The following is a 383,033-nucleotide window of genomic DNA, read 5'->3' on the forward strand; positions in this document are numbered from 1 at the left end:
CTGCTGGGCAGCAGCGCACCGCTCATGCGCTCGTTCTGCAGGCGCAGCATGATGACCACGTCACAGTCGCGGATACCCTCTTCCAGCTCATGGAAGACCTGCACGCCCAGCTGGGCAAAGCTGGCCGGCACCAGGGTCTTCGGGCCGACCACACGCACCTCGGGGCAACCGAGCGTGGTCAGCGCATGGATGTCGCTGCGCGCCACGCGCGAGTGCAGCACGTCGCCGACGATGGCCACGCGCAGGTTGGTGAAATCGCCCTTGTAGTGGCGGATCGTGTACATGTCGAGCAGGCCCTGCGTCGGGTGCGCGTGGCGGCCGTCACCGGCGTTGACCACGTGCACGTGCGGTGCCACATTCTGCGCGATCAGATAAGGCGCGCCGCTTTCGCTGTGGCGCACCACGAAGATGTCGGCCGCCATCGCGCTCAGGTTGGCGATGGTGTCGAGCAGCGACTCGCCCTTGCTGGCCGACGAACGCGCGATATCGAGGTTGAACACGTCGGCACTCAGGCGCTTGGCCGCGATCTCGAAAGTGGTGCGGGTACGCGTGCTGTTCTCGAAGAACAGGTTGAACACGCTCTTGCCACGCAGCAGCGGCACCTTCTTGACCTCGCGGTCGTTGATGCTGACGAACTGCGCTGCCGTATCGAGAATGTGTGTGAGGTGCTCGCGCGACAACCCTTCGGTGGACAGCAGGTGGATCAGTTCACCGTGGCTGTTGAGCTGGGGATTCTTGGAGAGGAACATGGAGGCTTTCCCGGAACAAGAAAGGAAAATCAGGACTTGCTGGGCTTGAGACGGAAGCTGAAGCTGCCGTCGCTGGCACGCAGCAGCGCCAGCGACTGGGTCGGCGGCAGCAGCAGGCGCGCGGCCGCGATATCGGCATCGACCGGCAGCTGGCGGCCACCGCGATCCACCAGCACCGCCAGGCGCACGCTGGCCGGACGGCCGTAATCGAAAATTTCGTTGAGCGCCGCGCGGATGGTACGGCCGGTGTAGAGCACGTCGTCCAGCAGCAGGATGTGCGCGCCTTCCACCTCGAACGGCAGCTGGGTCTGCGCCGTCACGGCCAGGCCACGCTTGGCAAAGTCGTCGCGGTGCATGGCGGTGGAAATGGTGCCCACGGCATCCAGCCCCCACTGCTGCTGCAGGCGCTCCACCATCCAGGCACCGCCGGAGGTAATGCCGGCGAGCTTCAGCTCGGGGGTACGGATGCGTTCGATTTGCTGGCTCAGGGTCTGGAACAGGGCTTCGGCGTCCAGCATCAGGGCGCCACTGGCGGGTGTGGTGTCGGTCATGGGATCGGGTTCAGGAATTGTTCAAGAATGATACAGGCTGCGGCGGCATCGGCATCGGCGGCCCCGCGGGAAAGCGCCTCCGTGGTGGTGTAACGCTCGTCCACGGTAAACACCGGCAGCTTGAAACGCGTGGCCAGCTGCTTGCCGAAGGCGATCGCCTTTTTCGTGTTCTGGTGCGCGGCGCCATCCGGATGCCAGGGAATGCCCAGCACCAGCGCCTCGGGCTGCCACTCCTGCAACACCGCGGCAACCGCGGCAAAGCGCTCATCGCCCTGTGCCGTGATGCTTTTGCACGGACTGGCCGTGCCCAGGATGCGGTTGCCCACGGCAATACCGGTACGCTTCTTGCCATAATCCAGCGCCAGAAAGCTCTGGTAGCGCTCGGGTGGCACCGCCGGCGGCTGGCCGGGCTGCTGGAACAGGTCTTCGGGCTGCATCAGGCGCTCCCGGCAGCGCTGGACAGCATCCAGGACTGGATGCCGAGCAGGGCCAACGCGCGGTCGTAGCGCTGTTCCAGCGGCGTATCGAACAGCACGTCGGCGCTGGCCGCCACGGTCAGCCAGCTGTTGCGCAGCAGTTCGTCCTCCAGCTGGCCGCCATCCCAGGCGGCATAGCCGAGCGTGAACAGCAGTTGCGGCGGACCGCCGCCTTCGGCCATGTCCTGCAGGATGTCACGCGAGGTGGTGACCTGCAGGCCGTCTGGCAGGCTCAGGCTGGAGGTGTAGCGCGAGAGTGTACTGTCGGGATCCTCGAGCCGGTGGTGCAGCACGAAGCCGCGCTCGGGTTGTACCGGACCGCCCCACAGCACGGCAGAGCCGGCCAGATCAGGGCGATGCAGCGGCAGGCCCATGGTGTCGAACAGATCGTCCAGCAGCACCCCGTCGGCCGTCTTGTTGATGCACAGGCCGAGGCTGCCCTCGGGTCCGTGTTCGCAGATATAGACCACGCTGCCAGCGAAGGCATCATCCTCCATGCCCGGCATCGCGATCAGGAAATGCTGTGCCAATTGCAGAGCTGGTGCAGAATCTGTAGCCATGTCCCGATTCTAGAGGTTTCACGCTCCGGCGACACCCTTTTGCAGCGCATGACCCCGATCCCCGCCCAACCCGAATTCGACTCCGGCCTGATGTGGTTCCGCCGCGATCTGCGCTGCCACGACAACCCTGCGCTGTGGCTGGCGCTGCGCAGCTGCCGCAAGGTCTATTGCGTCTTCACCTGGGACAGCGACATGCTGGATCCGCTGCCGCGCTCCGACCGGCGCGTCGAGTTCATCCACCACAGCCTGGACGAGCTGGACAGTCAGCTGCGCCGGCTGGCACAGATCCACCATGTGCCCGATGCCGAACACGCCGGCCTGATCTTCCTGCGGGGCCGCGCCCAGGTGCTGCTGCCCGAACTGGCCTACAGCCTGGGCGTACAAGCCGTGTTTGCCAACCACGACGAGGAGCCGGCCACCATGGCACGCGACAACCAGGTGCGCGGCGGCCTGTCGGATCGCGGCATCTCGCTGCGCACCTGCAAGGACCACGTGATCTTTGGCCGCGACGAGCTGCTCACGGCCAACCAGACGCCTTTCACCAGCTTTGCGCCTTACCTGGAACACTGGCTGGCCCGGCTCACGCCCTGGTATCTGTCCAGCTACCCGAGTTCGCAATACAGCCAGCGGCTGACGGCACGACCACCGGCCTGGCGGCAAGCGCCGCCGACACTGGAAGCGCTGGGTTTTCATGCCACCAACCTGGATGACCTGGCCATCCATCCCGGCACCAGCGGCGCCCATCGCCAATGGGAGGAGTTCATGCACCGCATGCAGGACTTTCCGCTGCGACGCCAGTTTCCGGCCGTGCGCGGCCCGAGCTACCTGGGCGTACACCTGCGCTTTGGCACGCTCAGCATCCGCGAAGCCGCACGCAGTGCCCGCGAACGCCAGCTGCAGGGCGATACCGGTGCCGGCGCCTGGCTGGCCCAGTTGGCGCAGCGCGACTACTGTCTCCAGCTGCTCTACCACCTGCCGCAGCTGACCGACAAGGCCTTCCACCCCGAGCTTGACCGCCTGCCCTGGGACCATGGTCCGCACGGCAAGAAGCTGTTCCAGGCCTGGTGCGAAGGCCGGACCGGCTACCCGCTGGTCGATGCCGCCATGCGCCAGCTGCAGCAAAGCGGCTATATGCACCACCAGCTGCGCGTGCTGACGGCCAACTTCCTGACGCGCCACCTGAACGTGGACTGGCGCTGGGGGCTGCGCCATTTCGATACCTATCTCAACGATGCCGAACTGGCCAGCAACCTGCTGGGCTGGCAGTGGGCCGCCGGTGTCGGGCCGGACGCCCTGCCCTGGTTCCGCATTCTCGATCCGGTACGACAGAGCCAGCAGCTGGATCCGCAGGGCAAATTCATCCGGCGCTACCTGCCGGAACTGGCTGCGCTGTCTGATGAAGACCTGCATGCTCCCTGGGAAACCGGGCCGCTGGAACTGGAAGCCGCCGGCGTGATTCTGGGCAACAGCTACCCGAAGCCGATCGTCGAGCTGAAGGCCTCGCGCCGTGCCGCGCTGGAGCGGCGTGCCAGCCTGCGTGGCTCGCGCGCACCCAGGCGCTGACGTTCAGGCCGCCGACGCCAGCGGCTGCAAGGCGGTATCGATGGCCGCGACGGCCAGTTGCAGCTCCGCCAGCCATCCGGCCTGTCCCTGCCCGGTGGCACGCACCAGGCTGCAGGCGCCCATGGCCTGCCGGATCGCGGCCTGCAGCGCGCCGTCCTCCAGCTGCTGGGCAACATCAAGCTGGGACTGCAGCAGGCGCAGGCATTCGGCGCCGGCCCCTTCGTTGTCCGGACGCGCCTGCCAGTGGCGCAGTACCGCCTGCAGCTGGATCTGGCGATCGCGCACCTCGTCCAGCAACACCTGACGCAGCACGGTGGCCCGGGCCTGCCGACGCTGTTCCGGTACGGCGGGCGCATGCACGGTCAGCGTGGGCGCAGCCGCGGCTTCCGGCGCCGACAGTTGCACCAGGCTGGGCCATTCCACCAGCGGCAGCACGGTGCGCGCATGGCGGCTCGGCACCGCCAGCGCGGCCAGTTCGCGCAGCAACGCCGGCGGCAAGGGGCGTGACAGACCGGCAGCAAACTGATGCAGCCCGAGGCGCAGCACCTCGACACCGCTGCGCAAGGTGTGCAAGCCCTGGCCGCTGACCGAGCGGCGGCAGCGCACGCCATGCAACGCCCGCTCCATGCCATGCGCCAGCGTGGCCAGCTCCTGCAGCCCGACGGCCGCCGCGCCCGAAGCCAGCTGTTCGGCCAGGCCAATCGCCGCCTCGGGGAAGGCACTGCCAGGCTCGAGTGCCCATTCCTGCAGCGTCACCAGCAGCTGGCGCGACCAGTCATCGGCATCCTGCAGAAAACAGTTGTACAGATGAATCGGCAGGCGCTGTTCGCCACTGCCGCGCAGCTCGTCGGCTGGCAGGCAGGCCGCCAGCTTCTGCAGCCAGGCACGCTGCGGCGTGATGTCCACCTGCACCACCACCGGCTCCTGCTGCAGCGGCAGCACGCCATAGTGCGATGCCAGCGCACGCGCCAGCGTGGCACTGCTGCCGGGTGGCAGGCGCGCCATGCCATCGTGCAGCAGGTACAGCATCATGCCGGCCAGCCGGTGCCGTACCGCCTCGTCATCGGGCTGACCCTGCTCCAGCCGCGTCTGGCGCGTGACCACGCCGGCCAGCAGGCGGCGCGCAAACAGGTCCCAGGGCAGCACGGCCAGCGCCAGCAGCTGCGTCACGCCGGCCAGCAGCTGCCAGAAGGCGCGTGCGGACTCGGGCTGATCGCCCTGCTGCATGCGCGCGCCGGCCAGCGCGAACAGTTCGCGCGTGCCACTGCCGCCATGGCTGCGGAACAGGCGCAGCACGGTCTCGTACAAATCGGGTTCGAGGCGGTCGTTGTCCTGCCCGACCGGAGCCAGATCCAGCCACTGCCAATCGGTACGGCTCATGGCCCAGAGGTCGGACGCCTCGATGCGGCGCAGACCGGCCAGATCAGCCAGCAGCCGGTAGCTGGACAGCAGCTCGCGCGCGTCCTCGTAGGCAGCCGGAGCATCGGCAGCATGCCATTCCAGATAACCGCGCAGCGCATCGGTCGCCACCTGCAGCAGGCCGACTGCCTGCGCACCGCCATCGGGCTGGCGCGGCGCGCCAACCGCGGCCAGTGCCAGCGTCAGCGCATACCAGGAAGACGCCGGGCGCTGCTGCTGTGCCAGGCTGACCGCCAGCTGGCGGAACTGCTGTGTCAGCTGCTCCCAGTGCACTTCCGCCGGTGACGCCTGCAACAGCGCCAGCGCGGCATCCAGCGCCGGCAGGCTGGGCGGTTCGGGCCAGGCAGCCAGGGCGGGCAGCCGTTCAGGCTGGGCAGACAAGGGGCCGGCACTCATGTCAGGGTCGCGACCGGATCAGAAGACGGCCATCTGGAAATCGGCCTTGCCACCATCGCACTCGGGGCATTTCCAGTCATCCGGCACATCTTCCCAGCGCGTGCCGGCGGGGATGCCGTGTTCGGGATCGCCCACGGCTTCATCGTAAATCCAGCCACAGATCAGACACATCCAGGTCTTGGGTTCGGCCACACCATTCTCCAGTTCGTTTGTTCTTGCAATGGAATCGATTCTATCCAGTCTGACAAGTTACATGGGCTATCTGTTGCATGTACGGTCATGCACTGACTTTTTTACAGGGGCGCGGTAAACTTGCGGATTGGGCCGGAGATTGTCCTGGCAGCACAACAGGTGCTGCCGGCCGCGCCCTGTCAGCCGAGTCAAACGCATGTCCTCCTCCACTTCCGACCGCAACCAGCAACTGTTCGAGCGCGCCCAGCGCGTGATTCCGGGTGGCGTCAACTCGCCGGTACGCGCCTTTCGCGCTGTCGGCGGCACGCCGCGCTTCATCGAGCGCGCCCAGGGAGCCTATCTGTGGGACGCCGAAGGCCGCCGCCTGATCGACTATCTGGGCTCCTGGGGTCCGATGATCCTCGGCCACGGCCACCCCGCCGTGCTGGAGGCCGTGCAAAAGGCCGCCCTCGAAGGGTTCTCCTTCGGTGCCCCGACCGAACGCGAGATCGAGCTGGCCGAGGAAATCCTGGCCATCATGCCCGGTCTGGAAATGGTGCGCCTGGTGTCTTCCGGCACCGAGGCCGGCATGAGCGCCATCCGTCTGGCGCGCGGTGCCACCGGCCGCAACCGCATCGTTAAGTTCGAGGGCTGCTACCACGGCCATGCCGATGCCCTGCTGGTCAAGGCCGGCTCCGGCCTGGCGACCTTTGGCGCGGCCACCAGTGCCGGCGTGCCGCAGGCGGTGGTACAGGATACGCTGGTGCTCGAATACAACAACGTGCCGCAGCTTGAAGAGGCCTTTGCGCTGCACGGCAAGGAGCTGGCCTGCATCATCATGGAGCCGATTGCCGGCAACATGAACTTCGTGCGCCCGACGCCCGAGTTTGCCCGCCGCTGCCGCGAACTGTGCACCGAATACGGCACGCTGCTGATCATCGACGAAGTCATGACCGGCTTTCGCGTGGCGCTGCGCGGTGCGCAATCGGTGCTCGGCATCGAGGCCGACATCACGGTGATGGGCAAGGTCATCGGCGGCGGCATGCCGCTGGCAGCCTTTGGTGGCAAGCGCGCCATCATGGAACACATCTCGCCGCTGGGCGCCGTCTACCAGGCCGGCACCCTGTCCGGCAACCCGGTGGCCACTGCCTGCGGTCTGGCCACGCTGCGCGAAATCCGCAAGCCCGGCTTCTACGAGGCCCTGGGTGCCAGAACCAAGCGCTTCATGGACGGCCTGCAACAGGCTGCCGATACCGCTGGCGTGCCCTTCCGCACCGACTGCGAAGGCGGCATGTTCGGCTTCTTCCTGCTGCCCGAGCTGCCGCAGAACTACAGCCAGGTGATGCGCAGCGATGGCGCCCGCTTCAACCGCTTTTTCCACGGCATGCTCGATGCCGGCGCGCACTTTGCCCCGGCGCTGTACGAGGCCGGCTTTGTCAGCGCTGCCCATACCGATGCCGATATCGACGAGACCGTGGCCATGGCCGCCGGGGTATTCAAAACCCTGGCCTGAACGGCAAACCCATCATGTCCTTCCTGAAAATCCTGTTTTCCGGCAGCGTGCTGGCCCTCAACACGCTGCTGGTGAGCCTGCTGATGCTGCCCTGGGCCTTGCTCAAGCTGCTGCTGCCCTTCACCGGCGTGCGCAAGCTCTGCGACCGCATGCTGGCGGCCACCGCCGCGCTCTGGATCAGCGTCAATGACTGGTGGGTGCGCGTGGTCAACGGCGGCCGCATCGAGGTCAGCGGCATCGAATCGCTGGACCCGCGCGGCTGGTACCTGGTGCTGTGCAACCACCAGAGCTGGGTCGACATCATCGCCATGCAGCAGGTGTTCAATGGCCGCATTCCCTTCCTCAAGTTCTTCATCAAGCACGAGCTGATCTACGTGCCGGTGATCGGCCTGTCCTGGTGGGCACTCGACTTTCCCTTCATGCGCCGCCGTGCCGACACGGTGGAGCAGGATCTGGAAGCCGCCCGCAAGGCCTGCGAAAAATTCCGCCAGACACCCACCTCGGTGATGAACTTCCTGGAAGGCACGCGCTTTTCGCCGGAAACGCATGCCGAACAGAAATCGCCCTACCGCCACCTGCTCAAGCCCAAGGGCGCCGGCATTGGCGTGGTGCTGGAGCATCTGGCCGACAAGTTCACCCAGGTGCTGGACGTGACGATCGCCTATCCCGATGGCGTACCCAGCTTTATCGACGTGATGGCCGGCCGCATGGGCCGTGTGCAGTTGCATGTGCGCGCCCTGCCGGTACCCGACACGCTGCAGCCACCAGCAGGCCAGTCGCTGTCGCCCATGGCGGTGCAGCGCTGGGTGATGCAGCTGTGGAAGCAGAAGGATGCCCAGCTGGAGCGCATGCTGCATCCCGGTGCCGACCAGCCTGTGGCCTGAATGTCTGACACCGCAACCGGCACGCCCGGACATCCGTTCTCCCGTCTGCTGCTGCTCTGCTTCGGCCTGATCGGCGTGTTCGCCTTCCTGCAGGTCTATTCGGTGCAGGCGATCCTGCCGCTGCTGCTGCAGGACTTCCAGGCCAGCGTGGTCCAGGTGGGCAACACCGTCGGGGCTACGGTGCTGGCGGTGGCGCTGACTTCCCCGTTCGTCGGCATGCTGTCCGATGCCATCGGGCGCAAGAAGATCATCGTCGGTTCGCTGCTGTTCCTGGCCATCCCTACCGGCCTGATCGCGGCCACTGACAGCATCCAGCTGCTGACGCTGCTGCGCTTCCTGCAAGGCCTGGCCGTCCCCGGCATCACGGTGGTGACGATTGCCTATATCGGCGAGGAATTCCGCGGCAAGGACATGACACGCATGATGTCGGCCTATGTCGCCGGCACCGTACTGGGCGGCTTTCTGGGCCGTTTCCTGCTCGGCCACCTGGTGGAATGGATGGACTGGCGCAGCGCCTTTCTGGTGATGTCCGCGCTGACCGTCTGTGGCGCACTGCTGGTCTGGCGCATCCTGCCGCGTTCGCGCCGCTTTGTCGCCAACCGGCATCTGCACAGCAGCCTGCAGACGCTGGGCAGCCACCTGCGCAACCCGGCCGTGCTCACCGCCTGCGCGGTCGGCTTCTGCATCCTGTTCTCGCTGGTCGGCGGCTTTACCTACATCAACCTGCACCTGTCGGCCACGCCCTACCATTTCAGCACCGCCGATCTGGCCAACGTGTTTGCGGTCTACCTGCTGGGCGTGGTGATCACGCCGATCTCGGGCAAGATCCTGCCGCTGCTGGGCGCGCGCAAGACGATCCTGATCGCCATGAGCATCTCGGTGCTCGGCCTGCTGCTGACGCTGCTGCCGGCTGCCTGGATGATCATTGTGGCGCTGGCCATCATGTCCTGCGGCATCTTCATCACGCAGTCCTCCACCATCAGCTTCATCGCACACCGGGTGCCGACCGGGCGCTCGCTGGCCTCCGGCCTGTACTACATGGGCTATTACGCCGGCGGCTCGGTCGGGGCCTGGGTCTGCGGCCTGGCCTATACCGCCGGGGCCTGGCCGCTGACCGTCGCCGTGATTCTGGTGGCGCAGCTGCTGTCGCTAGTGCTGGTGTTCTGGCTGATGCCGCCGCCGGCCCAGGCGGCCACCCTCCGCCAGCACTGACGCCGGCCGGCGGCTATCCGCGCCAAACCGCTTCAGTCCAGCGCCACCGTGGTCTTCAGCCACCAGGTGCGGCCAGGCTCATGGACACGGCTGGTCTGCACATAACCGGGAATACCGGCTCCGGCGCGCGACAGGTGCTCGGCATAGGTCTTGTCGAACACATTGTCGACCCCGGCAATCACGCGCACGCGCTTGTGAAGGCGATAGCTGCCGTTGAGCGACAGGGTGGCGAAGCCCGGAGTCGGGCCGATATCCTGGCCGGCGATATTGCCCTTGCCGATATCGACACGATCCTGCCTGGCGGCCAGGCGCCACAGCGCACCGGCACTCCAGGTGCCGTTGTTCCAGTTCAGGCCCAGCTTGCCCTCCAGCGGCGGCTGCTGTGCCAGCGCCGTGCCATCGGTACGGTTCTTGCCGCGCACATGGGCCAGACTGGCGTCCAGCGTCCACTGTGGGGCCAGGGCGTAGCTCAACGCAGCTTCCAGGCCATGACTGCTGGCATCGATGTTGCGCACCTGGGCTGGCGCGGGCGTACTCCGGATCAGGATGTAGTCGTTGATGCGGTTGTAGAAGGCCGACACGCTGGCCGACAGGCGCTCCCCCTTCCAGCTGGCACCAACATCGAGCTGGGTGGTCTTTTCCGGCCTGGTGTGGAACGCGCTGTTGCCGGTTTCGCTGAAGCGGTTGCCGCCCACGGTTTCCCAGAAGTCCGGAAAACGCTGCACATGCCCCAGGCCGGCATACACCGTGCCTTGGCCCTGGTCGATATCGCGTTCCCAGCGCACAAAACCGCTCGGCAGGGTCTCGCTGCGCGACGCGCCGGCGGTCGCCAGTCCGGGCGTGCTGCGCTCATCATCCGCCTTCCAGTGATCAACGCGCAGGCCGCCGATCAGGCGCTGCGTGTCATCCCACTCATGACGCACTTCACCAAAGACACCCAGCTGGCGATATTCGGCATTGTCGATACGCGGCCTGGACTGATAGTCGGTGCCGGTACGCAGCGTATGCTGGTTGGATTGCGCATCCAGGCCGGTCACCAGCCGGGTTGCCGGCGTCAGCTGCAGGGTGGCGGCCACACGGCCACCCACCGTGTCCCGGTCCGGGTTGCTGAGCGCAGGTTTGGCGCCCGGTTTCAAGGCACGCATGCTGTAGTTGTCCATCACATGATCGATGTAATTGCGATAGACATTCGCCTCCAGCTTGCGCAGCCGCGGCGAGATATTCCGTTTCTCAAATCGCAGGCCGATGCTCTCGCGGTCGAATCGGCTGCCGTCCATCATGCGATCGGCATAGGCGGCTTCGCCATCGCTACGCGCATAGTGCAGTTCGTACAGGGTGTTGTCATCAGGCGTCAGGCCCAGTGCCATGCGGCCGCTCCAGCGCTCGTAGGCCGAATGCACCGTGTTGCCATCGCCATTCTTGTAGTTGCCCGACGTGGTGTAGTTGCCGGTACCGCGCAGATAAAAGTCCGGCGTGGCGTACTGCAGGTCGCCCAGGATGTCACGGCGGCCAAAGGCACCCACGGTGGCGCTCGCATTGCCGGTCAACTCGGGCCGGGTCGGGCGATCCCCCCGGTCGCGCTCGAACAACACGGTGCCGGCCACGTTGCCGGGGCCATGGATCACGGTTTGCGGACCCTTGAGCACGGTCAGGCGGTCATAGGCATCGGGAAACACATAGGCGGTGGGAGGGTCCATGCGGCCACCGCAGCCACCCAGAATCTGCTCGCCATCGAGCAACACGTTCAGCCGCGATCCGGCCATGCCGCGCAGCACCGGGTCGCCATCGGTACCGCCCTTGCGGATCACCGAGAAGCCGGGAATGGTCTTGAGGATGTCGGCACCGTCCTGGGCCGGAATCGGCTGGCGCGCCTGGCGCGGATCGGTGACGACCGTCAGCGGCTGGCCGGAGCCGGTACCGGCACCGGTCACGACAACGCGATAAGTGGCATCGTCGCTGGCAGGGGCGGCAGCAGCTTCGGGCGTCTGCGCCAGCAGGGCAACAGGCCAGGCCAGAACGGCCAGGGCAACAGGGGTCAGGACAGGCACCGGGAGGTGCGAAAAACGGGTACGCATGATAGAACTTTCCAGAAACGCGCGCCGCCCCGGAGGGGAAAATGGCACGCAACAGCCAGGCAAGCCACGCTGGCGGCAGTCGCCGTCAGGCAGACGCGGGCAGCATTCGCCACGCGTCACGCGGATTGCAGATCAGGGAGCAGGTTTCAGGAAAGCGCGGGAGGCGCGCGCGCCAGCGGCAGCGCCCAGGGCTGGTGACCGGCCAGCCGGTCCGGTGCCACGGCTTGCAGCTGGCGTACCAGCCACAGCACCGGGACCGGCAGTACGCTATCGACCTCCGGCAGCGCCACCATGGCGGCAGCGGCGCACAAGGCACAGTAGGGCGGTACCACGCCGGGGTCTGGCGTATCGCCATCGTCCGGCGCATTGCCGCCTCAGTCGGGCATCGGCAGATAGACCATGCCATCGGCCGTACACACCTCCAGCATCGCCTCGGGCGTGGGGGCCAGCGCCATGCGGGTCTGGTGGCCGGCGCTTTGCACGCCCATGCCGACATGCCACAGCAGCGCCAGCATGGCCAGCAGCCATGCCAGACGGGATCGGACCGGGAAGGGGCGATTCTGCTGTCGCATGGCGCGCATCATACGCAAGACACATGCTGTTGCAAGCTCTGCAGCGTCTCAATTGCAAAAAACATGATATGAATCAAGGTTTGCTGCGCTTGCCGCGTCACAGCGCCGGTCCGGACAAAAAAAGGGAGGCCTCAGGCCTCCCCTCTCCTTGCTGCTGCCCTGGGCAGCAGTCAGGCCATCACATCAGTGACGGAAATGGCGCACGCCACTGAACACCATGGCCACGCCACGCTCGTTGGCAGCGTCGATCACCTCCTGGTCACGCATCGAGCCGCCCGGCTGGATCACGCAGGTGGCACCGTGGTCAATCACCACGTCCAGACCGTCGCGGAACGGGAAGAAGGCATCGCTGGCCACCACCGTGCCTTCCAGGCTCAGGCCGGCCGCTTCGGCCTTGATGGAGGCGATGCGGGCAGAATCCAGGCGGCTCATCTGGCCGGCACCCACGCCCATGGTCATGCCGTCCTTGCAGAACACGATGGCATTGCTCTTGACGAACTGCGCCACCTTCCAGGCAAACAGCAGGTCCTGTACCTGCTGCTCGGTCGGCTGCAGCGTGGTCACCATCTTGATATCTTCGCGCTGCAGCTCATGGTTATCAGCGGTCTGCAGCAGCATGCCGCCACCCACGCGCTTGGCCTCGATCGAGTTGGCCACGCGGCGCGCGCCTTGCGGCAGCGCAATCTTCATCAGGCGCACATTGGTCTTGGGCTTGAACACCTCCAGCGCTTCCTCGGTGAAATCGGGCGCCATCAGCACTTCCACGAACTGCTTGACGATCAGCTCGGCAGCGGCCTTGTCCAACGTGCGGTTGAGCGCGATGATGCCGCCAAAGGCGCTGGTCGGGTCGGTCTTGAAGGCCTTGCCGTAGGCTTCGGCGGCATCGGCACCAATCGCCACGCCGCAGGGGTTGGCGTGCTTGACGATGACGCAGGCCGGCTCGTCGAACTGCTTGACGCATTCCCACGCTGCATCGGCATCGGCAATGTTGTTGTAGCTCAGTTCCTTGCCCTGCAGCTGCTCGCCAGTCACGATGCAGCCGGCTGTCGGGTACAGGTCACGGTACCAGGCCGCCTGCTGGTGGCTGTTCTCGCCATAGCGCAGGTCCTGCAGCTTGACGAACATGCCGTTGCTCTGGCCCGGGAACAGGCTGCGCTCTGGCGTGGCATCCACGGCTGCTTCGTCAAAGGTGATGGAAGACAGGTAGTCGCTGATGGCACCGTCGTACTGGGCAATGCGGTTGAATGCCGCCACCGACAGCGCAAAACGGGTCGCCAGGCTGACCTTGCCGGTCGCCTTCAGGTCCTGCACCACCTGTGCGTACTGGCTGGCGTCGGTCAGCACCGCCACGTCCTTCCAGTTCTTGGCAGCCGAGCGCACCATGGCCGGGCCACCGATATCGATGTTCTCGATCGCATCGGCCAGCGTACAGCCCGGCTTGGCCACGGTGGCCTCGAACGGATACAGGTTCACGCACAGGATGTCGATGGTCGGAATGTCGTGCTGCTGCAGGGCCGCCATGTGCTCCGGCAGGTCACGGCGCGCCAGCAGGCCGCCATGCACCTTGGGATGCAGCGTCTTGACGCGGCCATCCAGCATTTCCGGGAAGCCGGTGTGGTCGGCCACCTCGGTCACGGGCAGGCCGTTATCGGCCAGCAGCTTGGCCGTCCCGCCGGTGGACAGCAGCTTCACGCCCAGCGCGTTCAGCTCCTTGGCCAGTTCAACAATGCCGGTCTTGTCCGATACGGACAGCAGTGCGGTCAGGGTAGTCATGTGTTGTTCCTTGTTGTCGTGAATGACGGTTAGAAGAAAGAGGCGTTCAGCCGCGCGGACCGGCATCCAGCATGCCGTGCTCCACCAGCTTCTTGCGCAGGGTATTGCGGTTCAGGCCCAGCCACTGGGCCGCCTTGCTCTGGTTGTTGCGGGTCTGCTCCATCACCAGCTCCAGCAGCGGCTTTTCCACGGTGCGCAGCAGCATCTCGTACATGTTGTTGGGTTCCTGCCCCTGCAGGTCATCCAGGTACTGGTGCAGATTACCCCGCACACAGGCTTCCAGTTTGTCGTGTCCCATGAATCCCTTTGTTCGATTGTCTATTTTTTATGCAGATTATGCCGCCTGCCGCCAATTTTCGGCAGTCCGTCCGGCATCGGACTTGATGCAGGGCAAGCGTTCATGCGATTGCTCCAGCGTGCGGAAATAGCCCTCCACCAGCTCGGACTGCAGCTGTGCGTCCTCGACCTGGTTGATCTGCTGACGGAACGCCTCCGCTCCCGGCAGACCGGCCAGGTACCAGCCGATGTGCTTGCGCGCGCTGCGCACGCCGGAAAACTCGCCATGCAGCGCATGGTGGTCCTGCAGATGCTGCAACAGCGCCTCGCGCACCTCGGCCACGCGCGGTGCCGCCAGCTGTTCGCCCGTCGCCAGATAATGCGCGATCTCGCGGAACAGCCAGGGACGACCCATCGCCGCACGGCCCACCATCAGCGCATCGGCACCGGTCTGTGCCAGCACGGCGGCGGCCTTTTCCGGGCTGTCGATGTCGCCATTGGCCACCACCGGAATGCCCAGCTCGGCCTTGATGGCCGCCATGGTCTCGTACTCGGCCGCGCCCTTGTAGCCCTGCTCGCGCGTGCGGCCATGCACGGTCAGCATGGCGATGCCGGCCTGCTCGGCCTGACGCGCCAGCTGCGGCGCATTGCGCCGGTCCGCGGCCCAGCCGGTGCGCATTTTCAGCGTCACCGGCACCTGCCGGGGCGCACAGGCCTGCACCACCGCCTCGATGATCTGCAACGCCAGCGTCTCGTTCTGCATCAGCGCCGAACCGGCCCACTTGTTGCACACCTTCTTCGCCGGGCAGCCCATGTTGATGTCGATGATCTGCGCGCCACGATCGATGTTGTAGCGCGCCGCATCGGCCATTTCCTGCGGATCGACACCGGCGATCTGCACGGCGATCGGACCCGGTTCGCCCTCGTGGTTGGCGCGGCGCGAGGTCTTGAGGCTTTTCCACAAATCCTTGCGCGAGGTCACCATTTCGCTCACCGCATAACCGGCGCCAAAGCGACGGCACAGCTGCCGGAACGGCCGGTCCGTCACCCCCGCCATGGGAGCAACGAACAGCTGGTTCGGCAAGGTGAACTGGGCAATCTGCATGGGTCGGGTCTGCAACGGAAAAAAACCAACGATTCTATCGTGCACAATTTTTATGCACAAGCCTGCGTATACTTGCGCGCCATGGAATCCTTCTTTCAAGCGATGATGGCCGCGCTGTCGCTGCCGCAATACGGGTTGAGCACGGTATTCGTCGTGGCCTTCGTGTCGGCCACGCTGCTGCCCATGGGGTCGGAGCCCGCGGTATTCGGCCTGATCGAACTCAACCCCGCGCTGTTCTGGCCAACGATTCTGGTTGCCACGGTCGGCAACACCCTGGGCGGCGCGCTCAACTGGTGGATCGGCCTGGGCACGCACAAGGCGGTGGACAAGGCACGCCAGGACAAGACCCACCTGCGCGCCCTGGAGTGGCTGGAACGGCTTGGCCCCAAGGCCTGTGTGCTGGCCTGGCTGCCGATCATCGGTGATCCGCTCTGTGCCGTGGCCGGCTGGCTGCGCCTGCCCTTCTGGCCCTGTCTGGGCTGGATGGCGCTGGGCAAGTTCCTGCGTTACCTGACCATGACCGGGCTGCTGTTGTGGGCGGTGCCGGACAGCTGGATCGCGCGCGTGCTGCACTGATTTTCCGGCTGCCGCAGCCCCAAAAGCAATGGCACCCCGCAGGGTGCCATTGCCTTGTGCGGAATCGATACCCGCTTACTTGGTGGCTTCACCAATGCCGTAGCCGACAGCACCGCCAATGGCAGCACCGCCCACGGTACGGCCCACGCTGCCGGAGCCCGTGGTGGCGCCGAGTACGGCACCGGTACCGGCACCAATGGTGGCCGCCTTCTGGCTACGGTTCATGTCGTCCCAGGTGGAGCAACCCACAGTGGCCAGGGAAGCTGCCGCAACAGCAGTGATGGCAATCCAGTTACGCATAGTGTTCTCCTTGCTAGATGACACTGCCCAGACTTCAGGCAGTTGTCGCCATGCTACTGCCGTCCTTGCGCAGGCAGCCGTTACCAGATGCAAGAGTCTGCAAGCAGGTCCTCATGCAGCTGCGGCCAGCAGCTGCGCCCAGTCCGCTGGCCGTGACACATCCAGCACCAGCGCCTGGGGCAATTCCCCGGCAGCCAGCGGCTGGTAGCTCGCCAGCTGGCTTTCCAGCACGGCCAGATCGGCTTCCGATGCATCCTGTCCCTGCTGCTGGCGCTGCTGCACGCGCTGGCGCAGCAGTTCCGGCGTCGCCTGCAGGCTGATGATCCGGAACGGCACATCCACGCGGGCCGCCAGTTGCTGCATCTGCGCGCGGTGCTGGCGTTGCATGAAGGTGGCATCGAGTACCACCGGATAGCCGGCCTGCAGCACCTGCTGCGCCAGCTGCTCCAGCCGGGCATAGGTCTGCTCCGAGGCCGCTTCGGTATAGATATTGGCCTGGCCGCGGCTGCTGGCCAAGGGCGCCAGACCGAACAGGCGCTTGCGCTCGACATCGGCGCGGATGCGGATCGTGCCGGCCTGCGCCGACAGCGCCAGTGCCTGGTAGCTCTTGCCCGATCCCGACAGCCCATGCATGATCCACAGCCGTGGCGCACCCGGCTGGCTCAGGCGATCGGCCAGTTGCAGATAGGCCGTGGCTTCGGGCAGGCCCTGCAGCGCCGCCACCTTGGCGCGCACCAGCGCCCGGTACACCAGGAAATAGCGCAGCGTTTCCAGCCCCGCATAGTCGCCGGTCTGCTCCAGCCAGGTGTTGAGCACGCGCCAGGCCAGATCGGGTCGATCACGGTACAGCAGGTCCATCACCAGAAAGGCCATGTCGGCCATCACGTCCACCCAGCGGAAGGCCGGTGCGAACTCGATGGCGTCGAACGGCACCGGCTTGCCATCCAGCAGCACCAGATTGCCCAGATGCAGATCGCCATGGCATTCGCGGATCCAGCCCTGCTCCCAGCGCTGGTGAAACAGCGGCGCCAGCCGCGCACTTTCGCGCCGCGTCCAGCGCAGCAGGCGCTGCAGCGTGGCGCGCTCGGTCGCGCCGTGCAGACGGCCACGCAGGGTGCCAAAGTTGTCGGCAGCAGCATGGCAAATCGCCAGCGGATCACCATGGGGCGCGCCGGGCTGCGAGACCTCGGCCACGGCATGCATCTGCGCCACCTGCAGCGCCAGCGCATCGAGTTGTTCCGGCTGCAGCGCATCGCGCGCCACCAGCGTGGCCAGCAGGCCGTCCTGGGCAAAGCGGCGCATCTGCACCGCGTAATCGATCACCTCGCCCGTGCCGCCCCAGACCGGCTGCTGCGGCGTGCCGGTGATCGGGATGAGGGCCTCGTACAGTTCCGGCGCGGTACGGCGGTTCAGGCGCAGTTCTTCCTCGCTGCCCTGGCGGCGCAGCGCCAGCGTGCTGTAGTCCAGAAAACCCAGGTTCAGCGGCTTGCGCAGCTTGTAGGCGCGTTCGCCAGCCAGCAAAATCCAGGAGATATGCGTCTGCAGGCATTCGACCGGTTCCTGCGGGTGCTGCAGCTGCAATTGCTGCTGCAGGCGCTCCACCATCTGTTGCGCCGTGGCCAGATCCATCTCCTGCATCATGCGGCCTCCGGCAGGCGACGCAGCAGCGTCACGTGCATCGGGCGCACGAACTGCGCGCCGTCCGGCCCCTGCTGCGCGGCAAACAGGGCCTGCAGCTGATCGCGGATGGCGGCATCGAAACGGCGTTCGGCATAGGTCACGTTGACCATGCGGTTTTCGAAATCGGCAAAGTCGCGGTAGGACACCGGCACATCAAAATACACGTCCTGCACGCGCTCCCAGCCGCCACTGCTGGCGGCACGATCCAGCAACGCCTGCGCCGCAGCGCGCACTTCGCCCTCGTCATTGAACAGGCGTACCAGCTCGTTGAGCGCGCCGTCGTACACCGGCTCGGACACGTACCAGTAGCCGCCCGGGCGCAGCACGCGTCCGATCTCGGCCAGCGCCTGCTCCATCCGTTCCAGCGGCACATGGTGCAGCGACTTCAGCATGATCACCAGGTCAAAGCTGGCATCGGCAAACGGGATCTGGTGTGCGCTGGCCTCGACAAACGTCAGCCGTTCTGCCGGCGCGGCCAGGTTGGCGGCGTGCTGGATGCGGTCCACCTCCAGCCCGACCAGCTGGCTGTCCGGATAGGTCTGCAACAGGTCACGTGCCAGCCGCGCATTGCCACAGCCCAGCTCGATCACGCGCGCCGACTGCAGCGGCACCAGTTCTTTCAGCAACTCCAGCTCATTGACCAGCTGGCGCACAGGGGTATCGGATACGGAATCGGTGGTGGACATGGCGGAGCCGTCAGGAGTCAAGGAATACCCATATTCTATGGATGAATAAAACATGCTGCAGCCGGCAGCCGTTTTGCGATTCCGCGGGTAACCGGCTAGCACTTTGGCGGGGACAGTCCCTATAATCGCGCTTGTCAGGAGAGTGTCGCGTAACGTCATGCGTGGCCGCCGAAGGCGCAGGGTGCATTGCACGCCAGAACGCTCAGGTACCAAGGACTGACAGCCACTTTTCTGTCCGGAAAGTGTGCCCCGCTGGAGAGCGCAGCCCGGAGCTGCCACCGAAGGAGCAAGTTGCCTGCTAGGCAGTGAATCTCTCAGGTACCAGGGACAGCGGGGCCTGCCCTGCCTGCCACGGCCTGTGCCGTGCAGGTTGTCTGTCCTTTTGTGAAAGCGAAACGCCATGTCCCATGCCACGCCGGAAACTGATCTGCAGCTGACTCCCCTCAACGCCCTGCACCTGGAACTGGGTGCCCGCATGGTGCCGTTTGCCGGCTACTCCATGCCGGTGCAATACGAAGGCCTGCTGGCCGAACACAAGCAGACGCGCGAATCCGCCAGCCTGTTCGATGTCTCCCACATGGGCCAGATCCGCATTTCCGGCCCCGATGCCGGCCTGGCGCTTGAAAGCCTGATGCCGATGGACGTGATCGGCCTGGGCGTCGATCGCCAGCGCTACGGCCTGCTGCTGAATGACCAGGGCGGCATCATCGACGACCTGATGTTCGTCAACCGTGGCACGCACTACTTCCTGATCGTCAACGGTGCCTGCAAGGCCGGCGACCTGCAGCACATGCAGGAACGCATCGGCACGCGCTGCACCATCACCCCGATGCCGGAGCAGGGCCTGCTGGCACTGCAGGGTCCGCAGGCCGTGGTGGCGCTGGAGCGCCTGGTACCGGGCGTGCAGGAGCTGGTGTTCATGACCGGTGCCGCCTTCCAGTGGGAGGGCGTCGAGCTCTACATCACGCGCAGCGGCTATACCGGCGAAGATGGTTTCGAGATTTCCGTGCCGGGCGACCGCACCGAGGCGCTGGCCCGCGCCCTGCTGGCCCAGCCCGAAGTCAAGCCGGCCGGCCTGGGCGCGCGCAACTCGCTGCGCCTGGAAGCCGGCCTGGGCCTGTACGGCAATGACCTGGACACCAGCACAACCCCGACCGAAGCCGTGCTCGGCTGGTCGATCCAGAAGGTGCGCCGCACTGGCGGCGAACGCGCCGGCGGCTTCCCCGGTGCCGATGTGGTGCTGGGCCAGATCGACGGCACGCTGCCGGTCACGCGCAAGCGCATCGGCCTGATCAGCAACGGTCGCACCCCGGTGCGCGAGCCGGCCACGCTGGTCAACAGCGCCGGCGAACAGATCGGTGTCATCACCAGCGGCCTGCCCAGCCCGACGCTGGGCCAGCCGATCGCCATGGGCTATATCCAGCCCGACTACCTCAGCAACGGCCAGGAGATCTTCGCGCAGGTGCGCAAGCAGGCCGTGCCGGTGCAGCTGGCCGACATGCCGTTTGTCGCACACAACTACAAGCGCGCCAAGTAAACTTTTCCTGTCCCACCCCAATTCACATTCCTGTTACTGGAGAAACCCATGAGCCTGAAGTACACCGAAGACCACGAATGGATCAAGATCGAAGGCGATATCGCCACCGTCGGCATCACCCTGCACGCGCAGGATGCCCTGGGTGACGTGGTGTTCGTCGAGCTGCCCGAAGTCGGCAGCAGCCACGAGCAGAAGGACGCCATCGGCGTGGTCGAGTCGGTCAAGGCCGCCGCCGACGTCTACATGCCGGTCAGCGGCGAAATCACCGAAGTGAACGAAGCCCTGCAGGACGATCCCTCCGTCATCAACAGCGATCCGCTGAATGCCGGCTGGTTCTTCAAGATCAAGCTGTCCGATGCGTCCCAGCTGGATGCGCTGCTGGACCAGACCGCCTACGACGAACTGCTGAAGAACGCCTGATCCCGGGCCTTCCGTCCCGCCATACCGCGGCCTGCTCCCCTGGGGACAGGCCGCTTCATCCATTCCTGTCGTCCTGCCGGAGCCCCCATGTCCCGCCCTGCCCTGTCCTCCCTGGAAAATGCCAGCGAATTCATCGCCCGCCACATCGGCATCACTGCCGAAGACGAACAGCACATGCTGTCGGTGATCGGTGAAGCCTCGCGCCAGTCCCTGATCGATTCCATCGTGCCGGCCAATATCCGCCGCTCTGCCGCGATGGACCTGCCCCCCGCCGTGACCGAAGCCGATGCACTGGCCGAACTGAAGGCGATTGCCGGCAAGAACCAGCACCAGATCAAGAGCTTCATCGGTCAGGGCTATTACAGCAACCACCTGCCCACGGTGATTCTGCGTAACGTGCTGGAAAACCCCGCCTGGTACACCTCGTACACGCCCTACCAGGCCGAAATCAGCCAGGGCCGCATGGAAGCACTGGTGAACTTCCAGACCATGGTGGCCGAGCTGACCGGCATGCCGATTGCCAACGCCTCCATGCTGGACGAAGCCACCGCCGCCGCCGAAGCGATGACGCTGGCCAAACGCACGGTCAAGGCCAAGGGCCATGTCATCATCGTCAGCGGCGACACGCACCCGCAGACGATCGAGGTCATGCAGACGCGCGCCGCGCCGCTGGAACTGGTGGTCAAGGTGGTGTCGTCGCATGCCGAGTGGGATGCCGCCATCGCTGCTGACGACTACTTTGCCGCGCTGATCCAGTACCCCGCCAGCAGCGGCTGGCTGATGGACTGGAGCGCCGAATCCGACAAGATCCACGCAAAGAACGCGGCCGTCATCATGGCCAGCGACCTGCTGGCGCTGACGCTGCTCAAGACGCCGGGCGACATGGGTGCCGACATCGTCGTCGGCTGTGCCCAGCGCTTCGGCATGCCCATGGGCGCCGGTGGCCCGCACGCCGGCTTCATGGCCTGCATGGACAACTTCAAGCGCAGCATGCCGGGCCGCCTGGTCGGCGTCAGCGTGGACGTGCACGGCAAGCCGGCCTACCGCCTGGCCCTGCAGACGCGCGAACAGCACATCCGCCGCGAGAAAGCCACCAGCAACATCTGTACCGCGCAGGCGCTGCCGGCCATCATCTCCAGCATGTACGCGGTCTACCACGGCCCCGCCGGCCTGAAACGCATCGCCAGCCGCGTGGCCCGCCTGACCGCGATCCTGAAAGCAGGCCTGCAGCAACTCGGCCATGCCGACCTGCATGGCGATACCGCCTTCGACACCATCTGCCTGAAAACCGGCGACGCCACCGATGCCCTGGCCGCACGTGCCGTGCAACTGGGCGCCAACCTGCGCAAGGCCTGGGACACGCACCTGTGCATCTCGCTGGACGAAACCCACACGCGCGCCGATGTCGAGTTGCTGTGGAACATCTTCGGCGAAGGCAAAACCCCGCCCGACTTTGCCGCGCTGGAATCATCCGCTGCCGACCTGATTCCGGAAGCCCTGCGCCGTGACAGCGACTTCATGACGCACCCGGTGTTCAACTCGCACCACAGCGAAACCGGCATGCTGCGCTACATCCGCAGCCTGTCCGACAAGGATCTGGCACTGGACCGCAGCATGATCCCGCTGGGCAGCTGCACCATGAAGCTGAACGCCACCAGTGAAATGATCCCGATCACCTGGGCCGAATTCGCCAACGTGCACCCGTTTGCCCCGCTGGAGCAGCAGGCCGGTTACGCCGAACTGGACCAGCAGCTGCGCCGCTGGCTGTCGGCCATCACCGGCTATGCCGATGTCAGCCTGCAGCCCAACGCCGGTTCGCAGGGCGAATACGCCGGCCTGCTGGCGATCAAGGCCTGGCAGGAAGCGCGCGGCCAGGGCCAGCGCAACATCTGCCTGATCCCGGCCAGCGCCCACGGCACCAACCCGGCCAGCGCCATCATGGCCGGCCTCAAGGTCGTGGTCACCGCCACCGATGCCCAGGGCAACGTCGACATGGACGACCTGAAGGCCAAGTGCGAGAAGCACAGTGAGCAGCTGGCCTGCGTCATGATCACCTACCCGAGCACGCACGGCGTCTTCGAACAGCAGGTCAAGGCGCTATGCAAGCTGGTGCACAGCCATGGCGGCCGCGTCTACCTGGACGGTGCCAACATGAACGCCATGGTCGGCGTGGCCGCGCCCGGCGAGTTCGGCGGCGATGTCAGCCACCTGAACCTGCACAAGACCTTCTGCATCCCGCACGGCGGCGGCGGCCCCGGCGTCGGCCCGGTGTGCGTGGTGGAAGACCTGGTGCCCTACCTGCCCGGCCACCAGACCGGCGGCGACCAGCGCACCATCGGTGCCGTCAGCGCCGCCCCGTACGGCAACGCCAGCGTGTTGCCGATCACCTGGATGTACATCCGCATGATGGGTGCCGACGGCCTGACCCAGGCAACCGAAGCCGCCATCCTGAGCGCCAACTACATCAGCAAGCGTCTGGCCGACCACTACCCGACGCTGTACGCCAGCGCCAACGGTCATGTCGCGCACGAGTGCATTCTGGACCTGCGCGGCCTGAAGGAAACCAGCGGCGTGATGGCCGAAGACGTGGCCAAGCGCCTGGCCGACTACGGCTTCCACGCGCCGACCCTGAGCTTCCCGGTGGCCAACACGCTGATGGTCGAGCCGACCGAGAGCGAGACGCTGGAGGAGCTGGAGCGCTTCATCGACGCCATGATCGCCATCCGCGAGGAGATCCGCCAGGTCGAACAGGGTGCCTGGCCGCAGGACGACAACCCGCTGAAGAATGCGCCGCACACGGCCGACCGCCTGTTGGCTGCCGACTGGGCGCATCCCTACAGCCGCGAAGCCGCTGCCGCGCTGGCCGGCCGCCTGCCGGGTTCGGTGAAGTACTGGCCGCCGGTTGGCCGCGTGGACAACGTCTACGGCGACCGCAACCTGTTCTGCAGCTGCATTCCGCTGTCGGAATTCGCCGAATAAGTCCGACCTGATTGACGGGTTGCCTGCGGTTTTCGGCATAACCGCAGGCAAATACCTATAAAATCAGGCATTACAGCCATTTGGCCCATGCTGCATGGGTCGGAAGCGGGTGCATCTGCCCGTGGCACTATCTGCCCATCCCCAACCTCCGACGCCCGCATGACCCTGCTGCTCCTGCTGGCGCTGCCGTTCCTAGGGAGCGCCCTGGCAGCCCTGCTGCCTACCCACGCCCGAAATACTGCCGCGACCCTGTCTGCGCTGGTGGCTCTTGCCGCCATGGTGCAGGTGGCACTGATGTTCCCCGAACTGCAGGCCGGCCAGGTGCTGCGCGAAGAGTGGGTCTGGTTGCCGAACGTCGGACTCAACTTCATCATCCGGGTCGATGGTTTCGCCTGGATGTTTGCCATGCTGGTCACCGGCATCGGCATGCTGGTAGCCCTCTACGCGCGCTACTACATGTCCAAGGAGGATCCGGTACCGCGCTTCTTCTCCTTCTTCCTCGCCTTCATGGGCGCCATGCTCGGCGTGGTCCTGTCGGGCAACCTGGTACAGCTGGTGTTCTTCTGGGAGCTGACCAGCCTGTTCTCCTTCCTGCTGATCGGCTACTGGCACCACCGCAAGGATGCACGCCGTGGCGCACGCATGGCGCTGACAGTCACCGGCGCCGGCGGCCTGGCGCTGCTGGGCGGTGTGCTGCTGCTGGGTCATATCGCCGGCAGCTACGAACTCGATGTGGTGCTGGCTGCGGGCGACCGCATCCGCGCCCATCCGCTCTACCTGCCGATGCTGCTGCTGGTGCTGCTGGGCGCGCTGACCAAGAGCGCACAGTTCCCCTTCCACTTCTGGCTGCCGCGTGCCATGGCGGCCCCCACGCCGGTATCGGCCTATCTGCACTCGGCCACCATGGTCAAGGCCGGCGTGTTCCTGCTGGCGCGGCTGTGGCCGGCACTCGCCGGCACCGATGCCTGGTTCTGGATACTCGGCACGGCCGGCGTGATCACGCTGGTCATGGGATCGTACAAGGCGATTTTCCAGAACGATCTCAAGGGGCTGCTGGCCTACTCCACGGTCAGCCAGCTGGGCCTGATCGCGGTGCTGCTGTCGCTCAACAGCCCGATGGCGGCCGTCGCCGGCGTGTTCCACATCATCAACCACGCCACCTTCAAGGCCTCGCTGTTCATGACGGCCGGCATCATCGACCACGAAACCGGCACGCGCGACATCCGCCGCCTGTCGGGCCTGATCCACGTGATGCCGATCACCGGCACGCTGGCCATCGTTGCCAGTGCCGCCATGGCCGGCGTGCCGCTGCTCAACGGCTTCCTGTCCAAGGAAATGTTCTTTGCCGAAACCGTGCACCTGTCCAGCGTGGGCTGGGTGGAAGTGGCGCTGCCGCTGCTGGCGCTGTCGGCTTCCATCTTTGCCATGGTGTATTCGCTGCGCTTTACCGCCAGCGTGTTCTTCGGCAAGCTGTCCAAGAACCTGCCGCGCGAACCACACGAGCCGGTGCGCTGGATGCGCATCCCGATCGAGCTGCTGGTACTGATGTGCCTGCTGGTCGGCATGCTGCCCGGCACCGTGATCGGTCCGGTGCTGGATCTGGCCGCAGGCCCTGTCGTGGGCGGCCAGCTGCCCGAGTACAGCCTGGCCCTGTGGCACGGCATCAACGCCCCGCTGATCATGAGCCTGATCGCCATGGCGGGCGGCCTGACGCTGTATCTGCTGCTGCGCAAGCCGCAGGAAGCCGACCGCATCCGCAAGGTGCCCTTCCTGGGCCGTCTGGATGGCGAGCGCATGTTCAACTGGACCATGGCGCTGGTGCAGCAGAGCGCGCGCAGGTTCCAGCGCGTGGCCTATACGCGCCGCCTGCAGGCACAGATGTTCATGCTGATCCTGGCCTGCATCATCGTCGTCACGGCCGCGCTGGCGGTATCCGGCCTGAGCTGGGGCGATCGCCCGGGGCTGCCGCTGACGGCCGACTTTGCCCTGCTGTGGCTGCTGGGCGCTGCCTGCGCCATCGGTGCTGCCGCCCAGGCCAAGTTCCACCGTCTGGCAGCGCTGATCCTGATGGGCGGCGCCGGCCTGGCCACCTGCCTGACCTTTGTCTGGTTCTCCGCCCCCGACCTGGCCCTCACGCAGCTGTCGGTCGAAGTGGTGACCACCATCGTGTTCCTGCTGGCCCTGCGCTGGCTGCCCAAGCGCGAACCGCGCAATGACGGCCTGGACCTGCGCGCCCGCGTGCGCCGCCTGCGCGACCTGATCCTGGCGATCGTGGTGGGTAGCGGCATGGCCGTGCTGTCCTATGCGCTGATGACGCGCCAGACACCCCAGAGCATCTCGCCCTTCTTCCTGGAGCGCGCCTTGCCCGAGGGCGGCGGCACCAACGTGGTGAACGTGATGCTGGTCGATTTCCGTGCCTTCGACACCATGGGCGAAATCGTCGTGCTGGCCGCGGTCGGCCTGACCGTGTATGCGCTGCTGCGCCGCTTCCGCCCGCCGCTGGAAAGCATCGAAATGCCACGCCAGCAGGCCGCCACCCCGGCCGACCTGCTGACAGATCTGGTCAACCCGCGCAACGTGTCCGATACCGCGGTCGGCTACCTGATGGTGCCGGCGGTACTGACGCGCGTGCTGCTGCCGATCACCATGCTGCTGGCGGCCCACCTGTTCCTGCGCGGCCATAACGCGCCTGGTGGCGGCTTTGTCGCCGGCCTGGTGATGTCGATCGGCCTGCTGGCGCAATTCATGATTGCCGGCACGCAGTGGGTCGAGGCGCACTTCAACCTGGACCTGCGCCGCTGGATTTCCTACGGCCTGCTGATTGCCGGCCTGACCGGTCTCGGCTCGCTGGCGCTGGGCTACCCGTTCATGACCACGCACACCGCACACCTCACGCTGCCGCTGCTGGGCGAGGTCCACCTGCCGACCGCAGCCCTGTTTGACCTGGGCGTGTTCATGGTGGTGGTCGGTTCCACCCTGCTGATGCTGACCGCGATTGCCCACCAGTCGATCCGCCGCCAGCGCAAGCCGGTGCGCGACGAAGGCGCCACCTCCGAATCGGTGGCCCCGGACCGCGAGGAACGCGAAGAATACGAGAAGGAGAACACCTGATGGAAATCGTCATGGCCATCGCCATCGGCATCCTGACCGGCTCCGGCATCTGGCTGGTGCTGCGTCCGCGCACCTTCCAGCTCATCATCGGGCTGTCCCTGCTGTCCTATGCCGTCAACCTGTTCATCTTCGTGTCCGGCAGCCTGACCATTGCGCGTGAACCGATCGTGCTGTCCTGGCTGCTGCCGACGCTGCAGAACTACACCGACCCGATGCCGCAGGCGCTGGTGCTGACCGCCATCGTGATCGGCTTTGCCACCACCGCCCTGTTCCTGGTGGTGATGCTGGCCGCGCGCGGCCTGGCCGACACCGACCATGTGGACGGCAAGGAGTACAAGCCGAAGGAGTACCAGCCGTGAGGGAGTGGATTTCCGGCCTGATGCCGCACCTGCTGGTGGCACCGGTGCTGCTGCCGATGCTGACCGCCGCCCTCATGCTGATGCTGGGCGAGCGCACCAGCTGGGCCAAGCGCATCACGGCGCTCCTGTCCTGTTCCCTGGGCGTGGTCATCGCGCTGCTGCTGCTGATCTGGGTGCGCGGCGGCGATGGCGCACTCGGCGTGGGCGTCTATCTGCCGGGCAACTGGCAGGTGCCCTTCGGCATCTCGCTGGTCGCCGACCGGCTTTCCGCCATGATGCTGCTGATCACCTCCGTGATCGGCCTGTGCGCGATGCTGTTTGCCATGGCCGGCTGGGATCGGGCCGGGGTGCACTTCTATTCGCTGTTCCAGCTGCAGCTGATGGGCCTGAACGGGGCCTTCCTGACCGCCGACCTGTTCAACCTGTTCGTGTTCTTCGAGATCATGCTGACGGCCTCCTACGGGCTGCTGCTGCATGGCACGGGCTGGCCACGGGTACGCTCCGGCATGCACTATATCGCCTTCAACCTGATGGCCTCGCTGCTGTTCCTGCTCGGTGCCGCCATGCTGTATGGCGTCACCGGCACGCTCAACATGGCCGACATGGCCACCAAGATCCCGCTGATTCCGGACAGTGACCGCGGCCTGCTGCATGCCGGAGCCGCCCTGCTGGCGATGGCCTTCCTGTCCAAGGCTGCCATCTGGCCGCTGAACTTCTGGCTGGCACCGGCCTACTCGGCCGCCAGTCCGGCCGTGGCGGCGCTTTTTGCCGTGATGACCAAGGTCGGCCTGTACGCGCTGCTGCGCCTGTGGACGCTGCTGTTCCCGCCCAGCGCCACCGGCTCCGAGCTGTTCGGCAGCCAGTGGCTGACCTGGGGCGGCCTGCTCACCGTCGGCTTCGCCTCCATCGGCATGCTGGCCTCGCAACGCCTCGGCAAGCTGGCCGGCTTCTCGGTGCTGGCCTCCTCCGGCACGCTGCTGGCAGCCTTCGGTTTTGGCCAGGCAACCGTCACCGGCGGCGCACTGTACTACCTGATCAGCTCCACACTCGCCATCAGCGCCCTGTTCCTGGTCATCGACCTGATCGAACGCGCCCGCCAGGAAGAGGAAAAAGTCCCGACCTACGACCCGGACGAGGAAAGCCTGCCATTCCCGATCGGGCTGCTGGAACCACCGCCCGAAACCAACCTGGACGAAAAGGAAGAAGCGCTGATCGGTCGGGCCATTCCGGGAGCGATTGCGGTACTGGGCGTCTCCTTCATCATGTGCGCGCTGCTGATTGCCGGCCTGCCGCCCATGTCCGGCTTTGTCGGCAAGGTGGTGATGCTGACCGGCCTGCTCAACCCGCACGGCCTGGGTGTCTACGGCACCGAAATCCCGACCACGGCCTGGGTACTGCTGGTCATGCTCATCGTTTCCGGCCTGCTCGCCACCATCGCCTACTCGCGCGCCGGCATCCGCTTCTTCTGGGCTCCGCAGGATCGGCCGGCCCCCTGGCTGCGCGTGATCGAGATCGTGCCGATCACGGTGCTGCTCGGCCTGTGCGTACTGCTGATCGTGCATGTCGGCTCGGTGCTGCGCTATACCGAACGCACCGCGCACATGCTGCATGTGCCCACCGCCTACATCGATGCCGCCAAGGCCACGCGCGTCAAGCCCGGCCCGACCTCGCAGCCGCAGCCGGCCGCCGTGCCGCATCCGGTACCGGTGCCGCAGCAGCCGGCCGTATCCGCCCCGGTGCTCACACCGCGCATCGCGCCGGTACCGATGCCCGCGGCCAGCCCGCCGGCCACGGTGCCGCCGGCCCTGCCAGGAGCTTCCTCATGATGCGCCGCCTGTTTCCCGCCCCGCTGCTGTCGGCCTCGCTGGTCGCCATCTGGCTGCTGATGAACGAATCGCTGTCTGCCGGCAACTGGATCCTGGCGCTGCTGCTGGGCTGGCTGCTGCCGCTGCTGTTTGCCCCGCTGCGGCCGCAACGTCCACGCATCCGCCGCCCGCTGCTGCTCACGCGCCTGATCCTGCGCGTGGGCTACGATGTATTGCTTTCGGTCGGGGAAGTCGCCCATGGTGTGTTCCTGTCCAGTCGGCGCGAGCCCAACAGCCAGTTCGTGGTCATTCCGCTGGAGCTGCGCGATCCCAGCGCGCTGGCCTCGCTGGCCGTGATCACCACCGTGGTACCGGGCACCGTCTGGTGCGAACTGGCGCGCGACAGCAGCGCCGTCATGCTGCACGTCTGGGACCTGCAGGATGAAGCCGAATTCATCCAGATGTACAAGTCCCGCTACGAAGCTGCCCTGCTGGAGATTTTCCAATGATCGACCTGATGCAATCCATGAATCCGGTCCTGCATGTGGCCCTGCTGTTCACGCTGTTCTGCTATGCCCTGGCAGTCTGCATGGCGCTGTGGCGGCTGCTGCACGGGCCTTCCGCCCAGGACCGCATCCTGGCGCTGGACTACATCTACATGGTAGCCATGCTGGCGATTCTGGCGCTGGGCATCCGCAACATGAGTACCATGTACTTCGAGGCGGCCCTGCTGATCGCGCTGACCGGCTTTGTCAGTTCGGCAGCACTGGCCAAGTTCCTGCTGCGCGGGGAGGTGATCGAATGAATACGGTACTGCCCTGGTGGATCGAGACCGTGGTCTCGCTGCTGCTGGTGGCCAGCGGCATTTTCACGCTGCTGGCCAGTTGGGGACTGCTGCAGCTGAAGAGCTTTTTCAAGCGCCTGCACCCGACCGCCCTGGTCACCACGGCGGCCTCCTGGTGCGTCACGCTGGCCTCGGTGATCTATTTCAGCACGGTCAATGCGCGGCTGTCGCTCAGCACCTGGCTGATCATCATCATCCTGTCGATTTCGGTGCCGATCACCACCGTGCTGCTGGCACGCGCCGCCGTGTTCCGGCACCGCCAGGCCGGTGACCCGCGACTGCCGAAACCGCTGCTGCGGGCACGCCAACAGCAGCAGAAGTAATCAGGCGCTACGCGGGACGGGCGAGCCCAGGCGTTCCGGCGACACGTAGAACCGGCGGTACTCCTCGAACGGCATGGTGTCGGCCGCCTCGATGGCCTGTTGCTGCTTGACCGAGTCAGCGGCCAGGCCGGCAAAGACCGCGCGCTCTTCGGCACTCGGCGGCTGCGCCAGCATGCGCGCACGCACTTGCGCCGAACGTTCGCGCACAAAGGCCACAAAGGTCTGATCGGCCGTCGCCAGGGTCTGCGCCAGCACGCGCGCCGAGGGCAGGCGTGCCGGATCATCCAGACTGGCCTGGGCTGCGGCAAGGGCCTGGGCATGGCCGGTTCCGCCGAGCTGGGCATCCAGCTGCTGCGCCAGCGGCTGCATCTCGTCCAGCAGCTGCTGCGCCCATTCGGTCAGCACCACTTCGGCACCGTTGCGCTCCAGGCGCAGGCCGGGCTCGCGGCCACGCGCCGCCACCAGCTGCTGGTTGCGGCCCAGCGCCTCGATTTCTTCCAGGCTGTCGGGCGGGCTGTCGCTTAGCAGCGCATGCAGCAGGAACACATCCAGGAAGCGCATGGTATCGAGATCGATACCCACATCCAGGAACGGATTCAGGTCCATCAGGCGCACTTCCACATATTCCACGCCGCGTTCGCGCAGCGCATGCAAGGGGCGCTCGCCCTGGCGGATCACGCGCTTGGGACGAATGGTGCCGTAGAACTCGTTCTCGATCTGCAGCAGGGCGGTATCGAGCTGGTTGTAGTCGCCACCGGGGTTGGTGATGCCGATTGCCTCATAGGGAGCGTAGGGCTGTGTCAGGGCATTGTTGAGCGAAGCGGCATAGCCTTCCAGACTGTTGTAGCTCACGTGCAGCGAGGACTGGGCATCGCTCTGGTAGCCCAGCCGGCCCATGCGCAGCGAGGTGGCATGCGGCAGGTACATGGTCTTTTCGCCCAGCGGCTGCAGCATGTGGTCGCGGCCTTCGACAAAGGTCTTGCACACGGCCGGCGATGCGCCAAACAGGTAGAGCAACAGGAAGGCATGGCGGCGAAAGTTGCGGATCAGGCCAAAATAGCCATCGCTGTCCACGCCGGGCATCGACCAGTTGTAGTGGATGCCGGAAATCGTCTGCATGCGACGACCGTAGCGATGGCCCAGCCCCATGCGGTAGACGCTCTTGGCCCGGCCCACGTTGGAGTTGCCGTAGCGCCCCAGCGGAATCGTCTCGTCCGTTGGCAGGCCGCAGGGCATGCTGGCCACCCACAGCATCTCGTCACCGTTTTCCGCCAGCACCTGGTAGACCTCGCGGTGCACCCGCTCCAGCTCGCCCAGGGCCTGTTCGGCACTGGCATGCACCTGGGTCACCAGCTCCAGCTGCGATTCGCTGAAGTCCGTGGTGATGTGCGGGTGCGTGAGCGGCGAGCCCAGCTGCGCCGGATGCGGCGTCAGGGCCAGTTTGCCATCAGGCAGGGCGCGCAGGCTTTCCTTTTCGAGGCCGCGGCGCATGCCTTTCAGCTGCTCAGGGGTCAGTTGCCCCATCTTCTTTTGCAGGTCGGTCATGGTGATTGGATGGTGGCACAGGCCACACTTTTTCGAATGTGCGCAACAGTAACACAGGCCGGCCCGGTCTGCTGGCCTCCCCGGCAGAACTCCACCGAAAGGACTAGCCCATCCCCGCCATCACGCGGGCTGTGGTGCGCGGTCTTTTGCCCTATAAACCGTATATGGAGCAAGCCGCCGTCACCCCCTCTGCCGTGCTGCGTGACCGCTTCGGTCGCCAGGTTGATTATGTGCGTGTCTCGGTCACCGACCGCTGCGACCTGCGCTGCAGCTACTGCATGCCAAGGCGCTTTCGCGGTTTCGAACAGCCCGAGCACTGGCTGACCTTCGACGAAATCGAGCGTGTGCTGGCGGCCTTTGCCCGCCTGGGAACGCGCCGCATCCGCCTGACTGGTGGCGAGCCGCTGCTGCGCAAGAACCTGACCGGGCTGGCGCAACGCCTGGCCGCCCTGCCCGGCATCGAGGATCTGTCCCTGACCACCAACGGCACCCAGCTGACCAGGCTGGCGCCGGCCCTGCGCGCCGCCGGCGTGCAGCGGCTCAACGTCAGTCTGGATTCGCTGCGCCACGACTGCGTGCAACAGATCACCGGCAGCGACTGCCTGCAGCATGTGCTGGACGGCCTGCAGGCCGCCAAAGCCGCCGGCTTCGAGCGCATCAAGATCAACATGGTGCCGCTGGTCGGCGTGAACGATGGCGACATGGAGGCCATGGTGGCCTACTGCATCGAGAACGGCTTTGTGCTGCGCCTGATCGAGGCCATGCCCATGGGGAGCACCGGCCAGGCCAGCCAGGGCATGCCGCTGCAGCCATTGTTGCAGCGCCTGCAGCAGCAATTCGGCCTGCTGCCCTGTACCGTGCCGCTGGGTGGGGGGCCGGCACGCTACTGGACGGCTCCCGATACCGGTTTCACGCTCGGCCTGATCACGCCGATGTCGCAGCATTTCTGTGCCACCTGCAATCGCGTGCGATTGTCGGTCGATGGCATACTCTATCTGTGCCTGGGACAGGAGCAACGTGTCGAACTGCGCCCGCTGCTGCGTGCCGGCTGCTCCGATGCCGAACTGGAAGCCACCCTCCGGCAGGCCATCGAACTCAAGCCCGAACAGCACGACTTCCTGCGCCAACCCGAGAAGATCGTGCGTTTCATGTCCATGACAGGAGGCTGACCATGCCCCAATCCGTAGACCACCTGGTAGAAGGCTTCAAGCGTTTTCAGCACAACTACTTCGGCTCCAGTTCGGTATTCGACACGCTGAGCGAAGGCCAGCGCCCCAGCACCCTGATCATCGGTTGCTGCGATTCACGCGTGCACCCCCCCATGCTGACCGATACCGCACCGGGCGAAGTCTTTACCGTGCGCAATGTGGCCAACCTGGTGCCGCCGTGCGAGCCGGACAACCCGCATGCCAGCGTGGCGGCCGCGCTGGAATTTGCCGTACTCGCCCTCGAAGTCGAACACGTGATCGTGATGGGCCATTCCTCCTGCGGCGGCATTCGCGCCCTGATGAACCGCACGGCGATTGCCGACTCCGCACTGGGCAAGTGGCTGTCCATGGCCGAGCCGGCACGCCAGCACGTTTGTCAGCACTACCCCGATGCCGATGCCAAGGAACAGCAGCGCCTGGCCGAACAGGCCGCCATCCTGGTATCGCTCAACAACCTGCTCAGCTACCCCTGGCTGGCCGATCGCGTGGCCGAAGGCAGTCTGGTGCTGCACGGCTGGTATTTCGACCTGCGGGAAGGCGCGCTCTGGGGCTACGATCCCGAGCAGCACGCATTCACCGAGCTGGTCTGCCCGCTGACCCCCGTGACCATGCAGGCGGCCTGAGCGCCCTCGTCATCCCGCATGAACCTGTCTAACCTGCCCAGCCGCCACAGCCTCAGTACCAAGCTGATCGTGCTGTCGGTGCTGTGGCTGGTGGTGGCCACGGTGTCCATCGGTTACACGCTGGTGCTGTCCTGGCAGCTGCAGGGCGGTGGTGCCGCCATCAACGATGCCGGCAGCCTGCGCATGCGCAGCTACCACCTGCTGGTGATGCTGAGCCAGGACCAGCCACGCGAAATCATCGATGCCGAGAAGCGCGTCTTCGAGCTAACCCTCAACACCCTGATCGCCGGTGATCCGTCACGCCCGCTGCTGCTGCCCGACACGCCGGAAATCCGCGAACTGGCCCAGGTCATCAAGCGCCAGTGGCAGGACGACATGCTGTCGCTGCTGGAACCGATCCATGCGCGCCAGATCGGTCCGGAACAGCTCAACACCGAGGTCGATCGCTTTGTCGGCCACATCAACCAGCTGGTGCGCCTGGTCGAGCAGCACAATGCACACAACACCGCCATGCTGCGCATGTTCCAGTTCCTGCTGATCGGTTTTGCCCTGATCGGCGCGCTGACCATGATCTACCTGCTCTACCTGATGGTGATCCTGCCGGTCAGTCAGCTGCACGACGCCACGCTGCGCCTCAGCCAAGGCTCGCTCGACAGCCGCGTCCAGCTCGACAGCCAGGACGAATTCGGCGTGCTCGCCACCGGCTTCAACACCATGGCAGAGCGCCTGCAGGAACTGCTGCAGGACATGGAAAAAAAGGTGCAGGAAAAAACCCGCGAGCTGGAGGACAACAACCTGCAGCTGCGCACCCTGTATGCCGTCACCACCCTGCTGAACCAGAAGCAGGAGCTGGAACAGGCCGCCAACGGCTTTCTGGAGCAGGTGATGCGGCTGACCGGAGCCGACGCCGGCTTTGTGCGCCTGCTGGATCCGGAGCGCCACATGATGGATGTGGTCGCGCAAATCGGCGTACCGGAAGAGCTGCTGCAGCAGTCCGACTGCAAGCACACCAGCGGCTGCTACTGTGGCCGCTCGCTGCAGGCGATACAACCGATCACGCTGCATACCGATACCGACCGCGTACTGCAGGACAACGGCGAGCCGCTGCACTGCGCACAGGCCGGCTTCCAGGGTTTTGCCATCTTCCATGTGCGCACCAAGCAGCAGGATCTCGGCATCTACACCCTGTTCTTCCGCCGCGCACACAACCTGACCCAGGACGAGCACAAGCTACTGGAAGCGCTCGGCAGCCATCTGGGCGTGACCATCAACAACCTGCGCCTGGCCGCCCGTGACCGCCAGCTCGCCGTGATGGAAGAACGCAGCCTGATGGCCCAGGGCCTGCACGACAGCATCGCGCAATCGCTCTCCTTCCTCAACCTGCAGGTACAAATGCTGGAATCGGCCCTGGCCAGTGGCAAGCAGGAGCAGGCGCAGGAAAATCTGGCCTTTATCCGCACCGGCGTGCAGGAAAGCTACGAGGATGTGCGCGAGCTGCTGCTGAACTTCCGCGTCCGCATCAGCAAGCAGGAGCTGCCCGATGCGGTGCGCAGCCTGCTGCAGCGCTTCGAGCAGCAGACGCGCGTCGCCGTCCACCTGGAAATCGGTGGCAACGGTCTGCCGCTGAGCCCGCAGGAGCAGCTGCAGGTGATCTTCATCCTGCAGGAAGCACTCTCCAATGTGCGCAAGCACGCCCAGGCCAGTCACGTGGATGTCCGCATCCGCAACGATGCCGATCTCGTGATGACGGTGACCGATAATGGTTGCGGCATCGACCTGGCAGAAATGCAGTCGCGCCAGGCACGCCACGTCGGCATGTCCATCATGCAGGAACGCGCCCGTCGCATCCACGCCAGCATCCGCATCGAACACGTGCCGCAGGGGGGTACCCGCGTCACCCTGCACCTCCCGGAAAAGGAACGCAACGCCACATGACTACCGATACCGCTTCCAGCCCGATCCGCATCCTGCTGGTAGATGATCACACCCTGTTCCGCAGCGGCCTCAAGGCGCTGCTGCAACGCCAGTCCGATTTCCAGGTCGTGGGCGAAGCCGGCGATGGCCTGGAAGGGGTCAAGCTGGCCGAGCAGCTGCACCCCGATGTGGTCCTGCTGGATCTGGACATGCCGGTGATGCATGGCCGCGATGCCCTGGCACAGCTGCTCAACACCCAGCCGCAGCTGGCGGTGCTGATGTTGACGGTGTCGGAAGACAGCGAAGACCTGGCCGAGTGCATGAAAACCGGAGCCCGCGGCTATCTGCTGAAAAAGATCGATGCCGACTTCCTGCTCTCCGCCATCCGTCGCGCCGTGGATGGCGACAACGTGCTCTCGCCCGAGATGACCGCCAAGCTGGTACAGCGCCTGCGTGCACCCGCCGCCAGCAGCCAGGCGCCCGAATACGAATCGCTCACCCCGCGTGAGCGCGAAACCCTGTCCTGGCTGGCGCAAGGTGTCAGCAACAAGCAGATCGCGCGCGAAATGGACGTGGCCGAAAGCACCATCAAGGTGCACGTGCAGAACATTCTGCGCAAGCTCAACCTGCACAGCCGGGTGCAGGCCGCCGTCTATGCGGTGGAAAACGGCCTGGACAAGCTGGAGCGCGACTGAGCGCCCCGACCTTCAGCGGGCAAAGCGGTCATCAGCCCGCAACTGCGCCACCGGCGGCTCGGCCACTTGCTCCAGCCAGCCGGCGCGCGCATCGTGCCGATTGTCATAACGCGGGTAAAACGGCTTGATATCCAGCAGCGGAGTGCCGTCCAGCATGTCCACATCGCAAATGTCGAGCACGCCACCCTGCACCCCCAGCAGCCGCACCGTGGACAGGCCGATGCGGTTGGGCCGCTTGGGCGCACGGGTGGCAAAAATGCCGCGCTCCTGCGTGTCCATGTAGGGCACCACGCGCAGTGCCGGCTGCGTGATGCGGTCAAAACAGTACACCAGCGTCAGGTGCGAAAACCCCTCGACATCGGCCAGCCCCTCGGCATAGGCCGGGTCCAGCACGATCTGGCCGCGCACCGCCTGCCCGCCCAGGGGCTGGATCGGCGTATCGCGCATCTGCCGGAAAGGCGTGTGGATGACGCCAATCGGCGTCATCACGATCGTCTCCATGGCCGGCCGCGAACTCAGACCGGTACGGCCAGGATCACGCTGGAGGCCTTGAACAGCGCCGTGACACGCTGGCCTTCGGCCAGCTGCAGCGCCTCGGCGCTGCCCACGGTGATGATGGCGGCAATCGACTGGCCCTCGCCCAGATCCAGCACCACCTCGGTATTCACCGCGCCGGGATGCAGGCGGCTGATGGCACCGGTCAGGCGGTTGCGCGCCGAGAAGCGCACATCCTCCACTTCGGTGGCCAGCAGCACGGCCGAGGACTTCACCAGGGCGATCACCGGACCGCCCACCTGCAGCCCCAGGCTGACCGTGCTGTCATGCGTGACAATGGCCACTACCTGGTTGCCACCGCCGATATCGATCACGACCTCGTCATTGACTGCTCCGGTCTGGATGGCATGAACGGTCCCGGTAAACTGGTTGCGTGCACTGGTTTGCATGGCTAATTTCCTCATCAGCAAGTAATCGTCCGCCATACCGGCGGCCTGTTGGGAGAGCAAGGCGAGAAATTTCTGGTACTCGGCCTCGATCTGGCGAAAATTGTCTACCAGCTGCAGGCCGCGCTGTGTCAGTCGCGTGCCTCCGCCGCCCTTGCCACCGCTGCTGCGCTCCAGCAACGGTTCGCCGGCCAGCCGGTTCATGTGGTCTATGGTGTCCCATGCGCCCTTGTAACTGATCCCTATGGCCTTGGCCGCCTGGGTAATGGACCCGGTGCCGGCAATCGCCTCCAGCAAGGCGACCTGGCGCGCGCCGCCCAGCAATTCGCCCTGTACGGTCATGCTGAGCTGGCCCTGCAGGCCAATCACGGGGCTGGAAATGGTGGACATGCTGGCGTTCTCCCTGAAAGCATTAGCCCTGCAGCCCGACGCTGCCGCCTTGCCCGATGCTGCCCCACACCATGCCGGAAGCCGGCAAATCGGGGAAGTGGGTCTTCAGCAACTGCTGCAGCGCCTGCGGGCTGGGCATGCCTGCATCTTGCCAGAGTTCTGCCTCTCCCATGCCGGCCATGGCCAGGGCGCGCGCCAGGGCTTCCTGGCGCAGGTGATCCCCATCAGGGTCCGCATGGGCCAGCAAATGATCCACCAGCGCCTGCCGGCAGGGCGGCACCCGGGCAACCAGCCGTCGGTAGGCGGCAACCGGCAGGCCTTGCAGAACCGGCAACTCGGGATAAAGCGCACGCAACAGCACCAGCAAGCGATGTTGTGGCAGGGCCAGGGTCCAGGCGTACAGGGGCAGATCGCCTTGCTGGGCCGCACGCATCACGTGCATCACGACCCGCTCCACCGGCTCGCTCGCCATCCGGGCCAGATAACTCTGCAGGGTAACGGGCTTGCCGTCAGGGCGTAGCAGCAGGGGCAAGGGGCAATCGGACATCACTGGCCTCCCGAAAATCAGGCACCCGATCGGAAAGCGCCGATGCCGATGGTGCCACCTCGGCAAACTCTTCGCGCAACACGCGCCCGTCCTGCAGGTGGATGATGTGCTCGCCCAGCTGGCGTGCATCTTCGGGATCGTGGGTGATCAGCACCATGGGCAGCTGCAGGCGGCGCTGCAGATCGTCCAGTTCGCTGCGCAAGGCCTGGCGCAAGGCCGGGTCCAGCGCCGAAAATGGTTCGTCCAGCAGCAAGGCGCCGGGCCGTCCCGCCAGGGCACGGGCCAGGGCCACGCGCTGGCGCTGGCCACCCGAGAGCTGGTACGGCATCTGATCGGCCAGCTGCGTGATGTGCAGGGCATCCAACCATTGCTCCACCTCGGGCAGGCGTTCGCGGGCACGCGGATTGCGCCAGCCCCGCTGCAGGCCAAAGCCGATATTCTGGCGCACCGTCAGGTGCGGAAACAGCGCATAGTCCTGGAACAGATAGCCCACCTGGCGCTGCTGCGGCGTCAGGTTGATGCCCTGCTCCGCATCGAACAGGGTGCGGCCCGCCAGCCGCACATGGCCGGCATCCGGCTGCAGCAGGCCGGCCATGGCCTTGAGCGTCAGCGTCTTGCCCACGCCCGAGCCCCCCAGCAGCACCACCCGGCGATGCGCCGAGCGCCATTGCAGCTGCAGATGGAAGCGCCGCTCTCCCGAATGCAGAACCTTGTCGATGGCGATATCGAACATGGCTCAGCCCTCCCGCGACACGATACGCCCGGGGGCCAGCTTGCCGGCGGCCAGCAGGATCGCCACGCAGGTGACGGAAATGATCAGCACCAGCATGTTGGCCACATCATCCTGACCGGCCTGCACCGCCTCATAGACGGCAATCGACAAGGTCTGGGTCTCGCCCGGAATGCTGCCGGCCACCATCAGCGTGGCCCCGAATTCGCCCATGGCCCGCGCAAACGCGAGCAACAGGCCGGCCAGAATGCCGCGCCAGGCCAGTGGCAGCGTCACGCGCCACAGAATGCCCCACTCGCTCACCCCCAGCACCCGTGCTGCCTGCTCCAGCTGGCCATCCACGGCCTCGAACGCGGCACGCGCCGGCTTGAATACCAGCGGAAACGCCACCACACTGGCCGCAATCACCGCACCCTGCCAGGTAAAGATCAGGTTGATGCCGAAAGTGTCCTGCAGCCAGCCTCCCAGCCAGCCCTTGCGGCCCAGTAGCACCAGCAGGTAATAGCCCAGCACCGTGGGCGGCATCACCATGGGCAGTGTCAGCACCGTATCCAGCAGCTCACGCCCCGGAAAACGCTTGCGCGCCAGCAGATAGCCCACGGCCACGCCCAGCACCAGGCACACCAGCGTGGCCATGCCCGCCACCTTGAGCGAGAGTGTCAGCGCCGATGCCACCTGGTCCATGGATATCTGCCCTTATTGCCGCGCTCAGGGCTTGCTGAAACCGTAGCGCTGCAGCACGGCCTGACCGGCAGGCGACTGCACATAACGCACAAAGCGCTTGGCCTCGACCTGCTGGGTGCTGCTGTTGATGGTGGCAACCGGGTAGCTCACCGGCTTGGTGGTGGGCACCGTGAACTGCACGCGCACCTTGTCCGGCATGATGGCCGCATCGGTGGCGTAGACAAAGCCGGCATCCACTTCGCCGCGCGCCACGTAATCCAGCGACTGGCGCACGCTCTGGGTATTGATCACCTTGGGCTGCAACGCAGTCCACTGGCCGGCGGCTTCCATGGCCTGCTTGCTGTAACGGCCCACTGGTACGCTGTCGGGGTTGCCCAGGGCAATGCGCTTGACATCGGCGCGGCGCAGATCGCCCAACTGGCGCAGCGGCACACGGCTGTCGCGCGGCACTACCAGCACCAGCGTGTTGCGGGCAAAATCCTGGCGCGTACCGGCCTGCAGCAAGCCCTGCTGCTGGGCGCGATCCATCGTCTCCTGGTCGGCCGAAGCAAACACGTCCACCGGCGCGCCCTTGGCGATCTGCTGCAACAACGGGCCGGAGGCCGCAAAGTTGAAGCGCACCCTGGCATCGGGATACTGCTTTTCGTAGGCCTGCCCCATGTCCTTGAAGGCATTGGTCAGACTGGCAGCGGCCGAGACGGTGATTTCGGCTGCGTGTGTCAAGGCGCTGGCACCGAGCAGGGCCAACACGGACACGGCGCGAAGAACGGGGCGAATGGCGGACATGGTCATGGTCTCCAGGAAAGGGATTCGTTGTATACAACAATATATCACGTGGAGCCTGCTGCCCGATTCCCCCAAATGGCTTAGCCCTGCCCGGCCACCCGCTGCAGGGGCAAAAAAACGGCCGCCCGGAAGGGCGGCCAAGAGGTGAATCTGTCTTGTCAATCGCTACGCGTCTTGCGCTGCGTGCTGCTTACACCCGGCGCGGACGCACCAGCTGCCAGGCGCGGCCCAGGTAGGTCACGCTGGCAAAGCCACTCCACACGTGCACCAGACGGGTGAACGGGAAGATCACGAACAGCGTCATGCCCATGAACAGGTGCAGCTTGAACACCCAGGATGCGTTCACGATGAAGTCAGCCGCACCGCCACGGAAGGTCACGATGTGCTGCGCCCAGCTCATCAGCGTCACCATTTCATGGCCGTCCAGGTGGTCCAGCGACACGAAAATGGTGGACAGGCCCAGCAGCAGCGTGATCAGGATCCAGATCATGACCAGCTTGTCGCGCCAGGTGGTGTTGGCCGCCAGGCGCTCGTTGCCGAACCGGCGCGCCAGCAGCATCAGCACGCCAATCAGGCACATGACGCCAAAGATGCCGCCCATCACAATGGCAAACACCTGCTTCTGGCCGTGCGTGATGCCCAGGGCATCCCAGATGGCAATCGGGGTCAGCAGACCGAACAGGTGGCCGAAGAACAGGCCCAGGATACCAACGTGGAACAGGATGTTGGCCACGCGCAGGTTGCCCTTGTACAGCACCTGGCTGGACTCGGACTTCCACGAATACTGCTCGCGGTCAAAGCGGATCAGGCTGCCCAGCAGGAACACGGTCAGCGCGATATACGGATAGATTCCGAAAACGAATTGGTGCAGATAGCTCATGATGTATCTCCTTCCAGTCAGGCCGTCTGCGGCATCTGGCGGTAGAAATTGAGGGGGGCTGTGGCAGGCGAAGCCGGCTTGAGCAAGGGCTCGATGCCGTCCACGCCAGGGCCGAAGGTTTCCATGGCCTCGTCCATGTCACGCACCGGCGGCGTCACCAGCGGCTCGGGAGCCACCGGTGACTGGCTGACCACCGCCTGCAGCACGCTGGCATAAGGCGAGGCATTGTCCGCCAGCTTGCCGGCCACATGGTGCAGCACGTGTACCGCATCGCCCAGCAGCGGGCTGGCCACGTCCGGCTCGCACTGCGACAGGAACTCCAGGAACAGCGGCACGTAATCGGGCAGCTCCTCGCTGCTCATCTCGAAACCGTGCGTCTTGTACTCTTCCATCAGGTCCACCATGGCCTGGCCGCGGGCGCGATCCTCGCCATGGATATGCTCGAACAGGTGCAGCGAATGCGCCGGGTTGCGGTCAAAGGTGGCCACGTAGGCTTCCTGCAGCGCGATCAGGTCGCCGCCGGACAGGTGCGCCAGCAGCGGTTCGACCGCCTGCAGCAGCGCCGGCTGGGTGGACAGTGCGCTGCGGATCTCCGGCAGCGCGTCCAGCAGCTCCTGCTCCGGATAGCACAGCAGGGCAGACAGCGCCTGGTAATGAATCTGGCTCATGCGGTCCTCCTTACTTCTCGCGGTTTTCCTTGAGTGCGCGGCGCATCTCGTGGAACACGATGGGCGTTGCCTTCTTGCGGCCAAACAGGCTTTCGTTGCTGGTACCGGTAGAACAACCGTTGCCAAAGGTGAATCCGCAGGCCGCCTTTTCGTCGAAGGTGTTTTCCACCAGCTCCTTGTGGGTGGTGGGAATCACGAAACGGTCCTCGTAGTTGGCGATGGCCATGATCTGGTACATCTCCTCGACCTGTTCCGGCGTCAGGTGCGTGCCCTTCAGCGTATCGGGATCGGTCACCTTCTCGACCGACTTCTTGCGCATGTAGCGGCGCATGGCGACCATGGTTTCCAGCGCCTTGACCACCGGCTCTTCCTTGCCGGCCGTCAGCAGGTTGGCCAGGTACTGGATCGGGATGCGCAGATCCTTGACATCGGGAATGATGCCGTTTTCGCCAATCAGGCCGTTTTCCATCGCGCTCTGGATCGGAGACAGCGGCGGGATGTACCACACCATCGGCATGGTGCGGTATTCCGGGTGCAGCGGGAAGGCCACCTTCCACTCCATCGCCATCTTGTATACCGGCGAGTTCTTCGCAGCGTCCAGCCAGGCTTCGGGGATACCCTGCTTGCGGGCTTCCTCGATCACGGCGGGGTTGTTCGGGTCCAGGAACACGCCGAGCTGGGCCTCGTACAGGCTTTGCGGATCCTGCACGCTGGCGGCTTCCTCGATCTTGTCGGCATCGTACAGCAGCACACCCAGATAGCGGATACGGCCCACGCAGGTCTCGGAACAGATGGTCGGCTGACCGGCCTCGATACGCGGATAGCAGAAGATGCACTTCTCGGCCTTGCCGCTGGTCCAGTTGTAGTAGATCTTCTTGTACGGGCAGCCGCTGATGCACATGCGCCAGCCGCGGCACTTGTCCTGGTCGATCAGCACGATGCCATCGTCCTCGCGCTTGTAGATCGAGCCGGACGGGCAGGATGCCACGCAAGTCGGGTTCAGGCAGTGCTCGCACAGGCGCGGCAGGTACATCATGAAGGTGTTCTCGAAGGCCGAGTACATTTCCTTCTGGATGCCTTCGAACAGGGTATCCTTGGCGCGCTTGGCAAACTCGCCGCCCAGGTCATCCTCCCAGTTCGGGCCCCACTCGATCTTGTCCATCTTCTTGCCGGTCAGCACCGACACCGGGCGCGCGGTAGGCGGCGTGGGCATCTCGGGGGCATTCTGCAGATGCTCGTAGTCGTACGTGAAAGGCTCGTAGTACTCGTCGATCTGCGGCAGGTTGGGGTTGGCAAAGATGTTGGCCAGAATCTTCAGCTGGCCGCCCTGCTTGGGACGCAGCTTGCCGCCGCCATCCAGCTCCCAGCCACCTTTCCACTGTTCCTGGTCTTCCCAGTTCTTCGGAAAGCCGATGCCGGGCTTGGTTTCCACGTTGTTGAACCAGGCGTATTCCACGCCGTCGCGGCTGGTCCAGACATTCTTGCAGGTCACCGAGCAGGTGTGGCAACCAATGCACTTGTCCAGGTTGAGCACCATGCCGATTTGGGCTCTGATTTTCATTGCGTATCTCCTGAGATCTTGGTGAACGGGCGGCGGCTGCCGCCCGCTGGCCTTACTTGGACAAGGGCTGGTCCATCCAGTCCACGTTCTTCATCTTGCGCATCACGATGAACTCATCGCGGTTGCAGCCCACGGTTCCGTAGTAGTTGAAACCATATGCCAGCTGCGCGTAACCACCGATCATGTGCGTCGGCTTGGTCACCGCACGCGTCACCGAGTTGTGGATACCGCCGCGCTTGCCGCTCATCTCGGCACCAGGCACGTTCACGATCTTTTCCTGGGCGTGGTACATCAGCGTCATGCCCTGCGGGATGCGCTGGCTCACCACCACGCGCGCCGTCAGCGTGCCGTTGACGTTGAACACCTCGACCCAGTCGTTGTCCACGATGCCGGCTTCCCTGGCATCCTTCTCCGAGATCCAGATGTGCGGGCCGCCACGCGACAGCGTCAGCATGCGCAGGTTCTCGGAATAGGTGCTGTGAATGCCCCACTTCTGGTGCGGCGTCAGGAAGTTCAGCAGGATTTCCTTGTTGCCGTTGGGCTTGTGGTTGTGCACCGCAGCCGTGGTCTTCAGATCCACCGCCGGACGGTACACGCACATGCCTTCGCCAAAGGCGCGCATCCACTGGTGATCCTGGTAGAACTGCTGGCGACCGGTCAGGGTGCGCCACGGGATCAGCTCGTGCACGTTGGTGTAGCCGGCGTTGTAGCTCACTTCCTCGCTTTCCAGACCGGACCAGATCGGCGAGGAAATGATCTTGCGCGGTTGCGCCTGGATGTCGCGGAAGGTGATGTGGTCATGCTCGCGCGGGATCGCCAGATGCGTGTGGTCGCGACCGGTGATCTTGCTCAGCGATTCCCAGGCCTTGACGGCGACGTGGCCGTTGGTCTCGGGGGCCAGCGTCATGATCATCTCGGCCGCATCGATGGCGGTATCCAGCCTGGGCTGGCCCTTGGCCACGCCATCGGCCACCACCTTGTTCATCTTGCGCAGCTGCTCGACTTCGCGTTCGGTCTTCCAGGCCATGCCCTTGCCGCCGTTGCCCACCTTCTCCATCAGCGGACCGATGGAGGTGAACTTCTGGTAGATGGCGCCATAGTCGCGCTCCACCACCGTCATGGCCGGCATGGTCTTGCCCGGAATCGGGTCGCACTCGCCCTTCTTCCAGTCGCGCGGATCAAAGGGCTGGCCCAGCTCCTGCGGGGAGTCGTGCATCAGCGGCGTCAGCACCAGATCCTTCTGCACGCCCAGGTAATCCTTGCCGACCTCGGAAATCGCCTTGGCAAAGCCCTTGTAGATTTCCCAGTCGGTCTTGCTCTGCCACAGCGGCTGCACGGCCTCGGACAGCGGGTGGATGAACGGGTGCATGTCGGATGTGTTCAGGTCATCCTTCTCGTACCAGGTGGCCGTGGGCAGCACGATGTCGCCATACAGGCAGGTGGTGGACATGCGGAAGTCCAGCACCACCAGCAGGTCCAGCTTGCCTTCGGCAGCCGGGCGCACGGTGATTTCGCTCGGCTGGATGCACTGGGTCTCGTCGCTCATCACGGCGTTCTGCGTGCCCAGCAGATACTTCAGGAAGTACTCGTGGCCCTTGCCGGAAGAACCCAGGATGTTGGAACGCCACACGAACAGGTTGCGCGGGAAGTTCTTCGGGTTGTCCGGGTCATTGCAGCTCATGTCGATGCTGCCGTCCTTCAGACCCTGCACCGTGTAGGCAGCGGGATCCATGCCGGCTTCGGCTGCCATGCGCGTCAGGTCCAGCGGGTTGGTTTCCAGCTGCGGGGCAGACGGCAGCCAGCCCATGCGTTCGGCCTTGGCGTTGTAGTCGATCAGCGACATGTGCTCCATGTTGCCGGCAGCGGTCGGGCAGAGGATCTCGTTCACGCCGAGTTTCTCGTGGCGCCACTGGCTGGTGTGCGCATAGAAGAAACTGGTGCCGTTCATCTGGCGCGCCGGACGATTCCAGTCCTGGGCAAAGGCCAACGGAGCCCAGCCGCTTTGCGGACGCAGCTTTTCCTGACCCACGTAGTGGCACCAGCCACCGCCGCTCTGGCCGATACAGCCGCACAGCATCAGCATGTTGATGATGCCGCGGTAGGACATGTCCATGTGGTACCAGTGGTTCAGGCCGGCACCCACGATCACCATGCTCTTGCCCTGGGTCTGGTCGGCGTTCTGCGCAAACTCGCGCGCCACCTGGATCACCATCTCGGGCTTGACGCCGGTGTGCTTCTGCTGCCAGGCCGGCGTGTAGGGCACGTCATCCATGTAGCTGGTGGCCACGTTGCCGCCACCCAGGCCGCGGTCAATGCCGTAGTTGCCCGCCATCAGGTCGAACACGGTGGTCACCAGCGCGCTGCTGCCATCGGCCAGCTGGACGCGCTTGGCCGGGATGTTGCGGGTCAGCTGGTCGTCGTGCTCGGCACCGAAGTACGGGAAGGCCACGCCCACCACCTCGTCGTGCCGGCCCAGCAGGCTGAGCTGGCCCTTGACCTCGCGGTCGGTGGTGCCTTCCCTGGTTTCCAGGTTCCACTTGCCGGTCTTGCCCTCGGCCTGGCCCCAGCGGAAACCGATGGAGCCGTTGGGCGCCACGACGTCGCCGGTCAGCTCGTCGATCATCAGCGTCTTCCAATCGGGGTTGTTGTCCTCGCCCAGATTGTCGGCCAGCTGGCTGGCACGCAGGAAATACTCCGGCAGATAATGGCCGCCCTCTTCCTTCAGGCGCACCAGCATCGGCATGTCGGTCAGACGGCGGATGTAGTCGGTGAAGTACTCGGACGGGTTATCGAGGTGGAATTCCTTGAAGATCACGTGGCCCATGGCCATGGCCAGGGCGGCATCGGTACCCTGCTTGGGGGCCAGCCAGATATCGCCGAACTTGGCCATTTCGCCAAAGTCGCTGGACACCGCCACGGTCTTGGTGCCCTTGTAGCGCACTTCGGTGTAGAAGTGGGCATCGGGGGTACGCGTCATCGGCACGTTGGAACCCCACACCATCAGGTAAGTGGAGTTGTACCAGTCGGCCGATTCGGCCACGTCGGTCTGCTCGCCCCAGATCTGCGGGCTGGCCGGCGGCAGGTCGCAGTACCAGTCATAAAAGGACAGCGGCACGCCGCCAATCAGGCTCAGGTAGCGGCTGCCGGCGGCATAGCTCACCATGGACATGGCCGGAATCGGCGAGAAACCGATCACGCGGTCAGGACCGTAGTTCTTGATGGTGTAGGCGTTGGCAGCAGCCACCATCTCGTTGGCTTCTTCCCAGGTGGCGCGCACAAAACCGCCCTGACCGCGGCGCGACTTGTATTCCCTGGCGCGTTCCGGATCCTGGCTGATGTATTCCCAGGCCTCGACCGCGCTCATGGTCTTGCGCGCCTCGCGCCACATCTGCGCCAGCTTGCCGCGCATCATGGGGTATTTCACGCGCTGGGCAGAGTACACGTACCAGCTGTAGGAGGCGCCACGCGGGCAGCCACGCGGCTCGTGGTTGGGCAGGTCGGCACGGGTGCGCGGGTAATCGGTCTGCTGGGTTTCCCAGGTGATCAGGCCGTTCTTCACGTACACCTTCCAGCTGCAGGAGCCGGTGCAGTTCACGCCATGGGTGGAACGCACCACCTTGTCGTGCTGCCAGCGCTGCCGATAGGCATCTTCCCACTGGCGGTCTTCCTTGACTACCGCGCCGTGGCCGTTGGAGAAGGTGGATTTCACCTTGCTCATGAATTTCAGTCGGTCGAGAAAGTGGCTCATGTCGCCTCCGTGTGTCCTGGGTGGCAGTGACAAACCCCGCCATGCCCGTTCTTTGAAGTCTAAGAAAAATCCGTCCTTCACCCCATCCGCCAGTGGTTACCGGCTCCGCAGGCAAAAGACGGAAGCAGCCCTACTCCTTTTGGGGGAGGGCCGCAGCCGTCCGGCCTGCGATCAGCAGGGAGCTTCCGCACCCTTGCGGGCGTAATACCACCAGTTAATCACTACACAGCTGATGTAGAAGATGATGAAGGCATACAGTGCGCCCTCGACGCCACCGGTCAGGTCCATCGACGTGCCGTAGCTCTTGGGAATCAGGAAACCACCGTAGGCGGCAATCGCGGCGGTGAAGCCCAGCACGGCAGCCGATTCGCGGTTGGCATTCAGCTTGGCGGTCTCCTGTTCCTGCGGCGTCTTGGCGTTGCGCATGTGCAGGCTGCCGAAAATCGCCGGAATCTGCATGAAGGTGGAGCCGTTACCGATGCCGGTCAGGGCAAACAGGGCCAGGAAGCTGGCGAAGAAGCCCCAGAAGTTGCCACCCTGGCCGTTCTGCGGCAGGAAGGTCAGCACCCCCACCACACCGATGATCATGCCGATGAAGACCAGCTGGGTCACCTTGGCTCCGCCGATTTTGTCGGACAGGCGGCCTCCGATGGGACGCGCCAGTGCACCGACCAGCGGGCCCAGGAAAGCGTATTGGGTCGGATCCACGCCGGCAAACTGGCTCTTGATCAGCAGCGGGAAACCGGCGGCAAAACCCAGGAAGGAGCCGAAGGTACCGGTGTAGAGCCAGCACATCAGCCAGTTGTGCTTGCGCTTGAAGATCATCGCCTGATCGGCAAACGAGGACTTGGCCGAGGCGATATCGTTCATGCCGAACCAGGCCGCCAGCGCCGACAGGATGATGAAGGGCACCCAGACAAAACCGGCGTTCTGCAGCCACAACTGCTTGGTCTGGTCACCCTTGACCCAGGTCTGCGGCTCGCCACCCAGGGCGCCGAACAGCGCAAAGGTGATCACCACCGGCACCAGGAACTGCACGGCCGACACGCCCAGGTTGCCCAGGCCGGCGTTCATGCCAAGCGCGCCACCCTTTTCCGACTTGGGAAAGAAGAAGCTGATGTTGGCCATGCTGGAGCTGAAGTTGGCGCCGCCAAAACCGCACAACAGAGCCAGGATCATCATGTGGGTGAAGCTGGTCTCGGGGTTTTGCACTGCCATGCCCAGACCGATGGCCGGAATCAGCAGGCTGGCCGTGCTCAGCGTGGTCCACAGGCGGCCGCCAAAAATCGGCACCATGAAGGAGTAGAAGATGCGCATGGTGGCACCGGACAGCGCCGGCACCGCCGCCAGCCAGAACAGCTGGTTGGGCGAATACTTGAAGCCGATATTGGGCAGGTTCACCACTGCCACGCTCCAGACCTGCCAGATGGCAAAGGCCAGCAGCAGCGCCGGAATCGAGATCCACAGGTTGCGACGCGCAATCTTGCGGCCGGTCTGCTCCCAGAACGCCGGATTCTCCGGCTCCCACTGGGTCAATACGCGAGAGGATGCCATGTTGTATGCTCCCGGGCCGCCAGGCGGCCCTTCAGTTTGCAAGAGAAAATTGCGGGACTATCAGGCGGCCTGTGCAGCAGGACGCTTGGCCTTGAAGGAGAAGTGCATCCAGACCAGGCTGACACACACCGTGCCATACAGCAGCATGAAGGCACTGCTGCGGATACCGGTCAGGTCCAGCAGTACGCCGAACATGATGGGCAGCAGCCAGCCACCCAGGCCGCCGGCCAGGCCCACCACACCGGACACGGCGCCGATATTGGTCGGGAAATCGTCGGCCACGAACTTGAACACCGAAGCCTTGCCCACCGCCATGGCCACACCGGCCACGAACAGCAGAATGGTGAACATCGTGGCATTCAGGCCGATGTGGAAGGTCTGCGGACCCTTGGCGGTCTGGATCACGAAATCGGTTTGCGGGTAGGACAGGATGAAGCACACCACCCAGATCACCCACATCACGCCCCAGGTCACCTTGTAGGCACCGTACTTGTCGGACAGCCAGCCACCCAGGGCGCGCAGCACGCCGCCCGGCAACGAGAAGCAGGCAGCCAGGAAGGCAGCGCTTTGCAGGCTGAAACCGTATTCGCCCACGTAGTAGCGCACCATCCACAGCGCCAGCGCCACGTAGCCGCCAAACACCACCGAGTAATACTGGCAGTAGCGCAGCACAGCCGGATCCTTCATCAGCGCCAGCTGCTCGCCCAGCGACACCTTGGACGACACCAGATGCTTGGGATCGCTATAGGAAAAGAACCAGAACAGCACGGCGGTGACCAGCATGATGACGGCGTACACCGTGGGTACCATCTGCCAGCCGGCGGCGACGATGATGGCCGGGGCAATCAGCTTGTTGACAGCGGAACCGGCGTTACCGGCACCAAACACGCCCATCGCCAGGCCCTGCTTGTCCTTGTTGAACCAGCGTGCCACATACGGCGTCCCCACGGAGAAGGAGCCACCCGCCAGACCGACAAACAGCCCGATCACCAAGAACTGCCAGAACTCGGTGGCGAACTGCATCAGGTAGATCGGTATCACGCAGGCCAGCATCAGCACGAAGAGCACGATGCGACCACCGAAGCGGTCGGTCCAGATACCCAGCGGCACCCGGATCAGGGAACCCGACAGCACCGGCGTTGCCGCCAGCAGGCCGAATTCGGTTTCGTTCAGACCCAGCTGCTCCTTGATCGGAATGCCGAGTACGGCAAACATCATCCAGATCATGAAGCACACCGTGAACGAGATGGTGCTCGAGGTGAGCACGGCGTACTGTTTGTAGGTTTGAGAGGCCATCGCAGATCCTTTTCGTTCTGTTACCGGCGTTAACAATACGCCCTTACCCATCAAGAGGACATTCCCCGCTGGAAGGGGAGTCTACACCAAACGGAGTAGGTGGAAACACGTCCGGACGCCTGTGCAGCGGCTGGCTACAGCTGCAGGTTAGCCCAAAAACGTGACAAATCCAACGAAATTCACATCTGTTCGTCGCAGATCGATGCAGATCAATGCCGATTGATGCTTTGGGCATGGCAAGAAAAAACCTGCCACTTGGGCAGGTTCGGTAACAGGGACCCGGTGGCGGTTACACGCCCCAGACCACGTCCTTGCCTTCGGCCAGGCTGATTTCCAGCAGTTGCAGGAAGGGTTGGGCGCGGGTATGGAAGGGAATCGGGTCGGTGTTGGCGTCATCCTCCTCATCGCGCTCATCGGCTGACTGGCTGGCCTTGGCATGGGATGCCTGGATTGCCAGCTTCAGCTTGTCGATCGCGTCCTGCATGGCTTTCGCCTGGATCACGCCCCGCTCTGCAGGCTCACGGCCAATGGCTTCCAGTACCTGGTTGCCATTGGCTTCCATCATGATGACATCGCCGGCGGCGGCGGATTTGAACTTGTACAGCATGGTCTCCTCCTTATGACATGGGTTTCAGCCCATTCTAGGCCATGGCCGCGATGGGCACACGTAACAATCCGCAGGGCTTGCCCGATGACTCAGGCCACCATGGCCAGATAAGCGCGATCAATCGCCTGCGCCAGCGCCAGATCGCGGCTCGTCAAGCCGCCCACATCGTGCGTACTCAGCTCGATACGAACACGGTTATAGGCATTCCACCAGTCCGGATGATGCCCCTGCCGCTCGGCAAGCAGCGCAACCCGGGTCATGAAGGAAAAAGCCTGCACGAAGTCGTCAAACAGCAGTTCACGGCAAATCGATCCACCGCCCGCTTCCTGGTAGTGCCAGTGTGGCAGGCCAGCTGCCAGAGTTCGCCACTGCTGCACATCAATCAATTGCATCTTGTCTCCTGCCATAGTCCTGCCACATTTCACCACAGAGCGGATCCTGGCAACACCGGGGAATGACCGGGGTGCGCCCCACCCATGCGTGAATCCCCGGAAAGCGGCAAATACCGGCAGGCACAAAAAAACCCGCATGTCTTTCAACATGCGGGTTTTTCAAAGCTGGTTGCGCGAGGAGGATTTGAACCTCCGACCTTTGGGTTATGAGCCCAACGAGCTACCAGACTGCTCCATCGCGCGGCAAGCTCTTAGTATAACACCATTTATTCGGCTTGTGCAGATTCTTGTGCTTCTTCTGCAACAGCTTCAGCACGATCCACCAGCTCGACATAGGCCATGGGCGCATTGTCACCAACGCGGAAGCCCATCTTCAGGATACGCGTGTAACCGCCCGGACGAGCCGCAAAGCGCGGGCCCAGGTCGTTGAACAGCTTCACGACGCTGTCGCGGTCACGCAGGCGGTCAAATGCCAGACGCTTGTTGGCAACCGTGTCCGTCTTGGCCAGCGTGATCATCGGCTCGATGACCTTGCGCAGTTCCTTGGCCTTGGGCAGCGTCGTCTTGATGGCCTCGTGCTCGATCAGCGAGTTCATCATGTTGCGCAGCATCGCCTGGCGGTGAGCGGAGGTACGGTTCAGTTTACGGAGTTTCTTTCCGTGACGCATGGTGCTTTCCTTTCAGTTATTAGCGGGCAGCCGTATCAGGTACTGCCCGGGCACACATTGGGCCGGAGCCCGGAACAGCCTGCACCGCAAGGGGCAGGCAAGGGAGAAATCAGCGCTTTTCCAGACCTGCGGGCGGCCAGTTTTCCAGCTTCATGCCCAGGGTCAGGCCACGGGAGGCCAGCACTTCCTTGATTTCGTTGAGGGACTTGCGGCCCAGGTTCGGCGTCTTCAGCAGCTCGTTTTCGGTGCGCTGGATCAGGTCGCCGATGTAGTAGATGTTTTCTGCCTTCAGGCAGTTGGCAGAACGCACGGTCAGCTCCAGCTCGTCCACCGGACGCAGCAGCACCGGATCGAACTGCGCAGCACTGCGGGAAGCAGGCTGGTCGAACACGTCCAGCACACCGCCTTCCAGCTGCGCGAACACGGCCAGCTGTTCCACCAGGATCTTGGCGGAAGAACGCACGGCATCTTCGGCCGAAATGGCACCGTTGGTCTCGATTTCGATGACCAGCTTGTCCAGGTCGGTACGCTGTTCCACGCGGGCGCTTTCAACGGCGTAGCTCACGCGCTTGACGGGCGAGAACGACGCGTCCAGCACGATGCGGCCGATGAACTTGAAGGCATCATCGGGATGGTGGCGCATGTTGCCCGGCACGTAGCCACGGCCTTTTTCCACCTTGATCTGCATGTCGATCTTGCCGCCCTGGGACAGGTGACAGATCACATGCTCGGGGTTGATGATCTCGACGTCGTGCGGGATCTGGATGTCGGCAGCCGTCACCGGACCGTCGCTGTCCTTGCGCAGGCTCAGCGTCACTTCGTCACGGTTGTGCAGCTTGAACACCACGCCCTTCAGGTTCAGCAGGATCGCGACCACGTCTTCCTGCACGCCGTCCATGGAGGAGTACTCGTGCAGCACGCCGGCAATCGTCACCTCGGTCGGGGCATAGCCCACCATGGACGACAGCAGCACGCGACGCAGCGCGTTGCCGAGCGTGTGGCCATAGCCACGCTCGAACGGTTCGAGAGTGACCTCGGCGCGGTTGGCGCCCAGCTGCTCGACAGTGATGTTCTTGGGTTTCAGTAGATTGGTTTGCATTCTGACTTCCTCTCAATACCCCCGGCTCGTTACACCGGTAAGGCTGGCGAAGCCCCTGACACTGGATGCAAGGTGTGCCAGGAACCGGATCGGGTGCCTGACGGCGCTCGCCAGGCAATGGAAATGCGGCCGCAGCCGCATCTTCCGGATTAGCGTGAATACAATTCCACAATCAGCGATTCGTTGACGTCGGCAGCGTACTCGTCGCGGTCCGGCGTCTTCTTGAACACTGCTTCAGCCTTGTCGGCATTCACTTCCACCCATGCCGGGAAGCCCACCTGGGCAGCCAGTTGCAGGGCTTCGATCACGCGCGCCTGCTTGGCAGACTTTTCACGCACGGAGATCACGTCGCCGGCCTTGACCATGTAGGAAGGGATATTCACGGCCTGACCGTTCACCAGGATGGCCTTGTGGGACACCAGCTGGCGCGCTTCAGCGCGGGTGGAGCCGAAACCGGCGCGGAACACCACGTTGTCCAGGCGGGATTCCAGCAGGGACAGCAGGTTGGTACCGGTGTTGCCACGACGGCGCTCGGCTTCAGCGAAATAGCGGCGGAACTGACGCTCCAGCACGCCGTACATGCGCTTCACCTTCTGCTTTTCGCGCAGTTGCAGACCGTAGTCGGAGGTACGCTGGCCGGAGGTGCGGCCATGCTGGCCGGGCTTGGCTTCGAATTTGCACTTGTCGCCGATGGAACGACGGGCGCTCTTCAGGAACAGGTCGGTGCCTTCACGGCGTGCGAGTTTGGCCTTGGGGCCGAGGTAACGTGCCACAGTATTTTCCTTTGGTTATGTACTACTGCTTTCGGGAAAAAGCAGGAGCCGCCAACAACGATGAACGGTTGGCGGCAGTGGGCTTGGGTTGGAGAACCGGGATCAGATGCGACGACGCTTCTGGGGACGGCAGCCGTTGTGCGGCACCGGCGTCACATCAGAGATAGACGTGATTTTAATACCAAGTGCGGCCAGTGCGCGAATGGAGGATTCGCGGCCCGGACCGGGACCCTTCACTTCAACTTCCAGGTTCTTGATGCCCTGTTCCTGCGCCGCGCGGCCAGCCACTTCGGAAGCGACCTGTGCTGCAAACGGCGTGGACTTGCGGGAGCCCTTGAAGCCTTGACCACCGGAAGACGCCCAGGACAGTGCGTTGCCCTGACGATCGGTGATGGTGATGATGGTGTTGTTGAAGGAAGCGTGCACGTGTGCAATGCCGTCAGCAATGTTCTTGCGGACCTTCTTGCGGACGCGGGATGCAGCGCTGTTGGAATTTTTAGCCATGGTGACTCTACGCTCTCAATTATTTCTTCAGGGACTGGGCTGCCTTGCGCGGGCCCTTGCGGGTGCGGGCGTTGGTGCGGGTACGCTGACCACGCATCGGCAGGCCACGACGATGACGGAAACCGCGATAGCAGCCAATGTCCATCAGACGCTTGATGTTCATCGTGGTTTCGCGGCGCAGGTCACCTTCCAGGGTGTACTTGGCCAGCTCGTCACGGATCTTTTCCAGATCGGCGTCGGTCAGTTCCTTGATCTTCTTGTCGAAGGCGATGCCGCAGGCTTCGCAGATCTGGCGAGCGCGCGTACGACCAATGCCGTAGATCGCCGTCAGACCGATTTCAGCGTGTTGGTGCGGCGGAATGTTAATACCAGCAATACGTGCCATGTGATTCCTCTGTTAACTCTGATCAGCCTTGACGCTGCTTGTGACGGGGATCGGTGCAGATGATGCGCACCACGCCTTTGCGGCGGATAACCTTGCAATTACGGCAAATCTTTTTTACCGAAGCTGAGACTTTCATTCTTCTCTCCTCTAATGCTTTCTTACTTCGCGCGGAACACGATGCGCGCTTTGGATAAATCGTATGGGGTCAGTTCGACCGTTACCTTGTCGCCCGGCAGAATGCGGATGTAGTGCATGCGCATCTTGCCGGAAATGTGGCCGAGGACTATATGTCCGTTTTCCAGCTTCACTTTGAAGGTGGCGTTGGGGAGGTTTTCAACCACCTCGCCCTGCATCTGGATCACATCGTCTTTGGCCATGGTCAACGTTCCCGGACCGATTTGAAGTTCGCCTTCTTCAATAGCGCATCATACTGCTGCGTCATCAGGTAGTTCTGCACCTGGGCCATGAAGTCCATGGTGACGACCACGATGATCAGCAAGGATGTTCCGCCGAAATAGAACGGCACGTTGTATTTCAGGATCAGGAATTCGGGCAACAGACACACGAAGGTGATGTAGATTGCTCCGACCAGCGTAAGGCGCAACAGCACCTTGTCCAGGTAGCGGGCCGTGTTCTCGCCCGGACGGATGCCCGGAATGAACGCGCCGCTCTTCTTCAGGTTGTCGCTGGTTTCACGGCTGTTGAAAACCAGTCCCGTATAGAAGAAGCAGAAGAATATGATCGCAGCAGCATAGAGCGCAATGTAGATCGGCTGACCCGGTACCAGGGCGGAGGCCGCGTTGCGCAACCAGCGCATGCTTTCTCCGGCGCTGAACCAGTTCACGATCGTGGCCGGCAGCAGGATGATGGACGAGGCGAAGATCGGGGGGATCACGCCAGCCATGTTCAGCTTGAGCGGCAGGTAGGACGACTGGCCACCATAGACCTTGTTGCCCACCTGACGGCGCGCATAGTTCACCAGGATCTTGCGCTGTCCGCGTTCCACATACACCACGAAGTAGGTCACCGCAGCCACCACCACCAGAATGATCAGCGCCACGATGATGCTCATCGCATTGGTGCGGACCAGTTCCAGCAGACCGGCAATCGCTGCCGGCAGACCGGCGGCAATACCTGCAAAGATGATGATCGAGATGCCATTGCCCAGACCACGCTCGGTGATCTGCTCACCCAGCCACATCAGGAACAGCGTACCGGCTGTCAGACTGACCACGGTGGTCAGGCGGAACATCATGCCGGGATCGATCACCAGACCAGGAGAGCTTTCCAGTGCAATCGCGATACCGAAGGACTGGAAGATCGCCAGGGCCAGTGTGCCGTAACGGGTGTACTGCGTGATCTTGCGCTGACCTGCCTGCCCCTCTTTCTTGAGTTGCATGAAGGTCGGCACCACATAGGTCATCAGCTGCATGATGATCGATGCCGAAATGTACGGCATGATCCCGATGGCAAACACGGTGAAACGCGACAGGGCACCACCAGAGAACATGTTGAACAGGTTCAGGATGCCGCCCTGCTGCCCGCTGAAGAGCTGCTGCAGCTGGTCGGGGTTGATGCCCGGAACCGGGATATGCGCCCCGATACGGTACACCACCAGAGCCAGCAGCAGGAAGCCCAGACGGCGACGCAAGTCACCGTACTTGGGAGCATTGGCCGTGTTAGACAGACTCGTCGCCACTTTGCGCCTTCTCTATGCTTTGCAAAATCAGGCCAGGCTGCCGCCAGCCGCCTCGATGGCAGCCTTGGCACCAGCGGTAGCGCCGATACCGGTCAGCTTGACTGCGCGGGTCAGTTCACCATTCTTGATGACCTTCACCACCTTGATCAGCTGGCCCACCAGGCCGGCTTCTTTCAGAGCCAGCATGTCGACCTGATCCAGACCCAGCTGATCCAGCTCGGTCAGGTTGATCTCGGCGTTGTACTTCAGCAGATGGGACTTGAAGCCACGCTTGGGCAGACGGCGCTGCAGGGGCATCTGGCCACCTTCGAAGCCGACCTTGTGGTAGCCGCCAGCACGGGACTTCTGACCCTTGTGACCACGACCAGCCGTCTTGCCGAAGCCGGAGCCAATGCCACGGCCAACGCGACGCTTGACCTGCTTGGAACCCTCTGCGGGTTTGAGGTTGTTGAGTTCCATTGTCAGTCCTTACAGAACTTTCACCAGATAGGCGATCTTGTTGATCATGCCGCGAACTGCGGGAGTATCCTCCAGCTCGCTGACGCTGTTGAGCTTGCGCAGGCCCAGGCCACGCACGGTGTCGCGATGGGACTGCTTGGTGCCGATCGGGCTGCGCACCAGCTGCACTTTGACGGTTTGCTTGTCAGACATGTTTCTCTCCATCAGGCCGCGAAGATGTCTTCCACGCTCTTGCCACGCTTGGCGGCCACTTCGGCCGGAGTCGTGGAATTGCGCAGGGCATCCAGGGTTGCACGAACCATGTTGTACGGGTTGGACGTGCCATGGCTCTTGGCCACGACATCGGTGATACCCATCACTTCGAACACGGCACGCATCGGGCCGCCGGCGATGATGCCGGTACCCTTGGGAGCCGGAGACACCATCACGCGGGCTGCACCATGGTGACCCATCACGGTGTGGTGCACGGTGCCGTTCTTCAGGGACACCTTCACCAGGTTGCGACGAGCTTCTTCCATGGCCTTCTGCACGGCAGAGGGCACTTCCTTGGATTTGCCCTTGCCCATGCCGACGCCACCGTCGCCATCACCGACCACGGTCAGTGCAGCAAAGCTCAGGATACGACCACCCTTGACCACCTTGGTCACACGGTTGACCGCGATCATCTTTTCGCGCATGCCGTCGTCGCGTGCGTCGTCTTGCGGTTTGGATTGCATTTTTGTAGCCATTTTCGATCCCTCTTAGAACTGCAGGCCAGCTTCACGGGCTGCGTCGGCCAGAGCCTTGACGCGACCATGGTAGGCAAAGCCTGCGCGATCGAAGGCAACCTTCTCGACGCCTGCAGCTTTCGCCTTCTCAGCAATGCGCTTGCCGATCATGGCGGCAGCAGCGACGTTGCCACCCTTGCCGGCAGCGCCCAGTTCCTTGCGGATGTCGGCTTCGGCGGTGGAGGCAGAAGCCAGCACCTTGGTGCCGCAACCGGAGATCACGGCAGCATACATGTGCAGGTTGGTGCGATTCACCATCAGGCGCGGAACGCCCTGCGCTGCAATGCGGATACGGGTCTGGCGCGCACGGCGAATACGTTGTGCTTTCTTGTTCAACATGATGCCGTTCCTTATTTCTTCTTGGTCTCTTTGATGATCACGCGCTCGTCGGCATAGCGCACGCCCTTGCCCTTGTAGGGCTCCGGCGGACGGGTAGCACGCACTTCAGCGGCAATCTGACCGACAACCTGGCGGTTGGCACCCTTGATCACAACTTCGGTAGGAGTCGGAGTGACCGCGGTAATGCCTTCGGGCATTTCCATGATCACGGGGTGGGAATAACCGACGTTCAGGTTGAGCTTGTTGCCCTGGACGGAAGCCTTGTAGCCCACGCCGATCAGGGTCAGCTTCTTCTCGAAGCCCTTGCTCACGCCAGTCACCATGTTGTTCACCAGCTGACGCATGGTGCCGGACATGGCGTTGGCTTCACGGGAGTCGTCTGCGGGAACGAAGGACAGCTTGCCATCCTTGCTCTCGACCTTCACCAGGTTGTTGGCAGCAGTAGCCAGCTGGCCACCGGAACCCTTGACGCTGATCTGGCCTTCGCCGATCACGACGTCTACACCCTGGGGGATTTCAACGGGCATTTTACCTACACGGGACATTCTGTATTCTCCTCGCTTCGATTACGCCACGTAGCACAGCACTTCGCCACCCACGCCGGCAGCACGTGCCTTGCGATCGGTCATCACACCCTTGGGCGTGGTAACGATGGCGACGCCCAGGCCGTTCATGACCTGGGGCAGGGTCTTGCTACCCTTGTACACGCGCAGGCCGGGACGGCTGACGCGCTCGATGCGCTCGATGACCGGACGACCGGCGTAGTACTTCAGGGCGATTTCCAGGACGGGCTTGCCGTCTTCGTTCTTGACTTCAAAACCGTCAATGTAGCCTTCATCCTGCAGCACTTGCGCGATGGCGGCCTTCACCTTGGAAGACGGCACGCGGACGCTGGCCTTGCTGACCATTTGTGCGTTACGGATGCGGGTCAACAGATCGGCAATGGGATCACTCATGCTCATTCTTGTTCTCCTGCCGATTACCAGCTGGCCTTGGTGACGCCGGGGATGCCACCGGCGAAGGCGATTTCACGGATCTTGGCGCGGCCAAGACCAAATTGACGGAACGTGCCACGGGGACGGCCAGTCAGTTCGCAACGGTTGCGCTGACGGGTCGGGTTGGCATTGCGGGGCAGCTTCTGCAGCGCCAGACGGGCGGCATCGCGCTCTTCGTCAGACTTGCTGACGTCGTTGGCGATCGCCTTCAGTTCGGCATGCTTCTTGGCAAACTTGGCGACCAGCTTGGCACGCTTCTGCTCGCGTTGGATAAGTGCAACTTTAGCCATGTCTTACCTCAGTTCTTGAAGGGGAAGCGGAAGCCGGCGAGCAGTGCCTTGCACTCTTCGTCGGTCTTGGCCGTGGTGGTGATGCTGATGTTCAGACCACGCAGTGCATCCACCTTGTCGTATTCGATTTCCGGGAAGATGATCTGTTCCTTGACGCCGACGTTGTAGTTGCCACGGCCATCAAAGGAACGGCCGGAGATACCACGGAAGTCACGCACGCGCGGCAGCGCGATGTTGATGAAGCGGTCCAGGAATTCGTACATCTGCACGCCACGCAGGGTGACCATGCAGCCCAGCGGCTGGCCTTCGCGGATCTTGAAACCGGCGATGGCGCGCTTGGCCTTGGTGACAACAGGCTTCTGACCGGCAATCTTGGTCAGGTCAGCCACGGCGTTGTCCATGACCTTCTTGTCGGCAACGGCTTCACCAACACCCATGTTCAGGGTGATCTTGGTGATGCGGGGCACCTGCATCGGGGACTTGTAGCCGAACTTCTCGATCAGCTCGGGAGCGACCTTGTCGCGGAATTGGTCTTGCAAACGTGCCATGCTCATGCCACCTTGATTTCTGCGCCACTGGACTTGAACACGCGCACCTTGCTGCCGTCTTCCAGGGTCTTGATGCCTACGCGATCACCCTTGCCGGTTTCCGCGTTGAAAATGGCCACATTGGACTGGTGGATAGGCATGGCCTTTTCCACGATGCCGCCCTGCTCGCCCTTCATGGGGTTCGGCTTGACGCGCTTCTTGACCATGTTGATGCCGTCGACCACGAGGTACGACTCATCCTTGCGCAGTGCCACGGTGCCACGCTTGCCCTTGTCCTTGCCGGCCAGGACAATCACCTCATCGCCTTTGCGAATCTTGTTCATGTCTTCTACTCCTTACAGGACTTCGGGAGCCAGGGACACGATCTTCATGAAGCGGTCGCCACGCAGTTCACGCGTCACGGGGCCGAAGATGCGGGTGCCGATGGGCTCCAGCTTGCTGTTCAGCAACACGGCGGCGTTGCCATCGAATTTGATCAGGGAGCCATCCGGACGACGGATGCCCTTGGCGGTACGGACTACCACTGCACTGTAGATCTCGCCTTTCTTGACGCGACCACGCGGAGCAGCTTCCTTCACGCTGACCTTGATAATGTCACCGACGCTTGCATAGCGGCGCTTGGAGCCACCCAGCACCTTGATGCACAGCACGGACTTGGCGCCCGTGTTGTCGGCAACCTCTAGACGAGATTCTGTTTGGATCATTTTTAATTTCCCAACTTGTACCTGGTTGTGCCGCCCCATTGACGACACCCCAAAGCCAGTCTTGGGCCCGTCATTCACGCCGCGCTTGCGCACTGCGCTGCAGTTGGGCAGACAAACATCGCACCCGAAATGATGCGAAGCCTTGTATTGTTGCACAGCTCCCCACCTGGGTCAAGCACTGCTGTGCGTTTTTTGCACAGGGACAACATCCTGCCGGCAGACGGCGGATGGTGGAGTCCGACGACGTACCATAGGCCACATGGTCAGCCGTCAACACCCTCTCGAATTTCGCATACCGCCGCCGGTCATCGATGCCGGCTGTGCGCTGTTGATGTGGCTGCTGGCGCGCGCCACGCCGAAATGGCAACTCCCCTTGCCCGACGGCTGGCGCTGGGGCCTGCTGCTGGCCGGACTGGCAGTGGGCGGGGGCATGGCACTGGCCGGCCTGATCGCCTTTCTGCGGGCACGCACCACGCCGAACCCGCTGCAACCGCAGCAGGCGTCAACGCTGGTGACAGATGGCATCTACCGCTTCACGCGCAATCCGATGTACCTGGGCATGGCCCTGGCGCTGCTGGGTTGGGCCGGCTGGCTGGCACATCCGCTGGCGCTGGCCTGCATTCCACTGGCCATGGCCTGGCTGCAGCGCTTCCAGATCCAGCCGGAGGAGCGCATTCTGGAGCAGCGTTTTGGCGAGGCGTTCCGGCGCTATCGCCAGCGCGTGCGGCGCTGGCTGTAAGCGACTGCGACTCAGGGCGTGGTGGTGCCGACGTTCTGCGGCTGCACGCCCGCCGGCGCGGTACTGGTGACCGGTACGCCAGCGCCCACGGGCTGCAGCTGACTCGGGCTGATGATCTCGAACACCTTGACCACCTTGAGCACGCCGCCGACATTGCGCGCCACTTCGGCCGCGCGATCGGCTTCTTCCTGCGTGACGATGCCCATCAGGAACACGGTACCGAGCTCGGTCGTGACCTTGATGGCATTGGCGTCGAGCGAACGGGCGCTGACCAGCGCGGTCTTGACGCGGGTGGTGGTCATGCTGTCGACCGAGCGCTGGCTCAGGGTGGCCGACGGGTTGACGATGACTTCGTTGACGATGCGGCGCACATTGGGCACGCCTGCGGCCACGCTGCTGACCAGTTCGCGGTCGGCATCGGCCTGCACCTGTCCGGTGATCAGCATCACGCGGTTGTAGCTGGTCACGGAGACACGGCCACGTTGTTGCAGCGCATCGTTGATGCGGCTGCTGCCGCGCGTCTCGATGCCCTGGTCTTCCAGCTGGGCCCCGGAGGTACGGCGATCCAGCGCCAGCACGGTGGCGCCGGCAGCGCCGCCGACGACCAGCGGCACGCAGGCGCTCAGGGTGCTGCCCAGCAGGGCGGCCAGGACGGAAACGCGCAGCCAGCGGCCGGCAGCAGTACGGATGGTCTTGTTCATGAGATTTCCTCTTCTCCGAGCAGGTATCGGTCCAGGGCGTCGCACACCACATGGGTGGCGAGCAGGCATTGTTCCAGCAGGCGCAGGCCGCGCGGCTGGGCGAGCAGGATGTCCACATCGAGTTCGGACAGCAGGGGCATGGCGCTGTCGCCGCCATGCAACCAGAGCACCGGGATGTCACGCGATTGCGCCACGGCCAGGGCCTGCTGGGCAAAGGGCTGGGCATCATCGGCACTGCACAGCCAGAGCACATCGTCGGGCTGGCCGAGCTGCTGCAGTTGCTGCACGATGGCCTGGGCGACGCCCTGCTGCTGCTGTTCGAGCAGGTCGGGCGGCAGGGCTTGCGCGGTGCCGGCCGGGTGCAGCAGCGGCCAGCCGGCATCGTGATGCAGCACCAGCGCGGGCAACGGCGGCCGTTCGCGTTCCAGTACGCCACTCAGGCGCGAGCCGGTATAGGCCGGCCAGAACGCGGTGTCACCCGCCCCGCACAGCAGGATGCGGCCACCGCGCGCCACGGTATCGGCCAGCAACTGCGCCGCGAGATCCAGCTGGTAGCCGTTTTCGCGCGCGGTCTGCATGCAGGCCTCGGCATGCTCGGCAAATTGCCGCAGCATGGCTTCCTGCCGGGGGTCGTGGGGGGAATCCTGGATAGGCATGGTCTGGATGATACTGCCTCCGCCTGCCCGTCTGGTGCAACCAGACGTTCATGAGGCATCAAAAGCGGCCTGCAGCCACTGCCAGCTGCCGCCCTGTTCCGGCAGCGGGCCGTCGCAGACCATGGCGTCGAAGCGGCAGGGAGGTTCACGCCGTTGCTGCATCAGGTAGTGGCGCGCCGCCAGGATGATGCGACGGCGCTTGCCGTGACTGATGCTGGCGGCGGCACCGCCATGGCGGGCATCGGCGCGGTGACGCACCTCGACAAATACCAGGGTGCCATCGGCTGCCCGCATAATGAGGTCAATCTCACCACCACCCCGGCCCGGCGTGCGGAAATTGCGCTGCAACAGCACCAGCCCCTGATGCTGCAGCCAGGCGATGGCGCTGTCTTCGGCCTGCTGGCCGCTCTGGCGGGTGGTGGGTGCCGTATTGCTCATCGAGGAAGATCCTTGTCCGAAATCCTGACTACCGATTTTGCACCAGCGCTGGCTGCCGCAAGCGCTGCCGCCGGCCGCCAGTCCTATCCGCCGGCCACGCTGTATCTGGTGCCGACGCCGATCGGCAACCTGGCCGACATCACGTTGCGTGCGCTGCATGTGCTGCAACTGGCTGATGTGGTGGGCTGCGAGGATACGCGTCACACGGCGCGGCTGCTGCGCACTTATGGCGTGGATGCCGGCGCACGCCGGCTGCTGGCGTTGCACCAGCACAATGAGGAAGCGGCGGCACAGCAGGTGCTGGAGCGTCTGCAACAGGGGCAGCGCGTGGCGTATGTCAGCGATGCCGGTACACCGGGCATCAGCGATCCCGGGGCGCGACTGGTACAGGTGGTGACAGCGGCGGGTTACCGCGTGATGCCGCTGCCGGGTGCCAGCAGCGTGACCACGGCGCTGAGTGCTTCCGGCGTGATGGGCGGCGGGCAGGCCAATGGCGTGAACGGACTGGCCGATGGCTGGATCTTTGCCGGCTTCCTGCCGGTGAAAGGACAGGAGCGCCAGCAGGCCTTGCAGGCGCTGGCGGCGGAATCGCGCGCCGTGGTGCTGCTGGAAGCACCACACCGGATCGAGGCGCTGGCGCAGGGTCTGACGCTGCTGGAGGAGCGCCCGGTGACGCTGGCGCGCGAACTGAGCAAGCAGTTCGAGACGATCACGACGCTGCCGGCGCGGCAGCTGGCCGGCTGGCTGGCCGAGCTGCCCGAGCGCAGCAAGGGCGAGTTTGTCGTGATCGTGCATGCGGCGGCCCCGCAGCCAGAAGCCGATACCGGTCTGGACGCGGAAAGCGAGCGCGTGCTGCGCCTGCTGCTGGCCGAGTTGCCGACCAAGGGGGCGGTGAAGCTGGCGGCGGAGATTACCGGTGCGGCGCGCAATACCCTGTACGAGCGTGCGCTGGCGCTCAAGGCCGGGCACTGAGTCCGGCATGCAGACAGCGCTGCCCACGGCTTTTCATGTCACCACGCCGCACGGTGAAATCGGGCTGTGGTGGCTGGCGCTGTCCGCAACCCGGCGCGAGGCACAAGGCATCCAGGTGCGCCAGCAGGCCGCACAGATCCTGAACCGGCAGTTTCCGGCCAGCAGCCTGGGGCAGATCCACTGGCCACCCGGCGCACAGCATCCACCTGATCTGGCCTATGCCGCGCAAGCCTGGCACGCGCCAACGTCATCACCGGACCTGTGGCTCTCCTGGTCGTATGTGCCGATGCCGGATGGGCAGCCAGGACAGGCGCTGCTGGCGATCGGGCCCCTGCCGCTGGGTGTGGCCGTGACGGCCAGCGGACTGCACGACCAGGCCGGTTGGGAGACGGCGCTGGCGCGACATGATGGTCCGTCAGCTGCCCCGCTGCATCCGCATGCAGCCGCCTTGCGCTGGACCGCCCTGGTCGCTGCCGACAAATGCCGGCATCATGGCCTGCGCCCCTGGTCAACCGAGACACAGCGCGAACGCCAGCGCTGCAGCACGCAGACTTTGCCGCTGCCCTCTCCTGATCTGGTGGCGACACTGGCCTGGATGGCACCGGGGATCTGAGCGAACCCCGTGGCCGCCACCCCTACAATCCCCCCATGGCCTCCCCCAAATCCCAATTCATCTGCAACGCCTGTGGTGCCGCCAGTCCGCGCTGGCTGGGCAAGTGTCCTTCCTGCGGCGCCTGGAACAGCCTCGAAGAAGTCATCACCAACCCAACGCAGGGCGTGGTCGGCAAGAACCGGCTCAGCGGCCAGCCGCAGGCGCTGGGCGGCGCCTCCGAAGTGGCCACGCTGTCCGATATCCGCGCCCAGTCGGTGGCGCGCACGCCGTCGGGCATGGGCGAACTGGACCGGGTATTGGGCGGCGGCGTGGTGGAAGGCTGCGTGGTGCTGATTGGCGGCGATCCCGGCATCGGCAAATCCACGCTGTTGCTGCAGGCGCTGGATGCGCTGCAACTGCAGGGCCAGCAGACGCTGTACGTGACCGGCGAGGAAAGCGCCTCGCAGGTGGCGCTGCGGGCGCAGCGGCTGGGCCTGGACGGCTCGCAGGTGCGCGTGCTGGCCGAGATCCAGCTGGAAAAAATCCTCGGTACGCTGCAAACGGAACAACCGCAGGTGGCGGTGATCGACTCGATCCAGACCATGTACAGCGATGCGCTCAGCAGCGCCCCCGGCAGCGTGGCGCAGGTGCGAGAATGCGCTGCACACCTGACGCGCTTTGCCAAGGCCAACGGCACCTCGGTGATTCTGGTTGGCCACGTGACCAAGGATGGCCAGCTGGCCGGGCCGCGCGTGCTGGAACATATCGTCGATACCGTGCTGTATTTCGAGGGCGATACACACAGTGCCTACCGCATGATCCGCGCCATCAAGAACCGTTTTGGTGCCGTCAACGAGATCGGCGTGTTCGGCATGACCGACAAGGGCCTGAAAGGCGTGAGCAACCCGAGTGCGATCTTTCTGAGCACGCATGGCGATCCGGTACCGGGCAGCTGCGTGCTGGTGACCCTGGAAGGCAGCCGCCCGCTGCTGGTGGAAGTGCAGGCGCTGGTGGACGGCGGCGGCCCCTCGCCGCGCCGGCTCAGTGTCGGTCTGGAGCGCGACCGGCTGGCCATGCTGCTGGCGGTGCTGCATCGCCATGGCGGCGTGGCCACCGGCGATCAGGACGTCTTCGTGAACGCGGTAGGCGGCGTGCGCATCAGCGAACCGGCCGCCGACCTGGCGGTGCTGATGGCGATCACCAGCAGCCTGCGCGGCAAGCCGCTGCCCAAGGGCTTTCTGGCCTTTGGCGAAGTCGGCCTGGCCGGCGAGATCCGGCCGGCACCGCGTGGCCAGGAGCGCCTGAAGGAAGCGGCCAAGCTGGGTTTCAGCGTCGCCATCGTGCCCAAGGCCAACGCCCCGAAAAAGCCCGGCAAGGAGCTGGACGGACTGACGATCTACCCGGTGGAACGGGTGGAGCAGGCCATGGAACTGGTGCGCACACTGGATTAATGCAACATCTTGCTGCCATCTGCTGTCAAAAGACGCAATTTGTCGGTATTTTGTGACATGTTAGAATAGCTGCCACACGCCGGCATCCCGCATGCCGGTGTCCGCCCGTCGCCGGAGCTGCCCGCCAGCCTTCCTGCGCGTCGGGCACCACGGGAATCACCACGCATTCCACACTCGCACGGGGTCCGTCATCCAGGCGATGCCGGCACCCCACCCCCATCACAGGCAGTCGGCATCACCGGCCTGTTGTTGGCGTGTCCCCGGGCTCGTCATTCACGCAACAGCGTCACCCCGTCGTCTGTCCCCGCAAAGAGGACGCGCGCATGGCAAAAAGCATTTCCATCGAACACCTGTTCAAGGTCTTTGGCAAGGAGCCCGAGCAGGCGCTTGCGCTGGCCCGGCAGGGCCTGAGCAAGCAGGACATCGTGGCGCAAACCGGCGCCTCGATTGGCGTATTCGATGCCAGTTTCACCATTGAGGCCGGCGAGATCTTCGTCATCATGGGCCTGTCCGGCTCCGGCAAATCCACCCTGGTGCGCATGCTGAACCGGCTGATCGAACCGACCGCCGGCCGCATCCTGGTCGATGGCGAAGACATCAACCAGTACAACGAGCAGCAACTCCGCGGCTTCCGGCGCAAGGACATCAGCATGGTGTTCCAGTCCTTCGCCCTGCTGCCGCACCTGACGGTACTGGACAACACCGCCTTTGGCCTGGAACTGGCCGGCGTGGACAAGCAGGTCCGGCTGCGTCAGGCGCGCGAGGCGCTGGCCCAGGTCGGGCTGGAAGTCTGGGCCGACAGCTACCCGGACGAACTCTCGGGCGGCATGCAGCAGCGCGTGGGTCTGGCGCGGGCACTGGCCGCCGATCCGGCCATCCTGCTGATGGACGAGGCGTTTTCGGCGCTGGACCCGATCATCCGCACCGAAATGCAGGACGAGCTGCTGCGACTGCAGCAGGACAAGCGCCGCACCATCGTCTTCATCTCGCACGATCTGGACGAAGCCATGCGCATTGGCGACCACATCGCCATCATGAAGGATGGCCAGGTGATGCAGGTGGGCACGCCCGAAGAAATCCTGCTGAATCCGGCTGACGATTACGTGCGCAGCTTCATCAGCGGCGTCGACACCTCGGCCGTATTCAAGGCGGGCGATATTGCCCGCCGCATGCCGGTGGAGGTGGCCGTCAGCCAGGAGCGCGGCTGCCGTCCTGCCCTGCAGCGCCTGGAAGACCACGACCACCAGTGGGCCTATGTGGTCGATACCCGGCACCGCTTTCTCGGTGCCGTATCGGCCGATTCGATCCGCGCCGCACTGCGCGGCCACCACGGACCGCTCGGCCTGCAGCACGCCTACCTGCCTGATGTCAAAGCCGTGGACAGCAGCCATCCGATCAAGGAGCTGTACAGCAAGGTGCTGGCCAGCCCCTGCCCGCTGCCGGTGGTGGATGAACAGAACCGCTACCAGGGCAGCATCAGCAAGAACACCCTGCTGCGCTTTCTCGATCCCGATACCGACATCCATGGCAACCCCCTGCCAGAAACCGCTGACGCCGACCTGCCCGAAGACACGGCATCGGCCCAGCCCTGAAGGAGCCCCTGCACATGAGCAGTACCAGCCAAGACCCCTGGAACCAGGCCGATACGGCCACCCCGGTCGATACCGGCAATCCGTACGAAGCCGTCTTTGCCAATACCAATGACAACTGGATCAACGGCCCCGATGCCGTGATCACCAACGAGGCGCTGGAAGCCGAAACCGGCACCAGCGATTTTGTCGACCCGTACACGATCACCGCACCGGACAGCAGCGACAACTGGATCAACGGTCCCGACGCCGTGCAGGAAAACGAGGCCCTCGACGGCCTCGCCACCGGCACAGCCGAACTGGCACAGGCTCCCGCCGGTGAAGACGGTTTTTCGATCGGCCAGCTGCTTGACGGCAGCCTGCCGGTGCAGGACTGGATCAACCAGGGCCTGGACTGGTTCGTCGGGCGTTTCCGCCCGTTGTTCCAAACCCTGCGTGAACCGGTGGATGCGATTCTGGGCGGCGTGGAAGCAGCGCTGCAGTTCCCGCCGGCCTGGGCCATGATCGTGCTGCTGGCGCTGCTGGCCTGGCAACTGGCCGGCGCACGCCTGGCCATCGGCGCACTGGTCTCGCTGTTCGTGATCGCCATGCTCGGCATCTGGTCCGAAGCCATGGTGACGCTGTCACTGGTGCTGACCTCGCTGTTCTTCTGCATCGTGCTGGGACTGCCGCTGGGCATCTGGCTGGCCAACAGCGACCGCGCCGAGCGCATCATCCGGCCGATCCTGGACGCCATGCAGACCACGCCCGCCTTCGTCTACCTGGTGCCGGTGGTGATGCTGTTCGGCATCGGCAACGTGCCCGGCGTGATCGTCACCATCATCTTTGCGCTGGCCCCGCTGGTGCGCCTGACCTCGCTCGGCATCCGCCAGGTGCGCCCTGACCTGATCGAAGCGGCACGCGCCTACGGTGCCTCGCCCTGGCAGATGCTGACCAAGGTGCAGATGCCGTTGGCCATGCCCTCCATCATGGCCGGCATCAACCAGTCGCTGATGCTCAGCCTGTCGATGGTGGTGATCGCTTCCATGATCGCCGTGGGCGGTCTGGGCCTGATGGTACTGCGTGGCATTGGCCGCCTGGACATGGGCCTGGCCACCGTGGGCGGCATCGGCATCGTGATTCTGGCGATTCTGCTGGACCGCGTGACCCAGGCCATGGGCCGGCACGATCGCCGCAGCCTGCGCTGGCACCAGCGCGGCCCGATCGGCCTGGCCGCACGCCTGCTGCAGCGCCAGCCGGCCCACCCTGCTACTCCCGCCACATCGGCCACGGCACAAGCCTGACTCCCGACACACCCCAGAACAAGGACACCCCATGACGATTTCCCTGCGCTCCATCCGCACCCTCGCCCGCAGCCTGCTGCTCGCCGGCCTGCTCTCCGCTACCGCCCTGACTGCCCACGCCGATGCCGCCCAGCCCGGCAAGGGCGTCAAGGTCTACCCGCTGCAAAGCAATATCGCCGAAGAGACTTTCCAGGCCTTGCTGGTGGTCAAGGCGCTCGAAAAACTCGGCTACGACGTGCAGCCGATCCGCGAGGTCGAATACACCGCCGCCCACCTGGCCATTGCCAATGGCGACGCCACCTTCCTCGCCTCGCACTGGGATCGCCTGCACGAAAGCTTCTACCAGAACTCCGGTGGCGATGCCAAGCTGTGGCGCGAGGGCATCTACTCGCCCGGCGCGCTGCAAGGCTACCTGATCGACAAGAAGACCGCCGATGCCCACCAGATCACGCATATCGGCCAGCTGAAGGATCCGGCCATTGCCAAACTGTTCGATACCGATGGCGACGGCAAGGCCAACCTGACCGGCTGCAACCCCGGCTGGGGCTGCGAAAAGGCGATCGAATCCCATCTGGACAAGTTCCAGTTGCGCGGCAGCATCCAGCATGTGCAGGGCAACTACTCGGCGCTGATTGCCGATACCATCACGCGCTACCAGCAGGGACAGCCGGTGTTCTATTACACCTGGACGCCCTACTGGGTCAGCAACGTGATGAAGCCCGGCAAGGATGTGGTCTGGCTGGAAGTTCCCAGGGTCAAGCCGGCCAAAGGCGAGGAAAGCACTGCCCTGCCTAATGGCAAGGACTACGGCTTCATCGTCAACAACCAGCACATCATGGCCAACCGCGCCTTTATCGAGGCCAACCCGGCCGCCGCCAGACTGTTCAGCGTGATGAAGCTGCCGGTGGCCAACATCAACACGCAGAACATGGCGATGTTCAACGGCGCCAACAAGCGCAGCGATATCGAGAAGCACGCCAACGGCTGGATCAAGGCGCACCAGCGCCTGTTCGACAGCTGGCTGGACCAGGCGCGCGCTGCCGCCCGCTAAGCCGTACCGGCGTGCCCCCGCCGTCGCTGGCTGGCGGGGGCTGCAACAGGCGTCAATTAGGCGTAAACTTGTCAGTTGCATTTGTTTATTTTTCGAGAACGGCAGCATGGCCTGCCGGCAACTGACAAGAAAAGGAATCACCCATGAGCGCACCTATTGCCCTGTCCGACCGCGACGGCAAGATCTGGCTGGACGGCCAGCTGGTGGACTGGCGTGACGCCAAGGTGCACGTGCTCACCCATAGCCTGCACTACGGCTGCGCCGCATTCGAAGGCGTCCGCGCCTACCAGACCGACAAGGGCACCGCCGTGTTCCGTCTGGAAGACCATACCAAGCGCCTGTTCAACAGCGCCAAGATCCTGCGCATCCCGATGCCGATGTCGCAGGAAGAAGTGAATGATGCGCACAAGGCCGTGCTGCGCGAAAACCAGCTGGAAAGCGCCTACATCCGTCCGCTGGTGTGGCTGGGCTCCGAGAAACTGGGCGTTTCGCCCAAGGGCAACACGACCCACGTGATGATCGCCGCCTGGAACTGGGGCGCCTACCTGGGCGAAGAAGGCATGGCCGTGGGCATCCGCATCAAGACCAGCAGCTTCACGCGTCACCATGTGAACATCACCATGACGCAGGCCAAGACGGCCAGCAACTACACCAACTCGATCCTGGCCAACATGGAAGCCACCGACGACGGCTACGACGAAGCCCTGCTGCTGGACAGCGCCGGTTTTGTCAGCGAAGGCTCGGGCGAAAACGTGTTCATCGTCAAGGAGGGCGTGGTCTACACCCCTGACCTGTCCGCCGGCGCCCTCAACGGCATTACGCGCAACACCATTTTCCACATCTGCCAGGATCTGGGCATCGAGGTGGTGCAGAAGCGCATCACGCGTGACGAATGCTATATTGCCGACGAAATGTTCTTTACCGGCACCGCCGCCGAAGTCACGCCGATCCGTGAAATGGACCGCGTGCAGATCGGCATCGGCCGCCGCGGCCCGATCACCGAAAAGATCCAGAGCGCCTTCTTCGATATCGTGAACGGTCGCAATCCCAAGTACGCACACTGGCTGGCGCTGGTGTAACCCCCTGCACGGAGATACCCCATGAGCAAAGCTGTAGAAATCAAGGCCAGCGACCTGAACCAGGCCGGCGAAGTGTTCTGCCCCAGCCCGCTGGCCGGCATGGAGCTGTGGAACAGCCATCCGCGCGTGTACATCAATGTGTCGAAGCATGGCGAGGGCAAGTGCCCGTATTGCGGGACGGTGTACAAGCTGAAGGAAGGTGAAGTTGTCGCGCACGGGCATTGAGGCCTGACAGGCTTTCATGCGCGTCCTGCACTTTGTCACCGGGGGCTTTTCCGGCGCTACCCAGGTAGCGGTGGACTTGTGTCTGGCCGCGCAGCAAGGCCAGGACATGCAGGTGTTGCTGGTATTGCGCCGCAAACGCAATACCGATGCGGCACGCGTCCAGGCCCTGCGCGACAAGGGGCTGGATGTCCGCGTGGTACCCGGCTGGTCGCACCTGGCCACGGTGCTGAGCCTGCGCAAGATAGCGCTGGAGTGGCAGCCGGATATTCTGGTGGCGCACGGCTTCAGTGACCATTTGTGGGGGCGTTATGCCGGCATTCTGGCCAAGGTACCCCATTTGGTGCATGTGGAGCACAACTCCCGGGAACGGTATACAGCATGGCGATTGAAGCAGGCGCTGTGGCTGGCCAGATATACGGCCGTCAGCATTGGTGTCTCTGAGGGGGTCAAGGCGCGTCTGCTGGAGCTTGGCTTTCCAGCCGAGCGTTGTGTCGCCATCCCCAATGGCATCAACATGCAGCGCTTCCCGAAACAAGACCTGCTCCCTTGGGATCAACGGCAGCCGGCGCTTGTCATGGCCGCCCGTTTCGCACGCCAGAAAGATCACGAGACCCTGCTCCATGCCCTGGCCCTGCTGGCGCAACAGGGACTAAAACCCACGCTCTACCTGGCGGGAGGTGGCAAGCAGCGGCAGCAGCAGCGTGCCCGCACACTGGCTACGAAGCTGGGAATTGCTGATCAAGTGCAATTTCTTGGCCAGGTGCAGGATCTGCCCCAATTCCTGATGCAGCAGCAAATTTTCGTCTTATCCACGCACTATGAAGGCATGCCTCTGGCCTTGCTGGAAGGCATGGCAGCCGGCTGTGCCTGCATCGGCAGCAATGTCGTGGGGGTCCGCGAAGTTCTTGAGCATGGGCGTACCGGCTTGCTGGTGGCCGAGGGAGACGCCTCCGCCATGGCGGAAGCGATTCATGGCCTGCTGAACAACCCGGTTCAAGCACAACACCTGGCTTTGGCAGCGCGCCAGCAAGCAGAAACCGAATTTGACCTTTCCGTCATGCAAGCCAGACACGCATCCTTGCTACGCGCCGTACAGTCTGGCAAAGCCCTGACGATGTCATTCACTCCCTGTCATCCGGAATAGCCTGTCCCAGCTCAATCCAGCGTCTTGGCACGCATCGCGAGGTGGCGCATATTGCCTAATGTCAAAGCCGCTTTCATGCGGATTTTGCGCCAGCGCATGAGCCAGCCCACAGGCGGGCGCACCCCCTCTATGCTCGACACTTCACTGGTTTCATCCAGCAGCACCACAGGGGGAAGCACACCCAGAATGGTCAGGTCATTTTCCCACCAGAATCGCAAATCCACATCAATCGGGCGTCCGAAGGGTATCCGGCTCTGCAGCAATTTGCGGGCCCCCTCCCTGCTCAGCACATAGCCTGCCGTCATGCTGGGCACTCTTTGATAAGCGATCAGATCATGCTGCGGCGTCAAGGGCCTTCTTGCACGCACCTTTTCACCTTGCAAGCGCCCCATGAGCTTGACCATGTCCCACTGGCCCTGGACGCCGGCAATCGCTTGTACTACGGCCGGAAAGCTGTCATCAAGAACTACATCATCTTCCAGCACCACCAGCCATTCCGACTCTGACGCCAGGAACTTTCGCCAAACATGTATATGGCTCGCATAGCAGCCTTTCTCGCCGTTTACCAGCGGCTTGTAATACTGCTCACTGTTAAGCGCAGCGTTGTACAGCTTGGCCTGCTCAGCTTCGGGCACATCTGCCCACCAGACAGCAGGAAAGCGTTCTCCAGGCAGGCCCAGGCGCGCAAACTCCCGCTCTACCCTTTGGCGTCTTTCAACATCCTTGTCCAGGTTAATGAAGGTGATCAAACAGCGACTCCAGAACGACATACTCATGACTTCCAGAACTGCCAACGAGGACGCTTGGCTGGAGCTTCTGTCGCCAGCGTGTGTGCCAGCTCCAGATAATGTGCAAAATTCAACTGCCCGCCCTTGATGACATCATCAGCCACGGCCGCCAGCAACGCCTCATATGCCGGTTTCCTGGATTCGAACAGATGAAAGAAGTCGCGCCTGCCATAAAAGGTGCCAATGCCGAACACCCCTTCCGATCCCAGCGCCCACTTGGATATCAGGGTAGCCGTGGGCTCGGACATCACGACTTCAACACCCCGAGCACGCGCCAGCGCACTCAGGACCTCTGCAGCATCATGCTGCTTGCTGGATTGCAAATCGGGCTTGCCCAGGTCCTCCCACAACTGCTTGCGTAGCGCCATGAACATGGGGCCGGCATACACCTCATTGCCCGGCTTGTGGTTGGAGAACTGCGCCAGGCCGAACAGGGCTCCGCGCTGCGCATGGGACACCGCCTGCAGGTAGGCATCTTGGTGCAACGGGAAGGCGTCTATGTCGCAGAAGATAACGATATCTTCAGATGCATGACGCTCCAGCACTTCCCGCATCCAGACGCCATGGGGCTTCTTGTGCGCGCGCTCCTGACGCAACGGGATGCCCAGATGGGCAAAAACATCCTGCTGCTTCTTTAATATTCCTTGCGGAATATTGTCCCAGTACATTGCATGCACATTAGCCTGTTCACTCATGGGGCTTCCTTTATTCCAATCATCACGCAAACTGCCTACACCAGTACAACACATCGTGTTTGGCAAGCAGCACAGGGTCCACGGTAGCGTGCGACGCATGCAGAAAAGATGACAACTGGGCAGCATCGTCCATGCTGTCGATGAAAACACGGTCTGCTGCATAAAGCGCATCCGTCCGGGCCATTTTTCTTGTTGTCAGCAGCTTCTTGTCAAAAAAGGCCGCCTCCATGCTGCGCACCGAAGGCCCACTTTGATGGGACTGCACAACCTCTACCAAACAGCGCGACTTATTGACCCACGACAGATTATCTTCGTATGACAAGGGCATGTTCGTCAGCAGCTGTTGATCTTCTGCAGAATAGTTTCGATTCTTGTCGGGCGTGATATGAAAATAGGCACGCAAACCTGCCGCATTGGCACAATCCAGCAAACGCCGCAGTACTGGTAACCTGCCCTTGTCCTGCCCGACAAAGAACAAGTCGATCTCTTCCGGAACCGATGGCTTCACATGAACGGATACGTCACGGTAGACCTGCGGCACCAATTCCAGCCCATGCTTTCTGGCATCTTCCGGATCGAATGTCACCACCCGCATGCCCAACCCCTTGAGTGCGCGGACATGCAGCTGACGCTTCCAGTGGTTTTGCTGGTAATCCCTCACCGGATTCCAGGTAAAGATAGTGCACCTTGACGAACGCAAATGGCCTTGCAGGATGTGCAGCTCCTTGATGTTCTCCACACCAAAGATCAGCACCCCATCGTGGGGCTCTATCTGGCGCAGCTGTGCGTAATATTCTGGTGAAAAGTAACGGGCAGCCCGCATTCGGTCAACCAGCCATGGCGCATAGGCTTCGGCCATCTTCAAGACTGATTTGCCACGGCGGCGACCATCATGCGCCAGTACACGTATGTCGTGCACGCCCCGCAACCTCTGCATGACAAATTCCGTCAGGAAAAAATTGGTGTTGGCAATGACATGCAGCATGTCTTGAATTCTAGCAAAGGCACATCTATCGCCCTTCTAGGACGTGCACTCCCATCCCCAAGCATCCCCCACAATCTGCGCCAGATCAGCCCGCCCGGGCCGCCACCCGAGCACCTCCCGCGCCCTTGCGGCATCCGCCACCAGCCGGGCCGGGTCGCCCGCACGACGCGGCCCTTCCTGCACCGGAATGGCACGTCCCGTCACCTGCCGCGCCACATCAATCACCTGCTGCACGGAATAGCCATCGCCGTTCCCCAGGTTGAAGGCCGTACTCCGGCCACCGGCAGCCAGGTACTCCAGCGCCAGCCAATGCGCATCGGCCAGGTCCATCACGTGGATATAGTCGCGGATGCAGGTGCCGTCCGGTGTGTCGTAATCGCGGCCGAACACGCTGATATGGCTGCGACGACCAGAGGCCGCCTGCAGCACCAGCGGAATCAGGTGCGTTTCCGGTTCGTGGCGCTCCCCCAGCAGGCCATCCGGATGCGCGCCTGCCGCGTTGAAATAGCGCAGGCACACCGACTGGAACCCGTAGGCCTGCTCATAATCGGCCAAGGCCTGCTCAATCATCCATTTGGTGCGGCCATACGGGTTGATGGGCTGCTGCGGATGGCGCTCGTCAATGGGCGTGTATTGCGGCTCGCCAAAGGTGGCCGCGGTAGAGGAAAAGACAAACTGCCTGACACCGTGCCGCTGCATGGCATTGAGCAGCGTGATCGTGTTGGAGACGTTGTTGGCGTAATACTTGCCAGGATCGGCCACCGACTCGCCCACCTGGATGCAGGAGGCAAAATGCATGACGGCATCAAAAGCGCCCTCGGCCAGCAGGCGGTCCAGCAAGGCGGCATCGGCCATGTCGCCCACCACCAGTTCGCCATGCAACACGGCATCGGCATGGCCGGCACTCAGGTTGTCCAGCACCGTGACGCGCACGCCGCGCTGGCCCAGCAGCCACACCATGTGCGAGCCGATATAGCCTGCACCCCCTACCACCAGAATATGCTTCATGGCCGCTTCTCCTGCACCACCAGCACCCGCCCCGCCAGCCACACCAGCACCAGCACCGGCAGCCCCAGCAGCGCCGTGCTGGTAAAGAAGGTGGCGTAACCAAACTGGTCCACAAACGCGCCAGACCAGCCGGCCACGAACTTGGGCAGCAGCAGCATCAGCGACGAGAACAGCGCATACTGCGTGGCGGAATACTGGATATTGGTCAGGCTGGACAAATAGGCAATAAAGGCTGCCGAGGCGATGCCGCCGGCCAGATTGTCGGCCGAGACCACCAGGATCAGGGCGTTGACGTCATGGCCGTGTCCGGCCAGCCAGGCAAACAGCAGGTTGCTGATGGCACTGGTAATCGCGCCCAGCATCAGGATGCGCATCACGCCAAAGCGCATGGACAGGACGCCGCCTACATACGCCCCCACCAGCGTCATGATGACGCCGTAGATCTTGGTCACCGCCGCCACTTCGGCCTTGGTGTACTGCATGTCCACGTAAAAGGGATTGGCCATGATGCCCATCACCACATCGCTGATGCGGTACACGCCAATCAGCGCCAGAATCAGCGCCGCCTGCCAGCGGTAGCGGCGGAAGAAATCGGCAAAGGGATCGACCAGGGTCTGGCGCAGCCATTCGCCCGGGGTGCGCGGACTGGGCTGTGCCACCGGTACCGGCTCAGGGGCCAGCAGCACCGTCACGATGCCCACCAGCATGGAAGCTGCCATCACCAGATAGGCGGTCATCCAGGCCTGGTTCTGGTAGCCGCTGCCGGCGGTTTCCGCCCCCGCTGCCAGCCACAGCACACCGGCACCAGCCCAGATCATGGCCAAGCGGTAGCCGGTCTGGTAAGTGGCGGCCAGCGCCGCCTGTTTTTCGGTTTCGGCCGATTCGATACGGAAGGCATCGAGCGCAATGTCCTGCGTGGCCGAGCTGAAGGCCACCACCAGCGCCGCCGCCGTGACGGCAAACAGGCCCTGCTGCGGGTTGCCCAGCGCCATGGCCACCAGCCCGCCCACAATGCCCAGCTGGGCCAGCAGCAGCCAGCTGCGCCGCCGGCCCAGCCAGCGTGTCAGCAGCGGAATCGGCACCCGGTCCACCAGCGGGGCCCAGACCCACTTGAAGCCATAGGCCAGGCCCACCCAGCTCAGAAAACCGATGGTGGCACGGTCGATACCGGCCTCGCGCAGGCGAAAGCTCAGGGTGCCCAATACCAGCAACAAGGGCAGGCCGGCCGAGAAGCCCAGCGCCAGCATGCGCAGGCTGGCCGGCTCCAGGTAGACGCGCAGGGATTCGCGCCAGGTCGGGCGCGTGGCAGCGGCAGTTTCGGAAGATGCAGACATGGTCAACGTTGTATCACGCCCCGGAGCCAATTCAGCGGGCTGGCGGCATCTTTTGCCATACTGCGGCAGATGCCATGGAGGAGCCCGATCAGGTGCCCGCCACAAACGGGTTGCTGACGCGCTCGCGGCCAAATGTGCTTTCCGGGCCGTGGCCGGGAATGAACACGGTGTCGTTGCCCATGGGCCACAGGCGCTGCGTGATGCTGGCAATCAGCGTGTCGTAATCGCCACCGGGAAAGTCGGTGCGGCCAATGGAACCGGCAAACAGCACATCACCCACAAAAGCGCGATTCGCCTCGGCCGAGTGGAACACCACATGGCCCGGCGTATGACCGGGGCAGTGGCGCACCTGCAGCGTGCTCTGGCCCAGCTGCACCGTATCGCCATCCTGCAGCCAGCGCGTGGGCGTGAACACACGCGCCGGCGGAAAACCGTAGTTGACCGCCGTTTGCGGCAAGGCATCGATCCAGTACTGGTCGCCCTCCTGCGGGCCGATGATGGGCAGTTGCAGCTGCTCGGCCAGATCGGCGGTGCCGGCGCAGTGGTCCACATGGCAGTGCGTCAGCAGGATCTGCGTCAGGCGGATGCCCTGCTTCTCGACGAAGGCCAGCAGACGCGGCAGGTCGCCGCCCGGGTCCACCACCGCGCCTTCCATGGTCTGGTCACACCAGAGGATGGAGCAGTTCTGCTGGAACGGGGTCACGGGAATGGTGTGGTAATGCAGCATGGGAATGCCTCAGAGGGTAAAGTCGTAATCGATGGTGATGGGCGCGTGGTCCGAGAACTTCTCGCTCTTGTAGATGGACTCGGTATGCGCATGGCGCGCCAGCGCCGGCGTGGCCAGATGGTAGTCCAGCCGCCAGCCCACGTTCTTGGCGTAGGCCTGGCCGCGGTTGCTCCACCAGGTGTAGCACTCGTCGGTGGCTTCCGGCTTGAGCTGGCGGTACACATCCACAATGCCTGCCTCGGCCAGCAGGCGCGTCATCCAGGCGCGCTCTTCGGGCAGGAAACCGCTGTTCTTGCGGTTGCCCTTCCAGTTTTTCAGGTCGATCTCGTTGTGCGCGATATTCACATCGCCGCACAGGATGAATTCGCGCCCCTGCTTGAGCTCCAGCAGGTAGGGATACATCTCGTCCAGAAAGCGGTACTTGGCCTCCTGGCGCAGCTCGCCCGAAGAGCCACTGGGAAAATAGCAGCTGATGATGGACAGCGCGCGCTGCGGCGTGTCAAAGCGCAGCTCCAGATAGCGCCCTTCGGCATCGAATTCGGTCGAGCCGAAGCCCACACGCACATCGCTGGGCTCATGCCGCGTGTAGATGCCCACACCGGAATAGCCTTTTTTCTCGGCAAAGTGGAAGTAGCCCTGCATCTCGGCCAGCACCTCGAACTTGCCGACGATATCGGCCTGCTGTGCCTTCACCTCCTGGACACACATACAATCAGGGGCATGCGCTGCCAGCCAGGGTTCCAGACCCTTGGTGGTGGCCGAGCGGATGCCGTTGAGGTTGAGACTGGTCAAGCGAAACACCTGGCGTGCACTCCTTTTTTTCCTGTTTATTCCTGACGGACGATACCCATGAACCACGCAGCCTCCACCCCTTCCCAGGACTCTCTTGCCCAGGACTTTGTGGCATTTGCGGTGGATTGCGGGGTGCTGCGCTTTGGCAGCTTCACGACCAAGGCCGGTCGCCAATCGCCCTACTTCTTCAATGCCGGCCTGTTCAACGATGGGGCCATGCTGGGCCGGCTGGCTCAATTCTATGCGCAACGCATCCTGGACAGCGGCATCCGTTTCGACATGCTGTTTGGCCCGGCCTACAAGGGCATCCCGCTGGTGGCTGCCGTGGCGGTGGAACTGGCGCGTCTGGGCCACAACCGGCCGTTTGCCTACAACCGCAAGGAGGCCAAGGACCACGGTGAAGGCGGCAGCCTGGTCGGTGCGCCGCTGCAGGGCCGGGTACTGATCGTGGATGACGTCATGTCGGCCGGCACCGCCGTACGCGAATCGATTGCGCTGATCAGCGCCGCCGGTGCCACGCCGGGTGCCGTGGCCGTGGCGCTGGATCGGCAGGAAATGGCGACCGAGAACGGCCAGGACGTGCCCTACAGCGCCGTGCAGTACGTGCGCCGCGAGCTGGGCATGGACGTCTGCGCCATTGCCACGCTGGATGACCTGCTGGGCTATCTGCAACAGCCGGTCAACGCCAGCGCGGAACTGGCGGCCAGCCACGCACAGGTGCTGGCCTACCGCGAGCGCTACGGCGTGCGCTAAACCTGCACAAAGGCGTCGTAGCCGGTCTTGAGCACCAGCGCCAGCACCACCAGGATAAAGGCGATGCGCACAAAGCCGCTGCCATGGCGCAGCGCCATGCGCGAGCCGATCAGGCTGCCCGCCACATTGGCCACGGCCATGGCCAGCCCAAGCTGCCACCACACGTGGCCCTTGCTGGCAAACAGCGCAATCGCCGCCACGTTGGTGCTGACGTTGATCAGCTTGGCCCCGGCCGAGGCGTGCAGGAAGTCATAGCCCAGCACGCGCACCAGCAGGAACACCAGAAAACTGCCGGTACCCGGACCAAAAAAACCATCGTATACCCCCAGCGCCAGGCCGATCAGACTGGCCGCCAGCATCTCGTGGCGTCCGGCCCAGCGTGGCGTGTGCTGCGTGCCCAGATCCTTTTTCACCAGCGTGTAGGCCAGAATCAGCACCAGCACAAAGGGCAGTGCCTTGCGCAGGAAGTCCGGATTCACCATGGTCACCAGCCAGGCCCCGACAAAGGAGCCGGCGAAACCGGCCAGCGCCGCCGGCAGCATGGCACGCCAGGGCATGCGCACGCGGCGGCTGAACTGCCAGGTGGCAAAGCTGGTGCCCCAGACCGAGGCCGACTTGTTGGTACCCAGCAAGGTCGCCGGCACCATGTTCGGGAAGGTGGCAAACAGGGCCGGCACCAGGATCAGGCCGCCCCCGCCCACAATGGCATCGACGAATCCGGCGAACAGCGAGGCTGCAATGACAATGAACCAGTCCATGGCTAACTCCTGATCGGAAAGCAACAGGGCCTGCAACACGCAGGCCCTGTTATCTACAGCTGTCTGCCGTCAGACCACGGCACCCGCGTTCGGATCGTCTCGCGGATCCTTGCGCTGCGGCTTGACCAGGTCTTCGCGCTTGATGCCCAGCCACATGGCAATGGCTGCCGCCACGAATACCGAGGAGTAAATGCCGAACACGATGCCGATGGTCAGCGCCAGGGCAAAGTAGTGCAGTGCCTGGCCACCGAAGATCAGCATCGCCAGCACCATGGCCTCGGTAGAACCGTGCGTGATCATGGTGCGGCTGATGGTGCTGGTAATAGCGTGGTTGATCACCTCCACCGTATTCATCTTGCGATAACGGCGGAAGGTTTCGCGAATACGGTCAAAGATCACCACCGACTCGTTCACCGAATAGCCCAGCACGGCCAGCACCGCCGCCAGCACCGAGAGCGAGAACTCCCACTGGAAGAAGGCAAAGAAGCCCAGAATGATGATGATGTCGTGCAGGTTGGCAATCACCGCCGAGACGGCATACTTCCATTCAAAGCGGACCGCCAGGTAGATGATGATGCCAATCACCACGAAGGCCAGCGCCTTCAGGCCGTTGTGCAGCAACTCCTCTCCCACCTGCGGGCCGATGAACTCGACCCGGCGCAGCTGCACGTCGGGGCTGGCCGTCTGCAGCGCCTGCAACACCTGTTCGCTCTGCTGGGCCGAGGTCACGCCTTCCACCAGCGGCAGCCGGATCATCACTTCCTGCGAGGAACCGAAGTTCTGGATCAGCACTTCCTGGTAGCCCAGGCCACTGACGGTTTCACGCACCTGCTCGATCTTGGCCGGCTGGCTGTAGGCCACTTCCATCACGGTACCACCGGTGAACTCCACCGACAGGTGCAGGCCGCGCGTGACCAGGAAGAACACCGCCAGGGCAAAGGTGGCAAAGGAGATGAGGTTGAAGATCCATGCATAGCGCATGAACGGGATGTCTTTCTTGATCCGGAAAAATTCCATGATGCTGTCCTTTTTCTATGTCCGGATCAGGCCTTGGCGGTCTGTTCGTTTTCGGGTTTCCAGACCGTGCCAATCGACACCGACTTGAGCTTGCGCTGGCGGCCATACCAGAAGTTCACCAGGCCGCGCGAGAAGAACACGGCCGAGAACATGGAGGTGGCAATGCCCAGGCAGTGCACCACGGCAAAGCCGCGGATCGGGCCGCTACCCCAGGCCAGCAGTGCCAGACCGGCGATCAGCGAGGTCACGTTGGCATCGAGAATGGTGGCCCAGGCACGGTCAAAACCGGCCAGAATGGCAGCCTGTGGCGACACCCCTGCCCGCAGCTCCTCGCGGATACGCTCGTTGACCAGCACGTTGGCATCGATGGCCATGCCCAGCGCCAGCGCCATGGCCGCCATGCCGGGCAAGGTCAGCGTCGCCTGCAGCATGGACAGGATGGCCACCAGCAGCAGCAGGTTCACCCCCAGGGCAATCGCCGAAAAGACGCCGAAGACATGGTAGTACACCACCATGAAGATCACCACGGCCAGGAAGCCCCAGGCCACACTCTTGAAGCCCTTCTCGATGTTGTCGGCACCCAGGCTGGGGCCGATGGTGCGCTCTTCCACGATTTCCATCGGGGCCGCCAGCGAACCGGCGCGCAGCAGCAGCGAGGTATCGGCGGCTTCCTGTGTCGTCATGCGGCCGCTGATCTGCACCCGGCCACCGCCGATTTCGGTACGGATCACGGGATCGGTCACCACCTCCCCCTTGCCCTTTTCGAACAGCAGGATGGCCATGCGCTTGCCCACGTTGTCACGCGTGATGTTGCGGAAAATCGTGCTGCCCTTGCTGTCCAGCGTCAGGTTGACGGTGGGCTCATGGGACTGGCTGTCGAAACCGGGCTGGGCGTCGGTCAGGTTCTCGCCGGTCAGCACCACCTGCTTCTTGACGATCACGGTGCGGCCTTCGCGGTTGAGGAATTTCTCGCTGCCAAAGGGCACCGGACCGGAGCCCATTTCGGCGGCGCGGCCTTCGGTGCTTTCATCTACCATGCGCAGTTCCAGCGTGGCGGTACGGCCCAGGATTTCCTTGGCCTTGGCGGTGTCTTGTACGCCCGGCAGCTGCACCACCACGCGGTCCAGGCCCTGCTGCTGGATCACCGGCTCGGCCACGCCCAGCTCGTTGATGCGGTTCTGCAGCGTCAGGATGTTCTGCTTGAGGGCCTGCTCCTGGAAGCGCGTGGCCTCGGCCGGCTTGTAGCGCGCCACCACACGGTTGCCCTGCAGCTCGGGCTGCAGCTCCAGCACATTGTCCTGGATGACGTTGCGCGCCTGTTCGGCGGTAGCGGCATCGGCAAAGCTGGCCTCGATGCTGTCGCCGTTGCGTGCCACATCGGTGTAGCGCAGCTGCTTGTCACGCATCAGGGTGCGGATATCGCTGGCAAAGGAGTCCAGGCGCTTGTTCAGCGCCGTCTGCATGTCCACCTGCAGCATGAAGTGCACACCGCCGCGCAGGTCCAGGCCCAGGTACATGGGCTTGGCGTGCAGGGACGTGAGCCACTGCGGTGAGCGCGAGACCAGATTGAGCGCCGCCACGTAGGACGGGTCGGTCGCATCGGGATTGAGCGTGCGCTCGATCACGTCGCGCGCCTTGAGCTGCTGGTCGGGGGTGGCAAAGCGCACCATCAGCTGGCTGTTTTCCAGCGTGGTGACGTCAGGCGTGAGCTGGGCAGCCGTGAGGGCGTCCGAGACGCGCTGCTGCACACCGGCATCCACGACAACCGTGGAGCGGATCGAGGACACCTGCACGGCAGGTGCCTCGCCAAAGAAGTTGGGCAGGGTGTAGATCAGGCCGATCACCACCGCAAACAGCATGACAAGGTATTTCCAGACCGGATAACGGTTCATGGTTGATTCTTTCCATCTAGCGGTGCTGCCGGCAGGCGGCAGGCACCAGTCGCCCCTGGTACGGCCGGGGCGTGGCCGGGTGGCGGCATGCCGGCGGGCTGCCGGTGCCGCCGGCGGAAATTACTTCAGCGTACCCTTGGGCAGCACCTGCACCACGGCGCTGCGCTGCAGCTGGATCTCGACGCCTTCGGCCACCATCACATTGATGTTGGTGTCACGCACGCTGGTGACGCGACCCAGGATGCCGCCAGCGGTCACGACCTCGTCGCCGGGCGCCAGCGCCTCGACCATGGCCTTGTGCTCCTTCTGCTTCTTCATCTGGGGACGGATCATGATGAAGTACAGGACCGCGAACATTGCGATCATGGGCAGGAAGGACATCAGGGAAGAGGCGGTATCGGCACCGGCAGCCGCCTGTGCGTAAGCATTGGAAATGAACACGAAAACTCCTGTTTATGGGGGATATGGGGTAGCCCGGCCACGCTTCCGGTCGGACGAATGGCAGGCATGCAACCGGTTATTGTAAATCCTTCGGCTTTTCCGGACAGGACAATCCTGTTACAGGGCGGTACAGCCACTGCTGCTGCCCACCTATTGTCCGGCTGCTGCCGAAGCCCGCCGGGCCAGCCAGGCATCATGCTGCTGCGGATAGACCTGCCGGAAATGCTGGCGCGTCTGTTCGGCGGCGGCCGTTTGCCCCAGCAGTAGCTGGGCCTCGATGATGCGCTGCACCACCCGCGCCTCCGGGCTGTAGTGCATCAGCGCCTGGGCGTGCGCCAGCTCGGCCCCGGCATTCGCGGGAGTCAGCGGCACGGTGGAAAGCATGGCGAAGTTGACCGCATTCTGGTAGAGCGGTGTGCGCTGCGCCTGCGCCAGGGTGTTGTCGCGGAACAGCCAGGCGCGCGCCTCGGGTGCCGTATAGAGCTGCGTCACACGCACAAAATCAAAGCTGGCATAGGCCAGGCCAGACAGCATGACCACCGCCACCAGTTGCTGCGCCAGCAGCCAGGAGCGGCCCTGCAGGCCTGCCCCCTCAGCCCTGGCGCGCAGCGGACGCTGGCTGGCCAGCAGCACCCCCAGCGCCAGACCACAGGCCAGCTGGAACGGTGCATACCACAACGGATATTCCAGCAGGCTGTGGATGCCGATCACGGCCAGCACACCCCACATCAGCTGGCGTCGGGCAGAACGCTCGGCCCAGGGGCGGCTCCAGAGTACCCAGCCGGCCAGCAGCAGACAGAACAGCACGGCGACCGGCAAACCCAGCTCGATGGCCAGATGCAACGGCAGGTTGTGCGCATTGTCGAGCATGTCGCAGAATCGCGTATCGCCATAGTTGGCGTAATAATGGGCAATGTCCAGCTGGCCCCAGCCCCAGCCGCTCCAGGGTCGCTGCGCGATCAGATCCAGCACATTGCCCCACAGCACGGTACGGCTGATGCACATGCGGCTGTCCGCTCCCTGCACCCGTACCATGATGTCCACGCCGCCCAGCCAGTGCGGCAGCACATAGCTGGACACCAGATAGGTCAGCGCCAGTGCCAACAGCCACAGCAGCACATTGCGGCGGCGACCGATACGGCCCTGCTCCGGCAGGCGCCAGGTCCACCACAGCATCAGCACCATGGTCAGCAGCATCTGCACCATGCCGGTACGCGATAGCGTCAGGCCCATGCTGACCGCCAAGGGCAGCATCAGCAGCAGCGCCACCAGGCCCGCAGTGCGCGGACGAAGTTGCCCGGCATGCCCCCACAAACGCTGCAGCCTGCCGCTGTACCACAGGTACCACAGCGCCCACAGCGCGATATTCATGAGGGAGGCGTACTGGTTGCGCTGACGCAGGTTGCCATACACCTGCCCGGCAGGCGCATGGTTGACCAGGCCACCGAGCCAGGCGGTAAGCTGAAAATACTGCAACAGGCCGATCAGAGCACTCAGCAGGCCGGCCATCAGCCAGCTCCAGGCGATCAGGGCGACCGCGTCACCCCCTTGCTGCTGCGGCTCCAGGACATCCTGCTGCGCCAGCCGGGCGCCGACCAGGGCGGCCGCGCCCAGCATCAGACAGCCCAGCATCAGCAGTTGCCAGGACACGTCCAGCAGAATGCCCAGCACCGCCCCGGTGACCAGAAACGCCGCCAGATAGCCGGCCATGGCTCCCGCATGCAGCGCCGGGAACAACAGCAACAGCACGGCGATGCAGACCCAGCCGGTGATCAGCGGTATGGCCGGCGTCATGGCCCCGCCGGCGACCGGATTCAGCCACGGGATGCAGGCGCAAAGCAGGAACAGCCAGGCCGCCAGGGTCCGCTGCTCGCGCGGGAAGTGGCACAGCGGCTGGGCAACAACAGGGGAAGGGGTTTGCATGGTGACAACAGGGTCGGGCACAACCCGGGTATTATGCCGCCGCCACCGGCCTGCGCACCGCTAGCGGCACTGCGCGGGCAGCAAGTCCTGGCGTACGCCTTGCGCCAGAACCGGCACCAGGGCGGCATCGGCCATATTCAGTGCCGCCGCGTGGGTTTCTCCTACACAGGCCCAGTCGAGCGCGCCGCCCTGACCGGCAGCCAGTGCTGCCGGCAGACCCACGGCGGCGGCAGCGCCAGCTGCAGAGCGTATCAGCGGAATCAGCTGCAGCTGGTTGTTGACACCAGTACCACTGGCATCGCCGCGATAGACGATGGTGATATTGCCATTGCCATCACCAGGCGGCACCGGCTCGCAATCCGGGTTGCTGATGCAGATGCGTTCGACGAACTTGGAATTGGCTCCGCTGCCCCCGGCCTGGCGGTTCCAGGCGTTGCTGATGCGATCCAGCTCGTCCTGCGAAGCGATGCCTTCGGTGGCAATCTGGTTGCGCGCCGCTTCTGCCAGCTGCAGACCCTCGACGATGCGCGTGCGCACCAGATGCGATTGGTAGGAAGTAAGGGCAAAAGTGGCGGCGATGCCGATCAGGGCGACCACCACCATCAGCTCGATCAGGGTGAAACCGCGGGAAATGCCTTGGCGCATGACAGACCTCTTGCAGGATGGGTGCCGGCAGCCCGCCTGGACTGCAGCAGTTGGAAGATACTGCAGTATACATTATTGACTATCTATATAATACTTTTCAACTCATATTTTGAAGGATAAGCCAATGACACATGCATCTGCTCATGCTGCCACATGGCACCATCCCAGTCTTCCGGGGGAGGCTGCTCCAGAAAACGCTCCATGCGCTGGCGGTGAATGGCGTGCAGACGTTGCAGCCCGGGCGGCAACTGTTCATCAGACCGCTGCAACAAGGCCGCAGCGCGCTGCCAGTCACGCTGCAGATAGGCCATGGTGTAATCCTGCCAGACCGCCCATTCGGCCTCCGCACGGGCATCGTGAACAGCTGAAATTTCCGGTGTGTACAACTCCACCTGCTGCGCACGCCCGACGACGCGCACACAGTCGACCCAGCGCCAGGTATGGGCCGGGCACTGCGCCACTGTATCCTGCCCCACCAGTGTGCCCACGCCATACCACTTGGCCAGCGATTCCAGTCGCGCCGCCAGATTGACGGCATCCCCGATCACGGTATAGCTGCGACGCATGTCGGAACCCATGTCGCCTACGCTCATGGAGCCGCTGTTGATGCCAATGTTGACGGCCATGGGCGATTCATCCCGCGCTGACAGTTCGGCATTGAAGGCCTGCAGCATTCGGCCGATATCCAGTGCCGTCTGTACCGCATGCCGGGCATGCCGGGGATCGTGCACCGGAGCGCCCCAGAACACCATCACGCAATCGCCAATGTACTTGTCGATGGTGCCGTTGTGCTCGGCGATAATCTCGGCCATGCGGTTGAAAATAGTGTTGAGCATGCTTTGCACCCGCTGCGGATCCATGCCCTCGGACAGATTGGTGAAGTGCTGCAGGTCGCAGAACATGACGGTCATGTCCCGCAGTTGGGCCTGCATGCTGTAGGCATCCGGCTGCCGCGCCATGCGCTCGGCCAGCTCGCTCTGCACATAGTGGCCAAACAGGCGCACCAGCTGCCGCTTGGTCCGCTTTTCCAGGAAAAAACCGTAGCTGGCATGCAACAGGTAGGTAGCCAGCACGGTCAGCAGCACCGGCACCACCGGCAGCACCAGCCCGAGCCGCCAGAACATCAGCTGGGTCAGCAGCATCCAGGCACCGGCAACGCCCACACTCCAGAACAGCGAGCCCACCGCTCCCATCTTGCTGAGGACCAGAATCAGGACCAGCGTGGTCAGCAGCACCGCCGTGGTGTCATAGGCTTCCCGGTAATCCGGCACATGGAGGAAATCCCCGTCCAGCATCGCCGCCAACGCCGTGGCATGGACCTCCACCCCGGGGAACTGGCTGCTGACCGGCGTGGCTCGCAGGTCACGCAATCCGGGCGCGGTAGCCCCCAGCAGCACGATTTTGCCCTTGAGCGTATTGGGCGCCACCCGGCCCGCCAGCAGGTCGGACGCACTGTAGTACTGAAAATGCCCGCCATGGCGTCCGCCAGGGCTGCGGAACGGGATCAGGAAACTGCCATTGCGCGCCGTTGGCAGCAACAGCCGGACTTCGCCCTGCCGCACTTCCAGCCCGGCAAGCTGGGAGTCGGGCAGCGACGGATCGACCGGACGCAAGCGCGTTTCTTCGGGCCCCAGCAGCGCCAGGAACATCGCCAGTGACAGCGAGGGATAGTAGCTGGTGCTATCGCCCTCTTCATAGCGCACCAGCAGCGGAATGCTGCGCAACATGCCATCACTGTCGGTATAGGAGTTGATATGACCGCCACGCGATGCCGCATCGACCAGGAAGGACAGGTTGCTGGCATAGCCCGTCATTTCCGGCAGCTCGGCAAAACCCTGTGTCAGCTGCCCCGGAGGCCAGGACAGGTGCAGCCCCTGCGGCAGCTGGCCGGATCGCTGCGGCGGTTGTTCCTGGGTGTAGTAATAGCCCAGTACGGCAGACTCGCCCTGGAGTGATCGCGCCAGAATGGCGTCCCGGTTGAGCCGCTGCTCCAGGCCCTGCATCATCTCGCCAGTCTGGAAGCGATCGGCCTGGCCGATATCACGCAGCCACTGGCGCACCGCCCGGACACTGTGATCGTCCTGCTGCGGCTCGGCGAACAGGATATCGACCCCGAGCAGGGCCACCTGCTGGCGGTCGAACAGCTCGTCCATCAGCAGCGCCACCTTTTCGCGGCTCCATGGCCAGCGACCGTCCTGCTGCAGACTGCTTTCATCGACATCGACGATGACAATGCGCTGATCCAGCATGGGAGGCCCCTGCTGCCCCAGCAGCGCACGGTCGTAGATATGCTGCTCCAGCCGCGTGACCGGCACATAGCTCAGGACACCGCTGGTATGCGGCAACAGCACCAGCATGGGCAGCAGACTGATCAGCGCGCGCAGCATGCCACTCTTGCCAAGCAGCCAGGCCGCACTGGTCCGTCGCCAGCGCAGCAGCACATCAGCAAAAGACTTCAGTTTCATGACAAGCTCACGAAGAAAATGGCATCACATCCGAAGAAACACCAGGTTGGCCGCAAAAAAGCCACTCCGCCTGAGACGGAGTGGCTTGTTCAAGGGTTGCGGCAATGGCTGGAGCCATCGCCTCCCTGCAGGGGGATTACAGCAGGCCCTTCAGCAGCTTGGCCATCTCGGACGGGTTGCGCGTGATGGTGAAACCGCACTCTTCCATGATGGCGAGCTTGGCTTCGGCCGTGTCGGCACCACCGGAGATCAGCGCACCGGCGTGGCCCATGCGCTTGCCGGGAGGCGCTGTCACGCCAGCGATGAAACCGACGATCGGCTTCTTCATGTTTTCCTTGCACCAGTAGGCGGCTTCCGCCTCGTCCGGGCCACCGATTTCACCGATCATGATCACGGCATCGGTGTCGGGGTCTTCGTTGAACATGCGCATCACGTCGATGTGCTTCAGGCCGTTGATCGGGTCGCCACCGATACCGACAGCGCTCGACTGGCCAATGCCCAGTTCGGTCAGCTGTGCCACGGCTTCGTAGGTCAGCGTGCCGGAACGGCTCACCACGCCCACGCGGCCCTTCTTGTGGATGTGACCCGGCATGATGCCGATCTTGATTTCGTCAGGCGTGATGGTGCCCGGGCAGTTGGGGCCCAGCAGCAGGGTGCGCTTGCCACCTGCGGCTTCCTTGGCCTTCATCTTGTTGCGGACTTCCAGCATGTCGCGGATCGGGATGCCTTCGGTGATGCAGATGGCCAGATCCAGGTCGGCGTCCACCGCTTCCAGGATGGCAGCCGCAGCGCCTGCCGGCGGCACGTAGATCACGGAAACGGTCGCGCCGGTCTGCTTGGCTGCTTCGCTCACATTGGCGTAGATCGGGATGCCTTCGAAATCTTCGCCGGCCTTCTTGGGGTTCACACCGGCCACGAAGCAGTTCTTGCCGTTGGCGTAGTCGCGGCACATGCGGGTATGGAACTGACCGGTCTTGCCGGTGATACCCTGGGTGATGACCTTGGTGTCTTTATTGATCAGGATGCTCATGAATGGGGCTCCAGAATGGGTTTCGGGAAGGCTCAGGCCTTGTTGACTTCGGCCACGACCTTCTCGGCGGCTTCGGCCATGGTGTTGGCAGTGATGATCGGCAGGCCGGATTCGGCCAGGATCTTCTTGCCGGCGTCTTCGTTGGTGCCCTTCATGCGCACGACCAGCGGCACGGACAAGCCGACCGCCTTGGAAGCGGCCACCACGCCTTCGGCAATGGTGTCGCACTTCATGATGCCGCCGAAGATGTTGACCAGAATCGCGTTCACGTTCTTGTTCTTCAGCATGATCTTGAAGGCTTCGGTCACCTTCTCGGTGGTGGCACCGCCGCCCACGTCGAGGAAGTTGGCCGGCTCGCCGCCGTACAGCTTGATGGTGTCCATGGTGGACATGGCCAGGCCGGCACCGTTCACCAGACAGCCGATGTTGCCGTCCAGGCTGATGTAGGCCAGGTCGAACTTGGAAGCCTCGACTTCGGCCGGGTCTTCTTCGTCCAGATCGCGGTAGGCGACGATTTCGGGGTGACGGAACAGGGCGTTGCTGTCGAAGTTGAACTTGGCGTCCAGGGCGATGATGTTGCCCTGACCGTCACGGTTCAGCGGGTTGATCTCGACCAGGGAAGCGTCGGTGTCCATGTAGCACTTGTACAGCTTCTGGCAGACGTCGATGAACTGCGCCTTGGAGTCTTCGGGCATGCCCACGCCCTGGGCCAGCTCCTCGCCCTGCTCGGCGGTCAGGCCGATGGCGGGATCGATGAAGACCTTGATGATCTTCTCGGGGTTGCTGTGGGCCACTTCCTCGATGTCCATGCCGCCTTCGCTGGAAGCGATGAAGGCCACCTTCTGGGTGCCACGGTCGGTTACCACGGACAGGTAGTATTCCTTCTGGATGTCGGCGCCTTCCTCGATGTACAGGCGACGCACCTTCTGGCCTTCGGGGCCGGTCTGGTGGGTCTTGAGCTGCATGCCCAGGATGTCGCCGGCGTGCTTCTGCACGTCCTCGATGGACTTGGCCACCTTCACGCCACCGCCCTTGCCGCGGCCACCAGCGTGAATCTGGGCCTTCACCACCCATACCGGGCCACCCAGCTTCTGGGCGGCCTCGACAGCCTCCTGCACGGTGAAAGCGGGAATGCCGCGCGGGACCGGCACTCCGAACTGGCGCAAGATCTCCTTGCCTTGATATTCATGAATTTTCATGCGATGTCTCTCTTGGTAGGGAAAAGATGCCCGCTTCTGGCCGGCAGGCTACAGATCGGACCCGGAAAAAATTATTCCACCCATAAATGTATCACGGTGTACCCTTGTAAAAATTGCTACGATCTGGGCATGCAACAATTTTCCCGTAACCCAGGAGCAGCAAGCATGAGTGCGCATACCGTTTTCATTGATGGCGAAGCCGGCACCACCGGCCTGCAGATCCGCGACCGTCTGGCTGGCATGGCCGGCATCCAGGTCGTCAGCATTGATCCGGCCCTGCGCAAGGATCCGCTCGCCAAGCAGGAATTGATGGCCGGCGTGGATGTGGTCATCCTGTGCCTGCATGACGACGCCGCTCGCGAGTCGGTGGCGCTGATCGATGCCCTGCCCGGCCGCAAGCCGCGCATCATCGATGCCTCCACGGCGCACCGCGTTGCCACGGGCTGGGTCTACGGCTTCCCGGAACTGTCGCCCGAACACGCCGATGCCGTGCGCAAGGCCGAGCGGGTGGCCAATCCGGGCTGCTACGCCACGGGCGCAATCGCCCTGCTGCGCCCGCTGGTGCAGGCTGGCGTCCTGCCGGCCGACTATCCGGTGGCCCTGCCTTCGGTCAGCGGCTACAGTGGCGGCGGTCGCCAGATGATCGAGGAATACGAAGGCGGCAAGGCCCCGGCCTACGAGTTGTACGCGCTCGGCCTGTCGCACAAGCACCTGCCGGAAATCATGGCCTACAGCGGTCTGGAACGCAAGCCGATATTCGTGCCCAGCGTGGGCAACTTCGATCAGGGCATGCTGGTCCAGCTGCCCCTGCATCTGGATCTGCTGCAGGGTGAACAGACGGTGGAGCACCTGCACGCGATCTACCGCGCCTACTACGCCGGTTGCCAGTACGTGACGGCACCGGATCGCACCGAAGACAACAAGCTGGATGCCGTGGCGCTGAAGGACACCAATCAGCTCGAAATCCGGGTTTACGGCAATGACGGCCACCGGCAGGCCGTCGCCATTGCCCGCCTGGACAACCTGGGCAAGGGCGCCAGCGGTGCTGCCGTGCAGAACCTGGAACTGATGCTGGGTCTGTGATGCCGGCTGGCAGGCGGCTGCCGTGCGCACGGCAGGCCGTTGCCGGAGCCGCCACAGGCTGCATCGTCACTTGGGGCATTCAACATGAAAATCATCATTCTCGGCGCCGGGCGCGTCGGTGAAAGTGTGGCCGAACAGCTGGTATCCGAACAGAACGAGATCACCATCATCGACCACAACGCCGACATGCTGTCACGCCTGCAGGAGCGCTTTGACCTGCGCGGCATTGTCGGCAACGGCGTGGAACCGGCGATTCTGGCCGAAGCCGGGGCAGCCGATGCCGATGTGCTGCTGGCCTGTACCACGGTGGATGCGCTGAACCTGACCGCCTGCAAGGTGGCCCACCAGAGCTTCAACACGCCCTACCGCATTGCCCGCCTGCGCGCCGCCGGCTGGCACGCCTTCCGCAACCTGCTGGACGAGGACGGTTTCGCCGTCAACCAGGTGATTTGCCCGGAGGCCTCGATCACGCAATACGTCCGGAAGCTGGTGGAGTATCCGGAAGCGCTGCAGGTGCGCGAATTTGCCCAGGGACTGGCCGCGCTGATCTCGGTCCGCGTGGACTACAAGGCCCCGATGCACGGCAACCCGCCAAGCGAGCTGGAGGTGCTGCTGCCCGAGGCGCGCGCCCACGTGGCAGCCGTCTACCGGCGTTTTGCCAATGAGCCGGACCGCTTTGTGCCGACCAGCGCAGACACCCGCATCCTGGCCGGCGACGAGGTCTTCATCCTGGTTGCCATGGAGGATATCCGCCCGGTGCTGCGCCTGTTCCACCAGGCGCTGCCGCCGGTGCGCAGCATGATGATTGCCGGTGGCGGCAATATCGGCCTGCAGCTGGCTCGCACGCTGCAGGATCACATCCAGCTCAAGATCGTCGATGCCAGCCTGTCGCGCTGCGAGCATCTGTCCACCACCCTGGACAGCTCGGTGCTGGTGCTGCAGGGCGATGCCACCGACGAGGACCTGCTGATGGACGAGAACGTCAGCGAGGTGGATTTCTTCTGCGCGCTGACCAACGACGACGAGAACAACATCATGTCCGGCCTGCTGGCCAAGCAGCTCGGCGTGACACGCGTGCTGTCGCTGGTCAACCGGCGCAGCTATGCCGACCTGGTGCACGGCACCCAGATCGATATCGCCTTGTCTCCGGCCCAGGCCATGATGGGCGAACTGCTGGCGCATATCCGCCAGGGCGATGTGCACCAGGTACACAGTGTGCGGCGCGGCAATGCCGAGGCGATCGAGATTGCCGTGCATGGCAATTCGCGCAGCTCGCATGTGGTCGGGCGCACCGTGGGCAGCCTGCGCATGCCGCCGGATACCCATATCGGCCTGATCGTGCGTGGCCTGCCGGATCCGGAAGGCCTGCATCCCGAGGATCTGCCCGATGACGGCGACAGCCAGTCGCCGGCCACGCCGGTGGTGCTGGCCGCCCGCGACGACACCGAAATCCAGCCGGGCGACCACCTGATCATCTTCGTGCCGCATCGCCGCACCATCCGCGCCGTGGAAAAACTGTTCCGCGCCCGCCCGACCCTGCTCTGAGCCACCATGCCCACCGTGCGTCACCTGCTTCCGATCCTGCGCCTGCTCGGCATGCTGATCCTGTACATGAGCGCCAGCATGCTGCTGCCGGTGCTGGTGGCGCTGGTCATGCACGACGGCATGGAGTGGGTCTATCTGGAAAGTGCCGCATTGACCGCCAGTATCGGCGCCCTGCTCTGGTTTGGTGCACGCAACGCCAGCAACGAACTGCAGCCGCGTGACGGCGTGCTGCTGGTGGTACTGACCTGGAGCCTCCTGCCGCTGGTTGCCACGATTCCGCTGCTGATCGGCATGCACGAGATCGGCCGGCCGATCAGCCTGACGCACGCCTACTACGAAGCCACATCGGGCCTGACCACCACCGGCGGCACGGTACTGACCGGGCTGGACAAGCTGCCGGTGTCGCTCAATTTCTGGCGCTGCTTCCTGCAATGGCAGGGCGGCATGGGGATTCTGGTGCTGGTGGTGGCGGTGCTGCCACTGCTGGGCATGGGCGGCAGCCAACTGTTCCGTGCCGAAATGGCCGGCCCGATGAAGGAAACCAAGCTGACGCCACGCATCGCCGATACCGCCGCCGGCCTGTGGATGATCTACGCCATCCTGTCGCTGCTGTGCTACATCGGCTACTGGATGGCCGGCATGCCGCCGATCGACGCCATCATGCACACGTTCACCACCGTCAGCCTGGGAGGCACCTCCAGCCACGATGCCAGCTTTGCCCACTACAACTCGGTAGCGGTGGAAGCGGTGGCGATGGTGATCATGTTGCTGGCGGCCTGCAACTTTGCGCTCTACTTCAGCGCGCTGCGCCGCAACGATGCCCGCATCCTGTGGCGCAACCCGGAGTTGCGCATGACGCTGATCTGCCTGGTGGGCGGCGGCCTGCTGGTGTCCCTGGTGATCTGGAGCACGCAGGACTACAGCCTGGGCAAGGCACTGCGACTGGGCATGTTCCACACCATCTCGATCGGCACCACCACCGGTTATTCGACCTGGAACTACGAGGCCTGGGTTCCGTTTACCTCGGTCTTCATGCTGTTGCTGTCCAGCTTTGCCACCAGTGCCGGTTCCACCGGCGGCGGCATCAAGACGCTGCGCTGCATGGTGCTGTTCCAGACCGCACGTCACGAACTCAACCGCATCGTGCACCCGCGTGCCGTCCAGACGCCGCGCATCGGCCAGACCCGCATTCCCGACACCATCATCCGGGCCGTGGTGGCCTACATGGTGCTGTATGTCAGCACGGTACTGATCATGACGCTGCTGATGCTGGCCAGCGGCCTGGATCTGGTGTCGGCCTTTGCCGCCACCCTGGCCAGTGTCAACTGTACCGGGCTGGGCCTGGGCCAGGTCGGCCCCACCTCCAACTATGCGGCGCTGAACGATTTCCAAGTCTGGCTGTGCAGCATCGGCATGATTCTGGGCCGCCTGGAGCTGCTGAGCTTCTTCGTGCTGCTGATGCCTTCGTACTGGCGGCGTTGAGGGTGTATCCTTTATGATGCCTGTTGACCGGGCATGCTGCTGCAGCGGTTGCAGCAATCCGCCCGCCTTTCCTCCTACAGGTCCTGCATGGTTCCCCATCTTGTCACCGCCCTGAGCGGTCCCATCAACGAGCTCGAGCAGCGCATCATCGACTCGATGCCTGCCACAGAACGCTGGTTCCGGCTGGAATGGATGGAGCACACGCCTCCGTTCTACACCTCGGTCGATATCCGCAATGCCGGCTTCAAGCTGGCACCGGTCGATACCAACCTGTTTCCCGGCAGCTGGAATCACCTGAGCGAAGACATGCTGCCGCTGGCGGTGCAGTCGGCCATGGCCGCGATCGAGAAAATCTGCCCGGAAGCACGCAATCTGCTGCTGGTGCCGGACAATCGCCTGCACAACAGCTTCTACCTGACCAATCTGGCGCAGCTGGCGCGCGTGTTCCGCATGGCCGGCCTGCATGTGCGCATCGGCTCCATCGATGCCGACCTGACCGAGCCGCTGACGCTGAAGCTGCCGATGGGCGACCAGCTGGTGATCGAGCCCGCCGTCCGCACGGATCGCCGCCTCGGCCTGAAGGATTTCGATCCCTGCACCATCCTGCTCAACAACGATCTGAGCCGGGGCACCCCCGGCATCCTGGAAGACCTGCACGAGCAGTACCTGCTGCCGCCGCTGCATGCCGGCTGGAGCATCCGGCGCAAGAGCCGCCACTTTGCCTGTTACGAGGAAGTGGTCAAGCGCTTCAGCAAGCTGCTCGGTATCGACCCCTGGCTGATCAACCCGCTGCACGCCACCTGTGACGATGTCGATTTCAGCGGTCAGGGCAACATGGACGCCCTGCGTGCCACCACCGACTCGGTGCTGGGCAAGGTACGCCGCAAGTACAAGGAATACGGCATCAACGAGCGCCCCTTCGTGGTGATCAAGTCCGACAACGGCACCGAAGGCATGGGCATCATGACGATCCGGGACAGCAAGGAGCTGGACGATCTGCCCGTGCGCGTACTGGAACGCATGCGCGCCGGCAAGAATGGCCAGCAGGTGCGCAGCGTGATCGTGCAGGAAGGGGTCCTGACCAACGAACGCATCAATGATGCGGTGGCCGAACCGGTGGTCTACACCATGGACCGCTATGTGGTGGGCGGCTTCTACCGCGTCCATGCCGATCTGGGCGAAGACGAGAACCTGAACGCGCCGGGCGCGCATTTCGTGCCGCTGGCCTTCCACAACAGCGCCCACCTGCCCGAGCCCGGTCGTCAACCCGGTGCCAGCGCCCCGAACCGCTTCTACATGTACGGCGTGATTGCGCGTCTGGGCATGCTGGCGGCCAGCTACGAGCTGGAAGCCACGGATCCGCTGGCCGAAGACCTGGTCTGAACGCTGCCGGACTGGCGCGTCTTCCTGCTGCAATGCACAATGAGGACAGCAACCGTCTGTCCCGGGAGTAGTCATGTCCGCCAGCCAGTCACACCACCACGCAGATCCCAGCCTGTCGGATGAAACACAGCTGCTGGCGCTGTGGCAGTGCGATCCCGCACGCGGGCTGGACAGCCGTCTGGCCGCCAGGCGGCTGCAGGAGCATGGCCCCAACCTGCTGAACAGCGCACCGCCGCTCCCCGGCTGGCGACGCTTTCTGCGCCAGTTCCAGGATCCGCTGATCTATCTGCTGCTGGCCGCCATAGGCATCACCATCGTGGTCTGGGCGCTGGAGGACTTTTCCGGCTGGCCGGTGGACGCCCTCGTGATCGCCACCGTCGTGCTGCTGAATGCGCTACTGGGCTTTCTGCAGGAAAACAAGGCCGAAAACGCGGCCGCAGCGCTGGCCCGCATGACCGAAGTCATGGCCACGGTACAGCGTGATGGCCGCCCGCAGCGCATTGCCAGCAGCGCCCTGGTGCCGGGCGACATCCTGCTGCTGGCCGAGGGCGATGCCATTGGTGCCGATGCGCGCCTGCTGCAGGCGCACGCGCTGCGGGTGCAGGAAGCCTCGCTCACCGGCGAAAGTGAAGCGGTGCTGAAGCAGGCCGTCACACTGACAGCGCCGGTGGCGCTGGGGGATCGCATCAACATGGTATTCAAGGGCACGGCAGTGGCAGGCGGCAGCGGCCTGGCCCTGGTCACGGCCACCGGCATGCAGACCGAAATGGGCCAAATCGCCGACATGCTGAGCAGCACACACGAAGAGGAAACCCCGCTGCAGAAAGAGGTAGCCCGGCTCGGCCGCATGCTTGGCATCATCGTCATCGCGGTGGCGCTGCTGGTGATTGTCACGCTGTTGCTGCTGGGAAATGTGCATACGCTGCAGGGGCTGATGACAGTGCTGCTGTTCGGCGTTTCGCTGGCGGTGGCGGCGGTGCCGGAAGGATTGCCGGCGGTGCTGTCGGTGGTACTGGCCGTGGGCGTGCAGCGCCTGTCTGCCGACAAGGCCATCGTGAAGAAACTGTCCTCGGTGGAGACACTCGGATCGGCCTCGGTGATCTGCAGCGACAAGACCGGTACGCTGACCCGATCCGAGATGACAATCGAGCGCATCGTCAGCGCCTCCGGCATCTGCACGGTCAGCGGTATCGGCTATGCCCCCGAGGGCGAGATCACGCATCAGGGCCAGGCTCTGGCAAGCCAGGCAGCCCTGTGCCACGAGCAACAATGGGTGCTGTGCGGCGGCAGCCTGGCCAGCAATGCGACGCTGGAACAGGATGCCGCAGGCCAGTGGCACATTCTGGGCGATCCGACCGAAGGCGCCTTTCTGGTCGCCGCCGGCAAGCTCGGTGCCGCCGGCATCGATCTGCAGCGTTTCGAGCGTCTGGCCGAGTTGCCCTTCGATTCCGATCGCAAGCTGATGTCGGTGGTGCTGCGCGAACCGGCCACGGGCCGCCTGCTGCTGCTCACCAAGGGCGCCCCCGACGTGCTGCTGCAGCGCTGCGTGCGCGTGCAGCACGGCAACGCACAAGTCGATCTCGACTGCCGCTGGCAGCAGCGCTTCCAGGCCGAAACCGATGCCCTGTCCGACGCCGCCCTGCGCACGCTGGCGGTGGCCTGGCGTGAGCTGACGCCGGAGCAGGCGCAGCAAGCCGATCTGTCGCTGGAACACGGGCTGACGTTCGCCGGCGTGGTCGGCATCATCGATCCGCCACGGCCGGAAGCGCGCCAGGCGATCCGCGAAGCACACCAGGCCGGCATCCGCGTCATCATGATCACAGGCGACCACCCGCGCACGGCGCTGCGCATTGCGGCCGATCTGGGCATCGTGCCGGACACTGCCCGCGTGCTCACCGGCCCCGAGCTGGATGCGCTGCTGACCGAAGGCGAAGCCGCCTTTGCCGCGGCCATCCGCGAAGTCTCCGTGTATGCGCGCGTGGCGCCGGCCCACAAGCTGCGCATTGTCGATGCGCTGCAGGACGCTGGCCATATCGTCGCCATGACCGGTGACGGCGTGAACGATGCGCCGGCGCTCAAGAGCGCCGATATCGGCATCGCCATGGGCATGACCGGCACTGAAGTCACCAAGGAGGCAGCGCGCATGATCCTGGCCGACGACAACTTTGCCACCATCGTCAAGGCGGTGCGCATCGGGCGCGGCATATTCGGCAATATCCGCGAATTCCTGCGCTACCTGCTCTCCTCCAACATGGGCGAGGTGCTGACGGTCTTCCTGGGGGTGGTAGGTGCTGGCGTGATCGGCCTGAACGCCGGCCCCGAAGCCGCCAGCGGCGCGCTGGTGCTGCCGCTGCTGGCAACACAGATCCTGTGGATCAACCTGATCACCGATTCCGCCCCGGCACTGGCACTGGGCATGGACGCCCTCGATGACGACGTGATGCAGCGCCCGCCACGCCCCGCCAGCGAACGGGTGGTGGATGGTCGCATGTGGCGGCAGGTTGCCGTCACCGGTCTGGTCATGGCCCTGTCCGTGCTGCTGACCATGGACCTGTTCCTGCCTGGCGGCCTGCTGCCCAACCTGTTCGGTAGCGCAACGCACGACCTGACCCTGGCGCGTACGGCCGGCTTTACCGTGCTGGTGATGGCGCAGCTGTTCAACTGCCTGAACGTGCGCTCCGAACATGTCAGCGCCTTCCATGGCCTGTGGCGCAATGGCTGGCTCTGGGCGGCGCTGGCACTGTCGCTGGTACTGCAGGTGGCCGTGGTAGAGTTGGCCTGGCTGAATGTGAGCTTTGGCACGACTCCAATGACGCTGGAGCAATGGCTGATTTGCATCGGCATGGGCAGTCTGGTGTTTTGGCACGGAGAAATCGGGAAATTCAGTGCGAGTATGTAACATAATTCACACTACTCCCGCACTTCCGGGGATAAGATGCTTTTTGTTATTTCCAGAAATTTTCCGATCCATCAGGCATGTCCGCATTACTGCTCCAATTGACCGATTTGCATATCCTGCCCGCAGGTGAACTGGCCTATGGCCAGATCGATACTGCCGGCCTGCTGCAGCAAACCCTGCGTGCCGTAGCCGCCCTGGAGCGCCGCCCCGATGCCGCCGTGCTGACCGGTGACCTGGTGGACAATGGCAGCGCCGCAGCCTATGCCCAGTTGCGCACACTGCTGGCCCCGCTGGACATGCCGCTGTACCTGCTGCCCGGCAACCATGATGACCGCCAGCAGCTGCACCAGGCCTTTCCGGAGGCAGCGCCGCTGAATGCCGATGGCTTCGTGCAGTACACCGCCGACATTGGCGGGCTGCGCCTGATCGTGCTGGACACCCTGGTCCCCGAGGCCAGCCACGGCGCCCTGTGTCCCCGCCGCCTGTCCTGGCTGTCCGACGCGCTGGAGGACTGCCGCGACCGTCCGGTCGTGATCGCCATGCACCATCCGCCATTCACCACCGGCATCGACCACATGGACAAGATCGGCCTGCTGGAAGGCGTGTCCGAACTGGACGCGTTGCTGCGCCGCCATCCGCAGGTGCAGCGCCTGCTGTGCGGCCACATGCACCGCCCGATCCAGTGCCTGTTTGGCGGCACGCTGGCCTGTACCCTGCCCTCCACCGCGCATCAGCTGGCGCTGGATCTGCCGGACGATGCGCCGGCGCAATGGACCATGGAGCCCCCCGGCTTCGGCCTGCACCTGCTGGACGACCAGGGCCTGATGGTCAGCCACCTGGGGACCAGCACCCCGTTTGCCGGCCCCTTTCCCTTCGGCACCGACAGCACGCAACTGCTGGCGCAGGCAACGGTTTGAAACACCTGCCGGCTTGAAGCTTTTTGCCGGTCTGCAACAATGGCATGGCATGCTCGGCCTGACGCAATCCGTACCGGGCTGGTGTGCCGATAGCCCCAGACTATGCATTGATTAGATTTATACAAAACACAAATCGATAGCAATCGGCTATCATTAAGTTGTGTTCGGTTGATGGTCAGTCGCTGCTGTCACAGGGCCTTCAAGGGCACCTGCTACAACACTTGCAGGGCCATTCCATCCCGACCGTTTTTTCACCCCAACTCACCAGGAGATATCCATGTCACTGATCAACACCGAAGTGCTGCCTTTCACCGCCGACGCATTCAAGAATGGCGAGTTCATCAAAGTGTCCGACGCCGACCTGAAAGGCAAGTGGTCTGTCGTGATGTTCTACCCCGCTGACTTCACCTTCGTGTGCCCGACCGAGCTGGAAGACCTGGCCGACCAATACGAAGAGTTCCAGAAGCTGGGCTGCGAAGTGTACAGCGTGTCCACCGACACCCACTTCAGCCACAAGGCCTGGCACGACACCTCCGACGCCATCGGCAAGATCAAGTACACCATGATCGGTGACCCGACCGGCCGCATCACCCGCAACTTCGGCGTGATGATCGAGGAAGCCGGCCTGGCCGATCGTGGCACCTTCGTGATCGATCCCGAAGGCAAGATCCAGATCGTCGAAGTCCACGCTGGCGGTATCGGCCGTGACGCGACCGAACTGCTGCGCAAGGTCAAGGCTGCCAAGTACGTGGCCGAGCACCCGGGCGAAGTCTGCCCTGCCAAGTGGCAGGAAGGCGCCGAGACGCTGAAGCCCTCCCTGGACCTGGTCGGCAAGATCTGAGTCCCACGCCTTGAACGGATGGCCGGCCGGCCATCCTGACAACGCCGCGCCAGACGGCGACGCAGCATTCGCCGCTGCGCCGTCTGGCCTTTTTTTACCCGAAAGAAACGTGAACGTGCTGCTTTGAATGATGTTTGCCACAAGCAGCCATGATTGAAAACAGCATTTTTGAGTGAACAGGAAAGGAGATTCCCATGCTTGACCAGCAACTCGCCGCCCAACTGAAAGCCTATCTGGAGCGTGTCACGCAGCCATTCGAGCTGGTGGCATCGCTGGACGAGGGCAAGTCCTCCACCGAACTGCGCAGCCTGCTGGAGCAGATTGCCGGCATGAGCGACAAGATCACGCTGCGCACCGACGGCAACGACGCACGCAAGCCCTCCTTCTCGCTGCAGCGCCAGGGCACGGACACCCAGCTGCGCTTTGCCGCGATTCCGCTGGGCCACGAGTTCACCTCGCTGGTACTGGCCCTGCTGTGGACCGGGGGCCATCCGCCGAAGGAAAGCGAAGAAACCCTGCAGGCGATCCGCGATCTGCCCGGCGAATACAACTTCGAGGTCTACATGAGCCTGTCGTGCCACAGCTGCCCGGATACGGTCCAGGCCCTGACGCTGATGGCAATCCAGAACCCGAACATCAAGGTCACCATCATCGACGGTGCGCTCTACCAGAAGGAAGTGGAAGAGCGCCAGATCATGGGCGTGCCCACGGTGCACCTGAATGGCGAGATGTTTGCCAACGGCCGCATGACGGTGGAAGAACTGCTGGCCAAGCTGGATACCGGTGCCGCCGCCCGCGATGCCGCCAAGCTGAACCAGAAGGCCCCGTTTGACGTGCTGGTGGTGGGTTCCGGCCCGGCTGGTGCCGCCGCTGCCATCTACGCGGCTCGCAAGGGCATTCGCACCGGCATTCTGGCCGAACGCTTTGGCGGCCAGATGATGGACACGCTGTCGATCGAGAACTTCATCTCGGTGCAGGAAACCGAAGGCCCGAAACTGAGCGCCGCGCTGGAAGCCCATGTGCGCCAGTACGATGTGGATGTGATGGCCCTGCAGCGCGCTGCCGCCATCAAGCCGGCCGAACAGGCAGGTGGCCTGATCGAGGTGACGCTGGAAAACGGTGCCGTGCTGAAATCGCGCGCCGTGATCCTGGCCACCGGTGCCCGCTGGCGCGAAATGAACATCCCCGGTGAATCCGAGTACAAGACCAAGGGCGTGGCTTTCTGCCCGCACTGCGATGGCCCGCTGTTCAAGGGCAAGAAGGTGGCCGTGGTGGGCGGTGGCAACTCCGGCGTGGAAGCCGCGATTGACCTGGCCGGCATTGTCGAGCACGTGACCCTGTTCGAGTTCATGCCCGAGATGAAGGCCGATGCCGTGCTGCAGGACAAGCTGCGCAGCCTGAAGAACGTGGACATCCTGACCAACGCGCAGACCACCGAAGTCATCGGTGACGGCACCAAGGTGGCCGGCCTGCGCTACAAGGATCGCGCCTCCAACGAGGAGCACCAGCTGGATCCGGCCGGTATCTTCGTGCAGATCGGCCTGCTGCCCAACACCGACTTCGTCAAGGGCACGGTGGAGCTGAGCAAGTTTGGCGAGATCGTGGTCGATGCCCGTGGTGCCACCAATGTGCCGGGCGTGTTTGCTGCCGGCGACTGCACCACGGTGCCGTACAAGCAGATCATCATCTCCATGGGAGAAGGTGCCAAGGCCTCGCTGTCGGCATTTGACTACCTGATCCGCAACAGCACGCCAGCGTAAGCGCGGTCTGCTCTCCAGGCAAAAGGCCTGCCGGTATCATCCGGCAGGCCTTTTGTTTGTTTTGGCCAGGCCACAGCAGGAGTGACAGGCCGATTCGCCTCAGTGCGGAGAGCGCCCCATGCCGCGCGGCCCCATGCGTTCCCCGCCGATGCCGCCTGATGGACGCATCATGCGCTGCCCACCCTCAGGACGATGGGCACGCGACCAGTCCCCACGGCCAGCCCCTGGTGCACGGGCACCGGGACCACGTTCGGGGCGCATGCCTGCAGGCCGTCCGGCACCGGAGCGATCCGGGCGCACCCCATCAGGACGCATGCCGGGCCGGCTGCCGGGTGCCATGCCCTCGGGACGCATGCCGGGCCGGCGATCGGGGCGGACTCCAGGCCGGTTCATCCCCTCGGCGGGGCGTGTGACCCCGTCACGACCGGGACGCGGGCCGGGGCGCACCTGGCCGTCCGGCCGCTCCGGGCGCACAGCCGGGCGATCGGGGCGAATGCCGGGCCGATCGGGCCGCTGCCAGCGCGGATCACGCTCCAGCCGGTGTCGCTGCGGGTAGGCCGCACGCCGCTGGTGCCAGTAGCCGTTCTGCCACAGATAGCCACGCGGCGTATGACGCCAGTAACCGGGTGACCAGCCGTAGTAGCCCAGCGGCGGACGCACCCAGGCTCCCGGGCGCCAGTAATAGCTGCTGCCACCCCACAGCCAGATGCCCGGCTGCCATATCACGTTGACCGAAGGCCGCACGGTGATGGTTTCCTGCAGCGGGGCCGGCGGGGCCTGCGTGACATAGCCCTGCTGGTCTTCGGTCACCTCCAGAATCTGGCCGTCAGCGCTGGTCAGCACGCGCGGGCTGGCGGTGTAGACAGTACACCCCGCCAGCGACAGGCCACCAGCGGTGAGCAGGGCCAGCATCAGGCGCTGACGCCAGCGCGACAGGCTGTCGCGGGCAGGGATATCAACGGGGGGCATCGACATGGCAGTTCTCCTGAAGCCACTGGCCTGCACGCTCCGGTGCGGCAGGCCTTCCGGTTTGGACTGCCGAACCGGCGCTGGCGTTCAGCTGCAGGCGTAACAAAACATGTCCGACGCTCAATGCCCGTTGAAATCGACCAGGGTAAACAGCTCCAGGCCTGCCTCACGCAAGCGGCGGCTGCCTCCCAGCTCCGGCAGATCCACGATGGCGGCCCCCTCGATGATCTCGGCCCCCAGGCGCTTGAGCAGGTTCTTGCCGGCCAGCATGGTGCCGCCCGTGGCAATCAGGTCATCCACCAGCAGCACTTTCTGGCCGGGCTGCACGGCATCGGTGTGCAGTTCGACCGTGGCGCTGCCGTATTCCAGCTCGTAGGTTTCTTCCAGCGTCTCGTAGGGCAGCTTGCCCTGCTTGCGGATCGGGATGAAGCCGACATTGAGCTCGTAGGCCACCACCGAACCGATGATGAAACCCCGCGCATCCAGCCCCGCCACCACATCCGGACGCAGTGCCGGGTCCATGTAGCGGTGCACAAAGGCGTCGATCAGGATGCGGAATACGCGCGGATCCTGCAGCAAGGGCGTGATGTCGCGGAACTGCACCCCCGGTGCCGGCCAGTTGGGCACGGTGCGGATATGGCTGCGGAGATAGTCCCTGACGTTGTACTGGGTAGAGGTCATGGTGAAAGCTTCCGGAAAATCTGGATGTTCTGCCCCACAGTGTAGCCGTGGCACATGTCTGCAGGCTGCATGGTAAGCTGGCTGTTTTCGATTGTCGGAGAATGTGCCATGGCCGTGTTGTTGCAAGTCGATTTCCCGTTTGAAGGCCCCTGGGGCGATGCCATGAGCGCATCGATGCGCGAACTGGCCGCTTCCATCGCGCAGGAACCGGGCCTGCTCTGGAAAATCTGGACCGAAAACGCCGAAACCGGGCGTACCGGTGGCATCTACCTGTTCACCGACCACGCCCATGCACGGAGCTACCTGGAGATGCACACCCGCCGCCTCGAATCCTTTGGCGTGCGCGGCGTCCAGGGCCAGCTGTTCGATGTCAATGCCGAGCTGTCCGCGATTGACCGCGCGCCGCTGCCAGCAGGCTGAGCGGCGGCGAGGCCATGCGGGCGTCCCTGATCGGCGCCTGGCTCTCGGATGCCGATTTCCTGATTCTGGACGAACCCAGCAACCATCTGGATCGCCCCCGCCGACAAGCGCTGATCGATCAATTGCTGCACTGGCCGCGTGGACTGCTGGTAGTCAGCCACGACTGGCAACTGCTCCAAGGCATGGAACGCATCGTGGAACTGTCGTCCCTGGGCCTGCACAGCTACGGCGGCAACTACGCGTTCTATGCCGAAGCCAGGGCGCTGGAACGACAACATGCACTGCAGCAACTGGAACAGCGCAAGCTGGAAAGGCAACGCCAGGACCAGGCCATGCGTGCGCAACGCGAACGCCAGTCCCGCAGGCAGGCCCGCGGCGACCGACACGGAAAAGAGGCCAACCAGGCCAAAATTCTGCTGGACCGCCAGAAGGAGCGCAGTGAAGCATCGGCAGGCAAGTTGCGCCAGCAGCAGCTGGCCACCCGGCAGCTGCTGGACCAGCAAGTCCGGGAAGCCGCGCAGCAAGTACACCATGATGCGCTCATCAGCTTGCACGCCTTGCCTGTCGAGCGCGTCGCTCAGCGGAGGGTGGTGGAGCTGGACGCAGTGGAGCTGCCCTTCGTGCCGGATGCCACGCGCCACATCGATTTGGTCTTGAACGGGCAACAGCGTGTTGGCATCGTCGGCCCCAACGGCTGTGGCAAATCCACGCTGCTCAAGGTGATCGCGGGGCAGCTCGCCCCACTCGCCGGTACTTGCAAGGTCGTGGCGGCCACGGTCTGGCTGGATCAGGGGCTCGCCCATCTGAACCCGGAGCACACCGTGCTGGAACACATGCAGGCGGCCAATCGCCAGGCGACCGACAGTGATTTGCGCATGCGATTGGCACAACTCGATCTGGACACGCAGAAGATCATGGTCCCCAGCGGATTGCTGAGCGGTGGCGAGCGCCTGAAGGCCGCGCTGGCCTGCGCACTCTATGCCGACGAAACACCGCAACTCCTGTTACTGGACGAACCCGGCAACCATCTGGACTTGCCTTCCGTGCAGGCGCTGGAAGCCATGTTGGGCAGCTATCGGGGGGCCATGATCGTGGTATCGCATGACGATGTATTCATGGACAAGCTGGGGCTGACAGATCGCTTGCAGGCCACAGCACAAGGCTGGATTCTGGATGCCTGGTAATGTGGTATTGCGTTGTTCCAGTCTTCTGCCTCCACGGGCCCAGGGTGCGGAGCACTGGGCCCACGGCCTCATCGCAGAGGAGGTGCGTCGCCTTGCCCCATCTCTGGCTCGCCAGCACGCTAGCGCGTCAGCAGCTCCTCCACTTCGGCCAGCTCCACCTGACGACCGCTGAGCACCAGCGTATCCTCGGGCTGGATCAGCATCTCCGGGCGCGGGGCCAACGAGACGCCGTTGGCCCGCCGCAGACTCAGCAGCAGCACCTGGTGCTTGTCCAGCATGGGCATCAGCTCGTTCACGGTCAGGCCGATGCAGGCCGCGGTATCGGACAGCTGCACCACGCTGAGCTTCTCGTAGCTGCTGTCGCCCTCCTCGCCCTGCAACAGCTCCTCGCCACCACGGAAGTAGCCGCGCAGCATGCGGTAGCGCTGCCCGCGCTGGGACTGCACCATGCGCAGCACCCGGCGCAGCGGCACCCCCATCAGCGCCAGGGCGTGGCTGGCCAGTATCATGCTGCCTTCCAGCGCCTCGGGTACCACCTCGCTGGCCCCGTGTGCCTGCAGGGTTTCCAGATGGCGATCATCTTCGGTGCGCACGATCACCGGCAACTTGGGCGCATGGCTGCGCAACTGGTCCAGCACCCGCAGCGCCATCGGCAAGTCCAGAAAGGTGATCACCACGGCACGGGCACGTCCCAGGCCGGCAGCCATCAACGCCGGCATGCGGGAGGCATCGCCGTAGACCACCGGTGCGCCGGCCGCACTGGCCTGGCGCACATGCTCCGGGTCCAGATCCAGCGCGATATGGGGAATCGATTCGGTATCCAGCATGCGTGCCAGGCTCTGCCCGACGCGACCATAGCCGCAGATGATCACATGGCCCTTGCGGTCCATGCTGACGCGTGCAATCTGCGTCATCTGCAGCGATTCGTTCAGCCACTCGTTGCGCGCCAGCCGCAGCACGATGGCCCGGCTGTGCAGGATGATGAAGGGTGCGGCAATCATCGACAGCACCATGCTGGCGAGTACCGCGTTGAACAAGGGGGCCGGCACCAGCTTGTTGTGCAGCGACAGGTTGAGCAGCACAAAGCCGAACTCGCCGGCCTGCGCCAGATACAGACCGGTGCGCAGCGCCACCCCGTCCGAAGCACCCAGAATGCGGGCACACAGCCAGATCAGCGCCAGCTTGAACAGCAGCGGCACCGTCAGCAGGCCCAGCACCCAGCCCCAGTGGCGCACCACCTCGTGCCAGTCCAGCATCATGCCGATGGTGATGAAGAACAGGCCCAGCAGCAGGTCGTGGAAGGGCCGGATATCCGCCTCCACCTGGTACTTGTAAGGCGTTTCTGCAATCAGCATGCCGGCGATGAAAGCCCCCAGCGCCAGACTCAGGCCGGCCAGCTGGGTCAGCCAGGCCAGACCCAGCGTGACCAGCAGCACGTTGAGCATGAACAGCTCGTTGCTGCGGTAGCTGGCGACCGTGTACAGCCAGCGTTTCATCACGTGGCGGCCCACGGTCAGCAGCACGGTCACCGCCACCGCCGCCTTGAGCAGGGCCAGCAGCAGCTCCACCACCATGTCGTCATCGTTGGCCCCGAGCGCCGGCACCAGAATCAGCAGCGGCACCACGGCCAGATCCTGGAACAGCAGCACCCCCATGACGCGCTTGCCGTGCTCGGTATCCAGCTCCAGCCGCTCGGCCATCAGCTTCACCACGATCGCCGTGCTGCTCATGGCCAGCACGCCGGACAGGGCCAGCGTGCCCTGCCAGGACAAATGCCACAAATCAGGCCAGAACCAGCGCAAACCCAGCAGCACCAGGGTACTGAGCACCATGGTCAGCCCCACCTGCAGCGCGCCCAGCCCGAACACATGGCGCCGCATGGTGCGCAGCTTGGGCAGGCTGAACTCCAGCCCGATGACGAACATCAGGAACACCACGCCAAACTCAGCCAGGTGCTGGATGCGGCTGCTGTTCTCGACCATGGCCAGCATGTTCGGCCCGATCACCACCCCCACCACCAGGTAGCCCAGCATGGGCGGCAGGCGGAACGCGCGAAAAATCACCACCCCGAGCACGGCAGCCAGCAGGTAGATGAGGGTGAGCTCGAGCGAGGTCATGATCGGGGTGGGCGGAGTGCTCGGGTAATATGCGGTACTGGCCCGTTTGCAGCAAGAGAAAGGGTTCTGCATGTTACTGCAAATGTCTGCCACCTCCCCTGCTGTCTTGTCGCACAGGCAGCATCAGAAGCCAGGATCCGCCCGGATGGACAAGCTCAAGCATATCGAAACCTTTGTCGCCGTCGCCCAGCGAGGCAGCCTGACGGCCGCCGCCCAGGCTGAAGGCGTGGCCGCTTCCATGATCGGTCGCCGCATGGACGCGCTGGAAGCGCACCTGGGCGTCAAGCTGCTGGTGCGCACCACGCGCCGCATCAGCCTCACGCCCGAAGGCAGCGCCTTTCTGGAAGAAAGCCAGCGCATCCTGGCCGATATCGCCAACATGGAAGCCGCCGTCAGCGCCGGCAGCGTGCGCGCCAGCGGCCAGCTGCGCATCACGGCACCGGCCGGCTTTGGCCGCCGCCATGTGGCGCCGCTGGTGCTGCGCTTCCACAACCTGCACCCTGAAGTCCGCATCTCGCTCAATCTGAGTGATCGCGTGGTGGACCTGGCGGCCGAAGGCTATGACTGCGCCGTGCGCGTGGGCGATCTGCCCGACTCCTCGCTGGTGATCACGCGGCTGGCCGACAACCGCCGCCTGTGTGTGGCCACGCCTGGCTACCTGCAGCGTCACGGTACGCCACAGCACCCGCGCGACCTGCTGGATACGGCACGCTACCAGTGTCTGACGCTGAGCAGCGAGGCCTCCCAGACGCGCGGCTGGGCCTTTCAGGAGAACGGGGAAGCCTTCCATATCAAGCCCAGCGGACCGCTGGACTGCAGCGATGGCCAGGTGCTGCATACCTGGTGCCTGCAAGGCCACGGCATTGCCTGGCGCAGCACCTGGGAGGTCGCCAGCGATATCGCGACGGGCCGGCTGCAATCGCTGCTGGACAACTACACGGCACCGCCCAACGGCATCTACGCCGTGTTCGCGCAACGCAAGCTGCTGCCGCTGCGGCTGCGCCTGTGGATCGATTTTCTCAAGGCCACCTACAGCGACCCGGGCTACTGGGAAGGCCGCTCAGGCAGCACGCCGTAACAAGGCATCCACCGCCATGCACAGCAGCGAATAGAGGATCGCCCCGAGGACGGCGGTCCAGAAGCCGGCGACATGAAAACCGGACAGCATGCTGCCCGCTGCCCAGAACAGCAGCGCATTGATGACGATCAGGAACAACCCCAGCGTGATGATGGTCAGCGGCAGGGTCAGCAGCTTGAGGATGGAGCCCAGCACCAGATCCAGCAGCGCAATCACCACGGCGGCCAGCACGGCAGAGCCGTAGCTGGCAATGGTGATGCCGCTCACCAGATGCGAGACCAGCATGAGGGCCGCCGCGTAGAGCAGCCATTTGGCAATGAACAGGATCATGGCTGCAGCCTAGCACGAAAGCGTGTGTGCGTCATGTCCCCGGCGCTCAGCTTTTGGCCAGTTCCTCGTCGCGCAGGGCGCGGCGCAGAATCTTGCCGATGGGCGTCTTCGGCAGCGTATCGCGGAACTCGATCTGGCGCGGCTGCTTGTAGCGCGTCAGGTTCTCGCGGCAGTGCGCCTTGATCTCCTTCTCGGTCAGCGTCTTGCCGGGGCGCAGCACCACGAACAGCTTGACGGCTTCGCCCGAGCTCTCGTCCGGCACCCCGATCACGGCGCACTCCTGCACCGCCGGCAGCGAGGCCACCACATCCTCTACCTCGTTCGGGTAGACGTTGAAGCCGCTGACCAGGATCATGTCCTTCTTGCGGTCCACGATGGTGAAGTAGCCGCGCTCATCCACCACGCCGATGTCGCCGGTCAGCAGATAGCCATCGGGCGTGAAGGAGCGTGCCGTATCCTCCGGGCGCTGCCAGTAGCCGGCCATCACCTGCGGACCCTTGATGGCGATCTCGCCACGCTCCCCCATGGCCTCGATGTCGTGACCATCCTCATCGACCAGCTTCATCCAGGTATTCGGCACCGGCACACCGATGGAACCGGTGAATTCGGTATTGGTCACCGGGTTGCAGCTGGCGACCGGGCTGGTTTCGGACAGGCCATAGCCTTCGCAGATCGGGCAGTTGGTCTTGGCGTACCAGTCCTTGGCCACGGCACTCTGCACCGCCATGCCGCCGCCGACTGTCACGCGCAAGTGCGACCAGTCCACCTTGTTGAAGTCGGCATGGTGCGCCAGGCCATTGAACAGCGTGTTCACGCCCGGGAAGCTGTGGAAGATATGTTTCTGCAGCTCCTTGAGCACGGCATCCAGGTCACGCGGGTTGGGCAGCAGGATATTCTTGCCCCCTATCTCGGTGCACAGCATCATGTTCACGGTAAAGGCGAAGATGTGGTACAGCGGCAGCGCACAGACAAAACCGATCTGGTGGTTCAGCTGGCGACGCGTCAAGCCCGGCTGGTACCAGGCCTCGCACTGCAACACGTTGGACAGGATGTTGCGATGCAGCAGCATGGCTCCCTTGGCCACACCGGTGGTGCCGCCGGTGTACTGCAGCGCCGCCAGGTCATCCGGCCCCGGCGTCACCTCGCGCAGTGCAGACGGAGCGTGGCGCGCCACGGCCTCGTTGAAGCGCACGGTCGCGGGCAGCTGGTAGGCCGGCACCATCTTCTTGACCTTGCGCACCACGAAGTTGATCAAGGCTCCCTTGAGACCGCCCATGCGGTCCCCCATGGAGGCCAGCACGATGTGACGCACATCGGTCTGCGCCAGACACTGCTCCAGCGTGTGGGCAAAGTTCTCGATGATGAAGATCGCCTTGGCACCGGAGTCCTTGAGCTGGTGCTCCAGTTCGCGTGCCGTGTAAAGCGGGTTGACGTTGACCAGCACCAGCCCGGCACGCAGGATGGCGGCCACGGCAATCGGATACTGCAGGATGTTGGGCATCATCACCGCCACGCGATCGCCCGGCTGCATGCCCGGCAGCTGCTGCAGATAGGCGGCCAGCGAACGGCTGGCGCGATCCAGCTCGGCATACGTCATGTCGCGGCCCATCATGGTATAGGCCGGCTTGTCGGCGTGACGCACAAAACTCTCGTTCAGCAGCTGTACCAGCGAACTGTAGCGGTTCAGGTCCACATCGGCGGGAACGCCTTCCGGATACTGCTGGAGCCAGGGTCTGCTGTCGGTGAATGCACTCATGTTTCTTGTCCCTTGTGTTCTATGTGCCGTGTGCTGTCCATCCGGTCATGGCGCCATCTTTAGCACGATCGTTCGATTTCGGTTTATATCCCGATTCTGGCCGAGTTGAAAGCCGTGCGGCAGCATTTGCCTGCAATTGCAGGGTATATCCTGATACACCGCTCGCCGCTGCCGGAATGTCATCAGGACATCAGGGCAGAGCCTGGTTTGCTACCATGGAGATTGTCATCCTACTACCGGCTCCCAGCCACAGCGTCATGACCCTCACCGAACTCAAGTACATCGTCGCCGTTGCCCGCGAAAAACACTTCGGCAGGGCGGCCGAGGCCTGCTTCGTCACGCAGCCCACCCTGTCGGTGGCCGTCAAGAAGCTGGAAGAGGAGCTGGACGTCAAGCTGTTCGAACGCAGCGCCAGCGAGATCTCGCTGACACCGCTGGGCGAAGATGTGGTGCGCCAGGCGCAAGTCGTGCTGGAGCATGCCAACCAGATCCGCGATATTGCCAAGCGCGGCAAGGATCCGCTGTCCGGCCCGCTGCGCCTGGGCATCATCTACACCATCGGCCCCTATCTGCTGCCCGATCTGGTACGCCAGAACATGGCACAGACACCGCAGATGCCGCTGATCCTGCAGGAAAACTTCACCGCCAAGCTGCTCGAAATGCTGCGCTCGGGCGATATCGACTGTGCCATCCTGGCCGAACCGTTCCAGGACACCGGCCTGGCCACGGCCCCGCTCTACAACGAGCCGTTCTGGGCTGCCGTGCCCAGCACGCACCCGCTGGCCGAAGCGGAAACCGTCGATCCCGAAATGCTGCGCACCGAGAACATGCTGCTGCTCGGCTCCGGTCACTGCTTCCGCGACCACGTCCTGGAGGTCTGCCCGGAATTTGCGCGCTATTCCAGCCATTCCGATGGCATCCGCAAGAGCTTCGAGGGCTCGTCGCTGGAGACCATCAAGCACATGGTGGCCGCCGGCATGGGCGTGACGCTGGTGCCGGCGCTGAGTGTCCCGCCCGAGCAGCTGGAAGCACACGCGGCCGGCCAGTCCCAGCCCAAACCGCGCAAGCTGAGCAGGGCGGCACAGGCACATACCGATGCCGGCTTCATCCGCTACGTCCCCTTCCGCGGCGACATCCCGAGCCGCCGTGTGGTGCTGGCCTGGCGCCGCAGCTTTACCCGCTACGAGGCGATTGCCGCCCTGCGCAATACCGTCTATGCCTGTCGTCTGGCCGGGGTTGAGCGCCTGACCTGACACCCCGTGGTCATGCCGGCGTCATACAATCGGCAGCCATGCAAGAAAAAATCCGACTCTATCTGGACCTGATCCGCTGGAATCGTCCGGCCGGCTGGCTGCTGCTGCTGTGGCCGACACTGGCCGCCCTGTGGCTGGCGGCACGCGGTTTTCCGGGCTGGCATCTGCTGCTCGTGTTCACCGCCGGCACCATCCTGATGCGCAGCGCCGGCTGCTGCATCAACGATGTCGCCGACCGCGATTTCGACCGCCACGTCAAGCGCACCGTCAACCGCCCCATCACCAGTGGCCGCATCAGCGTCAAGGAGGCACTGCTGGTTGGCCTGGTATTGACGCTGATCGCCTTCCTGCTGGTCCTCACCACCAACACGCTGACCATCCTCTGGTCGATCCCGGCGGTGATCGTCACCATCATCTACCCGTTCACCAAGCGCTTTTTCTCGATGCCGCAGGCGGTGCTCGGTGTGGCCTACAGCATGGGCCTGCCGATGGCCTTTGCCGCCGTGCTCAACAGCACGCCGCCGGTGGTCTGGTGGCTGCTGGTGGCCAACCTGTGCTGGGTGCTGGCCTACGACACCGAATACGCCATGGTGGACCGCGACGACGACCTGAAGATCGGCATGAAGACTTCGGCCATCACGCTGGGCCGCTGGGACGTGCCGGTGATCATGCTGTGGTATGCCGCGCATACGGCCATCTGGTGGACCGTGCTATGGCAACATGCCGGCCTGGGCAGCGCCGATGCGCCCGGCTGGAAGCTGGCAGTCTGGGGCATCACGCTGCTGGTCGCCGTGGCCCAGGTACTGTGGCACTATGCGCTGATCCGCACGCGCGAGCGCGAGCGCTGCTTCCGCGCCTTCACGCAAAACCACTGGATCGGCTTTGTCGTGTTCGTCGCCGCCGCAGCGCTGATCCACTGAATTCCGCTTAGGCAGCGCCGCGGCGCTGCACGAAGAACAGGCTCACGCCCAGCAGCATGAACACCGCGCCAAAGCTGCGGTTCTGCCAGCGCACCGCACGCGGTGTCACCAGCAGACGGCGCAGCGCCTTGCCGCTGAAGGCATAGCCGTGCATCACCACGATATCGGTCAGTACCATGGTGGCCGCCATGATCAGCAACTGGATCGCCACTGGCCGGCCCGGCTGCAGGAACTGCGGCAGCACGGCCACCATGAAAACGATGCCCTTGGGGTTGGTCAGATTGGTCAGCATGCCGGCCATGAAGCGCTGGCCCCAGCCGCCACGCGCCTCTTTCAGCGCATCCTCCACGGCATGGCCTTCCAGCATGCCATGCCGGCTGCGCCACTGTTTCACGCCGAGGTAGATCAGGTAGAGCGCACCCAGCACCTTGAGCAGCAGAAAGGCGGTTTCGGAGGCCACCAGCAGCGAACCCACGCCCAGGCCCGCCACCAGCAGCACCCCCAGCAGGCCCGCCTGCAGGCCCCAGATGGTGGCACTGGTCGCGCGTACCCCATAGACGCTGCCATGGCTGATCGACAGGATCGCGCCCGAACCCGGCGACAACGAAATCAGCAGTGATGCCATGGCAAAGGCGATCCAGGTCTGGCTATCCATCAGGGACTCCGGCAATCGGCAACAGGGAATGCAAATGGCAAGGGGAACTGCAGACAGCTCCCCTTGCCTGGATGAGCGCGCCACCGGTATCGGCCGGCAGCGCGTCAGGCGCGCTTACTTGGCAGCGCGATGCGCCTGGGCGCCCACCACCGCCAGGGCGGTCTGGTTCAGCACACGGCGCATGGTGGCGCTCGGCGTCAGCACATGCGCCGAGGCAGCCGCACCCAGCAGCAGCGGACCAATCGTCAGGCCCTGGCCACCGGTGGTCTTGAGCACGTTGAACAGGATATTGGCCGCATCCAGGTTCGGGCAGATCAGCAGATTGGCGCTGCCCGTCATGTGGTTGTCGGGCAGGAAGCTGTTACGCAGCTCGGCGTTCAGGGCGCTGTCACCCTGCATCTCGCCTTCGCACTCGATCTCGGGAGCCAGTTCGCGGAACGCCTGGTAGGCCTCGCGCATCTTGATGGCACTGGCACGGTTGCTGCTGCCGAAGTTGGAGTGCGACAGGAAGGCCACGCGCGGTTCGATGCCGAAACGGCGCACTTCCTTGGCCGCCAGCTGGGCGATATGTGCCAGCTCCTGCGCCGTCGGGTTCTCGTTGACGTAGGTATCGGCAATGAACAGGGTGTGCTTTTCCAGGAACACCGCATTCAGCGCCGCGAACTTTTCGCCCGGCTGGGTGCCGATGATGTTGTAGACCGAATCCAGATGCTTGTCGTAACCGCCGACCATGCCGCAAATCATGGCATCGGCATCGCCCAGACGCACGGCCAGCGAGGCAATCACGGTGTTGCGGCGGCGCACCGAGACCTTGGCGGACTCGGGCGACACGCCATGGCGGCCCATGCAGCGGTGGTATTCCTCCCAGTAGCTGCGGAAGCGCGGATCGTTCTCGGGATCGATCACGCCGACATCCTCGCCAATGCGGATGTGCAGGCCCAGCTTCTCGATACGACTCTCGATGATGTCGGGGCGGCCGATCAGGATCGGTTCGGCAATGCCGTCATCCAGCGCCTGCTGGGCAGCACGCAGCACGCGCTCGTCCTCGCCCTCGGCGTAGACCACGCGCTTCTGGCCGGCCGGTACGCTGCGGGCGCTGTGGAACACCGGGCGCATGAACATGCCGGTCTGGGTGACAAAGGTGTTGAGCGAATCGCGGTAGGCACGCAGATCCTCGATCGGACGCGTGGCCACACCGGATTCCTGGGCCGCCTTGGCCACGGCCGGGGCAATGTGCAGGATCAGGCGGCTGTCAAACGGCTTGGGAATGATGTATTCGGGGCCGAAGCGCAGATCCTGGCCGACGTAGGCATGGGCCACTTCGTCGCTGATTTCCAGCTTGGCCAGCTTGGCAATTTCGTGCACGCAGGCCACCTTCATCTCTTCCGTGATGCGGGTGGCGCCGCAATCCAGCGCGCCGCGGAAGATGTAGGGGAAGCACAGGACGTTGTTGACCTGGTTGGGGTAGTCGGAACGGCCGGTGGCCACAATGCAGTCCGGGCGCGCGGCCCTGGCCTCTTCGGGGCGGATCTCCGGATCGGGGTTGGCCAGCGCCAGGATGATGGGCTGACTGGCCATGGTCTTGACCATCTCGCCGCTCAGCACGTTGGAGGTGGAGCAACCCAGGAACACGTCAGCGTCACGGACCACATCGGCCAGCGTGCGGGCACCGGTATCCTGTTGCGCATAGCGCTGCTTGGAGGCGTCCATGCCGCCCGGGCGACCTTCGTAGATCAAGCCCTTGGAATCGCAGACATGGATGTTCTCGCGCTTCACGCCCAGGGCCACCATCAGGTCCAGGCAGGCGATGGCGGCAGCGCCGGCACCGGAAGCGGCCAGCTTGACCTCGCCGATCTGTTTGCCCACCAGCTCCAGGCCGTTGATCAGGGCCGAGGAGGAAATGATGGCGGTGCCGTGCTGGTCGTCGTGGAACACCGGGATGTTCATGCGATCGCGCAGCTTCTGCTCGATGTAGAAGCACTCGGGCGCCTTGATGTCTTCCAGGTTGATGCCGCCCAGCGTCGGCTCCAGCGCGGCGATGATATCGACCAGCTTGTCGGGATCGCGCTCGTCCAGTTCGATGTCGAACACGTCGATGCCGGCAAACTTCTTGAACAGGCAGCCCTTGCCTTCCATTACCGGCTTGCTCGCCAGCGGGCCGATATCGCCCAGACCCAGTACGGCCGTACCGTTGGTGATCACGCCGACCAGGTTGCCGCGCGAGGTGAATTCGGCCGCCTTGGACGGATCGGCCTCGATGTCCAGACAGGGAACGGCCACGCCGGGCGAATAGGCCAGCGACAGGTCACGCTGGTTGACCAGCGGCTTGGTCGGATTGACGGAAATCTTGCCCGGGAAAGGCGCGCGGTGGTAGTCGCGCGCAGCTTCCTTGAAGCTGTGATCGGTGGGGGTCTGGGTGTCGTTGTCTGTAGTCATTGTTGTATGGGTGGTCATGGAGACAAGGGTGCCGGGAATGGCCCAGTGCAAATTGTTGCACAAGTCACCCCCGGCAGCCGGCCTGTTCGGGCTATCCCGATGCCGATAGCCGGTTGTTGTCAGCGTTGCTGGCGCAAGGCTTGCAGCAGGCGCTGGCCGGCACGGCCGTTGCCGTTCATGCCCAGGCGTGACTGCTCGGCACGGATCGCCTCGCGCGTTTTGGCACCGATCATGCCGTCGGCAGTCCCGATGGCGTGGCCACGGGCCAGCAGCAGGGTCTGCAGTTCACGGTTTTCCGCACGCGACAGGCCGGGATCATCGGTCGGCCAGGCCTGGATGAAACCGACCCGGTTGCGCTGTCCGTCCACCAGCGTGGAGAGCTGGGCAATCGCCAGCGCGTAGTTCTCGCTGGCGTTGTAGCTGTAGAGCGTGTCAAAGTTCTTGCCCACCAAAAAAGCCGGGCCATTGCGGCCTGCCGGCAGCAGCAGGCCGGCACTGGCCATGGTGCGCGGCAGCGCACCGCCGCCATCGGCCAGGCGCAGCCCCTGGCTGGCCCAGTAATCCAGGCCGCGCTTGTTGCGGCGACCGCTGACCGCCGGCGTGTAGCCATCGGGCAGGCGCACTTCGTAGCCCCAGGGCTCGTTGCTGCGGTAGCCGGCCTTGCGCAGGAAGTTGGCCGTGGAGGCCAGTGCATCGGGCACGCTGTCAACGATGTCACGGCGGCCATCGCCATCAAAGTCCACGGCCGTGCTCAGGAAGGTGCTCGGCATGAACTGGGTCTGGCCAAAGGCTCCGGCCCAGGAGCCGGTCAGCTTGTCGGCGGGCACATCACCGCTTTGCAGGATGCGCAGGGTATTGGCAAATTCGGTTCGGAAATAGGCCTGGCGGCGGCCTTCGCAGGACAGCGTGGCGAGCGAGTTGAGCAGCGGACGGCCGCCCAGGTTCTGGCCGAAATTGCTTTCCACGCCCCAGACGCCCATCACCATGGCGGGCTCCACGCCATAGCGCTGCTGGATCTGGCGCAGTGTCGGCAGCCACTTGCGGTAGGCGGCACGGCCATCGGCCACGCGTTCCTGGTCCACCAGCACGGCCAGGTAGTCCCACACCGGCATGCTGAACTCCGGCTGGCGGTTGAGCAGCGGCAGCACGCTGGGATCGGGCTGCAAGCCATCGGTGTAACGGGCAAAGGTGGCCGCACTGACCTGGCGGAACGCCGGCGTTCCCTGCAAGTTCGCCAGACAGCTGCGGAATGCCGCCTCGTTGATCTGCGGCGCTGCCTCCTGCGCCTGCGCCAGGCCGGCAGCGGCCAGCAGCGTCAGGGGCAGGCTGCGCAGCGCCAGGCGACTGATACGGGAAAAGGGATACTTCACGGCTTGCTCCAGGTCATGTCGATGCTCACATGATAATGATACTTTCCGCTGCATCTGCCCTCTGGCGCAGCCATGCGCAATCGCTACAATTCCCGCATGACTTCCGATACCGCACGCTCCCACCCCGCCAGCACGCTGGAACCGCAGCAGGCCCTGCAACTGGCGCAGCAGGCCTTTGCCATCGAGGCCGATGCCCTGCGCGCCTGCAGTGACCGCCTGCAGCACACCGAAGCCGCCGGCGCGGCCTTCGTCCAGGCCATGCGCACCATCCTGCAGGCCCAGGGCCGTGTGGTGGTGATGGGCATGGGCAAGAGCGGCCATGTCGGGCGCAAGATCGCAGCCACGCTGGCCTCTACCGGTACGCCGGCCCTGTTCGTGCACCCAGCCGAAGCCAGCCATGGCGATCTCGGCATGGTGCGCGAGGTGGACGTGGTGCTCGCCATCAGCAACAGCGGCGAAAGCGACGAGCTGGCGCGCATCCTGCCGGTGCTCAAGCGCCAGGGCGTGCCGCTGATCGCCATGACCGGCGGCCTGCAGTCCAGCCTGGCGAAACACGCCGATATCGTGCTCGACAGCAGCGTTGCCAAGGAGGCCTGCCCGCTCAACCTGGCCCCCACCGCCAGCACCACGGTGCAGATCGCGCTGGGGGACGCCCTGGCCGTGGCCCTGCTCGATGCACGCGGCTTCAAGGCAGAAGACTTTGCCCGCTCGCACCCGGGCGGCGCACTGGGTCGCCGCCTGCTGACCACCGTGGCCGATGTGATGCGCCCGGCTGCCGAATCGCCCGTCGTCATGCCCGATGCCGACTTCGGCAGCGTGATGCAGGAAATGAGCGCCAAGGGCCTGGGCGCCACGCTGGTGGTCGATGCGCAGCGCAAGGTCGTCGGCATCTTCACCGATGGCGACCTGCGCCGCCTGCTCACCGCCGGCACCGATGTGCGCCCGCTGCGCGCCACCGACCTGATGCACGCCAACCCGCGCAGCATCCGCCCCGATGCACTCGCTGCCGATGCCGCCCGCCTGATGGAGGAATACCGCATCAGCAGCGTGCCCGTCACCGCGCCAGACGGCACCCTGGAAGGCTCCCTCAACACGCACGACCTGATGCGCGCCAAGGTGATCTGACATGCACAGCCCGGCCCTCACCCTCGATCCCTCCCTGCTGCTGGCCGCGCAATCGGTGCGCATCGTGTTTTTCGATGTCGATGGCGTGCTCACCGATGGCGGCCTGCTCTATACCGAAAGCGGCGAAACCATCAAGCGCTTCAACACGCTCGATGGCCACGGCCTCAAGCTGCTGCAAAAAGCCGGTATCACGCCTGCCGTCATCACCGGGCGCGATTCCACCCCGCTGCGCACGCGCCTGCAGGCGCTGGGTGTGCAGCATGCGGTGTTCGGCACCGAAGACAAGCTGCCCGCCGCCGAACGCCTGCTGGCCGAACTGGGACTGGACTGGTCGCAGGCCGCCGCCATGGGCGATGACTGGCCGGATCTGCCGATGCTGGTCCATGCCGCCTTTGCCGTGGCCCCGGCCAACGCCCACGCCGAGGTACTGGCTCGCGCCCACTACGTCACCACGCGCCAGGGCGGCCAGGGTGCCGTGCGCGAACTCTGCGACCTGCTGCTGCAGGCCAGTGGCCGCTACGCCAGCCTGCTCTCTCCCTATCTGGGCCCCGAGACCTGAGGTAGCCGCCGCATGAGCCCCACGATAGACCCCTCTACCGGACAGCTGCGTGCCCCCGAAGTGCCGCAGCGCAGCCTGAGCGACCACAGCGCCCGGGAAAAGACGCTGGATCGCGTACTGCGCGTCACCACCGACTTCCTGCCGCTGCTGCTGCTGGCCCTGCTGGTGCTGGGCACCACCTGGCTGGTGCGCAGCATGCCCGCCGATGACAGCGGCCGCGCCACGCCGCCCTCGGACAAGCCCGATTACTACCTGAACGATTTCCAGATCCGTTCCTACGATGCGGCCGGCGTGCTGCGCGCCGAAATTGCCGGCGACCATGGCGACCATATCCCGCAGGGTGACCTGCTGCGCGCCAATGGCATCCGCAGCTACCACCTGTCCGACGACGGCCAGGTGACACGCGCCAGTGCCAACACCGGCGTCGCCGATCGCCAGGCCGAAACCGTCGAGCTGCAGGGCCAGGTGCGCGTCACGCGCGGCCCGGCCAACGCAGGCAACCAGCCGCCGTTGCAATTCGAAAGTGATACCCTGCACATCCTGGAAGGCGGCAGGCAGCTGCAGACCGATCAGCCCGTGACCCTGACACGCGGCCCGAACGTGGTGCAGGGATCCGGCATGAACTACCAGCACGACCAGCAGAACGTCAACATCCAGGGCCGCGTCCAGGCCACCTTCGAGGCGGCGCGACCGGCCACGCAGCAGCCATGAATCCGGCTGCGCTAGCCACCACGGCGGGCCAGCCTCCGCTGGTCTTCATCACTGGCGCTTCCAGCGGCATCGGCCAGGCGCTGGCCCTGCAGTACTACCAGCAGGGCTGGCAGCTGGCGCTGGTGGCACGCCGTATCGGCCAGATGCAGGACTGGATGGCTCAACACGCGATCGACCCGGCTCGCTGCCAGCTGTTCGCAGCCGATGTCAGCCAGCCCGACAGCATCATCGCGGCCGGCCAGGCCTGTCTACAGCAGCTCGGCCTGCCGCAGATCGTGATCGCCAATGCCGGCATCAGCCACGGCATGGACACGGCGGAGCGCGCCGATATCGCCGTGATGCAGCAGATCTTCGCCACCAATGTCACCGGCATGGCCGCCACCTTTCACCCCTTTGTCATGCCGATGCGGCAACGCGGCAGCGGCAGCCTGGTCGGCATCGCCAGTGTCGCCGGAGTGCGCGGCCTGCCGGGACATGGGGCCTACAGTGGCAGCAAGGCCGCCGTCATCGCCTACTGCGAAAGCCTGCGCGGCGACATGCGCGGCAGTGGTGTGCAGGTCACCACCCTGCTGCCAGGCTATATCGCCACGCCAATGACGGCCGGTGACCGGTTTTCGCTGCCCTTCCTGCTGTCTGCGCAAGAGTTTGCGCGCCGCGCACGCCAGGCGATCGCGCGCGGCGACCGCTCCCGCGTGATTCCCTGGCAAATGGGCCTGGTGGCCGGCCTGATGCGTGTGCTGCCCGATGCACTCTGGGATCGGGCGCTGGCGGACCGTCCGCGCAAGCCGCGCCTGACCGATACCGGCACGCCGGGAGGCCAGGCATGACAGAGCGCGCCCCCATCCTGCCGCTGACGCCCAACCCGCTGCTCAAGCGCATGCGCCGCCGCCCGATTCCGGCGCGTGCGCGCAAGTGGCTGAACGCCGAAGGCTCGCTGACACGCCGGCTCAAGGCGGTATGCGATACCGTCCACATCCAGATCCTGCACCAGCGCCAGGCGGCGCTGTGGCCGCTTGAGAAGAAAGCGCTCAGCCGCCAGCGCCATCAGCAGGGCGGCGCTACCCACGTCCGCACCGTGCTGCAGTGGTGCGGCGAGCCGGACACCGCCTTTCCCGGCGTCTTTGCCCGTTCGGCCGTGCTGGCGCCGCAGGCACGTTTGTCCTGGGGCAGCCTGCGCGGCCTCGGCAACCGCCCGCTGGCCCATCTGCTGTTCGTCGCGCCCGGCATCCGGCGCACGCCGCTGTTCTACCAGTACGATCCGCCACATGCACCAGAAACGCGCCATGTGCTGCGCCAGTGGCAACAGCAGGCCGGCGCACACGCCGACCGGTTGCCGCAACGCGGCATCTGGCGTCGCTACTCGGTATTCCTGCACCGTGGTGCCCCCCTGATCGTGACCGAATGGTTTGCCCCCGAAGTGCTGGACTGGCCCATCGATCACCGCAAGCTCACGCCGATACGCCGGCTGCAGCCGCGCATCCAGAAACAGCAGCACCGGCGCGCCTGAGCAGCCTGCCGGCCAAGCTGGCAGAATGCAGTCATTGCAGTTTTTTCTCCGATCGCCCCATGAGCATGCCTTCCGCCCCGCCTGGCCAGATTGTCTTCTCGCACGGCAACAGCTTTCCTGCCGGCACCTACAACGTGTTGTTGCGCCAGCTGGAGCAGCAGGGCCACACGGTTTACGCCATCGACAAGTACGGCCACGATCCGCGCTATCCGGTGAGCAACAACTGGCAGTACATGGTGCAGCAGCTGATCGATTTCTGCGCCGGCCTGCCCGATCCGCAGGGCCGGCCGCGCTACCTGATCGGCCACTCCATGGGCGGCATCCTCAGCGTGATGGCCGCCGCCCGCGTGCCGCAACTCGCCCAGGCCGTGCTGATGCTGGACTCGCCCGTTTTTGGCGGCTGGCGTGCCGGTGTCCTGCGCCTCACCAAGCAGACCTCGCTGGCACAACGCCTGTCACCCGGTGCCACCAGCCATCGCCGGCGCCAGGAATGGCCCAGTGAAGATGCCGTGCTGCAGCACTTTGCCACCAAGCCGGTGTTCGCCAGCTGGCACCCGGAGGCCCTGCGCGACTACATCCGGCACGGTACCGAGCCGCACCCCAGCCTGGAGCTGCCGCTGCGCCGCAAGCTGGCGTTTGACCGCGACATCGAGACCGCCATCTACAACACCCTGCCCGACAACCTGGACCGCTGGCTGCGCCAGCATCCGCTGCAGATACCCGCCGCCATGATCGGCGGCAGCCGCTCGCGCGAACTGCGCCAGATCGGCATGCACACGCCGCGCCGCATCACCCAGGGCCGCATCTACCTGCTGGAAGGCGGCACCCACCTGTTTCCGCTGGAACAGCCGGATCAGACCGCCAGCCTGGTCAGCCGCGCACTGGCCGAGTTGCTCCCCGCCTCACGCTGAACCGATTCCGCAGGCAACAAAAAACCCGCAGGCGATGAAGCCATGCGGGTTCCCTGCTGCTGCCATCACGTGGATGGCAGCCGGCATCGACAATCAGTAGTTGTTGTCTTCGTAGCTGCGACGGCCACCGCCGTCACCGCGGCTGCCACCGTCACGGCGACCACCGCCGTAGGGGCTGCGGAAACCGTCGTTGCCACCACCGTAGCCACCGCCATCACCGCGACCATAGCCACCGCCGCCGCCTTCACGGCGACCACCGCCGTAACCGCCGCCACCAAAACCACCGCCACCACTACGCGGGGGACGCGGCTCCATCGGACGGGCCTCGTTCACCACCAGGGCACGGCCGCCCATGTCATGGCCATGCAGGCCATTGATGGCAGCCTGGGCTTCCGCCTCGCTGCCCATTTCCACAAAGCCGAAGCCCTTGGAACGGCCGGTGTCGCGCTCCATCATGACCTTGGCGCTCACCACATTGCCGAATTGGCCGAATTGCTGTTGCAGATCGTTGTCGCGCACAGCGTAGGGCAGGTTGCCCACGTACAGTTTGTTGCCCATTAACGGACTCTCCATGATTCAAAAACAGCGATGTCCGTTTGGGCGGGATAAACGTCAAAAGGCCCATACACACACAAATCAATCACCGCAAAAAAACACCACATGTGCCCCTGCACTCCTGTAGTCTGGAACATCATACGCGAAGAGTATCCACACGCCCCGTGACATTTCCATGTCAGCGCACGATGTGTTGTTAGCAAGCATCTAAAATCCGGACTTTCCCGAATAGCTGCAGATCGCTAGAATGCCGCATCTGCCACTTTACCCTTGGTCATGGAAGCCTTTCTCGTATCTACCGGCCTGGTTGCCCTGGCCGAAATGGGTGACAAAACCCAGTTGCTGTCATTGGTGCTGGCCGCCCGTTTCCGCAAGCCCTGGCCGATTGTCTGGGGCATTCTGGCAGCCACCCTGGCCAACCATGCGCTGGCAGGTGCACTGGGCAACTGGCTTTCCGGCCTGCTCAGCCCCGACATCCTGCGCTGGGTGCTGGTCGCGTCCTTTGTCGCCATGGCTGTCTGGATGCTGATCCCGGACAAGCTCGATGAGGACGAGCAGCCATCCCAGCCCAGATACGGCGTCTTCCTGACCACCGTGGCGCTGTTCTTTCTGGCCGAAATGGGCGACAAGACGCAGATTGCCACCGTCGCCCTGGCCGCGCGCTTTGATGACTGGCTCTGGGTCGTGGCCGGCACCACGATTGGCATGATGCTGGCCAACGTGCCGGTGGTGTTCCTGGGCGAACGCATCACGCGGCTGCTGCCGATGCAGTGGGTGCATCGCATCTGTGCCGCCATCTTCATCGTGCTGGCACTCACCGCCGCGCTCTGGCCCTGATGCTGACAAGGGCGTGACACGCTTGCTATACTAGGCTTCTTGTTGCGCCGATTTGCTTCCTGCTTGCGGGCGCCTGATAAATGCCGCTAAACGGAGCCTGCAGCCCGGTTTCCGTTTCATGACGGCAACCGGGTTTTGTTTTTGCCATGTCCTTTGTAGCCATCCCCCAGACCATGCACTTTGCCGGGCCGCTGACCCTGCAGAGTGGTGCCACGCTGCGTGACTTCACGCTCGCGTACGAGACCTACGGTACCCTCAACGCCGATCGCAGCAATGCGGTGCTGATCTGCCACGCCCTCAATGCCTCGCACCACGTAGCCGGGCATTACGCCGACGATCCGAACAATGTCGGCTGGTGGGACAACATGATCGGCCCCGGCAAGCCGGTCGATACCAACCGCTTTTTCGTCATCGGCATCAACAACCTGGGCTCCTGCTTTGGCAGCACCGGCCCACGTGACCTGAATCCCGATGCCGATCCTCTCAGCCCGCGCCAGCGCTACGGCTCCGACTTTCCGGTCGTCACGGTAGAAGACTGGGTCAACGCCCAGGCCCTGCTGCTGGACGCGCTCGGCATCGACCAGCTGGCAGCCGTCATGGGAGGCAGCCTGGGCGGCATGCAGACGCTGAGCTGGTCGCTGCAGTACCCGCAGCGCCTGCGTCATGCCATCGTGATCGCCAGTGCACCCAACCTGAGCGCCGAAAACATCGCCTTCAACGAGGTGGCGCGCCGCGCCATCGTGACCGATCCCGATTTCCACAACGGCCATTTCTACGAGCACGGCCTGGTGCCGGCACGCGGCTTGCGCATTGCACGCATGATCGGCCACATCACCTACCTGTCGGACGACGTGATGAACAGCAAGTTCGGCCGCGAGCTGCGCGATGCGGTATCGACCAACCTGAGCGGCTACAAGTACTCGACGCAGGATGTGGAGTTCCAGATCGAGAGCTATCTGCGCTACCAGGGCGACAAGTTCAGCACCTACTTTGACGCCAACACCTATCTGCTGATCACGCGTGCACTGGACTACTTCGACCCGGCTCGCAACTTCGATGGCAACCTGACTCGCACCCTGGCGCGTGCCCAGGCCGATTTCCTGCTGGTCAGCTTTACCACCGACTGGCGCTTCAGCCCGGCTCGCAGCCGCGAAATCGTCAAGGGCCTGCTGGACAACCGCCGGCGCGTGAGCTACCTGGAAATCGAGGCCCCGCACGGCCACGATGCCTTTCTGCTCGACAACCCGCAATATCTGGACGGCGTACGCACCTATTTTGAACGGAGGGTCGCGGCATGAGCGGCGGACTGGTAGCGATCGAGGCGATTGCGCGGCTGGTGCCGCAAGGTGCCCATGTACTGGATCTGGGCTGCGGCGATGGCCGTCTGCTGGCCTATCTGCACGAGCAGCGCGGCTGTACCGGCTATGGTGTGGAAATCGACGATGCCCATGTGCAGGCCTGTCTGCAGCGTGGCGTCGATGTCCTGCAGATCAACCTGGACACCGGCCTGCCGATGTTTGCCGACAACAGCTTTGACGTGGTGCTGCAGATCGACACCTTGCAGCACCTGCGCAATGCCGAAACCATGCTGCGCGAAACCACGCGTGTCGGCAAGCTCGGCGTGATTGCCTTCCCCAACTTTGCCCACTGGCCGAACCGCCTGTCCATCCTGCGCGGCCGCATGCCGGTGAGCAAGCGCATGCCTTACGAGTGGTACAACACGCCCAACATCCGCGTGGGTACCCATGCCGATTTCGGCGTGCTGGCCGCCCGCAACGGCCTGCGCGTACTCGACAACTTCGGCCTGCACGAAGGCGAAGTGGTGCGCTGGTGCCCCAACCTGCTGGCCAGCACCGCCGTCTATCAGGTTCAGCGCGCCTGAAGCACCGCACCCGCCAGCGTCTCCGCAGGATGATCCGGAGACGGCTGCTGCGCCTCTTGCCGGCGACGGCGCAACACGCGCTCCCAGGCCCGCTCGTGGAACACATAGGCCACGGTCTGCACGGCCGGCTCAAGCAGCGACAGGGCAATCGCGGCCTTGATGTCGCCTGTCACCAGATACGCCACGGAAGCGGCCACCAGCATGTGCATGCCCGAATAGCTCAGCGTCTTGAGCAAAGTCTGGCGATGGGTGAGGACGAGCTTGCGAATGCGGGCCATGATGATCTCCTGTTGCGCTTCCAGCCGGAAGACATGAGTAGATGATAACGATTATCATCTACGACAGCAATCGATTCCCGCTATGCCCGCCATAGGCAGGCGATTACTTCTGCTGCCAGGGCAGGCCACGATAGCGCCAGCCTCCCAGCCGGCCGCGGTGACCGGCAGCGTCCAGACTGCCCTCGAATCCTTCCAGGATGTTGTAGCACGGCCCCAGCCCCAGGGCAGTGGCGCGGGTCGCGGCATCGATCGAGCGCACCCCACTGCGGCACAGGAACAGCAGCGCCTTGCCCGGGTGACGTGCCGCCACTTGCTGCACCCCCTGGTCAAAACCGGGGTTGACCTCCATCGCCGGGTACTCTTTCCAGGCCAGCGGCTCGCTGCCCGGCACAAAGCCCACCCAGTCCAACTCTGCACGGGTGCGCACGTCAATCACCACGCCCTGGCCCTGCTGTTGCCAGTCATGCGCCTGCTGCGGCGTGATGTCTCCGGCATAGGAAGGCGTGGCGTCCTGCGTGTCGTAAGTTTGCGTCATGATCGGCTCAAATGCTATATGTCAATGTATATTGTGCCCGCACACGGACACTTTCATCTATTCGTGAATGATTTGACACCTGTCAAACCCGGTTGCCGGTTTCTCTGGCCCAATGCAATTTGACTATTATCTGGAGAAAAATCATGGACGTCCTGATGACCGAACTGTTCCGCACCGATATCGGCCTGCTGTCGCTGTTTACCATACTGTTCATCGTTGGCATGTCCGTCTTCTTTGTCTGGTTTTTCCGCAAGAAGATTGCACACGATGTGGCCCAACACGAGCGCGAACTGCGTCAGGGCAAGACCTCCTGAGCCCGTGCAGCGCGCTTCGCGCCAGTAGCGCTCCTTGGTATACTGGAGGCATGCGGCAGGTTCCTGCCGGATTCCTGCTTACCGCATTGCAACCAACCTCAAGAGGATCTCTGATGTTCCCCGAATACCGCGACCTTATTACCAAGCTGAAGACCGAAGATGCCCGCTTCGAGCGCCTGTTCGACAAGCACAACGAGCTGGACCAGAAGATCAAGAACATGGAAGCCCGCATCGAGCCGGCCACCGACATTGAAATTGATGTCCTGAAGAAAGAAAAGCTGGCCCTGAAGGACGAGCTGTACCAGATCCTGCGCAAGGCCAACGCCGCCGAGGCCTGATCGCCCGGTTCCGCCTGCATTTCGCAGCATCCCCCGCCAGCCTGGCTGCCGGGGGATTTTTCATGCCTGCGCGTCAGGCAGCAGCTGCAGCAGGGAAAGCGCGGCCAGGGGGGCGGTTTCGGCACGCAATACATGGGCACCAAGCGTGATCGGCTCAAAGCCCTGCTGCAGCGCCAACGCCTCTTCCGCGGCATCGAGCCCGCCTTCGGGCCCGGACAGCAGACTGACCGGCTGCTGCGGGCGCTGACCGGCCACCCAGGTATGCAGCGGCTGGCTGCCGGCCGTCAGGGACAGCATCGCCTTGCGGCCGGCAGACGCCGCCAGCGCCTCTGGCAGGCTGCGCAGCGGCTGGATCAGCGGCACCCGTGTGCGGCCGCTTTGCTCACAGGCCGATATCGCCACGGCCTGCCAGTGCGCCTGACGGCGTTCGGCGCGATCGCCCTTGAGGCGCAGCACGCTGCGGCTGGTCTGCAGGGGCTGGATGCTGCGCACGCCCAGTTCGGCGGCTTTTTCGACCAGCCAGTCCATGCGTTCGTTGGCCGGCACGCCGACCAGCAGATGCACCTCGGCCTCCGGCACATCGCGCGGCGGATGCAGCTGCAGAATGCGCACTTCGACCTCGCTGCGCCCCATGCGCAGCACTTCGGCCTCGGCGTGGCCCCGGCTCCAGGGTGCTTCGGCGGTCGTGGCGGCATCGGGCAGGCCGCCGTGGAACAGCTCGATGCGCTCACCCGGCTGCAGGCGCAGCACCTGTACATGGCGTGCCGCGCCGGCCGGCAGCAGCAGCTCCTGACCCGGAATCAGCGGCAGGGGGCAGTGAAAGCGAGGCATGGCTTACAGGCGGCCAAAGGCGTAGCCGCTGACGTCCTGCGTGCCTTCGATGTCGTCCACCAGCTGCAGCAGCGGAGCCAGTTCGCGGTAGCGACGACCGGCATGGCGGATGTACTCGATGAAACGCGGCGTATCGGCCAGGTACTTGTCCTTGCCGTCGCGCAGTGTCAGGCGTGCAAAAATGCCGGCCACTTTCAGATGGCGTTGCAGCCCCATCCATTCCACCGCGCGGTAGAAGGCACCAAAATCCTGATGCCAGTCCTCGAAATCCATCAGGCCGGCCTTGCGCGCACGCTCCCAGTAGCGGATTGTCACGTCCAGCACCAGCTCTTCGTCCCAGCTGATGAACGCATCGCGCATCAGGCTGGCAATGTCGTAGGTGATCGGGCCGTACACCGCGTCCTGGAAGTCCAGTACACCCAGCGGCGACTGTGGCGTCTCGCCCAGCATCAGGTTGCGCGGCATGAAGTCACGGTGCACATACACGCAGGGCGCAGCCAGGTTGCGTTGCACGATCAGGTCGAAGGTGCTGGCCAACACCTGCTGCTGCGCGGGCGTGAGCGTGACCTGGCGGTGTTGCGTCAGGTACCAGTCGGGGAACAGCTGCAGCTCGCGGCGCAGCAGCGCCTCGTCGTAAGGGGGCAGCTGGTCCGGACGCGAGGCCTGTTGCCAGGGCAGCAGCGCCTCCAGCGCCTGCTGGTAGTACGGCATGGCGGCAACCGGCTGCTGTTCGTCCAGCGCCGTCATCATGGTATGGCTGCCGAGATCGTTCAGCAGCATGAAACCGTGTGCGCGATCCCATTCGAGCACGCGCGCGGCATGCACGCCGGCCTGCTCCATCAGCCCGGCCACATGCACGAAGGGCTGGCAGTTCTCCTTGTCTGGCGGCGCATCCATGATGATGCGCGCAGGCTGGCCGGCTTCACCCTGCACGCGCAGGTAGCGGCGGAAGCTGGCATCGGCATTGGCCAGCACCACGCTGTCGGGACGGATCTGCTGGCGTGCGGCAATCGCTTCCAGCCATTGGCCAAACTGCTGGCCACGTTCGGGCGCGGACCAGTTCAGGGCCGCGATGGGATCATTCTGCAGGGACATGATTCAAGTCGGTAATAATTGTGGCCGGCGCACCTGCGCACGGCATGCCGCCCATTGTATGCAAGGCGTGCCATCATGGCATTTTTGTCACAGCGCACTCCCTGCCCGGCCAATGGCTGGCAGAATGAATCCTTTCAGGAATTGTCTGGTGGGCGCAAGCCTGCCCTTCTTCTACCGTGAGCTCCCGACTGCACTCCCCTGCCATCCCACAACGCCACAGCATCCGCTGGCTGCGCACGCCTGTCGCCCATGGCGTATTGCTGCTGTGCAGCGGCCTGGCAACACCGGTCTGGGCGGACAGCTCCCGCAGCTATGACATTGCCATCGTGCCGCCGGTCATGGCCGCCTCGGCCCCGCAGGAGCCCGCCAGCGGCCCGACCGTGATCGAGGCCAACCAGATCGAGGGGCAGGTCGACCTGGATGTCACGGCCACCGGCGCAGCCATCATCCGGCAGCCCGGCACCGTGGTGCAGGGCGAGACCCTGCACTACTCGATTCCCGCCAACGAGGTCACGGCCACCGGCGATGTGCGCATCGAGCGTGACGGCAATGTCTACCAGGGCGAGCAGCTGCAACTGCAGCTGGATACCCAGTCGGGCAGCTTCGACAACGTGGAGATGGAGCTGCAGCGCAACGGCGGCCTGGCCAGGGCCGGCAAGATCGAATTCATCGACGGCAGCCACAGCATCGGCCACGACATGATCTACAGCACCTGCCGCCGGGCCGACCGCCAGCAGGGCGACTGGAACCCGGCCTGGTATATCCGTGGCGAAAAAATCATCATCGACACCGAGGCCGATGAGGGCTATGTCGAAAACGGCGCGCTGGTGTTCTATGGCGTGCCTATCCTGCCGATTCCCGGCGGCCTGGGCTTCCCGCTGTCGGACAAGCGCCGCTCCGGCCTGCTGCCGCCCACCTTCTCGCTGGGCACCGAGGACGGCTTCGAGGTCGCCGTGCCGTACTACTTCAACATCGCCCCCAACCGCGATGCCACCGTCATGCCCACGCTGTACAGCAACCGGGGCGTAGACCTGTACGGCCAGTTCCGCTATCTGGAAGACACGTACGCCGGCAGCCTGCAGGGCAACTTCCTGCCGGGCGACAACCTGCGTGACAACCAGAACCGCTGGCACTATATCTTCCAGCACGCGCAGACTTTCCCCTCGGTGCCGGAACGCTACGGCCAGTTCAAGCTAGACATGCACCTGGAACGCGTCAGCGATGACAACTACTGGCGCGACTTCTACAACTTCGACAGCCGCAACACGCTGCTGAGCGAGCGCACCTTCTCCAGCAACATGCAGCTGGGCTGGAAGAAGGATGACTGGTCGGGCTTTATCCGCAACGAGAAATGGCAGACGCTGCAGCAGCCGGACGAGATCGTCCCGCCCTATGACAAGACGCCGCAGTTGCACCTGAACTACACGCGCGACGATGTGCGCGGCTTCGACCTGTTGCTGGATCTGGACCACACGCGCTTCCGTGCCGACTCCAGCCTGGCCCGGTACCCGGATGGCGACCGCAGCTATGCCCGCGCCCGCGCCAGCTACCCCTGGGTACGCCCCTGGGGCTATGTCGTGCCGGCGCTGGAAGTCAATGCACGCCACTACAGCACGGATACCGCCATGGCCAATGGCAAGCGCTCGGACAGCGTGGTGATTCCGACTGCCACGCTGGACAGTTCGCTGGTGTTCGAGCGCGATACGCAGATGTTCAGCCGCAGCGTGCGCCAGACACTGGAGCCGCGCCTGTTCCTCGCCTACACGCCCTACAGGGAGCAGAATCATCTGCCGGCCTACGACAGCTGGCTGAAGGACTTCAACCTGTCCAGCATCTTCAGCGCGAACCCGTTCTCCGGCAATGACCGCATCGCCGACACCCGCGCCGCCACGCTGGGCGTGACCAGCCGCCTGTATGACAACGCCGATGGTGCCGAGCTGGCCAACCTGACCTTTGCCGCCCGCAAGCAGCTCAAGACACGACGCGTGCAGCTGGATGAGCACGACACGCCGGACAGCAACAGTTTCAGCAATCTGCTGCTGGACGGCACCGTCAACTGGACACCACAGTGGAGCACGCGCGCCAGCATGCAGTGGGATCCGGAAATCGGTCGCACCATGCGCGGCGTGATCGGCGGCAGCTACACGCCCGGGCCGTATCGCAGCATCACGGCGCACTACCGCCACCAGCGCGAGCGCACCGAGCAGATTGACGTCGGCTGGCAGTGGCCGCTGAACGACCTGTGGGGCAGCCAGGATGTCGAGAAACCTGCCGGCCAGGGCCTGGGGCCGGGCCGCTGGTACACGGTCGGCCGCCTGTTCTACTCGCTGCAGGAAAGCCGCCTGGTCGAATCGATTGTCGGCCTCGAATACGACAGCTGCTGCTGGATCGGACGCATTGCCCTGCACCGCAAGGCGATCCAGCACCAGCCGTCCAAGATGGACAACCGCATCATGTTCCAGCTCGAATTCAACGGATTGTCACGACTCGGCTCCAGCCCGGTCCGGACTTTCACGGACAATATCCCCAACTACCAGCTGCTGCGCGATCGCCGCAACAGCTCCGGATCGCCCTTCTGAGAGATGCCATGACTGTACGCAAGTCCTCCTTCCTCCACCGCTTTCACGCCCCGGCATTCGCCTGCGCCCTGTTGCTGGGCGGCCAGGCCGTGCTGCCCGCCGCGCAGGCACAGACTGCCCGCAGCGGCGTCCAAAGCGACTACATCGTCGCCGTCGTCAACAAGGAACCGGTCACCAACCGCGAAGTGCAGGTGCGCGCCAACGAACTGGCCCGCAGCCTGAGCGCCGCCAAGCAGCCGGTACCGACCCGCCAGGCGCTGCTGCAGCGCGCCCTGGATGACGTGATCTTCCAGAAAGCCGCCATCCAGTCGGCCCGCGCCACCAGCATCGCCATCAGCGATGAAGAACTGGATGTGCGCGAACGCGCCCTGGCCCGCCAGGCCAACCTGGATGTCGAGAAATACCGCGCGCGCTTCATCCAGGAGCGTCGCATCGCCCCTTCCCAGTACCGCGCCGCGCTGCGTGACGCCTTCCTGCTGGAGCGTGTGCGCGATGCCCGTGTGAACCAGGAAATGGCCAAGGTCAGCGACCTCGAAGCCCTGCGCGCCCTGCGCGAGCAGCGCATCAAGCAGGGACTGCCCGACTCCCTGGTGCCCGCCGTGCGCATGGCGCAAATCCTGATTGCCGTCCCGCCGGGCAGCAGCCCCCAGGAGGTGCAGGCACTGCAGGAAAAGGCCAACAATGCCGTGAAGGCACTGCGCAACGGCCAGGAATTCCTGCAGGTGGCGCGTGAATACAGCGATATCCCGCCGCAGGCCAGCCCGCTGGTGCCGCAGGAGCAGCTGGCGCCGGATCTGGCAGCGGCCATCCGCAACGTGCCGCTGGGCCAGAGCACCGATGCCGTGCGCACCGAAGACGGCTTCCACATCATCCAGGTGGTCGAACGCCAGCATATCGACATGGCCTTCGGCATCACGGAAACGCGTGCCCGCCACATCCTGCTGATTCCCAGCGCCAAGCTGTCCGAGAAGCAGGCCACGGCACAACTGGCCCAGGTACGCCGTGACATCGCCTCCGGCAAGACCGATTTTGCCGATGCGGCACGTCGCCTGTCGATGGATGGCAGCGCCCAGCAGGGCGGCGATCTGGGCTGGGCCCAGCCCGGCATGTTCGTGCCCGAATTCGAGGAGCGCCTGGACAAGCTGCAGGCGGCCGGCAACATGACGCAGCCCTTCACCTCGCGCTTTGGCGTGCACCTGGTGCAGCTGCTGGAGCGCCGTTCGGCGCCCATGACACAGGCACAGCAGGTGGCCATGGCGCGCGCGGCCCTGCGTGAGCAACGCGCCGGCGAGGCCTTGCGCAACTGGGAAGAAGAGATCCGCGGTCGCGCCTACATCGAGATGCGCAGGACGCCGAGTTGAGTCGCGCGCCCTCATCCTCCCGTCGTGGTACGGCAGCGCGCCCGCAGGCCGTGCGCGGCAGTGGTGGCCATGTGGCGCGCAAGCGCTTCGGTCAGAACTTCCTGTGTGATGGCGGCATCATCGCCGGCATTGTCGATGCGATTGCCCCCCGTGCCGGCGAACCGCTGATCGAGATCGGCCCCGGACTGGCCGCCCTGACGCAGCCGCTGGTAGAGCGCGCCGGCCAGCTCACCGTGATCGAACTGGACCGTGACCTGGCTGCCCGCCTGCGCCAGCATCCGCAGCTGGACGTGATCGAATCCGATGTGCTCAAGGTCGATGTCACGGCACTGGCCGCCGAACGCGGCTGGGAGCGCGTGCGCGTATGCGGCAACCTGCCCTACAACATCTCCACGCCGATCCTGTTCCATCTGCTGGACCATGTGGACGTGATCCGCGACCAGCACTTCATGCTGCAGAAGGAAGTGATCGACCGCATGCTGGCAGAACCGGCCTGCGGCGATTACAGCCGCCTGACAGTGATGCTGCAGTGGCGCTACGCCATGGAACAGGTGTTGTTCGTGCCGCCGGAAAGTTTTGATCCGCCGCCCAGGGTGAACAGTGCCGTGGTGCGCATGGTGCCACTGGCAGAGCCGCCGCAGCTGCATCTGCCGACCTATGCCGCCCTGGTGCAATCGGCCTTCAGCCAGCGCCGCAAGCTGTTGCGCCATTCGCTCGGCCGCTGGCTGGAAGAACACGGCTTTGCCGGCAGCTTCGACCTGCAGCGTCGCGCAGAAGAGGTGCCGGTGCACGAGTACGTGGCGCTGGCCCGACATCCGTCGCTGCAGCCCGAAGCCTGAGCGGGACGCTTGCCGCACACCCGCCGGGTACGACCCGCCCGGCAGACGGCCGCCTTACAGCATGTGCTGCAGAAAGGCACACGCACGCGGGTGCCGGGGATCGCGGAAGAAGTCCTGCGCCGGACGGTCTTCGGCGATCACGCCCTGGTCCATGAACAGCACCCGGTGCGCGACCTCACGCGCAAACGCCATTTCGTGCGTCACCACCAGCATCGTCATGTGTTCGGCTGCCAGCTGGCGCATGGTGCGCAGCACTTCGCCGGTCAGCTCCGGATCGAGGGCGCTGGTGGGCTCATCGAACAGCATCAGCGCCGGCTGCATCGCCAGGGCGCGTGCAATCGCCACACGCTGCTTCTGGCCACCGGAAAGGCGGTTCGGGTAGGCATCCCGCTTGTCGAGCAGGCCGACCTTGCGCAGCAGCTCCTCGGCCTGCGGCACGATCAGCTCGCGCTTCAGGCCCTTGACCGTCATCGGCGCCTCGATCAGGTTCTGCAGCACCGTCATGTGCGGGAACAGGTTGAAATGCTGGAACACCATGCCGGTGCTGGCGCAGATGCGGCGCACCTGGCGCTCATCGGGATAGCGCGCCTTGCCACTGCCATCGTTCTCGACCAGCGTCTGGCCGTCGATCACGATGCGGCCCTGCTCCACCGATTCCAGGTGATTCAGGCAGCGCAGCAGCGTGGATTTGCCCGAGCCCGACGAGCCCAGGATGGCAATCACCTCGCCCGGCTGCACCTGCAGCGACACGCCGCGCAGCACGTGGTTGTCGCCAAAGCGCTTGTGCACGCCCTCCAGCAGCAGCGCCGGCTGGCCCTTACTGGTCTTGTCGTGCATAGCGTTGCTCCAGGCGCTGGAAGATCCAGGTCAGCACCAGTGTCATGATGAGATAGAACAGCGCCGCCACCAGGAAGGGCGTGACGGTGAACTCGCGCTGCACGATGTTGCGCGCGGCGCGCAGCAGGTCATTCAGGGCCAGCACATAGATCAGCGCCGTGTCCTTGACCAGCGTGATGGTTTCGTTGCTCATGGGCGGCAGAATGTGGCGCACCATCTGCGGCAGCACGATGCGGCGCATGGTCTGCCCATAGCTCATGCCGAGCGACTTGGCGGCCTCGTACTGGCCACGGTCCACGCTCTGGATGCCGGCTCGGAAGATCTCGGCAAAATAGGCCGCGAAGTTGAGCGCAAACGCCACCACCGCCGACGGAAAATCCGGCAGCCGGATGCCGATCACCGGCACGAAAGGCAGCGCAAAGTAGATGAACAGCAGCTGCAGCATCAGCGGCGTACCGCGCATCAGCCAGATATAGCCGCTGACGGCCTGGCGCACCACGGCAAAGCGTGACATGCGCAGCAGCGCCAGCACCAGACCCAGCGGAATCGCCAGGATCAGGGTGATGAAGAACAGCTTGAGCGTCGTGCCCGCGCCTTCGAGCAGCGGGGGCAGCATGTGGAGGATGTTATCCATGCCAGATCAGCGCATCAGGGCCGGGGCACGCGCTGGGGTTGCGCGGGCCCGGCAGACATCAGCAGCAGCTTACTGCTTGGCTTCAGAGAACCACTTGTCGTAGATGGCCTTGGCAGAGCCGTCAGCCGCCATGGCATCCAGCGTCTGGTCCAGTCGGGACAGCAGCTCGGCATCGTCCTTGCGCACGGCCACGCCATAGTCCTCGCTGCCGAAGTTGTCGGTCAGGATGCGGTACTCGCCCGGCTTCTTGCTGGTGTAGTAGCGGCCCACCACCTCGTCCACCACCACGGCGTCCAGGCGGCCGGTGGTCAGGTCCATCAGGGCGGCAACGTTGTCACCGAACTTCTTCAGCTCCTTGATGTCCTTGGACACCGGGTCCTTCTGCACCGCTTCCACGGCACTGCTGCCGTCCTGGATGCCAACCACCTTTCCAGCCAGCTCGGCCTTGGCCTGGATCGGCGACTGGGCCGTCACGATCACGATCTGGTGGTTCTGCATGTAGGGCTTGGTGAAGTTGACGTTCTTCTTGCGCTCTTCGGTAATGGTCATGCCGTTCCACAGCAGATCCACGCGCTTGCCATTGAGTTCGGCTTCCTTGGCGCTCCAGTCGATCGGCTTGAACTCCATCTCGACCCCCAGACGCTTGCCGGCTTCGCGCGCCAGATCCAGGTCGTAGCCGACCAGCTCACCCTTCGCGTCACGGAAGCCCATGGGCGGGAAGTTGTCGTCCAGACCGACCACGATCCTGGCCGACAGGCCGGCGGTGGCAGAAGCAGCGCTGGCAGCAGCCGGTGCATCCGGCGTGGACTTGCTGCAGCCCCACAGCAGGGCGGCGGCGGCCACGGAGGTCATCAGGGTGCGGGCAGTAAAAAGGCGACGGTTCATGGCGTAAACAGACAAAAAAACGTGACGGAAAGATCAAATGATAAACGCTAACGGACCAGGCCGCATCAGCAAAAAGGCGAATGCCCGTGCGGACATTCGCCTTGGCCGATCAGCCTGCTGCCGTGCTTACGGCTTCATGCTGCCGGTTTTCTCGAAGCGCTCGTGCCAGGACAGGGCTTCGCTCAGGATGTGCGGCGTGTGCTTGCCGGGCGACTCGCGCAGCGAGCGGTGGTAGTAGTCCAGCAGCTGGTCGCGGTAGTCCGGGTGGGCACAGTTCTGGATGACCAGCTCGGCACGCGCCTTGGGCGCCAGACCGCGCAGGTCGGCCAGGCCCTGTTCGGTCACCAGCACCTGCACATCGTGCTCGGTGTGGTCCACGTGGCTGACCATGGGCACAATGCAGGAGATCTGGCCGTTCTTGGCGGTGGACGGCGTCATGAACACGGAGATGTAGGCGTTGCGGGCAAAGTCGCCGGAACCACCGATACCGTTCATGATGCGCGTGCCCATGATGTGGGTGGAGTTGACGTTGCCGTAGATGTCGGCTTCGATCATGCCGTTCATCGCCAGAATGCCCAGGCGGCGGATCAGTTCCGGGTGGTTGGAGATTTCCTGCGGACGCAGCAGGATCTTGCTGCGCAGGGCCTCGATATTTTCCTCGAAGTACTTCAGGCCGTTTTCGCTCAGGCTGATGGCGGTGGCGGAAGCGTGGCGCAGCTTGCCGGAAGCAATCATGTCCAGCATGCCGTCCTGCAGCACTTCGGTGTAGGCCGTCATGTTCTCGAACGAGCTCTTGTTCAGGCCGTCCAGCACCGCGTTGGCGATATTGCCCACGCCGGACTGCAGCGGCAGCAGGCTGGCCGGCAGGCGGCCCTTTTTCACTTCGCTCTTGAAGAACTCGACCAGGTGACCGGCGATCATCTCGGACTGCGCGTCCGGTGCGGTAAAGGCCGTGTTGCGGTCAGGCGCACTGGTCTCGACCACGGCCACCACCTTGTTCGGGTCCACGCGCAGATAGGGATCGCCGATGCGGTTGTCGCTGTGCGTCATCGGGATCGGCAGGCGGTGCGGCGGCAGCTGGGTGCCGTAGTAGATGTCGTGCATGCCGCGCAGCGCCATGCTCTGGCGGCTGTTCACCTCCAGGATGATCTTGTCGGCCTGGTCCAGCCAGGTCTTGTTGTTGCCGATGGAAGTGGATGGCACCAGCGAGCCGTCTTCCAGCACCGCAGCAACTTCAACCAGCGCCACATTCAGGCCGCCATAGAAGCCGAACCAGACATACTGCGCCACGTGCGACAGGTGGATGTCGGCGTACTGCATGGTGCCTTCGTTGATCTTCTGGCGGCAGATCGGGTCGGACTGGTAGGGCAGACGCATCTCGATGCCGTTGGCCTTGGCCAGTGCACCGTCCAGCTCGGGAGCGGTGGAGGCACCAGTCCAGACGCCGATGCGGAAGGGTTCGCCGCGTGCCTGCGCAGCCTCGATCTGGGCAGCCAGTGCATAGGGCACGACCTTGGGCTGGCCAGAGCCGGTAAAGCCGCTCATGCCGACGTTGTCGCCATGCTTGATGAAACGGGCGGCCTCTTCGGCGGACATGATCTTGTCGCGGAAGGCCTGGTGCATTACTCGGGAGGGTGTCGTCATACTGGCGTGTCTTTCAATCAGGTGGAAAGCATGCCGCAGCACTTGTCTCCTGCTGCCAGGGTACGAGCGGCATGGGTGGGGTCTGCATGGCGCGTAAGGGAGCCATTTTTTGCCGCGCAATTGTCGGCCGGCAGACAATTCCGGTTTGCCGCGCGCGCATCCGTGCGGGTAAACCCTAGGCCATTGTACGCCCTGAAAGTGACATTTGCATGTTTTTGATGCACGCAGGCTGGGAAGGCCGCAAAAACAAGGGCAGCCCGCAGGCTGCCCCGACATCGGCAAGCGTACCGCTTGCTCAGATGCGCATCGGCATGACGACGTACTTGAACTGGTCGTTGTCGGGAATCGTTACCAGCGCCGAGCTGTTGTTGTCCTGCAGCGCGATCTGCACCATGTCCTGGCCCATGTTGCCCAGCACATCCATCAGGTAGGTGACGTTGAAGCCGATCTCGATCGGGTTGCCGGCGTAGTCGATGTCCAGCTCGTCCACCGCCTCTTCCTGCTCGGCGTTGTTGCAGGCAATGCGCAGCGTGGCGTTGTCGAAGTTGAGGCGCACGCCCTTGAACTTCTCGCTGGTGAGAATGGCGGTGCGCTGCAACGCGGCCAGCAGCGGCGCGCGGCCCAGCGTGACCAGATTGCGGTGGTCACGCGGGATGACGCGGTTGTAATCGGGGAACTTACCCTCGACCAGCTTGCTGACGAACTCCATGCCGCCAAAGCTGAACTTGGCCTGGTTGCCGGCAAACTGCATGTCGATGGCGCCATCGGCATCGCTCAGCAGGCGCTGCAGCTCCAGCACCGTCTTGCGCGGCAGAATCACTTCCTGCTTGGGCACTTCGCTTTCAAGCGTGGCGCTGGCAAACGCCAGGCGGTGGCCATCGGTGGCGACCAGGCTCAGCTTGTTGCCTTCGGCGACGAACAGGATGCCGTTGAGGTAATAGCGGATATCGTGCACGGCCATGGCAAACGAGACCTGCGACAGCAGCTGCTTGAGCACCTTTTGCGGCACGCTGAACTGCGGACCGAAGTTGGCCGCTTCCTGCACCAGCGGGAAATCCTCGGCCGGCAGCGATTGCAGCGTGAACTTGCTCTTGCCACCCTTGAGGATCAGCTTGTTCTGACTGGATTCGAGCGTGACGATCTGGTCGGCCGGCATGGTGCGCAGGATGTCGATCAGCTTGCGCGCACCCACCGTGGTGCTGAACTCGCCGGCATCACCGCCCAGCTCGGCCACGGTGCGGATCTGGATTTCCAGGTCGCTGGTGATGAGCTGGAGCATGTCATCCTGCTTGCGCAGCAGCACGTTGGCCAGGATCGGCAGGGTATGGCGGCGCTCGACAATGCCGGCTACGGATTGCAGGGCGCTGAGGACCTGGGCCTGGGGTGCTTTGAAGACTTGCATGATGCCTCTGGATGGTGTTGGGCAGGGCCGGCTGACGGAGAGGACACTGCCGGATGACGCGCAGCGGACTGCCAATATTTCTGGAATATTTGTGCCTGATTGTATGTCAAGGTGCAGCCTGTGCCACACCCGTGGCATCAACGGCTGGGTTCGCGCATCAGCACGAATTCCTCGGCCGCCGTGGGATGCACGGCAATGGTGCGGTCGAAATCGGCCTTGGTCGCGCCACAGCTGATGGCCACGGCCAGGCTCTGGATGATTTCCGGTGCATCGGCACCTACCATGTGGATGCCCAGCACCTTGTCGGAAGCGGCATCGACGACCAGCTTCATGTAGCTGCGCCCCTGGCCGTCGACGAAGGCATCCTTCATCGGGCGGAAATCGCTTTCAAACACGCGGATCGGGCCCTTGTCTGCCGCTTCGGCCTCGGTCAGACCGACCGTCCCCAGCGGCGGATCGGTGAATACGGCGCTCGCCACCACGCTGTGATCGACCCGGCGCGGCGTGTTGCCGAACACCGATTCGACCATGGCACGGCCTTCGGCGATAGCCACCGGCGTCAGGTTGACGCGGTCGGTGACGTCGCCCACGGCCCAGATATGGTCCACGCAGGTGCGGCTGTCGGCATCGACCGGAATCGCGCCCTTCTTGTTGACACTGATGCCCACGGATTCCAGGCCGATGTCATGGCTGTTGGGGCTGCGGCCGGTGGCGTTGAGCACGGCGCTGGCGCGCACCTGTCCGCCACCTTCGAGGTGCAGCACATAGCCCGCGCCATCGCGCTCCAGTTGTTGCGGCGCATGGCCGGCATGCAGCTGCACGCCCTTGGTCTCCAGCGCCCGCGCCACGCGCTGGCGCAGGTCATCGTCAAAACCGCGCAGCGGCAGCTCGCCACGGTAGACCAGGTGCACCTGGCTGCCCAGGCGCGCCATGATGCTGGCAAATTCCAGCGCGATGAAGCCGGCGCCCACCACCAGCAGGCTTTCGGGAATTTCACGCAGGTCCAGGATGCCGTTGGAGGTCATGGCCAGCTCCAGCCCCGGAATCGTATCGGTATTGGGGTGGCCGCCGGTGGCGATCAGGATGTGGCGCGCGGTGTGGCGCTGGCCGTCGATCTCGACCGTGTGCGGTGCCACGATGCGCGCATGGCCGCGTACCAGCGTGACGCCAGCGCGCTCCAGCATGCCCAGGTAAATGCCTTCCAGGCGATCCAGCTCGGCTGCCTTGGCATCGGCCCAGCGGGACATGTCGAATGCCGGCTCGCCAAAGCTCCAGCCGTAGCCGCGTGCGTAGTCGAAACTGTCGGCAAAGCTGGCCGCGTACATCATCAGCTTCTTGGGCACGCAGCCGCGGATCACGCAGGTGCCACCGACGCGGCTGTTTTCGGCAATCAGCACCTTTGCGCCCAGGGCTGCCGCACGGCGCGATGCGGCCACGCCGCCGGATCCGGCACCGAGGGTGATGAGGTCGTAGTCGTAGGCGATGTCTGTGGTCATGCGGAACTTCCTGGCAGTTGCGGGTATGCGCCTGATTATGCTTGCTTGCCGCCCGTCCTGCCGCCGGAGTACCGCCATGGTGACTGCGGGTATCGGCCCATGACAGTATCGGCTGGCCTATAGTGGACGCATCACGACAGGAGGTATCCCCATGAGCGATAAGCCGATTTCCGAAGTCCTCAACCTCAAGCAGCTGCTGTCCTACCAGGATCGCGCCGTGGTCAGCCGCATGCTGGTCAAGAACAATTCCGGCAGCGTGACCCTGTTCGCCTTTGACGGCGAGGAAGGCCTGAGCGAGCACACCGCGCCCTACGATGCGCTGGTGATCGGCGTGGAAGGCCGCGCCGAGATTCCGGTAGCCGGCGTGCCGCATATCGTGGGCGAAGGCGATTCGCTGCTGATGCCGGCGAATATTCCGCATGCGGTGAAGCCGTTGGGCGGGTTCAAGATGCTGCTGGTGATGATCAAGGAGAAGCCGGCGGCCGCATAAGGCTTGGGTTTGGCGGTGAGCCGGTGGTTACCGGCTCTGCGCCGGTGGCTGCAGCAGCTGACGGCGCTCGCGCCAGACCCGGCGCACGAAAGGATCTGTCACGGCATACTTGCCATGTCCGGCGCGCGTGACCAGATTGGCCGCCATCATCTTGTCGACCAGATTCTGCACGTGGGCCGCTTCCACGGAGGTGCCCGCTGTCTGCCTGTAGTGTTCCAGGGCTTCACTACCAAACAGTCCGGACACGCCCTCTTCCGGGCCTTCCGCGATGCGCGCAAAAATCGCCTCAGCCAGCCCGCCCAGATCGTCCAGCATGCGCAACTCCACATCAGCAGCTGCGCTGGCCAGGGTGGAGCTAATGACAGGGAAGACGCTATTCGGCTGTTCAGGGTACGCCTGCAACTCCACCAGGGCCTTCAGCAACTCTTCCGGGCGATGTCCCATCAGCTGGAAGCCGGCGTAGGCCACCTCCGGATCAGGCAGCACGGCCACGTCAGAGGCTGCCACGCGCTGCAGCTGCCAGTCCACGAAGTCCCGGCCCAACACCTCGTAAGGTGCTATGAGCGCACCCGAGAACGGCTGTGTGCGCCTGGTGGTCATGGCGGTGATCATGGACTTGTGCGAGCCTGTTCCCAGAAAGATGAAGTGGTGCTTGCCACCCATCCTGGCATTGACCGCATCGCGGGCGGCTTTCAGGGCATGCAGCAGGACCTGGCCGTCTTCGGAAGCCATGGCATGCTGCACTTCGTCCACGATCAGCACCACATCCGAGGCAGCCTGCTCCACCAGCTCGACAAAGGCCTGGGCCAGCGTGGCACCGCCCTTGGCACCCAGCGTTTCCAGCGCAAAACCAAAGCTCAGCCCGGCCGCGCCCAGATTGAGACTCTTGAGACGCTGCAACAGGCCCGAGCCCGGGGTTTGCAGCTCCTGCAAGGTGGTCCTGACCGCCTCATGCACCAGGGCTGCCGGGTTCTTGGACATGTCCGACCAGAGATCGACATAAATCACCACGGCCTTGCGCCGCTCCAGTGCCGGCACCAGATCCTGGCGCAGGAAGGTGGTTTTGCCGACGCGACGAATACCCGCCAGGAACACCCCGGAGCGGACATTCATCTGCAAGGCGGAAGGGGCCAGCAACTGCTGCGCCATCTCTTCGGCGTACTGCGTGCGGTGGTAGACGGTGGTGGGTTCCTGCATTTCGGTGATTTTATTCAGATTGACTAATTATATATTTTGGATAAATTCCTTGAATTGTCAAGCCATTCCATCGCAAGCATCACCAGAACGCACAAACCCGCGCCAAAGCACGGGTTTGTCGTGGTCAGGCGAAAAGAACGCTCAGACGTTAAACAAGAAGTGTGGCATGAAAGCCGCATGGATGCTGGGTGTGCTGGCTTGGCTTGTCATTTCGTACCCGCCGTCATACCCACTTTTGAAGCTCCTTCTCCGGTCATGCCAAAGCCTCGATGACGGCCTGCGGGTTGCGTTCAATCACGTTGAGCAGCACCAGCGCCGGACCGTGCGGGGTGCGGGGTGCGGTCTCCGCGCTCCCAGTGCCGCAGGGTCGCCGTGGAGAAGCCGAAGCGGGCAGCGAACTGTTCCTGGGTCATGCCCATCTTCCGCACGGACGGCCTTCACGTCGACTTCGCGGGGACGATGCACGCGCACGCGCACGCCGCGCCCGTCGCCCTTGGCGTGGGCGATGGCTTCTTGCAAGCCCTGCTTGATGCTCTCGAATGCGGTGCTCATGATGTCTTTCCTCTCTAGATTTCGACCAACACATCAACCAAGTCGGCCAGGTCGTTGCGCTCGGCCTTGGTCAGGTTGGCCTTGTCGCCCTTGGCAACCTGAGAGCCCGGCGGCGCATCGCGCCGACACGCTCAAGTCGTCCTGAGCACCCACATCCAGGCAAAAAACCCGCACACCGCGCGACGACGAGGATTAGCCGTTACGTGTTCCTTGCCATCAACAGGCCGGTCATCGCATTGCAATTGAGGCAGTCATTCCGCACCGGTAATAGCCTGAATCAAACGAACAGCGGGAGATCCTGCTCTACGAGGCTTATCAACTTTGGAGCGATTTGGCCACTGATCTTGACGGTGCCGTTCGCGGCAAATGAAATTTGCCCTCTCAGTCCACTCAAGACAAGCTCAAATACTGCAAGCTCGACCTTGTACTTTAGGCCAGCGAGAACTTCCATGTTCTCAACCACCATCCCCTCTTTGGACACGAACTCCATCCGAGCGACGAGGTCGTCAGCGAGAACTGTACCAATAACCTTCAAGCCTACGAGCTTGGAAGAATCGACCGAATTGAAAACGGAAGAGGGGCGTCCCTTGTCGAATGTCACCGATTTCGCAGTGAAGCCCATACCCACCAAGGTTTCGAGCGCGTTGAGGAGATCGCGGATATTTCTTCCAGCATTCTCAATTCTCAGGAAGATCAGGCCATCCAACTCGATAACCGCAAAATCGGTAAAACTTACGCTTTCTATCTGCTCGTAGGTCGGCGTCCCTTCGGCATCCAGCTTGGTTACGACGACTCGTGATCGCCAAAGATACCGATAAGAGGCATCGCCACTGGGCGCTCGCGCAAACCCGTAAGCGGATTCAGGCTCGAAAGGGCAGCTGGCGACAATCACCGCCAAATCCCGAGAGCGGGCTGGCAGTTGAATACAAAACCACCGATACCTGATCTGCATCATTCGCTCCCGGTGTCAGGGCCCTGGAATTCAACTCGGAGCGCCGCAACAAGGTCACGAGCCTTCGATTCAATGACCCGCGAGAAAACATCAATTTCATGCTTGTACGGTTGTCGTCGTCGCGTCGAGATTTTCCCCTCTTCGACGGGGAAGATGCCACTCAAAATGAATGAAAAACCCGTGCAATCCTTGAGATCAGAAAAACCCGCTTCAATGTCGTAGACATTGCCTGCCCCCATGGTCTCGGTTGCAGTCCACGCCATCTTGATGATGTAGTAATCTTCTTCATCAAGAAGTCCATTCAGGATTTCCGAACGACTGACTCCGTTGCCACGAAGAAAAACTCGTTCCACATGGGTTTCAGAACCCTCGGCATCCTCTTCCTCTTCGTCCACACCGTCCTGTTCTGGCTTTGCTTTGAATACATACACGTCAGTCACATCACGCCGTACAAAGCCAGGCAATGAAATCGCCAGCTCATGAAAGAACTTGGATCGAAGCTTTGCCGACGGAACGTCGAACAACGCAACAACAACCTTGGTCAAGGGCTCCGAAGTCGACTTCTCCACCTTTGCCAATAGCGTTTCCCTGACTCCGTTCAGGTAGTCGTTCTGCGTATTTCGCACAACATACCCTGCCGGAGATTTGACGAACTCAATGGTTCCATCACGAACTTGAACTTGCGAGAACTCGCTGCGCTTGTAATCGATCTGGGAGTATTGAACTCGAATGCTGAGATTGTCGCCCTCTCGCGTTACTTGCACTGTGTCGCCACTCGCCTCCATTTCTTTCTTCAACTGCTCAACGACGCCTTGCAGTTCGTCGGTATCACTTACCCCCGACACATCCATTGACGTTGTGCGCTCACGTCTCGCGACGACCCCAAGTCTGGCCGCAATCTCCTTGTGGTCGTAGTAGTCGTGCGTTAGCGTGGAGAAGTATTTCGCAAGGTCTTCTCGCGGTGTCTTTTTGCTGACCACGATATTGCGGCGTTGGAACAGCCGAATGACCGTCGGCGTATCAACTTTATGCTGATTCAACGCATCGAAGACGTTTTTATCACTCGCGTAATAAAGCGATGGACCATGAGCCCTCTTTTTCATTCCCGCCACCCCATATCTCCCGGGTTATACGTACTGGTCACGCTTGTGATTCGTTCGATCTGGATCTTCGCTAGAATTTCTTCACGCGCAGGATCAAACCCCCAGGCCTTTACATACTTCTTTTGTGCCGTGAGAAAGATGGATTTCAGATCATTGGGTGCGTTTGGGTCAGTGACGCGCAGCAAAATTCGCTCACCGGACTCCAGCATCTGGAACCTCGACAAACTGTCGAGAAAGTATTCGAACTCTTCTGGACTAGATGCAGGTGCGTTGTAATAGATAATGTAGCCCGCAGTCTGACTCTCCGTTGCGGCGTGCTTGATGATGATATAAGGTGCCGTCAGCGTCTCTACAGTTGCCGGCTGCGCCCAAACATCGCCCTGTCGGCGTGACATCACCAGATCAGGGTAATAGAACGTATATGTCTGCGGCAGTTCGCCTTCGCCTTTCAGGCGAAGAACGTCGTTCGCTATGCTGTACAGGCGCTGAATATCATGGGGCCCGAGGTAATGCAGTTGAGTTCCAGGTGCCACTGGAAGTGCTTGCAGATCGACCTTGTCGATAGCCTCATAAAACGGCTTGTCGTAGCCATTGTCATGATTGTGAACGAATAGCAGCCCACGAACCTCATACGCCTCTGATTCGTCAACGGAGTATTTTGACCTCCAAGAATCTGAGCCTCGCGCACAGTCAATCGTCATGCACAGTGATTTGAAGGCACTCCGCAATCTAGTAGAGTTAATTGAATCAGCGGCGTAGCTCTTTAAATCAGTGTGGAGATAAACCGTCTTGCCTAAATATGGATCTTGGTACAAGAAAACAACATCGCCGGGATGGGTAGCCTTTGGTTTGCCACCTTCGCCGAGGTGCCTATCATTTGAGCACTCGAAGTTGTCATCCATCTTGGGGTGAATTCCCCACAAGAAATGCTTAAAAATATCCTTTGAAAGCCTCGGTGCGATTTCACCAATGTTTATTGTCTCCGCCACAACTCCTCCTTCTTGTTTGGCTGCTACGGAGGCTTGAGCACCAGCGACGCCCCCGCCGGAAATTAGAGCATATTCCACACGTGCGATTGCGCCATGAAGTGAATCGACCCGGATCCTGTAGACACCTACGAGCCTCAGGGCGGACGGTTGCCGCTCGAAAAAGTGACGTGTGCACCTCGGCAGGTTGCTGCGGGCTTGCAGGTGCTTTTTCAGCAAAGCCGCTTTTGACTCACGCGCCCGGATGCGTCTCCAGCCATCGCCGCCCAAGGGCCGTCAGGCGGTAACGCTGCTTGCTGCTGCGCGGCTTGTCGGGCAGGGTCATTTCCACTAGGCCTGATCCGAGGGCTGGCAGCAGGTAGGCTTTGCGGAAGTGCTCGTCGTTTTTGAGTGCCAACCCCTCCTGCAGTTCTTGGCGGGACATCTCCCCAACCAGCACCCGTAGCACGCGCTCAACTTCCGTGGTGACTTCCGTGGTGACTTCCGTGGTGACTTCCATGGTGCTCATCACCGGCCTCGGAATCACTGCCCTGAACTCATTGCCCGCCACATCATCCACCAGCCGGGTTTCCGGCCAGTCTTGCAGCACGCGCGGGATGCCGGTGCCGATGCCTCGGTACGGCAGGATGCTGATCGCGTGATGGGTCAAGGTGGGGTTGCGCCGGTTCGACTTGCCCTGCCGAATTTGCTCCGTACTCAGGCTGTCGGGCAGATGGCCAGGGCTGATGATCTCGATGCGATCGGCAAAAATCAGCAAACGAACCGAGGCGCTGGTGAAGTAGTCACGGTGGATCAGCGCGTTGACCAGCAATTCGATGATGGCCTGTTCCGGCACTTCCAGCAGGCCCAGGGAGTTGAAATTCTGGTCACGCTGGACATGGTGCAGGTTGCGCTTGATAAACCCCAGGCTGCGCTGGTACTGCTCCAACAGCGTGCCGTCGATGTCTTCGCTGTCCAGATAGTGGTGACTGGCCAGTGACGTGCCGGGGAAGGCCACGGCCTTGACCATGAACGCAGGCCGGTAACGCTGCGGGTGCTTGCCAAACAGCAGCACGCCCGCGAGGTTCAGCTCCTGCCCGTCACCCAATCCGATGTTTTGCAAGGCCTGCTGCAAAGGTTGGTCGGGCAACTGGCCGTAGCGCCGATTGAAGTAGTCGTTGAACGCCTTTTCGTCGATGTCGGCGGCGCAGGTGCCTTCCACCGGAATCACATCGGCGTAGATCAACCCGGAGCGCTGGAACAAGCGCTGGATTTCCTCCCGCGCCGTGACGTGGCGCTTGTCCGAGCCACTCTTGACCCAGATGCGCCCCTGGCTATCCAGGTAAGGCTTGCTCAGGCCATTGGGCACAGTGACGGCGATCACGATGCCTTGCGCCGTCTGGATGTTCTCGGTGGTCGGATGAACCGGCGGGCGAACGTTCTGCGACGCGGCATTCGAGATCAGCTGGTTCAAGCGGCGCACGTTGACCGCGTCCAGCCCGGTCACCTTGCCGTTGTCGTCCACGCCCAGCAGCAACAGGCCGCCGCCGCTGTTGGCGAACGCAGCCAGTTCCGCCGCGATGCTGTCGGCGTTGGTCTCGTCGCGCTTGAACTGGTGGCGGCTGTCTTCGCCGCGCGCGAGAATCGACAGAAGTTCAGCCTCGTTCATTCGAGATCATCTCTTGGTACTCGCATCCTCAATTGCCTTCATCAACGCGGCGTGCTCCCACTTCACGGCTTTGCAGCCGTTCTGCTGAAACGCCGGAGGCATGTTGGCTGGGGTCTTGTCGCCCTTGTAAACGCCGACGACGCCTTTTCCTCGTTTGACGCTTTCCTCGATCTCCCAGTTCACCCACTTGCTGGAGGCCGTCTTGTCGGAGAGGTAAACCACCGTCACCGAGCAGCGGTCAATCTTCTCGCGGATTTGCCGCTTGATGTAGTCGGCATTGGTGCTGTCGAAGGGTTCTTTCACCGAGTGGTCGTCGAACTGCAAATCCACCTTGTCGTTCTTCGCTTGCCCACGAAACAGATTCACTTCGTTCAAATCTTCGTGATCGAAGCTGATGAAAACGTGTCGGCTGCTGTCGTTCTTTGCTGCCGTGAGTTTCTGCTTCACCCGTTCTTCAAGGCTCTTGATGTCAGAGCCATACAACCCGCCGCCAGTGCTTCCGCCCATGTCATTTCTCCTCGTCGAATTGAAACTCCAAGCAGGCGATGCACCGTCCGCAAGGTTCTGAATTTCCGGTGTGGCACGAGTAGGTGCCGGTGATGCCTTTGCCTTGTGCGAGCCGGACAACATCCGCCTTCCCGAACTCGATCAAAGGCGCCAGCACCTTGATATGCCGCCCCATCGCGGTAGCGATAGTGGCTTCAGCCTGCATCACGAACTGTGGTTTTTGATCGGGGAACAGACTGAACTCCTCGGCCAGCAGGCCGATGGCTACCGCCGATGCACCCTGTTGATAGGCATACGCGCTACCCATCAACAAGAACATCAGGTTGCGGCCTGGAGTGAAGGCATCGGTCTTGATGTCCAGTTCTTTGCGGGTCAGGCCAGATGCAATGACATGCCCGAACCCTGACAAATCCATACGCACCGGCACAGGAAGCCCCAAAGCTTCGTGGACGAGCTTGCAGGTTTCCCATTCCTTGCGAGCTGCCCGCTGACCGTAGTCGATGAACAGCGGGAAGTGCTCGATGCCTTCTTCCTTCGCCAATACACCGATGAGCGTCGAATCAAGGCCACCGGAAACCAAGCTCACGAAACTCATATGAACGCCTCCTTCTTGGCCACGCGCATGGTCAGCCACGTTGCCAGATCGACGCAGCCAACCGAATGGCCGAACTCGGCCGCAATCTCCCGAAAGGTGTCCTCGATTTCCTCGTAGAACGACAGATGTCCAAGCTTGCTGGAAGACAGCGACAAACCACGCGCCAGTTGCAAATAGTCCAGCACATGAACGTCCAGCACAGCAAGGTCGGCGCAATAGTCCACACGCCGCAGGAATAAACTGGCCTGTTTGGGGCCGAAGCCCCAAACGTGCTGTGTCAGGGTTTCTCGGGCTTCCCTTGCGCTTTCGGCATCGAACAAGAATCCACGGATCGTTCGGGACTGTCCATAAATCTCGACGATAGTCGTGGCAAGGAGGGATGCCAGCCGGTTCTTGAAACGTGGCCGCGCCCACCGCTGCGTTCCATCGCCCTTGGGCATGGGCAACGGATCGGACAGAGCCTCAACCACCTTCCGCTCGATGACTTCCACGCTTCTGCCGCGTGGCGCGGGCTGGAGCAACCTCCGTTCGCGCAGCCGATCCGCCGTTGCTATAGCCATCTCGAACACCATCTGGCTGCCGAAAATACAAACCGCCGCTTCGTACAGCAATTCTTCTTCCGTCATCAATCGCCAGTTCTGCATGGCCGACGCATGGGACTTGACCTCAAGGCACATCTCACGAATGGTCTGGTTGATGATGGCAACAGTCATGGCTGGCTCCAGCCTGCAACATCGGCGATGTATCGAAACGCACGAGGAGAAAGATTGGAACGGCAGAATTCGTTCAGTCGGCCTTGGCCTGCCGCGTCACGCAGTCTTCGCATCCAGTCGGCGAAGAACTCAAGGTTGTGGGCAAGTGTGCGTGCTTGAAATGACAAGCTGGCATCGTCGCCCCATGCCGTTTGTCCGGCAAAAAAATCGGCTTGTGAAAGGTGATAGAGCAAGCCTGTTTCATGATCAACCACCGTTTGGCACCACTCCAACCCGTCGAAGCTGTCGGCGCCCATTGCCGAATACAACCCGATGGAGATGGGGTTGCCTGTGCCCAGCAGATGTAGAACGACGTAGCGCCCGAGTTCGTTCAGCGCTGCCCGGATGGTCTGCACAGCACGGGCGCGATCAAGAATTCCGTCACCGAGTCGGCGTTCTGGAACCGCCACCATCGTGACGCCGGTTTCAGCGGCGACCGCCGCACACAGCGCGGGCAATTCATTTGCCGAGGCGTGGACGATTGGGACGATCTGGCAGGAGCCTGCTGCGGCTTGATCCGCTCGCCAGCGCTCCACGATCAAAGCAACGTGCTCGTCCGCATTCGCTGGCGGCTGTTGCTCATCGAAGCCGAAGGCCAGGTCACAAGGGAATTTCCTCAACATCTTGTGAAAGTCGGCCTGTTTCCAGTCCGACTGCGCATCCTTCCAGAAGCTTTCGTAATTGCCGGAATCCATCAAGGTAACGATTCCTGCCTGACGAGCAGATGCCAGCGCATCGCGCGCCGGCTGTGGTTGCTCGATGCCAGCCAGATCAAAGGCCGACACGAGAAACTGACCTTTCAATCTGCCCAGTGATGACAAGAGTTGCAAATACTCCTGCGGGCGCAGTGCCGTCTTGACGGAGGAGATGGAAGGAAAATACACGGGTAACGGCAGAACCCGTGTTCCGACGGTCAACCCAGTAGGACGCGCGACAGTCATCACGCGCCCTCCGGCCTCTGTACCGTGGCAATACGCCTTGTGTCATTGAACCAGTTGGCGTGCTCGGTTGAGACGTGCTCCTCGACCCTTTCCGCCAGTGCGACCAACCGCTCCGGTTCGGCCAAGCCCTTGTAGGGGCCAGCGCCGGCGAGGAACAGATATTTTTCGTGCTTGAGCCGTTCGGCAGTAGCGCGGTACATCACCCACAGCGTTGAATACTGATTCATCTGCTGTACAGCCTCCAGCACAGCGATCAGCGCCCCCGCGATGGAAGCCGTCCATTTGGCACATTCCGCAGGTAGCAGGCTGGTCACTGGAATCAGGACAGCCAGCGCGATTTGAGTGAACTTCAGGTTCTTGAACCATCGTTGGCAATACCGGCTCTTGCCGTCATACCAGTTCAACTGATCGATGAGGCGAAACCATGCGGGATGCGCCCGCACTGATTCCGGGATGGGTGGTTCCTGCGGCGTTGTGTTCTTGTCGTTGCTCACGATTCCACCTCTACGGGGTTGGTGAAGAAAACACCCGCTCCAGCGTCGCGGGCAGCAGGGCGGCGTTGGCGGTGCGGATGGCGGCGTGCTTGGCTTTGAGTGCGGTGACCTCGGCTTGCAGGCGGACGAAGGATTGCTGGATGGGCAAAGGCGGAACGGGAACTTCAATGGCCTCCAGGTTGGTGGCAATCAGCGTGCGGTTGCGCGCAGCGGTACCGGGCGAGGCCGCATAGACCTTGGCAAACCCTTCGTCCGTCATGAAGTAGTAGGCAAGAAATCCCGGAACCGCCTTCGCCCGGTCTGCAACACAGGTCAGCATTCTGTGATTGCCAACACAGCCATGGTCTTCCGATTTGGCAAGAGCGATGCCCTGTTCCCACGCCATGATGTTGCTGAAGATCAGGTCACCCTCTTCCACGCGAAACATCTTTTGCCAAGTGAACTCCGAGCCTGCGACCGTGCGGCGATGGAACGTGCCTTTGTAAAAACTCCGCACTCCCAGTTCGGTGTAGCTGACTTCCAGATCGATCGCCACCTCGCGCCGCACCAGCGGGGCGACTTCGGACATGGGCCGCAGCGGGGCGTTTGCAATGGCGTCGCGGAAACTCACGGCGAGAAGCAAATCGCCATCAGTCTCGATTGACTCCAAGTTTTCCTTTATGACTTGGATTTTCTTGGCAAGTGAACGAAGCCGAAGCAAAGTCGAGTCATCACCGATACCAAACGACAAGTTGACGTCGGTGGTCGTGAATAGTCTTGAAATCTCGTCCTCGCGCTTAAAGATTCGTTCAATGACTTCGGACGGAGCCACATCCTCTAAAGAGCGTCTTGCATTCGGGTTCTTGCGATCGAGGTTGTAGCCGCTGGCGGCAATGTCGGCGGCGCTGACCTGCCAGGCTTGGGCGTTTTCTTTCCGCGCGTTCCACCACGCCAGCACGGGCGCGAATTCGTCGAACTGCAAGGGCGCGGTCTTGCTGTACTTCTTGCGGCCTTCGGGCAGCGGCAGTTCGTAGTACCAGATGGTCTCGGTTGGCCCGCCGCGCTCGAAGAACAGCAGGTTGGCCGGGATGTCGGTGTAGGGCGCGAAAACGCCTTGCGGCAGGCGCACGATGGTGTGCAGCTTGAATTCCTTGAGCAGCTCGGCCTTGATGACGGCCGCAACGCCGTCGCCGAACAGGGTGCCGTTGGGCACGACCACTGCTGCGCGGCCACCATGTACGGCGGCCTTTTTCCCCTTCACAGGGGCGCCCGCCACGCGCAGCTTGCGCATGATGTATTGCAGGAACAGCAGCGCGGTTTCTGCCGTTTGCATGTTCGGCGGAAAGTTGGCCTTGATGCCCGCCTCTTCCTCGCCGCCGAAGGGTGGGTTGGTGAGGATCACGTCCACGCGCTCGTCGTGACCGATTTCAGTAATGCGCCGCTCCAGCGTGTTGCCGTAGGCGATCTGCGGCGCTTCCAACCCGTGCAGCAGCAGGTTCATCTGCGCCAGCATGTAGGGTAGCGGCTTGGCTTCCTGACCAGCGAGCGTGTCACGCTGCAGGGTGCGGCGTTGCTCGGTGGTGGTGACCTGGGCGTTGAGGTGGTCGAAGGCTTCGACCAGAAAACCGCCGGTGCCGCAGGCGGGGTCAAGCACAGTGTCGCTCAGGTGCGGGTTGGTCACCTGCACCATGAAGCGCACCACGGGGCGCGGAGTGTAGAACTCGCCGCTGTCGCCCGCCGCGTCGCGCATTTCGCGCAGCATGGATTCGTACAGATGCGAGAGGGTGTGGATTTCCTCGCTGGCGTTGAAGTGGATGCCGTTGATCTTGTTGACGATGTCGCGCAGCAGATAGCCGCTGACCATGCGGTTTTGCACACCCTTGAACACGTTTGCAATGACTTCGCGCTGGCTGCCTTTTTCACCCTGGCCCGCCAGGGCGCGTAGATACGCGAACAGGCCCTGGCCCACGCTGCCGTCGGCGCGGTGGGTGCGTTCCTGCCCGATGAAGTCCAGCAGTTCGTCTCCGGTGATGCCGTCTTCGCGCGCGGCCCAGTCGCGCCAGCGGTAGGGCGCTTCGATGATGGGCTGGTAGCGCTTGCCGTCGAGTGCGGCTTCCTGTTCGTGCTTGAATTCAAGATCGTCGAGGAACTTGAGAAACATCACCCAGGTGAGCAGAGGCAGGCGATCCACGTCGCCGTTGAGGCCTTTGTCCTTGCGCAAAATCTTGCGTGCGCTGCCAATCAATGCGGAGAGATTGTCGCGGGTGGTGAGCGGGGTTTTGCTTTTGGCTTTTGCCATCGGGTTGGGGTCTTCTTATTGGTAGAGCGCGGTCTGTAGCCGAGTGACGGCCTCACGCATCGCAGGCACGCCGCCGAAGTGGCGGGTGGCGATCTCGGCGGGGGAGCCATAGCGGTCAAAGGGTTGCACCTTCATCAGCTCGGACAGCGCATTGAATTGGATGATGCCGCGCTCAATGTAGCGGTCGAGCAGCAGCGTGAGGATTTCACGGGCCGTATCGCCATACTGTGCGAACAGGTCTTGGGTTTGGCGCTTGGCAGCTTCGGCGCGCTGACGGCGCGTGCGCAGTGGCGCGTTCCACGCCAGGTGGCACAGCAGGTCGAAGGGGTCGGCGTCAGGCTGTTCGCTGCTAGAGGCCAGTTCCTCAAAGCTGATGCCGCGCTCGGTCAACTCACGCAGCACCTCGGCGCGGGTGTCCGGGTTGGCCCATTTGGATTGCAGCGCTTCGCGCGTGGGATAGAGCGTGCGCAGGGCACGGCCCGAATAGTCGGTGTACTTGACGACCTGGAGCTTCTTGCCGTCAGTGTCGAGGTCATAGACCAGATGGCCAATGACCTCGACTTCGCCGCCGTCGATGTAGAACTTGCGCGGCTCGGGCGGTGGCTCGCCGACCAGATGACCGGTGCCGGGGCCGATCTGCTCCTCGGGCAAGGGATACTTGGTTTCTTCCGGCGGTTCTGGCTCGGTGGCGGTTGCGCCGGTCTGCTCGCCTGCTTCGTTGACCGTCACCACCTCTATGCGCGCCGGGTCGCCGTCGAAATCCGGATCGGCGAAGTGCTGGGTGGCGGTGCCGGTGAAGTCGATGATGTTGAAGTATTCCTTGCCATAGTCCACCTTGAGCCGGGTGCCGCGCCCGATGATCTGCTTGAACTCGGAGCGCGAGCCGACCACGCGGGCCAGCACCACGTTCTTGACCATCTCGGCATCGACGCCGGTGGTCAGCAACTGCGAGGTGGTGAGGATGACGGGCGTGGTCTTGTCCACGTCCTGAAAATCGGCCAGATGCGCCAGGCCAATGTCGCCCTCGTCGGCGGTGACGCGGCAGACGTAGTTGGCGTACTGCTGCACCAGGTCGCTGTTGAGGTTGATGAGCTCCTGCCGCATCTCGGCGGCATGCTCCTGATCGACACAGAATACCAGCGTCTTGGCGAAGCGGTCGGTGCCCTTGAGCAGGTCGGTCAGGTGACGGGCCATAGCCTTGGTGCGGGCGCGCAGCGCGACGACGCGCTCAAAGTCCTTGGTCTGGTATTCGTCGTCGGGCACCTCGCGGCCATAGCGGTCGAGTTCGTCCTTGCTGGGCCGCCAGCCCGCAGCGTCCACGGTGGTGATGACGCGATGCACGCGGTACGGGGCGAGAAAGCCGTCCTCAATGCCTTGGCGCAGGCTGTATGTATAGACGGGGTTGCCGAAGTATTCGTAGCTGTCGCGCGATTCTTCGCGCAGCGGCGTGGCTGTCATGCCGAACTGCACGGCGGGCGCGAAGTAGTCCAGCACCACGCGCCAGGAGCTTTCATCGCGGCTGGAGCCGCGATGGCATTCGTCGATGATGATGAGGTCGAAAAAGTCCGGCCGGTACTGGCGGAACACGTCGGCGTTGGCGGTGGCCAGCGCCTGATAGATGCCGAAGTACATGTCTCGGCTCTGGCTGGTGTCGCCGCCGCTGATCTTGTGCCGGGCGTCGCCAAAGGGCGCGAACATCTTGGCCATCGGGTCATCGACCAGGATGTTGCGGTCGGCGAGGAACAGGATTTTTGGGCGGCGGTACTCGCCGGTTCGGTTCCAGCGGCTGTTCCACAGCTTCCAGCAAACCTGGAAGGCCACATTGGTCTTGCCCGTGCCAGTGGCCAGCGTGGCGAGGATGCGCTTCTGCCCCAGCAGGATGGCCTCGATCACGCGCTGGATGGCGATGCGCTGGTAGTAGCGCGGCACCTTGCCGGAGACCAGGTTGAAGGGTTCCAGCAGGTGCTTGGTTCCATCCTGCGGCAGGTGCGCGGCGCTGGTCAGGCGGGCGAACAGCTCATCCGGCGTGGCGTAGCGATCCACCTCTCTCTCGGTGCCCGTGGTGTAGTCGATTTCGATGATGCGATGACCGTTGGTTGCGTAGGCGAACTTGAGGCCGAGGATTTCGGCGTACTCGCGTGCCTGCTGCACGCCGGTTTCAGCAGGCAAACCAACCTCCTTGGCTTCCACCACGGCCAGCGGGTAGTCGCGGCGGTAGTACAGCAGGTAGTCGGCGCGCTTTTGCTGGCCGCGCCGCACCTTGCCGCCCGCCACGATGATGCGGCCGTTGGTGAAACTGCGCTGCTCGCCGATGGCGTGAGGGGCAGTGCCCCAGCCCGCCTCGACCAGCCTGGGCGTGACGAATTCGCGGCAGGTGTCCGCCTCGGTGATCACTCCGTCTCGCATCGCCATCCCTCCCTCAGTCGATCAAAATTTTGAAACTGGTCGCGAGCGCCACCGGCGCAATCTCGCGTGCGCTTTTTTTCAGTGTCACCAGGCCGTAGCGCTCCATCATCCTCAGCGTACGCGAGAGGTTGGGCACCTGCCGCCCGGTGAGTTCTGCCAACGCCGTCAGAGACGGAGGTCGCTGGTCGTGGATCAGCCGCAGCAGCGCCCGGTTGTCCTCGGACAGCACTGCTGCCAGCGTGGGCATGGACGGAAACCAGACAGTCGGTACGTCACTGCCCGTGGCTGCAGGCTTGGGGACATCGGAGCGGCGAATCCCGACTACACAGCGCTTCATCCAAGGAGTCCTGATGGAAATAGTGGACTCTGAATTTTATCTGAATCGATCCGGATCCTGTAGACACCTGCGAGCCTCAGAATTGAGGCCTGACAGGAGGTGCCATGAGTCAGAAGAGATATCCGGAAGAATTCAAGATCGAAGCGGTCAGACAGATCGTGGAGCGGGGCCATGCGGTGGCCGAAGTATCGGAACGTCCAGGCGTTAGCCAACACAGCCTGTACAAGTGGATCAAGCAGCGACAGATGTCCCCCGGCCAGCGCCAGGAGCAGTTGAGCCAGTCCGAGGAGCTGCGCCGCCTGAAGGCCGATCTCAAGCGTGTTACCGAGGAGCGCGACATTTTAAAAAAAGCCGCCGCGTACTTTGCCAGGCAATCCGGGTGAGGTACGCGCTTATCCAGCGTCATGAGGGTGTACACGCGGTGCGCCGCCTATGTTCGGTGCTGGGGATCCATCCCAGCGGCTATTACGCCTGGAAGCACAAACCCTGCAGCGACAAGCAACGCGATGACCAGCGTCTGCTGGGCCTGCTCAAGCAGGCTTGGCTGGAGAGTGGCTGCGTGTATGGGTACCGCAAGCTGACTCTGGACATGCGCGATCTGGGTGAGCCGTGCGGCAAGCATCGTGTGGCACGCCTGCTGCGCGCAGCAGGTATCCCGTTCACAGACAGGCTATCGCCGCCGCCATGACAGCCGGGGCGGCAGGCCTGCCATGGTGGCTCCCAATCATCTGAATCGGCAGTTCACGCCGATGTGCCCCAACCAGGCATGGGTGACGGATATCACCTGTATCCGCACCCATGAAGGCTGGCTGTATTTGGCGGTGGTGCTGGATCTGTTTTCCAGGCAGGTCATCGGCTGGTCCATGGGAAGCCGGATCGATGGCCATCTGGCGCAGGCAGCCCAAAGAGCCGGTTGTGGTGCATTCCGATCAGGGATGCCAGTTCACGGGGCAGGATTGGCAGAAGTTTCTGCGCGCGCACAACCTGGTCAGCAGCATGAGCCGGCGCGGCAACTGCCACGACAACGCGGTGGCGGAGAGCTTCTTTCAACTGCTCAAGCGCGAGCGCATTCGTCGCCAGACCTATTCAACCCGGCAGGATGCGCGGGCCGATGTCTTCAACTGCATCGAGATGTTCTACAACCCCAAACGACGCCACAATACTTGCGGGGCGGTGTCCCCGATAGAATTCGAAAAACGTCACTACCAGCGGCTCGCTAGTGTCTAGTAGATCCGGGTCGATTCAACCTGCTCCTTGGTCAACGCCGTCTTGTGCCGCGTCTTGTTCTTCGGCAATGCATTGCGCACCGGCCAGACCGGATCAATATCGGCGCGAAGGGTGGCAACCGAAAACTGAAAGATGGCCGATAGCGTACGCTTGGCTTCTGCGGCAACCGAAGGGGTGCGTGCGTGGTCTGTAGGATGGCAAGTACCTGATGCGCAGTGATGTCACGAACAGGCAGCTTGCCCAGCGCCGGAAAGACCACACGACGCAGCATGTCTAGCCGCCGTTTCTTTGTGACGTCTTCCCAGTCTTTGGTTGCCAGCCATTCCACTGCGATCAACTCCAGAGTATTGCTGCGATCCAGTTCCTGGCGAACCTTGTCAAGCTGCTTTTGCTGAACGGGGTTGATCCCATCCTTGACGAGTTTGCGTGCAGCATGGGCTTTCTCGCGGGCCTCGGACAAGGGAGTAGCCGGGTACTCACCCAGGGCCATCATCGATTCCTTGCCGCCCAACTTGAAGCGGTATCGGAAGGCCTTGACCCCATTGGGCTTGACCTCCAGATAGAGGCCGTCGCGGCCGTTTAGTCGGTAGAGCCGTTCGCGTGGCTTGGCGGTACGGCAGTGCATGTCGGTAAGCATGGAAGAACCATACCCACGCTCGTACCCAATTTTTTCTTGGGAGAGCATGAAAAACGGTGCAACGTGATGCAACACGAAGCGCCGTCAAATAGCATATAAGTCGTTGATTTCAAATACTATTTTGAACCACCGTGAAGCAACGTGAACAGATGCGAAACCTGGCAAGAACGCTCAGACGTTGAACAAGAAGTTCATCACATCCCCATCCTTGACAACATACTCCTTGCCCTCGGCGCGCATCTTGCCCGCATCCTTGGCGCCCTGCTCGCCCTTGTAGGCGATGAAGTCATCAAAGGCAATCGTCTGCGCACGGATAAAGCCGCGCTCGAAGTCACCGTGGATCACGCCGGCGGCCTGCGGGGCGGTGTCGCCAATGCGGATGGTCCAGGCGCGCACTTCCTTCACGCCGGCGGTGAAGTAGGTCTGCAGGCCGAGCAGCTTGAAGCCGGCGCGGATCAGGCGGTTCAGGCCGGGTTCGTCCTGGCCCAGTTCCTGCAGGAACATGGCGCGGTCTTCGTCTTCCATCTCGGCCAGTTCGGATTCGATCTTGGCGCAGATCGCCACCACCGGCGCATCGCCGTGCGCCTTGGCAAATTCCTTCAGACGATCCAGCAGCGGGTTGTTCTCGAAACCGTCTTCGGCCACGTTGCCGACAAACATGGCGGGCTTGGCGGTGATCAGGCAGAGCTGCTTGATCAGGGCCTGTTGCTCATCGCTCAGGTCCAGCACGCGCACCGGCTTGCCTTCCAGCAGGCCGTTCTGCACCACCTCCAGCACCTTGACCATGGCGATGGCTTCCTTGTCGTTGCCGGACTTGGCCGCCTTGGTGTAGCGCTGCTGCGCCTTTTCCACCGTGCCCAGGTCGGCCAGGCAGAGTTCGGTCTGGATCACCTCGATATCGGCAATCGGATCGACCTTGCCGGAAACGTGTACCACGTTGGGATCTTCAAAACAGCGCACCACGTTGACGATGGCATCGGTTTCGCGGATGTGGGCCAGGAACTGGTTGCCCAGGCCTTCGCCCTTGCTGGCACCGGCTACCAGGCCGGCAATGTCCACAAACTCCACAATGGCCGGCACCACGCGCTCGGGCGTGATGATGTCGGCCAGCTGGTCCAGGCGCGGATCCGGCACTTCCACCACGCCGGTATTGGGCTCGATGGTGCAGAAGGGATAGTTCTCGGCGGCGATGCCGGCCTTGGTCAGGGCGTTGAACAGGGTGGACTTGCCCACGTTGGGCAGGCCCACGATGCCGCATTGGAGGCTCATGGTGATTCCTTGGGTGATGCTGGCAAGGGGCCACACGCGGGGCCGCACCTTGCGAAAAATCGGAGGTCTGGACGTGCTTGCGCCCAATCCTCCAAGTGTATGCGAAGCAGGCCTAAAATGGCCTTTTCTGCTATGGGAACCTGTCATGTCCTTCCATACCTATGATGTCTGCATCCGCGGCAGCGGCATCGTCGGACGTTCGCTGGCCCTGCTGCTGGCACGCCATCGCCTGCATGTGGGCCTGGTCGAGTCGCCTACCTTCCCCGGCCAGCAGGCCGATATCCGCGCCTACGCCATCAACCACAAGTCGCAGGCGCTGCTCGCCAGCCTCAAGTGCTGGCCTGGTCCGGACAAGGCCACACCGGTCAGGGAAATGCGCGTCTGGGGTGATGCCCAGTCGCAGACCGTGTTCAGCGCCAGCCAGCTGCAACAGGAGGCCGTGACCTGGATCGCCGATGTGCCCACGCTGGAGCACATGCTGCAGCAGGCCTGCCAGTACCAGGGCGGCATCGAGGTCATCACGACCGAACAGGCCGAAGCCGATCCGGCCCCGCTCACCGTGATCTGCGAAGGCAAGCACAGCACGACCCGCGCCGAACTGGGCGTGGAATACGATGTCACGCCTTATCGCCAGAGCGCCATCGCCACGCGCGCCACACTGGACGCGCCGCACCGCCAGATCGCCTGGCAGTGGTTTGCCCACACCGGCAACAACAGCGAGATCCTCGCCTTCCTGCCGCTGGGTGGCCCGGATGGCCAGGAAGTCGGCATTGTCTGGTCGGTCGATCGCGGCCGCGTGCCCGAGCTGCTGGCGCTGGATGACGCCGCCTTTGCCGCCGCCCTGGACAGCGCCGCCCACCTGCAAGCCAACGAAGCGCCACACGTCACCGCCGTGCAGCGCCGCGTCGCCTGGCCGCTGCAGCTCGGCATGGCACAGCGCTGGGTCGGCAGCCAGCTCGCCGCCGATGGCAAGACGCGCCTGAGCTGGGCGCTGGCTGGCGATGCCGCGCACAGCGTGCACCCGCTGGCCGGTCAGGGCCTGAACCTGGGCCTGGCCGATGTCGCCCTGCTTGGCGAGATCCTGGGGCAACGCCCGCTCTGGCGCAGCACCGGCGACATGCATCTGCTGCGCCAGTACGAGCGCGCGCGCAAGACCGCCAGCGCGCCGCTGATTGCCGGCATGGACGGCATCCAGCGCCTGTTCTCGCACAATGCCGCCGGCGTGCGCCAGCTGCGCAACCTCGGCATGGCGCTGTTCGATCGCAGCGGCCCGGTCAAGGACTGGGTAGCGCGTCGCGCCATGGATTGACACCCGCTTCAACTACAGTAAAGTAGAACCTTTTACATACTTAACCGGCCGCCTGCGGCCCACTCCTGTCCATGAATTTCCGCCATCTGGCAGCCGCTGCGCTGCTTCCCGCCTCCCTGCTCGCGCTCAGCGCCTGCCAGCAGGATTCCGCCAGGCCCGCGGCAACCGCCTCTGCGACACTTGCGGCCTCTTCTGCCGCGCGTCCCGCCGCAGCGGCCAGCGCCAGCCCCGATGCCATGGCTGCCCTGCAGCAAGCACTGGAGCAGCGCATTCCGCAGCTCAACGGCCATATCCTGGAAGTCAACCCCAGCCCCATGCCCGGCTTGTACGAGGTGCTGGCCAGCGGCAACAACCTGTTCTATACCGATGCCCAGGGCGATTTCCTGCTCAACGGCTCCCTGCTCGATACCCGCACACAGCAGGATCTGACCGCGGATCGCATCGATCAGCTGAGCGCCATCGCCTTTGACAAGCTGCCGGCACAGGACGCCTTTGTCACGAAGCGCGGCGACGGCAGCCGCCAGCTCGCCGTGTTCTCCGACCCCAACTGCCCGTTCTGCCATCGCCTGGAAGAATCGCTGGCCAAAGTCGACAACATCACCATCCACACCTATCTGCTGCCGATCCTGGGCGAAAACTCCGTCAGCCGCGCCGGACAGATCTGGTGCGCGCCGGACCGCGTCAAGGCCTGGGAAGACTGGATGCTGCGCAAGACGGCTCCCGCAGCCGCCGCCAGTTGCGATACCGATGCCCTGCAGCGCAACGTGCGCTTTGCCGAACAGCACAACATCACCGGTACGCCAGCCCTGGTTTTTGCCAATGGCAAGCGCGTCAGTGGCGCGATTCCGGTCGAGCAGATCGAAAAACTGTTGGCAGAAAGCCAATAACCGGGGCGGGCCGCTGCATTTTGTCGGCCGGCGTGCGGAATTCCTCTCGGCCAGGGGCGATTTGCTCGACAATCAGGGGTTGCCCGCAACACGCAGCCTGACGTCAGCCGCACGGCAGGAGCGTGTTGCCGCCGCCTGATCCTCGCCATGCTGCCCCAAACCAGTCGCCATTTCATCCGAGCCATCCTGTACCTGGGCTGCGTGCCCATGGCGTTATTGGCGATCCTGATGTGGCTGGTGCATGACGAACTGCACGGCTTTGTCGCCGTGGCACTGGCCAGCTACGCCGGCATCGTGGTCGCCTTTCTGGGCGGCGTGCACTGGGGCATCGGCCTGCGCATTGGCCTGCATGCGCCCAAGTTCCACTTCATCTGGGGCGCGATTGCCGCCTTCTGTGGCTGGTTCGGCACGCTGATGATGCCGGCTGCCGGCATGCCCTTTCTGGCGCTGATGTTCGTGATTTGCTACATCGTGGACGATCGCACCTGGGTGCGTGCCGGCCTGAGCGAGTGGCTGACGGCACGCTTTCACGCCACCGTGATTGCCGTGCTGAGCTGCCTGGCAGGTGCTGCCGGCTCCATGTAAGGCCTGCCGCCTGCCCCGACACGCGCGGTGCCCTGCTGCGCTATGCTTGTCGCATGGCCAAGAAAAAATCCCCTGTTCCTGCCGCTGCAGCTGCACCGCCTGCCCCGGTTGCCACGGCTGCGCCCATCAGCTACCAGATCTCGGCACCCGTGCCGCAGCAACACCTGTTCCAGGTGCAGATGGTGGTGCAACAGCCCGCCGCACAGCAGGAGCTGATGCTGCCGGTCTGGATTCCCGGCAGCTACCTGATCCGCGAATTTGCCCGTCACCTGCAGCAACTGCGCGCCACCCAGGACGGCAAGCCCTGCCGCGTGGTGCAGCTGGACAAGCACCGCTGGGTGGTGGAATGCAGCAGTGGCAAGCCGCTGACGATCAGCTACCAGGTCTACGCGCACGACAACTCGGTGCGCACCGCCTGGCTTGATGCCAACCGCGGCTTCTTCAACCCGACCAGCCTGTGCCTGCAGGCCATGGGCCGCACCCGTCTGCCGCATGCGATCACGGTGATCTCGCCCGACCCGGCCTGGCGGCTGGCTACCGGGCTGGATCCGGAACAGATCGATGCACGCGGCTTTGGCCGCTATCTGGCACCCGATTACGACACGCTGGCCGACAGCCCGTTCGAGCTGGGCGATTTCTGGGAGGCCGGCTTCGAGCTGCATGGCGTACCGCACCGTTTCGTCGTGGCCACGCCGCCGCCCGGCTTTGACGGCGCACGCCTGCTGGCCGACACGCAGCGCATCTGCGACACCCAGACGCGCTTCTGGCACGGCAACAAGCCCAAGGACAAGCTGCCGTTCTCGCGTTATGTGTTCATGCTCAATGCCGTGGATGACAGCTACGGCGGCCTTGAACACCTCAACAGCACCGCGCTGATCGCCAGCCGCAAGCACCTGCCACGCCACGGCGCGGAAACCGGCGAGGACTACATCACGCTGCTCGGCCTGATCAGCCACGAATACTTCCACACCTGGAACGTGAAGCGGCTGCGCCCGGCCAGCCTCACGCCTTACGATTACAGCCGCGAAAACTACACCAGCCTGCTCTGGTTCTTCGAGGGCTTTACCAGCTATTACGACGACCTGCTGCTGCTGCGCGCCGGCTGCATCGACATGGCGGATTACCTGCGCCTGCTGACCAGGGCGATCGAGCAGGTACGCGGCACGCCGGGGCGGCTGCAGCAGACCGTGGCGCAATCGAGCTTCGAGGCATGGACCAAGTACTACCGGCCCGATGCCAATACCGCCAATGCCACCGTCAGCTACTACACCAAGGGCGCCCTGATCGGTCTGTGCCTGGACCTGACGCTGCGCCAGGAAGGACAAACCACGCTCGATGCCGTGATGCGCACGCTCTACCAGCGCTGCCATGCCGATGTCGACGATGCCGCACAGCGCGGCATGCGCGAAAAGGACGTGCTGCAAGTGCTGGAGCAACTGGCCGGCCGCAGCCTGGCGCCCGAGATCAAGGCCTGGGTGCACGGCCGTGGCGAATTGCCGCTGGAGGAACTGCTGCAGGCGCACGGCATCCAGGTCGAGCGCAGCCCGGCCAGTCTGGACCGCCAGTGGGGCCTGCGCTGCCAGGAAGGCAGCAGCATCCAAGTGCAATCGGTCTGGCGCGATGGTGCCGCAGAACAGGCGGGCCTGGCCGCCGGCGACGAATGGCTGGGCATTCGCCTGCCGGCGACAGACGGTGCCGGCCAGCATGCGGCCTGGCGCGTCGGCAGTCTGCAGGAGGTGCGCAACTACCTGCCGGCCCAGGACCGGGGCGCGCCAGGCTGTACCGCCATCGTGGCGCGCGACAAGCGTTTGCTGGAGCTGCCGTTCACGCTGCCGGAGCAGCCGATGGAGCAGTGGAAACTGGTCGAGTCCCGGCCAGACGACAAGCCGAAAAAGAAGAATGACAAGATAGACAAGCCACGCAAGGAGTGGCCATGGCACTGAACACGCCCAGCCACCTGCTCTACCTGCACGGCTTCCGCTCATCGCCCCAATCGGCCAAGGCACGCCACGTGGCCGGCTGGATGCAGCAGCATCAGCCTGCGGTCGTCTGGTGCTGCCCGCAGCTGCCGCCCTCGCCCGCCGAGGCCATTGCGCTGCTGCAGCAGCTGACGCAGCATTGGCCGCAGGACGGCAGCGCCGTGATCGGCTCCTCGCTGGGCGGCTTTTATGCGGCGCACATGGCGGCCATGCGCGGCTGGCGCAGCGTGCTGCTGAATCCGGCCGTGCACCCGGCTCGCGATCTGGCGCGCTACATCGGTGACAACACCGCCTGGCATGACCCGTCCGAGCACTTCTATTTTCAGCAAGCCTACATCGACGAACTGCGTGCCATCGAGCAGCAGACGCTAGCACTGGAGACGCAGCGCCTGGCCGACAATACGCTGGCCCCGGCGTTTGCGCTGATCTGCGAAGGCGACGAGGTGCTGGACTGGCGCGAGATGCAGGCACGCCACACACATGCCCGGCAGCGCGTGTTGCCGGGCAATGACCACGCGATCAGCGACTTTCCACAGCACTGGCCGGAGCTGGCCGCCTTCCTGCAACTGGACAATACGCAGGGTCAGCCTGCATAAAACCCCCGCCGGGCAGGCAAACATGGGAAAATGGCACGCTTATGTTTGCCATGTTTGAAGAGTCCGGAAAGTATCTGGCCGGACGCATCCTTTCCCAGGCGGAAGCCTCCTCCCAGATCGAACTCGATTCCGGCAAGCGCGTCAAGGTCAAGCAGGCCCACATCGTGCTCACTTTCGACAAACCTGCCCCGGCGGAACTGCTGGCGCAGGCGCAAGCCCTGAGCGCCGACATCGATGTGCAGCTGCTGTGGGAATTTGCCCCGGAAGACGAATTCGGTTTCCGCGAGATCGCCTGCGACTATTTCCAGGACCCTGCTTCCCCCGTGGAGCAGGCCGCTGCGCTGTTGGCGATTTTCAACGCGCCGCACTATTTCCGCCGTGCCGGCGGCTCCAAGGGCCGCTTCAAGAAGGCCCCGGCCGAGATCGTGCAGCAGGCGCTGCTGGCGATCGAGAAAAAGCGCCAGCTCCAGCTGCAGATCGATGCCTGGGCCGCCGAACTGGTGGCCAGCCATTGCCCGCAGCCGGTACGCGAGCAGCTTTACCGCATCCTGTTCAAGCCGGACAAGAACGGCCCCGAATACAAGGCGGTGGTGCAGGCCGCGCGCGATGCCAGACTGGCCCCGCTGGAGCTGCTGCAGCGCGCCGGCGCCATCGATTCGCCCTACCAGTTCCACTGGCAGCGCTTCCTGTTCGAATTCTTCCCGCGCGGCACCGAATTTCCGCCGCTGCAGCCGGTACAGATCGATGACAGCGAACTGCCGCTGGCCGAGGTGCAGGCCTACTCGATTGACGATTCCAGCACTACCGAAATCGACGATGCCCTGTCAGTCACCGGCCTGGGCAGTGGCCGGGTCACGCTGGGCGTGCACATTGCCGCCCCCGGCCTGGCGGTGCAGCCCGGCGATGCCATCGACAAGGTGGCGCGCGAGCGCCAGTCCACTGTCTACATGCCCGGCTACAAGATCACCATGCTGCCGGCCGATGTGGTCGAACACTACACGCTGGGTGCCGGCCAGCCGCGCCCGGCGCTGTCCTTCTACGCCACTTTCGACGAAAAGACGCTGGAGCTGCAGGACACGCGCAGCGCGGTCGAGCGCGTGCCAATCGCGCACAACCTGCGCCTGGATGTGCTGGACCCTGTCGTCACACCGCAGTGGCTGGACAACCCGGCCGCCAGCAGCGATATCGCCGAACTGCAGACGCTGCGCCCACAACTGGTGTTCCTCTGGAAGCTGGCGCAGCAGCTCAAGGCACGCCGCGAAGTGATCCGCGGCAAGCCCGATGTGCAGACACGCCCGGACTACAACTTCCGCCTGATCCGCGACGAGGCACTAAAGCAGCTGCCGCCGGATGGCAGCGAAACCGTGGTGATCGAGCAGCGCCAGCGTGGCGCACCGCTGGACCTGATCGTGGCCGAAGCCGCCATTCTGGTAAACCACCACTGGGGCCAATTGCTGGCGACCAGCGGCGTACCCGGTATCTACCGCAGCCAGGCGGCGCTGGCCCCCGGCGTCAAGGTACGCATGGGCACCAAGGCGATCCAGCACGCCGGCCTGGGCGTGCCCTGCTATGCCTGGAGCACCTCGCCGCTGCGCCGCTACGTGGACCTGGTGAACCAGTGGCAGCTGATTGCCACCATCCGCCACGGTGCCACGGCTGCGCTGGTGGTGCCGTTCAAGCCCAAGGATGCCGAGCTGTTCGGCATCATCTCGGCCTTTGAAGGCGCGCATGCCGGTTACCAGGCCTACCAGCGCAACATGGAGCGATTCTGGACGCTGCAGCACATCCAGCGCCACGGTATGACCGAACTGACCTGCAGCGTCATCAAGGAAGGCGTGGTGCGCGCCAATGACCTGCCGCTGGTGATCGACGTGATCGGTACCGATGCCATGCCACGCAACGCGCAGGTGCGCGTCAAGCTCGGCACGGTCAACCTGATGTCGTTGGACGTGACCGGCGTCGTCACCACGCGCCTGGGCGACAGCCCGCAGGCCGGCCTCGGCGAGAACAACAGCGAGGAAGACGAGGACGATCTGGCAGCCGGCCCGCTGGCGATTGCGGTGGACGTGAACGAGGCGGACAGCACGGAGACCACCGCTTCCTGATGCCGCTGCAGCGCCGGCCCCGGCCTACAATGGCTGGCAGGCGCTGTTCCGGTGCCCCTGTTTCTTGCCGAGTCCATGCCGATGACTGTTCTTTCCGCCCCTGTCGACCGCTACGCCGTGATCGGCCACCCGGTCAGCCACAGCCGCTCTCCCTGGATCCACACGCGCTTTGCCGAACTCACCGGCCAGGCGCTGGTCTACACCGCCATCGACAGCCCGGAAGACGATTTCGCCGGTACGCTGCAGCGCATGCAGCAGGACGGTTTTGCCGGTGCCAACGTGACGGTGCCGTTCAAGCTCGAAGCCTTTACCCTGGCCGATCGCCGCAGCACCCGTGCCACCCTGGCCGGTGCAGCCAACACCCTGATCTGGCAGCGCCACGGCGACCAGCTGCAGCTGCACGCCGACAACACCGACGGCATCGGCCTGATGCGCGACATCGTGCACAACGCCGGTGTACCGCTGACCGGTCAGCACATCCTGCTGCTCGGTGCCGGCGGCGCTTCCGCCGGCGTACTTGGCGTACTGCTGGCCGAGCGTCCGGCCTCCATCACCATTGCCAACCGCAGCATCGACAAGGCCGAAGCGCTGGCCGCCTCGCATGCCAACTGGGCTGCGCAGCATGGCAGCACGCTGCAGGCGATCCGCCTGGAGCAGGTACTGGCCGATGCCGCCCTGCCGCAAGCGTTTGACGTGGTCATCAACGGTACCTCCAGCAGTCTGTCCGGTCAGCCGCTGCAACTGGCGGCGCGGCATTTGGCACCGCATGCGCTGGTCTACGACATGATGTACGGCCCCGCTGCCCGCCCGTTCCTGCAACATGCCGCCAGCCTGGGCGCACAGACGCGTGACGGTCTCGGCATGCTGGTGGAACAGGCCGCCGAAGCCTTCCGCCTGTGGCGCGGCGTGCGACCCGCGACTGCACCGCTGCTGTCCGCGCTGCGCCAGGAGGTCGATGCTGCATGAAGCGCCTACTGCAACTGCTGGGCTGGATCGTGCTGGCAGGGGTGCTGCTGCAGCTGTTCTTTGTCGCGCGTGTGCTGCTGATGCGCGTGGTCGATCCGCAATCCACCAGCTTCCAGCGAGCCGAAATGGCGCGTCTGGTAGCGCAGGGCGAATTCGGCTGGCGCCAGCAATGGGTGCCCTATGAGGAGATGTCCGATCACCTCAAGCGCGCCGTGATCGCCGCCGAAGATGGCGATTTCATCAACCATGATGGCGTCGAGTGGGAAGCGATCGAAGCCGCCCGCGCCCGCAACGCCGCTGCCGAAGCGCGCGCCCAGGCCCAGATCAAGCGCGCCGAAGAGCAGATGGCACGTGCCCAGCAGCGTGCGCAACAGCGCATCGACCGCCTGGAAAAACAGGGCCGCCCCGTGGACGAGAAATTGCGTGCCGTCGCCGAAGGCAGCGCCTCTTCGCCGGTGGACCGGGTGCGTCCGCCCAAGATCCGTGGCGGCTCCACCATCAGCCAGCAGCTGGCCAAGAACCTGCTGCTCTCGAGTGAGCGCACCCTGCTGCGCAAGGGCCAGGAGCTGTTGCTGACGCAATACCTGGAGCTGTTCCTCGACAAGCGCCGCATCCTCGAGATCTACCTGAACAATGTGGAATTTGGTGCCGGCATTTTCGGGGCCGAAGCCGCCGCGCAACACTACTACGGCAAGCCGGCCGCCAAGCTCTCGGCGCTGGAGGCGGCCCGTCTGGCGGTCATGCTGCCGCGTCCGCGCTATTACGAGCAGAACTTCCGCTCCGGCTACCTCAACAGCCGCGCCAGCACGATTGCCGCGCGCGCGCGTGGCGTGGCCCTGCCCTGACATGAGCGTCCGCATTCTCGGCATCGATCCCGGCCTGCGCACCACCGGCTTCGGCGTGATCGAAGCCGATGGCCTGCAACTCGGCTATGTCGCCAGCGGCACCATCCGCACCGTCAGCCGCAAGATCGAGCAGCAGGACGAACTGCCGCACAAGGGCGATCTGCCAGCACGCATCAAGCTGCTGTGCGAAGGCATCCGGGAGGTCATCGAGACCTATCGCCCCGATGTCGCCTCGCTGGAAATCGTGTTCGTCAACGTCAACCCGCAAGCCACGCTGCTGCTGGGCCAGGCGCGCGGTGCCTGTCTGGCAACGCTGGTGGGATGCCAGCTGCCGGTGGCCGAATATACCGCGCTGCAAATGAAGAAAGCGGTGGCTGGCCACGGCCGTGCCAGCAAGGCGCAGATCCAGGAAATGGCGCGCCGCCTGCTCAACCTCAACGGCCTGCCCGGCACCGATGCCGCTGACGCCCTCGGCCTGGCGATCACGCACGCGCACGCACGCGGCACCATGCTGCAGCTGGCCAAGGCCACGCCATTGCAGCGCCGGGCGCATGCCTTGTACAAGGGGGGGCGCAGCTACTGAGGCTGCGCGACAGGGAGATTCAGATGCGCTGGATCACCAGCACGGCAAAAAACAGGCACAGCACCACGATCGTCCAGCTGAACAGCCGGATGCTCTGGCGCTTGTAGCGTTCATTGCGTGTAAACAGGTAGAGCACCATGGTGCCGCCGCTGAGCAGCAGCATCAGGAAAAACAGGACGCGGACAATCGCCATGAGTCAGGACTGCGGGCCGGTGCCGCAGCTCACCACTGCATGGCGAGTTCGCCAAAGCCCTTGGGCGCGGCACGCTCGCTGTCAAAGCTGACGATCTCGTAGGCGTCCGGCTGGCTGAGCAGCTCCCGCAGCAGCAGGTTGTTCAGGGCGTGGCCGGAACGGTAGGCGCTGTAGGCGGCCAGCAGCGGGTGACCGATCAGGTACAGGTCGCCCATGGCATCCAGGATCTTGTGCTTGGCGAATTCGTCGTCGTAGCGCAGGCCGTCGGCATTGAGCACGCGGTAGTCGTCCATGACGATGGCATTGTCCAGGCTACCGCCCAGTGCCAGGCCGTGCGACCGCATCATTTCCACGTCCTTGGTAAAGCCGAAGGTGCGGGCGCGCGCGATGTCGCGCGTGTAGACGCCGGAAGACATGTCGAATTCCACGCTCTGGCCGGTGGAGTCGACCGCCGGGTGGGCAAAGTCGATCTGGAAGCGCAGCTTGAAGCCGTGGTAGGGCTCGAGACGGGCCCACTTGCCCTTCTCGCCCTCGCCTTCACGCACCTCGACCGGGCGCGTGACGCGGATGAATTTCTTGGGTGCGCGCTGCTTCACGATCCCTGCGCTTTGCAGCAGGTAGACGAAGGAGGACGCGGAACCGTCGAGGATGGGCACTTCCTCGGCAGTGATGTCGATATACAAGTTGTCGATGCCCAGGCCGGCGCAGGCGGACATCAGGTGCTCCACCGTATGCACTTTCACATCGCCATTGGAAATGGTCGAGGCCAGGCGGGTATCGGTCACGGATTCGGCCGAAATCGGGATATCCACCGGATTCGGCAGGTCCACGCGGCGAAACACGATGCCGGTATCAGCGGCAGCGGGACGCAGGGTGAGCTCGACACGCTGACCGCCATGCAGGCCTACGCCTACTGCCTTGGTCAGGGTCTTGATGGTTCTCTGTTCTAGCATGTCCCCATTGTAGAAGCGCGAGGCTTCTGCCGTGTTTGAAGTTGTTTATGCACCGGATAGCCATCCCTGCTGGCAGGGCGGAACCGTTTGCCGGACAAACGCACAGGGCGCTGCAGGCGATGCGTGTTGCGTGCGCACGGACAGGCAACCGTGCACACGCAACCAAGCAGGAGTCGTCACGTCATCGCTGTCTGCAGACAGACAGGCTCAGACGTTCTGGCCGAGGGGATCAGACCCCGGCCGGTCAATGCTCGCAGATCAGTCTGCCTGCTTGCGCAGGAAGGCCGGGATCTCGAAATCGTCCATGCCGCTGGAAGCCAGCTTGTCGACGCGTTCGGCCGCATGGGTGCGGTCCACGCCACGGCTGCTGCCCCACACGCTGGCACCCATGCCACCGGACGGTGCCACGCCGCTCATGGCGGGCATCGGGGCGGTTTGCGGCAGGCCGTTGGTATTCACGTAGACCGGCATGTCGTCGGTACCGGTGCGGCTGCTGATGACCTGCATCGGCACCGCCTGACGCTGCGCCTGCTGGCGGCTCAGGCCGGTAGCAACCACGGTCACGCGCAGGTCGTCGCCCATGGACTGGTCGTAGGCCGTACCGTAGATCACGTGTGCGTCCGGGGAAGCGTAGGCACGGATGGTGTTCATGGCCAGTTGCGATTCCTTCAGCTTCAGGCTGCCCTGGGCTGCGGTGATCAGCACCAGCACGCCCTTGGCACCAGACAGGTCGATGCCTTCCAGCAGCGGGCAGGCCACGGCCTGCTCGGCAGCGATGCGGGCACGGTCCGGGCCGCTGGCGGTGGCGGTACCCATCATGGCCTTGCCGGGCTCGCCCATCACGGTCTTCACGTCCTCGAAGTCGACGTTCACGTGGCCGGGCACATTGATGATTTCGGCGATACCGCCAACGGCGTTCTTCAGCACGTCGTTGGCGTGGGCAAAGGCCTCTTCCTGGGTCACGTCATCGCCCAGCACTTCCTGCAGCTTCTCGTTCAGCACCACGATCAGGGAATCGACATTGGCTTCCAGCTCGGAGACCCCGGAATCGGCATTGGTCATGCGGCGGCCACCTTCCCACTCGAAGGGCTTGGTCACCACGCCCACGGTCAGGATGCCCATTTCGCGTGCCACGCGCGCGATCACGGGAGCTGCACCGGTACCAGTACCGCCACCCATGCCGGCGGTCAGGAACAGCATGTGGGAGCCTTCGATGGCAGAGCGGATCTCCTCGACCGCGACTTCGGCGCAGTCACGGCCCTTCTCGGGCTTGCTGCCGGCGCCCAGGCCGGTGGTGCCGAGCTGGATCACGCGGTGTGCCGTGCTGCGGGCCAGCGCCTGGCCGTCGGTGTTGGCGCAGATGAATTCCACGCCCTGCACGCCGCTCTCGATCATGTGTTGCACGGCGTTGCCGCCGCCGCCACCCACGCCCATCACCTTGATCTGGGTGCCTGCGTGGAACTCTTCGGTTTCGATCATTTCGATGCCCATCTGTACTCTCCTTGCTTGAGTAAAAGTTGCCTTGGTTTGCCTGTGGTGACGTTTAAAGCCTGTCGGGGCTTGCCTTGCGGCGAAACAAAACGGTGTGCTGCATCAGAAGTTCCTCACGATCAGATCCTTGATGCGGCCGAACACGCCCTTCATGGACGCGTCCTTCTTGCGGATGCTGGTGTGCTCGCGCAGCTGCGACATGCGCATGTCCTCGAGCATGCCCATGACGACGGCGGCACGCGGCTGCGACACCATGTCGGCCAGCGCGCCCCGGTAGCCCGGCGTGCCCACACGCACCGGCTTCAGGAAAATGTCCTCGCCCAGCTCGACCATGCCCGGCATCACGGCGCTGCCGCCGGTCAGCACCACGCCAGACGACACCAGATGCTCAAAGCCGGAGCTCTGCACTTCCTTTTGCACCAGCGAAAAAATCTCTTCCACGCGCGGCTCGATCACGCCGGCCAGCACCTGCTTGCTCAGCAGGCGCGGCGGACGGCCGCTCAGGCCGGCCACCTCGATATGGGTTTCCGGATCGGCCATCAGCTGCTTGGCGCAGCCGTTCTGCAGCTTGATGTCTTCCGCGTCTTCGGTCGGCGTGCGCAGCGCCATGGCGATGTCGCTGGTGATCAGCTCACCCGCCACCGGCAGCACCGCCGTGTGGCGGATGGTGCCGCCGGCAAACACGGCGATGTCGGTGGTACCGGCACCAATGTCCACCAGCACCACGCCCAGCTCGCGCTCGTCCTCGGTCAGCACCGACAGGCTGGCCGCCAGCGGATTCACCATCAGCTGGCCGACTTCCAGGCCGCAGCGGCGCACGCACTTCAGGATGTTCTCGGCGGCGCTGTGGGCGCAGGTGACGATGTGCACCTTGGACTCCAGGCGGATGCCGCTCATGCCGATCGGCTCCTTCACCTCCTGGCCGTCGATGACAAACTCCTGCGGTTCGATCTGCAGCAGGCGCTGATCGGTGCTGATGTTGATCGCGCGTGCCGTTTCCAGTACCTTGGCGACATCGGTCGGGCTGACCTCGCGGTCACGCACCGCCACCATGCCGACCGAGTTGCGGCCACGGATATGGCTGCCGGTAATGCCGGTGGTGACATGGGTGATCTTGCAGGCCGCCATCATCTCGGCCTCGCGCACCGCCTGCTGGATGCTCTGCACGCAGCCTTCGATATTGACCACCACGCCGCGCTTCATGCCGTTGCTGGGCGCAACACCCATGCCCAGCACCTTGAGCGTGGCGTCCGCTTGTACCTCGGCCACCACCGCCATGATCTTGCTGGTGCCAATGTCCAGGCCTACGACGAGATCCTTGTATTCTTTTGCCATGGTTATGTCTTCTTGGAAGGGTTGGCATCTACCGTGGTGATGCCCTTGAGCCGGATCGCGTAGCCCGTCTTGTAGCGCAGGTCCGCATACTGCAGGTCGGCAAAGCTGCGGCCATACTGGGCCGCTACCTGATCGATCGTCTGGATGAATTGCTGGATGCGTGCTGCCAGCTCCTGTTCGGTGCCGCCGCCCAGATTGAGCGTGGTGCTGCGATTCAGCACCAGCGTCCAGTTGCCACGCGGCTCCAGCGTCAGCGCCGTGATGTGGGATTGCACCGGGGCAAACAGCGGCTCCAGGCGGCCATACATCAGCAGCACCTGCGGCGACAGTTCATCCGGTCCGTTCAGCTCGGGCATCTCCTGGCCCGATGCCTCTTCCGGGCTGGCATCAAAGACCTCGCCATAGCGATCGATCAGGCGATAGCCCTGTTCCTGGCTGCCCCAGAGGGCCACTTCCTGGTGTTCTTCCACATGCACGCTCAGGCGACTCGGGAATTCGCGGCGCACCACGGCGCGGCGTACCCAGGGCTGTTCCTCGAACAGGCTGCGCACCTGATCCAGATTGACCGAGAAGAAATTGCCCTGCAGCTGCGGCACCACCTGGTTGCGCAGCACATAGACCGAGCTGTGCGCCGTCTGGCCGGTCACGCGGATACCGGACAGCGCAAACATCGGCAGCCGGGCAAACCACCACAGCAGGGCCGCCACGGCGGCGAGCAACACCAGGCCGAACAGCAGCGAGGCGGCTGCGTTCATCAGCTTGATGTTGGTCGTCGGGATGGCGGGTGCTTGCTGGGCGTTCATGCGCAATCGTCCTTTCAGGCGCTGGCCGCAGGCTGGTTGTCGAGGCTGGCCGAGGCCAGCAGCAACAGGCAGAGCTGCGGGTAGTCGATACCGGACACGCGTGCCGACATCGGCACCAGCGAGTGGTCTGTCATGCCGGGCGAAGTATTGATTTCGAGCAGGAAAGGCTGCTGGTCTTCGGCGCGCAGCATCACGTCGATGCGGCCCCAGCCACGGCAACCCAGCGCCAGATAGGCCTCCAGCGCCTCTTTCTGGATCAGGGCCTCGAGATCGGCCGGCAGCCCGCTCGGACACTGGTACTGCACCTGGTCGGTAAAGTACTTCTGTTCGTAGTTGTAGTCGCCACCCGGTGCCACGATGCGCACCAGCGGCAGCGCGCGGGCCTGGTCGCCGGTACCCAGAATCGGGCAGGTCAGCTCCTCGCCCACGATCAGGTTCTCGCACAGCACGGCGTTGTCGATGGCGGCCACCTGGCGGATCGCTTCCAGCGTCTCGGCCAGATCATGCACCTTGTAGACACCGATCGAAGAGCCCTCATGCGGTGCCTTGACGATCATCGGCAGGCCCAGTTCGGCCACGGCCTGCTCGGCCAGCGCCTGCTGCGCCTGCGGATCACGCAATGCGCGTGCCGGACGCTGCAGGTAGCGCGGCGTCGGCAGATTCTCATGCAGCCAGATGCGCTTGGTCATGACCTTGTCCATGCCCACGCTGGAGGCCATCACGCCGGAACCGGTGTAGGGAATGCCGAGCAGCTCAAGCGCGCCCTGCACCGTGCCGTCTTCGCCGTAGCGGCCATGCAGCGCCACAAAGCAGCGGTCAAAGCCTTCGTGCCTGAGCTCGGCCAGCTCGCGTTCGGCCGGATCAAAGGAATGCGCATCCACGCCCTGGCTGCGCAATGCCTGCAGCACGCCGTTGCCGGAACGCAGCGAAATCTCGCGCTCGGCCGAACGGCCGCCCATCAGCACGGCCACCTTGCCCAGCGCTTTCACATCGGTAGGAATCACGAAGCTCATGCCTGCTCCTTCTCCCTGGACAGCGCCACCACCCTGGCCGGTACGGCGCCGATGGAGCCGGCACCCATGCACAGCACGACATCGCCGTCGCGCGCGGTGCGCAGAATGGTATCGGGCATGTCCTGGATGTTTTCGACAAACAGCGGTTCCACCTGGCCGGCCACGCGCAGCGCACGCATCAGGGCACGGCCATCAGCCGCCACGATCGGCTCTTCGCCGGCGGCATAGACCTCGGACAGCAGCACCAGATCGGCACGACCCAGCACCTTGACGAAATCCTCGAAGCAATCGCGCGTGCGGCTGAAACGGTGCGGCTGGAACGCCAGAATCAGGCGCTTGTCCGGGAAGGCACCACGCGCTGCGGCCAGCGTGGCGGCCATTTCCACCGGATGGTGGCCGTAATCGTCAATCAGCGTGAAGCTGCCGCCGCCCTGTGCCGGTACTTCGCCATAGCGCTGGAAGCGGCGACCGACGCCCTTGAACTCTTCAAGGGCTTTCAGCAGTGCAGCATCGGGAATATTCAGGGCCATGGCCACGCCCACGGCCGACAGCGCGTTCTGCACGTTGTGCTCGCCGGGCAGGTTCAGGCAGATCTCCAGATCCGGGCCATAGGGCTCGCCATTGTCATCACGACGCTGCACGGCAAAGCGCATCTGGCCGTTGTCGGCACGCACATTGACCGCACGCACCTGGGCTTCCTCGGTCATGCCGTAGGTGGTGACCGGGCAGCCGACCTGATCCAGGATCTCGCGTGCCGCCGGACTGTCGATACAGAGCATGGCGCGGCCATAGAAAGGCATGCGATGCAGGAAGTCGACAAAGGCCCGCTTCAGGTTGTTGAAGTCGTGGCCGTAGGTTTCCATGTGGTCGGCGTCGATGTTGGTGACGACCGCCATGATGGGCGACAGGTTCAGGAAGGAGGCATCGGATTCATCGGCCTCGGCCACGATGTACTCGCCGCTGCCCAGGCGCGCGTTGGCACCGGCGCTGTTCAGGCGGCCACCGATGACAAACGTCGGGTCCAGACCGGCCTCGTGCAGCACGCTGGCCACCAGGCTGGTGGTGGTGGTCTTGCCGTGCGTGCCGGCAATCGCGATGCCCTTGCGCAGGCGCATCAGCTCGGCCAGCATCATGGCGCGCGGTACCACCGGAATGCGTTTTTCGCGCGCAGCAATGACTTCCGGGTTGTCGGCCTTGACGGCGGTGGAGGTCACCACCACGTCCACTCCCTGGATGTGCTCGGCGGCGTGGCCGACAAAGACGCGGATGCCCAGCTCCGCCAGACGGCGCGTGGTCGCGTTATCGGCCAGGTCGGAACCGGACACGCGGTAGCCCAGGTTGGACAGGACTTCCGCGATACCGCTCATGCCGGAGCCACCGACTCCGACGAAATGGATGCTGTCTACAGCGTGCTTCATGCAGCGAACTCCTCACAGGCGGCCACGATTGCGCCCGTGGCCATGCGTTTTTCCATCTTCTTGGCGTGCTGCGCCTTGTCCAGCAAGTCCTCGCGCGTCAGGCCGCGCAGGAAGTCGGCCAGCTTTTCCGGCGTCAGCCCGGATTGCTGCATCAGCCAGCCACCGCCCTGGTCCACCAGGAAACGGGCATTGGTGGTCTGGTGGTCATCCACCGCAAACGGGAACGGCACGAACAGGGCCGGCGCGCCCACGGCAGCCAGCTCGGTCACGGTGCTGGCTCCGGAGCGGCAGACAATGATGTCGGCTTCGCCAAAGGCCTGGGCCGTGTCGTCGATGAACGGCAGCAGGGCGGCATCGACCTCGGCGTCGGCATAGGCCTGCTGCAGGGCCTGCAGCTGCTTCTCGCCGCTCTGGTGCGCCACCAGCGGGCGCTCGGCGGGATCGATCAGGGCCAGTGCCTGTGGCACCGTGTCATTCAGCGCCTTGGCCCCCAGGCTGCCCCCCACGACCAGTAGCTTCAGCGGGCCGCTGCGTCCGGCAAAGCGCTGTGCCGGTTCGGCCTGCGCCAGGAAAGGCTCGCGCAGCGGATTGCCCACCCACTGCACCTTGCCGTTGCGCGCATCGGGCTTGCCGGCGGTCGGCAGGAACACGTCCGGGAAGGCCGTGAACACACGACGCGCAAAGCGCGACAGCAGCTTGTTGGCCATGCCCGGCACCGAATTCTGTTCGTGCAGGATCAGCGGCTTGCCATGCAGGGCCGCGGCGATGCCGGCGGGTGCCGTGATGTAGCCGCCCATGCCGATCACGACATCGGGCTGGACCCGATCCATCACCGTGCGGCTGGCGCGGATGGCGCGGGCCAGGCTGAACGGCAGGCGCAGCAGCGTGCCCAGACCCTTGCCGCGCACACCGCCAAACTCCACCGGCTCGAAGGCAAAGCCGCGTGCCGGTACCTTGTCGCTTTCCATGCTCTCGGGCTTGCCCAGCCAGTGCACATTCCAGCCACGTGCGCGCAGCGCCTCTGCCACGGCCAGGCCCGGGAAAATGTGTCCGCCGGTGCCGCCGGCCATCACCAGCGCGGTCTTGCGTCCCTGCTCTTTCACAGGCTGCCCCCTTTCATCAGCGTACGGTTTTCATAGTCGATGCGCAGCACTACCGCCAACGCCACCAGATTCATCAGGATGGCCGAGCCGCCATAGCTCATCAGCGGCAGCGTCAGGCCCTTGGTCGGCAGCGCCCCCAGGTTCACGCCGATATTGATCAGCGCCTGGAAGCCCATCCAGATCGCCACGCCCTGCGCCAGCAGGCCGGCAAACACGCGATCCATCACGATCGCCTGGCGGCCGATGCGGATGATGCGGCGGGTCAGCCAGAAGAACATCGCGATCAGGATCACCAGACCGACAAAGCCGAATTCCTCGCCGATCACGGCCAGCAGGAAGTCGGTATGGGCTTCGGGCAGCCAGTGCAGCTTTTCGACACTGCCACCCAGACCGACGCCGCTGAATTCGCCGCGACCGATGGCAATCAGCGCGTGCGACAGCTGGTAGCCCTTGCCCAGCGCGTGCTCCTCGCTGAACGGATCGAGATAGGCAAACACACGCTCGCGCCGCCAGGGCGACGAAGCGATGATCAGGCCAAACATGCCGACCAGAATGCCGGCAATCAGGAAGAACATCTTGGCGTTGACGCCACCCAGAAACAACACGCCCATGGCAATCACGGCGATCACCATGAAGGCCCCCATGTCGGGCTCCAGCATCAGCAGCACGCCCACGCCGCCAGCCGCAATCGCCATCGGCGTCACCGCGAGCACGAAGCGCTTGATTTCGCCCATATTGCGCTCACGCTCCTGGATATCCATCTTGCGACGGATGTAGTCGGCGGCGTAAACAGCCATCGCCAGCTTGGCCAGTTCGGACGGCTGGAAGTTCATCACGCCCAGCGAAATCCAGCGGCGCGCGCCATTCACGCCCTTGCCGATGCCGGGAATCAGCACCGCAATCAGCAGCGCAATCGCGCCCAGGAACAGCCAGGGCGCCCATTTCTCCCAGGTGCTGATCGGCACCTGGAACGCCAGGATGGCCATGGCAGTGCCGATCACGATCGAGATGCTGTGGCGCAACACGAAGTGGAACTCGGCATAGTTGGCAAAGCGCGGGTTGTCGGACATGGCGATCGAGGCCGAATAGACCATCACCAGGCCCCACAACACCAATCCCGCCACCACCCAGATCAGGGCCTGGTCGACAATCTGCAGGTTGAACGGCTGTTGCGACACGCGCGCACGCGTCCCGGGCATGCGCACCGGCACGCTGTCCTCGTCCTGGCGCTTCCAGGGCAGACGGTCCTTCCAGCCCTTGCGGCTGTCCTGTCCGGGCAGTACGGCACTCATGCGCGACCCTCCAGTGACATGCCGCGCGCCTCGGCCAGCTGTTCCACGCTGGCGCAGAACACCTGGGCGCGGTGCGCGTAATCCCTGAACATGTCCATGCTGGCGCAGGCCGGCGACAGCAGCACGGCATCGCCCTGCTGCGCCTGGCTGGCAGCCAGCTCGACCGCCTGTTCCAGCGTGGCCACCTGTGTCAGCGGCACGCCGGTATCCTGCAGCGCCGCGGCGATCTGGCCGGCATCCTTGCCGATCAGCAGCACGCTGCGTGCGTAACGCCGGACCGGCTCGGCCAGCGGGGTGAAGTCCTGACCCTTGCCATCGCCCCCCAGAATCACCACCAGACGGCGATCCGGGCCCAGGCCATTCAGGGCCGCCAGCGTGGCACCGACATTGGTACCCTTGCTGTCATCAAAATACTCGATGCCATCGATCATGCCGACCGGCTCGACGCGATGCGGCTCGCCACGGTACTCACGCAGGCCGAACAGCATCGGAGCCAGCGCGGCACCGGTTTGCACCGCCAGTGCCAGTGCGGCCAGCGCATTGCTGGCGTTGTGGCGGCCGCGGATGCGCAGGGCATCGGCCGGCATCAGGCGCTGGATATGCAGCGGCTCCGGCTCGGCGGAACGGCGGCGGTTGCCAGCGGCTTCTTCCGATTCGGCTGCGCGCACCAGCCACAGCATGCCGTTCACGTCTTCCAGGCCAAAATCGCCCGGACGCTGCGGCAGGTCCATGCCGAAGCTGCTCCAGCCACGGACCACGGCTGCCGGCTGCCCCCTGACAGGCTTGACCGGTTCCGGCACCAGCTGCGGCAGCAACGCCATCACCAGCGCATCATCGCGGTTCAGCACCGCCGTGCCCTGCTGCCCAAACACATGGGCCTTGGCCTGTACATAGGCCTCCATGCTGCCATGCCAGTCCAGATGGTCCTGCGACACGTTGAGGATGGTGGCAGCGGTCGGCTCGAAGCGGGTGCAATCGTTCAGCTGGAAGCTGGACAGCTCCAGCACCCAGGCCTCGGGCAGCTCGCCGCTGTCGATGAAACCAGCCAGGGTATCGAGCAGGGCCGGGCCGATATTGCCGGCCATGGCCACGCGCAGGCCGGCACGCTCCAGCAACTGCGTGGTGAGCGAGGTCACCGTGGTCTTGCCGTTGGTGCCGGTAATGCCCAGCACCTGCGGGGCATAGTCCTGTTCCTGCTGCAGCTGGCGCAGCGCCTGGGCGAACAGGTCCAGCTCGCCACCCACCCACAGGCCGATGGCACGCGCCGGCTCCGCTACCGCGGCCACTGCCTGCGGCGACAGGCCGGGACTGATGAAGACAGCGCGGATCTGGCCGTTCTCCAGCAGCGCTTCGGTCAGCGGGCCGCTGACGAACTGCGCTTGCGGCACCTCCTGGCGCAGGCGCTCCAGGTTCGGCGGGGCTTCGCGGCTGTCGGCGACGACCACGACAGCCCCCTGGCGCGCACACCAGCGCGCCATGGACAGACCGGAAATGCCCAGTCCCAGAACCAGAACGCGTTGACCATGAAGGGGGGAGCTCGTCGTCATGGCTTACCTCAGCTTCAGCGTCGTCAGGCCGACCAGGATCAGCAGCATGGTGATGATCCAGAAACGCACCACGACCTGGGTTTCACGCCAGCCGTTCTTCTCGAAGTGGTGGTGCAGCGGCGCCATCTTGAACAGGCGCTTGCCGGTACCGGTGCGCTTCTTGGTGTACTTGAAGTAGGTCACCTGCAGCATCACCGACAGGGCTTCGACCACAAAGATGCCGCCCATGATGGCCAGCACGATTTCCTGGCGCACGATCACGGCAATGGTGCCCAGGGCACCGCCCAGCGCCAGCGCACCCACGTCTCCCATGAACACCTGCGCCGGATGCGCATTGAACCAGAGGAAGGCCAATCCGGCACCTGCCATGGCGGCACAGAACACCAGCAGCTCGCCGGCCCCCGGGATATGCGGCAGGTAGAGGTAATTGGCGTACACGCTGCTGCCGGTGACATAGGCGAACACGCCCAGTGCCGAGCCGACCATCACCACCGGCATGATCGCCAGGCCATCCAGGCCATCGGTCAGGTTGACGGCATTGCTGCTGCCAACGATCACGATGAAGGTCAGCACCAGAAAGCCGACCACGCCCAGCGGGTAGCTGATTTCCTTGAAGAAGGGCACCAGCAGGCTGGCGGCCGGCGGCAGGCTGATGGAAAAGCCGGAGCTGACCCAGTCATAGACCAGCATCAGTACGCGGTAGTTGCTGGTCTCGGAAATGCTGAACATCAGGTAGAACGCCGCCAGCACGCCGATGATGGTCTGCCACAGGAATTTCTCGCGCGAGGGCATGCCCTCCGGATCCTTGCGCACCACCTTGCGCCAGTCATCGGCCCAGCCGATGGCACCAAAGCCGATCATCACCACCAGCACGATCCAGATGAAGCGGTTGGACAGGTTCATCCACAGCAGTGTGGACAGGGTGATGGCCAGCAGCACCAGCACGCCCCCCATGGTCGGCGTGCCGCTCTTGCTCAGATGCGTTTCCATGGCGTAGCCGCGCACCGGCTGGCCGATTTTCAGCTCGCGCAGCTTGCGGATCACCCACGGACCAGCCAGCAGGCCGATGATCAGCGCCGTCATGGCACCCATCACGGCACGGAAGGTGAGGTACTGGAACACCCGCAGGAATCCGTACTGCGGGTACAGTTCCAGAAGCCATTGGGTCAGTGCTGGCAGCATGTCGTGTCCTTTTCTTGTTGTTGTTCCTGCATCAGCAGCTCGATCACGCGTTCCATCTGCATGAAGCGCGATCCCTTGACCAGCACGCTGCCGGCCTGTGCCAGCACCGGCGGCAGTGCCTGCAGCAGCGCCGGCATGTCCTGCGCGCTGTCGCCACAGTGCCGCGCCGCGCCATGCTGGCCAGCAGCGTGGCGGGCCAGCGCACCCAGCGTGAACAGCTGTTCGATGCCCTGCTGCTGTGCAAACTGGCCGATTTCGATATGGAAGGCCTCGCCCTGGTCGCCGACTTCGCCCATGTCGCCCAGCACCAGCACGCGCGGGGCGGGCAGTTCGCGCAGCACTTCGATGGCGGCGCGCACCGAATCGGGATTGGCGTTGTAGCTGTCATCCACCACGGTCAGCGGGCGACCCTGCCACTGCAGCTGCAGCGCGCGCGAACGGCCCTTGACCGGCTCGAAGGCGCTCAGACCTTCGGCAATCTGTGCCAGCGCCACACCGGCGGCCTGGGCACAGGCCACGGCGGCCAGCGCGTTGCGGATGTTGTGACGGCCCGCCACCTGCAGGCGGAAGGCCAGCGCGCCCTGCGGCGTGGCAGCTTCGACCTGCCAGTGATCGCCCTGCCAGGAGACTGCCGTGGCAAACACCTGGGCGCCCCAGGCGGCATCTTCACCAAAGCACAGGCTGGGGCGCTCGCCGGCCAGCTCGCGCCAGATCGGGGTGAATTCTTCATCGGCGGGATAGACGGCAATGCCATCGGTCGGCAGGGCGCTGATGACGCACCCGTTCTCGCGTGCCACCGCCTCGACCGTGCCCATGAACTCCTGGTGCTCGCGCTGGGCGTTGTTGACCAGCGCTACCGTGGGGGCGGCCATGGCGGCCAGACCGGCAATTTCCCCGGGGTGGTTCATGCCCAGTTCCACCACGGCCAGACGGTGCGTGTCACGCAGGCGCAGCAGCGTCATCGGTACGCCGATATCGTTGTTCAGATTGCCCCGGGTGGAAAACGCGGCCTCGCCGGCAGCGGCAGCCAGGATGCTGGCCAGCATCTGCGTCACGGTGGTCTTGCCGTTGCTGCCCGTCACGGCGATCAGCGGCAAGCGGAACTGGCTGCGCCAGGCGGCGGCCAGCCGGCCCAGCGCCAGACGCGTATCATCCACTTCCAGGCCGTTCCAGCCCAGGCCGTCGAGCCGGCCGGCATGGCAGAGCGCGGCGGCAGCGCCGGCATCACGGGCCTGTGCCAGAAAATCGTTGGCATCAAAGCGATCCCCCTGCAGCGCCACGAACAGGTCGCCGGGCTGCAGCGTGCGGGTATCGGTATGCACGCGCAGCAGCGGCGTGTTGCCATCGCCCTGCAGACGCGACTGCGGCAGCCAGCCGGCTGCCTGTTGCAAGGTCATCATGGGAGTCGTGCTCATGCCTGCTCCCCTTCTGTCACGCCTGCCTGCAGGCGTTGCTGTTGTGCCATCTGCACCTGTTCCTGATCCTTGAAGGGCGAACGCACGCCCTGTATGTCCTGATAGTCCTCGTGGCCCTTGCCGGCAACCAGCACCACGTCCTGCGCGGCCGCCAGCTGCAGCGCCTGCGCAATCGCGCGGGCACGATCCGGCTCCACCCGAGCCTGTGCCGGCTGCTGCAGGCCGGCCACGACCTGTTCGATGATGCGCAGCGGATCTTCGCTGCGCGGGTTGTCACTGGTGACCAGCAGCTGGTCGCAGGCGGCCTCCGCGGCACGGCCCATCAGCGGGCGCTTGACCGGATCGCGGTCACCCCCACAGCCGAACACGCACCAGAGGCGGCCACCGCGCTGTTGCACCAGCGGCTGCAGTGCCTGCAATGCCTTTTCCAGCGCATCGGGAGTATGGGCGTAGTCCACCACGGCCAGCGGCTGGCCTTCGGCAACCAGGCATTCCATGCGGCCCGGCACCGGCAACAGGCCGCCGCAAGCGGCCACGGCGGCTTCCAGGCTGATGCCCAGCGCGCGCATGGCGGCGATCACGCCCAGCATGTTGGAGACGTTGTATTGCCCGATCAGCGCCGTGCGCAGCTCCAGCGCCGGCGCACCGGCTTCATGCAGCCGGAACACCAGGCCATCGTCGGCGTAGCGGATGTCCGAAGCCTGCAGACGCGCCGCACGGCCGTCTTCACAGGACACCGTCCACAGGTCCAGGCCGCGGTCGGCCAGCTCCTGTGCCAGCGTGACGCCAAACGGATCATCCACATTGATCACGGCAGCACGCAGGCCGGGCCAGTCGAACAGGGCGCGCTTGGCCTGCCAGTAGGCCTCCATGGTGCCGTGGTAGTCCAGGTGGTCCTGGGTAAAGTTGGTGAACAGCGCCACGGCGATGCGCACGCCATCCAGGCGGTGCTCGGCCACGCCAATGGAGGACGCCTCCATGGCGCAGTAGCGCACGCCCTGCTGCACGCTGTGCTGCAGCAGTCCCTGCAGCAGCACCGGATCCGGCGTGGTCATGCCGGTGTATTCCAGTTCGGCGCGATTCTGCACAAAGCGGCCCACGCCCAGCGTACCCACCAGTGCGCAACCGTCCGCGCCAGCCGGCACGCGCGCCAGCGCCTGCGCCAGCCACCAGGAGGTGCTGGTCTTGCCATTGGTGCCAGTCGCTGCCACGATGTCCAGCTGGCTGGACGGTTCGCCATAAAACAGATCGGCCATCTGGCCGGTCAGGCGGCGCAGGCCCGGCACACAGGCCACGCGGCCCTGCACCAGCGCCTGGTGCTGCGGCTGCATGAAATCGAAGACCTCGACACCCTCGGCCTCGACCAGACAGGCGGACGCGCCTTGCTGCAACGCCCCCAGCACATGGGCACGCGCATCGTGCGCCGCACCCGGCCAGGCGACAAAGCCATGGCCGGCCTGCACCTTGCGGCTGTCTGTGCACAAGATAGCCGTGTGCTGGCGCAGCCAGGCGGCGGCATCTGCAGCAGAGCTCAGGATCGGCAGGGAGAGGTTCCGGCTCATGGGGTCACCTCCTTGGCAGCCTCGTCATCGGCGGCCACCACTTGCGGCTGCACCGTCATGTCGGGCTGTACGCCCAGAATGCGCAGCGTCTGCTGCACCACGTCGCTGAAGACCGGAGCCGCCACGATACCGCCATAGATGCTGGAACGCGGCTCGTCGATCATCACGCCGACCACGATGCGCGGCGACTCGATCGGCGACACGCCCACAAAGGAGGCACGGTACTTGCGGTCAGCGTAACCACGGCCTTCCTGCTTGCGCGCCGTACCGGTCTTGCCGCCCACCGAGTAGCCCACGGTCTGCGAGCGCGTGGCGGTACCGCCAGGCAGGCTCACCATCTGCAGCATGTGCATGACTTCCCTGGCTACCTTGCTGCTGTAGATGCGCTTGCCTTCTTCAGGGTTGGAGGGCTGGAACCGGCCGCTTTCGTCGATGGCGCCCTTGCGCACCAGACTGACCGGCATCAGCACGCCGTCACGCGCAAACACCGAGTAGACGCGCGCCAGCTGGAACAGGCTGCCCGACAGGCCGTAGCCATAGCTCATGGTGGCCTTTTCGACCGGACGCCAGGACTTGTAGTTGCGCACGCGGCCGGCCGCAATGCCGGGGAAAGGCAGATCCGGCTTCTGGCCCAGGCCGAGCGCGGTGTAGTTCTTCCACATTTCCTCGGAACTCATGCGATCGGCGATCTTGACCATGCCCACGTTGCTGGACTTCTGGATCACGCCCTGCACCGTCAGGGTGCCGTAGCTGTGGGTATCGCTGATAGTGTGGCCACCCATGCTCATGCGGCCGTTGCCCACATGGATCTGGGTTTGCGGCGTGACGCGACCCAGCTCCAGCGCCTGCGCCACCATGGCCGGCTTGATGGTGGAGCCCGGCTCGTAGATATCGGTCAGGGCGCGATTGCGCAATTGCTCGCCCGTCAGGTTGCGGCGGTTATTGGGGTCATAGCTGGGATAGTTGGCCAGCGCCAGCACTTCGCCGGTCTGCACGTCCAGTACCACCACGCTGCCGCCCTTGGCATTGCTCTCGGTCACGGCATCGCGCAGCTTCTGCCAGGCAAAGTACTGCACCTTGCTGTCGATGGTGAGGTGGATGTCCTGGCCGTCCATCGGCGGCACTTCCTCGCCCACACCCTCGATCACACGGCCCAGGCGATCCTTGAGCACACGGCGCGAACCGGCCTCGCCGGCCAGCTGGGCGTTGAAGGTGCGCTCCATGCCTTCCTGGCCCTTGTCCTCGACATCGGTAAAGCCGACGATGTGCGCCACCGCCTCGCCCTCGGGGTACTGGCGGCGGTATTCCTTGCGCTGGTAAACCCCCTCGATACCCAGATCCATGATCTTCTTCGCCACGTCTTCATCGATCTGGCGGCGCAGGTAGACAAAGGTACGGTTCTTGCCGTTGAGGCGCTTTTCCACATCGGCCAGCGGCATGTCGAGCAGCTTGGCCATCTGCTGCAGCTTGCTGCGGTCGGCCTTCTGGTCCATGTCTTCAGGGATCGCCCAGATGCTCTGGGCCGGCACGCTGGAGGCCAGGATCAGGCCATTGCGATCCAGGATGCGGCCGCGGTTGGCCGGCATTTCCAGCGTACGGGCAAAGCGCACCTGGCCCTGGCGCTGGAAGAAATCGTTGCCGATGATCTGCACATAGGCGGCACGGCCCACCATCACGCCAAAGGCCAGCATCAGCAGGGCCACCACCAGGCGGCTGCGCCAGGCCGGCGTATGGCTGGTGAGCAGCGGGTTGGCCCCCATGGCGCGCTCGCGAACGGCCTTGACACTGGTGGCACCACGCAGGCTTTTTTCCAGGGCGCGATCCATGCGGTCATCACGGCTGCCGAAAATGCGTTTCATCGGCTGCCTCCCGGTGCGCTGGCCTTCAGATCGGCAACCGGCGTACTCAGGCTGACCACGCCATTGCGGATGGTCACGTATTGCGTCACGGCCGGGCTCGATTCACGCATGCCGAGTTCGCCACGCGCGATACCCTGCACGCGCAGCGCGGCAGTCTGGGCGCGTTTCTGCACCTCGAGCGTGTCACGCTCGGTCTCCAGCTTGCGGGCGGCGGCGCGCGCCTTGTCCATGTCGGTATAGACCGTGCGCGATTCGTATTGCAGGTGCACCAGGTAGAAGGCGCTGACCAGCACGGCCGCCAGCAGGGCGAGATGGGTACGGATCATGCCGAGGCCTCCGTACGGGTCGCACAGCGCAGGATGGCACTGCGCGAACGCGGGTTGCCCTCCACCTCCTGTGCCGTGGGGCGCAGGCGCTGCACATCGGTTAGCGGCATCACCTTGGGCGCGGTAGCGAAAGCCGCCGGCAGGCGACGGTCAAACACCTCGCGCGAATGCTGCGCCATGAACTGCTTGACGATGCGGTCTTCCAGCGAATGGAAGCTGATTACCACCAGCCGGCCCCCCGGACGCAGGATGCGCATGGCGGCATTCAGCGCCAACTGCAGGTCTTCGAGCTCAGCATTGATGAAAATCCGGAAAGCCTGAAACGTGCGAGTGGCCGGGTCCTGACCACGCTCGCGGGTCTTGACCGTGCCAGCCACGAGCTGGGCAAGCTCTGCGGTGGTCGTGAGCGGCCCGTGCTCCTGTCGGCGAGCTGCAATCGCCTTTGCAATCTGTGCAGCAAACCGTTCTTCGCCGTAATCACGTATCACCTCCGTCATCTGGTCGATTTCGGCTTCTGCCAGCCAGTCGGCCACGCTTTCGCCACGGGTAGGGTCCATCCGCATGTCGAGCGGACCGTCATTGCGGAACGAGAAACCGCGTTCCGGGTTGTCGATTTGCGGAGAACTCACCCCCAGATCCAGCAGCACGCCGTCGACGCTGTGCGCGGGCAGCTCCGCCATGGCGGTAAAGCTGTCATGGCGGATCTCGAATCGGCTGTCCTCGATCAGACGCGCTTCGGCGATGGCATCGGGATCCTTGTCGAAGGCGATCAGGCGACCGCTCTCATCGAGCGACTGCAGGATGGCGCGGCTGTGCCCACCGCGGCCAAACGTGCCATCGACATAGTGACCGGAAGGATGGACGACCAGCAATTCGGCGGCCTCCCCCAGCATGACTGTGGTGTGTTTCCAATCTGCCTGCACAACGCACCTCAGAACGACAGGTTGTCCAGGAATTCGGGGTCGGGCTGCTGCATGGAAGCAGCATCCTTGGCCTTGAACAGCGCCAGATCCCAGATCTCGAAATGGCTGCCGTTGCCAATGATCTTGGCTTCACGGCCCATCTGCACTTCCTCGCGCAGGTCGGGGGACAGCAGGATGCGGCTGGCCGTATCGAGCTCCACCGGCATGGCATTGCCCAGGATGCGGCGCTTCTGCCAGGCCGCCGAGTTGGGCCAGGCCGCGACCATGGTGCGGAAAGTGACCCATTCGTTTTCGGGGAACAGCAACAGGCAGTCTTCACGGAAATGACGCGTGATATGCAGCTTGCCCTCGCAGACCTGCTCGAGGTCGTCACGATACCGGGCAGGAATGGCGATCCTGCCCTTGGCATCGACGGCAATGGTGCTGGCGCCCTCTAGCAACACGGTGTGATTTCCTGAAAAACAGCCTCAAAAGGGAGGTGGAATGACACTTTCCACCACTATTCCCCACTTTTCGACACTGTATCAGGAAACGACTCCGCCCACAATTGAAGTGGGCGGAATTTTTTAATGAAATCAAGAACTTATGGTAACAATTGGGAGATTTTCGACAAGAAAATCCCTTCAACTACCGGTACTTACGGAACCTAGTCAATGTAAGGCTTGAGACAATTCCGCGCATTACAGGATGTAACGTGACAGATCCTCGTTCTGGCTGATCTCGCCAAGGCGCTGATCGACGTAGGCGGCATCGATGACCAGGGTCTGGCCGGCGCGGTTGCTGGCGTCGAAACTGACTTCATCGAGCAGACGCTCCATGACCGTGGCGAGGCGGCGCGCGCCGATGTTCTCGGTACGCTCGTTCACGTCATGCGCGATCACCGCCAGCCGGCGGATGCCTTCGTCGGTGAAATCCAGCGTGACCTGCTCGGTGGCCAGCAAGGCCTGGTACTGCTTGACCAGCGATGCCCGGGTCTGCTTCAGGATCGCCTCGAAATCCTCGACCGACAGGTTCTGCAGCTCGACCCGGATCGGGAAGCGGCCCTGCAGTTCGGGAATCAGGTCGCTCGGCTTGCTCAGGTGGAAGGCACCGGAGGCGACAAACAGGATGTGATCGGTCTTGATCATGCCATATTTGGTGCTGACCGTAGTGCCCTCGACCAGCGGCAACAGGTCGCGCTGCACGCCCTGGCGCGACACGTCGGTGCCGCTGCGCTCGGCGCTGCCGGCCACCTTGTCGATCTCGTCCAGGAACACGATGCCATTCTGTTCGGCATTCTCCATGGCCTGGCTGCGGATCTCGTCCTCGTTCACCAGCTTGCCGGCTTCTTCATCGAGCAACTGGCGCAGTGCCTCGGCCACCTTGATGCGGCGCAACTTGCGGCGGCCCTGCCCCATGTGGCTGAACATGTCGCGCAGCTGCTCGGTCATTTCTTCCATGCCCGAAGGGCCCATGATCTGCATCGCCGGAGCCGCCTCGGCCAGCTCGATCTCGATTTCCTTGTCATCCAGCTGGCCTTCGCGCAGCTTCTTGCGGAACACCTGGCGCGTGGCATTGTCGGCCGCCGGCTGCGGCTGCTGCTCGCCAACCGGGCGCGCCTGCGGCAGCAGCGCATCGAGGATGCGCTCTTCGGCGGCATCCTGGGCGCGGTTGCGCATCTGCTGCACCGCCTGCTCGCGTGTCTGCTTGACCGCCACCTCGACCAGATCGCGGATGATGGAATCGACATCCTTGCCGACGTAGCCGACCTCGGTGAACTTGGTCGCCTCGATCTTGATGAAGGGCGCATCGGCCAGGCGTGCCAGACGGCGCGCGATTTCGGTCTTGCCAACGCCGGTGGGGCCGATCATGAGGATGTTCTTGGGCGTGATTTCGGGGCGCAGCTTCTCGTCCACGTGCTGGCGGCGCCAGCGATTGCGCATGGCGATGGCAACAGCACGCTTGGCTTCTTGCTGGCCGACGATGTAGCGGTCCAGTTCGGACACGATTTCCTGGGGGGTCATGGCAGACATGCTCGGGGTCCTGCTAGCGGGAATGGAGAACAGAAACAGCTGCATCCGACAGGTGCAGCCGGAACCATCAGGCCGGAAATTCCAGCGTCTCGATGGTGTGGTGCATATTGGTGTAGATGCACAGTTCGCCGGCAATGCCCAGCGAACGGCGCACCACCTCTTCGGCAGACAGATCGGTATGCTCCACCAGCGCGATGGCCGCCGACTGGGCGTAGGCACCGCCGGAACCGATGGCAACGATGCCTTTTTCCGGCTCGAGCACATCGCCATTGCCGGTGATGATGAGGGAGGCGTCCCGGTTGGCCACGGCCAGCATGGCCTCGAGGCGGCGCAGCACCCGGTCGGTGCGCCAGTCCTTGGTCAGTTCAACGGCGGCACGCACCAGATTGCCCTGGTATTTTTCCAGCTTGGCCTCGAAGCGCTCGAACAGGGTGAAGGCATCGGCGGTGGCTCCGGCAAAGCCGGCCAGCACCTGACCGTTGTAGAGCTTGCGCACCTTGCGGGCCGACCCCTTGACGACGATATGGCCCAGCGTGACCTGGCCGTCGCCGCCAATGGCGACCTGCAGGCCCTGCGGCGTCTGGCGACGCACGCTGAGAATGGTGGTTCCGTGAAATTGTTCCATGCGGGATGATGCCAGCGGCAGCGCTTGCCGGCTGGCCGGTAAAAGTTGATCAATCCCGCACAGATAAGGGCGCGCTGCGGCTTTGCAAGCGCGCCAGCGACATCAGTCGCCGAACATCTTCTGCTTGAGTTCGCGGCGCTGCTGTGCCTCGAACGACAGCGTGGCGGTCGGACGCGCCAGCAGGCGGCCGATGCCGATCGGCTCGCCGGTTTCATCGCAGTAGCCGTAATCGCCGGAATCGACCAGATCGATGGATTGCTCGATCTTCTTCAGCAGCTTGCGCTCGCGGTCACGCGTGCGCAGCTCCAGGGCGTGCTCTTCCTCGATGGTGGCACGGTCGGCCGGATCGGGCACGACCACGGCGTCTTCGCGCAGGGTCTCGGCCGTCTTGCCGGCGTTGCTCAGGATGTCATCGCGCAGCAGCGACAGCTTGTGGCGGAAGAAGGCCAGCTGCGAGGCATTCATGTATTCGGAATCCGGCATGGCCAGCACTTCGTCATCGGTCAACTCTTCAGGAGACTTCTTCTTCCAGTTGTTGGCCAGCTTGGCGTCTTTTTTCAGGGGCATACTTCGCTCATGTCGGTGGTCTGTCCAGAACGGCAGACAGCTTGCTCGCAAACTGCAGCAGCAAGCCGCTGCAGGATGAACCCCGAAGCAGGCCAGCAACCCTGCCTACTTCATGGGAATTTGCCATTTTGAACGATGTTCGGGGGCAAATCGCAGCGATTCTAGGGTAAATCACTACAACTATCCAGCCAATGCCCCCTGGAGCCGGTGCGATGCGGCTCAGGCCAGGCTCTGGTCCAGCCCCTGGGTCAGGATGTCGCGCGGCAGTTCGACACCAATGAACACCATGCGGCTTTCGCGCACCTCGTCCTTGCCCCACTCCGGGCCCAGATCGCTGCCCATCAGCTGGTGCACGCCCTGGAAGATCACCTTGCGGTTGGTGCCCACCATGTCGAGCACGCCCTTGTAGCGGTACATCTTGGGGCCGTAGATTTGCACGATGGCCCCCAGGAAGTCCTCCAGCTTGGCCGGATCAAACGGGCGCGTGGCGCGGTAGACAAAGCTTTTCACATCATCATCGTGGTGATGGTGGTGCGCGTGGCCATGGTGGTTGCAGGCTTCGCCCGGCGCATGGTGGTGATCGCAGTCGTGTGCATGACTGTGCGCCTGGTGGTTGCAGGCGTCGCCTTCGGCATGCTGCTGGTCGCAACCGGCGGCATGGTCATGCGCATGGCCGTGGTGGTTGCAGGCCTCGCCTTCGGCGTGCTGGTGGTCACAGTCTTCGGCGTGATCATGGTCGTGGTGATGGTGGTGGTGCTCCTCTTCCTGCAGGAACTCGGGGTACAGGTCGAGTGTGGCATTGAGGTTGAAACCGCGCAGGTCCAGCACCTCGTCCAGCGCCACCTCGCCGAAGTGCACCACCTTCTGCGGCGCGCGCGGATTCATCTGCTGCAGGCGATGCTGCAGGTCGTGCAATGCCGCCTTGTTCACCAGATCGGCCTTGCTGATGAAGATCTGGTCGGCAAAACCGACCTGGCGCTGTGCTTCCAGGCGCTCGTCGAGCTGCGTCTGTGCATGCTTGGCATCGACCAGCGTGACGATGGAATCGAGCAGGTAGTTTTCGGCGACTTCATCATCCATGAAGAAGGTCTGCGCCACCGGGCCGGGGTCGGCCAGGCCGGTGGTCTCGATCACGACGCGGTCGAAATCGAGCAGCCCCTTGCGCTTCTTGGCTGCCAGCAGTGTCAGCGTGTTGCGCAGGTCGTCGCGGATGGTGCAGCAGACGCAGCCGTTGCTCATCTGGATGATCTGCTCATCGGTATCGGAGACCAGGATGTCGTTGTCGATGTTTTCTTCGCCGAACTCGTTTTCGATGACGGCGATTTTCTGGCCATGCGCCTCGGTGAGGATGCGCTTGAGCAGGGTCGTCTTGCCGGAGCCGAGGAAGCCGGTCAGGATGGTAACGGGGATCATGGTCATGACAGTGTGCGGGAAAGGCTGCTGCGCGGGCAGCGCCGGAGGTTGACAGGGGCAGCGCCGTCAGCAGCGCCAGCATGCAGGGATATTACTGTCTTTCGGGCATGCCGGAACCGGCCGCCGGACATGGCCCGGCCGGCATCAGGGCCGCCAGCCCATGACCGGACATCGCGCAAGTGTTTTTCTTGATCTGCATCAAGGAGTGCAGAAAGACCGCTTGCAGACGAGCACGAAGAGGTATAAATTTTCAATTGTTGATTATTTCAACGACTAAAGGAGCCTTCCATGACATCCTGTTTGCCACACCTTGCGCGCAGCCTCCGCTCCGGCGCGACGCCGCAAGCCATTCTCTTCTACCCGACCTCCCTGCAAGGAGATTGCCATGTCTGACACTGTAACTACCCCAGTCCCCTTCAAGGGCAATGACAAGCTGCTCTTCGGCATGATCATGGGCGTGATCGCGTTCTGGCTGTTTGCCCAGACCACGCTCAACATCGCCCCCGACATGCAGCAGGACCTGGGCATGGAGGCCAACGTGATGAACATCGCGGTGGCCATCACCGCCCTGTTCTCCGGCATGTTCATCGTGGTCATGGGCGGCCTGGCCGACCGCATCGGCCGCGTGCGCATCATGAACCTGGGCTTCATCCTCAGCATCATCGGTGCCCTGATGATTGCGCTGGCTCCCACCGGCTCCCTGTCCATTCCCTTTCTGATGACCGGACGCGCCATCCAGGGCGTCTCGGCGGCCTGCATCATGCCGGCCAGTCTGGCGCTGGTGAAAACCTACTGGGACGGTGCCGAGCGCCAACGTGCCGTGAGCATGTGGTCCATCGGCTCCTGGGGTGGTTCCGGCCTGTGCGCCCTGTTCGGCGGCCTGATGACGCAGAACTTCGGCTGGCGCTCGATCTTCTTTGCCTGTGCCGCCGTATCGCTGCTGGGCATGCTGATGATCCGTGGCACGCCTGAAAGCAAGGTGGAAGGCGGCAGCAAGTCCAAACTGGACCTGGCCGGCATCCTGACCTTCATGATCGCCATGGTGGCACTGCAGATTCTGGTGACGCAAGGCAACAAGCTCGGCTGGACCAGCCCCTTCATGCTGGCCATGGCCGCCGTGACGGTGATCGCCGGTGCGCTGTTCTTCGTGGCCGAAGGCAAGGCCAGCGGCCCGTTCATCGACTTCAAGCTGTTCGACAACAAGATCTTCACGGGCGCCACGATTTCCAACTTCATGCTCAACGGCGTGGCCGGCATGCTGATCGTGTCGCTGCAACTGGTACAGCTGGGCGGCAACCTGAACGCGCAACAGGCCGGCATGCTGACCCTGGGTTACGCCATTGCCATCATTGCCTTCATCCGCGTCGGCGAGAAACTGCTGCAGCGCTTCGGTTCGCGCAAACCCATGCTGTGGGGCTGCCTGATCACCGGCCTGTCCATCCTCCTGCTGATGCCCACCAACCTGATGCTGGGCGACTACAAGATCCTGGCCATCATTTCCTACATCCTGTTCGGTATCGGCCTGGCCTTCTATGCCACGCCCTCCACCGATGCGGCCCTGTCCAACCTGCCTGCCGCACAGGCCGGCTCCGGTTCCGGCATCTACAAGATGGCTTCCTCGCTCGGCGGTGCCTTTGGCGTGGCCATCTCGGCCGCCATCTTCACCGCCCTGCGTGTCAACAACGAGAGCATCCACTGGCTGGAAGGCGTGATTACCTTCGTCGGCCGCCAGGACAACGTGGCCATCCGTGAAGCGGCCATCATCGCCCTGGGCTTCAACCTGCTGATGGTGGTGTTCGCCATGGTGTCCATCATGCTCACCATTCCCAAGGGCAAGAAAGCCTGATTTTCCGACTGCACTGACGACCGGCCAGCGCCGCAGCTGGTGCACGCTGACCGGCCCGATTTCCTGCACCAGCAAGGAGCCAAGACATGAAACAGATTCTCGACACCCTCACGGCAGGCCAATCCAGGATCCAGGAGCATTTCCATTTCCTGCACCAGAACCCGGGCCTGGCCTTCGAGGAAACCGTGGCCGCCAACTACATCGCCGGGAAACTGCGCGAGTGGGGTTACGAAGTGACGGAAGGCATCGGCCAGACCGGTGTGGTCGCTCGCCTGAAGGTGGGTGATGGCCAGGCCAGCATCGGCCTGCGCGCCGATACCGATGCGCTGCCGGTGCAGGAAGGTGCCGACCTGCCCTACAAGAGCCGGATCGAGGGCCAGTCGCACATGTGCGGCCACGATGCCCACGCCTCCATGCTGCTGGGCGCCGCCGAGTACCTGGCCAAAACGAGGCATTTCAACGGCACGCTGAACCTGATCTTCCAGCCGGCCGAGGAAATCATGGCCGGTGCCCCTGGCATGATTGCCGACGGCCTGTTCGAGAAGTTCCCGATGGATGCCATGTTCGGCATGCACAACATGCCGGGCCTGCCGGTCGGCAAGATGCACTTCACCTCCGGCCCGATCATGGCGGCGGTGGACAACTGGGAAATCGTGCTGACCGGTGTCGGCAGCCACGGTTCCATGCCCGAAAAGAGCATCGACCCGCTGGTGGCCGGTGCCGCGCTGGTGATGTCGCTGCAGACCATCGTGTCGCGCAACGTGGCCCCGATGGACGCCGCCGTGGTCAGCGTGGGGGCTTTCCAGGCTGGCGATGCAGGCAACGTGATCCCGCAGACCGCCACGCTGCGCCTGAGCGTGCGCACACGCAAGCCGGAAACGCGCCAGCTGGTGCTGGACAAGATCCGCTCCATTACCCGGGCCACCGCCGAAGCCTACAACGTCCAGTCCGAGATCAGGGAAGGCCCTCCGGGCGCCATCCTGATCAACAACCCCGAACAAACCGATCGCTGCACACAGATCGCACGCGAGCTGCTGGGAGATGACCAGGTGGTGAACCCCGGCCCGACCTTCATGGGCAGCGAGGACTTCGCCTTCTACGCCGAAAAAGTCCCCAGCGTCTACACCTTTGTCGGCAACGGTGATACCTACAACGTGCACCATCCGATGTACGTGTTTGATGAAACCGTGCTACCGGTAGGCTCGGCATACTGGGTGGCCATCGCAGAAAGTTATCTGAAATGATAATTTCCTGAAATAAAAAATCCTCTTGAATATGACGGGATTATGATAAACATCATGATCCCGTTGTTGCTTCCCGCTCCGCCAATCGGGCTATTGGCTTAAGACCGCATCGGGCCTAGTATCCAAGCAACAAGTTTTCGTGATCCCTTGCAGGATCCCGTCTTGCCGACCACCACCATGTCCATGTCTGCCGCCCCCCCTTCTGCCGATTCCGCGCCGCCAGACACCGTGTCTGCGGACAAGCCGTATCTGACCTACAAGCTCGATCTGATCAAGACGCTGGCCACCAAGGCCGCCGATCAGTATTACCAGAAGGCAGTCGGCATGCGGGTGCGCGAACTCCGGGTGCTGCGCCTGATCCACGCCCTGCCCGGCGTGGCCGCCTCCGAGCTGGGCCAGCGGCTGGTGCTGGAAAAAACGCTGATGTCCAAGTACCTGGCGGATCTGGAGCAGCGCGGCCTGATCCAGCGCACACTGGATCCGCAGGACAACCGGGTGCATCGCCTGTCCCTGACCCAGGCCGGGCAGGCTGTCTGGCAGACCAGTGAACAGATTGGCCAGGCGCTGGAGCAGCAGATGTTCCAGCAGTTGGATGCGGCCGAATGGGAGCAGCTCAACGGCCTGCTGGACCAGCTGCACGATTCGCTGCTGCACTGGCAGGCCAGCCATGCACCGGCAGGCAGCCGCCCCAAGCGGGCCCCCCCGCGCTTGAAGGCAGTCTAGTCCGGCTTCTTGTGCGCACGCGGATGCGCCGCATCGTAAATGCGCGCCAGATGCTGGAAATCCAGCCGCGTGTAAACCTGCGTAGTGCTGATATTGGCATGGCCCAGCAATTCCTGCACCGCACGCAAATCCCCGCTCGATTGCAGCAGATGACTGGCATAGGAATGGCGCAGCATGTGCGGATGCACCGGTGTCTCCAGCCCGGCCTGTTGCGCGCGCGTACGCAGGCGCTGCCAGACCGAAGCGGCTGACAGGCGCTTGCCGGTACGGCCGATCAGCAGCGCCGGCTCATGCTGCGCCGCCGGCAATTGTGCGCGCTGCTGCAGCCAGGCCTGCGCCGCCAGCTGTGCCTGCCGCCCCAGTGGTACGCTGCGCCGCTTGCTGCCCTTGCCCAGCACATGGGCCTGCCCCTCCTGCAGATCGAGCCAGCCGCGCGCCTGCGACCCGGCTGCGGCATCCAGCCCCACCAGTTCGGCCACGCGCAGGCCGCAGCCATACAGCAACTCCACGATCAGGGCATCCCGCAACTGCTGCCAATCGGGCTGCTCCCCGTCTGTTGAGGGGGCCTGGTAGTCCGCCAGCTGCATCGCGGCATCGACCGGCAGCGCCTTGGGCAGCGGCCGGCCAGCCTTGGGCGCGTGCACATCCTGTACCGGGTTGTGGCTGATCTGCCGGCTGTTCACCAGCCAGCGGTAAAAACCGCGCCAGGACGACAGCACGAGCGCCAGCCCGCGCGCACTGCGGCCACGCGCATGCAGGGCAGCGATCCAGCGTCGCACATGCGCCGTCTGCACCTGCAGCAAGGGAATGGCAGATTCGGTGGACAGCGCCTGCAACAGCAGCAGGTTTTCGCGGTACAGGCTCACGCTGCGTGCCGCCAAGCGCTTTTCATGGCGCACAAAATCCAGATAGCGCTGCAGCAGCGGATCCGGATTAAGGGCACCCGCTGGCTGCATCAGGCGTCAGCCGGGTTGCCACCTGCCGGTGCGGCGGTGGTTGCTTCGGGTGAGGCATGGACCGCAGTCCCGGCCTCCGGTGCGGCTGGCATGCTGGCCGCGCGCGGCACGACCAGCGGCGACAGGGCGGCACTGGCGATATCGGCAATGCGCTGCAGGAAATCGGTGGCCATGTCGTCGGTAAAGCGCTGGCTGTCGGGCGATGCCAGCACCAGCAGGCCAAAGGCCGCCGATGTGACAGCCGTACCCGGCGTGCGCAAGGGCAGCAACGCCAGCGATGCCGCCTGGGTGGGTTCTTCCAGCCATTTGACAGCCTCCACGCCCACATGCATGCCGCAGTACGGCGACTGCAGGGAGCTGGCGAAGGCCTGACCCTCCTCGCTGACGCCACAGGCAAAGCCCTGGCTGGCATATTCCGGCGTGACACCCCAGACGCGCAGCGCGGTCTGCGGCACCTGGAACTGCTCCTGCAGGTTGCGGCACAGCGTGGCCGGCAAGGCCAGCGGATCATGCTGCAGATAGAGGCCGGTGGCCCACTTGAGCAGGCGATTGGTGGTCAGGCTGTTGCTGCTGCCGTGGCGGATCATGTCGACCAGGCGATGCTCCAGCACCTTGATCTTGTCGCGCAGCATCTCGGCCTGGCGCTCGTGCAGGTTGACCACGCGCTGGCCGTGGGCACTGCCCAGCTGCACCGCGGTCAGCAGCTCGGCATTGCGCTCGAAAAAGCCGGGGTTCTGGATCAGGTACTCGGCGATGTCGCGCTCGGTGATGGGGGCAAATTCGTTCGGATTCATGCGGTGTGGTTCATGTCGGTCGGCAGGACCGGAAATTCGGGCAGATCGATTTCGCCGTGGAAGACGGTGGTGGCGGGGCCGGTCATCATGACGCGGCTGCCGTCACCTTCCCAGTCGATATGCAGCGTGCCGCCCAGGGCATCGACCTGCACCCGGCTGTCGAACAGGCCCAGCTGGTGACCGGCGACCACCGCCGCACAGGCACCGGTGCCGCAGGCCAGCGTTTCGCCAACGCCGCGCTCGTAGACGCGCAGGCGCGCGTGGTCACGCCCCAGCACCTGCAGAAAGCCGACATTGACGCTGGCCGGGAAGGCCGGCAGCGCCTGCACCGCACGGCCAATGGCCTCGACCTGGGCTGTGCGCGTATCGGGCACCAGCAGCACGGCATGCGGATTGCCCATGGACAGCAGCACCGCCTCGACCGGCGCCAGACCGGCCGCCGACAGGTCCAGCTGCCACAGCGTTGCCTGCTGTTGCTGGCGCCGGGACAGCGCTTCAGGATGGAACGGCAACACGGCAGCATCGAACACCGGAATGCCCATGTCGACCGTCACCAGGCCATCCTGGCGCGCCAGCAGCACGATGGTGCCGCGCTTGACCTCGACCGCAATCGTGTCCTTGCCGGTCAGGCCCTGCTCCAGCACGTAGCGAACGAAGCAGCGCGCACCGTTGCCGCAGTGCTCGACCTCGCCGCCATCGGCATTGTGGATGGCGTAGGCAAAGTCGGTATCGAGCCGCGTGGCCGGGCGCACGCTCAGGATCTGGTCGGCACCGATGCCATAGCGCCGGTCGGCCAGGAAGCGGTAGTGCGCACGGTTCAGCCCGAGACTGCCGCGCGTCTCGTCCAGCACGATGAAATCGTTGCCGGCACCCTGCATCTTGGTAAAGCGGATCTTCATGTCGGCATTATCAGCCATGGTGACAGGGTTTGCAGCAATCCATCGGCGAAGGGCTTGTGGCATAGTTGACGCTAACGTCAACCTGATTTTCCGACCTGTTTCATGCCACGCGCCAGCCAACTGCTCCATCCCGAACTGACCCCCGCCCCCCTGCGCCAGGCCGCCACCGTGCTGCTGGTGCGCGACACGCCCGACGGCTGGGAAGTGCTGATGACCAAGCGCTCGTCCAGGGCCAGCTTTGCCGCCGACCTGTACGTGTTTCCCGGCGGTGCCGTGGACACGGCCGACCAGGCCATCCAGCAGCAGCAGCAGCTGTTCCGCCACCAGCCGCTGCAGGAAGGCGAGCCACTCACCTGGGCGCTGGCCGCACTGCGCGAAAGCTTCGAGGAAGTGGGCGTGCTGCTGGCCACACGGGCCGATGGCAGCCCGGCCACGCAGCAGGATGTCGCGGCACTCGATGCCGCCATCGGCCGCCGCAACACCGCACAGGCCTTCTACGACGCCTGTCACGCCGCCGGCCTGTGCCTGCGCGTGGACCAGGTCTATCTGCTGGCGCGCTGGACCGGGCCGCTGGACATCCCCAAGCGATTCGATACCCCCTTCCTGGTAGCCCGCATGCCGGACGGCCAGCAGGCGCAAACCGACGACCACGAGCAGTTCGAGGCCTGCTGGGTGCGCCCGTCCGATGCGCTGGCGCGTCATGAGCGCAACGCGTTCCCGATCATGTTCCCGACCCACGGCACGCTGCAGCGCATTGCGCACTTTGCCGACGTGCAGGAGCTGCTCGACGCCTGCACCCCACACCAGCCACGCTGGCACTACATGCCGCGCGGCGCGCAACGCAATGGCGAAGAGGCGCGCATCGTGAACGACGAGCTGCCCTTTGGCGAAATCGGCCTGGTGACGCCGCACGGCCAGCCGGTGCACCCGCTGGACTGGCAGCACGAGCGCCCGGTGCCGTTGCTGCGCAACGTGCAGCGCCTGACCGCCGACAACAGCGGACGCATGACCGGCCCCGGCACCAACAGCTATATCGTCGGCACCGCCAGCAGCGGTTATATCGTGATCGATCCCGGCCCGGCGCTGCCCGGCCATCTGCAGCGCCTGCACGATGCCTGTGGCGGCGATATCCGCCACATCGTCTGCACCCACTCGCACCCGGACCACAGCCCGGGCGTGCCGCTGTTGCAGCAGCTGGTGGAACGCAGCGGCCATCCGCGTCCGCCGCTGCACGGCCTGCCACACGGTCCCGATGCGCGCCCCGACAGCCACCTGGCCCCGGATGTGGTGCTGGCCGACGGCCAGACACTGGTGCTGCAGGAACCGGACGGCAGCACGCACACGCTGCTGGCACTGCACACGCCCGGCCATACCGCCAACCACGTCTGCCTGGCGCTGCTGGAAGACGGGCTGCTGTTCAGCGGCGATCACATCCTGAATGGCAACACCACCATCGTCGATCCGCCGGATGGCCACATGGGAGACTACCTGGCCTCGCTGGAGCGACTGGAGCAGCTTTGCACCGGCCAGAACCTGCAGTACATCCTGCCGGCCCACGGCCATGTCATGGAAGATGCCAGCGGCGCGATCCGCCGCCTGCATGCCCACCGCCTGATCCGCGAAGCCAAGGTGCTGGCGGCCGTCCAGGCGCTGCCGGATGGCCAGCCCGAAGACTGGGTGCCGCTGGCCTACCAGGACACGCCGGAGGCGCTGTGGCCGCTGGCACGCCGTTCGCTGCTGGCGCATGTGCAGCACCTGCGCGAGCTCGGCCAGATCTGAACCTGGCAAGAAAGAAAAGGGAAGCCTGCCGATACGCCGGATTCTGTGCGCGACGGTTGCCCGCCGCGTGACCGCCATTCATCTGGGCCGGGAGTCACCCCACCGGCTCGGTGCTACCTACCCGCCAGCTCTGCGGAACCACATCAACGCTGGCCTACTTGGTATTGCTGCGCGCAGAGATTGCCCGTTTCACCCGGACTGAACCGGCTCGTCTCTGTTGCTCTGATCCTCACCTTGGGCCTTGCGGCTTTCGGTGGAGAGGTGTTACCTCCTGCGCTGTCCTGTGCAGTCCGGACGTTCCTCCAGTGCGGTGTTTCCACGCTTGCACCAGCGACGGTCTGGCAGGCTTCGGGCGCGATTATGGACCAGTAAATCTGTTGTGGCAATGTGAACCTGACGATACAAAACCACTCAAAGTACTGGACGGTATCCGTACAACCCCTAGAATGCCGTTTTTCCCCCTTCCACGAGGACCATCACGCAATGCCCCAACACACCCTGCTCAGCGGCAAGATCCACCGCGCCACCGTCACCCACTGCGAGCTGCACTACGAAGGCTCCTGCGCGATCGACGAGGACCTGCTGGACGCCTCCGGCATCCGTGAGTTCGAGCAGATCGCCATCTGGAACATCAATAACGGTGAACGCTTCAGCACCTACGCCATCAAGGCGGCACGTGGCAGCGGCATCATTTCGATCAATGGCTCGGCAGCGCGTCGTGCCAGCACCGGTGACCTGGTGATCATTGCCGCCTTCGTCGGCCTGGATGCGAGCGAGCTGGACAGCCACAAGCCGCAGCTGGTGTTCGTGGACGAGAACAACCGCCAGATCGAGCTGCGCCAGCACATCCCGACGCAGCAGCCCTGAGCGCCCGCCGGCCCGCTGACGGGCCGGTTGTCACTCCCAGCCGTCAGGCAGCAGCCGTGCCACCAGCACTTGCTGCTTCGCCAGCCGCTTGCGCAGCTTCAGCACTTGGGCATCCTTGCTCAGCAGGATCGCCTGGTGCGCCGCGGCCAGATCGACAAAGCACTGGTCGTCCGTATCCTTGCAGTTGACGCCCGCCGGGCCGGCCGGCTCCACATACTGCACCACGGCATCCATGCGCTGCAGCAGCTGTTCCGTGCTGTGGCCGTAAAAGGCCATGCGCGGGGCAATCTGCGGGTATTGCAGCACCCGCTCCAGCTCGTTGCGCATGTGCGCAATCGCCAGCCAGCGCAGCCGCTGCTGCAACAAGGCCTGGCGCAGCGGCTCCACCGCCGGCTCGGCAAACAGCAGCAGGTCGAGCACGATATTGGTATCGATCACCACGGCACGGCTGGTCATGACAGGCAGCTGTGTCATCAGAACTCCGGCACCGGATTCGGGGCGCCCTCGACCAGCTCGAAACGGCCTTCCTGGTAGCGGTAAAGCTGGGTCTGCTGGATGGCCTGGCGCCCGGTGCGGGGATTCCAGAGCTGCCCGCGATAGCGGATGCTGACGTCGGCCACCTGCCCCTCGCGCGAGATCGGATGGACCTCGCCCTGCACATCGAAACAGTCCGCTGCCGTTGCACCGGCACCGGCATCGGCTGCCGGCTGCTGCCGGACGGCGCTCTTGCCCGCACGATGCGGCAGACCCAGACGGTCGGCACAGTGGGCATGCGTGCGATTGCTGGCTGCGAGGCGCTCATGCAGGCTGGGCTCCATGCCCTGGGGGCGCAGCGTATAGCCATGCAGCCACTGGCCACACACGCCCTGCCAGCAGGCTGCGGGCTGGAAGGTCAGCAGGTAGTCATCCAGCGCCAGCTTGTAGACCTGGCTGGCGCCAGCCGTGCCGTCATAGCCGATGGCATCGACAACCGGTTGCCAGCGCGTGATGCGCCAGCGCCCGCTCTCGGACGGCAAGCGACCCGCCTTGCCGGCCTCGTGCAGCAGGCTGAAGTGGATCGCACCGACATAGGCGCGTGTGGTCGGCGTCTGCAGCGTGCGCTGCTCGTTTTCCAGCGGTACCGATTCGATCACCAGCATGGCCTGCTGCTGACCGAAGCGGATCACCTCGCGCGGCACCACGGCCACGCGCATGCGCTGCTGCAGGCGTGGCACCGGAACGGCATCGGCCTCCGGCAGCCCCTGGGGCGTGCTGGCCGGCAGCATGGCGGATGGCAGGCGTGCCGGCGGCAATTCCGGCAGCGTCATGGTGGTGCGCCAGCGCACCTGTTCCTTCTCGACCAGCTGTTGGTCATTGCCGAAGGCGGCATCCATCAGGGCGCTCGGGTGCAGGCTGTTGGCAATGCCCAGGTGCTGCACCGTCTCGGCATTCTGCGCCGGCCGCTCGCAGCCGGCCAGGGCCAGCAGCAACGCCAGGCCGGCCACCCCCCCGACACGCCCCGGACTCATGCACCCGGCTCCGCCGACGGTGCGCTGCGCGGCTGCATGGCTCCGGCCACCAGATCGAAACGGAACAGGCGGCATTCGATCGGGCCGTTCCACATCGGGATTTTGCGCGATTCGCGCAGGCGCATGCGGCGCGGCAGGTCGCGATCGGGCGTGAGCAGCCAGGCTGTCCAGCCGGGGTAGTTGCGCTTCCAGTGGCTGGACAGGCGCTGGAAGAAATCGTCGTTGTCCTCGGCCATCAGGGCGTGCTCGCGGCCGCCACGGGTCGCTGCTGGCGCACGACTCAGGCCGAGCCGGCCTTCGATGCGCGACCCGCCCTGCACACGCTGGGCGCGCTCCTGGGAGCGCTCGCCGGCCACCCCGGCGGCGGCAATCCGCTCGCCATACGGCGGGTTGACCAGCAGCACGCCGGGGGTCTTGCCGGGCGGCATGCGCTGCAGCGCATCCCCTCCGCGCAGCTCCAGTGCATGGGCAACACCGGCGCGCTGGGCGTTGCGCTGGGCAAAGTCGACCATGCGGTGCGCCACATCGCTGCCAAACACCAGCAGCTCCGGCGGCCGGATTTCCGCGCTGCGGGCCTGCTCGCGCAGCTGCTGCCAGACATGCGGCTGAAACGGCAACAAACGCTCGAAACCGAAACGGCGCTGGCTGCCCGGTGCCATGCGGCAGGCCATTTGTGCCGCCTCGACGGCAATCGTGCCGCTGCCACAGCAGGGGTCGTACAACGGCACGCCCTGATCGGGTTGCCAGCCGCTGGCGGCAATCATGGCGGCGGCCAAGGTTTCCTTGAGCGGCGCATCGCCCTTGTCCTCACGCCAGCCGCGCTTGAACAGCGGCTCGCCCGAGGTATCGATGTACAGGGCCATGCGGTCATTGGTGAGGTGCGCGAAAATGCGCACATCGGGCCAGTGGGTGTCCACGCTGGGGCGGCTGCCGGCACGCTCGCGAAAGCGGTCGGCCACGGCATCCTTGATGCGCAGGGCGGCAAAGTTCAGGCTGCGCAACGGGCTGCGCTGCGCCGTGATGTCGATGCGGAAGGTATGGCGTGGCGTGAACCAGGTTTCCCAGGCCAGTTCGGAGGCGGCCTGGTAGAGATCGGATTCATTGACGTAAGGCGTGCGCGACAGCTGCACCAGCACGCGCTGGGCCAGCCGGCTGTGCAGGTTGAGCAGCATGGCCTCGCGCCAGCTGCCGTCGACCAGCACGCCAGCGCGCAGGGGACGCACCTGGGCATCGCCCAATCCGGTGATGGTGCGGGCCTCGGTCGCGAGGTAGTCCTCGACACCGGCCGCACAGGGCAAAAACAGCTGCAGGGAATTCATCCCGCAACCTTACCAGAGTCTGTCAATCGCGCCATGTCGCAGTTGCAGGAAATTCGCCAGCAACCGGCTCTTGCGACAAAATAGACGCATGAACACGCCTTCCCTGTCCTCCAGGGCCGCAGCGGCCCTGCTTTGTCCGCGCTGCGGCCAAGCCAACCAATGCGCTGCGGCTGCCGGCCAGCCAGCGGGCAGTTGCTGGTGCCTGCACCAGCCGGTACTGCCATCGATCAGCGCCGGCACCCCGATCGGCGACCGCTGCTACTGCCCCGATTGCCTGCAGGCGCTGCTCCAGGCCACCCCCGACACCACCCCCTGACTCCGGAGAATCCGCCCCATGTGCCAGTTGCTGGGTATGAACTGCAACACCCCTACCGACATCACCTTCAGCTTCAGCGGCTTCTCGCAGCGCGCCGGCGTGACCGATCACCACAGTGACGGCTGGGGCATCGCCTTTTTCGAGGGTCGCCATGATGCCCCGCCCGAAGCGCCCGACAAGGGCGTGCGCCTGTTCGTGGACCACGAAGCCGCCAGCCGCTCGGCGATTGCGCAGCTGATCCGCAGCTACCCGATCAAGAGCCGCAACGTGATCGCGCATATCCGCAAGGCCACGCAAGGCGAGATCTCGCTGGAAAACTGCCACCCGTTCGTGCGCGAACTGTGGGGGCGCTACTGGGTGTTTGCCCACAACGGCAACCTGGAAAACTTCCAGCCCCATCTGCACCGCCAGTTCCAGCCGGTCGGCGATACCGACAGCGAGCGCGCCTTTTGCTGGATCATGCAGGAGATTGCCAAGTCGCACGCCGCCATGCCGAGCGTGGAAGAGCTGACGCGCACGCTGCGCGAACTGATGCCACAACTGGCGAGCCACGGCACTTTCAACATGTTGCTGTCCCATGGCACGGCGCTGTGGGCGCATGCCAGCACCCAGCTGCATTACATCGTGCGTCAGGCCCCGTTCACCACGGCACAGCTGAGCGACGAGGATGTGAGCATCGATTTTTCCGATGTCACCACACCGCAGGACCGGGTGGCCGTGATTGCCACGCTGCCCCTGACCACCAATGAGCAGTGGACGGCATTCGCCAGCGGCGAGTTGCGCACCTTTGTGGACGGAACACCGCTGGACTGCTGAGACCGTGTGCAGCGGCGGCTGCCGCCGCACCGGTCATCCGGTTCAGGCTGCGCCGGGCTTGCGCGTGCGGCTGCTGCCGCTAGTGCTCTTGCCGGCGGCCGGCTTGCTGGCAACCGGCTTGGCGGCTGCAGTCTTGCTGCGGCTGGCGGCCGGCTTTGCCGCCGGCTTCGCGGTGGTGCCACTGGCAGTCGGTTTGGCGGCAGTGCTGCGTGCCGCAGCCGGCTTGCGCGCTGCTGCCGTCCTGGTCACGGCCTCGCCGGTTTTGGCGGATTCGGCCTTTTTCGCCTCGGCCGCCTCCCTGGCGGCGCGCGCCTCGTTTTCGGCCTGCAGGCGGGCAGCGGCCTCTTCCTGTGCCTGCACGAAATCGGCCTGATGCTTGAGCACATCGGCCTGCGCCTGCTGGGCAATGTTCTGGAAGGTGTTCATCATGCTGCCCCACCACTGCCCGGCCTGGGCCCAGGCTTCGTTGAAGGGGATCTCCTGGCCGGCCGGCGCTTCAGACTGGGCGCTGGCTGGCGCTTCCGCCGCGGGGGGAGTGGCTGCGGCAGCAGGCTTGTCCGGCTGGCTGGCCGATCCGGCCTCCGGGCTGGCAGCAAACGGTTGCCAGAAGGCCGCGAACGGGGACACGGGTGCCTCGGCAGCGCTTTCTTGCGCCGCGCTGCTCTCGGGCGCCACGCTCTTGACCGCCTGCGTGACGCTGGAGACGGTATCGGCAGCAGCCTGCTGGAACACCTGGGCCATGTCGTTCATGCTGACATTCATGTCCTGCAGGGTGCTCAGCGTCATTTTCTGCACCTCGAGCGCCTGGATCGTGGCCTTGAGGGCGGTGGTGTTCTGCTCCAGCCAGAACTGCACGGTACGCAGTTCCTGGATGCGGCGATCGACTTCTTCCGGATCCACGGTGGGGGCAACCCACTGCGCCGCAGACGGCGACAGCGCACGCGGCTGCGTCATCTGGCGCAGGAAATCGAATCCGGGTACGAACTTGCTGAAATCAAAACCGGCGGCGTTCACGGTCATGGCGGGTCCCCTGTCTGGTTGGCACGAATCCGGCAAGCATACCGCAAGCCACTGCAGCCGAACAGGCAGGCATTCCCGCAGACCGGCAGCAGGGCTGCCGGTCAGGCCGCTCAGTGGTGCATCATCTGCTGGCTGCCGGCAGAGTACGACACAGGGCGGACCGGGATCTGCAGCGTGCGCTCCAGCGCCTTGCCCTGGGCATCACGCAGCTCCAGCGTGACCGGAATGACGCTGCCGGCCTGGACCGGCGCCTGCAGGTCCATCAGCATGATGTGGTAGCCGCCCGGCTTGAGCCCGGTGGCTGCGCCAGCCGGCAGCGCCAGCTGGGGAATGCGGCGCATCTTCATCACGCCGTCGACAACCGCCATCTCGTGCACCTCGACCACCGGCGTCAGCGGAGAACGGGCACCAACGAGCACCAGCGGCTGGCTGGGCTGCAGCACCATGAAGGCGCCAGTGGCCTTCTGGCCGGCCACGGTGGCGCGAATCCAGGGATCACGCACCTGCAGCTGCTGTTCGGAAGCAGCGGCGACAACAGCAGCACGTGCCGGAGTGGACTGGGCCTGGCTGGCGAACGGTGTCGCGGCAGCAGCCAGGGCGATCAGCAGGGAAGACATACGAATGGTGGACATGGTCATGCTCCGTCAGGAATATTGGCAGGGAATCCGGCTGCCAGCAGCGCACGACAGCGCTGCATGGCGAATCAAGGCCGGCAGTGCAGGCCACACGCCTGCCCGCCGGCGGGAGTCAGCCGAGACGGGGCGGCGCACGCGCCGCAAACGGAGAAGCCGCCATGACCGGCAGCTGTGGCTGGTGCCAGGCCGGAATCGGCGTGGCCGCGCCGGCATGGGGCAACAGGAGCCGCGCCACGGCTGGCGGCGGTGCTTCCAGCGCCAGACACAGCGCGCATTCCTTGCCATGCTGCAGACCGGTAGACAGGGCATCGCTGTCCATGTCCACCCAGCGGATATGGCCGGCACTGGTACAGACCAGCTGCATCGACTCGGCATGCACCAGGGGCGAGATCCAGCTGGCCAGCAGCGCCAGCCAGACCATGGCCACCCAGCGTCGCGCACGCGCAGCCGGAGAGCGCATCACGCGCCCGAACTGCCGGGATACTGCTGGAGTCCTCATATCCATTCATTATCCGGTCAGCGGGGCCTGGCAACAAGCCTCAGTCGGCCGCCAGCAACACCTCGTGCTCCAGGGCGCCGAACAGCGCCGTCCCCTGGCGGCTGCGCGCCTCGACGCGCCAGACATCGCCCGGCTGCAGCCAGGGCGTGCTGATGTGGCCGTCTCGCTGCTGTTCCAGCGCGCGGCGGTCGGCCAGGCTGCACTGGCCCTTGCGCGTGTCCTGGTTGCGCACCGGCGCAGCGCACAACACGCTGCCGGCGCGCAGCGGCCGCAGGCTGCACAGACGCGCGAGCAAATCGTGCAGGCCCTGTGTCATATCGCTGCCGGTATCGCACATGCCGAGCTTGCGGCCATTGCCGCTGAACTGCAGCGTGAGCTGCAGCCGGCCGTCCTGCCAGCTGTCGCCCAGTTCGTCGGGGGTCAGCGCCACCGGGCTGAAGGCGGTCAGGGGCTGTGCCAGGGCCGCATCGTCCAGACCCTGCCAGCGCAGCTGGCTGCACAGCATCAACAGGCGGATGCCGGCCAGTGCCTGATCGCTGCTGGCAGAGGGCGGCAAATCGCCGGTCACCGCTGCCAGCCCCACGGCCAGATCGCCCTGGGCGCGTTCCGAGGGCAGCAGCAGACCGGCATGCGCCGGGTAGAGCGGGTCACTGACGGCCTGGCGCAGCTGCGGTGTCGGCGCCTCGGGCAGCCAGGCATCGGCCTGCAGGCACTGGTAGGCACGCGGCAGGGGGGCCAGGCAGCGTTGTGGTTCGAAGGCAAAGGCATGCGGCGCGCGCCCGCTGTTCAGGCTGTCGTAGATATCCTGCAACTGCGGCGACAGGAAGTTCCAGTCGTCCAGCACCTGCTGCAGGCGGCCTGCAACATGGGTAGCATAGTGGGCATGACGCAGGTCGCGCGACACCACAACCAGTTGGCCGTCACGTGAGCCATCGGAATAGGTAGCAAGTTTCATGTCTGCATGGGAGGGCCAATCAGGTCGCCATTGTGCGGCATCCAGCCGGCTTGCGGGAACCACCGCATGCCCCTTGAACCAGTAATGAGAATCATCCTTAATTAAAATGGCCAACATGAACACCCCCCCTACCCGTCAACCGGCCCTGTATATTCCACACGGAGCCGGCCCCTGTTTCTTCATGGACTGGAACCCGCCCGATGCCTGGGATGCCACGGCAGCCTATCTGCGCAGCATCGCCGGCAGCCTGCCGCAGCGGCCCGATGCCATCGTGCTGGTCACCGCCCACTGGCTGGCACCGCAGTTCACTGCCGGCAGCGCGGCCCGGCCCGGCATGCTGTTCGATTACTACGGCTTTCCGCAGCACACCTACCAGTTGAACTACCCCGCCGCGGGCGCACCGGCGCTGGCCGAGCAGGTCAGCGAACTGATCCGCGCCGCCGGCCTGCCTGCCGCACTGGATGGCGAGCGCGGCTACGACCACGGCGTCTTCATCCCGCTGCTGCTGGCCTTTCCCGATGCCGATATCCCGGTGCTGCAGCTCTCGCTGCGGCAGGATCTGGATGCCGCCGCGCATCTGGCCATGGGCCGTGCGCTGGAGCCGCTGCGGGAGCAGAACGTGCTCATCATCGGCAGCGGCATGAGTTTCCACAACATGCGCGCCTATGGCGATCCGCGTGCCACGCCGATATCGCAGCAGTTTGATGCCTGGCTGTCCGAAACCGTGGCCCTGCCGGAGCCGGAACGCACGGCACGGCTGGCGCAGTGGGATAGCGACAGCGGTCCGTCCGGCCGCCAGTCGCATCCGCCACGTGCCGAGGAGCACCTGCTGCCGCTGATGGTGGTAGCCGGTGCTGCCGGCACCGACCGCGGCCAGCGCGATTTCAGCGACGAGGTGCTGGGCACCACGATTTCCGCGTTCCGCTTTGGCTGAACGCCTGTTTCCGGAGAGATTCATGTCAGAACCTGATCACGGTGCACGCAGCACGGCGCAGATTGTCACCATCGAGCCGTCCCGCATCATCCTGCGGCTGTGCAAGCACTGGGGCCACAAGTTCAACGTCAGCTACGACGAAGAGCAGGGACAGATTGACCTGACCGGCTACGGCACCTGTCACATGCAACAGGTGCCGGACGGTCTGGCCTTTACCCTGCACTGCCCCGATGCCAGCGTGTTGCCACGCCTGCAGCAGGTCGTGGCCGAACACGCACAGCGCATGGCCCGCAACGAACATTTCGACTTTCACTGGGTAGCTGCCTGATCCGCGCGCAGCAGACGTTCAGCCAGCCGGGCGTGGAGATTTGTTGAAATGCTTCACCATTGAAAACTTTTGCAACGAAACCCGGGGCCGGCAACAGGGTCCAATAGTCTGTGCGCACCGGATCTGCCTGGCTGGTCCGATCGCATCGCTCCGATTCCAGAAGGGCATACCGCCCCATTCGTGCCGAGGAGGCCCATGACTACCACCCGCTTCGCAACGCATTCCCTGCTGTCCCGCCGTACGGCCATGACCCGCCTGCTGGCTGGCGGCCTGCTCTTGGGCACATCCGCCTGGCTGGCTGCGCCGCAGGCCTCTGCCCAGACGGTGAACAGCGGCCAGCTGGCGCAGGTCAGCCCGACCGCCCGCCTGGCCGGCAAGGCCCCGCCGAGCATGAAGCTGGACTATGCGCTCAAGGGCCGCGTGTCCCGCATTGGCTATAGCGCCAATGCCACGCTGGACTGGCGCCTCTCGGGCAACAGCTACACGCTCGATTTCACGGCGCGTGCTCCGCTGGTCAGCCGTACCCAGTCGAGCAGCGGCACGGTGGGGGCCAACGGCCTGCGTCCGTCCCGCTTTACCGACAAGTGGCGCGGCAAGACAAACAGCGCCAGCTTCCAGCGCAGCGGCTCTCAGGGCAGCATCAGCTACAGCAACGGCAACAGCGCTGCCGCCCTGCTGCCCGGCGCACAGGACCAGATCAGCGTGTTCATCCAGCTGATGGCGCTGATGGATGCCAACCCCGGCAAGTACGGCACCGGCCAGATCTTCGCCTTCCAGGCGTCGGATCACCGCCGTGCACCGGTCTGGCGCTTCCGCGTGCAGGGCAAGGAAACCATCGAGGCGGCCGGCCAGTCGTTCGAGGCCTGGCGCGTGCGCCGGGTGCTGGAAGATGGCGAAGACAAGCTGGTGGAAATCTGGCTCAGCCCGTGGAAAGCCGCCAATGGCAGCACCTACCACCTGCCGGTGCGCCTGCGCATCTCCGAAGGCCCGAACGATTACGCCGAGCAGACGCTCAAGGCACTGCCGAAACTCTGAGACCGACCGATGTGCGGTAGTTGACGGGCGGGCTGCGGGATGCAGCCCGTTCTGCCCTTGATTCAGGCCAATCCGCTACCATGTGGAGACCATGATGTACCAAGACCTGTTTGACCAGACTGTTTCCGGCATGCACACGCTGTATGACTCCGAGAGCTTTGTCGTGGTCCACATGCAGTCCAGCCCGCTACTCAGCGGGGCCGACAGCATTCGCCTGCAGGGTCGCGACCATCTGGCGCTGGCACGCAACGGCTTCGAGATCGTGGACAAGCGCTCCGGTCGCCACGTGTTCCTGGACGGCACCTGGGCCGAACTGTTCCAGCAGCAGATCGCTGCCTGGCAAGACAACACGCCGACACAGGAAGAAGTCGAGGACACGCTGGAAGATTACGCCGTGCTGGCCTGCAGCCCGGTACGCCTGCACTGAGCCGGCAGCACTCTCCCCTACAATAAGCGGCACGTGGCCCAGGGCCCGTGCCGTTTTTTCCTGTTCGCAGCGCCGCAACCCGGCCTGCCCTCCTGCATGAGCCATCCCTACATCCTCACCCTGTCCTGCCCCGACCGCATGGGCCTTGTCCACGCCGTGTCCGGCTTCCTGATGGAACAGGGCGGCAATATCGAAGAAGCCGCCCAGTACAACGACAGCCAGACCGGCCTGTTCTTCATGCGCGTGGGCTTTGTCTGCCCCGAGGCCGATGTGACGGTGTTGCGCACGCGTCTGGCCAGCTTTGCCGAGACTTTGGGCATGCAGGCCAGCCTGCATGCCAGGGCCCAGCCCATGCCCACGGTGATCCTGTGCAGCCGCCAGGGCCACTGTCTGAACGATCTGCTGTTCCGCTGGAAAAGCGGCCTGCTGGCGATCGACATCCGCGCCATCATCAGCAATCACCGCGATTTCTACCAGCTTGCTGCCAGCTACAACGTGCCCTTTCACCACATTCCGGTGCACAAGGACAACAAGCCGCAGGCCGAAGCCCGCCAGCTGGAAATCATCGAGAGCGAAGGGGCCGAGCTGGTGGTGCTGGCGCGCTACATGCAGGTGCTGAGCAACAGCATGTGCGAAGCGCTGTCAGGCCGCGCCATCAACATCCACCACAGCTTCCTGCCCAGCTTCAAAGGGGCCAAGCCCTACTACCAGGCGCATGACCGCGGCGTGAAGCTGATTGGTGCCACGGCACACTACGTCACGGCAGACCTGGACGAAGGCCCGATCATCGAGCAGGACGTGGCACGCGTGGACCACAGCAAGACGGTGGACGACCTGACGGCCATTGGCCAGGACACGGAAAGCCAGGTGCTGGCGCGTGCGGTGAAATGGCATAGCGAGCACCGCGTGCTGCTGAACGGGCAGCGTACGGTGATCTTCCGCTAGGCCAGCGCATGACGGGCCGCCCGGGCGGCCCGCCGGGGATCAGCCCTGGATGCGGTCGAGCGCGTCGCGCAGCTGGCTGACGGTACGCCCGATGTTGCGGCACTTCTCCAGACCGAACAGGCCAAGGCGGAAAGTGCGGAAGCTGTCCGGCTCGTCGCACTGCAGCGGCACCCCGGCCGCCACCTGCAGCCCCTGCGCACGGAACTTGCTGCCATTCTGGATATCGGGATCGGTGGTGTAGCTCACCACCACGCCCGGCGCCTGGAAGCCTTCGGCGGCCACGCTGGGGAAGCCGCGCGACTCCAGCAGCGCACGCACTTCTCGGCCCAGCTCCAGCTGCTGCTGGCGCAGCTGCTCCAGACCCTGGCTGCGCGCCTCCTGCATCACGTCACGCAGCGTCACCAGGGCATCGGTGGGCATGGTGGCGTGGTAGGCGGCAGCGCCTTTCTCGTAGCCTTCGGTGATTTGCGTCCACTTTTTCAGGTCGCAGGCAAAACTGCTGCTGGTGCTGGCCTCGACCGCCTGGCGCGCGCGCTCGCTCAAACCGATCATGGCCGCGCACGGCGTGCCGCTCCAGCCCTTTTGCGGTGCCGTGATCAGCACATCCACGCCGGTGGCCTGCATGTCGACCCAGATCGCGCCGCTGGCAATGCAGTCCAGCACCATCAGGCCACCGTGGGCGTGCACGGCCTCGGCTACCTGGCGGATGTAGTCATCGGGCAACATGATGCCGCTGGCGGTTTCCACGTGCGGTGCAAACACCACGGCCGGCTGTTCGGCGCGGATGGTGGCCAGCACCTCTTCCAGCGGAGCCGGTGACCAGGGGGCCTGGGCACTGCCGTCCACCGGGCGCGCCTTGGCTACCAGCACGTCCTGCGCGATGCGGCCGGTGTCCAGGATCTGCGTCCAGCGGAAGCTGAACCAGCCGTTGCGCAGCACCATCACCTTCCGGTCATGGGCCAGCTGGCGTGCCACGGCTTCCATGCCGTAGGTACCGCCGCCCGGCACGATGGCCACGCTGTGCGCGCCATAGGCCTCGCGCATGCCGGCGATGATGTCCTGCATCACACCGACAAAGCGCTGCGACATGTGGTTGAGGGCGCGATCGGTATAGACCACGGAAAATTCCAGCAGTCCGTCGGGGTCCACGTGGGGCAGCAGTCCGGGCATTGTCTCTCTCCTGTCGGTATCGGTTGGGGGTGCCTGCCGCCATGCGGACGACGGGTCACCTGGCACCTCATGGGGTGCCGCTTGAAGTAGCAGCCAACACTGTACACTGCCTGTCATGCTTTCCGGAGTCCTGTTGTCGATCACCGCTTCGGTGTTGTTTGGCGCGCTGTATTACTACGCGCTGCTGCTGCATCCGCTGGATGCGATGCAAATCCTGGCCTGGCGCATGGTGCTGGGCCTGCCCGTCATCACGCTGCTGGTGTACCTGCTGCGCGCCGGCCCGGCCGTGGCGGCGCTGTGGCAGCGCATGCGTCGGCAGCCCGGCGTGCTGGTCGGCATGCTGCTGTCGGCCTCGCTGCTGGGCCTGCAAATGGGTCTGTTCATGTGGGCGCCGCTGCACGGCCAGGCGATGAACGTGTCGCTGGGCTATTTCCTGCTGCCGCTGTCGCTGGTGCTGACCGGAAGGCTGGCCTATCGCGAGGTGACGAGTCCGCTGCAGCAGCTGGCGGTGCTGCTGGCCGCGATCGGGGTGGCGCATGCGCTGTGGCGCAGCGGCGGCCTGCACTGGAGCACGCTGCTGGTACAGCTGTACGTGCCCTATTTCATGCTGCACCGCCGCCTGCGCGTCAGCGGCCTGCCCGCCATCTGGACCGAAACCCTGCTGCTGCTGCCGCTGGCAATCTGGTGGCTGGCCGATGGCCAGATCCTGCAGCAACTGGCAACACGGCCGCTGCTGTGGCTGCTGCTGCCCCTGCTGGGCATACTCAGTGGCGTGGCGCTGGGCAGCTACCTGATGGCCAGCCAGCGCCTGCCGCTGGGCCTGTTCGGGCTGCTCGGCTATCTGGAACCGGCGCTGCTGTTCGTGGTCTCGCTGCTGGTGGGTGAACGCATGCTGGCCAGCGACCTGTGGACCTACGGCCCGATCTGGCTGGCGTTGCTGGTGCTGGGACTGGAAGGCCTGCGCCGCTGGCGCGCTCAGCCAGCCGCCGCCGGGTAAGCGCGGCCACCAAAGATGGCGGTACCGATGCGCACCAGCGTGCTGCCCGCCGCCACGGCCTGTTCCAGATCGGCGCTCATGCCCATGGACAGCGTGTCCCAGCGCGGCAGCGCCAGTTGCGCGCCCAGCTGTTCGAACAGCTCCCGCGTGCGCAGGTGCACCGCCAGCGTCTGCGCGGCATCGGCATAGGGCTCGGGAATGCTCATCAGACCACGCAGTTCCAGCCCGGGCAGCTCGCGCACCGCCAGGGCCAGCTCCAGCACCTGTTCCGGCAGCAGCCCGCTCTTGTTGGCACCACCATCCATGTTGACCTGCAGGCAGAGTTGCAGCGGGGCCTTGTCGGCATCGCGCTGACGGCTCAGGCGCTGGGCAATATCGAGCCGGTCCAGGCTGTGCAGCCAGTCGAAATGCGCGGCCACCTGCCCGCTCTTGCGACTCTGCAGCGGGCCGATGCAATGCCATTCCAGCGGCTGGCCTGCCAGTTCGCCCATCTTGGCCACCGCCTCCTGCACATAGTTTTCGCCAAAGGCCAGCTGGCCGGCCGCAGCAGCCGCGGCCACGGCAGCCGCCGGGAAGGTCTTGGACACCGCCAGCAGGCGCACACTGCCGGGCGCACGCCCGGCCTGCGCCTCGGCTGCGGCGATGCGCACGCGCACCTGCTGCAGGCGCGTGGCGATGGAATCGGAATCGGGGGTACTCATGGAGCGTGATCGTAGCAGGCGCAGCGGCGTGTTGCCAGTTTGCTGCAGCGCACCAGCAAGACTGACAAACTGCGACAAAACGGGTATTTGTCACGCCTGTGGCGCTCCGCTTCGCCACCCTGTCATCTGCCATGTCTACGATAGCGCCATACACATTTCAAGGAGGAATCCCGCATGAATACGGAAGCCATCTGGACTTTCATCACCACACAGGGCATCGATTTCCTGTTCAAGCTGCTGGCCGCGCTGGCGATCTGGATCATTGGCCGCTGGGTCATCAACAAGGTTGTCGGCTTCATCAGCCGCAGCATGCAGCGCGCCGGCAAGATCGACGCCACGCTGGGCCGGTATCTTGAATCCATCATCGGCGCACTGCTGACGCTGCTGCTGATCCTGGCCATCCTGGACGTGTTCGGCGTACAGACGACCTCGTTTGCCGCCCTGCTGGCCGGTGCCGGCCTGGCGATCGGTGCGGCCTGGAGCGGCATGCTGGGCAACTTTGCCGCCGGCCTGTTCATGCAGGTGCTGCGCCCGTACAAGGTCGGTGACTTCATCGCCGCCGGCGGTGTCACCGGCACCGTGAAGGAGCTGGGCCTGTTTACCACCACCATCGTCACCATGGACAACGTGACCACCGTGGTGGGCAACGGCAAGGCCTTTGGCGACAACATCCAGAACTTCAGCGCGCTGCCGGTGCGCCGCGTGGACTGCGTGGCCAAGGTTGCCAACAGTGTGAATCCGCTGGATGCCATCGCCCGCCTGAAGCCGGTGATTGCCGCCATCCCCAACGTGGCTGCCGAGCCGGCTCCGGACATCGAGATCCTGGAGTTCACGCCCGAAGGTCCGAAGCTGTGCGTGCGCCCCTACACCCACACCGACCACTACTGGCAAGTCTATTTCGATACGCACAAGGCGATTGTCGAAACCTTTGGCGCAGCCGGCTACCCGGTACCGGAAACCCCGGTCGCCATGTCCCAACGCGCCGCGCTGCCGAACTGATCTGCCGCGATTTGCGCATGCCGGCCCGATGACGGCCGGCCTTGCCCCGTGTAGCCTGACTGCACGGGGTTTTTTGCATTCAGTCGCAGAAAGTTTATCACTATAATTAATTCTTTTGATTTAATTATGATGATGCACTCCCTGCTGCAAACCCTGCTCGACCAGCAGGCCTCCGATCTGCACCTGTCGGTCGGCGAACCGCCGCTGCTGCGCATCGATGGCCGGCTGCAGCGGCTGGCCTTGCCGGTACTGGATCAGGCCGGTCTGCAGCAGCTGGTCCAGCCGCTGCTCGATACCTCGCGCGCACAAGCCTGGCTGCAGGGCGGCGAATGCGATGCCGGCATCGGTCTGGAAGGCCTGGGCCGATTCCGCCTGCACGCCTTCTGGCAGCTGCGCGGGGCCGCCGCCGCCATCCGCCGGCTGCCGCAACAGCCCCCCACGCTGGCCGGATTGGGGCTGCCGCCGCAGCTGGGCGACTGGGTGCTGCGCCCGCACGGTCTGCTCCTGGTCTGCGGTGCCACCGGGGCCGGCAAATCCACCACCCTGGCGGCGCTGGTCCAGCATCTGGCCAGCCAGCGCCCCTGCCACATCCTCACGCTGGAAGATCCGATCGAATTCGTGCACCCGCCCGGCCAGGCGCTGATCCAGCAACGCGAAATCGGTCGCCACTGCAGCGGCTTTGCCAGCGCCCTGCGCGCCGCACTGCGCGAGGACCCGGACTGCCTGCTGATCGGCGAGCTGCGCGATGCCGACACCATCCGGCTGGCCCTCACGGCCGCCGAAACCGGCCACCTGGTACTGGCCTCGCTGCATGCCGGCACACCGGAACGCGCCGTGGACCGGCTGATCGATGCCTTCCCGGCTGGCGACAAGGAGCTGGTGCGTGGCATGCTGGCCGATACCCTGCTGGCGATAACGGCCCAGGTACTGTGCCGCCCTGCCAGCGGCCAGGGCCGGATCGCCGCGCTGGAGCTGCTGCACGCCACCCCGGCCATCCGGCACCAGCTGCGCGAAGGTCGCAGCAGCCAGCTCTATTCGGCGATGCAGACCGGTGCCCGACATGGCATGCAAACGCTGGACCAGCAGCTGCAGCAACTGCTGCTGCAACAGCGCATCACGCTGGCAGAAGCCCGCTGCCATGCGCGATTTCCGGAGCAGCTGTGCGGCTGAAACCCGGTGCTGGTTTACCATCGGACGATTCCCGTCTCCATCCGATTCAGCAAGGAAGCCCCATGTCCAGCATCCAGCCCAAGAGCTATTCTCCCTGCCGCCCGCACCGCGTCGCCTTTCTCGGCCTGGGCGTGATGGGCTTTCCCATGGCCGGCCACCTGCAGCGTGCCGGCCACCAGGTCACCGTCTACAACCGCACACCGGCCAAGGCCTCGCAGTGGGTACTGGAGTTTGGCGGCCAGCTGGCTGCTACCCCGTGCGAAGCGGCACAGGGCGCCGACATCGTGTTCTGCTGCGTCGGCAATGACGATGACCTGCGCAGCGTGGTGCTGGGCGACGACGGTGCCCTGGCCGGCATGCCGGCCGGTGCGGTCCTGGTCGATCACACCACCGCCTCGGCCCAGGTGGCGCGCGAGCTCGATGCCGCCGCCCGGGCAGCCGGCCTGCATTTTGTCGATGCCCCGGTATCCGGTGGTCAGGCCGGCGCACAGAACGGCCTGCTGACCGTGATGTGCGGAGCCGCCGAAGCCGATTACGCCCGCGTCGCCCCGGTGATGGACGCCTTTGCCCGCGCCTGCTCGCGCATGGGCGAAGTCGGCGCCGGCCAGCTGACCAAAATGGTGAACCAGATCTGCATCGCCGGCCTGGTGCAGGGCCTGGCCGAAGCGGTGGCCTTTGGCCAGAATGCCGGCCTCGACATGCCGCAGGTGCTGGACGCCATCGGCAAGGGCGCGGCACAAAGCTGGCAGCTCGACAACCGCGGCAAGACCATGGCCGAAGGCCGCTTCGATTTCGGCTTTGCCGTGGACTGGATGCGCAAGGATCTGGGCCTGGTGCTGGACGAGGCGCGCCGCAATGGTTCGCTGCTGCCGGTCACGGCGCTGGTGGACCAGTTCTATGGCGATGTGCAAAAGGCCGGCGGCAACCGCTGGGACACCTCCAGCCTGATCACCCGCCTGAAATAAGCTGCCACCCCCATGTTCCGGCACACGGTTCGCCTGCTGCTCTGGCTGCTGGGTGCCATTTCGCTGGCGCTGGGCCTGATCGGCCTGTTCCTGCCGGTGCTTCCGACCACGCCCTTCGTGCTGCTGGCCGCCTTCTGCTGGGCACGCGCCTCGCCCCGGCTGCACCACTGGCTGCGCACGCATCCGCGCTTTGGCGCCCAGGTGCGCGCCTGGGACGAACACGGCGCGATTCCGCGACGCGGCAAGTGGCTGTCGCTCGTCATGATGGCGCTGTCCTGCCTGCTCGTGCTGTCGCGGCTCTGGGCTACCCCGCATCTCTGGCTGGCCCTGCTGATGGCCCTGATCTGCCTGCTGGTCGGCATCTGGATCTGGCGCCGGCCCGATGCCTGAGTCGCACCGGGCAACGGCGGCATGACCGATAATGGCCCTATTGCCGCCACGCGCGGCCTTTCCTGTTGCAGTCTTCCATGAGCACCACTTCCATCACCCGCTTCCTCACCGGCATCACCACCACCGGCACGCCGCACCTCGGCAATTACGTGGGTGCCATCCGCCCCGCCGTGCAATCCAGCCTGCGTGATGATGTCAGAAGCTACTACTTTCTGGCCGATTACCACGCGCTGATCAAGTGCGATGACCCGGTGCGCATCCAGCGCTCCACGCTGGAAATCGCCGCCACCTGGCTCGCCGCCGGCCTGGACCCAGAGCGCGTCACCTTCTACCGCCAGAGCGACATCCCCGAAATTCCCGAACTCACCTGGCTGCTGACCTGCGTCACCGGCAAGGGTCTGCTGAACCGCGCCCACGCCTACAAGGCCTCGGTCGACAAGAACACCGAAGCCGGCCAGGAGCCGGACGACGGCGTGACCGCCGGCCTGTTCATGTACCCGGTGCTGATGGCCGCCGACATCCTGATGTTCCAGGCACACAAGGTGCCGGTCGGCCGCGACCAGATCCAGCACATCGAGATGGCGCGCGACATCGCCAGCAGCTTCAACCACCTCTACGGCAAGGACCTGCTGGTGCTGCCCGAAGCGGTGGTGGACGAACAGGTGGCCCTGTTGCCCGGTCTGGATGGCCGCAAGATGAGCAAGAGCTACGACAACACCATCCCGCTGTTCGTGCCGCAGGCCGAGCTGAAGAAGCGCATCCTGTCCATCGTGACCGATTCGCGTGCGCCCGGCGAACCCAAGGACACCGAAGGTTCGGCCCTGTTCCAGATCTACCAGGCCTTTGCCACGCCGGAAGAAACCGCCACTTTTGCCCGGGCCTTTGCCGACGGCATCGCCTGGGGCGAGGCCAAGCAGATGCTGTTCGAGCGCATCGACCGCGAAATCGCCCCGATGCGCGCGCGCTACCAGGAACTGATGGCGAATCCGGCCGAGGTGGAACGCATCCTGCTGGCCGGCGCCCGGAAGGCGCGTACCGAAACCACTCCTTACACGCGCGAGCTGCGTGCGGCAGTGGGCCTGCGCAGCTTGGCATCCATACATGACGCAGTCGCCGAAGGAAAGGCCAAGAGCACCGGCAGCGCCGATGCCACTGTAATTCCTCCTCCGCCGGTGTTCAAGCAGTACCGCGAGAAGGACGGCCAGTTCTACTTCAAGCTCAGCGCCGCCAACGGCGACGTGCTGCTGCAGAGCAAGGGCTACGCCAATCCGCGGGATGCCGCCGGCACCATTGCCGCCCTGAAGCAGCAGGGTGCGGCCGCGCTGGCGGGCGTCATGGCGCAGCTGGAAGCACTCGACAGCGCGCAGCAGCAGGTGGCCGAAGCGGCCCTGCAGCAGCTGCTGGAAGCTGCGCAGGACTGAGCTGCGCACGGCATCCCGTCCTACGCCGGACCGGGATGCCGCCTGATGTCCCGGCCATGCGCCTCCCGGCACACTGGAATCAACTGCTGCGGACCTGCTGCAGTGTCCAGACACCAAGGAGGATCATCATGTTGAAGTGGGCCATTATTTTTGCCGTGATTGCACTGATTGCCGGTGCACTGGGTTTTGGCGGCATTGCCGGAGCTTCTGCCGGTATCGCCAAGGTACTGTTCATCGTGTTCCTGGTGATCGCCGCCGTGATGGTGCTGGCCGCCGTGCTCGGTGGCAAGGCCGTGAGCCGGGCGATCAAGTAACAGGCACCTCGGTGCCGACACCGGCGCACATGCAAAAAGGCCCTGCAGGCTGACCTGCAGGGCCTTTTCCATTCGGGCAGCCGTTGTGCTTACGGCAACTCGCCCTTGCGCCGCTTCTCGAAGAAGTCGTGCGTCTCTTTCACCACCACGCCGGACAGCAGCACCAGCGCAATCAGGTTGGGCAGCGCCATCAGGCCGTTGAACACGTCGGAGGCCGACCAGACCAGATCCAGGCTGAGCACGGTGCCGGCCATCACCGAGGCCACGTAGACCATGCGGTAGGGCAGCACGCCGCCATCGCCCACCAGGTAGGTGGCGCATTTTTCACCGTAGTAGCACCAGCCCAGGATGGTGGAATAGGCAAAGAACACCAGACCAAAGGTCACGATCCAGCCCCCCACACCCGGCAGCATCTGGTTGAAGGTGGTGGTAGTCAGGGCCGCGCCGGTCTGGCCGCCGGTGTACATGCCACCCATCACCAGCACGATGCCGGTAATGCTGCAGACGATGATGGTGTCGAGGAAGGTACCGGTCATGGACACCAGCGCCTGGCGCACCGGATGGTCGGTCTTGGCTGCCGCCGCCGCGATCGGCGCCGAGCCCATGCCGGCCTCGTTGGAGAACACGCCGCGTGCCACGCCGTAACGGATCACCGTGCCCAGCGCACCGCCGGCCACCGCCTCGCCGGTAAAGGCATCGGTCAGGATCAGCTGCAGCGCCGGGAACAGCAGGTCCAGATGCAGCGCAATCACCACCAGACCGCCCAGCACATAGCCCACCGCCATGATCGGCACGATGGCGGAAGACACCTTGGAGATGCTGCGGATGCCGCCCAGGATCACCAGACCGGTGAACACCGTCAGCACCACGCCGGTGATCCAGGTGTCGATGGCGAAGCTGGTATGGATCGCCTGCGCCACCGAGTTGGACTGCACCGAGCTGCCAATGCCGAACGAGGCCAGCACGCCAAAGATGGCAAACAGCACCGCCAGCCACTTCTTGCCCAGGCCGCGCTCGATGTAGTACATGGGGCCGCCGGACATCTCGCCCCTGGAGTTGGTCACGCGGTACTTGACCGCCAGCACGCCCTCGGCGTACTTGGTCGCCATGCCGAACAGCGCCGTCATCCACATCCAGAACACGGCGCCGGGACCGCCGGCCACCACAGCCGTGGCCACACCGGCGATATTGCCGGTACCGATGGTGGCCGACAGCGCCGTCATCAGGGCGCCGAAGTGCGAAACGTCACCTTCGTGATCGCCGCCATCCGCGCGCTTGGCATGCGGTGTGAAGGCCTGCCTGAGCGCGAAGCCCAGCGTGGTGAACTGCAGCAGCTTCAGGCGGATCGTCAAGAACACCCCCGTACCCACCAGAAAGGTGAGCATGGGCACGCCCCAGACATATCCACCGGCTGCATCAAAAAAGCTCTTGATGGCTTCCATTCCTGATCCTTCCCATTTGCAACAAAATGCTGCAAATAATAGCAGGACGACAGAAGCCAGCCGAGTCTGCTACGCGGCGAACGACCGTTTTTTTGTAACAGCCGCCGTGCGGCTCAGCGGCGACGGCCGCCCAGGCGGCGCGCATTGGCCACTGCCCGGCCATGCACCGGCTTCATGCCGCTGCTCATGATGTCAAGCATCGATTTCTGCCATTGCTCGGACAGCTGGGCGTTGCCGGCCCAGGGGTGCATCCAGTTGCCCGGACGGGCAAACGCACCCATCCAGGTGCTCATCATACGGAACTGGGACTGCATCGCCTGCAGGCCCATGGCCTGCCAGGATTCGGAGAATGCCGCCACCTTCTCCACGTACATGCGATTGAATTCCTGGAGATCGTCGGCACGCGGAGCGATTCCGGAGGTGGCCATGCGACCAACGCGATGGGCAATCACCTGCGGGGTAGCTGCGGAGAGTTGCGCGGTCTGGCGCGCCAGTTGGTTGACCTTGCGCTGCGTGGCTGGGGACATGATGCGTTCCGTTTCTGCTGGAGGGAATGGAAGGATTTTCCTTGACTCTCTGCAGGTCGATCTGTCGGCTGTCAAACACCCTTGTGGCAGGACAGCCATTCCATCTTGCGGCGACAGTCGGCCTGTCACATCATGCTGTCCGGTCCATTCACTCCGGATCGCCCTGATGCGACACGCAAAGAATAAGGGATTTCCCTAGACCCAGGGGAGATTGCATGCGTCAAAGTCACGAATCTGTGGATTATTTGGGGGTGAATCCCCTGCAGAAGTTGTAATACAGTAACACCCATAGGCTGCTGCACGGCAGCATCCCGTTTTTTGCATTGACCGCATCGTCGGAAAGGAATCTTCATGACCACGCCACGTACCCAGGCCCATCAGCTGCAAGTCGCGACCCCGCTGTACGATTTCATCACCGGCCAGGTGCTGCCCGATCTGGGCATCGCGCCCGAAGCCTTCTGGCAGGGCCTTGACCAGCTGGTGAACGACCTGGCCCCGCGCAATGCCGCCCTGCTGGCCGAGCGTGACCGTTTCCAGGCCGAACTCGACACCTGGCACCAGGCCAACCCCGGCCCGATCCGCGACATGGCCGCCTACCGCCAGTTCCTGGAGCAGATCGGCTATCTGGTGCCGCAGCCCGCCGACGTGAAGATCACCACCGCGAATGTCGATGACGAACTGGCCGTGCAGGCCGGCCCGCAGTTGGTGGTGCCGATCATGAATGGCCGCTACGCGCTCAACGCCGCCAACGCGCGCTGGGGCAGCCTGTACGATGCCCTGTACGGCACCAATGCCATCCCCGATACCGATGGCGCCGAGCGTGGCAAGGGCTACAACCCCAAGCGTGGCGAGAAGGTCATTGCCTTCGCCCGCAACTTCCTCGATCAGGCGGTGCCGCTGGCCGGCCATTCGCATGCCGACGCCTCGGCCTATTTTGTCAAGGACGGCCAGCTGCAGGTGGCGGTCAAGGGTGGCCAGGTGGCCAGCCTGCAGGATCCGGCCCAATTCGCCGGCTACCAGGGCGATGCCCGCGGCCCGTCCAGCATCCTGCTGCAGAACAACGGCCTGTACATCGATATCCGCATTGACCGCAGCACCCCCATCGGCCAGACCGATCTGGCCGGCGTGAGCGACGTGGTGGTGGAATCTGCCGTGTCCACCATCATGGACCTGGAAGACTCCGTGGCCGCCGTCGATGCCGAAGACAAGCTGCAGGGCTACAGCAACTGGCTGGGCATTCTGCGCGGTACGCTGACCGAAACGTTCGAAAAGGGCGGCCAGCAGCTGACGCGCGGCCTGAATCCGGACCGCATCTACACGTCCGCCAACGGCAAGGACGAGCTGCGCCTGCATGGCCGCTCCATGCTGTTCGTGCGCAACGTCGGCCACCTGATGACCAACCCCGCCATCCTGTGGGGCCCCGAAGGCAAGGAAATCCCCGAAGGCATCATGGACGCCGTGGTCACCACCGCCATTTCCATGCACGACCTCAAGGGTCTGGGCAAGGATGGCCTGCGCAACTCGCGCAAGGGCAGCATCTACATCGTGAAGCCGAAAATGCATGGCCCGGCCGAAGTCGCCTTTGCCAACGAGCTGTTCGGCCGCGTGGAGCAGCTGCTGGGCCTGCCCGACAGCACCGTGAAGCTGGGCATCATGGACGAGGAGCGCCGCACCAGCATCAACCTGCAGGCCTGCATCAACGCCGCCCGCAGCCGCGTGGCCTTCATCAATACCGGTTTCCTCGATCGCACCGGCGACGAAATGCACACCGCCATGCAGGCCGGCCCCATGATCCGCAAGGGCGACATGAAGGGCAGCGCCTGGATCCAGGCCTACGAGAAGAACAACGTGCTGGTGGGCCTGGCCTGCGGCCTGCGCGGCAAGGCGCAAATCGGCAAGGGCATGTGGGCCATGCCCGACCTGATGGCCGAAATGCTGGAGCAGAAGATCAACCACCCCAAGGCCGGTGCCAACACCGCCTGGGTGCCCAGCCCCACCGGTGCCACGCTGCACGCGCTGCACTACCACCAGGTCAACGTGGCCGCAGTGCAGCAGGAACTGGAAAAAATCGATGCCGCCGCCCTGCGCGATGACCTGCTCACCGGACTGCTGACCGTACCCGTGGCCAGCAACCCCGAGTGGAGCGCCGACGAGAAGCGCCAGGAAATCGAGAACAACACCCAGGGCATCCTGGGCTACGTGGTGCGCTGGGTCGACCAGGGCGTGGGCTGCTCCAAGGTGCTGGACATCCACGACATCGGCCTGATGGAAGACCGTGCCACGCTGCGCATCAGCAGCCAGCACATGGCCAACTGGCTGCGCCACGGCATCGTCACCGAACAGGAAGTGCGCGATACCTTCGAACGCATGGCCGCCGTGGTGGACCAGCAGAACGCCGGCGATCCGCTGTACCAGCCGCTGGCCGGCAACGCCGCCACCAGCTTCGCCTACCGTGCGGCGCTGGATCTGGTGTTCAAGGGCATGGAGCAGCCCAACGGCTACACCGAGCCGCTGCTGCACCAGTGGCGCCGTGAGCTGAAGGACGCCCAGTCCTGAGCCTGACAAGTCCCCACGCCCAAGGGCTGGCAGTTTGTCATCTGCCAGCCCTTTTTCTTGATTGTTACAAATAGCCTCCAGACAGGCCGGTACGACACTTGCCCTGCCCATTGGTCACAACCGCTTGCACCTTTACCGGCTGCGACAGCCCACAATGGGCACAGACACAAGGAATTCAACAACTACTCCCAAAGGAGGATCCATGAAAAAGAGTCGCATCATGCTGGCCATCGGTTCTATCGCACTGGCCGGTGCTGTCACCCTGCCCACCGCCATGGCACTGCCCGCCATGCCGGGCAGCAACGGTCCCATGTTCCAGGCCTACGACCTGAACAACAATGGCTCGCTGGATCGCAACGAGTACACCCGCATGCGCAATGACATGATCGCCAACTCGGCCCAGGGCGATGCCAGCGCCTTCCCCGACTTTGCCGCTGTCGATACCGACCGCAATGGCCGCATCTCGCACGAAGAGCTGATGCAGATCCGTCCGGGCATGGCCCTGCGCGGAGCCGGTCAGCGTGGTGCCGGCATGCAGCCGGGCATGATGGCCGGCCAGCGTGGCGGCATGGCACGTGCACAACCCGCCTTTGCCGACATGGATGCCAACCAGGACGGCTACCTGACCCAGGACGAGCTGGATACCTTCCGCCAGAACCGCATCAAGCAGCGCGCCGATGCCGGCGGTCAGCTGCGCAACGTGGGCAAGAACAGCCAGTCCGGCCTGCTGCAAAAATACGATGCCGACAAGGATGGTCGCCTCAGCGAAGCCGAGTTCAACCAGTTCCGTGCCGACCGCATGGGCCAACGCAGCGGCATGCGCGGCAAGCAGGGAAAAATGGGCCAGATGCGCGGCACCCCGGTCACCTTTGCCGACCTGGATCTGAACAAGGACGGCAAGATCACCCCGGCCGAAGCCCGTCAGGCACAGCAGCAACGCATGAACGCGCGCATGCAGGTCAACGCCGAACAGCGTGAGCAGCGCCAGAACGCCTGGTTCCAGTTCCTGGACAGCAACAAGGACGGCAGCATCAGCCAGTCCGAGTTCGACGCCATGCAACAGCAGCGCCGCGGCCCCGCCCGCTGACCCGACTACCGGGGCCGGCGCCCCGGAACACTTCCGGCACAACAGACAAGAATGCCGGAAGCCCCTCTCACAGCAGCCTCGCCCCTGTCACGCCCACGCGTACGGGGGCTTTTTTTGCCCGGAAAACGGCCTCAGGAAGTGGTCTGGCCGGCTGCACGCACGCGCTGCAACAGGCCTGCCAGCGCGATCTGCACGGTCTGCGCCCGCACCTGCGCCCGGTCACCTGCCAGCAGATGGTGTTCACCAAAAGTCCGGCCAGCGACCTGCCAGCCGAACCAGACCGTACCTACCGGCTTGTCGGCAGTGCCGCCGCTAGGGCCGGCGATACCGGTCACCGACAAGGCCACCTGCGCTGCCGAGTGCTGCACGGCCCCCTGCGCCATGGCGACAGCCACCGGCTCGCTGACCGCACCATGCGCGATCAGCAGCGATTCCGGCACGCCCAGCATCTGCTGCTTGGCCAGATTGGAATAGGTGACGAATCCGCGCTCGAACCAGACACTGGAGCCGGACAAATCCGTACAGGCAGCCGCGATCAGGCCGCCGGTACAGCTTTCTGCCGTGGCCATCATCCAGCCACGCTGTTGCAGAACCTGCGCCAGGGACTGGCACAGGCTGGCGGCAGCATCAGGCACCGACATCACATGTTGGAGTCAGGCACGACACCTGCGTTCTTCTCCCAGCGGCTCTTGCAGGCCACGCAGTGCTGCGTCGGCGGTTCCAGCTTGAGGCGCTCGAAGGGAATATGGCAGCCACACTCGTCGCACTGGCCATAGGCTCCGGCCTCGATACGGGCCAGCGCCGCCTCCACGCGGGTCAACTCCACCTCGCCCCGGTCGCTCAGCGCCAGGTCCACCTCGCGGTCGGAACTGTGCTGGCGCTCCACGCTGCCGCGCGTCTGGATGATCTCGCGGGCGTGTTCGGCACGGGTCTGGCCGTCGCGCACTTCGTGCAGACGACCTTCAATCTCGGCCTTGCGCTGTTCCAGCAGGGTCTTGAGTTCCTGGAGTTGCGCTGCGGTGAGGGGCTTGCTCATGGATGCTCCTTCTGTATCGTTATGCATACAACGGATGTCCCCAGTGTACGCTGCTTTGCAGAAGAAAATACGGGCTGTGCCACTGCCGGATCAGGCCGTGATCACGCCTCCGCCCAGACAGACCTCGCCGTCATACAGCACCGCACTCTGCCCCGGCGTTACCGCCCATTGCGGCTCGGGGAATTCCAGCTGCAGCCTGCCGTCAGCCAGCAGGGCGGGCGTGCAGGCGGCATCCTGCTGGCGGTAGCGTGTCTTGGCGGTAAAGCCGGCGGGCGATTGCGCTGTCACCGGCGGCTTGCCGGCACACCAGCTCAGGTCATCGGCCACCAGACGCCGGCTCAGCAGCCAGGGGTGGTCATGCCCCTGCACCGCATACAGGGTGTTGCTTGCCATGTCCTTGCGCGCCACGAACCAGGGCTGGTGCTCGCCACTACCGCGCTGCGCGCCCTTGGCCTTGATGCCGCCAATGCCCAGTCCCTGGCGCTGGCCCAGCGTGTAGAAACTCAGGCCCATGTGCTCGCCAATCTGGCGCCCCTTCTCGTCCCTGATCGGGCCGGGCTGGCTTTGCAGGTAGCGATTCAGGAATTCGCGGAACGGACGCTCGCCAATAAAGCAGATGCCGGTCGAGTCCTTCTTCTTCGCGTTCGGCAGGCCGACTTCCTCGGCAATGCGCCGCACCTCGGTCTTGGGCAGCTCGCCTACCGGGAACATCGCCTTCTGCAGTTGCGCCTGCGTCAGGCGGTGCAGGAAATAGCTCTGGTCCTTGGTCACGTCGCAGCCCTTGAGCAGCTCGGTCAGTCCGGTAGACGCATTCTGGCGCACGCGCGCATAGTGGCCGGTAGCGATCTTCTCGGCCCCCAGCCGCATGGCATGGTCCAGAAAGGCCTTGAACTTGATCTCGGCATTGCACAGCACGTCGGGGTTGGGCGTGCGGCCGGCCTGGTACTCGCGCAGGAATTCGGCAAACACGCGGTCCTTGTAGTCGGCGGCAAAGTTGACATGCTCGATCTCGATGCCGATCACGTCGGCCACGGCAGCGGCATCAACGAAATCGATATTCGAAGAACAGTACTCGGTATCGTCGTCATCTTCCCAGTTCTTCATGAAGATGCCCACCACCTCATGCCCCTGCTGCTTGAGCAGCCAGGCGCTCACGGCAGAGTCCACGCCACCACTAAGGCCTACCACAATGCGATGTTTTGTCATTGGCGTATTATCCTAGAAGGTAGCCCTTTCTGCAGCCAGCCGCCTCTTGTGACCGTGCGCTGGCTTGACACAACACAAGACCGTCCAGAGCCCAAGCTGGTAGTCTCCCGCCATTCTGTTTTCCCGGATCGACATGCAAGTCCCTGCCCCCTCTCCCTCCCTGCCCACCATGGCCGAAGCCAGTGCCCTGGTCGAGCGCCTGCGCGAAAAAGCCACCGCCTCCGGCCTCAAGCTGTGGAGCCTGGCCGGCAAGTCGCTGCTGCCGGTGGTCCAGGGCGGCATGGGCGTGGGCGTTTCAGCTGGCGGTCTGGCCGGCACCGTGGCGCGTCATGGTGCCATCGGTACCATTTCCTCGGTAGACCTGCGCCGCCTGCATCCCGACCTGATGGAGCAGACCCAGCACCTGGAAAAGTCGCGTGATGTCGATCACGCCCGTGCCGTCATCAACGATGCCAACAGCGAGGCCCTGCGCCGCGAGATCGCCCGCGCCCGCGAGCTGTCCATGGGTTTTGGCCTGGTCGCCGTCAACGTCATGAAGGCGATCAGCGCCTACGCCTCCAACGTGCGGACCGCCCTCGAAGCCGGTATCGATGCCGTGGTCGTCGGCGCCGGCCTGCCGCTGGACCTGCCCGAACTGGCCAAGGAGCACCCCAAGGCCAAGCTGATCCCGATCCTGTCCGACGCCCGCGGCGTGCAGCTGATCATCAAGAAGTGGGAAAAAAAAGGTCGTCTGCCCGATGCCATCGTGATCGAGCACCCGCGCCTGGCCGGTGGTCACCTGGGTGCCGCCAAGATTGCCGATCTGGACGACCGCCGCTTCGACTTTGACGTGGTGCTGCCGCAGGTCTGCGAGTTCCTGCAGAAGGCCGGCTACGAGAAGGACATTCCGCTGATTCCCGCCGGCGGCATCAACTCGCTGCAGGACATCCTGCACCTGCAATCGCTGGGCGCCAGCGCCGTGCAAATGGGTACCGCCTTTGCCGTCTCGCGCGAAAGCGATGCCGCCCTCGCCTTCAAGCAGGTGCTGGCCAATGCCGGCCCCGAGGACGTGGTCGAATTCACCAGCGTCGCCGGCCTGCCGGCGCGCGGCGTGCGCTCCCCCTGGCTCGAAAAGTACATCCGCATCGAGCCCAAGCTCAAGGCCGTGGCGCACGAAAAACGCTGCAACATGGCGTTTGACTGCCTGACCCACTGCGGCCTGCGCGACGGCAATGCCGAAGTCGGCCAGTTCTGCATCGACAAGCAACTGGCCGAAGCGCAAAAGGGCGAAGTCGGCAAGGGCCTGTTCTTCCGCGGTGCCGGCGTGTTGCCTTTCGGCAACCAGATCCGCCCGGTCGAAGACCTGCTGAGCTGGCTGGTCAGCGGCGAACGCCCGGCTGTTACGGCCTGATACAATCCGCTTTCCCGCAGCCCCGCTCGCGAAACACAAGCGGCTCAAGGGCTTGCGGCGGAATGCTGATTTATCAGGCATTTCCCCGATCGGCCAAAGCCCCCCAAACAGGCTAAACTGAACTGATCGACGCGGCATGCTGCCCCTGCAGGACACAACGCACAAAGCCCTCCAGAGGCTACAAGAACATCCCCCTGCACACCGGACCAGCATGCCGTTTCCCCTTGTACATCCCCAACCGAATTGCTCTTGATGTCTGCCATGGATACTCCTGCACGCCACCCCCTGTCTGCCCTCGAACTGCCCGAACAACCCATCAGCAAGGACGTGATCCAGGAGAAGTACTGCAAGGCTGGCGAGTCCAGTGCAGACGAGATCTACGCCCGTGTGGCACGCGCGCTGGCCGGTGCCGAAAAGCCCGAACTGCGCGCCGAGTGGGAACAGAAATTCCTCGACAACCTGCGTGCCGGCGCGATTGGCGCAGGCCGCATCATGAGCGCTGCCGGTACCGACATCCAGGCCACGCTGATCAACTGCTTCGTGCAGCCGGTGGGCGACTGCATCCAGGGTTTTGACGACGAAGGCTTCCCCGGCATCTACGAGGCGCTGCGCGAGGCCGCCGAAACCATGCGCCGTGGCGGTGGCGTCGGCTACGACTTCTCGCGCATCCGCCCCAAGGGTGCCCAGGTCAAGGGCACGGCCAGCATCGCTTCCGGCCCGTGCAGCTACATCAACGTGTTCGACCAGAGCTGCTCCACGGTGGAAAGCGCCGGTGCGCGTCGTGGCGCACAAATGGGTGTGCTGCGCATCGACCATCCGGATGTGCTGGAATTCATCACCGCCAAGCGCACGCCCGGCCGCTGGAACAACTTCAACGTTTCGGTCGGCGTGAGCGATGCCTTCATGCAGGCGGTGACCGACGGCACCGACTGGGAACTGGTGCACAAGGCCAGACCCGGCAAGAAGGTGATGGACGCCGGCGCCTACCAGCGCGATGACGGCAAGTGGGTCTACCGCAAGACGCCGGCGCGCGATCTGTGGAACACCATCATGCAATCGGCCTACGACTTTGCCGAGCCAGGCATCCTGTTCATCGACCAGATCAACCGCGACAACAACCTGAACTACTGCGAGGACATCGCGGCCACCAACCCCTGCGGCGAACAGCCGCTGCCGAGCTACGGCTGCTGCGACTTGGGCCCGGTGATCCTGACGCGCTTCGTGCGCCACCCGTTCCATGTGGGCGGCACCGCCAGCTTCGACTTTGACGCCTTCGAGAAATCCGTGGCGATCCAGGTGCGCGCCCTCGACAACGTGCTCGATGTCACCTTCTGGCCGCTGGAACAGCAGCGCGAGGAAAGCGCCGCCAAGCGCCGCATCGGTGTCGGCTTTACCGGCCTGGGCAACGCGCTCAACATGCTGTGCCTGCGCTATGACCGCGAGGAAGGCCGCCAGATGGCCGCCCGCATCGGCGAGCGCATGCGCAATGCCGCCTACCGCGCCTCGATCGAACTGGCCAGGGAAAAAGGCCCGTTCCCCAAGTTTGACGCCAAGGCCTACCTGGGTAGCGACAGCTTTGCCAGCCGCCTGCCGGCCGACATCCGCGCCGACATCAAGAAGCACGGCCTGCGCAACAGCCACCTGCTCTCCATCGCGCCCACCGGCACGGTGAGCCTGGCCTTTGCCGACAACGCCTCCAACGGCATCGAACCGGCCTTCTCCTGGACCTACACGCGCCGCAAGCGCGAAAGCGACGGTTCCACCAGCGAATACGTGGTGGAAGACCACGCCTACCGCCTGTACCACGCGCTGCACGGCCAGGACGCCCAGCTGCCCGAGTACTTTGTCTCCGCCCTGGAAATGAGCGCCGCCGACCACGTCGGCATGATGCAGGCAGTGCAACCCTTCATCGACACCTCGATTTCCAAGACGGTCAACATCCCGGCCGACTACCCCTACGAGGACTTCAAGGACCTGTACCACCACGCCTGGCGCGCCGGTCTGAAGGGTCTGGCCACCTACCGTCCCAACAGCATCCTGGGTGCCGTGCTGGAAGCCACCCCGGCCAAGAAGGAAGAGGCCAAGCCGGCCGCTGCCGAAGCTGCCGCCGTAGCGGTCGATCCGATGCGCGTGGTGATCGAGAGCCGCCCCAAGGGTGCCCTGAACGCCGTCGCCGAGAAGATCGAGTACTGGACCCAGGAAGGCAAGCAGCGCCTGTACCTGATCGTGTCCTTCATGCCGATCAAGACCGATGACGGCCACGAGATCGAGCGCGCCATCGAGTTCTTCATGCCGGTGGGCCAGAGCAGCGAATCGCAGCAGTGGATCACCGCCACCATGCGCTCGCTGTCGCTGGCGGCACGCGGCGGCTTCCTGGACCGCGCGCTGGACGATCTGCGCAAGGTCAGCTGGGACCGCGGCCCGGTGCGCCTGGGCACCTATGCCAAGGCCGACGGCACGCTGGTGCCGCGCTGGCACGATTCCGAAGTGGCAGCGATTGCCTACGCGCTGCAGAACCTGATTGCCGAACGCAGCCAGATGGAACTGCCGCTGAGCGATATCGATGCCCCCTCGCCCAACCACACGCCCGACCTGATGGCGCAGCAGCAGAACCTGCTGCCGGTGATGGCCGGCAAGAAGTGCCCCGAGTGCGGTGCGCATGCCATGATCCGCAAGGATGGCTGCGACTACTGCACGCAGTGCGGGCACATGGGCAGCTGCGGCTAAAGCCTGATCTGCTCCCGGGCGGTGCCAGCCGCCTGCCGGAAGGCCACCTGCGGGTGGCCTTTTGCATGGCGCTAGACTGCGCCCTGACGCAGCGCCAGGGCCTGCGCCATCACGCGTTGCCGCAGCTGCGGCAGCAGACCCAGCGCAAACAGCAGCTCCACCACCACGAACAGCGGCCCAATGGCCAGCCCCATCACGTCATCGACAAAGGCCGGCTTGCGCCCTTCCCAGACATGGCCAATGAACTGGATGATCCAGCCCAGCACAAAGCCTCCCACGCCCAGCAGCAGCCAGAGCGTGGTGGTTTGCCCCGCGGCCCAGCTGCCAAAGGCCACGCAGACCGCCAAGAACAGCACCATCAGCAAGCCGATACGTCCATCCAGCAGCAGGTAGTACAGCCCCGCAACCAACGCCACCAGATGCATCAGGCTGAAGAAGCCCGTCAGGGGCACGCGTGCCAGCAAGGCGGCCACAGCCAGCACGATCAGCGGAATGCCGACAAAGTGCGTGGCCACATTGCGTCGGTCCAAGTGGTAGGACGCGTATTGGGACAGCTGTTCTTCCAGGGATCGCATGGGGAAACTGCGCCAGCCTGCAGGGACAGGCCTTGATGCCAGCATGCTAGCAAGTCCGCCCGCCGGCAGGAAGAGGGCTGGCCCCACCCCGGTCACCCGGAGCATGGCCCTGCCAGGCAGCGGACTTCCCCTTGGACCGGCCGAGTTGCGGGTATCCTAGAGTCTTGTACCCGAGGACTGCCCCATGATCATCTCCAGCCTGCTCGACACCGATCTCTACAAGTTCACCATGATGCAGGCCGTGCTGCACCAGTTTCCCGGGGCGCAGGTGGAATACAAGTTCAAGTGCCGCTCGGCCGGGGTGCAGCTGACGCCGTATCTGGACGAGATCCGCGACGAGATCGTGCAGCTGTGCCAGCTGCGCTTTCGCGAGGACGAACTGGACTACATGCGCAGCCTGCGCTTCATCAGCAGCGATTTTGTCGATTTCCTGGCGCTGTTCAAGCTGAATGACAAGTACGTCACGCTGACCCCGCTGGACAACGGCGAGATCGACATCCGCATCCGCGGGCCGTGGCTGCACACCATCCTGTTCGAGATTCCGATCCTGGCCATCGTCAGCGAGGTCTATACCCGCAACACCTCGCCCGGGCTGGACTGGAGCGAGGGCCGCCAGCGGCTGCAGGACAAGCTGGACCTGCTGCAGCAACACCCGGGCGTGAAGGTGGCCGATTACGGCACGCGTCGGCGCTTTTCCGGTGCCTGGCAGCGCGAGGTGCTGGAAACCATGCAGGCCCGCCTGGGCACCGACAGCGACAGCCAGTTCACCGGCAGCAGCAACGTGATGTATGCCAAGGAGCTGCATCTGCGCCCCATGGGGACCATGGCGCACGAATACCTGCAGGCCTGCCAGGCGCTGGGGCCGCGCCTGCGCGACAGCCAGAAGTTTGCCTTCGAGAAATGGGCGCAGGAATACCGTGGCGACCTGGGCATTGCGCTATCGGACGTGTACGGCATGCAGGCCTTCCTGAACGATTTCGACATGTATTTCTGCAAGCTGTTCGATGGCGTGCGCCATGACAGCGGCGACCCGTTCACCTGGGGTGAGCGCATGATCGCGCATTACGCTGCCAACCGCTGCGATCCGCTGACAAAATTGCTTATCTTCAGCGATGGCCTGACGATTCCGCGCTGCATCGAGATCCACGACCGTTTTGCCGGCCGCTGCCAGACCGCGTTTGGCGTGGGCACCAACCTGATGAACGACCTGGGCCCGGCACCGCTGCAGATCGTGCTCAAGATGGTGCGCTGCAACGACCAGCCGGTGGCCAAGATTTCCGACACGCCGGGCAAGACCATGGTGGAGGACGAAGGCTATCTGACCTATCTGCGCCAGGTGTTCAACCTGCCGGCCGACGCCCGCTGAGGAGCGCACGATGTACGGCTGGGCCTTGCTGCTGCATGTGCTGGGGGCCACCATCTGGACCGGTGGTCACCTGATTCTGGCGCTGACCATTCTGCCGCGCGTGCTGCGCGAACAGGATGTGGCAGGCTTGCTGAAGTTTGAATCGGCCTATGAACGCATCGGCATGCCGGCGTTGCTGGTGCAGGTCATCACCGGTTTCTGGATGGCAATGCAGCTGCAGCCCGACCACAGCCAGTGGCTGGCGTTTGACAACCCGGTCACGCGGCTGATCGGCATCAAGCTGTTCCTGCTGCTGACCACGCTGGCGTTTGCGCTGGACGCCCGCTTTCGCGTGATTCCCCGGTTGCACCAGCCCGGCAAGCTGACCGACATGGCCTGGCATATCGTGCCGGTGACGCTGATTGGCGTGCTGTTCGTGGCCACCGGGGTTTCGCTGCGCACGGGCTGGCTGGCCTGAGGCCGCCCGCGCTGCCGCTCATGCCGCCTGTGCGGCGGCAAACTGGCGACGCAGTTCGCGCTTGAGCAGCTTGCCGGCAGTACTGCGCGGCAGGTCATCGACAAAATGCACCGCCTTGGGCACCTTGAAGGCCGCCAGCCTGGTCTTGGCGTAGGCGATCAGCTCCTCCTGCGTCACGCTGGCTCCCTGTTTCAGGCAGACCACGGCGGTCACGGCCTCGATCCAGCGCTGGTCGGGCAGCGCAATCACGGCCACCTCCGCCACCGCAGGATGGGTATAGAGGGCCTCTTCCACCTCGCGGCTGGATACCACCACGCCCCCGGTGTTGATGATGTCCTTGACCCGATCGACCACGAACAGGTAGCCATCTGCATCGAAATAGCCGATATCTCCCGAGTGGAACCAGCCGCCCTCGAACACTTCGGCGGTCTGTTCCGGCTTGTCCCAATAGCCGATCATGGCCTGCGGCGAACGGTGCACGATTTCGCCCATTTCACCCAGCGGCATATCGCGCATCTCGTCATCGACCACGCGGGTTTCCACGTTCAGCACCGGGCGACCGGCCGAAGCCGGCTGGATGGCATGGTCTTCGGGCGTCAGCACGGTCGCCAGCGGCGCGATCTCGCTCTGACCGTAGCAGTTGAACAGGCGCACTCCGGGCAGACGTTGACGCAACTCCTCCAGCACCGGAACCGGCATGATGGAAGCACCGTAATAGCCCTTGTGCAGGCTGGACAGGTCGTGCGTGTCCAGACCCGCGTGGCGCAGCAGCGCGATCCAGACCGTGGGCGGGGCAAAGAAGGAGGTGATGCCTTCCTGCTGGATGGCCTGGAAACAGGCCTCGGGCAGCGGGGCCGGGATCAGGAAGGTGGTGGCCCCGACCAGCAGGTGCGGCATCAGGAACACGTGCATCTGCGCCGAATGGTAGAGCGGCAGCGAGGCCAGCGAACGGTCACCGGCATGCAGCTCCAGCGCGGCGATGCAGCTGGCGTATTCGGCCTGCAGCGAGCGGTGCGTCATCATCGCGCCCTTGGGCGCTGCTGTGGTGCCGGAGGTGTAGAGGATCTGGCAGACCGCGTTCTCGTCGATGTCCAGATCGGGCGCTTCGGACGGGCCGTTGCCCTCGGCCAGCGCCAGCACATCCAGCCCGCTGCCACTGTAAAAGCTGCCGTGGATGTCGCAGGGCAGACTCTCGCGCACCTGCTCCACCTGTGCCTGCATGCCGGTATCGGCCACCAGCGCACGGGCACCGGACTGCACCACGATATAGGTCAGCTCCGACTCGGTCAGGGCAAAGTTGACCGGCACATGCACCAGGCCGGCGCGGTTGCAGGCCAGCCAGAGCAGCACGTAGGCATCGGAGTTCTTGCCGTAGGCGGCCACCCGGTCGCCGGGGCGCAGACCCGCTTCCAGCAGGCCGTTGGCCACGCGGTTGACCGCCTGGTTGAGGGCCTGGTAGGTCCAGCGGCGCTCGCCAAACACCAGCGCTTCCTTGTGCGGCGAGCGGCGCACGGCGCGCTGCAGGGCATCGCCCAGGGTGTTGCGGATGGTTCGGCGGATGGTTGGCAACAGAGTAGGTGTCATGTCGTGTCTCCTCGTGATCGTTATCGGGTGCGGACGCTCAGGCTGGCAGGCGTTCGACGATGCTGGCGGTGGCCATGCCGTGGCCGATGCACATCACCTGCAGGCCGAAGCGGCCATCGACGTGATCGAGTCCGGCCAGCAGCTTGGCCAGCAGGCCGGCACCGGTGGCGCCCAGCGGGTGACCGTGGGCAATCGCGCCACCCCAGGGGTTGAGCTTGTCCATGTCGGCATCGAACTCGCGCGCCCAGGCCAGCGCCACGCTGGCAAAGGCCTCGTTGACCTCGATCCAGTCCATGTCGGCCAAGCTGAGGCCGGCTTGCTGCAGCGCAGCGCGCGTCGCCGGAATCACGCCAGTGAGCTGTAGCACCGGGTCGGAGCCCACCACCACGCGGGCGCGGAAGCGGGCGCGCGGGCGCAGGCCGTGCGCTTCGGCCGCGGCGCGGCTGGCCAGCAGCACGGCCGAGGCCCCATCGGACATCTGGCTGGCATTGGCAGCCGTGACCACGCCCTGCTCCGGGCTGCGGAACACCGGAGGCATGGCAGCCATCTTCTCCGCATCGATCACGGCACGCACGCCTTCATCGTGCTCCAGCCGTATCGGCTGGCCCTCGGCATCGACGCCGGTCACCGCTACGGCACCGCCGGTCAGGCCGGCCTGTTGCGCAGCATGGGCACGGCGATGGCTTTCGCGGGCAAAGTCGTCGCAATCGGCACGGCTGAGCTGCCACTGCTCGGCAATGCGCTCGGCGCTTTCCACCTGGTGCGGGATGGCAAAGCGCTGCAGAATGCCCGGATGCAGATTGTCAAAGCCGGTGAAGGCCTGCCGGCCCAGCGTCAGGTCGAGGAACATGGGCACGCGGCTCATGCTTTCCACACCGCAACCGATGGCGAAGTCCAGATCGCCGGCGGCAATCGCCTGCGCTGCCGCATGTACGGCGTACTGGCTGGAGCCGCACATGCGGTTCAGGCTGACGCCGGGCACGCTGGCCGGCAAGCCGGCCAGCAGCACCGCCTGACGTGCGATATTGGCGCCCTGCTCGCCAGCCTGGCTGACACAGCCGGCGATCACGTCGCCGATCTGCTCGGCTGGCACGGCGGCCTGCGCCAGCACCTGCTGCAGCATGCCGGCCAGCAGTGCGTCGGGGCGAGTGTCACGCAAGGCCCCCTTGCGCTTGCCGAATGGCGTGCGCACGGCACGCAAAATCACGGGATCGTTCGGAGTAGTAGTCATGTCGGGAGTCCTTGTCTTGGTGCTCAGCGCCCTTGCGCCAGATGGCGCTCCATTTCGCGCGCAATGATGCTGCGCTGGATTTCGCTGGTGCCTTCATAAATCTGCAACACCTTGGCATCGCGGAACAGTTTTTCCACCGCGTACTCGGTGCTGTAGCCCATGCCGCCCAGAATCTGGATCGCTTCGGTGGCGGCCCACATGGCGGCATCCGAGGTATAGGCCTTGGCCACCGAGGCCTGCAACGTGTTGCGCTGGCCCTGATCCGCCAGCCAGGCGGCCTGGTAGGTCAGCAGGCGCGAAGCCTCCAGCCGGATCTGCATTTCGGCCAGCTTGTGCGCCACCGCCTGATGATCGATCAGGCGCTGGCCCATGGATTGGCGCCCGGTCGCATAGGGCAGCGCCTCGTCGATGCAGCGCTGCACCAGGCCCAGGCCAAAGGCCGCCACCATGGGGCGCGACTGGTCAAAGGTGCGCATCGCCAGGGCAAAGCCCTCGCCTTCGGCCCCCAGACGGTTGGGCAGCGGCACCTGCACCTGGTCAAAGAACACCTCGCAGGTCGGCGCGGCCCGCTGGCCGAGCTTGCCCAGCGGTTCACCCACCGTCAGGCCGGGACTGTCGCGCTCCACGATGAAAGCGCTGATGCCCTTGTGCCCGGCAGCCGGATCGGTCTTGGCAAACACCACGAAGAAGCTGGCCAGCGAGGCATTGGAAATCCATATCTTGCTGCCGTTGAGCACATAGCCATCGCCCTGACGCACGGCACTGGTACGGATACCGGCGGCATCGGAGCCGGCACCCGGCTCGGTCAGGGCAAAGCTGGCAAATTCCCCCTGCGCCAGACGTGGCAGCCATTGCTGTTTTTGCGTTTCGCTGCCGGCCAGCAGAATCGGCTCGGCTGCCAGGGCGTTGACGCACAGCGCCGTTCCCAGCCCCAGACAGGCGCGACACAGCTGCTCGGTCACCAGCGCCACTTCCAGCGCGCCCAGCCCCATGCCGCCATACGCCTCGGGCATGGCGATATTGAGCAGGCCCAGCTCCAGCGCCTGCTGCTGCAGGGGCAGGTGAAAGCGCTGGTCACGATCGGCCTGCGCGGCCAGCGGGGCGATCTCCTGCCGGGCGAAATCGTGCGCCAGCTGCCGGATCATGGCTTGTTCTTCGGTCAGTTCAAACTGCATAGGGACACCCCATGGTCTTGTGTAACATCATGACAATATCTGCCATCAAGGATTCACAGGGGAGATCCTTCATGCAGATGCAAGGGTTTACACTGATATCTGTTTTTACTCAGGAAACTTGCCTGATTCTAGGCATCCCCTAGCATGGTGCGACTTGCCAGCCTCGCCTAAAACATGACATATTCAGCCAATGTCCGATACATCTCTTGCTCCCGCCCCCACCATCTCCATTGAGCTGGTCCGCGCCCTGCTGCAAGGCACCGGGGCCGATACCAACCAGCAGGCGCTGTGTATCCAGCGCGCCGGCATCGCACCAACCCTGCTGCAACAGCCCGGTGCCCGCGTCACCACCGGGCAATTTGCCGGCCTGTACCGCCTGCTGGCCCAGTTGCACGATGATGAAACGCCGGGCATGTTCGCGCGCCCGCTGCGCGGCGGCACCCTCAAGTTCCTGTGCCTGAGTCTGGTCGGCTCGCCCAGCCTGCTGACGGCGCTGTACCGCTTTACCCAGTATTTCCGGCTGCTGCTGGACGATCTGCACTTTGCGCTGCGCACCCGCGGCCCGCTGGTGCAGATGGCGCTGCTGCCGCGCAGCGAAGCGGTGCGCCAGAACCTGTTTGCGCAGAAGATGATGCTCAAGCTGGTGCACGGCGTGGCGTCCTGGCTGGCCGGGCAGAAAATCCCGCTGGCACAGGTGGATTTCAGCCATGCGCGCCCCTCGCAGGGAGCGGAATCGGTGTTTCTGTACCCGGGGCCACAGCGTTTTGGTCAACCGGAAATGGCGCTCTGGTTCGAGCTGGCCCAGCTGCAGATGCCGGTACGACAAGGGCCGCAATCGATCCCCGGCTTTCTGGCACGGGCACCGGGCGACTGGATGTTCCAGTCCTTTGCCGAGCGCATCATCAGCCACCGCGTGCGCGAATACCTGCTGCAGCGGCTGGAACAGCCGCCCGCCCTGCCCGAAGTGGCCGCCGCCCTGCATTTTTCGGAGCGTACCCTGGCACGCAAACTGCAAGCCGAAGGCAGCAACTTCCAGAGTATCAAGGATGCGCTGCGACGCGATGTGGCGATCCAGCATCTGACACAAAGCCGGCTGCCTGTCGCCACCATCGGGCAACGGATCGGGTTTGGCGACCCCACCGCCTTTCAGCGGGCCTTCCGGGAATGGACGGGGAGTGCGCCGGGGGCGTATCGGCGGCGGCCGGTGGGCTGAACGGCGAGTCGGCAGAGCCCGCCCCTGCGTTACAACCATCTCCATATGCCGCAATCATATGAAGAAATAAAAAATCAATCGTTCTGGTTTTATGACTACAGGGCAAGAATGGGCGTCCGCGCACACCGGATGGGTGGGCGCATGATTCCTTTCCCTGACAGATACCATGAACTTCCAGCAACTCCGCTCCCTGCGCGAGGCCACCCGACGCGGCTACAACCTGACCGAGGTGGCCGCCATGATGCACACCTCGCAACCCGGAGTGAGCCGCCAGATCCGCGAACTGGAAGACGAGCTGGGGGTGGAAATCTTCATCCGCGCCGGCAAGCGCCTGACCGGCCTGACGCCACCCGGCGAGACCCTGCTGCCGATCGTGGAGCGCCTGCTGCTGGAGGCCGACAATCTGCGCCGGGTAGGCCAGGACTATGCCGACAGCGCCCAGGGCCGGCTGTCGATTGCCGCCACCCATTCCCAGGCACGCTACGCCCTGCCGCATGCCGTGCGCGATTTCCGCGCCCTGTTCCCGGATGTGACGCTGCACCTGCACCAGGGATCGCCGCGTCAGGTGGCCGACATGCTGCTATCGGGCGAGGCCGATATCGGCGTGGCCACCGAGGCCCTGTCCAGCCACGAGGCGCTGGTGACGCTGTCCTGCTACCGCTGGACGCACAGCATCGTGCTGCCACACGGCCATCCCCTGCTGGCGCTGCAGGCCCCGGTGTCCCTGGAGCAGCTGGCGCAATACCCCATCATCACCTACGAGCAGGGCTATACCGGCCGCTCGCATATCGACCAGGCCTTTGCCCGCGCCGGACTGGTGCCGGAGATCGTGCTGACTGCCATGGATGCCGATGTGATCAAGACCTATGTCGAACTGGGCATGGGCGTCGGCATTGTCGCGTCCATTGCCTTCGATCCCGACCGCGACCGCCATCTGCAGGCGCTGGACGCACGGCATCTGTTTGCGCTCAACGTCACCCGCCTGGGTCTGCGCAAAGGTGTCTGGCTGCGCGGCTATGCCTACCGTTTCATCGAGGCCTTTGCGCCCACACTGACCATGGAGGTGGTGGAACGGGCCCTGCGGCAGGACGGGCCGGAGCCTTGGGGGGATCATATTTGAGGGCGAGCTCTGGCATGCGGGGGCGGGCATGTTACAGCTATCGACGCCAACGCATTGCTCGCAATTCTGATGAGCAAGGCCTCCAACACGCTCTTCTGGTCATACTTGGAGACCTACTCAGCCACCTCGTTTTCCCAAGTGACGCTCCAACGGTCCAGTCGCCGGCTCACATCTGCTGGGGTCATCGTTTTTCCTCTGCTTACGCCGATCATCTCGACCAAGCGTTCGACAGGGATTCCGCCTGTTTGAGTACAAGCTCAATGGCTGCCTCCTCTCCAACTGGCGGGTACTTCCATTTCTTCAGCGTGCGCCGCACCAGAATCCGCAGCCGGGCCCGCACGCTCTCGCGCACCTGCCAATCCACCGTGGTGCTGTTGCGCAGCTTCTCGGTGATCTCGACGGCGATTTTCTTCAAGGTGTCGTCGCCCAACTCCCGCACGGCGCTTTCGTTATTGGCCAGCGCATCGTAGAAAGCGATTTCGTCCGGGCTCAGCCCCAGCGCCGCTTCACGCGCCAGCGCTGCCTGGAAGTCCTTGGCCATCTGGATCAATTCCTCGATGACCTGCGCCGTCTCCACCGCCCGGTTGTGGTATTTGCGCAAGGTTTCCAGCAGTCGGTCGCCGTACTTCTTTTCCTGCACCACGTTGTTACGTGCCCGCGCCTTGATCTCGTCGCGCAACAGCTTCTCCAGCAGTTCCACCGCGAGGTTGCGGCTCTTCATCTGCCGCACGTCTTCCAGGAATTCGTCCGACAGCAGGCCGATATTGGGCTTGTCCAGGCCCGCCAGAGCGAAGATGTCCGCTACCCCGTCGGCCACGATCGCGTTGTCCAGAATTTGCTTGAGCGCGCTGTTCTTGTCCGCGTCGGAACGCTTGCGATCCACCGTGGTGAACTTGACGATGGCGGCCTTGACGGCGGCGAAGAAGGCAATCTCCGTGCGCAGGGCGGCAGCGTCGTCCAGCGTGCTGCACAGGGAAAACGCCTTGCTCACGGCCAGCATGGCATCAAGGAAGCGCTGCTTGCCGTCCTTCAGCCCCAGGATGTGATTGGCCACCGGAACCAGCAGCTTCATGGCGTCGGTCTCGAACCCGCTGTAGTCGAAGCCGTGCATCAGCCCACGCACGATGTCAAGCTTCTCCAGCAGTACCGCCAGAGCCTCGGTCGCGTTGTGCGCCGGGTCGCCTTTGCCCTTGGATTCGGTGTAAATCTTGAGCGCCGCTTTCAGTTCGTTGGCGATGCCAATGTAGTCCACCACCAACCCACCGGGCTTGTTGCGGAACACCCGGTTGACGCGGGCAATCGCCTGCATCAGGTTGTGGCCCTTCATGGGCTTGTCCACATACATGGTGTGGCAGCAGGGCGCGTCGAAGCCGGTCAGCCACATATCGCGCACGATCACCAGTTTCAACGGGTCGGCCGGGTTCTTGAAGCGCTTTTCAAGGCGCTTCTTCACCTGCTGGCTGTACAGGTGCGGCTGCAGCAAAGCCTTGTCCGCCGCCGAGCCGGTCATCACCACCTTGATCGCGCCCTTTTCCGGGTCGGCGTCGTGCCAGTCCGAACGCAAGGCGATGATGGCGTTGTACAGCTCGGCGCAGATGTCGCGGCTCATGCAAACGACCATCGCCTTGCCTTCCAGCGTGGCGGTGCGTGTCTCAAAGTGCTGCACCAGATCGGCCGCCACCTGTTCCAGACGCGGCTTTGCGCCCACCAACTTGGTTAGCGCAGCCCAGTCGCTCTTGGTCTTCTCGCGAGCGGTGAGGTCTTCCTCGTCCTCGATGACCTCATCCACCTGCGCGTTGAGTGCGTCGATCTCGGCCTGGTTCACGTCCAGCTTGGCCAGGCGGCTTTCGTAGAAGATCGGTACCGTGGCGCCATCGTCCACCGCGTCCTGAATGTCGTAGATGCTGACGTAATCGCCGAACACCGCCCTCGTGTCTTTGTCTTCCAGGGCGATGGGCGTGCCGGTGAAACCAATGAAGGTGGCGTTGGCCAGCGCGTCGCGCATGTGCTTGGCGTAGCCGAACACGTACTTGCCGGTTCTGGTGTCCAGCCGCCCCTTCGTGCCGTACTGGCTGCGGTGCGCCTCGTCGGAAATCACCACGATATTGCTGCGACCCGACAGCAGCGGGTGCTGTTCCTCGTCGTCCAGCAGCGCGAACTTTTGCACCGTGGTGAAGATGATGCCGCCCGCCTCACGCGAGGCCAGCATCTCGCGCAGTTCCTCGCGGCTGCCGGCCTGCACTGGCGTCTGCCGCAGCAGGTCTTCGGCAGCGCAGAAGGTGCCGAACAACTGCCCGTCCAGATCGTTGCGGTCGGTCACCACCACCAGCGTGGGGTTCTTCATCTCCGGCTGCTGCAACAGCTTGCCCGCGTAGCAGGCCATGGTGATGCTCTTGCCCGAGCCTTGCGTGTGCCACACCACGCCCGCCTTGCGGCTGCCGGGCTGCACCTCTTTGCCATAGGTGGCACGCGGCTCCTGCACTTCCAGCACGCCCTTGTCCAGATTGCGGGCAGCAATCACCGTCGCCTTCACCGCCTCGCGCACCGCATGGAACTGGTGGTAGCCCGCGATCTTCTTGATGATCTGGTCGGCATCCTGCTCGAACAGCACGAAGTGGCGCACGTAATCGAGAAACAGCTCAGGCGCAAAGAAACCGCGCACCAGCGTTTCCAGCTCGAATTCCAGCAGCGGCCGGTCGTCCTCATTGGCAATCGCCCGCCAGGGCTGCATGCGCTCCTGATTGGCCGTCAGCGACCCCAGCCGCGCCGTGAAACCGTCGCTGACCACCACCGCCACGTTGGTGTTGAACAGGTCGCCGATCTCTTCCTTGTAGGTCTGAATCTGGTTGAAGGCATCCCAGATGTCGGTCTGCTCGTTGGCCGGGTTCTTCAGCTCGATCACCGCCAGCGGCAGGCCGTTGACGAAAGCCACCAGGTCCGGACGGCGCGGCTGTTTGGTGCCGGTCACGGTGAATTGGCTGACCAGCAGGAAGTCATTATTGTGTGGGTTGGCGAAGTCGATGAGATTGACCAGATCGCTGCGTTTCTCGTCGCCCACTGAAAACTCGACCGGGATACCGGCCAGCAACAACCGATGCACACGACGGTTGCGTGCGATCAGCAGCGGCTCGCTCACGGTCAGTAGTTCGTGCGCGGCCTGCTCCAGCGCGGCGGCGGGGATCTGCGGGTTGATGCGTGCCAGCACGGCCAACAGGTGGTCGCGCAGCACCACCTGACGGTAGTCGGTGCGGGCGGGGCTGTCGCCATCCGGCGCCATGTCCGGGCCATTGACGTGGTGCCATCCCAGTTCGCCAAACCAGCCGATGGCGGTGTCTTCGAGTTGCTGTTCAGTAATGCTCATGTCGTCCGTTCTTCCGTATCGCCTTTCAGCAGCACGAAGTGCTCGATCAGCCGCACCATCAGCTCCTTCTGCGCGGGCAGGCTCTCGGCCACCAGCAGCGCCAGCGCCACCAGCGTGTTGTCGTTGATGAGCTGCTCCACCGCCCGAGTCAGCAGGTGCCCGCCTTGCTCAAAGATGATGAGGTTGCTCATATCTCCTGCTCCAAAGCATTGTCCGAACCGTGGGCTTCTTGAAATCTAGTATGGCGAATATCACGACTTCAAATCGTCCAGCTTCATCAGGGTAAAGCGGGGGCGACCTTGGCCGACCTGCATCACATGAAGCGTGACCGTAGTCGGCTTATGCAGCCACTCGCGATTAAGAACATCTGGATCAGCTACAGCCTTGTCCACTTTTCCTTTGATTATTCCTTCGTCGCCGGGAAGCTTGAACTCGAAAGTTCGGCTTGCTGGAAGTACGCCTTGAAGCTCGCCCTGATAGCTTTCTTCTCGCTCCTGGATGTTGTCATCTCGCAAACGCTCGCTGGAGGTCTTGATCTGCTCATAGTCCGAAAATCGGAAAGAACGGTCTTCAAGTTCGAGCGTACACCATGCTTGCTGTTGCACCAAAATTTCTAGAAATTCATGCACTTTCCTGACCGCGCGAGGATGCACTTCTTCGATCACCTCAGCTACCTCATCGTCACTACCAGTCGCCGTCAGCCTGAATAATGATTCGATCGTCTCCACCGCCTCTTGTGCTTTCGTTGTGTCTGGAAAAAGCGACGGTTGTGCCGCAGGCAACTCGAACTCAAACCCGAAGGAACCGATAGCTGTCCCTGTGATGAGCAGCTGATTTTTGCTTCGATCAGGAATCGGCCCCATATCTTGCAGCCCGTCACTGAGCGCGGCAGCAATCGCTGCAAACGCATCAGAGAACGCCCCTGTGGCCTTGGCACCGAAATCGGCAGCGATTCCGTAGCTGCCAATTACCGGCCGTCCTCGGAACGTCAATCTAGCCTTCTGCGAAACTTGTGCAGGCAACACAGCCAAAGCCTCACGAGCGTTTGCCAGCCGTGTTTCCAAGCTCATACGCTCAATGAGGTTTTCAGCAGGTACGGAGGCCAACAACACCTCCAGCTCCTTGATTTCAGAGGCAATAAACAAGGCTTCATTAGTCATGGTGAATACCTCCATGAAGATTCAATATCGCCCGTGCTGTGGCGTCCTGTGCTGGATCAAGATCAACCTGCACAAAGCCCTTCCATAAGCCATTGCGCCGATGCGACCACATGCTGTACCAGTAACTCACCCGCCTGACAGCATTTTTTTCGAAAACACCACCAATCTGAACGAAGTAGGCGTCCATCGCATACGCTTGTTTCGTCTTCGCCTGATCGAACAGGGCACCATGCTGGGTGATGAGCATTTGCTGGTCCAGTCTCATCAAATTAAGAAAATTCACCACATCCATATCACGGGGCGAGCGGCCTTCCAGTGTTTCCACATCTTCAAGGAAGCTACCGTCGAGCCACTGGAACCCGGACACGATTCCCGCTTGGTGAAGTGCTGCGCGAAATCGCAACAGGCCATCAAGGATACTTATCCGCTCAGGCGAGGTCGAGAATCGATCTACCAATACTGACAACTCAGTCACATATGGCGAACGCTCAGGGCTATTGCCAGGTGCATCGGGCATGATGGACGGCAGTACACCTGCGGCATTCCAAGCGGGTATTGTCATGCAAGCCTCCTTTTGTCTTCTCTACATTTCAGTCGCTTCCATCCGTAACTCGCCGGAGAGGAGTTTAGGGAGTAAGGAATCGCGGAGTTGAGTTAAGTTATCTATTTGTTCTAGGTTCTTCTGCCGTTTTCGGAATAGATGCTCCACAATTTCCGCATGTGCCTTAAGAACTTGATATTCAGGCAAAAGAAGCTCTATTTGCTTGAGATGCATTGGCCCAAAATTTCTTTGGGCACTTCCAGAGGCGCGTATTTCAAGTTCGCTTTGTAGCTGAGTATCAACAAATCCGGCAATGAAATGCAAAGTGCTTACATTTTGAATCGCGCGAAATCTGACAACGCTAGTATTTAATGAGAGCGGCAAATGTGATTTGCGCACGAAACCAAACCTACCCAACGTCCCTGAAATTGAGATGACTATGTCATCTTCGGACAACTGGAAGTGACTGTATTTTCCAAATGCTTCTTCCTGCGTGATTTTATTGGCTGTATCCAGTTTTAAGTCGCCATCCTTAATGCATCGTATGTTGATGAATTTAATTCCATCTTCTGCTTCTGTGTACTGCCAATTCCTTATTCCAGGCCCTTCCAAAAAGTCTATAACGTCTGGAAGCTGCCTCACTCTCCACCCCTTCGGAATCTCCCCCAACTCCGACTCTTGCATTGCATCGGGAAACAGCGCGGCGGTGGCGGCGAGTTGGTCGTGGTGCTCGCGCGGCATCTGGTCGAGTTCCGCGTCGGTTTTGCCACTGATGGCGCGCATGGCGGCGCGCAGCGGGTCTTGGCCTTGTTCGATGGCGGCGATCTTGGCCTTGACCGGGTCGAAATCGACAAACCAGGATTTGAAGATGGCTTGTGCCATGGCTTCGAGGGTTTGGTTGATTCCGCGGTTGAGGCTTATCTTGTCAGTAAGGGAGAACCTGACGTTTGCGATTCTCTCCTGCTCCTCTCTGGAGGGCAGATCAATTTCCAACTTTAAGAGTTCAGCTTGGCGAATACCTTGAACCGTTGATCCTGATGCTCGCGCTGCAATCTGCCTCTGCCCCTCCGAGGAGGCCAGCCAAGCTGCCAGATATTTTTGGTTAATCAATCGTGGATTAGGCCGCAGTCCAAACACTCGTTGCCCGAGCACGTATTTCTTGTCATCTTGAATGTAGAAGACTTCACCCATTGGCGCTTCAGAGGTCAAAATGATATCGCCCTCTTGCACCTCCACGGTCATCCACTTTTTATACATCTCAGTAGATGCATATCGCATTGACTGTACCTCAACCAAGCCATCCGTCTTGACGTGCTTTGCAGATAAAACAGGTACACCACTTAGGGAGAAATCATCGAATCCCATCTTGTTTGGGGTCTTACCACGATGATCAATGATCAGCTCCAAGAGTTCAGAGAGCGGGAGCTTTGTCGGATTAGATGACATAACCCAGCTCCGCCAAATTCTCCTTGATCTCCGCTTCCAGCTTGGCACTCTCCGCAAACTGCTCCGCCAGTTGCGTCGTCAAGCGCTGCATTTTCTCGGCGAAAGGCTCTCCGTCGTCCTCCTGCTCCGCCGCGCCCACATAGCGCCCCGGCGTGAGCACATGCTCATGTTTGCGAACGTCCTCCAGCGTGGCGGTGTAGCAGAAGCCCGGCACATCTTCATAATCCTCGTCTTGCTGCCAGGCGTGAAAGGTACGGGCGATTTTCTGGATGTCTTCCCGCGTGAAGTCGCGCAGCACGCGGTCTTTCATATAACCCATTTGACGAGCGTCGATGAACAGGAACTCACCGCGCCGGTCGCGCTTCTTCTTATCCAGCGCGAAGCCGTTCTGCTTGTCGCGGGTCAGGAACCAGATGCAGGCCGGAATCTGGGTGTTGGTGAACAACTGGCCCGGTAGCGCGACCATGCACTCCACGTAGTCGTCCTCGATCAGCCGCTTGCGGATTTCGCCTTCGTTGTTGGTGTTGGAACTCATGGAGCCGTTGGCCAGCAGCAGTGCCATACTGCCGGTGGGCGCCAGGTGCCAGAGCATGTGCTGCAACCAGGCGAAGTTGGCATTGCCCTGCGGCGGGGTGCCGGCTATCCAGCGCGGGTCGCCGGCCAGCTTTTCGTTCCACCATTCCTTCATGTTGAAGGGCGGGTTGGCCATGACAAAATCGGCGCGCAGATCCGGGTGCAGATCATTTAGCAAGGTGTCGGCCGGGCCGCTGCCGAAGTTGAAGTCGATGCCGCGGATAGCCATGTTCATGGCGGCTAGCCGCCAGGTGGTGGGGTTGCTCTCCTGACCGTAGACGCTGATCTGCCCACTCGTACCGTTGGCCGCTTTGCCGCCGTGCTGTTCGATGAACTCCTCGCTCTGCACGAAGAAGCCGCCGGAGCCCATGGCTGGGTCGTAGACGCGGCCCTTGAACGGCTGGAGCATTTCCACGATCAGGGTAACGATGCTCTTGGGCGTGTAGTACTGGCCCCCCTTCTTGCCTTCGGCCAGGGCGAACTGGCCGAGGAAGTATTCGTAGACGTGACCGAGGATGTCCTTGGATTTCAGGTCCAGCAGCTGGCCTTTGTATTGCTTGGCACTGAAATCGGTATCCGAGAAGTGGCTGATCAACCCGGCCAGCTTGCTGGAGTCGAGCTGCACACGGGCGAAGTCCTTGTTGAGCACGTTCTTCAGGCGGGCATTCTCGCGCTCGATGGCCTCCATGGCGTTGTCGATCAGCCAGCCGACCGAGCGCATTTCCTCGGGCTCGTCCTTGCCCGGCTTGTTCCACGGTAGCGCGGCCTTGGGCGGCAGTTGCGCGCAATCGCGCAGGGTTTGCCAGCGGGCCTCGACTGGCACCCAGAACACGTTTTTTTCGGTGTAGTAGTCGCGGACTTCCAGTTCGGCCGCGATGTGCTCTTCGTACTCTTGTGTGCCCGCGCCGCCGTATTCGGCCGGGTCCATGTAGTAGTCATGCTCTGGATCGGTGAACTGCTCGCGCAATTCCTTCTGCCGCTCCTCGAAAGCGTCGGAAACGTATTTCAGGAAAATAAGGCCGAGCACGACGTGCTTGTATACGGCGGCGTCGAGGTTGGAGCGCAGCTTGTCGGCGGCGGTCCAGAGCTTCTTGTCCAGATCATCCAAGAACTGTTGCTCAATGGGCTTCACATCAAAATTCCTTCTTCTTTAAGCGTCATATTTCAAGTGGATTTTCGTCCAGGTCGCTGCCACCCTCACTTCCCAATACAAAACTTCCCGAAAATCTCCCCCAGCAAATCATCCGGCGAAAACTCCCCGGTGATCTCGTTGAGCGCGTTCTGCGCCAGCCGCAGCTCCTCGGCCAGAATATCCAGCGCCGGCTGCGGTGTGTTCAGGTGGGCATCGGCCAGCTCCACATGCGTGGCCACACGCTCCAGCGCCTGCACATGGCGCTCGCGCGCGATGAACACGCCTTCGGGAGCCGACTGCCAGCCGACGATCTGCAACAGGCGCTGGCGCAGCGCGTCCAGGCCTGCGCCGGTCTTGGCCGAGATCGCCAGATGGGTATCGTCCTGCTGGCCGGCTGCACTCACGGCATCGGCCTTGTTGGCGATATGCAGCACCGGCACCTGTTCCGGCAGTTGCGCCTGCAGCCGCTCGGCAATCCGTGCGTCGGCGGCATCGTAATCGGCCTGGCCCACGCGTGTCAGGTCATGCAGAAACAGCACCGCGTCGGCACGCGTGATTTCGCTCCAGGCGCGTTCGATGCCGATCGCCTCCACCTGATCTACCTCGGCCAGGGCCGTATCACGCAGGCCGGCGGTATCGATCACATGCAGCGGCACGCCCTCGATCTGGATGGTTTGCGTCACCTTGTCGCGCGTGGTGCCGGCAATCGGCGTCACGATGGCCAGTTCGGCACCGGCCAGGGCGTTGAGCAGCGAGCTCTTTCCGGCGTTCGGCTGGCCGGCAATCACCACCTGGATGCCTTCGCGCAGCAGCGCCCCCTGCTGCGCCTGACGCCGGATCGCGTCCAGCTGCGCAGCGATGCCGGCGAGCTGGCCGGCGGCATCGGCCTGCTGCAAGAAGTCGATCTCCTCTTCGGGAAAATCCAGCGTGGCCTCCACCAGCATGCGCAGGTGGATCAGCGCATCGCGCAGGGAATGGATCTCCTGGCTGAAGGCACCGCTGAGCGAGCGGCTGGCGCTGCGCGCCGCGGTTTCGGTACTGGCGTCGATCAGGTCGGCCACGGCCTCGGCCTGGGCCAGATCCAGCTTGCCGTTCAGAAAGGCGCGCTCGGTAAACTCGCCCGGCTGCGCCACGCGCATGCCCAGCGCCTGACCGGCCTGCAGGCAATGGGCCAGCAGCATCTGCAGCACCACACTGCCGCCGTGGGCCTGCAGCTCCAGCACGTCCTCGCCGGTGTAGCTGTGCGGTGCCGGAAACCACAGCGCCAGGCCATGGTCGAGCGGCTGGCCATCCTCGCCCGGAAACGGCATATAGGTCGCCAGGCGCGGCTGCAGCGCACGCCCGAGCAGCTGCTGCACCAGCGGTGCCAGGCCCTTGCCGCTCAGGCGCACGATACCCACGGCTCCGCGGCCGGGAGCGGTGGCGATGGCGGCAATCGGATCGTTGTAGCGGCTCAGCATGGCAGATAGGCGTCCAGATGAAAAAACATGCTGGCATTGTACGGAGTGCCCCGGCCCGCGAGGGGAAATGCGGGTAGCCGCTACCCCGGCCATCAGGCATGATGCCGCAGAACGATCGTTCTTTTTTGGGCGATACCGCTCTTCCGCCTTGCCCTTTTCCTGCCTGATACACCATGTCCAACGCATTCGATTCCCGCCCCTGCCTGTTCATTTCCGGTGCTGCCGTCGGCATTGGCCGTGCCACCGCACGCCTGTTCGTTCAACAGGGCTGGTTTGTCGGCATCGGCGATATCGATCAGGATGGCATGGCAGCGCTGGAGCACGAGCTGGGCAGCCAGAATTGCCTGTGCTTCCCGCTTGATGTAGGCCGGCACGAGGACTGGACCGATGCGCTGGCACGCTTCCACGCCCATACCGGCAGGCTGGACCTGCTGGTGAACAATGCCGGCATCATGCTGTCCGGGCCGTTCGAGCAGACCAGCGTGGCGCAGCACCTGTGCCAGATCGGCATCAATGTGCATGGCGTGCTGCTGGGCTGCCACGCCGCCCATCCCTATCTGCGCACCACCCCCAGCGCGCGCGTGATCAATCTGGCATCCAGCGCCGCCTTCTATGGCCAGGCGGCGCTGGCCAGCTACTCGGCCAGCAAGTTTTTCGTGCGCGGCCTGACCGAAGCGCTGAATATCGAGTGGCAGCATCAGGATATCCGCGTGATGGACCTGATGCCGCTGTTTGTGCAGACCGGCCTGCTCGATGGCAATCAGCCGCCCAGTCTGCGCCGGCTGGGCGTGCACCTGCAGCCCGAAGATGTCGCCCGGGTACTCTGGCAGGCAGCACAATGCCCCCGCTGGAGCCGGGTGCACTGGCCGGTTGGCCTACATGCGCGTATGCTGTACAAGGTAATGGCATTCACGCCCGATTGGCTGAATCGCCTGATTGCCCACCAGATAGCGACCTGAGGAGACGCCATGCACACCAGTACCCTGCCCAGCAGCGCCGCCAGCGAGCGCAACAAGGATCCGATCCTGAACGCCTTGCGGCCCCTGTTGCCTGATCAGGGCAAGGCACTGGAAATTGCCAGTGGTACCGGCCAGCATGCCGCCCATTTTGCCGCTGCCCTGCCCGGCTGGCAGTGGCAGCCCAGCGACATGGACGACACGCTGTTCGGAGCGATTGCCGACCATGCCCGGCAACAGGCTGCCGACAACGTGCAGCCCGCCATCGCACTGGATGTGCGCAGCAACCCCTGGCCGCTGCCGGCCAAAACCCGGTTCGACCTGATCTACTGCGCCAACATGCTGCACATCGCCTCCTGGATCTGCTGCCCCGGCCTGATGCAGGGCGCAGCGCGCCATCTGGCCGACAACGGCCTGTTGGTCACCTACGGGCCTTACCTGGAGCAGGATGTCCCCACGGCGCCCAGCAACCTGGCCTTCGATGCCGACCTGCGCCAGCGCAACCCGAGCTGGGGCATCCGCCAGCTGGCCGATGTGGAAAAGGAAGCCCGCCTGGCCGGACTGCACCTGCGCCAGCGCATCAGCCTGCCGGCCAACAACCTGCTGCTGGTGTTCGGCCGCTGACCCGGCAGCATCGGCACCCACAAACAACAAGGGCACCTGCATGCAGGTGCCCTTGTCATGTCAGGCCGTGACCGGCCCTGGCATCAGTTGACGCCGAGCTTGCGGTTGATGAACCACTGCTGCGCAATCGACAGGATGTTGTTCGTCAGCCAGTACAGCACCAGGCCGGCCGGGAAGAAGAAGAACATCACGCTGAACAGCAGCGGCATGGCCCACATCATCTTCGCCTGCATCGGGTCCGGCGGCGTCGGGTTCAGCCAGACCTGCAGCAGGCTGGAGGCCGTCATCAGGATCGGCAGGATGAAGTACGGATCGGGCGTGGACAGATCCTGCACCCACAGGATCCAGGGTGCGCCACGCATTTCGATGCTGGACAGCAACACCCAGTACAGCGCGATGAACACCGGGATCTGGACCATGATCGGCAGGCAGCCGCCCAGCGGGTTGACCTTTTCCTCGCGGTAGATGCGCATCATCTCCTGCTGCATCTTCTGCGGCTCTTCCTTGTAGCGCGTGCGCAGCTCCTGCACCTTGGGGTTGATCGCCTTCATCTTGGCCATGCTGGCATAGGCCTTGTGGTTCAGCCAGAAGAAGGCCGCCTTCAGCAGCACCACCAGCGCCACGATCGCCCAGCCCCAGTTGTGCAGAAAGCCGTACAGGAAGGTCAGCAGCCAGTACAGCGGACGCGCCAGGATGGTCAGCCAGCCGTAGTCCTTGACCAGGTCAAAGTTGGGCGACAGCGCCTGCATGATCTTTTCTTCCTGCGGGCCCACATACAGCGTGCTGCCCAGGGTCTTGCTGGTACCCGGAGCCACTTCGCCCACATTGAACAGCTGGCCGGCCGCGTACAGGTTCTCGGCCTTGCGCACGTAGTTCTCGCGCGCCGTGCCTTCCGGCGGCAGCCAGGCGCTGGCAAAGTAGTGCTGCACCATCGCCACATAGCCGTCCGGCGCGTGCTTCTGGTAGTCGGCCTTGCCCTTGTCCACGGAAGAGAATTCGACCTTCTGGAACTTGCCTTCATCGCTGTAGAAGGCCGGACCGGTGAAGGTGGAGTAGAAGAAGTTGCCGCCCGGGCCCTTGCTGCCGTCACGCACCAGCTGCTGGTACAGCTGCGGGGCCACCGGTGCCGTACCGGTGTTGATCACCTCGTGCTGCACGTCGATGGCATAGCTGCCACGCTTGAGCGTGTAGGTCTTGGCCAGCTTCACGCCACCCTGCGCTGCGGATTCGAAGCGCAGCACCAGCGTGTCTTGCCCTTCGGCCAGGGCACGTTCGGGCGTCACCAGCGTCATCGGCGTCACATGGCTCGGCAAGGCACCGCCACTCAAGCCACTCTGCACCATGTACTGGTGCGACTGGTTGTTCTGCAGCAGGTGGATCGGCGTGCTGGATGGGTCGTTCGACAGCTCGGGGTATTTCAACAGCTGGGCATCGATCAGGGAGCCACCATTGCTGTCAAAGGTCAGCTTGTAGACATCGGTCGCGATGTCGATGCGCTGGCCTGCCGTGGCGGCTGCCGGTGCAGCGCCCGCCGTACCGGCCACGACCGTGCCGGCAGGCGCAGAAGCGCTGCCGACTGGAGCCGATGCGCTAGCCGCCGGCGTGCCGGTCGGGAAGAACGTGGCCTTGCGGCCGTTGTGGATCTGCCACTGGTCCCAGAGCAGGATCAGCGAAAAGGCGAAGATGATCCACAGAATGGAGCGACGGATATCGTTCATCATGGGCGTGAGGAGGGTGAAGTCGGGCTATCGCCGCGAATGGAGGAAGGCGCAGTCCCGGCGGCGCGCGCACCCGTCAGGCGGGTGAACAGGCGCGGCGGCTGCTCGGGGACCGGATCGCATCCGCCCTGGCACCAGGGCTGGCAGCGGGCCAGGCGGGCCACCATCAGGTAGCTGCCGGTAGCCGCACCATGCCGTTCCAGCGCCTGCATGGCATACGCGGAACAGGTGGGCTCGAACCGGCAGCTGTTGCCCAGCCAGGGGCTGAGCAGCAGGCGGTAGCCCTTGATGCAGGAGATGAGAATGCGCTTCATGGTGTGCCCTGCATTGTGCCAGATGCCTGTTGCAGCGCGTCAACTGCCGCAAGCGGCACCCCGGGCGGCAGCGCCAGCGGCTGCAGGCGATGCCAGTCGGTACGGGCGAACAGCTGCTGCAGTTCGGCGCGCACCGCCTGCTTCAGGGCATCGGAACTGGCGCTGATGAACTGGCGGCGATCAAAGCCCGCGCGCAGGCGCAGCACGATCGCCGTATGCAACGGCAGTCCGGGAGCCAGCTCGGCCGTGATGGCCCGCATCTGGCGCTTGATCAGGTTGCGCGTTACCGCGCGCCTGGCCCAGCGCTTGGGCACCAGCACGCCCATAGAGACAGCGCCGTCTGCAAACAAACGGCGCTGACGCGGCTGCGCATCGTGCGGCGGCTCCCCGCTGGCGGGACGCCACTGCAAGGCGTGCAACACGAAATGGGGCGTGCGATACAGCACGGTTCCCTGCATCACGGCCTGGAACTGGGCCGGTTGGCGCAGGCGCTGCATGCGTGCCGGAGTACTCATGGCCGCAGGCGGCTAATGCCGGCCGGCGTCCGTGCAGACTCAGACGGCCAGGCGCTTGCGACCCTTGGCGCGACGGGCGTTGATGACGGCACGGCCGCCCTTGGTCTTCATGCGAACCAGAAAACCGTGGGTACGGGCGCGGCGGGTCTTGGAAGGCTGGTAAGTGCGTTTCATGGGGAAAATCCTCAGGTCATGTAGTTATAGCAAGGCCGGACGGCGCATGCCCCGAAAGTCCGGGACTGCCCGGCTACAGCCACCACAATGGCAGCTGCCCAGCCTCTGTTCTCCCGTAAAATTTCGGGAAAGCCTGTGATTATCACAAAAAATCCGCATCTGATCAATCACTTACCCCGGCATATCGCTGCACCGGGGCGAAAAAACCACCCAAAAACCCGACCCCGGCCTAAAATGCTGCTTCCGCGGCACAGAATCGGGCCACCCGTCCGACACCCTGTGCGCCGTCAGGCCAGACCCACAATGGCCAGATGGCAGGCTCGCTCCCGCGTCCGCCTGCCGCACCCCGGCATCATTCCCAGAACACGATTTGCCCACTCGCCATTCCGACATGTCTGCAGAAGCCCTTCCCTCCGCCGGAGAATCCACTGACGCTGCCCTATGGCACGCCTGCATGGACGTGCTGGCCCAGGAAGTGCCGCCGCAACAGTTCAACACCTGGCTCAAGCCGTTGCAGGCACGCCCCGATGCCAATGGCAACGGCTTGGTGATCGAGGTCGCCAACCGCTTCAAGCTGGACTGGATCCGCAGCCAGTTCCTGCAGCGCATGGAAGTGGTGCTGGAGCAGCTGGCCGAGCGCCCGGTTCCCATCGATCTGACGATTGCCGCACGCGCCCCGCGCCCGGCCGTGGCACGCGCTGCCGTGATCCAGGCCGCGCGCCTGCAGCAACAGGGAGCCGTCAGCCCGGCCGTCCCGGCCGTGGCACAGGATCTGGCCGTATCGATTCCGGTACTGCCTGCCGGCCAGCCGCTGGCAGCCGCCCCGACCAACGATTCCCGCCTGGACCGCGAGCGCACCTTCGACAATCTGGTGGAAGGCAGCGCCAACCGCATGGCGCGCACCGCCGCGCTGCACGTGGCCAGCCAGCCTGGCATCAAGTACAACCCGCTGTTCATCTACGGCGGTGTCGGCCTCGGCAAGACCCACCTGCTGCAGGCGGTTGGCAACCAGCTGCTGCAGCAGAACCCGCAGGCACGCGTGCTCTACATCCACGCCGAACAGTTCGTGAACGACGTGGTGGCCGCCTCGCGCCGCAACTCCTTTGACGATTTCAAGTCGCGCTACCATTCGCTCGACCTGCTGCTGATCGACGACGTGCAGTTCTTCGCCGGCAAGGAAAAGACGCAGGAAGAATTCTTCAACGCCTTCGAGGCCCTGCTGTCCAAGAAGAGCCATATCGTGATGACCAGCGACACCTACCCCAAGGGCCTGGCCAACATCACGCAGCGTCTGGTGTCGCGTTTCGATTCCGGCCTGAGCGTGGCCATGGAGCCGCCGGGCCTGGAAATGCGCGTTGCCATCCTGATGAACAAGGCGCAGGCCGAAGGCCAGGAGCTGTCCGAGGATGTCGCCTTCTTCGTCGCAAAGAACGTGCGCGCCAACGTGCGTGAGCTGGAAGGCGCGCTGCAGAACATCCTGGCCTATTCGCGCTTCAGTGGCCGCGCCATCGACATCCAGCTGGTGCGCGAGGCCCTGCGCGACCTGCTGTCGATCAAGAACCGCCAGATCAGCGTCGAGAACATCCAGAAGACGGTAGCCGATTTCTACAAGATCAAGATCGCCGACATGCACAGCAAGAAGCGGCCGGCGCATATTGCGCGTCCACGCCAGATTGCCATGTACCTGGCCAAGGAGCTGACGCAGAAGAGCTTGCCCGAAATCGGCGACATGTTTGGCGGCCGCGACCACACCACGGTGCTGCACGCGGTGCGCAAGATCGCCAAGGAGCGCAATAACGACCAGGACCTGAACCAGCAACTGCACGTGCTGGAGCAGACCATCAAGGGCTGATCCGCCCGGGCGGCTTCAGTGGCCGCCGATATCGTGTGACAGCCGGTGGTGGATGCGCCGCGTCAGCCACCAGACCAGCAGCAGCACGAAGGGAATCGACAGGCCGGCCACGGTTTCCGGCTGCCAGGGCAACCAGCCGGCTCCCTTGGCCGCCTTGGCGGCATACAGCACCAGACTCACCATGTAATACGAGATCGCCGCGATCGACAGGCCTTCGACCGTGGTCTGCAGCCGGGTCTGCAGTTCCTGGCCACGCGTCAGCTTGTGCAGCAGCTGCTGGCTCTGCTGTTCGGCCGAAATATCGATGCGCGTGCGCAGCAGGCCGCTGCTGCGGCTGATGCGTTCGGACAGCATGCTCAGGCGCTCTTCGGACGCGGCCACGGTCGCCATGGCCGGCGAGGTGCGGCGCTGGATGAAATCGCGCATGCTTTGCGTGCCGCGGATCGGCTTTTCGCGCAGTTCGTCCATGCGGGCGCGCACCAGCGCAAAGTAGGCACGGCTGGCCGAATAGCGCCAGGCATGCTCGGCCGTGGCACGTTCCACGCTGGCAGCCAGTGCAATCAGGCGGTCCAGCAGTTCTTCCTCGATCGCCTCGTCCTGCTTCATCTGGCCGGTGATGGTGACCAGCTCCTGCTCGGCCTGGTTCAGGAAGGGCGCCAGCTGCTTGGCCGTGGGCAGGCCACGCAAGGCCATCAGGCGGTAGGTTTCCAGCTCCAGCAGGCGCAGCGCGATCCGGCCGGCGCGTTCGGCACTGGTGACCTGTGGTGCCAGCACCAGGATGCGCTCGAAACCATCCGGTCCGATCTGGAAGTCGCTCAGACCCCAGGAATGGCCCTGCCCCAGCTGCGCACCAAACAGGCGCACCGGCTGCTCGGGATAGCCATGCATGGCGGCAAACCAGTGACGGGCGCGCTCCATGCGCTGTTGCGTCTGCTCCGGCTCCAGCTCGTCGTGCAGCATCCAGAGATCGATGGCGGCCAGCGTCTTGCCCGGGATGCCGGCCAGCCAGCGCCGGATTTCCGGATCGATGCCGGGTGGCTGCGGGTCCAGCCCGGCACAGCAGCCGGCAGGCAGCGGCAACAGCAGCGCATAGCGCGTGAATTCGGTGTGGCGCTCCCACTGCAGCACCTGGCTGGCCTGGCCGGCCGTGGCGGCCGACAAGCGCATGCTGGCAAAGCTGCTGGCCAGATCGGCCAGCGTCAGGCCGGACTGGCCCGGCAGCGTCTGCAAATGGGCCAGTTCCTGCTCGCGGCTGCTATCGGCTCCGTGCAGCACCGCCACATACAGCACGCGTGCCGGCAGCGTGATCAGCGGCATCGGGCGCGCGTGCACCTCGTCGTGTACGACACGGCGCAGGGCATCATCCGGGGGTGGGCGCAGCATGTCCATGGCAGCAGCAGGAGTTGTCAGGGGAAAATCCATTCTAGCGCCTGTTGTCACCAGGCATCACCGGCAACGCCGCCAGCCGCAAGACCCGCCGGACACGCACGGAATTGGCCTGCGCCAACGCAGGCACCCCCTTACAATAGCCGCCATGCTCCAAGTCAAACACGATCTGCTCGCTGCCCTGGCAGCCGAGCTGGAAAAACTCAGCCCCGGTGCCGGCGCACGCGCCGCCTTCGAACTGCCCAAGCAGGCCGCCCACGGTGACTGGGCCACCAACGCGGCCATGCAACTGGCCAAGCCGCTCAAGCAGAATCCGCGTGCCCTGGGCGAACAGCTCAAGACCGCCCTCGAGGCCCAGCCGGCCTACCAGCAGTGGGTCTCCGCCATCGAGATTGCCGGCCCCGGCTTTCTGAACATCCGCCTCCGGCCCGAAGCCAAGCAGCAGGTGGTGCGTGAAGTGCTGTCCACCGGCAGCGCCTTTGGCAGCCAGCCGGCACGCAGCGACAAGGTGCTGGTCGAATTCGTCAGCGCCAACCCGACCGGTCCGCTGCACGTCGGCCACGGCCGCCAGGCAGCGCTGGGCGATGCCATCTGCAACCTGCTCGCCAGCCAGGGCCTGCAGGTGACGCGCGAGTTCTATTACAACGATGCCGGCGTGCAGATCGACACGCTGACCAAGAGCACGCAGCTGCGCGCCAGGGGCTTCAAGCCGGGCGATGAGTGCTGGCCGACCGATGCCGACAACCCGCTGGCGAAGAACTTCTACAACGGCGACTACATCAACGACATTGCCCAGGCCTTCCTGAGCCGCGAAACCGTCAAGGCCGATGACCGCGAATTCACCGCCAACGGCGATGTCGAGGACTACGACAACATCCGCCAGTTCGCCGTGGCCTACCTGCGCAACGAGCAGGACAAGGACCTGCAGGCCTTCCGCCTGCGCTTTGACAACTACTACCTGGAAAGCAGCCTGTACAGCGATGGCCGCGTCGCCGATGCGGTACAGAAGCTGATCGACAACGGCCATACCTACGAGCAGGATGGCGCGCTGTGGCTGCGCAGCACCGACTTTGGCGACGACAAGGACCGCGTCATGCGCAAGAGCGATGGCGGCTACACCTATTTCGTGCCCGATGTCGCCTACCACATCGCCAAGTACCAGCGCGGCTTCCACCAGGCCATCAACATCCAGGGCACCGACCACCACGGCACCATTGCACGCGTGCGCGCCGGCCTGCAGGCGGCCGGCGTCGGCATTCCCCAGGGCTTCCCCGATTACGTGCTGCACACCATGGTGCGCGTGGTGCGTGGCGGCGAAGAGGTCAAGATCAGCAAGCGCGCCGGCAGCTACGTCACGCTGCGCGACCTGATCGAATGGACCAGCGCCGATGCGGTGCGCTTCTTCCTGCTGTCGCGCAAGCCGGATACCGAATACACCTTCGACGTTGATCTGGCGCTGAGCAAGAACAACGAAAACCCGGTCTACTACGTGCAGTACGCGCACGCCCGCATCAGCTCGGTGCTGGCACAATGGGGCGGCGATACCACCTCGCTGGCGCAGGCCGACCTGTCGGCCCTGGACACCCCGGCAGCCCAGGCGCTGCTGGTGAAGCTGGCCCAGTACCCCGACATGCTGCGCACCGCGGCGGCCGATTTTGCCCCGCATGATGTGACTTTCTACCTGCGTGAACTGGCCTCCAGTTACCATAGCTACTATGATGCCGAACGCATCCTGGTAGATGACGAAGCCACCCGCACGGCGCGACTGGCGCTGGTTGCCGCCACGCGTCAGGTGCTGGCCAACGGGCTGGCAATGCTGGGCGTGACCGCCCCTGAAAAAATGTGAGCCCCAACGCATGACCAAGGCAGTTCAACACCGTATTCCTTCCCGCCCCCTGCGCCGAGCCCAACGCGGTATCGGCCTGGTGGGCTTTATCGTCGGCCTGGTGGTCGGTCTGGCCGTGGCCCTCGGCGTGGCCGTCTATGTCACCAAGGTACCCTCGCCCTTCAACGACAAGAGCTCGGTACGTACCGCCGAGCAACAGGCCGCCGAAGAGGAGGCCCTGAAGAAGTGGGACCCGAACGCCGGCCTGCAACCGGGCAAGACCAAGCCGGCTCCGACAGAAGAGCCCGCCCCGACCGAAGCTCCGGCGCCGCAGGATGAACCCGACCGCAGCACCCCGCCTGCAACCGATACCGATACCGATACCCAGGCTGATGGCGACACCAGCCGTGACGCGACCACCACCAGCCCCGACAGCAGCACTCCGCCTGCCGTGCTGGGTGATCGCGACCGCGAACTGGAGCAGGCTCGCAAGGAAGCCGAAGCCAAGCTGGCCGCCGACAAGGCGCGCGAGCAGGCCCGTGCCAAGGCGAAAGCCGAAGCAGACGCCAAGGCCAAGGCGGATGCCGAAGCCAAGGGAAAGGCCGACGCCAGGGCCAAGGCTGACGCCGCCGCCAAGGCCAAATCCGATGCAGCGGCCAAGGCCAACCAGTCCAGCGATCCGATCGGCGCACTGGTGGAGTCGCGTACCAAGCCGGCTCCGGCACCCAAGCCGACGCCGACGCCGGCCCCGACTGCCAGCAACGAGCCTTTTGTCTACTTCGTGCAGGCCGGCGCCTTCCGCAATGCCTCCGAGGCCGATGCCCAGAAGGCACGCCTGTCCCTGCTGGGCATGAACCCGCGCGTCACCGAGCGTGACCAGGCCGGTCGCCCGATCTACCGCGTGCGCCTGGGCCCCTACAACAGCAAGGCCGATGCCGACAGCGCGCGCAGCCGCCTCGAGAACGCTGGCGTCACGGCCGCCCTGGTGCGCGTCCAGCGCTGATCGTCCCGCACCGTTACACCCGCATACACCGACACTGGCACTTTCCGCGCGCGAACCGGTCAGAATCCAGGTTCCCGCCCGGACCGGAGCCGGGCAAGACCCACTGGAGATCCTCTCATGCAACGTCGCGAATTCACGTTTGCCGGCATCGCCGGCGTCACTGCAGCCGGCCTGGCGACCCTGAGCCTGCCGGCCCGTGCCCAATCGGCCAGCGATTACACCGCCGGCAAGGACTACATGGTGCTGCGCAAGCCGGTCGCCACCAGCGCCCCGGCCGGCAAGGTCGAGGTGATCGAGTTCTTCGGCTACTGGTGCCCGCACTGCAACACCTTTGATCCCGAATTCAACGCCTGGATGAAGTCGGCTCCGGCCCACATCCAGTTCCGCCGTGTCCCGGTCGCCTTCCGTCCGGAAATGGCCCCGATGCAGCGCCTGTTCTACGCGCTGGAAGCGGTCGGCATGGTGAGCCGCATGCACGGCAAGGTCTTCAACGCCTACCACAACCAGCGTATCGACCTGAGCACCGATGCGGCCATCCTGAAATGGGCCGCACAGCAGCCCGAACTGAAAGACGGCCGCTTTGCCCAGGCCTACCAGTCCTTCGGCATGTCGGCCAAGCTGAACCAGGCCAACCAGCTGGTCGAGGCCTTTGCGATTGACGGTGTGCCCTCGCTGGGCGTGGCCGGCAAGTACTACCTGGACGGGCAGACCGCCCGCGGCCTGACGCGCGGCATCCAGATCGCCACCGCGCTGGCGGCCCAGGAAGCCCGTCGCTGATTTCCCTGCCCGGCCGGGTCCGCCCGGCCCGGGCTGCACCCGTTTACAATCGGTGCAGACTTTCTGCATGATGCTCCAATGAACTTCCCCATCAGCTCCCGGCTCCTTTCCCTGGCTGCAGCCTGCCTGCTGGCGGCGCCTGCGCTGGTGCAGGCCGAAACCGCCGACCGCTACAAGCCGCTGAATGTGGAGGCGGACGCCATGCAGTACAACGATGCCAGCAAGACCACCACCTTCACCGGTCGTGTGGTGGCCACCAAGGGCACCATCGTGCTGCGTGCCGGCACCGTGCGCGTACAGCAGGATGCCCAGGGCAACCAGCTCGTCACGCTGCTGGCCGGCCCGGGCGAGCAGGCCCTGCTGCGCCAGAAGCGCGATGGCCTGAACGAATTCATCGAGGCGCAAGCCAACCAGATGGTGCGCGATGACCGCACGCTGCAGACGCAGCTGACCGGCAATGCCCGCATCCGCCGGCTGGTCGGCTCCACCGTGGCCGACGAGGTGATCGGTCACCGCATCACCTACAACGAGCTGACCGAAACCTACAGCGTGACCGGTGGCGCCTCTACCGCCACCGGTAGCGCCAATGCCGTGCCCTCGGGCCGCGTCCGCGCCACCATCGTGCCCCTGAACCAGTCCGGGAGCCGTCGATGAGCAGCGCTCCGGCCGGCGCCGGCAGCAGCATGCTGCAGGTGCGCAACCTGCAGAAAACCTATGGCCGCCGCAAGGTGGTCACCGATGTCTCGCTGGATGTGCGCACCGGTGAAGTGGTCGGCCTGCTCGGCCCCAACGGTGCCGGCAAGACCACCTCCTTCTACATGATCGTCGGCCTGATCCGGGCCGACGGTGGCCGCATCGCCATCGGCAATCGCCAGGTCGAGGATCTGCCGATCCACGAGCGTTCGCGCATGGGCCTGAGCTACCTGCCGCAGGAAGCCTCGATTTTCCGCAAGCTCAATGTCGAGGACAACATTCGTGCCGTGCTGCAACTGCAGCAGGACGAGCGGGGCAAGCCGCTGGGCCGAACCGAGGTGGAAAACCGCCTGAATGCCCTGCTGGCCGACCTCAACATCGAGCGCCTGCGCAAGTCGCCCGCTCTGGCGCTGTCCGGCGGCGAACGCCGCCGCGTCGAAATTGCCCGCGCGCTGGCCACGCAGCCGCGCTTCATCCTGCTGGACGAGCCCTTTGCCGGCATCGACCCGATTGCCGTGCTCGATATCCAGCGCATCATCAAGTTCCTCAAGCAGCGCGGACTGGGTGTGCTGATCACCGACCACAACGTGCGCGAGACGCTGGGTATCTGCGACCACGCCTACATCATCAGCGAAGGTCGTGTGCTGGCGGCTGGCACGCCGGCCGAAATCGTGGCAGATCCCGATGTACGTCGTGTCTATCTGGGCGAAAATTTCAGCATGTGACGCCCATCTGCCGTCAACTGCACTGATCTCCATGTTTTCTGCCCTGTTCTCCGCTCTCCGCCCGCCATATGGAGCGCGCGCAGGCCACCTGCCCATCCGCCGCGCATGAAAGCCGGCCTGCAACTCCGCATCAGCCAGAACCTGGCACTGACGCCACAGCTGCAGCATGCCATCCGGCTGCTGCAGGCCTCCACCCAGGAACTGCAACAGGAAGTGGAACAGATGCTGGCCGAGAATCCTTTCCTGGAACTGGCCGATGACGGCGGACCGCCTGACACCGCGCCGGAATCCGGCCTCGATGCCGATGGCATGACCGATGCTGGCGAACACGATGCAGACCCGCTGCACGATACCGCCAGCCAACTGATGGATGCCAGCGGCCAGGACGATTGGCAGGAAGCCGGGGCCTGGGACGACTGGTCCTCCGGCGCCAACGCACGCGACGAAACCCCCGAGCACGGCGACAGCAGCCTGGCAGTCGAGGATCAGCTGCATGCGCTGCCGGCCAGCTGGCAGTCCGCCGGCAGTGCCGCGGGCGATGACGAACAGCTGCTGTACAACAAGCGCCAGCCCGAGAGCCTGAGCGCCCACCTGCACCAGCAGGCGATGGCCTTGCGGCTCGATGCCCTGGATCGGGCCGCCCTGTACGCGCTGATCGAATCACTGAACGAGGACGGCTATCTGGAAGACAGCCTGGAGACGCTGACCATGGCGCTGCAGGAGCAGATTCCCGACAGCCTGCTGGACACCGCCCACGAGACGCTGCAGGATCACCTGCGTATCGCGCTCGGCCTGTTGCAATCGATGGAGCCGACCGGCGTGGGTGCACGCCAGCTGGCCGAATGCCTGCGCCTGCAGCTGCTGGCGCTGCCCGCCAGCCAGGCCGATGCCGGCACGCGGCAGATCGCGCTGGATCTGTGCGCCCAGCCGCTGGAGCTGCTGGCGCGGCGCGATCTGCGTACCCTGGCGCGCCAGACCGGCCACAGCCAGCCTGCGCTGCGCCAGGCCTTGCAGCTGATTGCCCGGCTGGAGCCCAAGCCGGGCCGCCGTTTTGCCGTGGCCGAACAGCAGGTGGTGATTCCGGATGTACTGGTGTTGCGCGCGCCCGCACACCAGCCGCAGCGCTGGCTGGTACGGCTGAACCCGGCGGTGCTGCCGCGCGTGCAGGTCCAGGACATGTATGCCGGGGTGCTGCGCCAGCACCAGGGCGAAGCCGTGCAGGCGCTGCAGCAGCAGCTGCAGGAAGCACGCTGGATGGTGAAGAGCATCCAGCAGCGCTTCGACACCATTCTGCGCGTCAGCCAGGCCATCGTGGCGCGCCAGGAGCGCTTTTTCGAGCAAGGCGTGCTGGCGATGGAGCCGCTGGTGATGCGCGATATTGCCGAGGCGCTGGGCTTGCACGAATCCACCATCAGCCGCGTCAGCAGCGCCAAGTACATGCAGACGCCCTGGGGCACCTTCGAGCTGAAGTACTTTTTTGGCTCGGGCGTCAGCACCGATGACGGCCAGGGCACCAGCAGCACCGCCGTGCGTGCCCTCATCGGTCAGCTGATTGCCGATGAGGATCCGCGCAAGCCGCTCAGCGACAGCCGCTTGGGCGAGCTGCTGGCCGAACGCGGCATCCAGTGCGCACGTCGCACCGTGGCCAAGTACCGCGAACAGCTGAAACTGCCACCGGCGCATCTGCGCAAGTCGCTGGACTGAGCAGGCTGGCCGTACCGGCTACCGGGTCAGAAGCGGTTTATGGCTGGCTGTTGTCTGCAGCAGGCCCGACCTCCTGCCCGTCAGTCTTCTGGCTGCACTTGTCGCCCTTCTTGCCGCACTGGCCGTCTTTCTGGCAGCCACCCAGCAGCCACCAGGCCAGTGCTCCCAGAGCCAGCAGACCCACGACGGCACCACCGGCGCAGCAGCTGCTGCCCGGTTTTCCACAGGAAGAATGGGAACAGCATTTTTTCATGGTGTACTCCTGCATGACATGAAAAGGGGACATCCTCATGGTACGCCCTGCAGCCGTACTGGCAAGCCTTGCCACAATGCGTTACCTTTGCAGGGTCATCTGGCGCGCACCGCCGCAAGGAACCGCAGAAACAGACATGCCCGCACAAGGCGGGCATGCTGGAACGCAGGCAGCTGCCCTGACGGGCAGGCCGTTGCCGGGATCAGAACGGAATATCGTCGTCCATGTCGCCAAAACCGCCGGCATCGGCAACCGGCTGCGAAGCCATGGGCGCAGCAGCGGCCGGTGCGGCAGCGGCAGGAGCCGCAGCACGTGGCGCCATCGGAGCCGCCTGACGCGGCGCAGCACGGCCTCCGCCGTAGCCCCCACCGAAAGCGCCCTCGTCCTGGCCATAGGCGTCACCGCCGCCACCCATGCCTTCACGCTTGCCCAGCATCTGCATCTGGTCTACACGGATTTCGGTGGCGTAGCGGTCCTGGCCGGTGGCCTGATCCTGCCACTTGCGCGTGCGGATGCTGCCTTCGACATAGATCTGGCTGCCCTTGCGCAGGTACTGGCCGACGATTTCGGCCAGACGGCCGTTGAACACCAGGCGGTGCCACTCGGTGTGCTCGCGCATTTCACCGGACTGCTTGTCCTTCCAGCGGTCGGAAGTGGCCAGCGTGACGTTGGCGACCTGGTCGCCGCTCGGGAAGGTGCGGATTTCGGGATCGCGGCCAAGGTTGCCGACGAGGATGACTTTGTTGACGGATGCCATGACGATGTCCTGGATGCTTGGCCCTTGCCGATGTAGCGAATGGTGACCAAGGGAGTTGGAGAAAGCCGGCCGTGCCCCGTGCCGGGGCACGCCGGTGTGCATGATACCCCGGAGCCGAGCGACGGGATAGTGGCACTATTATATAAGAAGAAAATACTATTTTATGACTTGTTGACCGATACCCGGGACAGCACCGGCATATTCCAGGCCACCACCAGCCACAGCAGCATCAACGCAATGCAGGCCAGCGATACCGCCACCGGCCCATCCTGCTTGAGCAGGATGCCACCCACTGCACCGCCCACGAACAGGCCAAGCGACTGCACCGTGTTGTACACGCCCAGCGCCATGCCGCGCAGCGGTTCCGGGGCGTGGCGCGACACCAGGCTCGGCTGCGATGCCTCGAGGATGTTGAAGCCGGTAAAGAACACCAGCAGCAGCAGCGCCAGCTGCCAGAGCGAGGGCAGACTCTGGTACTGCAGCTGGTCATTGATCCACCACAACGCCAGCTGCACCAGCAGGATCAGCACCATGGACACCAGCAGCATCAGGCGCAGCTTGCCGGCACGTTCCATGCGGAACAGCAGCGCTCCCATCAGCACAAAAGAGCCGAGCACGGCGGGCAGATAGACCTGCCAGTGCTGCGGCTGCGCCAGCCCGGCCTGCACCAGCAGCGCCGGCACCACCATCCACATGGCCAGCTGCACCGCATGCAGCACGAAGACGCCGGCATTCAGGCGCAGCAATGTCGGATGCTGCAGCGTCTGCCACAGGCTGCCGCGCGCAGGCGCGGCGCGCAGGCGCACCGGCTCTTCAGGCACCAGCAGATAGAGGCCGCCAATGCCCAGCAAGGCCAGCACCGCCACCAGCCAGAACATGCCGGACAGGCCGATCCAGCCCGCCAGCAGTGGCGAGATCACCAGCGCCAGCGAAAACACCAGGCCGATGCTGCCACCGATGATGGCCATTGCCTTGGTGCGCACGCTGTCACGTGTCAGGTCGGCCAGCAGCGCCGTCACGGCTGCCGATACCGCCCCCGCGCCTTGCAGCGCGCGACCGATCAGCAGGCCGTCGATGCTGGTGGCCAGCGCCGCCACCACGCAGCCCAGCGCAAACACCAGCATGCCCAGCGTGATCAGGCGCTTGCGGCCGAAACGGTCGCTCGCCATGCCCAGCGGCAGGTGCAGCAGTGCCTGCGTCAGGCCATAGATGCCCATGGCCAGGCCGATATTGGCCGGCGTGGCTCCCGTGTAGCTGGCCGCTGCCAGCGGGAACACCGGCACCACCAGGAACAGGCCCAGCATGCGCAGGGCGAAGATCAGCGCCAGCCCCAGGCTGGAACGCCGTTCGTCGGCAGTCATCCGGCTGCTGTCGGCTGCCGGCGTGGAAGAAGTTGAAGTCACGACACGCTATCCTTGCTTGACGGGTGCACAGGCACTGCATGCTGCCATGCACCAAACCGCCATTGTCCCGCAAATTGTCGCTGGCAGCAGATCCTATATCTCGACCTTGGAGCCCAGCTCGACCACGGCGTTGCTGGGCAGGCGCAGGAAATCGGCGGCAGCACTGGCGTTGTGGTGCATTTGCGCAAACAGTTTTTCGCGCCAGGGCGCCATGCCATCGCCCAGCGTGGGTACCACGCTGTCGCGCGACAGGAAGTAGCTGGTCTGCATCGGATCCAGACGGCAGCCCTGCGGCTCCAGCAACTGCAGCGCATGCGGCAGATTCAGCTCGTCCATGTAGCCGTAATGGATCACCACCTGCCAGCAATCATGCCCCAGGGCCTGCATGTCCAGCCGTTCTGCGGGATCGATCCAGGGCACTTCGTGGCTGCGTACCGTGACAAACAGGTTCTGCTGGTGCAGCACCTTGTTGTGCTTGAGGTTGTGCAGCAGCGCGTTCGGCACATGACCGGCCTGTGCGGTCAGGAACACGGCCGTGCCCTCCACACGCTGTGGCGGTGCCTGGAACACCGATTCCAGAAAGCCTGGCAGATCCAGCCCTTCGGACAGCAGCTTGCGGTTGAGCAGGTTGCGGCCATCGCGCCAGGTCAGCATCAGCATGAAGATGGAGCCGGCAATCACCAGCGGGAACCAGCCGCCGTGCACCAGCTTGAGCAGGTTGGAAGCCCAGAAGGCGATATCGATGACGAAGAAGAAGGAGGTGGCCGCGAGTGCCAGCAGCAGCGGCATGCGCCAGGCGTAGCGGATCACGAAGAAGGTCAGCACGGTGGTGATCAGCATGTCGGTGGTGACGGCAATGCCGTAGGCCGCCGCCAGATTGGACGAGGAGCGGAACAGCGCCACCGCCAGCGCAATCATCACGAACAGGCCCCAGTTGACCAGCGGGATGTAGATCTGGCCGCTTTCACGTGCGCTGGTGTGCAGCACCTGCAGGCGTGGCAGGTAGCCCAGCTGGATCACCTGCTTGGTGACACTGAAGGCGCCGGAAATCAGCGCCTGCGAGGCGATCACGGCGGCGCAGGTCGCCAGCACCACCAGCGGAATCAGCAGCCATTCCGGTGCCAGCATGAAGAACGGGTTCTTCACGGCGTCGGGCTTGTCGAGCAGCAGGGCGCCCTGGCCAAAGTAGTTGAGCGTGAGCGCCGGCATGGCAATGGTGAACCAGGCGACGCGGATCGGCCGCTTGCCGAAATGGCCCATGTCGGCATAGAGCGCCTCGCCCCCGGTGACACACAGCACCACCGCGCCAAGGATGATGAAGCTGGTGCCGGGATTTTCCCGGATGAAGGCCCAGGCGTAGTGCGGGCTGATGGCGCGGAGGATTTCCGGATGGTCCACGATGTGCAGCACGCCGAGGGCGGCAATCACCAGGAACCAGAGCACCATCACCGGACCGAAAAAGCGGCCAATGCCGGCGGTGCCGAAGCGCTGCATGTAGAACAGCAGCAGCAGGACGAGCAGCGTGATCGGAATCACGTAGGTCCTGAAGCCGGAGGACACGACTTCCAGGCCTTCGACCGCCGACAGCACCGAAATCGCCGGGGTGATGACGCCATCGCCATAGAACAGGCAGGTGCCGAAGACGCCGACCAGCATCATCACGCGGCGCAGCCGTGGCCGGTCCTGCACCGCCTGCGAGGCCAGCGTCAGCATGGCGATCAGGCCGCCTTCGCCGTTGTTGTCGGCACGCAGCACCAGCGTCACGTACTTGAGCGAGACGATGATGGTCAGGGTCCAGAACAGGATGGAGAGCACGCCATAGACGTTGGCGTAGGTGAAGGCGACGTGGCCGGAACCGAAGACTTCCTTGACCGCGTACAGCACGCTGGTGCCGATATCGCCATAGACAATGCCGATGGCCCCCAGGATCAGGGCGGCCAGCGAGGACTTTTGCGTGGAATGCTGATGCACGATCAAACAGTTCGCCGGCCCGGGGGAGCGCAGCGGTTACATGCCTCCGGAAATGCAAGGCGGTGCGCAGGCCGAGGCCTGTAACAGGATGCACACACCGTGCCGTATTCTGCATCATTTCCGGCCTGTGCAACAGCCCGCATCCAAAACGCAACAGGCTGCCGAAGCAGCCTGTGGTGCAGCATCGGCCGGGGCCGGTATTCAGGCCGGCGTGGCGTCCAGCAGGCGCTGGCGCGTGGCCTCGGCTTCGCGGCGCGCGGCGGCGGCAAAATCGTCACCCGCACTGGCGTACAGGATGGCGCGCGAGGAGTTGACGATGGCAAAACCGCTGCTGTGGATGCTGCCGTCCGCACCGCGTGTGCCGCGCCAGCCCGCCTGGATGGTAGCTGCGGCATCGCCACCCTGGGCGCCAACGCCGGGAATCAGCAGCGGCAGTGTCGGGGCCAGCTGGCGCACGCGTGCCAGCTCCTGCGGGTAGGTTGCGCCAACCACCAGGCCGAGCTGGCCATTCAGGTTCCACGGGCCCTGCGCCTGGCTGGCGATGTGTTCGTACAGCAGCGGCTGGCCGGCGACATCACGCAGCGGCTGCGCCTGCAGGTCATTGCCACCGGGGTTGGAGGTGCGGCACAGCAGGAAAGCCCCCTTGCCATGGCGGCGCAGATAGGGCTCGACCGAGTCGAAACCCATGAAGGGCGACAGCGTGACGGCGTCGCAGCCATAGCGCTCGAAGGCTTCGATGGCGTACTGCTCGGCGGTGCTGCCGATGTCGCCACGCTTGCTGTCGAGAATCACCGGCACCTGCGGCGCCACGGCACGGACATGCTGCACCAGGCGCTCCAGCTGCTCTTCGGCGCGGTGCGCGGCAAAGTAGGCAATTTGCGGCTTGAAGGCCACGGCCAGATCGGCGGTGGCATCGATGATGGCGGCACAGAAATCGTAGATGCGGCCGGCATCACCCTGCCAGGGCTGCGGAAAACGGGCCGGATCGGGATCAAGGCCGACGCAGAGCTGGGACTGGTTGCGCTGCTCGGCAGCAGCAAGCATCTCGAGAAAGGTCATGAGGGAATTCCGGAATCGGGTGAAGAAACAGGGGGGGCGCTGCGCTGCTGCACCAGGTCGGCGGCCAGGCACAGGTCGGACCAGGCGCGCGGCTTGGCTTCGGGGTGGCGCAGCAGGTAGTCGAGCGGGTAGCTGACCACCACCGGGATATCGGCCAGGGTGGCGGGCAGATCGCTGTCCTCGGGCGGCAGGTGCAGGCGTGCCGGCTGGCCGCGCTGCTGGCTGAGCGGCTGATCCCTGTGCAACAGGGCACAGGCGGCGGCGCGGCCCAGCGCCACGATCAGGTGTGGCTGGTAGTGCGCGATTTCGCGGCGCAGCCAGGCCGAGCAGTGGCCGACTTCGTCCGGGGTGACCACACGGCCTTCAGGCGCGCAGCGCGTGGCATGCACGCGGCGCACCTGTGCGGCGGGCAGGCGCAAGGCGGCCAGCATCTGTTGCAGCAGCTTGCCGGCATCGCCCTGGGCCGGCTGGCCAGCGGCATTTTCGGCGGCTCCGGGCGCATCAAGCACGAACAGCCAGCGCGGGCCTGCGGCCGGGATCGGCGTGCGGTCCCAGACGCTGTGCTGGCGGCTCTGGTGGAGTGCGCAGCCCTGGCAACTGTCGGCGAGTTGCTGCAGCTGGGGCAGCGACTGGCCTTGCAGCAGCGGCAATGGCTGCAGGCCGGAGCCGGTGTCGGTATCGGAAAAAGCGGCGGTAGTCGCCGTGGCGGTCGGCAGCGGCGCTCGCGGGCGTGCTGCCTCGGGCGCAGTGGCAGACACGGCAGGCGGCACAGCCACGGGGGCGGCTGGCGGCTGCATGGGCAGAGATAGGGCGGCTTCAGGCACCGCGACCCTAGCAACGGCATCGGCCGGCATGGGCGCGGGCACGGAAGTCTCGGCTTCAGGCAGCGGCAGCCAGACGCGCACGCCCATCTCGGCCAGCATGGCGCGCTGGCGACGGTCCAGCATCAGCGCCATGGCGTGAGACCGCCATCCGTGCGGCAAAAAGGGAAATCGGGACAGGCTTGCATGAGACGCCTATTGTCGCAAAGAATCACGACCGGCGGCCAGACAGGGGCGCCAGGGATCAGCCCGGCAGCGACAGGCACATCACGGTGGCGTGTTCTCGGCCGCCACCCTGCGCCGGGTAGTAGTTCTTGCGTCGGCCCATCTCGATGTAGCCCCAGCGCTCATAGACCTGGCGCGCGCGCGGATTGCTGTCACGCACTTCGAGCCAGATCTGCCGTGCACCATGCAGCACGGCCCAGGTCTGCAACTGGCGCAACAGCAGCCGGCCCCAGCCCTGCCCTTGCAGGCGCGGGTGCACCGCCACGTTCAGCAGATGCGCCTCTTCCACGCCCAGCAGCGCAACAAAGTAGCCGGCCAGCCGCTCGCGATCGGGTTCGGCCTGCAGGTACAGCAGCTGCACGCTGTAGCGCCCGCTGTCATCGTCCAGGATGCTGATGAAGTTCTGCCGCGACCAGGGCAGCGGATAGGCGGCCTGCTCCAGCGCCAGAATGTCGTCCAGATGCGCGCGGTGCGCCTGGGTGAAGCGCACGCCGGTCTGTGGTGCGGCTTCGCCGTGCATCAGGCCTTGCCGGCGGCCGCCCTGGCGGCCTCGCGCTCGACGGTGGTCTGGGCCACCTTGTTGCGCACATAGCGCGGCAGGGCCAACGCGGCATCGACCGCCTGCCCCTGCTGCAACAGCGCCGGCGCCAGGCGCAGCATGGCCTCGGCCACCGGCATGGCGTACGCCACCTGCAGCGGCAGGCGTTCGCCATACACCGCTTGCACATTGCCGGCGCAGACGGCCTCTGCCGTCAGGCCGGGCACGGCCAGCAGGTCTTCCGGGCGCACCAGCACCGCATCCTGTAGCGATTCCCAGTGCGGGGCTCCGCCGGGCAGCGGTTGCCAGCGCCAGCCGGCCACGTAGATTTCGTCCATGCGCGCATCGAGCAGCGCCCAGACCGTATCGCCCGGCTGCAGCGGATGACGGCTGCGGTAGTCTTCGGCGGTCACCATCAGGGTGTCCAGCGGCAGCAGCGGCAGTTCTGCGCCCAGCGCCAGACCCTGCGCCACCGAGCAGGCGGTGCGCAGGCCGGTGAACGATCCCGGACCGGCACCAAAGGCAATCGCATCGAGTTGCGGCAGCGCCAGGCCGGTCTGCTGCAGCAGCTGCAGCACGACCGGGATCAGCGTGGCCGAGGACTGGGCCGAACCGGCCCCGGCATAGGCCTGCACGGCAGGCGCCTCACCGGCCCCGGCACGACCGGCCTGCCACTGGCCAACTGCCACGGTCAGCTCGCTGGTGCCGGCATCCATGGCCAGCAGGTGCAGGGGCGCGGCCGGATCCCACTGGCGCACGGGCTGCGGCGGGGAGGCATCGGCAGGGGTAGGGACAGCTTCGCTCATGATGTCCCGCATTGTTCCACAGTCGTGTGGCTGCCATGGCATGATGCGGGCAGATTCCCGGAGATTTCGCCTGCCATGTCCCTGCCTGAACCGACCCTCTCCCTGAAACACCTGAGCCGCCGCTGTCTGTCGGCGCTGCTGCCGCTGGCCCTGCTGGTGCCGCTGCCGGCCTCGCAGGCGCAGCCGCTGGCACTGGCTGCGGCCACGCAGTCACTGCCGGTCGAAGTCAGTGCGCCGCTGCAACGGGCCGGCGTGCCCCTGTCCGATGTCGCCTTGCTGGTAGCACCGGCCGATGGCGGTGCGCCGCTGGTCAGCCACCGTGTGACGCAGCCGATGAACCCGGCTTCGGTGATGAAACTGGTAACCACCGGCATCGCGCTCGACCAGCTCGGCCCCGGTTTCCGCTGGGAAACACGCCTGTGGACCGATGGCAGCCAGCGCCAGCAACTGCTGCAGGGGAATCTGTATGTGCAGGGCAGCGGCGATCCCGGCCTGGTGCAGGAACGGCTCTGGCTGCTGTTGCGCGCGTTGCGCGAGCGCGGCGTGCAACGCATCAGCGGCGATCTGGTGCTGGACAACAGCGTGTTCCAGCTGCCGGCGCGCGACCCCGGTGCCTTTGATGGCGAGCCGCTGCAGCCCTACAACGCGCAACCGGACGGCCTGCTGGTGAACTACAAGGCCTTTGCCCTGCAATTCCAGCCCGATGCCGGCCAGGGCATCGCCCATGTGCGGCTGGAGCCACCGATGGCCGACAGCGGCCTGCCCGCCAGCCTGCCGCTGACAGAGGGCAGCTGCAACGGCTGGATCGCCCAGCTGGAGGCGCGCAGCCAGGCGCAGCGCCAGATCGTGCTGCCAGCCAGCTACCCGTCCAGTTGTGGCGATCAACAATGGCTGGCGGCCTGGCCGCAACCGCAGGAACAGGCCGGCAAGGCGATTCTGGGCATGTGGCAAAGTCTGGGTGGACAGCTGGATGGCCGGGTGCGCTACGGCAGCACGCCGGCAACCCTGCTGCGCGGCACGCCGCTGGCCAGCAGCCAGTCCGAGCCCCTGCCGCAGGCGGTGCGCCACATCAACAAGTTCAGCAACAACGTGATGGCGCAACAGCTGTTCCTGACGCTGGGCGTGCAACGCTACGGTCAGGGCCATTTTGCCGCCGCCCAGGGAGCGGTACGCGACTGGTGGCAGCGCAAGCTCGGCCCCTACACGGCGCCCACCCCGGTCAATGGCTCCGGCCTGTCGCGCGAAGGCCGCATCAGCGCCGCCTCGCTCGGCGGGTTGCTGCAGTACATGTGGCGTTCGCCGATGATGCCGGATTTTGTCGCCTCGCTGCCGATCTACGGCATGGACGGCACGCTGCGCAAGCAGGCCACCGGCGTGGCCGGCCGCGCCCACCTGAAAACCGGCACCCTGCGTGATGCGAATGCGCTGGCCGGCTATGTCACCGGCCTGGATGGCCGCCGCTACGTGCTGGTTGCCATGGCCAATGGCCCGCAGGCAGGCCGTGCGCGCGATGCCTTCTACCAGCTGGTGGAATGGACGGCGATGCAGCCCGGAGTGCGCTGATGGCGGCTGCCGGCGAGTTGCTCGGCTATACGGCAGCAACCCTGACCACGCTGTGCTTTGTGCCGCAGGTACTGCACACCTGGCGCACACGGGATGTTGCCGGCGTGTCCCTGGGCATGTACGCCCTGTTCACGCTGGGCGTGGGCTTCTGGCTGGCCTACGGCCTGTGGCTGGAGGCCTGGCCGATGATCATCGCCAACAGCATCACGCTGCTGCTGGCCTGCAGCATTCTGGGCATGAAAATCCGCTACCGGAACAGCAAACAATGAACAATTAACGGCAAATAGCAGCAGATGACATCTTGTTGCCGGCTGTTGCACATCCATCAGGCCGCAGCGGCACGCTGCAAGCGGTCTGCCACGCCCGCCCAGTCAGGACTGGCCGGCACCGCCTCGACCCAGATCTCGCGCATGCCCTGCGCATCAAAATCGCGCAGCCGGGCAAACAGCTGCTGTGCGGTAGCCGTCGCATCCTCCGGCATGACCACCTGCCGGGCCACGCCAGGCAGCGCCGTACGACTCCAGATGGCGACATCTGACGGCAAATTGCCGTCAAGTGCGCGCTGTTGCAACGCTTCTGTCGTCATCAGGCACACACGCGCCTGTGGCGCATAGTGCGCCGTGAGCGTGCCCGAGGCACGCGGCGCGGCCTGGCGCGTGGCGGCCTCATGCGGCAGCAGCACACGGATGCCGGTGCGCTCCTCCACCATTTCCGGCGTGATGATGCCCGGACGCAGCAGCACCGGCTGTCCGCGCGTGCAGTCGATGATGGTGGATTCGATGCCGACCTGACAGGCGCCACCATCGAGCACGGTCAGGCTGTCACCAAACTCCTGCTGCACATGGGCGGCCGTGGTCGGGCTGACCCGGCCAAAGGTGTTGGCACTGGGAGCTGCCACGCCTTGCACGCCCAGGGCGGCGGCTGCCTGCAGCACCGCCTGTGCCACCGGATGCGACGGACAACGCAAGCCCACCGAATCCTGACCGCCCGCTGCTGCCTGCGCCATGCCCGCACGGCGCGGCACGATCACGGTCAGCGGCCCCGGCCAGAAGGCCTGCATCAGACGGGCGGCGTGTGCTGGCGCCTGTTCCAGAAAACCCGGCGTGACGAATGCAGCTGCACTGGCCAGATCCGGCACATGCACGATCAGCGGGTGGCTGGCCGGACGCTGCTTGGCGGCAAAAATGGCCGCCACGGCACTGTCGTCATCGGCACGTGCCGCCAAGCCATAGACGGTTTCGGTGGGCAGGCCGAGCAGCCGGCCCTCGGCCAGCACCCGGGCGGCCTGCTGCAGCGCCTGCCGGCGCTGGTCGGCGGGAACATCGGGCGTAGCTTTCAACAGCATCTTGTCGTCTTCTTCAGGCAACTGCCGCCATCATGCAGTTATCTGCAGGCGTTCGTACGGAACACCCAGGGCGCGCGCCACCTGCTCCGCCTTGTCCTGCAAGGCCTCAACGCTGGCGGCGGTGATGGTCACATGGCCCATCTTGCGGCCACGCTTGACCTCCTGCTTGCCATACAGGTGCAGGTGCACGCCAGGCAGGCGCTGGATTTCCTCCCAGGGCGGAATGCGTTGTCCGCCATCGGTATCGAACCAGACATCGCCCAGCAGGTTGAGCATGACCGAGGGGCTGTGGTGGCGCGGCTGCACCAGCGGCAGATGCATGGTGGTGCGCAGCTGCAGATCGAACTGGCTGTGCTCGCAGGCATCGATGGTGTAGTGGCCGCTGTTGTGCGGACGCGGTGCCATCTCGTTGACCACCCAGCTGCCATCGGCCAGGATGAAGTATTCGACACAGAGCACGCCCACATATTCGAGGCCGGTGGCGATACGGCCAGTGGCCTCGACCAGCTGCTGCGCCAGATGTTGCGGCACGGCACCGGGGAAGGCGTAGGTGGTGGCCAGGATGCCGCCATGGTGCACATTGCGCTGCGGCTGGAAATGCACCAGCTCGCCCTGCGTGTCACGCGCCACGATGACCGAGCACTCCAGCGCCAGATCCAGCTTTTGCTCCAGCACGCATGGCACGCGACCCATCTCGACCCAGGCCTGCACCAGGCCGGCGCGATCCTGCACCACGGCCTGGCCCTTGCCGTCATAGCCCATGCGCGCCGTTTTCAGGATGGCGGGGAACATGGCATCCGGTACTGCCTGCAGCTCGGCATCGGAGGCGATGCCGGCAAACGGGGAACAACGCACGCCGCAGCGCGTGAAATGCTCTTTTTCCTGCACGCGATCCTGGGCAATCGCCACGGCATGCGCTGGCGGCGATACCGGCTTGCGCTCGCCCAGCCAGGCCAGTGCAGCGGCCGGCACGTTCTCGAACTCGGTAGTAATGCCGTCACAGACATCGGCCAGCTGCTGCCAGCCGCGCTCATCGTCATAGGCGGCCACGACCTGCATGTGGCTGGCCTGACCGGCCGGGCCATCAGCCTGCGGGTCCAGTACCACGGTAGCGTAGCCCATGGACTGTGCCGCGTGTACCAGCATGCGTCCCAGCTGGCCGCCGCCCAGCACACCCAGCGTGGTATGCAGGCTGTCGGTATCGGCCCGCGAACGCACGGTCTGCACCATGCCTGCGTCCTGTTCGCTCATCAGACCACCGTTCCCTTCTGCTGGTTCACCGGCAGCGTCATGGCGCGTGCCGCTTCGGTCTGGCGCTGGCGGAATGCGTCCAGCTTCTGGCGCAGCGCCGGATCATGGTTGGCCAGCAGCGACACGGCAAACAGCGCCGCATTGGCCGCACCGGCCTGGCCGATGGCAAAAGTGGCGACCGGAACGCCCTTGGGCATCTGCACGATGCTGTGCAGGGAGTCCACTCCCTGCAGATGGCGCGATGCCACCGGCACGCCCAGCACCGGCACCGTGGTCTTGGCCGCCACCATGCCCGGCAGGTGTGCGGCACCGCCGGCACCGGCGATGATGGCCTGCAAGCCGCGCTCGGCAGCGCTTTCGGCATAGGCGAACATGTCATCGGGCATGCGGTGTGCGGACACCACGCGCGCCTCGAATGCCACACCGAATCCCTGCAGGATCTCGACGGCATGCTGCATGGTGTCCCAGTCGGAATTGGACCCCATGATGACGCCTACTTGCACCTGGCTCATTGACTAGCTCCTGTTGCTTGGATGAAGCGGGTGTGCAGAAACACGAAAAGCCGGTTGCCCTGACAGCCACCGGCTGGCACGGCTTGAAATACCGGCCACACATCCCACATGAATAAAACGTGCCTGCAATAGGCCACAATCACTCTATTGTAAGGTTGGGCACCCGCTCCAGCCAACACCTATTCCCATCCCATCTGCCAAGCCATGATCGACATCACCACCGAAAACTTTGAATCCGACGTTATCGTCGCCTCGCAAACCACGCCCGTGCTGGTCGATTTCTGGGCCCCCTGGTGCGGTCCGTGCAAGCAGCTGATGCCGGTGCTGGAAAAGCTGGAAACCGAGTACGCCGGCCGTTTCACGCTGGCCAAGATCAACGTCGATGACGAACAGCAGATTGCCGGCATGTTCGGTGTGCGCAGCGTGCCCACCGTGGTGCTGATGGTGAATGGCCAGCCGGTGGACGGCTTTGCCGGTGCCCAGCCCGAGGGCCAGATCCGTGCCCTGCTCGACAAGCACCTGCCGGCCCCGGAAGAAGTCGCGGCGCAGCAGGATGAAGACGAGGCCCAGGCCGCATTGCAGGCCGGCGATACCGATACCGCCCTGGAAAAGCTGCAGCACGCCGTGGCCACCGACCCGGCCAACGACGATGCCCGCTTCGACTATGTCAAGCTGCTGCTGGAACTGGATCGCCTAGACGATGCCAAGGTGGCCTTTGCCCCGGTCATCGCCAAGGCTGCCAGCGTGCAGCGCCTGGGCAGCCTGCAGCAGTGGATGGACGCGCAGGATGCCAGCGCCAGCGGCGAGGACATCGCCGCACTCGACGCCCGCATCGCCACCAACAAGCGCGATTTCGAGGCCCGCTTTGCCCGCAGCCAGCGCCTGATGGCCGCCCGGCAGTGGACCGATGCCATGGACGAGCTGCTGGAAATCCTGATGCGCGACAAGGCCTGGAACGAGGGTCAGGCACGCAAGACCTATATCGCGATCCTGGACATCATCGAACCGCCGGCGGTGGCCGTGGCAGAAGGCCAGATCCCGCCCGAAGACCCGACCGTGGCCAGCTACCGCCGCCGCCTGAGCAGCGTGATTCTCAGCTGACTACCCCAAATAGACGACAAAAGGCATCCGATGGATGCCTTTTTCATGCAGATGACGGCATTTACTGCCTGACGCGGATCAGCTTGCCATCCCGGTTGTCGGTCACCACGTACAGCCAGCCGTCCGGCCCCTGCTTCACGTCGCGCATGCGGTGGCCCACCTTGTCGAGCAGCTTGTGCTCGGCCACCACCTTGCCGTTTTTCAGCTCCAGCCGCGCCAGGTACTGGAACTTGAGCGCGCCCACCATCAGGTTGCCCTTCCAGCCCGGATAGCGATCACTGGTGACAAAGGCCATGCCCGAGGGCGCAATCGACGGGTTCCAGAAATGCAGCGGCTCTTCCACCCCGGGCAGGCTGGGCTTGCCAGTGCCGATCGGGGCACCGCCGTAATCGACACCCTTGCTGGTTTCAGGCCAGCCATAGTTCTTGCCGGGCAGCGGCAGATTGATTTCGTCACCGCCCTGGGCCGCATGCTCGTGGATCCAGTAGCGGCCATCCGGTGCCAGCGTGGCCCCTTGCGGGTTGCGGTGGCCATAGCTCCAGATCTCCGGCAGGGCATCGCGCCGGCCCACAAACGGATTGTCGCGCGGCACCGATCCATCCTTGCCCACCCGCACCACCTTGCCGTGGTGGTTGCCCAGCCGTTGCGCATCATGGCGCTGGCTGTAGCGATCGCCCAGCGTGAGGAACAGCGTGCCGTCGGGCTGTCCGTTGACCGTGCGCTCGACAATGCGGCAGCCGAAATGCAGGCTGCTGCGCACCTTGGGCTTCTGGCTGAAGATCACCTGCACGTCCTGCAGGCTGCGATTGTCAGGCGACAGGCGGGCACGCGCCAGCGCCGTGCTGTTGCCGCCGTTGCCACCGGCTTCGGAAAAGCAGAAGTAAATCGTGCGGTTGCTGGCAAAGCCGCTGTCGGTGATGACATCGAGCAGGCCGCCCTGGCCGGCATCGACCACGCGTGGCACACCGACCACCGGTGCGCCGATACGACCATCGGGCTCGATCACGCGCAGGCGACCGGGTTTTTCCGTGACCAGAAAGCGGCCGCCGGGCAGAAAGGCCACGGCCCAGGGGCGTTCCAGCCCCTCGGCAATAGTCTGGCCCGTAGCGGCTTGTGCCAGCACCGACGGACTGGCCAGCGTGGCCAGGGCTGTGGCTGCCGCCAGCAGCCAGGGCGTGGAACATCGGGACATGGCAGGCTCCGTCAGACGGCTACCAGGCCATGCCCTGCCGGGATCAGCCCTGGTAAGCGGGGTAATCGGTATAGCCCTCACTGCCGCCACCGTAATAGGTACGGCGATCCGGCTGCACCAGCGGCCAACCGTGCTGCAGTCGCTGTACCAGGTCCGGGTTGGAAATGAAGGGTTGACCAAAGCCTACCAAATCGACCAGGCCCTGCTGCAACAAATCGTTGCCGGACTCCAGCGTCATGGCCCCAGCATGGATGATAGCGCCCTTGGGGAAAGCCTCGCGCACCTTGGCCAGGAAGGCCGCGTTCTGGCCGTCCACTTCGGGGCGGCCCTGGCCGTTGGACTGGTCCATCAGGTGCACATAGGCCAGCTCGCGCTCGGCCAGCTTGCGGATCAGGTGCAGATAGGTGTCCTCGATCTGGGCGTAGTCCGGCATGTCGTTGAAACGGCCCCAGGGCGACAGACGAATGCCAACCTTGCCAGCGGCGGTGGCGGCCACCACGCTGTCCACCACTTCCAGCACAAAGCGCACGCGGTCATCCAGGTTCTGTGCGCCGTACTGGTCGGTGCGGTCATTCACCAGCGGGTTCAGGAACTGCTCCAGCAGATAGCCGTTGGCACCGTGGATTTCCACGCCGTCGAAACCGGCCTTGATGGCGCGGTGCGCCGCCTTGCCGAAATCGAAGGCGGTCTCGCGCACTTCTTCGGTCGTCATGGCGTGCGGCTCGGTGGCCGGCACAAAGCCCGGCTTGCCATTCAGGTCGTAGGCAAACACCTTGGTCTGGGCGGTACGCGCCGTGGAGCTGTGCGGCTTGCGTCCCATCAGCAGGTTCTGGTGCGAGGCACGGCCCACATGCCAGAGCTGGGCGAAGATGGCACCGCCCTCCGCATGCACGGCCTGCGTGACTTTCGTCCAGCCCTCGACCTGCGCATCGGTGTACAGGCCGGGCACATACAGGTTGCCGTTGGCGATCTCCGACACCGGCACCCCCTCGGTCACGATCAGGCCGGCCCCGGCACGCTGGCGATAGTACTGCGCCGTCAGGTCATTGGGCACGGCATCCGGGTTGCGGGCACGGGTCATGGGAGCCATCACGGCACGATTGCGCAGCGGCAGGCCTGACAGGGTATAGCTATCGAACAGGGTGGGCATGCGGGAATCTCCTTGCAACGGTGCTGCCGGAAGGAAGGCAGCAACTTGTGGACAGTTGGTGATGGATGGCAGCATATTCAATGCATTTGACAGAAAAATGGCTGTCTGCCCAGCAGCGCGCCTCCGTCACCCGGCCATCAGATGGTAGGAAATTCCGCCAGAGGCAAGGGCTGCCTTGCCGGAATCCCGCAGCCCGCTGGGGATATGCGGCCCCGCCCCAGGCCAACCGTCCCTTCCGTGGCAGGCGAGAATCGGTCAGCTCAGGCCCGGCCGCTTAGAGGCGGACGCACTGGTCTTCCTTGTTGCCATCCACTCGGTTGTTGCCGCCCGCGGGGCGCTGGCTGTTGCTCTTGCACTGCAAGTTGCCGTCCACGCGGTTGCCCTGCACCACGATGCTGCCACGGTTGCCCATGAGCTGGATATCGCCATCCACCCGGTTGTTGCGCAGACTGATGCGGCGGCCCTTGTCGAGCTGGATGTTGCCATCGACGGTGCTGTTGCGCACCGTCACGGACGAGGCCCCCTGGGCCTGGATGTTGCCATCGATGCGGCTGTTGGCCACGACGCAGCTGGCGCCACGCGGCACCTTGATGTCGCCATCGATCTTCTGACCGCTGATGGTGCCACGGCAGATACGGTCATCGGCATGGGCACCAGTCGCAGCCATCAGGGCTGCGGCGACGATGGCCAGGGGAGCAAGGCGGCTTGCGATAGACATGGGAACTCCTGATTGTCATCCTGCAGGATGAGGATGGCCTGTGGCAGGCACAGGCCTGGAATGTCCGCCTGCAACAGCGGCAGGCTATGGGGTCTGAGGCCAGCCTGCGCGCCGGAGTTCCCCGCCACTGGCGTGGAGGTGTAACAGGTATTGCCAGGGGCTTTGCGCTCCCGGCCGGCAGACAGACCCGGCACGCCGCATCCGGCATACCGGCTCCGATGACAAGGGTGGCAGCAGGCACACGACAGCACCTTCCGGCGCAGGCATTTGCGTGCAAACCCTTATATTCTTAAATTATATTTCTATAGCTAATCTATATAGCATATATAACATATGAAATGCCAGTGCTGCTATCATCTACCTCCTTGACAGGAGACTGCCCCACAGTGGCAGAGCATACAGATGATAGAACTCGATTCGGTCCACAAGCGTTACCCCGCCCCCCACGGGTCGGGCTGGTTTGACGCGGTCCATCCCACCTCCCTGCACATCCGTGCCGGCGAGGTTTTCGGCCTGATCGGCCATTCCGGCGCGGGCAAATCCACCCTGCTGCGCCTGATCAACCTGCTGGAGCGGCCCGATGGCGGCACCGTGCGCGTGGGCGATGAAGTGCTGACGGCACTGGACGCTGCCGGCCTGCGCAAGGCGCGCCAGCACATGGGCATGGTGTTCCAGCAATTCAACCTGATGGCCAACCGCACCGTGGCCGGCAATGTGGCGTTCCCGCTGGAAATTGCCGGCTGGAGCAAGGCCGACATCCAGACCCGCGTGGCCGAATGTCTGGAGGTGGTCGGCCTGGAACACCGGGCGCAGCACTACCCGGCGCAGCTGTCCGGCGGCCAGAAGCAGCGCGTGGGCATTGCGCGGGCGCTGGCCCCCAACCCCAAGGTGATCCTGGCCGACGAGCCGACCTCGGCGCTGGACCCGCAAACCACGCGCAACGTGCTGGAGTGCCTGGAATCCATCAACACCCGCTTTGGCGTCACGATCGTCATCGTCACCCATGAAATGCGTGTGGTGCGCACCCTGTGCCACCGCGCCGCCGTGATGGACCAGGGCCATGTGGTGGAAATTGCCGATGTCCGCGACGGCGAATTCCGGATGCAATCCCCGCAGGCGCTGGCCCTGCTGGCAGAGGAGGCCTGAGATGGACGATTACGCAAGCGAAGAACAGGCCTTCAGCTGGGCTGCGGCCTGGGAACACCTGGCCGGCATGCAGGATGAAATCATCCAGGCCGCCATCGAAACCGCCATCATGCTGGGCATCGGCCTGACCGCCGCGCTGCTGATCGGTCTGCCGCTGGGCATTCTGCTGTACCTGACCGGCAAGGGCCAGATGTACGAAAACCGCGTGCTGGGCGGCATCCTGAGCTGGCTGGTCAACCTGGTGCGATCCTTCCCCTTCATCATCCTGATGGTGGTGCTGAGCGGCTTCACGCGCTGGGTGGCCGGCACCAGCATTGGCCCGCTGGCCGCCGCCGTGCCGCTGTCCTTTGCCGCCATCCCCTACTTTGCGCGCCTGGCCGAAACCTCGCTGCGCGAGATTCCCAAGGGCGTGCTCGAAGCCGCCCAGGCCATGGGCGCCAGTCCGCTGCAAATCATCGTCAAGGTGCTGCTGGTGGAGGCACGCTCCGGCCTGGTGGCGGGCTTCACCATCCTGACCATCAGCTTTCTGAGCTATTCCGCCGTGGCCGGCGTGGTCGGCGGCGGCGGCATTGGCGACCTGGCCATCCGCTACGGCTACCAGCGCTACGACACAGTGGTACTGGTCGCCATGTCGCTGCTGCTGATCCTGATCGTGCAAGTGATCCAGGCGCTGGGCAACCGCGTGGCGGCCCGGCTGGACAAACGCTGAATCCCCCAACCTGATTTCAACTGGAAGAACACCATGCATCTGCGTACCCTACTCAAGGCCACCGTGGCCGCTACCCTGCTGACTGCCCTGGGCAGCCATGCCTTCGCCGCCGATCCCAACAAGAAGGAAATCGTCATCGGCACCACCGTCGGCGACTTTGGCGATCAGGTCAAGGAAAGCATCCGACCGATCCTGGAAAGGCAGGGCTACAAGGTCAAGCTGGTCGAGTTCACCGACTACATCCGCCCCAACCTGGCGCTGCAGGAAGGCTCGCTGGACGTGAACGTGTTCCAGCACCAGCCGTACCTGAACCAGTTCCGCGCCCAGCACAAGCTGACGCTGACCTCGGTGTTCGTGGTGCCGACCGCGCCCATGAACCTGTACGCCGGCCGTCTCAAGAGCCTGGACGCCGTGAAGAACGGCAGCACCGTCAGTGTGCCGAATGACCCGACCAACCTGGCGCGCGCCCTGGTGGTGCTGCGTGATCTGGGCTGGATCACGCTCAAGCCCGGCGTCAAGCCGGCCACCGCCTCCGAACGCGATGTCGCCAGCAGCAAGTACAACATCGTGCTCAAGCCGCTGGAAGCGGCCCAGTTGCCGCGTTCCCGCGCCGACGTGGACTACGCCATCATCAACGGCAACTACGCCGTCAGCAGCGGCATGGACCTGAACAAGCACCTGTTCCAGGAGCGCAGCAAGGCGTATCTGAACGTGGGCGTGTTCCACAACAACAGCCTGAACACGCAGTGGGCCAAGGACGTGATCGCCGCCTACCGTTCACCCGAATTCAAGGCCTACGCCATGAAGCGCTTCCCCGGCTACAACTACCCCGCCGGCTGGGTCAAGTAAACACAGGAGACATTCCCATGCAACTGCGCCATCTGCTCAAGGCCGGCCTGGCCGCCACCCTGCTGGCTGCCCTGGGCAGCCCTGCCCTGGCCGCTGACCCGGCCAAGAAGGAAATCGTGATAGGAACCACCGTGGGCGACTACGGTGACCAGGTCAAGGAAGGCATTCGCCCGATTCTGGAAAAGCAGGGCTACAAGGTCAAGCTGGTGGAGTTCACCGATTACGTGCGCCCCAATCTGGCGCTGCAGGAAGGTGCGCTGGACGTGAACGTGTTCCAGCACCATCCCTACCTGAGCAAGTTCCGCGCCCAGCACAAGCTGACGCTGACCTCGGTGTTCCACGTGCCGACCGCGCCCATGAACCTGTACGCCGGCCGCCTCAAGAGCCTCAGCGCCGTCAAGAGCGGCAGCACCGTCAGCCTGCCGAATGACCCGACCAACCTGGCGCGCGCCCTGGTGCTGTTGCGCGACATGGGCTGGATCACGCTCAAGCCCGGCATCAACCCGGTGACCGCCTCCGAACGCGATGTCGCCAGCAACAAATACGGCATCGTGCTCAAGCCGCTGGAAGCCGCGCAACTGCCGCGCTCGCGCTCCGATGTGGACTTTGCGATTGTCAACGGCAACTACGCCGTCAGCAGCGGCATGAAGCTGAGCGACAACCTGTTCCAGGAAAAGAGCAAGGCCTATGTGAATATCGGCGCGATCCGCAATGACCACCTGAACACCCAGTGGGCGAAAGACGTGATTGCCGCCTACCGCTCGGCGGAGTTCAAGGCGTATGCGCTCAAGCGCTTCCCTGGCTACAACTATCCGCCCGGCTGGAAGCCGTAAGAAAAGACTGGCCCATAAAGCAACATGCCACCCTTGCGGTGGCATGTTTTTTTGGGGAATCTGCAGACTTAGCGCGTCAAGGTCTCCAGCGCCTCCTGGTACTTCGCAGCCGTGCCCGCAATCACCTCCGCCGGCAACTGCGGCGCCGGCGCCGTCTTGCCCCAGGGCTTGCCATCCACGGTGGCGGTTTCCAGCCAGTCACGCAGGTATTGCTTGTCATAGCTGGGCGGATTCCGGCCGGCCTCGAAAGCGGCCTGATAGCCGTCCTGCGGCCAGTAGCGCGAGCTGTCGGGCGTCAGCACCTCGTCCATCAGCGTCAGCGTGCCCTGCTCGTCCAGACCAAACTCGAACTTGGTATCGGCAATGATGATGCCCTTGGTCAGGGCGTAATCGGCCGCTGCCTGATACAGCGCGATACTGACATCGCGCATCTGCGCCGCCAGTTCCTTGCCGATGGTGGCTTCGACCTGCTCGAAGCTGATGTTCTCGTCATGCTCGCCGACCTCGGCCTTGGCTGCCGGCGTGAAGATCGGCTCGGGCAGCTTGCTGGCGTTCTGCAGACCTTCGGGCAGCGGCACACCGCACACGCTGCGACTTTGCTGGTATTCCTGCCAGCCACTGCCGGCCAGATAGCCACGCACCACCGCCTCGACCGGCAGCGGCTTCAGGCGCTTGACCAGCATGCTGCGGCCCTGCACCAGCGGGGCCTCCCCGGCGCTGACCACGCTTTCGGGCGCATCGCCGGTCAGGTGGTTGGGCACGATGCCCTGCAGCTTGTCAAACCAGAACAGCGCCATCTGCGTCAGCAGCGCACCCTTGCCCGGAATCGGCTCGCCCATGATGACGTCAAAAGCACTGATGCGGTCACTGGCCACCATCAGGATGCGGTCATCGCCCACGGCGTAGTTGTCGCGCACCTTGCCGCGCGCCAGCAGCGGCAGGGACTGGAGGGAAGAGGTATGCAGGGCGTTGGAAGAGCTCATGGTTCTGTCTGGAAAAAGGACAAGCGCCCCGAAGGCGCGAATGTCCTATTATCCCCGATGCGCCCGACTGGCGCAGGGTTTAGCGGCCGTCGCCGTCGGCATCGCCCGGCAGGGTTCGCTCCACGCGGTCCCAGGCAGCACGGCCGGCACGTTTGGCCTGCTCCCAACTCAGGCGGGACTTGCCCTTGAGCTTGTCCCAGTCCTGCTGCAGGGCGGGTTCGGCATCCTCCCAGCACTGATCGCCATAGCACTGGCGGCCCTGGTAGCCCAGGCGATAGGCTGGCGCGTAGTCGTCCTCGTAACTGTAGTCAGGCACCACTTCCGGCTGGTTGCGGTAGTTGTCCTTCCAGTAGCTGTAATCGGGATCGGTGGCATCGACGGCGGCGTAGGCGCCAACAGCACCCGCCACGGCACCCAGCAGACCGCCCACCAGGGCACCTACCGGGCCACCCACGGCGGTACCGATGGCAACACCGCCAGCCGCACCGGCAACGGCACCGCCACCGGCGGCCACGCCGGACACTTCCCGCTTGGCTTCTTCAGGGGTGATCGGCTCCTGGGCGATCGGACGCGGATCCTGCGAAGGCTGGCCGAGATCGTTGTTGTTCATGATGTTCTCCTCACTGGGTGAAACGGAAGGCATGACGGCTTGGGTCATGGGGAAACTTGCTGCTTCCAGTGTGCCCGCAGTACCTGCCCGGGCTTGCCATCCGATGCCGATGACGCGTGTCAGCGTTTTCCTTACGCAGCAAAAAGCCCGTGCTGCCTGCACGGCCTGTCAGGGACAGGGGCAGGCCCGCACGGGCCGGGAGAACGTGGCCGGCAGCCAGGGCCGCCGGTCAGCAGGCGATCAGTTGACCTTCTGCTTCAGTTCGCCGCTGGCGTACATTTCAGCCATCACGAACAGCGGGATGCCCTTGATCTTGGCACCCTGGCCTTCGCAGCCGAATTCCAGGTAGCGCTGCTTGCAGATCGCCTTGGCGGCTTCACGCGCCGGCTTCATCCATTCGCGCATGTCGAACTTGGACGGGTTCTCGGCCATGAACTTGCGCACGGCACCGGTCATCGCCATGCGGATGTCGGTGTCGATGTTGATCTTGCGCACGCCGTACTTGATGGCTTCCTGGATTTCCTTGACCGGCACGCCGTAGGTCTGCTTCATGTCACCGCCGTACTGGTTGATGATGTCCAGCAGATCCTGCGGCACGCTGGAGGAGCCATGCATCACCAGGTGGGTATTGGGGATGCGTGCGTTGATTTCCTTCACGCGGCTGATGGCCAGCACGTCGCCGGTGGGCGGGCGGGTGAACTTGTAGGCACCGTGGCTGGTACCAATGGCAATGGCCAGCGCGTCCAGCTGCGTGGCCTGCACGAACTGGGCGGCTTCTTCCGGATCGGTCAGCATCTGGCTGTGCTCCAGCTTGCCCACGGCGCCCACGCCGTCTTCCTCGCCGGCTTCACCGGTTTCCAGGCTGCCCAGGCAACCCAGCTCGCCCTCGACGGTAGCGCCGATCTTGTGCGCCATGGCCACGACCTGCTTGGTCACGTCGACGTTGTAGTCGAAGTCGGCCGGCGTCTTGCCGTCATCGCGCAGGGAGCCGTCCATCATCACGGAGCCGAAGCCCAGGTCCAGCGCGCCCTGGCAGATGGCCGGGGAGGTACCGTGGTCCTGGTGCATCACCAGCGGAATGTGGGGATAGGCCTCGGCAGCGGCCTGGATCAGGTACTTGATGAAGTGCTCGCCTGCGTACTTGCGTGCGCCGGCGCTGGCCTGCAGGATCACCGGGGCACCCACTTCGTCGGCAGCCGACATCACGGCCTGCACCTGCTCCAGGTTGTTGACGTTAAAGGCCGGAATACCATAGCCATTTTCGGCAGCATGGTCCAGCAGTTCGCGCATCGATACGAGTGCCATGGGATGAGTCCTTAGAAGTTGAAAACCGGAAGCAGGCTGGCGCAGCACCAACCCGCCCTGCATCAGGCAGGGAATCCGTCCATTTTACCCAAGCCCTGCGTACAAGACCAGCCAACAACCCCTTACTGCACGCGGCAGACCTGCAGCATGTTGGTGCCGCCCGGCGTGCCCATCGGCTCGCCGCAAGTCAGGACATAGGTATCGCCCTGCTGCACCACCCCCTGATGCAGCAAATGCGCCTCGACTTCGCGCAAGACGGTCTCGCGCTCGGTATGCGTCTGCGTCAGCAACGCATGCACGTTGCGGAACAGGGCCATGCGCCGCTGCGACGTCTGGCGCGAGGTCATCGCGTAAATCGGCGAGCGCACGCGATAGCGGCTCATCCACAGCGCGGTGGAGCCGGATTCGGTCAGCGCCACCAGGGCCTTGGCGTTCATGTGGTGGGCAGTGAACAGCGCCGCCATGGCGATCGACTGGTCGATGCGGCTGAAGGTCTTGCCGGTGAAGTCGGCATCCAGCTCGAACTTGTCATGCGCTTCGGCAGCGATGCAGATGTTGGCCATTTCGCGCACCGTTTCCACCGGGAAGCGGCCGGCCGCCGTTTCTGCCGACAGCATCACGGCATCGGTGCCGTCCAGCACGGCGTTGGCCACATCGCTGACTTCGGCGCGCGTGGGCACCGGGTTCACGATCATGCTTTCCATCATCTGGGTGGCGGTGATCACCACCTTGTCGTGCTCGCGCGCCAGCCGGATCATGTGCTTCTGCAGCGCCGGCACCGCGGCATTGCCGACTTCCACCGCCAGATCGCCACGCGCCACCATGATGGCATCGCTCGCCTGCAGGATTTCCGGCAATCGCGGAATCGCCTCGGCGCGCTCGATCTTGGCGATCAGGAACGGCCGATGGCCATGTTCGGCCCCAGCCATATGGCACAGGTGGCGCGCCATTTCCATGTCGGAAGCGCTCTTGGGAAAGCTCACCGCCACATAGTCGGCCTGGAAACTCATGGCCGTGCGGATGTCTTCCATGTCCTTGGCCGTCAGCGCCGCTGCCGACAGGCCGCCGCCCTGCTTGTTGATGCCCTTGTTGTTGGACAGCTCGCCACCCAGCAGCACAGTGGTGTGCACCGCCTCGCCCTGCACGCGGTCCACGCGCAGCGTGATCAGGCCGTCATTCAGCAGCAGCGTGTCGCCGGGACGCACATCGCGCGGCAGCTCCTTGTAATCCAGGCCCACGCCCAGCAGGTCACCCGCTTCGGTGCGACTGGCATCGAGCACGAAGCTGGCACCCGGCTCCAGCTGGACCCGGCCTTCGGCAAACTTGCCGACCCGGATCTTGGGGCCCTGCAGGTCGGCCATGATGGCCACCTCGCGCCCGACACGCGCAGCCGCTTCGCGCACCAGACGCGCACGCTCGACATGGTCCTGCGCCACACCGTGGCTGAAGTTGAGCCGCACCACGCTGACGCCTTCGCGGATCATGGCTTCGAGTATTTCGGGCGAACTGGAAGCAGGGCCGATGGTGGCAACAATCTTGGTAGCGTGGCGCAGCATGGAAAATCTCCGTGGCAGACAGCCGCCGCTGCGGCTGCTTTCCGGATTCTGGCACGACTGTGTGACCTTGCTGCTAGGGGCTGACGCTAGGACGCCAGCCAGACAAGGTGTGGCGCCAACAAAAAAACCCGCCGCAGAAACTGCAGGCGGGTTGTCCATCAGGGGGAAGCGGCGCTCAGGCCGGCACCACCGTCACGTCGGTGCGCGGCACGCTGGTAGGCTCGCCGTCAAAATCGGTCCAGCACTGCTGCTGGAAATCGTACAGCTTGCACTTGCCGGCGGTGTCAAAGTACCACTTCCAGGAGAAGGGCTGCACCACGATGCGGCCGGGCAGCAGCTCTTCCAGGCGGTGCTGGGCGTTCTTCAGCTGGTACAGCGGAATCGTCATGTCCACGTGGTGGGCAGTGTGCTCCATGATGTGGTGCATGGCAGCGCCAATCTTGAACGGGAAGGTCAGGTGCACGGTGGTGGAGACGAACGGTGCCGCCTTGCCCCAGGCCGACTTGTCGTTCTGCCAGCTCACCTTCTCGTGCGTGTGGTGCACGTACACCACAAAGCCGATCATGTAGAACCAGAACATCAGCGGCACGGCCATGCCGAACAGGAAAGCCTGCCATACCGGCTGTGCAAAGGCCAGCGCCAGCAGCGTGATGGCCACGGCCCAGACCAGCCAGAAGGCCAGCACCAGGATGTTGTCCCAGATGAAGACGGAACGGCGCGTCGGCATGTACTTCTTGTTCGGGAAGAACTCGCGGTGCCACCAGATCTCGATCATGTAGTAGATGCCGGCACCCCAGCCGCTGCGGTAGATGCGCTGCAGCAGGCGCTTGCCCGGCGACAGGGCATCGAACTCTTCCTTGGTCAGCGGCTCCCAGACGAAGTCCACGCCCTTGAGGCAGGTGTAGCCGTGGTGGATCACGTTGTGGCCCACATCCCACAGGCTGTAGGCGGTGAGCGAAGGCATGAAGGCGATGCGGCCCAGCCACTTGTTGAGCTGGCGGTTGGGCGTCAGGCTCATGTGGCAGGCATCGTGGCCGATGATGAACAGGCGGCCGATCACGAAGCCGGCGGCCAGGCCACACAGCAGCTGCAACCACCAGGCGTCGAACAGCACGGCACCGGCAATCAGCGCCAGGAACAGGGCATAGTCGATCAGCAGCAGCACAAAGGCGTGCAAGTTGTCGCGCTGGGCGAACGGAGCGGTCCAGGAACGGATGACCTTGCGATGCGGCATCGGCTGGTCAATGGAAAGCGGCTGTGCCGTATCAACGGTAGCTTGCTGGGAAGTCTCTGTCATATCTCTCACATCACAGTGCGGGCGGCAGTCGGCAAGCGTCTGCACTGGAAGAAGGGCCTGCTGCCGCGCACTGATGTGGCAGCCACCCTCACGGGCGCGCGCCCATGAACTGATCATTGTATGAATGATGAGAATGAGAGGCCAACCTTGCCCTTACCGTCATGCAGCCCATGCCCCGGACAAGCCCTTCACAGGGGTCGGAAAGGGGCATTCTGCAGCTTTTCTGCAACAAGTGGCGTTGCAATGGCACCAGCGTGCTTTTTTGGCAAACGCCAGAAAGATCCGGTCTGGCGTTGCTGCAGGCTCCGGCGGGAGCCTGCCTGCCGCGCTCCGCTCAGGCTGCGGCGCGCTTGCCCAGGATCTCGAAGGCCGGCAGTGTCTTGCCTTCCAGCACTTCCAGGAAGGCACCACCGCCGGTGGAGATGTAGCTCACGTCCTGGTCGATGCCGTACTTGGCAATGGCCGCCAGCGTGTCGCCGCCACCGGCAATGCTGAAGGCATCGGAATCGGCAATGGCGCGGGCGATGGTTTCGGTGCCGTGGGCAAACTGGTCGAACTCGAACACGCCGACCGGGCCGTTCCAGACGATGGTGCCGGCCGCCTTGAGCTTGTCGGCCAGCAGCTGCGCCGTCTTCGGGCCGATGTCCAGAATCATGTCGTCTTCGGCCACGTCGCCGGCATCCTTGATGACTGCAGCCGCATCGGCAGCAAAGGTCTTGGCCGTGACCACATCGACCGGGATCGGTACCTCGGCACCACGTTCCTTCATCTTGGCGATCACCTTCTTGGCCTCGTCGACCAGATCGCCTTCGGCCAGCGACTTGCCGATGTGCAGGCCTTCGGCCAGCATGAAGGTGTTGGCAATGCCGCCACCGACGATCAGGCCGTCGACCTTGTCGGCCAGGCTTTGCAGGATGGTCAGCTTGGTGCTGACCTTGCTGCCGGCCACGATGGCGATCAACGGACGCTTCGGGTTGGCCAGGGCGGTGCCGATGGCATCCATCTCGGCAGCCAGCAGCGGGCCGGCGCTGGCAACCGGTGCGTACTGCGCGATGCCGTAGGTCGTGCCTTCGGCGCGGTGCGCGGTACCGAAGGCATCGTGCACGAAGATGTCGCACAGCTTGCCCAGCTGCTCGGCCAGCTCGGGCTTGTTCTTCTTTTCGCCCACGTTCAGGCGGCAGTTTTCCAGCAGCACCAGCTCGCCGGGCTGTACCTCCACGCCATCCAGCCAGTTGCTGACCAGCGGCACTTCTCGGCCCAGCAGCTCGCCCAGACGGGCAGCCACCGGCGACAGGGAATCTTCGGGCTTGAAATCGCCTTCGGTCGGGCGGCCCAGGTGGGAGGTGACCATGACGGCGGCACCGGCTTCCAGCGCCATGCGGATGCAGGGCAGCGAAGCGCGAATGCGGGTGTCTTCGGTGATGTTGCCCTCGTCGTCCTGCGGCACGTTCAGGTCGGCACGGATGAAGACGCGCTTGCCCTTGGCCTGGCCGTTGGCGCAGAGATCGGAAAAACGGATGAATTGCATGGAGTGTCCCCGTGAAAATAATGAAAATCCTGTGACTGCGGCCATTATAGAAAAGCTGGCAGGCCCTGCCGCCGGCACCTGTACACTGGAAGCAGCACGACCATGAGAACAAGGAGTACCCGCATGAAGATCCTGATCGCCATTGATGGCAGCCAAGTCTCCCACCATGAGGTGCAGCACGCGCTGCAGCTGGTCCGCAACGGCCTGCAGGCCAGTTTCGTGCTGGCCAATGTGCAGGAAGCCCCCAGCACCTACGAGCGCCTGACGGCGCAGGGCAACGAGGAAATGCTGGCCAATGTCGCCTTCGGCGCCGGCACCGATGCGCTGGCCGAATCGGTGCGCCTGATCGAGCAGGCCGGCGTGAGCTACATCACCGAGGTGATCAGCAGCGGCAACCCGGCGCAGTCCATCATCGAACTGGTGCACCTGCATGGCTGCAACCTGATCATCACCGGCACGCGTGCCCAGAGCCGCCTGCGCAATGTGCTGGGCGGATCGGTCTCGCGCGAGCTGATCGACGATGCCCCGGTGCCGGTACTGGTGGTCAAGCTGCCCGATCCGATCCTGTCCGAGCCCTGAGGCTTACTGCTCGACGCGCTTGCCGCCCTGGAAGCGGTACAGCGTCACGGCCGGCTTCTGCAGCTCGCCCCTGGGCGTGAAGCTGATGTCGCCGGTCAGACCCTGGTACTGCAACGCGGCCAGCTTGGGCAGATAGACCTGCGGATCGGTGGAATCGGCCTGCTTCATGGCTGCCACCAGCACCTGGGTCGCATCGTAGGAGTACGGGCTGTAGATCTGGAACTGGCCGCTGTAGGCCTTCTCGTAGCGCTGCAGCCAGTCCTGGCCGCCCTGCATGCGCTGTACCGAAATGCCGCCGGTGGCGCAAATCACGTTTTCCACCGTGGGCGAGTTGCCGGACAGCTCAGGCATGCGCTCGGTACACAGCGGATCGCCGCCGAGCAGCCGGACCTGGCTCATGCCGAGCTGCTGCATCTGGCGCAGCATCGGGCCGCCCTGCGCGTCCAGGCCGCCAAACATGATGGCATCCGGGTTGCGCGCCTTGATCGCGGTCAGGATCGGCATGAAATCGGTCGCCTTGTCGTTGGTGAATTCGCGCACCAGCACCTGCATGCCGTTCTGCTTCGCGGCTTCCTCGAAGGTATCGGCCAGACCCTGGCCAAAGGCCGTGCGGTCATCGATCACGGCCACGGTCTTGACGCCCTGCTGCGCTGCGCTGGCAGCCACGGCTTCCGCCAGCTGGTTGTCGTTGGCAATCACGCGGAAGGTGGTGTTGTAGCCGGCCTTGGTCACATCCGGGTTGGTGGCCGCCGGTGTCACGTGCGGGATGCCGCACCTGTGGTACACATCTGCCGCCGGAATGGTGGTGCCGGACTGCAGGTGGCCGACCACGCCCGCCACCTGCGCATCACACATCTTCTGCGCCACCGTGGTGGCCTGGCGCGGGTCGCCGGCATCGTCCTCGGCAATCAGCTTGAAGTGCACCGGCTTGCCACCAATCACCGGCTGGCTGGCGTTGATCTCGTCGATCGCCATGCGCACGCCGTTTTCCACATCCTTGCCAACGTGGGCAATGCCGCCGGACATGGGGCCGACGGTGCCAATCAACACCTCGACGGCACCGGCCGCCGCCGTTGTGGCAGAGGCAGAGGCGGAACCGGAGGCAGCCCCCGCCGCCGGAGCAGCCTCCTGCTTCGAGCAGGCCGCCAGTGACAACGCAGCGCCGAGAGCGCACAGGGACAGGGTGAAAGGGATGCGGGCAGAAGAAATCATGGGCAGTCTCGCAAGCAGGTCTTCAGGGCGGCATGCCCCAGAAACGGCTAGTTTACGCCAAGCCTGTCGCCGTCAGCCAGCAGGTACTTACCAGCCCAGCCCCAGGTGCAGCGGCAGATACACCGCCATGCCGACCAGGATCGTGCCCATGACGCTGCGCCGGCGGAAATACCAGAGCATGCCGGCCAGCGCGCCATAGAGGCGGGCATCATTCCAGCTCGCCAGCTCGCCCTGCGCCACCACCACTTCCGGAATCACGAGGGCCGCCAGCGCAGCGACCGGGGCGTATTTCAGGCTGCGCTGGAACCAGGTCGGCATCGGCAGATCACGCTGCAAGATAAAGAAAAAGCTGCGCGAGACAATCGTCACCAGCGTCAGGCCGATGATGATGAGGACGGTAAGCCAGTCGGTCTGGCCGGGCAGGCTGATGATGCTCATGCGCGCCCCTGCCGGCGCTGGCGCGCCTCCTGCTCCTGCACATGGCGGCGCAGCACGGTGTACTCCAGCAGCAGGCAGAGGCCGACCGAGAGCAGGATCGCCACCACCAGATTCAGCTTGAGCGGCAGCGCGTAAGCGAGTACCGCCACGCCTCCTGCCAGAATCGCCGTCAGCATGCGCATGCGGCTGTCGAGCATCGCGCACATCACGCCCAGCACCGCCAGCGTGCCGGCAAAGCCCAGCCCCCAGGAGGTCGGCAGCACGCTCGCCAGCAGTACCCCGGTCAGACAGGCCGCACACCAGGTCGCGTAGTTGGCCGCGGTGCTGCCGACATACCAGGCGGTCTGTTCACCACGCAGTTGCGGATCCTGCGTGGCTGCCTGCGGATAGCGCTGGATGAACAGCACGTAGTTGACGTCACCGGACAGGTAGCCGTAGAGCATGCGTTCGCGGAACGGCAGATGCATCACGTAGTTGCGCAGATGCACGCTGAAGACGACAAAACGCAGGTTGACGCAAAAGGCCGCCAGCAGAATCACCCAGACCGGTGCACCCGCCACGATCAGCGGCAATGCCGCCAGCTGGGCGGTACCGGCAAACACCAGCACCGTCATCAGCATGGCCTCGAACAGGCTGAGGCCGGAATTGCTCATGGCCACGCCGGTCATCAGGCCCCAGGAGGCAATGCCGAGGGCGACCTGGTAATAGTTGCGCCAGCCCTCGCGAAAGGCCGGCTGCCGCAGCATCGCCGGCGACAGCACGCGTGGCTCCAGCGCCCAGTCGCGCGGTGCCAGCCGGGAAGCAGTCACGACATCAGTAGACATGATGGAAACAGGTAACGGGAAATCAGTCGGTCTGGCGGCCCAGCACGGATCCGGCAGGCAGCTCGAAACCACGCAGCCAGTCGGCCACCGGCAGACGCTTGCCGCCGGCGCGCTGCAGCATGGTCAGGCGCAGCACGCCGCCATCGCCGCAGGCCACATCGATGCCGGCGGCGCCGCTGGCCAGCACCTGGCCGGGCTCGGCCTGGCTGGTCTGATCCAGCAACTGCGCCGCATGCACCTTGACCAGCTCGGGCTGGCCTTCGGCATTCGTGGCTGTCGTGTGGGCAATCGGAAACGGCGTGAAGGCACGCACGCGGCGCTCGATCTGCGCTGCCGGCTGCTGCCAGTCGATGCGGGCCTCGGCCTTCTCGATCTTGTGCGCGTAAGTGATGCCGTCTTCGGGCTGTGGCGTGGCCGGCGGCATGCCGCCGCAGGCAGCCAGCTCCAGCGCCTCCACGATCAGGCGGCCACCCAGATCAGCCAGCTTGTCGTGCAGGCTGGCGGTGGTATCGGTACTGCCGATCGGCAGGCGTTCGGTCAGCAGCATGTCGCCGGTATCGAGCCCGATGTCCATCTGCATGATGGTGATGCCGGTTTCGGCATCGCCAGCCTCGATGGCACGGTGGATCGGTGCCGCACCGCGCCAGCGCGGCAGCAGGCTGGCATGGATGTTCAGACAACCCAGACGCGGCAGGTCCAGCACCCATTGCGGCAGAATCAGGCCATAGGCGGCCACCACCATCACGTCGGGCTGCGCCTGCAGCAGCGCGGCACGCGCCTGTGCGGCTTCATCGGCATGCTTGCCGTCCAGTTTCAGGCCATGTGGCTGCTGCACCGGAATGCCGTGCGCCAGCGCGGTCTGCTTGACCGGCGAGGCCTGCAGTTTCATGCCGCGCCCGGCCGGACGATCCGGCTGCGTCAGCACCAGTGGCACCTCGAAGCCGGCCTGCAGCAGACGCTGCAGTGCCTGCTGGGCAAATTCCGGCGTACCGGCAAACACCACCTTCATGACAGCTCCTCGGGCTTACAGCGACTGGCGCGACTTCTGTTCCTTGTCCGCCTCGCGCTGCGCCTTGGCCAGCTTGGTCCTGATGCGGCCGCGCTTGAGCGGCGACAGGTATTCGACAAACACCTTGCCGTCCAGGTGATCCATCTCGTGCTGCAGGCAGACCGCCAGCAGGCCATCGGCCTCGATCAGGCGGCTGTTGCCCTGGGCATCGAGCGCCCGCACATGCACACGCTCGGCGCGCTCCACGCCATCGTAGATGCCGGGCACCGACAGGCAGCCCTCGTCGCCCCGCACACGCTCCTCGCTGGCCCAGACGATTTCCGGGTTGATCACCACCAGACGCTGGTCGCGCGATTCGGACACATCGATCACCACCACGCGCTCGTGCACATCGACCTGGGTCGCCGCCAGGCCGACGCCATTGGCTTCGTACATGGTCTCGAACATGTCGTCCAGCAGGGTACGGATGCGGTCATCCACCTGCGCCACGGGCCTGGCCACGGTGTGCAGCTTGGGATCGGGATAGACAAGAATGGGAAGCAGGGCCATGGGGATCACTCGAAAGACAGAAGGCCACCTGCAGTGGCCGAATAGCGGTATTTTCCCGTGTTTTGCCATTTCCTGCAGCAGGCAAGCCGGTTAGCCATGATTCTGTCAGGCACATGACGGCAAAAACCACAGGAATCGCGCAATAATCAATACTTTGTATTTAAACTGGATGATTCCGCATGAGCGATGAGGAACTGGTCGCCTGGCTGCAACTGGTACAGGCACATGGCATTGGCCCGGATGCCGCGCGCCGGCTGCTGGCCAGCTTCGGCCTGCCGCAGCAGATCGTGGCGCAATCGCGCCATGCGCTGGAGCAGGTCATCAGCAGCCGCCAGGCCGAGGCGCTGCTGCATCCGTCCGATGACACGCTGGCGCTGATCGAGCGCACCCGGCAGTGGCTGCAGCCGCAACCGGACGGTCTGGCGCGCTGGCTGATTCCGCTCGGCAGCCCGGACTACCCGCCGCAACTGCTGCAAACCGCTGATCCGCCGGTACTGCTCTACGCCATGGGCCAGCGTGAACGGCTGCTCCCGAGCCGCTGCATCGCCATGGCCGGCAGCCGCAATCCGACCAGCCAGGGGGTCGATAACGCCCGCGTGTTTGCGCGCAGCTTTGCCCGCCACGGCTGGACCGTGGTGTCCGGGCTGGCGCTCGGCATCGATGCCGCGGCGCACGAAGGTGCACTCGAAGGCTTTGATACGCTACAGCAGGCGGGCGCCGCCACGCTGGCCGTCGTCGGCACCGGGCTGGACCGGGTCTATCCGGCGCAGCACCGTGCACTGGCGCACCGCATCTGCCAGACTGGCGTGCTGCTGAGCGAATTGGCACTGGGTGCGCCGCCGCAGGCGCACCATTTTCCGCGCCGCAACCGCATCCTGTCCGGGCTGTGTCACGGCGTGCTGATCGTGGAAGCGGCACCGCAATCGGGTTCGCTGATCACGGCAAGACTGGCAAGCGAACAGGGACGCGAGGTGTTCGCGATTCCCGGATCGATCCACTCGCCGCAGTCACGCGGCTGCCATGCGCTGATCCGGCAGGGTGCCAAGCTGGTGGAATCGGCCGAAGACGTGCTCGAAGACCTGCGCCCGCTGCTGCCCGGCCCGACCCATGCCGACGGCTGGGCCGCCACCTCCGTCTCGGCCACGCCGCCCGACCAGCCGCATCCGGTGCTGGATGCACTCGGCCATGACCCGGTCAGCCTGGATGCGCTGCTGGCGCGCACCGGCATGGACACCGCCACGCTGCAGGCCGAACTGCTGGCGCTGGAGCTGGACGGTCTGGTGGCACGCCTGCCCGGCGGGCTGTTCCAGCGGCGCGCCGCCGGCTAGGCGATTCAGTCGTCGGAAAAGCCCTTGGCCATGGCGGCACGCTGACGCGCCGCAAATTCCTCGTAGACATTGATGCCGCGCAACTGCAGGATCATGTTGCGCACCGCCGCTTCCACCAGCACGGCGATGTTGCGCCCCACCACCACCTGCACCACCACCTTCGGGATCGGCACGCCGAGCACGTTCTGCATCAGCGGCTCGGTGGGCAGGCGTTCGTAATCGCGCTCCATGGTTTCCTTGCGCACCAGGTGCACGATCACGCGCAGGCGCATGCGGCGGCGCACGGCGATCTCGCCAAAGATGGCGCGGATATCCAGCAGGCCGATGCCGCGCACTTCCATCAGGTTCTGCAGCAGCTCGGGGCAGCGGCCCTCGATCGTGGTCTGGTTGATGCGGTACAGATCGACCGCATCATCGGCCACCAGACCATTGCCACGCGAGATCAGTTCCAGACCGAGCTCGCTCTTGCCCAGACCCGATTCGCCGGTGATCAATACACCCAGCCCCAGGATGTCCATGAACACGCCATGCATGGTTTCACGGCTGGCAAAGTGCTTGGACAGGTAGGTGCGCAGCAGGTCGATCACATAGGCGGCGCGCTCGTCCGTGGCAAACATCGGGATCTGCGCACGTTCGCACAGCTGTAGCAGATGGTCCGGTGCCGGCTGGCCATCGGCCAGGATCACCACCGGCGGCTCCAGCGTCAGGATGCGCGCAGTGCGGCGCAGCTGGTCTTCGGGCGAACACTGGGTCAGGTAGGCGACTTCGCGCTGACCCAGGATCTGCACCCGGTAGGGATGGATGTAGTTGAGGTAGCCGACCAGATCGGCACCGGAGCTGGCCTCGCGCACCGCCACTTCGGCAAAGCGGCGCTCGGAAGCGCCCAGACCCGCCAGCCACTGCCATTGCAGCGTGGTGCGGAAGGATTCAAACAGGACGTCGGCGCTGATCGCGGTGTGTTTCATGGATGCGGCTCCTGCCATGAAGGAATGACAATGCCTTCATGGTAGCCGCAAGCGCGCGCAAAATCGCAAAAGCCGCAGAACCTGCCTGACAGGGGGAGATTACAGGGGCTGGACCGACTGCCAGCTGGCCACCAGCTGGTGCAGCTCGGCGGCATCGTGGGTGGTCATGAGCTTGTCGCGCAGTTCGCCGTTGCTCAGCATTTCAGCGATTTCGGAGAGGATTTCCAGGTGCTTCTGGGTGGCGGCTTCCGGCACCAGCAGGAAGATCAGCAGGCCGACCGGTGTGTCGTCCGGGGCATCGAAGCCGATCGGGTGGGCCAGCTGGAACAGCGCGGCCATGGGTGCCTTGAGGCCCTTGATGCGGCCGTGGGGTATGGCAACACCATGACCCAGGCTGGTGGAGCCCAGTCGTTCACGGGCAAACAGGCTGTCGGTGATGACGGCGCGGCTCAACCCATGCAGGTCTTCGAACAACAGGCCTACTTCCTCGAAAGCACGCTTCTTGCTGGTGACGTCCACATTAACAACGACCTGGGCGGCCGGCAGAATGGAGGCGAGTCTGTTCATTGGCTCATACTTTGCAACATCTTGCAGGGGCACAGGCACTGACTCAGTGTTAACCCTGCACTGGCTCTATGAACCGGATTCTATATGACAAACATCACATGTGACATATTTACATGATGTTGCGTCGCAGCATTACTGGGGTATTGCTGCGACGCCGGGGGCAACATGCTTATTGCTGCGCCTGCTCCATCATGGAACGCTTCTGCGCTTCCGTCAGCTGATGGGTCTGCAGCTTGTCCTTGTGACGGACGATCTGGCGATCCAGCTTGTCCATCAGATCATCAATGGCGGCATACATGTCGTGCTGGCTGCTTTCGGCATGGATGTCATTGCCCTTGACACGAATACTGCATTCGGCGTGCTGGCGGCGGTCCTTGTCCTTGTCGTTGAGGATGGACAGCGTGACGCGGGTATCTACCAGCTGGTCAAAGTGGCGCGTGATGCGCTGCAGCTTGGTGGTGACGTATTCGCGCATCGCCGGGGTGACTTCCAGATGACGTCCAGTGATGGTCAGGTTCATAACTCCTCCTACATGGCCGGGGGCCGTTTGTTGCCGGAAGCGCTGCTTCCGGCTGTTAGGCGGCTCTGCCGTCGCAGATGACCGCGCATTCGCGAACATGTCCTTGCCCCTACTATGCGTCCGTGACAGGAAAAATACAAGGCCGGACAAACGTTCCGTTTCCACATCAAGGGCAAACCCGCAGCCGCCGCCTCAGCCCCAGAAGCCGCGTGCCATCAGCGCCGCCAGCAGCGGCAGCAGCAGCATCAGGTGCGCCGTGATCATGATGCGGCGACGCGTGCCGGCGATGTCGCTGGCACCGGGCAGGGAACCATCGGCATCCAGCTGACGACGCCAGCGCAGAAAGGTCAGCGTGGGACGGATCGACAGCAACAGCATCAGCACGAACAGCGTCAGCTTGAGGTGGAATACCGGGTTGGACAGGTAGAACTCCAGCCCCTTGGCGCCCCAGAACAGGCGTGCCAGGCCGCTCAGCAGGGTCAGCAGGGCCAGCACGCCATAAATCAGGTCCAGCCGCACCAGGCGGCGCACCACCTTGGCATTCATCCACTCCTGGCGGCAGAGGGCGGCTTCGGCGCTGAGAAACACCGTCATCGACAGGATCATCAGGATGTGCAGGTAGGAAAGCATTACTTCGCGCATGGGAAATTCCGGTTGTCTGGAGAGGTAGCCGCCACACTAGCAGCTTATCCACGATAATCGCCGCATGAGCGGCAATACCCTTGGAACCCTGTTTGCAGTCACCAACTTTGGTGAATCCCACGGCCCGGCCATTGGCTGCGTGATCGACGGCTGCCCGCCCGGCATGGCGCTGTCGGTCGATGACATCCAGCCCGAACTGGACCGGCGTCGTCCCGGCACCAGCCGCTATGTGACCCAGCGCAACGAGGCCGATCAGGTGGAAATCCTGTCCGGCGTCTACGAGGGCAAGACCACCGGCACCCCGATCTGCCTGCTGATCCGCAACACCGATCAGCGCAGCAAGGACTACGGCGACATCCTGCAGACCTTCCGCCCCGGCCATGCCGATTACGGCTACTGGCACAAGTTCGGCATCCGTGATCCGCGCGGTGGCGGCCGCTCCTCGGCCCGCCTGACCGCTCCCACGGTGGCCGCCGGTGCGGTGGCACGCAAGTGGCTGTTCGAGCAGTACGGCACCACGTTCCGCGGCTGCATGACGCAGATCGGCGAGATCGACATCCCGTTCGAGAGCTGGGAGCATGTGCCCCACAACCCCTTCTTTGCGCCCTGCGCCGATGTCAGCGCGCTCGAAGCCTATATGGACAGCCTGCGCAAGGCCGGTGACAGCTGCGGCGCACGCCTGCGCGTGAGCGCCAGCGGCGTGCCGGTCGGCCTGGGCGAACCCATTTACGACCGCCTCGATGCCGATATCGCCCACGCCATGATGGGCCTGAACGCGGTCAAGGGCGTGGAAATCGGCGACGGCTTTGCCAGCGTGGCCCAGCGCGGCAGCTACCACGGCGACTCCCCCACGCCGAACGGCTTTGCCAGCAACCATGCCGGCGGCATCCTCGGCGGCATCAGCAGCGGCCAGGACATCGAGGTCAGCCTGGCGATCAAGCCGACCAGCTCGATCATGGCACCGCGCGATTCGATCAACCTGCAGGGCGAAGCGGTGGTGGTGCAGACCAAGGGCCGGCATGACCCCTGCGTCGGCATCCGGGCCACGCCGATCGCCGAGGCGCTGCTGGCGCTGGTGCTGATGGAGCACGCGCTGCGCCACCGCGCCCAGTGTGCCGATGTGCACGTGGACACGCCCGACGTGGCACGGCTGGGCTGAGGACAAAACCCATGCTGCGCCGGCGGTCACGCACGAAGCCGCTGGCACCCATGGCTGACAACACCACCGGCCAGCAGCTGCTGCAGGCCCTGCAACTGGCCGGTTTTCCGCCCGACGAGCTGCAGGCGGTGCGCCAGACTCCGGACATGTGGCAGCAGCTGCTGCAGTTCCAGGCACGCGGTGGCCGGCTGGCCCATCAGACTGCCGGCTTTTCCGCCGCCAACGGCCATCCGCAGCAGATCCTGTTCTATGTGCCGGAAGATCCGCAGCAGCGCGTCCATTCCCGCTATTCGACGCTGGCGCACGAGCTCGGCCATGCCCTGTTCTTTCCGGAGCAATGGCTACCGATGGACCGGTTTGCCCATGCCGAAGCCTACGCCCGCTCGCGTGAACTGGGCGAAGCCCATGCCTGGCTCAACCAGTACGAGCTTTGCCTGCTCAAGCAGGGTGGCCGTTCCGAGCTGTTCTTTCCGCTGCGTATCGAGAATGCGGATGACTTTGGCGTGCAGGTGCGCGATGTGTTCGGCGAGATTGCCCGCATGAAGCTGGCCGGCGACAGCCGAGAACGGATCCTGGAACACCTGGCGCAGCTCAATGCCCGCATGTTTCCCTCCGGCATGGGGGCCGGTAACCGCAAGACCTACGGCCAGTGCAACCGCTGGGACTATGCCCTGCAGCAGGGAGAGCAGGGCTTGCCGCAGGCCTTCGCCCGACTCGCCGGCCGCCCGGCCAGCACCGACGAGCAGAAGCTGCTGACCAAATTCGGCCTGCAGCCGCAGGAGCTGCTGGAGCATCTGGCCGAAGCAGGCGGCGGCGATCCGCTGCATGCCTGGATGCAGCAGGACAGGCACGGCAATCCGCTGGCGTGAGCCCACCATGCAGCATCTGCTTGCCGCCGCTATGCTGCAGTGCGATAATTCCCGCTTGTCCTGTCATGGAGCCCCTGGCTCCCCCACACCCCCATGGAACCTAGCCCTAGTTGCTGGCTTCCGCGCCTGACGACCCGGTAAACGGCTGTCAAGCGCCGGAAGCGCTTGATCTGTCCCTTTCCCCGCCCAAGGCATGCCGCTGCCGCATGCCGCACCGGATGACCCCGTCATGCTGAATATCTTCACGCTGGCCAATGGCCGCCTGTTCCAGGAAGAAATCGAATCCCTGGAAGAACTCACCCGCTTCAAGCCGATCTGGGTTGACCTGGAAGACCCCACCCCCGAAGAAAAACGCTGGATCAAGCAGCACTACGGCCTGTCGATTCCCGACGACGCCATGGACGAGGACATCGAGGAATCGGCGCGCTTCTACGAGGAAGACAACGGCGAGCTGCACATCCGCTCCGACTTTCTGGTGGCCGACTACGACGATCCGGGCACGGTGCGCGTGGCCTTCATCCTGAACCAGAGCAACCCCGAGCTGCGCAGCCACAACATCCTGTTCTCGATCCACGACGAAACGGTGCCGGTGTTCCGCCTGATCCGCCTGCGCGCACGCCGCATGACCGGCCTGATCACCGATGCCAAGGAGCTGCTGCTCAAGCTGTTCGATGCCGACGTGGAATACAGCGCCGACACGCTGGAAGAAACCCACATGGAGCTGGAAAAGGCCAGCGACCAGGTGCTCAAGGGCGACGTGACCGACGATGTGGCCAGCGAGGTGCTGAACATCATCGCGCGCCAGGAAGACATGAACGGCCGCATCCGCCGCAATGCAACCGACACCCGCCGCGCCATCAGCTTCATCATGCGCACGCGCATGCTGGACGCCGAGCAGTTCGAGGAGGCACGCCAGATCATGCGTGACATCGATTCGCTGGACAGCCACTCGACCTTTCTGTTCGACAAGATCAACTTCCTGATGGATGCGACGGTCGGTTTCATCAACATCAACCAGAACAAGATCATCAAGCTGTTCTCGGTGGCGAGTGTGGCGATGCTGCCACCCACGCTGGTGGCCAGCATGTACGGCATGAACTTCCGCTTCATGCCCGAGCTCGACTGGAAGTTTGGCTATCTATGGGCGATTGTGCTGATGGTATTGAGCGCCATCGTGCCGATGCTGTATTTCCGCAAGCGCGGTTGGTTGAAATAAGATAAGAAACATATTGCTTCAATTGTTGCATTTTATGTTTTTATAGGATGCGCTTCCGGTCAAAGTTGATAATCAGCTTACATGAATCAGGTGGATAGCGTGATAAATTACGCTGATTCAATATCTCTTTCGGTGAACAACATGAGCATCAGTAGTAGTAAAGAATCCGAAAAAAAGGATTCAGAAGCCCATTACATGACGATTGAGGAGCTGGCGGACTACATTGGCATGTCCGTACGCAACATCCGCGCCTATAACAGCGCCGGCATGCTGCCACCCATCACCCTGCGTGGCCGTCTTGGCCTGTACGGGACAGAGCACACGGCACGCCTCGAAGTCATCCGCAGCCTGCGTGAGCAGGGTTTCGGTCTGGAACGCATCAAGCAGATCCTGCAAAACGAATCGCGCATGCCCGCCCACGCCGATGCCTGGATGGCAGCCCAATCCCACATCCTGAACGTGATCGGCCAGTCGAACAGCAACTCGGAAACCGTGCAGACCGAAGTCATCGAACAGGACTGGGACCAGCAGCTGACGCCCGAGGTGGCCCAGAAGCTGCAGCAATCCGGCATCCTGCGCATCCATGAGGACGGCAGCATGGAGCACCTGGCTCCCGGCCTGCGTCCGCTGGGCAACCGGCTGGCCAGCATGGGCGTGACCATTGATCAGGGAGCCACCATCCAGAACGAGCTGGTCCAGGATCTGCGCCGGCTGGTACGCACCTACCTGCGTCTGGCCATGCAGCTCACCACGCAGAACCATGGCGAACATGCCGTGCTGCCCGGCCATCTGGACGACTGGCTGCGCGATACACCCGAGCTGCTGCTGGAGGCCATCAGGGCGCTGCTGCCCATCCTGCTGCGGCAGGAAGCCGACAGCATGGCCAGCATGATGCAGCGCGGCCTGGAAAGCCAGGGCAAGCCTGCCACATCCCGCTGACCTGAAGCGGAACGGGGCCGCATCGGATCAGTTCCTGTCGGGAGCCGGAGCTGGTGCCGGTTTGCGGCGCCAGCCGGTCAGCAGTACCAATAGCGTCAATCCCAGTACAAAGCCCCAGTACCACAGCGTGCTGGTAGCGAAAAAATCGCGCAGCCAGATCGGCTCGTTGGCCATCATGCGGCCGGCGGTCATCGCCATCACCGCCGCTCCCAGCGTACGCAGCAGCGGTATTTGCGCCAGCAGGCGCGGCAAATGGCGGCTGCCAAACACGATCATCGGCACCGTCAGCAGCAGGCCGATCACGACCAGATCGACCGAGTTGCGTGCCGCGCCGGCAACCGCCAGCACGTTGTCCAGGCCCATCAGCGCCTCGGCCACCACGACGCTGCGCAGCGTGCCCCAGAAACCCTGCGCCGGCGTGTCCGGCAGTACCAGCCCGCGATGTCGGCGCGCCTGGGTACGCCAGGCGATACCGAGCAGCACGATCCCGCCCAGCAGCAGCAGGCCGGGCGTCTGCAGCAGCCAGAGCAGGCCGACCGTCATCAGCACGCGCAGCAGCAGGGCCAGCACGGTGCCGGCCGCCAGTGCGCCGCCATAGAGGCGACGCGGCAGCTGGCGTGCCGCTTCGGCAATCAGCACGGCACGCTCACCGGTCAGTACCAGATCGATCAGGACAATGGCCAGCAGCGACAGCCACCAGCCGGGAGAAAAGGCTTCCATGCGGGATCAGTGCTGCAAGGCAGCATCAGGATGATGCCCCATTGTAGGAAGTCTGCGCCGCCCTAGTCCCAGGTCAGTGCCGCGCCGCTCTGGTATTCGGTAACGCGCGTCTCGAAAAAATTCTTTTCCTTGCGCAGATTGGCCTGCTCGTCGAGCCAGGGCAGCACATTGCCGGCACCGGGAAAAGGCTCGGCAACACCGGCCTGGCGTGCGCGCCGGTTGGCAATGAAGCGGAACTGCTGCATGTGCAAGTCGGCGTTGTAGCCGAGCACCGGCTCCTGGAGGATGTAGCCGGCATAGGCCTGTTCGGCGGCTTCGGCTTCGTCCCAGAGCTGGCGCAGGGCCTGCGGGTCCAGCTCCAGCTGCTCCTCGGCCAGCAGTTCGCGCACCACGCGGATGCCGAAACCGGCATGCAGCACCTCGTCGCGCATGATGTACTGCAGCTGTTCGGCCGTGCCCTTCATCAGGCCGCGCCGCTGCAGTGCAAAAATCGGCGTGAAGCCGTTGTAGAACCAGCAGCCCTCGAACACCACGGCAAAGAAGAAATACGACAGCGCAAAAGTGTGCAGATTGTCGCGATCCTTCAGGTCAAAATCGGCGTGCATCACGCTGTCGAGCCGGCGCTGCGCCAGCGCGATCTTGCCGTGGATCTGCGGCACCACGCGGTAGCGGTTGTAGATGTCCTGCTGGTCCAGGCCGATGCTCTCGATGCAGTGCTGGTAGGTCCAGGTGTGCAGCGCTTCCTCGTAGACCTGGCGCGCCTGGTAGATCTGCAGCTCGGGCGCGGTCATCTTTTCCATCACGGCGAGGCCGATGTTGCGCATTGCCAGGATATCGGAAGTGGTCAGGTAGGCCAGCACGTTCTCGAAAATGTGGCGTTCGGTCGGCGTCAGCCGGTGGTGGTAATCATGCACATCCTGCGCCATGGAGATTTCCAGCGGCGTCCAGTGGTTGTTGTTCGCCATCAGGAAGTAGGACCAGGCCCAGGGGTACTTGAACGGAGCCAGCTGGTGGATATCGCCCTGGCCATTGACGATGCGCTTGTCGCTGGCGCGGGTGGCCGCGCCGGCGTGGCCGGCAGCTGGCGGCGTCAGCGGCGCAGGCGCGGCAACCGGAGTATCCGCCGGCGGCTGGCTGGCGGGGCGGGCGGACCGGGTCGGCAGGTCCCAGTCATCGAAACGGAAGGCAGTCATGTCGGGATTCTCTTCAAGGCTTACTGGCAGGCTTCGCAGTCGGGGTTGTCCAGACTGCAGAGGGCGGGGCTGCTGGCACTGGCGCTATCGGAAACGCCGGCTTTCTCGGCCTGGCTGGCGCCCAGCGTGCGCAGGTAGTAGGTGGTTTTCAGGCCGCGCTGCCAGGCCAGGCGATACAGCGCATCGAGCTTGCGCCCCGAAGGCTGGGCCAGGTACAGATTGAGCGATTGCGCCTGGTCAATCCACTTCTGGCGTCGCGCTGCGGCCTCCACCAGCCAGACCGGATCCATTTCGAAGGCGGTGGCGTAACGCTCGCGCAGCTCCTGCGGCACGCGCTCGATGCGTGCCAGCGAGCCATCGAAATACTTCAGGTCATCCACCATCACCTCGTCCCACAGGTCGAGCGCCTTCAGCTCCTGCACCAGCGCCGCGTTGACCACGGTGAACTCGCCCGACAGATTGGATTTGACATACAGATTCTGGTAGGTCGGCTCGATGCTGGCCGAGACGCCGACGATGTTGGAGATGGTGGCAGTAGGCGCAATCGCCACGCAGTTGGAGTTGCGCATGCCGTGCTGCGCGATACGCGTCTTCAGCGCCTCCCAATCCAGCGTGCTGCTGCGGTCCACCGTCACCGCTTCGCCACGGCCGGCTTCCAGCAGCGCAATGGTTTCGTGCGGCAGCACGCCCTGCTGCCACAGGCTGCCGGCAAAGCTCGAGTAGCTGCCGCGTTCGCGCGCCAGTTCGGTCGAGGCCAGATAGGCCTGATAGCACACCATTTCCATGCTGCGATCGGCAAACGTCACCGCCGCCTCCGAGGCATAGGGCAGGCCCAGCGCATACAGGCAATCGGCAAAACCCATGATACCGAGCCCGACCGGGCGGTGGCGCAGGTTGGCGTTGCGCGCCTGCGGGGTGGCGTAGTAGTTGAGATCGATCACGTTGTCCAGCATGCGCATGGCGGTACGGATGGTGCGTGCCAGCTTGTCCTGGTCCAGTGCGCCATCACGCAGATGCGCCAGCAGGTTGACCGATCCCAGGTTGCAGACAGCGGTTTCGTTGCCGGAGGTATTGAGCGTGATCTCGGTACACAGATTGGACGAATGCACCACGCCGGCGTGCTGCTGCGGCGAGCGCAGGTTGCAGGCATCCTTGAAGGTGATCCAGGGATGGCCGGTTTCGAACAGCATGGTCAGCATCTTGCGCCACAGCTGCTGCGCCGGCACGCGGCGGAACAGGCGGATCCGGCCGGCATCGGCCTGCGCCTCGTAGGCGGTGTAGGCCTCGGCAAAGGCCTGGCCGGTCTTGTCGTGCAGGTCAGGGACCTCATCCGGCGAGAACAGCGTCCAGTCGGCGCCGGCCTGCATGCGTTGCATGAACAGGTCGGGAATCCAGTTGGCGGTGTTCATGTCGTGCGTGCGGCGGCGCTCGTCCCCGGTGTTCTTGCGCAGATCGAGAAAATCCTCGATGTCCAGATGCCAGGTTTCCAGATAGGCACAGACGGCACCCTTGCGTTTGCCGCCCTGGTTGACCGCGACTGCGGTATCGTTCACCACCTTGAGGAAGGGAATCACGCCCTGGCTCTCGCCATTGGTGCCACGGATGCGGCTGCCCAGCGCGCGTACCGGGGTCCAGTCATTGCCCAGGCCACCGGCAAACTTCTGCAACAGTGCATTGTCGCGGACCGAGGCAAAGATGCTGCCCAGGTCGTCTTCCACCGTGGTCAGATAGCACGACGAGAGCTGGGAGTGCAGCGTGCCACTGTTGAACAGCGTGGGCGTGGAGCACATGAAGTCGAAGCCGGACAGCAGCTCGTAGAACTCCAGCGCACGTGCTTCGCGGTCGATCTCGTTGAGCGCCAGCCCCATTGCCACGCGCATGAAGAACAGCTGCGGCGTCTCGATGCGGCGGCCCTCGACATGCAGGAAGTAGCGGTCATACAGCGTCTGCAGGCCGAGGTAGCGGAACTGGCCGTCACGCTCGCAGCGCAAGGCCGCGGCCAGCCGTTGCAGATCGAATTCGGCCAGGCGCGGATCCAGCAGCCCGGCCGCGATGCCCTGGGCGATACCTTCGGCAAAGTAGCCGGCCTGCCGTGCTGCTGCCTGTTGCGGCAGCACCGGCTCGCCCAGCACCTCGGCGGTCAGCTGCGCCAGCAGCAAGCGCGCGGTGGCAAAGTCGTAGTCGGGATCCTGCTCGATCAGGGTGCGCGCCGCCAGAATCAGTGCCTGCTGCACATCGACCTGCGGCATGCCGTCGTACAGGTTCTGCAGCGTCTGCTCCAGGATGGCCTGTGCCGATGCGCCCTCGCCCAGCCCGGCACAGGCGGCCTCGCACTGCGCCAGCAGCGCGGCGGTGTCGAGCGGGCGACGTTCGCCCTGCACCAGCACATGCAGCACCGGAGCGCTATCGGCTCCCGCCTGCGCCGCACGTTCGGCCGCGCGCCGTTCACGGTAGAGCACATAGGCGCGCGCCACATCGTGCTCACCGGAACGCATCAGCGCCAGTTCCACCTGATCCTGGATATTCTCGATGTGCACCGTGCCGCCATCCGGCAGGCGTCGCGTGAGCGAACGCACCACGGTATCGGTCAGTTGCGCCACCACATCGCGGATGCGCGAGGAGGCACTGCCCTGGCTACCCTCCACCGCCAGAAAGGCCTTGGTCAGGGCGATGGCGATCTTGTCGGGCTGGAAGGTAACCACATCACCGTTGCGCCGGATCACCTGCATGGCGGCAATGGACAGGACGCGTTGTTCGTTCAGCATGTTCGGGCTCCCGCTGGAAAGACGGGCAGGGCACACCATGCGTGTCAGCGACCACCACGAACGGGAAGCCGGGATTCAGTCTGGCTGGCATGCCCGGTCTCCGCTCTGGCGGGCGCAGACAGGCATCTCCGGCGCGCACGCCGGGCAACAGAAGGCAGCAAGAAACACATGCATGATCGGCCTCATGTCAGGGACACCCCGCCCCAATGGAAAAAAGCTTGGCATCGTGGCAGGTCTTCTGACTTTCAGCTTGGCGCGTGACCCTGCCTTCCCGGACGCATCCAGTGGCATGAGCGGATCACGCAAGCTGATTACAGCTGCGGGGGCAGTTCACGAATTCGGGCACAAGGCCACGGCACGTGATTCCCTTTTCACCCGTTGCGTGTGGCAACGGGAACCATCGATGCAGGCAGTCTAGCACAGCGGCTCAGTGGCAGCTGTCACCACCCGGGCGCTTGTGCGGGCATTGGCCGCAGCCGCTGCTGCTGCCGTTGCTGCTGCCACAGCCGCCGGCCTGGCCACCCAGGCGTTCGCGCCAGCGGCCGGGCATCAGTCGCCACAGGACATACAGGGCCGCCAGCACGACCAGCAGGCCCACGATCAGGTCTTGCCACATGGCGATTCCTCCGGTCAGCCGCCCAGCGCCAGGGCCAGACGGTAGGTGATGAAACTGGCGACATAGGCCAGGGCAAACATGTAGATCACCATGATCCAGACATGGCGCCAGCCGTGCGTCTCGCGGCGCACCATGGCCAGCGTGGACAGGCATTGCGGCGCAAACACGAACCAGACCAGCAGCGACAGGCCGGTGGCCAGCGACCACTGGCCGGCCAGCAGTGTCTGCAGCTGGGCGCTGACCCCTTCCTCGCTGCCGGAGAGGGCATACACGGTACCGAGCGCGCCCACCACCACCTCGCGCGCGGCCATGCCGGGCACCAGCGCGATGCTGATCTGCCAGTTGAAGCCGATCGGGGCAAACAGCTGTTCCAGCCCGCGGCCCAGCATGCCGGCCAGACTGTATTCGATGGCCGGTGCGCCCGTTCCCGGCGGCGGTGCCGGATAGCTGGACAGGAACCACAGCACGATGGTCATGGCCAGGATGATGGTGCCGACGCGGCGCACGAAGATCCAGGCCCGCTCCTGCAGACCCAGCAGCAGATTGCGCAGATTCGGCAGGCGGTAGGCCGGCAGCTCCATCAGCAGCGGCGAAAACGTCTGCCGGCTGCGCCAGCGCTTGGCGATCCAGGCCACCAGCATGGCCGAGACGATGCCAAACAGATAGAGCCCGAACAGCACCAGCCCCTGCAGGTTGAACAGGCCCAGTACCTTGCGTGCCGGAATGAAGGCCGCGATCAGCAGCGTGTACACCGGCAGGCGTGCCGAGCAGGTCATCAGCGGCGCGATCATGATGGTGACCAGGCGATCGCGCCAGTTGCCGATGGTGCGCGTGGCCATGATGCCGGGCACGGCACAGGCAAAGCTGGACAGCAGCGGAATGAAGGAGCGGCCGGACAGGCCGACCTTGCCCATGAGGCGATCCAGCAGAAAGGCGGCACGCGGCAGGTAGCCGGAATCTTCCAGCGCCAGGATGAACAGGAACAGGAACAGGATTTGCGGCAGGAACACCAACACGCCTCCGGCACCGGCAATCACGCCATCGGCCAACAGACTGCGCAGCGCGCCTTCGGGCAGGCTGTCCCGCACCCAGCTGCCCAGTGCCTCGGTGCCGGCCACGATCAGGTCCATCGGCCAGGCGGCCCAGCTGAACACCGCCTGGAACACCAGGAACAGGATCAGCGCCAGCAGCAGCGGCCCACCCAGCGGATGCAGCACCACCCGGTCCAGCCGGTCGGTCAGCTCCAGCTTGCGCGCATGCGACTGCACGGTCACGTCCATCAGCCGGCGTACCTCGGCCTGCAGCGCCAGCACCCCCTCTGCCCCGCCCGCCGCCGTGGCGCTTGCGGTTGGCGCTGCTGGCAGGGGCTGATCCAGTGCGGCCAGCACCTCGCGCGCGCCGTCGGTCTGCACACCCACCGCGTAGACCACCGGTATGCCCAGTTCGCGTGCCAGCGCCGCGTGATCGATGCGGATGCCGCTGCGTGCCAGCATGTCGGACAGGTTCAGCACCAGCAGCATCGGCAGACCGAGCTGGCGCGCCTGCAGTACCAGCTGCAGGCTCAGGCGCAGGTTGGTGGCATCGGCCACGCAGATCAGCAAATCGGGTAGCGGCTCATCGCTGTTGCCGGTGACCACGTCACGCGTCACGGCTTCATCGGCAGAAGCCGCATGCAGGCTGTAGGTGCCGGGCAGATCCAGCACGAACACCTGGCGACCTTGCGGCGTGAGGGCAACACCCTCCTTGCGCTCCACCGTGACGCCGGCGTAATTGGCCACCTTCTGGCGGCTGCCGGTGAGCAGGTTGAACAGCGCGGTCTTGCCGCAGTTGGGATTGCCGAGCAGCGCCACGCGCTGCGGCAACGCTCCGGCTAGCGTGGGTTCAGCCTGCATCGGCGGCTCCTGCTGTCACCCGGATGCGATCGGCCTCGTGACGGCGCAGCGCAAAAGTGGTGTGACCGATGCGCACCGCCAGCGGCTCGCGCCCCGGCCAGCCGGCCGCCGTGATGCGTAGCTGTTCGCCCGGCACAAAGCCGATTTCCATCAGGCGCAGCATGAGTTCGTCTTCGCGGCCCTGCGCATCGGGCAACACGCTGCGCACGGTCGCCCAGCGTCCGGTCGTCAGGGCGGACAGGGGCAGGTCGGGATCAGTGATGGATAACATGGTGGCTGGTCGATTCTTGAATGAGAATGATAATCGACAAGCAAATAACCGCTTTGATGCGGGTCAACTCCGTGACGAATCGGCTCAGACCGGGACGGTATCGATAAAGCTCTGGCGCTGCTCCAGCCGCGCCTGCAGTTCGGCCAGGTTGGGGTGGCGGCTGCGCCAGTCGATGGCCGGGAAACGGAAGTCCAGCCAGCCCAGCGTGCAGCCAACGGCGATATCGGCCAGCGAGAACTGGTTGCCGTAGCAGAACTGCCGATCAGCCAGCAGGCGGCTCGTTTCGGCCAGACCGGCATCCACCTTCTGCATCTGGTGATCGATCCAGGCCTGGCTGCGCTGCGCCTCCGTTCGGCCGGCGAAAATATGTTCCAGGCGTGCCAGGATGGCGGCATCGAGCACGCCATCGGTCAGCGCCTCCCAGCAGCGAACCTGCAGGCGCTCGCGCTCTTCGGAGGGCAGCAGCTTGCAGACCGGGCTGAGGGTATCGAGGTAATGACAGATCACGCGCGAGTCATAGACCGATTCGCCTGTCTTGAGCAACAGCACCGGAATCTTGCGCAGCGGGTTGTGCTCCCCGATGGTGGTTTCGCCCGCCCAGACATTCTCGAGTTCGAACTCGTAGGGCAGCATTTTTTCGGCCAGCACCACGCGCACCTTGCGCACGTAGGGACTGGCCAGGGAACCGATGAGCTTCATGGGAGAGGACGGCCGGTTGGCGGCCAAGTGAAACGGTGTACCATTCTAGCCCCAGCACGGATATGTCGCTTATCCACCACTGGAATTGGCCCTCTTTATGTTGCACTGCAACAAAAACTGCCGGACACCGTAAAATGGACGACATGCAATCTCTTGATCTTACCCCCGTCACTGCGGTTTCGCCCCTGGATGGGCGTTATGCCGCCAAGCTCCGCCCCCTGCGCACCAGCATGAGCGAATACGGCTACATGCGCGCCCGCGTGCAGGTGGAAGTGGCCTGGTTCATCGCCCTGAGCGATGCCGGCATGGAGCAGTTCAAGCCGCTGACGGCCGGTGCCCGCAAGTACCTGCTGGATCTGGTGAAGGACTTCTCCGTGGAGGATGCCCGCGCCATCAAGGAAATCGAGAAGACCACCAACCACGACGTGAAGGCGGTCGAGTACTGGATCAAGGGCAAGTTCGATGGCCGTCCCGAGCTGGAAAGCGCCTCCGAATTCGTGCACTTTGCCTGCACCAGCGAAGACATCAACAACACCAGCCACGCGCTGCAGCTCAAGGCCTGCCGCGACCAGGTGCTGCTGCCGGGCCTGGACGCCATCTGCGATACCCTGCGCGGGATGGCGCAGAAGTTTGCCGATGTCCCCATGCTGAGCCGCACCCACGGCCAGACCGCCAGCCCGACCACCGTGGGCAAGGAAATCGCCAACGTGCTGGTGCGCCTGGACAAGACGCGCCAGGCGATTGCCGGCGTGCCGCTGATGGCCAAGATGAACGGTGCCGTGGGCAACTACAACGCCCACCTGAGCGCCGCGCCCGACCTGGACTGGGAAGCCTTCAGCAAGAATGTGGTCGAAACGCCCGAGCCGCTGGGCCTGGGCCTGACCTTCCAGCCCTACAGCATCCAGATCGAACCGCACGACTACATGGCCGAGCTGTTCGACGCCGTGGCGCGCAGCAACACCATCCTGATCGACTTCTCCCGCGACGTCTGGGGCTACATCAGCATGGGCTACTTCAAGCAGAAGCTGAAGGAAGGCGAAATCGGCTCCTCCACCATGCCGCACAAGGTCAACCCGATCGACTTCGAGAATGCCGAAGGCAACCTGGGCCTGGCCAACGCGCTGCTGCGCCACCTGAGCGACAAGCTGCCGATCAGCCGCTGGCAGCGTGACCTGACCGATTCCACCGTGCTGCGCAACATGGGCGTGGCGCTGGGCTATGCCATTCTGGCGCACCAGTCGCTGCAGACCGGCCTGGGCAAGCTGCAGCTCAACGAGGAGCGTCTGGCCGAAGACCTGGACCACGCCTGGGAAGTGCTGGCCGAGCCGATCCAGACCGTGATGCGCCGCTATGGCGTACAGGGCGCCTACGAGAAGCTGAAGGAAGTCACGCGCGGCAAGACCGTGCAGGCAGCCGATCTGCATGGCCTGATCCGTGGTCTGGAGATTCCGGAATCCGAGAAGGAACGCCTGCTGGCGATGACGCCGGCCTCCTACGTGGGCAAGGCCGCCGAACTGGCCCGCCGCGCCTGATCCGTCAGCAGCGCTGCACGATCGAGCCACCACGCCGTCAGGCGGGTGGCTTTTTTGTGCTCAACGGGCTGCTGCCGGCCAGCGCAGCAGCTCCAGCGTATCCAGCTGCAGCAGGCTGAAGTGGCCGCGGCCGCTCATCCAGCCGCCGGTATCGAGGTAATAGCGGTTGCCCAGCACACGCGCTTCGTCAATGGTGTTGTGGCCATGGGCCACGGCACGGATATTCTCGATCACGCTGTTATCGCCCTGGCGGATGCGCCAGCGCGCCCACAGGCAGGTATGCAGATTGTCGGCTTCGAGCGGGCGATCACGCAGATGCTGCCAGTCATCAAACGGGCATTCGGCGTGCAGCAGACCGACCGGGCCGTCTGCCGTGTCCACCTCGGCCACCACCGGCAGCTGCTGCAGGCGCTCGGCGATGGCACGGCGTTCGGCGGCGGGCAGTCCGACAAACCAGTCGCCGCCATGCAGGCGGTGATCGACATTCGGAAAGGGATCGTCCAGGCCGTCGCGCCAGATCATGAAATCGTGGTTGCCGCAGATGGCATGGAACCAGGGCTGGTCCAGCCAGTGCAGCACCTGGCGTGAATCCGGCCCGCGATTCACCAGGTCGCCCAGGGAAAACAGCCGGTCGGTGGCGCGGTCGAAGCCGATGCCGTCCAGCACCTGCTGCAGCCGCTGAAAACAGCCGTGGATATCGCCCACGGCAAAATCGCGCCCGCGCGTATTGCGGGCATGCGTGAGATAGGTAGTTGGCATGATGCCGATACTGTAACGCAGCGGCATGCGCCATGGCGACAGACCCGGAATTGCCCATGATGATGGCCGGCCTGCAACACCGCCCTTGGGCGCTGCGGACGACCGGGAGACTTACAGCGTGACACCGAAACGCGGCAGCAGCCAGACCATCAGCGCATAGGCCAGCGCCGTGGCCGCGCTCGACAACAGCAGTGCCAGCCAGAAGTTCCAGCCGGCACGCAGCAGCAGCGGCAGCAGCAGGAACAGCAGTAGCGAGGGAATCACCAGCCAGAAGATGCTGCTGGCAGTGGCAGCGATTTGCGCCGTATCGCGCGTGTCCAGGTAGATCCAGATCATGGCCAGCAGCGAGGTGAGCGGCAACGAGGCCAGTGCCGCGCCCCAGAAGCTGCTGCGCTTGCCGAGTTCGGCAATCGCCACGATGAGGATGGCGCTCAACAGGGTCTTGATGGTCAGGATCAGCATCTCAGGCCCCGGCCTCTGGCAGCGGCTCCGGCCGGTGGCGCTTCAGGTGTCGCCCCAGCCAGTGCTCCAGGTCATCGATCAGGGTGTAGAGCGCCGGCACCACCAGCAGGCTCAGCAGCGTGGAGGTGACCAGACCGCCGATTACCGCCACCGCCATGGGCGAGCGGAAACTCGGGTCGGCCGCGCCCATGCCAAGCGCCAGCGGCATCATGCCGGCGCCCATGGCCAGCGTGGTCATGATGATCGGGCGACTGCGCTTGTGGCAGGCGTCGATCAGCGCATCAAAGCGGCTCATGCCCTCGCGGCGCGCCATGATGGCGTAGTCCACCAGCAGGATCGAGTTCTTGGTGACGATGCCCATCAGCATGATCAGGCCGATCATGGCCGGCATGGTGAGCGCCTTGCCGGTAAGCAGCATGGCCACGAACGCCCCGCCAATGGCCAGCGGCAGCGCCGCCAGGATGGTGATCGGCTGCATGAAGTCGCGGAACAGCAGCACCAGCACGCCATAGATGCAGAGCACGCCAATCGTCATGGCAATGCCGAAACTGTTGAACAGCGCATTCATTTCCTGCGCATCGCCAAGTTCGGCCAGCCGCACGCCGGCCGGCAGCTGCTGCATCACCGGCAGCGCACGCGCCTCTGCGTTGAGCTGGCCCAGGGAGCGCGAGCCCAGCTCCACATCGAGGCGGACGCTGCGCTCGCGGTTGGTGCGGTTGATGACCGAGGGACCGCTTTCCAGCTGCACCCGGGCCACCGCCAGCAGCGGCACCATGCCGTTGCGGGCCGGCACCAGCAGCTGCTCGATGTCGGCGACGCGCCGGCGGTAGTCGTCGGGCAGCTTGATGCGGATCGGGATCTGGCGCTCGTCCAGGTTCATCTTGGGCAGGTACTGGTCGTAATCGCCACTGGTGGCCACGCGCACAGTCTGGGCAATGGCGCTGGCGGTGACGCCGAGTTCGGCGGCGCGGGCGTGATCGGGCCGGATGATCAGCTCGGGCTGCACCAGGGAAGCACTGGAGGTGACGCCACCGATGCCGTTCAGGGTGCGCAGCTGGCGCTCGGCCTCCTGCGCCACGCGGTCGAGCTGCGCGCCGTCATCGCCCAGCAGCACCAGTTCCATCTTGCTGCCCATGTCGCCGGAGCCGACCTTGAAGCGCGCGCCCGGAATCTCGCGCACGATGGCGCGGATGCGGTTCTCGATGGCGATCAGGCTGTCCTTGCGTTCGTTGCGGTGCAGCGTGTTGATGGTGAGCACGGCGCGGTGCACCTCGGCGGCGGCACCGGGCTTGAAGCCGTCGCCGGCTGCGCCACCGCCCACGGAGGAGTAGATGCTGACAATCTGCGTGGCTTCCTGCTGCTGGATGCGCTGGCGCGTCTGCTCGGCCACCTGCAGCGTCTGCTGCAGCGTGCTGCCTGGCGGCAGCTCGACGGTGAGCTGGGTCTGGCCACGGTCGGAGTGCGGCATGAAGCCGGTCGGCAGCAGCGGCACCAGCAGCAGCGAGCCGGCAAACAGCGCCATCGCCGCCAGCATGGTCAGGCCGCGGTGCGTGATGCACCAGCGTACCAGCCGCAAATAGAAGCGCATCAGGCGGCCATCCTGCCTTGCCACGGTCTGGTGGCGGCCGGGTTTCAGCAGATAGGCGGCCATCATCGGCGTCAGCAGCCGTGCCACTACCAGCGAGGCCAGAATCGCCAGCACCGCCGTCCAGCCGAACTGGCGGAAGAACAGGCCGGGAATGCCGCTCATGAAGGCGGTCGGCAGGAAGACCGAGACCAGGGCAAACGTGGTGGCAATCACCGCCATGCCGATCTCGTCGGCGGCTTCGAGTGCCGCCTGCATCGGCGACTTGCCCATCACCAGGTGGCGCTCGATGTTTTCGATCTCGACAATCGCATCGTCCACCAGCACGCCCACCACCAGCGCCAGCGACAGCAGCGTGACCATGTTGAGCGTGTAGCCGAACAGGCTCAGGCCGAAGAAAGTGGGGATGATGGACAGCGGCAGCGCCGTGGCCGCCACCAGCGTGGCGCGCCAGTTGCGCAGAAAGGCCCAGACCACCAGCACCGCCAGCACCGCGCCCTCGTACAGCAGCTGCATGCTGCCATCAAAGTTGTCCTGCACCGGACGGGCATTGTCGATCACGCGGCGGATCTGCAGCTCGGGCTGTTCGCGCTGGGCCTGCGCCATCACCGCGGCCATGGCCTCTGCCACCTCCACCTCGCTCGCCCCCTTGGAGCGGAACACCTCCAGGCCGATCACCGGCTGGCCGTCCACCAGCGCGATGGCGCGCTGTTCGGCCACGGTATCGCGCACCTGGGCCACATCGCCCAGACGCACGCTGCGCCCTTGCGCCAGCGGGATGTGCATATCGGCCAGTTCGGCAGCACTGCGGGCCGCCGACAGGGTGCGCACGGTCTGCTCGCCGCTGCCGACATCGGTGCGGCCACTGGGCGGATCCTGCTGCATCTGGCCCAGCTGGCGCGAAATGTCCGCCGCCGTGACGCCAAGCGCCTGCATGCGATCCGGCTGCAGCAGCAGCTGCACCTCGCGGTGCACGCCGCCTATGCGCTTGACCGCGCCGACGCCACGGACCCCCAGCATGCGCTTGTTCAGCGTGTTGTCCACGTACCAGCTGAGCTGTTCCTCGTCCCAGCCGGCTCCGGGCTTGAGCTGCACGCTGTAGACCTCGACCACGCGGCCGGAAGTGGACAGCTTGCTCACCACCGGTTCGCGGATGTCACCCGGCAGGTCGGAGCGGATCTGCGAGACGGCATCGCGTGCTTCGGTCACGGCATCGGTGATGTTCTTTTCCAGCTCGAATTCGATGGTGGTGCTGGACGTGCCGTCGATCACCGACGTGTACATGTTCTTGATGCCGGTGATGGTGGCCACGGCGTTTTCCACCTTGCGCGCCACCTCGGTCTCGAGCTGCGCCGGGGCGGCACCGGGCTGGCTGATGGTGACCGTCACCACCGGCAGCTGGATGTCCGGGAAATCCTGGATCTTGTTGCTCTTGAAGGCCAGCAGGCCGGCCAGCGTCAGCAGCGCAAACAGCAGGATCGCCGGTACCGGATTGCGGATGGAGAGGGCAGAGAAGTTCACGCCGGCTCCCGGTCAGCGGCTGGCACTGCTGGCCGCCGGCACTGGCTGCGATGCGGCAGTGGCAGTAGCAGCCGGCGTGGCCACCACCTTCACCAGATCGCCATCGATCAGGAAGCCGGCACCGCTGCGCACCAGCCGGGTCTGGCCATCGACACCGTCCAGCACCTGCACCAGGTCGCCCTGGCGCGCACCCAGCGTCACCTTGTGCTGGCGCACGCGCTGGTCTGCGCCCAGCAGAAAGATGAAATCGAAGCCGTCACGCGAGACCACGGCGCTGTGCGGAATCATCCAGCCGCCGGTCTGGCCCAGGTCAAAGCGGCCACTCACGTACATGCCAGCCTTGGCGCCCTGCTGCTGCGCGCCCGGCAGATCGACATAGACAATGGCGATGCGGCGCGTGGTGTCCAGCGTGGGCGCAATGCTGCGCACGGTGCCGCGCAGCAGCTGGCCATCGGGCAGATCCACTTCGGCCGACATGCCGGGTTTGAGCGCTGCCAGATCCTGGCCGACCACCTCGGCGCGCCACTCCAGCCGACCCTGGCGCACCATGCGGAACAGCTCGCTACCCGCCGGCACCACCGCTCCCACGGTGGCGCTGCGCGCAGAGATCACGCCGTTGTCCGGCGCCAGCACCCGGGTATAGCCCTGACGCAACTCCTGCGCGCGCAGGGCCGCACGCGCCGCCTCCACGCGCGCCGCCGAAGCCTTGGCCGCGGTATGGAACTGGTTGATCTGCTGGCGGCTCAGCGCACCAGTGTCCTCGATGCTGCGCGCACGCTCGGCATTGGAGCGCGCATCGGCGGCCTGTGCCTCCGCTTCCAGCAGGGCAGCCCGGGCCTGCAGCACATCGGCCTGCACGGTCTCGGCGGCAAATACCGCCAGCACCTGGCCCTTGCGCACCGTGTCACCCACATTCACGCGCAGCTCGGACAGGCGCAGGCCATTGCTCTGCGAACCGATCACGGCCTCTTGCCAGGCGGCGATATTGCCGCTGACACCCAGCGTCAGCGGCACGCTGCCGGTCACCGGCTGCGTCACTTCCACCGTCAGCGCCGGTCGCGCCGAGGCCGATGCAGGGGCGCTGGCGGCAGGGCGGCTGTCGCGCGCGCCCCAGTACCAGAATGCGGCCAGGCCCAGTACGGCCAGCAGCGCGACCAGGAGCCAGAGAGTCGTCTTGCGTGTCATGAAGCGGTTCCGTTGGGTTGGCCGGGGGCAGCCGGCGCCTGCCAGCCACCGCCCAGTGCACGGTACAGCGCCACCCAGGCACTGTCCGTCTGCTGTCTCAGGGTGATGCGGGCCTGCTCGGCTGCCAGCATGTTGCGGCGCGCATCCTCGAGTTCGAGCATGCTGCCCATGCCGGCGCGGTAGCGCGCATCGGCGGCACGGAAGGCCTTGCGGTAGCCTTCCAGCGCGGCGTCGGTGCCGGCGCTGCGCTGGCGTGCGCTGTCGATCTCGAGCAGCGCAGTTTCGACTTCGCGCACGGCGTTGCGCACGGTGGCGCGGTACTGGCTGGCGGCAGCCTCGTAGGCGACGCGGGCGGCTTCGGCCTGAGCGCGGCGACGGCCTCCGTCGAACAAGGGCACGCTGATCGACAGCGGACCGATGCTCCAGCTGGTGGAATCGGCATCCATGCCGCCCAGGCTGATGTGGTTGCGCAGGATGTTGCCGCTCAGGCCAAGGCGCGGATAGCGCTGTGCCTCGGCCTGGCCGACATCGTCACTGGCCGCAGCCACTGCCTGCGCGGCTGCGTAGACATCCGGGCGCTGCTCCAGCACACGCGCCGGCACGCTGTCGAGCTGCAGCCAGGGTGCGCGGCCCTGGCGCGGGGCATCGAGCTGCTGCTGCAGCGCGTCTTCATCCAGCGCGGTCAGTGCCACCAGCGCCTTGCGCGCAGCGCTGCATTGCGCCTGCACCTCGGTCACGCGCGTGCTGGCCTGGGCGGCACCGGCCTGGGTCAGCGCATGCGTGGCCGGGGCGCTGAAACCGGCGCGTGCCAGATCGCCGGTCAGGCGCTCCGTATCGCGGCGCGATGTGGCATCGCGCCGGGCGGTATCGAGCTGGCCCTGGCAGCTGCGCAGGGCAAAGTACTGGTTGGCGACATCGGCCGCCAGCGAGACACGTGCCTCGTGCCATTGCGCCTCGGCTCCGGCCAGCCGCGCGCGGGCGGCGCTGCCGGCATGGCGCAGGCCGCCAAACAGGTCGATTTCCCAGTGCGCCTGCAGCCCGGCCTGGCTGCTCGTGGCCACCGGGGGTTCGCCAGTCGGCATGCCGGTGTTGAAGGTGCCGCGCTGCACGCCAGCCTGGCCGTCCAGCGTTGGCAGCTGGCTGGCGCGTGCGCCCACGGCCGAGGCGCGTGCCTGGGCGATGCGCGCTGCCGCCTGGGCCAGCGTCGGGCTGGCCTGCTGCGCCGACTGCACCAGTTGCAGCAGGACCGGATCGTTCCAGTCCTGCCACCAGGACAGCAGCTGCCGTGTGCTGCCGTCGTGTGGCAGCTGCATCGGTGACGGCGCGCGCCAGTGCGTGGGCGCGGCGGCATCGGTCTGGCGTGGCGGCAGGCTCTGGCAGGCCGCCAGCAGCAGGGGCATGGCCAGCAGCAGCCAGCGCGAGGCCGGACTGCGCCTGGATACGGTGGCTTCAGGCATGCGGCGTCTCCGCCACCAGCGCCCAGGCGGGCGGCGTGGCCGGCTTCCAGTCCGGCAGGCCGGCCTGCTCGTCCAGCGGGCACTGGCGCAGCCGCGCCTCGTCGCGCAGCATGGCCATGGCATAGCGCGTCAGGTCTTCCACCAGCTGCTCGACCGCATCCGGCTGCTGCAGCACCTGCGGCGAGACCGAGCGCGTCACATCCTGCAGGGCGATGTAGTGCAGCGTCATGCCGATCAGCGTCAGCGCCAGCCGCTGGATGCCGACATCGGCATCGGCCAGCCCCAGATGGCGGCAGATCAGCTCCCACAGCGCCTGGTGCAAGGGGCGGATACGGGTATCGATTTCATACTGGCGCAGGCCGGTGGGCTCCAGCATTTCACGGATGTGCAGGCGCACGCAACACTGCACCAGATCATCCTGCTGCAGCACGTTGAGGCGCAGCCAGTACATCTGCCGCAGCGCCTGTTGCAGGGTCAGCTGCGGGTCCAGCATGGCCGCCTGCGTTTCCGGGCCTTCACCGAGCAGCTCCATCGGCTCGAGAAAGGCGCTGCGGTACAGGCCCTGCTTGTCGCCAAAGTAGTAGCTGATGGCCGAGATGTTGACGCCGGCGGCCTGGGCAATGGCGCGCGTGGAGGTCTTGCTGAAGCCCTGTTCGGCAAACAGGCGCAATGCCGTATGCAGCAGGCGTTCGCGTGACTGCTGGCTGTCAGATCGTGCAGACGAAGCGATCGCCTCGGGGTATTCGGGTTGCATGCCGTCATGGTACGCGAGTTCAATCGTTTGATTGAATCGGTTTGTATCCGGATTTTCCCCGAGCGTCCGGAAGGCAGACAGCCCGCACCATGCGGGCTGTCGTCACGCGTCAAGTGTGGCTCAACCCTGCCGTGGCAGACCGAACGCCGCCTGCCACAAGTCCAGCCCGGCCGCCGCATGCAGCCGCATCATGTCTTCGGGGAAGGCAGTGGACTCCTCGTTCAGGCGCGCACGGTGCTGCAGCTTGCGCAGCTCGCGATAGGCGGCAGCCGCCTCGTGACCGACCGGGGCCGGCAGCATGCCGAGGTCATCGGCACGTTCCAGCAGCGCGATATTGCCGCGGTTTTCCAGCATCGCCGGAAACTCGCGGCCATGGCGCAGCACCAGGAACTGGGTGACGAACTCCACGTCCATCATGCCGCCCGGGCTGTGCTTGACATCGAAGCTGCCCGGCGGCACCGGATGCGCCTGGGCGACGCGCTGGCGCATCGCGATGATCTCGTCCTGCAAGGCGACAGGATCGCGCTCGGCGGTAATGACATCGCTGCGCAGGGCCTCGAAACGTGCCCGCAACGGCGGGCTGCCAAAGCAGCAGCGCGCCCGCGTCATGGCCTGGTGCTCCCAGATCCAGGCGGTATTGCTGCCGCGCTGCAGCTGGTAGGCCTCGTAGGCCTCCATATTGGTGGTCAGCAGGCCGGAGTTGCCATTCGGGCGCAGGGCGGTATCGATTTCATACAGATCACCTTCGCCGGTCTTGACGGTCAGCCAGGTGATCAGCTTGCGCACCAGGCCGGCATAGATCTCGCCGGCGCGCTCGTTGTCATCCTCGTAGCAGAACACCAGATCCAGATCGCTGCCATAGCCCAGCTCCAGGCCGCCCAGCTTGCCGTAGGCGATGATGGCAAAGTGCTCGCTGATGTCGCTGTCGTCAGCGCCCTCGTAACCCAGGCGCCGGGCGCGCGGCAGGTACTGCGCCCAGCACCAGCGCACCGCCACGTCCAGCACGGTATCGGCCAGCGCACTCAGGTCATCGGCCACCTGTTCCACCGTCAGCCGGTCATCCAGATCACGCGCCAGGATGCGGAAGGTTTCGGCGTGCATGGCGCGACGCAGCAGGTTGAGCAGCGCCTCCTCATCGTCCTCGCCGGTGCTCTGCAACGCCTGCAGGCGCAGCTGCAGGTCCTCGCGCAGCATCTCCGGGCTGAAACGCTGCTCCATCAGCGCATTGCTGGTGAGCTCGTCGATCACCACCGGATGCTGCATCAGGTAGCGCGCCGGCCAGCGCGCCACGCCCAGCAGGCGCAGCAGGCGGTCATGGATCGCCGGGCGCTCCAGCAGCAGCGCCAGATAGCTCTCGCGGCGCAGCAGCGTCTCGATCCAGTCGATGAAACGCAGCACGCCGGCTTCGGTGATGCCGTGGCGCTGGCTGTCTTCTTCCTGCATCCATTGCAGGGTGCGCTGCATCAGGCGCATCAGGCGCACCCGGGTATCGATGCGCAGGCCCTGCACGCGCGTGTGCTCGCGCCATTCCTCCAGCCGGCGCGCCACGATGGAGCTCTCGTCCAGCATCGCCACCAGTTCGCCGATGTCGTCACTGGCCTGCGCCATGTCGGCCTGCCGGCCGTTGCCGTTTTTCTGGCAGTTGCCCTTGCTGCAGGACTGGTCGCCTCCCAGCAGGATGTCGAACTCGCTGGCCACCAGATCGCGATGGCGCAGCAGCTCCTGCATGAAGCTGCAGGTATCGGCATGGCCCATGCTGCGCGCAATCCAGGCCAGATCCTCCTCGGAGGTCGGCAGCAAGTGGGTCTGCTGGTCATCCAGGTACTGGATGCGGTGCTCCACCTGGCGCAGGAAGATATAGGCCTCGCTCAGGGCGGCGGCAATCTCGGGCGACATCAGGCCGGCGCGCTCCACCCGGTCCAGCGCACCCAGCGTCGGACGGGTACGCAGCTCGGGGAAGTGGCCGCCGCGCACCACCTGCAGCAGCTGCACGATGAATTCGATTTCGCGGATGCCGCCACGCGACAGCTTGACGTCGTTGGCGCGCTCCGGCCGGCCGGCGCTGCGCTTGGTGGCGTGGTCGCGGATCTGCCGGTGCAGCACGCGCAGCGCCTCGAACACGTTGTAATCCAGGTAGCGGCGGAACACGAAGGGCAGCACCACCTGGCGCAGCTGCTGGCCGGAACCGTTGGTCATCGAGGCACGCGGTGCCACCAGGCGACTCTTCATCCAGGCAAAGCGTTCCCACTCGCGGCCCTGCACCATCATGTACTCTTCGAGGGCATCGAGCGAAGTGACACTGGGGCCGGAATTGCCATTCGGTCGCAGTGCCAGGTCCACGCGGAACACGAAACCGTGCTCGGTGGTATCGCCGATCAGGCCATAGACGACCTTCACCACCCGCGTGAAATATTCCTGGAAGCTGGTGCTGCCGGCTCCGCTGCTGCGGCCTTCGGCATCGGGACGGCCGGCGGTTTCGCCATCGCATTCGTAGACATAGATCAGGTCGATGTCGCTGGAGACGTTGAGTTCGCGCGCGCCGAGCTTGCCCATGCCCATGATCCACAGGTTGCAGCGGCTGCCATCCGGCTTGAGCGGCGCACCGTAGCGGGCATCGAGCTGGGCAAAGGCTTCCTGACAGGCGATATCGAGCGCAAATTCGGCCAGCCGGGTCACGCTCAGCGTCACCTCCTGCATCGCGGCACCGGTGTTGCAGTCCAGCGTAGCCAGCCGCTCCTGCACCAGCTGACGCAGCACGCGCAGCGCCGCACCCGGCTCATGCCCGCGCGCGCGCAGGGCGGCATAGGTCTGGCGCATGGCGGCCGGATCCGGCATGCCGGGTGCCAGCAGCGCCAGTTCGTTGGCATAGCGGCGGCGGATGCGCTGCACGAAGCGGGAATATCCCGCAAGGTCTTCTGAAACAGACGGTGTGCCATCCTGTGCCGGCGCAGCAGGCGGCGATAATGGTTCTGTCGGCGTCAGCGTGCCATTGTTGGTCATGTTCATGCCTATCATCTTTCCTAGACATGCAGGAAGCCCAGGCCACCCCCTCTCCCAGCACACCCTCTTCCCGACGCTGGCTGTCGCGCCTGCGGCGTGGGCTGGGTGTGCTGCTGGTGCTGGCCCTCAGCCTGATCGGGCTGCTGGCACTGCTCCTGCATCTCGTCATTTTGCCGCGAATCGATTCCTTCCGTCCGGCACTGGAAAATCTGGCCAGCCGCACGCTCGGAGCCCCGGTCGAAATCGGCCGACTGAGCGTCACCGAGCGCGGCTGGAATCCGACCATCGCCATGGACGGGCTGGTACTGCGCGATGCCAGCGGCAGCGAAGGCCTGCATATCGCCCGGCTCAGCGCCACGGTATCGCTGCCGGCCACGCTGCGGCTGGGTTTCGAGCGGCTGCAGGTGGAGCAGCCACGGCTGCTGATGCAGCGGCGTGCCGATGGCGTGGTCGAAGTTGCCGGCCTGGAGCTGGCACAGGGCAAATCGGGCGATTCCGGTCCGGCGCTGGACTGGCTGTTGTCGCAGCCGCATATCGCCATCACGCAAGGCAGCCTGCGCTGGAGCGATGCGCAGCGCGATGCACCACCGCTGCTGATGACCGATATCGGTGCCACCCTGAAAAACAGTGGCCTGCGCCACGAGCTGCAACTGCAGGCCACGCCGCCCTCCGGCTGGGGCCAGCCGATCCAGTTCGTCAGCGAATGGAGCCATCCGCTGTTCGGTGACCGCACCGTCTGGCGCGACTGGACCGGCGTCGCCTATGCCGACCTGGCCGAGCTGGATCTGTCCGAACTGCGCCGCTACATGAGCCTGGGTCGCGGCATCGACCTGCGCCGCGGCAAGGGCCGCATGCGCGTCTGGGCCGACTTCAAGCAGATGCGCAGCAGCACCGCCACCGTCGAAGCCAACCTGAATGAAGTCGATGTGCGACTGGCAAAGGACCTGCCGCCACTGGTGCTGAAGGACATGCGCAGCATGTTCAGCGTGCAGTTTGCCGCGGCCGACAACAACGAGGCCTACACGCTGGCCACGCAGCAGCTGGATTTCACCACCCTGAGCGGCCAGCGCTGGAACAACGGCAATGTGCGGGTGGAACTGCGCAACGGCACCGACAGTGCCAGCAGCCGCGGCCATGTCGAAGGCGACAACTGGGATCTGGGCATCATCGGCGAGCTGGCCGGCAGCCTGCCGCTGGGCGATGCCGCCCTCGACGCGCTCTACACCTTCCAGCCGCGCGGCCACATGGAAGCGCTTTCGCTGGACTGGCAGGGCCGGCTTGACCAGCCCGACAGCTTTGCCGCCGTGGGCAAGGCCACGGACATCGGCTGGCAAGCCCAGCAGGGGCCCTACAACGCCCAGCGCCGCCGCTACGAGCCGGGCACGCCGGGCGTGGACGGTGCCGATGTGGAGTTCGCGCTGACCGAACGCGGTGGCCGCATGGGCATCGGCATGCACCGCGGCCATGTGACCCTGCCCGGCGTGTTCGAGGAGCCGCGCATCCCCTTCGACAGCCTCGATGCCGAGGTGCTCTGGCAAATCAAGGATGGCGTGATCCGCGCCACCCTGCCCGATGTGCGCTTTGCCAATGCCGATGCCCGTGGCCGGCTGCAGGCCAACTGGCGCACCCGTCCGCTGCAGCCGGGCGAACCGGACTCGGCGCGCTTCCCCGGCATCATCCAGCTGGATGCGCGCATGGAGCGCGCCAATGCCGCGCGCGTGCATCGCTACCTGCCGTTGTCGCTGGGCGAGCAGGCGCGTGCCTATGTGCGCGATGCGGTGCAGGCCGGCGAGATCCGCCACGCGCGCGTGCAGGTCGAAGGCGATCTGGAACACCTGCCGTCCGGCAAGGACGATGCCGGCCGCCAACTGCCGAGCAAGTTCCGCTTTGACGTGCCGCTCTACCAGGCGCGCTACCAGTTCGTGCCGCGCAGCCTGCAGCATGCCGGCGAGCTGCCCTGGCCGGCCCTGACCGATCTGCAGGGCAAGCTGATCATCGACCGCAACATGCTGCAGATCGTGGACGCCAGGGCCAGTTTCAGCAGCGCCCCCGACCTGCGCGTGCGTGAACTGGCCGCCACCATTCCCGATCTGGCCTCGCGCAACCTGACCGTGGGCGTGGCCGCCAGCGCCACCGGACCGCTGTCGCAGGCGCTGCATCTGGCCAATACCTCGCCGCTGGGCGAGATCGCCGGCAATGCGCTGCAGCAGGCCAGCGCCACCGGCGAGACCGACCTGGCGCTGGCGCTCGGCATTCCGGTGCACCAGATCCGCAACATCAAGGTCGATGGCCAGGTCACGCTCAAGGGCAACGATGTGCGCATCACGCCCACCACGCCGCTGCTGTCCGGCAGCACCGGCGTGGTCGCCTTTACCGACAAGGGCTTCGCGCTGCGTGATGTGCAAACCCGGCTGCTCGGCGGCCAGGCCCGGCTGGCAGGCGGCATGGACCCGAAACGCCAGCCCGGCCAGCCGCGCCACATCATCTTCCATGCCGAAGGCGATATCAGTGGCGCCGGCCTGCGCGAGGCCAAGGAGCTGGGCTTTATCGCCGCGCTGGGCGCATCGATGGAAGGCCGCAGCGCCTACCGCGCGCGCCTGCAGTTTGATCGCGGTGCGCCCGAACTGACCATCGACAGCGATCTGATCGGCATGGCGGTGAACCTGCCGGCCCCGCTGGGCAAGAGCGCCGGCGAGAGTCTGCCGCTGCATTACGAAAACACCATTGTCAGCAACTACCAGGACCGCCAGCGCGGCCAGCTGATGCCGGCCGAGGACCGGCTGCTGGTGCGCATCGGCAACCGGCTGTCGGTGCACTATGTGCGTGACGTGCGCGGCGACACGCCACGCGTGCTGCGCGGCAGTATCGCGGCCGGTGCGCTGGCGCACGAAAACCTGCCGCCACTGCCCGAGAGCGATGTGCATGCACTGGTGCTGCTCGACGATGTGAGTGTCGATGACTGGATCGCCGTGCTCAACCGCATTTCGGCCAGCGAACCCGACAGCACCGGCAGCAGCGACGATGGCGAAGCCAGCCTGAACTACCTGCCCAGCGTGATGGCCATCCAGACCTCCTCGCTGACCGTGGCCAACCGCCGCTTCGACAATCTGGTGCTCGGTGGCACGCGCCATGGTCGCCTCTGGCAGGTGACGCTGGATGCGCGCCAGATCAACGGGTATGTCGAATACCTGCAACCGCTCAACGGCCAGGGCGCCGGCAGCGTCAAGGCGCGGCTGGCACGCGCCATCATCGAACCGGCCATCGTGCAGGAAGTCCGTGATCTGGTCGCCCGCACCGAAGATCCGGAAACCCTGCCGGCGCTCGATATCGAGGCGGAACAGGTCGATGTGCTGGGCTACAAGTTCGACCAGGTCACGATCCTGGCCGGCAATGCCAGCATGCCGATGGTCGCTGGTGCCCCGCTGGTCGACCAGCCGGAAGAGGACGGCAATGGCTGGCGCATCCACCAGCTGACGGCGCGCATGCCGCACGGCCAGCTGCTCGGCAGCGGCCTGTGGGGCCAGCCGCGCCAGCGCACCGTGCCGGCCAGCACGCCGGCACGCCGCTTCGTCTCACTCAACGTGCGGCTGGAAACCGATGATCTGGGCGGCATGCTCCAGCACTTCGGCCACCCCGGCCTGGTCGCGGGCGGAGCCGGCGCGCTGGCCGGCACGGTGCGCTGGCGCGGCTCGCCGATCTCGGTCGACATGAACACGCTGGGCGGCAACGTGCGGCTGGACCTGCGCCGCGGCAGCATCACGCCGGTCGATGTGGACGCGCTGCGCATCGTCAACCTGCTCAGCCTGCAGGGCCTGTCGCGCCTGGGTGAACAGCACGGCAAGGGCTTCGGCTTTGATCGCATTGGCGGCACGCTGCGGCTGCAGAACGGCATCGCCCACACCGACGACACCGAGGTCATCGGCACCACGCTGGCCGATGTCAAGGTGAACGGCCAGATCTCGCTGCTGGCGCAGACGCTGGCGCTGGACGTGCTGGTACAGCCCAAGATCGATCTGGGCGGAGCCGCCCTGGTCGCTGCCGCCGTCAACCCGGTCATCGGCGTCGGCAGCTTTATCGCGCAGTGGCTGCTGAGCCAGTCGATCAACAATGCCGCCACCCAGGTGCTCTACGTCGGCGGTCCGTGGAATGCGCCCGAAGTGACGCGCCTGCACGGTTCGGCAGCGCACCAGACGGCGCTGCAGATCCTGGCCAGCCATGCCACGCCACGCCCGGTCGACCGGCTCTGGGACTGGTGGCCGATCACCGGCCGCGACACCCTGCTGCGCGACTGGTGGCCGATCACCCAGGGCCGCGGCGTCGGCCAGCCCTGGGAGCAGAGCGACGGTTTTGACAGCGAGAAGGATGCCAGTCCCGCCACGGCACCTGCCGCTTCTGCCGCTTCTGCCGCTTCTGCCGCTTCTGCCGCTTCTGCCGCCAGGGCGATGCTGCCGACAGCGGCGGCCCGTGCCGCGCCCTGAGCAGCGCATGCGGCCGCTGCGGAACATTTGCACACGAATTGTGCAGTGCCGGCATCCGGCAGCGGCCTGACGGGAAGGCACAATGTGTTGCGACTCTTTCCGATTCTTCCCAGCCCGGCATTCCTGAAGCTGTCGATGCCGGGATCAGCCTGTTGATTCCATCCCCATGCAGACGATCTCCCACGCTCTCCCCCGTACCCTTCCGCGCTGGTCCACCCTGGCTGGCGCTGCCAGTGTCGTGGCCGCAGCCCTGCTCGCCGGCTGCGGTACCAAACCAACGGCCCCGCCATCCGACACCATCACCGGCCAGGTCATCACCCAGCCCAAGAGCCGCTGGGTGCCGGTGAGCTGGGCCAGCCTGCCCGGTTTCCAGCAAGATCGCGTCGGCGAAGCCTGGAGCGCCTGGATGCAGAGCTGCCAGAAGCCCGGCCCGGTGTTTGCCGCCACCTGCCGCGAAGCCGCCGGCATGACGCGCGCCAGCGACCAGGAAAAGCGCGACTGGATGATGCAGCGCCTGCAGCCCTACCAGGTGCAGGCGCACAGCGGGCAGGCCGATGGCCTGCTGACCAGCTATTACGAACCTGTGATGCAGGCCAGCCGCGTCGCCACCGCCAGCCACCGCGTGCCGCTGTACGCCGTGCCGACCGGCGGAGCCCCCAAGTCGCCCTGGTTCACGCGCCAGCAGATCGATACCCTGCCAGCCGCCCAGGCCGCATTGCGCGGCCGTGAAATCGTCTGGATGGCCGATCCGATCGATGCCATGGTGCTGCATGTGCAGGGCTCGGGCCGCATGCAGGTGCGCGAGCGCGATGGCCGCCTGCGCGATGTGCGCCTGGCTTTTGCCGGCACCAACAACCAGACCTTCCGCAGCCCCTCGGCCTGGATCAGTTCGCAGGGCGGCCGTGGTGGCAGCTGGGACAATGTGCGCGCCTGGGCCGCCCAGAATCCGGGCCGCACCCAGGCCATGCTGTGGAGCAACCCGCGCTACGTGTTCTTCCGGGAAGAAGCCATCCAGGACGCCAATGCCGGCCCACGCGGTGCCCAGGGCGTACCGCTGACGCCGGGCCGCTCGATCGCGGTGGACCGCGACAGCATTCCCTACGGCACGCCGGTCTGGCTGTCCACCAGCGGCCCGACTGCCACGCTCAACCGCATGGTGCTGGCACAGGACACCGGCAATGCCATCCGCGGTGCCGTGCGCGCCGACTACTTTGCCGGCTGGTCGCCCGAAGCCGCCACACTGGCGCACGCCATGAAACAGCCGCTGCGCCTGTGGGTGCTGTGGCCGCGCTGAGCCGGTGTCAGCAGCTGTAACTCGGTACTATCCCTGACGGCTGCGGGCCGGTGCCCCGCCTAAACTGCCTCTAGCGCCTGCTGCTGCCACAAGCGGCAGCAGGCCTGTCCCCTGGTCCGGATCCATCCCTTCCGCACCACCGAACAAGCGAGGTACCCATGAACGCACCGACCGATTTTTCCGTCCCCGGCCTGGCCCGGCCCGATGCCAGCCTGGACGACAAGTACACCCTGCCGCAAGGCGAAGCCTTCATGAGCGGCATCCAGGCCCTGGTCCGGCTCCCCATGCTGCAGCAGCAGCGCGACCAGGCCGCCGGCAAGCACACCGCCGGCTTCATCAGCGGCTACCGTGGCTCGCCGCTCGGCGGCTACGACCAGATGCTCTGGCAGGCGCAATCCAGCCTGAAGCAGCACGACATCGTGTTCCAGCCCGGCGTCAACGAGGAACTCGCTGCCACCGCCGTCTGGGGCAGCCAGCAGCTCGCCTTTGCACCGCAGGCGCAGCAGCGCTTTGATGGCGTGTTCGGCATCTGGTACGGCAAGGGCCCGGGCGTCGATCGCAGCGTGGACGTGTTCAAGCACGCCAACATGGCCGGCACCAGCCCCTGGGGCGGCGTGATAGCCGTGGCCGGCGATGACCACATCGCCAAGAGCTCCACCGCCGCGCACCAGAGCGACCACATCCTCAAGGCCTGCGGCATGCCGGTATTCTTCCCGGCCAGCGTGCAGGAAATTCTCGATTTCGGCATCCACGCCTTTGCCATGAGCCGCTTTGCCGGTGTCTGGACCGGCATGAAGACGATCCAGGAGGTCGTCGAATCCAGCGCCACCGTGCAGATCGATCCGCAGCGCGTGTCCGTCCGGCTGCCGCACTACGCCATGCCGCCCGGCGGCGTGCACATTCGCTGGCCCGATACCGCCCTCGAGCAGGAAGAGCGCCTGCTGCAGCACAAGCTCTACGCCGCACTCGCCTACATCCGCGCCAACCAGCTCAACCACACCGTCATCAGCGGCGCACAGGACCGCTTCGGCATCATCGCCAGCGGCAAGGCCTACAACGACATGCGCCAGGCACTGCTCGACCTGGGGCTGGATGAGGCCACCTGCCGGCGCATCGGCGTGCGCGTGCACAAGGTCGGCGTGGTCTGGCCACTGGAAGCCACGCTCACGCGCGAGTTCGCCGTCGGCCTGGACGAGATCCTGGTGGTCGAGGAAAAGCGCCAGATGATCGAATACCAGCTCAAGGAAGAGCTCTACAACTGGCGCGAGGACGTGCGCCCCACCGTGCTCGGCAAGTACGACGAGGTGCCGGGCGATTGCAGCGGCGGCGAATGGAGCCTGTGCGATCCGGCCGGCCACCAGCTGCTGCGCGCCCATGCCGACCTGAACCCGGCCCTGATCGCCCGCGCCATCGCGCGCCGCCTGTCGCAGCTCGGCGTACCGGCCGACGTGCAGGCGCGCATGGACGCCCACATCACGATCCTGGACGCGCAGGAGCGTGCCCGCCAGGCGATCACGCTGAAGGCCGACCGCGTCCCCTGGTTCTGCTCCGGCTGTCCGCACAACACCAGCACGCGCGTGCCCGAAGGCTCGCGGGCCATGGCCGGCATCGGCTGCCACTACATGACGCTGTGGATGGACCGCGCCACCTGCGGCTTCACCCAGATGGGCGGCGAAGGCGTGCCCTGGGTCGGCCAGGCCCCGTTCACCGACGAGCCGCATATCTTCACCAACCTGGGCGACGGCACCTATTTCCACAGTGGCCTGCTGGCGATCCGGCAAAGCATTGCCGCCGGCATCAACATCACCTACAAGATCCTCTACAACGATGCCGTGGCCATGACCGGCGGCCAGCGCGTCGGCGAGCGGCCCGAGGGCCACAGCGTGCTGCAGATTGCCGCCAGCGTGATCGCCGAGGGCGCCAGCAAGCTGGTCGTGGTCAGCGACGATCCCGACAAATACCAGGGCGCGGCGCTGCCGCCCGGCACCGACGTGTTCCACCGCGACCGCCTCGACGAGGTACAGCAGCAGCTGTGCGCCATACGCGGCACCACGGTGCTGATCTACGACCAGACCTGCGCCACCGAAAAGCGCCGCCGCCGCAAGCGCGGCCTGCTGGAAGATCCGGCCAGGCGCATCGTCATCAACGAAGCCGTCTGCGAAGGCTGCGGCGACTGCAGCGTGCAAAGCAACTGCCTGAGCGTGGAACCGCTGGAGACCGAATTCGGCCGCAAGCGCCAGATCAACCAGAGCAGTTGCAACAAGGACTACTCCTGCCTCAAGGGCTTCTGCCCGAGCCTGGTCACGGTCGAAGGCGGCCGGCTGCGCCAGTCGGCAACCGGGCCGCAGTTGCCGGCCCTGACCGACATGCCGGCGCTGCCACACCCGACGCTGCCGGAGCTGGTGCCGGCGCAGCATGGCGAGCCGGCGCGCGTCTGGGGAACCGTCGTGGCCGGCGTCGGCGGCACCGGCGTCATCACCATCGGCCAGATCCTCGGCATGGCAGCGCATCTGGAAGGCAAGGGCATCGTCACGCAGGATGCCGCCGGTCTGGCACAAAAGGGCGGTGCCACCTGGAGCCATGTGCTGATCGGTGCGCAGCAGGACGATATCCTGACCACGCGCGTCAGCCTCGCCGCCGCCGATCTGGTGCTGGGCTGCGATCCGCTGGTCACGCTGCATGCCGAAACCACCTCGCGCCTGCGCCACGACCGCAGCCATGTCGCGCTCAACAGCAGCGCCCCGCCCACCGCCGCCTTTGTCCACAACCGCGACTGGCAAAACCCGGCGCAGCAATGTGCCAGCGTACTGGCCGACCTGCTCGACGAAGGCCGGCTGGCCAGTTTCGATGCCGAAGCCATGGCACGCGAACTGCTGGGCGACACCCTTTACGTCAACCCGATGGTGCTCGGCTTTGCCTGGCAAAAGGGCTGGATTCCGCTCGGCGAAGCGGCGCTGATGCGCGCCATGGAGCTCAACGGCGTCCAGGTGGAAAAAAACCAGCAGGCCTTTGCCTGGGGCCGCCACGCCGCGCACGATCCGGCACGCGTGCAGCAGCTGCTGCGTCCGGCGCAGGTCATCACGCTGCAGCGCCAGCCCTCGCTGGAGCAGCTGCTGGAGCGCCGCGTGCAGTTCCTGACCGATTACCAGGATGCCGCCTACGCGCAGCAGTACCGGGATGTCGTGCTGCGCGTGGCGCAGGCCGAAGCCGCACTGCCCGCTGCCGTCAACGGCAAGCCGCCGACCCGGCTGGCGCAGGCCGTGGCGCACAACCTGTTCAAGCTGATGGCCTACAAGGACGAATACGAAGTGGCGCGCCTGTTCAGCAACGGCGGTTTCGAGCAGAAGATCGCCGCCATGTTCGAGGGCGATTACACGCTGCGCTACCACCTGGCCCCGCCCAGCCTCGGCAGCGCCCGCAACCAGGCCGAAGCCGGCAAGCGCAGCTACGGCCCCGGCATGCTGCGTGTCTTCCGCCTGCTCGCCAGGCTGAAAAAACTGCGCGGCAGTGCGCTCGATCCGTTTGGCCGCCATCCGGAACGCGTGACCGAACGCGCCCTGATCGCCGAATACCGCCAGCTGATCGAACAGTTGCTGCCGCGCCTGCAGCCCGACACGCACGCGCTGCTGGTGGAAATCGCCCGGGTGCCCGAGAGCATCCGCGGCTACGGCCACGTCAAGCAAGGCAACCTGGCCGCCGCACGCACGCGCTGGCAACAGCTGCTGGCTGAACTGGACGCTGGCAGCCCCCCTGCCGATACCCTGTCACGGGCCGCCTGAGACGCCGGCAGCCGCTGTCCAACCCGCGCCCGGCATGTCGCACCTGCGGGTGCGACATGCGTGCCGCCTCCCTGTGACAGACCCTGCTTGCGCCTACAATGGGACGTTCCGCATCCAACCCCCAACCAGCCGGTCTGCGGCGTGACCCGCCGCCAGGCCCTTGCACGAGTTCCGCCATGACCAACACCCCCAAGCAGAGCACCAGCAACGCCGCATTCCGCCAGACCGCACTCGACTACCACGAGTTCCCGCAACCCGGCAAGATCAGCGTCGAGTCCACCAAGAAGGTGGTCAACCAGGCCGATCTGGCTCTGGCCTACTCGCCCGGCGTCGCTGCCCCCTGCGAGGAAATCGTCAAGGACCCGGCCGCCGCCTTCCGCTACACCGCGCGCGGCAACCTGGTCGGCGTGGTCACCAACGGCACGGCCGTGCTCGGCCTCGGCGACATCGGCCCGCTGGCCGGCAAGCCGGTCATGGAAGGCAAGGGCGTGCTGTTCAAGAAATTCGCCGGCATCGATGTGTTCGACATCGAGATCAACGAGAAGGATCCCGACCGGCTGGTCGAAATCATCGCCGCGCTGGAACCCACTTTCGGCGGCATCAACCTCGAGGACATCAAGGCCCCCGACTGCTTCTACGTCGAGCGCAAGCTGCGTGAACGCCTCAACATCCCGGTGTTCCACGACGACCAGCACGGCACCGCCATCGTGGTCGGCGCGGCCTTCCTGAACGGCCTGGACGTGGTCGGCAAGAAGATCGACGAGGTCAAGGTCGTGACCTCCGGTGCCGGTGCTGCGGCGCTGGCCTGTATCAACCTGCTGGTCAAGCTCGGCGTGCCGCGCAAGAACATCTGGGTCACCGACATCCACGGCCTGGTCTACCAGGGCCGCACCGAGCTGATGGACGAGGACAAGGCCCAGTTCGCCCAGGACAGTGCGCTGCGTACGCTGGGCGAGGTGATCGAGGGTGCCGACATGTTCCTCGGCCTGTCCGCCGGCGGCGTGCTGAAACCGGACATGGTCGCCAAAATGGCTGCCAGGCCGCTGATCTTCGCACTCGCCAACCCGACCCCCGAAATCACACCGGAAGAAGTCCAGTCCGTGCGCGATGACGCCATCATGGCGACCGGCCGCACCGATTACCCGAACCAGGTCAACAACGTGCTGTGCTTCCCCTATATCTTCCGGGGCGCGCTGGACTGCGGAGCCAGCACCATCACCACCGAGATGGAAATCGCCGCCGTGCGCGCCATTGCCAGCCTGGCCCGCGCCGAACAGTCCGAAGTGGTGGCGGCCGCCTACATCGGCCACAACCTGAGCTTCGGCCCCGAATACCTGATTCCCAAGCCCTTCGATCCGCGCCTGATGCTGATGATCGCCCCGGCCGTGGCCCAGGCCGCCATGGACGCCGGTGTCGCGCTGCGCCCGATCGCCGACATGGAGGCCTACAAGGACAAGCTGCAGGCCTTCATGTATGCCTCCGGCAGCATCATGAAGCCGATCTTCGACACCGCCCGCATGGCCGAGCGCAAGCGCGTGGTCTATGCCGAGGGCGAGGAAGAACGCGTACTGCGCGCGGTGCAGATCGTCGTCGACGAGAACCTGGCCAGGCCGATCCTGGTCGGCCGTCCGGCCATCATCGCCAAGCGCATCGAGCGCTACGGCCTGCGCCTGGCCGAAGGCGTGGATTACGATGTGGTCAACGTCGAAAACGACCCGCGCTATGCCGACTTCTGGCAGACCTACCACGCCATGACCGAACGCAAGGGCGTGAGCCAGGCCATGGCCAAGATCGAGATGCGCCGCCGCCTGTCGCTGATCGGCGCCATGATGGTGCACAAGGGCCATGCCGACGGCATGGTCTGCGGCACCTGGGGCAGCCACTCGCTGCACCTGCACTATGTGGACCAGGTGCTGGGCAAGGCACCCGGTGCACAGACCTACGCCGCCATGAACGCGCTGCTGCTGCCGCACCACCAGGTGTTCATCGTCGACACCCACGTCAACTACGATCCGAGCGCCGAGCAGATTGCCGAGTTCACCATCATGGCGGCGCTCGACATGAAGCGCTTCGGCATCGAGCCGAATGCGGCGCTGCTGAGTCACTCCAACTTCGGCTCCTCCAACCAGCCCAGCGCGGTCAAGATGCGCGAGGCGCTGGCCCTGATCCAGCAGCGTGCCCCCTGGCTACCGGTGGATGGCGAGCTGCACGGCGACGTGGCGCTCGATGCCAGCCTGCGCAAGCACATGCTGCCGAGCTGCGTGCTGCAGGGCAGTGCCAACCTGCTGGTGATGCCCAACCTGGACGCCGCCAACATCTCCTACAACCTGCTGAAATCGGCCGCCGGCGGCGGTATCGCGATCGGCCCGGTGCTGCTCGGCACCAGCAAGCCGGTGCACATCCTGACGCCCAGTGCCACCGTGCGCCGCATCGTCAACATGACCGCAATTACCGTGGCCGAGGCCAACACGATCAGCCCGCAACTGCCGGCCTGAGGCTGTCCCGGGGGCTGTTTGCTGCCCTGCAGCACAGCCCTTAGCACATCACCGGCACAAAAGCCAGCGAAGCGCCAACACCACAGCAGGGCGGCGCACATCTATTGATTTTTGCAGTGGCATGGGGCAAACTTGCGCCTCATCAATTTGTTAATCGTATTGATTGACAAAATGTTGTCACTGCATTTTCATGACTGTCTTTTCGTCCCTGACCGCCATCGCCAGCCAGCCCTGCAGCACTGCTGTTGCCGGCTGCACCCCTTCCGGCGGACATTCCCCCTCGCGCAAGCTGCTCGCTGCCCTCCTGCTGGGCCTGGCCGCGTTTGCCGGCTGCAGCCAGGGACAGCAGGCCAGCAGCAGGACAACACCGCCTCCGGTAGCCACCGCACCCGCGTCTTTCGCCCCCGCCACGCCACAGGCAAGCACTGGCAGCCGCATCCCGACGATGCCGCTGCAGCAGCTGCCGCGCCAGGGGCAGGCCACCTATGCCCTGATTCTGCAGGGCGGCCCGTTTCCGTTCAGCAAGGACGGCAGCACCTTCTTCAACCGCGAACAGCTGCTGCCACAGCAGCCGCGTGGCTACTACCGTGAATACACCGTGGCACATCCCAAGGCACGCAACCGTGGCGCCAAACGCATCGTCTGCGGCGGCCAGCAGCCGCGCCAGCCGGATGCCTGCTACTACACCAGCGACCACTACGCGAGCTACGCCCGCATAGTGCCCTAACCAACCAGGATGTGGCTGTGCCAAGCAGCCGCAGAAGACGACCGTGAGCATCGAGATTTCCACTTCCGACCACCCCCTGCGCAATGTCCGCAGCAACCTGGTGCAATCGATCCGTGCCTTCCACGTGGAAGAGTTGCAGAATGCCGCCACCCAGCTGGGCCACCACTTCCTGTACGCCAACCTGTCCCAGGCGCAGTCGCGCCAGGACGTGATCGACATGCTGTGCCAGCAGTTCATGGTCACGCCGGCCCCGAGCACCAAGAATTTCGATGCCGTCTACGGCAGCATCACCGATCCGCTGCACAAGTCCGGCCCGCAGCCCGGCTTCATCGTGGTGGTCGAGCAGATCCCGACCAGCGCCCGTTTCGACAAGGAACTGCGCGAGCTGCTGCTCGACGTGTTCCGTGACGCCGCCGACTACTGGGCCGACCGCAAGGTCGCCTTCCGCTGCTTCTACTCCTTCTCGGTGGCACGCGCGGCCCAGCCGGGTGAAGCCTACCGCCAGATCGCGGCCAGCGTCGGCAACGAGGCCCAGGAAGAGGTCGAGGAAGAGAAGATGCCCACCGACAAGATCGTCGACGTCTCGCCGCTGGCACTGCGCATGAGCAGCCCGTTCAACGCCAGCTACTGGCTGGCTGCGGTCAACGACAGCGACTCGCTGGCCACCGCCTGAAGCCGGGCGGCACCAGCCGCTTCCGCCCCTGCACAAGACCACCCGCGCGGTGGTCTTGGCGTTTCCGGCCCCTGCCCGCCATGCCCCGGCAAATTCCGTCCGGAATGCCCGTGCCGACACTGTCTTTCTGCAGGCAAACCCGCGTCATTTCTGCGAAAATGGGGGGATGAGCGAATCGCAAGCAACCCCCAACAGCACCCCCTCTCCCACTGACGGCTATGGCGAAGGCGCCATCCAGATCCTCGAAGGTCTGGAAGCCGTGCGCAAGCGCCCCGGCATGTACATCGGTGACACCAGCGATGGCACCGGTCTGCACCATCTGGTGTTCGAGGTGGTGGACAACTCCATCGACGAGGCGCTGGCGGGCCATTGTGACGATATCGTGGTCACCATCCACGCCGACAACTCGATTTCCGTGTCCGACAACGGCCGTGGCATTCCCACCGGCGTCAAGATGGACGACAAGCACGAGCCCAAGCGCTCGGCCGCCGAAATCGCGCTGACCGAACTGCACGCCGGCGGCAAGTTCAACCAGAACAGCTACAAGGTCTCGGGCGGCCTGCACGGCGTGGGCGTGAGCTGCGTCAACGCGCTGTCCAGCAAGCTGCGCCTCACCGTGCGCCGCGAAGGCCAGGTACACAGCCTGATGTTCTCGCGCGGCGTGGTGCAGGATCGCGTGATCGAGGTGGTCAACGGTGCCGAGGTGTCCCCGATGCGCATCACCGGCGAAACCGACAAACGCGGCACCCATGTGCATTTCCTGCCCGACACCGAGATCTTCAAGGAAAACAACGAGTTCCACTACGAGATCCTGAGCAAGCGGCTGCGCGAACTGAGCTTCCTCAACAACGGCGTGCGCATCCGCCTGAAGGACGAGCGCTCCGGCAAGGAAGACGACTTCTCCGGAGCCGGCGGCGTCAAGGGTTTTGTCGAGTTCATCAACGGCACCAAGAAGGTACTGCACCCCACCACCTTCCATGCCACGGGTTCGCGCCCGGCCGACAGCTACGGCGGCATTCCCGGTACCGAGATCGGTGTCGAGGTCGCCATGCAGTGGAACGACGGCTACAACGAGCAGGTGATCTGCTTTACCAACAACATCCCGCAGCGTGACGGCGGTACCCACCTGACCGGCCTGCGCGCCGCCATGACGCGCGTGATCAGCAAGTACATTGCCGACAACGAACTGGCCAAGAAGGCCAAGGTCGATGTCACGGGCGACGACATGCGCGAAGGCCTGTGCTGCGTGCTGTCGGTCAAGGTGCCGGAGCCCAAGTTCAGCTCGCAGACCAAGGACAAGCTGGTGTCCAGCGAAGTGCGCGCACCGGTGGAAGACATCGTGGCCAAGTCGCTGACCGACTACCTGGAAGAAAACCCCAACGATGCCAAGATCCTGTGCGGCAAGATCGTCGAGGCTGCCCGCGCACGTGAAGCCGCCCGCAAGGCCCGCGAGATGACGCGCCGCAAGGGCGTGCTGGACGGCTTCGGCCTGCCGGGCAAGCTGGCCGACTGCCAGGAAAAAGACCCGTCGCTGTGCGAAATCTACATCGTGGAGGGCGACTCCGCCGGTGGCTCGGCCAAGCAGGGCCGTGACCGCAAGTTCCAGGCGATCCTGCCGCTGCGCGGCAAGATCCTCAACGTCGAAAAGGCGCGCTACGAAAAGCTGCTGACCAGCAACGAGATCGTGACGCTGATCACCGCGCTCGGTACCGGCATCGGCAAGGCAGCCGAAGACGGCCACGGCAAGAGCAGCAGCGACGATTTCAACATCGACAAGCTGCGCTACCACCGCATCATCATCATGACCGACGCGGACGTGGACGGTGCGCACATCCGCACGCTGCTGCTGACCTTCTTCTACCGCCAGATGCCCGAGCTGGTCGAGCGTGGCCACATCTACATCGCGCAGCCGCCGCTGTACAAGGTGCGCCACGGCAAGCAGGAGCAGTACCTGAAGGATGGCAACGCGCTCAACACCTACCTGAGCCAGGTGGCACTGGAAGGTGCCCGCATTGATCCGGGCGATGGCCGCCCGGTGCTGGAAGGCGATACGCTGCGCACCCTGGCACAGCGCTTCGTACAGGCCAGCAGCGTGATCGAACGCCTGTCCGGCCACATGGACGAGCAGGCGCTGCGCACCCTGGCCGGCTTTGGCCCGGGCGACGGCGTGCATCTGAATCTGGACACGGCAGATAGCGCCGAGGCCAGCGCCCAGGCGCTGCAGCAGGCCATGGAACTGGCCGGCAGCACGGCACGCGTGACGCACGGCTTTGATGCCGTGAACGACACGCACTACCTGCGCATTGCGCGCATGCACCATGGCAACGAGCGCGCCAGCATCCTGTCTCCCGAGTTCGTGCACGGTGCCGACTACGCCGCGCTGCAAACCGCCAGCGACACCTTCAAGGGCCTGCTGGGCGAAGGTGCCAGCGTCACGCGCGGTGAAGGCGAACGCGCCAAGAGCCAGATCGTGGGCGATTTCCAGGACGCCATGTCCTGGCTGATGCAGCAGGCCGAAAACGCCGTTGGCCGCCAGCGCTACAAGGGCCTGGGCGAGATGAACCCCGAGCAGCTGTGGGAAACCACCATGGACCCGGCCGTACGCCGCCTGCTGCGCGTGCAGATCGACGATGCGATCGAGGCGGATCGGGTGTTTACCATGCTGATGGGGGATGAGGTGGAGCCGCGTCGCGACTTTATTGAGACGAATGCGCTCAGGGCGGCTAACCTGGATGTGTAATTCTGTCGGCTGACTGCATTATTCGGCCAATTTGCAAATGCCAGAGCCATTGCATCGGGCATTTGCATCCGCCAGATCTTGCCCACCATCATCAGGAAGTATTCAGGCTCCTTGAAAAAATGGGTGCTGCTTCTGGGGGTGTTAAGCGTAAATACCTTCCTGCTGATTTACGCAATATTCGGTAGTTAAGCAGCAACCAGCCAGGCCGAAGCCGCCGCCAGCATCGAGCGCAAACCCGTCTGCAGCGTCGGGTGGATCACCGGGGCAAACTGCGGTGAATGGTTGCTGGGAATCTGGCTGACGGTGCCGTTGGCCACATGGCTGGCATAAACTTCGGGGTCGGTGCCGCCCACAAACCAGAACACATAAGGCACGCCCCAAGTACGGCCAAACACGCTGAAGTCCTCGCTGGCCGACGCCGGCCTGGCTGCCAGATAACTCTTGTCGCCAAATTCCGCCTGGAAGGCCGCTGCCACCTGCTGCGTCGCCTTCAGGTCGTTTTCGGTGAGCGGATAGCGGTTGATGGTAGTGAACTCCGGTTCACGCGGTGCACCCGAAGCCTCGCATTCGGCACAGCAAATGCGGCGGATCGACTTGAGCATGTAGTCGCGCGTGCCCTCGCTGAAGGTGCGCATGTTGAGCTTGATCGTGGCGTCATCGGGAATGATGTTTGCCTTGGTGCCGGCCTGCAGCGAGCCAATCGTCAGCACCGCCGGCTCGGTCGGGGCCACCTCGCGCGACACAATCGTCTGCAGACGCACCACCGTATGCGCCGCCATCACCACCGGGTCTACCGTGGTGTTGGGCATGGAGCCATGGCCGCCACGGCCAAACAGCCTGATCTTCAGGCTGTCACCGGCAGACAGGGTCACGCCCGGGCGGTAGTTCACCGTACCGGCTTCGCCCACCATCACGTGCTGGCCCAGGATCACGTCGGGTTTCGGAAATCGGCCTGCCGGCATGTCGGCCACCATGGCGGCCGCGCCTTCTGCCGTTTCCTCGCCAGGCTGGAACACGATCATCACGGTGCCGGACCAGCCATCACGCTGCTGTGCCAGGATCTCGGCGGCACCCAGCATCCAGGTGATGTGCATGTCGTGACCGCAGGAATGCGCCACACCCACCGTGCTTCCATCAGAATCAGTCGCCGTGACGCCCGTGGCCTCGTAGGGCAGGCCGGTGGCTTCGGCCATGGGCAGTGCGTCCATGTCGGCGCGCAGCATCACGGTGGCACCCGCGCCATTGCGCAGCACGCATACCACGCCGGTCACGCCCACCCTGGTCGTGACCTCATAGCCCAGCGCACGCATCTTCCCGGCCAGGATGTCGGCGGTGCGCACCTCCTGCATCGACAGTTCCGGATGACGGTGAAAATCCTTGTAGATCTCTTCCAGCCGGTCCAGCAGCGGTTGGCCGGCATGGTGCAGGGCTTGCAACAGGGTGCTCATGGTGGTGTTCTCCAGAGACTGGAAAGGGACGCGGAGCCTTCACAGGCTTTCATCACGGAAAGCTCAGCTTGTGCATGATGTGCCGAAAAAATTCTACGCCGCTGCCCGCCGCCTGCATAGCGCTATTCCACATTGCCGGCGCACCTATCTGCGCCTGCGCTGCGTCACCCTGGTCACAGCGTGATCGCCAGCAAAAAACGGCTGTCACCCCACAGGCAACAGCCGTTTTCCGGTCCATCCTGACGTCACGCATCAGGCCTCATCCCTGCGTCATCGACGCTTGAACAGCAGCGACACCACCGCCAAAATCAGGAAGACCACAAACAGGATCTTGGCAATGCCAGCTGCACTGGAAGCGATACCGCCGAAGCCCAGTACGGCAGCGATGATGGCAATCACGAAAAAGACGACAGCGTAGTGAAGCATGGTGTTCTCCTTGGTTTCCCATTTGAGCCATCCGCATCGCAGACGCTGTGTCTGCTCCCTGTGCGAATCGCCATGACTTCACTGTAAGCGCGCCGGTTGGGCAGCCGCATCAGCCGATGCCGCTGCCACGTGTAGGACTGGAGCGATGCTCTCAGGCCTTGCGCAGCACCACGCTGCCGATCGAATAACCGGCACCAAACGAGCAGATCACGCCCAGATCGCCCGTCTGCAGGTCGTCGCTGTGGCGGTGGAAGGCGATGATGGAACCGGCCGATGCGGTGTTGGCAAACTCGTCCAGAATCACCGGCGCTTCGTCAAAATCCGGCTCATGGCCCAGCAGGCGCTTGCCGATCAGCTGGTTCATGCTCAGGTTGGCCTGGTGCAGCCAGAAGCGGCGCACGCCGGCAGCGTCCAGCCCCAGCGACTGCAGCTGCGCGCTGATGTGCTCGGCGGCCATCGGGCAGACTTCCTTGAACACCTTGCGGCCTTCCTGACGGAAGACCTGGTCGCGATCTTCCGGATTGCGGTCTTCCGAACGGCTCATGAAGCCGGCGTTGTTGCGGATATGGTTGGAGAACTGCGTTGCCGCTCGCGTGCCCAGCACCTCCCAGCGGTTGGCAGAGCGGGCCTCTTCGCTGCGCTCCAGCACCACCGCCGTGCACACATCGCCAAAGATGAAGTGGCAGTCGCGGTCGGTCCAGCAGTGGTGCGCCGAGGTAATCTCCGGGTTCACCACCAGCGCCTTCTTCACCTGGCCGGTCCTGATCGCGTTGATGGCCTGCTCCAGACCGAAGGTGGCAGAAGAACAGGCCACGTTCATGTCAAAGCCATAGCCCTGCGCGCCCAGCGCATGCTGGATTTCCACTGCCATTGCCGGATACTGGCGCTGCATGTTGGAGGCGGCACAAATCACCATCTCGATGTCGCTGCCTGCCACGCCGGCGTTCTGCAGTGCCTGCTGCGCCGCTTCCACGGCAATCTCGGCCATCAGCGAGATCTGGTCATCGGGGCGCGGTGTCAGTTTGGGACGCATGCGCTCCGGGTCCAGCACGCCTGCCTTGTCGATCACGTAGCGCTGGCGAATGCCCGAAGCCTTGAGGATGAATTCCTCGCTCGACGGCGGCATCGCTGCCACTTCACCGGCCTCGATACGGGCGGCATTCTGCTGGTTGAACTGCTTGGCATGGGCGTTGTACGAAGCAACCAGCTCCGCGTTGGTGATCACCTGGGGAGCTACCCACAGGCCGGTTCCGCTGATGGTGACTTGATGCATGGCAATATGAAACGGAAATGACAGTAATCCTCCCATTGTAGGGCGGCAGGCCTATTTGCGAACGACCGTTCACCGCGCCACCAGCCGAATCTGCCTGCTTTTTCGCCACTCACCCTGCCAGGAAACGCAAAATCACGTGAAAATAACGGGTTAGCTAAAATGCCAGACAGGGCCGGCAGGCCTTCTGCAGGCAGACACGTACAAGAGGAACGCATGATTTCGGTTGAAAAAATTGGTGGAACGTCGATGACGGCCTTTGGCGATGTGCTGCGTCACATCATGCTGTACGACAAGTCCCGCATCTACGGTCGCATCTACGTGGTGTCTGCCTACTCCGGCGTCACCAACCAGCTGCTGGAACACAAGAAAACCGGCGAGCCCGGCATTTACGCCCTGTTCGCGCACGACAAGGACTACGCCGGTGCACTGGCCAATCTGGGCACCAGCCTGAAGCAGATCAACGCCGGCTTCGCCGATATCGGCCTGCCGCTGGACGTGGCCGATGCCTTCGTCGACCAGCGCATTGCCCAGGCGCGTGACCACCTGCAAGCCATGCACCGCGTGCTGGCCAGCGGCTACCTGAACCGCGACAACGTGCTGCTGGCAGCACGCGAGATCCTCGCCTCCATCGGCGAATCGCACAGCGCCTTCAACTCGGTCGAAATCCTCAAGGCCAATGGCGTGCCTGCCATCCTGATGGACCTGGCCGGCTTTGACGACCACGAGCCCTGGACGATTGACGAGCGCATCCACCACAGCTTCAAGGGCGTGGATATCGCCAACAGCGTGATCGTGGCCACCGGCTACACCAAGGGCACGGAAGGCATCATGCGCGAGTTCGATCGCGGCTACTCCGAAGTCACCTTCAGCAAGATCGCCGTCGAGGTCCAGCCCGACGAGGCCGTGATCCACAAGGAATTCCACCTGTCCTCGGCCGACCCCAACATCGTCGGCCTGGAAAACGCTGTCATCGTCGGTGCCACCAACTACGACGTGGCCGACCAGTTGGCCGATGTCGGCATGGAAGCGATCCACCCCAAGGCCTCCAAGCCCATGGAACACGCCGGCATTCCGATCCGCCTGAAGAACACCTTCGAGCCCGATCACCCCGGCACCCTGATCACCAAGGACTACGTGGGCGAACGCGCCCGTGTCGAGATCATCACCGGCAGCGACAAGGTCACCCTGATCGAGATCCACGAACCCGACATGGTCGGCGAAGTCGGTTTCGACCTCAGCGTGCTGGAAATCCTGCGCCGCCACCATATCTCCTACATGGTCAAGGCCACCAACGCCAACTCCATCGCCCACCTGATGTGGGACAAGTGTGTCACGCCCGAGCTGATCGAGGAGCTGCAAGGCCGCTTCCAGGTGGTCACGGTCAAGCCCAGCGCCATTGCCTGCGTGATCGGCTCCAACATCGCGATTCCGGGCATGCTGGCCCGTGCGGCACAGGCGCTGGCCGATGCCAACGTCAACGTCAACGCCATTTCGCAGACGCTGCGCCAGGTCAACATGCAATTCATCGTCGATCGTGACGACTACAAGCCGGCCATCAAGGCGCTGAACCAGGCGCTGTGCGTGCAGCCGCGCATTCCGGTACCGCTGGCCTGATCCTGCCTCGGCCGCGCTTGACTTTCACTCAGGCGCGGCGACAATCCGGGCATGACCGACAGTACCTACCCCGACTGCCCGCAGTGCGGCCAGTCCCATACCTATACCGATACCATCAGCTATTTCTGCCCCGACTGCGGCCATGAATGGCCCATGCAGGCCGATGCGGCCGACAGCGCCGAAACTGCCGAGGTGATCCGCGACGCCAATGGCACGCCGCTGGCCGATGGCGACGCCGTGATCCTGGTGAAGGACCTGAAGGTCAAGGGCAGCTCACTGGTGCTCAAGAAGGGCACCAAGATCAAGAGCATCCGCATTGCCGATGGCGGTGGCGGCCACGACGTGGACTGCAAGACCGAGCACGGCAGCATCATGCTCAAGTCCGAGTTCCTGAAAAAGGCCTGAACCGGACCGATCGCCCCCACGCCCATGCCGCCGCCTTCCGTGTCCCGTACCGCCCGCTTCGGCACCTTCTGGATCCTGCTGTTCTGGCTGGTACTGGGTGCCGGGCTGTATTACGTGTTCCAGTTCCAGGAACAGCAGCAACAGCAGCGTTACCAGGCGTATACCAGCAGCACGGGCGAGCTGGTGATTCCGCGCAGCCCGGACGGCCATTTCTACGTCAAGGGCGAGATCAACGGCGAGCCGCTGCGCTTCATGGTCGATACCGGAGCCAGCATGGTGGTGGTCAGCGATGCCTTTGCCGAGCGCGCCGGCCTGCAGGGCGGTGCCCGGGCCATCTTCCAGACCGCCAACGGCGAACGCGCAGGCCGCGTGCTGCGCAATGTCCCGGTGCTGGCCGGCGGCCTCAGCCACAGCCGCACCGAAGTCGGTATCGGCCTGATCATGGACCAGGACGATTTCGGCCTGCTGGGCCAGAGCTTTCTGTCGCAGTTCGACATGCTGATCCAGGACCGCCAGATGGTGCTGCGACCGCGCAACAACACCCGCTGAGCCTGTTTCTGCAGCGGCCTTGGTACGCCAGGTGCCAGATGCGGCAGAATCTGCTGCATGCAAGATACCCACGCCCCCACTCCTCCCGCTTCCCGCAACCGTCTGCTGTTCACCTCCGGCACGGCATGGCTGTTCGACGCCATGGATGTGGGGCTGCTGTCCTTTGTCCTTGCCGCACTCAAGCTCAGCTGGGATCTGACACCCGCGCAAATGGGCTGGCTTGGCAGCATCAACTCGATCGGCATGGCGGTCGGCGCACTGGTGTTCGGCATCTGGGCCGACAAGGTGGGGCGGCGGCGCGTGTTCATCGCCACGCTGCTGCTGTTTTCGCTGGCCAGCGGCCTGAGCGCCTTTGCCACCAGCCTGGCAATGCTGATGCTGCTGCGCTTCCTGATCGGAGCCGGCCTCGGCGGTGAGCTGCCGGTCGCTTCCACCTATGTGTCCGAGCGCGTTCCTGCCCATGAGCGTGGCCGCATCGTGGTGCTGCTGGAAAGCTTCTGGGCCGCCGGCTGGCTGCTGGCTGCACTGATCGCCTATTTCGTGATTCCGCAGTTCGCACCCGATACCGGCTGGCGCGTGGCCATGCTGCTGGGCGCGCTGCCAGCGCTGTACGCCCTTTACCTGCGTCGCAGCCTGCCCAGGGATGAACCGATGCTGGAACGCGTCAGCGTGCCACCCTGGACACAGCGTCTGGCACGCCTCTGGTCCGCCGACTACCGGCGCAACACGCTGATGCTGTGGCTGCTGTGGTTCATGGTGGTGTTCTCGTACTACGGCATGTTCCTGTGGCTGCCGAGCGTGATGGTGGCCAAGGGCTACACCCTGATCAAGAGCTTTGAATACGTGCTGATCATGACGCTGGCCCAGTTGCCGGGCTATTTCACCGCAGCCTGGCTGATCGAACGCGCCGGCCGCAAGTTCGTGCTGGTGGTCTATCTGCTCGGCACCGCCGCCAGCGCCTGGGCGTTTGGCAATGCCGCTACCGAAAGCACCCTGCTGCTCTATGGCGTGCTGCTGTCCTTCTTCAACCTCGGGGCCTGGGGCGGCCTGTACGCCTACACGCCCGAGAACTACCCGACCGCCATCCGCGGCAGCGGCGTCGGCACGGCAGCTGCGATTGGCCGTGTCGGCGGCATCATCGGCCCGCTGATGATCCCGACCCTGGGCGCTGCCGGCTGGAGCACCAGCGCCATCTTCACGCTGTTTGCCGTATCGATCAGCATTGGCGCACTGGCGGTGCTGCTGCTGGGCCGGGAAACCAGGGGCCAGGAACTGGCCTGACACAACAAGGCCTGCGCACCAGCGTGGCAGGCCTTGTCCGGCACAAGCGGCTGTATCTTCCCGATGCAGCCGCTTGTTGCTGCCCGCTCAGCCGGCTTTCTGCACCAGCCTGCCACTCTGCATATCGCGCAGTGCCTGGAAAATCTGCTCCTGCGTGTTCATCACGAACGGGCCGTACTGCACGATCGGCTCGCGCAACGGCTTGCCGGCAATCAGCAACACCTTGCTGTCCACGCTGGTCTCGATCACCACGCCGTCCGAGCCCGGCGTCTGCGCCAGAATGCCCAGACGCTGCGTGCCTACCGCCTGGCCGCCTACCTGCACCTTGCCGCGGTAGACATAGACAAAGGCATGGTGACCTTCCGGAATCGGCTGCTCGAAGCGGCTGCCCGCCGGCATGTGCAGATCCAGATACAGCGGCTGGGTGGCCTCGCGCTGCACCGTGCTGGCCAGACCATGGCTCTCGCCGGCAATCACGATCACTTTCACGCCCTCGGCGGTGGTCAGCTGCGGCAGGTCGGCGGCCTGGAAATCCTGGTACCAGGGCTTGCACATCTTGTCGCTGGCCGGCAGGTTCAGCCAGAGCTGGAACCCTTCCATCGTGCCTTCTTCCTGCTGCGGCAGCTCGGAGTGGATCACGCCGCTGCCGGCGGTCATCCACTGCACGCCGCCATTCTCCAGCAAGCCTTCGTTGCCGGCGCTGTCGTTGTGCCGCATGCGGCCGGCAATCATGTAGGTGATGGTTTCAAAACCGCGATGCGGGTGGTCCGGAAAACCGGCAATATAGTCGTCCGGGTTGTCGCTGCCAAACTGGTCCATCATCAGGAACGGGTCCAGCCGCTGCTGCAGTTCGTTGGAAATCACGCGTGTCAGCTGTACGCCGGCACCATCGGAAGTCGGCTGGCCAGCCACCAGATGCTCGAGTTGACGTGGCGTACGGACAGGGCTTGCTGTAGTCATGAAATAATCTCCTTTGAAATCGTATATGGGAATACTTTCATCGATTGCAATAGTCTATTCACTTCGCTGCTGCTGCTCCACCAGCAGCAGCATCTCCAGTAGCTCCCGGTAACGCGTGCCATCATCCTGCGTGTTGTCGAACAGGAACAGCTCCGGATACTCGGCCGGATCGGGCTGGAACAGGCGCGTGCGGTACTGCTCCCAGTGCTGCAGCTTCCACTCGTCATTCGGGTTGCCGCGCTGCTCGATGCGGCGGCGTGCCTCGGCTTCCTGCAGGTGCACCCAGACCACGGTGACCTGCACTTCCGGTCCGACACGCAGCCAGTCGCGGTCAATCAGCTGGTGCGCCCTGATCTCGCGTGACAGCGGTGCCACCACCAGCACATGCGTGCCCAGTTGCAGATTGTCGCGCGCCGTATCCAGCAGGCCCGCATATTCCGGATTGCGCAAATTGTCCAGGTAGACCGGGCTGTCACGGTCGTTCGGGTTGCCAGTCAGCACACCCATCACGGCCGAGCTGAAATTGCCGTACAACGTGTCCTTGTCCAGCATGCAGTAGGAATCCTCGCTGCGGTCATTGAGTTCGCGCACCAGTCGCCTGGCCAGCGTGGTCTTGCCGGTACCGGCGTGTCCGCACAAAAAAATGAGATGGGGCATGGCAGTGGTATCGTGGAAAAATCTGCTGGACGCCAGCGCGCCCATGCACCCATTATCTGGAGTTCCCGCCAACCATGTCAGCCATCAGCCCTTCCGATCCACGCCGTCCTGCCCTGTTGCTGGCCTCTTTCCTCCTGCTGCTGATCCTGGCCGTATCCTTCACCATGACTGGCGACCGCATGACCTGGCTGCTGGAAACGCTGCCGGTCATGATCGCCCTGCCGCTGCTCTGGGCCACGCACAAGCGCTATCCGCTCACCAGCCTGCTCTACGGGCTGATCTTCCTGCACTGCGTGGTACTGATCTACGGCGGCATCTACACCTATGCCAAGACGCCGTTCGGCTTTGTGCTGCAGGACTGGCTCGGCACCATGCGCAACCCCTACGACAAGATCGGCCACTTCGTGCAGGGCTTCGTGCCCGCCATGATGGCGCGCGAAATCCTGCTGCGCGGCGATCATGTCAAGGGGCCCTGGTTGCGCAGCTTCCTGATCATCTGCGTGGTGATGTTCATCAGCTCCTTCTACGAGCTGCTGGAGTGGTGGGTGGCATTGCTCAGCGGCGAATCGGCCGAAGCCTTTCTCGGCACCCAGGGCGATCCGTGGGATACCCAGTCCGACATGGGCTTTGCCCTGCTGGGCAGCATCTGCGCCTTGCTGTTGCTGTCGCGCTGGCATGACCGGCAGCTGCGGCGGCTGCCTGCTGGCGGTTCCTGATATCTGCTTCTGCGCCCTCCGGCAAGCGCCCTGGTCTGACAAGCCTGTCACGGAATACGGGCTATAGTGGGATTTCCACACTGTCGTGGACACCATTGCAGAAAGGAAGCAAGAAATGTCTCATGAAGGTTATCACGAGCCTGTCAGCGAACTCACCGACGCCACGCGCGACATGCACCGCGCCATCGTCTCCCTGATGGAAGAACTGGAAGCCGTGGACTGGTACAACCAGCGCGCCGATGCCTGCAAGGATCCCGAGCTGAAGAAGATCCTGGAGCACAACCGCGACGAGGAAAAGGAACACGCCGCCATGACGCTGGAGTGGATCCGCCGCCAGGATCCGAAGTTTGACGGCTTCCTGCGCGAATTCCTGTTTCAGGATGGCAGCGTCACCGAAGCCGAAGAAAACATGCACAAGAAATAATCCCGTGCCATGCACAGAGCATGCCGCACGCACCGGCGGCGGCATGCTTACAGGATTTGGCCCTTCTCGATGATGTACTCGATCAGGAGTTTGGCCACAAAGCCGGTGAAACCCAGACCCAGTGCCAGAAACAGCCAGAAGGTGCCGGTCTTGCCTGCCTTGGACTCCCAGGCCAGCTGCGCAATGATGAACACCATGTAGAGCATGAAGGCCCCGACGCCAAACGTCAGGCCGAACCAGGCAATCTGCTCTTCGCTGTATCCAAACATGCTGTGACTTCCGTGTAATGCTGGGGACGCGCCGCGTCCGGAAAAAGATGCTGCTAGTGTAATCCAGCCCTCCAAGACCCTGATGCTGTTGCCGGATCCCGCGCTGGCACTGTCGCCGGAAACAGCAATGGCCTGCAGTGCAGGCCATTGGCTGGTTGGTAGCAGACGGGCTGCTTACTTCTTCTTGGCAGGTGCCTTGCGCTGTTGCTGCGGCTCGGGCTGTGCCGTCATGTCGTCAAACACCTTCTTCTGGTCACTGTCCAGCGTGTTGTACAGCGCCAGGTTGGCATCGTAGCGACGGTTCATGAAGGCGCTTTCCTCGCTCATGCGCTGCTTCAGGAAGGCAATGCGCTGCGTCGTGTTCATGGCATTGAACTGCTTTGGCGTGGGCGTGGCGCTCGGGCGGAAGTCCTGGTTGTAGGTGTTGAGAAAGCTGTTCCAGGCCCCTTCCTGGGCGGCGGTGATCTTCAGCGCAGCCTTGGCTTGCTGCATCGGCGCTGCACCCTGCTGGGCATGCGCCATACCGGCCAGGCCGACACCGGCTGTCAGGGCAATCGCCATGGCTGTCTTGCTGATCATCTTGCTGATAGTCATATCTTTCCTTGTCCTCGGACACTAGCGCGGTCACCACCGTGGCGTACCGCATGGATATCAGTATTGCGCGGAATTTAGGCCGCAGACGTTATCAGGGCCAGAGTTTTGTAACCAAACCTGTGGTGGCTGCGCCCATCAGGCTGTCCTGCCTTGACCACAGGCCTGACCTTCCAGCGAATCCAGAATCGGGCAATCCGGGCGTTCATCGCCATGGCAGGCATGGATCAGCGTTTGCAGGGTCTGCTGCATCGCCTGCATGTCGGCAATGCGCTGCGCCAGCGCATCGGCATGGCGTTGTGCCAACTGCCGTACCTGGGCGCTGCTCCGGCCCTGGTCACGCCACAGCCCGAGCAGCTCGGTCAGCTGCTCCATGTCAAAACCCAGGCTGCGCCCACGCTGGATAAAGCGCAGCGCATGGATATCGTTTTCGTCGTACAGGCGGTAGCCGCTTTCGCTGCGCGCAATGCCGGGCAGCAGACCCTGTGATTCATAGTGCCGGATCATGCGCGCCGACAGGCCGGACAGGCGCGTGGCCATGCTGATATGCACCGGCCACTGCGTGTACTGCACCGTGTGCTGGATGTTCCGGAGGCGCGTGGCCATGCTGATATGCACCGGCCACTGCACCAGTTCCGGGTTTGGCACTTCAGCCATGCAGGATCTCGGTCTCGTAGCCTTCCTCGACAATCGCGGCGCGCAATGCAGCTGCATCGGCGGCAGACTGCACTTCAACCAGATTGGCGGCACGGTCGATGCGTACCTGCGCATCTGCATCCACCTGCTGGATCGCCTGGATCACGGCTTTTTCGCAATGGCCGCAGGTCATGCCGGTTACCTGGAAACGTTGGGTCTGGGACATGGTCTTTCCTTTCTGCTTCAGCAGGTACCCTGTGTACCTGCCATAGCATCATGATGCACCTTGCCATGATGTCAATGTCAAGCCGGGGGCATTCCGGCACGGCTGCCTGCTGCCGGCCTGTTTCACGTGAAACACGGCCGACCGGTTCAGGACTGGACTACAGGGCGTGCCAGGTAGTGCTGCTCCCGCGTATTGCTGTAGCCATCCCCGCCCAGCTTGCCCAGCGCATCCAGCTTTTTCGGGTCGATGCCCTTTTCTCCGGCCACGCTGTCGCTGACCTCGATACCGATCACGTCAAGCAGCATCATGGTGCCGCCCATGGGCAAGGTGGAAATCGGCAGCACTTCACGCAAACGGCATTCATAGCGTACCGGTGCATCCACCACACCCGGCACCTGCACCAGGCGGCTATCGGCACGTTGCAAACCGGCCAGATCAAATTCGCTGATCTCGGGCGGATACAGGCCAGCGCAGCTGTTCATGGCTTCGAGTTGCGAAGTAGCAGCGATCTGCACCACGCATTCGCGTGTTTCCAGCAGATTGCTCAGCGTGTCCTTGTGCGGGCGTTCTTCCGTGCGTTGCGGCGGATTGACCTGGGTGATGGCCAGGATGGGCGGGTTGACACTGGCCACGGTAAAGAAGGAATACGGTGCCAGGTTGTCCACCCCGGCCGCGCTACGCGTGCTGATCCAGGCAATAGGGCGCGGAACTATGCCGTCAACCAGCAGCTGATAGACGTTGCGCGGGGGAACAGGGGCATTCTCCTGGGTCAGGTCAAAGAACATGGTGGGCCTCTACAATTTATCTATAAATATAACATTCATGATTGCCTGAATATGAGGCACATCCAGGCAATCTCATCACAACACCAGCGCAATCTGTCTCCTGCAGCGCCTGCAGGCCGTCTGGGCAGCTGGGCAAGCCCTTGCCCCCTGGGCTGAAAGAAATAACGCCTCCAGGGCTTGCTGGAGGCGTTTACGCACGGATTCGCTGCAGGGGGCTCAGTGGCTGTCCAGCTGCGGCAGCTTGATCCCCAGGAATGCCAGCAGCAGACGACTGCCGGCAATCAGGCTGGCCGCTACCACGATATTCCAGAAGGTGCTCATCCAGCCCACTTCAATCAGCCCCAGCAGGATCCAGTTGCCGACAAAGGCGCAGGTGGCATAGGGCGTGGGATCGCTCATCAGCATGGGCTTGGTGTTGCAAACCACATCGCGCAACAGGCCGCCAAAGGTGGCGGTGATGACGCCAATCATCACACAAGGCATGGGTGGCCAGCCCAGCAGCATGGCCAGATGGGTGCCGGTGGCGCTGAAGATGCCCAGGCCAATGGCATCGGCCACCATGATCATGCGCTGCGACAGCCAGCTCGACATGCGCAGTGTCAGGCTGGACAGCACCGACATGAACAGGATGCCCCACAACAGCTCGCTTTGCGTGACCCAGTAGAAAGGACGTTGCTGCAACATGATGTCGCGCAGCGTACCGCCGCCAAAGGCTGCCAGAAAGGTGGCGATGAAGGTGCCTACCGCATCCAGCTTGTTGTCTCGTGCGACAAACAGCCCGGACAGGGCAAAGGCAAAGGTGGCAATGACCTCGAACGCGAAAAACACGGTCTTCACGTCAATCGGTATGGGCGGGACATGTACGGAAATCATGGCGTGGTGATTTTTTTGTTCAGGGCGAACTTGTCCCCTGTCTTTTAAAGAATCTTATATATATAAGTAGTAGTAGTAGTAGAGGGGCGGCGGTTTCTGTGGATAACTGTTTTTTTTCCTGTTGTCTCAAGCAGTTGCCGTACGCGACAAGTGGTGCATGAGCGCGTATCCGGGCTGTGGACCGGCAGACAACAATTGTCGCTCCGATCCGGAATCTGTGGATAAGCCCTGGCTTATGCAAAACTTGTCTACAGGGTTGTGCCTTGACGCTGGTTGGCGGGAGCAGTAAGTCGTTCCAGCTGTTCCAGAAACTGCATGGCGTGGACGCGTGTGCGTGCCGGATCCGGATCGGTGCCGCACATATCGGCTGCCGGTGCCAGCTGGCTGCAGACGGCCGGCCGTTGCGGCTGGCCAAACAGGCGGCAGCGCTTGTTGTCGTCCAGTTGTCCACAGGGAACACCGGCCGGTTTCGGACGTGCCGGACCACCTGCGGGATCGGGAATCGGTGTGCTGATGCTGGGCGCGATACAGCAGGCAGCACAACCAGGCCGGCAGGCCATGGCAGGGAGGTGATCGGTCATGGGACTTCCAGAGTGAACAGGGGGTTTACAGACAGGATCAGCCCCAACCGCTAAAATGGCGTCCCGGAAGCTTTTTTTCCAGGCACGTCACGTTTCCGGCAACCCGGTCCGGTGCATTGGCGTGCTTTTTTGTCCAGTCCTTGTCAAGCGGTTATACATGATTTATCCACAGGAATTCGACGTCATCGTGGTCGGTGGCGGCCATGCCGGTACCGAAGCGGCGCTGGCTGCAGCACGCATGGGTTGCCAGACCCTGCTGCTGACGCACAACATCGATACCCTGGGTGCCATGAGCTGCAACCCCAGCATTGGCGGTATCGGCAAGGGTCATCTGGTCAAGGAGGTTGATGCACTGGGCGGTGCCATGGCGCTGGCCACGGACGAAGCCGGCATCCAGTTCCGCACGCTCAATTCCAGCAAGGGCCCGGCCGTACGCGCCACGCGTGCCCAGGCCGACCGTGCGCTGTACAAGGCTGCGATCCGTCGCATGCTGGAAAACCAGCCGCATCTCTCGCTGTTCCAGCAAGCCGTGACCGATCTGATGGTGGAAGGTGATCGCGTTACCGGAGCCGTGACTGAAGTTGGTATCCGCTTCCGCGGTCGCACCGTGGTACTGACTGCCGGTACTTTTCTTGATGGCCGTATCCATGTGGGCCTGAACAACTACCAGGCCGGTCGCGCCGGCGATCCGCCCGCAGTATCGCTGTCGGCGCGGCTCAAGGAACTGCAACTGCCGCAGGGCCGCCTCAAGACCGGCACGCCGCCGCGTCTGGATGGTCGCAGCATCGATTACAGCCGGCTTGAGGCACAGCCGGGTGACGGCATGCCCGGTGGCCTGAATCCGCAGTTGCCGGTGTTCAGCTACATGGGATCGGTGGCCATGCACCCGCAACAGGTACCGTGCTGGATCACGCACACCAATGCGCGCACACACGACATCATCCGCAGCGGTTTTGACCGCAGTCCGATGTTCACCGGCAAGATCGAGGGCGTGGGCCCACGCTACTGCCCCAGTGTGGAAGACAAGATCAACCGCTTTGCCGACAAGGACAGCCACCAGATCTTTCTGGAGCCGGAGGGCCTGAGCACACACGAGATCTACCCCAACGGCATTTCCACCAGCCTGCCCTTCGATATCCAGTACGCCCTGGTACGCTCCATGCCGGGTCTGGAAAATGCGCATATCCTGCGCCCGGGCTATGCCATCGAGTACGATTATTTTGATCCGCGCAGCCTCAAGGCCAGCTTCGAGACGCAGCAGATCCACGGCCTGTTCTTTGCCGGCCAGATCAATGGCACCACCGGTTATGAAGAGGCGGCTGCCCAGGGCCTGTTTGCCGGCTGCAACGCCGCGCTGCAATGTCTGGGCAAGCCGGCCTGGCTGCCGGGGCGTGACGAGGCTTATCTGGGAGTGCTGGTGGATGACCTGATCACCAAGGGTGTGACCGAACCCTACCGCATGTTCACCAGCCGCGCCGAGTTCCGCCTGCAGCTGCGTGAAGACAATGCCGATATGCGCCTGACCGAAAAAGGCCGTGAACTGGGTCTGGTGGATGATGCGCGCTGGGATGCCTTCAACCGCAAGCGCGATGCTGTTTCACGTGAAACAGAGCGCCTCAAGTCGACCTGGGTCCATCCCAGATCCCTGCCGGCTGAAGAAGCTGTGCGTGTACTCGGCAAGGCGATCGACCACGAGTACAACCTGGCCGATCTGCTGCGCCGGCCCGAAGTCACGTATGCCAGCCTGATGACGCTTGACGGTGGCAGGTATGTCAGCCCCGAGTTGCCTGTTTCACGTGAAACAGCCACGGCTGATGAGCAGGTTGCGATCATCGAACAGGTGGAAATCGGCATCAAGTATGCCGGCTACATCAACCGCCAGAAAACGGAGGTCGAGCGTGCCGCCTATTACGAGCATCTGGCGCTGCCACAGGATTACGATTACATGCAGGTACCGGCACTGAGTTTTGAGGTACGCCAGAAACTCAACCAGCACCAGCCGGCCACGTTGGGACAGGCATCGCGCATCAGTGGTGTCACGCCGGCAGCGGTATCGCTGCTGCTGATCCACCTGAAGAAATCGCGCCAGTTGCCGGAACAGCAGGAGCAGGCATGAACATGGAAAGCGGATTGCGCCAGGGCCTGGCAGCCCTGTCCCTGAGCTTGGATGATGAGCAGATCGCCCGGCTGCTGGCCTATCTGGAACTGCTGCAGAAATGGAACCGCGTCTACAACCTGACGGCCGTGCGTGACCCGCAGCAGATGCTGACGCATCACCTGCTGGACAGCCTGGCTGCCGTGCCGCCCTTGCAGGCCTATCGCCGGCAGCATGTGGCGCACAGCCTGCTGGACGTCGGATCGGGTGGCGGTTTGCCGGGCGTGGTGTTTGCCATCTGTTGTCCGGACCTGCAGGTCCATTGTGTGGACACGGTGGGCAAGAAGGCTGCCTTCATCCAGACTGCAGCAGCGCAGCTGCGCCTGTCGAATCTGAAATCGATCCATGCACGTGTGGAGCAGCTGCAGGATCGCTACGATCTGATCAGCAGCCGCGCCTTTGCCACGCTGGCCGATTTCACCGCCTGGTCGCGTCAGGCGCTGGCTGAAGATGGCTGCTGGATGGCGCTCAAGGGCAAGCATCCGCAGCAGGAGATCGAGGCGCTGGCGCAGGATATCACCGTGTTTCACGTGGAACAACTGCAGGTGCCGCAGCTCGATGCCGAGCGCTGCATTGTCTGGATGCGGTTGGAAACGACTGCTGCTGCCAGCTCGTTGCAATTGAACATGCCGACATGACGCAGCTTTCATCAGCTGCTGCTGGCTGAACCGTACAATCACCTCATACAAGCATTCAAAGGAAGAGCATTCTCCATGGCCCGCATATTCTGTATTGCCAACCAGAAAGGTGGAGTCGGCAAGACCACCACAACCGTCAACCTGGCGGCTGGACTGGCACGGCTGGGCCAGCGGGTGTTGCTGATTGACCTGGATCCACAGGGCAATGCCACCATGGGCTCCAATGTGGACAAGCGCCAGCTGGAACACACGGTGTACGACGTGTTGCTGGAAGACTGCAAGGCGGCCGATGCCATTGTCAGTGCGGAACAGGTCGGCTACGACGTGCTAGGTGCGAATCGCGAACTGGCCGGCGCCGAGGTTGAGCTGGTCACCCAGGACCGCCGAGAAAAACGCCTCAAGCTGGCGTTGTCCAAAGTCAGGAAGAACTACGACTTCATCCTGATCGACTGCCCGCCGGCGCTGTCGCTGCTGACGCTCAACGGGCTGTGCTGCGCCCATGGTGTGATTGTGCCGATGCAGTGCGAGTACTTTGCACTCGAGGGTCTGACCGATCTGGTCAACACGATTCGTCAGGTCCACGCCAACCTGAATCCGGAGCTCAAGGTCATCGGCCTGCTGCGCGTGATGTACGATCCGCGCATCACCTTGCAGCAGCAGGTCAGCGAACAGCTCAAGGAACACTTTGGCGACAAGGTATTCGAGACCGTGATCCCGCGCAACGTGCGTCTGGCCGAAGCGCCCAGCTACGGCCTGCCGGGTGTCGTGTTCGATGCTTCGGCCAAGGGCAGCAAGGCCTTTGTCGAGTTCGCCCGGGAGATGGTGCAGCGCGTGCAGCAGGATTGAGCAGCGGCATGCGTTATCTCACGCTTCCCGGCTGGCATGGCAGTGGCCCGCAACATTGGCAGACGCTGTGGGAACAGCAGCCGGGCTTCCGGCGAGTGCAGCAGCATGATTGGGAACAGCCGCTGCGGGGTGACTGGATGATGCAGCTGGAAGAGCAGTTGCTGCAGTCCGATGAGCCCGTCGTGCTGGTGGCACACAGTCTGGGTTGCTGGCTGGTGGCGGCATGGGCCGGTCATTCGCAGAATGTGGCGCGCGTACGTGCCGCCCTGCTGGTGGCACCACCGGACCTGCAGCAGCAGCCGATACCGCAGCTGCACAGCTGGAAGGGAAGCGATACGCAGCGGCTGCCATTCGCCAGCCTGCTGCTGGCCAGCAGCAATGATCCCTTCTGCACGCTGGCACGTTCACGCGAGCTGGCACGGCAATGGGGCTGTCAGTGGCAGGATGTCGGAGCGCTGGGGCATGTGAATGCCGACAGCGGATTGGGAGATTGGCCGCAGGGTCGGCTGCTGCTGCGCGAATGGGTCGCGGCAGCCTGAAGGAGCAAGAAGATGGCAACGACAAAACGCAACAAGGGTCTGGGACGTGGTCTGGAGGCCCTGCTGGGCCCGAAGGTCAGCGGCAAGGCCGGTATCGACCTGACGAGCGATGACAGCAGCACCAGTGCCACTGACGGTCAGCCCTCCACGCTGCAACTGACGCAGCTGGTGTCCGGTGTCTATCAGCCGCGTACGCGCATGGACGAAGGCGCGCTCTACGAGCTGGCCGAGAGCATCCGGTCGCAGGGCATCATGCAGCCGATCCTGGTGCGTCCGCTGGGTTCTGGCGAGCATGCCGGCAAGTACGAGATCATCGCCGGCGAGCGCCGTTTCCGTGCCGCCGGCCTGGCCGGTCTGGAGAGCGTGCCGGTGCTGGTGCGCGACGTGGCGGACGAGGCGGCTGCCGTGATGGCGCTGATCGAGAACATGCAGCGCGAGGACCTGAACCCGCTGGAAGAAGCGCAGGGCCTGCAGCGTCTGGTGCAGGAATTCGGCCTCACGCACGAGCAGGCGGCACAGGCCGTGGGCCGCAGCCGCAGTGCCGCCAGCAACCTGCTGCGGCTGCTGCAGCTGGCCGCTCCGGTGCAGACCATGCTGATGGCCGGTGATCTGGACATGGGCCACGCGCGAGCCCTGCTGAGTCTGGACAAGGCACACCAGATCACCGCCGCACAGCAGATTGCCAGCAGAAAGCTGTCCGTGCGCGAGGCCGAGAAACTGGTGAAGAAGCTGGGCGAGGAATTCGAGCTCAAGCCGCAGCGCGTGCGCCGTGAAAAATCCGGCGATGTGCGCAGTGTCGAGGAAGAGCTGTCCGACCTGCTGGCGGCCGAGGTCGAGGTGCGCGTGAAAAAGCGCGTCAAGCGCAATGGCCGCATCGAGGAAGTGGGTGAGCTGGCGATCCAGTTCGGTTCGCTGGAGGCACTCAATGGCCTGATCGACCGGCTGCGCGGCTGATAGCCAAGTGAGACAAAAAGGGGCTGCCGATTCTGTCGGCAGCCCCTTTTGCCTGTCCGGCGCAAGCCCTCAGTGGCGGCGTAGGCGCAGCAGCTGGTGCAGCAGGATGGCACCAAAAGTGGCGGTGCCGATACCGCCGAGCTTGAAATCGCCAAAAGCCAGCGTGAAGTCTCCCGTTCCCAGTACCAGCGTGATGGCGGCCACCATCAGGTTGCTGGTATTGCCGAAATCGACCTGGTTGCGTACCCAGATATTGGCACCGGAGACGGCGATCAGGCCGAACACCACGATGCTGACCCCGCCCATCACCGGCAGCGGAATCGCCTGGATCACGGCACCGAACTTGGGGCTGAAGCCGAGCAGCAGGGCAATCAGTGCCGCAGCCACGAAGACGGCAGTGGAATAGATGCGGGTGGCCGCCATCACGCCGATGTTCTCGGCATAGGTGGTCACGCCGGTGCCGCCGGCCGAGCCGCTGACCATGGTGGCAATGCCATCGCCCATGAAGGCGCGGCCCATGTAGCCATCCACATTGCGGCCCGACATGGCGCTCACGGCCTTGATATGGCCCAGGTTTTCCGCCACCAGAATGAACACCACCGGCACGATCAGCAACATGGCCCGGCTGTCGAATACCGGTGCGGTGAACTGCGGCAGGCCGAGCCAGGGCGCGGCGATGATGCCGGAAAAGTCCATCGGCTTGCCCATGCCCAGGCCGTTGGTCAGGATCACGTAGACCACGGTGGCCACCAGCAGGCCCAGCAGGATCAGCAGGCGCTGCAGCATGCCGCGCGTGAGCACGGCCACCAGCGCCACACAGAGGAAGGTGACGGCCTGCATCCAGCTGTCAAAGTTGCTGGCGGCCATGTTCTTGACCGGAATCGCGGCCAGGTTCAGGCCGATCACCGCCACCACGGCACCGGTCACTACCGGCGGCATCAGGCTCTCGATCCAGCGCGTGCCGGCCAGTTGCACCAGCAGGCCGATCAGCATGTAGACCAGGCCACAGGCGATGATGCCACCCAGTGCCACGGCCAGGTTCAGGTTGGGGCCGCTGCCGCCATAGCCGGTCGCCGCGACCACCACGCCAATGAAGGCAAAGCTGCTGCCCAGATAGCTCGGCACCTTGCCACCGGTGAACAGGAAGAAGATGAGCGTGCCGATGCCGCTCATGAAAATCGCCAGGTTCGGGTCGAAACCCATCAGGATCGGGGCCAGCACGGTGGAACCGAACATGGCGATCACGTGCTGGATGCCCATCAGCCCGGTCTGGGGCCAGGGCAGGCGTTCATCGGGGGCAATGCTGCCGCCCTGACGCAGCACCTCGTTGCTGCGTTCCGTCCATTGAAAAAGTCCCATCTGCGTGTCCTTGTACCAAGATGTTGCACATGGTAGCTTTTCCGGCTGCGGTCGTGGTGCTGCAAATCGCACGCACGTGCCGATTTTGCGCCGTGGCGGGGTGTTTCAGCGTACCAGCAACACCGGTACCTCGCATTCGGCCAGCACGCGCGTGGCCACCGATCCCATCAGCAGGTTGCCGAGTGCACCCTGGCCGTGCGAGCCCATGATCACCAGGCCGAATTTCTCTTCGCGGGCCACGGCGGCAATCGTGCTGCCCGGATCGCCGACACGGCTCAGCACCTGCGGGCGGATGTCGTGGCGAGCCAGCCAGGTCAGCACCGGTTCCAGCACCTTGTCGGTTTCCTCGGCCTGGTATTGCAGCAGCTGTTCCTTGCTCAGTGCGTTGCGCACCCGTACCGGCAGCGGCGGCAGCACGGTCAGCAGCGTGTGGCTCTGGTTCGGCGCGACAAACATGTCGCGGTGCTGTACCAGATAGACCAGCATCTTCTTGGTATAGCTGCTGCCATCGACAGCCAGCAGGATCTTCATGGCGACTCCTGGAACATCGGGAAGGAAGGCGGCCGCGCAGGACCACCTTTCAGTGTAGGAGATAAATGCCCGTTTTTGCCTCTGAACATGGCCATCGGCTTACAATCCGGACATGAATCTGCCCCGCTATACCCGTGCCCAAGCCCTGCCCGATATCCTGCGCCAGCGCATCGTCATCCTGGATGGAGCGATGGGCACCATGGTGCAGCGCTTCAAGCTGACCGAGGAACAGTACCGGGGCGAACGTTTCAAGGACTTCCCGCGCGACGTCAAGGGCAACAACGAGTTGCTGAGCCTGACGCAGCCCGACATCATCCGCCAGATCCACGAAGGTTATCTGGCAGCCGGTGCCGACATCATCGAGACCAATACCTTTGGTGCCACCAGCATCGCCCAGGACGATTACGGCATGGGCGAACTGGCCTACGAGATGAACCTGGAATCGGCCAGACTGGCGCGCGCTGCCTGCGACAAGTTCAGCACGCCCGACAAGCCGCGTTACGTGGCCGGCGCACTCGGCCCCACGCCCAAGACCGCCAGCATCAGTCCGGACGTGAATGATCCCGGCGCGCGCAACGTCAATTTCGAGCTGCTGCGCGCGGCCTATTACGAGCAGGTCAAGGGCCTGGTCGACGGCGGTGCCGATGTGCTGCTGGTCGAGACCATTTTCGATACCCTCAACGCCAAGGCAGCGCTGTTCGCCGTCGAGCAGTTCTTTGACGATTCCGGCGAGTGCCTGCCGATCATGATCAGCGGCACCGTCACCGACGCCTCCGGTCGCGTGCTGAGCGGCCAGACCGTGACCGCGTTCTGGTACAGCGTGCGCCATGTGCAGCCGCTGTCGATCGGCCTGAACTGCGCGCTGGGCGCGGCGCTGATGCGCCCCTATATCCAGGAGCTGAACCAGATTGCCGGGGATACCTTCATCAGCTGCTACCCCAACGCCGGCCTGCCCAATCCGATGAGCGAGACCGGCTTCGACGAAACGCCGGAAGTCACCAGCCGTCTGGTGCACGAATTTGCTGCCGATGGCCTGGTCAACATTGTGGGCGGTTGCTGCGGCACCACGCCCGACCACATCGCCGCGATTGGCGAAAAAGTGCAGCCGCTGCGTCCGCGCGGCGTGATGCTGGCGCGCTTTGCCAGCGATGCCGCCTGATGGCAACTGCTATCGGTTCCGTCTTCCTGCCCGCCTGAATTCCTGAAAGTTGTCCATGTCCGCTTCTGATCCGCTGCATTCCGCCAACCCGTCTGCCCAGCTGCCGCCACCGATGCGCCTGTCCGGCCTCGAACCGCTGACGGTGGATGCCAGCAGCCTGTTCATCAACGTGGGCGAGCGCACCAACGTGACCGGTTCCAAGGCATTTGCGCGCATGATCCTGAACGACCAGTACGAGGAAGCGCTGGCGGTGGCGCGTCAGCAGGTCGAGAACGGTGCGCAGGTGATCGATATCAACATGGACGAGGCGATGCTGGACAGCGAGGCCGCCATGGTGCGCTTCCTCAACCTGATCGCCAGCGAGCCGGACATTGCACGCGTGCCGATCATGGTGGACAGCTCCAAGTGGTCGGTGATCGAGGCCGGCCTGCGCTGCATCCAGGGCAAGGCCATTGTCAACTCGATCAGCATGAAGGAAGGCGTGGACGAGTTCAAGCGCCAGGCCAAGCTGATTCGCCGCTATGGTGCTGCCGCCGTGGTCATGGCCTTTGACGAAACCGGCCAGGCCGATACCTTCGAGCGCAAGATCGGGATCTGCGAACGCGCCTACCGCATCCTGGTGGACGACGTCGGCTTTCCGCCGGAAGACATCATTTTCGATCCCAACATCTTTGCCGTGGCCACCGGTATCGAGGAGCATGCCAACTACGCCGTCGAGTTCATCGAGGCGGTGCGCTGGATCAAGCAGAACCTGCCCGGAGCCAAGGTCAGCGGCGGCGTTTCCAACGTGAGCTTCAGCTTCCGCGGCAACGAGCCGGTGCGCGAGGCGATCCACACCGTGTTCCTGTACCACGCGATCCGCGCCGGCATGGACATGGGCATCGTCAACGCCGGCATGATCGGTGTCTATGACGAGCTCGATGCCGAACTGCGCGAGCGCGTCGAGGACGTGGTGCTGAACCGCCGTCCCGATGCCGCCGAGCGCCTGCTGGAGATTGCCGAGCGCGCCAAGGGCGCGGCCAAGGACGACAGCAAGAAGCTGGAGTGGCGCAAGCTGCCGGTCAAGCAGCGTCTGAGCCACGCGCTGGTGCACGGCATCACCGATTTCATCGTCGAGGACACCGAGGAAACCTGGCAGCAGATCCACGCCGATGGCGGCCGTCCGTTGCACGTGATCGAAGGCCCGCTGATGGACGGCATGAACGTGGTCGGCGACCTGTTCGGGGCCGGCAAGATGTTCCTGCCGCAGGTGGTGAAATCGGCGCGCGTGATGAAACAGGCGGTGGCCCACCTGGTGCCCTATATCGAGGAAGAAAAGCGCCAGCAGGAAGCAGCCGGTCTGGATGTGAAGTCGCGCGGCAAGATCATCATGGCCACGGTCAAGGGAGACGTGCACGACATCGGCAAGAACATCGTCACCGTGGTGCTCCAGTGCAACAACTTTGACGTGGTGAACATGGGCGTGATGGTGCCCTGCCACGAGATCCTGGCCAAGGCCAGGGAAGAAGGGGCGGACATTGTCGGCCTGAGCGGCTTGATCACGCCCAGTCTGGAAGAGATGCAGTATGTGGCCGGCGAGATGCAGAAGGACGAGTATTTCCGCACGCGCGGTATTCCGCTGCTGATCGGGGGGGCTACCACCAGTCGCGTGCACACGGCGGTCAAGATTGCGCCCAAGTACGAGGGGCCGGTAGTCTATGTGCCCGATGCCTCGCGCAGCGTGGGCGTGGCACAGAACCTGCTGGGCGAATCGGTGGATGGCTACCTGCAGGAAGTGCGTGCAGATTACGAACGCGTACGCCAGATGCATGCCAACAAGAAACAGCAACCGCTGTGGCCGCTGGCCCAGGCGCGTGCCAACAAGGCACCGATCGCCTGGACCGGCTACCAGCCACCCGTGCCGAAGTTCATCGGCCGCCGCGAATTCCGCAACTTCGATCTGAACGAGTTGGTGCGTTTCATGGACTGGGGCCCGTTCTTCCAGACCTGGGATCTGGCCGGCAAGTTCCCGGCGATTCTGGACGACGAGGTCGTTGGCGAAGAAGCGCGCAAGGTCTACGCCGATGCGCAGGCCATGCTCAGGCAGATCATCGAGCAGAAATGGCTGACGGCGAATGGCGTGATGGGCTTCTGGCCGGCCAACAGCGTGCGCGATGACGATATCGAGCTATACGCCGACGAGCAGCGTCAGCAGACGGTGCTGACCTGGTACGGCCTGCGCCAGCAGACCGAGAAGCAGGCGGTGGATGGCGTGATGCGCCCGAGCCGCTGCCTGGCCGATTTCATTGCGCCGCAAGGCGTGGCAGCCGATTACATGGGCGCTTTCGCCGTCACCGCCGGTATCGGTGCCGACAAGCAGGAAGCGGTGTTTGCCGCCACCCATGACGACTACGGCAGCATCATGTTCAAGGCACTGGCGGATCGTCTGGCCGAAGCCTTTGCCGAATGCCTGCACCAGCGCGTGCGCACCGATTTGTGGGGCTACGCCGCCGACGAAACGCTGAGCAACGAGCAGCTGATTGCGGAAAAATACGTGGGTATCCGTCCGGCACCGGGCTATCCGGCCTGTCCGGACCACCGCGTCAAGCGTCCGCTGTTTGAGCTGCTGCGCGCCGAAGACATCGGCATGGGCCTGACCGACAGCTATGCGATGACGCCGGCTTCCAGCGTCAGCGGCTTCTACTTCAGCCACCCGGACAGCAGCTACTTCAGCGTTGGCAAGATCAACGAGGAGCAGGTGCAGGACATGGCCGAACGCAGCGCAGCACCGCTGGAAGAGGTCGAGCGCGCGCTGGCCCCCAACCTGGGTCTGTAAGCGCGATTACAGCAGTTTGCAGTGGCGGATGTCCTGCTCGAACTGCTGCAGGATCTGGCCGGCTGCCGCCTGTTGCAGCCGGGTATGGAAGTCCGTGTCTTCGCAGTCCACATAGCCCATGCGCCAGTCGGCAAAGCGGCGGATCTGCTGCAGGGGCTCATCGACCAGCACCTGTACCTGCTCGTGGCGTGCATCGCGGCGGATGTTGTCCATCAGCTGGCGGATGGCGGCCGTCGAGCCTTCGATGTACTGGATGAAGTGTTCGCCATCGAACAGCAATACGCCGGTGATGTGGAAGTCGAGGTTGGCGCTGCGGGCCGTTCTGAGGATGTCACCGACACAAAGTGCCGACTCTTGTGGTGCCAGGTCGCTGATGTAGAGAATTCAATGCATGGGTACGGCCGGAATCGGGATGGTGGGGTACTTATTGTGCGTCAGATTCGCCAGCGTACACCCTTCGCGACCTGAACAGGCCGCCTGTGTCCCTTGGACGGCAGCTTCAGTGCTGGTGCAGCAGGCCGCGCCGCAGCTGCATGGCTTCGGCCAGATGCGGAATCGTGATCTGCTCGCTGTCGGCCAGATCGGCAATCGTGCGTGCCACGCGCAGGGTGCGATGCGTGCTGCGGGCACTCCAGCCCAGCTGGCGCGCAGCCTTCTGCAGGAAACTGCTGGCGGCGGCATCCAGTCGGGCGCTGGCTTCCAGCGCCAACCCCTGCAGCTGCTGGTTCGGGCCGCCCTGGCGCTGCAGCGCACGCTCCCGCGCCGCCACCACGCGCTGTCGTACCACGGCGCTGCTTTCGCCGGTACTGGCGGTCAGCAGTTCTTCGGGCGGCAGCGCCTGTACTTCCAGCTGCAGGTCGATGCGGTCCAGCAAGGGGCCGCTGAGTTTGCCCTGATAGCGTCGTACCTGATCCGGCGTGCAGCGGCAGGGCCGGATGCGGCTGCCAAGGTACCCGCAGGGGCAGGGATTCATTGCGGCAATCAGCTGGAATCGTGCCGGAAACACGGCCTGGCGTGCTGCACGCGAAATATGGATCTGGCCGGTTTCCAGCGGCTCGCGCAGGGCTTCCAGGGCGGCTCGCGGAAACTCGGGTACTTCATCGAGGAATAATGTCCCTTCGCTGGCCAGCGAGATCTCGCCGGGACGGGGTGGTGAGCCCCCGCCAACCAGCGCCACTGCACTCGAACTGTGGTGTGGCGAACGATGCGGACGCCTGCCCCACTGGTCCGGGCTGAAGTGCCCTGCCAGGCTGGCCACGGCGGCTGCCGACAACGCCTGTTCCGGCTGCATGGGCGGCAGCAGGCCGGCAAAGCGCTGTGCCAGCATCGACTTGCCCGATCCCGGTGGTCCGAGCAGCAGCATCGAGTGCTGGCCGGCAGCGGCAATCTCCAGCGCGCGCCGTGCTGCCGCCTGGCCTTTCACATCGGCCAGATCCGGATAGTGCGGCGCTGCCTGGCGGGCCGGGTCGGGCTGCAGGCGGCACCAGCCATCCGGCAGTGCCGGCTGTTGCGCATCGGCCGGGGCAAAGGCCTGCACCACATCGGTCAGGCTGCGTGCACCGTAAACCTGCAGGCCGGCCACCAGGGCCGCCTCGCAGGCGCTGTCGTAGGGCAGGACCAGGGCCGCGGCGTCACCTTGCTGGCAGTGGGCAGCCGCCATGGCCAGGGCGCCCCGTACCGGCTTCAGTTCGCCCGACAAGGACAGTTCGCCGGCAAACACATGACCGGCCAGCCGGTCGGCATCGAGCTGATCGCTGGCTGCCAGAATGCCGATGGCAATCGGCAGGTCGAAGCGGCCCGAGTCCTTGGGCAGATCGGCCGGGGCCAGATTCACCGTGATGCGCCGGTTGTGCGGAAAATCCAGCCCGGCGTTCTGGATCGCGCAGCGCACCCGTTCACGCGCCTCCTTGACTTCGGTATCGGCCAGCCCGACCAGTGTGAAGCTGGGCAGGCCCGGGGCCAGGTGCACCTCCACCATGACGGGCGGAGCTTCCAGCCCGAGCAGGGCGCGACTGGGGATGAAGGCAAGGGACATGGCAAAGACATGAATACTAAATATTTATATCATGCCATGATTTGATCAGGACAGAATACAGAAGGCAAGAAAAAACCGCCCTGCAAAAACTGCAGGGCGGTAGCCTGACAACGGGAGCTGCCGTTTCAGCTGCGCTGCTTAGTCGTGGAAGCGGGCGTCGGGGTGACGCGTTTCCCAGTCAGCCAGCTGCTTTTCAGCCTCATCGCGGGCGATACCGGCACGCTCCTGGATCTTGCCGATCAGCTGCTGGCGCTTGCCGTCGATCACGTCCAGATCGTCGTCAGTGAGCTTGCCCCACTGTTCCTTGATCTTGCCCTTGAACTGTTTCCAGTTGCCTTCGATGGTGTCCTTGTTGATGGCAGTCATTGTCTCTCTCCAGATGGGGATGCGTCTGGCATCCGGGGTTGCAGGACTGCTGCGGACCGTGAGGTCGTTTTGCTGCAGTGCTGGAATCCAGTCTAGGCAAGTCCCCGGATCCGGCGGGTGGGACAAGGCTGCGGCTGCGCGTAGGATCAGGCCTTCAGTGCCGACAGGGCCTTCAGGGTGCGCTCCATGGCGATGGCATCGGCAGCGGCATCGTAGTGGTTGCCGTTGGGACGCGCAAAGGCGTGCTGCACGCCCGGGTACTCGAACACCTGCACGTTGTCACGGCCGGCCGCGGCGGCCTTGATCTTTTCCTGCGCCGCTGCGGGGCAGTACTCGTCCTGGCCGGCCAGGTGCAGCACCAGCTGGCCCTGGATGTTGTCCATCTCGTCCAGCTTGTCCTCGATGCCGGTGCCGTAATAGCCGACCGAGACATCGGCATCGGTGCGACAGGCTGCCAGATAGGCCATCTTGCCGCCCAGGCAATAGCCCACAACGCCGGCCTTGGGGTAGTCGTTGCAGGCTTCCAGGCTGGTGCGTGCCGTCATCAGCACGGCGGCGATGTCCTGTGCGCCCACGTTCTGGTCAAAGTTGTTGAAGAAGCCGAAAGCCTTTTCCCAGCCTTCGGGCGAGTAGTCGAGTTCCACGCCAGGTTCCAGGCGCCAGAACAGGTCGGGCACGATGGCCACATAGCCATGTTCGGCAAAGGTATCGGCCACCTGGCGCATGGTGGCGTTGACGCCAAAGATTTCCTGGCAGATCACGACAGCCGGGCCCTTGCCCGAAGCCGGTTCTGCCACGTAGGCGCTGAAGGTGCCGGTGCCGTCGGTGGACTGGATCTCGATGGTATGGCTCATGGGTCTCCTCCTTGTGTATCTGGATTGCGGGTGCTGTTCGATTATGACGGCGGAAACTTGTATCTGGCATGACAGGCCCGGGCCGGCTGTGTCAGGGTGTATGCACGGGAATGGGGACTGGCTGCACCAGCATGGCGCACGATGCTGCTGCGACGCAGCAAAAACAGCCGGTAACAGCGTGTAAAGCGTGTTGGCACACTGTTTGCTTCATGGAAAGGGTCTATCACCATCCAGGGAGGATTCCACCATGCGCCCCATTCCGATTTGCGCCATCGCCGCTCTGACCGCTCTGGGAGCCGGTCACGCCCTTGCACAGGAGGTCCCGGCTGCTGCTGAAAGCACAGCGGGCCTGAGCGCCAACGTGGGCCTGGTCACGCTGTACAAGTACCGCGGCCAGGACCAGTACATCGGCCACTCCGGCAAGGAACGCTGGCTGCGCCCGGCCATTCAGGGAGGGCTGGATTATGACTTTGGCAACGGCTTCTACGTCGGCAACTGGAACTCCAGCCTGCGCCTGCCCAGCAGCAGCGGAACGGCCCACGCCGAGATGGATTTCTACGGCGGCTACCGCTTCGAAACCGGCCCGCTGGCCTGGGATACCGGCGTGTTGCGCTACCAGTATCCGGGAGCCGGTGTGCTCAACACCACCGAGCTGTATGCCGCCGCCAGCTACGAAAACGTCACGCTGAAATATGCCCACACCGTTTCCGACCGCTATTTCGGTATCGATGACGGCAAGGGTACGGGATATCTCAGCCTGGCCGTCAGCCATCCACTGCACGATGACCTGAGCCTGCAGGCCAGCGTCGGTCGCACCTTCCTCGACGACGGTGCCCAGGCCACCAGCGGCTATCCCGACTACACCGATTACAGCGTCGGTCTGGCCTGGGAAGCCAGACCCGGCACCACGCTGACGGCAGCCGTGGCGGGGGCCGACAAGGACGATGCCTGGGGCGTGGTCAACAAGCCGAAGCTGATAGTTGGCATGAAACATGCTTTTTGAGTATCGAGTGGCCAACGCGGGTTGGCCATCCGCAAACCCCACAGGAGTACACAACATGAAATTGATCATCGCCATCATCAAGCCCTTCAAGCTGGACGACGTGCGTGAAGCCCTGTCGGACATCGGCGTACAGGGTGTCACGGTGACCGAAGTCAAGGGCTTCGGACGCCAGAAGGGCCACACCGAGCTGTACCGCGGTGCCGAATACGTGGTCGACTTCCTGCCCAAGATCAAGCTCGAAGCCGCCGTTGACGATGCCATCGTCGACCAGGTGGTGGAAACCATCGAAACCAGTGCCCGTACCGGAAAAATCGGCGACGGCAAGATTTTTGTCAGCCCGCTGGAGCAGGTGATCCGGATCCGTACCGGTGAAACCGGCAGCGTTGCCCTCTGAAGCCGACAACCATCAGGAGTATCCACATGATGAAGCCTTTCTCTTCCCCCCGGCTGGCGGCCCTCGCGGCGCTGGCACTCGCAGCGGCTCCGGCCCTGGCGCAGTCTCCGGCTGCCGAAGCCACGGTCAACAAGGGCGATGTCGCCTGGCTGCTGACCTCCACCCTGCTGGTGATCATGATGAGCCTGCCCGGCATCGCGCTGTTCTACGGCGGTCTGGCCCGCAGCAAGAACATGCTGTCGGTGCTGGTGCAGGTGTTTACCGTGTTTTCGCTGGTGTGTCTGCTGTGGGCCGTGTACGGCTACAGCCTGGCCTTCAGCGGCGGCGGTGCCATCTACGGTGACTTTGCCAAGCTGTTCCTGAGCGGCGTGGGCGTGGACAGCCTCGGCGACACCTTCAGCCCGGATGCCAAGATTCCGGAGCTGGCCTTTGTCGCCTTCCAGTGCTCGTTTGCCGCCATCAGCTGCGCCATCATCGTCGGCTCGTTTGCCGAGCGCATGCGCTTTGCGGCAGTGCTGGCCTTTATCGTGCTGTGGTTCACCTTCAGCTACCTGCCGGTGGCGCACATGGTGTGGTCGGGCAATGGGTATCTGTTTGGCAAGGGCGCGCTCGACTTTGCCGGCGGCACCGTGGTGCATATCAACGCCGGCGTGGCCGGTCTGGTGGGTGCCTGGCTGGTGGGCAAGCGTCTCGGCTACGGCCGCGAGGCCCTGATGCCGCACAGCCTGACGCTGACCATGGTGGGCGCTGCCCTGCTGTGGGTGGGCTGGTTCGGCTTCAACGGCGGTTCGGCGCTGGAAGCCAACGGCGTCGCCGCCATGGCTTTCGTCAACACCCTGATGGCCACGGCGGCTGCCGTCCTGTCCTGGCTGCTGACCGAAGCCGTGCTGGGTCGCAAGCCGAGCATGCTGGGCGCGGCATCCGGCGCCGTGGCCGGTCTGGTGGTCATCACCCCGGCTGCCGGTAGTGTGGGCGTGATGGGCGGCATCGTGATGGGCCTGCTGGTGTCCCCGATCTGCTTCTGGGGCGTGACTGGCCTGAAGCGCCTGCTCAAGGCCGATGATGCCTTCGATGCCTTTGGCGTGCATGGCGTGGGCGGCATCGTGGGAGCCCTGCTGGTGGGTGTGTTCACGGCGCCCTCGCTGGGTGGTTCCGGTGCGGCTGACTACGACATGCTGCACCAGCTGTGGGTGCAGGCCGAAGGCGTGCTGATCACGCTGGCCTGGTCGGGCGTGGTGTCCTTCATCGCCTACAAGCTGATCGACATGGTGATCGGCCTGCGGGTGACCGAGGAAGACGAGCGTCAGGGTCTGGACATTACCAGCCATGGCGAATCGGCCTACACCCGATAATGGCGATCCGTCCGGCCGGTGCGCCGGGCGGCGACCATGAAAAAATGCCGACAGCGCAGGCTGTCGGCATTTGTGGTGTGCTTGTTGCACTTTTTTATGGGCAGTGTCTCCTCGGCCTCATTCCGACTGCAGCAGGGCAATCGATAAGGCGCAACTGTAGCAAGGCCTGGTTGTTCTCTACGCTAGGAAAAACCCTGAAAAATGTGCATTAGTGCACTCAATCTTCGCTGTGCAGATAGTGCTTGCGCCAGAACCACAGGCTCAGCAGCAGCGCAATCACCAGCATGGTGCCGATGGCAATCCAGAAGTCGGCGGTCAGGTGCAACAGAGGCATGCTGTGGAAATTCATGCCGAAAATGCCGGCGATCAGGTTCAGCGGCAGGAAAATGGCCGTCAGCGTGGTGAGCACGCGCATGATGTCGTTGGTGCGATTGCCCTGCACGCTGAAATGGATTTGCACCACCGTCTCGGCCGAGTTTTCCAGCCGGCGCACATGCTGGATCACGCGCTGGATATGTTCGATCACGTCCCGCGCCCGTGCCACCAGCTGGTCGCGCTGGGCCTGCGGATCACCCAGGCGGGCATCCATCAGCGCCAGCGGCTGTTCGGCCAGGCTGTCCAGCCATTCCTGCATGGCATCGTGCTGCTCCTCGCACAGGTCTTCCACCGCATGCAGCTGGTTGCGCGCCGCCATCAGGGCATGCCAGTGGGCAAAGCCCGGGCCGGGTTGCAGCAACTGCTGCTGCCAGCGTTCCAGCCGCTCACTCATGCCCTTGCGCAGGTCCAGATAGCTGTCCACCATCTGGTTGATCATGCGCAGCACCAGATCGGTCGGGCTGACCGGCAGGCGGTTGCGCGCCGTGCTGACCTCCACCCCCTGCTGCACCTCGCTCAGGAAGCGTTGTACAAACTGGTGGGCTGAGCGGCAGTGCGGCGGATGCACGCTGATCAGCAGCCGGTCGAAAATCGCGAAACCCACCGCCAGCGAGTGGATCTGGCCCCACTCCAGCGGCACGCTGTCGGGTACCGGCTGCGCCTGCGGGGCCATTTCGGCGGCATAGGGCAGGCGGCGGAACACGATCAGGTCATAGACCGAGGTGTAATCGTAGCGGGACGGATGTTCGGCAAAGGCCAGATCCTGGCAATGCAGATCCAGCAAGGGCGATCCTCCCAGCTGGCTGGCCGCACGCTGCAGCCAGGGCAAGGCGGCCGGCCATTGGGCCCGGTCCAGGAAGATCCAGATGAAGCCGGTATCAGGCCCCGCAGGCGGCAGGGCATCCAGAAAGCGCAGGCTATTGCCGCTGAATTCGACAATGCTGACGCCGGCCAGTGCCGGATCGGTCAGCAGTTCAGCCATGGCGACGCAGCCACTCGGCCGCATCCAGTGCAAAATAGGTCAGGATGCCATCGGCACCGGCGCGCCTGAAGGCCAGCAGCGATTCCATCATCACCGCATCGTGATCGATCCAGCCATTCTGGGCCGCCGCCTTGATCATGGCGTACTCGCCGCTGACCTGGTAGGCAAAGGTCGGCACGCGGAAGGTCTGCTTCACGCGATATAGCACGTCCAGATACGGCAGGCCGGGCTTGACCATCACCATGTCGGCACCTTCGGCGATGTCCATCGCCACTTCGCGCAGGGCCTCGTCGCTGTTGGCCGGGTCCATCTGGTAGACCTTCTTGTTACTCTTGCCCAGGTTTGCCGAAGAGCCTACGGCATCGCGGAACGGGCCGTAGAAGCTGCTGGCGTACTTGGCGCTGTAGGCCATCAGGCGTGTGTTGATCAGGCCTTTGGCCTCAAAGGTCTGGCGGATCGCACCGATGCGGCCATCCATCATGTCGCTCGGCGAAATGATGTCGGCACCGGCCTGCGCATGCAGTACCGATTGTCGCGTCAGGATGGCGACCGTGCGGTCGTTCAGGATATAGCCGGTCTCGTCGATCACGCCATCCTGGCCGTGGCTGGTGTAGGGGTCCAGCGCCACATCGGTCATCACGCCCAACTCGGGGAATTCGCGCTTCAGTGCCTGGATCGTGCGCGGGATCAGGCCGTCCGGGTTCAGCGCTTCGCTGCCATCTTCGGTCTTGAGCGAGGCATCAATGGCCGGGAACAGATCGATATAGGGAATGCCCAGTTTCAGGCAGCGTTCGGCGACTGGCAGCAGCAGGTCGATACTCAGGCGCTCCACGCCCGGCATGCTGGCCACCGGCTGGCGCCGGTTCGTGCCTTCATGCACGAACACCGGGTAGATGAAGTCATGCGCCGTGACGCTGTGTTCGCGTACCAGGTTGCGCGTGGCGGCATCAAAACGCAAGCGGCGCGGACGGCCGGCGGGAAAGGGAGCGTAGGGAGTAGTCATGTGGCTGGCAGAAATCATCAGTAACGGGCCCGCAGACGGGCATGTGCACATTCTAGAACCTGTACCAGCACAGGCAAGCGGTCGGCCGGAGGCGGCATCCTGCAACAGCTTGCAAGTTGCATCAGCAGACGCAAATCCGCCGCGGCAGGACACCCGGGCTGTGCTAGATTGGTCCCCGGAGCTTCTGGCTTCCCCGCCTTCCTCCCTGGGCGGGATTTCGCTGCAACTGCGGCGGAATGTATTTGCGCCCCGGTAGTGTTGCCGGGGTTTTTTTTGCAAGCGCCCTGTGCCAGGGTCTGGCAGGCTATCATCTTGCCGATATCTGCTGCAGCGCAAGAAGACGGTCATCGGGCCGGTCAGGGCGGCTGTACCAAGGGAAGTCACATGGGATACCTCCTGGCCAAGGCCTTTCATATCATCTTTATTGCCAGCTGGTTTGCCGGTCTGTTCTACCTGCCGCGCATCTTCGTCAACCTGGCCATGGTGCCGGCCGATTCCCGGGCCGAACGGGATCGCCTGCTGCTGATGGCCGGCAAGCTGATGCGCTTCACCCACCTGCTGATGGTGGTGGCCGTGGCGCTCGGCGTCTGGCTCTGGCTGGGCTATGGCATCGGCCTGCATGGTCCGGGCAATGGCTGGATGCATGCCAAGCTGACGCTGGTGGCGCTGGTGCTGGCCTACCAGTACAGCTGTGCACGCATCCTGAAGCGCTGGCAGGCCGGCAGCAATACCCGCAGCCATGTCTGGTACCGCTGGTACAACGAGGCCCCGATCCTGCTGATGCTGTTCATCGTGCTGCTGGTCGTGCTCAAACCCTTCTGATCCTGTCCACCCTAGCGTCCTGCCACGGGACGGCACTACCATGAAAGACCGCCCCGCTTCGCCACCTGCACCGCAGACCGCCAGGCCGGGCGGCAGCACGGCCTGGCCGCTGGCGCTGCTGTGCGTGGCGCTGATCCTCTACCTGTCGCTCTACCCCTTCACTGGCTGGCGTGACAACGGCCTGTCCTGTACCGCCTACCTGCTGTCGCCGCCGCCGCCGTACTGGACCTGGTTCGACGTCATCAGCAACTACATCGGCTACATCCCGTTCGGCTTTCTGCTGGCACTGGGCATGTTGCGCAGCCAGAGCCCGGCATGGCGACGCTGGGCGCCACTGCTGGCGACCCTGGCCGGCGTGGCCATGTCCTTCACCATGGAAACCACCCAGTGCTGGCTGCCGCAGCGCACCAGCTCCAATCTGGACCTGGCGCTCAACAGTGCCGGTGCGCTCAGTGGCAGCCTGCTGGCCTGGCTGATCGAGAAGCTCGGGGTATTCGGACGCTGGCAGCGCTGGGCCAGCCAAGGTCTGGTGCCAGGATATCAGGGCGAGCTGGCCCTGCTGCTGGTCTGGCCGCTGGCCTTGCTCTATCCCTTGCCGGTCCCCTTTGGCCTAGGCCAGATCCTGGAGCGTCTGGAGAAGCTGCTGGCGGCCTGGCTGCAGGACACGCCCTTCCTCGATTGGTTGCCGATGCGTGCCATCGAGTTCCAGCCGATGCTGCCTGAAATCGAATATGCCGTCATGGCGCTCGGCCTGCTGGCCGTCTGTTTGCTGGCCTGCGGCATCCTGCGTGGCCGCCTGGCCCGCTTGTGCGCGATACTCGCCCTGGCCCTGGCCGGTCTGGCCGCCACGGGGCTGGCCTTGCAGCTGTCATTGCGTGCCGATGTCGCCTGGGCCTGGAGCTGGCAGCCCCTGCAGATCAGCATGGCGGCAGCCATCGGCCTGGCACTCTGCTGCCTGTGGTTTCCGCCGCGCCTGTGTGCCGCACTGGCGCTGGCCGCCCTGCTGGTGCAGCTCTACCTGCTCAATGAAGCCGCCATTCCGGTCTATCACGAATGGATGCTGTCCACCGCCATGCGCTCCGGCTTCCGCCGCTTCTATGGCATGGCGCAGTGGCTGGGCTGGTGCTGGCCCTGGCTGGCCGTGCTGCTGCTGGCCAGGCGCACGCTCAAGCCCCCGCGCTGAGCGGGATCCGTTCACTGCCCTGTGCAAGCGGCTGCAAGCACATACAATCTTGTCATGACTACATCGCACACGCCGCCCACCACACCGGCAGCATCGTCCCGGCCCGATTCCTACTACCAGCGCCACATCTTCTTCTGTCTCAACCAGCGGGACAACGGGGAAGCCTGCTGCGCCGATCACCGTGCCGAGGCATCCTTTGCCCACTGCAAGCAGCGCGTCAAGGAACTGGGGCTGGCAGGTGCCGGCCAGGTGCGTGTCAACAAGGCCGGCTGTCTCGACCGTTGTGCCGGCGCGCCGGTCGCCGTAGTCTATCCCGAAGCCGTCTGGTACACCTTTGTCGACCAGGCCGATATCGACGAGATCGTGCAGAGCCATCTGCAGAACGGCCAGGTGGTCGAGCGCCTGCTGCTGCCGACCACCGTAGGACGCTGAGATGAACGCCAAGACCGAAGCCCTGCAGCTGCAGGGCGCTGCCGGCCTGATCGAAGCCCTGCTCGACCGTCCCGCAGACACCCCCCCCAAAGGCACGGCCGTGATTTCGCACCCGCACCCGCTGTTTGGTGGCACCATGCAAAACAAGGTGGTACAGACACTGGCACGCGCCTTTGTGCTGGCCGGCTGGAATGCGGTGCGTTACAACTTCCGTGGCGTCGGCGCCAGCGCCGGCACGCATGACGATGGCCGCGGCGAGCTCGAGGATCTGCTGCAGGTCATCCAGCAAGCCGCCCCGCAAGGCCCGCTGGCACTGGCCGGCTTTTCCTTTGGTGCCTTTGTCACGGCCAATGCCATGGCGCGTCTCACGACCGCCGCCACGCCCCGCGTCCCGGAGCAGCTGGTCCTGGTCGGCACGGCCACCAGCCGCTTCACGGTTGACCCGGTGGCACCTGACTGGCATGCCCGCACCCTGGTGGTGCATGGCGAAGAAGACGATGTCGTTCCGCTGGCCTCCGTCATGGACTGGGCGCGCCCGCAGTCACTTCCTGTCACCGTTGTTCCCGGCGTCGGCCACTTCTTTCACGGACAATTGCCGCTGCTGAGGCAGATCGTGCTGCGTCATCTGCAATCCGCCCCCGTCCCGTCCTGATTCCTTTCCTGCAGCCACCCTGCCGGTGGCCGCCCCTGTCCTGTTCCCCATGTCCATGTCCCGATTCCGCACCTTCCGCTGCCAGGCTGCCCTGGTAGCCGCTGCCAGCCTGTTCGCCGCAACCGGCACCGTCATTGCCCAGACCGCGCCTGCGGCCGCCTCTGCCGCCACTGTGGCCAGCCAGCCCGCCGCGCTGCCGGCTTCTGCTGCTGCCCCGGCCCTTGTCACGCAAGGTTTTCCGGTGCCGCCCGAAATCGCCGCGCGCAGCTACATGCTGATCGACATGAGCGCCGGCAACCAGGTCCTGGCCGCCAAGGACATGGACGTACCGATGGAGCCGGCTTCGCTGACCAAGCTGATGACGGCCTACATCGTGTTCGATGCCCTGCGCAACAAGCAGATCACGCTGGACCAGACCTTCGGCGTCAGCCAGAAGGCCTGGAAGATGCCCGGCTCGCGCATGTTCATCGAGCCCAGCATGCAGGTCCGTGTCGAGGACCTGATCAAGGGCATGATCGTGCAATCCGGCAACGATGCCACCGTGGCCCTGGCTGAAGGCCTGGCCGGCAGCGAAGAAGCCTTCGTGCAAAAGATGAACGATGCCGCACGTGCGCTCGGCATGAACAACACCGGCTATCGCAATGCCGAGGGCCTGACAGCCGAAGGCCACACCACCACCGCGCGTGACATGGCGATCCTGTCCACCCGGCTGATCACCGACTTTCCGGAATACGTCCACTACTACGCCATCAAGCAGTACAGCTATCCTGGCACGCCCGAATCCAACGCCAACAACCGCAACAGCCTGCTGTTCCGCGATCCCACGGTGGACGGCCTGAAAACCGGCCACACCGAAGCCGCCGGCTACAACCTGATCGCCACGGCCAAGCGCGACTTTCCCAACATGCCCGAAGGCCGCCGGATCCTGGCGATCGTGTTCGGTACCGCCAGCGAGGCCGCCCGCGCCAGCGAAACCCAGAAGCTGCTGAACTGGGGCTACACCGCCTTCGAGGGCATCCAGCTGTTCGGTGCCGACCAGTCCGCCGTGCAGGCGCGCATCTGGAAGGGAGAGCAGAGCGAAGTCGGTCTCGGCCGTCACGAAGCGATTGCCGTGGCCGTACCCACTGGCCGGGCCGGCGAACTGAGCACCCAGGTGGAGCGCCCCGATCCGCTGCTGGCCCCGGTCGCGCGTGACCAGCAGGTCGGTACCCTGCAGGTGAAACTGGGCGAACAGGTGCTGGCCACACGCCCCCTGCTGGCGCTCGAGGCGGTCAACGAGGCCGGCTTCTTCCGTCGCATCTGGGACACCATCATGCTGTGGTTCAAGTAAGCAGCAGTGTTGTTTTCCAGCCAGAACGCCCCGCCAGCCGGGGCGTTCTGCTGTCTGCGCAGAACAAAAGTACTTGCCAATACAGCAACATGCAGGCTAAACTGTCAGGCTCCGCGCAATATGCCGGGGTCACGCCTGTGCGCCCGCCGGAGAATTCACGTTCATCAATCCGTAATTCGTTCACGTTTGGGGAATTACACATCCTGAGAAGGAGGCATCAGTGCCAACCATCAATCAGCTCGTGCGTCAAGGACGTACGGTCGAAGTCGTCAAATCCAAGAGCCCTGCGATGGAGAACTGCCCGCAGCGCCGTGGCGTGTGCACCCGTGTGTACACCACCACTCCCAAGAAGCCGAACTCCGCCATGCGTAAGGTCGCCAAGGTGCGCCTGACCAATGGCTTCGAGGTCATTTCCTACATCGGCGGTGAAGGCCACAACCTGCAGGAACACAGCGTGGTGCTGGTTCGCGGCGGTCGTGTGAAAGACCTCCCCGGTGTGCGTTATCACATCGTCCGCGGTTCCCTGGACCTGCAGGGCGTGAAGGATCGCAAGCAGTCCCGTTCCAAGTACGGTGCCAAGCGTCCCAAGAAGGCCTGATAGGTTTTCGTCATTCGGTGCTTGTGCGGCCAGGCAGGCTGCAGCAGGCGTAGTGACCCGGAAAGCATGCACATTCTTTCGCATGCGGGTCGAGTAAGTGGGTGTCCTGATGGCACTCGCGGTACCTGAAATGGTGCCAACTGAAGCAAGAGGTTAAGAAAATGCCACGTCGTCGTGAAGTCCCTAAACGTGAAATCCTGCCGGATCCCAAGTTCGGTAGCGTAGAGCTGTCCAAATTCATGAACGTGATCATGGAAGGCGGCAAGAAGGCGGTTGCCGAGCGCATCATCTACGGCGCTCTGGAGCAGATGGAAAAGAAGGCCGGCAAGGATCCGCTGGAGCTGTTCAACACCGCCATCAACAACGTCAAGCCCATGGTGGAAGTCAAGTCCCGCCGCGTGGGTGGTGCCAACTACCAGGTGCCGGTCGAAGTGCGCCCGGTCCGTCGTCTGGCCCTGTCCATGCGCTGGATCAAGGACGCCGCCCGCAAGCGTGGCGAGAAGTCCATGGCTGCACGTCTGGCCAACGAGATGCTGGAAGCCTGCGAAGGCCGCGGCGGTGCCATGAAGCGTCGTGACGAAGTGCACCGCATGGCTGAAGCCAACAAGGCCTTCTCGCACTTCCGCTTCTGATCGGACGCGCGTCCGGAAGGCGATCCAGGTACAGGGCTTCGGTGGCATGGCTGCCGCAAGCCCTGTGCTGCATCATGGGATCGTCATGCTGCCGCAAGGCGCTTCTAGTAAAATACCCTTTTTCTCAAGTACATCCAAAGGTTCATCATGGCCCGCAAGACTCCTATCGAGCGCTATCGCAACATCGGTATTTCCGCGCACATTGACGCCGGCAAGACCACCACGTCCGAGCGTATCCTGTTCTACACCGGCGTGACCCACAAGCTGGGTGAGGTGCATGACGGCGCAGCCACCACCGACTGGATGGAGCAGGAACAAGAGCGCGGCATCACGATCACCTCGTCTGCCGTGACCTGCTTCTGGAAGGGCATGGACCTGTCCCGTCCCGAACACCGCATCAACATCATTGACACCCCCGGCCACGTGGACTTCACCATCGAGGTGGAGCGTTCCATGCGCGTGCTGGACGGCGCCTGCATGGTCTACTGTGCCGTGGGTGGCGTACAGCCCCAGTCCGAAACCGTGTGGCGTCAGGCCAACAAGCACAAGGTGCCGCGTCTGGCCTTCGTGAACAAGATGGACCGTATCGGTGCCAACTTCTTCAAGGTCGTCGACCAGATGAAGACGCGCCTGAACGCCAACCCGGTGCCGATCGTGGTGCCGATCGGTGCCGAGGACAAGTTCCAGGGCGTGGTCGACCTGATCAAGATGAAGGCCATCATCTGGGACGAGGCTTCCCAGGGCATGACGTTCGAATACCAGGACATTCCGGCTGATCTGGTGGATGTGGCCAACGAATGGCGCGAGAAAATGGTCGAGTCCGCGGCCGAGGCCAGCGAAGAGCTGATGAACAAGTACCTGGAAGAAGGTGAACTGTCTGAAGCGGACATCATCGAAGGTCTGCGCCTGCGCACCATCGCCACCGAAATCCAGCCCATGCTGTGCGGTTCCGCGTTCAAGAACAAGGGTGTGCAGCGCATGCTGGACGCCGTGCTGGACTTCCTGCCCTCTCCGGTGGACATCCCGGACGTGGCCGGTACCGACGACGACGAGAACCCCGTCACCCGCAAGGCAGACGACAACGAGAAGTTCTCCGCCCTGGCATTCAAGCTGATGACCGACCCCTTCGTCGGCCAGCTGACCTTTGTGCGTGTCTACTCCGGCGTGCTGAACAAGGGCGACACGGTGCTGAACTCCACCAAGGGCAAGAAAGAGCGTATCGGCCGTATCGTGCAGATGCACGCCAACGACCGTCAGGAAATCGAGGAAATCCGCGCCGGTGACATCGCCGCCTGCGTGGGCCTGAAGGATGTCACCACCGGTGAAACCCTGTGTGACATGTCCGCCCCGGTGGTGCTGGAGCGCATGGTGTTCCCCGAGCCCGTGATTGCCCAGGCTGTCGAGCCCAAGACCAAGGCTGACCAGGAAAAGATGGGTATCGCCCTGTCCCGCCTGGCTGCAGAAGACCCGTCCTTCCGCGTCAGCTCCGACGAGGAATCCGGTCAGACCATCATCGCCGGCATGGGCGAGCTGCACCTCGAGATCATCGTGGACCGCATGAAGCGCGAGTTCAACGTGGAAGCCAACGTGGGCAAGCCGCAAGTGGCCTACCGCGAGACCATCCGCAAGCAGGTGTCCGACGTGGACGGCAAGTTCGTGCGTCAGTCCGGTGGCAAGGGCCAGTACGGTCACGTGGTGTTCCGCGTCGAGCCCAACGAAACCGGCAAGGGCTTCGAGTTCCTGGACGAGATCAAGGGCGGCGTGGTGCCGCGCGAATACATCCCCGCCGTGCAGAAGGGTGTGGAAGAGGCCCTGAACGCCGGCGTGCTGGCGGGTTACCCGGTGGTGGACGTCAAGGTCGCACTGACCTTCGGTTCCTACCACGATGTGGACTCGTCCGAGCAGGCGTTCAAGATGGCAGCCATCTTCGGCTTCAAGGAAGCCTGCAAGAAGGCCAGCCCGGTGATCCTGGAGCCCATGATGGCCGTGGAAGTCGAGACTCCTGAAGACTACGCCGGTACCGTGATGGGTGACCTGTCCTCTAAGCGTGGCATGGTCCAGGGCATGGACGACATGGTTGGTGGCGGCAAGGCGATCAAGGCCGAGGTTCCGCTGTCCGAGATGTTCGGTTACGCTACTGCACTGCGTTCCATGACGCAGGGTCGCGCCAGCTACACGATGGAATTCAAGCACTACGCTGAAGCTCCGAAGAACGTGGCTGACGCCATCATCGCTGCGCGTTCCAAGTAAGCACAAGCGCCCGGCTGTCTGCAGCCGGGCTTCCGTTTGTCTGTGATGCTGCACCGCCGGCTGCCCGTGGCCGACGACACCGTGACAGCATGCAGACGTAAAACCAGACCACGGGCATAGCTCATTTATTTGAAAGGAAGCCAATCATGGCAAAAGAAAAGTTTGAACGGAGCAAGCCGCACGTCAACGTAGGCACCATCGGTCACGTGGACCACGGCAAGACCACCCTGACGGCAGCGATTGCTACCGTGCTGGCCAGGAAGTTCGGCGGCGATGCCCGCGACTACAGCCAGATCGATAACGCGCCCGAAGAAAAGGCCCGCGGCATCACCATCAACACCTCCCACGTCGAGTACGAGACGGCCAACCGTCACTACGCCCACGTGGACTGCCCTGGTCACGCCGACTATGTGAAGAACATGATTACCGGTGCTGCCCAGATGGACGGCGCCATCCTGGTCTGTTCCGCTGCTGACGGCCCGATGCCCCAGACCCGCGAGCACATCCTGCTGTCCCGTCAGGTTGGCGTGCCCTACATCATCGTGTTCCTGAACAAGTGCGACATGGTGGACGACGAGGAGCTGCTGGAGCTGGTCGAAATGGAAGTGCGCGAGCTGCTGAGCAAGTACGACTTCCCGGGTGACGACACCCCGATCGTGAAGGGTTCTGCCAAGATGGCGCTGGAAGGCGACACCGGCGACCTGGGCGAAGGCGCCATCATGAAGCTGGCTGAAGCCCTGGATAGCTACATCCCGACGCCCGAGCGCGCCGTGGACGGCACTTTC

At 64.3% G+C, this 383,033-nt stretch carries 364 protein-coding genes, 1 tRNA gene, 1 other RNA gene, 4 pseudogenes and 3 riboswitches (1 of these 373 running past the window's edge); of the genes and pseudogenes, 149 read left to right on the top strand and 221 right to left on the bottom strand.

The annotated features are described in order from the left end of the window. The 4 genes in view from C513_RS0103080 to C513_RS0103100 are tightly spaced (at most 29 nt apart) and all read right to left on the bottom strand, a layout consistent with a single transcriptional unit that may run on beyond the window. Positions 1-749, bottom strand: partial view of an aspartate carbamoyltransferase catalytic subunit gene (locus C513_RS0103080; protein WP_018714565.1) — the 5' portion only. Its footprint begins 214 nt before the window's first position; 749 of the gene's 963 nt are visible here — the first part of the coding sequence; the start codon lies at positions 747-749; the stop codon falls past the left edge of the window. A 29-nt stretch (positions 750-778) separates the two neighbouring features. Next, complete coding sequence (pyrR, locus tag C513_RS0103085) at positions 779-1,300, bottom strand: bifunctional pyr operon transcriptional regulator/uracil phosphoribosyltransferase PyrR (RefSeq protein ID WP_018714566.1); 522 nt, start codon at positions 1,298-1,300, stop codon at positions 779-781. Continuing rightward, positions 1,297-1,737, bottom strand: a complete 441-nt coding sequence (gene ruvX, locus C513_RS0103095) for a Holliday junction resolvase RuvX (protein ID WP_018714567.1) — start codon at positions 1,735-1,737, stop codon at positions 1,297-1,299. The genes pyrR and ruvX overlap by 4 nt, the downstream gene beginning before the upstream one ends. Next, a complete protein-coding gene (locus C513_RS0103100) occupies positions 1,737-2,336 on the bottom strand; it encodes a YqgE/AlgH family protein (RefSeq protein WP_026320491.1) in 600 nt (199 codons plus the stop codon). Before C513_RS0103100 ends, ruvX begins: the two co-directional genes overlap by 1 nt. Positions 2,337-2,384: 48 nt before the next feature. On the opposite strand from C513_RS0103100, the gene C513_RS0103105 reads away from it, so the two are divergent. Then, on the top strand, positions 2,385-3,899 hold the full coding sequence (locus C513_RS0103105) for a cryptochrome/photolyase family protein (protein ID WP_018714569.1): 1,515 nt from the start codon (positions 2,385-2,387) through the stop codon (positions 3,897-3,899). A gap of 3 nt (positions 3,900-3,902) precedes the next feature. Here C513_RS0103105 and C513_RS0103110 read toward each other — a convergent pair whose 3' ends face one another. Together C513_RS0103110 and C513_RS0103115 are read right to left on the bottom strand one after the other, a co-directional pair. Beyond that, a complete protein-coding gene (locus tag C513_RS0103110) occupies positions 3,903-5,714 on the bottom strand; it encodes a FimL-related protein (RefSeq protein ID WP_020608221.1) in 1,812 nt (603 codons plus the stop codon). Positions 5,715-5,732: 18 nt separating this feature from the next. Next, on the bottom strand, positions 5,733-5,906 hold the full coding sequence (locus C513_RS0103115; RefSeq protein ID WP_018714570.1) for a rubredoxin: 174 nt from the start codon (positions 5,904-5,906) through the stop codon (positions 5,733-5,735). A 196-nt stretch (positions 5,907-6,102) separates the two neighbouring features. Here C513_RS0103115 and hemL point away from each other — a divergent pair, with 196 nt between their 5' ends. From hemL to C513_RS0103130, 3 genes are read left to right on the top strand one after another with little or no spacing between them, the layout of a single operon-like run. Beyond that, a complete protein-coding gene (hemL, locus tag C513_RS0103120) occupies positions 6,103-7,398 on the top strand; it encodes a glutamate-1-semialdehyde 2,1-aminomutase (RefSeq protein WP_018714571.1) in 1,296 nt (431 codons plus the stop codon). 14 nt (positions 7,399-7,412) lie between these two features. Then, on the top strand, positions 7,413-8,282 hold the full coding sequence (locus C513_RS0103125; protein WP_018714572.1) for an acyltransferase: 870 nt from the start codon (positions 7,413-7,415) through the stop codon (positions 8,280-8,282). Beyond that, a complete protein-coding gene (locus C513_RS0103130; RefSeq protein ID WP_018714573.1) occupies positions 8,283-9,494 on the top strand; it encodes an MFS transporter in 1,212 nt (403 codons plus the stop codon). It begins immediately after the preceding gene. 32 nt (positions 9,495-9,526) lie between these two features. Here C513_RS0103130 and C513_RS0103135 read toward each other — a convergent pair whose 3' ends face one another. The 6 genes from C513_RS0103135 to dusB all read right to left on the bottom strand — a co-directional run bounded on the left by C513_RS0103135 (position 9,527) and on the right by dusB (position 15,295). After that, positions 9,527-11,569 carry a TonB-dependent copper receptor gene (locus C513_RS0103135; RefSeq protein ID WP_018714574.1) on the bottom strand — a complete coding sequence of 681 codons (2,043 nt, stop codon included), beginning with the start codon at positions 11,567-11,569 and terminating at the stop codon, positions 9,527-9,529. A gap of 146 nt (positions 11,570-11,715) precedes the next feature. Continuing rightward, positions 11,716-11,901 (bottom strand): hypothetical protein, encoded by a 186-nt coding sequence (locus C513_RS14235; RefSeq protein ID WP_033394806.1) that lies wholly within the window; start codon positions 11,899-11,901, stop codon positions 11,716-11,718. Between the two features lie 42 nt (positions 11,902-11,943). Further along, complete coding sequence (locus tag C513_RS14240) at positions 11,944-12,141, bottom strand: hypothetical protein (protein WP_156816024.1); 198 nt, start codon at positions 12,139-12,141, stop codon at positions 11,944-11,946. Between the two features lie 183 nt (positions 12,142-12,324). Further along, positions 12,325-13,905 carry a bifunctional phosphoribosylaminoimidazolecarboxamide formyltransferase/IMP cyclohydrolase gene (purH, locus tag C513_RS0103150; RefSeq protein ID WP_026320492.1) on the bottom strand — a complete coding sequence of 527 codons (1,581 nt, stop codon included), beginning with the start codon at positions 13,903-13,905 and terminating at the stop codon, positions 12,325-12,327. 55 nt (positions 13,906-13,960) lie between these two features. Then, on the bottom strand, positions 13,961-14,212 hold the full coding sequence (locus C513_RS0103155) for a helix-turn-helix domain-containing protein (protein ID WP_018714578.1): 252 nt from the start codon (positions 14,210-14,212) through the stop codon (positions 13,961-13,963). A gap of 36 nt (positions 14,213-14,248) precedes the next feature. Then, positions 14,249-15,295, bottom strand: coding sequence for a tRNA dihydrouridine synthase DusB (gene dusB, locus C513_RS0103160; protein WP_018714579.1), 1,047 nt, complete (start codon positions 15,293-15,295; stop codon positions 14,249-14,251). 81 nt (positions 15,296-15,376) lie between these two features. Here dusB and C513_RS0103165 point away from each other — a divergent pair, with 81 nt between their 5' ends. Continuing rightward, complete coding sequence (locus C513_RS0103165) at positions 15,377-15,871, top strand: YqaA family protein (RefSeq protein WP_033394807.1); 495 nt, start codon at positions 15,377-15,379, stop codon at positions 15,869-15,871. A 75-nt stretch (positions 15,872-15,946) separates the two neighbouring features. On the opposite strand, the gene C513_RS0103170 is transcribed toward C513_RS0103165, so the two are convergent. The 3 genes from C513_RS0103170 to C513_RS0103180 all read right to left on the bottom strand — a co-directional run bounded on the left by C513_RS0103170 (position 15,947) and on the right by C513_RS0103180 (position 18,537). Next, positions 15,947-16,171: a hypothetical protein gene (locus tag C513_RS0103170; protein WP_018714581.1), complete on the bottom strand. Its 225-nt coding sequence runs from the start codon at positions 16,169-16,171 to the stop codon at positions 15,947-15,949. 111 nt (positions 16,172-16,282) lie between these two features. Then, positions 16,283-17,812, bottom strand: a complete 1,530-nt coding sequence (locus C513_RS12595; protein WP_018714582.1) for a bifunctional aminoglycoside phosphotransferase/ATP-binding protein — start codon at positions 17,810-17,812, stop codon at positions 16,283-16,285. Next, positions 17,809-18,537, bottom strand: a complete 729-nt coding sequence (locus C513_RS0103180; RefSeq protein ID WP_018714583.1) for a class I SAM-dependent methyltransferase — start codon at positions 18,535-18,537, stop codon at positions 17,809-17,811. Before C513_RS0103180 ends, C513_RS12595 begins: the two co-directional genes overlap by 4 nt. A gap of 125 nt (positions 18,538-18,662) precedes the next feature. Then, positions 18,663-18,766, top strand: a riboswitch (glycine riboswitch). Positions 18,767-18,779: 13 nt separating this feature from the next. Then, positions 18,780-18,878: riboswitch (glycine riboswitch) on the top strand. Between the two features lie 59 nt (positions 18,879-18,937). On the opposite strand from C513_RS0103180, the gene gcvT reads away from it, so the two are divergent. From gcvT to C513_RS0103225, 9 genes are all read left to right on the top strand, one after another. Beyond that, on the top strand, positions 18,938-20,074 hold the full coding sequence (gcvT, locus tag C513_RS0103185) for a glycine cleavage system aminomethyltransferase GcvT (protein WP_018714584.1): 1,137 nt from the start codon (positions 18,938-18,940) through the stop codon (positions 20,072-20,074). Between the two features lie 48 nt (positions 20,075-20,122). Next, positions 20,123-20,494, top strand: coding sequence for a glycine cleavage system protein GcvH (gene gcvH / locus C513_RS0103190; protein ID WP_018714585.1), 372 nt, complete (start codon positions 20,123-20,125; stop codon positions 20,492-20,494). 87 nt (positions 20,495-20,581) lie between these two features. Further along, positions 20,582-23,473, top strand: coding sequence for an aminomethyl-transferring glycine dehydrogenase (gene gcvP, locus C513_RS0103195; RefSeq protein WP_018714586.1), 2,892 nt, complete (start codon positions 20,582-20,584; stop codon positions 23,471-23,473). Positions 23,474-23,632: 159 nt separating this feature from the next. After that, complete coding sequence (locus tag C513_RS0103200; RefSeq protein ID WP_018714587.1) at positions 23,633-26,584, top strand: monovalent cation/H+ antiporter subunit A; 2,952 nt, start codon at positions 23,633-23,635, stop codon at positions 26,582-26,584. Then, a complete protein-coding gene (locus C513_RS0103205) occupies positions 26,584-26,943 on the top strand; it encodes a Na+/H+ antiporter subunit C (RefSeq protein WP_018714588.1) in 360 nt (119 codons plus the stop codon). Before C513_RS0103200 ends, C513_RS0103205 begins: the two co-directional genes overlap by 1 nt. Positions 26,944-26,963: 20 nt before the next feature. Beyond that, on the top strand, positions 26,964-28,769 hold the full coding sequence (locus C513_RS12600) for a monovalent cation/H+ antiporter subunit D (protein ID WP_018714589.1): 1,806 nt from the start codon (positions 26,964-26,966) through the stop codon (positions 28,767-28,769). After that, positions 28,766-29,257 carry a Na+/H+ antiporter subunit E gene (locus tag C513_RS0103215; protein ID WP_018714590.1) on the top strand — a complete coding sequence of 164 codons (492 nt, stop codon included), beginning with the start codon at positions 28,766-28,768 and terminating at the stop codon, positions 29,255-29,257. Before C513_RS12600 ends, C513_RS0103215 begins: the two co-directional genes overlap by 4 nt. Then, the gene (locus C513_RS0103220; RefSeq protein ID WP_018714591.1) at positions 29,254-29,553 is read left to right on the top strand and encodes a K+/H+ antiporter subunit F; all 300 of its coding nucleotides are present in this window, start codon (positions 29,254-29,256) and stop codon (positions 29,551-29,553) included. Before C513_RS0103215 ends, C513_RS0103220 begins: the two co-directional genes overlap by 4 nt. Further along, the gene (locus C513_RS0103225; RefSeq protein ID WP_018714592.1) at positions 29,550-29,915 is read left to right on the top strand and encodes a monovalent cation/H(+) antiporter subunit G; all 366 of its coding nucleotides are present in this window, start codon (positions 29,550-29,552) and stop codon (positions 29,913-29,915) included. The genes C513_RS0103220 and C513_RS0103225 overlap by 4 nt, the downstream gene beginning before the upstream one ends. Here the strand turns inward: C513_RS0103225 and gshA (C513_RS0103230) are convergent, their stop codons facing one another. Then, positions 29,916-31,460, bottom strand: a complete 1,545-nt coding sequence (gene gshA / locus C513_RS0103230; RefSeq protein WP_018714593.1) for a glutamate--cysteine ligase — start codon at positions 31,458-31,460, stop codon at positions 29,916-29,918. Positions 31,461-31,624: 164 nt separating this feature from the next. Between gshA (C513_RS0103230) and moaA the strand changes: the two genes are divergently transcribed. Genes moaA through C513_RS0103250 form a run of 4 tightly spaced genes read left to right on the top strand, consistent with a single transcriptional unit; the run spans position 31,625 to position 35,900 of the window. Then, positions 31,625-32,629, top strand: a complete 1,005-nt coding sequence (moaA, locus tag C513_RS0103235; RefSeq protein WP_211215717.1) for a GTP 3',8-cyclase MoaA — start codon at positions 31,625-31,627, stop codon at positions 32,627-32,629. 2 nt (positions 32,630-32,631) lie between these two features. Beyond that, positions 32,632-33,291: a carbonic anhydrase gene (locus C513_RS0103240; RefSeq protein ID WP_018714595.1), complete on the top strand. Its 660-nt coding sequence runs from the start codon at positions 32,632-32,634 to the stop codon at positions 33,289-33,291. Between the two features lie 18 nt (positions 33,292-33,309). Further along, positions 33,310-35,226, top strand: a complete 1,917-nt coding sequence (locus C513_RS0103245) for an ATP-binding protein (protein ID WP_018714596.1) — start codon at positions 33,310-33,312, stop codon at positions 35,224-35,226. Continuing rightward, positions 35,223-35,900, top strand: coding sequence for a response regulator (locus tag C513_RS0103250; protein ID WP_018714597.1), 678 nt, complete (start codon positions 35,223-35,225; stop codon positions 35,898-35,900). The genes C513_RS0103245 and C513_RS0103250 overlap by 4 nt, the downstream gene beginning before the upstream one ends. Positions 35,901-35,912: 12 nt before the next feature. Here the strand turns inward: C513_RS0103250 and tsaA are convergent, their stop codons facing one another. The 33 genes from tsaA to rplN form a co-directional block, all read right to left on the bottom strand. Beyond that, on the bottom strand, positions 35,913-36,386 hold the full coding sequence (tsaA, locus tag C513_RS0103255; protein ID WP_018714598.1) for a tRNA (N6-threonylcarbamoyladenosine(37)-N6)-methyltransferase TrmO: 474 nt from the start codon (positions 36,384-36,386) through the stop codon (positions 35,913-35,915). Between the two features lie 29 nt (positions 36,387-36,415). Continuing rightward, positions 36,416-37,231 (bottom strand): TOBE domain-containing protein, encoded by an 816-nt coding sequence (locus C513_RS0103260; RefSeq protein ID WP_018714599.1) that lies wholly within the window; start codon positions 37,229-37,231, stop codon positions 36,416-36,418. 22 nt (positions 37,232-37,253) lie between these two features. Further along, positions 37,254-37,763: a nitrogen fixation protein NifQ gene (locus C513_RS12605; RefSeq protein ID WP_169335113.1), complete on the bottom strand. Its 510-nt coding sequence runs from the start codon at positions 37,761-37,763 to the stop codon at positions 37,254-37,256. Next, positions 37,741-38,511, bottom strand: coding sequence for an ABC transporter ATP-binding protein (locus C513_RS0103270; RefSeq protein WP_018714601.1), 771 nt, complete (start codon positions 38,509-38,511; stop codon positions 37,741-37,743). The genes C513_RS12605 and C513_RS0103270 overlap by 23 nt, the downstream gene beginning before the upstream one ends. Before the next feature lie 3 nt (positions 38,512-38,514). Next, positions 38,515-39,192, bottom strand: a complete 678-nt coding sequence (modB, locus tag C513_RS0103275; protein WP_018714602.1) for a molybdate ABC transporter permease subunit — start codon at positions 39,190-39,192, stop codon at positions 38,515-38,517. A 24-nt stretch (positions 39,193-39,216) separates the two neighbouring features. Continuing rightward, complete coding sequence (modA, locus tag C513_RS0103280; RefSeq protein WP_018714603.1) at positions 39,217-39,984, bottom strand: molybdate ABC transporter substrate-binding protein; 768 nt, start codon at positions 39,982-39,984, stop codon at positions 39,217-39,219. A gap of 184 nt (positions 39,985-40,168) precedes the next feature. Then, positions 40,169-40,858, bottom strand: coding sequence for a respiratory nitrate reductase subunit gamma (narI, locus tag C513_RS0103285; RefSeq protein ID WP_018714604.1), 690 nt, complete (start codon positions 40,856-40,858; stop codon positions 40,169-40,171). A gap of 17 nt (positions 40,859-40,875) precedes the next feature. Continuing rightward, positions 40,876-41,526 carry a nitrate reductase molybdenum cofactor assembly chaperone gene (narJ, locus tag C513_RS0103290; protein ID WP_018714605.1) on the bottom strand — a complete coding sequence of 217 codons (651 nt, stop codon included), beginning with the start codon at positions 41,524-41,526 and terminating at the stop codon, positions 40,876-40,878. Positions 41,527-41,536: 10 nt separating this feature from the next. Then, the gene (gene narH / locus C513_RS0103295) at positions 41,537-43,087 is read right to left on the bottom strand and encodes a nitrate reductase subunit beta (protein ID WP_018714606.1); all 1,551 of its coding nucleotides are present in this window, start codon (positions 43,085-43,087) and stop codon (positions 41,537-41,539) included. Between the two features lie 52 nt (positions 43,088-43,139). Then, on the bottom strand, positions 43,140-46,835 hold the full coding sequence (locus C513_RS0103300; protein ID WP_018714607.1) for a nitrate reductase subunit alpha: 3,696 nt from the start codon (positions 46,833-46,835) through the stop codon (positions 43,140-43,142). Between the two features lie 171 nt (positions 46,836-47,006). Further along, on the bottom strand, positions 47,007-48,389 hold the full coding sequence (locus C513_RS0103305; RefSeq protein WP_033394808.1) for a NarK family nitrate/nitrite MFS transporter: 1,383 nt from the start codon (positions 48,387-48,389) through the stop codon (positions 47,007-47,009). Between the two features lie 60 nt (positions 48,390-48,449). After that, positions 48,450-49,685: an MFS transporter gene (locus C513_RS0103310; protein WP_018714609.1), complete on the bottom strand. Its 1,236-nt coding sequence runs from the start codon at positions 49,683-49,685 to the stop codon at positions 48,450-48,452. Between the two features lie 289 nt (positions 49,686-49,974). Next, a complete protein-coding gene (locus C513_RS0103315) occupies positions 49,975-50,292 on the bottom strand; it encodes a DUF1840 domain-containing protein (RefSeq protein WP_018714610.1) in 318 nt (105 codons plus the stop codon). An 89-nt stretch (positions 50,293-50,381) separates the two neighbouring features. Beyond that, positions 50,382-50,684, bottom strand: coding sequence for a 4a-hydroxytetrahydrobiopterin dehydratase (locus C513_RS0103320; RefSeq protein WP_018714611.1), 303 nt, complete (start codon positions 50,682-50,684; stop codon positions 50,382-50,384). Positions 50,685-50,850: 166 nt separating this feature from the next. After that, a tRNA-Met gene (locus tag C513_RS0103325) sits at positions 50,851-50,927 on the bottom strand. Positions 50,928-50,950: 23 nt separating this feature from the next. Beyond that, the gene (gene rplQ / locus C513_RS0103330) at positions 50,951-51,352 is read right to left on the bottom strand and encodes a 50S ribosomal protein L17 (RefSeq protein ID WP_026320498.1); all 402 of its coding nucleotides are present in this window, start codon (positions 51,350-51,352) and stop codon (positions 50,951-50,953) included. A 109-nt stretch (positions 51,353-51,461) separates the two neighbouring features. After that, positions 51,462-52,451, bottom strand: a complete 990-nt coding sequence (locus tag C513_RS0103335; RefSeq protein WP_018714613.1) for a DNA-directed RNA polymerase subunit alpha — start codon at positions 52,449-52,451, stop codon at positions 51,462-51,464. A gap of 149 nt (positions 52,452-52,600) precedes the next feature. Continuing rightward, on the bottom strand, positions 52,601-53,224 hold the full coding sequence (gene rpsD / locus C513_RS0103340) for a 30S ribosomal protein S4 (protein WP_018714614.1): 624 nt from the start codon (positions 53,222-53,224) through the stop codon (positions 52,601-52,603). A 102-nt stretch (positions 53,225-53,326) separates the two neighbouring features. Beyond that, positions 53,327-53,728 carry a 30S ribosomal protein S11 gene (gene rpsK, locus C513_RS0103345; protein ID WP_018714615.1) on the bottom strand — a complete coding sequence of 134 codons (402 nt, stop codon included), beginning with the start codon at positions 53,726-53,728 and terminating at the stop codon, positions 53,327-53,329. Between the two features lie 19 nt (positions 53,729-53,747). After that, the gene (gene rpsM / locus C513_RS0103350) at positions 53,748-54,113 is read right to left on the bottom strand and encodes a 30S ribosomal protein S13 (protein WP_018714616.1); all 366 of its coding nucleotides are present in this window, start codon (positions 54,111-54,113) and stop codon (positions 53,748-53,750) included. Positions 54,114-54,135: 22 nt separating this feature from the next. After that, the gene (rpmJ, locus tag C513_RS13835) at positions 54,136-54,249 is read right to left on the bottom strand and encodes a 50S ribosomal protein L36 (protein WP_076342701.1); all 114 of its coding nucleotides are present in this window, start codon (positions 54,247-54,249) and stop codon (positions 54,136-54,138) included. Between the two features lie 22 nt (positions 54,250-54,271). Beyond that, the gene (infA, locus tag C513_RS0103355) at positions 54,272-54,490 is read right to left on the bottom strand and encodes a translation initiation factor IF-1 (protein WP_018714617.1); all 219 of its coding nucleotides are present in this window, start codon (positions 54,488-54,490) and stop codon (positions 54,272-54,274) included. A gap of 2 nt (positions 54,491-54,492) precedes the next feature. Continuing rightward, entirely contained in the window at positions 54,493-55,812 is a 1,320-nt protein-coding gene (gene secY, locus C513_RS0103360; protein ID WP_026320499.1) for a preprotein translocase subunit SecY, read from the bottom strand. Positions 55,813-55,839: 27 nt separating this feature from the next. Continuing rightward, positions 55,840-56,271, bottom strand: a complete 432-nt coding sequence (gene rplO, locus C513_RS0103365) for a 50S ribosomal protein L15 (protein WP_018714619.1) — start codon at positions 56,269-56,271, stop codon at positions 55,840-55,842. A gap of 9 nt (positions 56,272-56,280) precedes the next feature. After that, the gene (rpmD, locus tag C513_RS0103370) at positions 56,281-56,463 is read right to left on the bottom strand and encodes a 50S ribosomal protein L30 (RefSeq protein ID WP_018714620.1); all 183 of its coding nucleotides are present in this window, start codon (positions 56,461-56,463) and stop codon (positions 56,281-56,283) included. Positions 56,464-56,474: 11 nt separating this feature from the next. Next, on the bottom strand, positions 56,475-56,999 hold the full coding sequence (rpsE, locus tag C513_RS0103375) for a 30S ribosomal protein S5 (protein ID WP_033394809.1): 525 nt from the start codon (positions 56,997-56,999) through the stop codon (positions 56,475-56,477). A gap of 12 nt (positions 57,000-57,011) precedes the next feature. Then, positions 57,012-57,377: a 50S ribosomal protein L18 gene (gene rplR, locus C513_RS0103380; protein ID WP_018714622.1), complete on the bottom strand. Its 366-nt coding sequence runs from the start codon at positions 57,375-57,377 to the stop codon at positions 57,012-57,014. Between the two features lie 11 nt (positions 57,378-57,388). Next, the gene (gene rplF / locus C513_RS0103385; RefSeq protein ID WP_026320500.1) at positions 57,389-57,922 is read right to left on the bottom strand and encodes a 50S ribosomal protein L6; all 534 of its coding nucleotides are present in this window, start codon (positions 57,920-57,922) and stop codon (positions 57,389-57,391) included. Positions 57,923-57,943: 21 nt separating this feature from the next. After that, positions 57,944-58,339: a 30S ribosomal protein S8 gene (gene rpsH, locus C513_RS0103390; protein WP_018714624.1), complete on the bottom strand. Its 396-nt coding sequence runs from the start codon at positions 58,337-58,339 to the stop codon at positions 57,944-57,946. Between the two features lie 17 nt (positions 58,340-58,356). Then, positions 58,357-58,662 (bottom strand): 30S ribosomal protein S14, encoded by a 306-nt coding sequence (gene rpsN, locus C513_RS0103395; protein WP_018714625.1) that lies wholly within the window; start codon positions 58,660-58,662, stop codon positions 58,357-58,359. 8 nt (positions 58,663-58,670) lie between these two features. After that, a complete protein-coding gene (gene rplE, locus C513_RS0103400; RefSeq protein WP_026320501.1) occupies positions 58,671-59,210 on the bottom strand; it encodes a 50S ribosomal protein L5 in 540 nt (179 codons plus the stop codon). Positions 59,211-59,212: 2 nt separating this feature from the next. Beyond that, positions 59,213-59,533 carry a 50S ribosomal protein L24 gene (gene rplX / locus C513_RS0103405; protein WP_018714627.1) on the bottom strand — a complete coding sequence of 107 codons (321 nt, stop codon included), beginning with the start codon at positions 59,531-59,533 and terminating at the stop codon, positions 59,213-59,215. Between the two features lie 12 nt (positions 59,534-59,545). Further along, positions 59,546-59,914, bottom strand: coding sequence for a 50S ribosomal protein L14 (gene rplN, locus C513_RS0103410; RefSeq protein WP_018714628.1), 369 nt, complete (start codon positions 59,912-59,914; stop codon positions 59,546-59,548). 259 nt (positions 59,915-60,173) lie between these two features. Here rplN and C513_RS0103415 point away from each other — a divergent pair, with 259 nt between their 5' ends. Further along, positions 60,174-60,653, top strand: a complete 480-nt coding sequence (locus tag C513_RS0103415) for a methyltransferase family protein (protein ID WP_018714629.1) — start codon at positions 60,174-60,176, stop codon at positions 60,651-60,653. A gap of 11 nt (positions 60,654-60,664) precedes the next feature. Here the strand turns inward: C513_RS0103415 and C513_RS0103420 are convergent, their stop codons facing one another. From C513_RS0103420 to C513_RS0103430, 3 genes are all read right to left on the bottom strand, one after another. Further along, entirely contained in the window at positions 60,665-61,354 is a 690-nt protein-coding gene (locus C513_RS0103420; protein ID WP_018714630.1) for a BON domain-containing protein, read from the bottom strand. Then, positions 61,351-61,968 (bottom strand): SIS domain-containing protein, encoded by a 618-nt coding sequence (locus C513_RS0103425; RefSeq protein ID WP_018714631.1) that lies wholly within the window; start codon positions 61,966-61,968, stop codon positions 61,351-61,353. Before C513_RS0103425 ends, C513_RS0103420 begins: the two co-directional genes overlap by 4 nt. Positions 61,969-62,058: 90 nt before the next feature. Beyond that, positions 62,059-62,448 carry a YraN family protein gene (locus C513_RS0103430; RefSeq protein WP_018714632.1) on the bottom strand — a complete coding sequence of 130 codons (390 nt, stop codon included), beginning with the start codon at positions 62,446-62,448 and terminating at the stop codon, positions 62,059-62,061. Between the two features lie 24 nt (positions 62,449-62,472). Here C513_RS0103430 and rsmI point away from each other — a divergent pair, with 24 nt between their 5' ends. The 9 genes from rsmI to C513_RS0103475 all read left to right on the top strand — a co-directional run bounded on the left by rsmI (position 62,473) and on the right by C513_RS0103475 (position 71,834). Then, a complete protein-coding gene (rsmI, locus tag C513_RS0103435) occupies positions 62,473-63,420 on the top strand; it encodes a 16S rRNA (cytidine(1402)-2'-O)-methyltransferase (RefSeq protein WP_026320503.1) in 948 nt (315 codons plus the stop codon). 7 nt (positions 63,421-63,427) lie between these two features. Further along, positions 63,428-64,033 carry a hypothetical protein gene (locus C513_RS0103440; protein ID WP_018714634.1) on the top strand — a complete coding sequence of 202 codons (606 nt, stop codon included), beginning with the start codon at positions 63,428-63,430 and terminating at the stop codon, positions 64,031-64,033. 35 nt (positions 64,034-64,068) lie between these two features. After that, on the top strand, positions 64,069-65,463 hold the full coding sequence (gene radA, locus C513_RS0103445) for a DNA repair protein RadA (protein WP_018714635.1): 1,395 nt from the start codon (positions 64,069-64,071) through the stop codon (positions 65,461-65,463). Positions 65,464-65,786: 323 nt separating this feature from the next. After that, a complete protein-coding gene (gene proV, locus C513_RS0103450) occupies positions 65,787-67,055 on the top strand; it encodes a glycine betaine/L-proline ABC transporter ATP-binding protein ProV (RefSeq protein ID WP_018714636.1) in 1,269 nt (422 codons plus the stop codon). A gap of 14 nt (positions 67,056-67,069) precedes the next feature. After that, the gene (gene proW, locus C513_RS0103455; protein WP_018714637.1) at positions 67,070-68,335 is read left to right on the top strand and encodes a glycine betaine/L-proline ABC transporter permease ProW; all 1,266 of its coding nucleotides are present in this window, start codon (positions 67,070-67,072) and stop codon (positions 68,333-68,335) included. A gap of 31 nt (positions 68,336-68,366) precedes the next feature. Continuing rightward, the gene (gene proX / locus C513_RS0103460; RefSeq protein WP_018714638.1) at positions 68,367-69,386 is read left to right on the top strand and encodes a glycine betaine/L-proline ABC transporter substrate-binding protein ProX; all 1,020 of its coding nucleotides are present in this window, start codon (positions 68,367-68,369) and stop codon (positions 69,384-69,386) included. Positions 69,387-69,529: 143 nt separating this feature from the next. Next, entirely contained in the window at positions 69,530-70,465 is a 936-nt protein-coding gene (locus C513_RS0103465) for a branched-chain amino acid transaminase (RefSeq protein WP_018714639.1), read from the top strand. Between the two features lie 21 nt (positions 70,466-70,486). Continuing rightward, positions 70,487-70,690 carry a zinc-finger domain-containing protein gene (locus C513_RS0103470; RefSeq protein WP_018714640.1) on the top strand — a complete coding sequence of 68 codons (204 nt, stop codon included), beginning with the start codon at positions 70,487-70,489 and terminating at the stop codon, positions 70,688-70,690. Between the two features lie 16 nt (positions 70,691-70,706). After that, entirely contained in the window at positions 70,707-71,834 is a 1,128-nt protein-coding gene (locus C513_RS0103475; protein ID WP_018714641.1) for a glycosyltransferase, read from the top strand. An 11-nt stretch (positions 71,835-71,845) separates the two neighbouring features. Here C513_RS0103475 and C513_RS0103480 read toward each other — a convergent pair whose 3' ends face one another. The 7 genes from C513_RS0103480 to C513_RS0103510 all read right to left on the bottom strand — a co-directional run bounded on the left by C513_RS0103480 (position 71,846) and on the right by C513_RS0103510 (position 78,172). Next, entirely contained in the window at positions 71,846-72,583 is a 738-nt protein-coding gene (locus tag C513_RS0103480; RefSeq protein WP_245552801.1) for a glycosyltransferase family 25 protein, read from the bottom strand. A gap of 23 nt (positions 72,584-72,606) precedes the next feature. Beyond that, positions 72,607-73,347: a hypothetical protein gene (locus tag C513_RS0103485; RefSeq protein WP_156816026.1), complete on the bottom strand. Its 741-nt coding sequence runs from the start codon at positions 73,345-73,347 to the stop codon at positions 72,607-72,609. Beyond that, complete coding sequence (locus tag C513_RS0103490; RefSeq protein WP_018714644.1) at positions 73,340-74,302, bottom strand: WaaS/CpsH family glycosyltransferase; 963 nt, start codon at positions 74,300-74,302, stop codon at positions 73,340-73,342. The genes C513_RS0103485 and C513_RS0103490 overlap by 8 nt, the downstream gene beginning before the upstream one ends. A 36-nt stretch (positions 74,303-74,338) precedes the next feature. Further along, positions 74,339-75,310 carry a UDP-glucose 4-epimerase GalE gene (gene galE / locus C513_RS0103495; protein ID WP_018714645.1) on the bottom strand — a complete coding sequence of 324 codons (972 nt, stop codon included), beginning with the start codon at positions 75,308-75,310 and terminating at the stop codon, positions 74,339-74,341. Continuing rightward, positions 75,307-76,644 (bottom strand): AmpG family muropeptide MFS transporter, encoded by a 1,338-nt coding sequence (locus C513_RS0103500; protein WP_018714646.1) that lies wholly within the window; start codon positions 76,642-76,644, stop codon positions 75,307-75,309. Before C513_RS0103500 ends, galE begins: the two co-directional genes overlap by 4 nt. An 88-nt stretch (positions 76,645-76,732) precedes the next feature. Continuing rightward, entirely contained in the window at positions 76,733-77,371 is a 639-nt protein-coding gene (locus C513_RS0103505) for an MBL fold metallo-hydrolase (protein WP_018714647.1), read from the bottom strand. A 9-nt stretch (positions 77,372-77,380) separates the two neighbouring features. Beyond that, positions 77,381-78,172: an exodeoxyribonuclease III gene (locus C513_RS0103510; RefSeq protein ID WP_026320504.1), complete on the bottom strand. Its 792-nt coding sequence runs from the start codon at positions 78,170-78,172 to the stop codon at positions 77,381-77,383. A gap of 48 nt (positions 78,173-78,220) precedes the next feature. Between C513_RS0103510 and pyrE the strand changes: the two genes are divergently transcribed. Beyond that, positions 78,221-78,916: an orotate phosphoribosyltransferase gene (gene pyrE / locus C513_RS0103515; protein WP_026320505.1), complete on the top strand. Its 696-nt coding sequence runs from the start codon at positions 78,221-78,223 to the stop codon at positions 78,914-78,916. Here the strand turns inward: pyrE and C513_RS0103520 are convergent. From C513_RS0103520 to sucC, 9 genes are all read right to left on the bottom strand, one after another. After that, on the bottom strand, positions 78,913-79,674 hold the full coding sequence (locus C513_RS0103520) for a sulfite exporter TauE/SafE family protein (RefSeq protein ID WP_018714650.1): 762 nt from the start codon (positions 79,672-79,674) through the stop codon (positions 78,913-78,915). The two genes, pyrE and C513_RS0103520, sit on opposite strands and share 4 nt — an antisense overlap. 69 nt (positions 79,675-79,743) lie before the next feature. Next, the gene (gene secF, locus C513_RS0103525; RefSeq protein WP_018714651.1) at positions 79,744-80,691 is read right to left on the bottom strand and encodes a protein translocase subunit SecF; all 948 of its coding nucleotides are present in this window, start codon (positions 80,689-80,691) and stop codon (positions 79,744-79,746) included. Between the two features lie 26 nt (positions 80,692-80,717). After that, complete coding sequence (secD, locus tag C513_RS0103530; RefSeq protein WP_018714652.1) at positions 80,718-82,583, bottom strand: protein translocase subunit SecD; 1,866 nt, start codon at positions 82,581-82,583, stop codon at positions 80,718-80,720. A 120-nt stretch (positions 82,584-82,703) separates the two neighbouring features. Next, a complete protein-coding gene (gene yajC / locus C513_RS0103535; RefSeq protein WP_018714653.1) occupies positions 82,704-83,024 on the bottom strand; it encodes a preprotein translocase subunit YajC in 321 nt (106 codons plus the stop codon). A 150-nt stretch (positions 83,025-83,174) separates the two neighbouring features. Next, a complete protein-coding gene (locus tag C513_RS12610) occupies positions 83,175-84,947 on the bottom strand; it encodes a PglL family O-oligosaccharyltransferase (protein ID WP_018714654.1) in 1,773 nt (590 codons plus the stop codon). A 60-nt stretch (positions 84,948-85,007) separates the two neighbouring features. Then, positions 85,008-85,592: a pilin gene (locus C513_RS0103545; RefSeq protein ID WP_018714655.1), complete on the bottom strand. Its 585-nt coding sequence runs from the start codon at positions 85,590-85,592 to the stop codon at positions 85,008-85,010. An 83-nt stretch (positions 85,593-85,675) separates the two neighbouring features. Then, entirely contained in the window at positions 85,676-88,057 is a 2,382-nt protein-coding gene (locus C513_RS12615; protein ID WP_018714656.1) for a CHASE2 domain-containing protein, read from the bottom strand. Between the two features lie 136 nt (positions 88,058-88,193). Further along, positions 88,194-89,087, bottom strand: a complete 894-nt coding sequence (sucD, locus tag C513_RS0103555; protein ID WP_018714657.1) for a succinate--CoA ligase subunit alpha — start codon at positions 89,085-89,087, stop codon at positions 88,194-88,196. Positions 89,088-89,119: 32 nt separating this feature from the next. Further along, positions 89,120-90,286, bottom strand: a complete 1,167-nt coding sequence (sucC, locus tag C513_RS0103560) for an ADP-forming succinate--CoA ligase subunit beta (RefSeq protein ID WP_018714658.1) — start codon at positions 90,284-90,286, stop codon at positions 89,120-89,122. 165 nt (positions 90,287-90,451) lie between these two features. Between sucC and argC the strand changes: the two genes are divergently transcribed. The 8 genes from argC (at position 90,452) to ahpF (ending at position 102,196) form a co-directional block, all read left to right on the top strand. Continuing rightward, complete coding sequence (gene argC / locus C513_RS0103565; RefSeq protein WP_018714659.1) at positions 90,452-91,369, top strand: N-acetyl-gamma-glutamyl-phosphate reductase; 918 nt, start codon at positions 90,452-90,454, stop codon at positions 91,367-91,369. An 84-nt stretch (positions 91,370-91,453) separates the two neighbouring features. After that, complete coding sequence (gene trkA, locus C513_RS0103570) at positions 91,454-92,914, top strand: Trk system potassium transporter TrkA (RefSeq protein ID WP_018714660.1); 1,461 nt, start codon at positions 91,454-91,456, stop codon at positions 92,912-92,914. 15 nt (positions 92,915-92,929) lie between these two features. After that, a complete protein-coding gene (locus C513_RS0103575; protein WP_026320506.1) occupies positions 92,930-94,396 on the top strand; it encodes a TrkH family potassium uptake protein in 1,467 nt (488 codons plus the stop codon). An 87-nt stretch (positions 94,397-94,483) separates the two neighbouring features. Continuing rightward, on the top strand, positions 94,484-95,779 hold the full coding sequence (gene gshA, locus C513_RS0103580) for a glutamate--cysteine ligase (RefSeq protein ID WP_018714662.1): 1,296 nt from the start codon (positions 94,484-94,486) through the stop codon (positions 95,777-95,779). 73 nt (positions 95,780-95,852) lie between these two features. Then, the gene (locus C513_RS0103585; RefSeq protein WP_018714663.1) at positions 95,853-98,678 is read left to right on the top strand and encodes a cation-translocating P-type ATPase; all 2,826 of its coding nucleotides are present in this window, start codon (positions 95,853-95,855) and stop codon (positions 98,676-98,678) included. A 77-nt stretch (positions 98,679-98,755) separates the two neighbouring features. Then, positions 98,756-99,595 (top strand): phosphodiesterase, encoded by an 840-nt coding sequence (locus C513_RS0103590; RefSeq protein ID WP_026320507.1) that lies wholly within the window; start codon positions 98,756-98,758, stop codon positions 99,593-99,595. Between the two features lie 277 nt (positions 99,596-99,872). Next, entirely contained in the window at positions 99,873-100,436 is a 564-nt protein-coding gene (ahpC, locus tag C513_RS0103595; protein ID WP_018714665.1) for an alkyl hydroperoxide reductase subunit C, read from the top strand. A 194-nt stretch (positions 100,437-100,630) separates the two neighbouring features. After that, complete coding sequence (ahpF, locus tag C513_RS0103600; RefSeq protein ID WP_018714666.1) at positions 100,631-102,196, top strand: alkyl hydroperoxide reductase subunit F; 1,566 nt, start codon at positions 100,631-100,633, stop codon at positions 102,194-102,196. Between the two features lie 99 nt (positions 102,197-102,295). Here the strand turns inward: ahpF and C513_RS13605 are convergent, their stop codons facing one another. Both C513_RS13605 and C513_RS0103610 read right to left on the bottom strand, forming a co-directional pair. Then, on the bottom strand, positions 102,296-103,171 hold the full coding sequence (locus C513_RS13605; RefSeq protein ID WP_018714667.1) for a chromosomal replication initiator protein DnaA: 876 nt from the start codon (positions 103,169-103,171) through the stop codon (positions 102,296-102,298). Between the two features lie 114 nt (positions 103,172-103,285). Further along, positions 103,286-103,846 (bottom strand): adenine phosphoribosyltransferase, encoded by a 561-nt coding sequence (locus tag C513_RS0103610; RefSeq protein WP_018714668.1) that lies wholly within the window; start codon positions 103,844-103,846, stop codon positions 103,286-103,288. Between the two features lie 108 nt (positions 103,847-103,954). On the opposite strand from C513_RS0103610, the gene C513_RS0103615 reads away from it, so the two are divergent. Together C513_RS0103615 and C513_RS12625 are read left to right on the top strand one after the other, a co-directional pair. Continuing rightward, positions 103,955-104,266: a monooxygenase gene (locus C513_RS0103615; RefSeq protein ID WP_026320508.1), complete on the top strand. Its 312-nt coding sequence runs from the start codon at positions 103,955-103,957 to the stop codon at positions 104,264-104,266. Then, positions 104,254-105,450: pseudogene (locus C513_RS12625) on the top strand (ATP-binding cassette domain-containing protein); the annotation flags it as partial. The gene C513_RS0103615 and the pseudogene C513_RS12625, both read left to right, overlap by 13 nt. A gap of 119 nt (positions 105,451-105,569) precedes the next feature. On the opposite strand, the gene C513_RS0103625 reads toward C513_RS12625, so the two are convergent. Further along, complete coding sequence (locus tag C513_RS0103625; protein WP_018714671.1) at positions 105,570-107,567, bottom strand: monovalent cation:proton antiporter family protein; 1,998 nt, start codon at positions 107,565-107,567, stop codon at positions 105,570-105,572. Positions 107,568-107,712: 145 nt separating this feature from the next. Between C513_RS0103625 and C513_RS0103630 the strand changes: the two genes are divergently transcribed. Continuing rightward, positions 107,713-108,645 (top strand): LysR family transcriptional regulator, encoded by a 933-nt coding sequence (locus tag C513_RS0103630; protein ID WP_018714672.1) that lies wholly within the window; start codon positions 107,713-107,715, stop codon positions 108,643-108,645. Here C513_RS0103630 and C513_RS0103635 read toward each other — a convergent pair. Together C513_RS0103635 and C513_RS0103640 are read right to left on the bottom strand one after the other, a co-directional pair. Next, positions 108,628-108,975, bottom strand: coding sequence for a phage holin family protein (locus C513_RS0103635; RefSeq protein WP_018714673.1), 348 nt, complete (start codon positions 108,973-108,975; stop codon positions 108,628-108,630). The two genes, C513_RS0103630 and C513_RS0103635, sit on opposite strands and share 18 nt — an antisense overlap. A gap of 46 nt (positions 108,976-109,021) precedes the next feature. After that, a complete protein-coding gene (locus tag C513_RS0103640) occupies positions 109,022-110,731 on the bottom strand; it encodes a long-chain-fatty-acid--CoA ligase (protein WP_018714674.1) in 1,710 nt (569 codons plus the stop codon). Between the two features lie 257 nt (positions 110,732-110,988). Here C513_RS0103640 and C513_RS0103645 point away from each other — a divergent pair, with 257 nt between their 5' ends. Together C513_RS0103645 and ubiA are read left to right on the top strand one after the other, a co-directional pair. Then, positions 110,989-111,984: a hydrogen peroxide-inducible genes activator gene (locus C513_RS0103645; RefSeq protein WP_018714675.1), complete on the top strand. Its 996-nt coding sequence runs from the start codon at positions 110,989-110,991 to the stop codon at positions 111,982-111,984. A 38-nt stretch (positions 111,985-112,022) separates the two neighbouring features. Then, complete coding sequence (gene ubiA / locus C513_RS0103650; protein WP_018714676.1) at positions 112,023-112,904, top strand: 4-hydroxybenzoate octaprenyltransferase; 882 nt, start codon at positions 112,023-112,025, stop codon at positions 112,902-112,904. 7 nt (positions 112,905-112,911) lie between these two features. Here ubiA and C513_RS0103655 read toward each other — a convergent pair whose 3' ends face one another. The 3 genes from C513_RS0103655 to C513_RS0103665 all read right to left on the bottom strand — a co-directional run bounded on the left by C513_RS0103655 (position 112,912) and on the right by C513_RS0103665 (position 117,365). Continuing rightward, a complete protein-coding gene (locus C513_RS0103655; RefSeq protein WP_018714677.1) occupies positions 112,912-113,559 on the bottom strand; it encodes a LysE family translocator in 648 nt (215 codons plus the stop codon). A 114-nt stretch (positions 113,560-113,673) separates the two neighbouring features. After that, complete coding sequence (locus C513_RS0103660) at positions 113,674-115,995, bottom strand: NADP-dependent malic enzyme (RefSeq protein ID WP_018714678.1); 2,322 nt, start codon at positions 115,993-115,995, stop codon at positions 113,674-113,676. Between the two features lie 119 nt (positions 115,996-116,114). After that, the gene (locus C513_RS0103665; RefSeq protein WP_018714679.1) at positions 116,115-117,365 is read right to left on the bottom strand and encodes a lytic murein transglycosylase; all 1,251 of its coding nucleotides are present in this window, start codon (positions 117,363-117,365) and stop codon (positions 116,115-116,117) included. Positions 117,366-117,461: 96 nt separating this feature from the next. Here C513_RS0103665 and C513_RS0103670 point away from each other — a divergent pair, with 96 nt between their 5' ends. The 6 genes from C513_RS0103670 to C513_RS0103695 are packed head-to-tail and all read left to right on the top strand — an operon-like array spanning position 117,462 to position 122,178. After that, positions 117,462-118,490 (top strand): KpsF/GutQ family sugar-phosphate isomerase, encoded by a 1,029-nt coding sequence (locus C513_RS0103670; RefSeq protein ID WP_026320510.1) that lies wholly within the window; start codon positions 117,462-117,464, stop codon positions 118,488-118,490. Between the two features lies 1 nt (position 118,491). Next, positions 118,492-119,049: a KdsC family phosphatase gene (locus C513_RS0103675; protein WP_018714681.1), complete on the top strand. Its 558-nt coding sequence runs from the start codon at positions 118,492-118,494 to the stop codon at positions 119,047-119,049. 12 nt (positions 119,050-119,061) lie between these two features. Further along, positions 119,062-119,760, top strand: a complete 699-nt coding sequence (gene lptC, locus C513_RS0103680) for an LPS export ABC transporter periplasmic protein LptC (RefSeq protein WP_018714682.1) — start codon at positions 119,062-119,064, stop codon at positions 119,758-119,760. Next, positions 119,757-120,587 carry an SDR family oxidoreductase gene (locus tag C513_RS0103685; protein ID WP_018714683.1) on the top strand — a complete coding sequence of 277 codons (831 nt, stop codon included), beginning with the start codon at positions 119,757-119,759 and terminating at the stop codon, positions 120,585-120,587. The genes lptC and C513_RS0103685 overlap by 4 nt, the downstream gene beginning before the upstream one ends. Beyond that, complete coding sequence (locus tag C513_RS0103690) at positions 120,584-121,267, top strand: chorismate--pyruvate lyase family protein (protein WP_018714684.1); 684 nt, start codon at positions 120,584-120,586, stop codon at positions 121,265-121,267. Before C513_RS0103685 ends, C513_RS0103690 begins: the two co-directional genes overlap by 4 nt. Before the next feature lie 59 nt (positions 121,268-121,326). Further along, positions 121,327-122,178 (top strand): alpha/beta fold hydrolase, encoded by an 852-nt coding sequence (locus C513_RS0103695; protein WP_018714685.1) that lies wholly within the window; start codon positions 121,327-121,329, stop codon positions 122,176-122,178. A 93-nt stretch (positions 122,179-122,271) separates the two neighbouring features. Here the strand turns inward: C513_RS0103695 and C513_RS0103700 are convergent, their stop codons facing one another. Then, on the bottom strand, positions 122,272-122,736 hold the full coding sequence (locus C513_RS0103700; protein WP_018714686.1) for an RNA recognition motif domain-containing protein: 465 nt from the start codon (positions 122,734-122,736) through the stop codon (positions 122,272-122,274). Between the two features lie 273 nt (positions 122,737-123,009). On the opposite strand from C513_RS0103700, the gene C513_RS0103705 reads away from it, so the two are divergent. The 3 genes from C513_RS0103705 to metW all read left to right on the top strand — a co-directional run bounded on the left by C513_RS0103705 (position 123,010) and on the right by metW (position 125,452). Further along, positions 123,010-123,570, top strand: coding sequence for a TMEM165/GDT1 family protein (locus C513_RS0103705; protein ID WP_018714687.1), 561 nt, complete (start codon positions 123,010-123,012; stop codon positions 123,568-123,570). Positions 123,571-123,716: 146 nt separating this feature from the next. Next, on the top strand, positions 123,717-124,868 hold the full coding sequence (gene metX, locus C513_RS0103710; protein ID WP_018714688.1) for a homoserine O-succinyltransferase MetX: 1,152 nt from the start codon (positions 123,717-123,719) through the stop codon (positions 124,866-124,868). Next, on the top strand, positions 124,865-125,452 hold the full coding sequence (metW, locus tag C513_RS0103715) for a methionine biosynthesis protein MetW (RefSeq protein ID WP_018714689.1): 588 nt from the start codon (positions 124,865-124,867) through the stop codon (positions 125,450-125,452). The genes metX and metW overlap by 4 nt, the downstream gene beginning before the upstream one ends. Here the strand turns inward: metW and C513_RS12630 are convergent. Then, positions 125,440-125,730 carry a DUF2061 domain-containing protein gene (locus C513_RS12630; protein ID WP_018714690.1) on the bottom strand — a complete coding sequence of 97 codons (291 nt, stop codon included), beginning with the start codon at positions 125,728-125,730 and terminating at the stop codon, positions 125,440-125,442. The genes metW and C513_RS12630 overlap by 13 nt on opposite strands. Before the next feature lie 103 nt (positions 125,731-125,833). Continuing rightward, positions 125,834-126,265, bottom strand: a complete 432-nt coding sequence (locus C513_RS0103725; protein WP_018714691.1) for a rhodanese-like domain-containing protein — start codon at positions 126,263-126,265, stop codon at positions 125,834-125,836. A gap of 143 nt (positions 126,266-126,408) precedes the next feature. On the opposite strand from C513_RS0103725, the gene C513_RS13840 reads away from it, so the two are divergent. Both C513_RS13840 and C513_RS0103735 read left to right on the top strand, forming a co-directional pair. Then, positions 126,409-126,579, top strand: a complete 171-nt coding sequence (locus C513_RS13840; protein ID WP_018714692.1) for a DUF3149 domain-containing protein — start codon at positions 126,409-126,411, stop codon at positions 126,577-126,579. 113 nt (positions 126,580-126,692) lie between these two features. Beyond that, positions 126,693-126,917, top strand: coding sequence for an HP1242/YdcH family protein (locus tag C513_RS0103735; RefSeq protein WP_018714693.1), 225 nt, complete (start codon positions 126,693-126,695; stop codon positions 126,915-126,917). Positions 126,918-126,977: 60 nt separating this feature from the next. Here C513_RS0103735 and C513_RS0103740 read toward each other — a convergent pair whose 3' ends face one another. Then, positions 126,978-127,748: a 16S rRNA (uracil(1498)-N(3))-methyltransferase gene (locus C513_RS0103740; RefSeq protein ID WP_018714694.1), complete on the bottom strand. Its 771-nt coding sequence runs from the start codon at positions 127,746-127,748 to the stop codon at positions 126,978-126,980. Positions 127,749-127,751: 3 nt separating this feature from the next. After that, complete coding sequence (locus tag C513_RS0103745; RefSeq protein ID WP_018714695.1) at positions 127,752-128,843, bottom strand: aminoglycoside phosphotransferase family protein; 1,092 nt, start codon at positions 128,841-128,843, stop codon at positions 127,752-127,754. 176 nt (positions 128,844-129,019) lie between these two features. Here C513_RS0103745 and C513_RS0103750 point away from each other — a divergent pair, with 176 nt between their 5' ends. The 3 genes from C513_RS0103750 to rsmA are packed head-to-tail and all read left to right on the top strand — an operon-like array spanning position 129,020 to position 133,622. Beyond that, positions 129,020-131,422, top strand: a complete 2,403-nt coding sequence (locus C513_RS0103750; RefSeq protein WP_156816029.1) for an LPS-assembly protein LptD — start codon at positions 129,020-129,022, stop codon at positions 131,420-131,422. Between the two features lie 8 nt (positions 131,423-131,430). Next, a complete protein-coding gene (locus C513_RS0103755; RefSeq protein WP_018714697.1) occupies positions 131,431-132,783 on the top strand; it encodes a peptidylprolyl isomerase in 1,353 nt (450 codons plus the stop codon). 50 nt (positions 132,784-132,833) lie between these two features. Then, positions 132,834-133,622 (top strand): 16S rRNA (adenine(1518)-N(6)/adenine(1519)-N(6))-dimethyltransferase RsmA, encoded by a 789-nt coding sequence (rsmA, locus tag C513_RS0103760; RefSeq protein ID WP_018714698.1) that lies wholly within the window; start codon positions 132,834-132,836, stop codon positions 133,620-133,622. A 54-nt stretch (positions 133,623-133,676) separates the two neighbouring features. On the opposite strand, the gene C513_RS0103765 is transcribed toward rsmA, so the two are convergent. The 6 genes from C513_RS0103765 to gorA form a co-directional block, all read right to left on the bottom strand. Then, on the bottom strand, positions 133,677-134,459 hold the full coding sequence (locus C513_RS0103765; protein WP_018714699.1) for an amino acid ABC transporter ATP-binding protein: 783 nt from the start codon (positions 134,457-134,459) through the stop codon (positions 133,677-133,679). Further along, positions 134,440-135,093, bottom strand: coding sequence for an amino acid ABC transporter permease (locus C513_RS0103770; RefSeq protein ID WP_026320514.1), 654 nt, complete (start codon positions 135,091-135,093; stop codon positions 134,440-134,442). Before C513_RS0103770 ends, C513_RS0103765 begins: the two co-directional genes overlap by 20 nt. A 69-nt stretch (positions 135,094-135,162) precedes the next feature. Beyond that, a complete protein-coding gene (locus tag C513_RS0103775; RefSeq protein ID WP_033394810.1) occupies positions 135,163-135,978 on the bottom strand; it encodes an amino acid ABC transporter substrate-binding protein in 816 nt (271 codons plus the stop codon). 126 nt (positions 135,979-136,104) lie between these two features. Further along, the gene (scpC, locus tag C513_RS0103780; RefSeq protein ID WP_026320515.1) at positions 136,105-137,622 is read right to left on the bottom strand and encodes a succinyl-CoA:acetate CoA-transferase ScpC; all 1,518 of its coding nucleotides are present in this window, start codon (positions 137,620-137,622) and stop codon (positions 136,105-136,107) included. Positions 137,623-137,917: 295 nt separating this feature from the next. Then, complete coding sequence (gene dnaN / locus C513_RS0103785) at positions 137,918-139,024, bottom strand: DNA polymerase III subunit beta (protein ID WP_018714703.1); 1,107 nt, start codon at positions 139,022-139,024, stop codon at positions 137,918-137,920. 137 nt (positions 139,025-139,161) lie between these two features. Then, positions 139,162-140,520, bottom strand: coding sequence for a glutathione-disulfide reductase (gorA, locus tag C513_RS0103790; RefSeq protein WP_018714704.1), 1,359 nt, complete (start codon positions 140,518-140,520; stop codon positions 139,162-139,164). Between the two features lie 151 nt (positions 140,521-140,671). On the opposite strand from gorA, the gene C513_RS0103795 reads away from it, so the two are divergent. Beyond that, on the top strand, positions 140,672-141,010 hold the full coding sequence (locus C513_RS0103795) for a cupin domain-containing protein (RefSeq protein WP_018714705.1): 339 nt from the start codon (positions 140,672-140,674) through the stop codon (positions 141,008-141,010). A gap of 27 nt (positions 141,011-141,037) precedes the next feature. On the opposite strand, the gene C513_RS0103800 is transcribed toward C513_RS0103795, so the two are convergent. From C513_RS0103800 to C513_RS0103865, 14 genes and pseudogenes are all read right to left on the bottom strand, one after another. Beyond that, a complete protein-coding gene (locus C513_RS0103800; protein ID WP_018714706.1) occupies positions 141,038-142,207 on the bottom strand; it encodes an AAA family ATPase in 1,170 nt (389 codons plus the stop codon). 253 nt (positions 142,208-142,460) lie between these two features. Next, positions 142,461-142,759: pseudogene (locus C513_RS13845) on the bottom strand (helix-turn-helix domain-containing protein). A gap of 277 nt (positions 142,760-143,036) precedes the next feature. Next, entirely contained in the window at positions 143,037-143,651 is a 615-nt protein-coding gene (locus C513_RS0103810; RefSeq protein WP_245552802.1) for a hypothetical protein, read from the bottom strand. Between the two features lie 59 nt (positions 143,652-143,710). Then, positions 143,711-144,814: a hypothetical protein gene (locus C513_RS0103815; protein ID WP_018714709.1), complete on the bottom strand. Its 1,104-nt coding sequence runs from the start codon at positions 144,812-144,814 to the stop codon at positions 143,711-143,713. After that, positions 144,811-145,881 (bottom strand): PD-(D/E)XK nuclease domain-containing protein, encoded by a 1,071-nt coding sequence (locus tag C513_RS0103820; RefSeq protein WP_211215720.1) that lies wholly within the window; start codon positions 145,879-145,881, stop codon positions 144,811-144,813. The genes C513_RS0103815 and C513_RS0103820 overlap by 4 nt, the downstream gene beginning before the upstream one ends. Positions 145,882-146,032: 151 nt before the next feature. Beyond that, positions 146,033-147,448 (bottom strand): Fic family protein, encoded by a 1,416-nt coding sequence (locus tag C513_RS0103825; RefSeq protein WP_018714711.1) that lies wholly within the window; start codon positions 147,446-147,448, stop codon positions 146,033-146,035. A 6-nt stretch (positions 147,449-147,454) separates the two neighbouring features. Continuing rightward, on the bottom strand, positions 147,455-147,955 hold the full coding sequence (locus C513_RS0103830) for a TIR domain-containing protein (RefSeq protein WP_018714712.1): 501 nt from the start codon (positions 147,953-147,955) through the stop codon (positions 147,455-147,457). A 1-nt stretch (position 147,956) separates the two neighbouring features. Next, the gene (locus C513_RS0103835; protein WP_018714713.1) at positions 147,957-148,550 is read right to left on the bottom strand and encodes a 7-cyano-7-deazaguanine synthase; all 594 of its coding nucleotides are present in this window, start codon (positions 148,548-148,550) and stop codon (positions 147,957-147,959) included. Beyond that, the gene (locus C513_RS0103840) at positions 148,547-149,263 is read right to left on the bottom strand and encodes an 8-oxoguanine DNA glycosylase (protein ID WP_018714714.1); all 717 of its coding nucleotides are present in this window, start codon (positions 149,261-149,263) and stop codon (positions 148,547-148,549) included. Before C513_RS0103840 ends, C513_RS0103835 begins: the two co-directional genes overlap by 4 nt. Next, on the bottom strand, positions 149,260-150,243 hold the full coding sequence (locus tag C513_RS0103845) for a hypothetical protein (RefSeq protein WP_018714715.1): 984 nt from the start codon (positions 150,241-150,243) through the stop codon (positions 149,260-149,262). The genes C513_RS0103840 and C513_RS0103845 overlap by 4 nt, the downstream gene beginning before the upstream one ends. Beyond that, a complete protein-coding gene (locus tag C513_RS12635; protein WP_211215721.1) occupies positions 150,243-150,737 on the bottom strand; it encodes a DUF4231 domain-containing protein in 495 nt (164 codons plus the stop codon). The genes C513_RS0103845 and C513_RS12635 overlap by 1 nt, the downstream gene beginning before the upstream one ends. 10 nt (positions 150,738-150,747) lie before the next feature. After that, positions 150,748-153,015 (bottom strand): N-6 DNA methylase, encoded by a 2,268-nt coding sequence (locus C513_RS0103855; protein ID WP_018714717.1) that lies wholly within the window; start codon positions 153,013-153,015, stop codon positions 150,748-150,750. A 15-nt stretch (positions 153,016-153,030) separates the two neighbouring features. Next, entirely contained in the window at positions 153,031-155,421 is a 2,391-nt protein-coding gene (gene hsdR / locus C513_RS0103860; RefSeq protein ID WP_211215722.1) for an EcoAI/FtnUII family type I restriction enzme subunit R, read from the bottom strand. Positions 155,422-155,434: 13 nt separating this feature from the next. Further along, the gene (locus tag C513_RS0103865) at positions 155,435-155,758 is read right to left on the bottom strand and encodes an HVO_A0114 family putative DNA-binding protein (RefSeq protein WP_018714719.1); all 324 of its coding nucleotides are present in this window, start codon (positions 155,756-155,758) and stop codon (positions 155,435-155,437) included. Between the two features lie 104 nt (positions 155,759-155,862). On the opposite strand from C513_RS0103865, the pseudogene C513_RS13530 reads away from it, so the two are divergent. Next, positions 155,863-156,985, top strand: a pseudogene (locus tag C513_RS13530) (IS3 family transposase). A gap of 31 nt (positions 156,986-157,016) precedes the next feature. Here the strand turns inward: C513_RS13530 and C513_RS13535 are convergent. Further along, a complete protein-coding gene (locus C513_RS13535) occupies positions 157,017-157,670 on the bottom strand; it encodes a tyrosine-type recombinase/integrase (RefSeq protein ID WP_245552803.1) in 654 nt (217 codons plus the stop codon). 123 nt (positions 157,671-157,793) lie between these two features. After that, positions 157,794-158,891: a redox-regulated ATPase YchF gene (ychF, locus tag C513_RS0103885; protein WP_018714721.1), complete on the bottom strand. Its 1,098-nt coding sequence runs from the start codon at positions 158,889-158,891 to the stop codon at positions 157,794-157,796. A gap of 145 nt (positions 158,892-159,036) precedes the next feature. On the opposite strand from ychF, the gene C513_RS0103890 reads away from it, so the two are divergent. The 9 genes from C513_RS0103890 to ruvC all read left to right on the top strand — a co-directional run bounded on the left by C513_RS0103890 (position 159,037) and on the right by ruvC (position 168,746). After that, positions 159,037-160,200 (top strand): FAD-dependent monooxygenase, encoded by a 1,164-nt coding sequence (locus C513_RS0103890; protein WP_018714722.1) that lies wholly within the window; start codon positions 159,037-159,039, stop codon positions 160,198-160,200. Positions 160,201-160,271: 71 nt separating this feature from the next. Continuing rightward, positions 160,272-161,087 (top strand): DsbC family protein, encoded by an 816-nt coding sequence (locus C513_RS0103900; RefSeq protein ID WP_156816031.1) that lies wholly within the window; start codon positions 160,272-160,274, stop codon positions 161,085-161,087. Between the two features lie 147 nt (positions 161,088-161,234). Beyond that, positions 161,235-161,672, top strand: a complete 438-nt coding sequence (locus tag C513_RS0103905; protein WP_018714725.1) for a DUF3429 domain-containing protein — start codon at positions 161,235-161,237, stop codon at positions 161,670-161,672. Positions 161,673-161,725: 53 nt separating this feature from the next. Continuing rightward, complete coding sequence (locus C513_RS13540) at positions 161,726-163,615, top strand: M61 family metallopeptidase (RefSeq protein WP_018714726.1); 1,890 nt, start codon at positions 161,726-161,728, stop codon at positions 163,613-163,615. Then, on the top strand, positions 163,606-164,247 hold the full coding sequence (locus C513_RS0103915) for a YqiA/YcfP family alpha/beta fold hydrolase (RefSeq protein WP_018714727.1): 642 nt from the start codon (positions 163,606-163,608) through the stop codon (positions 164,245-164,247). Before C513_RS13540 ends, C513_RS0103915 begins: the two co-directional genes overlap by 10 nt. A 41-nt stretch (positions 164,248-164,288) precedes the next feature. Next, a complete protein-coding gene (locus tag C513_RS0103920; protein WP_018714728.1) occupies positions 164,289-166,352 on the top strand; it encodes a ribonuclease catalytic domain-containing protein in 2,064 nt (687 codons plus the stop codon). A gap of 81 nt (positions 166,353-166,433) precedes the next feature. After that, positions 166,434-167,318: a shikimate dehydrogenase gene (gene aroE, locus C513_RS0103925; RefSeq protein WP_026320516.1), complete on the top strand. Its 885-nt coding sequence runs from the start codon at positions 166,434-166,436 to the stop codon at positions 167,316-167,318. Beyond that, entirely contained in the window at positions 167,315-168,163 is an 849-nt protein-coding gene (locus tag C513_RS0103930) for a transglycosylase domain-containing protein (RefSeq protein WP_018714730.1), read from the top strand. Before aroE ends, C513_RS0103930 begins: the two co-directional genes overlap by 4 nt. Before the next feature lies 1 nt (position 168,164). Continuing rightward, positions 168,165-168,746: a crossover junction endodeoxyribonuclease RuvC gene (ruvC, locus tag C513_RS0103935; RefSeq protein WP_033394812.1), complete on the top strand. Its 582-nt coding sequence runs from the start codon at positions 168,165-168,167 to the stop codon at positions 168,744-168,746. A 19-nt stretch (positions 168,747-168,765) separates the two neighbouring features. Here ruvC and C513_RS14245 read toward each other — a convergent pair whose 3' ends face one another. The 21 genes from C513_RS14245 to C513_RS0104040 form a co-directional block, all read right to left on the bottom strand. Next, positions 168,766-168,939: a hypothetical protein gene (locus C513_RS14245; protein WP_018714732.1), complete on the bottom strand. Its 174-nt coding sequence runs from the start codon at positions 168,937-168,939 to the stop codon at positions 168,766-168,768. A 29-nt stretch (positions 168,940-168,968) separates the two neighbouring features. Next, the gene (gene lpxC / locus C513_RS0103945) at positions 168,969-169,892 is read right to left on the bottom strand and encodes a UDP-3-O-acyl-N-acetylglucosamine deacetylase (RefSeq protein ID WP_018714733.1); all 924 of its coding nucleotides are present in this window, start codon (positions 169,890-169,892) and stop codon (positions 168,969-168,971) included. 258 nt (positions 169,893-170,150) lie between these two features. Further along, positions 170,151-171,383 carry a cell division protein FtsZ gene (gene ftsZ, locus C513_RS0103950; RefSeq protein ID WP_018714734.1) on the bottom strand — a complete coding sequence of 411 codons (1,233 nt, stop codon included), beginning with the start codon at positions 171,381-171,383 and terminating at the stop codon, positions 170,151-170,153. Between the two features lie 102 nt (positions 171,384-171,485). Continuing rightward, complete coding sequence (gene ftsA / locus C513_RS0103955) at positions 171,486-172,718, bottom strand: cell division protein FtsA (RefSeq protein WP_018714735.1); 1,233 nt, start codon at positions 172,716-172,718, stop codon at positions 171,486-171,488. Positions 172,719-172,720: 2 nt separating this feature from the next. Further along, positions 172,721-173,521, bottom strand: coding sequence for a cell division protein FtsQ/DivIB (locus tag C513_RS0103960; protein WP_018714736.1), 801 nt, complete (start codon positions 173,519-173,521; stop codon positions 172,721-172,723). 14 nt (positions 173,522-173,535) lie between these two features. Next, on the bottom strand, positions 173,536-174,534 hold the full coding sequence (locus C513_RS0103965) for a D-alanine--D-alanine ligase (RefSeq protein ID WP_018714737.1): 999 nt from the start codon (positions 174,532-174,534) through the stop codon (positions 173,536-173,538). Next, complete coding sequence (gene murC / locus C513_RS0103970) at positions 174,531-175,952, bottom strand: UDP-N-acetylmuramate--L-alanine ligase (RefSeq protein WP_018714738.1); 1,422 nt, start codon at positions 175,950-175,952, stop codon at positions 174,531-174,533. The genes C513_RS0103965 and murC overlap by 4 nt, the downstream gene beginning before the upstream one ends. Continuing rightward, positions 175,949-177,022, bottom strand: coding sequence for an undecaprenyldiphospho-muramoylpentapeptide beta-N-acetylglucosaminyltransferase (gene murG / locus C513_RS0103975; protein ID WP_051084384.1), 1,074 nt, complete (start codon positions 177,020-177,022; stop codon positions 175,949-175,951). The genes murC and murG overlap by 4 nt, the downstream gene beginning before the upstream one ends. Before the next feature lie 29 nt (positions 177,023-177,051). Next, entirely contained in the window at positions 177,052-178,347 is a 1,296-nt protein-coding gene (gene ftsW, locus C513_RS0103980; RefSeq protein WP_018714740.1) for a putative lipid II flippase FtsW, read from the bottom strand. Beyond that, positions 178,344-179,894, bottom strand: a complete 1,551-nt coding sequence (murD, locus tag C513_RS12650; protein ID WP_033394813.1) for a UDP-N-acetylmuramoyl-L-alanine--D-glutamate ligase — start codon at positions 179,892-179,894, stop codon at positions 178,344-178,346. The genes ftsW and murD overlap by 4 nt, the downstream gene beginning before the upstream one ends. Before the next feature lie 3 nt (positions 179,895-179,897). After that, positions 179,898-181,076, bottom strand: a complete 1,179-nt coding sequence (gene mraY, locus C513_RS0103990; protein WP_018714742.1) for a phospho-N-acetylmuramoyl-pentapeptide-transferase — start codon at positions 181,074-181,076, stop codon at positions 179,898-179,900. Further along, positions 181,061-182,476 (bottom strand): UDP-N-acetylmuramoyl-tripeptide--D-alanyl-D-alanine ligase, encoded by a 1,416-nt coding sequence (locus C513_RS0103995; RefSeq protein WP_018714743.1) that lies wholly within the window; start codon positions 182,474-182,476, stop codon positions 181,061-181,063. The genes mraY and C513_RS0103995 overlap by 16 nt, the downstream gene beginning before the upstream one ends. An 11-nt stretch (positions 182,477-182,487) precedes the next feature. Then, entirely contained in the window at positions 182,488-184,053 is a 1,566-nt protein-coding gene (locus C513_RS0104000) for a UDP-N-acetylmuramoyl-L-alanyl-D-glutamate--2,6-diaminopimelate ligase (RefSeq protein ID WP_018714744.1), read from the bottom strand. Then, positions 184,050-185,813: a peptidoglycan D,D-transpeptidase FtsI family protein gene (locus tag C513_RS0104005; protein WP_026320518.1), complete on the bottom strand. Its 1,764-nt coding sequence runs from the start codon at positions 185,811-185,813 to the stop codon at positions 184,050-184,052. Before C513_RS0104005 ends, C513_RS0104000 begins: the two co-directional genes overlap by 4 nt. Before the next feature lie 95 nt (positions 185,814-185,908). Then, positions 185,909-186,238 carry a cell division protein FtsL gene (gene ftsL, locus C513_RS0104010; protein WP_018714746.1) on the bottom strand — a complete coding sequence of 110 codons (330 nt, stop codon included), beginning with the start codon at positions 186,236-186,238 and terminating at the stop codon, positions 185,909-185,911. Then, positions 186,235-187,161, bottom strand: a complete 927-nt coding sequence (gene rsmH, locus C513_RS0104015) for a 16S rRNA (cytosine(1402)-N(4))-methyltransferase RsmH (RefSeq protein ID WP_026320519.1) — start codon at positions 187,159-187,161, stop codon at positions 186,235-186,237. The genes ftsL and rsmH overlap by 4 nt, the downstream gene beginning before the upstream one ends. Before the next feature lie 8 nt (positions 187,162-187,169). Continuing rightward, complete coding sequence (locus C513_RS0104020) at positions 187,170-187,604, bottom strand: division/cell wall cluster transcriptional repressor MraZ (protein ID WP_018714748.1); 435 nt, start codon at positions 187,602-187,604, stop codon at positions 187,170-187,172. A 237-nt stretch (positions 187,605-187,841) separates the two neighbouring features. Continuing rightward, positions 187,842-189,173: an ATP-dependent protease ATPase subunit HslU gene (gene hslU / locus C513_RS0104025; protein WP_026320521.1), complete on the bottom strand. Its 1,332-nt coding sequence runs from the start codon at positions 189,171-189,173 to the stop codon at positions 187,842-187,844. Positions 189,174-189,240: 67 nt separating this feature from the next. Beyond that, on the bottom strand, positions 189,241-189,798 hold the full coding sequence (gene hslV / locus C513_RS0104030) for an ATP-dependent protease subunit HslV (protein WP_018714750.1): 558 nt from the start codon (positions 189,796-189,798) through the stop codon (positions 189,241-189,243). A gap of 102 nt (positions 189,799-189,900) precedes the next feature. Then, complete coding sequence (gene dksA, locus C513_RS0104035; protein ID WP_018714751.1) at positions 189,901-190,365, bottom strand: RNA polymerase-binding protein DksA; 465 nt, start codon at positions 190,363-190,365, stop codon at positions 189,901-189,903. A 219-nt stretch (positions 190,366-190,584) separates the two neighbouring features. Then, positions 190,585-191,784: a CobW family GTP-binding protein gene (locus C513_RS0104040; RefSeq protein ID WP_018714752.1), complete on the bottom strand. Its 1,200-nt coding sequence runs from the start codon at positions 191,782-191,784 to the stop codon at positions 190,585-190,587. 379 nt (positions 191,785-192,163) lie between these two features. On the opposite strand from C513_RS0104040, the gene C513_RS0104045 reads away from it, so the two are divergent. The 3 genes from C513_RS0104045 to C513_RS12655 all read left to right on the top strand — a co-directional run bounded on the left by C513_RS0104045 (position 192,164) and on the right by C513_RS12655 (position 195,591). Continuing rightward, positions 192,164-193,624, top strand: coding sequence for an MFS transporter (locus tag C513_RS0104045; RefSeq protein ID WP_018714753.1), 1,461 nt, complete (start codon positions 192,164-192,166; stop codon positions 193,622-193,624). A gap of 86 nt (positions 193,625-193,710) precedes the next feature. After that, the gene (locus C513_RS0104050) at positions 193,711-194,868 is read left to right on the top strand and encodes a M20 aminoacylase family protein (protein WP_018714754.1); all 1,158 of its coding nucleotides are present in this window, start codon (positions 193,711-193,713) and stop codon (positions 194,866-194,868) included. 162 nt (positions 194,869-195,030) lie between these two features. Beyond that, positions 195,031-195,591 (top strand): MarR family winged helix-turn-helix transcriptional regulator, encoded by a 561-nt coding sequence (locus tag C513_RS12655; protein ID WP_018714755.1) that lies wholly within the window; start codon positions 195,031-195,033, stop codon positions 195,589-195,591. Here the strand turns inward: C513_RS12655 and C513_RS0104060 are convergent. Genes C513_RS0104060 through dapF form a run of 3 tightly spaced genes read right to left on the bottom strand, consistent with a single transcriptional unit; the run spans position 195,588 to position 198,258 of the window. Beyond that, on the bottom strand, positions 195,588-196,547 hold the full coding sequence (locus tag C513_RS0104060; RefSeq protein ID WP_018714756.1) for a tyrosine-type recombinase/integrase: 960 nt from the start codon (positions 196,545-196,547) through the stop codon (positions 195,588-195,590). The genes C513_RS12655 and C513_RS0104060 overlap by 4 nt on opposite strands. Next, a complete protein-coding gene (locus tag C513_RS0104065; protein WP_018714757.1) occupies positions 196,547-197,341 on the bottom strand; it encodes a DUF484 family protein in 795 nt (264 codons plus the stop codon). The genes C513_RS0104060 and C513_RS0104065 overlap by 1 nt, the downstream gene beginning before the upstream one ends. After that, positions 197,338-198,258 (bottom strand): diaminopimelate epimerase, encoded by a 921-nt coding sequence (dapF, locus tag C513_RS0104070; protein ID WP_018714758.1) that lies wholly within the window; start codon positions 198,256-198,258, stop codon positions 197,338-197,340. The genes C513_RS0104065 and dapF overlap by 4 nt, the downstream gene beginning before the upstream one ends. A gap of 84 nt (positions 198,259-198,342) precedes the next feature. Here dapF and C513_RS0104075 point away from each other — a divergent pair, with 84 nt between their 5' ends. After that, positions 198,343-200,019: an MBL fold metallo-hydrolase gene (locus C513_RS0104075; RefSeq protein WP_018714759.1), complete on the top strand. Its 1,677-nt coding sequence runs from the start codon at positions 198,343-198,345 to the stop codon at positions 200,017-200,019. 16 nt (positions 200,020-200,035) lie between these two features. Here the strand turns inward: C513_RS0104075 and rnpB are convergent. Beyond that, positions 200,036-200,369: RNase P RNA component class A (rnpB, locus tag C513_RS13635), an RNA gene on the bottom strand. Positions 200,370-200,502: 133 nt separating this feature from the next. Here rnpB and panD point away from each other — a divergent pair. Further along, complete coding sequence (gene panD / locus C513_RS0104080) at positions 200,503-200,886, top strand: aspartate 1-decarboxylase (RefSeq protein ID WP_018714760.1); 384 nt, start codon at positions 200,503-200,505, stop codon at positions 200,884-200,886. A gap of 30 nt (positions 200,887-200,916) precedes the next feature. On the opposite strand, the gene C513_RS0104085 is transcribed toward panD, so the two are convergent. From C513_RS0104085 to C513_RS0104095, 3 genes are read right to left on the bottom strand one after another with little or no spacing between them, the layout of a single operon-like run. After that, a complete protein-coding gene (locus C513_RS0104085; protein ID WP_018714761.1) occupies positions 200,917-201,360 on the bottom strand; it encodes a putative toxin-antitoxin system toxin component, PIN family in 444 nt (147 codons plus the stop codon). After that, positions 201,360-202,394 carry a hypothetical protein gene (locus C513_RS0104090; protein WP_156816032.1) on the bottom strand — a complete coding sequence of 345 codons (1,035 nt, stop codon included), beginning with the start codon at positions 202,392-202,394 and terminating at the stop codon, positions 201,360-201,362. Before C513_RS0104090 ends, C513_RS0104085 begins: the two co-directional genes overlap by 1 nt. Beyond that, on the bottom strand, positions 202,391-203,713 hold the full coding sequence (locus tag C513_RS0104095; RefSeq protein ID WP_018714763.1) for a THUMP domain-containing class I SAM-dependent RNA methyltransferase: 1,323 nt from the start codon (positions 203,711-203,713) through the stop codon (positions 202,391-202,393). Before C513_RS0104095 ends, C513_RS0104090 begins: the two co-directional genes overlap by 4 nt. An 88-nt stretch (positions 203,714-203,801) precedes the next feature. Here C513_RS0104095 and C513_RS0104100 point away from each other — a divergent pair, with 88 nt between their 5' ends. After that, a complete protein-coding gene (locus tag C513_RS0104100; RefSeq protein WP_018714764.1) occupies positions 203,802-204,029 on the top strand; it encodes a cysteine-rich CWC family protein in 228 nt (75 codons plus the stop codon). A gap of 18 nt (positions 204,030-204,047) precedes the next feature. Beyond that, entirely contained in the window at positions 204,048-204,845 is a 798-nt protein-coding gene (locus C513_RS0104105; protein ID WP_018714765.1) for a class II glutamine amidotransferase, read from the top strand. Between the two features lie 42 nt (positions 204,846-204,887). Here the strand turns inward: C513_RS0104105 and C513_RS14665 are convergent, their stop codons facing one another. The 4 genes from C513_RS14665 to C513_RS0104125 form a co-directional block, all read right to left on the bottom strand. Next, on the bottom strand, positions 204,888-205,865 hold the full coding sequence (locus C513_RS14665; protein ID WP_018714766.1) for a PhaM family polyhydroxyalkanoate granule multifunctional regulatory protein: 978 nt from the start codon (positions 205,863-205,865) through the stop codon (positions 204,888-204,890). Between the two features lie 110 nt (positions 205,866-205,975). Next, positions 205,976-206,503, bottom strand: coding sequence for a copper chaperone PCu(A)C (locus C513_RS0104115; RefSeq protein WP_018714767.1), 528 nt, complete (start codon positions 206,501-206,503; stop codon positions 205,976-205,978). A gap of 109 nt (positions 206,504-206,612) precedes the next feature. Continuing rightward, positions 206,613-206,963 carry a DUF2946 family protein gene (locus tag C513_RS12660; RefSeq protein WP_156816033.1) on the bottom strand — a complete coding sequence of 117 codons (351 nt, stop codon included), beginning with the start codon at positions 206,961-206,963 and terminating at the stop codon, positions 206,613-206,615. A 76-nt stretch (positions 206,964-207,039) separates the two neighbouring features. Next, positions 207,040-207,954 (bottom strand): fumarylacetoacetate hydrolase family protein, encoded by a 915-nt coding sequence (locus C513_RS0104125; RefSeq protein WP_018714769.1) that lies wholly within the window; start codon positions 207,952-207,954, stop codon positions 207,040-207,042. A gap of 115 nt (positions 207,955-208,069) precedes the next feature. Between C513_RS0104125 and C513_RS0104130 the strand changes: the two genes are divergently transcribed. From C513_RS0104130 to purU, 5 genes are all read left to right on the top strand, one after another. Next, positions 208,070-208,888, top strand: a complete 819-nt coding sequence (locus C513_RS0104130) for a DODA-type extradiol aromatic ring-opening family dioxygenase (protein WP_026320524.1) — start codon at positions 208,070-208,072, stop codon at positions 208,886-208,888. 22 nt (positions 208,889-208,910) lie between these two features. Continuing rightward, positions 208,911-209,216, top strand: coding sequence for a DUF2218 domain-containing protein (locus C513_RS0104135; RefSeq protein WP_018714771.1), 306 nt, complete (start codon positions 208,911-208,913; stop codon positions 209,214-209,216). A gap of 195 nt (positions 209,217-209,411) precedes the next feature. Further along, positions 209,412-210,251: a DUF3108 domain-containing protein gene (locus C513_RS0104140; protein WP_026320526.1), complete on the top strand. Its 840-nt coding sequence runs from the start codon at positions 209,412-209,414 to the stop codon at positions 210,249-210,251. A 94-nt stretch (positions 210,252-210,345) separates the two neighbouring features. Next, a complete protein-coding gene (locus tag C513_RS0104145; RefSeq protein WP_018714772.1) occupies positions 210,346-210,678 on the top strand; it encodes a BTH_I0359 family protein in 333 nt (110 codons plus the stop codon). A gap of 96 nt (positions 210,679-210,774) precedes the next feature. Beyond that, the gene (purU, locus tag C513_RS0104150) at positions 210,775-211,623 is read left to right on the top strand and encodes a formyltetrahydrofolate deformylase (protein ID WP_026320528.1); all 849 of its coding nucleotides are present in this window, start codon (positions 210,775-210,777) and stop codon (positions 211,621-211,623) included. Positions 211,624-211,662: 39 nt separating this feature from the next. On the opposite strand, the gene C513_RS0104155 is transcribed toward purU, so the two are convergent. After that, positions 211,663-212,793 (bottom strand): aminotransferase class V-fold PLP-dependent enzyme, encoded by a 1,131-nt coding sequence (locus C513_RS0104155; RefSeq protein WP_018714774.1) that lies wholly within the window; start codon positions 212,791-212,793, stop codon positions 211,663-211,665. Between the two features lie 133 nt (positions 212,794-212,926). On the opposite strand from C513_RS0104155, the gene rarD reads away from it, so the two are divergent. After that, positions 212,927-213,790, top strand: coding sequence for an EamA family transporter RarD (gene rarD, locus C513_RS0104160; RefSeq protein WP_018714775.1), 864 nt, complete (start codon positions 212,927-212,929; stop codon positions 213,788-213,790). Here the strand turns inward: rarD and C513_RS0104165 are convergent. Beyond that, positions 213,769-214,491 (bottom strand): YggS family pyridoxal phosphate-dependent enzyme, encoded by a 723-nt coding sequence (locus C513_RS0104165; protein ID WP_033394855.1) that lies wholly within the window; start codon positions 214,489-214,491, stop codon positions 213,769-213,771. The genes rarD and C513_RS0104165 overlap by 22 nt on opposite strands. A gap of 174 nt (positions 214,492-214,665) precedes the next feature. Here C513_RS0104165 and C513_RS0104170 point away from each other — a divergent pair, with 174 nt between their 5' ends. The 6 genes from C513_RS0104170 to C513_RS0104195 all read left to right on the top strand — a co-directional run bounded on the left by C513_RS0104170 (position 214,666) and on the right by C513_RS0104195 (position 219,750). Next, positions 214,666-215,490 carry a mechanosensitive ion channel family protein gene (locus C513_RS0104170; RefSeq protein ID WP_018714777.1) on the top strand — a complete coding sequence of 275 codons (825 nt, stop codon included), beginning with the start codon at positions 214,666-214,668 and terminating at the stop codon, positions 215,488-215,490. A 126-nt stretch (positions 215,491-215,616) separates the two neighbouring features. Continuing rightward, the gene (locus C513_RS0104175) at positions 215,617-216,660 is read left to right on the top strand and encodes a type IV pilus twitching motility protein PilT (protein WP_018714778.1); all 1,044 of its coding nucleotides are present in this window, start codon (positions 215,617-215,619) and stop codon (positions 216,658-216,660) included. 62 nt (positions 216,661-216,722) lie between these two features. Further along, a complete protein-coding gene (locus C513_RS0104180; RefSeq protein WP_018714779.1) occupies positions 216,723-217,625 on the top strand; it encodes an NAD(P)-dependent oxidoreductase in 903 nt (300 codons plus the stop codon). A gap of 12 nt (positions 217,626-217,637) precedes the next feature. Beyond that, positions 217,638-218,015, top strand: a complete 378-nt coding sequence (locus C513_RS0104185; RefSeq protein ID WP_018714780.1) for a YbaN family protein — start codon at positions 217,638-217,640, stop codon at positions 218,013-218,015. Positions 218,016-218,092: 77 nt separating this feature from the next. Beyond that, entirely contained in the window at positions 218,093-219,436 is a 1,344-nt protein-coding gene (locus tag C513_RS0104190; protein ID WP_018714781.1) for a tryptophan--tRNA ligase, read from the top strand. 128 nt (positions 219,437-219,564) lie between these two features. Further along, complete coding sequence (locus C513_RS0104195) at positions 219,565-219,750, top strand: DUF1328 domain-containing protein (protein ID WP_018714782.1); 186 nt, start codon at positions 219,565-219,567, stop codon at positions 219,748-219,750. A gap of 89 nt (positions 219,751-219,839) precedes the next feature. Here the strand turns inward: C513_RS0104195 and C513_RS0104200 are convergent, their stop codons facing one another. Next, positions 219,840-221,192, bottom strand: coding sequence for an alanine/glycine:cation symporter family protein (locus tag C513_RS0104200; RefSeq protein ID WP_018714783.1), 1,353 nt, complete (start codon positions 221,190-221,192; stop codon positions 219,840-219,842). Between the two features lie 113 nt (positions 221,193-221,305). Next, positions 221,306-221,719 (bottom strand): polyhydroxyalkanoate granule-associated phasin, encoded by a 414-nt coding sequence (locus C513_RS0104205; protein WP_018714784.1) that lies wholly within the window; start codon positions 221,717-221,719, stop codon positions 221,306-221,308. A gap of 351 nt (positions 221,720-222,070) precedes the next feature. Between C513_RS0104205 and C513_RS0104210 the strand changes: the two genes are divergently transcribed. After that, complete coding sequence (locus C513_RS0104210) at positions 222,071-224,275, top strand: malate synthase G (protein WP_018714785.1); 2,205 nt, start codon at positions 222,071-222,073, stop codon at positions 224,273-224,275. Between the two features lie 202 nt (positions 224,276-224,477). Next, positions 224,478-225,362 (top strand): EF-hand domain-containing protein, encoded by an 885-nt coding sequence (locus C513_RS0104215; RefSeq protein ID WP_018714786.1) that lies wholly within the window; start codon positions 224,478-224,480, stop codon positions 225,360-225,362. A 131-nt stretch (positions 225,363-225,493) separates the two neighbouring features. Here C513_RS0104215 and C513_RS0104220 read toward each other — a convergent pair whose 3' ends face one another. The 3 genes from C513_RS0104220 to mnmA form a co-directional block, all read right to left on the bottom strand. Continuing rightward, a complete protein-coding gene (locus C513_RS0104220; protein ID WP_018714787.1) occupies positions 225,494-226,003 on the bottom strand; it encodes a CinA family protein in 510 nt (169 codons plus the stop codon). Further along, positions 226,003-226,398, bottom strand: a complete 396-nt coding sequence (locus tag C513_RS0104225) for a TraR/DksA family transcriptional regulator (protein WP_018714788.1) — start codon at positions 226,396-226,398, stop codon at positions 226,003-226,005. The genes C513_RS0104220 and C513_RS0104225 overlap by 1 nt, the downstream gene beginning before the upstream one ends. Before the next feature lie 90 nt (positions 226,399-226,488). Further along, entirely contained in the window at positions 226,489-227,604 is a 1,116-nt protein-coding gene (gene mnmA / locus C513_RS0104230) for a tRNA 2-thiouridine(34) synthase MnmA (protein WP_026320531.1), read from the bottom strand. A gap of 169 nt (positions 227,605-227,773) precedes the next feature. On the opposite strand from mnmA, the gene C513_RS0104235 reads away from it, so the two are divergent. Both C513_RS0104235 and C513_RS0104240 read left to right on the top strand, forming a co-directional pair. After that, positions 227,774-228,994: an NAD(P)H-dependent flavin oxidoreductase gene (locus C513_RS0104235; RefSeq protein WP_018714790.1), complete on the top strand. Its 1,221-nt coding sequence runs from the start codon at positions 227,774-227,776 to the stop codon at positions 228,992-228,994. 261 nt (positions 228,995-229,255) lie between these two features. Continuing rightward, positions 229,256-231,721 carry an adenosylcobalamin-dependent ribonucleoside-diphosphate reductase gene (locus C513_RS0104240; protein ID WP_018714791.1) on the top strand — a complete coding sequence of 822 codons (2,466 nt, stop codon included), beginning with the start codon at positions 229,256-229,258 and terminating at the stop codon, positions 231,719-231,721. A gap of 71 nt (positions 231,722-231,792) precedes the next feature. Here C513_RS0104240 and C513_RS0104245 read toward each other — a convergent pair whose 3' ends face one another. Beyond that, positions 231,793-232,296, bottom strand: coding sequence for an Mpo1 family 2-hydroxy fatty acid dioxygenase (locus C513_RS0104245; protein ID WP_018714792.1), 504 nt, complete (start codon positions 232,294-232,296; stop codon positions 231,793-231,795). Positions 232,297-232,480: 184 nt separating this feature from the next. Here C513_RS0104245 and pncB point away from each other — a divergent pair, with 184 nt between their 5' ends. Together pncB and C513_RS0104255 are read left to right on the top strand one after the other, a co-directional pair. Continuing rightward, positions 232,481-233,662: a nicotinate phosphoribosyltransferase gene (pncB, locus tag C513_RS0104250; protein ID WP_018714793.1), complete on the top strand. Its 1,182-nt coding sequence runs from the start codon at positions 232,481-232,483 to the stop codon at positions 233,660-233,662. 10 nt (positions 233,663-233,672) lie between these two features. After that, on the top strand, positions 233,673-234,119 hold the full coding sequence (locus C513_RS0104255; RefSeq protein ID WP_018714794.1) for a CopD family protein: 447 nt from the start codon (positions 233,673-233,675) through the stop codon (positions 234,117-234,119). An 18-nt stretch (positions 234,120-234,137) separates the two neighbouring features. Here the strand turns inward: C513_RS0104255 and C513_RS0104260 are convergent, their stop codons facing one another. Genes C513_RS0104260 through C513_RS0104270 form a run of 3 tightly spaced genes read right to left on the bottom strand, consistent with a single transcriptional unit; the run spans position 234,138 to position 238,109 of the window. Next, positions 234,138-235,703: an acyl-CoA synthetase gene (locus C513_RS0104260; RefSeq protein WP_018714795.1), complete on the bottom strand. Its 1,566-nt coding sequence runs from the start codon at positions 235,701-235,703 to the stop codon at positions 234,138-234,140. A gap of 37 nt (positions 235,704-235,740) precedes the next feature. After that, entirely contained in the window at positions 235,741-236,934 is a 1,194-nt protein-coding gene (locus C513_RS0104265) for a thiolase family protein (protein ID WP_026320534.1), read from the bottom strand. A 23-nt stretch (positions 236,935-236,957) separates the two neighbouring features. Then, positions 236,958-238,109, bottom strand: a complete 1,152-nt coding sequence (locus C513_RS0104270) for an acyl-CoA dehydrogenase family protein (protein WP_018714797.1) — start codon at positions 238,107-238,109, stop codon at positions 236,958-236,960. Between the two features lie 190 nt (positions 238,110-238,299). Between C513_RS0104270 and C513_RS0104280 the strand changes: the two genes are divergently transcribed. Together C513_RS0104280 and C513_RS0104285 are read left to right on the top strand one after the other, a co-directional pair. Then, on the top strand, positions 238,300-239,322 hold the full coding sequence (locus tag C513_RS0104280) for an AraC family transcriptional regulator (RefSeq protein WP_018714799.1): 1,023 nt from the start codon (positions 238,300-238,302) through the stop codon (positions 239,320-239,322). A gap of 166 nt (positions 239,323-239,488) precedes the next feature. Beyond that, positions 239,489-240,442, top strand: coding sequence for a CysB family HTH-type transcriptional regulator (locus C513_RS0104285; RefSeq protein ID WP_018714800.1), 954 nt, complete (start codon positions 239,489-239,491; stop codon positions 240,440-240,442). Between the two features lie 208 nt (positions 240,443-240,650). On the opposite strand, the gene C513_RS0104290 is transcribed toward C513_RS0104285, so the two are convergent. The 7 genes from C513_RS0104290 to mnmE form a co-directional block, all read right to left on the bottom strand. Continuing rightward, a complete protein-coding gene (locus C513_RS0104290; RefSeq protein ID WP_018714801.1) occupies positions 240,651-243,803 on the bottom strand; it encodes a type I restriction endonuclease subunit R in 3,153 nt (1,050 codons plus the stop codon). Then, positions 243,800-243,994 (bottom strand): hypothetical protein, encoded by a 195-nt coding sequence (locus C513_RS0104295; RefSeq protein WP_018714802.1) that lies wholly within the window; start codon positions 243,992-243,994, stop codon positions 243,800-243,802. The genes C513_RS0104290 and C513_RS0104295 overlap by 4 nt, the downstream gene beginning before the upstream one ends. A 60-nt stretch (positions 243,995-244,054) precedes the next feature. Next, entirely contained in the window at positions 244,055-244,978 is a 924-nt protein-coding gene (locus C513_RS0104300; RefSeq protein WP_211215723.1) for a hypothetical protein, read from the bottom strand. Beyond that, entirely contained in the window at positions 244,956-245,525 is a 570-nt protein-coding gene (locus C513_RS0104305; protein ID WP_026320536.1) for a DUF6932 family protein, read from the bottom strand. The genes C513_RS0104300 and C513_RS0104305 overlap by 23 nt, the downstream gene beginning before the upstream one ends. 21 nt (positions 245,526-245,546) lie before the next feature. After that, complete coding sequence (locus tag C513_RS0104310; RefSeq protein WP_076342702.1) at positions 245,547-246,950, bottom strand: restriction endonuclease subunit S; 1,404 nt, start codon at positions 246,948-246,950, stop codon at positions 245,547-245,549. Beyond that, entirely contained in the window at positions 246,940-248,655 is a 1,716-nt protein-coding gene (locus C513_RS0104315; protein WP_018714806.1) for a class I SAM-dependent DNA methyltransferase, read from the bottom strand. Before C513_RS0104315 ends, C513_RS0104310 begins: the two co-directional genes overlap by 11 nt. 65 nt (positions 248,656-248,720) lie before the next feature. Continuing rightward, the gene (gene mnmE, locus C513_RS0104320) at positions 248,721-250,115 is read right to left on the bottom strand and encodes a tRNA uridine-5-carboxymethylaminomethyl(34) synthesis GTPase MnmE (protein ID WP_018714807.1); all 1,395 of its coding nucleotides are present in this window, start codon (positions 250,113-250,115) and stop codon (positions 248,721-248,723) included. A gap of 173 nt (positions 250,116-250,288) precedes the next feature. Between mnmE and C513_RS0104325 the strand changes: the two genes are divergently transcribed. After that, positions 250,289-251,074, top strand: coding sequence for an SDR family oxidoreductase (locus C513_RS0104325; protein ID WP_018714808.1), 786 nt, complete (start codon positions 250,289-250,291; stop codon positions 251,072-251,074). Positions 251,075-251,083: 9 nt separating this feature from the next. Continuing rightward, positions 251,084-251,695 carry a DUF938 domain-containing protein gene (locus tag C513_RS0104330; protein ID WP_018714809.1) on the top strand — a complete coding sequence of 204 codons (612 nt, stop codon included), beginning with the start codon at positions 251,084-251,086 and terminating at the stop codon, positions 251,693-251,695. An 83-nt stretch (positions 251,696-251,778) separates the two neighbouring features. On the opposite strand, the gene yidC is transcribed toward C513_RS0104330, so the two are convergent. Genes yidC through rpmH form a run of 4 tightly spaced genes read right to left on the bottom strand, consistent with a single transcriptional unit; the run spans position 251,779 to position 254,416 of the window. Further along, entirely contained in the window at positions 251,779-253,413 is a 1,635-nt protein-coding gene (gene yidC, locus C513_RS0104335; protein ID WP_018714810.1) for a membrane protein insertase YidC, read from the bottom strand. Further along, positions 253,413-253,727 (bottom strand): membrane protein insertion efficiency factor YidD, encoded by a 315-nt coding sequence (gene yidD, locus C513_RS12665; RefSeq protein WP_018714811.1) that lies wholly within the window; start codon positions 253,725-253,727, stop codon positions 253,413-253,415. The genes yidC and yidD overlap by 1 nt, the downstream gene beginning before the upstream one ends. After that, a complete protein-coding gene (gene rnpA, locus C513_RS12670; protein WP_018714812.1) occupies positions 253,724-254,224 on the bottom strand; it encodes a ribonuclease P protein component in 501 nt (166 codons plus the stop codon). The genes yidD and rnpA overlap by 4 nt, the downstream gene beginning before the upstream one ends. Positions 254,225-254,281: 57 nt before the next feature. After that, on the bottom strand, positions 254,282-254,416 hold the full coding sequence (gene rpmH, locus C513_RS0104350; RefSeq protein ID WP_012207856.1) for a 50S ribosomal protein L34: 135 nt from the start codon (positions 254,414-254,416) through the stop codon (positions 254,282-254,284). Positions 254,417-254,807: 391 nt separating this feature from the next. Here rpmH and dnaA point away from each other — a divergent pair, with 391 nt between their 5' ends. Next, entirely contained in the window at positions 254,808-256,268 is a 1,461-nt protein-coding gene (gene dnaA, locus C513_RS0104355; protein ID WP_076342703.1) for a chromosomal replication initiator protein DnaA, read from the top strand. Positions 256,269-256,283: 15 nt separating this feature from the next. Here the strand turns inward: dnaA and C513_RS0104360 are convergent, their stop codons facing one another. Next, the gene (locus tag C513_RS0104360; RefSeq protein WP_156816034.1) at positions 256,284-257,690 is read right to left on the bottom strand and encodes a DUF3422 family protein; all 1,407 of its coding nucleotides are present in this window, start codon (positions 257,688-257,690) and stop codon (positions 256,284-256,286) included. Between the two features lie 112 nt (positions 257,691-257,802). On the opposite strand from C513_RS0104360, the gene argS reads away from it, so the two are divergent. The 6 genes from argS to rpoN all read left to right on the top strand — a co-directional run bounded on the left by argS (position 257,803) and on the right by rpoN (position 264,381). Further along, a complete protein-coding gene (gene argS / locus C513_RS0104365; RefSeq protein ID WP_018714815.1) occupies positions 257,803-259,500 on the top strand; it encodes an arginine--tRNA ligase in 1,698 nt (565 codons plus the stop codon). A 10-nt stretch (positions 259,501-259,510) separates the two neighbouring features. Beyond that, positions 259,511-260,482, top strand: a complete 972-nt coding sequence (locus tag C513_RS13610) for an SPOR domain-containing protein (RefSeq protein ID WP_018714816.1) — start codon at positions 259,511-259,513, stop codon at positions 260,480-260,482. Positions 260,483-260,599: 117 nt separating this feature from the next. Continuing rightward, positions 260,600-261,259 (top strand): thiol:disulfide interchange protein DsbA/DsbL, encoded by a 660-nt coding sequence (locus C513_RS0104375; protein ID WP_018714817.1) that lies wholly within the window; start codon positions 260,600-260,602, stop codon positions 261,257-261,259. Between the two features lie 78 nt (positions 261,260-261,337). Then, complete coding sequence (gene lptA / locus C513_RS12685; RefSeq protein WP_018714818.1) at positions 261,338-261,913, top strand: lipopolysaccharide transport periplasmic protein LptA; 576 nt, start codon at positions 261,338-261,340, stop codon at positions 261,911-261,913. Next, positions 261,910-262,677 (top strand): LPS export ABC transporter ATP-binding protein, encoded by a 768-nt coding sequence (gene lptB, locus C513_RS0104385; protein WP_018714819.1) that lies wholly within the window; start codon positions 261,910-261,912, stop codon positions 262,675-262,677. Before lptA ends, lptB begins: the two co-directional genes overlap by 4 nt. A gap of 105 nt (positions 262,678-262,782) precedes the next feature. Next, a complete protein-coding gene (rpoN, locus tag C513_RS0104390) occupies positions 262,783-264,381 on the top strand; it encodes an RNA polymerase factor sigma-54 (protein WP_018714820.1) in 1,599 nt (532 codons plus the stop codon). A gap of 37 nt (positions 264,382-264,418) precedes the next feature. On the opposite strand, the gene C513_RS14250 is transcribed toward rpoN, so the two are convergent. The 8 genes from C513_RS14250 to tsaB form a co-directional block, all read right to left on the bottom strand. Beyond that, on the bottom strand, positions 264,419-264,634 hold the full coding sequence (locus C513_RS14250; RefSeq protein WP_169335114.1) for a hypothetical protein: 216 nt from the start codon (positions 264,632-264,634) through the stop codon (positions 264,419-264,421). 202 nt (positions 264,635-264,836) lie between these two features. Beyond that, positions 264,837-265,391, bottom strand: a complete 555-nt coding sequence (gene ssb, locus C513_RS0104400) for a single-stranded DNA-binding protein (RefSeq protein ID WP_018714822.1) — start codon at positions 265,389-265,391, stop codon at positions 264,837-264,839. A gap of 161 nt (positions 265,392-265,552) precedes the next feature. Beyond that, on the bottom strand, positions 265,553-266,752 hold the full coding sequence (locus tag C513_RS0104405; RefSeq protein ID WP_018714823.1) for an MFS transporter: 1,200 nt from the start codon (positions 266,750-266,752) through the stop codon (positions 265,553-265,555). 135 nt (positions 266,753-266,887) lie between these two features. Then, positions 266,888-268,771 carry a potassium transporter Kup gene (locus C513_RS0104410; RefSeq protein WP_018714824.1) on the bottom strand — a complete coding sequence of 628 codons (1,884 nt, stop codon included), beginning with the start codon at positions 268,769-268,771 and terminating at the stop codon, positions 266,888-266,890. Between the two features lie 195 nt (positions 268,772-268,966). Continuing rightward, on the bottom strand, positions 268,967-269,824 hold the full coding sequence (pyrF, locus tag C513_RS0104415) for an orotidine-5'-phosphate decarboxylase (RefSeq protein ID WP_018714825.1): 858 nt from the start codon (positions 269,822-269,824) through the stop codon (positions 268,967-268,969). Continuing rightward, on the bottom strand, positions 269,821-270,780 hold the full coding sequence (locus C513_RS13615) for a uracil-DNA glycosylase (protein WP_018714826.1): 960 nt from the start codon (positions 270,778-270,780) through the stop codon (positions 269,821-269,823). Before C513_RS13615 ends, pyrF begins: the two co-directional genes overlap by 4 nt. A gap of 109 nt (positions 270,781-270,889) precedes the next feature. Next, positions 270,890-271,390, bottom strand: coding sequence for a ribosomal protein S18-alanine N-acetyltransferase (gene rimI, locus C513_RS0104425; RefSeq protein ID WP_018714827.1), 501 nt, complete (start codon positions 271,388-271,390; stop codon positions 270,890-270,892). After that, positions 271,390-272,214, bottom strand: a complete 825-nt coding sequence (gene tsaB, locus C513_RS0104430) for a tRNA (adenosine(37)-N6)-threonylcarbamoyltransferase complex dimerization subunit type 1 TsaB (RefSeq protein ID WP_342662678.1) — start codon at positions 272,212-272,214, stop codon at positions 271,390-271,392. The genes rimI and tsaB overlap by 1 nt, the downstream gene beginning before the upstream one ends. A 75-nt stretch (positions 272,215-272,289) precedes the next feature. On the opposite strand from tsaB, the gene dacB reads away from it, so the two are divergent. Both dacB and C513_RS0104440 read left to right on the top strand, forming a co-directional pair. Continuing rightward, positions 272,290-273,777 carry a D-alanyl-D-alanine carboxypeptidase/D-alanyl-D-alanine endopeptidase gene (dacB, locus tag C513_RS0104435; RefSeq protein ID WP_018714829.1) on the top strand — a complete coding sequence of 496 codons (1,488 nt, stop codon included), beginning with the start codon at positions 272,290-272,292 and terminating at the stop codon, positions 273,775-273,777. Further along, positions 273,747-274,046 (top strand): SemiSWEET transporter, encoded by a 300-nt coding sequence (locus tag C513_RS0104440; protein WP_245552807.1) that lies wholly within the window; start codon positions 273,747-273,749, stop codon positions 274,044-274,046. Before dacB ends, C513_RS0104440 begins: the two co-directional genes overlap by 31 nt. A gap of 56 nt (positions 274,047-274,102) precedes the next feature. Here C513_RS0104440 and C513_RS0104445 read toward each other — a convergent pair whose 3' ends face one another. From C513_RS0104445 to purE, 3 genes are read right to left on the bottom strand one after another with little or no spacing between them, the layout of a single operon-like run. After that, positions 274,103-275,122, bottom strand: a complete 1,020-nt coding sequence (locus C513_RS0104445; RefSeq protein ID WP_051084386.1) for an L-threonylcarbamoyladenylate synthase — start codon at positions 275,120-275,122, stop codon at positions 274,103-274,105. Between the two features lie 30 nt (positions 275,123-275,152). Beyond that, a complete protein-coding gene (locus C513_RS0104450; protein WP_018714832.1) occupies positions 275,153-276,373 on the bottom strand; it encodes a 5-(carboxyamino)imidazole ribonucleotide synthase in 1,221 nt (406 codons plus the stop codon). Continuing rightward, complete coding sequence (gene purE, locus C513_RS0104455) at positions 276,373-276,885, bottom strand: 5-(carboxyamino)imidazole ribonucleotide mutase (protein WP_018714833.1); 513 nt, start codon at positions 276,883-276,885, stop codon at positions 276,373-276,375. The genes C513_RS0104450 and purE overlap by 1 nt, the downstream gene beginning before the upstream one ends. 204 nt (positions 276,886-277,089) lie before the next feature. Between purE and trxA the strand changes: the two genes are divergently transcribed. Then, positions 277,090-277,986 (top strand): thioredoxin, encoded by an 897-nt coding sequence (trxA, locus tag C513_RS0104460; protein WP_018714834.1) that lies wholly within the window; start codon positions 277,090-277,092, stop codon positions 277,984-277,986. A 61-nt stretch (positions 277,987-278,047) separates the two neighbouring features. Here the strand turns inward: trxA and C513_RS0104465 are convergent, their stop codons facing one another. From C513_RS0104465 to C513_RS0104475, 3 genes are all read right to left on the bottom strand, one after another. Further along, positions 278,048-279,178 carry a PQQ-dependent sugar dehydrogenase gene (locus C513_RS0104465; RefSeq protein ID WP_018714835.1) on the bottom strand — a complete coding sequence of 377 codons (1,131 nt, stop codon included), beginning with the start codon at positions 279,176-279,178 and terminating at the stop codon, positions 278,048-278,050. 43 nt (positions 279,179-279,221) lie between these two features. Beyond that, complete coding sequence (locus C513_RS0104470) at positions 279,222-280,328, bottom strand: alkene reductase (RefSeq protein ID WP_018714836.1); 1,107 nt, start codon at positions 280,326-280,328, stop codon at positions 279,222-279,224. Between the two features lie 274 nt (positions 280,329-280,602). Next, positions 280,603-281,046 (bottom strand): right-handed parallel beta-helix repeat-containing protein, encoded by a 444-nt coding sequence (locus C513_RS0104475; protein WP_018714837.1) that lies wholly within the window; start codon positions 281,044-281,046, stop codon positions 280,603-280,605. A gap of 402 nt (positions 281,047-281,448) precedes the next feature. Between C513_RS0104475 and C513_RS12695 the strand changes: the two genes are divergently transcribed. The 4 genes from C513_RS12695 to C513_RS0104495 are packed head-to-tail and all read left to right on the top strand — an operon-like array spanning position 281,449 to position 284,583. Then, entirely contained in the window at positions 281,449-282,192 is a 744-nt protein-coding gene (locus tag C513_RS12695; RefSeq protein ID WP_018714838.1) for a methionine ABC transporter ATP-binding protein, read from the top strand. 1 nt (position 282,193) lies between these two features. After that, entirely contained in the window at positions 282,194-282,901 is a 708-nt protein-coding gene (locus tag C513_RS0104485) for a methionine ABC transporter permease (RefSeq protein ID WP_018714839.1), read from the top strand. Between the two features lie 33 nt (positions 282,902-282,934). Then, positions 282,935-283,750 carry a MetQ/NlpA family ABC transporter substrate-binding protein gene (locus tag C513_RS0104490; protein ID WP_018714840.1) on the top strand — a complete coding sequence of 272 codons (816 nt, stop codon included), beginning with the start codon at positions 282,935-282,937 and terminating at the stop codon, positions 283,748-283,750. Positions 283,751-283,767: 17 nt separating this feature from the next. Next, entirely contained in the window at positions 283,768-284,583 is an 816-nt protein-coding gene (locus C513_RS0104495; protein WP_018714841.1) for a MetQ/NlpA family ABC transporter substrate-binding protein, read from the top strand. A gap of 68 nt (positions 284,584-284,651) precedes the next feature. On the opposite strand, the gene C513_RS0104500 is transcribed toward C513_RS0104495, so the two are convergent. From C513_RS0104500 to C513_RS0104525, 6 genes are all read right to left on the bottom strand, one after another. After that, a complete protein-coding gene (locus C513_RS0104500; protein ID WP_018714842.1) occupies positions 284,652-285,566 on the bottom strand; it encodes a phosphoribosylaminoimidazolesuccinocarboxamide synthase in 915 nt (304 codons plus the stop codon). Positions 285,567-285,645: 79 nt separating this feature from the next. Beyond that, positions 285,646-286,176 (bottom strand): hypothetical protein, encoded by a 531-nt coding sequence (locus C513_RS0104505; RefSeq protein ID WP_033394814.1) that lies wholly within the window; start codon positions 286,174-286,176, stop codon positions 285,646-285,648. Positions 286,177-286,416: 240 nt separating this feature from the next. Continuing rightward, positions 286,417-287,481, bottom strand: coding sequence for a class II fructose-bisphosphate aldolase (gene fba, locus C513_RS0104510; RefSeq protein WP_018714844.1), 1,065 nt, complete (start codon positions 287,479-287,481; stop codon positions 286,417-286,419). 122 nt (positions 287,482-287,603) lie between these two features. Beyond that, positions 287,604-289,037, bottom strand: coding sequence for a pyruvate kinase (pyk, locus tag C513_RS0104515; RefSeq protein ID WP_018714845.1), 1,434 nt, complete (start codon positions 289,035-289,037; stop codon positions 287,604-287,606). A gap of 175 nt (positions 289,038-289,212) precedes the next feature. Beyond that, positions 289,213-290,271: a fatty acid desaturase gene (locus C513_RS0104520; RefSeq protein WP_018714846.1), complete on the bottom strand. Its 1,059-nt coding sequence runs from the start codon at positions 290,269-290,271 to the stop codon at positions 289,213-289,215. Between the two features lie 397 nt (positions 290,272-290,668). Further along, the gene (locus C513_RS0104525) at positions 290,669-291,862 is read right to left on the bottom strand and encodes a phosphoglycerate kinase (RefSeq protein ID WP_018714847.1); all 1,194 of its coding nucleotides are present in this window, start codon (positions 291,860-291,862) and stop codon (positions 290,669-290,671) included. Positions 291,863-291,985: 123 nt separating this feature from the next. Between C513_RS0104525 and C513_RS0104530 the strand changes: the two genes are divergently transcribed. Beyond that, a complete protein-coding gene (locus C513_RS0104530) occupies positions 291,986-292,441 on the top strand; it encodes a universal stress protein (protein ID WP_018714848.1) in 456 nt (151 codons plus the stop codon). A gap of 3 nt (positions 292,442-292,444) precedes the next feature. Here the strand turns inward: C513_RS0104530 and C513_RS0104535 are convergent, their stop codons facing one another. The 5 genes from C513_RS0104535 to def form a co-directional block, all read right to left on the bottom strand. Beyond that, a complete protein-coding gene (locus C513_RS0104535; RefSeq protein ID WP_018714849.1) occupies positions 292,445-293,653 on the bottom strand; it encodes a branched-chain amino acid ABC transporter substrate-binding protein in 1,209 nt (402 codons plus the stop codon). Between the two features lie 87 nt (positions 293,654-293,740). Continuing rightward, on the bottom strand, positions 293,741-294,091 hold the full coding sequence (locus C513_RS0104540) for an AzlD domain-containing protein (RefSeq protein ID WP_018714850.1): 351 nt from the start codon (positions 294,089-294,091) through the stop codon (positions 293,741-293,743). After that, complete coding sequence (locus C513_RS0104545) at positions 294,088-294,837, bottom strand: AzlC family ABC transporter permease (RefSeq protein WP_033394866.1); 750 nt, start codon at positions 294,835-294,837, stop codon at positions 294,088-294,090. Before C513_RS0104545 ends, C513_RS0104540 begins: the two co-directional genes overlap by 4 nt. Positions 294,838-294,937: 100 nt before the next feature. Next, complete coding sequence (gene fmt / locus C513_RS0104550) at positions 294,938-295,924, bottom strand: methionyl-tRNA formyltransferase (protein WP_018714852.1); 987 nt, start codon at positions 295,922-295,924, stop codon at positions 294,938-294,940. 15 nt (positions 295,925-295,939) lie between these two features. Next, positions 295,940-296,473, bottom strand: coding sequence for a peptide deformylase (def, locus tag C513_RS0104555; protein ID WP_018714853.1), 534 nt, complete (start codon positions 296,471-296,473; stop codon positions 295,940-295,942). A gap of 179 nt (positions 296,474-296,652) precedes the next feature. On the opposite strand from def, the gene dprA reads away from it, so the two are divergent. Next, positions 296,653-297,801 carry a DNA-processing protein DprA gene (gene dprA / locus C513_RS0104560; protein WP_018714854.1) on the top strand — a complete coding sequence of 383 codons (1,149 nt, stop codon included), beginning with the start codon at positions 296,653-296,655 and terminating at the stop codon, positions 297,799-297,801. Positions 297,802-297,806: 5 nt separating this feature from the next. Here the strand turns inward: dprA and hprK are convergent, their stop codons facing one another. From hprK to C513_RS0104580, 4 genes are all read right to left on the bottom strand, one after another. Then, positions 297,807-298,766, bottom strand: a complete 960-nt coding sequence (hprK, locus tag C513_RS0104565) for an HPr(Ser) kinase/phosphatase (protein ID WP_018714855.1) — start codon at positions 298,764-298,766, stop codon at positions 297,807-297,809. A 99-nt stretch (positions 298,767-298,865) separates the two neighbouring features. Beyond that, on the bottom strand, positions 298,866-299,333 hold the full coding sequence (locus tag C513_RS0104570; protein ID WP_018714856.1) for a PTS sugar transporter subunit IIA: 468 nt from the start codon (positions 299,331-299,333) through the stop codon (positions 298,866-298,868). Between the two features lie 169 nt (positions 299,334-299,502). Continuing rightward, positions 299,503-299,853 (bottom strand): ribosome hibernation-promoting factor, HPF/YfiA family, encoded by a 351-nt coding sequence (gene hpf / locus C513_RS0104575; RefSeq protein ID WP_018714857.1) that lies wholly within the window; start codon positions 299,851-299,853, stop codon positions 299,503-299,505. A 192-nt stretch (positions 299,854-300,045) separates the two neighbouring features. After that, the gene (locus C513_RS0104580; protein ID WP_018714858.1) at positions 300,046-300,495 is read right to left on the bottom strand and encodes a DUF2214 family protein; all 450 of its coding nucleotides are present in this window, start codon (positions 300,493-300,495) and stop codon (positions 300,046-300,048) included. Positions 300,496-300,559: 64 nt separating this feature from the next. On the opposite strand from C513_RS0104580, the gene aroC reads away from it, so the two are divergent. The 4 genes from aroC to C513_RS13620 all read left to right on the top strand — a co-directional run bounded on the left by aroC (position 300,560) and on the right by C513_RS13620 (position 304,678). Continuing rightward, positions 300,560-301,654 (top strand): chorismate synthase, encoded by a 1,095-nt coding sequence (gene aroC / locus C513_RS0104585; RefSeq protein WP_018714859.1) that lies wholly within the window; start codon positions 300,560-300,562, stop codon positions 301,652-301,654. 50 nt (positions 301,655-301,704) lie between these two features. After that, positions 301,705-302,523, top strand: coding sequence for a hypothetical protein (locus C513_RS0104590; protein WP_156816036.1), 819 nt, complete (start codon positions 301,705-301,707; stop codon positions 302,521-302,523). Between the two features lie 229 nt (positions 302,524-302,752). Continuing rightward, complete coding sequence (corA, locus tag C513_RS0104595) at positions 302,753-303,739, top strand: magnesium/cobalt transporter CorA (protein WP_026320547.1); 987 nt, start codon at positions 302,753-302,755, stop codon at positions 303,737-303,739. A gap of 195 nt (positions 303,740-303,934) precedes the next feature. Next, positions 303,935-304,678, top strand: a complete 744-nt coding sequence (locus tag C513_RS13620) for a MerR family transcriptional regulator (RefSeq protein ID WP_018714862.1) — start codon at positions 303,935-303,937, stop codon at positions 304,676-304,678. Between the two features lie 27 nt (positions 304,679-304,705). On the opposite strand, the gene C513_RS0104605 is transcribed toward C513_RS13620, so the two are convergent. The 7 genes from C513_RS0104605 to C513_RS0104635 all read right to left on the bottom strand — a co-directional run bounded on the left by C513_RS0104605 (position 304,706) and on the right by C513_RS0104635 (position 312,834). Further along, entirely contained in the window at positions 304,706-305,398 is a 693-nt protein-coding gene (locus C513_RS0104605; protein WP_018714863.1) for a YjbE family putative metal transport protein, read from the bottom strand. Positions 305,399-305,460: 62 nt separating this feature from the next. Further along, the gene (locus C513_RS0104610; RefSeq protein WP_018714864.1) at positions 305,461-306,591 is read right to left on the bottom strand and encodes a ribonucleotide-diphosphate reductase subunit beta; all 1,131 of its coding nucleotides are present in this window, start codon (positions 306,589-306,591) and stop codon (positions 305,461-305,463) included. A gap of 20 nt (positions 306,592-306,611) precedes the next feature. Further along, entirely contained in the window at positions 306,612-309,356 is a 2,745-nt protein-coding gene (locus C513_RS0104615) for a ribonucleoside-diphosphate reductase subunit alpha (protein ID WP_018714865.1), read from the bottom strand. 212 nt (positions 309,357-309,568) lie between these two features. Then, a riboswitch (cobalamin riboswitch) is annotated at positions 309,569-309,773 on the bottom strand. A 10-nt stretch (positions 309,774-309,783) separates the two neighbouring features. Continuing rightward, positions 309,784-309,972, bottom strand: a complete 189-nt coding sequence (locus C513_RS0104620) for a hypothetical protein (protein WP_018714866.1) — start codon at positions 309,970-309,972, stop codon at positions 309,784-309,786. A gap of 14 nt (positions 309,973-309,986) precedes the next feature. Beyond that, positions 309,987-311,864, bottom strand: coding sequence for a ferrous iron transport protein B (gene feoB, locus C513_RS0104625; protein ID WP_018714867.1), 1,878 nt, complete (start codon positions 311,862-311,864; stop codon positions 309,987-309,989). Then, positions 311,854-312,135, bottom strand: a complete 282-nt coding sequence (locus C513_RS12705) for a FeoA family protein (protein WP_018714868.1) — start codon at positions 312,133-312,135, stop codon at positions 311,854-311,856. The genes feoB and C513_RS12705 overlap by 11 nt, the downstream gene beginning before the upstream one ends. A gap of 84 nt (positions 312,136-312,219) precedes the next feature. Next, positions 312,220-312,834 (bottom strand): glutathione S-transferase family protein, encoded by a 615-nt coding sequence (locus C513_RS0104635; RefSeq protein WP_018714869.1) that lies wholly within the window; start codon positions 312,832-312,834, stop codon positions 312,220-312,222. Between the two features lie 134 nt (positions 312,835-312,968). Between C513_RS0104635 and purB the strand changes: the two genes are divergently transcribed. Then, positions 312,969-314,366: an adenylosuccinate lyase gene (gene purB / locus C513_RS0104640; RefSeq protein WP_018714870.1), complete on the top strand. Its 1,398-nt coding sequence runs from the start codon at positions 312,969-312,971 to the stop codon at positions 314,364-314,366. A 60-nt stretch (positions 314,367-314,426) separates the two neighbouring features. Here the strand turns inward: purB and C513_RS0104645 are convergent, their stop codons facing one another. The 7 genes from C513_RS0104645 to glnE form a co-directional block, all read right to left on the bottom strand. Continuing rightward, positions 314,427-315,125, bottom strand: coding sequence for a metallophosphoesterase (locus tag C513_RS0104645; RefSeq protein WP_026320548.1), 699 nt, complete (start codon positions 315,123-315,125; stop codon positions 314,427-314,429). A 111-nt stretch (positions 315,126-315,236) separates the two neighbouring features. Next, positions 315,237-315,587 (bottom strand): DUF3147 family protein, encoded by a 351-nt coding sequence (locus tag C513_RS0104650; protein ID WP_018714872.1) that lies wholly within the window; start codon positions 315,585-315,587, stop codon positions 315,237-315,239. A 1-nt stretch (position 315,588) separates the two neighbouring features. Beyond that, positions 315,589-318,693 carry an efflux RND transporter permease subunit gene (locus C513_RS0104655; protein WP_018714873.1) on the bottom strand — a complete coding sequence of 1,035 codons (3,105 nt, stop codon included), beginning with the start codon at positions 318,691-318,693 and terminating at the stop codon, positions 315,589-315,591. Between the two features lie 12 nt (positions 318,694-318,705). Further along, positions 318,706-319,878, bottom strand: coding sequence for an efflux RND transporter periplasmic adaptor subunit (locus tag C513_RS0104660; RefSeq protein WP_018714874.1), 1,173 nt, complete (start codon positions 319,876-319,878; stop codon positions 318,706-318,708). Then, positions 319,875-321,335 (bottom strand): efflux transporter outer membrane subunit, encoded by a 1,461-nt coding sequence (locus tag C513_RS0104665; protein WP_018714875.1) that lies wholly within the window; start codon positions 321,333-321,335, stop codon positions 319,875-319,877. The genes C513_RS0104660 and C513_RS0104665 overlap by 4 nt, the downstream gene beginning before the upstream one ends. Continuing rightward, complete coding sequence (locus C513_RS12710; RefSeq protein WP_018714876.1) at positions 321,328-322,089, bottom strand: TetR/AcrR family transcriptional regulator; 762 nt, start codon at positions 322,087-322,089, stop codon at positions 321,328-321,330. The genes C513_RS0104665 and C513_RS12710 overlap by 8 nt, the downstream gene beginning before the upstream one ends. 120 nt (positions 322,090-322,209) lie before the next feature. Further along, positions 322,210-325,095 (bottom strand): bifunctional [glutamate--ammonia ligase]-adenylyl-L-tyrosine phosphorylase/[glutamate--ammonia-ligase] adenylyltransferase, encoded by a 2,886-nt coding sequence (gene glnE / locus C513_RS0104675; protein ID WP_425386758.1) that lies wholly within the window; start codon positions 325,093-325,095, stop codon positions 322,210-322,212. Between the two features lie 20 nt (positions 325,096-325,115). On the opposite strand from glnE, the gene C513_RS0104680 reads away from it, so the two are divergent. The 7 genes and pseudogenes from C513_RS0104680 (at position 325,116) to gyrB (ending at position 341,275) form a co-directional block, all read left to right on the top strand. Then, a complete protein-coding gene (locus C513_RS0104680; protein ID WP_018714878.1) occupies positions 325,116-329,567 on the top strand; it encodes a YhdP family protein in 4,452 nt (1,483 codons plus the stop codon). A 238-nt stretch (positions 329,568-329,805) separates the two neighbouring features. Then, positions 329,806-330,861, top strand: coding sequence for a murein transglycosylase A (mltA, locus tag C513_RS0104685; protein ID WP_018714879.1), 1,056 nt, complete (start codon positions 329,806-329,808; stop codon positions 330,859-330,861). A gap of 158 nt (positions 330,862-331,019) precedes the next feature. Further along, complete coding sequence (locus tag C513_RS0104690; protein WP_018714880.1) at positions 331,020-334,640, top strand: indolepyruvate ferredoxin oxidoreductase family protein; 3,621 nt, start codon at positions 331,020-331,022, stop codon at positions 334,638-334,640. A gap of 176 nt (positions 334,641-334,816) precedes the next feature. Further along, complete coding sequence (locus C513_RS0104695; protein WP_018714881.1) at positions 334,817-337,135, top strand: NADP-dependent malic enzyme; 2,319 nt, start codon at positions 334,817-334,819, stop codon at positions 337,133-337,135. Positions 337,136-337,448: 313 nt separating this feature from the next. Then, a complete protein-coding gene (locus tag C513_RS14575; RefSeq protein ID WP_425386760.1) occupies positions 337,449-337,862 on the top strand; it encodes a guanyl-specific ribonuclease in 414 nt (137 codons plus the stop codon). Between the two features lie 43 nt (positions 337,863-337,905). Then, positions 337,906-338,325 (top strand): annotated as a pseudogene (locus C513_RS12720) (barstar family protein); the annotation flags it as partial. Between the two features lie 376 nt (positions 338,326-338,701). Further along, positions 338,702-341,275, top strand: a complete 2,574-nt coding sequence (gyrB, locus tag C513_RS0104710) for a DNA topoisomerase (ATP-hydrolyzing) subunit B (protein WP_018714884.1) — start codon at positions 338,702-338,704, stop codon at positions 341,273-341,275. Between the two features lie 185 nt (positions 341,276-341,460). Here gyrB and C513_RS0104715 read toward each other — a convergent pair whose 3' ends face one another. The 3 genes from C513_RS0104715 to C513_RS0104725 form a co-directional block, all read right to left on the bottom strand. After that, the gene (locus C513_RS0104715; protein ID WP_018714885.1) at positions 341,461-342,723 is read right to left on the bottom strand and encodes an amidohydrolase; all 1,263 of its coding nucleotides are present in this window, start codon (positions 342,721-342,723) and stop codon (positions 341,461-341,463) included. A 270-nt stretch (positions 342,724-342,993) separates the two neighbouring features. Beyond that, positions 342,994-343,149, bottom strand: a complete 156-nt coding sequence (locus C513_RS13855; protein ID WP_018714886.1) for a DUF1328 domain-containing protein — start codon at positions 343,147-343,149, stop codon at positions 342,994-342,996. A gap of 151 nt (positions 343,150-343,300) precedes the next feature. Next, on the bottom strand, positions 343,301-344,422 hold the full coding sequence (locus C513_RS0104725) for a beta-ketoacyl-ACP synthase III (protein WP_018714887.1): 1,122 nt from the start codon (positions 344,420-344,422) through the stop codon (positions 343,301-343,303). A 213-nt stretch (positions 344,423-344,635) separates the two neighbouring features. Here C513_RS0104725 and C513_RS0104730 point away from each other — a divergent pair, with 213 nt between their 5' ends. The 4 genes from C513_RS0104730 to C513_RS0104745 are packed head-to-tail and all read left to right on the top strand — an operon-like array spanning position 344,636 to position 348,271. Further along, positions 344,636-346,036, top strand: a complete 1,401-nt coding sequence (locus C513_RS0104730; RefSeq protein ID WP_026320550.1) for an aspartate kinase — start codon at positions 344,636-344,638, stop codon at positions 346,034-346,036. A gap of 51 nt (positions 346,037-346,087) precedes the next feature. Continuing rightward, complete coding sequence (locus C513_RS0104735; protein WP_018714889.1) at positions 346,088-346,441, top strand: zinc ribbon domain-containing protein YjdM; 354 nt, start codon at positions 346,088-346,090, stop codon at positions 346,439-346,441. 24 nt (positions 346,442-346,465) lie between these two features. Then, positions 346,466-346,990, top strand: a complete 525-nt coding sequence (locus C513_RS12725; protein ID WP_018714890.1) for a retropepsin-like aspartic protease family protein — start codon at positions 346,466-346,468, stop codon at positions 346,988-346,990. 57 nt (positions 346,991-347,047) lie between these two features. After that, a complete protein-coding gene (locus C513_RS0104745) occupies positions 347,048-348,271 on the top strand; it encodes an MFS transporter (protein WP_018714891.1) in 1,224 nt (407 codons plus the stop codon). Positions 348,272-348,358: 87 nt separating this feature from the next. On the opposite strand, the gene C513_RS0104750 is transcribed toward C513_RS0104745, so the two are convergent. Then, positions 348,359-349,231, bottom strand: a complete 873-nt coding sequence (locus C513_RS0104750) for a pirin family protein (RefSeq protein ID WP_026320551.1) — start codon at positions 349,229-349,231, stop codon at positions 348,359-348,361. Between the two features lie 54 nt (positions 349,232-349,285). Beyond that, positions 349,286-349,888 (bottom strand): P-loop nucleotide/nucleoside kinase family protein, encoded by a 603-nt coding sequence (locus C513_RS12730; RefSeq protein ID WP_051084392.1) that lies wholly within the window; start codon positions 349,886-349,888, stop codon positions 349,286-349,288. A 74-nt stretch (positions 349,889-349,962) separates the two neighbouring features. On the opposite strand from C513_RS12730, the gene C513_RS0104760 reads away from it, so the two are divergent. Further along, the gene (locus C513_RS0104760) at positions 349,963-350,604 is read left to right on the top strand and encodes a DUF2238 domain-containing protein (RefSeq protein ID WP_018714894.1); all 642 of its coding nucleotides are present in this window, start codon (positions 349,963-349,965) and stop codon (positions 350,602-350,604) included. Between the two features lie 115 nt (positions 350,605-350,719). Beyond that, entirely contained in the window at positions 350,720-351,028 is a 309-nt protein-coding gene (locus C513_RS0104765; protein ID WP_018714895.1) for an encapsulin-associated ferritin-like protein, read from the top strand. A 47-nt stretch (positions 351,029-351,075) separates the two neighbouring features. Here C513_RS0104765 and C513_RS0104770 read toward each other — a convergent pair whose 3' ends face one another. The 7 genes from C513_RS0104770 to C513_RS0104800 all read right to left on the bottom strand — a co-directional run bounded on the left by C513_RS0104770 (position 351,076) and on the right by C513_RS0104800 (position 354,989). Continuing rightward, positions 351,076-351,297: a DUF2788 domain-containing protein gene (locus C513_RS0104770; RefSeq protein ID WP_018714896.1), complete on the bottom strand. Its 222-nt coding sequence runs from the start codon at positions 351,295-351,297 to the stop codon at positions 351,076-351,078. 174 nt (positions 351,298-351,471) lie between these two features. Beyond that, positions 351,472-351,891, bottom strand: coding sequence for a Spy/CpxP family protein refolding chaperone (locus C513_RS13625; protein ID WP_018714897.1), 420 nt, complete (start codon positions 351,889-351,891; stop codon positions 351,472-351,474). 135 nt (positions 351,892-352,026) lie between these two features. Next, entirely contained in the window at positions 352,027-352,494 is a 468-nt protein-coding gene (gene cueR / locus C513_RS12740; protein ID WP_051084393.1) for a Cu(I)-responsive transcriptional regulator, read from the bottom strand. 43 nt (positions 352,495-352,537) lie between these two features. Continuing rightward, positions 352,538-352,750: a heavy-metal-associated domain-containing protein gene (locus C513_RS0104785; RefSeq protein ID WP_018714899.1), complete on the bottom strand. Its 213-nt coding sequence runs from the start codon at positions 352,748-352,750 to the stop codon at positions 352,538-352,540. A 146-nt stretch (positions 352,751-352,896) separates the two neighbouring features. Then, the gene (locus tag C513_RS0104790; RefSeq protein ID WP_018714900.1) at positions 352,897-353,535 is read right to left on the bottom strand and encodes a flavin reductase family protein; all 639 of its coding nucleotides are present in this window, start codon (positions 353,533-353,535) and stop codon (positions 352,897-352,899) included. A 216-nt stretch (positions 353,536-353,751) separates the two neighbouring features. Beyond that, the gene (locus C513_RS0104795; protein ID WP_018714901.1) at positions 353,752-354,408 is read right to left on the bottom strand and encodes a trimeric intracellular cation channel family protein; all 657 of its coding nucleotides are present in this window, start codon (positions 354,406-354,408) and stop codon (positions 353,752-353,754) included. Positions 354,409-354,656: 248 nt separating this feature from the next. Further along, the gene (locus C513_RS0104800; RefSeq protein WP_018714902.1) at positions 354,657-354,989 is read right to left on the bottom strand and encodes a hypothetical protein; all 333 of its coding nucleotides are present in this window, start codon (positions 354,987-354,989) and stop codon (positions 354,657-354,659) included. Positions 354,990-355,146: 157 nt separating this feature from the next. Here C513_RS0104800 and mnmG point away from each other — a divergent pair, with 157 nt between their 5' ends. The 5 genes from mnmG to C513_RS0104825 all read left to right on the top strand — a co-directional run bounded on the left by mnmG (position 355,147) and on the right by C513_RS0104825 (position 360,121). Continuing rightward, a complete protein-coding gene (gene mnmG, locus C513_RS0104805) occupies positions 355,147-357,105 on the top strand; it encodes a tRNA uridine-5-carboxymethylaminomethyl(34) synthesis enzyme MnmG (RefSeq protein WP_018714903.1) in 1,959 nt (652 codons plus the stop codon). After that, positions 357,102-357,782: a 16S rRNA (guanine(527)-N(7))-methyltransferase RsmG gene (gene rsmG / locus C513_RS0104810; protein ID WP_018714904.1), complete on the top strand. Its 681-nt coding sequence runs from the start codon at positions 357,102-357,104 to the stop codon at positions 357,780-357,782. Before mnmG ends, rsmG begins: the two co-directional genes overlap by 4 nt. Before the next feature lie 75 nt (positions 357,783-357,857). Continuing rightward, positions 357,858-358,628, top strand: coding sequence for a ParA family protein (locus C513_RS0104815; protein ID WP_018714905.1), 771 nt, complete (start codon positions 357,858-357,860; stop codon positions 358,626-358,628). An 8-nt stretch (positions 358,629-358,636) separates the two neighbouring features. Continuing rightward, the gene (locus tag C513_RS0104820; RefSeq protein WP_018714906.1) at positions 358,637-359,167 is read left to right on the top strand and encodes an RBBP9/YdeN family alpha/beta hydrolase; all 531 of its coding nucleotides are present in this window, start codon (positions 358,637-358,639) and stop codon (positions 359,165-359,167) included. A 12-nt stretch (positions 359,168-359,179) separates the two neighbouring features. After that, complete coding sequence (locus C513_RS0104825) at positions 359,180-360,121, top strand: ParB/RepB/Spo0J family partition protein (protein ID WP_018714907.1); 942 nt, start codon at positions 359,180-359,182, stop codon at positions 360,119-360,121. A gap of 69 nt (positions 360,122-360,190) precedes the next feature. Here the strand turns inward: C513_RS0104825 and C513_RS0104830 are convergent, their stop codons facing one another. Continuing rightward, positions 360,191-361,480 (bottom strand): solute carrier family 23 protein, encoded by a 1,290-nt coding sequence (locus C513_RS0104830; protein ID WP_018714908.1) that lies wholly within the window; start codon positions 361,478-361,480, stop codon positions 360,191-360,193. Positions 361,481-361,585: 105 nt separating this feature from the next. Further along, complete coding sequence (locus C513_RS0104835; RefSeq protein ID WP_018714909.1) at positions 361,586-362,011, bottom strand: universal stress protein; 426 nt, start codon at positions 362,009-362,011, stop codon at positions 361,586-361,588. A gap of 112 nt (positions 362,012-362,123) precedes the next feature. On the opposite strand from C513_RS0104835, the gene C513_RS0104840 reads away from it, so the two are divergent. Together C513_RS0104840 and metH are read left to right on the top strand one after the other, a co-directional pair. After that, positions 362,124-363,170 (top strand): homocysteine S-methyltransferase family protein, encoded by a 1,047-nt coding sequence (locus tag C513_RS0104840; protein ID WP_018714910.1) that lies wholly within the window; start codon positions 362,124-362,126, stop codon positions 363,168-363,170. Positions 363,171-363,225: 55 nt separating this feature from the next. Then, positions 363,226-365,985: a methionine synthase gene (gene metH / locus C513_RS0104845; RefSeq protein WP_018714911.1), complete on the top strand. Its 2,760-nt coding sequence runs from the start codon at positions 363,226-363,228 to the stop codon at positions 365,983-365,985. A 6-nt stretch (positions 365,986-365,991) separates the two neighbouring features. Here the strand turns inward: metH and C513_RS13630 are convergent, their stop codons facing one another. From C513_RS13630 to C513_RS12750, 4 genes are all read right to left on the bottom strand, one after another. Then, positions 365,992-366,369, bottom strand: a complete 378-nt coding sequence (locus tag C513_RS13630; RefSeq protein ID WP_076342704.1) for a BLUF domain-containing protein — start codon at positions 366,367-366,369, stop codon at positions 365,992-365,994. A gap of 115 nt (positions 366,370-366,484) precedes the next feature. Then, entirely contained in the window at positions 366,485-368,020 is a 1,536-nt protein-coding gene (locus C513_RS0104855) for a YifB family Mg chelatase-like AAA ATPase (protein WP_026320554.1), read from the bottom strand. A gap of 138 nt (positions 368,021-368,158) precedes the next feature. Next, positions 368,159-368,377: a CsbD family protein gene (locus C513_RS0104860; RefSeq protein WP_026320555.1), complete on the bottom strand. Its 219-nt coding sequence runs from the start codon at positions 368,375-368,377 to the stop codon at positions 368,159-368,161. Positions 368,378-368,532: 155 nt separating this feature from the next. Beyond that, positions 368,533-369,240, bottom strand: a complete 708-nt coding sequence (locus tag C513_RS12750; RefSeq protein ID WP_018714915.1) for a dienelactone hydrolase family protein — start codon at positions 369,238-369,240, stop codon at positions 368,533-368,535. A gap of 247 nt (positions 369,241-369,487) precedes the next feature. Between C513_RS12750 and C513_RS0104870 the strand changes: the two genes are divergently transcribed. From C513_RS0104870 to C513_RS0104880, 3 genes are read left to right on the top strand one after another with little or no spacing between them, the layout of a single operon-like run. Then, positions 369,488-370,243, top strand: coding sequence for a TorF family putative porin (locus C513_RS0104870; protein WP_018714916.1), 756 nt, complete (start codon positions 369,488-369,490; stop codon positions 370,241-370,243). A 55-nt stretch (positions 370,244-370,298) separates the two neighbouring features. Further along, on the top strand, positions 370,299-370,637 hold the full coding sequence (locus tag C513_RS0104875; protein ID WP_018714917.1) for a P-II family nitrogen regulator: 339 nt from the start codon (positions 370,299-370,301) through the stop codon (positions 370,635-370,637). Positions 370,638-370,663: 26 nt separating this feature from the next. Further along, positions 370,664-371,989 (top strand): ammonium transporter, encoded by a 1,326-nt coding sequence (locus C513_RS0104880; protein ID WP_018714918.1) that lies wholly within the window; start codon positions 370,664-370,666, stop codon positions 371,987-371,989. A 217-nt stretch (positions 371,990-372,206) separates the two neighbouring features. Here C513_RS0104880 and C513_RS0104885 read toward each other — a convergent pair whose 3' ends face one another. Together C513_RS0104885 and hemB are read right to left on the bottom strand one after the other, a co-directional pair. Further along, positions 372,207-373,346, bottom strand: a complete 1,140-nt coding sequence (locus C513_RS0104885; RefSeq protein ID WP_018714919.1) for a magnesium transporter CorA family protein — start codon at positions 373,344-373,346, stop codon at positions 372,207-372,209. Next, entirely contained in the window at positions 373,339-374,349 is a 1,011-nt protein-coding gene (hemB, locus tag C513_RS0104890; protein ID WP_245552808.1) for a porphobilinogen synthase, read from the bottom strand. The genes C513_RS0104885 and hemB overlap by 8 nt, the downstream gene beginning before the upstream one ends. 384 nt (positions 374,350-374,733) lie before the next feature. Between hemB and C513_RS0104895 the strand changes: the two genes are divergently transcribed. The 9 genes from C513_RS0104895 to C513_RS0104935 form a co-directional block, all read left to right on the top strand. Then, the gene (locus C513_RS0104895) at positions 374,734-375,171 is read left to right on the top strand and encodes a CopD family protein (RefSeq protein WP_018714921.1); all 438 of its coding nucleotides are present in this window, start codon (positions 374,734-374,736) and stop codon (positions 375,169-375,171) included. 40 nt (positions 375,172-375,211) lie between these two features. Continuing rightward, positions 375,212-376,354: a VanZ family protein gene (locus C513_RS12755; RefSeq protein WP_018714922.1), complete on the top strand. Its 1,143-nt coding sequence runs from the start codon at positions 375,212-375,214 to the stop codon at positions 376,352-376,354. A gap of 54 nt (positions 376,355-376,408) precedes the next feature. Then, positions 376,409-376,786, top strand: a complete 378-nt coding sequence (locus C513_RS0104905) for a (2Fe-2S) ferredoxin domain-containing protein (protein WP_018714923.1) — start codon at positions 376,409-376,411, stop codon at positions 376,784-376,786. Position 376,787: 1 nt separating this feature from the next. Then, the gene (locus tag C513_RS0104910) at positions 376,788-377,438 is read left to right on the top strand and encodes an alpha/beta hydrolase (protein WP_018714924.1); all 651 of its coding nucleotides are present in this window, start codon (positions 376,788-376,790) and stop codon (positions 377,436-377,438) included. A 49-nt stretch (positions 377,439-377,487) separates the two neighbouring features. Continuing rightward, positions 377,488-378,768: a D-alanyl-D-alanine carboxypeptidase family protein gene (locus C513_RS0104915; RefSeq protein ID WP_018714925.1), complete on the top strand. Its 1,281-nt coding sequence runs from the start codon at positions 377,488-377,490 to the stop codon at positions 378,766-378,768. 220 nt (positions 378,769-378,988) lie between these two features. Beyond that, a complete protein-coding gene (gene rpsL, locus C513_RS0104920) occupies positions 378,989-379,366 on the top strand; it encodes a 30S ribosomal protein S12 (RefSeq protein WP_018714926.1) in 378 nt (125 codons plus the stop codon). A 161-nt stretch (positions 379,367-379,527) separates the two neighbouring features. Next, complete coding sequence (gene rpsG, locus C513_RS0104925; RefSeq protein WP_018714927.1) at positions 379,528-379,998, top strand: 30S ribosomal protein S7; 471 nt, start codon at positions 379,528-379,530, stop codon at positions 379,996-379,998. Positions 379,999-380,145: 147 nt separating this feature from the next. Beyond that, a complete protein-coding gene (gene fusA, locus C513_RS0104930) occupies positions 380,146-382,248 on the top strand; it encodes an elongation factor G (RefSeq protein ID WP_018714928.1) in 2,103 nt (700 codons plus the stop codon). 146 nt (positions 382,249-382,394) lie between these two features. Then, positions 382,395-383,033: GTP-binding protein (locus tag C513_RS0104935; protein ID WP_018714929.1), on the top strand; the 639-nt coding region annotated here is incomplete at its 3' end.

This window comes from Allobrachymonas chironomi DSM 19884 (assembly GCF_000374625.1).
GTDB classification, from domain to species: domain Bacteria; phylum Pseudomonadota; class Gammaproteobacteria; order Burkholderiales; family Burkholderiaceae_C; genus Brachymonas; species Brachymonas chironomi.

Coding starts and splice junctions, on each gene's coding strand:
- pyrR (WP_018714566.1), bottom strand. CDS start 1,300: ATGACCGACACCACACCCGCCAGTGGCGCCCTGATGCTGGACGCCGAA.
- ruvX (WP_018714567.1), bottom strand. CDS start 1,737: ATGCAGCCCGAAGACCTGTTCCAGCAGCCCGGCCAGCCGCCGGCGGTG.
- C513_RS0103100 (WP_026320491.1), bottom strand. CDS start 2,336: ATGGCTACAGATTCTGCACCAGCTCTGCAATTGGCACAGCATTTCCTG.
- C513_RS0103105 (WP_018714569.1), top strand. CDS start 2,385: ATGACCCCGATCCCCGCCCAACCCGAATTCGACTCCGGCCTGATGTGG.
- C513_RS0103110 (WP_020608221.1), bottom strand. CDS start 5,714: ATGAGTGCCGGCCCCTTGTCTGCCCAGCCTGAACGGCTGCCCGCCCTG.
- hemL (WP_018714571.1), top strand. CDS start 6,103: ATGTCCTCCTCCACTTCCGACCGCAACCAGCAACTGTTCGAGCGCGCC.
- C513_RS0103125 (WP_018714572.1), top strand. CDS start 7,413: ATGTCCTTCCTGAAAATCCTGTTTTCCGGCAGCGTGCTGGCCCTCAAC.
- C513_RS0103130 (WP_018714573.1), top strand. CDS start 8,283: ATGTCTGACACCGCAACCGGCACGCCCGGACATCCGTTCTCCCGTCTG.
- C513_RS0103135 (WP_018714574.1), bottom strand. CDS start 11,569: ATGCGTACCCGTTTTTCGCACCTCCCGGTGCCTGTCCTGACCCCTGTT.
- C513_RS14240 (WP_156816024.1), bottom strand. CDS start 12,141: ATGCGACAGCAGAATCGCCCCTTCCCGGTCCGATCCCGTCTGGCATGG.
- C513_RS0103155 (WP_018714578.1), bottom strand. CDS start 14,212: ATGGGACACGACAAACTGGAAGCCTGTGTGCGGGGTAATCTGCACCAG.
- dusB (WP_018714579.1), bottom strand. CDS start 15,295: ATGCAGATTGCCCAGTTCACCTTGCCGAACCAGCTGTTCGTTGCTCCC.
- C513_RS0103165 (WP_033394807.1), top strand. CDS start 15,377: ATGGAATCCTTCTTTCAAGCGATGATGGCCGCGCTGTCGCTGCCGCAA.
- C513_RS0103170 (WP_018714581.1), bottom strand. CDS start 16,171: ATGCGTAACTGGATTGCCATCACTGCTGTTGCGGCAGCTTCCCTGGCC.
- C513_RS12595 (WP_018714582.1), bottom strand. CDS start 17,812: ATGATGCAGGAGATGGATCTGGCCACGGCGCAACAGATGGTGGAGCGC.
- C513_RS0103180 (WP_018714583.1), bottom strand. CDS start 18,537: ATGTCCACCACCGATTCCGTATCCGATACCCCTGTGCGCCAGCTGGTC.
- gcvT (WP_018714584.1), top strand. CDS start 18,938: ATGTCCCATGCCACGCCGGAAACTGATCTGCAGCTGACTCCCCTCAAC.
- gcvH (WP_018714585.1), top strand. CDS start 20,123: ATGAGCCTGAAGTACACCGAAGACCACGAATGGATCAAGATCGAAGGC.
- gcvP (WP_018714586.1), top strand. CDS start 20,582: ATGTCCCGCCCTGCCCTGTCCTCCCTGGAAAATGCCAGCGAATTCATC.
- C513_RS0103200 (WP_018714587.1), top strand. CDS start 23,633: ATGACCCTGCTGCTCCTGCTGGCGCTGCCGTTCCTAGGGAGCGCCCTG.
- C513_RS0103205 (WP_018714588.1), top strand. CDS start 26,584: ATGGAAATCGTCATGGCCATCGCCATCGGCATCCTGACCGGCTCCGGC.
- C513_RS12600 (WP_018714589.1), top strand. CDS start 26,964: ATGCCGCACCTGCTGGTGGCACCGGTGCTGCTGCCGATGCTGACCGCC.
- C513_RS0103215 (WP_018714590.1), top strand. CDS start 28,766: ATGATGCGCCGCCTGTTTCCCGCCCCGCTGCTGTCGGCCTCGCTGGTC.
- C513_RS0103220 (WP_018714591.1), top strand. CDS start 29,254: ATGATCGACCTGATGCAATCCATGAATCCGGTCCTGCATGTGGCCCTG.
- C513_RS0103225 (WP_018714592.1), top strand. CDS start 29,550: ATGAATACGGTACTGCCCTGGTGGATCGAGACCGTGGTCTCGCTGCTG.
- gshA (WP_018714593.1), bottom strand. CDS start 31,460: ATGACCGACCTGCAAAAGAAGATGGGGCAACTGACCCCTGAGCAGCTG.
- moaA (WP_211215717.1), top strand. CDS start 31,625: ATGGAGCAAGCCGCCGTCACCCCCTCTGCCGTGCTGCGTGACCGCTTC.
- C513_RS0103240 (WP_018714595.1), top strand. CDS start 32,632: ATGCCCCAATCCGTAGACCACCTGGTAGAAGGCTTCAAGCGTTTTCAG.
- C513_RS0103245 (WP_018714596.1), top strand. CDS start 33,310: ATGAACCTGTCTAACCTGCCCAGCCGCCACAGCCTCAGTACCAAGCTG.
- C513_RS0103250 (WP_018714597.1), top strand. CDS start 35,223: ATGACTACCGATACCGCTTCCAGCCCGATCCGCATCCTGCTGGTAGAT.
- tsaA (WP_018714598.1), bottom strand. CDS start 36,386: ATGACGCCGATTGGCGTCATCCACACGCCTTTCCGGCAGATGCGCGAT.
- C513_RS0103260 (WP_018714599.1), bottom strand. CDS start 37,231: ATGTCCACCATTTCCAGCCCCGTGATTGGCCTGCAGGGCCAGCTCAGC.
- C513_RS0103270 (WP_018714601.1), bottom strand. CDS start 38,511: ATGTTCGATATCGCCATCGACAAGGTTCTGCATTCGGGAGAGCGGCGC.
- modB (WP_018714602.1), bottom strand. CDS start 39,192: ATGGACCAGGTGGCATCGGCGCTGACACTCTCGCTCAAGGTGGCGGGC.
- modA (WP_018714603.1), bottom strand. CDS start 39,984: ATGACCATGTCCGCCATTCGCCCCGTTCTTCGCGCCGTGTCCGTGTTG.
- narI (WP_018714604.1), bottom strand. CDS start 40,858: ATGAGCTATCTGCACCAATTCGTTTTCGGAATCTATCCGTATATCGCG.
- narJ (WP_018714605.1), bottom strand. CDS start 41,526: ATGAGCCAGATTCATTACCAGGCGCTGTCTGCCCTGCTGTGCTATCCG.
- narH (WP_018714606.1), bottom strand. CDS start 43,087: ATGAAAATCAGAGCCCAAATCGGCATGGTGCTCAACCTGGACAAGTGC.
- C513_RS0103300 (WP_018714607.1), bottom strand. CDS start 46,835: ATGAGCCACTTTCTCGACCGACTGAAATTCATGAGCAAGGTGAAATCC.
- C513_RS0103305 (WP_033394808.1), bottom strand. CDS start 48,389: ATGGCATCCTCTCGCGTATTGACCCAGTGGGAGCCGGAGAATCCGGCG.
- C513_RS0103310 (WP_018714609.1), bottom strand. CDS start 49,685: ATGGCCTCTCAAACCTACAAACAGTACGCCGTGCTCACCTCGAGCACC.
- C513_RS0103315 (WP_018714610.1), bottom strand. CDS start 50,292: ATGCTGTACAAGTTCAAATCCGCCGCCGCCGGCGATGTCATCATGATG.
- C513_RS0103320 (WP_018714611.1), bottom strand. CDS start 50,684: ATGCAATTGATTGATGTGCAGCAGTGGCGAACTCTGGCAGCTGGCCTG.
- rplQ (WP_026320498.1), bottom strand. CDS start 51,352: ATGCGTCACGGAAAGAAACTCCGTAAACTGAACCGTACCTCCGCTCAC.
- C513_RS0103335 (WP_018714613.1), bottom strand. CDS start 52,451: ATGCAAACCAATCTACTGAAACCCAAGAACATCACTGTCGAGCAGCTG.
- rpsK (WP_018714615.1), bottom strand. CDS start 53,728: ATGGCTAAAAATTCCAACAGCGCTGCATCCCGCGTCCGCAAGAAGGTC.
- rpsM (WP_018714616.1), bottom strand. CDS start 54,113: ATGGCACGTATTGCTGGTATTAACATTCCGCCGCACCAACACGCTGAA.
- rpmJ (WP_076342701.1), bottom strand. CDS start 54,249: ATGAAAGTCTCAGCTTCGGTAAAAAAGATTTGCCGTAATTGCAAGGTT.
- infA (WP_018714617.1), bottom strand. CDS start 54,490: ATGGCCAAAGACGATGTGATCCAGATGCAGGGCGAGGTGGTTGAAAAC.
- rplO (WP_018714619.1), bottom strand. CDS start 56,271: ATGGAACTCAACAACCTCAAACCCGCAGAGGGTTCCAAGCAGGTCAAG.
- rpmD (WP_018714620.1), bottom strand. CDS start 56,463: ATGTCTGACAAGCAAACCGTCAAAGTGCAGCTGGTGCGCAGCCCGATC.
- rpsE (WP_033394809.1), bottom strand. CDS start 56,999: ATGGCTACAAAAATGCAATCCAAACCGCAAGACGACGCACGCGACGAC.
- rplR (WP_018714622.1), bottom strand. CDS start 57,377: ATGTTGAACAAGAAAGCACAACGTATTCGCCGTGCGCGCCAGACCCGT.
- rplF (WP_026320500.1), bottom strand. CDS start 57,922: ATGTCCCGTGTAGGTAAAATGCCCGTTGAAATCCCCCAGGGTGTAGAC.
- rpsH (WP_018714624.1), bottom strand. CDS start 58,339: ATGAGCATGAGTGATCCCATTGCCGATCTGTTGACCCGCATCCGTAAC.
- rpsN (WP_018714625.1), bottom strand. CDS start 58,662: ATGGCTAAAGTTGCACTTATCCAACGCGAGCAGAAGCGTGCCAAGCTG.
- rplE (WP_026320501.1), bottom strand. CDS start 59,210: ATGGCACGTTTGCAAGACCAATTCCGCGACAAGGTCGCTCCCGAGCTG.
- rplX (WP_018714627.1), bottom strand. CDS start 59,533: ATGAACAAGATTCGCAAAGGCGATGAGGTGATTGTCCTGGCCGGCAAG.
- rplN (WP_018714628.1), bottom strand. CDS start 59,914: ATGATCCAAACAGAATCTCGTCTAGAGGTTGCCGACAACACGGGCGCC.
- C513_RS0103415 (WP_018714629.1), top strand. CDS start 60,174: ATGGTCAGCCGTCAACACCCTCTCGAATTTCGCATACCGCCGCCGGTC.
- C513_RS0103420 (WP_018714630.1), bottom strand. CDS start 61,354: ATGAACAAGACCATCCGTACTGCTGCCGGCCGCTGGCTGCGCGTTTCC.
- C513_RS0103425 (WP_018714631.1), bottom strand. CDS start 61,968: ATGCTGCGGCAATTTGCCGAGCATGCCGAGGCCTGCATGCAGACCGCG.
- C513_RS0103430 (WP_018714632.1), bottom strand. CDS start 62,448: ATGAGCAATACGGCACCCACCACCCGCCAGAGCGGCCAGCAGGCCGAA.
- C513_RS0103440 (WP_018714634.1), top strand. CDS start 63,428: ATGCAGACAGCGCTGCCCACGGCTTTTCATGTCACCACGCCGCACGGT.
- radA (WP_018714635.1), top strand. CDS start 64,069: ATGGCCTCCCCCAAATCCCAATTCATCTGCAACGCCTGTGGTGCCGCC.
- proV (WP_018714636.1), top strand. CDS start 65,787: ATGGCAAAAAGCATTTCCATCGAACACCTGTTCAAGGTCTTTGGCAAG.
- proW (WP_018714637.1), top strand. CDS start 67,070: ATGAGCAGTACCAGCCAAGACCCCTGGAACCAGGCCGATACGGCCACC.
- proX (WP_018714638.1), top strand. CDS start 68,367: ATGACGATTTCCCTGCGCTCCATCCGCACCCTCGCCCGCAGCCTGCTG.
- C513_RS0103465 (WP_018714639.1), top strand. CDS start 69,530: ATGAGCGCACCTATTGCCCTGTCCGACCGCGACGGCAAGATCTGGCTG.
- C513_RS0103470 (WP_018714640.1), top strand. CDS start 70,487: ATGAGCAAAGCTGTAGAAATCAAGGCCAGCGACCTGAACCAGGCCGGC.
- C513_RS0103475 (WP_018714641.1), top strand. CDS start 70,707: ATGCGCGTCCTGCACTTTGTCACCGGGGGCTTTTCCGGCGCTACCCAG.
- C513_RS0103490 (WP_018714644.1), bottom strand. CDS start 74,302: ATGCTGCATGTCATTGCCAACACCAATTTTTTCCTGACGGAATTTGTC.
- galE (WP_018714645.1), bottom strand. CDS start 75,310: ATGAAGCATATTCTGGTGGTAGGGGGTGCAGGCTATATCGGCTCGCAC.
- C513_RS0103500 (WP_018714646.1), bottom strand. CDS start 76,644: ATGTCTGCATCTTCCGAAACTGCCGCTGCCACGCGCCCGACCTGGCGC.
- C513_RS0103505 (WP_018714647.1), bottom strand. CDS start 77,371: ATGCTGCATTACCACACCATTCCCGTGACCCCGTTCCAGCAGAACTGC.
- pyrE (WP_026320505.1), top strand. CDS start 78,221: ATGAACCACGCAGCCTCCACCCCTTCCCAGGACTCTCTTGCCCAGGAC.
- C513_RS0103520 (WP_018714650.1), bottom strand. CDS start 79,674: ATGGACTGGTTCATTGTCATTGCAGCCTCGCTGTTCGCCGGATTCGTC.
- secF (WP_018714651.1), bottom strand. CDS start 80,691: ATGGAATTTTTCCGGATCAAGAAAGACATCCCGTTCATGCGCTATGCA.
- secD (WP_018714652.1), bottom strand. CDS start 82,583: ATGAACCGTTATCCGGTCTGGAAATACCTTGTCATGCTGTTTGCGGTG.
- C513_RS12610 (WP_018714654.1), bottom strand. CDS start 84,947: ATGCAAACCCCTTCCCCTGTTGTTGCCCAGCCGCTGTGCCACTTCCCG.
- C513_RS0103545 (WP_018714655.1), bottom strand. CDS start 85,592: ATGCGCCAAGGCATTTCCCGCGGTTTCACCCTGATCGAGCTGATGGTG.
- C513_RS12615 (WP_018714656.1), bottom strand. CDS start 88,057: ATGAAACTGAAGTCTTTTGCTGATGTGCTGCTGCGCTGGCGACGGACC.
- sucD (WP_018714657.1), bottom strand. CDS start 89,087: ATGAGCATCCTGATCAATAAAGACACCAAGGTCATCACCCAGGGTATC.
- sucC (WP_018714658.1), bottom strand. CDS start 90,286: ATGAAAATTCATGAATATCAAGGCAAGGAGATCTTGCGCCAGTTCGGA.
- argC (WP_018714659.1), top strand. CDS start 90,452: ATGAGTGCGCATACCGTTTTCATTGATGGCGAAGCCGGCACCACCGGC.
- trkA (WP_018714660.1), top strand. CDS start 91,454: ATGAAAATCATCATTCTCGGCGCCGGGCGCGTCGGTGAAAGTGTGGCC.
- gshA (WP_018714662.1), top strand. CDS start 94,484: ATGGTTCCCCATCTTGTCACCGCCCTGAGCGGTCCCATCAACGAGCTC.
- C513_RS0103585 (WP_018714663.1), top strand. CDS start 95,853: ATGTCCGCCAGCCAGTCACACCACCACGCAGATCCCAGCCTGTCGGAT.
- C513_RS0103590 (WP_026320507.1), top strand. CDS start 98,756: ATGTCCGCATTACTGCTCCAATTGACCGATTTGCATATCCTGCCCGCA.
- ahpC (WP_018714665.1), top strand. CDS start 99,873: ATGTCACTGATCAACACCGAAGTGCTGCCTTTCACCGCCGACGCATTC.
- ahpF (WP_018714666.1), top strand. CDS start 100,631: ATGCTTGACCAGCAACTCGCCGCCCAACTGAAAGCCTATCTGGAGCGT.
- C513_RS13605 (WP_018714667.1), bottom strand. CDS start 103,171: ATGTCGATGCCCCCCGTTGATATCCCTGCCCGCGACAGCCTGTCGCGC.
- C513_RS0103610 (WP_018714668.1), bottom strand. CDS start 103,846: ATGACCTCTACCCAGTACAACGTCAGGGACTATCTCCGCAGCCATATC.
- C513_RS0103615 (WP_026320508.1), top strand. CDS start 103,955: ATGGCCGTGTTGTTGCAAGTCGATTTCCCGTTTGAAGGCCCCTGGGGC.
- C513_RS0103625 (WP_018714671.1), bottom strand. CDS start 107,567: ATGACCTCGCTCGAGCTCACCCTCATCTACCTGCTGGCTGCCGTGCTC.
- C513_RS0103630 (WP_018714672.1), top strand. CDS start 107,713: ATGGACAAGCTCAAGCATATCGAAACCTTTGTCGCCGTCGCCCAGCGA.
- C513_RS0103635 (WP_018714673.1), bottom strand. CDS start 108,975: ATGATCCTGTTCATTGCCAAATGGCTGCTCTACGCGGCGGCCCTCATG.
- C513_RS0103640 (WP_018714674.1), bottom strand. CDS start 110,731: ATGAGTGCATTCACCGACAGCAGACCCTGGCTCCAGCAGTATCCGGAA.
- C513_RS0103645 (WP_018714675.1), top strand. CDS start 110,989: ATGACCCTCACCGAACTCAAGTACATCGTCGCCGTTGCCCGCGAAAAA.
- ubiA (WP_018714676.1), top strand. CDS start 112,023: ATGCAAGAAAAAATCCGACTCTATCTGGACCTGATCCGCTGGAATCGT.
- C513_RS0103655 (WP_018714677.1), bottom strand. CDS start 113,559: ATGGATAGCCAGACCTGGATCGCCTTTGCCATGGCATCACTGCTGATT.
- C513_RS0103660 (WP_018714678.1), bottom strand. CDS start 115,995: ATGACTACAGACAACGACACCCAGACCCCCACCGATCACAGCTTCAAG.
- C513_RS0103670 (WP_026320510.1), top strand. CDS start 117,462: ATGACTTCCGATACCGCACGCTCCCACCCCGCCAGCACGCTGGAACCG.
- C513_RS0103675 (WP_018714681.1), top strand. CDS start 118,492: ATGCACAGCCCGGCCCTCACCCTCGATCCCTCCCTGCTGCTGGCCGCG.
- lptC (WP_018714682.1), top strand. CDS start 119,062: ATGAGCCCCACGATAGACCCCTCTACCGGACAGCTGCGTGCCCCCGAA.
- C513_RS0103685 (WP_018714683.1), top strand. CDS start 119,757: ATGAATCCGGCTGCGCTAGCCACCACGGCGGGCCAGCCTCCGCTGGTC.
- C513_RS0103690 (WP_018714684.1), top strand. CDS start 120,584: ATGACAGAGCGCGCCCCCATCCTGCCGCTGACGCCCAACCCGCTGCTC.
- C513_RS0103695 (WP_018714685.1), top strand. CDS start 121,327: ATGAGCATGCCTTCCGCCCCGCCTGGCCAGATTGTCTTCTCGCACGGC.
- C513_RS0103700 (WP_018714686.1), bottom strand. CDS start 122,736: ATGGGCAACAAACTGTACGTGGGCAACCTGCCCTACGCTGTGCGCGAC.
- C513_RS0103705 (WP_018714687.1), top strand. CDS start 123,010: ATGGAAGCCTTTCTCGTATCTACCGGCCTGGTTGCCCTGGCCGAAATG.
- metX (WP_018714688.1), top strand. CDS start 123,717: ATGTCCTTTGTAGCCATCCCCCAGACCATGCACTTTGCCGGGCCGCTG.
- metW (WP_018714689.1), top strand. CDS start 124,865: ATGAGCGGCGGACTGGTAGCGATCGAGGCGATTGCGCGGCTGGTGCCG.
- C513_RS12630 (WP_018714690.1), bottom strand. CDS start 125,730: ATGGCCCGCATTCGCAAGCTCGTCCTCACCCATCGCCAGACTTTGCTC.
- C513_RS0103725 (WP_018714691.1), bottom strand. CDS start 126,265: ATGACGCAAACTTACGACACGCAGGACGCCACGCCTTCCTATGCCGGA.
- C513_RS13840 (WP_018714692.1), top strand. CDS start 126,409: ATGGACGTCCTGATGACCGAACTGTTCCGCACCGATATCGGCCTGCTG.
- C513_RS0103735 (WP_018714693.1), top strand. CDS start 126,693: ATGTTCCCCGAATACCGCGACCTTATTACCAAGCTGAAGACCGAAGAT.
- C513_RS0103740 (WP_018714694.1), bottom strand. CDS start 127,748: ATGCCTCGCTTTCACTGCCCCCTGCCGCTGATTCCGGGTCAGGAGCTG.
- C513_RS0103745 (WP_018714695.1), bottom strand. CDS start 128,843: ATGTCCCTGCAGAATGATCCCATCGCGGCCCTGAACTGGTCCGCGCCC.
- C513_RS0103755 (WP_018714697.1), top strand. CDS start 131,431: ATGACTGTACGCAAGTCCTCCTTCCTCCACCGCTTTCACGCCCCGGCA.
- C513_RS0103765 (WP_018714699.1), bottom strand. CDS start 134,459: ATGCACGACAAGACCAGTAAGGGCCAGCCGGCGCTGCTGCTGGAGGGC.
- C513_RS0103770 (WP_026320514.1), bottom strand. CDS start 135,093: ATGGATAACATCCTCCACATGCTGCCCCCGCTGCTCGAAGGCGCGGGC.
- C513_RS0103775 (WP_033394810.1), bottom strand. CDS start 135,978: ATGAACCGTCGCCTTTTTACTGCCCGCACCCTGATGACCTCCGTGGCC.
- scpC (WP_026320515.1), bottom strand. CDS start 137,622: ATGACGACACCCTCCCGAGTAATGCACCAGGCCTTCCGCGACAAGATC.
- dnaN (WP_018714703.1), bottom strand. CDS start 139,024: ATGCAAGTCTTCAAAGCACCCCAGGCCCAGGTCCTCAGCGCCCTGCAA.
- gorA (WP_018714704.1), bottom strand. CDS start 140,520: ATGACCACAGACATCGCCTACGACTACGACCTCATCACCCTCGGTGCC.
- C513_RS0103795 (WP_018714705.1), top strand. CDS start 140,672: ATGAGCGATAAGCCGATTTCCGAAGTCCTCAACCTCAAGCAGCTGCTG.
- C513_RS0103800 (WP_018714706.1), bottom strand. CDS start 142,207: ATGCAGGAACCCACCACCGTCTACCACCGCACGCAGTACGCCGAAGAG.
- C513_RS0103815 (WP_018714709.1), bottom strand. CDS start 144,814: ATGAAAAAGAGGGCTCATGGTCCATCGCTTTATTACGCGAGTGATAAA.
- C513_RS0103825 (WP_018714711.1), bottom strand. CDS start 147,448: ATGAACGAGGCTGAACTTCTGTCGATTCTCGCGCGCGGCGAAGACAGC.
- C513_RS0103830 (WP_018714712.1), bottom strand. CDS start 147,955: ATGGGCGGAAGCACTGGCGGCGGGTTGTATGGCTCTGACATCAAGAGC.
- C513_RS0103835 (WP_018714713.1), bottom strand. CDS start 148,550: ATGAGTTTCGTGAGCTTGGTTTCCGGTGGCCTTGATTCGACGCTCATC.
- C513_RS0103840 (WP_018714714.1), bottom strand. CDS start 149,263: ATGACTGTTGCCATCATCAACCAGACCATTCGTGAGATGTGCCTTGAG.
- C513_RS0103845 (WP_018714715.1), bottom strand. CDS start 150,243: ATGACTGTCGCGCGTCCTACTGGGTTGACCGTCGGAACACGGGTTCTG.
- C513_RS0103855 (WP_018714717.1), bottom strand. CDS start 153,015: ATGGCAAAAGCCAAAAGCAAAACCCCGCTCACCACCCGCGACAATCTC.
- hsdR (WP_211215722.1), bottom strand. CDS start 155,421: ATGCGAGACGGAGTGATCACCGAGGCGGACACCTGCCGCGAATTCGTC.
- C513_RS0103865 (WP_018714719.1), bottom strand. CDS start 155,758: ATGAAGCGCTGTGTAGTCGGGATTCGCCGCTCCGATGTCCCCAAGCCT.
- C513_RS13535 (WP_245552803.1), bottom strand. CDS start 157,670: ATGCTCTCCCAAGAAAAAATTGGGTACGAGCGTGGGTATGGTTCTTCC.
- ychF (WP_018714721.1), bottom strand. CDS start 158,891: ATGAGCCTCCAATGCGGCATCGTGGGCCTGCCCAACGTGGGCAAGTCC.
- C513_RS0103890 (WP_018714722.1), top strand. CDS start 159,037: ATGTCCTTCCATACCTATGATGTCTGCATCCGCGGCAGCGGCATCGTC.
- C513_RS0103900 (WP_156816031.1), top strand. CDS start 160,272: ATGAATTTCCGCCATCTGGCAGCCGCTGCGCTGCTTCCCGCCTCCCTG.
- C513_RS0103905 (WP_018714725.1), top strand. CDS start 161,235: ATGCTGCCCCAAACCAGTCGCCATTTCATCCGAGCCATCCTGTACCTG.
- C513_RS13540 (WP_018714726.1), top strand. CDS start 161,726: ATGGCCAAGAAAAAATCCCCTGTTCCTGCCGCTGCAGCTGCACCGCCT.
- C513_RS0103915 (WP_018714727.1), top strand. CDS start 163,606: ATGGCACTGAACACGCCCAGCCACCTGCTCTACCTGCACGGCTTCCGC.
- C513_RS0103920 (WP_018714728.1), top strand. CDS start 164,289: ATGTTTGCCATGTTTGAAGAGTCCGGAAAGTATCTGGCCGGACGCATC.
- aroE (WP_026320516.1), top strand. CDS start 166,434: ATGACTGTTCTTTCCGCCCCTGTCGACCGCTACGCCGTGATCGGCCAC.
- C513_RS0103930 (WP_018714730.1), top strand. CDS start 167,315: ATGAAGCGCCTACTGCAACTGCTGGGCTGGATCGTGCTGGCAGGGGTG.
- ruvC (WP_033394812.1), top strand. CDS start 168,165: ATGAGCGTCCGCATTCTCGGCATCGATCCCGGCCTGCGCACCACCGGC.
- C513_RS14245 (WP_018714732.1), bottom strand. CDS start 168,939: ATGGCGATTGTCCGCGTCCTGTTTTTCCTGATGCTGCTGCTCAGCGGC.
- lpxC (WP_018714733.1), bottom strand. CDS start 169,892: ATGCTAGAACAGAGAACCATCAAGACCCTGACCAAGGCAGTAGGCGTA.
- ftsZ (WP_018714734.1), bottom strand. CDS start 171,383: ATGGGCATCGAAATGATCGAAACCGAAGAGTTCCACGCAGGCACCCAG.
- ftsA (WP_018714735.1), bottom strand. CDS start 172,718: ATGGCAAAAGAATACAAGGATCTCGTCGTAGGCCTGGACATTGGCACC.
- C513_RS0103960 (WP_018714736.1), bottom strand. CDS start 173,521: ATGAACGCCCAGCAAGCACCCGCCATCCCGACGACCAACATCAAGCTG.
- C513_RS0103965 (WP_018714737.1), bottom strand. CDS start 174,534: ATGAGCTTCGTGATTCCTACCGATGTGAAAGCGCTGGGCAAGGTGGCC.
- murC (WP_018714738.1), bottom strand. CDS start 175,952: ATGAAGCACGCTGTAGACAGCATCCATTTCGTCGGAGTCGGTGGCTCC.
- murG (WP_051084384.1), bottom strand. CDS start 177,022: ATGGCCGGCGGCACCGGCGGACACATTTTCCCGGGCCTGGCCGTGGCA.
- ftsW (WP_018714740.1), bottom strand. CDS start 178,347: ATGAGTGCCGTACTGCCCGGACAGGACAGCCGCAAGGGCTGGAAGGAC.
- murD (WP_033394813.1), bottom strand. CDS start 179,894: ATGACGACGAGCTCCCCCCTTCATGGTCAACGCGTTCTGGTTCTGGGA.
- mraY (WP_018714742.1), bottom strand. CDS start 181,076: ATGCTGCCAGCACTGACCCAATGGCTTCTGGAACTGTACCCGCAGTAC.
- C513_RS0103995 (WP_018714743.1), bottom strand. CDS start 182,476: ATGATGACCTTGCAACAGGCAGCCGGCTGGCTGCCGCAGTCGCGTCTG.
- C513_RS0104000 (WP_018714744.1), bottom strand. CDS start 184,053: ATGAGCCGGAACCTCTCCCTGCCGATCCTGAGCTCTGCTGCAGATGCC.
- C513_RS0104005 (WP_026320518.1), bottom strand. CDS start 185,813: ATGGGGGCCAACCCGCTGCTCACCAGCCATACGCCGGCCTGGCGCAGC.
- ftsL (WP_018714746.1), bottom strand. CDS start 186,238: ATGATCCGTACCCATCTCGCCCTGCTGGCGGCCGTGCTGGTCAGCGCC.
- hslU (WP_026320521.1), bottom strand. CDS start 189,173: ATGTCTGCCATGACCCCCCAGGAAATCGTGTCCGAACTGGACCGCTAC.
- hslV (WP_018714750.1), bottom strand. CDS start 189,798: ATGGAACAATTTCACGGAACCACCATTCTCAGCGTGCGTCGCCAGACG.
- dksA (WP_018714751.1), bottom strand. CDS start 190,365: ATGCCCCTGAAAAAAGACGCCAAGCTGGCCAACAACTGGAAGAAGAAG.
- C513_RS0104040 (WP_018714752.1), bottom strand. CDS start 191,784: ATGACCATGATCCCCGTTACCATCCTGACCGGCTTCCTCGGCTCCGGC.
- C513_RS0104045 (WP_018714753.1), top strand. CDS start 192,164: ATGTCTGACACTGTAACTACCCCAGTCCCCTTCAAGGGCAATGACAAG.
- C513_RS0104050 (WP_018714754.1), top strand. CDS start 193,711: ATGAAACAGATTCTCGACACCCTCACGGCAGGCCAATCCAGGATCCAG.
- C513_RS0104060 (WP_018714756.1), bottom strand. CDS start 196,547: ATGCAGCCAGCGGGTGCCCTTAATCCGGATCCGCTGCTGCAGCGCTAT.
- C513_RS0104065 (WP_018714757.1), bottom strand. CDS start 197,341: ATGAATCCGAACGAATTTGCCCCCATCACCGAGCGCGACATCGCCGAG.
- dapF (WP_018714758.1), bottom strand. CDS start 198,258: ATGGCTGATAATGCCGACATGAAGATCCGCTTTACCAAGATGCAGGGT.
- C513_RS0104075 (WP_018714759.1), top strand. CDS start 198,343: ATGCCACGCGCCAGCCAACTGCTCCATCCCGAACTGACCCCCGCCCCC.
- panD (WP_018714760.1), top strand. CDS start 200,503: ATGCCCCAACACACCCTGCTCAGCGGCAAGATCCACCGCGCCACCGTC.
- C513_RS0104085 (WP_018714761.1), bottom strand. CDS start 201,360: ATGACACAGCTGCCTGTCATGACCAGCCGTGCCGTGGTGATCGATACC.
- C513_RS0104090 (WP_156816032.1), bottom strand. CDS start 202,394: ATGAGTCCGGGGCGTGTCGGGGGGGTGGCCGGCCTGGCGTTGCTGCTG.
- C513_RS0104095 (WP_018714763.1), bottom strand. CDS start 203,713: ATGAATTCCCTGCAGCTGTTTTTGCCCTGTGCGGCCGGTGTCGAGGAC.
- C513_RS0104100 (WP_018714764.1), top strand. CDS start 203,802: ATGAACACGCCTTCCCTGTCCTCCAGGGCCGCAGCGGCCCTGCTTTGT.
- C513_RS0104105 (WP_018714765.1), top strand. CDS start 204,048: ATGTGCCAGTTGCTGGGTATGAACTGCAACACCCCTACCGACATCACC.
- C513_RS14665 (WP_018714766.1), bottom strand. CDS start 205,865: ATGACCGTGAACGCCGCCGGTTTTGATTTCAGCAAGTTCGTACCCGGA.
- C513_RS0104115 (WP_018714767.1), bottom strand. CDS start 206,503: ATGACCATGTCCACCATTCGTATGTCTTCCCTGCTGATCGCCCTGGCT.
- C513_RS0104125 (WP_018714769.1), bottom strand. CDS start 207,954: ATGAAACTTGCTACCTATTCCGATGGCTCACGTGACGGCCAACTGGTT.
- C513_RS0104130 (WP_026320524.1), top strand. CDS start 208,070: ATGAACACCCCCCCTACCCGTCAACCGGCCCTGTATATTCCACACGGA.
- C513_RS0104135 (WP_018714771.1), top strand. CDS start 208,911: ATGTCAGAACCTGATCACGGTGCACGCAGCACGGCGCAGATTGTCACC.
- C513_RS0104140 (WP_026320526.1), top strand. CDS start 209,412: ATGACTACCACCCGCTTCGCAACGCATTCCCTGCTGTCCCGCCGTACG.
- C513_RS0104145 (WP_018714772.1), top strand. CDS start 210,346: ATGTACCAAGACCTGTTTGACCAGACTGTTTCCGGCATGCACACGCTG.
- purU (WP_026320528.1), top strand. CDS start 210,775: ATGAGCCATCCCTACATCCTCACCCTGTCCTGCCCCGACCGCATGGGC.
- C513_RS0104155 (WP_018714774.1), bottom strand. CDS start 212,793: ATGCCCGGACTGCTGCCCCACGTGGACCCCGACGGACTGCTGGAATTT.
- C513_RS0104165 (WP_033394855.1), bottom strand. CDS start 214,491: ATGAGTACCCCCGATTCCGATTCCATCGCCACGCGCCTGCAGCAGGTG.
- C513_RS0104170 (WP_018714777.1), top strand. CDS start 214,666: ATGAATACGGAAGCCATCTGGACTTTCATCACCACACAGGGCATCGAT.
- C513_RS0104175 (WP_018714778.1), top strand. CDS start 215,617: ATGATGATGCACTCCCTGCTGCAAACCCTGCTCGACCAGCAGGCCTCC.
- C513_RS0104180 (WP_018714779.1), top strand. CDS start 216,723: ATGTCCAGCATCCAGCCCAAGAGCTATTCTCCCTGCCGCCCGCACCGC.
- C513_RS0104185 (WP_018714780.1), top strand. CDS start 217,638: ATGTTCCGGCACACGGTTCGCCTGCTGCTCTGGCTGCTGGGTGCCATT.
- C513_RS0104190 (WP_018714781.1), top strand. CDS start 218,093: ATGAGCACCACTTCCATCACCCGCTTCCTCACCGGCATCACCACCACC.
- C513_RS0104195 (WP_018714782.1), top strand. CDS start 219,565: ATGTTGAAGTGGGCCATTATTTTTGCCGTGATTGCACTGATTGCCGGT.
- C513_RS0104200 (WP_018714783.1), bottom strand. CDS start 221,192: ATGGAAGCCATCAAGAGCTTTTTTGATGCAGCCGGTGGATATGTCTGG.
- C513_RS0104205 (WP_018714784.1), bottom strand. CDS start 221,719: ATGTCCCCAGCCACGCAGCGCAAGGTCAACCAACTGGCGCGCCAGACC.
- C513_RS0104210 (WP_018714785.1), top strand. CDS start 222,071: ATGACCACGCCACGTACCCAGGCCCATCAGCTGCAAGTCGCGACCCCG.
- C513_RS0104215 (WP_018714786.1), top strand. CDS start 224,478: ATGAAAAAGAGTCGCATCATGCTGGCCATCGGTTCTATCGCACTGGCC.
- C513_RS0104220 (WP_018714787.1), bottom strand. CDS start 226,003: ATGTCGGTGCCTGATGCTGCCGCCAGCCTGTGCCAGTCCCTGGCGCAG.
- C513_RS0104225 (WP_018714788.1), bottom strand. CDS start 226,398: ATGAGCAAGCCCCTCACCGCAGCGCAACTCCAGGAACTCAAGACCCTG.
- mnmA (WP_026320531.1), bottom strand. CDS start 227,604: ATGACAAAACATCGCATTGTGGTAGGCCTTAGTGGTGGCGTGGACTCT.
- C513_RS0104235 (WP_018714790.1), top strand. CDS start 227,774: ATGGCCGAAGCCAGTGCCCTGGTCGAGCGCCTGCGCGAAAAAGCCACC.
- C513_RS0104240 (WP_018714791.1), top strand. CDS start 229,256: ATGGATACTCCTGCACGCCACCCCCTGTCTGCCCTCGAACTGCCCGAA.
- C513_RS0104245 (WP_018714792.1), bottom strand. CDS start 232,296: ATGCGATCCCTGGAAGAACAGCTGTCCCAATACGCGTCCTACCACTTG.
- pncB (WP_018714793.1), top strand. CDS start 232,481: ATGATCATCTCCAGCCTGCTCGACACCGATCTCTACAAGTTCACCATG.
- C513_RS0104255 (WP_018714794.1), top strand. CDS start 233,673: ATGTACGGCTGGGCCTTGCTGCTGCATGTGCTGGGGGCCACCATCTGG.
- C513_RS0104260 (WP_018714795.1), bottom strand. CDS start 235,703: ATGACACCTACTCTGTTGCCAACCATCCGCCGAACCATCCGCAACACC.
- C513_RS0104265 (WP_026320534.1), bottom strand. CDS start 236,934: ATGACTACTACTCCGAACGATCCCGTGATTTTGCGTGCCGTGCGCACG.
- C513_RS0104270 (WP_018714797.1), bottom strand. CDS start 238,109: ATGCAGTTTGAACTGACCGAAGAACAAGCCATGATCCGGCAGCTGGCG.
- C513_RS0104280 (WP_018714799.1), top strand. CDS start 238,300: ATGTCCGATACATCTCTTGCTCCCGCCCCCACCATCTCCATTGAGCTG.
- C513_RS0104285 (WP_018714800.1), top strand. CDS start 239,489: ATGAACTTCCAGCAACTCCGCTCCCTGCGCGAGGCCACCCGACGCGGC.
- C513_RS0104290 (WP_018714801.1), bottom strand. CDS start 243,803: ATGAGCATTACTGAACAGCAACTCGAAGACACCGCCATCGGCTGGTTT.
- C513_RS0104295 (WP_018714802.1), bottom strand. CDS start 243,994: ATGAGCAACCTCATCATCTTTGAGCAAGGCGGGCACCTGCTGACTCGG.
- C513_RS0104300 (WP_211215723.1), bottom strand. CDS start 244,978: ATGGAGGTATTCACCATGACTAATGAAGCCTTGTTTATTGCCTCTGAA.
- C513_RS0104305 (WP_026320536.1), bottom strand. CDS start 245,525: ATGACAATACCCGCTTGGAATGCCGCAGGTGTACTGCCGTCCATCATG.
- C513_RS0104310 (WP_076342702.1), bottom strand. CDS start 246,950: ATGTCATCTAATCCGACAAAGCTCCCGCTCTCTGAACTCTTGGAGCTG.
- mnmE (WP_018714807.1), bottom strand. CDS start 250,115: ATGCTGAGCCGCTACAACGATCCGATTGCCGCCATCGCCACCGCTCCC.
- C513_RS0104325 (WP_018714808.1), top strand. CDS start 250,289: ATGTCCAACGCATTCGATTCCCGCCCCTGCCTGTTCATTTCCGGTGCT.
- C513_RS0104330 (WP_018714809.1), top strand. CDS start 251,084: ATGCACACCAGTACCCTGCCCAGCAGCGCCGCCAGCGAGCGCAACAAG.
- yidC (WP_018714810.1), bottom strand. CDS start 253,413: ATGAACGATATCCGTCGCTCCATTCTGTGGATCATCTTCGCCTTTTCG.
- yidD (WP_018714811.1), bottom strand. CDS start 253,727: ATGAAGCGCATTCTCATCTCCTGCATCAAGGGCTACCGCCTGCTGCTC.
- rnpA (WP_018714812.1), bottom strand. CDS start 254,224: ATGCAGCGCCTGCGCCAACCGGCCCAGTTCCAGGCCGTGATGCAGGGA.
- rpmH (WP_012207856.1), bottom strand. CDS start 254,416: ATGAAACGCACTTACCAGCCTTCCAAGACCCGCCGCGCCCGTACCCAC.
- dnaA (WP_076342703.1), top strand. CDS start 254,808: ATGTCTGCAGAAGCCCTTCCCTCCGCCGGAGAATCCACTGACGCTGCC.
- C513_RS0104360 (WP_156816034.1), bottom strand. CDS start 257,690: ATGGATTTTCCCCTGACAACTCCTGCTGCTGCCATGGACATGCTGCGC.
- argS (WP_018714815.1), top strand. CDS start 257,803: ATGCTCCAAGTCAAACACGATCTGCTCGCTGCCCTGGCAGCCGAGCTG.
- C513_RS13610 (WP_018714816.1), top strand. CDS start 259,511: ATGACCAAGGCAGTTCAACACCGTATTCCTTCCCGCCCCCTGCGCCGA.
- C513_RS0104375 (WP_018714817.1), top strand. CDS start 260,600: ATGCAACGTCGCGAATTCACGTTTGCCGGCATCGCCGGCGTCACTGCA.
- lptA (WP_018714818.1), top strand. CDS start 261,338: ATGAACTTCCCCATCAGCTCCCGGCTCCTTTCCCTGGCTGCAGCCTGC.
- lptB (WP_018714819.1), top strand. CDS start 261,910: ATGAGCAGCGCTCCGGCCGGCGCCGGCAGCAGCATGCTGCAGGTGCGC.
- rpoN (WP_018714820.1), top strand. CDS start 262,783: ATGAAAGCCGGCCTGCAACTCCGCATCAGCCAGAACCTGGCACTGACG.
- C513_RS14250 (WP_169335114.1), bottom strand. CDS start 264,634: ATGAAAAAATGCTGTTCCCATTCTTCCTGTGGAAAACCGGGCAGCAGC.
- ssb (WP_018714822.1), bottom strand. CDS start 265,391: ATGGCATCCGTCAACAAAGTCATCCTCGTCGGCAACCTTGGCCGCGAT.
- C513_RS0104405 (WP_018714823.1), bottom strand. CDS start 266,752: ATGACTGCCGACGAACGGCGTTCCAGCCTGGGGCTGGCGCTGATCTTC.
- pyrF (WP_018714825.1), bottom strand. CDS start 269,824: ATGACCTTTCTCGAGATGCTTGCTGCTGCCGAGCAGCGCAACCAGTCC.
- C513_RS13615 (WP_018714826.1), bottom strand. CDS start 270,780: ATGGCGCTGATGCTGGACCGTCGCCAGCGCGCCATGCTGGCCGAGATG.
- rimI (WP_018714827.1), bottom strand. CDS start 271,390: ATGCACGGCGAAGCCGCACCACAGACCGGCGTGCGCTTCACCCAGGCG.
- tsaB (WP_342662678.1), bottom strand. CDS start 272,214: ATGAGCGAAGCTGTCCCTACCCCTGCCGATGCCTCCCCGCCGCAGCCC.
- dacB (WP_018714829.1), top strand. CDS start 272,290: ATGTCCCTGCCTGAACCGACCCTCTCCCTGAAACACCTGAGCCGCCGC.
- C513_RS0104440 (WP_245552807.1), top strand. CDS start 273,747: ATGGACGGCGATGCAGCCCGGAGTGCGCTGATGGCGGCTGCCGGCGAG.
- C513_RS0104445 (WP_051084386.1), bottom strand. CDS start 275,122: ATGCTGTTGAAAGCTACGCCCGATGTTCCCGCCGACCAGCGCCGGCAG.
- C513_RS0104450 (WP_018714832.1), bottom strand. CDS start 276,373: ATGAGCGAACAGGACGCAGGCATGGTGCAGACCGTGCGTTCGCGGGCC.
- purE (WP_018714833.1), bottom strand. CDS start 276,885: ATGAGCCAGGTGCAAGTAGGCGTCATCATGGGGTCCAATTCCGACTGG.
- trxA (WP_018714834.1), top strand. CDS start 277,090: ATGATCGACATCACCACCGAAAACTTTGAATCCGACGTTATCGTCGCC.
- C513_RS0104465 (WP_018714835.1), bottom strand. CDS start 279,178: ATGTCCCGATGTTCCACGCCCTGGCTGCTGGCGGCAGCCACAGCCCTG.
- C513_RS0104470 (WP_018714836.1), bottom strand. CDS start 280,328: ATGCCCACCCTGTTCGATAGCTATACCCTGTCAGGCCTGCCGCTGCGC.
- C513_RS0104475 (WP_018714837.1), bottom strand. CDS start 281,046: ATGTCTATCGCAAGCCGCCTTGCTCCCCTGGCCATCGTCGCCGCAGCC.
- C513_RS12695 (WP_018714838.1), top strand. CDS start 281,449: ATGATAGAACTCGATTCGGTCCACAAGCGTTACCCCGCCCCCCACGGG.
- C513_RS0104485 (WP_018714839.1), top strand. CDS start 282,194: ATGGACGATTACGCAAGCGAAGAACAGGCCTTCAGCTGGGCTGCGGCC.
- C513_RS0104490 (WP_018714840.1), top strand. CDS start 282,935: ATGCATCTGCGTACCCTACTCAAGGCCACCGTGGCCGCTACCCTGCTG.
- C513_RS0104495 (WP_018714841.1), top strand. CDS start 283,768: ATGCAACTGCGCCATCTGCTCAAGGCCGGCCTGGCCGCCACCCTGCTG.
- C513_RS0104500 (WP_018714842.1), bottom strand. CDS start 285,566: ATGAGCTCTTCCAACGCCCTGCATACCTCTTCCCTCCAGTCCCTGCCG.
- C513_RS0104505 (WP_033394814.1), bottom strand. CDS start 286,176: ATGAACAACAACGATCTCGGCCAGCCTTCGCAGGATCCGCGTCCGATC.
- fba (WP_018714844.1), bottom strand. CDS start 287,481: ATGGCACTCGTATCGATGCGCGAACTGCTGGACCATGCTGCCGAAAAT.
- pyk (WP_018714845.1), bottom strand. CDS start 289,037: ATGCTGCGCCACGCTACCAAGATTGTTGCCACCATCGGCCCTGCTTCC.
- C513_RS0104520 (WP_018714846.1), bottom strand. CDS start 290,271: ATGCCGCATCGCAAGGTCATCCGTTCCTGGACCGCTCCGTTCGCCCAG.
- C513_RS0104525 (WP_018714847.1), bottom strand. CDS start 291,862: ATGCAATTCATCCGTTTTTCCGATCTCTGCGCCAACGGCCAGGCCAAG.
- C513_RS0104530 (WP_018714848.1), top strand. CDS start 291,986: ATGAAGATCCTGATCGCCATTGATGGCAGCCAAGTCTCCCACCATGAG.
- C513_RS0104535 (WP_018714849.1), bottom strand. CDS start 293,653: ATGATTTCTTCTGCCCGCATCCCTTTCACCCTGTCCCTGTGCGCTCTC.
- C513_RS0104540 (WP_018714850.1), bottom strand. CDS start 294,091: ATGAGCATCATCAGCCTGCCCGGCCAGACCGACTGGCTTACCGTCCTC.
- C513_RS0104545 (WP_033394866.1), bottom strand. CDS start 294,837: ATGCTGCGGCAGCCGGCCTTTCGCGAGGGCTGGCGCAACTATTACCAG.
- fmt (WP_018714852.1), bottom strand. CDS start 295,924: ATGAAGGTGGTGTTTGCCGGTACGCCGGAATTTGCCCAGCAGGCACTG.
- def (WP_018714853.1), bottom strand. CDS start 296,473: ATGGCCCTGCTTCCCATTCTTGTCTATCCCGATCCCAAGCTGCACACC.
- dprA (WP_018714854.1), top strand. CDS start 296,653: ATGAGCGATGAGGAACTGGTCGCCTGGCTGCAACTGGTACAGGCACAT.
- hprK (WP_018714855.1), bottom strand. CDS start 298,766: ATGAAACACACCGCGATCAGCGCCGACGTCCTGTTTGAATCCTTCCGC.
- C513_RS0104570 (WP_018714856.1), bottom strand. CDS start 299,333: ATGAACAGACTCGCCTCCATTCTGCCGGCCGCCCAGGTCGTTGTTAAT.
- hpf (WP_018714857.1), bottom strand. CDS start 299,853: ATGAACCTGACCATCACTGGACGTCATCTGGAAGTCACCCCGGCGATG.
- C513_RS0104580 (WP_018714858.1), bottom strand. CDS start 300,495: ATGCGCGAAGTAATGCTTTCCTACCTGCACATCCTGATGATCCTGTCG.
- aroC (WP_018714859.1), top strand. CDS start 300,560: ATGAGCGGCAATACCCTTGGAACCCTGTTTGCAGTCACCAACTTTGGT.
- C513_RS0104590 (WP_156816036.1), top strand. CDS start 301,705: ATGGCTGACAACACCACCGGCCAGCAGCTGCTGCAGGCCCTGCAACTG.
- corA (WP_026320547.1), top strand. CDS start 302,753: ATGCTGAATATCTTCACGCTGGCCAATGGCCGCCTGTTCCAGGAAGAA.
- C513_RS13620 (WP_018714862.1), top strand. CDS start 303,935: ATGACGATTGAGGAGCTGGCGGACTACATTGGCATGTCCGTACGCAAC.
- C513_RS0104605 (WP_018714863.1), bottom strand. CDS start 305,398: ATGGAAGCCTTTTCTCCCGGCTGGTGGCTGTCGCTGCTGGCCATTGTC.
- C513_RS0104610 (WP_018714864.1), bottom strand. CDS start 306,591: ATGACTGCCTTCCGTTTCGATGACTGGGACCTGCCGACCCGGTCCGCC.
- C513_RS0104615 (WP_018714865.1), bottom strand. CDS start 309,356: ATGCTGAACGAACAACGCGTCCTGTCCATTGCCGCCATGCAGGTGATC.
- C513_RS0104620 (WP_018714866.1), bottom strand. CDS start 309,972: ATGTGGCAAGACCTGATCGTGGGCCTGCTGGTCGTGCTGGCGGCCCTG.
- feoB (WP_018714867.1), bottom strand. CDS start 311,864: ATGCAGGCTGAACCCACGCTAGCCGGAGCGTTGCCGCAGCGCGTGGCG.
- C513_RS12705 (WP_018714868.1), bottom strand. CDS start 312,135: ATGTTATCCATCACTGATCCCGACCTGCCCCTGTCCGCCCTGACGACC.
- C513_RS0104635 (WP_018714869.1), bottom strand. CDS start 312,834: ATGAAGCTCATCGGTTCCCTGGCCAGTCCCTACGTGCGCAAGGTGCGC.
- purB (WP_018714870.1), top strand. CDS start 312,969: ATGGACGACATGCAATCTCTTGATCTTACCCCCGTCACTGCGGTTTCG.
- C513_RS0104645 (WP_026320548.1), bottom strand. CDS start 315,125: ATGCCAACTACCTATCTCACGCATGCCCGCAATACGCGCGGGCGCGAT.
- C513_RS0104650 (WP_018714872.1), bottom strand. CDS start 315,587: ATGCTGATCCTGACCATCAAGACCCTGTTGAGCGCCATCCTCATCGTG.
- C513_RS0104660 (WP_018714874.1), bottom strand. CDS start 319,878: ATGACACGCAAGACGACTCTCTGGCTCCTGGTCGCGCTGCTGGCCGTA.
- C513_RS0104665 (WP_018714875.1), bottom strand. CDS start 321,335: ATGCCTGAAGCCACCGTATCCAGGCGCAGTCCGGCCTCGCGCTGGCTG.
- C513_RS12710 (WP_018714876.1), bottom strand. CDS start 322,089: ATGCAACCCGAATACCCCGAGGCGATCGCTTCGTCTGCACGATCTGAC.
- glnE (WP_425386758.1), bottom strand. CDS start 325,095: ATGAACATGACCAACAATGGCACGCTGACGCCGACAGAACCATTATCG.
- C513_RS0104680 (WP_018714878.1), top strand. CDS start 325,116: ATGCAGGAAGCCCAGGCCACCCCCTCTCCCAGCACACCCTCTTCCCGA.
- C513_RS0104690 (WP_018714880.1), top strand. CDS start 331,020: ATGAACGCACCGACCGATTTTTCCGTCCCCGGCCTGGCCCGGCCCGAT.
- C513_RS0104695 (WP_018714881.1), top strand. CDS start 334,817: ATGACCAACACCCCCAAGCAGAGCACCAGCAACGCCGCATTCCGCCAG.
- gyrB (WP_018714884.1), top strand. CDS start 338,702: ATGAGCGAATCGCAAGCAACCCCCAACAGCACCCCCTCTCCCACTGAC.
- C513_RS0104715 (WP_018714885.1), bottom strand. CDS start 342,723: ATGAGCACCCTGTTGCAAGCCCTGCACCATGCCGGCCAACCGCTGCTG.
- C513_RS13855 (WP_018714886.1), bottom strand. CDS start 343,149: ATGCTTCACTACGCTGTCGTCTTTTTCGTGATTGCCATCATCGCTGCC.
- C513_RS0104725 (WP_018714887.1), bottom strand. CDS start 344,422: ATGCATCAAGTCACCATCAGCGGAACCGGCCTGTGGGTAGCTCCCCAG.
- C513_RS0104730 (WP_026320550.1), top strand. CDS start 344,636: ATGATTTCGGTTGAAAAAATTGGTGGAACGTCGATGACGGCCTTTGGC.
- C513_RS0104735 (WP_018714889.1), top strand. CDS start 346,088: ATGACCGACAGTACCTACCCCGACTGCCCGCAGTGCGGCCAGTCCCAT.
- C513_RS12725 (WP_018714890.1), top strand. CDS start 346,466: ATGCCGCCGCCTTCCGTGTCCCGTACCGCCCGCTTCGGCACCTTCTGG.
- C513_RS0104745 (WP_018714891.1), top strand. CDS start 347,048: ATGCAAGATACCCACGCCCCCACTCCTCCCGCTTCCCGCAACCGTCTG.
- C513_RS0104750 (WP_026320551.1), bottom strand. CDS start 349,231: ATGACTACAGCAAGCCCTGTCCGTACGCCACGTCAACTCGAGCATCTG.
- C513_RS12730 (WP_051084392.1), bottom strand. CDS start 349,888: ATGCCCCATCTCATTTTTTTGTGCGGACACGCCGGTACCGGCAAGACC.
- C513_RS0104760 (WP_018714894.1), top strand. CDS start 349,963: ATGTCAGCCATCAGCCCTTCCGATCCACGCCGTCCTGCCCTGTTGCTG.
- C513_RS0104765 (WP_018714895.1), top strand. CDS start 350,720: ATGTCTCATGAAGGTTATCACGAGCCTGTCAGCGAACTCACCGACGCC.
- C513_RS0104770 (WP_018714896.1), bottom strand. CDS start 351,297: ATGTTTGGATACAGCGAAGAGCAGATTGCCTGGTTCGGCCTGACGTTT.
- C513_RS13625 (WP_018714897.1), bottom strand. CDS start 351,891: ATGACTATCAGCAAGATGATCAGCAAGACAGCCATGGCGATTGCCCTG.
- cueR (WP_051084393.1), bottom strand. CDS start 352,494: ATGGCCACGCGCCTCCGGAACATCCAGCACACGGTGCAGTACACGCAG.
- C513_RS0104785 (WP_018714899.1), bottom strand. CDS start 352,750: ATGTCCCAGACCCAACGTTTCCAGGTAACCGGCATGACCTGCGGCCAT.
- C513_RS0104790 (WP_018714900.1), bottom strand. CDS start 353,535: ATGTTCTTTGACCTGACCCAGGAGAATGCCCCTGTTCCCCCGCGCAAC.
- C513_RS0104795 (WP_018714901.1), bottom strand. CDS start 354,408: ATGATTTCCGTACATGTCCCGCCCATACCGATTGACGTGAAGACCGTG.
- C513_RS0104800 (WP_018714902.1), bottom strand. CDS start 354,989: ATGACCGATCACCTCCCTGCCATGGCCTGCCGGCCTGGTTGTGCTGCC.
- mnmG (WP_018714903.1), top strand. CDS start 355,147: ATGATTTATCCACAGGAATTCGACGTCATCGTGGTCGGTGGCGGCCAT.
- rsmG (WP_018714904.1), top strand. CDS start 357,102: ATGAACATGGAAAGCGGATTGCGCCAGGGCCTGGCAGCCCTGTCCCTG.
- C513_RS0104815 (WP_018714905.1), top strand. CDS start 357,858: ATGGCCCGCATATTCTGTATTGCCAACCAGAAAGGTGGAGTCGGCAAG.
- C513_RS0104820 (WP_018714906.1), top strand. CDS start 358,637: ATGCGTTATCTCACGCTTCCCGGCTGGCATGGCAGTGGCCCGCAACAT.
- C513_RS0104825 (WP_018714907.1), top strand. CDS start 359,180: ATGGCAACGACAAAACGCAACAAGGGTCTGGGACGTGGTCTGGAGGCC.
- C513_RS0104830 (WP_018714908.1), bottom strand. CDS start 361,480: ATGGGACTTTTTCAATGGACGGAACGCAGCAACGAGGTGCTGCGTCAG.
- C513_RS0104835 (WP_018714909.1), bottom strand. CDS start 362,011: ATGAAGATCCTGCTGGCTGTCGATGGCAGCAGCTATACCAAGAAGATG.
- C513_RS0104840 (WP_018714910.1), top strand. CDS start 362,124: ATGAATCTGCCCCGCTATACCCGTGCCCAAGCCCTGCCCGATATCCTG.
- metH (WP_018714911.1), top strand. CDS start 363,226: ATGTCCGCTTCTGATCCGCTGCATTCCGCCAACCCGTCTGCCCAGCTG.
- C513_RS0104855 (WP_026320554.1), bottom strand. CDS start 368,020: ATGTCCCTTGCCTTCATCCCCAGTCGCGCCCTGCTCGGGCTGGAAGCT.
- C513_RS12750 (WP_018714915.1), bottom strand. CDS start 369,240: ATGAGCCATACCATCGAGATCCAGTCCACCGACGGCACCGGCACCTTC.
- C513_RS0104870 (WP_018714916.1), top strand. CDS start 369,488: ATGCGCCCCATTCCGATTTGCGCCATCGCCGCTCTGACCGCTCTGGGA.
- C513_RS0104875 (WP_018714917.1), top strand. CDS start 370,299: ATGAAATTGATCATCGCCATCATCAAGCCCTTCAAGCTGGACGACGTG.
- C513_RS0104880 (WP_018714918.1), top strand. CDS start 370,664: ATGATGAAGCCTTTCTCTTCCCCCCGGCTGGCGGCCCTCGCGGCGCTG.
- C513_RS0104885 (WP_018714919.1), bottom strand. CDS start 373,346: ATGGCTGAACTGCTGACCGATCCGGCACTGGCCGGCGTCAGCATTGTC.
- hemB (WP_245552808.1), bottom strand. CDS start 374,349: ATGACTACTCCCTACGCTCCCTTTCCCGCCGGCCGTCCGCGCCGCTTG.
- C513_RS0104895 (WP_018714921.1), top strand. CDS start 374,734: ATGGGATACCTCCTGGCCAAGGCCTTTCATATCATCTTTATTGCCAGC.
- C513_RS12755 (WP_018714922.1), top strand. CDS start 375,212: ATGAAAGACCGCCCCGCTTCGCCACCTGCACCGCAGACCGCCAGGCCG.
- C513_RS0104905 (WP_018714923.1), top strand. CDS start 376,409: ATGACTACATCGCACACGCCGCCCACCACACCGGCAGCATCGTCCCGG.
- C513_RS0104910 (WP_018714924.1), top strand. CDS start 376,788: ATGAACGCCAAGACCGAAGCCCTGCAGCTGCAGGGCGCTGCCGGCCTG.
- C513_RS0104915 (WP_018714925.1), top strand. CDS start 377,488: ATGTCCATGTCCCGATTCCGCACCTTCCGCTGCCAGGCTGCCCTGGTA.
- rpsG (WP_018714927.1), top strand. CDS start 379,528: ATGCCACGTCGTCGTGAAGTCCCTAAACGTGAAATCCTGCCGGATCCC.
- fusA (WP_018714928.1), top strand. CDS start 380,146: ATGGCCCGCAAGACTCCTATCGAGCGCTATCGCAACATCGGTATTTCC.